Source organism: Actinomadura sp. 3N407 (assembly GCF_052245875.1).
Classification (GTDB): Bacteria; Actinomycetota; Actinomycetes; order Streptosporangiales; family Streptosporangiaceae; genus Spirillospora.
In genome coordinates this window covers 1-454,736 of record NZ_JBQQBP010000005.1, presented here as the reverse complement: position 1 = coordinate 454,736, position 454,736 = coordinate 1, and the positions used below count along the sequence as shown (strand labels likewise).

At 70.2% G+C, this 454,736-nt stretch carries 431 protein-coding genes, 6 tRNA genes, 4 pseudogenes and 1 riboswitch (1 of these 442 running past the window's edge); of the genes and pseudogenes, 137 read left to right on the top strand and 304 right to left on the bottom strand.

Going from position 1 to position 454,736, the window contains the following annotated elements; translation table 11 throughout:
* Together ACTWPP_RS15715 and ACTWPP_RS15710 are read left to right on the top strand one after the other, a co-directional pair.
* Nucleotides 1-917, top strand: the 3' portion of a protein-coding gene (locus tag ACTWPP_RS15715) for a hypothetical protein (RefSeq protein WP_443104964.1). Its footprint begins 544 nt before the window's first position; 917 of the gene's 1,461 nt are visible here — the last part of the coding sequence; the start codon falls outside the window, past its left edge; its stop codon occupies nt 915-917.
* Nucleotides 918-953: 36 nt separating this feature from the next.
* Nucleotides 954-1,298 carry a hypothetical protein gene (locus ACTWPP_RS15710; protein ID WP_443104963.1) on the top strand — a complete coding sequence of 115 codons (345 nt, stop codon included), beginning with the start codon at nt 954-956 and terminating at the stop codon, nt 1,296-1,298.
* A 101-nt stretch (nt 1,299-1,399) separates the two neighbouring features.
* Here the strand turns inward: ACTWPP_RS15710 and dhaM are convergent, their stop codons facing one another.
* Genes dhaM through dhaK form a run of 3 tightly spaced genes read right to left on the bottom strand, consistent with a single transcriptional unit; the run spans nt 1,400 to nt 3,530 of the window.
* Nucleotides 1,400-1,786: a dihydroxyacetone kinase phosphoryl donor subunit DhaM gene (dhaM, locus tag ACTWPP_RS15705; RefSeq protein WP_443104962.1), complete on the bottom strand. Its 387-nt coding sequence runs from the start codon at nt 1,784-1,786 to the stop codon at nt 1,400-1,402.
* Nucleotides 1,787-1,791: 5 nt separating this feature from the next.
* The gene (gene dhaL / locus ACTWPP_RS15700; protein ID WP_443104961.1) at nt 1,792-2,538 is read right to left on the bottom strand and encodes a dihydroxyacetone kinase subunit DhaL; all 747 of its coding nucleotides are present in this window, start codon (nt 2,536-2,538) and stop codon (nt 1,792-1,794) included.
* Nucleotides 2,535-3,530: a dihydroxyacetone kinase subunit DhaK gene (gene dhaK / locus ACTWPP_RS15695; protein WP_443104960.1), complete on the bottom strand. Its 996-nt coding sequence runs from the start codon at nt 3,528-3,530 to the stop codon at nt 2,535-2,537. Before dhaK ends, dhaL begins: the two co-directional genes overlap by 4 nt.
* Nucleotides 3,531-3,687: 157 nt before the next feature.
* On the opposite strand from dhaK, the gene ACTWPP_RS15690 reads away from it, so the two are divergent.
* The 3 genes from ACTWPP_RS15690 to ACTWPP_RS15680 all read left to right on the top strand — a co-directional run bounded on the left by ACTWPP_RS15690 (nt 3,688) and on the right by ACTWPP_RS15680 (nt 6,153).
* On the top strand, nt 3,688-4,689 hold the full coding sequence (locus ACTWPP_RS15690) for a nucleoside hydrolase (RefSeq protein ID WP_443104959.1): 1,002 nt from the start codon (nt 3,688-3,690) through the stop codon (nt 4,687-4,689).
* A 193-nt stretch (nt 4,690-4,882) separates the two neighbouring features.
* The gene (locus ACTWPP_RS15685) at nt 4,883-5,566 is read left to right on the top strand and encodes a PIG-L deacetylase family protein (protein ID WP_443105119.1); all 684 of its coding nucleotides are present in this window, start codon (nt 4,883-4,885) and stop codon (nt 5,564-5,566) included.
* Nucleotides 5,567-5,724: 158 nt separating this feature from the next.
* Nucleotides 5,725-6,153: an SRPBCC family protein gene (locus tag ACTWPP_RS15680; RefSeq protein WP_443104958.1), complete on the top strand. Its 429-nt coding sequence runs from the start codon at nt 5,725-5,727 to the stop codon at nt 6,151-6,153.
* On the opposite strand, the gene ACTWPP_RS15675 is transcribed toward ACTWPP_RS15680, so the two are convergent.
* From ACTWPP_RS15675 to ACTWPP_RS15665, 3 genes are all read right to left on the bottom strand, one after another.
* A complete protein-coding gene (locus ACTWPP_RS15675) occupies nt 6,051-6,779 on the bottom strand; it encodes a DUF4190 domain-containing protein (RefSeq protein ID WP_443104957.1) in 729 nt (242 codons plus the stop codon). The two genes, ACTWPP_RS15680 and ACTWPP_RS15675, sit on opposite strands and share 103 nt — an antisense overlap.
* A gap of 285 nt (nt 6,780-7,064) precedes the next feature.
* Entirely contained in the window at nt 7,065-7,706 is a 642-nt protein-coding gene (locus tag ACTWPP_RS15670) for a LuxR C-terminal-related transcriptional regulator (protein ID WP_443104956.1), read from the bottom strand.
* A 164-nt stretch (nt 7,707-7,870) separates the two neighbouring features.
* Complete coding sequence (locus tag ACTWPP_RS15665) at nt 7,871-9,010, bottom strand: ATP-binding protein (RefSeq protein WP_443105118.1); 1,140 nt, start codon at nt 9,008-9,010, stop codon at nt 7,871-7,873.
* Nucleotides 9,011-9,273: 263 nt separating this feature from the next.
* Between ACTWPP_RS15665 and ACTWPP_RS15660 the strand changes: the two genes are divergently transcribed.
* From ACTWPP_RS15660 to ACTWPP_RS15650, 3 genes are all read left to right on the top strand, one after another.
* A complete protein-coding gene (locus ACTWPP_RS15660; RefSeq protein ID WP_443104955.1) occupies nt 9,274-10,662 on the top strand; it encodes a PspC domain-containing protein in 1,389 nt (462 codons plus the stop codon).
* On the top strand, nt 10,655-10,912 hold the full coding sequence (locus ACTWPP_RS15655) for a hypothetical protein (protein ID WP_443104954.1): 258 nt from the start codon (nt 10,655-10,657) through the stop codon (nt 10,910-10,912). Before ACTWPP_RS15660 ends, ACTWPP_RS15655 begins: the two co-directional genes overlap by 8 nt.
* Nucleotides 10,913-10,982: 70 nt before the next feature.
* Entirely contained in the window at nt 10,983-11,681 is a 699-nt protein-coding gene (locus ACTWPP_RS15650) for a TetR/AcrR family transcriptional regulator (protein WP_443104953.1), read from the top strand.
* Nucleotides 11,682-11,739: 58 nt separating this feature from the next.
* Here the strand turns inward: ACTWPP_RS15650 and ACTWPP_RS15645 are convergent, their stop codons facing one another.
* Nucleotides 11,740-12,180 (bottom strand): cysteine dioxygenase, encoded by a 441-nt coding sequence (locus ACTWPP_RS15645; protein ID WP_443104952.1) that lies wholly within the window; start codon nt 12,178-12,180, stop codon nt 11,740-11,742.
* Nucleotides 12,181-12,427: 247 nt separating this feature from the next.
* Here ACTWPP_RS15645 and ACTWPP_RS15640 point away from each other — a divergent pair, with 247 nt between their 5' ends.
* The 7 genes from ACTWPP_RS15640 (at nt 12,428) to ACTWPP_RS15610 (ending at nt 20,473) form a co-directional block, all read left to right on the top strand.
* Nucleotides 12,428-14,002: an alkaline phosphatase D family protein gene (locus tag ACTWPP_RS15640; protein WP_443104951.1), complete on the top strand. Its 1,575-nt coding sequence runs from the start codon at nt 12,428-12,430 to the stop codon at nt 14,000-14,002.
* Nucleotides 14,003-14,040: 38 nt separating this feature from the next.
* Entirely contained in the window at nt 14,041-14,385 is a 345-nt protein-coding gene (locus tag ACTWPP_RS15635; protein ID WP_443104950.1) for a hypothetical protein, read from the top strand.
* A 412-nt stretch (nt 14,386-14,797) separates the two neighbouring features.
* A complete protein-coding gene (locus ACTWPP_RS15630) occupies nt 14,798-15,340 on the top strand; it encodes a (2Fe-2S)-binding protein (protein ID WP_443104949.1) in 543 nt (180 codons plus the stop codon).
* Entirely contained in the window at nt 15,337-17,760 is a 2,424-nt protein-coding gene (locus ACTWPP_RS15625) for a xanthine dehydrogenase family protein molybdopterin-binding subunit (RefSeq protein ID WP_443104948.1), read from the top strand. Before ACTWPP_RS15630 ends, ACTWPP_RS15625 begins: the two co-directional genes overlap by 4 nt.
* The gene (locus tag ACTWPP_RS15620) at nt 17,757-18,614 is read left to right on the top strand and encodes an FAD binding domain-containing protein (protein WP_443104947.1); all 858 of its coding nucleotides are present in this window, start codon (nt 17,757-17,759) and stop codon (nt 18,612-18,614) included. Before ACTWPP_RS15625 ends, ACTWPP_RS15620 begins: the two co-directional genes overlap by 4 nt.
* Nucleotides 18,615-18,851: 237 nt before the next feature.
* On the top strand, nt 18,852-19,679 hold the full coding sequence (locus ACTWPP_RS15615) for an SRPBCC domain-containing protein (RefSeq protein WP_443104946.1): 828 nt from the start codon (nt 18,852-18,854) through the stop codon (nt 19,677-19,679).
* A 92-nt stretch (nt 19,680-19,771) separates the two neighbouring features.
* Nucleotides 19,772-20,473, top strand: coding sequence for a class I SAM-dependent methyltransferase (locus tag ACTWPP_RS15610; RefSeq protein WP_443104945.1), 702 nt, complete (start codon nt 19,772-19,774; stop codon nt 20,471-20,473).
* Between the two features lie 26 nt (nt 20,474-20,499).
* Here the strand turns inward: ACTWPP_RS15610 and ACTWPP_RS15605 are convergent, their stop codons facing one another.
* From ACTWPP_RS15605 to guaA, 7 genes are all read right to left on the bottom strand, one after another.
* Entirely contained in the window at nt 20,500-24,048 is a 3,549-nt protein-coding gene (locus ACTWPP_RS15605) for a bifunctional glycosyltransferase/CDP-glycerol:glycerophosphate glycerophosphotransferase (RefSeq protein ID WP_443104944.1), read from the bottom strand.
* Nucleotides 24,049-24,070: 22 nt separating this feature from the next.
* Entirely contained in the window at nt 24,071-27,514 is a 3,444-nt protein-coding gene (locus ACTWPP_RS15600) for a bifunctional glycosyltransferase/CDP-glycerol:glycerophosphate glycerophosphotransferase (RefSeq protein WP_443104943.1), read from the bottom strand.
* Between the two features lie 324 nt (nt 27,515-27,838).
* Complete coding sequence (locus tag ACTWPP_RS15595; protein WP_443104942.1) at nt 27,839-29,122, bottom strand: outer membrane protein assembly factor BamB family protein; 1,284 nt, start codon at nt 29,120-29,122, stop codon at nt 27,839-27,841.
* Nucleotides 29,115-30,392, bottom strand: coding sequence for an outer membrane protein assembly factor BamB family protein (locus ACTWPP_RS15590; protein ID WP_443104941.1), 1,278 nt, complete (start codon nt 30,390-30,392; stop codon nt 29,115-29,117). Before ACTWPP_RS15590 ends, ACTWPP_RS15595 begins: the two co-directional genes overlap by 8 nt.
* On the bottom strand, nt 30,377-32,188 hold the full coding sequence (locus tag ACTWPP_RS15585; protein WP_443104940.1) for a DUF6745 domain-containing protein: 1,812 nt from the start codon (nt 32,186-32,188) through the stop codon (nt 30,377-30,379). The genes ACTWPP_RS15590 and ACTWPP_RS15585 overlap by 16 nt, the downstream gene beginning before the upstream one ends.
* A gap of 270 nt (nt 32,189-32,458) precedes the next feature.
* Nucleotides 32,459-32,947 (bottom strand): hypothetical protein, encoded by a 489-nt coding sequence (locus tag ACTWPP_RS15580; protein WP_443104939.1) that lies wholly within the window; start codon nt 32,945-32,947, stop codon nt 32,459-32,461.
* Nucleotides 32,948-33,215: 268 nt separating this feature from the next.
* The gene (guaA, locus tag ACTWPP_RS15575; protein ID WP_443105117.1) at nt 33,216-34,826 is read right to left on the bottom strand and encodes a glutamine-hydrolyzing GMP synthase; all 1,611 of its coding nucleotides are present in this window, start codon (nt 34,824-34,826) and stop codon (nt 33,216-33,218) included.
* 221 nt (nt 34,827-35,047) lie between these two features.
* Between guaA and ACTWPP_RS15570 the strand changes: the two genes are divergently transcribed.
* The gene (locus tag ACTWPP_RS15570; RefSeq protein ID WP_443104938.1) at nt 35,048-36,040 is read left to right on the top strand and encodes a zinc metalloprotease; all 993 of its coding nucleotides are present in this window, start codon (nt 35,048-35,050) and stop codon (nt 36,038-36,040) included.
* Here ACTWPP_RS15570 and ACTWPP_RS15565 read toward each other — a convergent pair.
* A complete protein-coding gene (locus tag ACTWPP_RS15565; protein ID WP_443104936.1) occupies nt 36,028-36,759 on the bottom strand; it encodes a DNA alkylation repair protein in 732 nt (243 codons plus the stop codon). The two genes, ACTWPP_RS15570 and ACTWPP_RS15565, sit on opposite strands and share 13 nt — an antisense overlap.
* Nucleotides 36,760-36,849: 90 nt before the next feature.
* Here ACTWPP_RS15565 and ACTWPP_RS15560 point away from each other — a divergent pair, with 90 nt between their 5' ends.
* Entirely contained in the window at nt 36,850-37,380 is a 531-nt protein-coding gene (locus tag ACTWPP_RS15560) for a hypothetical protein (protein WP_443104935.1), read from the top strand.
* 72 nt (nt 37,381-37,452) lie between these two features.
* On the opposite strand, the gene ACTWPP_RS15555 is transcribed toward ACTWPP_RS15560, so the two are convergent.
* Together ACTWPP_RS15555 and ACTWPP_RS15550 are read right to left on the bottom strand one after the other, a co-directional pair.
* Complete coding sequence (locus ACTWPP_RS15555; protein WP_443104934.1) at nt 37,453-39,204, bottom strand: FAD-dependent oxidoreductase; 1,752 nt, start codon at nt 39,202-39,204, stop codon at nt 37,453-37,455.
* Nucleotides 39,205-39,213: 9 nt separating this feature from the next.
* Nucleotides 39,214-40,794, bottom strand: coding sequence for a succinic semialdehyde dehydrogenase (locus ACTWPP_RS15550; protein ID WP_443104933.1), 1,581 nt, complete (start codon nt 40,792-40,794; stop codon nt 39,214-39,216).
* Between the two features lie 285 nt (nt 40,795-41,079).
* Here ACTWPP_RS15550 and ACTWPP_RS15545 point away from each other — a divergent pair, with 285 nt between their 5' ends.
* The gene (locus ACTWPP_RS15545) at nt 41,080-41,733 is read left to right on the top strand and encodes a TetR/AcrR family transcriptional regulator (RefSeq protein ID WP_443104932.1); all 654 of its coding nucleotides are present in this window, start codon (nt 41,080-41,082) and stop codon (nt 41,731-41,733) included.
* 246 nt (nt 41,734-41,979) lie between these two features.
* On the opposite strand, the gene ACTWPP_RS15540 is transcribed toward ACTWPP_RS15545, so the two are convergent.
* Complete coding sequence (locus tag ACTWPP_RS15540) at nt 41,980-42,273, bottom strand: DUF6191 domain-containing protein (RefSeq protein WP_443104931.1); 294 nt, start codon at nt 42,271-42,273, stop codon at nt 41,980-41,982.
* 233 nt (nt 42,274-42,506) lie between these two features.
* On the opposite strand from ACTWPP_RS15540, the gene ACTWPP_RS15535 reads away from it, so the two are divergent.
* A complete protein-coding gene (locus ACTWPP_RS15535) occupies nt 42,507-42,944 on the top strand; it encodes a hypothetical protein (RefSeq protein ID WP_443104930.1) in 438 nt (145 codons plus the stop codon).
* Nucleotides 42,945-43,156: 212 nt separating this feature from the next.
* On the opposite strand, the gene ACTWPP_RS15530 is transcribed toward ACTWPP_RS15535, so the two are convergent.
* The 3 genes from ACTWPP_RS15530 to guaB all read right to left on the bottom strand — a co-directional run bounded on the left by ACTWPP_RS15530 (nt 43,157) and on the right by guaB (nt 47,839).
* Complete coding sequence (locus tag ACTWPP_RS15530) at nt 43,157-44,890, bottom strand: glycerol-3-phosphate dehydrogenase/oxidase (protein ID WP_443104929.1); 1,734 nt, start codon at nt 44,888-44,890, stop codon at nt 43,157-43,159.
* Between the two features lie 97 nt (nt 44,891-44,987).
* Nucleotides 44,988-46,103, bottom strand: coding sequence for a GuaB3 family IMP dehydrogenase-related protein (locus tag ACTWPP_RS15525; RefSeq protein WP_443105116.1), 1,116 nt, complete (start codon nt 46,101-46,103; stop codon nt 44,988-44,990).
* Nucleotides 46,104-46,342: 239 nt separating this feature from the next.
* The gene (gene guaB, locus ACTWPP_RS15520; RefSeq protein ID WP_443104928.1) at nt 46,343-47,839 is read right to left on the bottom strand and encodes an IMP dehydrogenase; all 1,497 of its coding nucleotides are present in this window, start codon (nt 47,837-47,839) and stop codon (nt 46,343-46,345) included.
* A 231-nt stretch (nt 47,840-48,070) separates the two neighbouring features.
* Here guaB and ACTWPP_RS15515 point away from each other — a divergent pair, with 231 nt between their 5' ends.
* Entirely contained in the window at nt 48,071-48,460 is a 390-nt protein-coding gene (locus ACTWPP_RS15515; RefSeq protein ID WP_443104927.1) for a DUF5319 domain-containing protein, read from the top strand.
* A 39-nt stretch (nt 48,461-48,499) separates the two neighbouring features.
* Here the strand turns inward: ACTWPP_RS15515 and ACTWPP_RS15510 are convergent, their stop codons facing one another.
* The 4 genes from ACTWPP_RS15510 to groES all read right to left on the bottom strand — a co-directional run bounded on the left by ACTWPP_RS15510 (nt 48,500) and on the right by groES (nt 52,444).
* A complete protein-coding gene (locus ACTWPP_RS15510) occupies nt 48,500-49,435 on the bottom strand; it encodes a hypothetical protein (protein ID WP_443104926.1) in 936 nt (311 codons plus the stop codon).
* On the bottom strand, nt 49,432-50,019 hold the full coding sequence (locus ACTWPP_RS15505; protein WP_443105115.1) for a sigma-70 family RNA polymerase sigma factor: 588 nt from the start codon (nt 50,017-50,019) through the stop codon (nt 49,432-49,434). The genes ACTWPP_RS15510 and ACTWPP_RS15505 overlap by 4 nt, the downstream gene beginning before the upstream one ends.
* Nucleotides 50,020-50,424: 405 nt before the next feature.
* Nucleotides 50,425-52,050 (bottom strand): chaperonin GroEL, encoded by a 1,626-nt coding sequence (groL, locus tag ACTWPP_RS15500; RefSeq protein WP_443104925.1) that lies wholly within the window; start codon nt 52,048-52,050, stop codon nt 50,425-50,427.
* A gap of 85 nt (nt 52,051-52,135) precedes the next feature.
* A complete protein-coding gene (gene groES / locus ACTWPP_RS15495) occupies nt 52,136-52,444 on the bottom strand; it encodes a co-chaperone GroES (RefSeq protein WP_021594484.1) in 309 nt (102 codons plus the stop codon).
* A 246-nt stretch (nt 52,445-52,690) separates the two neighbouring features.
* Between groES and ACTWPP_RS15490 the strand changes: the two genes are divergently transcribed.
* The 3 genes from ACTWPP_RS15490 to ACTWPP_RS15480 all read left to right on the top strand — a co-directional run bounded on the left by ACTWPP_RS15490 (nt 52,691) and on the right by ACTWPP_RS15480 (nt 57,380).
* Entirely contained in the window at nt 52,691-53,911 is a 1,221-nt protein-coding gene (locus ACTWPP_RS15490; protein WP_443104924.1) for a class I SAM-dependent methyltransferase, read from the top strand.
* A 624-nt stretch (nt 53,912-54,535) separates the two neighbouring features.
* The gene (locus ACTWPP_RS15485; protein ID WP_443104923.1) at nt 54,536-56,185 is read left to right on the top strand and encodes an apolipoprotein A1/A4/E domain-containing protein; all 1,650 of its coding nucleotides are present in this window, start codon (nt 54,536-54,538) and stop codon (nt 56,183-56,185) included.
* Nucleotides 56,186-56,438: 253 nt separating this feature from the next.
* Entirely contained in the window at nt 56,439-57,380 is a 942-nt protein-coding gene (locus ACTWPP_RS15480; RefSeq protein ID WP_443104922.1) for a phosphotransferase family protein, read from the top strand.
* Between the two features lie 43 nt (nt 57,381-57,423).
* On the opposite strand, the gene tsaD is transcribed toward ACTWPP_RS15480, so the two are convergent.
* From tsaD to ACTWPP_RS15440, 8 genes are all read right to left on the bottom strand, one after another.
* Complete coding sequence (gene tsaD, locus ACTWPP_RS15475) at nt 57,424-58,455, bottom strand: tRNA (adenosine(37)-N6)-threonylcarbamoyltransferase complex transferase subunit TsaD (protein ID WP_443105114.1); 1,032 nt, start codon at nt 58,453-58,455, stop codon at nt 57,424-57,426.
* Nucleotides 58,455-58,925 carry a ribosomal protein S18-alanine N-acetyltransferase gene (gene rimI / locus ACTWPP_RS15470; RefSeq protein WP_443105113.1) on the bottom strand — a complete coding sequence of 157 codons (471 nt, stop codon included), beginning with the start codon at nt 58,923-58,925 and terminating at the stop codon, nt 58,455-58,457. The genes tsaD and rimI overlap by 1 nt, the downstream gene beginning before the upstream one ends.
* A 20-nt stretch (nt 58,926-58,945) precedes the next feature.
* On the bottom strand, nt 58,946-59,626 hold the full coding sequence (tsaB, locus tag ACTWPP_RS15465; protein WP_443104921.1) for a tRNA (adenosine(37)-N6)-threonylcarbamoyltransferase complex dimerization subunit type 1 TsaB: 681 nt from the start codon (nt 59,624-59,626) through the stop codon (nt 58,946-58,948).
* Between the two features lie 68 nt (nt 59,627-59,694).
* On the bottom strand, nt 59,695-60,897 hold the full coding sequence (locus ACTWPP_RS15460; RefSeq protein WP_443104920.1) for a hypothetical protein: 1,203 nt from the start codon (nt 60,895-60,897) through the stop codon (nt 59,695-59,697).
* A 130-nt stretch (nt 60,898-61,027) separates the two neighbouring features.
* Nucleotides 61,028-61,489 (bottom strand): tRNA (adenosine(37)-N6)-threonylcarbamoyltransferase complex ATPase subunit type 1 TsaE, encoded by a 462-nt coding sequence (gene tsaE, locus ACTWPP_RS15455; protein ID WP_443105112.1) that lies wholly within the window; start codon nt 61,487-61,489, stop codon nt 61,028-61,030.
* Nucleotides 61,490-61,494: 5 nt separating this feature from the next.
* Nucleotides 61,495-62,562, bottom strand: a complete 1,068-nt coding sequence (locus ACTWPP_RS15450; RefSeq protein WP_443104919.1) for an alpha/beta fold hydrolase — start codon at nt 62,560-62,562, stop codon at nt 61,495-61,497.
* A gap of 11 nt (nt 62,563-62,573) precedes the next feature.
* Entirely contained in the window at nt 62,574-63,698 is a 1,125-nt protein-coding gene (gene alr / locus ACTWPP_RS15445; RefSeq protein ID WP_443104918.1) for an alanine racemase, read from the bottom strand.
* A gap of 386 nt (nt 63,699-64,084) precedes the next feature.
* Nucleotides 64,085-65,566, bottom strand: coding sequence for an NAD(P)H-hydrate dehydratase (locus ACTWPP_RS15440; protein WP_443104917.1), 1,482 nt, complete (start codon nt 65,564-65,566; stop codon nt 64,085-64,087).
* 258 nt (nt 65,567-65,824) lie between these two features.
* On the opposite strand from ACTWPP_RS15440, the gene ACTWPP_RS15435 reads away from it, so the two are divergent.
* The 3 genes from ACTWPP_RS15435 to ACTWPP_RS15425 all read left to right on the top strand — a co-directional run bounded on the left by ACTWPP_RS15435 (nt 65,825) and on the right by ACTWPP_RS15425 (nt 67,399).
* On the top strand, nt 65,825-66,685 hold the full coding sequence (locus ACTWPP_RS15435) for a helix-turn-helix domain-containing protein (protein ID WP_443104916.1): 861 nt from the start codon (nt 65,825-65,827) through the stop codon (nt 66,683-66,685).
* Between the two features lie 39 nt (nt 66,686-66,724).
* Entirely contained in the window at nt 66,725-66,946 is a 222-nt protein-coding gene (locus ACTWPP_RS15430) for a DUF397 domain-containing protein (RefSeq protein WP_443104915.1), read from the top strand.
* Between the two features lie 246 nt (nt 66,947-67,192).
* Nucleotides 67,193-67,399 (top strand): DUF397 domain-containing protein, encoded by a 207-nt coding sequence (locus tag ACTWPP_RS15425; RefSeq protein WP_443104914.1) that lies wholly within the window; start codon nt 67,193-67,195, stop codon nt 67,397-67,399.
* 161 nt (nt 67,400-67,560) lie between these two features.
* Here ACTWPP_RS15425 and ACTWPP_RS15420 read toward each other — a convergent pair whose 3' ends face one another.
* The 3 genes from ACTWPP_RS15420 to glmS form a co-directional block, all read right to left on the bottom strand.
* Complete coding sequence (locus tag ACTWPP_RS15420; RefSeq protein ID WP_443104913.1) at nt 67,561-68,535, bottom strand: ABC transporter permease; 975 nt, start codon at nt 68,533-68,535, stop codon at nt 67,561-67,563.
* Nucleotides 68,536-68,541: 6 nt separating this feature from the next.
* The gene (locus ACTWPP_RS15415) at nt 68,542-69,489 is read right to left on the bottom strand and encodes an ABC transporter ATP-binding protein (protein WP_443104912.1); all 948 of its coding nucleotides are present in this window, start codon (nt 69,487-69,489) and stop codon (nt 68,542-68,544) included.
* A 101-nt stretch (nt 69,490-69,590) separates the two neighbouring features.
* A complete protein-coding gene (gene glmS, locus ACTWPP_RS15410; RefSeq protein WP_443104911.1) occupies nt 69,591-71,435 on the bottom strand; it encodes a glutamine--fructose-6-phosphate transaminase (isomerizing) in 1,845 nt (614 codons plus the stop codon).
* Between the two features lie 123 nt (nt 71,436-71,558).
* Between glmS and coaA the strand changes: the two genes are divergently transcribed.
* Nucleotides 71,559-72,500, top strand: coding sequence for a type I pantothenate kinase (gene coaA / locus ACTWPP_RS15405; RefSeq protein ID WP_443104910.1), 942 nt, complete (start codon nt 71,559-71,561; stop codon nt 72,498-72,500).
* A 30-nt stretch (nt 72,501-72,530) separates the two neighbouring features.
* On the opposite strand, the gene ACTWPP_RS15400 is transcribed toward coaA, so the two are convergent.
* The 6 genes from ACTWPP_RS15400 to ACTWPP_RS15375 all read right to left on the bottom strand — a co-directional run bounded on the left by ACTWPP_RS15400 (nt 72,531) and on the right by ACTWPP_RS15375 (nt 78,432).
* The gene (locus tag ACTWPP_RS15400) at nt 72,531-73,031 is read right to left on the bottom strand and encodes a pyridoxamine 5'-phosphate oxidase family protein (RefSeq protein ID WP_443104909.1); all 501 of its coding nucleotides are present in this window, start codon (nt 73,029-73,031) and stop codon (nt 72,531-72,533) included.
* A gap of 209 nt (nt 73,032-73,240) precedes the next feature.
* Entirely contained in the window at nt 73,241-74,611 is a 1,371-nt protein-coding gene (locus ACTWPP_RS15395) for an alkaline phosphatase PhoX (protein WP_443104908.1), read from the bottom strand.
* 327 nt (nt 74,612-74,938) lie between these two features.
* The gene (locus tag ACTWPP_RS15390; RefSeq protein WP_443104907.1) at nt 74,939-75,655 is read right to left on the bottom strand and encodes an ABC transporter permease; all 717 of its coding nucleotides are present in this window, start codon (nt 75,653-75,655) and stop codon (nt 74,939-74,941) included.
* Nucleotides 75,652-76,563, bottom strand: a complete 912-nt coding sequence (locus ACTWPP_RS15385) for an ABC transporter ATP-binding protein (protein ID WP_443104906.1) — start codon at nt 76,561-76,563, stop codon at nt 75,652-75,654. Before ACTWPP_RS15385 ends, ACTWPP_RS15390 begins: the two co-directional genes overlap by 4 nt.
* A gap of 49 nt (nt 76,564-76,612) precedes the next feature.
* Nucleotides 76,613-77,491: an ABC transporter permease gene (locus ACTWPP_RS15380; RefSeq protein ID WP_443104905.1), complete on the bottom strand. Its 879-nt coding sequence runs from the start codon at nt 77,489-77,491 to the stop codon at nt 76,613-76,615.
* Nucleotides 77,488-78,432, bottom strand: a complete 945-nt coding sequence (locus ACTWPP_RS15375) for an ABC transporter ATP-binding protein (protein ID WP_443104904.1) — start codon at nt 78,430-78,432, stop codon at nt 77,488-77,490. The genes ACTWPP_RS15380 and ACTWPP_RS15375 overlap by 4 nt, the downstream gene beginning before the upstream one ends.
* Before the next feature lie 314 nt (nt 78,433-78,746).
* Here ACTWPP_RS15375 and ACTWPP_RS15370 point away from each other — a divergent pair, with 314 nt between their 5' ends.
* Both ACTWPP_RS15370 and ACTWPP_RS15365 read left to right on the top strand, forming a co-directional pair.
* Nucleotides 78,747-79,439: an HNH endonuclease family protein gene (locus ACTWPP_RS15370; protein WP_443104903.1), complete on the top strand. Its 693-nt coding sequence runs from the start codon at nt 78,747-78,749 to the stop codon at nt 79,437-79,439.
* Nucleotides 79,440-79,479: 40 nt separating this feature from the next.
* Entirely contained in the window at nt 79,480-79,800 is a 321-nt protein-coding gene (locus ACTWPP_RS15365) for a hypothetical protein (RefSeq protein WP_443104902.1), read from the top strand.
* A gap of 9 nt (nt 79,801-79,809) precedes the next feature.
* Here ACTWPP_RS15365 and glmM read toward each other — a convergent pair whose 3' ends face one another.
* The 3 genes from glmM to rplM all read right to left on the bottom strand — a co-directional run bounded on the left by glmM (nt 79,810) and on the right by rplM (nt 82,489).
* Entirely contained in the window at nt 79,810-81,153 is a 1,344-nt protein-coding gene (gene glmM, locus ACTWPP_RS15360) for a phosphoglucosamine mutase (RefSeq protein WP_443104901.1), read from the bottom strand.
* A 276-nt stretch (nt 81,154-81,429) separates the two neighbouring features.
* Nucleotides 81,430-81,936, bottom strand: a complete 507-nt coding sequence (gene rpsI / locus ACTWPP_RS15355) for a 30S ribosomal protein S9 (protein WP_443104900.1) — start codon at nt 81,934-81,936, stop codon at nt 81,430-81,432.
* A 100-nt stretch (nt 81,937-82,036) separates the two neighbouring features.
* Entirely contained in the window at nt 82,037-82,489 is a 453-nt protein-coding gene (rplM, locus tag ACTWPP_RS15350; RefSeq protein WP_358448831.1) for a 50S ribosomal protein L13, read from the bottom strand.
* A gap of 766 nt (nt 82,490-83,255) precedes the next feature.
* Between rplM and ACTWPP_RS15345 the strand changes: the two genes are divergently transcribed.
* The 3 genes from ACTWPP_RS15345 (at nt 83,256) to ACTWPP_RS15335 (ending at nt 87,018) form a co-directional block, all read left to right on the top strand.
* Nucleotides 83,256-84,044 carry a CAP domain-containing protein gene (locus ACTWPP_RS15345; RefSeq protein ID WP_443104899.1) on the top strand — a complete coding sequence of 263 codons (789 nt, stop codon included), beginning with the start codon at nt 83,256-83,258 and terminating at the stop codon, nt 84,042-84,044.
* 241 nt (nt 84,045-84,285) lie between these two features.
* A complete protein-coding gene (locus ACTWPP_RS15340; RefSeq protein ID WP_443104898.1) occupies nt 84,286-85,320 on the top strand; it encodes a hypothetical protein in 1,035 nt (344 codons plus the stop codon).
* A 24-nt stretch (nt 85,321-85,344) separates the two neighbouring features.
* A complete protein-coding gene (locus tag ACTWPP_RS15335; protein WP_443104897.1) occupies nt 85,345-87,018 on the top strand; it encodes a hypothetical protein in 1,674 nt (557 codons plus the stop codon).
* A 118-nt stretch (nt 87,019-87,136) separates the two neighbouring features.
* On the opposite strand, the gene truA is transcribed toward ACTWPP_RS15335, so the two are convergent.
* The 8 genes from truA to infA all read right to left on the bottom strand — a co-directional run bounded on the left by truA (nt 87,137) and on the right by infA (nt 92,078).
* Nucleotides 87,137-88,000 (bottom strand): tRNA pseudouridine(38-40) synthase TruA, encoded by an 864-nt coding sequence (gene truA / locus ACTWPP_RS15330; RefSeq protein WP_443104896.1) that lies wholly within the window; start codon nt 87,998-88,000, stop codon nt 87,137-87,139.
* Between the two features lie 212 nt (nt 88,001-88,212).
* Nucleotides 88,213-88,764 (bottom strand): 50S ribosomal protein L17, encoded by a 552-nt coding sequence (gene rplQ, locus ACTWPP_RS15325; protein ID WP_443104895.1) that lies wholly within the window; start codon nt 88,762-88,764, stop codon nt 88,213-88,215.
* A 94-nt stretch (nt 88,765-88,858) separates the two neighbouring features.
* Nucleotides 88,859-89,872 (bottom strand): DNA-directed RNA polymerase subunit alpha, encoded by a 1,014-nt coding sequence (locus ACTWPP_RS15320; RefSeq protein ID WP_392905405.1) that lies wholly within the window; start codon nt 89,870-89,872, stop codon nt 88,859-88,861.
* 113 nt (nt 89,873-89,985) lie between these two features.
* On the bottom strand, nt 89,986-90,612 hold the full coding sequence (gene rpsD / locus ACTWPP_RS15315; protein ID WP_443104894.1) for a 30S ribosomal protein S4: 627 nt from the start codon (nt 90,610-90,612) through the stop codon (nt 89,986-89,988).
* Between the two features lie 20 nt (nt 90,613-90,632).
* Nucleotides 90,633-91,034, bottom strand: coding sequence for a 30S ribosomal protein S11 (rpsK, locus tag ACTWPP_RS15310; RefSeq protein ID WP_021596710.1), 402 nt, complete (start codon nt 91,032-91,034; stop codon nt 90,633-90,635).
* A 66-nt stretch (nt 91,035-91,100) separates the two neighbouring features.
* Nucleotides 91,101-91,481 carry a 30S ribosomal protein S13 gene (gene rpsM, locus ACTWPP_RS15305; RefSeq protein WP_443104893.1) on the bottom strand — a complete coding sequence of 127 codons (381 nt, stop codon included), beginning with the start codon at nt 91,479-91,481 and terminating at the stop codon, nt 91,101-91,103.
* A 187-nt stretch (nt 91,482-91,668) separates the two neighbouring features.
* Nucleotides 91,669-91,782: a 50S ribosomal protein L36 gene (gene rpmJ / locus ACTWPP_RS15300; RefSeq protein ID WP_021596712.1), complete on the bottom strand. Its 114-nt coding sequence runs from the start codon at nt 91,780-91,782 to the stop codon at nt 91,669-91,671.
* 74 nt (nt 91,783-91,856) lie between these two features.
* Nucleotides 91,857-92,078 (bottom strand): translation initiation factor IF-1, encoded by a 222-nt coding sequence (gene infA / locus ACTWPP_RS15295; RefSeq protein ID WP_018657567.1) that lies wholly within the window; start codon nt 92,076-92,078, stop codon nt 91,857-91,859.
* 264 nt (nt 92,079-92,342) lie between these two features.
* On the opposite strand from infA, the gene ACTWPP_RS15290 reads away from it, so the two are divergent.
* A complete protein-coding gene (locus ACTWPP_RS15290) occupies nt 92,343-92,900 on the top strand; it encodes a hypothetical protein (protein ID WP_443104892.1) in 558 nt (185 codons plus the stop codon).
* A gap of 329 nt (nt 92,901-93,229) precedes the next feature.
* Nucleotides 93,230-94,045, top strand: a complete 816-nt coding sequence (locus ACTWPP_RS15285) for a phosphodiesterase (protein ID WP_443104891.1) — start codon at nt 93,230-93,232, stop codon at nt 94,043-94,045.
* A 54-nt stretch (nt 94,046-94,099) separates the two neighbouring features.
* Here the strand turns inward: ACTWPP_RS15285 and ACTWPP_RS15280 are convergent, their stop codons facing one another.
* From ACTWPP_RS15280 to ACTWPP_RS15125, 32 genes are all read right to left on the bottom strand, one after another.
* Nucleotides 94,100-94,546 (bottom strand): DUF1707 SHOCT-like domain-containing protein, encoded by a 447-nt coding sequence (locus ACTWPP_RS15280; protein WP_443104890.1) that lies wholly within the window; start codon nt 94,544-94,546, stop codon nt 94,100-94,102.
* A gap of 74 nt (nt 94,547-94,620) precedes the next feature.
* The gene (gene map / locus ACTWPP_RS15275; protein WP_443104889.1) at nt 94,621-95,448 is read right to left on the bottom strand and encodes a type I methionyl aminopeptidase; all 828 of its coding nucleotides are present in this window, start codon (nt 95,446-95,448) and stop codon (nt 94,621-94,623) included.
* Between the two features lie 122 nt (nt 95,449-95,570).
* Nucleotides 95,571-96,221, bottom strand: coding sequence for an adenylate kinase (locus ACTWPP_RS15270; RefSeq protein ID WP_443104888.1), 651 nt, complete (start codon nt 96,219-96,221; stop codon nt 95,571-95,573).
* A complete protein-coding gene (gene secY / locus ACTWPP_RS15265) occupies nt 96,221-97,519 on the bottom strand; it encodes a preprotein translocase subunit SecY (protein ID WP_443104887.1) in 1,299 nt (432 codons plus the stop codon). Before secY ends, ACTWPP_RS15270 begins: the two co-directional genes overlap by 1 nt.
* 227 nt (nt 97,520-97,746) lie before the next feature.
* Nucleotides 97,747-98,226 (bottom strand): 50S ribosomal protein L15, encoded by a 480-nt coding sequence (rplO, locus tag ACTWPP_RS15260; protein ID WP_443104886.1) that lies wholly within the window; start codon nt 98,224-98,226, stop codon nt 97,747-97,749.
* A 1-nt stretch (nt 98,227) separates the two neighbouring features.
* Nucleotides 98,228-98,410 (bottom strand): 50S ribosomal protein L30, encoded by a 183-nt coding sequence (rpmD, locus tag ACTWPP_RS15255; RefSeq protein WP_358448862.1) that lies wholly within the window; start codon nt 98,408-98,410, stop codon nt 98,228-98,230.
* The gene (rpsE, locus tag ACTWPP_RS15250; RefSeq protein ID WP_443104885.1) at nt 98,407-99,027 is read right to left on the bottom strand and encodes a 30S ribosomal protein S5; all 621 of its coding nucleotides are present in this window, start codon (nt 99,025-99,027) and stop codon (nt 98,407-98,409) included. The genes rpmD and rpsE overlap by 4 nt, the downstream gene beginning before the upstream one ends.
* A 34-nt stretch (nt 99,028-99,061) precedes the next feature.
* Entirely contained in the window at nt 99,062-99,448 is a 387-nt protein-coding gene (gene rplR / locus ACTWPP_RS15245) for a 50S ribosomal protein L18 (protein ID WP_443104884.1), read from the bottom strand.
* 58 nt (nt 99,449-99,506) lie between these two features.
* Nucleotides 99,507-100,043, bottom strand: coding sequence for a 50S ribosomal protein L6 (rplF, locus tag ACTWPP_RS15240; RefSeq protein WP_443104883.1), 537 nt, complete (start codon nt 100,041-100,043; stop codon nt 99,507-99,509).
* Between the two features lie 16 nt (nt 100,044-100,059).
* Complete coding sequence (gene rpsH, locus ACTWPP_RS15235) at nt 100,060-100,458, bottom strand: 30S ribosomal protein S8 (protein WP_358448868.1); 399 nt, start codon at nt 100,456-100,458, stop codon at nt 100,060-100,062.
* Nucleotides 100,459-100,603: 145 nt separating this feature from the next.
* Nucleotides 100,604-100,789 carry a type Z 30S ribosomal protein S14 gene (locus ACTWPP_RS15230; RefSeq protein WP_018657585.1) on the bottom strand — a complete coding sequence of 62 codons (186 nt, stop codon included), beginning with the start codon at nt 100,787-100,789 and terminating at the stop codon, nt 100,604-100,606.
* A gap of 4 nt (nt 100,790-100,793) precedes the next feature.
* Nucleotides 100,794-101,384, bottom strand: coding sequence for a 50S ribosomal protein L5 (rplE, locus tag ACTWPP_RS15225; RefSeq protein WP_443104882.1), 591 nt, complete (start codon nt 101,382-101,384; stop codon nt 100,794-100,796).
* Nucleotides 101,385-101,389: 5 nt separating this feature from the next.
* Nucleotides 101,390-101,698: a 50S ribosomal protein L24 gene (gene rplX, locus ACTWPP_RS15220; protein ID WP_443104881.1), complete on the bottom strand. Its 309-nt coding sequence runs from the start codon at nt 101,696-101,698 to the stop codon at nt 101,390-101,392.
* Nucleotides 101,698-102,066, bottom strand: coding sequence for a 50S ribosomal protein L14 (gene rplN, locus ACTWPP_RS15215; RefSeq protein WP_358448874.1), 369 nt, complete (start codon nt 102,064-102,066; stop codon nt 101,698-101,700). Before rplN ends, rplX begins: the two co-directional genes overlap by 1 nt.
* A 77-nt stretch (nt 102,067-102,143) precedes the next feature.
* Complete coding sequence (gene rpsQ / locus ACTWPP_RS15210) at nt 102,144-102,416, bottom strand: 30S ribosomal protein S17 (protein ID WP_443104880.1); 273 nt, start codon at nt 102,414-102,416, stop codon at nt 102,144-102,146.
* A complete protein-coding gene (rpmC, locus tag ACTWPP_RS15205) occupies nt 102,413-102,652 on the bottom strand; it encodes a 50S ribosomal protein L29 (RefSeq protein ID WP_443104879.1) in 240 nt (79 codons plus the stop codon). The genes rpsQ and rpmC overlap by 4 nt, the downstream gene beginning before the upstream one ends.
* Entirely contained in the window at nt 102,652-103,071 is a 420-nt protein-coding gene (gene rplP / locus ACTWPP_RS15200; protein ID WP_443104878.1) for a 50S ribosomal protein L16, read from the bottom strand. Before rplP ends, rpmC begins: the two co-directional genes overlap by 1 nt.
* A gap of 7 nt (nt 103,072-103,078) precedes the next feature.
* The gene (rpsC, locus tag ACTWPP_RS15195; RefSeq protein WP_443104877.1) at nt 103,079-103,963 is read right to left on the bottom strand and encodes a 30S ribosomal protein S3; all 885 of its coding nucleotides are present in this window, start codon (nt 103,961-103,963) and stop codon (nt 103,079-103,081) included.
* The gene (gene rplV / locus ACTWPP_RS15190) at nt 103,963-104,349 is read right to left on the bottom strand and encodes a 50S ribosomal protein L22 (protein WP_132200472.1); all 387 of its coding nucleotides are present in this window, start codon (nt 104,347-104,349) and stop codon (nt 103,963-103,965) included. The genes rpsC and rplV overlap by 1 nt, the downstream gene beginning before the upstream one ends.
* Before the next feature lie 31 nt (nt 104,350-104,380).
* Nucleotides 104,381-104,662: a 30S ribosomal protein S19 gene (rpsS, locus tag ACTWPP_RS15185; protein ID WP_358448886.1), complete on the bottom strand. Its 282-nt coding sequence runs from the start codon at nt 104,660-104,662 to the stop codon at nt 104,381-104,383.
* Between the two features lie 12 nt (nt 104,663-104,674).
* A complete protein-coding gene (rplB, locus tag ACTWPP_RS15180) occupies nt 104,675-105,508 on the bottom strand; it encodes a 50S ribosomal protein L2 (protein ID WP_443104876.1) in 834 nt (277 codons plus the stop codon).
* A gap of 42 nt (nt 105,509-105,550) precedes the next feature.
* Nucleotides 105,551-105,850 carry a 50S ribosomal protein L23 gene (gene rplW / locus ACTWPP_RS15175; protein WP_358448890.1) on the bottom strand — a complete coding sequence of 100 codons (300 nt, stop codon included), beginning with the start codon at nt 105,848-105,850 and terminating at the stop codon, nt 105,551-105,553.
* 11 nt (nt 105,851-105,861) lie between these two features.
* The gene (rplD, locus tag ACTWPP_RS15170) at nt 105,862-106,464 is read right to left on the bottom strand and encodes a 50S ribosomal protein L4 (RefSeq protein ID WP_443104875.1); all 603 of its coding nucleotides are present in this window, start codon (nt 106,462-106,464) and stop codon (nt 105,862-105,864) included.
* Nucleotides 106,461-107,111, bottom strand: a complete 651-nt coding sequence (rplC, locus tag ACTWPP_RS15165) for a 50S ribosomal protein L3 (protein WP_443104874.1) — start codon at nt 107,109-107,111, stop codon at nt 106,461-106,463. The genes rplD and rplC overlap by 4 nt, the downstream gene beginning before the upstream one ends.
* Before the next feature lie 14 nt (nt 107,112-107,125).
* Nucleotides 107,126-107,434, bottom strand: coding sequence for a 30S ribosomal protein S10 (rpsJ, locus tag ACTWPP_RS15160; RefSeq protein ID WP_018657599.1), 309 nt, complete (start codon nt 107,432-107,434; stop codon nt 107,126-107,128).
* Between the two features lie 109 nt (nt 107,435-107,543).
* Complete coding sequence (gene tuf, locus ACTWPP_RS15155; protein WP_443104873.1) at nt 107,544-108,737, bottom strand: elongation factor Tu; 1,194 nt, start codon at nt 108,735-108,737, stop codon at nt 107,544-107,546.
* Nucleotides 108,738-108,819: 82 nt separating this feature from the next.
* Entirely contained in the window at nt 108,820-110,931 is a 2,112-nt protein-coding gene (gene fusA / locus ACTWPP_RS15150) for an elongation factor G (protein WP_443104872.1), read from the bottom strand.
* A 42-nt stretch (nt 110,932-110,973) separates the two neighbouring features.
* On the bottom strand, nt 110,974-111,444 hold the full coding sequence (rpsG, locus tag ACTWPP_RS15145; RefSeq protein ID WP_131963176.1) for a 30S ribosomal protein S7: 471 nt from the start codon (nt 111,442-111,444) through the stop codon (nt 110,974-110,976).
* Nucleotides 111,444-111,818 (bottom strand): 30S ribosomal protein S12, encoded by a 375-nt coding sequence (gene rpsL, locus ACTWPP_RS15140; protein ID WP_358448900.1) that lies wholly within the window; start codon nt 111,816-111,818, stop codon nt 111,444-111,446. Before rpsL ends, rpsG begins: the two co-directional genes overlap by 1 nt.
* Before the next feature lie 503 nt (nt 111,819-112,321).
* Complete coding sequence (locus ACTWPP_RS15135) at nt 112,322-113,998, bottom strand: hypothetical protein (protein ID WP_443104871.1); 1,677 nt, start codon at nt 113,996-113,998, stop codon at nt 112,322-112,324.
* Between the two features lie 241 nt (nt 113,999-114,239).
* Entirely contained in the window at nt 114,240-115,220 is a 981-nt protein-coding gene (locus ACTWPP_RS15130; protein WP_443104870.1) for an aldo/keto reductase, read from the bottom strand.
* 11 nt (nt 115,221-115,231) lie between these two features.
* Nucleotides 115,232-116,053 (bottom strand): EamA family transporter, encoded by an 822-nt coding sequence (locus tag ACTWPP_RS15125; RefSeq protein ID WP_443104869.1) that lies wholly within the window; start codon nt 116,051-116,053, stop codon nt 115,232-115,234.
* 34 nt (nt 116,054-116,087) lie between these two features.
* Between ACTWPP_RS15125 and ACTWPP_RS15120 the strand changes: the two genes are divergently transcribed.
* Entirely contained in the window at nt 116,088-116,570 is a 483-nt protein-coding gene (locus tag ACTWPP_RS15120) for an Lrp/AsnC family transcriptional regulator (protein ID WP_443104868.1), read from the top strand.
* On the opposite strand, the gene ACTWPP_RS15115 is transcribed toward ACTWPP_RS15120, so the two are convergent.
* From ACTWPP_RS15115 to ACTWPP_RS15100, 4 genes are all read right to left on the bottom strand, one after another.
* Entirely contained in the window at nt 116,532-117,068 is a 537-nt protein-coding gene (locus tag ACTWPP_RS15115; RefSeq protein ID WP_443104867.1) for a methyltransferase family protein, read from the bottom strand. The two genes, ACTWPP_RS15120 and ACTWPP_RS15115, sit on opposite strands and share 39 nt — an antisense overlap.
* A 15-nt stretch (nt 117,069-117,083) precedes the next feature.
* Nucleotides 117,084-117,686 carry a TetR family transcriptional regulator gene (locus ACTWPP_RS15110; RefSeq protein WP_443104866.1) on the bottom strand — a complete coding sequence of 201 codons (603 nt, stop codon included), beginning with the start codon at nt 117,684-117,686 and terminating at the stop codon, nt 117,084-117,086.
* A complete protein-coding gene (locus tag ACTWPP_RS15105) occupies nt 117,683-118,549 on the bottom strand; it encodes an alpha/beta fold hydrolase (protein ID WP_443104865.1) in 867 nt (288 codons plus the stop codon). Before ACTWPP_RS15105 ends, ACTWPP_RS15110 begins: the two co-directional genes overlap by 4 nt.
* 317 nt (nt 118,550-118,866) lie before the next feature.
* Nucleotides 118,867-119,319 carry a VOC family protein gene (locus tag ACTWPP_RS15100; RefSeq protein ID WP_443104864.1) on the bottom strand — a complete coding sequence of 151 codons (453 nt, stop codon included), beginning with the start codon at nt 119,317-119,319 and terminating at the stop codon, nt 118,867-118,869.
* Nucleotides 119,320-119,340: 21 nt separating this feature from the next.
* Between ACTWPP_RS15100 and ACTWPP_RS15095 the strand changes: the two genes are divergently transcribed.
* A complete protein-coding gene (locus ACTWPP_RS15095) occupies nt 119,341-119,943 on the top strand; it encodes a CGNR zinc finger domain-containing protein (protein WP_443104863.1) in 603 nt (200 codons plus the stop codon).
* Between the two features lie 44 nt (nt 119,944-119,987).
* On the opposite strand, the gene ACTWPP_RS15090 is transcribed toward ACTWPP_RS15095, so the two are convergent.
* A complete protein-coding gene (locus ACTWPP_RS15090; RefSeq protein WP_443104862.1) occupies nt 119,988-120,641 on the bottom strand; it encodes a hypothetical protein in 654 nt (217 codons plus the stop codon).
* 136 nt (nt 120,642-120,777) lie between these two features.
* Between ACTWPP_RS15090 and ACTWPP_RS15085 the strand changes: the two genes are divergently transcribed.
* Nucleotides 120,778-121,581: a HEAT repeat domain-containing protein gene (locus ACTWPP_RS15085; protein WP_443104861.1), complete on the top strand. Its 804-nt coding sequence runs from the start codon at nt 120,778-120,780 to the stop codon at nt 121,579-121,581.
* Nucleotides 121,582-121,685: 104 nt separating this feature from the next.
* On the opposite strand, the gene ACTWPP_RS15080 is transcribed toward ACTWPP_RS15085, so the two are convergent.
* From ACTWPP_RS15080 to ACTWPP_RS15065, 4 genes are all read right to left on the bottom strand, one after another.
* Nucleotides 121,686-122,360, bottom strand: coding sequence for a hypothetical protein (locus ACTWPP_RS15080; protein WP_443104860.1), 675 nt, complete (start codon nt 122,358-122,360; stop codon nt 121,686-121,688).
* Nucleotides 122,361-122,756: 396 nt separating this feature from the next.
* Entirely contained in the window at nt 122,757-122,939 is a 183-nt protein-coding gene (locus ACTWPP_RS15075; protein ID WP_443104859.1) for a DUF397 domain-containing protein, read from the bottom strand.
* Between the two features lie 38 nt (nt 122,940-122,977).
* On the bottom strand, nt 122,978-123,160 hold the full coding sequence (locus ACTWPP_RS15070) for a DUF397 domain-containing protein (protein ID WP_443104858.1): 183 nt from the start codon (nt 123,158-123,160) through the stop codon (nt 122,978-122,980).
* Complete coding sequence (locus tag ACTWPP_RS15065; protein WP_443104857.1) at nt 123,151-123,966, bottom strand: helix-turn-helix domain-containing protein; 816 nt, start codon at nt 123,964-123,966, stop codon at nt 123,151-123,153. Before ACTWPP_RS15065 ends, ACTWPP_RS15070 begins: the two co-directional genes overlap by 10 nt.
* A gap of 161 nt (nt 123,967-124,127) precedes the next feature.
* On the opposite strand from ACTWPP_RS15065, the gene ACTWPP_RS15060 reads away from it, so the two are divergent.
* The 5 genes from ACTWPP_RS15060 (at nt 124,128) to ACTWPP_RS15040 (ending at nt 126,146) form a co-directional block, all read left to right on the top strand.
* On the top strand, nt 124,128-124,517 hold the full coding sequence (locus ACTWPP_RS15060) for an ATP-binding protein (RefSeq protein WP_443104856.1): 390 nt from the start codon (nt 124,128-124,130) through the stop codon (nt 124,515-124,517).
* Nucleotides 124,518-124,628: 111 nt separating this feature from the next.
* The gene (locus ACTWPP_RS15055; RefSeq protein ID WP_443104855.1) at nt 124,629-124,859 is read left to right on the top strand and encodes a hypothetical protein; all 231 of its coding nucleotides are present in this window, start codon (nt 124,629-124,631) and stop codon (nt 124,857-124,859) included.
* A 122-nt stretch (nt 124,860-124,981) separates the two neighbouring features.
* On the top strand, nt 124,982-125,416 hold the full coding sequence (locus tag ACTWPP_RS15050) for an SRPBCC domain-containing protein (RefSeq protein WP_443104854.1): 435 nt from the start codon (nt 124,982-124,984) through the stop codon (nt 125,414-125,416).
* Nucleotides 125,403-125,756 carry an ArsR/SmtB family transcription factor gene (locus ACTWPP_RS15045; protein ID WP_443104853.1) on the top strand — a complete coding sequence of 118 codons (354 nt, stop codon included), beginning with the start codon at nt 125,403-125,405 and terminating at the stop codon, nt 125,754-125,756. The genes ACTWPP_RS15050 and ACTWPP_RS15045 overlap by 14 nt, the downstream gene beginning before the upstream one ends.
* Before the next feature lie 3 nt (nt 125,757-125,759).
* Nucleotides 125,760-126,146: a VOC family protein gene (locus ACTWPP_RS15040; RefSeq protein ID WP_443104852.1), complete on the top strand. Its 387-nt coding sequence runs from the start codon at nt 125,760-125,762 to the stop codon at nt 126,144-126,146.
* A 215-nt stretch (nt 126,147-126,361) separates the two neighbouring features.
* On the opposite strand, the gene ACTWPP_RS15035 is transcribed toward ACTWPP_RS15040, so the two are convergent.
* Nucleotides 126,362-126,589, bottom strand: a complete 228-nt coding sequence (locus tag ACTWPP_RS15035) for a hypothetical protein (protein ID WP_443104851.1) — start codon at nt 126,587-126,589, stop codon at nt 126,362-126,364.
* Nucleotides 126,590-126,928: 339 nt separating this feature from the next.
* Between ACTWPP_RS15035 and ACTWPP_RS15030 the strand changes: the two genes are divergently transcribed.
* Nucleotides 126,929-127,546, top strand: a complete 618-nt coding sequence (locus tag ACTWPP_RS15030; protein ID WP_443104850.1) for a hypothetical protein — start codon at nt 126,929-126,931, stop codon at nt 127,544-127,546.
* A gap of 351 nt (nt 127,547-127,897) precedes the next feature.
* Here the strand turns inward: ACTWPP_RS15030 and ACTWPP_RS15025 are convergent, their stop codons facing one another.
* Both ACTWPP_RS15025 and ACTWPP_RS15020 read right to left on the bottom strand, forming a co-directional pair.
* A complete protein-coding gene (locus ACTWPP_RS15025) occupies nt 127,898-128,695 on the bottom strand; it encodes an ABC transporter permease (protein ID WP_443104849.1) in 798 nt (265 codons plus the stop codon).
* Nucleotides 128,688-129,644, bottom strand: coding sequence for an ABC transporter ATP-binding protein (locus ACTWPP_RS15020; RefSeq protein WP_443104848.1), 957 nt, complete (start codon nt 129,642-129,644; stop codon nt 128,688-128,690). Before ACTWPP_RS15020 ends, ACTWPP_RS15025 begins: the two co-directional genes overlap by 8 nt.
* Nucleotides 129,645-129,743: 99 nt before the next feature.
* Here ACTWPP_RS15020 and ACTWPP_RS15015 point away from each other — a divergent pair, with 99 nt between their 5' ends.
* Nucleotides 129,744-130,451: a TetR/AcrR family transcriptional regulator gene (locus ACTWPP_RS15015; RefSeq protein ID WP_443104847.1), complete on the top strand. Its 708-nt coding sequence runs from the start codon at nt 129,744-129,746 to the stop codon at nt 130,449-130,451.
* A gap of 277 nt (nt 130,452-130,728) precedes the next feature.
* Here the strand turns inward: ACTWPP_RS15015 and ACTWPP_RS15010 are convergent, their stop codons facing one another.
* From ACTWPP_RS15010 to ACTWPP_RS14900, 23 genes are all read right to left on the bottom strand, one after another.
* Complete coding sequence (locus tag ACTWPP_RS15010) at nt 130,729-134,601, bottom strand: DNA-directed RNA polymerase subunit beta' (RefSeq protein WP_443104846.1); 3,873 nt, start codon at nt 134,599-134,601, stop codon at nt 130,729-130,731.
* A gap of 20 nt (nt 134,602-134,621) precedes the next feature.
* The gene (rpoB, locus tag ACTWPP_RS15005) at nt 134,622-138,089 is read right to left on the bottom strand and encodes a DNA-directed RNA polymerase subunit beta (protein ID WP_443104845.1); all 3,468 of its coding nucleotides are present in this window, start codon (nt 138,087-138,089) and stop codon (nt 134,622-134,624) included.
* Between the two features lie 394 nt (nt 138,090-138,483).
* Nucleotides 138,484-139,665, bottom strand: a complete 1,182-nt coding sequence (locus tag ACTWPP_RS15000; protein ID WP_443104844.1) for a hypothetical protein — start codon at nt 139,663-139,665, stop codon at nt 138,484-138,486.
* Entirely contained in the window at nt 139,662-140,129 is a 468-nt protein-coding gene (locus ACTWPP_RS14995) for a hypothetical protein (RefSeq protein WP_443104843.1), read from the bottom strand. The genes ACTWPP_RS15000 and ACTWPP_RS14995 overlap by 4 nt, the downstream gene beginning before the upstream one ends.
* Nucleotides 140,130-140,169: 40 nt before the next feature.
* The gene (locus ACTWPP_RS14990) at nt 140,170-141,684 is read right to left on the bottom strand and encodes an MCE family protein (protein WP_443104842.1); all 1,515 of its coding nucleotides are present in this window, start codon (nt 141,682-141,684) and stop codon (nt 140,170-140,172) included.
* A complete protein-coding gene (locus ACTWPP_RS14985; RefSeq protein ID WP_443104841.1) occupies nt 141,681-143,006 on the bottom strand; it encodes an MCE family protein in 1,326 nt (441 codons plus the stop codon). Before ACTWPP_RS14985 ends, ACTWPP_RS14990 begins: the two co-directional genes overlap by 4 nt.
* Nucleotides 143,003-144,274 carry an MCE family protein gene (locus tag ACTWPP_RS14980; protein ID WP_443104840.1) on the bottom strand — a complete coding sequence of 424 codons (1,272 nt, stop codon included), beginning with the start codon at nt 144,272-144,274 and terminating at the stop codon, nt 143,003-143,005. Before ACTWPP_RS14980 ends, ACTWPP_RS14985 begins: the two co-directional genes overlap by 4 nt.
* A 14-nt stretch (nt 144,275-144,288) precedes the next feature.
* Nucleotides 144,289-145,380 carry an MCE family protein gene (locus tag ACTWPP_RS14975; protein WP_443104839.1) on the bottom strand — a complete coding sequence of 364 codons (1,092 nt, stop codon included), beginning with the start codon at nt 145,378-145,380 and terminating at the stop codon, nt 144,289-144,291.
* The gene (locus tag ACTWPP_RS14970) at nt 145,381-146,412 is read right to left on the bottom strand and encodes an MCE family protein (RefSeq protein WP_443104838.1); all 1,032 of its coding nucleotides are present in this window, start codon (nt 146,410-146,412) and stop codon (nt 145,381-145,383) included.
* A complete protein-coding gene (locus ACTWPP_RS14965; protein WP_443104837.1) occupies nt 146,409-147,713 on the bottom strand; it encodes an MCE family protein in 1,305 nt (434 codons plus the stop codon). The genes ACTWPP_RS14970 and ACTWPP_RS14965 overlap by 4 nt, the downstream gene beginning before the upstream one ends.
* Nucleotides 147,714-147,720: 7 nt before the next feature.
* Complete coding sequence (locus ACTWPP_RS14960; RefSeq protein ID WP_443104836.1) at nt 147,721-148,569, bottom strand: MlaE family ABC transporter permease; 849 nt, start codon at nt 148,567-148,569, stop codon at nt 147,721-147,723.
* Nucleotides 148,569-149,420, bottom strand: a complete 852-nt coding sequence (locus ACTWPP_RS14955) for an MlaE family ABC transporter permease (RefSeq protein ID WP_443104835.1) — start codon at nt 149,418-149,420, stop codon at nt 148,569-148,571. Before ACTWPP_RS14955 ends, ACTWPP_RS14960 begins: the two co-directional genes overlap by 1 nt.
* The gene (locus ACTWPP_RS14950; RefSeq protein WP_443104834.1) at nt 149,420-150,535 is read right to left on the bottom strand and encodes an ABC transporter ATP-binding protein; all 1,116 of its coding nucleotides are present in this window, start codon (nt 150,533-150,535) and stop codon (nt 149,420-149,422) included. Before ACTWPP_RS14950 ends, ACTWPP_RS14955 begins: the two co-directional genes overlap by 1 nt.
* 615 nt (nt 150,536-151,150) lie before the next feature.
* Complete coding sequence (gene rplL / locus ACTWPP_RS14945; protein WP_443104833.1) at nt 151,151-151,540, bottom strand: 50S ribosomal protein L7/L12; 390 nt, start codon at nt 151,538-151,540, stop codon at nt 151,151-151,153.
* Nucleotides 151,541-151,592: 52 nt separating this feature from the next.
* The gene (rplJ, locus tag ACTWPP_RS14940) at nt 151,593-152,165 is read right to left on the bottom strand and encodes a 50S ribosomal protein L10 (protein ID WP_443104832.1); all 573 of its coding nucleotides are present in this window, start codon (nt 152,163-152,165) and stop codon (nt 151,593-151,595) included.
* A gap of 318 nt (nt 152,166-152,483) precedes the next feature.
* Nucleotides 152,484-153,347, bottom strand: a complete 864-nt coding sequence (locus tag ACTWPP_RS14935) for an LppX_LprAFG lipoprotein (RefSeq protein WP_443104831.1) — start codon at nt 153,345-153,347, stop codon at nt 152,484-152,486.
* A gap of 132 nt (nt 153,348-153,479) precedes the next feature.
* Nucleotides 153,480-154,334, bottom strand: coding sequence for a hypothetical protein (locus ACTWPP_RS14930; protein ID WP_443104830.1), 855 nt, complete (start codon nt 154,332-154,334; stop codon nt 153,480-153,482).
* 313 nt (nt 154,335-154,647) lie between these two features.
* Nucleotides 154,648-155,526: a hypothetical protein gene (locus ACTWPP_RS14925; protein ID WP_443104829.1), complete on the bottom strand. Its 879-nt coding sequence runs from the start codon at nt 155,524-155,526 to the stop codon at nt 154,648-154,650.
* Between the two features lie 175 nt (nt 155,527-155,701).
* Nucleotides 155,702-156,418: a 50S ribosomal protein L1 gene (rplA, locus tag ACTWPP_RS14920; RefSeq protein ID WP_443104828.1), complete on the bottom strand. Its 717-nt coding sequence runs from the start codon at nt 156,416-156,418 to the stop codon at nt 155,702-155,704.
* A 61-nt stretch (nt 156,419-156,479) separates the two neighbouring features.
* Entirely contained in the window at nt 156,480-156,911 is a 432-nt protein-coding gene (gene rplK / locus ACTWPP_RS14915) for a 50S ribosomal protein L11 (RefSeq protein ID WP_443104827.1), read from the bottom strand.
* Nucleotides 156,912-157,185: 274 nt separating this feature from the next.
* A complete protein-coding gene (gene nusG, locus ACTWPP_RS14910; protein WP_443104826.1) occupies nt 157,186-158,064 on the bottom strand; it encodes a transcription termination/antitermination protein NusG in 879 nt (292 codons plus the stop codon).
* Nucleotides 158,065-158,144: 80 nt separating this feature from the next.
* Entirely contained in the window at nt 158,145-158,405 is a 261-nt protein-coding gene (secE, locus tag ACTWPP_RS14905) for a preprotein translocase subunit SecE (RefSeq protein WP_443104825.1), read from the bottom strand.
* A gap of 122 nt (nt 158,406-158,527) precedes the next feature.
* Nucleotides 158,528-158,600 (bottom strand) — tRNA-Trp (locus ACTWPP_RS14900).
* 269 nt (nt 158,601-158,869) lie between these two features.
* On the opposite strand from ACTWPP_RS14900, the gene ACTWPP_RS14895 reads away from it, so the two are divergent.
* Complete coding sequence (locus ACTWPP_RS14895; protein WP_443104824.1) at nt 158,870-160,081, top strand: pyridoxal phosphate-dependent aminotransferase; 1,212 nt, start codon at nt 158,870-158,872, stop codon at nt 160,079-160,081.
* A gap of 201 nt (nt 160,082-160,282) precedes the next feature.
* On the opposite strand, the gene ACTWPP_RS14890 is transcribed toward ACTWPP_RS14895, so the two are convergent.
* From ACTWPP_RS14890 to ACTWPP_RS14880, 3 genes are all read right to left on the bottom strand, one after another.
* Nucleotides 160,283-161,038 carry a hypothetical protein gene (locus tag ACTWPP_RS14890; RefSeq protein WP_443104823.1) on the bottom strand — a complete coding sequence of 252 codons (756 nt, stop codon included), beginning with the start codon at nt 161,036-161,038 and terminating at the stop codon, nt 160,283-160,285.
* 3 nt (nt 161,039-161,041) lie between these two features.
* Entirely contained in the window at nt 161,042-161,551 is a 510-nt protein-coding gene (locus ACTWPP_RS14885; RefSeq protein ID WP_443104822.1) for a SigE family RNA polymerase sigma factor, read from the bottom strand.
* 112 nt (nt 161,552-161,663) lie between these two features.
* A complete protein-coding gene (locus tag ACTWPP_RS14880) occupies nt 161,664-162,569 on the bottom strand; it encodes a hypothetical protein (RefSeq protein WP_443104821.1) in 906 nt (301 codons plus the stop codon).
* A 268-nt stretch (nt 162,570-162,837) separates the two neighbouring features.
* On the opposite strand from ACTWPP_RS14880, the gene ACTWPP_RS14875 reads away from it, so the two are divergent.
* Nucleotides 162,838-163,893 (top strand): adenosine deaminase, encoded by a 1,056-nt coding sequence (locus ACTWPP_RS14875; protein WP_443104820.1) that lies wholly within the window; start codon nt 162,838-162,840, stop codon nt 163,891-163,893.
* 7 nt (nt 163,894-163,900) lie between these two features.
* Here the strand turns inward: ACTWPP_RS14875 and ACTWPP_RS14870 are convergent, their stop codons facing one another.
* The 10 genes from ACTWPP_RS14870 to ACTWPP_RS14825 all read right to left on the bottom strand — a co-directional run bounded on the left by ACTWPP_RS14870 (nt 163,901) and on the right by ACTWPP_RS14825 (nt 170,768).
* A complete protein-coding gene (locus tag ACTWPP_RS14870) occupies nt 163,901-164,593 on the bottom strand; it encodes a GntR family transcriptional regulator (protein WP_443104819.1) in 693 nt (230 codons plus the stop codon).
* Between the two features lie 157 nt (nt 164,594-164,750).
* Complete coding sequence (locus ACTWPP_RS14865; RefSeq protein ID WP_443104818.1) at nt 164,751-165,332, bottom strand: TMEM165/GDT1 family protein; 582 nt, start codon at nt 165,330-165,332, stop codon at nt 164,751-164,753.
* A 315-nt stretch (nt 165,333-165,647) separates the two neighbouring features.
* Nucleotides 165,648-166,715, bottom strand: a complete 1,068-nt coding sequence (locus ACTWPP_RS14860; protein WP_443104817.1) for a UDP-N-acetylmuramate dehydrogenase — start codon at nt 166,713-166,715, stop codon at nt 165,648-165,650.
* A 103-nt stretch (nt 166,716-166,818) separates the two neighbouring features.
* Nucleotides 166,819-167,244 carry a MaoC/PaaZ C-terminal domain-containing protein gene (locus ACTWPP_RS14855; RefSeq protein WP_443104816.1) on the bottom strand — a complete coding sequence of 142 codons (426 nt, stop codon included), beginning with the start codon at nt 167,242-167,244 and terminating at the stop codon, nt 166,819-166,821.
* Nucleotides 167,244-167,681 (bottom strand): MaoC family dehydratase N-terminal domain-containing protein, encoded by a 438-nt coding sequence (locus ACTWPP_RS14850; protein ID WP_443104815.1) that lies wholly within the window; start codon nt 167,679-167,681, stop codon nt 167,244-167,246. Before ACTWPP_RS14850 ends, ACTWPP_RS14855 begins: the two co-directional genes overlap by 1 nt.
* Nucleotides 167,682-167,962: 281 nt before the next feature.
* A complete protein-coding gene (gene rpmG, locus ACTWPP_RS14845) occupies nt 167,963-168,127 on the bottom strand; it encodes a 50S ribosomal protein L33 (protein WP_026404241.1) in 165 nt (54 codons plus the stop codon).
* A gap of 120 nt (nt 168,128-168,247) precedes the next feature.
* Nucleotides 168,248-168,321 (bottom strand) — tRNA-Met (locus tag ACTWPP_RS14840).
* Nucleotides 168,322-168,616: 295 nt separating this feature from the next.
* A tRNA-Thr gene (locus ACTWPP_RS14835) sits at nt 168,617-168,689 on the bottom strand.
* 135 nt (nt 168,690-168,824) lie between these two features.
* Nucleotides 168,825-169,952, bottom strand: a complete 1,128-nt coding sequence (locus ACTWPP_RS14830; RefSeq protein ID WP_443104814.1) for an acyl-CoA dehydrogenase family protein — start codon at nt 169,950-169,952, stop codon at nt 168,825-168,827.
* Nucleotides 169,953-170,045: 93 nt separating this feature from the next.
* The gene (locus ACTWPP_RS14825; RefSeq protein WP_443104813.1) at nt 170,046-170,768 is read right to left on the bottom strand and encodes a protein phosphatase 2C domain-containing protein; all 723 of its coding nucleotides are present in this window, start codon (nt 170,766-170,768) and stop codon (nt 170,046-170,048) included.
* A gap of 289 nt (nt 170,769-171,057) precedes the next feature.
* On the opposite strand from ACTWPP_RS14825, the gene ACTWPP_RS14820 reads away from it, so the two are divergent.
* From ACTWPP_RS14820 to ACTWPP_RS14785, 8 genes and pseudogenes are all read left to right on the top strand, one after another.
* The gene (locus ACTWPP_RS14820; RefSeq protein WP_443104812.1) at nt 171,058-171,915 is read left to right on the top strand and encodes an STAS domain-containing protein; all 858 of its coding nucleotides are present in this window, start codon (nt 171,058-171,060) and stop codon (nt 171,913-171,915) included.
* The gene (locus ACTWPP_RS14815) at nt 171,915-172,277 is read left to right on the top strand and encodes an STAS domain-containing protein (protein WP_443104811.1); all 363 of its coding nucleotides are present in this window, start codon (nt 171,915-171,917) and stop codon (nt 172,275-172,277) included. The genes ACTWPP_RS14820 and ACTWPP_RS14815 overlap by 1 nt, the downstream gene beginning before the upstream one ends.
* On the top strand, nt 172,274-172,684 hold the full coding sequence (locus ACTWPP_RS14810; protein WP_443104810.1) for an ATP-binding protein: 411 nt from the start codon (nt 172,274-172,276) through the stop codon (nt 172,682-172,684). Before ACTWPP_RS14815 ends, ACTWPP_RS14810 begins: the two co-directional genes overlap by 4 nt.
* Nucleotides 172,672-173,736, top strand: a complete 1,065-nt coding sequence (locus ACTWPP_RS14805; RefSeq protein WP_443104809.1) for a SpoIIE family protein phosphatase — start codon at nt 172,672-172,674, stop codon at nt 173,734-173,736. The genes ACTWPP_RS14810 and ACTWPP_RS14805 overlap by 13 nt, the downstream gene beginning before the upstream one ends.
* A gap of 4 nt (nt 173,737-173,740) precedes the next feature.
* Nucleotides 173,741-175,210: an ATP-binding protein gene (locus tag ACTWPP_RS14800; RefSeq protein WP_443104808.1), complete on the top strand. Its 1,470-nt coding sequence runs from the start codon at nt 173,741-173,743 to the stop codon at nt 175,208-175,210.
* Between the two features lie 23 nt (nt 175,211-175,233).
* The gene (locus ACTWPP_RS14795; RefSeq protein WP_443104807.1) at nt 175,234-176,811 is read left to right on the top strand and encodes a SpoIIE family protein phosphatase; all 1,578 of its coding nucleotides are present in this window, start codon (nt 175,234-175,236) and stop codon (nt 176,809-176,811) included.
* Nucleotides 176,812-177,075: 264 nt separating this feature from the next.
* Nucleotides 177,076-177,321, top strand: a pseudogene (locus tag ACTWPP_RS14790) (sortase domain-containing protein); the annotation flags it as partial.
* Between the two features lie 102 nt (nt 177,322-177,423).
* A pseudogene (locus ACTWPP_RS14785) lies at nt 177,424-177,936 on the top strand (glycosyltransferase); the annotation flags it as partial.
* A gap of 181 nt (nt 177,937-178,117) precedes the next feature.
* Here the strand turns inward: ACTWPP_RS14785 and ACTWPP_RS14780 are convergent.
* The 3 genes from ACTWPP_RS14780 to ACTWPP_RS14770 all read right to left on the bottom strand — a co-directional run bounded on the left by ACTWPP_RS14780 (nt 178,118) and on the right by ACTWPP_RS14770 (nt 180,121).
* Nucleotides 178,118-178,975 (bottom strand): hypothetical protein, encoded by an 858-nt coding sequence (locus ACTWPP_RS14780; protein ID WP_443104806.1) that lies wholly within the window; start codon nt 178,973-178,975, stop codon nt 178,118-178,120.
* Nucleotides 178,969-179,691 carry a MerR family transcriptional regulator gene (locus tag ACTWPP_RS14775; RefSeq protein WP_443104805.1) on the bottom strand — a complete coding sequence of 241 codons (723 nt, stop codon included), beginning with the start codon at nt 179,689-179,691 and terminating at the stop codon, nt 178,969-178,971. The genes ACTWPP_RS14780 and ACTWPP_RS14775 overlap by 7 nt, the downstream gene beginning before the upstream one ends.
* Before the next feature lie 106 nt (nt 179,692-179,797).
* Nucleotides 179,798-180,121, bottom strand: coding sequence for a hypothetical protein (locus tag ACTWPP_RS14770; RefSeq protein ID WP_443104804.1), 324 nt, complete (start codon nt 180,119-180,121; stop codon nt 179,798-179,800).
* Nucleotides 180,122-181,692: 1,571 nt separating this feature from the next.
* Here ACTWPP_RS14770 and ACTWPP_RS14765 point away from each other — a divergent pair.
* Nucleotides 181,693-182,328, top strand: coding sequence for a DUF6461 domain-containing protein (locus ACTWPP_RS14765; protein WP_443104803.1), 636 nt, complete (start codon nt 181,693-181,695; stop codon nt 182,326-182,328).
* A 305-nt stretch (nt 182,329-182,633) separates the two neighbouring features.
* Here the strand turns inward: ACTWPP_RS14765 and ACTWPP_RS14760 are convergent.
* Nucleotides 182,634-182,715, bottom strand: a tRNA-Tyr gene (locus tag ACTWPP_RS14760).
* Nucleotides 182,716-182,852: 137 nt separating this feature from the next.
* Between ACTWPP_RS14760 and ACTWPP_RS14755 the strand changes: the two genes are divergently transcribed.
* Nucleotides 182,853-183,341: a YajQ family cyclic di-GMP-binding protein gene (locus tag ACTWPP_RS14755; RefSeq protein ID WP_443104802.1), complete on the top strand. Its 489-nt coding sequence runs from the start codon at nt 182,853-182,855 to the stop codon at nt 183,339-183,341.
* A 273-nt stretch (nt 183,342-183,614) separates the two neighbouring features.
* Here the strand turns inward: ACTWPP_RS14755 and htpX are convergent, their stop codons facing one another.
* From htpX to ACTWPP_RS14720, 7 genes are all read right to left on the bottom strand, one after another.
* The gene (gene htpX / locus ACTWPP_RS14750) at nt 183,615-184,466 is read right to left on the bottom strand and encodes a zinc metalloprotease HtpX (RefSeq protein ID WP_443104801.1); all 852 of its coding nucleotides are present in this window, start codon (nt 184,464-184,466) and stop codon (nt 183,615-183,617) included.
* Between the two features lie 65 nt (nt 184,467-184,531).
* A complete protein-coding gene (locus ACTWPP_RS14745; protein WP_443104800.1) occupies nt 184,532-186,022 on the bottom strand; it encodes an NADH-quinone oxidoreductase subunit N in 1,491 nt (496 codons plus the stop codon).
* Nucleotides 186,022-187,530, bottom strand: a complete 1,509-nt coding sequence (locus ACTWPP_RS14740) for a complex I subunit 4 family protein (RefSeq protein WP_443104799.1) — start codon at nt 187,528-187,530, stop codon at nt 186,022-186,024. The genes ACTWPP_RS14745 and ACTWPP_RS14740 overlap by 1 nt, the downstream gene beginning before the upstream one ends.
* Entirely contained in the window at nt 187,527-189,392 is a 1,866-nt protein-coding gene (locus ACTWPP_RS14735; protein ID WP_443104798.1) for an NADH-quinone oxidoreductase subunit 5 family protein, read from the bottom strand. The genes ACTWPP_RS14740 and ACTWPP_RS14735 overlap by 4 nt, the downstream gene beginning before the upstream one ends.
* Nucleotides 189,389-189,781, bottom strand: coding sequence for an NADH-quinone oxidoreductase subunit NuoK (gene nuoK, locus ACTWPP_RS14730; protein ID WP_443104797.1), 393 nt, complete (start codon nt 189,779-189,781; stop codon nt 189,389-189,391). Before nuoK (ACTWPP_RS14730) ends, ACTWPP_RS14735 begins: the two co-directional genes overlap by 4 nt.
* Nucleotides 189,781-190,347, bottom strand: coding sequence for an NADH-quinone oxidoreductase subunit J family protein (locus tag ACTWPP_RS14725; RefSeq protein WP_443104796.1), 567 nt, complete (start codon nt 190,345-190,347; stop codon nt 189,781-189,783). The genes nuoK (ACTWPP_RS14730) and ACTWPP_RS14725 overlap by 1 nt, the downstream gene beginning before the upstream one ends.
* A gap of 46 nt (nt 190,348-190,393) precedes the next feature.
* Nucleotides 190,394-190,885, bottom strand: coding sequence for a NuoI/complex I 23 kDa subunit family protein (locus tag ACTWPP_RS14720; RefSeq protein WP_443104795.1), 492 nt, complete (start codon nt 190,883-190,885; stop codon nt 190,394-190,396).
* A gap of 168 nt (nt 190,886-191,053) precedes the next feature.
* Between ACTWPP_RS14720 and ACTWPP_RS14715 the strand changes: the two genes are divergently transcribed.
* Nucleotides 191,054-191,992: a helix-hairpin-helix domain-containing protein gene (locus ACTWPP_RS14715; RefSeq protein ID WP_443104794.1), complete on the top strand. Its 939-nt coding sequence runs from the start codon at nt 191,054-191,056 to the stop codon at nt 191,990-191,992.
* A gap of 18 nt (nt 191,993-192,010) precedes the next feature.
* On the opposite strand, the gene ACTWPP_RS14710 is transcribed toward ACTWPP_RS14715, so the two are convergent.
* The 4 genes from ACTWPP_RS14710 to ACTWPP_RS14695 all read right to left on the bottom strand — a co-directional run bounded on the left by ACTWPP_RS14710 (nt 192,011) and on the right by ACTWPP_RS14695 (nt 195,040).
* Nucleotides 192,011-192,964 carry a complex I subunit 1/NuoH family protein gene (locus ACTWPP_RS14710; protein WP_443104793.1) on the bottom strand — a complete coding sequence of 318 codons (954 nt, stop codon included), beginning with the start codon at nt 192,962-192,964 and terminating at the stop codon, nt 192,011-192,013.
* Nucleotides 192,957-193,526, bottom strand: coding sequence for an NADH-quinone oxidoreductase subunit C (locus ACTWPP_RS14705; RefSeq protein WP_443104792.1), 570 nt, complete (start codon nt 193,524-193,526; stop codon nt 192,957-192,959). Before ACTWPP_RS14705 ends, ACTWPP_RS14710 begins: the two co-directional genes overlap by 8 nt.
* Nucleotides 193,523-194,587, bottom strand: a complete 1,065-nt coding sequence (locus ACTWPP_RS14700) for an NADH-quinone oxidoreductase subunit B (protein WP_443104791.1) — start codon at nt 194,585-194,587, stop codon at nt 193,523-193,525. The genes ACTWPP_RS14705 and ACTWPP_RS14700 overlap by 4 nt, the downstream gene beginning before the upstream one ends.
* Before the next feature lie 81 nt (nt 194,588-194,668).
* Nucleotides 194,669-195,040, bottom strand: coding sequence for an NADH-quinone oxidoreductase subunit A (locus ACTWPP_RS14695; protein ID WP_443104790.1), 372 nt, complete (start codon nt 195,038-195,040; stop codon nt 194,669-194,671).
* A gap of 399 nt (nt 195,041-195,439) precedes the next feature.
* Between ACTWPP_RS14695 and ACTWPP_RS14690 the strand changes: the two genes are divergently transcribed.
* The 5 genes from ACTWPP_RS14690 (at nt 195,440) to ACTWPP_RS14670 (ending at nt 203,099) form a co-directional block, all read left to right on the top strand.
* The gene (locus tag ACTWPP_RS14690) at nt 195,440-196,504 is read left to right on the top strand and encodes a hypothetical protein (protein ID WP_443104789.1); all 1,065 of its coding nucleotides are present in this window, start codon (nt 195,440-195,442) and stop codon (nt 196,502-196,504) included.
* A gap of 718 nt (nt 196,505-197,222) precedes the next feature.
* A complete protein-coding gene (locus tag ACTWPP_RS14685) occupies nt 197,223-198,455 on the top strand; it encodes a hypothetical protein (RefSeq protein ID WP_443104788.1) in 1,233 nt (410 codons plus the stop codon).
* A 521-nt stretch (nt 198,456-198,976) separates the two neighbouring features.
* Nucleotides 198,977-200,818 (top strand): 2-oxoacid:acceptor oxidoreductase subunit alpha, encoded by a 1,842-nt coding sequence (locus ACTWPP_RS14680; protein WP_443104787.1) that lies wholly within the window; start codon nt 198,977-198,979, stop codon nt 200,816-200,818.
* A gap of 40 nt (nt 200,819-200,858) precedes the next feature.
* Nucleotides 200,859-201,926 (top strand): 2-oxoacid:ferredoxin oxidoreductase subunit beta, encoded by a 1,068-nt coding sequence (locus ACTWPP_RS14675; RefSeq protein ID WP_443105111.1) that lies wholly within the window; start codon nt 200,859-200,861, stop codon nt 201,924-201,926.
* A gap of 198 nt (nt 201,927-202,124) precedes the next feature.
* On the top strand, nt 202,125-203,099 hold the full coding sequence (locus tag ACTWPP_RS14670; RefSeq protein WP_443105110.1) for a SecDF P1 head subdomain-containing protein: 975 nt from the start codon (nt 202,125-202,127) through the stop codon (nt 203,097-203,099).
* Between the two features lie 4 nt (nt 203,100-203,103).
* On the opposite strand, the gene ACTWPP_RS14665 is transcribed toward ACTWPP_RS14670, so the two are convergent.
* Nucleotides 203,104-204,783, bottom strand: coding sequence for an MDR family MFS transporter (locus ACTWPP_RS14665; protein ID WP_443104786.1), 1,680 nt, complete (start codon nt 204,781-204,783; stop codon nt 203,104-203,106).
* Between the two features lie 141 nt (nt 204,784-204,924).
* Here ACTWPP_RS14665 and ACTWPP_RS14660 point away from each other — a divergent pair, with 141 nt between their 5' ends.
* Genes ACTWPP_RS14660 through ACTWPP_RS14650 form a run of 3 tightly spaced genes read left to right on the top strand, consistent with a single transcriptional unit; the run spans nt 204,925 to nt 208,935 of the window.
* The gene (locus ACTWPP_RS14660) at nt 204,925-205,581 is read left to right on the top strand and encodes a TetR/AcrR family transcriptional regulator (protein ID WP_443104785.1); all 657 of its coding nucleotides are present in this window, start codon (nt 204,925-204,927) and stop codon (nt 205,579-205,581) included.
* A gap of 55 nt (nt 205,582-205,636) precedes the next feature.
* Entirely contained in the window at nt 205,637-208,108 is a 2,472-nt protein-coding gene (locus ACTWPP_RS14655; RefSeq protein ID WP_443104784.1) for an alpha/beta fold hydrolase, read from the top strand.
* Nucleotides 208,105-208,935, top strand: coding sequence for an ABC transporter permease (locus ACTWPP_RS14650; protein WP_443104783.1), 831 nt, complete (start codon nt 208,105-208,107; stop codon nt 208,933-208,935). Before ACTWPP_RS14655 ends, ACTWPP_RS14650 begins: the two co-directional genes overlap by 4 nt.
* 347 nt (nt 208,936-209,282) lie before the next feature.
* On the opposite strand, the gene ACTWPP_RS14645 is transcribed toward ACTWPP_RS14650, so the two are convergent.
* Nucleotides 209,283-209,666 carry a thioesterase family protein gene (locus ACTWPP_RS14645; protein WP_443104782.1) on the bottom strand — a complete coding sequence of 128 codons (384 nt, stop codon included), beginning with the start codon at nt 209,664-209,666 and terminating at the stop codon, nt 209,283-209,285.
* Nucleotides 209,667-209,781: 115 nt separating this feature from the next.
* The gene (locus ACTWPP_RS14640) at nt 209,782-211,068 is read right to left on the bottom strand and encodes a tannase/feruloyl esterase family alpha/beta hydrolase (protein ID WP_443104781.1); all 1,287 of its coding nucleotides are present in this window, start codon (nt 211,066-211,068) and stop codon (nt 209,782-209,784) included.
* A gap of 163 nt (nt 211,069-211,231) precedes the next feature.
* Here ACTWPP_RS14640 and ACTWPP_RS14635 point away from each other — a divergent pair, with 163 nt between their 5' ends.
* Both ACTWPP_RS14635 and ACTWPP_RS14630 read left to right on the top strand, forming a co-directional pair.
* Entirely contained in the window at nt 211,232-212,317 is a 1,086-nt protein-coding gene (locus ACTWPP_RS14635) for a sensor histidine kinase (protein WP_443104780.1), read from the top strand.
* Nucleotides 212,314-212,925 carry a response regulator gene (locus ACTWPP_RS14630; protein ID WP_443104779.1) on the top strand — a complete coding sequence of 204 codons (612 nt, stop codon included), beginning with the start codon at nt 212,314-212,316 and terminating at the stop codon, nt 212,923-212,925. The genes ACTWPP_RS14635 and ACTWPP_RS14630 overlap by 4 nt, the downstream gene beginning before the upstream one ends.
* Before the next feature lie 34 nt (nt 212,926-212,959).
* Here ACTWPP_RS14630 and ACTWPP_RS14625 read toward each other — a convergent pair whose 3' ends face one another.
* Nucleotides 212,960-214,060: a helix-turn-helix transcriptional regulator gene (locus ACTWPP_RS14625; RefSeq protein ID WP_443104778.1), complete on the bottom strand. Its 1,101-nt coding sequence runs from the start codon at nt 214,058-214,060 to the stop codon at nt 212,960-212,962.
* A gap of 107 nt (nt 214,061-214,167) precedes the next feature.
* On the opposite strand from ACTWPP_RS14625, the gene ACTWPP_RS14620 reads away from it, so the two are divergent.
* From ACTWPP_RS14620 to ACTWPP_RS14610, 3 genes are read left to right on the top strand one after another with little or no spacing between them, the layout of a single operon-like run.
* Nucleotides 214,168-214,719, top strand: coding sequence for a YceI family protein (locus tag ACTWPP_RS14620; RefSeq protein ID WP_443104777.1), 552 nt, complete (start codon nt 214,168-214,170; stop codon nt 214,717-214,719).
* Complete coding sequence (locus ACTWPP_RS14615) at nt 214,716-215,312, top strand: dihydrofolate reductase family protein (protein WP_443104776.1); 597 nt, start codon at nt 214,716-214,718, stop codon at nt 215,310-215,312. The genes ACTWPP_RS14620 and ACTWPP_RS14615 overlap by 4 nt, the downstream gene beginning before the upstream one ends.
* Nucleotides 215,313-215,315: 3 nt before the next feature.
* A complete protein-coding gene (locus ACTWPP_RS14610; protein WP_443104775.1) occupies nt 215,316-215,912 on the top strand; it encodes a dihydrofolate reductase family protein in 597 nt (198 codons plus the stop codon).
* A 107-nt stretch (nt 215,913-216,019) separates the two neighbouring features.
* Here the strand turns inward: ACTWPP_RS14610 and ACTWPP_RS14605 are convergent, their stop codons facing one another.
* Nucleotides 216,020-216,256, bottom strand: coding sequence for a hypothetical protein (locus ACTWPP_RS14605; protein ID WP_443104774.1), 237 nt, complete (start codon nt 216,254-216,256; stop codon nt 216,020-216,022).
* Nucleotides 216,257-216,462: 206 nt separating this feature from the next.
* Between ACTWPP_RS14605 and ACTWPP_RS14600 the strand changes: the two genes are divergently transcribed.
* Nucleotides 216,463-216,789, top strand: a complete 327-nt coding sequence (locus ACTWPP_RS14600) for a hypothetical protein (RefSeq protein ID WP_443104773.1) — start codon at nt 216,463-216,465, stop codon at nt 216,787-216,789.
* Nucleotides 216,774-217,220: a hypothetical protein gene (locus ACTWPP_RS14595; RefSeq protein ID WP_443104772.1), complete on the top strand. Its 447-nt coding sequence runs from the start codon at nt 216,774-216,776 to the stop codon at nt 217,218-217,220. The genes ACTWPP_RS14600 and ACTWPP_RS14595 overlap by 16 nt, the downstream gene beginning before the upstream one ends.
* A gap of 12 nt (nt 217,221-217,232) precedes the next feature.
* On the opposite strand, the pseudogene ACTWPP_RS14590 reads toward ACTWPP_RS14595, so the two are convergent.
* From ACTWPP_RS14590 to ACTWPP_RS14580, 3 genes and pseudogenes are all read right to left on the bottom strand, one after another.
* Nucleotides 217,233-217,351 (bottom strand): annotated as a pseudogene (locus ACTWPP_RS14590) (peptide-methionine (S)-S-oxide reductase MsrA); the annotation flags it as partial.
* Nucleotides 217,352-217,907: 556 nt separating this feature from the next.
* Nucleotides 217,908-218,270, bottom strand: coding sequence for a hypothetical protein (locus ACTWPP_RS14585; RefSeq protein ID WP_443104771.1), 363 nt, complete (start codon nt 218,268-218,270; stop codon nt 217,908-217,910).
* 240 nt (nt 218,271-218,510) lie between these two features.
* Entirely contained in the window at nt 218,511-218,804 is a 294-nt protein-coding gene (locus ACTWPP_RS14580) for a hypothetical protein (RefSeq protein ID WP_443104770.1), read from the bottom strand.
* 182 nt (nt 218,805-218,986) lie between these two features.
* Here ACTWPP_RS14580 and ACTWPP_RS14575 point away from each other — a divergent pair, with 182 nt between their 5' ends.
* Nucleotides 218,987-220,225, top strand: coding sequence for a helix-turn-helix domain-containing protein (locus ACTWPP_RS14575; protein WP_443104769.1), 1,239 nt, complete (start codon nt 218,987-218,989; stop codon nt 220,223-220,225).
* 23 nt (nt 220,226-220,248) lie between these two features.
* Here ACTWPP_RS14575 and msrA read toward each other — a convergent pair whose 3' ends face one another.
* Nucleotides 220,249-220,905, bottom strand: a complete 657-nt coding sequence (gene msrA / locus ACTWPP_RS14570; RefSeq protein ID WP_443104768.1) for a peptide-methionine (S)-S-oxide reductase MsrA — start codon at nt 220,903-220,905, stop codon at nt 220,249-220,251.
* 94 nt (nt 220,906-220,999) lie between these two features.
* Between msrA and ACTWPP_RS14565 the strand changes: the two genes are divergently transcribed.
* The 8 genes from ACTWPP_RS14565 (at nt 221,000) to ACTWPP_RS14530 (ending at nt 229,865) form a co-directional block, all read left to right on the top strand.
* Nucleotides 221,000-221,347, top strand: a complete 348-nt coding sequence (locus tag ACTWPP_RS14565; protein ID WP_443104767.1) for a hypothetical protein — start codon at nt 221,000-221,002, stop codon at nt 221,345-221,347.
* A gap of 300 nt (nt 221,348-221,647) precedes the next feature.
* Entirely contained in the window at nt 221,648-223,006 is a 1,359-nt protein-coding gene (locus tag ACTWPP_RS14560) for a cytochrome P450 (protein WP_443104766.1), read from the top strand.
* Nucleotides 223,007-223,067: 61 nt separating this feature from the next.
* Nucleotides 223,068-223,958: a terpene synthase family protein gene (locus ACTWPP_RS14555; protein WP_443104765.1), complete on the top strand. Its 891-nt coding sequence runs from the start codon at nt 223,068-223,070 to the stop codon at nt 223,956-223,958.
* 281 nt (nt 223,959-224,239) lie between these two features.
* Nucleotides 224,240-225,661, top strand: coding sequence for a prenyltransferase/squalene oxidase repeat-containing protein (locus ACTWPP_RS14550; protein WP_443105109.1), 1,422 nt, complete (start codon nt 224,240-224,242; stop codon nt 225,659-225,661).
* 224 nt (nt 225,662-225,885) lie between these two features.
* Nucleotides 225,886-228,408: a nitrate- and nitrite sensing domain-containing protein gene (locus tag ACTWPP_RS14545; protein WP_443104764.1), complete on the top strand. Its 2,523-nt coding sequence runs from the start codon at nt 225,886-225,888 to the stop codon at nt 228,406-228,408.
* Nucleotides 228,405-228,830: a roadblock/LC7 domain-containing protein gene (locus ACTWPP_RS14540; protein ID WP_443104763.1), complete on the top strand. Its 426-nt coding sequence runs from the start codon at nt 228,405-228,407 to the stop codon at nt 228,828-228,830. The genes ACTWPP_RS14545 and ACTWPP_RS14540 overlap by 4 nt, the downstream gene beginning before the upstream one ends.
* The gene (locus tag ACTWPP_RS14535; RefSeq protein WP_443104762.1) at nt 228,827-229,252 is read left to right on the top strand and encodes a DUF742 domain-containing protein; all 426 of its coding nucleotides are present in this window, start codon (nt 228,827-228,829) and stop codon (nt 229,250-229,252) included. Before ACTWPP_RS14540 ends, ACTWPP_RS14535 begins: the two co-directional genes overlap by 4 nt.
* A complete protein-coding gene (locus tag ACTWPP_RS14530; RefSeq protein WP_443104761.1) occupies nt 229,233-229,865 on the top strand; it encodes a GTP-binding protein in 633 nt (210 codons plus the stop codon). Before ACTWPP_RS14535 ends, ACTWPP_RS14530 begins: the two co-directional genes overlap by 20 nt.
* 252 nt (nt 229,866-230,117) lie before the next feature.
* On the opposite strand, the gene ACTWPP_RS14525 is transcribed toward ACTWPP_RS14530, so the two are convergent.
* The 19 genes and pseudogenes from ACTWPP_RS14525 to ACTWPP_RS14435 form a co-directional block, all read right to left on the bottom strand.
* Nucleotides 230,118-231,158: a polyprenyl synthetase family protein gene (locus ACTWPP_RS14525; RefSeq protein WP_443104760.1), complete on the bottom strand. Its 1,041-nt coding sequence runs from the start codon at nt 231,156-231,158 to the stop codon at nt 230,118-230,120.
* 10 nt (nt 231,159-231,168) lie between these two features.
* Nucleotides 231,169-232,764 carry an NADH-quinone oxidoreductase subunit NuoN gene (gene nuoN / locus ACTWPP_RS14520; protein ID WP_443104759.1) on the bottom strand — a complete coding sequence of 532 codons (1,596 nt, stop codon included), beginning with the start codon at nt 232,762-232,764 and terminating at the stop codon, nt 231,169-231,171.
* Entirely contained in the window at nt 232,761-234,341 is a 1,581-nt protein-coding gene (locus ACTWPP_RS14515) for an NADH-quinone oxidoreductase subunit M (protein ID WP_443104758.1), read from the bottom strand. The genes nuoN and ACTWPP_RS14515 overlap by 4 nt, the downstream gene beginning before the upstream one ends.
* A 70-nt stretch (nt 234,342-234,411) precedes the next feature.
* A complete protein-coding gene (gene nuoL, locus ACTWPP_RS14510) occupies nt 234,412-236,328 on the bottom strand; it encodes an NADH-quinone oxidoreductase subunit L (RefSeq protein WP_443104757.1) in 1,917 nt (638 codons plus the stop codon).
* Between the two features lie 9 nt (nt 236,329-236,337).
* A complete protein-coding gene (gene nuoK / locus ACTWPP_RS14505; RefSeq protein WP_117401203.1) occupies nt 236,338-236,637 on the bottom strand; it encodes an NADH-quinone oxidoreductase subunit NuoK in 300 nt (99 codons plus the stop codon).
* A complete protein-coding gene (locus ACTWPP_RS14500) occupies nt 236,634-237,596 on the bottom strand; it encodes an NADH-quinone oxidoreductase subunit J (RefSeq protein WP_443104756.1) in 963 nt (320 codons plus the stop codon). Before ACTWPP_RS14500 ends, nuoK (ACTWPP_RS14505) begins: the two co-directional genes overlap by 4 nt.
* A gap of 191 nt (nt 237,597-237,787) precedes the next feature.
* A pseudogene (gene nuoI / locus ACTWPP_RS14495) lies at nt 237,788-238,252 on the bottom strand (NADH-quinone oxidoreductase subunit NuoI); the annotation flags it as partial.
* A gap of 49 nt (nt 238,253-238,301) precedes the next feature.
* Nucleotides 238,302-239,633, bottom strand: a complete 1,332-nt coding sequence (gene nuoH, locus ACTWPP_RS14490; protein ID WP_443104755.1) for an NADH-quinone oxidoreductase subunit NuoH — start codon at nt 239,631-239,633, stop codon at nt 238,302-238,304.
* Nucleotides 239,630-242,110 (bottom strand): NADH-quinone oxidoreductase subunit G, encoded by a 2,481-nt coding sequence (locus tag ACTWPP_RS14485; RefSeq protein WP_443104754.1) that lies wholly within the window; start codon nt 242,108-242,110, stop codon nt 239,630-239,632. Before ACTWPP_RS14485 ends, nuoH begins: the two co-directional genes overlap by 4 nt.
* Nucleotides 242,107-243,405, bottom strand: coding sequence for an NADH-quinone oxidoreductase subunit NuoF (gene nuoF, locus ACTWPP_RS14480; protein ID WP_443104753.1), 1,299 nt, complete (start codon nt 243,403-243,405; stop codon nt 242,107-242,109). The genes ACTWPP_RS14485 and nuoF overlap by 4 nt, the downstream gene beginning before the upstream one ends.
* Nucleotides 243,402-244,181 (bottom strand): NADH-quinone oxidoreductase subunit NuoE, encoded by a 780-nt coding sequence (gene nuoE, locus ACTWPP_RS14475; RefSeq protein WP_443104752.1) that lies wholly within the window; start codon nt 244,179-244,181, stop codon nt 243,402-243,404. Before nuoE ends, nuoF begins: the two co-directional genes overlap by 4 nt.
* Nucleotides 244,182-244,272: 91 nt before the next feature.
* Nucleotides 244,273-245,619 (bottom strand): NADH-quinone oxidoreductase subunit D, encoded by a 1,347-nt coding sequence (locus ACTWPP_RS14470; RefSeq protein WP_443104751.1) that lies wholly within the window; start codon nt 245,617-245,619, stop codon nt 244,273-244,275.
* Complete coding sequence (locus ACTWPP_RS14465; RefSeq protein ID WP_443104750.1) at nt 245,616-246,395, bottom strand: NADH-quinone oxidoreductase subunit C; 780 nt, start codon at nt 246,393-246,395, stop codon at nt 245,616-245,618. The genes ACTWPP_RS14470 and ACTWPP_RS14465 overlap by 4 nt, the downstream gene beginning before the upstream one ends.
* Entirely contained in the window at nt 246,395-246,940 is a 546-nt protein-coding gene (locus tag ACTWPP_RS14460) for a NuoB/complex I 20 kDa subunit family protein (RefSeq protein WP_443104749.1), read from the bottom strand. Before ACTWPP_RS14460 ends, ACTWPP_RS14465 begins: the two co-directional genes overlap by 1 nt.
* A 114-nt stretch (nt 246,941-247,054) precedes the next feature.
* Nucleotides 247,055-247,414, bottom strand: a complete 360-nt coding sequence (locus tag ACTWPP_RS14455) for an NADH-quinone oxidoreductase subunit A (RefSeq protein WP_443104748.1) — start codon at nt 247,412-247,414, stop codon at nt 247,055-247,057.
* Between the two features lie 169 nt (nt 247,415-247,583).
* Nucleotides 247,584-248,840, bottom strand: a complete 1,257-nt coding sequence (locus ACTWPP_RS14450) for a geranylgeranyl reductase family protein (RefSeq protein WP_443104747.1) — start codon at nt 248,838-248,840, stop codon at nt 247,584-247,586.
* Nucleotides 248,841-248,977: 137 nt separating this feature from the next.
* Nucleotides 248,978-249,679, bottom strand: a complete 702-nt coding sequence (locus ACTWPP_RS14445; RefSeq protein WP_443104746.1) for a demethylmenaquinone methyltransferase — start codon at nt 249,677-249,679, stop codon at nt 248,978-248,980.
* Nucleotides 249,680-249,734: 55 nt separating this feature from the next.
* Nucleotides 249,735-249,974: a DUF4229 domain-containing protein gene (locus ACTWPP_RS14440; RefSeq protein WP_443104745.1), complete on the bottom strand. Its 240-nt coding sequence runs from the start codon at nt 249,972-249,974 to the stop codon at nt 249,735-249,737.
* A 44-nt stretch (nt 249,975-250,018) separates the two neighbouring features.
* Nucleotides 250,019-250,999, bottom strand: a complete 981-nt coding sequence (locus tag ACTWPP_RS14435; RefSeq protein WP_443104744.1) for a threonine ammonia-lyase — start codon at nt 250,997-250,999, stop codon at nt 250,019-250,021.
* 247 nt (nt 251,000-251,246) lie between these two features.
* Between ACTWPP_RS14435 and ACTWPP_RS14430 the strand changes: the two genes are divergently transcribed.
* Nucleotides 251,247-251,450 (top strand): BldC family transcriptional regulator, encoded by a 204-nt coding sequence (locus tag ACTWPP_RS14430; protein ID WP_021593176.1) that lies wholly within the window; start codon nt 251,247-251,249, stop codon nt 251,448-251,450.
* A 124-nt stretch (nt 251,451-251,574) separates the two neighbouring features.
* Here the strand turns inward: ACTWPP_RS14430 and ACTWPP_RS14425 are convergent, their stop codons facing one another.
* Nucleotides 251,575-251,850: a hypothetical protein gene (locus ACTWPP_RS14425; RefSeq protein ID WP_443104743.1), complete on the bottom strand. Its 276-nt coding sequence runs from the start codon at nt 251,848-251,850 to the stop codon at nt 251,575-251,577.
* Nucleotides 251,851-251,930: 80 nt separating this feature from the next.
* Entirely contained in the window at nt 251,931-252,926 is a 996-nt protein-coding gene (locus tag ACTWPP_RS14420; protein ID WP_443104742.1) for a hypothetical protein, read from the bottom strand.
* A 139-nt stretch (nt 252,927-253,065) separates the two neighbouring features.
* Between ACTWPP_RS14420 and ACTWPP_RS14415 the strand changes: the two genes are divergently transcribed.
* Nucleotides 253,066-253,356 (top strand): PLDc N-terminal domain-containing protein, encoded by a 291-nt coding sequence (locus ACTWPP_RS14415; RefSeq protein ID WP_443104741.1) that lies wholly within the window; start codon nt 253,066-253,068, stop codon nt 253,354-253,356.
* A gap of 46 nt (nt 253,357-253,402) precedes the next feature.
* Here ACTWPP_RS14415 and ccsB read toward each other — a convergent pair whose 3' ends face one another.
* The 7 genes from ccsB to ACTWPP_RS14380 form a co-directional block, all read right to left on the bottom strand.
* Complete coding sequence (ccsB, locus tag ACTWPP_RS14410; protein WP_443104740.1) at nt 253,403-254,380, bottom strand: c-type cytochrome biogenesis protein CcsB; 978 nt, start codon at nt 254,378-254,380, stop codon at nt 253,403-253,405.
* A gap of 4 nt (nt 254,381-254,384) precedes the next feature.
* On the bottom strand, nt 254,385-256,070 hold the full coding sequence (resB, locus tag ACTWPP_RS14405; RefSeq protein ID WP_443104739.1) for a cytochrome c biogenesis protein ResB: 1,686 nt from the start codon (nt 256,068-256,070) through the stop codon (nt 254,385-254,387).
* Nucleotide 256,071: 1 nt separating this feature from the next.
* Nucleotides 256,072-256,815 carry a cytochrome c biogenesis CcdA family protein gene (locus ACTWPP_RS14400; RefSeq protein WP_443104738.1) on the bottom strand — a complete coding sequence of 248 codons (744 nt, stop codon included), beginning with the start codon at nt 256,813-256,815 and terminating at the stop codon, nt 256,072-256,074.
* Between the two features lie 10 nt (nt 256,816-256,825).
* Nucleotides 256,826-257,416 (bottom strand): TlpA family protein disulfide reductase, encoded by a 591-nt coding sequence (locus ACTWPP_RS14395; RefSeq protein ID WP_443104737.1) that lies wholly within the window; start codon nt 257,414-257,416, stop codon nt 256,826-256,828.
* 45 nt (nt 257,417-257,461) lie between these two features.
* Nucleotides 257,462-258,100, bottom strand: a complete 639-nt coding sequence (locus tag ACTWPP_RS14390) for a histidine phosphatase family protein (protein ID WP_443104736.1) — start codon at nt 258,098-258,100, stop codon at nt 257,462-257,464.
* Between the two features lie 63 nt (nt 258,101-258,163).
* Nucleotides 258,164-260,002 (bottom strand): serine/threonine-protein kinase, encoded by a 1,839-nt coding sequence (locus tag ACTWPP_RS14385; RefSeq protein WP_443104735.1) that lies wholly within the window; start codon nt 260,000-260,002, stop codon nt 258,164-258,166.
* 91 nt (nt 260,003-260,093) lie between these two features.
* The gene (locus ACTWPP_RS14380; protein ID WP_443104734.1) at nt 260,094-261,014 is read right to left on the bottom strand and encodes a LysR substrate-binding domain-containing protein; all 921 of its coding nucleotides are present in this window, start codon (nt 261,012-261,014) and stop codon (nt 260,094-260,096) included.
* 72 nt (nt 261,015-261,086) lie between these two features.
* Between ACTWPP_RS14380 and ACTWPP_RS14375 the strand changes: the two genes are divergently transcribed.
* Both ACTWPP_RS14375 and ACTWPP_RS14370 read left to right on the top strand, forming a co-directional pair.
* Nucleotides 261,087-262,019: an EamA family transporter gene (locus ACTWPP_RS14375; RefSeq protein WP_443104733.1), complete on the top strand. Its 933-nt coding sequence runs from the start codon at nt 261,087-261,089 to the stop codon at nt 262,017-262,019.
* A gap of 5 nt (nt 262,020-262,024) precedes the next feature.
* The gene (locus ACTWPP_RS14370) at nt 262,025-262,912 is read left to right on the top strand and encodes a dihydrodipicolinate synthase family protein (RefSeq protein WP_443104732.1); all 888 of its coding nucleotides are present in this window, start codon (nt 262,025-262,027) and stop codon (nt 262,910-262,912) included.
* Between the two features lie 32 nt (nt 262,913-262,944).
* Here ACTWPP_RS14370 and hemL read toward each other — a convergent pair whose 3' ends face one another.
* Nucleotides 262,945-264,234 carry a glutamate-1-semialdehyde 2,1-aminomutase gene (hemL, locus tag ACTWPP_RS14365; RefSeq protein ID WP_443104731.1) on the bottom strand — a complete coding sequence of 430 codons (1,290 nt, stop codon included), beginning with the start codon at nt 264,232-264,234 and terminating at the stop codon, nt 262,945-262,947.
* A gap of 184 nt (nt 264,235-264,418) precedes the next feature.
* On the opposite strand from hemL, the gene ACTWPP_RS14360 reads away from it, so the two are divergent.
* Nucleotides 264,419-266,134 carry a serine/threonine-protein kinase gene (locus ACTWPP_RS14360; RefSeq protein WP_443104730.1) on the top strand — a complete coding sequence of 572 codons (1,716 nt, stop codon included), beginning with the start codon at nt 264,419-264,421 and terminating at the stop codon, nt 266,132-266,134.
* Here ACTWPP_RS14360 and ACTWPP_RS14355 read toward each other — a convergent pair whose 3' ends face one another.
* The 8 genes from ACTWPP_RS14355 to ACTWPP_RS14320 form a co-directional block, all read right to left on the bottom strand.
* Entirely contained in the window at nt 266,135-266,779 is a 645-nt protein-coding gene (locus tag ACTWPP_RS14355) for a bifunctional DNA primase/polymerase (RefSeq protein WP_443104729.1), read from the bottom strand. It lies immediately after the preceding gene.
* Between the two features lie 116 nt (nt 266,780-266,895).
* The gene (gene hemB / locus ACTWPP_RS14350) at nt 266,896-267,906 is read right to left on the bottom strand and encodes a porphobilinogen synthase (RefSeq protein WP_443104728.1); all 1,011 of its coding nucleotides are present in this window, start codon (nt 267,904-267,906) and stop codon (nt 266,896-266,898) included.
* A gap of 67 nt (nt 267,907-267,973) precedes the next feature.
* A complete protein-coding gene (locus ACTWPP_RS14345) occupies nt 267,974-269,539 on the bottom strand; it encodes a uroporphyrinogen-III synthase (RefSeq protein WP_443105108.1) in 1,566 nt (521 codons plus the stop codon).
* Between the two features lie 92 nt (nt 269,540-269,631).
* Entirely contained in the window at nt 269,632-270,501 is an 870-nt protein-coding gene (hemC, locus tag ACTWPP_RS14340; protein ID WP_443105107.1) for a hydroxymethylbilane synthase, read from the bottom strand.
* A gap of 112 nt (nt 270,502-270,613) precedes the next feature.
* Complete coding sequence (locus ACTWPP_RS14335) at nt 270,614-272,125, bottom strand: glutamyl-tRNA reductase (protein WP_443104727.1); 1,512 nt, start codon at nt 272,123-272,125, stop codon at nt 270,614-270,616.
* 69 nt (nt 272,126-272,194) lie between these two features.
* Entirely contained in the window at nt 272,195-272,935 is a 741-nt protein-coding gene (locus ACTWPP_RS14330; protein WP_443104726.1) for a redox-sensing transcriptional repressor Rex, read from the bottom strand.
* Nucleotides 272,936-273,225: 290 nt separating this feature from the next.
* Entirely contained in the window at nt 273,226-273,486 is a 261-nt protein-coding gene (locus tag ACTWPP_RS14325; protein ID WP_443104725.1) for a glutaredoxin family protein, read from the bottom strand.
* Between the two features lies 1 nt (nt 273,487).
* A complete protein-coding gene (locus tag ACTWPP_RS14320; protein ID WP_443104724.1) occupies nt 273,488-274,831 on the bottom strand; it encodes a putative quinol monooxygenase in 1,344 nt (447 codons plus the stop codon).
* 144 nt (nt 274,832-274,975) lie between these two features.
* On the opposite strand from ACTWPP_RS14320, the gene ACTWPP_RS14315 reads away from it, so the two are divergent.
* The 4 genes from ACTWPP_RS14315 to ACTWPP_RS14300 all read left to right on the top strand — a co-directional run bounded on the left by ACTWPP_RS14315 (nt 274,976) and on the right by ACTWPP_RS14300 (nt 277,454).
* Complete coding sequence (locus tag ACTWPP_RS14315) at nt 274,976-275,629, top strand: sigma-70 family RNA polymerase sigma factor (protein ID WP_443104723.1); 654 nt, start codon at nt 274,976-274,978, stop codon at nt 275,627-275,629.
* 140 nt (nt 275,630-275,769) lie between these two features.
* Nucleotides 275,770-275,958, top strand: a complete 189-nt coding sequence (locus tag ACTWPP_RS14310; RefSeq protein ID WP_443104722.1) for a hypothetical protein — start codon at nt 275,770-275,772, stop codon at nt 275,956-275,958.
* 10 nt (nt 275,959-275,968) lie between these two features.
* Nucleotides 275,969-276,841 (top strand): HAD family hydrolase, encoded by an 873-nt coding sequence (locus ACTWPP_RS14305; RefSeq protein WP_443104721.1) that lies wholly within the window; start codon nt 275,969-275,971, stop codon nt 276,839-276,841.
* A gap of 133 nt (nt 276,842-276,974) precedes the next feature.
* Entirely contained in the window at nt 276,975-277,454 is a 480-nt protein-coding gene (locus ACTWPP_RS14300; protein WP_443104720.1) for a hypothetical protein, read from the top strand.
* A gap of 99 nt (nt 277,455-277,553) precedes the next feature.
* Here ACTWPP_RS14300 and ACTWPP_RS14295 read toward each other — a convergent pair whose 3' ends face one another.
* Nucleotides 277,554-277,955 carry a nitroreductase family deazaflavin-dependent oxidoreductase gene (locus ACTWPP_RS14295; protein WP_443105106.1) on the bottom strand — a complete coding sequence of 134 codons (402 nt, stop codon included), beginning with the start codon at nt 277,953-277,955 and terminating at the stop codon, nt 277,554-277,556.
* 473 nt (nt 277,956-278,428) lie between these two features.
* Here ACTWPP_RS14295 and rox point away from each other — a divergent pair, with 473 nt between their 5' ends.
* Nucleotides 278,429-279,856: a rifampin monooxygenase gene (rox, locus tag ACTWPP_RS14290; RefSeq protein ID WP_443104719.1), complete on the top strand. Its 1,428-nt coding sequence runs from the start codon at nt 278,429-278,431 to the stop codon at nt 279,854-279,856.
* A gap of 168 nt (nt 279,857-280,024) precedes the next feature.
* Here the strand turns inward: rox and ACTWPP_RS14285 are convergent, their stop codons facing one another.
* Nucleotides 280,025-280,636, bottom strand: coding sequence for a glyoxalase (locus ACTWPP_RS14285; protein ID WP_443104718.1), 612 nt, complete (start codon nt 280,634-280,636; stop codon nt 280,025-280,027).
* Nucleotides 280,637-280,946: 310 nt separating this feature from the next.
* Here ACTWPP_RS14285 and ACTWPP_RS14280 point away from each other — a divergent pair, with 310 nt between their 5' ends.
* Nucleotides 280,947-281,729, top strand: coding sequence for a phytanoyl-CoA dioxygenase (locus ACTWPP_RS14280; RefSeq protein ID WP_443104717.1), 783 nt, complete (start codon nt 280,947-280,949; stop codon nt 281,727-281,729).
* A gap of 24 nt (nt 281,730-281,753) precedes the next feature.
* Here ACTWPP_RS14280 and ACTWPP_RS14275 read toward each other — a convergent pair whose 3' ends face one another.
* Both ACTWPP_RS14275 and ACTWPP_RS14270 read right to left on the bottom strand, forming a co-directional pair.
* Nucleotides 281,754-281,939 carry a DUF397 domain-containing protein gene (locus ACTWPP_RS14275; protein ID WP_443105105.1) on the bottom strand — a complete coding sequence of 62 codons (186 nt, stop codon included), beginning with the start codon at nt 281,937-281,939 and terminating at the stop codon, nt 281,754-281,756.
* Nucleotides 281,939-282,754 carry a helix-turn-helix domain-containing protein gene (locus tag ACTWPP_RS14270; RefSeq protein ID WP_443104716.1) on the bottom strand — a complete coding sequence of 272 codons (816 nt, stop codon included), beginning with the start codon at nt 282,752-282,754 and terminating at the stop codon, nt 281,939-281,941. The genes ACTWPP_RS14275 and ACTWPP_RS14270 overlap by 1 nt, the downstream gene beginning before the upstream one ends.
* Before the next feature lie 253 nt (nt 282,755-283,007).
* Between ACTWPP_RS14270 and ACTWPP_RS14265 the strand changes: the two genes are divergently transcribed.
* Nucleotides 283,008-283,421 carry an ATP-binding protein gene (locus ACTWPP_RS14265; protein ID WP_443104715.1) on the top strand — a complete coding sequence of 138 codons (414 nt, stop codon included), beginning with the start codon at nt 283,008-283,010 and terminating at the stop codon, nt 283,419-283,421.
* Nucleotides 283,400-283,774 (top strand): hypothetical protein, encoded by a 375-nt coding sequence (locus ACTWPP_RS14260; RefSeq protein ID WP_443104714.1) that lies wholly within the window; start codon nt 283,400-283,402, stop codon nt 283,772-283,774. The genes ACTWPP_RS14265 and ACTWPP_RS14260 overlap by 22 nt, the downstream gene beginning before the upstream one ends.
* A 91-nt stretch (nt 283,775-283,865) precedes the next feature.
* Here the strand turns inward: ACTWPP_RS14260 and ACTWPP_RS14255 are convergent, their stop codons facing one another.
* The 6 genes from ACTWPP_RS14255 to ACTWPP_RS14230 form a co-directional block, all read right to left on the bottom strand.
* A complete protein-coding gene (locus ACTWPP_RS14255) occupies nt 283,866-284,801 on the bottom strand; it encodes a lysophospholipid acyltransferase family protein (RefSeq protein ID WP_443104713.1) in 936 nt (311 codons plus the stop codon).
* Between the two features lie 13 nt (nt 284,802-284,814).
* On the bottom strand, nt 284,815-285,822 hold the full coding sequence (locus tag ACTWPP_RS14250; RefSeq protein WP_443104712.1) for an NAD-dependent epimerase/dehydratase family protein: 1,008 nt from the start codon (nt 285,820-285,822) through the stop codon (nt 284,815-284,817).
* Between the two features lie 50 nt (nt 285,823-285,872).
* Nucleotides 285,873-285,971 carry a 30S ribosomal protein bS22 gene (locus tag ACTWPP_RS14245; protein ID WP_018654693.1) on the bottom strand — a complete coding sequence of 33 codons (99 nt, stop codon included), beginning with the start codon at nt 285,969-285,971 and terminating at the stop codon, nt 285,873-285,875.
* 501 nt (nt 285,972-286,472) lie between these two features.
* The gene (locus tag ACTWPP_RS14240) at nt 286,473-286,676 is read right to left on the bottom strand and encodes a helix-turn-helix domain-containing protein (RefSeq protein WP_131877351.1); all 204 of its coding nucleotides are present in this window, start codon (nt 286,674-286,676) and stop codon (nt 286,473-286,475) included.
* Nucleotides 286,677-287,059: 383 nt separating this feature from the next.
* Complete coding sequence (locus tag ACTWPP_RS14235; protein ID WP_443104711.1) at nt 287,060-287,938, bottom strand: phosphatase; 879 nt, start codon at nt 287,936-287,938, stop codon at nt 287,060-287,062.
* Nucleotides 287,935-289,146: an acetoin utilization protein AcuC gene (locus tag ACTWPP_RS14230; protein WP_443104710.1), complete on the bottom strand. Its 1,212-nt coding sequence runs from the start codon at nt 289,144-289,146 to the stop codon at nt 287,935-287,937. Before ACTWPP_RS14230 ends, ACTWPP_RS14235 begins: the two co-directional genes overlap by 4 nt.
* Before the next feature lie 143 nt (nt 289,147-289,289).
* Between ACTWPP_RS14230 and ACTWPP_RS14225 the strand changes: the two genes are divergently transcribed.
* Nucleotides 289,290-290,279, top strand: a complete 990-nt coding sequence (locus ACTWPP_RS14225; RefSeq protein ID WP_443104709.1) for an alpha/beta hydrolase — start codon at nt 289,290-289,292, stop codon at nt 290,277-290,279.
* Between the two features lie 294 nt (nt 290,280-290,573).
* Here ACTWPP_RS14225 and ACTWPP_RS14220 read toward each other — a convergent pair whose 3' ends face one another.
* The 11 genes from ACTWPP_RS14220 to ACTWPP_RS14170 form a co-directional block, all read right to left on the bottom strand.
* Nucleotides 290,574-291,761 (bottom strand): ABC transporter permease, encoded by a 1,188-nt coding sequence (locus ACTWPP_RS14220; protein ID WP_443104708.1) that lies wholly within the window; start codon nt 291,759-291,761, stop codon nt 290,574-290,576.
* Entirely contained in the window at nt 291,758-292,492 is a 735-nt protein-coding gene (locus tag ACTWPP_RS14215) for an ABC transporter ATP-binding protein (RefSeq protein WP_443104707.1), read from the bottom strand. Before ACTWPP_RS14215 ends, ACTWPP_RS14220 begins: the two co-directional genes overlap by 4 nt.
* Before the next feature lie 13 nt (nt 292,493-292,505).
* Entirely contained in the window at nt 292,506-293,885 is a 1,380-nt protein-coding gene (locus ACTWPP_RS14210) for an efflux RND transporter periplasmic adaptor subunit (RefSeq protein ID WP_443104706.1), read from the bottom strand.
* An 82-nt stretch (nt 293,886-293,967) separates the two neighbouring features.
* Nucleotides 293,968-294,402, bottom strand: coding sequence for a hypothetical protein (locus tag ACTWPP_RS14205; RefSeq protein ID WP_443104705.1), 435 nt, complete (start codon nt 294,400-294,402; stop codon nt 293,968-293,970).
* A gap of 62 nt (nt 294,403-294,464) precedes the next feature.
* Nucleotides 294,465-295,259: a pyrroline-5-carboxylate reductase gene (gene proC, locus ACTWPP_RS14200; RefSeq protein WP_443104704.1), complete on the bottom strand. Its 795-nt coding sequence runs from the start codon at nt 295,257-295,259 to the stop codon at nt 294,465-294,467.
* Between the two features lie 57 nt (nt 295,260-295,316).
* A complete protein-coding gene (locus ACTWPP_RS14195) occupies nt 295,317-296,237 on the bottom strand; it encodes a proline dehydrogenase family protein (RefSeq protein WP_443104703.1) in 921 nt (306 codons plus the stop codon).
* A 62-nt stretch (nt 296,238-296,299) separates the two neighbouring features.
* Entirely contained in the window at nt 296,300-297,487 is a 1,188-nt protein-coding gene (locus ACTWPP_RS14190) for an LCP family glycopolymer transferase (RefSeq protein ID WP_443104702.1), read from the bottom strand.
* Between the two features lie 112 nt (nt 297,488-297,599).
* Complete coding sequence (locus tag ACTWPP_RS14185) at nt 297,600-298,334, bottom strand: ABC transporter permease (protein ID WP_443104701.1); 735 nt, start codon at nt 298,332-298,334, stop codon at nt 297,600-297,602.
* Nucleotides 298,331-299,041, bottom strand: a complete 711-nt coding sequence (locus ACTWPP_RS14180; protein ID WP_443104700.1) for an ABC transporter ATP-binding protein — start codon at nt 299,039-299,041, stop codon at nt 298,331-298,333. Before ACTWPP_RS14180 ends, ACTWPP_RS14185 begins: the two co-directional genes overlap by 4 nt.
* Nucleotides 299,042-299,146: 105 nt before the next feature.
* The gene (locus ACTWPP_RS14175) at nt 299,147-299,722 is read right to left on the bottom strand and encodes a TetR/AcrR family transcriptional regulator (RefSeq protein ID WP_443104699.1); all 576 of its coding nucleotides are present in this window, start codon (nt 299,720-299,722) and stop codon (nt 299,147-299,149) included.
* Between the two features lie 11 nt (nt 299,723-299,733).
* Nucleotides 299,734-300,618, bottom strand: a complete 885-nt coding sequence (locus tag ACTWPP_RS14170) for a sugar phosphate isomerase/epimerase family protein (protein ID WP_443104698.1) — start codon at nt 300,616-300,618, stop codon at nt 299,734-299,736.
* A 178-nt stretch (nt 300,619-300,796) separates the two neighbouring features.
* On the opposite strand from ACTWPP_RS14170, the gene ACTWPP_RS14165 reads away from it, so the two are divergent.
* The 4 genes from ACTWPP_RS14165 to disA all read left to right on the top strand — a co-directional run bounded on the left by ACTWPP_RS14165 (nt 300,797) and on the right by disA (nt 305,559).
* Entirely contained in the window at nt 300,797-301,507 is a 711-nt protein-coding gene (locus ACTWPP_RS14165) for a class I SAM-dependent methyltransferase (RefSeq protein WP_443104697.1), read from the top strand.
* A gap of 43 nt (nt 301,508-301,550) precedes the next feature.
* A complete protein-coding gene (locus ACTWPP_RS14160; protein ID WP_443104696.1) occupies nt 301,551-302,690 on the top strand; it encodes an alpha/beta fold hydrolase in 1,140 nt (379 codons plus the stop codon).
* 197 nt (nt 302,691-302,887) lie between these two features.
* Complete coding sequence (locus ACTWPP_RS14155; RefSeq protein WP_443104695.1) at nt 302,888-304,363, top strand: DNA repair protein RadA; 1,476 nt, start codon at nt 302,888-302,890, stop codon at nt 304,361-304,363.
* A 113-nt stretch (nt 304,364-304,476) separates the two neighbouring features.
* The gene (gene disA / locus ACTWPP_RS14150; protein WP_443104694.1) at nt 304,477-305,559 is read left to right on the top strand and encodes a DNA integrity scanning diadenylate cyclase DisA; all 1,083 of its coding nucleotides are present in this window, start codon (nt 304,477-304,479) and stop codon (nt 305,557-305,559) included.
* Nucleotides 305,560-305,609: 50 nt separating this feature from the next.
* On the opposite strand, the gene ACTWPP_RS14145 is transcribed toward disA, so the two are convergent.
* Nucleotides 305,610-306,221 carry a hypothetical protein gene (locus ACTWPP_RS14145; RefSeq protein WP_443104693.1) on the bottom strand — a complete coding sequence of 204 codons (612 nt, stop codon included), beginning with the start codon at nt 306,219-306,221 and terminating at the stop codon, nt 305,610-305,612.
* Nucleotides 306,222-306,347: 126 nt separating this feature from the next.
* Here ACTWPP_RS14145 and ACTWPP_RS14140 point away from each other — a divergent pair, with 126 nt between their 5' ends.
* Nucleotides 306,348-307,223: an A/G-specific adenine glycosylase gene (locus tag ACTWPP_RS14140; protein ID WP_443105104.1), complete on the top strand. Its 876-nt coding sequence runs from the start codon at nt 306,348-306,350 to the stop codon at nt 307,221-307,223.
* 136 nt (nt 307,224-307,359) lie between these two features.
* Here the strand turns inward: ACTWPP_RS14140 and ACTWPP_RS14135 are convergent, their stop codons facing one another.
* Nucleotides 307,360-308,481 carry an NADAR family protein gene (locus ACTWPP_RS14135; protein ID WP_443104692.1) on the bottom strand — a complete coding sequence of 374 codons (1,122 nt, stop codon included), beginning with the start codon at nt 308,479-308,481 and terminating at the stop codon, nt 307,360-307,362.
* A 190-nt stretch (nt 308,482-308,671) separates the two neighbouring features.
* Here ACTWPP_RS14135 and add point away from each other — a divergent pair, with 190 nt between their 5' ends.
* On the top strand, nt 308,672-309,649 hold the full coding sequence (gene add, locus ACTWPP_RS14130; RefSeq protein WP_443104691.1) for an adenosine deaminase: 978 nt from the start codon (nt 308,672-308,674) through the stop codon (nt 309,647-309,649).
* A 121-nt stretch (nt 309,650-309,770) separates the two neighbouring features.
* Here add and ACTWPP_RS14125 read toward each other — a convergent pair whose 3' ends face one another.
* The 6 genes from ACTWPP_RS14125 to ACTWPP_RS14100 all read right to left on the bottom strand — a co-directional run bounded on the left by ACTWPP_RS14125 (nt 309,771) and on the right by ACTWPP_RS14100 (nt 316,831).
* Nucleotides 309,771-310,439, bottom strand: coding sequence for a hypothetical protein (locus tag ACTWPP_RS14125; RefSeq protein ID WP_443104690.1), 669 nt, complete (start codon nt 310,437-310,439; stop codon nt 309,771-309,773).
* A 134-nt stretch (nt 310,440-310,573) separates the two neighbouring features.
* On the bottom strand, nt 310,574-313,111 hold the full coding sequence (locus tag ACTWPP_RS14120) for an ATP-dependent Clp protease ATP-binding subunit (protein ID WP_443104689.1): 2,538 nt from the start codon (nt 313,109-313,111) through the stop codon (nt 310,574-310,576).
* Nucleotides 313,112-313,599: 488 nt separating this feature from the next.
* Complete coding sequence (locus ACTWPP_RS14115; RefSeq protein WP_358449288.1) at nt 313,600-313,923, bottom strand: histone-like nucleoid-structuring protein Lsr2; 324 nt, start codon at nt 313,921-313,923, stop codon at nt 313,600-313,602.
* 1,080 nt (nt 313,924-315,003) lie between these two features.
* Entirely contained in the window at nt 315,004-315,480 is a 477-nt protein-coding gene (locus ACTWPP_RS14110; protein WP_443104688.1) for an RDD family protein, read from the bottom strand.
* A gap of 6 nt (nt 315,481-315,486) precedes the next feature.
* Nucleotides 315,487-316,305, bottom strand: coding sequence for an RDD family protein (locus ACTWPP_RS14105; RefSeq protein WP_443104687.1), 819 nt, complete (start codon nt 316,303-316,305; stop codon nt 315,487-315,489).
* Nucleotides 316,306-316,309: 4 nt separating this feature from the next.
* Nucleotides 316,310-316,831 (bottom strand): amino-acid N-acetyltransferase, encoded by a 522-nt coding sequence (locus tag ACTWPP_RS14100; protein WP_443104686.1) that lies wholly within the window; start codon nt 316,829-316,831, stop codon nt 316,310-316,312.
* A gap of 261 nt (nt 316,832-317,092) precedes the next feature.
* Nucleotides 317,093-317,298: riboswitch (cyclic di-AMP (ydaO/yuaA leader) on the top strand.
* A gap of 3 nt (nt 317,299-317,301) precedes the next feature.
* Between ACTWPP_RS14100 and ACTWPP_RS14095 the strand changes: the two genes are divergently transcribed.
* Nucleotides 317,302-318,348 carry an NlpC/P60 family protein gene (locus ACTWPP_RS14095; RefSeq protein WP_443104685.1) on the top strand — a complete coding sequence of 349 codons (1,047 nt, stop codon included), beginning with the start codon at nt 317,302-317,304 and terminating at the stop codon, nt 318,346-318,348.
* Between the two features lie 426 nt (nt 318,349-318,774).
* Here ACTWPP_RS14095 and ACTWPP_RS14090 read toward each other — a convergent pair whose 3' ends face one another.
* Nucleotides 318,775-319,005, bottom strand: coding sequence for a LuxR family transcriptional regulator (locus ACTWPP_RS14090; protein WP_443104684.1), 231 nt, complete (start codon nt 319,003-319,005; stop codon nt 318,775-318,777).
* Nucleotides 319,006-319,386: 381 nt separating this feature from the next.
* Between ACTWPP_RS14090 and ACTWPP_RS14085 the strand changes: the two genes are divergently transcribed.
* A complete protein-coding gene (locus tag ACTWPP_RS14085) occupies nt 319,387-320,517 on the top strand; it encodes a LacI family DNA-binding transcriptional regulator (protein WP_443104683.1) in 1,131 nt (376 codons plus the stop codon).
* Nucleotides 320,518-320,556: 39 nt separating this feature from the next.
* Here the strand turns inward: ACTWPP_RS14085 and lysX are convergent, their stop codons facing one another.
* The 12 genes from lysX to ACTWPP_RS14025 form a co-directional block, all read right to left on the bottom strand.
* Nucleotides 320,557-322,050 (bottom strand): bifunctional lysylphosphatidylglycerol synthetase/lysine--tRNA ligase LysX, encoded by a 1,494-nt coding sequence (gene lysX / locus ACTWPP_RS14080; protein ID WP_443104682.1) that lies wholly within the window; start codon nt 322,048-322,050, stop codon nt 320,557-320,559.
* Nucleotides 322,051-322,261: 211 nt separating this feature from the next.
* Nucleotides 322,262-323,044, bottom strand: coding sequence for a type III pantothenate kinase (locus tag ACTWPP_RS14075; protein ID WP_443104681.1), 783 nt, complete (start codon nt 323,042-323,044; stop codon nt 322,262-322,264).
* A 14-nt stretch (nt 323,045-323,058) separates the two neighbouring features.
* Entirely contained in the window at nt 323,059-323,862 is an 804-nt protein-coding gene (nadC, locus tag ACTWPP_RS14070; protein ID WP_443104680.1) for a carboxylating nicotinate-nucleotide diphosphorylase, read from the bottom strand.
* Nucleotides 323,863-323,912: 50 nt separating this feature from the next.
* Nucleotides 323,913-325,763, bottom strand: a complete 1,851-nt coding sequence (locus tag ACTWPP_RS14065) for an L-aspartate oxidase (RefSeq protein WP_443104679.1) — start codon at nt 325,761-325,763, stop codon at nt 323,913-323,915.
* Nucleotides 325,764-326,075: 312 nt separating this feature from the next.
* Nucleotides 326,076-326,492 carry an aspartate 1-decarboxylase gene (gene panD, locus ACTWPP_RS14060; RefSeq protein WP_443104678.1) on the bottom strand — a complete coding sequence of 139 codons (417 nt, stop codon included), beginning with the start codon at nt 326,490-326,492 and terminating at the stop codon, nt 326,076-326,078.
* Complete coding sequence (panC, locus tag ACTWPP_RS14055; RefSeq protein WP_443104677.1) at nt 326,492-327,352, bottom strand: pantoate--beta-alanine ligase; 861 nt, start codon at nt 327,350-327,352, stop codon at nt 326,492-326,494. The genes panD and panC overlap by 1 nt, the downstream gene beginning before the upstream one ends.
* 169 nt (nt 327,353-327,521) lie before the next feature.
* Complete coding sequence (locus tag ACTWPP_RS14050) at nt 327,522-328,499, bottom strand: Rossmann-like and DUF2520 domain-containing protein (protein ID WP_443104676.1); 978 nt, start codon at nt 328,497-328,499, stop codon at nt 327,522-327,524.
* A gap of 101 nt (nt 328,500-328,600) precedes the next feature.
* Nucleotides 328,601-331,096 (bottom strand): ABC transporter permease, encoded by a 2,496-nt coding sequence (locus tag ACTWPP_RS14045; protein WP_443104675.1) that lies wholly within the window; start codon nt 331,094-331,096, stop codon nt 328,601-328,603.
* Nucleotides 331,096-331,869 (bottom strand): ABC transporter ATP-binding protein, encoded by a 774-nt coding sequence (locus ACTWPP_RS14040; RefSeq protein ID WP_443104674.1) that lies wholly within the window; start codon nt 331,867-331,869, stop codon nt 331,096-331,098. The genes ACTWPP_RS14045 and ACTWPP_RS14040 overlap by 1 nt, the downstream gene beginning before the upstream one ends.
* Before the next feature lie 322 nt (nt 331,870-332,191).
* Nucleotides 332,192-332,500 carry a chaplin family protein gene (locus tag ACTWPP_RS14035; RefSeq protein WP_443104673.1) on the bottom strand — a complete coding sequence of 103 codons (309 nt, stop codon included), beginning with the start codon at nt 332,498-332,500 and terminating at the stop codon, nt 332,192-332,194.
* A 160-nt stretch (nt 332,501-332,660) separates the two neighbouring features.
* Nucleotides 332,661-333,359: a response regulator gene (locus ACTWPP_RS14030; RefSeq protein ID WP_443104672.1), complete on the bottom strand. Its 699-nt coding sequence runs from the start codon at nt 333,357-333,359 to the stop codon at nt 332,661-332,663.
* 51 nt (nt 333,360-333,410) lie between these two features.
* Nucleotides 333,411-334,583 carry a sensor histidine kinase gene (locus ACTWPP_RS14025; RefSeq protein ID WP_443104671.1) on the bottom strand — a complete coding sequence of 391 codons (1,173 nt, stop codon included), beginning with the start codon at nt 334,581-334,583 and terminating at the stop codon, nt 333,411-333,413.
* Between the two features lie 200 nt (nt 334,584-334,783).
* Between ACTWPP_RS14025 and ACTWPP_RS14020 the strand changes: the two genes are divergently transcribed.
* Entirely contained in the window at nt 334,784-335,797 is a 1,014-nt protein-coding gene (locus ACTWPP_RS14020) for an SAM-dependent methyltransferase (protein WP_443104670.1), read from the top strand.
* 95 nt (nt 335,798-335,892) lie between these two features.
* On the opposite strand, the gene ACTWPP_RS14015 is transcribed toward ACTWPP_RS14020, so the two are convergent.
* Together ACTWPP_RS14015 and ACTWPP_RS14010 are read right to left on the bottom strand one after the other, a co-directional pair.
* Nucleotides 335,893-337,101, bottom strand: a complete 1,209-nt coding sequence (locus tag ACTWPP_RS14015) for a cytochrome P450 (protein ID WP_443104669.1) — start codon at nt 337,099-337,101, stop codon at nt 335,893-335,895.
* Between the two features lie 360 nt (nt 337,102-337,461).
* Entirely contained in the window at nt 337,462-338,802 is a 1,341-nt protein-coding gene (locus ACTWPP_RS14010; protein ID WP_443104668.1) for an SGNH/GDSL hydrolase family protein, read from the bottom strand.
* A gap of 460 nt (nt 338,803-339,262) precedes the next feature.
* Between ACTWPP_RS14010 and ACTWPP_RS14005 the strand changes: the two genes are divergently transcribed.
* The gene (locus ACTWPP_RS14005) at nt 339,263-339,826 is read left to right on the top strand and encodes a polysaccharide deacetylase family protein (protein WP_443104667.1); all 564 of its coding nucleotides are present in this window, start codon (nt 339,263-339,265) and stop codon (nt 339,824-339,826) included.
* Nucleotides 339,827-339,830: 4 nt separating this feature from the next.
* Here ACTWPP_RS14005 and ACTWPP_RS14000 read toward each other — a convergent pair whose 3' ends face one another.
* Together ACTWPP_RS14000 and ACTWPP_RS13995 are read right to left on the bottom strand one after the other, a co-directional pair.
* Complete coding sequence (locus tag ACTWPP_RS14000) at nt 339,831-341,105, bottom strand: PH domain-containing protein (protein ID WP_443104666.1); 1,275 nt, start codon at nt 341,103-341,105, stop codon at nt 339,831-339,833.
* 236 nt (nt 341,106-341,341) lie between these two features.
* Nucleotides 341,342-341,722: a PH domain-containing protein gene (locus tag ACTWPP_RS13995; protein WP_443104665.1), complete on the bottom strand. Its 381-nt coding sequence runs from the start codon at nt 341,720-341,722 to the stop codon at nt 341,342-341,344.
* 376 nt (nt 341,723-342,098) lie between these two features.
* Here ACTWPP_RS13995 and ACTWPP_RS13990 point away from each other — a divergent pair, with 376 nt between their 5' ends.
* The 3 genes from ACTWPP_RS13990 (at nt 342,099) to ACTWPP_RS13980 (ending at nt 344,724) form a co-directional block, all read left to right on the top strand.
* On the top strand, nt 342,099-343,247 hold the full coding sequence (locus ACTWPP_RS13990) for an NADH-quinone oxidoreductase subunit D (protein WP_443104664.1): 1,149 nt from the start codon (nt 342,099-342,101) through the stop codon (nt 343,245-343,247).
* Nucleotides 343,248-343,351: 104 nt separating this feature from the next.
* Nucleotides 343,352-343,627 carry a hypothetical protein gene (locus tag ACTWPP_RS13985; RefSeq protein WP_443104663.1) on the top strand — a complete coding sequence of 92 codons (276 nt, stop codon included), beginning with the start codon at nt 343,352-343,354 and terminating at the stop codon, nt 343,625-343,627.
* 8 nt (nt 343,628-343,635) lie between these two features.
* A complete protein-coding gene (locus ACTWPP_RS13980) occupies nt 343,636-344,724 on the top strand; it encodes a hypothetical protein (protein ID WP_443104662.1) in 1,089 nt (362 codons plus the stop codon).
* On the opposite strand, the gene ACTWPP_RS13975 is transcribed toward ACTWPP_RS13980, so the two are convergent.
* From ACTWPP_RS13975 to dacB, 11 genes are all read right to left on the bottom strand, one after another.
* Nucleotides 344,721-345,230: a DUF3180 domain-containing protein gene (locus tag ACTWPP_RS13975; RefSeq protein WP_443104661.1), complete on the bottom strand. Its 510-nt coding sequence runs from the start codon at nt 345,228-345,230 to the stop codon at nt 344,721-344,723. The two genes, ACTWPP_RS13980 and ACTWPP_RS13975, sit on opposite strands and share 4 nt — an antisense overlap.
* On the bottom strand, nt 345,227-345,814 hold the full coding sequence (folK, locus tag ACTWPP_RS13970; RefSeq protein ID WP_443104660.1) for a 2-amino-4-hydroxy-6-hydroxymethyldihydropteridine diphosphokinase: 588 nt from the start codon (nt 345,812-345,814) through the stop codon (nt 345,227-345,229). The genes ACTWPP_RS13975 and folK overlap by 4 nt, the downstream gene beginning before the upstream one ends.
* Nucleotides 345,811-346,176 (bottom strand): dihydroneopterin aldolase, encoded by a 366-nt coding sequence (gene folB / locus ACTWPP_RS13965; RefSeq protein WP_443104659.1) that lies wholly within the window; start codon nt 346,174-346,176, stop codon nt 345,811-345,813. Before folB ends, folK begins: the two co-directional genes overlap by 4 nt.
* Nucleotides 346,173-346,610 carry a nuclear transport factor 2 family protein gene (locus ACTWPP_RS13960; protein WP_131986004.1) on the bottom strand — a complete coding sequence of 146 codons (438 nt, stop codon included), beginning with the start codon at nt 346,608-346,610 and terminating at the stop codon, nt 346,173-346,175. The genes folB and ACTWPP_RS13960 overlap by 4 nt, the downstream gene beginning before the upstream one ends.
* Nucleotides 346,607-347,530, bottom strand: a complete 924-nt coding sequence (folP, locus tag ACTWPP_RS13955; protein ID WP_443104658.1) for a dihydropteroate synthase — start codon at nt 347,528-347,530, stop codon at nt 346,607-346,609. Before folP ends, ACTWPP_RS13960 begins: the two co-directional genes overlap by 4 nt.
* A gap of 216 nt (nt 347,531-347,746) precedes the next feature.
* A complete protein-coding gene (gene folE, locus ACTWPP_RS13950) occupies nt 347,747-348,331 on the bottom strand; it encodes a GTP cyclohydrolase I FolE (RefSeq protein ID WP_443105103.1) in 585 nt (194 codons plus the stop codon).
* Between the two features lie 155 nt (nt 348,332-348,486).
* Nucleotides 348,487-350,490 (bottom strand): ATP-dependent zinc metalloprotease FtsH, encoded by a 2,004-nt coding sequence (ftsH, locus tag ACTWPP_RS13945; RefSeq protein ID WP_443104657.1) that lies wholly within the window; start codon nt 350,488-350,490, stop codon nt 348,487-348,489.
* A 411-nt stretch (nt 350,491-350,901) separates the two neighbouring features.
* On the bottom strand, nt 350,902-351,465 hold the full coding sequence (gene hpt, locus ACTWPP_RS13940) for a hypoxanthine phosphoribosyltransferase (protein WP_443104656.1): 564 nt from the start codon (nt 351,463-351,465) through the stop codon (nt 350,902-350,904).
* A 125-nt stretch (nt 351,466-351,590) separates the two neighbouring features.
* Nucleotides 351,591-352,589, bottom strand: a complete 999-nt coding sequence (gene tilS, locus ACTWPP_RS13935) for a tRNA lysidine(34) synthetase TilS (RefSeq protein ID WP_443104655.1) — start codon at nt 352,587-352,589, stop codon at nt 351,591-351,593.
* Between the two features lie 65 nt (nt 352,590-352,654).
* Entirely contained in the window at nt 352,655-353,764 is a 1,110-nt protein-coding gene (locus ACTWPP_RS13930) for a zinc-dependent metalloprotease (RefSeq protein ID WP_443105102.1), read from the bottom strand.
* Between the two features lie 116 nt (nt 353,765-353,880).
* Nucleotides 353,881-355,299 carry a D-alanyl-D-alanine carboxypeptidase/D-alanyl-D-alanine endopeptidase gene (gene dacB, locus ACTWPP_RS13925; protein WP_443104654.1) on the bottom strand — a complete coding sequence of 473 codons (1,419 nt, stop codon included), beginning with the start codon at nt 355,297-355,299 and terminating at the stop codon, nt 353,881-353,883.
* A 134-nt stretch (nt 355,300-355,433) separates the two neighbouring features.
* Between dacB and ACTWPP_RS13920 the strand changes: the two genes are divergently transcribed.
* Complete coding sequence (locus ACTWPP_RS13920) at nt 355,434-355,925, top strand: inorganic diphosphatase (RefSeq protein WP_131943154.1); 492 nt, start codon at nt 355,434-355,436, stop codon at nt 355,923-355,925.
* A gap of 279 nt (nt 355,926-356,204) precedes the next feature.
* Here ACTWPP_RS13920 and ACTWPP_RS13915 read toward each other — a convergent pair whose 3' ends face one another.
* The 3 genes from ACTWPP_RS13915 to ACTWPP_RS13905 all read right to left on the bottom strand — a co-directional run bounded on the left by ACTWPP_RS13915 (nt 356,205) and on the right by ACTWPP_RS13905 (nt 360,321).
* Nucleotides 356,205-357,479: an NlpC/P60 family protein gene (locus tag ACTWPP_RS13915; RefSeq protein ID WP_443104653.1), complete on the bottom strand. Its 1,275-nt coding sequence runs from the start codon at nt 357,477-357,479 to the stop codon at nt 356,205-356,207.
* A gap of 96 nt (nt 357,480-357,575) precedes the next feature.
* Complete coding sequence (locus ACTWPP_RS13910; RefSeq protein WP_443104652.1) at nt 357,576-359,198, bottom strand: RNA polymerase sigma factor; 1,623 nt, start codon at nt 359,196-359,198, stop codon at nt 357,576-357,578.
* Nucleotides 359,199-359,565: 367 nt separating this feature from the next.
* The gene (locus ACTWPP_RS13905) at nt 359,566-360,321 is read right to left on the bottom strand and encodes a nuclease-related domain-containing protein (protein ID WP_443104651.1); all 756 of its coding nucleotides are present in this window, start codon (nt 360,319-360,321) and stop codon (nt 359,566-359,568) included.
* 143 nt (nt 360,322-360,464) lie between these two features.
* Here ACTWPP_RS13905 and ACTWPP_RS13900 point away from each other — a divergent pair, with 143 nt between their 5' ends.
* Together ACTWPP_RS13900 and ACTWPP_RS13895 are read left to right on the top strand one after the other, a co-directional pair.
* Nucleotides 360,465-361,364: a MerR family transcriptional regulator gene (locus ACTWPP_RS13900; protein WP_443104650.1), complete on the top strand. Its 900-nt coding sequence runs from the start codon at nt 360,465-360,467 to the stop codon at nt 361,362-361,364.
* Nucleotides 361,361-363,763, top strand: coding sequence for a VIT domain-containing protein (locus ACTWPP_RS13895; protein ID WP_443104649.1), 2,403 nt, complete (start codon nt 361,361-361,363; stop codon nt 363,761-363,763). The genes ACTWPP_RS13900 and ACTWPP_RS13895 overlap by 4 nt, the downstream gene beginning before the upstream one ends.
* A 56-nt stretch (nt 363,764-363,819) precedes the next feature.
* Here ACTWPP_RS13895 and ACTWPP_RS13890 read toward each other — a convergent pair whose 3' ends face one another.
* On the bottom strand, nt 363,820-365,301 hold the full coding sequence (locus ACTWPP_RS13890) for an MFS transporter (protein WP_443104648.1): 1,482 nt from the start codon (nt 365,299-365,301) through the stop codon (nt 363,820-363,822).
* 75 nt (nt 365,302-365,376) lie between these two features.
* On the opposite strand from ACTWPP_RS13890, the gene ACTWPP_RS13885 reads away from it, so the two are divergent.
* Complete coding sequence (locus ACTWPP_RS13885) at nt 365,377-365,757, top strand: MarR family winged helix-turn-helix transcriptional regulator (RefSeq protein WP_443104647.1); 381 nt, start codon at nt 365,377-365,379, stop codon at nt 365,755-365,757.
* A gap of 181 nt (nt 365,758-365,938) precedes the next feature.
* Nucleotides 365,939-366,472, top strand: coding sequence for a GNAT family N-acetyltransferase (locus tag ACTWPP_RS13880; protein WP_443105101.1), 534 nt, complete (start codon nt 365,939-365,941; stop codon nt 366,470-366,472).
* 497 nt (nt 366,473-366,969) lie between these two features.
* Here ACTWPP_RS13880 and ACTWPP_RS13875 read toward each other — a convergent pair.
* The 3 genes from ACTWPP_RS13875 to ACTWPP_RS13865 all read right to left on the bottom strand — a co-directional run bounded on the left by ACTWPP_RS13875 (nt 366,970) and on the right by ACTWPP_RS13865 (nt 368,818).
* A tRNA-Thr gene (locus ACTWPP_RS13875) sits at nt 366,970-367,042 on the bottom strand.
* A 64-nt stretch (nt 367,043-367,106) separates the two neighbouring features.
* The gene (locus ACTWPP_RS13870) at nt 367,107-368,588 is read right to left on the bottom strand and encodes an alpha/beta hydrolase (protein WP_443104646.1); all 1,482 of its coding nucleotides are present in this window, start codon (nt 368,586-368,588) and stop codon (nt 367,107-367,109) included.
* Nucleotides 368,589-368,680: 92 nt separating this feature from the next.
* Nucleotides 368,681-368,818, bottom strand: coding sequence for a hypothetical protein (locus tag ACTWPP_RS13865; protein WP_443104645.1), 138 nt, complete (start codon nt 368,816-368,818; stop codon nt 368,681-368,683).
* A gap of 82 nt (nt 368,819-368,900) precedes the next feature.
* Between ACTWPP_RS13865 and ACTWPP_RS13860 the strand changes: the two genes are divergently transcribed.
* The 3 genes from ACTWPP_RS13860 (at nt 368,901) to ACTWPP_RS13850 (ending at nt 372,227) form a co-directional block, all read left to right on the top strand.
* On the top strand, nt 368,901-369,650 hold the full coding sequence (locus ACTWPP_RS13860; RefSeq protein WP_443104644.1) for a DUF427 domain-containing protein: 750 nt from the start codon (nt 368,901-368,903) through the stop codon (nt 369,648-369,650).
* Between the two features lie 206 nt (nt 369,651-369,856).
* Nucleotides 369,857-371,131, top strand: a complete 1,275-nt coding sequence (locus ACTWPP_RS13855; RefSeq protein WP_443104643.1) for a ferredoxin reductase — start codon at nt 369,857-369,859, stop codon at nt 371,129-371,131.
* 13 nt (nt 371,132-371,144) lie between these two features.
* Nucleotides 371,145-372,227, top strand: a complete 1,083-nt coding sequence (locus tag ACTWPP_RS13850) for a fatty acid desaturase family protein (RefSeq protein WP_443104642.1) — start codon at nt 371,145-371,147, stop codon at nt 372,225-372,227.
* Nucleotides 372,228-372,280: 53 nt separating this feature from the next.
* Here ACTWPP_RS13850 and ACTWPP_RS13845 read toward each other — a convergent pair whose 3' ends face one another.
* The 11 genes from ACTWPP_RS13845 to ACTWPP_RS13795 all read right to left on the bottom strand — a co-directional run bounded on the left by ACTWPP_RS13845 (nt 372,281) and on the right by ACTWPP_RS13795 (nt 384,181).
* Nucleotides 372,281-373,102 (bottom strand): GNAT family N-acetyltransferase, encoded by an 822-nt coding sequence (locus ACTWPP_RS13845; protein ID WP_443104641.1) that lies wholly within the window; start codon nt 373,100-373,102, stop codon nt 372,281-372,283.
* 108 nt (nt 373,103-373,210) lie between these two features.
* On the bottom strand, nt 373,211-374,218 hold the full coding sequence (locus ACTWPP_RS13840) for a 3-oxoacyl-ACP synthase (RefSeq protein ID WP_443104640.1): 1,008 nt from the start codon (nt 374,216-374,218) through the stop codon (nt 373,211-373,213).
* Nucleotides 374,215-375,279, bottom strand: a complete 1,065-nt coding sequence (locus ACTWPP_RS13835; protein WP_443104639.1) for a branched-chain amino acid ABC transporter permease — start codon at nt 375,277-375,279, stop codon at nt 374,215-374,217. Before ACTWPP_RS13835 ends, ACTWPP_RS13840 begins: the two co-directional genes overlap by 4 nt.
* Nucleotides 375,276-376,142 carry a branched-chain amino acid ABC transporter permease gene (locus ACTWPP_RS13830; protein ID WP_443104638.1) on the bottom strand — a complete coding sequence of 289 codons (867 nt, stop codon included), beginning with the start codon at nt 376,140-376,142 and terminating at the stop codon, nt 375,276-375,278. The genes ACTWPP_RS13835 and ACTWPP_RS13830 overlap by 4 nt, the downstream gene beginning before the upstream one ends.
* On the bottom strand, nt 376,142-376,837 hold the full coding sequence (locus ACTWPP_RS13825; protein WP_443104637.1) for an ABC transporter ATP-binding protein: 696 nt from the start codon (nt 376,835-376,837) through the stop codon (nt 376,142-376,144). The genes ACTWPP_RS13830 and ACTWPP_RS13825 overlap by 1 nt, the downstream gene beginning before the upstream one ends.
* Complete coding sequence (locus tag ACTWPP_RS13820) at nt 376,837-377,586, bottom strand: ABC transporter ATP-binding protein (protein ID WP_443104636.1); 750 nt, start codon at nt 377,584-377,586, stop codon at nt 376,837-376,839. The genes ACTWPP_RS13825 and ACTWPP_RS13820 overlap by 1 nt, the downstream gene beginning before the upstream one ends.
* On the bottom strand, nt 377,583-378,746 hold the full coding sequence (locus ACTWPP_RS13815; RefSeq protein ID WP_443104635.1) for a substrate-binding domain-containing protein: 1,164 nt from the start codon (nt 378,744-378,746) through the stop codon (nt 377,583-377,585). Before ACTWPP_RS13815 ends, ACTWPP_RS13820 begins: the two co-directional genes overlap by 4 nt.
* 23 nt (nt 378,747-378,769) lie before the next feature.
* Nucleotides 378,770-379,147 (bottom strand): hypothetical protein, encoded by a 378-nt coding sequence (locus ACTWPP_RS13810; RefSeq protein ID WP_443104634.1) that lies wholly within the window; start codon nt 379,145-379,147, stop codon nt 378,770-378,772.
* Entirely contained in the window at nt 379,144-380,955 is a 1,812-nt protein-coding gene (locus ACTWPP_RS13805; protein ID WP_443104633.1) for an AMP-binding protein, read from the bottom strand. The genes ACTWPP_RS13810 and ACTWPP_RS13805 overlap by 4 nt, the downstream gene beginning before the upstream one ends.
* A gap of 17 nt (nt 380,956-380,972) precedes the next feature.
* A complete protein-coding gene (locus ACTWPP_RS13800) occupies nt 380,973-383,321 on the bottom strand; it encodes an NHL repeat-containing protein (RefSeq protein ID WP_443104632.1) in 2,349 nt (782 codons plus the stop codon).
* Nucleotides 383,318-384,181 (bottom strand): enoyl-CoA hydratase/isomerase family protein, encoded by an 864-nt coding sequence (locus tag ACTWPP_RS13795; RefSeq protein ID WP_443104631.1) that lies wholly within the window; start codon nt 384,179-384,181, stop codon nt 383,318-383,320. The genes ACTWPP_RS13800 and ACTWPP_RS13795 overlap by 4 nt, the downstream gene beginning before the upstream one ends.
* 112 nt (nt 384,182-384,293) lie before the next feature.
* On the opposite strand from ACTWPP_RS13795, the gene ACTWPP_RS13790 reads away from it, so the two are divergent.
* Entirely contained in the window at nt 384,294-384,917 is a 624-nt protein-coding gene (locus tag ACTWPP_RS13790; RefSeq protein ID WP_443104630.1) for a TetR/AcrR family transcriptional regulator, read from the top strand.
* Nucleotides 384,918-384,943: 26 nt separating this feature from the next.
* Here the strand turns inward: ACTWPP_RS13790 and ACTWPP_RS13785 are convergent, their stop codons facing one another.
* From ACTWPP_RS13785 to topA, 8 genes are all read right to left on the bottom strand, one after another.
* Entirely contained in the window at nt 384,944-385,783 is an 840-nt protein-coding gene (locus ACTWPP_RS13785) for a PSP1 domain-containing protein (RefSeq protein ID WP_443105100.1), read from the bottom strand.
* Between the two features lie 66 nt (nt 385,784-385,849).
* Nucleotides 385,850-386,854, bottom strand: a complete 1,005-nt coding sequence (locus ACTWPP_RS13780) for a hypothetical protein (protein WP_443104629.1) — start codon at nt 386,852-386,854, stop codon at nt 385,850-385,852.
* Between the two features lie 139 nt (nt 386,855-386,993).
* Nucleotides 386,994-387,869 (bottom strand): fructosamine kinase family protein, encoded by an 876-nt coding sequence (locus tag ACTWPP_RS13775; RefSeq protein WP_443104628.1) that lies wholly within the window; start codon nt 387,867-387,869, stop codon nt 386,994-386,996.
* A gap of 2 nt (nt 387,870-387,871) precedes the next feature.
* Complete coding sequence (locus tag ACTWPP_RS13770; RefSeq protein ID WP_443104627.1) at nt 387,872-388,351, bottom strand: low molecular weight protein-tyrosine-phosphatase; 480 nt, start codon at nt 388,349-388,351, stop codon at nt 387,872-387,874.
* Nucleotides 388,352-388,488: 137 nt separating this feature from the next.
* On the bottom strand, nt 388,489-390,036 hold the full coding sequence (locus ACTWPP_RS13765) for a S8 family peptidase (RefSeq protein ID WP_443104626.1): 1,548 nt from the start codon (nt 390,034-390,036) through the stop codon (nt 388,489-388,491).
* 292 nt (nt 390,037-390,328) lie between these two features.
* Nucleotides 390,329-391,471 carry a DNA polymerase III subunit delta' gene (locus ACTWPP_RS13760; protein WP_443104625.1) on the bottom strand — a complete coding sequence of 381 codons (1,143 nt, stop codon included), beginning with the start codon at nt 391,469-391,471 and terminating at the stop codon, nt 390,329-390,331.
* 19 nt (nt 391,472-391,490) lie between these two features.
* Entirely contained in the window at nt 391,491-393,563 is a 2,073-nt protein-coding gene (gene tmk, locus ACTWPP_RS13755; protein WP_443104624.1) for a dTMP kinase, read from the bottom strand.
* A gap of 28 nt (nt 393,564-393,591) precedes the next feature.
* Nucleotides 393,592-396,300 carry a type I DNA topoisomerase gene (topA, locus tag ACTWPP_RS13750; RefSeq protein ID WP_443104623.1) on the bottom strand — a complete coding sequence of 903 codons (2,709 nt, stop codon included), beginning with the start codon at nt 396,298-396,300 and terminating at the stop codon, nt 393,592-393,594.
* A 255-nt stretch (nt 396,301-396,555) separates the two neighbouring features.
* Between topA and ACTWPP_RS13745 the strand changes: the two genes are divergently transcribed.
* Nucleotides 396,556-396,741, top strand: a complete 186-nt coding sequence (locus tag ACTWPP_RS13745) for a DUF5703 family protein (RefSeq protein WP_443104622.1) — start codon at nt 396,556-396,558, stop codon at nt 396,739-396,741.
* 177 nt (nt 396,742-396,918) lie between these two features.
* Here the strand turns inward: ACTWPP_RS13745 and ACTWPP_RS13740 are convergent, their stop codons facing one another.
* From ACTWPP_RS13740 to ACTWPP_RS13730, 3 genes are all read right to left on the bottom strand, one after another.
* The gene (locus ACTWPP_RS13740; RefSeq protein ID WP_443104621.1) at nt 396,919-398,445 is read right to left on the bottom strand and encodes a chaplin family protein; all 1,527 of its coding nucleotides are present in this window, start codon (nt 398,443-398,445) and stop codon (nt 396,919-396,921) included.
* A 137-nt stretch (nt 398,446-398,582) separates the two neighbouring features.
* Nucleotides 398,583-399,248, bottom strand: coding sequence for a hypothetical protein (locus ACTWPP_RS13735; protein ID WP_443104620.1), 666 nt, complete (start codon nt 399,246-399,248; stop codon nt 398,583-398,585).
* 79 nt (nt 399,249-399,327) lie between these two features.
* Complete coding sequence (locus ACTWPP_RS13730) at nt 399,328-400,638, bottom strand: M20/M25/M40 family metallo-hydrolase (RefSeq protein WP_443104619.1); 1,311 nt, start codon at nt 400,636-400,638, stop codon at nt 399,328-399,330.
* A gap of 125 nt (nt 400,639-400,763) precedes the next feature.
* Between ACTWPP_RS13730 and ACTWPP_RS13725 the strand changes: the two genes are divergently transcribed.
* Nucleotides 400,764-400,852: transfer RNA gene (locus ACTWPP_RS13725), tRNA-Leu, on the top strand.
* 107 nt (nt 400,853-400,959) lie between these two features.
* Here the strand turns inward: ACTWPP_RS13725 and ACTWPP_RS13720 are convergent.
* Together ACTWPP_RS13720 and ACTWPP_RS13715 are read right to left on the bottom strand one after the other, a co-directional pair.
* A complete protein-coding gene (locus ACTWPP_RS13720; protein WP_443104618.1) occupies nt 400,960-402,222 on the bottom strand; it encodes a tyrosine-type recombinase/integrase in 1,263 nt (420 codons plus the stop codon).
* On the bottom strand, nt 402,219-402,779 hold the full coding sequence (locus ACTWPP_RS13715) for a hypothetical protein (protein WP_443104617.1): 561 nt from the start codon (nt 402,777-402,779) through the stop codon (nt 402,219-402,221). Before ACTWPP_RS13715 ends, ACTWPP_RS13720 begins: the two co-directional genes overlap by 4 nt.
* A gap of 184 nt (nt 402,780-402,963) precedes the next feature.
* On the opposite strand from ACTWPP_RS13715, the gene ACTWPP_RS13710 reads away from it, so the two are divergent.
* The 9 genes from ACTWPP_RS13710 to ACTWPP_RS13670 all read left to right on the top strand — a co-directional run bounded on the left by ACTWPP_RS13710 (nt 402,964) and on the right by ACTWPP_RS13670 (nt 407,046).
* Nucleotides 402,964-403,194 carry a helix-turn-helix transcriptional regulator gene (locus ACTWPP_RS13710; RefSeq protein ID WP_443104616.1) on the top strand — a complete coding sequence of 77 codons (231 nt, stop codon included), beginning with the start codon at nt 402,964-402,966 and terminating at the stop codon, nt 403,192-403,194.
* Nucleotides 403,194-403,616 (top strand): helix-turn-helix domain-containing protein, encoded by a 423-nt coding sequence (locus tag ACTWPP_RS13705; RefSeq protein ID WP_443104615.1) that lies wholly within the window; start codon nt 403,194-403,196, stop codon nt 403,614-403,616. The genes ACTWPP_RS13710 and ACTWPP_RS13705 overlap by 1 nt, the downstream gene beginning before the upstream one ends.
* A gap of 182 nt (nt 403,617-403,798) precedes the next feature.
* Nucleotides 403,799-404,119, top strand: coding sequence for a hypothetical protein (locus tag ACTWPP_RS13700; RefSeq protein ID WP_443104614.1), 321 nt, complete (start codon nt 403,799-403,801; stop codon nt 404,117-404,119).
* A 226-nt stretch (nt 404,120-404,345) separates the two neighbouring features.
* Nucleotides 404,346-404,894, top strand: a complete 549-nt coding sequence (locus tag ACTWPP_RS13695) for an NUMOD4 domain-containing protein (RefSeq protein WP_443104613.1) — start codon at nt 404,346-404,348, stop codon at nt 404,892-404,894.
* A 46-nt stretch (nt 404,895-404,940) separates the two neighbouring features.
* Nucleotides 404,941-405,582, top strand: coding sequence for a hypothetical protein (locus ACTWPP_RS13690; RefSeq protein WP_443104612.1), 642 nt, complete (start codon nt 404,941-404,943; stop codon nt 405,580-405,582).
* Between the two features lie 75 nt (nt 405,583-405,657).
* On the top strand, nt 405,658-406,074 hold the full coding sequence (locus tag ACTWPP_RS13685; RefSeq protein WP_443104611.1) for a hypothetical protein: 417 nt from the start codon (nt 405,658-405,660) through the stop codon (nt 406,072-406,074).
* A complete protein-coding gene (locus ACTWPP_RS13680) occupies nt 406,043-406,324 on the top strand; it encodes a hypothetical protein (protein ID WP_443104610.1) in 282 nt (93 codons plus the stop codon). The genes ACTWPP_RS13685 and ACTWPP_RS13680 overlap by 32 nt, the downstream gene beginning before the upstream one ends.
* Nucleotides 406,321-406,830, top strand: a complete 510-nt coding sequence (locus tag ACTWPP_RS13675; protein ID WP_443104609.1) for a hypothetical protein — start codon at nt 406,321-406,323, stop codon at nt 406,828-406,830. The genes ACTWPP_RS13680 and ACTWPP_RS13675 overlap by 4 nt, the downstream gene beginning before the upstream one ends.
* A gap of 3 nt (nt 406,831-406,833) precedes the next feature.
* Nucleotides 406,834-407,046: a hypothetical protein gene (locus ACTWPP_RS13670; protein WP_443104608.1), complete on the top strand. Its 213-nt coding sequence runs from the start codon at nt 406,834-406,836 to the stop codon at nt 407,044-407,046.
* Nucleotides 407,047-407,324: 278 nt separating this feature from the next.
* Here ACTWPP_RS13670 and ACTWPP_RS13665 read toward each other — a convergent pair whose 3' ends face one another.
* The 6 genes from ACTWPP_RS13665 to ACTWPP_RS13640 all read right to left on the bottom strand — a co-directional run bounded on the left by ACTWPP_RS13665 (nt 407,325) and on the right by ACTWPP_RS13640 (nt 412,627).
* Nucleotides 407,325-407,531, bottom strand: coding sequence for a hypothetical protein (locus ACTWPP_RS13665; protein WP_443104607.1), 207 nt, complete (start codon nt 407,529-407,531; stop codon nt 407,325-407,327).
* A complete protein-coding gene (locus ACTWPP_RS13660) occupies nt 407,524-407,733 on the bottom strand; it encodes a hypothetical protein (RefSeq protein ID WP_443104606.1) in 210 nt (69 codons plus the stop codon). The genes ACTWPP_RS13665 and ACTWPP_RS13660 overlap by 8 nt, the downstream gene beginning before the upstream one ends.
* 536 nt (nt 407,734-408,269) lie before the next feature.
* On the bottom strand, nt 408,270-409,463 hold the full coding sequence (locus ACTWPP_RS13655; protein WP_443104605.1) for a helix-turn-helix domain-containing protein: 1,194 nt from the start codon (nt 409,461-409,463) through the stop codon (nt 408,270-408,272).
* A gap of 141 nt (nt 409,464-409,604) precedes the next feature.
* The gene (locus tag ACTWPP_RS13650) at nt 409,605-410,336 is read right to left on the bottom strand and encodes a DUF2637 domain-containing protein (RefSeq protein WP_443104604.1); all 732 of its coding nucleotides are present in this window, start codon (nt 410,334-410,336) and stop codon (nt 409,605-409,607) included.
* Entirely contained in the window at nt 410,333-410,602 is a 270-nt protein-coding gene (locus ACTWPP_RS13645) for a hypothetical protein (protein WP_443104603.1), read from the bottom strand. Before ACTWPP_RS13645 ends, ACTWPP_RS13650 begins: the two co-directional genes overlap by 4 nt.
* 18 nt (nt 410,603-410,620) lie before the next feature.
* Nucleotides 410,621-412,627, bottom strand: a complete 2,007-nt coding sequence (locus tag ACTWPP_RS13640; RefSeq protein WP_443104602.1) for a recombinase family protein — start codon at nt 412,625-412,627, stop codon at nt 410,621-410,623.
* Nucleotides 412,628-413,563: 936 nt separating this feature from the next.
* Here ACTWPP_RS13640 and ACTWPP_RS13635 point away from each other — a divergent pair.
* From ACTWPP_RS13635 to ACTWPP_RS13625, 3 genes are all read left to right on the top strand, one after another.
* On the top strand, nt 413,564-414,019 hold the full coding sequence (locus ACTWPP_RS13635; protein WP_443104601.1) for a hypothetical protein: 456 nt from the start codon (nt 413,564-413,566) through the stop codon (nt 414,017-414,019).
* A 159-nt stretch (nt 414,020-414,178) separates the two neighbouring features.
* Nucleotides 414,179-416,170, top strand: coding sequence for a type IV secretory system conjugative DNA transfer family protein (locus ACTWPP_RS13630; RefSeq protein WP_443104600.1), 1,992 nt, complete (start codon nt 414,179-414,181; stop codon nt 416,168-416,170).
* Nucleotides 416,167-417,072 (top strand): replication-relaxation family protein, encoded by a 906-nt coding sequence (locus tag ACTWPP_RS13625; protein WP_443104599.1) that lies wholly within the window; start codon nt 416,167-416,169, stop codon nt 417,070-417,072. Before ACTWPP_RS13630 ends, ACTWPP_RS13625 begins: the two co-directional genes overlap by 4 nt.
* Nucleotides 417,073-417,386: 314 nt before the next feature.
* Here the strand turns inward: ACTWPP_RS13625 and ACTWPP_RS13620 are convergent, their stop codons facing one another.
* Both ACTWPP_RS13620 and ACTWPP_RS13615 read right to left on the bottom strand, forming a co-directional pair.
* Nucleotides 417,387-418,343: a hypothetical protein gene (locus ACTWPP_RS13620; protein ID WP_443104598.1), complete on the bottom strand. Its 957-nt coding sequence runs from the start codon at nt 418,341-418,343 to the stop codon at nt 417,387-417,389.
* 774 nt (nt 418,344-419,117) lie between these two features.
* Nucleotides 419,118-419,612, bottom strand: coding sequence for an ATP-binding protein (locus tag ACTWPP_RS13615; protein ID WP_443104597.1), 495 nt, complete (start codon nt 419,610-419,612; stop codon nt 419,118-419,120).
* A gap of 244 nt (nt 419,613-419,856) precedes the next feature.
* On the opposite strand from ACTWPP_RS13615, the gene ACTWPP_RS13610 reads away from it, so the two are divergent.
* The gene (locus tag ACTWPP_RS13610; RefSeq protein ID WP_443104596.1) at nt 419,857-420,408 is read left to right on the top strand and encodes a class IV adenylate cyclase; all 552 of its coding nucleotides are present in this window, start codon (nt 419,857-419,859) and stop codon (nt 420,406-420,408) included.
* 5 nt (nt 420,409-420,413) lie between these two features.
* Here the strand turns inward: ACTWPP_RS13610 and ACTWPP_RS13605 are convergent, their stop codons facing one another.
* From ACTWPP_RS13605 to ACTWPP_RS13590, 4 genes are all read right to left on the bottom strand, one after another.
* Nucleotides 420,414-421,208, bottom strand: coding sequence for an endonuclease/exonuclease/phosphatase family protein (locus ACTWPP_RS13605; protein ID WP_443104595.1), 795 nt, complete (start codon nt 421,206-421,208; stop codon nt 420,414-420,416).
* On the bottom strand, nt 421,193-421,825 hold the full coding sequence (gene tmk, locus ACTWPP_RS13600) for a dTMP kinase (RefSeq protein ID WP_443104594.1): 633 nt from the start codon (nt 421,823-421,825) through the stop codon (nt 421,193-421,195). The genes ACTWPP_RS13605 and tmk (ACTWPP_RS13600) overlap by 16 nt, the downstream gene beginning before the upstream one ends.
* On the bottom strand, nt 421,822-422,913 hold the full coding sequence (locus tag ACTWPP_RS13595) for a radical SAM/SPASM domain-containing protein (protein WP_443104593.1): 1,092 nt from the start codon (nt 422,911-422,913) through the stop codon (nt 421,822-421,824). Before ACTWPP_RS13595 ends, tmk (ACTWPP_RS13600) begins: the two co-directional genes overlap by 4 nt.
* A 97-nt stretch (nt 422,914-423,010) precedes the next feature.
* The gene (locus tag ACTWPP_RS13590; RefSeq protein WP_443104592.1) at nt 423,011-423,262 is read right to left on the bottom strand and encodes a hypothetical protein; all 252 of its coding nucleotides are present in this window, start codon (nt 423,260-423,262) and stop codon (nt 423,011-423,013) included.
* A 463-nt stretch (nt 423,263-423,725) separates the two neighbouring features.
* Here ACTWPP_RS13590 and ACTWPP_RS13585 point away from each other — a divergent pair, with 463 nt between their 5' ends.
* Both ACTWPP_RS13585 and ACTWPP_RS13580 read left to right on the top strand, forming a co-directional pair.
* Nucleotides 423,726-424,961 carry a helix-turn-helix domain-containing protein gene (locus ACTWPP_RS13585; protein ID WP_443104591.1) on the top strand — a complete coding sequence of 412 codons (1,236 nt, stop codon included), beginning with the start codon at nt 423,726-423,728 and terminating at the stop codon, nt 424,959-424,961.
* A 9-nt stretch (nt 424,962-424,970) separates the two neighbouring features.
* Nucleotides 424,971-425,444 carry a hypothetical protein gene (locus ACTWPP_RS13580; protein ID WP_443104590.1) on the top strand — a complete coding sequence of 158 codons (474 nt, stop codon included), beginning with the start codon at nt 424,971-424,973 and terminating at the stop codon, nt 425,442-425,444.
* 63 nt (nt 425,445-425,507) lie between these two features.
* Here the strand turns inward: ACTWPP_RS13580 and ACTWPP_RS13575 are convergent, their stop codons facing one another.
* Both ACTWPP_RS13575 and ACTWPP_RS13570 read right to left on the bottom strand, forming a co-directional pair.
* Nucleotides 425,508-426,611 carry a BsuBI/PstI family type II restriction endonuclease gene (locus tag ACTWPP_RS13575; RefSeq protein ID WP_443104589.1) on the bottom strand — a complete coding sequence of 368 codons (1,104 nt, stop codon included), beginning with the start codon at nt 426,609-426,611 and terminating at the stop codon, nt 425,508-425,510.
* The gene (locus tag ACTWPP_RS13570) at nt 426,608-428,356 is read right to left on the bottom strand and encodes a hypothetical protein (protein ID WP_443104588.1); all 1,749 of its coding nucleotides are present in this window, start codon (nt 428,354-428,356) and stop codon (nt 426,608-426,610) included. The genes ACTWPP_RS13575 and ACTWPP_RS13570 overlap by 4 nt, the downstream gene beginning before the upstream one ends.
* A gap of 433 nt (nt 428,357-428,789) precedes the next feature.
* Here ACTWPP_RS13570 and ACTWPP_RS13565 point away from each other — a divergent pair, with 433 nt between their 5' ends.
* A complete protein-coding gene (locus ACTWPP_RS13565) occupies nt 428,790-429,083 on the top strand; it encodes a hypothetical protein (RefSeq protein WP_443104587.1) in 294 nt (97 codons plus the stop codon).
* Nucleotides 429,084-429,378: 295 nt separating this feature from the next.
* Nucleotides 429,379-429,648 (top strand): hypothetical protein, encoded by a 270-nt coding sequence (locus tag ACTWPP_RS13560; RefSeq protein ID WP_443104586.1) that lies wholly within the window; start codon nt 429,379-429,381, stop codon nt 429,646-429,648.
* Nucleotides 429,649-429,664: 16 nt separating this feature from the next.
* Here ACTWPP_RS13560 and ACTWPP_RS13555 read toward each other — a convergent pair whose 3' ends face one another.
* The 6 genes from ACTWPP_RS13555 to ACTWPP_RS13530 are packed head-to-tail and all read right to left on the bottom strand — an operon-like array spanning nt 429,665 to nt 452,394.
* Nucleotides 429,665-431,833 carry a hypothetical protein gene (locus ACTWPP_RS13555; protein ID WP_443104585.1) on the bottom strand — a complete coding sequence of 723 codons (2,169 nt, stop codon included), beginning with the start codon at nt 431,831-431,833 and terminating at the stop codon, nt 429,665-429,667.
* A gap of 44 nt (nt 431,834-431,877) precedes the next feature.
* Entirely contained in the window at nt 431,878-434,055 is a 2,178-nt protein-coding gene (locus ACTWPP_RS13550) for a hypothetical protein (protein ID WP_443104584.1), read from the bottom strand.
* The gene (locus ACTWPP_RS13545) at nt 434,055-435,167 is read right to left on the bottom strand and encodes a hypothetical protein (protein ID WP_443104583.1); all 1,113 of its coding nucleotides are present in this window, start codon (nt 435,165-435,167) and stop codon (nt 434,055-434,057) included. Before ACTWPP_RS13545 ends, ACTWPP_RS13550 begins: the two co-directional genes overlap by 1 nt.
* 50 nt (nt 435,168-435,217) lie before the next feature.
* On the bottom strand, nt 435,218-438,436 hold the full coding sequence (locus tag ACTWPP_RS13540; RefSeq protein ID WP_443104582.1) for a hypothetical protein: 3,219 nt from the start codon (nt 438,434-438,436) through the stop codon (nt 435,218-435,220).
* Complete coding sequence (locus tag ACTWPP_RS13535; protein ID WP_443104581.1) at nt 438,429-444,941, bottom strand: neuraminidase-like domain-containing protein; 6,513 nt, start codon at nt 444,939-444,941, stop codon at nt 438,429-438,431. The genes ACTWPP_RS13540 and ACTWPP_RS13535 overlap by 8 nt, the downstream gene beginning before the upstream one ends.
* A 52-nt stretch (nt 444,942-444,993) precedes the next feature.
* A complete protein-coding gene (locus ACTWPP_RS13530; protein WP_443104580.1) occupies nt 444,994-452,394 on the bottom strand; it encodes a SpvB/TcaC N-terminal domain-containing protein in 7,401 nt (2,466 codons plus the stop codon).
* A 717-nt stretch (nt 452,395-453,111) separates the two neighbouring features.
* Between ACTWPP_RS13530 and ACTWPP_RS13525 the strand changes: the two genes are divergently transcribed.
* Entirely contained in the window at nt 453,112-453,597 is a 486-nt protein-coding gene (locus tag ACTWPP_RS13525) for a hypothetical protein (RefSeq protein WP_443104579.1), read from the top strand.
* Here ACTWPP_RS13525 and ACTWPP_RS13520 read toward each other — a convergent pair.
* Together ACTWPP_RS13520 and ACTWPP_RS13515 are read right to left on the bottom strand one after the other, a co-directional pair.
* A complete protein-coding gene (locus ACTWPP_RS13520) occupies nt 453,569-453,982 on the bottom strand; it encodes a nuclear transport factor 2 family protein (RefSeq protein WP_443104578.1) in 414 nt (137 codons plus the stop codon). The genes ACTWPP_RS13525 and ACTWPP_RS13520 overlap by 29 nt on opposite strands.
* 643 nt (nt 453,983-454,625) lie before the next feature.
* Nucleotides 454,626-454,736: TerD family protein (locus tag ACTWPP_RS13515; protein ID WP_443105099.1), on the bottom strand; the 111-nt coding region annotated here is incomplete at its 5' end.

The window sequence follows — 454,736 nt, the reverse complement described above, 5'->3', positions numbered from 1 at the left end:
CGCCGGAGGGGCAGCCGCCGTCCACGGTCGTCCACACGTGCCGGTCGCTCGACATCGTCGCGCACGAGACGGGTCACGCGCTGCTGGACGGGTTGAAGCCGGGCTGGCTGTCGGCGGGCAACCCGCCGCAGACGGGCGGCCTGCACGAGTCGTTCGGCGACCTGACGGCGATCTTCCTGGCACTGGCCCAGCCGGACCAGGCGGACGCGCTGGTGGCGCTCACCAAGGCGAACCTGCACGACAAGTCGTTCCTCGCGGACCTCGCCGAGGAATTCGGCCAGGCGCTCGGCATGCCGTCCGGGCTCCGCAACGCCGACAACGACCTGAAGCTGAGCCAGGTCGGCAACGAGGTCCACGCGATCTCGCAGGTGTTCACCGGCGCGATCTACGACGTGCTCGCCGACGTGTACGCGTTCGAGATGAGCAGGCAGCGGCGGACGAAGGACCCGGCGCTCGTGCTCATCGAGGTCGCCTCGGGGCTGTGCGCGCTGGTGTTCGACGCGATCGTCGCGTCCCCGGCGACGGGCGCGCGGTACGCGGACGTGGCGAACAAGATGCTGCAGATCTCGGCGACGCGGGGCGACCCGGCGATCTACCGGACGTTCATCCGCAACCGGTTCGCGGTCCGCGAGGTGACGACGGCGGCGACGCCGCTGACCGACCTGATGAGCGGGCAGATGAGGATGACGGACGCCGCCTACACCGGGGACGGGCAGGACGTCACCGACGTCGAGCCGTACGACGAGCAGTCGGCGAGCCTGCGGGCCGAGCAGGACAGGTCGCGGTGCTGCGGGACGCTGCAGATGCCCGAGTACGAGACCGTCGCGCCGGAGAAACTGGCCATGGGGGGCTCCCTGGAGGACGATGACATCCTCCGGGACGATCTCGACGAACTGCGCCGCGCCTTCGGCAACTGACCCGGGGGCGGGCGTCGGCGGGGAGGTGCGGACGCCATGCGGGTGAAGATCGAGAGTACCGGCGGGTTCACCGGCCGGCAGGCCGTCGTCGCGCTCTATGACACCGCCGCGCTCCCCGCCGGGTCGGCCGTGCGGATCCGGGAGGCGGTGAACGCCCTCGCCGCCGCGCAGGCACGCGGCGACGAGGGCGAGGTCGGCGCCGACCTCCCGGCGTACCGGATCACCGTCTACGAGGGTGCCGGCGGCTCGGCGGGTGGCGGCGACCCGGCGGATGCCGGCGGGGCCGGCGAGGAGACCCGCGTGTACGAGGTGCGCGGCGACCCGACGACGGGGGTGAAGTCCGTCCTCGGCACGCTCCTCGCGGGCCCGGACGCGACCTGAGCCGCGGGTCGCCGCCCGATGCCCGCCATGACGGCGAGCGGCGGCGACCCGGCGGCGACCGACTGCGGGTCGGGTTCGGATCAGCGACGGGTAGCGGCGGGTCAGCGGGTTTTGCGGTGGTCGTAGGCGGATTCGGCGGCGGCGTGGACGGCGGCGAGGTCGGCGCCCGTCGCAGCCATGGAGGCTGCGGCGACCGCGCCCTCGACCAGCGGAGCGTCCGCGAGCAGCACGTCGTCGCCGTCGGTGTCCTCGATGAGCATCCTGGCGGTGAGGACGGAACTGCCCAGGTCGGCGAGCAGCAGGACGCCGTCGCCGCCGTCCGCCGCGGCGACGGCGCCTTCCACGAGGTCGACGCTCGTGCCGAGCCCTCCTTCGGAGTCGCCTCCCGCGGGCTCCACGACGGCCTTGCCGACGCCCATGGCCCGCGCCACTTCGACGACGCCCTCCGCGAGCGTCCGGCTGTGGGAGATCACGACGATCCCGACCATCCGACTCACCCCTCCCCTGCCGCGACGTCGGCCGCGGCGACGTCGGCCAGAGCGCGCAGGATGAGGGCTGTGGAAGACGCACCGGGGTCCATGTGCCCGGTACTGCGAGGCCCCAGGTAGCTGGCCCGGCCCTTGCGCGCCTGCATCGGGACGGTCGCGTCCGCGCCCTCGGCCGCGGCTCCGGCGGCGGCGCGCACGCAGCCGGGGAGGTCGGCGCCGTCCGCCAGCGCCGCCTCGTAGGCCGTGACGGCGGGCGCCAGCGCGTCGATCATCGTCTTGTCGCCCTCGGCGGCCTTCCCGAGGTCCTGGACGCCTTCCAGCGCGGCGCGGAGCGCGGCCCCGAGCCCGGCGGCGTCCACGTCGGCGGTGTCGCCGAGCGCCTTGCCCGCGCGGCGCAGCGCCGTCCCATAGAGGGGACCGGACGCGCCGCCGGTCTTGGACACGATGGCCCGCCCGGCGGTGATGAGCACCTTCCCGGGCGGGACGTTGTCCGGCAAGGCCCCCTCGGACGTGGCGGACGTGGCGGACGTGTCTGACGTGCCTGACAGGGCTGACAGGGCGTCGGTGGCGGCGCGGAAGCCGCGGTCCATGTTGTGGCCGTGGTCGCCGTCGCCGATGGCGGCGTCAAGCCGGGTGAGCCGGTCGGCGTCGGCGGAGACCAGTTCGGCGGCGTGCCGGATCCAGGAAACGAAATCCCCCGCATTGATCGAGCCCGTGTTCGTCGAGCCTTCTTCCAGCGAGCCTTCGTTCATCGGCCCCACCGGAGCCCGGGGGTCTCGACGGGCGCGTCCCAGAGCCGGGTCAGCTCCGGCGTCAGCCGACACACGCTGATCATGCAGCCGGCCATCTCCAGGCTCGTGACGTACGGCCCGACCAGGGGACGGACGGCGGTCGCGCCGTGCCCGCCCAGCCACTCCGCCGCCGCCGCGTACGCGACGTACTGTTCGATCAGCGGGGTGCCGCCCATCCCGTTCACCAGCACGAGCACCTCGGACCCGGACAGCGGCATGTCGGCGTCGATCGCGCTGAGCGAGGCGTCCACGATCTCCGCCGCGGTGCCGATCTTGACGCGTTCGCGGCCGGGCTCGCCGTGGATCCCGATGCCGAGCTCCATCTCGTCCTCGCCCAGCTCGAACGTCGGCGTCCCGGCGGCCGGAACCGTGCACGACGACAGCGCGACACCGAACGACCGGCTGCGCTCGTTCACCTCGCGCGCCACGGCCGCGACGGCGTCCAGCGGCGCTCCTTCTTCGGCGAGCGCACCGGCGATCTTCTCCGCGAACAGCGTGGCGCCGGTGCCGCGGCGTCCCGCCGTGAAGGTGCTGTCCTCGACGGCGACGTCGTCGTCGAGGATGACGGATGTGACCTCGATGTCCTCGTCCTCGGCGAGCTCGGCGGCCATCTGGAAGTTCATGACGTCGCCGGTGTAGTTCTTGACCAGATGGACGACGCCGGCGCCGCCGTTCACCGCCATGGTCGCGGCGATGATCTGGTCGGGCACCGGGGACGTGAAGACCTCGCCGCAGCAGGCCGCGTCGAGCATCCCGTGGCCGACGAAACCGGCGTGCAGCGGCTCGTGGCCGGATCCGCCGCCCGAAACCAGGGCGACTTTTCCGGCGCGCGGTGCGTCCGCCCGCACGACCGTCCCGTTCCCCGGGTCGACCCGAAGCGAGGGATGCGCGGCGGCCAGGCCGCGCAGCGCGTCGGAGACCACGTCCGCCGGGGCGTTGATGAGTTTGCGCATGTCTCAGCTCTACCCCGGCACGGGCCCGCGTCCCAGACCCAATCGCCGATCATCATCAACGATCACCGCCGACCACCGCCGGCGGCCCCGATGCCGATCGTCCCGCCGGCCCGATATCGGGGTGCCCCGGCGCGTCGCGCGGCATTAGGTTGCACCCGTGACGAGAGCGCGAACGATCTTGTACGACTGCGATACCGGCATCGACGACGCGATAACGCTGCTGTATCTGGCTTCGCTCGTCCGGGTGGGCGAGCTGGAACTGGCCGGAGTCGGCACGGTGCACGGCAACATCGACCCGCTGACCGGCGCGCTGAACACGCTGCGCGTGCTGGAACTGGCGGGGATCAAGACGGGCCGACAAGGCGAACTGGCCGAACAAGGCGAACGAGACGGGCAGGGCGTGCCGGTCGCGGTCGGCGCCGCCCGGCCGATGGCGCAGGACGTCCACTACGCGCTGGACTGGCACGGGAGGGACGGGCTTGGCGACACGCATCTGCCCGAACCGGCGGGACGTCCCGTCGCCGAGCCGGCCGCCGCGCAGATCGTCCGGCTGGCGCGCGCCAGGCCGGGTGAGCTGACGCTGCTCGCGACGGGCCCGCTGAGCAACCTCGGGTTGGCGCTGCTCCTCGACCCTGAGCTGCCCTCACTCGTCCGCGAGGTCGTCGTCATGGGCGGCGCGTTCGACCACCCCGGAAACATCACGACGCACGCCGAGGCGAACATCTGGCACGATCCCGAGGCCGCCGACCTGGTGTTCGCGGCGGACTGGCCGGTCGTGCTGGTGCCGCTGGACGCCACGCACCCGGCCGCGGTCCACGACGACTGGCTCGACCGGCTGGCGGCGCACGACGCGGCGGCCGCCCGTTTCGCCGCCCGCATCCTTGAGTTCTACGTCGACGCCTACACGCCCACGCTGCGCCGCCGGGGCGCGGTCATCCACGACGCGCTCGCCGCGATGCTCGCGGTGGACCCGGACCTCGGCGAGTACACGCAACGCGCCGTCCGGGTGGAGCTGCGGGGCGAGCTGACGCGCGGCACGACGGTGTGGGACGCCCGGTCGCTGCCCGCCGAGGACACCCGCCGCCCCGTCCGCGTGGCCGTCGGCAGCGACGTCCCGGCGTTCCGTGAACGGCTGCTCGCCGCCGTCCTGTCCCTGTGACCGGCCGGATCGGCCGGACCGGCCCGCCCGTTCGCGGAAACCGGATCTCCGGGAGTGCCGGTGACCGTTCGCAGACCTTATTGTTGAAACTGTGATCAATGTTCTCGATGACGGTGAGCCGAGCGGAGCTCGTCCGTTGAATGGCGGCGGGCGGGGGCTGGAGGACGGTGAGGTGCGGCGGGTCCTCGCCGTGATGGCGCATCCCGACGACGTCGACTTCGGCGTGGCGGGGACGGTGGCGGGCTGGACCGACCGCGGCATCGAGGTCGTCTACGTCATGGTCACCGACGGCGACGCGGGCGGCTTCGACGATGCCGTCACGCGCAAGGAGATGGCCGTCCTGCGGCGCGAGGAGCAGCGCGCGGCGGCCAAATGCGTCGGCGTGAGCGACGTCCGGTGGCTCGGCTACTCCGACGGCCAGGTCGAGGCGACGCTGGGCCTGCGCCGCGACATCACGCGCGTGATCAGGCAGGTGCGGCCGGACCGGGTGGTGATGCCGAGCCCCGAGCGCAACTACGAGCGGATCTACCCGAGCCACCCCGACCACCGGGCGGTCGGCTCCGCCGCGCTCGACGCCGTCTACCCGGACGCCCGCAACCCGTACGCCTTCCCGGAGCTGCTCGCCGACGAGGGGCTGGACGCCTGGACGGCGCGGGAGGTGTGGCTCAGCGGCGGCCCCGTCGCGAACCATTACGTCGACATCACCGACCGGTTCGACCGGAAGCTGAACGCGCTGCGCGCCCACGTCAGCCAGACCGGGCACATGGGGGACGGGCTGGCAGAGATGCTGCGCGGCTGGCTGTCGGCCAACGCCGCGGAGGCGGGCCTCCCCGAGGGCCGTCTCGCCGAGTCGTTCCAGGTCATCGACACAGCCTGAGCAGGCACCCGGGCGATCACGCCTGAGCGAGCACAGCTCCACCACCGCGGTTCAAGCGGCGGAGACCCCTGTTGTCACGTTCCAAAATCAATCGCCCACAAGCCGTAGTCGACCTCGGATCGGGCATGTACCGCATGTGACGGAACTCGGGGGATGTCATGCCGCATGAGATCGAGGCCACCGCCACCTCCTGCGCCGCGCCGGAAGTGATCTTCAAGCATCTGTGCGTGGCGGAGGCGTGGCGCGAATGGGGCGGATTCTGGGTCCGCGGGAGGCGGGAGTCCGCGGGCGAGGATCATCCGAACGGGATCGGCGCCGTCCGGTGCGTCCCGCCCTGGCGGGAAGAGGTCGTCGCCTGGGACCCGCCGCGTCATTACGGCTACATCGCTCTGGCGGGGGCGCGGCGTGCGGAGCGCGGGGCAAGGGCTGAGGGGGTGCGGGTCCGGGACCGGGCGGCGGGCCGACCGCCCGTCGGGCCGGACCGTCAGGGGCGGAGCCGTCGTGTGAGCTTCGTGCCCTGGTTGGCGGCCACGGCGACGCAGGTGACGTCGCGGTCGCCCTGCCGCCACGAGTCGCTCGTGGGGTAGTAGTAGGACGTCGCGAGCGAGCGGGCCGCCGGGTCGCGGCTGAGCTTGGTCCGCATGCGCGTCTTGCATCCGGACGAGGCCAGCGCGCTCATCCGCTGGTCGGTCGGGACGATGCCGCTCGACAGCTGGAAGATCGCGACCACCTCACCGTCGTGCGGCCCGTCGCACGAGACGATCTTGACGCTCTCGACCTCGACCGGCTCCCCGTTTGTGGGGCTGTTGGTGGCGCCCTGATCGTCGTTGATGCAGTCGCCGACCTTCATCTTCTTGGCGTCCACCTCCTCCGGCTTGGTCTGGGACGTGCCGGGCAGGCCACCGGCGTCGTCCGAGGACGAGCCGGACACGACGCCGCGCAGCGCGACGCCGGCGATGCCGGCGACCAGCCACAGGCACGACAGGACGATGCCGGCGACCGCGAGGCCGCGGCCCCTGGCGCCGCTGCGCCCGATCTCCCGGAGGGCGATGGTCCCGAGGATGAGCCCGAGAACGCCGAGGCAGCCGAGGAGGCCGGTCACGAAGGCGGCGACGGCGAGGCCGCTCGTCTTGTCGTTCCGGGGGCCGTAGGGAGGCCCGTAGCCGGGTCCGCCGGGCATGGGCGGCGAGCCGTAGCCCGGACCGGCCGACATGGGCGGAGGGCCGTAGCCGGGGCCTGCGGACATGGGCGGCGGCGAAGGCGGGGCCTGGGGCGGGGGCGAAGGCGGGGCCTGGGGTGGAGGCGGGGCCTGGGGCGCCGGGGAGCCGGGGCCCGGCGGTCCAGGCCAGGGGGGAGGGTAGGTCATGGGGAGCGACTGTCCCATACCCGGCAGTGAGGACGATCACCATGTACGGAAATCGATCATGACGATTCGCTCACACTTATCGGGAGAACGTTTACATGCCGCCCACGCCAGGGCATACAAATCGGCTGCCCATCAGACCAGCCGGCGGGCGGCGGCCCAGCGCGACAGCTCGTGCCGGTTGGACAGCTGAAGCTTCCGCAGCACGCTGCTCACGTGCGTCTCGACCGTCTTGACCGAGATGAACAGCTCCTTGGCGATCTCCTTGTAGGCGTAGCCGCGTGCGATCAACCGCAGCACGTCCCGTTCCCGCTGGGTGATCTGGTCCAGCTCGGGGTCGACGGCGGGCGCGTCCGTCGCGGCGAACGCGTCCAGCACGAACCCGGCGAGGCGCGGCGAGAACACGGCGTCGCCCTCGGCGACCCGGCCGATCGCGTCGGTCAGTTCCGGCCCCGAGATGGTCTTGGTGACGTAGCCGCGCGCCCCGCCCCGGACGACGCCGATCACGTCCTCCGCCGCGTCCGAAACCGACAGCGCGAGGAACTTGGACGGGACGGCGCCGTGCAGCCGCCGCAGCACCTCGATGCCTCCGCCGCCGGGCAGATGCACGTCCAGCAGCACCACGTCCGGCCGTGTGGCGCGGATCACCGAGACGGCCTCGTCGACGTCGCCCGCCTCCCCGACGATCTCGACGCCGCCGCCGAGTTCGGCCTTGACGCCGGTACGGAACATCTGGTGGTCGTCGACCAGCACGACCTTCTTCAACGGCTCGCTCACGTCCTGCTCCCTCGATGGGGGACGACCGCCCGCGCCCCCCGCTTCGCTCCACTCACGCCCTGCTCCTCCGACGGGACGATCCCCACGCCCGGGGTTCGCTCCACCTCACGCTCTGTTCCTCGATCGCGGGGGCGACCGTCCCCGCACCCCCGGGTCCGTTGCACTCACGACTTCTTGATCTCCAAGCGCACTTCGGTGCCCTCGCCCGGCTCGGTGCGGACGGTGGCCTTGCCGCCGTTGCGCTCCATACGTCCGATGATGGACTCCCGGACGCCCATCCTGTCCTCCGGGATCTGGTCGAGGTCGAATCCCTTGCCGCGGTCGCGGACGAAGATGGCGACCTCGTCGCCCTCCACCTCGGCGTACACGGATACCGACGGCGCCTCGGCGTACTTGGCGGCGTTCACCATCGCCTCACGGGCGGCCTGCAGCGCGGCGCCGAGCGGTTCGTCCAGCGCGGTGTCGCCCACGCAGACGATCTCGATCGGCACGCCGTGGTCGTCCTCGACCTCTCCCGCCGCCTCCCTGATCGCGGCGGCGAACGTCTGGTCGGGGTCGGCGCGCGGCTGGTACAGCCATGTCCGCAGCGTCCGCTCCTGGGACCGGGCGAGGCGCTGCACCTCGCGGGTGTCGTGCGCGTTCCGCTGGATGAGGGTCAGCGTGTGCAGCACCGAGTCGTGAATGTGCGCGGCCAGCTCGGCGCGCTCCTGGGACCGGATCCGCTCGTGCCGCTCGGTGTCCAGGTCCTGCCAGAGCCGCACCACCCACGGCGTCACGATCACCGCGACCCCGCTGAGGATGATCAGCATGGCGATGACGACCGACCGCGCCTGGGCGGCCTCCACGTTCTGCACCACGACGCCGCCGATGCCGCCGACGACCAGCAGCAGGCCGAGCAGGCTGCGCAGCCACCGCTCCCGGAGCGGGAGCGTCCACCGCTGCCGCTGGTCGCGGTCGGCCTGCTGCCACAGGATCGCCGCGCCGACACCGCCGATGACGAACGGCCACAGCGCCCACTGGACGACCCCGGCCGCGCCCCACGGCAGCGCCGCCAGGCCCAGCGTGACCGCCGCGTAGACCAGCAGCTGGCCCCAGTCGCGGCCACGACGGCGACCGGTCGCCCGCTCGGGCTTCTCGGGGGCGGGCACCAGGATCCAGAACGCGGCGTAGGCGGCGACGCCGAGCCCGCTCGCCATCGTCAGCAGCACGAACGCCGCGCGGACGATCACGACGTCCACGCCGAGGTGCCCGGCCAGGCCGCGGCACACACCGGCGACGAGCTTGCCGTCCGCGGCGCGCTCCAGCCGCGGCGCCGCCGCCGGCGTCGCGCCCGCCTGCCCGCCCGCCTGCCCGCCCGCCTGTGCGGGCGGCACCCCCGGCCGCGCGGTACCGGGCTGCCCGGCCGTCTGCTCGCTCACCGCCGTCCTTCCCATGGTTCTGCCACGTCATCGATCGTCACACGCGCGGCCGTGATCCGCATCAGGGCCTCACCCCAGGCTTACCTCAGGGTCGGATCAGGGACGTCCCGGATACCGTGTGCGGGACGCGGCGCGTCACGATGGTGAGCATGAGCGAGGAGCATGACGTCGGGAACGGCGTCAGGAACGACGCCGGGAACGACACGGGGCACGCTGGGCACACGGAACACAAAGGCGGCGCCGGCGGCTACGAGCGGCTTGCGCGCGACACCGAACGCCGCGTCCTGGCCGGCGTGTGCACCGGGCTCGGACGCTACACCGGCATCGATCCCGTCGTCTTCCGTGTGGGGTTCGGGCTTCTGGTCCTCGCGCACGGCCAGGGCATCTTCCTCTACATCGCGGCTGTGCTGCTGATGCCAGGAAGCCCTGGCGAGTCGTCGCTCGCGGAGCAGTTCTTCAAGCGGTGGTTCGACGGCGCGGCCGTGCTGACGATCCTCGGCGCGCTGCTGTGCGCGGGCGTCGTGTTCAGCCTTTTCGGCGGCGTCCCCACCGACGCGATCGCGGCTCTGGTGGTGTTCGGGCTGGTGCTGCTCGTCGCGCACTCGCGTGGCGTGAACCTGGTGGCCGCCGCGCGGTCCGTCCCGGAGCGGCTGTCCGGGCATCCGCCGGAGCCTTCCGCGGAGTGGACGCGTTCCGCGAACGCCACCGTCGGCAGCGTCTCCCTGTACAAGGACACGCACACCGATGCCCCGCCTCGAACGCGCGGCGGCGGCCTGCCCGAGGGCATGGTCGACCTCGCCGCCTACAGCGCCGCGCACTCGGCCGCGCAGGCCGACGCGCTCTTGGACGACGCGCGCCTGGACGACGACACCGCGCCACCCGCGGCGGCACCGGCGAAGCGGCACGGCTGCGGGCGCTCCCCCGCCGGGCGCTCGCCCGCGGCGACGATCACGCTGCTGGCCGCCATGGCCGCGGGCGCGGCGATGATCCCGGTCGCGCAGCCGTATCCCGCCCCGGACTCCTGGCTGATCGTCATGGCCCCCGCGCTCGCGGTCATCGGGTTCGGCCTCGTCCTCGGCGGCTGGTTCCGGACGCGGGGCCTCGCGACCGCCGGCACCGTCCTGACGCTCGCCATGCTGACCACGGCGGTCGCGGGCGAGATGCCGCGCAACGCCGAGTACGGGGAGGTCGAATGGCGTCCCATGGACGCCGCCCAGACCGGCCAGGAGTACAAGGTCGGCGTCGGGCAGGGGACGCTCGACCTCACCGCCCTCCCCGTCGCCGCCGGGCAGCGCGTCACGATCAACGCCCAGGTGACGCTCGGCGGGCTCGAGGTCAAGGTGCCGCCCGCCGCGCGCGTCATGGTGGACGCGAAGATCGCGCTGGGCGACCTGCGCGTCGGCAGCAAGACGACCAGCGGCCCGAACGTCAGGAGCACCCAGGTCATGGAGCCCGAGGGAAGACCCGGCGAGAACCCCCCGGTGATCGTCCTGCGGATACGCGGGAAGATCGGAGACGTGGACGTGCGCCGTGGCTGAGCGACGGGACCCTGAACGACAGGGCGTTGAGGGGCAGGGCGCCGGGCGGCGCGGGCGGCGCCGGTTCGATCCGGCCGGGCCCGTCACCGGGCTGTTCTTCCTCGTCCTCGCGGCCCTGTTCCTGGCGGACGGCCTGTCCGACGAGCGGGTCCTGGCGCCCGCGACGCTGGCCCCGGTTGTGCTGATCGGCCTCGGCCTGGTCGGGACCGTCCGGGTGCTGACCCGCTCACGCCGCCGCGAGCTGCGCTGACCCGGTCTCCCCGCGCGCAGCGGACGGGAAGTAATCTGACCTCGACGGCAGGTGATCAGAGCGAGGTCGGATGTCAGGTCAGCCCGGCACGCCGGAGGCGAGCGGCACGGACGTGCTGCCCGGTTCCCGTTCCGCGCTGGACCCGGACCGCGCGATCAAGCCGGGGCGGCACGGCCTGTCCCCCGAGACCGTCGCCGGCATCCAGCGTGAGCGGCTCATCGACGCGTTCGTCCAGGTCGTGTCGGAACGCGGCTTCGCCCACACCACGATCAGCCGGGTCACCGAGGGCGCGGGGGTCACGAAGAAGACCTTCTACGCCCACTTCACGGACCTGGACGAGTGTTTCCTCGCCGCCTACCAGCGCGGCATGGACATCCTGCTCGCCCGCATGACGGAGGTCTACGAGGCCGCGCCGACCTGGCCGGACGGGATCCACGCGGCGCTGCGCACCATGCTCGCCGCCCTGGCCCGCGAGCCGCGGTTCGCGCGGGCCTCACTGGTGGAGGTGAACGCGGCGGGGCCGCGGGTCCGGCAGGCGCGCATCGACAACCTCACCCGGTTCCGCGCCTTCTTCGCCGACCCGTCCCTGGCCTCCGTCCCGGTCGCCGTGGTGGACGCGATCGTCGGCGGCATCTACAGCGCGATCCACGTCCAGATGGAGACGGGCGAGGCGGAGGAACTGCCTTCGCTGCTGCCGTCCCTCACCTATTTCGTGCTGCTTCCCCTCATCGGCCGCGAGGCGGCGTCCCCGTACCTGTCCGAGACCTGACGCGCCACACGGGCCGGGAGCCGGGACGCCCGGGAGCGCGCCATCCGAGCGGCTGGCGTCAGAGGGGCTGGCGTCCGTTTGGGGGCGTGGCTTCCGAGGGAGCCGCCGCGCCTGCGTGCAGGCTGACGGCGAACGCCGGACCCGGGTTCGTCAGTGCGCGCCGTCCCCCGTGCACCCGCACCCGGTTGGCGCGCAGCGGACGTTCGGTGACGCCGTCCGGCGTGATCGTCACCTCCGCCAGCTCACCGGCGATCAGCGTGCTGACCTGCCCGTGAATCGTGCCGCCGTGGCCGGGCGGCCATGTGGTGAGCCACACCCGGTCGTCGAGCCGGACGTGCACCGGGCGTTCGGCGTCGAAGCCGACGAGCCACCACCACTCGCCGGGCCGGCCGGCGAGGTCGCGGACACGGCCGGCGAGCTGCCCCACCGTGGGAGGACGGGCGGTGACGGCGCGGCCGTGCGGATCGTCCTGGCCACGCATGGTGAGATCGGGAACCACGGAAAGGTCCTTCGTGTACGTGTGTCGGCTGGAAAGAGTCGGGAATCAGCGACAACACGAAGGACACAGCGCGCTGGCCACGCGGCCCAAGGCCACGGGGCTGTCGAGAAAGACTCGCGCTGACACGCATATAAGAAGACACTCGGTAACCAACGGTTGTCAAGTTGAACACCGGGATGCCACCCGGAGTCCGCCCGGCCCCGAGAGCATTCGGCACGGAAATGGATCAAGGGAACGGAGTTCCGCCATGGACCGTCGAAGCGTGCTGCGCGGTGGCCTCGCCACGACCGGCGGGGCGGCGCTCGCCCTGCTCACCGGGGGCGGGTCGGCGTCCGCCCGCGCTCCCGGGCCGGGGCCGGCGCTGCTCGGGCGGGGCCGCCCGCGCCTGACGCACGGCGTGCAGAGCGGTGATGTGACCGCCCGTGAGGCCGTGGTGTGGGCGCGTTCCGACCGTCCCGCCCGGATGCTGGTGGAGGTGAGCCGCCGCCCGGACTTCCGGCACGCCCACACGGTCCGCGGGCCCGTCCTCACCCCGGACACGGACCTGACCGGCAAGACGTTCCTGCGCGGCCTCCCGTCCGGTGAGGAGCTGCACTACCGCGTCCGGCTGGCGGGTCTCGACCGCCACTCGGACGTCTCGGAACCGGTCGCGGGCCGCATCCGGACCGCGCCGGGGCACCACGCAGGGCCCCGCCACGGTCGCGGCATCCGGTTCGTCTGGTCGGGCGACCTCGCGGGCCAGGGCTGGGGCATCAACCCGGAGCTCGGCGGCTACCGCATCTTCAAGGCGATGGGCGCGGTCGATCCCGACTTCTTCCTGTGCAGCGGCGACCTCGTCTACTCCGACGGTCCCCTCAGCGAGACGGTGCGGCTCCCGGACGGCCGCACGTGGCGCAACATCGTCACGCCCGAGAAGTCGGCCGTCGCGCAGACCGTCGCCGAATACCGGGGCCAGTTCCGCTACAACCTGGAGGACGCCAATCTGCGGGCGTTCAACGCCCACGTCCCGATGCTCTACCAGTGGGACGACCACGAAACCGTCAACAACTGGTATCCGGGCGAAATCCTCGACCTTCCCCAGTACACCGAGAAGCGTGTGGACGTTCTGGCCGCCCGCGCCCGCAGGGCGATGTTCGAGTACACCCCGGTCAGAACGGCGCGCCCCGGCCGCCTCTACCGGAAGATCTCGTATGGGCCGCTGCTGGACGTCTTCATGCTCGACATGCGGTCCTACAAGAACGCGAACGACGCCAACACCTCCCCGTCCCAGCGGGAGGGTCTCCTGGGCGCCGAACAGTCGGCGTGGCTCAAGCACGAGCTTCGCCGCTCGAACGCCACCTGGAAGGTCATCGCGGCCGATCTGCCCATCGGCCTGATCGTCCCCGACGGCACCGCCCAGGAAGGCGCCGCCCAGGGCGACGACGGCGTCCCGCTGGGCCGCGAACACGAGATCGCGGACCTGCTCTCCTACGCCAAGCGTCACCGTGTCCGGAACATGGTCTGGCTCACGGCCGACGTCCACTACACGGCCGCCCACTACTACGACCCCTCGAAGGCCGCCTTCTCCGACTTCGACCCCTTCTGGGAGTTCGTCTCGGGTCCCCTCAACGCGGGTGGCTTCGGGCCCGGCAAGCTCGACGGGACGTTCGGGGCCACGCCCAAGTTCGTCCAGGCGCCGCCGCACGCGAACACGTCCCCCGCCGAGGGCTTCCAGTTCTTCGGTGAGGTCGAGATCGACGCGGACACCGCGACCCTGACCGTCCGCCTCAGGGACCTGGACGGCAAGACCCTCCACACCCAGGCCCTCAACCCCCGCCGTTGACGGTCGCGCCGACGGCGGCGCATGGCACCATCGTCGGCGTGAAACGCGCATATGCCTTGCCGGGTCTCTGCCTGTCGCTGGTGCTCTGCCTCGTCCTGTCGGGCTGCTCGAACAGCGCCGAGGATCAGAAGGCCGACTGCGCGAGGATCGCGTCGGCCCTCTCGGAGACGGCGGACCCGAACGCGGAGCAGGTTCTCGCCGCACTGCGCAAGGTCCGCCCGACCCTGAAGGACGACGATCTCGCCGAACATGTCGACACGGTCATCGCGTCGGGCGGCAAGGACGTCGCCTCCGGTGGCGAGCACCCGATGTCGGACGAGGAGACCCTCCGTTTCGCGGAGGCCGCCGAGAAGATCCGCGACGCCTGCGACCTCAGCGGCTGAGGATCAGATACGCGATCCAGGTGAGGACGAGGGTCACGACCAGCGACCCCAGACATCCCAGGCGAGAAGAGAAAAAGAAGAACATACGCGCCCCCTACCCCGGAATCCCCGCTCATCGCCTGCCCGGTATCGACCCGTGGGGGCAGGCGGCACGGCGGTGGGACGGTGTCGCCGGCGACGGCATCGTCGGGCCCGAGACCAGGCGGGTTCTGCTTCGCGTGCCCTGGTGACCATCGTTCGCTCAGCCGTCGGTAAACAACCGACGTCGGGGGCTAGTACGGGATTCAACCGCGGCATAGGTTCGTATGGTCGCCTTCCACGGAGGGGGCCCCGATGACGTGGCCGGACCAGCGAGCCCCACCCGGGGAACGTCTTTCTCGAGTCCATCCCGAGACGTCCCTGGGAGAAACGCATGCCACGTATCCGAGTCGAAGTCGACGGCGCGACGTATGAAGACGACGTCGAACCGCGCCTGCTTCTGGTTCACTATCTGCGCGAACGGCTGGGGAAGGTCGGCACCCCCGTAGGGTGCGACACCAGCAACTGCGGAGCCTGCACCGTCCTGATGGACGGGATGAGCGTGAAGAGCTGCTCCGTGCTCGCCGTCCAGGCGGACGGCAGTGACGTGACGACCGTCGAGGGCCTGGGCATCGACGGCACCACCGTCCTCCAGCCCCCGCCCACCACCATTCAAACGACGAGCTCCGCTCGGGTGCATCCGATGCAGCGCGCCTTTCACGAGGAGCACGCGCTCCAGTGCGGTTACTGCACGCCCGGCATGATCATGGCGTCTCTCGATCTGCTGCGGGAGAACGCCGACCCGTCCGAGGAAGAGGTCCGGGACGGGCTGGAGGGGAACCTGTGCCGGTGCACGGGCTACCAGAACATCGTCAAGGCCGTCCGGCGTGCCGCGAGCGAGATGCGCGACCCCGCGGGGCAGGAGGTGACGCCGTGACCGTTCAGGAGGGCGACGCCGTGACCACGCGGGAGGTCGGCTCCCCGCGCAAGCGGTCCGAGGACGCCCGGCTCATCACCGGCCGGACGAAGTGGACCGACAACATGACGCCGGCGGGGACGCTGCACGTGGCGTATCTGCGCAGCCCGTACGCGCACGCGCGGATCTCCCGCGTCGACACGTCCCAGGCGAAGAACAGCCCCGGGGTGGTCGCCGTGTTCAGCGGCGAGGATCTGGCCGACGAGCAGGGGTCGCTGCCGTGCGCGTGGGTCGTCACGGACGACATGAAGCATCCGGACCATCCGCCGATGGCGGTGAACGAGGTCCGGTACGTCGGTGAGCCGGTGGCGTGCGTGGTGGCCCGCGACAAGTACGCGGCCGTCGACGCCCTGGAAGAGATCGACATCGACTACGAGCCGCTGCCCGCGGTCGTGAACATGGAGGCGGCCATAGCGGGAGGCGCCGACCTCGTCCACGAAGACCTGGGGACGAACAAGTCCTACACGTGGGTGTTCGAGAACGGGGATCTGGACGCCGCGATGCGGGACGCCCCGGTCGTCATCGAGCGCAAGTACGTCCAGCAGAGGCTCATCCCAACGGCGATGGAGCCGCGGTCGGTTCTGTGCGTCCCGGATGGGGACGACTTCACGTTGTACTCGGCCACCCAGATCCCGCACATCCTGCGGCTGATGCTGGCAACCGTCACCGGGATCCCCGAGCACCACATCCGGGTCGTCGCACCGGACGTCGGCGGCGGCTTCGGCTCGAAACTGCAGGTGTACGGGGAGGAGGTCATCGCGCTGCTGCTCGCCCGCAGGCTCGGCCGTCCCGTCAAGTGGACGGAGTCGCGCAGCGAAGGCAACATGACCGTCCACCACGGACGCGACCAGATACAGCGGCTCACGCTCGCCGCAGAACGGGACGGACGGATCCGCGGCCTGAAGGTGGATCTGCTGGCCGACATGGGCGCGTACCTCATGCTCGTCACTCCGGGCATCCCGCTGCTAGGCGCGTTCATGTTCAACGGCATCTACAAGATGGACGCCTTGTCGTTCACGTGCACGGGGGTCTTCACGACGAAGACGCCCACGGACGCCTACCGGGGCGCGGGCCGGCCGGAGGCCACGTTCGCGATCGAGCGGATGATGGACGAACTCGCCGCCGAACTGGACGTCGACCCCATTGAGGTGCGGCGCCGCAACTGGATCGCGCACGAGGAGTTCCCGTACGAGACGATCGCGGGCCTCACGTACGACTCGGGCAACTACGAGGCGGCGACGGACAAGGCGCTGGAGCTTTTCGAGTACGACAAGCTGCGCGCCGAGCAGGCAGACCGCCGTGATCGGCAGGATCCGGTGCAGCTGGGCATCGGGGTGTCCACGTTCACCGAGATGTGCGGTCTCGCGCCGTCCCGTGTTCTGGGCTCGCTGGCCTACGGCGCTGGCGGCTGGGAGTACGCGTCGGTGCGCATGTTGCCGTCCGGCAAGGTGGAAGTGGTCACCGGTTCGTCCCCGCATGGTCAGGGCCATGCGACGGCGTGGGCGCAGATCACCGCCGACCGGCTCGGTGTGCCGTTCGAGGACGTGAAGGTCCTGCACGGCGACACGGCCATCTCGCACAAGGGCATGGACACGTACGGTTCGCGTTCACTGGCCGTGGGCGGGGTCGCGCTCTATTCGGCATGCGAAAAGGTGGTCGACAAGGCCCGCAAGGTCGCGGCGCACCTGCTGGAGGCGTCCGAACAGGACCTCGACTTCAGCGGCGGACGGTTCAGCGTCCGCGGCGTCCAGGAGGAGGGCAAGACGCTTCAGGAGGTCGCGCTTGCCGCGTTCGCCGCGCACGACCTGCCCGACGGCATCGAGCCGTCGCTGGACTCCGACGCCACGTTCGACCCGGACAACTTCTCCTTCCCGCACGGCACGCACCTGTGCGCCGCAGAGGTCGACACCGAGACGGGGATGGTGAAGCTCCGCAAGTACGTGGCGGTGGACGACGTCGGGAACGTCGTGAACCCGCTCATCGTGGAGGGGCAGGTGCACGGCGGCATCGCGCAGGGCATCGCGCAGGCCCTCTACGAGGAGGCCGTGTACGACGCGGAAGGCAACCTGACCACGACCACGATGGCCGACTACCTGGTCCCGTCGGCCGCGGACCTTCCCACGTTCACGACCGACCGCACGGAGACGCCGGCGACGTCCAACCCGATGGGCGTGAAGGGCGTCGGCGAGGCGGGCACGATCGCCTCGACACCCGCGGTCGTCAACTCGATCGTGGACGCGCTGCGCCCGCACGGCGTGCAGGACGTGCCGATGCCGTGCACGCCCGAACGCGTCTGGCGCGCGCTGCGCGCGGAATCGAAACCGCGGGCCGCCGAACCCGGTGCGGGCGGCGGACTCGGCTCGGCCGGAGGTGCACAGTGATCCCCGCGACGTTCGACTACACGCGTCCCGCCTCGGTGGACGACGCCGTCCGGGCGCTGTCCGACGCGGGCGAGGACGCCAAGGTGCTCGCCGGCGGGCAGAGCCTGATGCCGCTGCTGCGGATGCGGCTCGCCTACCCGGACTCGCTGATCGACCTCGGCCGGGTCGACGCGCTCAGGGAGATCCGCGACGAGGGCGGCTCGCTGGTGATCGGCTCGATGGCGACGCACCACCAGGTGATCCGTGATCCGCTGGTCCGCGAGCACGTGCCGCTGATCGCGGTGGCGGCGGAGACGGTCGCCGACCCGGCCGTCCGGCATCGCGGCACGTTCGGCGGGTCGCTGGCGCACGCGGACCCGGCGGGCGACCTGCCGGCCGTCGCGCTGGCGCTGGACGCGGTGTTCCTCGTCCGGTCCGTGCGCGGCGAACGGGAGATCCCCGCGTCGGAGTTCTTCGTCGACTGGATGACGTCGGCGATGGAGCCGGACGAGCTGCTCGTGGGCATCCGCGTACCGAAGCTGGGGTCCGGCTGGGGGGTGCATTACGAGAAGTTCCACCGGACGGCCCAGGCGTGGGCGATCGTCGGGGTCGCGTGCGCCGTCCGCCGCAACGGTGACGGGATCGAGGAGGCGCGCATCGCGCTGACCAACATGGGTCCGGCCCCGGTGAGGGCCGACGCGGTGGAGATCGCGGTCAGGGGCCAGTCCGCGTCGGACGACTCGTTCAGGACCGCCGCGGCGCAGGCCGCAGCGGGCACCGAGCCGCCCACCGACCTGCACGGTACGTCCGAGTACCGGACCCATCTGGCGACGGTGCTGACCGCGCGGGCGCTGAAGGCCGCCGCCGGTGCCTGACCGGGCTGCGCGCTGACGGCCGTGCGGCCGGATCCCCGGGCTGCGGGGATCCGGCCGCATGGCCGACCCGTGGTGGGGTACCGGCCGGGTACCGGCGGGAACCGCCGGGGACACGGCCTGGCACCGGCCGGGGTACGATCCCCGGTTCCGGGCCGGGTGATCGGCCCCACTGGCGACGTGATGGGCGTCCGCCGTATGGTCGCGGACAAGGTCTCCGGACGATAAGGACATTTGATCATGGAACTCGACCACGATTTCACCGTCCCCGTACCGGTGGATCAGGCCTGGTCGGTGCTGCTCGATGTGGAGCGCGTCGCGACGTGCATGCCCGGCGCGACCCTGGACTCGGTCGAGGGCGAGGAGTTCAAGGGCCGGATGAAGGTGAAGGTCGGCGCGATGACCATCACCTACCGCGGCTCCGCGCGCATCGTGTCGGCCGACGAGTCGTCCCGCACCGTGACGATGGAGGCGTCCGCGAAGGAGGCCCGCGGCTCGGGGACGGCGTCGGCGACCGTCCAGGCGAAGCTGCACGAGGAGGGTGACACGACCCGTGTGACCGTGCACACCAAGCTGAACGTGACGGGGCGGCCCGCGCAGTTCGGGCGCAACATCCTGTCCGAGGTCGGCTCTAAGATCATTTCCCGGTTCGCCAAGTCGCTGGAGGAGGAGCTGGAGTCGTCCGGCACGAGCCCGTCGGCCGCGGCCGCCGGGAGCCCTGCCGAGGCGGCGAAGCCGGAGCCCGCCGACAAGCCCGGCCCGGCCACCGCGGAGGTCGCCGAACCCGCCTCGGCCACCGCGCCGGAGAGCCCCGTCGCGCCCGAGAGCACCGCCGCCCCTGACAGCACCGCCGCCCCGGAGAGCACCGCCCCCGAGCGCGCCGCCGCGCCGGCGGAGAAGCGGGAGCGGCCGCTGCGGGTCGCGCGGGAGGACGACGCGATCGACCTGCTGGAGGTCGCGGGCCCGTCGGTCGCCAAGCGGGCCGTCCCGGCCGCCGGCGGTCTTGTCGTGCTGCTGCTGGTGTTCCGCTTCCTCACCCGGCGCCGCCGCAAGAAGAAGAAGCGCTGACGTCCGGCCGGGGGTCAAACACCGGTCAACGATCCGTCGCCGGACGGCGACGTCGGTGGAACGGGCCGCCGCCCATGCCTTCGGCTTGTCCCGTGGACACCATCGAGCTCCAGCGGATCACGCGGATCGAGAACGACAACTGGTGGTACCGCGAGCGCCGCGAGATCCTGTCCGCGGAACTGCTGCGGTTCAGCGTGCCGGGGACGGCGGTCGACATCGGGGCCGCCGTCGGTACCGGTTCGCGGGTGCTGGCCGAGCACGGCTGGCAGGCCACCGCGATCGACCTGAGCCCGGACGCCGTGGCGCTGGCGCGCGCGCACGGCGTCGAGGCGTACGAAGGCGACGCGCGCTATCTGCCGCTTCCCCCGTGCCATTACGACCTCGCGCTGGCCCTGGACGTCCTGGAGCACATCGAGGACGACGCGCGGGCGGCGGCGGAGATCACGCGGGTGCTGAAGCCGGGCGGGACGGCGCTGGTGTCCGTCCCGTGCGACATGGCCCTGTGGTCGGCACATGACGTGGCGCTCGGGCGCGTCCGCCGCTACACGCGCCGCACGCTCGCCGAGCTCGTCGAGGGCGCCGGGCTGGTGCTGGAGCGGGTGTGGAGCAGGGGCGTCCTCCTCCGGCCGTTCCTGCGCCGCCTCAGGCACCGGACGGCGCGCCGTGAGGACCTGGCCCCGCTGCACCCCCTCACCAACGAGGCGCTGCGCCTGACCGCCGTGCTGGAGCGCCGCCTGCCGCTGTGCTCATGGCCCGGCGCCTGGCTGTTCGCGCGCGCCCGCCGCCCCGGCTGACCCGCGGTACGGGCGACCGGCGATCATCACTTCCCGAAGATGTGGTCGACGGCCCTGGCCGACGCCTGGCCGTCGTCGTGCGGGCAGTACTTCACGAAGAAGCCGTCGTAGTCGTCCGCGTAGCGGTCCTCGGTGTCGGGCGCCTGCCTGACCGCTTCGGCGACGTCCGCGGACGTCGTCACGACCGGCCCCGGCGCCTCGGCCTCCAGGTCGAAGTAGAAGCCGCGCACGTGGTCGCGGTAGCGCTCCAGGTCGTAGGTGAAGAGGACGATCGGCCTGCCCAGGATCGCGTAGTCGAACATGGCGGACGAGTAGTCGGTGACGAGTACGTCCGCCGCCATGTACAGCTCGGCGATGTCCGGATACCGGGACACGTCGATGACGAAGTCGCCCGTCATGGAGTCACTCGCCGAGGGACGGTCCCGGTCGGTGATGAGGGGATGCGGCCGCAGAAGCAGGACGTGGTCGTCGCCAAGGGCTCGGCGCAGGGTCTCCACGTCCAGCTCCAGGGAGAACCCGTGGCTGCCGGGTGCTTGGTGCCGGTCGTCCCGCCACGTGGGCGCGTAGAGGACCACCTTCTTGCCGTCGGGAATCCCCAGGCGCTTGCGGATGCGGGACCCGATGCTCTCCCACTCGGGTGTGCTGAGGATGTCGTTGCGCGGGTAGCCCGTCTCCAGGACCTCCCCCTCGTACCCGAAGGCTCGGCGCATGACTTGGGTGGCGAACGGGCTCGGGGACAGCAGCAGGTCCCACCGCGACACCTCCCGTTCCGTCCGGTCGAGTGATGTGCGCTGGTACGGCATGTCGCCGAGGTCGTGGGCGAGACGCTTCAGCGGTGTGCCGTGCCAGGTCTGGACGTACGTCTGGCCTTCGCGCTTGGCGTACCAGGACGGCAGCCCGACGTTGGTGACCACGTAGCGGGCGCGCGCGAGGACGCGGTAGTGCTCGCGGCTTCCCGCCAGGACGGTTCGGGCCTTCCCTTCGACCGCGAACTGTCCGTCCCGGGAGACCCACACGCATTCCAGGTTCGGCTTGCGCCGGGTCAGTTCCTCGTAGACGGCCCTCGGGTTGCAGCTGTACTGGGTCCCCTCGTGACTGTCGAACACGGCGACGTCCGCGAGGGGGCTCCGCAGGTAGACGGGGTAGTCGCGCTGTTGGAGGAGCAGTTGCGCGTGCCCGCCGCGCTCGTCGTCGCCGAGGGCGGTACGGCTGTGGAGCAGGAACGCGTCCGTCTGGTGTACGTCGACCTCGAATTCGTGCGTGCCCACGTGCCGCCGGCCGGTCAGGTCCGGGATCGCCTCACGTTCGACGACAACGGCCACCTCTTCGGAACGCGCGCGCGCCAGCAGCTCCCACGTTCCGCTGGGCAGCGGCAGGTCCGTCCCGAACACGGCCATCGTCGCGGGCGTGAACGAGGCGGTGAACCGGCACCCCTCCCACGTGACGGGGACGCGATGGTGGTCGCCCGACCGGAACCGCCGCAGGATGAAGTGGCCGGGGCGTTCCTCGGGGTCTGCGAAGTCACCGCTCAGGGTGAGGAGCCCGTTCTCGTCCCACTCGGCCGCCGTCACGACCGGCCGGAAGCTGCGCTCGACACCGCGCAGGTTGCCGAACGCCGTGCGGGTGAGGGCGAACTCCCGGCCGGCCCCTGTGCAAGCCGCCCCTGTGCACGTCGGCAGGGCGTACCGGACGGCGGGGACGTTGCTCGCGACGGTCAGCCTCAGCGGCCCGCCCTCGCCGGTCAGCCTGATGTCCCAGTCGATGGCGTCCAGCAGGTGCGCGCAAGAGGGGCGGCAGGACGAGGAGGAGCAGGCCACCCCGTCCCCCAAGGGCAGTCTCGCCTTGAAGTCGAACCCGGTGCCCTCCGCCATGCGGAGCACGGCCGACTGGCGTAGCGTCACCTCGCCGCGGACCTCCGCGCCCCCGTGCCGGCGTGCCGCGATCATGGCCGCCCCTACGCCCAGGGCCCGCCTCGTCCAGCCGGTCAGCTCCAGATGGTCGCCATCGAGCCGGATCCCGGTGACGATGGCCTTGGCCCGCTTGACGTGGACGACGAACACGTCGTCGTCGCCCGCCGCCGGTTGAACGGCCACGTGCTCGTCCACCTGCCGGGCCGCCGTCCACCGCACGGCCGGGGCCATCGCTATGAGCCGCTGGACGGCCTTGCGTCCCGCCGTCGACACTTCGGCGAACAGCTCGTAGGTGGCCGTCCGCCACTCGTCGCCGTCCAGCAGGTATTCGGGCTCCACGCGGACGGAGAACCCGGACCAGTCGTAGGAGACCAGCGACTGGTCGGACGCGGCCGTGGCGTCCGTGCAGCGGATCCGTTCCACCGGCAGCCTGATCTCCTTGCCGGTCCTGACGTCGCGCATCCAGACGCGAATGCGGGAATCCGTCACCGAGGACACGTCGAGCCGGTCGAAGTGTGCGTGGCCTTCGACGATGAGTGTGTCGACGTCCCATTCCACACGGTCGACGTCCGCCCACAGGAGCAGTTCGTCGGTGACGTCGTACAGGTCCTCGGGGATGGCGCGGTCCACATCGTCGAAGAAGGGGTAGCGGGCGTACCAGCGCTGGCGGAGGCGGCCCCGCTGCACGAGCGGGACGTCCTGCAGCCCCTCCTCCTCTTCGAAGCGGAGTACCTCCAGCAGTTCCGGAAGCATCCGCTCGCCGAGCAGGTACGTCTCCAGCCGCCTGATCGACACCAGCCGTTCGGCGGCGGAACGGTCCGCCGCGGCGACGACCTCGGCACCCAGCTCGACGAGGCGTTCCCGCTCCTGCCCGGTGGCTCCGGGCAGGGCGAGCATCAGCGCGCGGACGTCGAGGTCCAGTGCGTACATGTCGTGGACGGCCAGAAGCTCCGGTGCATGGTCTTCGATGAATTCCCGCACTGTCGCATGGGTCGCCATCCGTTCGGTGACGTCCGCGGCCTCGTGACGGATCCGTGTGGCCGTCCCCGGACGCTCGCGCCAGAAGTAGACGGTCGTGTTGAGCACGTCCATGGCGGAGGCCAGGATCTGTGTCTGCATGGCCGTGAGCAGGTCACGGGTCGTCGGGACCTTGAAGCGGTAGGTGTCCCAGAACGCGCGCCGGAACACCTTGTTGTACACCATCCTGTCTTGCAGGAGGGCAGGGTGACGGGTCACGTCCGTCGACTTCAGCGTCGTCGCGTAGGGGACGCTGTGCAGCGGGGACTGCCGTGCCTGTGTGCCGTCCAGGCACATGACGTTTCCGCCGACGAGGTCGGATCCGGTCGACTCCAGCGTGCCGACCATCAGTTCGTAGGCGTACGGAGGCAGGGCGTCCTTGCCATCGACGAAGGCGAGGTACCGGCCCTTCGCCTGCCCGACGCCGGTGTCCCCGGCCGACATGCCGCCGGACGGCCGGAGCAGCGTGAAACGGTCGTCTCGTTCGGCGAACTCCTCGGCGACGGCCGCGCCGCCGTCGCTCGACCCGTCGTCCACCATGAGCACCTCCAGGCCGCGCATGGTCTGCCCGGCGAGCGACTCCAGGCAGCCGGCGAGGTGGTCCTCGGCGTTGTGGAAGGGGACGACGATGCTTATCTGGGGTGACACGAGCGGCTCCGTGGTGGGGTTTTCAGATGGCGGGCTGGAGGACCCGGTCGAGCACACGGGAGGCGGCGTGGCCGTCGTCGTGCGGGCAGTACCGGGCGGCGAACGCTGCGCGGGCGTCCCGGAAACCGGCGTCGAGCCCGTTCGGCTCGCGCAGGGCGTCGACGACCTCCTGCGAGGTGCTCAGCAGCGGCCCCGGAGCCTCCGCGTCGAAGTCGAAGTAGAAACCGCGCACATGGTCGCGGTAACGCTCCAGGTCGTAGGTGAAGAACACCATCGGGCGGCCGGTGACGGCGAAGTCGAACATGGACGACGAGTAGTCCGTGACGAGCACGTCGCTGATGAGGAACAGTTCGGAGATGTCGGGGTAGACGGACACGTCCATCACGCAGTCGCCCGGCCGGAGCTTCGGGCGGTCGGTGACGAGATAGTGGGTGCGCAGGAGGAGGACGTGGTCGTCCCCCAGGGCCGCCCTGAACCGGTCGATGTCGAATTCGAGGCGGAACGCGCGCTTGCCGACCGCGTGGTGGAAGTCGTCCCGCCACGTCGGCGCGTACAGGACGACCCGCTTGCCTTCCGGGATGCCGAGCCGCCGCCGCACCACCGACGCGATCTCCCCCCGGTGCGGGCTGTTCAGGACGTCGTTGCGCGGATAGCCGCTTTCGAAAACGGGCCCGTCATAGCGGAACGCACGCCGGAACAGCGGCACGGAGAACGCGTTCTGGGCGAGAAGCAGATCCCAATGGGGGACGTCGTACTCCATCCAGTCGACGCCCTCGGTGCGCTTGTACGGCATCGTTTTGACGTCGTATCCGAGTTTCTTCAACGGCGTCCCATGCCAGCACTGCACGTACGTCTGGTCGTCCCGCTTGGCGAACCAGTCCTTCTGTGACCAGTTCCCGAAGACGTAGCGCGCGCGGGCCAGTGCCTCGTAGTGCTCCCGCGTACCGGCCAGGACGGTCCGGGCGCCCGTGGGCTTGCCGAACTGGCCGTTCTCGGTGACCCACACACATTCGATGTCGGTTCCGCGCCGCCGAAGCTCGTCGTAGATGCCGCGCGGGTTGCACGAGTACTGGCGGCCCCTGTAGGCGTCGAACACGGCGAGTTCCCGGACGGGCAGGTTCAGGTGGCGGCGGTAATGCCCGGACCGTATGCGGCTCTGCGCGTAGGCCCCGCGTTCGTCGTCGTCCAGTGCCGTCTCAATGCGCAACTGCAGCTGGTCGGTCTTGTGGGCGCGGACCGTGATCCTGTGCAGACCCGCTTCGAACGGTTCCGGCAACTCACGCAGGGTGTGCCGCCTGACGACGACCGGTTGTTCTTTCCCGCCGAGGGCGACAAGGACGTCCCACCGGCCGGCGACGAGCGGACGCGACAAACCGAGCACGGGCATGCGTGCCGGGGAGAACGACGCCGTGAACCGGTGACCTTCCCAGCGCAGGACGACCGTGTGCTCCTCGCACGACCGTCGCCGCCGGAGCACCAGCGTGTCGGGCCGTCCCGCCTGGCCCGTGTACGTCCCCGCCAGGTGAAGAGCACCGTCGGGTGACCACGACACCTGGTCCACGGCCAGGACCCGTCCGCGCACGACGATCCGCAGCGTGCTGCGCCGCGTCCTGGCGAGTTCCACCTCCCCGCCCGGAATCGGGAACGCGATGCCGGCCGGGCCCTCGTCCAGGTACGGCTTGACCCCGCCCGGCAGGGTGATCTCCCAGTCGCCTGGGCGCCCGGCCAGCCCGGCGACCGGGAGCCTGGCACGGAACGCGTCGTCCCCTACCGGTTCGACCGGCCCGGCCACCGTGGCCCGTCCCGCCTTCGGCACGGCGATGATGCGTGGCTCGTCCCCGAGGGGGGCGCGGCTCCAGCCGTCGAGCCACAGCTCGCCGCCCTCCAGGTGGCCTCCGACGACGGCCGCAGCCGTCCGCCGCACCTGCACCACGAACCGGTTCCTGGTCGCGACGCCCTGGACGAGCACTCCCGGCGCGCATTCCCGGTCGTCCGGCCATTGCCGCCCGGTGAGCCGCGGGTTCGCGAACGTGGCCCGCCGCCGCAGCCCCCGGTTGACGACCTCCGCGCACGGCACCCAGTCGACGTCCCGCCAGCGCCCGAACATCTTCAGCGACGACGGGTCGATGTCCGCGACGAACCCGGACCAGTCGTAGGAGACCGTCGACTGCCGCGACCGCGCGGTCACGTCCGGCCTCCGGACCCGGGTGACGGGCACCCGCACGAGCCCGCGCCGGTTCGACGCCACCAGCCACACCCGGATGCGGGAGCCGTCCTCGGTCGAGGAGTCCAGATGCCGGATGTAGGCGTGCCCCTCGATGCGGAGCCGCCCGTCCACCCAGTCGGCCCGGTCGATCGCCGCGACCGGCGTCAGCTCGTCGGTCACGTCGTACAGGTGCTGCGGGACGGCTCGCTCCTCGTCCTCGAAGAACGGATACTCCGCGTACCACCGGGGCCGCAGTCCCCGCCGCACCCGAGGCGCGTCCGCCGCCTTCCGGAGACGGACGAAGCGCAGCACCTCCAGCAACTCCGGCAGCATCCGCCGGCACAGCAGATACAGCTGAAGGCGCGTCATCGCGGGGAGCTTCTTCAGCAAGCGCGGGCTTATCCGCTGTGCCAGTTCCGCGCCGATCGCGGCGAGTTCCTCGCGACGCACGTCATGCGTCCTGGGCAGAGCCTCAAAGAGGGTGCGAAGCTCGATTCCGACCAGCGCGTGCTCGTCATACGCGTTCAGGAGCTGGGGCGCGTACTCGGCCATCCCGTCTCGCAGTACACGCGCGGACGCCAGACGCTGGGTGATGTTGTCCCAGTCGTAGCGGTCTTCAGTGATGGACCCCGGCCGCTTGCGCCAGAAGTAGACCGTCTCACTCAGCACGTCCACAGAACGGGCCAGCGCATGGGCGCGCACGGTCACAGGCGGGTCCTCGTAGAAACCTTTAGGGAACTCCAGGCCCTCCCGCTCCCAGAACTCACGCCGGTACACCTTGTTCCACGGCGTCCTGTCACGCATGAGCACCGGCTTGGACGACACATGCGTCTTGGAACAGGGCTCCGTGAACACGCCGTCGTGCAAGGGCGACTGCCATTTCCGGTCTTCGTCCATCCGCAGGACGTTCCCGGACGCGATGTCGGACCCCGTCCGCTCCAGCGACCCGACCAGCCGCGCGTAGGCCTCACGCTCCACCAGGTCGTCGGCGTCCGCGAACGCCAGGTACTCGCCGCGCGCCTGCCGCACCCCCGCGTTGCGGGCGGGTCCGGGCCCCTCGTTGTCCCGCGTCACCAGCCGGAACCGCGGGTCCCGGCCGCACATCTCCTTGGCGATCACGGCGCCGTTGTCGGTGGACCCGTCGTCCACCATGATCACCTCAAGGTCGCGCAGCGTCTGACCGGCCAGCGACTCCAGGCACTCCCGCAAGAACTCCTCGGTGTTGCAGAACGGCACGACGACGCTGAGCTTCGGGGACATGGGGCCTCCTCCTCGCCCCACCGAGCATGGTGACGTCACGCCACCACATGAACACGCATCGCGATTGCCAGTCCGTCCCCTGACGCAGACTTGACCCCGCCTGGCCCGGCATTTACCCGGTCTTGTCCTCGCGCACCGAGAGCTCCACCTCCGGAAACTCCGTGGCGAGCCATGGCAGCACAACGGGCGGCAAGTACGGCGCGACGGTGGGAATCACACCCACCCGCAGCCGCCCGACGAGCGGCCCCCGGACGGCCCTGACCTCATCGACGAGCCGGTCGGGTGGTGTTCACCACAGCGCATCGTCCGGCCTGCGGTCCGGTCTCACTCGGGGGGCTTCCCGAAAGCGCGGAACACGACGTCGTCCTCGTCCAGGTCCGTCACGGACGTCTCGTTCAGGAAGAGCCTGCCCTGTGCGAACTGCCGGTCGTATCTGGTGCGCAACCAGGAGCCGGCGTCGTTGGTGAGGCGCCACATGATCGAGGTCTTGCCGGTGGCGGCGTCGACCGACACGAGCCGGGGCGGTTTGCTCCTGTTGCCTCCCTTGCCGTTTCCGCCCGGCTTGCGGGGCTGGGCGGCGATGAGCCGGTCGCCGTCCATCGCGAGGGGGTACAGGTGGTTGCGATCCGGGTTCTCGGTGGCCCACCGGACACGGCCGGCGGCAAGGTCATAGGAGACGACCGGCACGGTGCGCCCATTCTCCTTCACCGGACGCTCACCCGATCTGACGTACAGGCTGTCGTCGGCGACAACGACGCCTTGGCAGCGGTTGAGGTCCTGGCGGCCCCCGTAGCAACGCACCTCTTCCTTGTCGGCGATGTCGAAGCCCGAGACCTGTGCGCCGGACATGTCGAGGACCACGAACCGCGACACACCGCGTCCGGTGGAGCGAAGTCCGAGGACGACGTGACGGGTCGCCACCATCGCTTGGACCCTGTAGGCCGGGGGCACGTCGTGGCTCCACACGTACCGGCCACTCCGCGGGTCGAGCCGGTGCACGCTGCGGACCTTGTTCTCGCAGGTCTGCCGGGCCAGCAGCACCGGACCGCCCGACAGCCCGTCGATCGCGCAGTCCGCACCCCGGCTGTCGATGGTCCACAGCGGCCGTCCGTCATCCAGCCGGAAGGCGGCGGTGCTGTACTGCCAGTCCGCCACCACGGTGCCCTCACCGATGGCGATCCCGCCCGACCAGTGCCGGTCGGTCGGGCTGATCGTCTGCTCCCAGACCTTCCTCCCGGTCCTCAGATCGATCACGGCGACCCGGTGACAGCCCAGTTCCCTCTCACCGAACCGAACGGCGACCCGGCCATCGGAGGGACGGGACGAGGCCGCGCACACCTTGTCGGGCAGCGGCACCGTCCAGCGCGGCTCACCGGTCGCGGCGTCGTACCCGGTCACGTCCCGGGCCCGGGTCATCGCCAGAGTCGGCCCCGTCGCCCAGACCGTCGGCGCCGCGGACTCGCCGTCGCTGATCGCCCGGCCGTCCAGGCTCCACAGCAGCGCCTCCTCACCGATCCCGCAGGCGCCGACGGGCAGCAGAAGGGCCAGCGCGACGAGAAGCGCCGTCCCTCGCCGGGGGCGCTGCGCCGGGTTCCCGGTCTCATTCATCGGGGTCCCCGTACGCGCGGAGTGCGACCTTCTCCTTGCCCGTCACGAGCTTCTTGGTCAGGAAGAACCGGCCCTGCGCGTACTGGCGGTCGGATCCGCTGCGCAGCCGGAAGTCCGCCTTCCTGGTGAGGCTCCACATGATCGACGTCTTGCCGGTGGCGGCGTCGACCGACACGAGCCGGGGCGCCTTGCCTCCTTCACCGGCCGTCGCGGGCTGGGCGGCGATGAGCCGGTCGCCGTCCATCGCGATCGGGAACAGGTGGTTGCCGTCCGGGTTCTCGGTGGCCCACCGGGCACGGCCGGTCGCCAGGTCATAGGAGACGATCGGCGCGAACGTCCGCTCCTCATCGTCCTTCCCCGGCCCGGTGCCCGACCTGATGTAGAGGCTGTCGCCGGTGACCACGATGTTGCCGCACCGGCTGTACGGCCGGGGGCTGGAGCAGTTCAAGGCGCTCTTGAAGGCGACGTCGATGCTCGTGACCTGCTCACCGGACGTGTTGAGGACCACGAACCGCGACATGCGCATACGCCGGTCGTCCCGGCGGAGCCCGAGGACGACGGGACGGGTCGACACCATCGCCTCGACCACGTGTCCCTGCGGCGCGTCGTAGCTCCACAGGGCCCGGCCGCTGTTCGGGTCGAGCCCTTCCACGCGGCGGACGTTGAGCTTGTCGGCGTCGCAGGACCGCCCGGCCACCAGTACCGGACCGCCCGCCAATCCCTGGAACGCGCAGTCCACGCGGTAGCTGTCGACCTTCCACAGCGGACGTCCGTCGTCCAGCCGGAAGGCGGCGGTGCCGTAGAGCCAGTCCACCACCACGGCACCGGCACTGATGACCGCCTGGCCTCGCCTGACCCGGTCGGCGGGGGTGATCGGCTGCTCCCAGACCTTCCTGCCGGTCTTCAGATCGATCAGCGCGACCCGGCCGCAGCCCGGCTCGCCCCGGCCGAACTGAACGGCGACCCGGCCGCCGGAGGGACGGGGCGAGGCCGCGCACACCGTGCCGGACAGCGGCACCGTCCAGCGCGGCTCACCGGTCGCGGCGTCGTACCCGGTCACGTCCCGGGCCCGGGTGATCGCCAGAGTCGGCCCGGTCGCCCAGACCGTCGGCCTCACCGACTCGCCGCCGCCGATCGCCCGGCCGTCCAGACTCCACAGCAGCGGGTCGTTCCAGAGGCCGCAGGCGCCGGCGGGCAGCAGGACGGCCGGGACGGCGAAAAGGGACGCCCACCGTCCGAAGCGGCGGCGCGGCCTCAGCACCGGAACCACGTGTCGGGTCGGTACTCGTACGCGTTGCCCTCCTCCGTCATCACCAGCGTGAGGGCGGTTGCCATCGCCTCGGCCTGCTTCCGCCGCGCCCGGTACTCCTCCGGCGGCAGCGGCCGCAGGCCCAGTTCCCGTGCGGCCTCGTCGTCCGCCTCCTCCGGGTCGCCGTCGGGGTCGGCGCTCACCATGAACTCGAGGGCCTCCGTGAGGTCGCGTCCCATCACCTGGTATCCGCCTTCGGAGTCGGCGTACAGCACCGGACGGCGTTGGCCGTCACCGCAGAGGAAGTAGGTGCCGCCGGTGCCGCTCCCTCCGATCGGCTCCAGGCGAGCGCCCCCGGCCAGATGGACTTCCTCGACGTGTTCGATGTGCGAGACGTGAGACATTTCGAGTTCGAGCCCGGCCAGCGTCCCCTGCAGCGACTCGCTCTGCCGGATGCGCGCCAGCAATTCCGGCTCGGGCGCCGGCTCACGCGCACCGTCCCCGAGCCATGACGCGGCGGCCACCGGATCGGTCGTGTCCGTCGGCACCGGCAGCGCCGTCCCGCTGCGGGCACCCCCGGCACGCAGGACCACCCGGGCCGGGCGCCCGAACACCACCGCGGGGACGTCGTAAAGCGCCAGCTCGCAGCCGGGATCGCCCGGGTCGGTCACCGCCTCCCCGACCCGCGCCAGCGGCGCCTCGGCGGCGAACCGGGCCCAGCCCAGCCGTTCCAGCGCGCATCGGCGCAGATCCGGGACGATGCGCGCGGCACGACGGGTGGCCGCGTACGAGGCGGAGCCCAGCTGCTCCGCCGCACGCCGCTGCAACTCCTCATCGGACGCATGGACGATGTCGGCGGCGCTCCACCCGGGGTCGATGAGGTCGGGCGGCACCAGCCGGCCCCGCCAGCAGTGCTGCGAGAAACCGTCCCGATAGCGCACGGCCGGGCCGTCGTCACTGTGCAAGCGGCCCGAGTCGTCGGTGTGGACCTCGGCGGGATGAGGGGTCAGCACCGCGACGTCGTTGAGCGCCCACCACCATCCGACCACCGACGCCATGCGCAGCCGCGCCTGGAGCGGCCCGGCACCACTTCGGCGCACCGCCTCCAGGATCAGGAGCGCATGGTTCTCCGGAGCGCGCACCACCGCCCATACCTGCCGCCACTGCTTCCAATGCTCAGGACGCGGCCCTTCAGCACAGGACCGCAGCGCGTCCCTCACCGCCTCCCACTGCCCAGCGGGAAACACCGGTTCCAGCCCCTCAAGCAGGCGCGCATGAGCATCGGCGCCGGCAGCGTCGAAACCCTCGGGGGCGGAGGGCGACAGCGCCTCCTCCTTGAAACGGCCCGAGACCCCGCTGTTGATCGCCCACGCGGGCTCGCCGACACGCGCCAGAACGGCTCGCAGGTCCGGTCCCTCCATGTCGTAGGAGACTTTGTAGGCCGAATGGACGTCCGGCAGCTGCCACCTCGGGGCGAAAGGCTCGCGCTCCTCGAAGGAGGAGGGCTCCTGACGGTCGAACGTCCCGAACGTCCCCTCCAGGCGCGGCGTGGTCGCGCTGACCCACCCCTTGTGCGCGTCCGGATGCCGGTCGCCGTCGAGATGCTTGTGCCCGTAGAGGAGGGTCCGCGCCGCGATGGCGCCCGCCAGCGGGGAGTCCAGCCAGATCACGGCCTTGGGCCGCGCCCACCCCCGCTGGTCGTACACCTCGGCGAGGGCCCGCTCGGCATCCCGCCGGTCCGGGTCGGCCACCCGCGCCTCCCACTCCCCGCACAACTCGTCAACAAGCCGCCGCTGCTCAGCGCTCAACCGGTCCATTGGCGTTCCCCAGGGTTTTCGACGGACGGGACACCACATATGAGACTCGCGCCATGCTTCCGGTTCCGCCCAACGAAGAACAAGATCACCGCCCTGCCCACGGCCGGCGCCACCGGCGTAGGCCGAAGTGCCTCTAAAGAACCGGGGCGATGTCGCTCCGCGGTGCCTCCCGTTCGCCCCAGGGACGGAAGATCCCCTCCCAGGGGGGCCGAACGAGCCGGCGGTCATGGCCAGGACGCGCTGGTCGATGCGGACATGTGCGGAAGGGCGTCAGCCGATCAGGAGGCCGAGCCCCAGCAGGAAGGCCACGCCGCCGATGATCCCCAGGAGGACCCAGCGGAACGACACGCCCTCCCGGCTCCGGTACCGCACCGCGATCCGGGCCAGCAGCACACCGGGGAAGCCCCAGATCAGCGCGGTCATCACCAGGTTGAACCAGGCCGTGGCGTCGGTGTGGGTCGCACCCAGACCGGTCTCCTCCACCAAGCCCACCACGACCGCCAGCTTGATCAGGAGTTCGGCGAGCGGGTAGAAGACCTGGAGGCCCGCCGCGCCCGCCAGACCACCGAGCAGCAGCCAGCCGGGCACCCGGCGCCCCCACGAGCGGATCGTCGCCTGCGCCATCGCGATGGTCAGGGCGCGCAGCCCGCAGGCGAGCACGATCACACCGTCGGTGCCACCGAAACTCTCACCGCGCAGCGGCTTGCTCGCGACCAGCACGGCAACGATGGCGATGAACGCTCCGACAGTCCAGGTCACTGCCGTAACAGGCCAGGTCTCAGTTCGAGCGGCGAGCCGGGGTGCACAGATCGTGGTCATGCCGACATCATCGCGACAACCGCGCCCTTGCAACCTCCCTCCAGGAGGTGAGCCCCCTCCCCCGTCGAGCCGAAACGCCCGGGGTCAACGCCACCGCCGCGAACCTGGAGGCAGAGGCCGCGCTGGCCCCCGCGACCGTCTGACGACGCGCGCACGAGGCCCGGGTGTGATCGCACCCGGGCCTCGTGTTCTCATCGCTCGGACGGGGTCACTCCCACTCGATGGTGCCGGGAGGCTTGGACGTGATGTCGACGGTGACCCGGTTGATCTCGCGGACCTCGTTGGTGATGCGGGTGGAGATCCGCTGCAGGAGGTCGTACGGGAGCCGCGCCCAGTCGGCCGTCATGGCGTCCTCACTCGTCACCGGGCGCAGGACGATGGGGTGGCCGTAGGTCCGGCTGTCACCCTGGACGCCCACGGACCGGACGTCCGCCAAAAGCACCACGGGGAACTGCCAGATGTCGCGGTCGAGACCGGCGTTGGTCAGCTCTTCGCGGGCGATGGCGTCGGCGTCGCGGAGGATGTCCAGGCGGTCGCGGGTGACGGCGCCGATGATGCGGATGCCGAGGCCGGGGCCGGGGAACGGCTGGCGCCAGACGATCTCGGACGGCAGGCCGAGCTGCTCGCCGAGCGCGCGGACCTCGTCCTTGAACAGGTTCCGCAGCGGCTCGATCAGCTTGAACTGCAGGTCTTCGGGGAGGCCGCCGACGTTGTGGTGCGACTTGATGTTGGCCGCGCCGGTGCCGCCACCCGATTCGACGACGTCCGGGTAGAGGGTCCCCTGGACGAGGAATTCGACGGGTTCCGCGGCGTCCTTAGCGCCCTTCTGGGGGGACGACCCCCCGGAACCGCCTTCGACGATCTCGCGGGCCGCCTCCTCGAAGACGCGGATGAACTCGCGGCCGATGATCTTGCGCTTCTCTTCGGGGTCGCTGACGCCGTCGAGGGCGGCGAGGAAGCGGTCCTGGGCCTCCACGACGTGCAGGTTCACGCCGGTGACGGCGACGAAGTCCTTCTCGACCTGCTCGGGCTCGCCCTTGCGCAGCAGGCCGTGGTCGACGAACACGCAGGTCAGCTGGTCGCCGATGGCCTGCTGGACGAGGGCGGCGGCGACGGCGGAGTCCACGCCGCCGGACAACGCGCAGATCGCCCGCTTGTTCCCGACCTGCTCCTGGACGGCGGCGATCGACTCGTCCGCGATGTTCACCATCGTCCAGTTCGGACGGCAGCCGGCGCCCTCGTAAAGGAAACGCCGCAGAAGCTCCATACCGTGCTCGGTGTGCAGGACCTCCGGGTGGAACTGGACGCCGAAGAGGCCGCGCTCAAGGTCCTCCATACCGGCGACCGGTGTCACGTCGGTGCTGGCCGTCACGGTGAAGCCGGACGGGGCACGGCTGACGAAGTCGCGGTGCGACATCCACACCGCCTGCTCGTGCGGCAGACCGGCGAACAGCATGCCGGGGGACGTGACAGAGACGGTCGCGCCTCCGTACTCGGCGACGTCGGAGTTCTCGACCGTCCCGCCCAGGGCCTGGGCCATCACCTGGTGGCCGTAGCAGATACCGAACATGGGGACGCCCAAGTCGAACAGGCCGTCCGGCGCGATCGGGGCGCCCTCCGCGTACACCGACGCAGGGCCGCCCGACAGGATGATGGCCTTCGGCCGCTTGGCCAGCATCTCCGCCGCCGGCATGGTGGACGGCACGATCTCGCTGAACACGTGACACTCGCGGACGCGACGCGCGATCAGCTGCGCGTACTGCGCGCCGAAGTCGACGACGAGAACGGTGTCAAAGGACTGGTCTGCGGCCACCAACAACGCCTTTCGCACGGCCGGAAGGATTTCCCCAGTCTACGGGGGCCGCTGCCTGCGCCGATGCCCGCACCCCCGAGCCGGATCGTCACATGGTGCGACTGACCGATAACGGTCGGCATCCATTTACCTTGATCACACTCGCGGCACGACCTCGCTCTGATACCTCTTGATGACGCCCTGTGCTCGCCTGGTTCCCGTCCGCAAGCGTCCTCCCTAGGAGTGCCGTGAAGTTCCTCGCCGCCGCCGCCGCTGTGATCGCCGCGTTCGTCCCCGCCATGCCGTCCGGGCCGCTCCCGCAGACCGGACACCCGCAGGCCGCACGCCCGGAGACCGCACGCCCGGAGACCGCACGCCTGGACGACTGCGCGCACCCCGAAGCACGGCTGCGGCCAGGGACGCACAACCACGAGCACGACCGGGAGCACAACGAACTGACCCCCGCACAGGCCGCCACCGTCGAGAAGCACCTCAACCAGATACTGGACGACCTGGGTCTGCGCCCGGCCGGTCGAACGGACGGCGAGTCCGCCGGCGCCGACCTCCGTGCCGCACCGCAGATCACCGTTCCGGTCTACTTCCATGTGCTGCACAACGGCGCGAGGGGCAACGTGTCCACCTCGACGATCAAGCGCCAGATCAGCACGTTGAACGCCTCCTACGGCGGACGGAACGGCGGCGCCGACACTCGCGTCTCGTTCGAACTCCGCGACGTGAGCCGTACGGACAACGCGGCCTGGTTCAACGACCCCGAACGGTACGAGAAGACGTACAAGCCGAGGCTGCGCGAAGGCGGCAAAGGCACCCTGAACCTCTACAGCGCCTACATAGGCGGAGACCTTCTCGGCTGGTCGACGTTCCCATGGAAGTACAAGTCCGAGCCCAAGATGGACGGCGTGACCATCCACTACGGCAGCATGCCCGGCGGCCACATCGAGAACTTCAACAAAGGGTTCAGCGCCACACACGAAGTCGGCCACTGGCTCGGGCTCTACCACACGTTCCAGGACGGCTGCGGCGGCGAAGGCGACCGGGTCGCGGACACCCCGGCCGAGCGCGACCCCACGAACGGCTGCCCGTCCGGCAAGGACACCTGCCCCTCACCTGGGGAGGACCCAGTGCACAACTACATGGACTACAGCTACGACACGTGCATGACGTCCTTCACCGCCGGCCAGGGCTCCCGCATGCACAAGGTGTGGCAGGCCTACCGCCGCTGAGCCGCGAGCAGCCGTTCGGCGTCTTCTCCGGGAAGGCGCCGGACGGCCTCCCGGAGCGTCACACCGGAGATGACCCCGACCCGGGCCTCGACCCACTCGGTCACCCAGCCCGGGTCTTTCTTGGACAACTCCCGCAGCACCCATCCGAGGGCCTTGCGGATGAAGAACTCGCGTTCACCGATCAGCGCGTCCCCGAAGCGGTCGAGCCTTTCCAGGTCAGGGTTTCCCGCCCGCACGCCCGCCAGCAAAGCCAGGACGGCCGTGCGCCGCATCCACATATAGGGGTCGTTGACCCACGCGTCCAATGCCGTCCCCAGGTCCGGGTACCGGACGACCAGCCTGCCGACGACCCTTTCCGCGATGTAGTCCACGTACACCCAACTCGCCGAGTCACGGACGAGCCGTTCGGCCAACCCAAGGTCGCCTGGCCCTAGCAACGCCGCCCGTTTGACGAGCACCTCTAGCGCCGCCATCCGGGCCTCATGCACAGGACGTCCCTCCTGGGTCACGCGCCAGAGAGCCTCGGCGAGAGCGACCACCTCGTCCCGTGTGGGCTCGGCCTTCACCGCCGACACGGCCACCTTGCGCAACGCGGGCACAGTCACACCGATGTGCACGAAGTCGCTTTTCAGGTAGCGCTTCTCACTCTCGGCCCGCACCGGATCGGCCTGCGCCCGCAATTCCGCCATGACCTGCGCCGCCTCGCCTCTCACATCCACGCAGGGACACGCTACGCCGCCTACCAGCACACCGTGCTCTTCACCTTCGCGGCACCGTCGAGAACGGTCCGCATCGCCTATAGTTGCCGCATGCCTGGCAGCAACGATTCGGGGCCGTCGCGGAGGCTGGCCGTCGTCACCGTGTCGGTGTGCGGGCCACTGGCGGCGCTCGCCCTCGGCAGTGCGGTCGTCCTCCTAGCCGTTCTGGTGAACGTCGGCGGATTTCTGGTCGGCGTCGGCGACGAGGTCGTGGTGCGTGTGGAGCGCGGTTACTCCCCGCCCAAGAATTCCCGGGGCGGAGAGACCATGGCGCGTGGCCACTACGCCGATGACGGCCGCCGTGTGCCGGTCACGCTTCGTTATGCGGAGCCGGGCGAGACCGTCGAGGGGCGGCTGGTGCTCATGCGATGGGCACCCGGGCCCGATGTCTATCAGACGGCGGGGAGCACCGTCCGCGACGTCGCGCTAGGGCTGGTCGGCACCCTGCTGATGGCGGCGTTCGGTGGCCTGCTGTGGCTGGTCACCCGGAACGCGGTCCGTCACCTGCGGGGTGCTCCACTGGCCGGAGCCCCGCCGAGTTCGCGATTCAAGCCGTCCGACGTCTTGGGCTCTGACGAATAGGTGGCACGGCTTCGCGAGCGTCCCCGGGATTCGGCGATCCGAAGAGCCGAATCCGAGGAGGTGGCGGTCGTGTCAGGTGATCTCGACGATCGGGAGGGTGAGGGCCGCGGGGGCGCCGGCCGGGACGACCGGGTTCTTCGGCGGTACAGGCGCGAGGCGGCGGTACGGGTCGCCCAGGGAAGGGCGAGGGTCGTCCTCGGACCGGTTCGGCCAGAACGACATCGCACGTTCAGCCTGGGCGGTGATGGTCAGGGAAGGGTTCACGCCCAGGTTCGCGGAGACCGCCGAACCGTCCACGATGTGCAGGCCGGGGTGTCCGTAGACGCGGTGGTAGGCGTCGATCACACCGGACTCGGCGGAGTCGCCGATCGCGCAGCCGCCGAGGAAATGCGCGGTCATCGGGACGTCGAACACGTCGCCCCAGGCGCCGCCGGGCATGCCGCCGATCTCCTCGGCGATCAGGCGCGTCGCCTCATGGCCCTCGGGGACCCACGTCGGGTTGGGCTCGCCGTGGCCGGCGGACGCGCGGACGTCCCAGCCGAACGGGCCCTTCTTCGGACGCAGGGTGATCGAGTTGTCGCGGGTCTGCATGACCAGCGCGATCACCGTCCGCTCGGACCAGTGCCGCACGTCGAACAGCTGCACCAGGTCACGGGGGCGGCGGACGACCTCGCGGGCGAACTTCAGGATGCGGGGGGTGTGCTTCTCCCCCGGACGGTCACCGTCCACGAGGAGGGTCTGCAGACTGGCGAGGAGGTTCGAGCCGCGCCCATAGCGGACCGGCTCGATGTGCGTGTCGGGAGTCGGATGGAACGACGACGTGATCGCGACGCCCTCGGAGAAGTCGGGGCCGGGCAGGCCGTTGCGGCGGCCGCCGCCGAGGATCGCCTCGGAATTGGTGCGGGTCAGCGCTCCGAGCCGGTCCGACACCCGCGGAAGGGCCCCGGTCGACCTGAGCTTGTGCAGCAGCTTCTGCGTGCCGTAGGTACCGGCGGCGAAGACGACCTGCTCGGTGGTGAACGTCTTGCGATTGCGGCCGAACGAGCCGGTCCGGACGATCTCGACCTCGTACCCCCCGCCGCGCAGGGGCCTGACCGACGTGACGCGGCTGAGCGGCATCACGCGCGCGCCCGCCTTCTCGGCCAGGTAAAGGTAGTTCTCCGTGAGCATGTTCTTCGCGCCGTGGCGGCAGCCCACCATGCACTCGCCGCACTCCAGGCAGCCGCGGCGGCGCGGGCCCGTCCCGCCGAAGTACGGGTCCGCGCTCTCGACGCCCGCGCCGCGGCCGAAGTAGACGCCGACGGGGGTCTTGACGAAGGTGTCGCCCTTGCCCATCCGGTCCGCGACCTTCTTCATGACCACGTCGGCAGCGGTCGTCGTCGTGTTCTGGACGACGCCGAGCATGCGTTTCGCCTGCTCGTAGTGGGGCGCCAGCTCGTCCTGCCAGTCGGTGATGTGCGCCCACTGCCGGTCCTTGAAGAACGGCTCGGGCGGGACGTACAGGGTGTTGGCGTAGTTCAGCGACCCGCCGCCGACGCCCGCACCCGCCAGAACCATCACCCGGCTGGACTTGGCGCCGCGGATGAGGTGCATCCGCTGGATGCCGGTGAGGCCGAGCGCCGGCGCCCACAGGTAGCGGGCGACGCGCCAGTTCGTCTTGGGCAGCTCCGGATACCGTGCCCCCGGTGCGCCGGACGGGTTGGTGTCGAAGCGGCGTCCGGCCTCGATCACACCGACCCGGTAGCCCTTCTCGGTCAGCCGCAGCGCCGACACGCTCCCGCCGAATCCGGACCCGACGACGAGCACGTCGAAGTCATGCTTCACAGGCGTCCCCTACTTGATCCGCAGCTTCTTCATCAGCTTGATGCCGGTCGCCATGAAGCCGGCGAACCTGTCGTAGCCGATGGAGCCCGGAGGTTCGAGGTCCATGAAGTGCTGGCTCGCGACGGTCTGCACCTCGGTGAACTTCAGCAGGCCCTCGGCGCCGTGGCGGCGTCCCATCCCGGACTGCTTCATCCCGCCCATCGGGGAGTCGTAGGACGCGTACGCCGCGCCGTACCCGTCGTTGATGTTGACGGTTCCCGCCTGGATGCGGGCCGCGAGGCGACGGCCCTTCGACGGGCTCTTCGTCCACACCGACGCGTTCAGCCCGTACGGGGTGTCGTTGGCGCGGGCGACGACGTCGTCCTCGTCCCGGTACTTGTAGATCGCGACGACCGGGCCGAACGTCTCGTTCGCGCACAGGTCCATGTCACCGCCGACGTCGGTGAGGATCGTCGGCTCGTAGAACAGCGGGCCGACGTCCGGACGGGCCTTGCCGCCCGCGAGGACGGTCGCGCCCTCCTTGACGGCCTGGTCGACATGCCGGGTCACCGCCTCCAGCTGCCGCTGGTAGGTCAGCGAGCCCATCTCGGTGTCGAAGTCGAGGCCGGTGCCGAGCTTCATGTCCTTGACGACCTCGACGAATCGGGGGACGAACCGGTCGTAGATGTCCTCGTGCACGTACATCCGCTCGATCGAGATGCACAGCTGCCCGGCATTGGTGAAGCACGCGCGGACGGCGCCCCGCGCGGTGCGCTCGACGTCGGCGTCCGGCATGACGATCATCGGGTTCTTGCCGCCGAGCTCCAGCGAGTACGCCACCAGCCGGGGCGCGACCCGCTCCGCGATGGCCTTGCCGCCGCGCGTCGACCCGGTGAAGGAGACATAGTCGGCGTTGTCCACCAGCGGGTCGCCGATCTCGGACGGGTCACCGACGACGATCTGCCACACATCACGCGGCAGTCCGAGCTCGATCAGCAGGTCCAGCACCCACAGGCTGGACAGGCACGTCTGGGTGTCCGGCTTGTGGATCACCGCGTTGCCCGCCATCAGCGCGGGCGCGATGTCGCTGGCACCGAGCGCGAACGGGTAGTTCCACGGCGCGATCAGGGCGACGACGCCCTTCGGGTGCCGCAGCTCGCGGACGCGGGTGACGCCCGGCATCATGCCCTGCCTGCGCCGCGGCTTCAGCAGCTTCGAGGCCCGCCGGGCGTAGTAGAGCGAGCACAGCGCCACGTCGAGGAACTCCTCCATCGCGTGGCGGCGGGCCTTGCCGGTCTCCAGCTGGATGACGTCGAGGATCTCCTCGCGCCGGTCGACCAGGGCGTCCGCGAGCCGCAGGAACGGCTTGACCCGCTCGCGCACCGGCCGCAGCGCCCACGCCCGCTGCGCCTCCCGCGCCCGCTCGTACGCCGCGAGGACGTCGTCGGCGCCGGAGATCGGAACGGTCGCGAGGGGCTCACCGGTGAACGGGCTGGGGATCGTCGTGGTGTCGGCGCCGCCCGAGGTGACGTGCGAGGCCAGCCGGTCGATCAGAGTTCGGGGGAGCTTGTGCTCTGCCGCGCCTTTGGCAGGGACCGTCGGGGATGCCATACAGGCAGCGTATGACCCCCTGGCCACTTTTGGCTACCCGCAAGTAACGCCGCCAATCTGGCGGTTTGCCGCGCTGATCCCGGTTTTTCGTTCCCCACTGATGATCCACTGCCCTACGGACCGTTCCAAGCCAGGCGGAGTTGCGCAACTGGGGGACTGACCATGTCCGACCGGTGTATTCCGAAGAGCAGGAGAGAGAATCTCGGCGCGCGACCCGCCGCCGGGCGTCCGCTGCCGCGCGCCCGGAACCGCGGGACGCGTCCGTACACGGAGGGGGAACACCATATGACGGACGCCCACGGCGATCATCGGCCCGAGGGTGACACGGCGGGGCCGATGCGCCCCCCGCGCCCGTCCGGCGGCAGCGTCCAGCCACGCCGGGACCGCCGCGAGCAGACCCGCACCGCCCTGCTCACCGCCGCCGAACGGCTCTGGGCCGAACGCGGCATCCACGGCGCCTCACTCGACGACATCGCGGCGGCCGCCGGTCTCACCAAGGGCGCCGTCTACTCCAACTTCGCGGGCAAGACCGACCTGCTGCTCGCCCTGATGGAGCGCTTCACCAACGACCGCAGCATCGACGTCTGCGACGAGCTCCGCGCCGCCGAGGAGGACGCCGACACCACCGCCCGCTCCTCGCCCCGCCAGGACACCGACGACCACGCCCGCCGCATCGCCCTGCTCCTGGTCGAGTTCTGGCTCTACGGCATGCGCGACTACGCCGCCGGCTGGCGCATCGCCGACTGGTACGCCGAACGCCGCGCCCAGATGGCCAGCCAGCTGGAGACCACCGACGGCATACCCCCCGACGAACGCGCCACCCTGGCCCTGGCCCTCGACGTCGGCCTCGCCTTCCAGCACCTCCTGGACCCGGCCCGAGTCCCCGCCGACCTCTACTCCACCGGCAAGAACCTCATGCTCGGCCGCGAACAATGCTGATCCGATGACGCACCCCCACACCAATCAACGGTCCTACGAACAACACCCCCCAGACGCGCCCTCCGGACAGACCACGTCAACACCACCCCAAGGACGCGGCCCCCGGGCAGAACAGGCCAACACCAGGTCGGCCACCAACAACAGCACCCAAAGACACGGCCCCCAACCCCACGGGACCACGACACGACCACCCCGATCATCACCCCCGAACACACCCCGCCGACACCAGAACGGCCACCGGCGCGTTCACCGACGCGGACGACGGACGACGGCGGTTCCACCGGCAAGGTCGACGCGCGTTCGCGGAGGCGCGGCATCGTTCTCCTCGTCCCGCAGCATCAGCGAGGAGTTGCGCTCGTCCTGCCGGTGGCGGTGCGTCCCATGAAAGAAGGCGTCCAGTTCGCCGACCGCGACCGCCGAGACGGGCCGGCCCACCTCGTCCCGCCGCCAGGGCAGGCGGAGGCTGCGATGCGCCCACAGGCCCGCGCGGTCGAAGACGGCGAAGGCGACGAGTCCGATCACAAGCCCAGGGATCGTCATGAAAGCGATGAACGCCATGCATCTCGAACGAACGACCCCTGTCAGCGGTTGCGGGTCGCGGCTACCGGGCCGGTGGTGACCTCCGACCCCCAAGACCGGGTTCGCCGTCCCGAAACTCACGCCGGATTCCCCTGCCACCCCCTTTCCTGCTGCCGCGAGGCGAGCCGGAGCGACGCCAACGACCGCACCCATGCGGTGTCCACATGCCTTCGCTGGCTCGTTAGTCTCACGGCATGGCCATGGAAGATCCGCTTGGCATCGTCGACGGTCTGCTCGTCCTTCCTTTTCCGGCTGAGGACACGCGGGAGGGGAACCGTTCTAGCGGACCCGGTTACCACCTGTGTGTCCTGCAGGCCAGTCGGGACTTTTGGGACGACCGCAGTGAGGAGATCGTCGAGGTGGCCGAAGAGGAGATCGATACCGCTCTCCAGGAACTGGTGGCCGCATTGACGGCACGCTGGGGCGGGCCCGATTCGATCGATCTGGAACCGTATCTGTGCGGTGAGAGCCCGGTTCCGGAGCCGGTTGATTGGCTGTGCCTGCTCAGCGGCGAGATGCTCGTCTGGCGCCGGCCGGATGCCGGCCGCTGGGTCGCGCTCGCTGTCGGACAAAACGACCGCGAGTTCCCCATCGAGTTGCTCGCGGCGGTCGGTGAGGCTCCGATCCCCTAGCGGGCGGGTGCGGTGGCCGTGCTCGTTCCCCTTCGATCATGGGGATTTGGTGTGGTCGGCCCCACCTGGCGTTCGCTGCGGATGCGGGCGCGTGCGCGGGGCGGCCGGTACTTCGGGATGGCGGGCGTTGGCGCTGCGCCAGCGCAGGCATTCTGCAACGCGGCCGTCAGCAGGCGTGTCGCCCGGTCCGGTGAACGTATGTGGCCAACGCGTTAGGCGGTGGGGACGATGTCGGGGGCGCCTCGGCGGTGGGCGTCGGCCTCCTGGTCGCCCTCCTGGGTTTGGGAGGCGCGTTCGGCTTCTACGCGCTTGCGGTAGTACTCGATCTCGCGGTCGCGTTGCTTCTTGGACCAGCCGAGGACGGGCGCGAGGAGGTCGGCGGCCTCCTGGACGACGCTGAGGCCGCGGTCCCAGGTTTCGATGGAGATGCGGGTGCGGCGGGCGAGGACGTCGTTGAGGTGGCGGGCGCCCTCGTGGGTGGCGGCGTAGACGACTTCGGCGCGGAGGTAGTCGTCGGCGCCGGTGAGGGGCTTGGCGAGGTCGGGTTTCTCGGAGATCAGTTCCAGCAGGTCGTCGACGAGGGTGCCGTGGCGGCGCAGGAGGTGCTCGATGCGGGCGACGTGGAGGCCGGAGCGGGACGCGAGGCGGTGGCGGGCGTTCCACATGGCCTGGAATCCGTCACCGCCGACGAGGGGGATGCGGTCGGTGCAGGATTCGGGGATCTTGCCGTCGAGGCCGTGGGCGACGGCGTCGATGGCGTCCTTGGCCATGACGCGGTAGGTGGTGTACTTGCCGCCGGCGACGAGGACGAGGCCCGGGACGGGGTGGGCGACGACGTGTTCGCGGGACAGTTTCGACGTCTCTTCGGTCTCGCCGGTGAGGAGGGGGCGGAGGCCCGCGTAGACGCCTTCGACGTCGTCGTGGGTGAGGGGGGTGTTGAGGACCCTGTTGACCTGGTCCAGGACATAGTCGATGTCGGCCTTGGACGCCGCGGGGTGGGCCTTGTCGAGGTCCCAGGCGGTGTCGGTGGTGCCGATGATCCAGTGGCGGCCCCACGGGATCACGAACAGCACGGACTTCTCGGTGCGCAGGAGGATCCCGGTCGCGGAGTGGATGCGGTCCTTGGGGACGACGAGGTGGATGCCCTTGGAGGACTTCACGTGGATCTGCCCGCGGCCGCCGACGAGTTCCTGGATGTCGTCCGTCCACACGCCGGTGGCGTTGACGACCTGCTTGGCGCGGACCTCGCTGGTCGTGTTGCCCTCGAGGTCGCGGATGCGCAGCCCGGTGACGCGTTCGCCTTCGCGCAGGAAGCCGAGGCACTGGGTGCGGGACGCGATCCGCGCGCCGTATTCGGCGGCCGTCCGCAGCGCCATCATCACGAAGCGGGCGTCGTCGACCTGCGCGTCCCACAGCTGGATCGCGCCGGTGAAGGAGGCCTTGCGCAGGGACGGCGCGAGCCGCAGCGCGCCGCGCCGGCTGAGGTGCCGGTGGTGGGGGACGCCGCGGGTGCTGCCCATCTGGAACGCGAGCGCGTCGTACAGCGCCACGCCGGCGCCGAGATACGCGCGCTCCCACACGCGGTGCGTGGTCGGCAGCAGGAACGGGACGGGTTTCACCAGGTGGGGGGCGATCTGCTGCAGCAGGAGGCCGCGTTCGGTCAGGGCCTCCCGGACGAGGTCGAAGTTGTACTGCTCCAGGTAGCGCAGCCCGCCGTGGATCAGCTTGGACGAGCGGGACGACGTCCCGGACGCGAAATCGCGGGCCTCGACCACCGCGACCGACAGGCCCCGGGTGGCGGCGTCGAGCGCGGCGCCCGCACCGACGATGCCGCCGCCGACCACGACGACGTCGAACTCCTCGCGGGCCATGTGGTCGAGCGCCGCGGCGCGTTCGGCGGGGCCGAGGCGGGAGCTGCCAAGGCCTGTCACAGGTGATCCCGTCATCGCGATTCCCCCCACAGCGGTTCTGTTTCCGAGCTTTCCTACCCAAGAGTAGGGACGGGTCCACTCCGGGAACGACCGATTCCGCGTTGGCTTGCTCTCAGTCGGTGGACCGGCGGGGAGCCACCACGACCTGTACCCGCTGGAACTCCTTCAACTCCGTGTAACCGGACGTGGCCATAGCGCGACGCAGGGCTCCGATCAGGTTCATCGACCCGTCCGCGACATGGGACGGACCGTGCAGGATCTGCTCCATCGTCCCGATCGTCCCGAGTTCGAGGCGGGTGCCGCGGGGGACGTCGCCGTGGTGGGCCTCGCTGCCCCAGTGGTAGCCGCGGCCCGGCGCCTCGGTGGAGCGCGCGAACGGCGAGCCGACCATGACGGCGTCGGAGCCGCAGGCGAACGCCTTGGCGATGTCGCCGCTGTTGACCATGCCGCCGTCGGCGATCACGTGGACGTAGCGTCCGCCGGACTCGTCCATGTAGTCGCGGCGGGCGGCGGCGACGTCCGCGACCGCGGTCGCCATCGGCACCGCGACGCCGAGGACGGTCCGGGTGGTGTGCCCGGAGCCTCCGCCGAACCCGACCAGCACGCCCGCCGCGCCGGTGCGCATCAGGTGCAGCGCGGCCGTGTAGGTGGAGCAGCCGCCGACGATGACGGGAACGTCGAGGTCGTAGATGAACTGCTTCAGGTTCAGCGGCTCGGCGCGTCCCGAGACGTGCTCGGCGGACACGGTGGTGCCGCGGATGACGAACAGGTCGACGCCCGCGTCGATGACGGCCTTGTGGAACTGGGCGGTGCGCTGCGGCGACAGCCGCGCCGCCACGGTGACGCCGGACTCGCGGATCTCCTGGATCCGGCGGCCGATCAGCTCCTCCTTGATCGGCTCGGTGTAGATCTCCTGGAGCCGCCGGGTGGCGCGCACGTCGTCCAGCGACGCGATCTCCGCGAGCAGCGACTCGGGGTTCTCGTAGCGGGTCCACAGCCCTTCGAGGTCGAGGACGGCGAGGCCGCCGAGCCGTCCGACCGCGATCGCGGTGGAGGGGCTGACGACGCTGTCCATCGGTGCGACGACGAGCGGCATCTCGAACCGGTAGGCGTCGATCTGCCAGGCGACGCTGACCTCCTCGGGATCGCGCGTCCGGCGGGACGGCACGATGCCGATGTCGTCGAAGGCGTACGCCCGGCGGCCGCTCTTGCCACGGCCGATCTCCACCTCAGCAGCCACTTGGCCCTTCCTCTTCCTTGCCCGGCCCCGGCTCGTCCCGAGCGGGTCACCATCGCCCGGCCCCGCTCGGTGTTCCCGCTGACCGCGGGAACAAGCCCCGAAGAGCTTACGTCAGCCCCCGCCACCCGCAGCACACACACCGCCCCAGCGGAGGCAGAACATCGCCCGGCCTCGCGTTCCGGCGTATGCGGCACGGCACTGCGGCCTCGCCGGTTGGGGTGGGCCGGTCAGCGGCCCTGGTAGTTAGGGGCCTCCACGGTCATCTGGATGTCGTGGGGGTGGCTTTCGCGGAGGCCGGCGGGGCTGATCCGCATGAGCTGGCCCTGTTCCTGGAGTTCGGGGATCGTGCGCGTCCCCGCGTACCACATGGACTGGTGCAGGCCGCCGATGAGCTGGTGGGCGACGTTGGCGAGCGGGCCGCGGTAGGGCACCTGGCCCTCGACGCCCTCGGGGATCAGCTTGTCCTCGCTGCTGACGTCGGCCTGCGCGTAGCGGTCCTTGGAGAAGGAGGCGCCGCGTTCCCGGTTGCGCATCGCGCCGAGGGAGCCCATTCCCCGGTACGACTTGTACTGCTTGCCGTGGACGAAGATCAGCTCGCCCGGGGACTCCTCGACGCCGGCGAGCAGGCTGCCGAGCATCACCGTGTCGGCGCCCGCGACGAGGGCCTTGGCGATGTCGCCGGAGTGCTGCAGGCCGCCGTCGCCGATCACCGGGACGCCGGCCTCCTTCGCCGCGCGGGCCGCCTCGAAGATCGCGGTGATCTGCGGGACGCCGACGCCGGCGACGATGCGGGTGGTGCAGATCGAGCCGGGCCCGACACCGACCTTGACGGCGTCGGCGCCCGCCTCCGCGAGGAGCTTGGCGCCCGCGTAGGTGGCGACGTTGCCGCCGACGACCTCGACGGGCGCACTGGCCTTGATCGCGGCGATCGTGTCGGCGACGCCCTTGGAGTGGCCGTGCGCGGTGTCCACGATGATCACGTCGGTGCCGGCCTCGATCAGCGCGCGGGCGCGGCGGATCGCGTCCTCGCCGACGCCGACGGCCGCCGCGACGAGCAGCCGGCCGTCCGCGTCCTTGGTGGAATCGGGGTACTGCTCGCTCTTGGAGAAGTCCTTGGTGGTGATGAGGCCCTTGAGCCGGCCGTCGGCGTCCACGAGCGGGAGCTTCTCCACCTTGTTGCCCCGCAGCAGCCGGAACGCCTCGTCGCGCGCCACGTCCACCGGCGCCGTGATCAGGGGCATCGCCGTCATGACCTCGCGGACCGGACGGGTCAGGTCCGATTCGAAGCGCATGTCCCGGTTCGTCACGATGCCGACCAGCACACCCCGGACGTCGGTGACCGGCACGCCCGAGATCCGGTAGCGGGCGCACAATGCCTCGACGTCGGCGAGGGTCGCGTCCGGCAGGCACGTCACCGGGTTGGTGATCATCCCGGCCTCGGAGCGCTTGACCCGGTCGGCCTGCTCGGCCTGCTCCTCGATCGACATGTTGCGGTGCAGGACGCCGATGCCGCCCTGCCGCGCCATCGCGACCGCCGTACGGGCCTCGGTCACCGTGTCCATCGCGGCCGAGGCGAGCGGGATGCGCAGCGAGATCCGGCGGGTCAGCCTGGTCGTGGTGTCGGCCTCGCCGGGCTGCAGGTCGGAGTACCCCGGCAGCAGGAGCACGTCGTCGAAGGTCAGGCCCTGCGGGAGGAACTTGTCGGGCTCGGCGGCGGGATACATGACTACCTTCCCGTAGTGGTGGAGGCATCGAGCCAGGTCACGGCGACCCTGTTTCCATGGTAGAGCGTGGGCCGCAGCCGGGACGGGGTGTTGGGCGCCGCGGGCGCGTGGTCTTGATGACATCTCGCAACAAGCGGGACGGCGCCCCGCATTCCCACGTTCCGTGATCGTTCGCGCACGGAGAAGACCGGGGGTGCACCTCCCGGGGCGTCAGGCAGTAGCGTGGGTGGTGTGCACGACGATGCTCCGCTCGACCCGTTCGCCGGAGATCCGGAGGACCCGGCGGCGTCGCTCGGCGACCCCGGCGAGGAGGCCGCTCCGCTCAGCGTGACGGAGCGCGAGGACGTGCTGGCCGACCTCGCCGACCTGGAGGTCTTCCGCGCCCTGCTGGAGCCGCTCGGGGTGCGCGGGCTCACCGTCGACTGCGGCGACTGCGGCAGGCTCCACTACATCGACTGGGACCTTCTGCACGGCAACCTGCGCCACCTGCTCGACGAGGGCCTCCCCCGCGTGCACGAGCCCGCCCTGGCCCCCGACCCCGTCGACTACGTCAGCTGGGAGTACGCCCGCGGCTACGTCGACGGCGTGATCGACAGTGAAGAGGGCCGCGACGAGAACTGACCGGCGCCTGGAAGGCCGTGGAAGCGCCGGCCGGACTTGTCAGTCGTCGCGGTCGTAGGGGTTTTGCCGCTGGTTCATGCGCTGCTGGGTGCGCCTGCGCAGGTCCTCGATCCGGCGGCGGGTGTCGCGGTCGTCGGTGGAGGCGCCGTCCGTCCCGCCGGCGGGGGCGGAGTGGACGGTCATGGCCGGGGTCTCCGGGCGGCGGGGGCGCGGCCCGAACGGGAACGGATACCTTGGCCGCGGCCTGGCGTCTCCCTGGTCGCCCGAGTCCCCGGACGGAGTCGGCGTCGGCCGTTCCGGTTTCGGCGCGGGGCGAACCGGGGGCCGCGGACGGTCGTGGGTTCCGGCGTCGGTGTCGGTGTGGAAGGTCTTCCCCGTGTCGTCGGCGGCGCCGGAGGTGGTGGTGCTCGGGGCGGCCGGGGCGGCGGACGAATGGTCGGTCGCCCCGCCGCCCGCCGCGGCGACGCCGGTGCTGGCGAGGACGGCCCCGGCCACGCCGAGGGCGACGATCGTGCGGGGGCCGCGGCGCCGGGGGCCGGTGCCGGGGCCGGACGGCGCGGGCGGGCGGGGCGGGCACGGCGGGGCCGGTTCGGAACCGGCTCCGCAATCGGGGCCCGGGTCGTCCACGTCGGTGATCAGGGCGCGCAGCAGCCGCACCGCCGGGTCGGGGTCGGGGTCGTCGGCCTGGCGGGGGCGTCCGGCCTCGGGGCGGTCAGCGGCCCCGGAGGCGGGGCCGGGGATGGAGCCTGGGATGGGCCCGGGGGCCGAACGCGTCGCGGAGCCGGCGGCGCGCCATGCCGCCAGCGACTCGATGACGGCGTCGGTACGGCGCACCGCCCCGAGGTCCGCGGGCAGCTCCGCGGGCGGGGCGGCGGTCTGCGGCCGGCTCGCGGGCGCGGCGGGATCGCGGGGGTTCGAAGGCTCGGCCGGATCCGGGGCGCCCCGCAGGCCAGTGAAGGGGCCGCGCTCCGTCAAGCGATCGACTCCTCTCTGGCCATCGCCCGGAGCCGGGCGAGCGCCCGGTGCTGCGCGACCCGTACCGCCCCGGCGGACATGCCCAGCACATTTCCGGTCTCCTCGGCCGACAGGCCCGCCACCACCCGCAGCAGCACCAGCTCGCGCTGGTGCTCGGGAAGGCGCGTCAGCAGGTCGCGGGCGCGCTGCGCCTCGATGTAGCGCACCACCGTCTCTTCCGGCCCGGGGCGGTCGTCGGGGCCGTCCGGCAGGTCCGCGGTGGGCACGGCCGCGCGGACGGCGCTGCGCAGCGCATCGGCGATCTTGTGGGCGGCGATGCCGAAGACGAAGGACGCGAAGGGCCGGCCCATGTCCCGGTAGCGGGGCAGGGCGGACAGGACGGCGATGCAGACTTCCTGGGCCACGTCGTCGGCGATGTGGTACTGGCCGGAGACCCGTCCGAGGCGGGCCCGGCAGTACCGGACGATCATGGGGCGCACCTCGCCGATGAGGACTTCGATGGCCCCGGGGTCGCCTTGGACGGCGAGGTTCGTCAGCTCCCTGAGGTCGCCGTCGCCCGCCTGCGCCGCGCGCAGCACCCGTATCCCGCGGCCGGTGTCGTGGGACGGTGGAGGGGCCGGCCCTCCCGAGGGGTCGATAGCGCGCGCGGCCATGGTCCCGGCGTAGCTTCCCTCGGTCACGTCAAGCATGATGCCCAGCACCCCCGGGCGTGTCTCCACCGTCCTCTACAACGGAATGGTCACAGTGCTGGAACATTCCTGGTGATACTACCCATCGCTGTCAGCCGACCGCGTTAAGTTCCTGGATTCGCCCCGACTTATCCACACAAAAGCGACAAACAGCACGAGACAGCTCATTGGGCCAGAAACAGCTCACGTACCGGTAAAAGACAAGACCCCCGCCCGAACGGACGGGGGTCTGTCAGCGTTCTCCGGACGGTACGGGACGGGATGAACCGCACGCCCGCCCGGCCGGGGCGGCCTCAGAACTCAGTGGCCGTGCCCGTGACCGTGCCCGTGGCCGCCGGCGGCCTCTTCCTGCTCCTCCGGCTTTTCGACCACGAGCGCCTCGGTGGTGAGCAGCATGCCCGCGATCGAGGCGGCGTTGGTGACGGCGCTGCGCGTCACCTTCACCGGGTCGATGATGCCCTGCGCGACCAGGTCGCCGTACTCGCCGGTGGCGGCGTTGTAGCCGTGGCCCGGCTCCAGCGCCCGCACCTTGGAGACGACGACGTACCCCTCCTGGCCGGCGTTCTCGGAGATCCAGCGCAGCGGCTCGTCCAGCGCGCGGCGGACGGCCTCCGCGCCGGTGGCCTCGTCGCCGGACAGGCCGAGGGTGTCGAAACCCTCCTTGGCGACGTGCACCAGAGCACTGCCGCCGCCGGCGACCATGCCCTCCTCGATCGCCGCGCGGGTCGCCGAGATGGCGTCCTCCAGGCGGTGCTTCTTCTCCTTCAGCTCCACCTCGGTGGCGGCGCCGACGCGCAGCACGCAGACGCCGCCGGCCAGCTTGGCCAGCCGCTCCTGCAGCTTCTCGCGGTCCCAGTCGGAGTCGGAGTTCTCGATCTCCACCTTGATCTGGTTGACCCGCGCGTTGATCTCGTCCGCGGAGCCCTCACCGTCGACGATGGTGGTGGCGTCCTTGGTGACGGTGATCCGGCGCGCGCGGCCGAGGTCCTCCAGCCCGATCGAGTCGAGCTTGAGGCCGATGGCCTCGCTGACGACCTGGCCGCCGGTCAGGGTGGCCATGTCGCCCAGCATCGCCTTGCGGCGGTCGCCGAAGCCCGGCGCCTTGACCGCGACGGACGTGAACGTGCCGCGGATCTTGTTGGCGACCAGCAGCGCCAGGGCCTCGCCCTCGACGTCCTCGGCCACCACGAGCAGCGGCTTCTTGGTCTGGGCGACCTTCTCCGCCAGCGGCAGGAACTCCTGCACGTTGGAGATCTTGCCGTCCACGATGAGCACGTAGGCGTCCTCCAGGACGGCCTCCATGCGCTCGGGGTCGGTCACCATGTGCGGCGACAGGTACCCCTTGTCGAACTGGAGGCCCTCGGTGAACTCCAGCTCCAGGCCCATCGTGTGGGCCTCCTCGACGGTGATGACACCGTCCTTGCCGACCTTCTCGAACGACTCCGCGATCAGCTCGCCGATCTGCGGGTCCTGCGCGGAAATGGTCGCCACGTGCGCGATCTCGCTCTTCTCCTCGACCTCGCGGGCCGTCTTGAGGAGCTGGTCGGACACGTACTGGGCGGCCGCGTCGATACCGCGCTTCAGGGCGAGCGGCGAGGCGCCGGCCGCCACGTTGCGGGTGCCCTCACGGACCATCGCCTGCGCGAGGACGGTCGCCGTGGTGGTGCCGTCGCCCGCGATGTCGTTGGTCTTGGTCGCCACTTCCTTGGCGAGCTGGGCCCCGAGGTTCTCGTAGGGGTCCTCCAGCTCCACCTCGCGGGCGATGGTGACGCCGTCGTTGGTGATCGTCGGCGCGCCGAACTTCTTGTCGATGACGACGTTGCGGCCTCGCGGGCCGATCGTCACCTTGACGGCGTCCGCGAGAGCGTTGACGCCGCGCTCAAGAGCCCGGCGAGCGTCCTCCTCGAACTCCAGGATCTTCGCCATGCGGATACTCCTCTTTCACGCGATCCGCCCCGGCAGCCCCGCCGAAGGCGGCGCCGACCGGGGCGGGTGCATCACGTCTCGGTGATTACTTCTCGATGACCGCGAGCACGTCGCGGGCCGAGAGGACGAGGTACTCCTCGTTGTTGTACTTGACTTCGGTGCCGCCGTACTTGCTGTAGAGCACGACCTCGCCGACCTTGACGTCGACGGGGACGCGCTCGCCCTTGTCGTCGACGCGACCCGGGCCAACGGCAAGGACGGTGCCCTCCTGGGGCTTCTCCTTGGCGGTGTCCGGAATCACCAGGCCCGACGCGGTGGTGGTCTCGGCCTCAAGCGGCTGGACGACGATACGGTCCTCAAGCGGCTTGAGAACAACCTTGGTGGCGGTCGTCACGATCTGACCTCCCCTTCGATTGGTCCTCGGCCGGCCACGATGGGCCGGCCAGCACATGTGACAGAAGAGGCGACCCTGGACCGGCCTGCCGTCGCGGGTGCCAGACCGACCTTGTCGCTGTGTTGGCACTCTCGCTCGGAGAGTGCCAACCTGGAGACTATTCCGTGCCCGGTACCCCGTCAACACGGACACGAACGCACACGGCACCTGCCGCCCCCCGTTCACCGGCGGCTAACTTTCCCCACCATGGACATCGCGTCGTTCCGAGCCCTCGGCTCACCCGCCGGCCAGGCGTTGCTCAGCGAGGCGTCCGGCCTGGACGTGAGCGAGGACGGGCTGCTCGCGACGGCGTCCCGGCTGCGCGAACGGCACGATCCCGGGCTCGTCTCGGCTGCGCTCACACAGGTGCGGCTGCGGGAGCGGGCCCGCACCAAATTCGGTGACGACGCCCGCCGTATGTACTTCACCCAGGCGGGCCTGGAACAGTCGACCCGGGCCCGCGTGGCCTCGCATCGTGCGCGACGGTTCGCGGATCGTCTTCCCGGCGCGCGTGTGCTGGAACTGGGGTGCGGGATAGGGGCCGACCTCATCGCACGTGCTCGGGCAGGTCTCGCCGGGGAAGGCGTGGAACTCGACCCGTTGACCGCTGAGGTGGCCAAGGCGAACATCACCGCACTGGGGCTGGACGGCCTCGCCTCCGTACGCGTGGGCGACGCGACCAAAGAGAATCCGGACGGTTTCGACGCGCTCTTCGCCGACCCCGGACGGCGTACTGCGCGAGGCCGGGTCTTCGACCCCCGTTCCTACGAGCCGCCGCTCGACGTCGTCCTGGACATGGCCCGCCGGGTACCCACCGCCTGCGTGAAGGTCGCGCCGGGCATACCGCACGGGGCCGTCCCGGACGGCGCCGAAGCGGAGTGGGTCTCTCTCGGCGGCGATGTCAAGGAAGCGGCCCTGTGGCTCGGCGCGCTCTCCGGAGACGTGGACCGGCGAGCCACCCTGCTCTCCTCCGACCTCGATCCACAGACGTGGACGCTCACTCCCCAAGGGCACGACGACCCGGACGTCCGCGCCTGGGGTCGCTACCTGTACGAGCCCGACGGTGCAGTGATCCGCGCCCATCTGGTCGGTGAGGTCGCAGACCTGGTGGGCGGCGGGCTCGCCGACCCGCGCATCGCGTACGTCACGTCCGACGAACTGCGTCCCACGCCGTTCGCGTCGGCGTACGAGGTCGAGGACGTCCTGCCGTTCTCGGTGAAGCGCCTGCGCGCGGAACTGCGCCGCCGCGGCATAGGCGTGCTCACCGTGAAGAAGCGCGGCTCGGCGATCGACGTCGACCGCCTGCGCCGTGACCTGGGCTTCGCCGGGCGCCGCGCGGCCCGCGGCGCCCCCGAACTGACGCTGGTGGTCACCCGTGTGGGACGCGACCCGGTCGCCCTCCTGACCCGCCCCGTCCCGCGGGGCTGACCCGCCCGGAGCGGGGGCCGGCGCGGATCGAGTCCAAAGATCTTCCCCGCGGCCGGGCAACGCCAAGCGGGGCCGGGCGACGCGCCATGGCCGTGCAAATCATCCGCGCTTTCCGGCATTGCGTTCACCATGGATTGCGGGCGCCCGGCAAGGCCGTAACGCGGCCCGCGAATCGTCCCGCCGGGAGCGGTGGCCGGGGAAACACCAAGGCAGGTTCAGCGATGGGGACTTCGGCACCCCGAATGCGTCATCGAAATGGCCCGATTCCGGCCGGGCGGCATCACACCCCGCGCACACGTGTCGGCCGCCGCGTATCCATCCGGGGGTTCGCGAACTGCGGATGTTGGACGAGATGTACGGACAGAACACCGGGCGGACACCGTCCCGCCCGCCCCCGGCCGCCTAACGCATCCCCACGATCTCCACAATTGCCGCGAAGCGGGAAATCCCCTTGCGCGCGGCGATCACTCACTATCCGCACCAGCCGGATAACAGGCGCATTCCACAGAACTCACTACGTTCCCTGCTACCCGTTATAGGCACCGTCCACACGCACTACAGTGGCGTCTCCAGAGATTCATTGCCGTGCGTCATTTCTCGCGCCGGCACACGAAGGAGCATCGGGTGGAAACGAATCACAACTTCCTGCAGACGGGGGGTCAACCGGTCTCGGATCGGATGCGGGAGTTGCTCGCCCGTGCGGCGCAGGACCACGTCTATGAACAGCGCTCACAGGGTCAGGTCCTCGACGAGATTCGCCAGCGGCTGGAAGGAATGGAGTGGCTGCTCCGCGAGGTCCGCGAGCGGGAGCTCAGCGGGCTGACCGGGCAGCTCGACACCGTCCGCGGGCAGGTCGACGAGCTGGCCGGCAAACCTCCGGAATGGGCCGAGGGGCTGGCCGAGCACATCGAGGCGTTCGGCGACCGGGTCAAGCCCGTCGCCGAGCTGCCCGCGCTGTGGGCCGACGTCGGCGTCGTCGCCGAGAACGTCGACGAGGGCCTGACCCGCATCCAGGCCGTCCTCGACTCCGCGCAGCACATCACCGACGCCACGCAGCAGGCGTCGCAGCGCATGGACGAGATGACGAAGCGGCTGGACAAGCTCCAGGGCAGCATGGAGGCCGCGTCCGTCCGCTTCAACCGGCTCGACAAGTCGCTGGCGGAACTCGGCCACCGGTCCGAGCGGCTCGAACATTCGATCAACGGCGTCACGGCGCGGGTCGACCAGGCGCTCAGCGAGATGGCCGAGCGGATGGAGCAGGGGCTTGAGGCGGTCGGCGGCCGGGTCGAGGGCGTCGGCGGGCGGCTCGACGGGCTGGACGGGCGGCTCGACGGCGTCGACGGCCGGCTCGAAGGGCTGTCCGGCAAGATGGACGGCCTCGACGGCCGGTTCGAGGGCATCGACGGCCGCATCGACGGGGTCGGCGAGCGGATCAGCCGGCTGCCCGCCACGCTTGAGATCGCCGAGCTGCACCGGCTGCTGAACGAGATCGCGCAGCGTCCGGCGGCCGAGTACGGCGACCGGTTCGACGCGCTGGAGAAGCACCTCGCCGACGCGGTCGACCCGCTGATCGAGGAGCTGCGCGCCCGGCCGGACCGCGACGAGGTCAAGGCGACCATGTCGCAGATCGCCGAGACGGCCTACAGCGATGTCGCCAAGCGCATGGACGAGTTCTCCCAGCGGTTCGAGGACGTGCACGACGACGTCCGCAAACGCATCGAGGGCATCCACGAGGAGGTCGCCAAGCGGGTCGACGGCGCGCTGGAGGAGTTCACCACGCAGGTCGACATCGTCTCCCGCCGCATCGAGTCGGTGCACACCGACGTCACCAAGCAGGTCGAGTCCGTCCACCACGACGTGTCACGGCAGGTCAGCGGCGTCCACGACGACTTCGGCAAGCGGATCGGCGACATCCACACCGACGTCACGCGGCAGGTCGGCAGCATCCACGAGGACGTCGCCAAGCAGGTCGGCAACATGCAGGAGGACGTCGCGAGGCAGGTGGGCGGCGTCCACGACGAGTTCGCGCGGCGCGTGGAGGGCATGCAGGACGAGGCGGGACGGCGCGCCGAGGCCGCGGCGGCCGAGTTCGCCAAGCGTTTCTCCCACGTCGAGGACGAGGTCGGCCGCAAGGTCGACGGCGTCCACGACGATGTCTCCAAGCAGGTCAACGCGGTGCACGAGGACGTGCTGAAGCGGCTGTCCACGCTTGAGGAGACGATGCTCGCCCTCGCCGAGGCGCTGCTGCGCCCCCGCCGCGAGAGCAAGGACTGACCGGCGGCCGCCGGGCGGGGCCACCGGGTGGGGCCGCCGCCCGGCGGGCCCCACCCGGGCCCCACGCGGGCCCCACCCGGTTCCCACCCGGTTCCCATCCGGCGGCATCTTGATACCCAACGGAATCCGCGAGGTTTGTCCGGCAAACTACCGTGACGACCGAAGGTGCTCCATCAATACACCCCGATGACGTGCTTCTTGTTACGTTGCGTCTTCACAAAATCACTCCCCATACCCTTCGGAATCCGTTTTCATGGATCAGGTGACCCACACACCGGCTCCCTGCCTCACGACCGGCGCCCCACCCGGCGACGCCACCCTGCGCTGGGTCGAAGAGTGCCTCGGCAAGGGCGCCGAAGTCCGCATGGTGCGGCCGCTCCCCGGCGGCGGCGCCCACGCCAACCACGCCCTGCTCGTCGAAAGCCGCTCCGGCAGCCCCCACCGCCTCGTCCTGCGCCGCTGGACGCCCCGCGGCCCGGCCCGCGCACGCCGCCGCTACAGCGCCACCGAGTTCTCCCCCGAACGTGAGATCGCCGCGCTCGCCCTCCTCGCCGGCTGCGAGATCCCCACTCCGGCCCTCGTCGCCGCCGACCCCGCCGGCGCCTACTGCGACGTCCCGGCCCTGCTCATCACCCGGCTCACCGGCCACCCGCCGCGCCCCTCCCCCGACGACCTGCCCGAATACCTCATCCAGCTGGCCGCCGCGCTGCTGCCCGTGCACGCCCTGAACGGCGCGTCCACCATGCCCCCGTACGTTCCCCACAACCGGCTCGACGTCCGGCTCACGCCCAAGCACGCCCTGCGCCCCGACCTGTGGGAACGCGCCCACGACGTCGCCGCGCGCCCCGCCCCCGAGGCGCCCGTCCGCTTCATCCACCGCGACTACCACGCCGACAACACGCTCTGGTCCTACGGCAAGCTCACCGGCGTCGTCGACTGGTCCGAAACCTCGTCCGGCCCCGTCGCCGTCGATATCGCCCGCATGCGCCGCGGCCTGGCCCTCCGCTACGGCCCCCCGGTCGCCGATCGCTTCCTGTCCACCTTCGACCAGGTCTGCGGCGGCTACCCACACGACCCCTACTGGGACGTCCGCGCCCTCCTGGACCTCCTCCCCGAAGACGACGGCCGCGTCCTGGACGAAGCCGAAGTCCCCCTCTACGAGGACTACCTCGCCCAACTCCTCGCCCAGTGCTAGAGAGCGCGGGGCCAGAGGGTTGCCGGTTCAAAGGGGTGCGGGGTCAGAGGGTTATCGACTCTATGGGGAGGCTGGAGTCGGCGGGGAGCTGCAGGTCGGACGGGGCGGCGCCGGAGGTGACCAGTTCCGAGCCCAGGGCGGCGACCATCGCGCCGTTGTCGGTGCAGAGCTTCGGGCGCGGGACGCGCAGGCGGACGCCGGCGGCCTCGCAGCGCTCCGCCGCGAGGGCCCGCAGCCGCGAGTTGGCGGCGACGCCGCCGCCGATCAGGAGGTCGTGGACGCCGTTGTCCTTGCAGACCTTCAGCGCCTTCTGCGTCAGGACGTCCACGACGGCCTCCTGGAACGACGCCGCCACGTCCGAGACCGGCACCGGCTCCCCGGCGCGCTCCTTGGCCTCCACCCAGCGCGCCACGGCCGTCTTCAGGCCGGAGAACGAGAAGTCGTAGGTGCCGTCGTTGTACTTCCCGCGCGGGAACGCGATCGCGGCCGGGTCGCCGTCGCGGGCCATCCGGTCGATGATCGGGCCGCCGGGGAAGCCGAGGTCGAGGACGCGCGCGACCTTGTCGAACGCCTCGCCCGCCGCGTCGTCCACCGTGCTGCCGAGCGACCGGACGTCGCCCGCCACGTCCGGCACCAGCAGCAGCGACGAATGGCCGCCGGACACCAGCAGCGCCACGCACGGCTTCGGCAGCGGGCCGTGTTCGAGCTGGTCGACGCACACGTGCGCGGCCAGATGGTTGACGCCGTACAGCGGCTTGCCGAGCGACAGCGCGTACGCCTTGGCGGCGGCGACGCCGACCATCAGCGCGCCCGGCAGGCCCGGGCCCGCCGTCACCGCGAACGCGTCCACATCGGTGAACGCGACCCCGGCGTCCGCGAGCGCCCGCTCCACGGTCGGCGTCATCGCCTCCAGGTGCGCGCGCGACGCGACCTCCGGCACGACGCCGCCGAACCGGGCGTGCTGGTCGACGCTGGAGGCGATGGCGTCCGCCAGCAGCGTGTGGCCCCGCACGATTCCCACGCCGGTCTCGTCGCACGACGTCTCGATGCCGAGGACCAGCGGCTCATCCCGAATCACTTGCTCTCCCTGTTGAAGCCCACGGCCGGACGGGTGCGGAGCTTGCGGCACATGACGATCGCGTCCACATCCGAGGGCTGGTAGTAGCGCTTGCGGACACCGACCTTGTCGAAGCCGAACCGCTCGTAGAGACGGCGGGCCCCTTCGTTGTCGGCCCGGACCTCCAGGAACACCGACTCGCTGTTGCGGCGGACGGCCTCGTCCAGCAGCTCGGTGAGCAGCGCGGCCCCGATGCCGCTCCTGCGCCGGTCGGCGCGGACCCCGATGGTCTGCACGTCGGCCTGCCCACCTGCCGCGGCCAGGCCCGCGTAGCCGACGATGTCGCCGCCGGACGCCTCCGCGACGACGTAGTGCCGCGTCCGGGGCTGGTCGGCGAGCTCGGCGTTGAGCATCTCCTCGCTCCACGCGTCCTCGGGGAACAGCGACTTCTCCAGCAGGTGGACGGCCGGCAGATCCGCGCCGGTCATCGCCCGCAGGAAGACCCCGCTCACGCCCGCGTCACCCTCTTGCGGGGCCCCGGCGCCTTGGCGTCCGGCCTGCGCAGGTAGAGGGGCTCGGGCGGCAGGAGCTCCGGTCCCTTCATCCCCGCCAGGCGCGCGACGGCGAGGTCCGCGAGAGCACCGGCGGTGGGCAGCAGCGGCTCATGCGGTGAATCGCCGAAGACGTCCGGGTAAAGGGCCGCGCCCTCACCGACGACGGGCAGCGCAGGGGACGCCGCGTCCAGCACGTCGGACGGCGGTCCCACGGCAGGCCCGGTGGCGCGCGCGCTGCACGAGTCGTACCGCGCCCAGTAGACCTCGTTGCGGCGGGCGTCCGTGGCCACGGCGAACGGCTCGACCCGCCCGGTGGCCCACGCGATGATGTCCAGCGTGCAGAAGCCGTGCACCGGGATGCTGAGCGCCTCCCCCATGGAGCGGGCGGTGACAAGCCCGACCCGCAGCCCCGTGTAAGGGCCCGGCCCGACGCCGACGGCGATCGCGCTCAGGTCGCCCGCCGCCGCCCCGGCATCCGCCATCACCCCGGCGATGGACGGGGTGAGCAGCTCGGTGTGTCTGCGCCGGTCGACCGCTTCGGCCACGCCGCGGGGGACGGCGCCCTCACCCGGCATCCACTCGTACAGCGCCACGGTGATCGCGGCGGTCGCGGTATCGAAAGCCAAGACCAGCACGGGTTGTAAGCCTACAGGTCAGAGCTCGCCAGGGAACCGCCCCCGGCCGGAGGGTCGCCTCCGACGGATCAAGACTGGTTGAGGGCCTGGATCACGGCCCTGGCCACCTCGGTGGCACCGTTGGTGGCGTCGTCCGAGGAGAGCGGGTCGCCGTCGTTGGAGCCGGAGTAGTGGATGGTGATGAGGACGTTGCCCAGGCGGACGTTGCCGATCGCCTCGCCGGACCCCTGCCCGTCGTCGACGCTGTAAACGACGTAGCCGTCGTCGCCGACGTCGTCGAGGCGGATCTTCTCGGTGAGTTCCTGGCCGGGCAGGAGTGCCTTGCCGGACTCGTCTGCGGCGCGTTCGGAGCTGAACGTGGCGCCGGCGGTGTCGGTGGCCGTCTGGCCGCCCTCGGCGGCGATCGCGCGGAGTTCGACGGTGAGCTGGCGCTTTTCGTCGCCCGCGTAGGCACCCCAGACGCACTGGTTCTGCCGGTCGCTGCTCTGGTAGTTGTCGGCCTCGTTGCGCTCGGAGTTGGGCGCCAGCCTGTCGATGAGGGCCTGGCCGACGATCGTGCAGGAGTCGGGGACGGCGGAGCGCTCGCCCTTGGACATCGGCGAGCTCTCGGTGGCGCCGCTTCCGACGACCTGGCCGCCGTCGTCCTCGCCGCTCGCGCCGACGCCGCTCAGGACGACGAACGCGGCGAGGACGCAGACGGCGATGGCGGCACCGACGCCGCCGAAGACGACCGCCCAGCGCCTGCCGGTGCGGCGTTCGCGCACGACGCGGTGGCTGCCGGTCCGGTATCCGCCGCTGGCGGACCGGTAGGAGCCGCTGCCCATCCGGTATCCGCCCGTGTCGCTGCGGAATCCACCGGTGTCGCTGCGGTATCCGCCGGTGTCACGGCCGTACTGGCCGCTCCCGGTCTGGTACGGGCCGGTCTCCCTCTGGTAGAGGCCGCTACCCGATTGTCCGGAGCCATAGCCGCCGCCGGACTCGTATCCGCCGGACTCGTAGCCGCCCGACTGATACGGACCGGACTGGTACGCGCCGGACTGATACCCGCCCGACTGGTACCCGCCGGACTCGTATCCGCCGGACTCGTATCCGCCGGACTCGTATCCGCCGGTTCCCGAGGTACGGCGGGACTCCTGGCCCGGGTACGGCGCGTACTCGTCGCCGCCGCCCGCGCCGTATACACCGCCGTCCTGCCGGTAACCGTCGCCCTGGCCACCGTCCGAACCGCGGTAGCTGTCGCGGTGACTACCGCTGCGATGGCTACCACTCACCGGATCCCACTCCTGCTTGCGGAAATCGATATGTCGTGAAGGTGAGGCTCGTTCCGGCAAAGAGTACGACATGCAGCCGTAAAGTGGACCATCCCAACTTGCAAAAAGCGAAGAAGTTGTCCGGACCCTGTCATCTGGCGCCGAGTTCCAGGTCGGACCAGCGATGACCGACCCCGACGATCCTTACTTCGCGCTCCTCGCCGAGCCCGTCCCCACGCGAAATGATCACTTCCAGCCGGTCCTCGGCGAGCCCCTCCGCGAGCCCTTCTCCCCATTCCACGATCGTCACCGATTCGTCAAGGGACGCATCGAGATCGAGGTCGTCCAGCTCGGCGAAACCGCCCAGCCGGTAGGCGTCCACGTGCACCAGCGGCGGCCCGCCGGCCAGCGAGGGATGCACCCGCGCGATCACGAACGTGGGCGAGGTGACCGGCCCCCGCACCTTCAGGCCCTCGCCGACGCCCTGCGTCAGCGTCGTCTTGCCCGCGCCCAGGTGGCCCGTCATCACGAGCAGGTCACCGGGACCGAGCACGCCGGCCAGGCGTACGCCCAGCTCACGCATGTCCTCGGCCGTGGGAACAGTGAGCGAGATCACATTCACGCGGTGCGCTCCTTCTCATACCTCGGCCGGACCCGCTCGATCAGCCGGCGCAGGCCGCCGGTGACCACCCCGGGGTACTCCAGCGGCAGCACATGCCCGGCCTCCTCCACCTCCACCAGCTCCGCGTCCGGCAGCGCGTCGGCGATGCGGCGGGCGTGCTCGGCGGGGGTCAGCCTGTCCGCCCCGCCGGACAGCACCAGCGTCGGGACGTTGCCGAGGACCCCGAGGCAGGCGACCTTGTCGTGCGCCATCAGCTCCGGGTAGAACTCGGCGATCACATCGATCGGCGTCGCCCTGATCATCTGTTCCAGGAAGTCGACCACGGTCGGGCTCACGTGCTTGTCCGCGAACGCCATCTTCCGCGTGACGACGAACGCCAGGTCGGCGCCCAGCCCGCGGGCCCGCTCCACCAGCTCGGCGCGGCGGCCGAGGCCGCGCAGCGTCCGGGGTGCCAGCGGCCGGACGACCTTGGCCAGCACCAGCGGCAGCCCCAGCGTCATCTCCGCAAGGTCACCGCAGGACGTGTTGATCAGCGCGACCCCGACGACCTGCCGGTCGAACAGCTCGGGATGCCGGTCCGCCAACGCCATGATCGACATTCCGCCCATGGAGTGCCCGACGAGGACGACGGGCCGGTCCGGGCGGACCGTGGCCTTCAGCACGTCGTACAGGTCGTCGCCGGTCTGCTCGATCGTCGCGTGCGTGGGGTCACTGCGTCCCGAACGGCCGTGGCTGCGCTGGTCCCAGAACACCATCCGCAGAGATCCCTGCAGGTCACGACGCTGGTAGTGCCAGGAATCCTGGTTGAGGGTGTATCCGTGGCAGAACACGACGGTGAGGTCGGCGTCGTCCGGGCCGTCCACCTCGACGTGCAGCGGGAGGCCGTCGCGGGCCTGGACGGTCAGCTCCCGGCCGCGCAGCTCGCCGAACGGCTCGTCGGCGTCCGGGTCGGGCCGCAGCCGTACCCGGCCGACGACGACGTGCCGCACGCCGACGGCCGCGCCGACCCCGGCGCCCGCGACGGCACCGGCGACGCCGAGCCTCCGCCTGTTCCTGCTGTCCATACACGCGCCCCCTACAGCGCCCCTCCCGGGTACGCCCTCGGTACCCGGGACCCGATGCGGGTGACGATCTCATAGGAGATCGTTCCCAGTGCGTCCGCCCACTCCTGCGCGGTCGGCTCACCACGGTCGCCCGGCCCGAACAGGACGATCTCGTCGCCCGCCGACAGCGGGTCGTCCCCGACGTCGATGACGAACTGGTCCATGCAGACCCGCCCGGCGATCGTCCGGCGGCGGCCGCCCGCGAGCACCTGCAGCAGGTTGGACCCGTGCCTGGGGATCCCGTCCCCGTACCCGGCGGGCACCACGGCCAGGGTCGTGTCCCGTCCGGTGTGGTACGTGTGACCGTATGACACTCCGCTGCCTGCCGGAACCCGCTTGACCAGCGCCGCGTCCGCCACGAGCGTCATCGCGGGACGCAGCCCGAACGTGCCGATCGACGGCACCGGCGTCAGCCCGTAGGTGGCGATGCCCGGCCGGACGAGGTCGAACCGCGCCTCGGGCGACGTCAGCGTGGCCGCCGAGTTCGACAGATGCCGCACCTCGAACCGCGCCCCCGCCTTCTCCGCGTACTCGACCATGTCGGTGAACGCGCCGATCTGCGCCGCCACCGACGGGTGGCCCGGTTCGTCCGCGCAGGCGAAGTGCGACATGACGCCGGCCACCCGCACCCGCCCCGCCGCCTCGGCCTTCAGCGCCGCGTCGACCAGCGCCTCCCAGTCCCCGCCCCGCGCCCCGCCGCGGGACATGCCCGTGTCGGCCTTGAGGTGGATCCGCGCCGGACGGTCCGCCCGCTCCGCGGCCAGGACGACCTCGTCCAGCAGCCACACCGCGCCCACGGTGAGGTCGACGTCCCTTGCGACGGCGTCCTCGTACGGCTCGCCGGGGACCCCGAGGCAGGTCAGCGTCCGGACGGTGATGCCCGCGTCCCGCAGCCGCAGCGCCTCGGCCAGCTTCGCGACACCCAGCCAGGAGGCACCGCCGGCGAGCGCCGCGCGGGCGGCCTCGACGAGCCCGTGCCCGTACGCCTCGGCCTTCACCATGGCCATGACCTCGGCGCCCCCCGCACGCTCGCGCAGCAGCCCGATGTTGTCGCCGATCGCGCCGAGATCGACGCGCGCCTCCGCCGGAACCCTCATAACCACAGTCTGCCGCCCCAACGGCCATGCCCGGAGCCTCATAGCCCAGCTCACGGCCATTCCGTCCCGACATTGAACGCTCCCCCGGCGCTCCCCTGTCCAATAGGACGCAAATGCCCGACCTGGGGTTCAAGCCCCGCCCCACAAGGCGCTCAAGCGCCCTCGCCGCCGGCAACCGTCAAGCGCACCAACATCAACCACTGCATCAGCCGTCAACGACCTCAATCGTCGCGATCGCGTCCGACGGCAGGTTTCAAGCGGAGCGAGAAACCTGATCGCGCAGCGAGCCGCCAAGGCGGGCCGCAGCGATGCAGCGATCGCACACAGAGCCCGCCGAAGGAGGGCCCCCAGGCCGGGGGCCGACTACACGACCGCCAAGGGAACTGTCAATGAACACCCGCGCTGCGGCGGAATGCCTCGGGGAGGGCGTTGATCACGTCGTGGGCGCTGATGGGGGATTCGGGGCCGGCGGTGGGGGCGGCGGCGAGGCGGGCGGCGAGGCCGTGCAGGTAGGCGCCGGCGGCGGCCGCGTCGATGGCGGGCATTCCGCCGGCGAGGAGGGCGCCGATCAGGCCGGACAGGACGTCGCCCGTTCCTGCGGTGGCCAGGCACGGGGTGCCGGTCGGGTTGACGCGGACGGGACGGTCCTGCTCGGCGACCAGGGTCGTGGAGCCCTTGAGCAGGACGGTGGCGGAGAGTTCGGCGGCGGCGCGGCGGACGTGTTCGAGGCGCCGGGCCTCGATGTCCTCGCGGTCGGCGGAGATGAGGCGGGACAGCTCACCGGCGTGGGGGGTGAGGACGGTCGGCGCGGCGCGGCGCAGCAGGTCGCGGCGGCGGGACAGGACGGTGAGGCCGTCGGCGTCCACGAGGGCGGGCAGCTCGGTGGTGAGGACGGCCTCCAGGAGCGACTCGCCGGCGTCTCCGGTGCCGAGGCCCGGGCCGACGACCCACGCCTGGACGCGGCCGACGCGTTCGAGGGTCGCGGGGCCCTGGGGGCCCGGCTCGATGACCGTGGTGACGGCCTCGGGCCAGCGGTGCCGGACGAGTTCGACGGGGTGGGAGACGGAGGCGAAGCGCACCATGCCGGCGCCGCCGCGGACGGCGCCGCCCGTGGTGAGAACGGCGGCGCCGGTGAACGCGTCGCCGCCGGCGAGGACGCCGACGACGCCGCGGCGGTACTTGTCGGACTCGGAGCCGGGCTCGGGCGGCTGGACGTCCTCCGGTCGGGCGGCGACGGCGTCCGGGTCGGGCAGGTCGGGGCCGAGTCCGATGTCGACCAGTTCGACCACACCGCAGTGGGACGCGCCCGGGTCGATCAGGAGGCCCGGCTTGTGCGTCCCGAACGTGACGGTGACGTCGGCGTGGACGGCGGTGCCGTCGACGCGGCCGGTGCTCGCGTCCACGCCGCTCGGGACGTCGCAGGCGACGACGAGGCCGGTGGACGCGGAGGCCAGCGCGGCGTACCGGGCGTGGGGTTCGCGGAGGCCGCCCGTCCCGCCGATGCCGGTCAGGCCGTCGATGATCAGGTCGGCGTCGTCGATGGCGGCGGCCTCGCCGCCCGGCAGTACGCGGCCGCCGGCGGCGCGCAGGGCCGCCAGGCCGCCAGGGTGGATCTTGGAGCCTGCCTGGACGACCAGGACGCGGGCGCCGCGCCGGGCGAGTCGGGCGCCGGCGTAGAGGGCGTCGCCGCCGTTGTCGCCGCCGCCGACGAGGAGGACGACGCGTGACCCGTACACGGCGGGCAGGAGCCGGGTGCAGACGGACGCGAGGCCGGCGGCGGCGCGCTGCATCAGGGCGCCGTCGGGGAGCCGGGCCATCAGGGCCTGCTCGGCCGCTCGCACCTTGGCGACCTCGTGCGCGTACCTCATCCGCGGCTCCCCAAGTCGATCACACACTTAGCGTGCCACGCTGAGGCTCTCCGCAATCACGCTTCCCTGCTTCCGCACTGGGGACACGTCCCCACGAGGGGCACTTTGTACCTTGCAGTGCAAGTTTCGGTGTCATGTGCGGGAAAGAATCATCGGCCGTAGAATCTTCCTCATCCGGTCCGATGTATTCGCACTGCGGCACTCCGGTGCGGCAGAATGCGCCCAGATCAGTCCGCCGGGACTGGAGAGGCCCGATCAATGAGCACTTCCCGAGGTCCCTCCGTCCGGCAACGGCGGCTGGCGGCCGAACTTCGGAGACTGCGCGAGCGGAAGGGGCTCACGGGAGACGAGGTCGCCGATCGGCTGACCTGGTCGACCGCCAAGGTCAGTCGGATCGAGAACGCGCGGACCGGCGCGAAGATCAGCGACGTGCGACGTCTCCTCGACCTGTACGAGATCGACGATGCCCGCCGCGAGGACCTCATCTCCCTGGCGCACGACGCCGCCCAACGGGGATGGTGGGAGGAATACCGCGACCTGCCGAGCGAACTCGCCGACTTCATCGCGCTGGAGTCCGAGGCCACGGCCGTCAGGGAATGGGGCAGCACCGTCTTCCCGGGGCTGCTGCAGACCGAGAGTTACGCGCGGCATGTGATCGGCGGCTGGAGCGACCTCGCCACCCTGCCGCCACAGGAACTGGAACGCCGGCTGGACGTGCGAATGCGACGGCGGGAGCTGTTGCAGCGGGCCCATCCGCTGGAACTGTCGGTGGTTCTCGACGAGGCGGTTCTCAAGCGCCGGATCGGGGACCAGAAGGTCATGCGCGAGCAGCTTGAACATCTGTGCCGGATGACCGAGCTTCCGCACGTGACGGTGCAGATCCTGCCTTTGGGCGTCGCACACTCGGTGTTGGCTGAGTCGTTTATCCTTCTGGAATTCTCACCGGTGCATGACATCGTTTTCCCTGATATCGTGCACACCGAATCCCTGACAATCAGCCACTTCGCGGATGAGACTGTTACGTATATGTACAGGCTCGCCTATACAAGCCTGGCCGCCCAGGCCTTGGACGCCACCGAATCACGGCGGCGCATCACCGAGGCCAGAGACGCCTGGTGAAGGCCCGCAAAGGGGCTCAATCCTTGTGAAAGGCACCGAGTGTCCCCTTTCGCCACTCCTGCTCCGCAATGGAGGAGAAGCGCCCACTGCGGGGCGAGTAACACGTGCGTCGAAGTCGCCACACTGGACGGTTCGTCCGATTCCATTGGGGCGCGCGACGCCAAGCACGGTACGCAGAGCCCGGTTCTGTCATTCTCCCAGGGAGAGTGGCGGGAGTTCGTCGGACGAGCCAAGAAGGGCGAATTCGATTTGCGCCGATGAGACGCGGCCGGAGCCCGGCCGCCGCCCCGTGAGGGCACGGTAGGGCGCCGCGGTGGACGAGCCGGGTCCACGCCGGACTCGGCTCGTTGCCCCCCCAGCCGAAACTCTGCCTCTACCTCGTCACTCCTGTCACCCGCGCACCGTCCTGACCGCAGGTGATCAGGAGTTTTTTGCGATCTTGTTACCTTGTGTCTGGCACCGGCAGCGCCGCCGCGGGGCAATGCAACTTTCAAGGCAGGAGCCGGCATGAGTTTGTTCCATGGGACACCGCCCGCCCGATGGAGAAGGAGCTCCCGATGCGCCAGCAACGGATGCGTCGAGGTCGCACGAGTGGACGACGAGGCGATATCCGTGCGGGACACCGAGGACATCGCGACACGCCTCGCGTTCCGCCTCGATGAATGGCGCAGGTTCACCGAGCACATCAGGGCGGGCCGTTTCGACCGCCCCTGAAAGAGTCCGTGCAAGTTTCACTCCGACTGAGAATCTCATTCAGTCGGAGAATCGCGTTCAGTGCCGATAATGCGTTCCACCTCGGCTCACGCTGAACGTTTTCACGCCCGGACGTGGTGGTGCCGGACGAATTATCCCCCGTGATCACACCGGCTCGCTTTTCAGGCCACGCGGACGCCCTTCGGTATCCGGTGAAGGGGCGTCCGCAACCGGGCGGAGGTGACCCAGACCGCACCCACCGCGAGAGCCAGATCAAAGGCCAGCCCATACGGCCAAACGGCGCTCGCCCGGTCCTCGTCGGACCGTTCGTAGCCGTCCCCCACACGGACCTTGCGCACCTCGCGGCTGATCCCACCGAGCGGGTCGGACGACGGAGACCGCGTGTACACCACGTCCCCGACGATGTACCTGCGCTCGGGCAGCCTCGGCGCGGCGTCCGCGAGCACGACGACCGGGTTCGGGGCCAGCAGCCACCAGAACTCGTCGGTGTGGGTGGTCGTCTCCCCGGGGCCGACGTACACGTCGGTTTCCTGGGTGGTGAGCGCATCCGCGATGACGAACAGCAGCGGCGGGCCCACGAGCAGCCCGAACAGCGTCAGGTACGACATGAGCACCGAGGTGATGCTGCGCGCCAGCACCGCGGACCACGCCTGCGACACCGCGCAGATCACCCCGATGAGCAGGGCGATGACCGCGAGGACGACCAGGGCCCGTCCCGGGGCGACCGCGCCCTCGGCCACCGGCCACAGCACGCACGGAAGCGTCAGCAGCAGCGTGACCACGCCCGTCCCCCAGGCCGCGGCCAGCTTGCCGAGCGCGATCTCGGCCGGTGTGAGCCGGGTGACCTGCAGCGCGGCGAGCGTCCCGCGCTCCCGGTCACCGTTGATCGACTGGCCGCTGAGCGCAGGGGTGACCAGCAGCGTCAGCACCAGCACCCCGAGCAGGACACCGCCGAACATCGGGACGCCGGGCCCGCCGAACCCCGCGGAGGCGTCCGCCTCGATGGCCAGCCGCAGCAGCACCCCGAGCCCGTTGACGATCACGAACCAGACGGCGAGCAGCGTCTTCCAGCGGCCCGTCCGCAGCCGGGTCCTGATCTCCTGCCGTGCCACCAGGCCGATTCCGCGCGCGGTCATGGCGGTTCACCTCCGGTCGCCGGTCATCGCCAGGTAGGCCGATTCGAGTGCGCTGCCCGCGGGGGCGAGGCCGGTGACGGGCACGTCCGCGGCGACCAGCTCGGCCAGCAGCCCGGCGGCCTCGGTCTCGGTGAGCGGGCCGACCTCGGCGCCGCCCGGAAGGTCGGTGACGGGTTCGAGGCCCGTCCGCCCATCGAGCGCCCGGGTCAGAGCCTCGGCGAGCAGGGCCGGGGCCGGCGAGCGGATCCGCCAGCGGACCTGCGTCGCCGTGGCCGCGAGATCCGCCATCGCATGGTCCCCGGCCGTCTGCCCGTGGTCGACGAGGACGACCCGGTCGGCGATCTCCTCCAGCTCGCTGAGGATGTGACTCGACACCAGCACCGCGACCCCGTCCGCCGCCAGCGACCGCAGCAGATCGCGCAACTCGATGCGCGAGCGCGGGTCGAGGCCGGACGCGGGCTCGTCCAGCAGCAGGACACGGGGACGGTGCACGAGGGCGCGCGCCAGCCCGAGCCGCTGCTTCTGCCCGCGGGACAGGGCGTGGACGGGCTGCCCGAGGCGATCGTCCAGGTGGACGAGGCTGAGCAGCGCCCTGAGCCGCCGGGGACGCTCCGCCTTCGGCAGCCCGTAGGCGTCGGCGAAGAACGCCAGATACTCGTCCACGGTGAGCTGGTCGTACACGCCGAACGTGTCCGGCATCCAGCCGAGCGCGTCCCGGGCCTTGCCCGGCTCGGTCAGCGCGTCACGCCCCGCGATCCGCACCATGCCCGAGTCGGGCGCCAGCAGCGTCGCGAGAATGAGCAGAAGCGTCGTCTTGCCCGCGCCGTTCGGCCCGACCAGCGCCGTGACCCGCCCGTACGGGACGGTGATGTCGAGGCCGCGCAGAGCCTGCACGGACCCGAAGCTCCGCGCCACCCCGCGCGCCTCGATCCCGAGGTCGCCGTGTCCTGACACCCGTCACCTCCCGGACGCGGGCCGGTCCCGATTTCCCTGGGACGCGACCCACCACCGAAGGGTTCCGGACCAATCCGGACAACACAGGCGAAGCCGGGGGGTTACTCGACCGTTACGGACTTGGCGAGGTTGCGGGGCTGGTCGACGTCGTGGCCCTTCGCGGTGGCCAGTTCGCACGCGAACACCTGCAGCGGGACGGTCGTGACCAGCGGCTGGAGCAGCGTCGGGACGGCGGGGACGCCGATCAGCGTGTCGGCGTACGGTATGACCGACTCGTCCCCCTCCTCCGCGATCACGATGGTGCGGGCGCCCCGGGCCCGGATCTCCTGGATGTTCGACACGATCTTGTCGTGCAGGACCTCCCGTGCCCGCGGCGGCACGACGACCACGACCGGCAGGCCCTCCTCGATGAGCGCGATCGGGCCGTGCTTCAGTTCCCCGGCGGCGAAGCCCTCGGCGTGCATGTACGCGAGTTCCTTGAGTTTGAGCGCGCCTTCGAGGGCGACCGGGAAGCCCACGTGCCGGCCGAGGAACAGCACGCAGTGCTCCTCCGACAGCGACCGGGCCAGCTCGCGGACCGGCCCCATCGTCTCCAGGACCTTCTCCACCTTCTCCGGCATCCGCTCAAGGAGCTGCACCATGGCGAACACCTCGTCCCCCCACTTGGTGCCGCGCACCTGCGCGATGTAGAGCGCGATGAGGTAGACGGCGACGAGCTGGGTGAGGAACGCCTTCGTGGACGCGACCGCGATCTCCGGCCCGGCGTGCGTGTACAGGACGCCGTCGCATTCGCGCGGCAGCGTCGAGCCGTTGACGTTGCAGATGCCGAGGAGCTTGGCCTTCTGCTCCCGGGCGTGCCTGACCGCCATCAGCGCGTCCATCGTCTCCCCCGACTGGGAGATCGCGATGACCAGCGTCGTCGGGGACAGGATCGGGTCGCGGTAGCGGAACTCGCTGGCGAGCTCCACCTCGCAGGGCAGCCCCGCCCAGTGCTCGATCGCGTACTTGGCGATCAGCCCGGCATGGTAGGACGTCCCGCATGCCACAATGATGATCTTGTCGACCTCGCGCAGCTCCCGGTCGGGGATGCGCATCTCGTCCAGGTGGAGCCGGCCGTCGGTGCCGATCCGGCCGAGCAGCGTGTCCGCGACGGCCCGCGGCTGCTCGGCGATCTCCTTGAGCATGAAGTAGTCGTAGCCGCCCTTTTCCGCGGCCGACACGTCCCAGTCGACGTGGTACTCCTTCACCTCGGCGGGACGCCCGTCGAAGTCGGTGACGGTGACCCCGCCGGCGCGCAGCTCGACGATCTGGTCCTGGCCCAGCTCGATCGCGTCCCGGGTGTGCGCGATGAACGCGGCGACGTCGCTGGCGAGGAAGTTCTCGCCGTCGCCGACCCCGACGACCAGCGGCGAGTTCCGGCGCGCGCCCACCACGAGGTCGGGGTCGCCGGTGTGCACCGCGACGAGCGTGAACGCGCCGTCCAGCCGGCGGCAGACGCGGCGCATCGCCTCCGTGAGGTCGCCGCCCGCCTTCAGCTCGTCCTCCAGCAGGTGCGCGACGGCCTCGGTGTCGGTGTCGGAGACGAGCCCGTGCCCGCTCTCCTGCAGCTCCGCCCGCAGCTCGGCGAAGTTCTCGATGATCCCGTTGTGGATCACCGCGACGGAGCCGGTGCAGTCGACGTGCGGGTGCGCGTTCCGGTCGTTCGGCGCGCCATGCGTCGCCCACCGCGTGTGCCCCATGCCGAGCGTCCCGGCGGGCGGCGGCTCCTCCTCCAGGGCGCCCCGGAGGTTCACCAGCTTGCCCGCGCGTTTGGCCGTCGCCAGTTTCCCGTCGGCCAGCACGGCCACCCCGGCCGAGTCGTAGCCGCGGTACTCGAGCCGCGCCAGCCCCTCCACGACCACGTCGAGCGCCGGCCGGTCGCCTACGTACCCCACGATTCCGCACATGGCGGCAACTCTATTCGGTGTCCTCGCCAGGACCTACCTGGAAGGGACGCGGAGCGGTGGCGTTAGCGTGGGCGATCAGTGAAAACCCGGTGACCGGAGAAGTGCCCGGTTACTGTTTCAGCCATGACGAGCGGATGGGACACCGTGCCGAGCCCCTACGTGGAACTCTCCCGTGACGCCTGGCGCGGCCTGCGCGAGAACACTCCGCTGCCGCTCACACCCGGTGAGCTGGAGGCGCTGCGCGGGCTCAAGGACCCGATCGACATCACCGAGGTCGAGGAGGTCTACCTGCCGCTGTCCCGGCTGCTCAACCTGTTCTTCCTGTCGGACGGGCGCCTGCGCGACACCGTCAGCGGCTTCCTCGGCGGCGAGGTGCAGCCCACGCCTTTCATCATCGGGGTCGCGGGCAGCGTCGCGGTCGGCAAGTCCACCACGTCCCGGCTGCTGCGCACGCTCCTCGCCCGCTGGCCCGAGCATCCGACGGTGGAGCTGGTCACCACCGACAGCTTCCTGTACCCGAACGCGATCCTCTCCGAGCGGGGGATCATGGACCGCAAGGGCTTCCCCGAGTCCTACGACCGCCGCTCCCTCGTCCGGTTCGTCTCCGCCATCAAGTCGGGCGCGGACGAGCACGCGATCCCGGTGTACTCGCATCTGGAGTACGACATCGTCCCGGGCGCGTCGCAGACCGTCCGGCGCCCCGACATCCTGATCGTCGAGGGGCTGAACGTCCTCCAGGCACCACCCGTCGGCACCCTGGGCGTGTCGGACTTCTTCGACTTCTCCATCTATGTCGATGCCCGCGTCGAGGACATCCGGCAGTGGTACATCGACCGGCTGTTCGCCCTGCGCCGCACCGCGTTCACCGACCCGCGCTCGTACTTCCACAAGTACGCGCACGAACTCGACGAGGACGAGACCGCCGCGTTCGCCCAGCGCGTCTGGCGGGACGTCAACGAGATCAACCTCGTCTCCAACATCCTGCCGACCCGCGCCCGCGCCACCCTCGTCCTGCACAAGGACAAGGACCACTCCGTCCAGCGCGTCCGCCTGCGCCGGATCTAGCGGCCCACCGGCCCAGTACCGCGGCGGCGGCTACCGGGCGTGCTTCCACGGGAGGACGGGCGTTCGGTGGTCGGCGTTGATCGAGTGCAGCGGGCACGGCTGCCGGGGTTCTCGCGGGCAGAGGACGAACGCCTCGGTGACGGTGGCGCGATATAGGCGATAGGGCGAGGGCGCGGTGACATCGACCGGCGCCACCCTGGTCGCCCCGCGTGTCACCGGACCGGGGTAGATCCCGATACCACGGTCGAGGTCGCGACCGGCGAGTTCTGCGGCCGTCGCCGAAAGGTAGACCGCACGGCCGTGGTAGGTCGGCACCTGCGAGTCGAAGATGACCATGCTCACCTGGGGACGCTGCGCGATGTTACGCGAGTGGGCGGCGTCGTGGGCGGACACCCAGTAGAACTCGGCGTAGTCGGCCGTCGCGAAGTACACGGGCGAGACCCACGGCCGGCCTTCGGCGTCGGCGGTGCCGAGCGTCAGGTACAGGTTGGCCTCGATGAGTGCGCGGGCATGCGCGTCAAGGTCGTCCACTGCGATCACGCGTCCTCGACGATGCCGGCGGCGCGGGTGCACGGCCGGGGGACTGGATGCTCATCGGGGTGCCTCCGGTGATCGATTGTGCGGCCGGCATCCACCCGGGCGGCGCATCGCGGCATCGCGGGGCAGCCATCGATCCACTACGGAGAGAGCACCGGCATGGGCCTTCCCGCTGTCGGCAGGGCAGCCGGTTCGAGGCATCCCTAGCGGCGGCGCCAGGGGCCGGTGATCGCGAACGTCGTGCCCGGGTCGTAGACGTTCAGGTACATCGTCCGGCCGCCGCGGCAGAACGCGGCGCCCGCGAACTCGCCCCACTCGGGCTCGTCCTCCGTTCCGATGTTCTGCCGGTTCCGGGCCAGGGCGTACACCTCCCGGCGCCGGGTCACCCCGTACACGTACTGCGCGCCGCCGCCGTCCTCGCACACCATCAGCCCGCCGTGCGGCGCCAGGCAGATGTTGTCGGGCGACTCGCCCGGCATCTGCACGTCGGTGTCCGGGCCGAACACGATCACGAGGGTCAGGCGCCGGCCGCTCGGCTCGTACGACCACACCTGCCCGAAGTGATCGGCGCCCGACCCCTCCTCCTTACGCGCGTAGCTCGTCACGAAATAGACGCGGTCGCCGCCCCAGTAGCAGCCCTCCAGCTTCTGCGCGTGCGTGACGCCGCCGCGCCCGAAGTCCTGCAACCGGATCGGGGTCTCCTTCGCGAGCGGATCGGGGACCCGCTCCCACCCGACGTTGTGGAGCACGGTGCCGGGCTCCTGCACCACCGACAGGTCAGGGACGCCGGGGACGCGCATCGCCTCAAGCCGCCCACCGGCCCGAAGGCTCCCGAACCCGCCGCGCGGCCTCCTCGGCCGGAACCGGTAGAACAGCCCGAACGGCCTGTCGAACGCGTCCTCGGTCTCGTAGACGGTCCCGTCGCGGGGGTCGACGGCGATCGCCTCGTGCTGGAACCGTCCCATCGCGGTCAGCGGCTCGGGGACGGTGCGTCCCTGCCGGTACGGGTCGACCTCGAAGATGAACCCGTGGTCCTTGGCGTAGTCCCCGGTGCCCGCCTTGTCCTCGTTCTCCTCGCAGGTCAGCCAGGTGCGCCACGGGGTGGGGCCGCCCGCGCAGTTCACCGCCGTCCCCGCGATCGCGACCCGTTCGGTGTGCACCCGGCCGCCGTGGCCGACCTCCAGCGCGGTGCAGCCGCCGAAGGCCCCCGGGTCGTAGGTGACGTCCTTGACCGGCGGGACCCGGTGCTCGGCGTCCGGACGGTTCTCATGGTTCCGGACGAGCCATGTGCGTCCCCTCCCGGGGAACGCGGCCATGCCGTCGAAGTTGCTCGGCACCGCCCCCTCGCCCGAGGGCATCGGCTCCCCCTCGCGGGACAGGACGGTGTACCGGAACCCGCGCGGCAGGTCCAGCACACCGTCCGGGTCGGGCACCAGCGGCCCGTACCCCTCACGACCTCCGATCGGCGCGGCGGCCGCATCACCGGCGAACAGCTCCTCGACGGCACCGGTGAAGGCGATCCCCGCCCCCACCGCGCCCGACCCGGCCAGGACCTGGCGGCGCGAGACTGACATGAGCACACTCCCTGGTGGATGATCAGAGACCTTCCACGGCCGTTGTAACACGGGCCGCGGCACCGGGGGTATGGCAGACACTCACAGTCCATCCGTTCGCACCTCGGCCCCCCGCGCACGCGAAACGGGCCACGACACGTGCTCGGCGGCTCACACCGCCGCGTCACGGGCGGATTCAAGGCGTACTGAGCCTCCGGAAAGGAGGCCCCCACAACGGTCACACGCCGGCTGCCGGCGCCTCCCGCAGCCGGATCGCCTGCGCCTTCCAGAAGCGCGTGATCTGTCAGACCCGGGTGGGGCGTGACCTTCGCCTACCGCGCCCCGCCGTCAGTCGGCGCTGGCTACGGGGAGGGACCGGAGCCGGAAGGTGGCGAGGAGCGTCGCGGCGACGGCGACCAGGGCCAGCAGCGTGAGCGCCAGGGGAACCCCGACCGTCGACGTGACCGGCGACGCGTCGGTGAGCGCGTCGGTGAGCGACAGGGACCACTGCTGGATCGACGCCGACTTGGCGCCCGGCGCGAAGCTGCCGAGGAGCGTCTCCCAGACCAGCGCGTACAGCAGGCCGATCGTGACGGCGTTGCGGCTCATGACGCCGAGGGCGACGAACACCGCGCTGTAGGTGACACCGCCGGCCAGGACGCCGATCGTGAACGCGGGCGTGATCTGCGCGGTCGTGCCGATCAGGACGAGACCCGCCAGCAGCGTCGGGACGACCGCGAAGAGCGTCACCAACACGATCGCGACGACGAGCTTGGTCAGCACGATCACCTCGCGCGGGATCGGCTTCGTCAGCACGTACATGATCTGGCCGTCGTCGATCTCCGGCCCGATCACGCCCGTCCCGGCGATCAGGGCGAGCAGGGGCAGCAGGGTCGCGAGCCCGAAGTTCTGCAGGACGTTCGCCGCGAGGTCCAGGTCGTTGTTGCCGGTCGCGCGCAGGATGACCGACAGGACCAGCAGTAGCAGCGGCAGCGCCAGCAGGAGCAGCGCCCGCTTGCGGCCGAGCATCGCCCGGAACGTGATCATCGCGATGGTCGGGTTCATCGGGCCACCAGGTAGGAGAAGACGCTTTCGAGGGACTCGTCCGACGGTGAGACCTCCCAGAGGCGCACGTCGGCGTCGCGGGAGACCTGCGGGAGCAGCCAGGTGAAGCGCTGGAAGTCGACGGCCTCGATCTGCAGGCCCTTGTCGGTGAGCTGCACGCTGCGGGCCGAGCCGTCCGCGATGATGGCGGCGGCCAGCCGGCGGTCGTCGGACGAGCGGACGAGGAAGATGTGCGGCCGGTCGGTCATCAGCCGGCGGATCCTGCGGAAGTCGCCGGACGCGGCGTGCCGGCCGGCGACGATCACTTCGATGTGGCTGGCGAGCCGCTCCACCTCCTCCAGGATGTGGGAGGAGAACAGGATGGTGCGGCCCTCGTCGGCCATCCGGCGGATGAGGTCCATGAGCTGGAGCCGCTGCCGCGGGTCCATGCCGTTGAACGGCTCGTCCAGGAGGAGGACGGGCGGGTCGTGCACGAGGGCGGACGCCATCTTGATGCGCTGCTTCATGCCCTTGGAGTAGTTGCCGATCTGGCGTCCGGCGGCGTAGTCCATCTCCACGAGGCCGATGGCGCGGCGTGCGGCGGCGGACGAGTCGGGCAGCTTGTGCAGCTTGGCCATCGCGAGGATGAACTGCTCGCCGGTGAGGAAGTCGTAGGCGGACTCGCGTTCGGGGACGAGGCCCAGGCTGCGGTAGACGCCCGGGTTCTGCCAGATCGGCGTCCCGTCCAGTGTGACGGTGCCGGACGACGCCGCGAGGAACCCGCCCATCATGTGGATGAGCGTCGACTTGCCGGCGCCGTTCGGGCCGAGGAGCCCGGTGACGCCCGGTCCGACCTTCATCGAGACGCCGTTGACGGCGACGACGTTGCCGTACCAGCGGGACACGTTCTCCAGTATCAGTTCGCTCATGCCTGCTCCTCGTGGAGGGCGACCCCCCACACCCCCGGGTTCGCTCCGGTCATGAGAGGCCTGCCTTCCGGAAACGGCGGTACAGGACCGCGATCGAGCCGAGGACGATGACGGTGCACAGCGCCAGCGCGACCACGCCGCCGGTGAGGCCGGGCGCGATGCCGGGCGAGGACGACTCGGCGCCGAGCAGCCTGACCTGGACGATGTCCACCAGGTTGAACGGGGCCGCCAGCCCGATCCAGCCCTGGAGGGTGAAGTTGGTCTGCGCCTCGGCGATCCCCTGGATGATGCCGACGAACGCGGTGCTGAGCATGTAGACGGCGATGACCGCGGCGACGCCGAAGCCGCGCCGCGGGGTGAACGCCGCGACCACCATCCCGATCGCCGACAGGACGAACGCGAACAGCACGCAGCCGACCAGGGCGCCGAGGTACTCCAGGAGCTGCTGCCCCGAGTCGGGCGCCTTGGCGACGAGGCCGCCGACGTACAGGAGGGTGACGGGCACCGCCATGAGCGCGAACAGCGCGGTCACCAGCGCGGCGCCCTTCGCCAGGACGAAGTCGAGGTGGCCGACGGGCCGCGAGAAGTACAGCGGGATGACGTGGAAGCGCACCTCCCGCGAGGCCAGCACCGGCGCCTGCGTGGCCAGGAAGATCGCCACGATGACCTGCATGATGTTGGCGTACGCGGCGTAGGGGATCAGCGCGTCCTCCTGCTTGGTGACCGCGAACACCGCGACCGACCCGGCGGCGGGCAGCAGCATGATGGCCGCCAGCAGAAACGGCATGATCTTGGCGCGTGCGGGGCGGCCGAGGCCGAAGGCGGCGCGCAGGTTGTGGACGTACAGGGACCGCAGCACGTAGGCGCGGCCGTTGCGGCGCCCCTCGTAGTGGCGGTAGCCGATGTCGTGGATCGTGCTCGTGCTCATCGGGACGCCTCCTGCGGGACGGTTCCGGCCGCCTGCGCTCCCGGAGGCTCCGCCTGGAAGACCTCTTCGATGTGGTGGCGGCGCTGCTCCATCCGGATCAGCCGCAGCCCCAGCTCGGCGACGCCGTCGCGGATCAGGTCGTAGGTCGTCTCCCCGGCGATGTCGACGACGAGGAACCGGCCCTCCGGATGGACGGAGGCGCCCTGGTCGTGAAGGTGCCGCCCGAGCGTGTCGCGTCCCTCGTCCACCTCGACGGTGAGGACGCCGCTGGCGGCCGTGTACGCCTCGACGGCCTGGGAGCGCAGCAGCTTCCCGCCGTCGATGATGACGACGTGGTCGCAGACCCGTTCCAGCTCGCCCAGCAGGTGGGACGTGACGAGGACGCTGATCCCGAACTCGGCGCCGATGCGGCGGATCAGTTCGAGCATCTCGTCGCGTCCGGCGGGGTCGAGTCCGTTGGTGGGCTCGTCCAGGAACACGAGTTTCGGGTCGTGGACGAGGGCCTGCGCGAGCTTCACCCGCTGGCGCATCCCGGTGGAGTACCCGCCGATGGGACGGTAGCGCTCCTCGTACAGGCCGACGTGCCGGAGCGTGTCGGCGGCGCGTTCGCGGGCCGCGGTCGGGGGCAGCCCGCACATCCGGGCCATGTGCACGACGAACTCGGTCGCGGACACGTCCGGCGGCAGGCATTCGTACTCGGGCATGAACCCGACGCTCTCCCGGATCCGCAGGCCCTCGCGCGCGATGTCGAGGCCCAGCACGGTCGCGGTGCCGGAGGTCGGCGGCAGCAGCCCGAGCAGGATCTTGATGAGCGTGGACTTGCCGGCGCCGTTGGCGCCGACCAGCCCGACGACTCCCGGCTCGACGGCCACGGAGAGGTCGTCCAGGGCGGTCACCCGGGGGTACCTCATCGTCAGGCCCTGGGTGGCGATGATCGGCATGGTTACGAACCTAGCGTCTGGGGGGACGCGCCACGTCAACCTAAAGGGCGATACGCGGCAGCCTTTGGTCCGCCGCCGGATCGACCTAAGTTGGCCCTCTGGTCCTACGCGACGGACTCTGGTCCTACGCGCGGCCGGCGGTCCCGGCCGACCACCGGGACCGGCCTTCGTGGCGCGGGACGACACCCACGGCGATCGCTGGACGAGCAGGGGACATCGTGCCGTGAACGGCAGGGGTCCGTGGCCACAACATTGAGCCATACGGTTTGATCGGTTATCTGTGTAGATATCGATAAATACCGGGTGGTGAGGGCATGGCGCGGACGGCCCTTCGGACGGCTGTGGCGGGCCTCGCGCTCGCCGTCCCGCTGGCAGCGGGCTGCGACGCCGACGTGGGCCTGTCGGAGAGCGGTTCCCCGCCCCCGGCCGGTGCCGGATCGCCGGGCGGCGCCGGGCCCGGGCCCGGCGACGAGGCCCGCGCCCGCGCCGACCTCTCCGGGCTGCGGATCGCGTCCGAGGGCGACGGCGACGGCTACGAGCGCGACAAGTTCGGGACGCGCTGGAAGGACATCGACCGCAACGGCTGCGACCAGCGCAACGACGTCCTCGCCCGCGACCTGGCGGACGTCGGCAAGAGGGGCGGCTGCGTCGTCATGACCGGCAGTCTCCGCGACCCCTACACCGGCAAGGAGATCACCTTCGCCAAGAAGGACGCCGCCGAGGTGCAGATCGACCACCTCTACCCGCTCGCGCTCGCCTGGCGGATGGGCGCCTCACGGTGGAGCGAGGATCGGCGGGAGGAGTTCGCCAACGACCACGGCAACCTTCTCGCCGTGTGGGGCGTGCCCAACCGGCAGAAGAGCGACTCCGGGCCCGGCGAATGGAAGCCGCAGAAGAGCTTCCAGTGCGCCTACGCGATCAAGTACATCGCCGTCGCCGGGAAGTACTCACTGCCCGTCACCCGCGCCGACCACGACGCCCTCCAGGACTTCCTCGGACGCTGCTGACCGGGCGGGACCGGGCGGACCGGGACCATATGCTCGTCCCATGAGCAGCGAATCGAACGGCCAGGACCCGGAGACCACGAACGACACCGACGAGCGGCCCCGAGTCCGGACGGAACGCGGCGTGGGCGCCCGCGCCACCGGAGCCGAGGTCACCGGCGCGTCCGCCACCGGCCTCACCCTGCGCGCCGGCAACGCGTTCGGCTCGCTCGCGCTGGGATCGATGGCTCTCGGCGCCCTCGCCGTCGGCGCCGTCGCCATCGGCAAGCTCGTCGTCAAACGCGCCGTCATCACCCACCTGGAAGCGGGCACGGTCGAGATCAAGCACCTCAAGGTGGGGCGCCTGGAGATCGACGAACGCTAGGCGCTTCCGCTAGCCCAGGGCGGTCCGGACGACGCCGGCGAGGTGTTCGGCGACCGACTGCGCCTGATCCTCCGACGCCGCCTCCACCATCACGCGGACCATCGGCTCGGTGCCGCTGGGCCTGATCAGCACCCGTCCGGTGTCGCCAAGGTCCGACTCCGCGGCGGCGACGGCCGCGGCCAGCTCCGGCGACGTCTTGGCGCCGGACTTGTCGACGTCCCTGACGTTGACGAGCACCTGCGGCAGCCGCGTCATCACCTTCGTCAACTCGTCCAGCGGGCGGCCCCGGCGGACCATCGCGGCGAGCAGGTGCAGGCCGGTCAGGACGCCGTCGCCGGTCGTGGCGTGATCCAGCATGATCACGTGGCCGGACTGCTCGCCGCCGAAACCGAACCCGCCCTCCTTCATCGCCTCCAGCACGTACCGGTCGCCGACCGCGGTCTCCACCACGGTGATCCCCGCCTCGCGCATCGCGAGCTTGAACCCGAGGTTCGACATCACGGTCGCGACCACGGTGTCGGCGGCCAGCGCCCCCGCCTCCCGCAGGTCCAGCGCCAGGATCGCCATGATCTGGTCGCCGTCCACGACCTCGCCGGACGCGGTCACGGCCAGGCACCGGTCGGCGTCGCCGTCGTTCGCGATGCCCGCGTCGGCACCGTGTTCCTTGACCGCCGTGCGCAGCGCCTCCAGGTTCGTGGAGCCGCAGCCGGAGTTGATGTTGAGGCCGTCCGGCGCCGTCCCGATCGTGAACACCTCGGCGCCCGCACGGCGCAGCGCCTCCGGCGCCACATCGCAGGACGCGCCGTTCGCGCAGTCGACCACGACGCGCAGGCCGTCCAGCGACACCGGGACCGTCGACAGCAGATGCGCCACATACTGCTCGACCGCGCCGTGCGCGTCGCGGACCCGGCCGACCCCGGCGCCCGTCGGCGGGTCCCACACCTCGCCGAGCCGCGCCTCGATGCGGTCCTCCAGCTCGTCCGCCAGCTTGTGGCCGCTGCGGTCGAAGAACTTGATGCCGTTGTCGGGGGCCGGGTTGTGCGACGCCGACAGCATCGCGCCGAGGTCGGCGTCCAGCGCGTGCGTCAGGTGCGCGACCGCGGGCGTCGGCAGCACGCCGAGGCGCAGCACGTCCACCCCGGAACTCGCCAGGCCCGCCACCACGGCCGCCTCGAGGAACTCACCGGAGGCCCGCGGGTCGCGCCCGACCACCGCGAGCGGCCGGTGGCCTTTGAAGGCGCCCTGCTCGCCCAGCACCCGCGCCGCCGCGACGGACAGGTCCATGACGAGGGGGGCGGTCAGATCGCGGTTGGCGAGCCCTCGCACGCCATCGGTCCCGAACAGACGAGCCACAGTTCAACTCCCGATAGGACGAAAACCGCGCGGACGCGAACCGGGGTCACACCCCGCCGCGCCGCGCGGTGAGATCTGGTGGGCACCGAGTCTGCCATCCGTCCGCGGCGGACGCGGCCGCGATGACCAGGCCGGACCCGGACGGAAGCCCCGAAAAGCTCCGGACGGGCATGGAAGCCCCGACGGAAACCCCGGAACAGGGACGAGCCGCCGCACCCGGCGCGCCGGCCGTGGGGCCGGCGATGAGACCACGGGTGCGACGGCTCGTACCGTCGATCAACGCTTGCTGTACTGCGGCGCCTTACGGGCCTTCTTGAGCCCGGCCTTCTTGCGCTCCGGCACCCGCGCGTCACGGGTGAGGAAGCCGGCCTTCTTCAGCGCCGGGCGGTGCTCGATGTTCGCGAACTGCAGCGCGCGGGAGATGCCGAGGCGCAGCGCACCGGCCTGGCCGGTGGTGCCGCCGCCGTTCACGCGCGCGAGCACGTCGAACTGGCCCTCCAGGCTGAGCAGCACGAACGGCTCGTTCACGATCTGCTGGTGGACCTTGTTCGGGAAGTACTGGTCCAGGGTGCGGCCGTTGATCTTCCACTGGCCGGTGCCGGGGACGATGCGGACCCGCGCGATGGCCTGCTTGCGGCGGCCGGTGCCGGCGGCCGGGCCGGTCGCGACGGGCTGGCCGAGGAAGCTCTCCCCGGCGGTCTCGGGCGTCTCGGTGCTGTACTCGGACGGTGCGTCCTCGTACGAGTCGAGCTGTTCGGTGCCCGGCTCGGTGGTCTCGTCCACGGTTCTCCTCGGGTGTTCTGGCCAGGGCGGCGGGCCCGTCCTGCGGGTGCCCCGGCGGCCTCGTGTTCCAGGGTGCGCACGATCGGATCGTGCGCGGACGTCACTTGCTGATCTGGCTGATCTGGGTGATCTCGAACGGGACCGGCTTCTGCGCCTGGTGCGGGTGGTCCGGCCCGGCGTAGACCTTCACCTTGCCGAACATCTTCCGGCCGAGGGAGTTCTTGGGCAGCATGCCCTTGATCGCCTTCTCGACGGCGCGCTCGGGGTTCTTGGCCAGCAGCTCGGTGTAGGACACCGAACGCAGGCCGCCCGGGTATCCGGAATGCCGGTAGGCCCGCTTGCGCTCGGCCTTGTTACCGGACAGCGACACCTTGTCGGCGTTCACGATGACGACGAAGTCACCGGTGTCGAGATGCGGAGCGTAGATCGGCTTGTGCTTACCCCGAAGCAGCTGCGCGACCTGACTGGCGAGACGGCCCAGCACGACATCGGTCGCGTCGATGACGTACCACTGACGCTGGACGTCAGCGGGCTTAGGGGTGTACGTGCGCACGGTCGTAGGCCTTCGTTTCTCGTCGACTTCTCAGCGGTTTCGGTCCTCGCCCGCCCTCGCGGGCGGGTGGTACTTCGTGAGCGGAATCCTGCTCGCGCCGATCAGAAACCTCGTCCGACCTGGCGCTCCGGGAGGCCGGGGCCCGTAGCCGGTCGCCCACGCCGACAGCGCGAGCACTCCGGGGCACACCGACACGTCGTCGCGTCGCCTGGACACCCGCACCGCGCAGGCGTCGACGCACACAACAAGCACGCAGAATACCTGGCCGCGCAGAGAAGAGCAAAGCAGCGGCGCGGCCGCCGTTGCGGGGCCGCACACACCGGCGTCAACGCGGTGACGTCACGTCCGCGGCGGTGCCCGGCCCTCCGGGGGGACGGTCGGCACCCTGTTGATCACCGTATGTAGTGTTTTTGATCTTTTCGGGCGATCTCCGTTACCGGATGTACATAAGAGGATATTGTGCCCGGCGACCGGTCCACGCCGGCTACTGCCGGCCCGCACACGGGAGCCCCCGCTGTCTACTCCCCGCAGACCAGGTGAACCCGCCGGACGCCGCCGCCCCCAACACACCGGGCGGGACGGCGCCGCACCCCGTGACGCCGCCGCGCGCGGCGCCTCCCCATCTCGCGACGAGCTCGTCGCCGGTGGTCCACGCCGCGCCTCGTCCCACCCGGGACCGCCGCCCGGCGGCCGCCGGTCCCACGGCGGCAGGCCCCCCGGCGGCCGCCCGCCGGGCAAGGGACGCAAGCGTTCCCGGGCGAAGGGGATGACCGGCATCGTGGTGGCCGTCACCGCGTCCGGTCTCGCCATCAGCACCGGCGTGGCGATCGACCGTTTCCTGCTGCCCGAACTCCGGTCGGAGCGGACGTCCGCGTCCGGGCCCGACACGCGGCCGTCCACCGTGATCCCGCCCGGGCCGCAGAGCGACCCCTCGGCCGCTCCCGAACCGGGCGGCGCGGACGGCGCGGGCGGTGCGGGCGGTGCGCCGCCGTCCAGCGGCACCCCCACGCCCACCGCGGGCGAGCAGACGCCGCCGCTGAAGGCGATGCGCGACCCGAGCCGCACGGCCGGCAAGCCGTCCAAGCCCGGTGAGCCGCCGGCGTCGAGCAGGGAACCGTCCGGCGGCGGCACCTCCTCCGGCGGTTCGGGCGGTTCCGGAGGCTCGTCATCGGGCTCGTCCGGTCCCGAGGCGGCCGTGGTGTCGCTCACCAACAAAGAGCGCGCCAAGGCCGGCTGCAAGCCGCTGCGCATCGACCAGCGGCTCGTCACCTCGGCCCGCAAGCACTCCGCCGACATGGCGGCCAACGGCTACTTCTCGCACACGTCCCAGAACGGCGACAGCCCGTGGAAGCGGATGGAGGAAGCCGGATACCCGAGCCCCGGCGCGGAGAACATCGCCAAGGGTTACCCCACCCCGGCGGGCGTGATGAAGGGCTGGATGAACAGCCCGGGGCACCGCGCCAACATCCTGAACTGCGACCTGCGCGCCATCGGCGTGGGCAAGGCATCCGGCTCCGGCGGGCCGCTGTGGACGCAGAACTTCGGCTGGAAGTGACCCGCCCCCGCTCCGGCAGGTGACCTTCGGCAAATCACCGGCGTCCGGTTCGCCCCCATGTAATGGTGGGTGTTCCGAAGGTCCAGAGCCCTGAACGAGGAACGGTAAGGTCCAAGCCATGGGTTATCCGGGCGATCAAGGCAAGCCCGGCGGCCGGCCCCTTCGGCAGCCGCCGCACACGCCGTACGGACCCGGAGACGAAGCGCCGCCGTACGGCCATGCCGGAAATGAAGCCCCCTTCGTGCCACGCGACGCGGGGCCCGGCGCGATGCCGCCCGGCGGTGAGCCGCCGGGCGGGCCGTTCGGCGGCGAGCCGTTCGCCGGGCCGGCGGATCAGACCGCCGCCTGGGGCGACGAGCCCGTCGCGGGCGACCCGCACGGCTCGTTTCCACCAGGCCAGTTCGAGGCAGGCCAGTTCGAGGCAGGCCAGTTCGAGGCAGGCCAGTTCGGCGGCGACCGGTTCGAGGACCCCTACGGGCCCGGTCCCGGTCCCGGGCCTGGCGACGGCATGCCGCCCGGGCCGTCCGGTGGGCCGCCCCCGCCCGAGCGACGCCGCAACCTGCCACTGATCATCGGTGGTGCGGCCGCCGCGGGGCTCCTGCTCATCGCCGGCGGCATCGGGCTGTCGTCGGTGCTGGAGGGCGACTCCGAGCCGAAGGGCGCGAAGACGTCCCAAGCCGCGAAGCCGACGCCGACGCCGAGCCCCACGAAACCCGTCCTGGCGCCGGTGAAGCTCAAGAGCCGCACCACCGACCCCAAGCCGCTGACGCTCAAGGAGGTCTTCGGCAACGGGAAGTTCGAGGCGCGCGGCTTCAAGTACGTGCGGACGGCCGCGAACTCCAAGAAGAGCTGCACCGCCGTCGTCGGCGGCACGGCTCTGGAGAAGACCCTCAAGCAGGGCGACTGCACGCAGGCGCTCCGGGCGACCTACGCGCTGACCAAGGGCCAGCTCATCGGCACCGTCGGCGTGTTCAACCTCGAATCCGAGGCCGCCGCCGAGAAGGCCGTGAAGGCCGCCGCCGACAAGGACGCCTTCCTGCAGGCACTGCCGGGCAAGGGCATCACCAAGACCAACGGCAAGGGCGAGGCGCTCGGCACCTCCCAGGCGCGCGGCCACTACCTGCTCATGACGTGGGTGCAGCGGCCGGACGGCAAGAAGATCGCCAAGAAGTACCACAACGCCGTCCGCACCTTCGGTGCGGAGATGGTGAAGGGCAGCAACCTCGCGCTGGCCCTGCACTACAGGGAAACCGAAGGCAAGCCCCTCCAAAGGTGACCGGTTTGAATACCCTCTCTGCCTATGTCTGGACCTAGAGACACCCGGGACTCCGCCGAGCAGCCGGGGGCGTCCGCCGTCCCCGCCGACTCGGTGCCGCCCAGCTTCGGCGGCGCGGTCCCCCCGGCCGACCCGCCTCCGGCGGACGCGGCGCCCTCCGCCGAAGAGGCGGAGCCTGCGGCGTCCGCCTCCATCCGGCTGCCCGCGTTCGGCCTGCAGGCTCCCTGGTGGGCCGCCGAGTCCTCGGAAACGGCCCCGCCCGCCGAAGAGACGTCCGCCGAGGCACCGGACGACGCCCCGGACGACGAGGTCGTCTTCGGCGCCGAACCCGCCGTGGACGATCCGGCCGACCCCGAGGCCACCGGCGTCCCGCCCGGGACGCTCGTCGCCGGCGTCGGCGTCCCCAACGTCGACTCCCGCCGGGCCGTCCCCGCCGAACCGATCGTCAAGCTTCCCTTCGCCTCAGGCGACACCGACCCCGACGGTTTCCCCGCCGTCCCGCCGGAGCACGACGCACCCGCGGACGCCGACGCTGAGTCCGAGGACTCACCGGAATCCCCGGCCTCTTCGGACTCCCCGGAACACGAAACGACAGAGGACACAGCCGCCGTGGACGACACCGTCGTGAAGAACGCGGCAGAAGACCGCCCCTCCGAACCGGCCCCGGCAGCGCCGGAGGAGACCGCTGCGCCGCCGGAGGAGGCGGTGACGCCCTCGGCCTTCGAGAAGGCCAAGGAGGCGGAGAACGCGTCCACCGCCTCGCTCGGGGCGGTTCTCGAGCCGGACGCGATCCTGCCGGTCGGCGTCGCGCCGCCCACCGGCAGCGGGCCGTTCACGCACTCCGAGCCGTCCGAGGACGCCGCGGTGACGGCCGAGCAGGCCGCCGTGATCGCGCCGGTCTACCACGCGGAGGGCGGCATCCCGCTCGACACGCCTCCACCGCCCGGCCGGCCTCCCCAGGGCACCCCCAAGAGCGGCGGCGGCAACAAACGCCGGCCGCTGCTCATCGGCGGCGGCGCGGCGGTCATCCTGGCGGCGGCCGTCGCCCTGTTCACCGTCGGCGGGACGGGATCGAGCGGCGACCAGAGCACGAACGTGAAGGCCACCGAGTCACCGGCCGCGGCGAAACCCACACCGGCGGACACGCAGTCCCCCGCCCCGCCCATCCCGACCACGGGGGTGGACATCACCAACGAGCGGACCGACCCCGAGCAGCTCGCGTTCAAGGACGTGTTCCCCACCGGGGTGGTCAAGCTCGGCGGACGGACCTTCACCCTCGACCGCTGGTCGCTCAACCGCGACGTGTCGTACGCGGCCAGGGGCTCCATGCTCCAGGTGCTCCAGCAGGAGAAATGCCGCAAGATCATCCGGGCGACCTTCATCGACCGGTCCCGGTCGCTGGCCGTCACGTCCGGGATCGCGGTGATGCCGACGAAGGAGTCCGCGCTCAGGGTCAGCCAGGCCGGGGACCCCGCCAAATACGAGTGGTTCCGCGGCATGGGCGGCAAGCACACCCCCGACCTCGACCGGGCGGGCGGGTACGCCGCCGCGACGATCCGCGGACGGTACGTCGCCTACGCCTACGTCCAGTGGGCGAACGGAAAAAACGCCCAGCCCGGCGATCCGGTGATCAAGCAGGCGGCCCAGCAGTTCCTGGACTACGACCTCCGCCCGATCATGGCCCGCGCCCGAGGCTGACAGGCTGACCCGGCGCCTCGCGCCGACTTGCGGCGTGTCGTCCTTCCAGGCGCCTTCTAGAGGCGACACGCCGCGGGTCGGCGAAGCACGTCAGGGATGGCCGTGCTGTCGGGACGGATCACGTCGGTTCCTGCTGGGGCGTGGCCGCGGCGGCCGCGTTGAGCGTCCGGACGCGGCGCGTCTCCTGCGCGCGCTTGGCCAGGCTGTCGTCGTCCGGATAGCGGATCTCCTCCAGCGACAGCCCATGCGCAGATGCCACGGTCACCGCCGAGTCGCGGACACGGGCGGCCAGTACTTCGGCGGGCCACTGCACCTCGCGGCGTCCGTCCCCGACCATCAGCAGCGCGCCGACGAGCGCGCGGACCATCGAATGACAGAAAGCGTCCGCCTCCACGGTCGCGAGAGCGAGATGCGGGTCGCGGTCGTCGCGGGCCCACTCGTAGCGCAGCAGTTCACGGATGGTCGTCGCACCCTCCCGCCTGCGGCAGTACGCGGCGAAGTCGTTCTCGCCCACCAGCAGCCGCGCCGCCTCGTTCATCCGCCCCAGGTTCAGCGGACGCGGATGCCACAGCACGTCGTGGCGGCGCAGCGGCTCCACGCCGAACGGGTTGTCGCACACCTGGTACACATAGCGGCGCGACAGTGCCGAGAACCGCGCGTCGAACCCCTCCGGCGCGATCGACACGCGCCATACCCGCACATCGGGCGGCAGCAGCCCCGCGAGCCGGCGCGGCATCGTCCCGTTGATCGCCGAGTACGCCGCGACCGGCACCACCAGATGAGCGACCTGTCCCCGGGCGTGGACGCCGGCGTCCGTACGGCCGGCGACGGTGAGCATGGGCGGCGGGTCCAGGCGCAGCATGCGCGCCAGCGCGTCCTCGATGACGCCCTGGACGGTCCGCTGGTTCGGCTGTCTCGCCCAGCCCGCGAAGTCCGACCCGTCGTAACCGATGTCGAGCCGGAGTCGTACAAGTGCGGTCATGTCAGCCGGATTGTCCCTTTGCGCCACTGCCCGTCCATTCCTCCCGATGAGCCGTTTTCATCGGGCACTCCCCTGACACGCTCCCCGGCAATCGTCGCCCCCCTGACATGACCATGAGATCAAGTCTGGCAAAGATCAGGCCCGCCGTCCCGTTTGGGAACGGCGGGCCCTCACGAATATCGAGCAAACGCTCGGCCAGGTCACGCGGCGAATTACTTCTTGTCGCCCTCGGACTCGGCGTCCTCGGCCTTGGCAGCGTCCTCGGCCTTGGCAGCGTCCTCGGCCTTCGCGGTGTCCTCGGCGGCGTCCCCGGTCTCCGGCTCGGCCTTGCTGAGCGTCACGTCGCCCTCGGCGGGGAGCTCCTCGTCGCTGACCTTGGGTGCCGGGGCCGCCTTGTCGGCCGGCATCTGCTCCTGCACCAGCTCGATCACGGCCATCGGGGCGTTGTCGCCCTTGCGCGGCCCGATCTTGGTGATGCGGGTGTAGCCGCCGGGACGGTTCGCGAAACGCGGCGCGATCTCGGTGAAGAGCTCGTGCACGACGCCCTTGTCCCGGATGACCCGCGCCACCTGGCGGCGGTTGTGCAGGTCGCCCTTCCGGGCCTTGGTGATCAGCTTCTCCGCCAGCGGACGCACCCGCCGGGCCTTGGCCTCGGTGGTGGTGATCCGGCCGTGCTCGAACAGCGCCGTCGCCAGGTTGGCCAGGATCAGCCGCTGGTGCGCGGCGCTGCCGCCGAGGCGGGTGCCCTTGGTGGGCTTGGGCATGGTGCTTCCTTCCTGCGCCGGCCGTACCAGGTACCGGCGTCAGCTGGTTCCGGACGGCCGGGGGACGGGCCCCCGGCCACCGGAATCGGATATGTCAGTACTGCTCGGTCTCGGCGTAGCTCTGGTCGTCGTCGCCGTAGTTGTCCGCCGCCGCGCTCGGGTCGAACCCGGGCGGGGAGTCCTTCAGCGACAGGCCCATGTCGTTGAGCTTCTGCTTGACCTCTTCGATCGACTTGGCGCCGAAGTTGCGGATGTCGAGCAGGTCCTGCTCACTGCGGGCGACGAGCTCGCCCACCGAGTGGATCCCCTCGCGCTTGAGGCAGTTGTAGGAGCGGACGGTGAGGTTCAGCTCCTCGATCGGCAGGGCCAGGTCCGCGGCGAGGGCGGCGTCCGTCGGGGACGGGCCCATGTCGATGCCCTCGGCCTCGACGTTGAGCTCCCGGGCGAGGCCGAACAGCTCGACGAGGGTCTTGCCGGCGGAGGCCACCGCGTCGCGCGGCAGCATCGACTGCTTGGTCTCCACGTCCAGGATGAGGCGGTCGAAGTCGGTGCGCTGCTCGACCCGGGTCGCCTCGACCTTGTAGGTGACCTTCAGCACGGGCGAGTAGATGGAGTCGATCGGGATCCGGCCGATCTCCTGGCCCGGCTGCTTGTTCTGCGCGGCCGAGACGTAGCCGCGGCCGCGCTCGACCGTCAGCTCCATCTCCAGCTTGGCCTTGTTGTTCAGCGTGGCGATGTGCAGGTCCGGGTTGTGGACCTCGACGCCCGCCGGCGGCGCGATGTCGGCCGCGGTCACCTCGCCGGGGCCCTGCTTGCGCAGGTACATGACGACGGGCTCGTCGTGCTCGGACGAGACGACGAGCTCCTTGAGGTTCAGGATGATGTCGGTGACGTCCTCCTTGACCCCGGGCACGGTGGAGAACTCGTGCAGGACGCCCTCGATCCGGATGCTGGTGACCGCCGCACCGGGAATCGAGGAGAGCAGGGTACGACGCAGCGAGTTGCCGATCGTGTAGCCGAAGCCCGGCTCCAGCGGCTCGATGGTGAACCGCGACCGGTACTCGTCGACCTGCTCTTCGGTGAGAGTGGGACGCTGAGCGATGAGCATGGTGGTGCCTTCTTTCCGCGGTGCCCGCTATTTGACGACCGCGTTCTTGAGTGTTCCCCGAACCGCCGGGATCCCACGGAACGAGCCGCGAAATCCCGGCGGACGCAGAGCCCTTACTTGGAGTAGAGCTCGACGATCAGCTGCTCCTGGACGGGAGCGTCGATCTGCTGCCGGACCGGCAGTGAGTGCACGAGGATCCGCATCTTCTCGCCGTCGATCCCGAGCCAGGCCGGGACGGGACGGTCGCCGACCTCGGCCTTGGCGACCTGGAACGGCGTCATCTCCAGCGACTTGGGCTTGACGTCGACGATGTCGGCCTCGCCCACCAGGGCCGACGGGATGTCGACCTTCTTGCCGTTGACCCGGATGTGGCCGTGGCGGATGAGCTGACGGGCCATGTCGCGGGACTTGGCGAAGCCCGCGCGGTAGACCACGTTGTCGAGGCGGCGCTCCAGGAGGGTGAGCAGGTTGTCACCCGTCTTGCCCTGCTGGCGGTTGGCCTCGACGTAGTAGTTGCTGAACTGCCGCTCCAGCACGCCGTAGATGCGCTTGGCCTTCTGCTTCTCACGGAGCTGCAGCAGGTACTCGGTCTCCTTCGGCCGACCGCGGCCGTGCTCACCCGGAGGGTAAGGACGGATCTCGATCGGGCACTTGGGGCCCTCGCACTTGCTGCCCTTGAGGAACAGCTTCATCTTCTCGCGGCGGCAGAGTTTGCAGTCCGCACCGGTGTAACGTGCCATTGTTCTAGATCTCCCCTGCCTCAGACCCGCCGGCGCTTGGGCGGACGGCAGCCGTTGTGCGGAACGGGCGTGACGTCCTGGATCGAGCCCACCTCCAGGCCGGTCGCCTGCAGCGACCGGATGGCGGTCTCGCGGCCCGAGCCCGGGCCCTTCACGAAGACGTCGACCTTGCGCATGCCGTGCTCCATCGCGCGCCGGGCGGCGGCCTCGGCGGCCTGCTGCGCGGCGAACGGGGTGGACTTGCGCGAGCCCTTGAAGCCGACATGGCCCGAGGAGGCCCAGGAGATCACGTTGCCGTTGGGGTCGGTGATCGAAACGATCGTGTTGTTGAACGTGCTCTTGATGTGGGCGTGCCCGTGAGCGACGTTCTTCTTTTCCTTGCGGCGCACCTTCTTGGCGCCGACACGGCTCTTAGGAGGCATCTATACTGCTCTCTCTACTCTTGAGGTCATCGATCCGGTGACGGCCCCGGTCAGGGACCGTGCGGACTACTTCTTGCCGACCTTCTTCTTGCCGGCCACGGTCTTCTTCTTGCCCTTGCGGGTACGCGCGTTGGTCTGCGTGCGCTGACCGTGCACGGGAAGCCCGCGGCGGTGCCGGATGCCCTGGTAGCACCCGATCTCGATCTTGCGGCGAATGTCCGCCTGGACCTCGCGGCGAAGATCACCTTCGATCTTGTAGTTCGTCTCGATCCAGTCGCGCAGCTTGATGATCTCTTCGTCGCCCATCTGGTGGACGCGGAGGTCGCCGCTGATGCCGGTGCCCTCAAGGGTCTCCAGCGCCCGCGTCCGGCCGATGCCGAAGATGTAGGTGAGAGCGACCTCCAGGCGCTTTTCGCGCGGGAGGTCGACGCCGAGGAGGCGTGCCATCGTGGGCAGTTCCCTTCATTTCGCGGAGGTATGGACGCATCGCGTCCGCACACACCCTGCCCGGGTGGCGGCCCCGGCCTCCGGCGGTCCGAGGGTGCTCCTCCACACGACGGTGCCGCACGTCCCGACTGGGGGACGTACGGCCACGTGCGAAGGCTGCGATGCGCTTGCTGTTGTGGGCTGTGCGTCAGCCCTGGCGCTGCTTGTGGCGCGGGTCGGAGCAGATCACCATGACCCGGCCGTGCCGGCGGATGACGCGGCACTTGTTGCAGATCTTCTTCACGCTCGGCTTGACCTTCACTGGGTCTCCTAGGGATCAGGGTCACCCCCGCGCCGCCACGCACGGGGAAGGCAACCCCAGTGGGATTGATGGATTTACTTGTAGCGGTAGACGATCCGACCGCGCGTGAGGTCGTAGGGGCTCAACTCCACAACGACGCGGTCGTCCGGCAGGATCCGGATGTAGTGCATCCGCATCTTGCCGCTGATGTGGGCGAGCACCTTGTGCCCGTTGTCGAGCTCCACCCGGAACATGGCGTTCGGGAGGGACTCGATGACGGTGCCCTCGATCTCGATGGCCCCTTCTTTCTTGGGCATGTCCTCCGCGCTTCACTGGTCGGCTCATTGGACTTCGGCCCGGGCTCTCCGAGGAGAATCGGCCACAACCCACCGCCACGACGCTTGAAGCGTCCGGAACAGGGAATCAGGCGGCCGACGACGGACCGACAAAGGAGTCTACGTCAACCGGTCGCCTTATGCGAAATCAACGCATGATACGGGTCGGGAGACCGCTCCCGAGCCAAGCATACATCGCCTGCGCGTTGTACCTTTCGAGGAGAGATACGTCCGAGGAGGGTCAGCATGCCGAGCTATGACTTCGCGCTGATCCTCAGCCGTCCGCTCTACGAGGACGAGCTGGACCCCCTGTTCGACCGCACGCACGGCGCGGTCACGGTATCGATCATCAGTGAGCCCCAGCACGCCGAACGTCCCGGCAACGCGTCCTGCTCCTGGCCGGGCCGCACCCTCGCCGTGGCGATCATGGAGGTGGTGGAGCACGTCGAGACCAGCGCGCCCGGCGTGCACGTCCTGCAGGTCGAGGCCGACCCGCTGCTGACGATCCGCGACATCAGCGAGCGGGTCGGGCGGTCCCTCGACTCGGTCCGGCACGCGATCACCGGTTCCCGCGGCGTCACCGGCTTCCCCTCGTCGGAGATGTCGACCGCCGGGCACCGGCTGTGGCGCTGGTCCAAGGTGGCCGCCTGGTACGAGGTGGACGACCCGCAGCTCGTCGAGGCCAAGCCGACCGTCCAGGCGATCAACGGCTGGCTCGCCCTCCGCGACGTGGTTCCCGACGTGGCCCCCGCGCCCGAGGAGATCACCTCGGCGCTGTCCCTGGTCATCCCGCACGTCGCCTGAGCGGCGGCCGGGGCGCTCACCGGGCGGGAGGGCACCGCTCGGGGTCCGGTGCGGTGTCGGAGTACCGGCCGGCCGGTACGACCCGGCCGTCCGGGAGCGGATGCGTCGCCGGACCGGCGGGCATGCGCATCCCCATGACCCCGGACCGGCGGGACGCAGGGTGGCGATACGTCCACGGCCCGGGAACCCGGTGGGTCCAGGCGTTCCGGCGGGGCCCGGGTCGACAGTGGGGCCGCGGGGCGCGAAGATCGTCCCGGCGCCCCGGGGGTGGTTCGGGGGGTGCCTCGGCCACGCGTCCGTGATGTGCTTGGGCAAGGGGGAGAGGATCGATGGCGATCATCGCGCAGTTGAGCGATATCCACCTGGCGGCCGGTCGCGACGGGCAGGTCGACGACGGCTCCGGGCCGGTACGCGCGCTGCGGGCCGCCGTGTCGAGCCTGCTCTCGCTGCCCGCCCGCCCCGACGCCGTCGTGCTCACCGGCGACCTCGCCGACGGCGGCCGGCCCGCCGAGTACGCCCGCCTTCACGCGCTGCTGTCCCCGCTGCCGATGGCCGTCTACCCGATGCCCGGCAACCACGACGACCGCGACGAGATGCGCAAGGTGTTCAACGACCATCCGGCGGTCTCGGAGACGGGGATCGTTCCACAGGCCCCCGTCCAGTACGCCGTCGACGTGGCGGGCGTGCGGCTCGTCTGCTGCGACACCACCGTGGACGGCCACCCGCACGGGCACATGAGCGAGGACCGGCTCGCCTGGCTCGACACGACGCTCGGAGCCGCCCCCCGCACCCCGACGGTCGTCGCCACCCACCATCCCCCGTTCCCGATCGGGATCCGGTTCATCGACGACATGCGGTTCGTCGACCCCGCCGGCTTCGCGTCCGTGATCTCCAGGCACCGGCAGGTGGTGCGCCTGATCTCCGGGCACGTCCACCGCGGCTCGGTCGGCTCGCTGGCGGGGACCGTCAGCACCACGTGCCCCAGCACCTACCGGCAGCTGTTCCTCGACCTGACCCAGCCGGGCCGCGCCGCGGTCACCGGGGAACCCGCGGGGTTCGCCATCCACCTCGTCGGCGAGGACGGCACGGCCACCACCCATTTCGTCCCGACGGGGAACTACCGCCCCCTGATGGACGTCGAGTGAGCACGGCGAAGCGGCCCTGCGCGCGGGGCCCCCGTCCGGTCGGCGGCCGTCCGGTCAGCAGCCGTCCGACCGGTTGCCGAAGAGCGTCCGGACGAGCAGGATCGCGCCCCACGGACCCACCACCCACACCCACCACGGGTACAGCCAGCCGGTCGAAAGGGCGATGATCAGCCAGATCGTGAAGTTGATCCCGCCGACCGTCGCCCACGCCGCCCACATCGCCCGGTTGCCGGTGATGTCCAGCTCCCGCGACGGGACCCTGGCCGGCGACGCGGTGCTCTTCGGCTGCGACGCCGGGACGGGAAGCTGGTAGAGGTCCTCCTCCGGCAGATCCGCGGTGACCTCCTGGAGCTCCCCGACGGTCTTCGCCCCGTACACCGCCTCCAGCCGCTCCTGCAGCTCGTCCACGGTGATGCGGCCCTCGCCGCAGTGGTCCCGCAGGCTCGCCGCCACCCGGTCGCGGTCGGCGTCCGAGGCCCGGATGTCTGGGTTCGGCGCCATCGTTCCTCCGCTCAGCAAAGAAGCATCAATTCCCATTATGAAGGGACGAACGCGCTGAGCCTCCGGCAACGGCGTCAGTCCTTGGCGTAAGCCTCGGCACCGAGCTTCGCGAACCGCTCCCGGCCCTCGTCCAGGGCCGTCAGCACGCGCGGCCCGTCGGGCGTGACCGCGAACGTGTGCTCGAAGTGCGCCGAGGAACGCCCGTCGAGGGTGACGACGGTCCAGCCGTCGTCCAGCTCCACGGTCTCCTTCGTGCCGAGGTTCACCATCGGCTCCACCGCGAAGCACATCCCCGGCTCCAGGACGGGCCCGTGCCCCGCCGCGCCGTGGTTCGGGATGAGCGGGTCCATGTGCATCTCGGTGCCGATGCCGTGCCCGCCGTAGCCCTCAACGATGCCGTAGGCGCCCTGAGAGCGAATGTGAGCCTCGATCGCGTGCGACATGTCCGTGAGCCTGGCCCCGGCCCTCCCGGCCGCGAGACCGTGCCACAGGGACGCCTCGGTCACCTCCAGGAGCCGCCGCAGCTCCGCGGAGATCTCCCCCACCGGAACGGTGATCGCCGCGTCGCCGTGCCAGCCCTCGACGATCGCGCCGCAGTCGATGGAGATGACGTCGCCGTCCGCCAGCACCTTCCCGGCGTCCGGGATGCCGTGCACGATCTCCTCGTTGATCGACGCGCAGATCGTCCCGGTGAAGCCGTGGTAGCCCTTGAAGGACGGGACGCCGCCGTTGTCGCGGATGTGCCGCTCGGCCAGCCGGTCCAGGTCCAGGGTCGTGATCCCGGGCTTGACGGCCTCCCGCAGAAGCTCCAGCGTCCGGCCGACCAGCAGCCCCGCCGCGCGCATCAGCTCGATCTGCTCCGCGGTCTTCATCTGGATCTCGGGCCTACGTCGTCTGAACATCTCTCCCCCTGAACAGGGCCGCCCGAACCATCGTCAGCACCTCCGCCCACGCACGACCCGCCCATACCACCGGGCGCGGCGGAGCGGTGGGGACGCGGAGCCGGGGCCCCGCGTCCCCACCGTCACTTCTCCAGCGGGCGGAGCGCGGTCAACGCGCGCTTGGTGACCTCTTCGACCGGGCCGGTCGCGTCGATGCCGACGAGGATGTGCTCGTCGGCGTAGAACTGCACCAGCGGGGCCGTGTCCTGCTTGTAGACCTCCAGCCGATGCATGACGACCTCTTCCTTGTCGTCGTCGCGCTGGAACAGGCGCCCGCCGCAGTCGTCGCAGATGTCGTCCTGTTTGTCGTCGAAGTCGACGTGCCAGATCCGCCCGCACTTGTCGCAGGTGCGCCGGCCCGACAGCCGCCGGACGACCTCGTCCTCGTCGACCACCAGCTCCAGGACGATGTCGAGCCGGGTCTCCCACTCGGCGAGGATCTTCTTCAGCGTCTCCGCCTGCGGGACGTTGCGCGGGAACCCGTCCAGCAGGAACCCGTCGCGGGCATCGTCCTCGCCGAGCCGGTCGCGCACCATCGCGATCGTTACCTCGTCGGGCACCAGGTCGCCGCGGTCCATGTACTGCTTGGCCTGCCGGCCGAGCTCGGTGCCGCCGCTCACGTTGGCGCGGAAGATGTCACCTGTCGATATCTTCGGGATGGACAGATGAGATGCGATGAACTGGGCCTGCGTCCCCTTGCCCGCTCCAGGGGGGCCCACCAGGACGATACGCACTACCGCAGGAAACCCTCGTAGTTGCGCTGCTGCAGCTGACTCTCGATCTGCTTCACGGTATCCAGTCCGACGCCGACGATGATGAGGATGCTCGCGCCGCCGAAGGGGAACTCCTGGGTCGCGTTCAGGAGTGCGAACGCCACCATCGGAATCAGGGACACGAGCCCCAGGTACAGGGCACCGGGTGTGGTGATCCTGGTCAGCACGAAGTCGAGGTATTCGGCGGTCGGCCGTCCAGGGCGGATACCTGGGATGAACCCACCATACTTCTTCATGTTGTCGGCTACTTCAGTGGGGTTGAACGTGATCGCCACGTAGAAGTAGGTGAAGAAGATGATGAAGCCGAAGTAGACCGCCATGTGCCAGGGGTTGTCCTGCTGCAGGTACGGCTGGGCCTTCTGCAGCCACTTGGTGTCGGGCCACAGCTGGGTCGCCAGAACCGGCAGGTAGAGCAGCGACGACGCGAAGATGATCGGGATGATGCCGGCCTGGTTCACCTTCAGCGGGATGTAGGTCGAGGTCCCGCCGTACATGCGGCGGCCGACCATGCGCTTGGCGTACTGGACGGGGATGCGCCGCTGAGCCTGCTCGACGAACACGACACCGGCCATGATCGCCATGCCGACGATCAGCACCACCGCGAAGACGAAGCCGCCCTTGGCCTTGTAGATGCTCCAGAACTGGGCGGGGAAGATGGCCACCACCTGCGTGAAGATCAGCAGCGACATGCCGTTGCCGACACCCCGGTCGGTGATCAGCTCACCCAGCCACATGATGACCGTGGTGCCCGCCACCATGCAGATGACCATCGTGACGATCGGGAAGATGCTCGTCTCGTACAGGATGTCCCCGGCGCCGGACACGCCCTGGAACAGCTGCCCGGTGCTCGCCATCGCCACGATGCCGGTGGCCTGCAGAATCGCCAGCCCGACCGTCAGATAGCGGGTGTATTGGGTGATCTTCGTCTGTCCTGCCTGGCCCTCCTTCTTCAGGGCCTCCAGACGCGGGATCACCACCACGAGGAGCTGAAGGATGATGCTCGCCGTGATGTAGGGCATGATGCCCAGCGCGAAGATCGACAGTTTCAGCAGCGCACCGCCGCTGAACAGGTCGACCAGACCATAGAGCTGATTGCTCTCTTTGGCCGCGTCGGCGGTCTCCTTGAGCACACTCACGTTCACGTTCGGCGTCGGGACGATCGACCCGAGCCGGAACACCAAGATGATGAACAACGTGAACAACAGTTTTTTACGCAGGTCAGGCGTACGGAAAGCCCGAGCGAACGCGGTCAGCACCATTCCTCCTGCGTGACTGGCGAGTTCATGGCCGCCGAGGGGCCGGTTACAGGTCCATGATTTCGGGCGGAGGATACCCGCTGAGATACCGGAGTGCGGAATCTCACCCGGATCGCCTTCGCCCGTGTGACTCTAACAGCAGATGGCACCGGGGCCGTCCCGCCCGCCGCACGGACCTCACGGCCCCCGGCGCAAGGCGAACACGGCCCCGGCATCTGAGGTGTCTCTTCCTACAGCTCGTCGGCGGTACCACCGGCGGCGGCGATCTTCTCCTTGGCGGCACCGGAGAAGGCGTGCACCTTCACCTGAACCGCTACGGAGATGTCGCCGGCGCCGAGGACCTTGACGGGACGGCCGCGGCGGACGGCGCCCTTGGCCGCCAGATCCTCCGCGGTGACCTCGCCGCCCTCCGGGTAGAGCGCGGCGAGCCTGTCGAGATTCACCACCTGGAACTCGACCCGGTTCGGGTTCTTGAAGCCCTTCAGCTTCGGCACCCGGCGGATCAGCGGCATCTGGCCGCCTTCGAAACCGACGGGGACGGTGCTGCGGGCCTTGGTGCCCTTGGTGCCGCGGCCCGCGGTCTTGCCCTTGGACGCCTCGCCGCGGCCCTTGCGGACCTTGGCCTTCTTGGCGCCGGGGGCCGGACGCAGGTCGTGCACCTTGAGCGGGGTGCCCTCGGGGACGTCCTTCTTACCGAGATCAGCCGCCATGTCAGTCGACCTCCTCGACGGTGACCAGGTGGGACACCGTCCGGATCATGCCGAGCACCTCGGGGCGGTCCTCCCGGACCACGCTCTGCCCGATCTTCTTCAGGCCGAGGGTGCGCAGCGTGTCACGCTGGTTCTGCTTCTCGCTGATCACCGACTTGATCTGCGTGATCTTGAGGTTGCTCATGAACCGGCCACCTCCGGCCTCGGTTCACTGCCCGCGGCACGGGCCCGCAGCATCGCCGCCGGAGCGACGTCCTCGATCGGCAGGCCGCGCTTGGCCGCGATCTCCTCGGGACGCTTCAGCGCCTTCAGACCCGCGATCGTCGCGTGGACGATGTTGATCGCGTTGTCGCTGCCCAGCGACTTGCTCAGCACGTCCTGGATGCCGGCGGCCTCCAGAACCGCGCGCACCGGGCCGCCCGCGATCACACCGGTACCGGGGCTCGCCGGACGCAGCAGGACCTCGCCCGCCGCGTCCCGCGCCTGCACCAGGTGCGGGATGGTGCCCTGGATCCGCGGCACCTTGAAGAAGTGCTTCTTGGCCTCCTCGACGCCCTTGGCGATCGCCGCGGGCACCTCCTTGGCCTTGCCGTAGCCGACGCCGACGGTGCCGTTGCCGTCACCGACGATCACCAGGGCGGTGAAGCTGAAGCGACGACCGCCCTTGACGACCTTGGCGACACGGTTGATCGCCACGACCTTCTCGATGTACGACTGGCCCTTGTCGGCGCCACCGCGGCGGTCGTCGCGGCGATCGCGACGGTCGCCACCCTGACCGCCACCACGCCTCTGCGCTGCCATCAGTGGTTCCTCTCGTTTGCCTTGTCGAGGGCCATCAGACCTCCAGGCCCCCCTCGCGCGCACCGTCCGCGACGGCGGCGATGCGGCCGTGGTACTTGTTGCCGCCGCGGTCGAACACCACAGCGGAGACTCCGGCCTCCCGGGCACGCCTGGCGATGAGTTCGCCGACCTTGCGGGACTTGGCCGTCTTGTCGCCGGAGTCGGCGCGCAGGTCCGCCTCCATCGTCGACGCGCTGGCCAGCGTGTGGCCCTTGTCGTCGTCGATGACCTGGACGAACACGTGCCGGCTGGAACGGGTCACGACCAGGCGAGGCCGCACGGCGCTGCCGAGGACCTTCTTGCGGACCCGCAGGTGCCGGCGCTTGCGAGAAAGCACGCGACCGCTCGTGGCCTTGCCGGCCAGGGTCTTGGTGCCTGCCATGACTACTTACCAGCCTTTCCGACATCTGGGAAACGCGCGGCGGATGTGCTCATCCTCATCACTTGCCGGCCTTTCCGACCTTGCGGCGGATGTGCTCACCCTCGTACCGCACGCCCTTGCCCTTGTACGGGTCGGGCTTGCGCAGCTTGCGGATGTTGGCGGCGACCTCGCCGACCTTCTGCTTGTCGATGCCCTCGACGATCAGCTGGGTCGGGCGCTCCACCGTGAAGTTGATGCCCTCGGGGGGCTCGACGGTGATCGGGTGGCTGTATCCGAGCGAGAACTCCAGGTTCTTGCCCTTGGCCACCACACGGTACCCGACGCCCTGGATGACCAGGGTCTTCTTGTAGCCGTCGGTCACACCGACGACCATGTTGTTGATCAGCGTCCGGGTGAGCCCGTGCAGACCGCGCACCTTGTTGATGTCGTTCGGCCGGGTCACGGTCAGCGTGCTGCCGTCCAGCTGAACCTCGATGGGTTCGACGACGGTGTGCGACAGCGTGCCCTTCGGCCCCTTGACGGTGACCTCGCGGCCGTCGACGGTGACCTCGACGCCGCTGGGCACGGTGATGGGGTGACGTCCGATTCGAGACATTGCTAGAACCCTCCCCTCACCAGACGTAGGCGAGGACTTCGCCGCCCACGCCGCGCTTGCCCGCCTGCCGGTCGGTCATCAGGCCGGAGGACGTCGAGATGATCGCGACGCCCAGCCCGCCGAGGACCCGGGGCAGGTTGTCCTTCTTCGCGTACACGCGCAGACCCGGCTTCGAGACGCGCTTGATCCCGGCGATCGAACGCTCCCGGGTCGGGCCGAACTTGAGCTCGATCAGGAGCTTCTTGCCGACCTCGGCGTCCTCCACGGTCCAGCCCGAGATGTAGCCCTCCTGCTGGAGGATCTCGGCGATGTGCGCCTTGATCTTCGAATACGGCATGGCCACGCTGTCGTGGTACGCCGAATTCGCGTTCCGCAGACGCGTCAGCATGTCTGCGATCGGGTCGGTCATCGTCATGGCCTGCTGGCCCTCCTCGCCGCGGTTTCCTCGGGTCGATGTGGCCCGTGGACCTTCGGCGCGGTCATGGGCACCCTCGCGGGTGCCCGGTCGGTCATTACTGGCCGGCGTCCGCCCCCGAGGATCGTCGCCCCGGGGATCGCGGTCACCAGCTGGACTTCGTGATGCCAGGCAGCTCGCCGCGGTGGGCCATCTCCCGGAAGCACACGCGGCACAGGCCGAACTTCCGGTAGACGGAGCGCGGACGCCCGCAGCGCGAGCACCGAGTGTAGGCGCGCACGCCGAACTTCGGCTTCCTCGCCGCCTTGGCGATCAGCGACTTCTTCGCCATGTGCTCAGCTCTCCTTGAAGGGGAAGCCCAGGAGCTTGAGCAGCGCCCGGCCCTCGTCGTCGTTCTTCGCGGTCGTCACGACCGTGATGTCCATGCCCCGCTGCCGGTCGACCTTGTCCGGGTCGACCTCGTGGAACATGACCTGCTCGGTCAGCCCGAAGGTGTAGTTGCCGTTGCCGTCGAACTGCCTCGGCGACAGGCCGCGGAAGTCACGGATGCGGGGCAGCGCCGTGGCGAGCAGCCGGTCCAGGAACTCCCACATCCGGTCGCCGCGCAGCGTGGCGTGCGCGCCGATCGGCATGCCCTCGCGCAGCTTGAACTGCGCGATGGACTTCTTGGCCCGGTTCACGGCCGGCTTCTGGCCGGTGATCAGCGACAGGTCGCGGATCGCGCCCTCGATCAGCTTGGCGTCCTTGGCCGCGTCGCCGACGCCCATGTTGACCACGATCTTGGTCAGCGTGGGGATCTGCATGACGTTGGCGTAGCCGAACTGCTCGCGCATCTGTCCCGCGATCTCCTCGCGGTAGCGGAGCTTCAGCCTCGGCTTGGGGACGGGGCGGGCGTCGGTCTGCGTCTCGGTGACGGTGTCGGTCATCGGTCTCAGATCTCCTTACCGCTACGGCGCGAGATCCGAACCTTCGTGCCGTCCTCGTTGATGCGGTAACCGACCCTGACCGGCTTGCCGTCCTCGACGATGGCGACGTTGCTGACGTGCAGCGGCGCCTCCATCGTGACGCGGCCGCTCTCCCTGCCGGCACGCTGCTGGTCGGCCTTGATGTTCTTGGTCATGAGGTTGACGCCCTCGACGACGACGCGCTCGGCGCGCGGGTCGACGCGCAGGACCTTGCCCGTCGCACCCTTGTCCTTGCCGGCGAGGACGACGACCTCGTCGCCCTTACGAATCTTCATCAGAGCACCTCCGGCGCGAGCGAGATGATGCGCATGAACTTCTTCTCGCGCAGTTCGCGGCCCACCGGGCCGAAGATACGGGTGCCGCGGGGGTCGCCGCCGTCCTTGATCAGAACGGCGGCGTTCTCGTCGAAGCGGATGTAGGAGCCGTCCGGGCGCCGGCGCTCCTTGCGGGTGCGCACGACGACGGCCTTGACGACGTCACCCTTCTTCACGCCCGCGGCGGGAAGGGCGTCCTTCACCGTCGCGACGATGACATCGCCGACTCCCGCGTAGCGCCGACCCGAGCCACCGAGAACCCGGATGCAGAGGATCTCCTTCGCACCCGTGTTGTCGGCGACTTTGAGTCGCGACTCCTGCTGGATCACGTCAACTCCTGTTCGTCACACCGGTTCTGATCGCCGCGCCCGGCGGGCGCCGGCGATCAGCCTGGTGGAACCAGTAATTACTTGGCCTTCTCGAGGACCTCGACCACACGCCACCGCTTGGTGGCCGACAGCGGGCGGGTCTCCATGAGACGGACGCGGTCGCCGACACCACACTCGTTGGCCTCGTCGTGCGCCTTGTAGTTCTTCGTGCGGCGGATCACCTTGTGGTACCTGCGGTGGGTCACGCGGTCCTCGACGGACACGACCACGGTCTTGTCCATCTTGTCGCTGACCACGAGCCCTTCGAGGACCTTGCGGGTGGCCCGCTTCTCGGTCTGCTGGTCGGTCATTCTTCTTCCTCCACGGCGTCCTCGACCGTGACGATGCCGAGCTCGCGCTCCCGCATCACGGTGTAGATGCGGGCGATCTCGCGCTTCACGGTGCGCAGCCGCCCGTGGCTCTCAAGCTGGCCGGTGGCGGCCTGGAAGCGGAGGTTGAACAGCTCCTCCTTGGCCTCCTTGAGCTTGGTGACCAGGACGTCCTCGGGCTCGGTCCGCAGGTCGTCGGCGGTAACTCCCTTGGCCATCAGCCCTCACCCACTTCCCGCTTGACGATCTTGCACTTCATCGGAAGCTTGTGGATCGCGCGTGTGAGGGCCGCCCGGGCGATCTCCTCGTTCGGGTAGGAGAGCTCGAACAGCACCCGGCCCGGCTTGACGTTGGCGACCCACCACTCGACCGAGCCCTTGCCGGAACCCATGCGGGTCTCGGCGGGCTTCTTCGTCAGCGGCCGGTCCGGGAAGATGTTGATCCAGACCTTGCCGCCGCGCTTGATGTGCCGCGTCATCGCGATACGCGCGGCCTCGATCTGCCGGTTGGTCACGTACGCGCTCTCGACGGCCTGGATGCCGTACTCGCCGAACGTCACCCTGGTCCCGCCCTTGGCCATGCCCCTGCGCTTCGGGTGGTGCTGCTTGCGGTGCTTGACCTTGCGAGGGATCAGCATGGGTTACTCAGCTCCCCTCACCCTGCGGAGCAGCTTCGGCCGTCTGCGCCGGCTGCTCGGAACTCTGCTGCTGCTTCGGCGCGCCGCCGCGCTCGCCGCCACCGCGCTCGCCGCCACCGCGCTCGCCGCCGGCGCCACCGGCGCCGCCACGGCCACCACGGCCACCGCGGCCGCCGCCACGGCGGTCACCGCGACGCTCACGGCCACCGCCGCCGGGGCCACCGGCCGCACGCTGCTGCGCGGCCTGCTGCTCGCGCTCGGCGCGCGTCGACGCGGCCTCGCCCTTGTAGATCCACACCTTGACGCCGATGCGGCCGAACGTCGTCCGGGCCTCGTAGAAGCCGTAGTCGATGTCGGCGCGCAGCGTGTGCAGCGGGACCTGGCCCTCGCGGTAGAACTCCGACCGCGACATCTCGGCACCGCCGAGACGGCCGCCGCACTGCACCTTGATGCCCTTGGCGCCCGACTTCATCGCCGACTGGATCGCCTTGCGCATGGCGCGGCGGAACGCGACCCGGCTGGACAGCTGCTCGGCCACGCCCTGCGCGACGAGCTGCGCGTCGATCTCGGGGTTCTTCACCTCAAGGATGTTCAGCCGGACCTGCTTGCCGGTCAGCTTCTCCAGGTCGCCGCGGAGACGCTCGGCCTCCGCGCCGCGGCGGCCGATGACGATGCCCGGCCGGGCGGTGTGAATGTTGACCTCTACACGGTCACGGGTCCGCTCGATCTCCACCTTGGAGATGCCCGCCCGGTCCATGCCCTTCTGTAGCATGCGCCGGATCTGGACGTCTTCCTTGACGTAGTCCTTGTAGAGCTTGTCGGCGAACCACACGGACTTGTGGTCGGTGGTGATGCCGAGCCGGAACCCGTGCGGGTTGATCTTCTGACCCACTACCGGGCCCTCCTCGTCTTCTTACCGCCGCCGGACGCCCCGCTGGAGGCCTCTTCGCGCGACTCCACGACCACCGTGATGTGGCTCGTGCGCTTGTTGATGCGGTAAGCCCGGCCCTGGGCGCGGGGACGGAAACGCTTGAGCGTCGGCCCCTCGTCCACCCACGCACGGCTCACGACCAGCGTGTCCGAGTCGAGCTTGAAGTTGTGCTCGGCGTTGGCGATGGCACTCGCCAGCACCTTGCCCACAGGCTCACTCGCAGCCTGGGGGGCGAACCGCAGCACCGCCTGAGCCTCCGCGGCAGGCAGGCCGCGGATGAGGTCCACCACGCGGCGGGCCTTCCTGGGCGTGACGCGGATGAACCGCGCCTGGGCCCTGGCTTCCATCGCTGTTCCTCTCCGTACGATTACTGCCTGCTCAGCCTCGGCGGCTGCGGCGGTCTTCCTTGACATGGCTGCGGAACGTCCGCGTCGGCGCGAATTCGCCGAGCTTGTGCCCCACCATGGCGTCGGTGATGAACACCGGGACGTGCTTGCGGCCGTCGTGCACGGCGATCGTGTGACCGATCATGTCCGGCACGATCATGGAGCGCCGCGACCACGTCTTGATGACGTTCTTGGTGCCCTTTTCGTTCTGCGTGTCCACCTTCTTCATAAGGTGGTCGTCCACGAACGGGCCCTTCTTAAGGCTACGTGGCATGACGAGCGACTCCTACCGCTTCTTCTTGCTGCGACGACGGACGATCAGCCGGTCGCTCGACTTGTTCGCCTGGCGAGTGCGGCCTTCCTTCTTGCCGGCCGGGTTCACCGGGTGCCGGCCACCGGAGGTCTTGCCCTCACCACCACCGTGCGGGTGGTCGATCGGGTTCATGGCCACACCGCGGACGGTGGGGCGCTTGCCCTTCCAGCGCATGCGGCCGGCCTTGCCCCAGCTGATGTTCGACTGCTCGGCGTTGCCGACCTCGCCGACCGTCGCGCGGCACCGCACGTCCACCATCCGCATCTCACCGGACGGCATGCGCAGCGTGGCGTACTTGCCCTCCTTGGCCAGCAGCTGGACGCCGGCGCCCGCACTGCGGGCGATCTTGGCGCCGCCGCCGGGCCGCAGCTCGATGGCGTGGATGACGGTACCCGTCGGGATGTTGCGCAACGGCAGGCAGTTGCCCGGCTTGATGTCGGCGCCCGGCCCGTTCTCGACACGGGCGCCCTGCTTCAGGCCGCGCGGGGCGAGGATGTAGCGCTTCTCGCCGTCCACGTAGTGCAGCAGCGCGATCCGCGCGGTCCGGTTCGGGTCGTACTCGATGTGCGCGACCTTCGCCGGGACGCCGTCCTTGTCGTGCCGGCGGAAGTCGATCACGCGGTAGGCGCGCTTGTGCCCGCCGCCCTGGTGCCGGGTCGTGATGCGGCCATGGTTGTTGCGGCCGCCCTTCTTGGGGAGCGGACGCAGCAGCGACTTCTCCGGCTCACTGCGTGTGACCTCGACGAAGTCGGCCACGCTGGAGCCGCGACGACCCGGAGTCGTCGGCTTGTAGTTACGGATGCCCATCTTATTCGTTCATCCCTTGTCTGCCCCGGGGCTCCCGGCCGGCTAGGCCGGGCCTCCGAAGATGTCGATCCGCTCGCCCTCGGCGAGGCTGACGATGGCGCGCTTGGTGTCCTTGCGCTTGCCGTAGCCGAACCGGGTGCGCTTGCGCTTGCCCTGCCGGTTGAGCGTGTTCACGTTCGTGACCTTGACCCCGAACACCGACTCGACGGCCTGCTTGATCTGCGTCTTGTTGGCGTCCGGGCGGACGACGAAGGTGTACTTGTTCTCGTCCAGCAGCCCGTAGCTCTTCTCCGAGACGACCGGCGCGATGATGATGTCGCGGGGGTCGGCGATCTTGTTCATGGCGACCCTCCTTACTTCTTCGCCGCGCGCGAGACGAACGCGTCGTAGGCCGTCTTCGTGAAGACCACGTCGTCGTTCACCAGCACGTCGTAGGTGTTGAGCTGGTCGGAGACGAGTACGTGCACGCTCGGCTCGTTGCGCAGGCTCTTCCAGGTCACCTCGTCCTCGCGGTCCAGGACCAGGAGGACGCGCTTGGCCTGGGTGACCTCGCGCAGAGCCTTCAGCGCCGTCTTCGTCTTCGGGGTGTCGCCCTCGATGAGGCCGTCGACCACGTGCACCCGGCCGAACCGCGCGCGGTCCGACAGGGCGCCGCGCAGCGCGGCCGCCTTCATCTTCTTGGGCGTCTTCTGCGTGTAGTCCCGCGGCTGCGGGCCGTGCACGACGCCGCCGCCGGCGAACTGGGGTGCGCGGATCGAGCCCTGCCGGGCCCGGCCGGTGCCCTTCTGCCGGTACGGCTTCTTGCCGCCGCCGCGAACCTCGCCGCGGGTCTTGGTCGAGTGCGTGCCCTGCCGCGCCGCGGCCAGCTGCGCCACCACGACCTGGTGGATCAGCGGCACGCTGGTCTTCGCGTCGAAGACCTCCGCGGGCAGGTCGATGTCGAGCTTCGAAGTCACTTGCCCGTCCCCTTCACTGCGTCGCGGACCAGCACCACGGCGCCGTTGGGACCGGGAACCGCGCCCTTGATGAGCAGCAGGTTCTTCTCCGCGTCGACGGCGTGGAGGGTCAGGTTCTGCACGGTGGTACGGGCGTTGCCGTGCCGTCCCGCCATGCGGAGGCCCTTGAAGACGCGACCGGGGGTCGCGCAGCCGCCGATCGAACCCGGCGAGCGGTGCTTGCGCTGGGTGCCGTGCGAGGCGCCGAGGCCCTTGAAGCCGTGGCGCTTCATGACACCGGCGGTGCCCTTGCCCTTGCTCGTACCGGTGACGTCGATCTTCTGGCCGGCCTCGAAGACGCTGGCGGTGATCTCCTGGCCGAGTTCGTACTCGGTGGTGTCGTCGGCCCGCAGTTCGACGAGATAGCGGCGCGGCGTGACGCCGGCCTTCTCGAAGTGACCCGTGCGCGGCTTGTTCACCTTGCGCGGGTCGATCTGCCCGAAGCCGAGCTGGACGGCGGTGTAGCCGTCCTTCTCCTGGCTGCGGAGCTGGGTGACGACACACGGCCCGGCCTGGACGACGGTCACCGGAACGATCCGGCCCTCATCGTCGAAGACCTGGGTCATGCCGAGCTTCTCGCCCAGGACGCCCTTCCTCTGCTCACTCATTCTCGGTGCGTCCCTTAGAGCTTGATCTCGATGTCAACGCCGGCCGGAAGGTCGAGCCGCATCAGCGAGTCGACCGTCTTGGGCGTCGGGTCGATGATGTCGATCAACCGCTTGTGCGTGCGCATCTCGAAGTGCTCGCGGCTGTCCTTGTACTTGTGCGGCGAGCGGATGACGCAGTACACGTTCTTCTCGGTCGGCAGCGGCACCGGGCCCGCGACCTTGGCGCCCGTCCGCGTCACCGTCTCAACGATCTTCTTCGCGGAGGTGTCGATGACCTCGTGGTCGTAGGCCTTGAGCCGGATGCGGATCTTCTGTCCCGCCATGGTGGCCTCGGTGTCCTTTGCTGTAGTGCCGCTGGTTACGTCGGGTGGTCGTGACGCGGCGGCCCGGCGAGGGTTCCCCAGCGGCCGGGCCGCCGCGTTCACGAGCGTGCTACTTGATGACCTTGGTGACGCGACCCGAGCCGACCGTCCGGCCACCCTCGCGGATGGCGAACTTCAGGCCCTCCTCCATGGCGACGGGCTGGATCAGCTCGACGCGCATCTCGGTGTTGTCGCTCGGCATGACCATCTCGGTGCCCTCGGGGAGGTTCACCACGCCGGTCACGTCCGTGGTCCGGAAGTAGAACTGCGGGCGGTAGTTGTTGAAGAACGGCGTGTGGCGGCCGCCCTCGTCCTTGGACAGGATGTAGACCTGCGCCTCGAACTCGGTGTGCGGGGTCGTCGTGCCCGGCTTGATGACGCACTGGCCGCGCTCGACGTCCTCGCGCTTGATGCCGCGCAGGAGCAGACCGACGTTGTCGCCGGCCTGGCCCTGGTCGAGCAGCTTGCGGAACATCTCGACGCCGGTGACCGTGGTGGTCGTCGACTTGTCCTTGATGCCGATGATGTCGACGGTCTCGTTGACGTTGATGACACCGCGCTCGACGCGGCCGGTGACGACCGTGCCGCGGCCGGTGATCGAGAAGACGTCCTCGATCGGCATCAGGAACGGCTTGTCGATGTCACGGACCGGCTCCGGCACGTTCTCGTCGACGGCGTCCATGAGCTCGACGATCTTCTCGGCCCACGCCTCGTCGCCCTGCAGGGCCTGGAAGGCGGACACGCGGACGACCGGCAGGTCGTCGCCCGGGAACTCGTACTCGGTGAGCAGCTCACGGACCTCGAGCTCGACGAGCTCGAGGATCTCCTCGTCGTCGACCATGTCGCACTTGTTCAGGGCGACGACGATGTAGGGCACGCCGACCTGGCGGGCCAGGAGCACGTGCTCCTTGGTCTGCGGCATCGGGCCGTCGGTCGCGGCGACCACCAGGATGGCGCCGTCCATCTGCGCCGCACCGGTGATCATGTTCTTGATGTAGTCCGCGTGACCGGGGCAGTCCACGTGCGCGTAGTGCCGGGCCTCGGTCTGGTACTCGACGTGCGCGATCGAGATGGTGATGCCGCGCTCGCGCTCCTCCGGCGCCTTGTCGATGTCCTCGAACGGCGTGAAGGGGTTGAGGTCCGGGTACTTGTCGTGGAGCACCTTGGTGATCGCCGCGGTAAGCGTGGTCTTACCGTGGTCGATGTGTCCAATGGTGCCGATGTTCACGTGCGGCTTCGTCCGCTCGAACTTGGCCTTCGCCACTGGTTGCTCCTTGTTGCGATCCTCGGCCGTTTAGACGACCGCTTCGATGTACGTCCTGGTGATCCGTGGGCAGGCCCGGCGGCTATTCGCCCCGCGCCTTGGCGATGATCTCCTGCGCGACGTTCGAAGGAACCTCGGCGTAGGAGTCGAACTGCATGACGAAAACAGCCCGGCCCTGGGTCTTGCTTCGCAGATCACCCACGTAGCCGAACATCTCGGACAGAGGCACAAGCGCCTTGATGACGCGCATGCCGTGCCGCTCGTCCATGGACTGGACCTGACCGCGGCGGCTGTTGAGGTCGCCGATCACGTCGCCCATGTTGTCCTCGGGCGTGGTGACCTCGACCGCCATCATCGGCTCCAGCAGCGTGGGGGACGCCTTGCGGGCGGCCTCCTTGAACGCCATGGAACCGGCGACCTTGAACGCCATTTCCGAGGAGTCGACCTCGTGGTAGGCGCCGTCCCGCAAGGTGACCTTGACGCCGACCATCGGGTAGCTGGCGAGGACACCGAACTCCGCGGCCTCCTGGCAGCCCGCATCGACCGACGGGATGTACTCCCGCGGGATGCGGCCACCGGTGACCTTGTTCACGAACTCGTAACCGTCGGACCCGCCGCCCAGCGGCTCCAGGTCGATGATCACGCGGCCGAACTGGCCCGAGCCGCCCGTCTGCTTCTTGTGGGTGTACTCGATCTTCTCGACCGGCTTGGTGATCGTCTCGCGGTACGCGACCTGCGGCTTGCCGATGTTGGCGTCGACCTTGAACTCGCGCTTCATCCGGTCGACGAGGATCTCCAGGTGGAGCTCGCCCATGCCGGAGATGACGGTCTGGCCGGTGTCCTCCTCGGTGCGGACCGTGAAGGACGGGTCCTCCTCGGCGAGCCGCTGGATCGCGGTGCCCAGCTTCTGCTGGTCCGCCTTCGTCTTCGGCTCGATCGCGACGTGGATGACCGGCGCCGGGAAGTTCATCGACTCCAGCACGATCGGGTTCTTGTCGTCGCACAGCGTCTCACCGGTGGTGGTCTGCTTGAGCCCCATCACCGCGACGATGTCACCGGCGCCGGCGCGCTCGATCTCGGTGCGCTTGTTGGCGTGCATCCGGTAGATCTTGCCGATGCGCTCCTTGCGCTCCTTGACGGAGTTCATCACGTTCGCCCCGGCCTCCATGACGCCCGAGTAGACGCGCACGAAGGTGAGCTTGCCCAGGTGCGGGTCGCTCATGATCTTGAACGCCAGCGCGGCGAACGGCTCCTCCTCGCTCGGCCGCCGGGTGAGCGCCTTCTCCTCGTCGCGGACGGCGTGGCCCTCGATGGCCTCGACGTCCATCGGGGAGGGCAGGTACCGGACGATCGCGTCCAGCAGCGGCTGCACGCCCTTGTTCTTGAAGGCCGTGCCGCACAGCACCGGGGTGAGCTTCGCGGCGATCGTCGCGCGGCGGATGCCGGCGTAGAGCTGCTCGACCGTGGGCTCCTCGCCCTCCAGGTACAGCTCCATGATGTCGTCGTCGTTCTCGGCGAGGGTCTCGACCAGCTTGTCGTGCCACTCGCGCGCCGTCTCGACGTGCGTCTCGGGGATGTCGACGATGTCGTACATCTCGCCGAGCTTGGCCTCTTCGTTCCAGACCAGCGCCTTCATCTTCACGAGGTCGACGACGCCCTTGAAGTCCGACTCGGCGCCGATCGGCAGCTGCAGCGGGAGCGGCGTCGCGTTCAGGCGGTTCTCGATCATGTCGACGCAGCGGTGGAACTCCGCGCCGACCCGGTCGAGCTTGTTGACGAAGCACATGCGGGGCACGCCGTACCGGTCGGCCTGACGCCACACCGTCTCGGACTGGGGCTCCACGCCGGCGACTCCGTCGAACACCGCGACCGCGCCATCGAGCACCCGCAGGTTGCGCTCCACCTCAACGGTGAAGTCGACGTGCCCAGGGGTGTCGATGATGTTGATCGTGTGATCGTCGTCGTCCACGGGCCAGTGGCAGGTGGTGGCGGCGGAGGTGATGGTGATCCCCCGCTCCTGTTCCTGCTCCATCCAGTCCATGGTGGCCGCGCCGTCGTGGACCTCGCCGATCTTGTAGCTGATGCCCGTGTAGTACAGGATCCGCTCGGTCGTCGTGGTCTTGCCCGCATCGATATGGGCCATGATCCCGATGTTGCGGACCTTGGCCAGGTCTACACCGGTTTTGGTAGCCACTGTCGTCCTCGCGTCGTCTCGTCGTTGCGATTCCCGCCGGGGTTACCAGCGGTAGTGGGCGAAGGCCTTGTTGGACTCCGCCATCTTGTGCGTGTCCTCGCGCTTCTTGACAGACGCGCCGAGGCCGTTGCTCGCGTCGAGCAGCTCGTTCATCAGCCGCTCGGTCATGGTCTTCTCGCGGCGCTGCCGGGCGTACACCACGAGCCACCGCAGGGCGAGGGTGGTGCTGCGGGCCGGCCGCACCTCGACCGGGACCTGGTAGGTCGCGCCACCCACGCGGCGGCTGCGGACCTCCAGGGTCGGCTTGACGTTGTCGAGCGCGCGCTTCAGCGTGACGACCGGGTCGTTGCCGGTCTTCTCGCGGGCGCCCTCCAGGGCGTCGTACACGATGTTCTGCGCGATCGAACGCTTGCCGTCCAGGAGAATCTTGTTGATGAGCGCGGTGACCAGCGGCGAGTTGTACACCGGGTCAGCGATCAGCTGGCGCTTGCCAGCGGGGCCCTTGCGCGGCATCAGCTCTTCTCCTTCTTCGCGCCGTACTTGCTGCGCGCCTGCTTACGGTTGCGGACGCCCTGCGTGTCGAGCGAACCGCGGATGATCTTGTATCGAACACCCGGGAGGTCCTTCACACGACCGCCGCGCACGAGCACGATCGAGTGCTCCTGCAGGTTGTGCCCGACACCGGGGATGTAGGCCGTGACCTCGATCCCACTGGTCAGCCGGACACGGGCGACCTTCCGAAGCGCGGAGTTCGGCTTCTTGGGCGTCGTCGTGTAGACGCGCGTGCAGACGCCCCGCCGCTGGGGGCTGTCCTTCAGCGCGGGCGTCTTGTTCTTGGTCACCTTGTCCGTCCGGCCCTTTCGGACCAGCTGCTGGATCGTGGGCACCGCGTCTCCGTCTTCCTCGTACCGAGCCGGTAAGTCTTAATGCTGCAATCCCAACCTCAGGCGAGGCTGTGACCTGCCGGTTTCCCGACCTCTCCGACCCACGCGGTCGGGCGTGTCGCCACCACACGGAAATACAGCCGCGCGAAACCGACACAGACCGCCCGGCCCATAACAGGGCCGAATCAAGCCGGGGAGTAGATGCGGCGCTGGGGCTGGCCTCCTGGACCACACCGACGCACACGCATAGCGACCCGCGCACAGCGGGCACAAGTGAAGAGGCTACCGACCGCCGCGCCAAAGTGCAAAGTGAACAGAGCACTACCGTGTGCCCGCCCTCCAGCGCAAGCCCGCAGAGCCTGGAAGTCCTCTCCTCCGCGACGTTGAACGACAGAATGCCGACGGTTGTTCCCACTCCGATGGAGGGGTGGACCCGTCGGCATTCTGTCCCACATCCCCGCAGTTGGGGAAGACGTGGACCAGCTTTTACGCCGCCCCAGGCCGTCCTACAGGACGAAAGCGACGACCAGGACCACGATGATGACCACCACGACGACGGCGCCGACGATGAGCAGGAGCATGTTCTTGTTGCCCTTGCCCTCTTCGGCCCCGTAACCGGGCTGCTGACCGTACTGCCCCGGCTGACCGTACTGCCCGGCCTGGCCCGGTTGTCCGGGCTGGCCCGGCTGCCCCGGTTGTCCCGGCTGGCCGTAGGGCTGCTGCTGGCCGAACTGCTGCCCCTGCCCCGGAGCCTGACCGGGGGCCTGGGGCTGCTGCTCGCCCGGCTGACCGTACTGCTGGCCGTAACCCTGCTGAGCCTGCTGCCCGTAGTCCTGCTGCTGACCCTGCTGGCCGTAGTCCTGCTGCTGCCCATAGGGCTGCTGGCCGTACTGCTGCTGCTCGGCGGGCTGGCCACCGAACTGCTCGGCCTGCCCGTACCCCTGCTGCTGCCCGTACTGCTGGCCGCCCTGCTGCTGGGCCTGCTGGCCCCACTGCTGCTGGCCGATGTCCATCCGGGTGTGCTCGGCCATGCCCTGCGGCTCGACGCGGCCCTGCAGGTCGGCGCGGCCCTGGGACGGGTCGAACGCCTCGGTCGGACGCGCGTCCTCCACGCCGCTCTCACCGGGCGGACGGTACAGGTCCTCCACCGGATTGCCGGTCGGCTGCGAGCCGGCGCCGTACCCGGACTCGGGCGGCGGCACCATCATCGTCCGCTCACTGTCGACCTGGCCGTGCTGGCCCGGCTGCGCGGGCTGCGCCGGCTGGACGCCGCCCGGCTGGGACGACTCCGGCGACCACGGCTCGGGCGTGGACGGCGGCGTCGGGGCCTGCCAGGGCTCCGACGGGGGCTCCTGCTTGCGCTCGGGTCCGGTCGCGACCGGGATGTCGGTACCCGGCGACCAGTGCAGCGTCGCCTGGTCGTCCACCACCGGCCGCTGCGGCTCGCCCTCCGGCGCGGCGGGCGGACCGGGGACGATCAGCGTGCGGTCCTCCTGCAGCTGCTCCGGCTGCGGCGGCGCCTGCTCGCCGGGCGCACCGGCCTCGGGCGCCGGGAAGGCTCCGCCCTGGCCTCCGAACGGGGACTGCCCGTACTGCGGCTGCTGCTCCTGGGGCGCACCGTGCGTCGGCTGCTGCGGGTACCCGGGCTGCTGGGGCGGCTGCCCGTACTGCGGGGCCTCGGGGGGCTGCCCGTACGGCGGCGGCTCAGGCGCCTGGCCGTACGGCGGCTGCTCGGGCGGCTGACCATAGCCGGGCTGGGGCTGACCGTACGGCTGCTGCTCCCCCGGCGGGGCGTACTGCTCCTGCGGCGGCGGGAACCCGCCCGGACCGGGAGGCGGCCCGTACGCCCCGGCGGGCGGCTGCCCGTACGGCGACTGCTGTTCCTGGGGACCGCCGAACGGCTGCTGCGGCGGCGCCGGTGGGTGCTCGCCGTACTGCTGAATCGGCTGCTCGACCATCGTGGGGGGCGGCGGAGGCGGGGCCTGCCGTTCCTCCTCGCGGGGCTCCTGCGGAGGCTCCGGCGGCGGCGCGGCGGTGTTGCCGCCCAGCTGCGGAGCTCCGAACACCACGGTGCGGTCTCCCAGCGGCCGGGCGGGCGGCTCCTGACCCTCGGACGGCCTCGGCTGGCCCTCGTCCTCCGGCAACGGCCGATGCGGTCCCTGCGTGCCGTCATTCTCGGTCATCGTCGGGCTCCTTCAGCGCCGTCGTCCCAGGGCTCCTCAGCTCCCGGAAGTTCAGAAGCGCGCGGCGCATAACGCGGCCTCCGAACCTTGTCACCCATGTCCCCACGTAGCCGTCTCGCCATGCGTGGGCGTTCTCGTCCCCAGCCTGCCCCGATCGCCGGTGGTATCGCAAATCATCACTCTTCATAGACGCCGGGCTCCCCCGGAACGTTCAGCTCCGGGGGTGCCGGCTTCTGTTCCGTCAGGAATGCCCGCGGACCGGGTGCGGGTGATACGGCGCCTCCAGCCGCACGACCTCCTTCTCGTCAAGCTTCAGGGTCTCCGCTGCGACCGCGTCCTCGATGTGGGTGAGTTTCGTCGCGCCCACGATCGGCGCCGTCACCGCGGGCCGGTCCAGCAGCCACGCGAGCGCCACCTGCGCCGGCGGGACACCCCGCTCCTTGGCGACCCCGCGCACGGCGTCGACGACGTCGAAGTCGGCTTCGGTGTACAGGTTGTCGCCGAAGGCGTCGTTCCGGGACCGGACGGTCTTACGTTCGCCGCCCCTCTCCCGGTTCCCCGCCAGCAGCCCACGGGCCAGGGGACTCCACGGCAGCAAACCCACACCCTGGTCGGCGCACAACGGGTTCATCTCCCGCTCCTCCTCGCGGTAGACGAGGTTGTAGTGGTTCTGCATGGAGACGAACTTCGTCCAGCCCCGCATCTCCGCGACATGTTGCGCCTTGGCGAACTGCCACGCGTACATGCTGGACGCTCCGATGTACCGGGCCTTACCCGACTTCACCACATCGTGCAGGGCCTCCATGGTCTCCTCGATGGGCGTCTCGTAGTCCCACCGGTGAATCTGGTAGAGGTCCACATAGTCGGTGCCGAGCCGCCGTAGTGATGCGTCGATGCTTGCCATCACGTGCTTGCGCGACAGGCCCCGGTCGTTGGGTCCCGGGCCCATGGGCATCCACACCTTGGTGGCCAGGACGTAGTCGTCCCGCTCGGCGAAGAGCTTCGGGAGGAGTCGTCCGGTGATCTCCTCACTCACTCCGTTCGAGTAACCGTTGGCGGTGTCGAAGAACGTCACCCCCGACTCCACGGCCCGCCGGACGATCGGCTCCGCCGCGTCCTCCTCCAGCGCCCACGCCCGCACGGCCGGGTCGCCGTAGCTCATCATCCCCAGGCAGATCCGCGAGACCTTCATCCCCGACGTGCCGAGACGTACCTGTTCCATGCCGGCTCCTTTCAACGTTCTCCACGGTGCACCGCCACAGCGGCGACCACCAGCCCCACCCCGGCGAGTTCCGCTCCCGTCGGGACCTGCCGCAGCACGACGAACCCGATCACAGTGGCGGTCGCCGGCAACAGCGCGACCATCAACGCGTAGGTGGCGCGGCTGAGCCGTGCCATCGCCAACTGGTCGCACACGTAGGGAATGACCGACGACGAGATGCCCACCCCGATGCCTGCGGCGAGCGCCACCGGATCCGTCAACACGGTCGCGGCCTGTACGCCGCCCAGAGGCAGGACGAACACCGTCGCGACGACCATCGCCATGGCCAGGCCGTCGATGCCCCCCGCGTCCGACCGTGCCGCCCTATGCGCGACCACCACGTACAGGGCGAACAGTCCCGCATTGGCGAACGCGAAGACGAATCCCAGTGGCTCGCCCTCAAGGCGCACGTCCGTCAGCACGTACACGCCGCCCACGGCTGCCGCAAGGGCGACGAAGTTGCGGGCCGTCCGGACCCCCAGCGCCGCGAGCACGATGACGGGCAGGAACTCGATCGCCGCCACCGTCGCCAGCGGCAGCCGCGCGATGGCCATGTAGAAGGACGAGTTCATGACCGCGAGGACGGCGCCCCAGACGACGATCGTCCGCCACCCGTCCCGGCTGAACCTCCGCCAGGGGCGGCGCCACAGCACGAACACGAGAACGGCGCTCCAGATGCGCAGCCCGGCCACGCCCAGCGGCCCCACGCGGGAGAACAACAGCACGGCGAACGAGGGGCCCAGATAGTGGAAGACCGCGCTCCCGACGAAGTACGACCAGGGCGGAAACGACATGGCCGTATCGTCGGTCTGTCCGTAAGTTGGAGGAATGGCGAACCGAAGGGGCCGTCCAGGCCGCGCCTACGAACCCAAGCCGCTCGACACGATCGACCTAAGGATCCTCACGGAGCTGCAGCGGGACGGCCGCGCGACCCTCGCCGAACTGGGCCGCCGCGTCGCGCTGTCCGCCCCGGCCGTCGCCGAACGCGTCCAGCGCCTTGAGGACACAGGCATCATCACCGGCTACCACGCCACCGTCGATCCGGTCGCCCTGGGCTTCCCCATTGCCGTTCTCGTCCGGGTGAGCCCGAGCCCCCGCGAGCTGAGCCGCATCCCCAAAATCGCCGACGAGATCCCGCAGATCGTCGAATGCCACCGCATCACCGGTGACGACTGCTTCTACTTCATCGCCCACCTGCGTGCGGTCGAGGAACTCGAACCGATCCTCGACCACTTCACGCCCTACGCCCGCACGACGACCTCGATCCTTCAGTCATCGCCCGTCCCCCGGCGCCCTCTCCCCCTCGACTGACGGCGTCCACGGGCGAAGACGGGGCAGCCACGCCGGCACGCCCGTCCTATAGGCGTCGTACTCCGCACCGAAGCGGCGGCTCAGGGCGGGCTCCTCGTACCAGCGGACGAAGGCGGCGTTGACCATCCACGCGGACAGCCCGTACACCAGCAGCACGGGCCGGTTGAGCAGCAACGCCTGACCCGCGATGACCGCGGTCACCGCCAGATACATCGGGTTTCGGACGTAGCGGTACAACCCGCCGACCACAAGATGGTCGGTCGGCCCCATCGGCGCGGGAGTGCCCGCCCCTTCGACCACGAACCGGACGATCGCATGCAGCAAGACGGCCGAGCCGGCCGTGATGAGGATGAGCGCCGCGATCCACCATGCCGGTTCGAACGCGAGACGAGGCCCGGCGTCCCAGCCGGTGATCCACCACGGGACCGCCCCCGCCACGACTCCGGGCGCCAGCACAACGAACACCGAGGTACCGGCCACGGCCCTGGACCTGCGCATACGTCCTCCTCCGGATCACCGGTGCTCCCCGGCGCGGAGACCGGCCAGCAGGGCGACAAGGGTTCGTTCCGCCTCGGCACGGGCGGTGCCGCGGTCGGACGCGTGCGCGATGAGCAGGGCGGCCTCGATGACGGCGCTCAGGATGAGGTGGGCGAGGACGTCCAGTGGCTGCCGCGTGAGGACCCGCTCGTCGATGGCCATCTGAAGTCCCGCCTTGATGAGGCCCATCCCGTGGGCGGCCTCGATCTCGCGCCAGGCCGCCCAGCCGAGCACCGCGGGCGCGTCCCGCAGCGCGATCTGGATCACCTCGGGTTCCTCGCAGATGTCCAGGAACGCGGCCAGTCCCCCGGTCGTGGCGTCCCACGAATCGGCGGCCCCGCCGATCGCCTCGCCGACGCGGCCGACGATCTCGCCCTCCACCTGTTCCAGCACCGCCCGGAACAGCTCCTTCTTGTCACCGAAATGGTGATGCAGCGCCCCCCGGGTCAGACCCGCCGCAGCGACGATCTCCTCGGCGGGCACGGCGGCGTAGCCGCGCTCGGCGAACAGCCGCCGCGCGGAGGCGATCAGCACCTCCCGCGTCCGCAGCGACCGTTCCTGCGTGCGACGCGGGCTCATCGGCGCGACACCGGCGCGAACTCGTTGATCAGTCCGGCCAGCACCGCGGGCTGGTCCTCCGGGACGAACGTGGCGGAGTCGGCCACCGGCACGAGCCGGGCATCGGGAAACAGGTCCGCCAGGCGCCGGGCCAGCGACATCGGGAAGAGCCGGTCGTTCTCCGCCCACGCCAGCAGCACCGGCCGGTCGAAGGACCCGAACTCCTCGGCGGCGGCCAGCGTGTACCGCCGGTGCACGCCGACCAGGAAGCGCCGCAGATCACGCCGCACGCCACCGTCGTCGCGGGCCGGCCGCAGATACGAGTCCATCACCTCGTCGGGCACGGGCCGCCGCGACAGCCACCCGAAGGTGACCGGCAGCCTGCGGAACAGGCGGGGACGCAGCGCCTGGGCCAGCACCCAGCCCGAGCCCGGCAGCCGAGCCCCCGGCGGCAGGAACCTGAACACCGGCGGGAAGAACCGCTCCAGGGCGTCACAGGTGGCGAACGCCACCCGCCCGATCCGCTCCGGTCGCCGCACCATCAGCACCTGTACCAGCGCGCCACCGGTGTCGTTGGCCACCAGGGTGACGTCCGTCAGGTCGAGCGCCGCCAGGAAATCACCGATGAGGTCGGCCACTCCGACCGGGCTGAGGTCGGCGTCCGCCCGCATCGGGATCTCGTGGGATCCCAGCGGCAGGTCGGGGCTGAGGCACCGATGCCCGCCACGGGCCACCGCGGGCACCACGTTCCGCCAGAGGTCGGCGTTGACGAGCAGGCCGTGCACGAACACCACCGGCGGCCCCTCACCGACCTCCCGGTAGGCGACGACCCCCTGCGGCAACTCGACCTTCTTCGCCTCCCCGAGCATCCCGCTGCGCGCCATACCGACCTCCCATCCCGTCCTCCCACAAAAACATACATACAGAATGTATGTCCATACGCGATCGGGAGACGCGCGTCACTTCGGCCGACGTCACATTCGGCCGCGCCGCGAGGTCTGGGAGGACGCCGCCAAGCACTACGACGAAGACCGGCTCGCCGCCCTGGTGTTCGTCATCGCCCTCATCAACGCCTACAACCGCATCAACGTCATCACCCGGCTCCCGGCCGGTGACTACGAGCCCGGCCAGTGGGACCGACCACAGATCCACGGCAGGCCGGGTGGGACGACCCCGAGGTCCAGCCCCCACCCGGCCTGGCCTACGCGGCGCAGAACTCGTTGCCTTCGGGATCCTGCATGACCCACCAGTGTCCGGCAGGCCCCTGGTCGACCTCGCGGACGCGGGTCGCTCCCAGCCCTTCCAGCCGGGCCACCAGCTTGTCGAGGTCCCCGGGCTCGCTGTGGACGTCGATGTGCAGACGGTTCTTGCCGGACTTGCCCTCGGGCACGTCCTGGAAGAGCAGCCGCCGGCCACGGCCGACGCCACTGACCTCGTCGAACGGGTCCTCGGGGTGGCGGATCGCGGCATATCCGCGGAAGGTCTTACGACCGCGATGCTCGACGACCGCCTCCTCACCGATGCGGCCGGCGGCCAGCAGCCGTTCGATCAGCGCGCTGGGATCCTCCACCTCGTACCCCAGGGCCTCGGCCCAGAAATCAGCGATCGCGTCCGCGTCCGCGCTGTCGATGACCAGCTTCCATCCCAATGCCATGTAACCAGTTATAGTAGTTACATGGTTCCCTCCGCAAGCATAGGGTTGACGCTGCACTCCCGTACCGGCGTCGCCTACCGGTTCGACCCCGGCGCACTGTGCCTGGAACTGCTGGTCACCGGCGGCCCCGGCCCCTACCGCCGGTACGAGGTCCTGCACGGGCCCGACGACCTGTCCGACTGGGCCGACCGGTCACGCCTGACCCCGACACCGGCACTGCAGATCTCAAAAACCGAAGTGACCAACGCGCGAAACCTGCGCGACGCACTGTTCCGGGTGGTCCTCGCCCACCTGCACAGCGACCCGTACCCGCCCGGCGACCTGAAGACCCTCAACAAGGCCGCCGCCCGCCCGGCCCTAGCACCCGCCATCACCCCGACCGGGGAGCGGCAGTGGGCCGGGACCCCCACCGGCACGCACCTGCTGGCCACCGTCGCCCAGGACGCCATCGAACTGCTGACCGGCCCCTCCGCTCACCGCATCCGCACCTGCGCCGGCGAGAACTGCCAACTGGTCTACGTCGACACCTCACGCCCCGGCCGCCGCCGCTGGTGCTCCATGGAGCACTGCGGCAACCTCCACAAGGTAAGAGCCCTACGCTCCCGCCACGCCGACCAAGAATGACGAGAAGTCACCAAGATCTGTGGATGAGTCCTTGGCGTGACGTGTCAGTACCACCTGGTGAATGCGGCGGCGCCGTAGCCCGTCGCCGCAGCGTGACGCAGCACTCGCAGTGGGCCGTCGAGAAGCTTTTCTGCATCGAAGTTGGGCTCGTCACCCATCTCCTTCATCCAGGTGCCGATTCGCTGGAGCGTCTGTGCGCGCCGGGCCCCAGCAGGCTGGAGGGCTCGCTCCGCGCGAGGAAGACCGGCCAGGACCTCGGCGTGCGAGAGCAGGAAGTTCCCGAACCGGCCTGGGAGCATCGACATGCTTTCCGCTCCGAGCGCGTAGCACAAAGCCGCGACCGGAGACGCCTTGCGAGCCGCCACTCCCAGCAGAGCGTCTTCGCCCTCGTCGCCCATCAGGTCCATGCACGCGTCCCATGCCGCTTCGCTCAGCTCCGTTTCGGGATTGGCGCCGTCGACAAGCGAGGCGAGCCGATATGCAGCGTCGGTCGCGCGCTCCCAGTCCTTGCCGGGGACTCTCTCGAAGAAGCCTTCCTGCTCTCCGGCAGTGGTCCACCACTCCAGAGCCTCGGCGAAAGCCCGGGGCTGCATCGGGCCCGGTCCGCTCAAAGCGTCGGAGAAGCGGGCCAGCAACTCGTTCGCTTCGCGGTCGGGAATGGCCCCGACAAGCCACGTGCCCGTCACGCTCAATCGCATACCCCCATCAGCATGTCCAGGTCGCGTCGCTCAGGCGCGGGGCGACACCCACCGCCGGACGCAACGGAGAGCCATATCCGGCCCTCTCCTCATACCGTGAGGATCCCACGGGATCAGCCATCTAACATGCCAGTTCATGGCGATGTTCGTGCACCTGACGTCGACGGCGAACGCGCCGCGCATCCGACGTTCCGGGATCCGGGCGGCCGGCCAGGGACAAGGCGGTGTGCGCGGGGTGTACTGCTTCCCGGTACTGCCGTCGTACACCCTCACCCACCAATGGCTGCGCGAACTGGCCCGTTTCGGCAGCCAGGGCCGGCTTGTGGCCGTGCACGTGCGGCTGGACGACGACCAGACCGTGCTGGTCGGGCGCTATGCGGACCGGACGCGGAACGCCCAGTCCACCGTTCCCGCGGCCGAGGCGGTCCGGAGGATCGCCGCACTGGACGACCCGCGCGGTTGGGAGGTCTTCGTACCCCGGGCGATCCGGCCGCGTGAAGTGCACCGAATCCGCACCGCGCCACAGGTCGTGGGCTGGCGGTACCAGCCGGACGCGCATGGCGTCCGTCCCTGCACGTGCTTCGGATGCCGGGTACGCGGAGAGTACGGGGCGCGGCGCCTGCGAGAGCGGTCGCCTCATCCGCTGGACGGTCCGCCACCACCCGCCAGAGTGCTGCTCGCCCGGGTGGCGGCAGCCGGCGACCCCGGAGACCCGGCCGTCCTGCGGGAGGCACTGCACTGGTTCGGCATGCGTCGGCGGGGCCCGCTCGCCGAACTGACCCGCCTCGCCGTCCACCCCGACCCCGGCGTGCGGGAGGAGCTGGTGTGGGCGGTCGCCCGCTGGACCACCCCTGGGGTCGCCGATCTGCTGGACAGTCTCGCCGATGACCCGCACCCGGACGTCCGGGAGGCGGTGGAGGCGGTCCATGCGTCACCGTGATCACTGACCCTTGGAAGCGATCCAGAGCACAGGTGGGGCGCAATCGCAGGTCGGGTTGGGGCCACCACAGGGCGCCCTCAGGCCTGGACCGGCGCGGCGCGCCTTCAGGTGCCCATGAGCCAGTCACCCGGGAGTTCTCGCCGGACCTCCGCCAAGGCATCGGGGGTCCGGGCCCGCACCCACAGCCAGACGCGATGGTCGTCCCGCATGATCAGGTCCGGCGCAGTGAACCAGAGGGTCGACGGCGTCCCGTACTCCGGGAGAGGAAGGCGAGCGTAACGCCGGGACAGAACGCCGGACTCGTCGTCTTCCAAGGGCCGGTTGTCACTCAGTTCTTCCGAGGAGAACAGAGACCCTGAGAGGACGATCTCCACGCACGCGAGTGAGAACCGCTCCAGCCAAGGCTCCCACCGCCCAGTGTCGTTGCCCATGTACGAGCGGACGACGACTGGCGGATCGGGCTCGTCCAGCGCCGCGACGGAGATGCCCCAATGCCAGACGGCCTGGTTCTCAACCCGGAACACCAGGACTCCGTCGTCCACGTACAGGCGGGGCGGATCCAGCAACTCGTCCTGGATGCTGGTCAGGTCCTTGCGGCGGCCGAACAGCCCGTACGCCTCGCGCATCGCGAGTGGGAGGCCCAGGTCCAGTCGGTCTTCGGCTTCGGCGAGCGTTGCCTCAGGCCAGCCGTCGTCCGGGGCCAGCGGCACGCGCCAGGACGCGACGAAGTCACGGATGAAGCCCCAGGCGGACGAGGCGTCACCGATATCCCGCATCATGCGCGGAACGCTATCGCGCCTGGTACTGGGAAGTGGTCGGACGGGCGGACGGGGCGTCCACGGACACGACCCGGCCGAGCCTCCGTTACGGTGCGGCGTGTGAAGCCGAGGACCTGGGTGACCCTCGCCGCCGTCGCGGCGCTCGCTGTCGCGTCACGGCCTGGCGGCAGTCGTGGCGGGTGTGGCCGCCCGCGCCGCACGTCGACCGGCACCTCACCGGCGACGTCCTGCCAGTGATCGACCGGTACCTGGAGAGCGGCCGCGCGGTGGTGTGGCCGAGCTCCCCGCCCGCCCGGCTGAGCCCGCGCTGGTTTTGCGCGGAGAACCCGATCGAGACCGAGCCCCCACCACGGTTAGTCAGTCCCGCCGTCCAGGCTTGGTGCGCAGGGACGCGTGCTACCGCTTGATCTGGGACAGCAACGCCGCGAATGCACGCCGACTCACCAGCAGCTTCGGACCGCCAGGGTCCTTGCTGTCACGTACGGCGACGGTGCCGGGAACCGAGGCCAACTCCACACACTCACCGCCGTTGGCAGTGGTGTAGCTGGACTTACGCCATGCGGCCTTAGTCAGGTCCATCTTCTTCCACCGTCCGGGGTCGGTGTTAGGGGACGGGGCTATCGCTTCAGATCGGACAGCAGCGCCGCGAAGACCTGCCGCCTCACGAGCAATTTTGGACCGTCCGGATCCTTGCTGTCACGCACGGCCACCGTGCCGGGGACCGACGTCAGCTCCACGCAGTCACCCCCGTTGGGGCCTGTGTAACTCGACTTGCGCCATACGGCCCTGGTCAGGTCCATTTTTCGTCTACCACCTTACGAATTACGTTGAGTGAATGCTCCACGGGCAGAGCGTGCGAGCGAGCCGAGAGAAGTGCTCTGCTGACGCCTGCAATGTCGTCAGGGTCGGTGAGAGTCAGCCCACGCACCGTCATGTCTACGTAGGCGATTTCACTCCTGTCGGGCATCGTAGCGAGGTTGAACGCACCGAGGTTACCGAGATGCTCGCCCCTGCTCGGTACCACTTGGAGAGTGACGATGCCCTCCTCTGCGAGGTGAATTACCTGCTCCAGCTGCTCTTTCATGATTTCGGGACTGCCGGTGAGTCGGTGCAGGGATACCTCGTCCTGGAGGACGGAGAATTCCGGCGGGGCCGGACTCTCCCTGGTCAGGACACTCTGACGGTTCATTCGCGCATCGACCGCCTCCTTGTCGCCCTTGAGGAGCGCGGAGGCGTACGCAGGGGTCTGGAGCAGACCATGAATGAGGAGCGGCTGGTACGACTGGAGCATGTCGGCCTCGGGTTCGATGGTGTGCCAGTCGAACCAGGTGGGGAACGTGGCGTCCTTGACCAGGTCGTCGTAGAGGTAGAGCAGTTCGCCGTTCGCGTCGAGCGCGTGGTCCATCGTTTCCGCGAACTCGCGCGTGCAGCGGGTGCGGCCGTTCTCGACGGCCCCGATGTACTGCGGCTTTACCCCCATGCCGCCGTTCGCGCGCCGGGCGACGGCTTCCTGCGTCCAGCCCTTGGCCTCCCGGAGCCGCCGGAACCGGCGTCCGAAGGCGAGCAGCGTCGGCGAGACCGTCCCACGCTTCCGCTGTGGAGCCATGTCCTCATCCTCCCTCGTAAAGGGCGCCCAACCAACACCCAAGTGGAGTGGGCGCACGGAGCCTGACTTGCCACAAAGGGCCTGCGCTTTGTAACGCAGAGTACTTCTATTGTGGCTGGCTGTGGCTGGAAGTTCACGACTCAGCCAAAAGGTGGTGCCCGATGCCTCCGACAGCCGTCGCGCCTGAGGCGCCGACGCTCGTCCTCGAACCGTCCGACAGGGCGCCGGCGTTGGCGCGGAGGTTCGTCGCCGAACGGTTCCGGGAGTGGGGGATCGCGGACGACTCGGATGCGCGGGTCGTCGTCTCCGAACTCGTCACGAACTCGCTGGTCCACGGGGACGGGCCGATCGTCGTCCGGGTGCTGCGGGACGAGCGCGACGGGCGTCCCGTGATCGAGGCGTGGGACGGCGGGGAGGGGCGGCCGGCGGTTCAGCCGGAGGATCACGCGGCCACGTGCGGGCGCGGGCTGTTCATGGTGTCGCGGCTGGCCGTGGAGTGGGGAACTCGGCCGCTGCTGGAAGGAGGGAAGGTCACGTGGGCGAAGTGCTGAGCGCACGGATGGAGCGCGGCGTGCTGCACTGTCGGACGCGCATGGGGCGGAGGACCGCCGTCCGGTATCTGGACACGCTCGCGGTGGCGCTGCGGCCGCAGGGGGTGGCGATTGATCAAGCTCTACCGGCCCGTGCCGGTTCCGCTCCTGCGGGTCTACGCCAACGGCGCCGAGGACATCGGGATCGTGGTGAGCGTCCTGGCCACCCCGGGCGGCACCTGGGGCTACCACGAGGCTCCGTGTGGGCGGCGCGGGTTCCTCTTTCCGTGTGGTGACGCGAAGTCGGCGGCCGAGGTGGTCGGCGATCTCCTCAAGCACCGGATGTACCCGTCCACGTGGTGAGTTGAGCCGAGATCACGCCCCCGATGACCCCTAGCGCCGTCGGCGGGCCGAGCCCGAAGTTGCGCAACTGAGTGGTTGCGATATATGTTGCAACCAATTGGTTGCGTTAAATGGAGGTCATGGTGCCCGTACCGGATCGCATCGAGCGCGTGCTCGAACTTCACCACCCTCCCGAGAAGGTGTGGGCGGCTCTGACCACGCCCGAAGGTCTGGGTGGCTGGTTCGGGTCCAGTGCCGAGATCGACGACCTGCGCCCCGGCGGCCAGGCCCGTGTGCGGTGGGGGCCCGACGAGGAGAACACCCTGTACATCCAGGTCGTCGAGCCGCCCCGCCTGTTCGCCTACACATGGGCGATCGAGGGGTTGCCGCCGAGCGATCCGCGCCGTACCTACGTGGAGTTCACCCTGGAGCCGACGCCCACCGGTACCCGGCTCACGGTCGTGGAGACCGGCTTCGCCCAGCTGCCCGACGAACTCGCCGCCGCCTATGAGGGCAACGTCACGGGATGGCGGAAGGAGCTGGCCGAACTGGCCGAGTACCTCGATGCCACGGCCTGACCACCCCGATGCCGAGCCGATCGCCCAAGCGGTGTTCACCGCGCTCGCGGACCCGACCCGGCGCGGCATCCTCGCCGAGCTCGCCGCGCGCGGACCCGCGACGGCGACCGATCTGGCCGACCGGCTGCCCATCTCGCGACAGGCCATCGCCAAACACCTCCGGCTGCTGACCGACGCCGGGCTGGTCCGGGCCGAGGCCGGGGAGCGGCGTCGGATTCGCTACCGCCTGCAGACGGGGCCGGTCGCAGTGGCCCAGTCGTTCCTGGCCGCGCTCGCGCGTGACTGGGACGGCCACCTGGACGGCCTGCGTGACCATCTCGACCAGACCCAGGAGGAATGAACCATGAACCCGACGTTCCGAGGCGGTCACAACATCGCCATGAAGCTTCCCAAGGCTCAGTTCGACCGCACCGTCGCCTTCTACCGTGACGTACTCGGCATGGAGGTGACCGACCATGGCGGCGAAACCATCGCCGGCGGCGTGGCGCAGAGCGCCTCTGTGCAGTTCGGACCGGTGACCCTGTGGTTCGACCGGGTCGACAACTACGCGCACCCCGACCTTTGGCTGGAGCTGTTCACCGACGACGTCGACCGCGCCACCGCACACCTGGCCGCGCATGGCATCGGCGTCCAGGACGAGCTGGAGCCGCTCCCCTCCGGGATGGACGCTCACTGGATCAGCAACCCTGTCGGCGTCCCGCACATCGTCCGCAACCCCGACGACGCCTGAAGCGCCAGGCACCGTCCTGCGGTGGGGCGTCAAGCGGCGGGCGGGACGAGGGTCGCGTCCAAAGCGTGCGCCAACCGGGCCGAGAACCCGGATGGCGGGCCCGCGCCGCCGCGGTGCTCTACGCCCTGCGGCACGGCCTGCACGACGAGGCCGGCGCGTGAACCGACGGCGAAGGGCCCGTCCGGGTGGGACGGGCCCTTCGGGTGCGCGGCGGGTCAGGCGAAGGCGCGGCACTCCACCTTGGCGCGGCGTTCGGTCATGCCCTGCCGGGTCGCCGTGGTCACGCACGCCTTCTGCTTCTCGGTGAGCTGGGACTGGCCGCACTCGGTGACGCTGGAGTAGGTGCGGCAGTCCTGGCGTGCGGGCGCGTTGGACGCCTCGGCGGCGATGGCGCCGCCCGTACCGGTGATCCCGACGACCGCGGCGATCAAGGCGCCGGTCATGACCCTCTTCATATGCTTTCTCCCCCGTCGTGCGCATCAGCCAACGGCTGTCATCGTCCCCGGGACATCCAGCAACAAAACACCCCAAAGAGTCAAGAAGGCGACCAAACGCCCAGGTCAACGCCGGTGGGCCCGGTACCGGGCCGGGCGTGCGGCACTTGCAGCTTCCTTCACGACCGGTACGCCGTGTCAGAGCGCCAGGGGGGTCTCACCCTTCCGACCATGTCACTAAATGCGGTCAAGTGAATACTCTCTGTATCGGCTCGCGTATCCGTGGTCGCTGTGGGTCCACGGAACGGCTGTTGCCATCCCGATCGTCATCGCAGAACGGAGTGCCCCGTGAACACCATCCCCCGCCGCCGTCCGATCCGAGCAGCCCTCGCCATCTCTGCGCTCACCACGACCGCGCTCACGGGGGCGTCCGCCGCCGCCGCCTCCGTCACCGGCTCCGCGCCCGCAGAGCCCGCCCGTCAGGCGGCGGCCGCCCCGGCGGCGCCCCCGCTCAACCAGCCGGTCTACATCGATCACGTCCAGACAGGACTGCAGTTGGTCCCCGACGTGTGGAACACCACCGGTGACGACGAGGTCGACGGGTACTTCCTGGTCAACGACGCGACCCACGAACGGACCTACCGATGGCGGATCGCCACCCGGGGCGACGGCTACGTCATCCGCAACATCGCCAGCCGCCGCTGCATGACGGCCGACAAGACCGACCGGCTCACCCTGGTCTACCTGCGGCCATGCGACGAAGACGACGGGAGCCAGCGCTGGGGATTCAACACCACGAACGTGCCCAACGGCAGCCACACCATCTATCCGCTTGCAAACCGCACGGTGGCCCTGGCCCCCAACAGCGATCCCTGGAACTGGCCCGGTGCGGACTGGCACACCCGCCTGGACAACTTCGGCCCGTTCCACAACCAGTACTGGCGCGTTCGTTCGGCGCCCAACTGACACTCCCCCAGCGCTGATCGAACCGCCGGTCCCCGCAACCTCGACCGGCCCCAGACCGCCCGGCTCGTCCGAGGCCGCGGCCGCTCGGGGCCGGCCGACCGGGCTCCGGGGCTTGTCGGAGCCGGCAGGCAGCCGTTGGCGCTGAGAAGGACGATGCATGGCGCGGGCGCTCGCGGCTGCAAGCCTCGACGTTGCAAGCACTCGACATACTTTCTTTCTGAACCCGATCGGCATCCGAGTCGTGCGGCCGCCGCCGGACCCGCACTCTGACATGCGTTCTTTCGCAGAGCGGCCACGATGGCGCCGCGGGGACGGCCACGGCTCCCCCGCACGAACGGAGCCTCAGCGGCTTCAGTCGCGGCGGACCAGTGCGCGGACGCTGATCACGAGCCCTAGCGCGCACCAGGCCAGCAGGACGGCGAAGTCCCGCCAGCTCGCGCCGTAGTTCTGCGACACCAGCCCCGCGCGGAGCAGGTCGGCGGAGGGACGGAACGGGAGCACGTCGTGGACCGTCTGGAACCACCCGGGCAGCTGCGTCGCAGGGAAGGTGATCGGCGAGAACAGCATCACGAAGAACACCAGCACCTGGGTGACGAGCTGGGCCAGCAACGGGGGCAGGAGCACGGCGATCGCGTAACCGACCGCGGCGGCCATCACCGCGATCAGGACGGACGCGGCCACCAGTAGGGGCCAGTCGAAGCTGTAGGCGAAGTCGTATCGCAGCCACGCCACGACCACCGCGACGAGGATGCTCGGCAGGGCGACGAGCATCCACACCGTCAACTCGGACAGCAGCAGCAGCGGGCGCGGCACCGGCAGCGTACGCAGATAGGTGAACGTGCCGTTCGTGCGTGATTGCGCCACGCCCTGCGGGACCATGACGAGGCCGATGACCATCAGCAGCACGGTGGGTGCGCCCGTGGAGAGGAACCGCGCCGCGGCGGTGTCGATGTCGGGGATGAGGAACCCGAAACCGATGATGACTCCGGCGGCCAGCAGCGCCTGGACGACGATGATCAGCGGCAGCACGGCGCCGATCTGGGCCAGGGTCCAGCGCAACAGCGTCCCGTAGGTCGTCCAGAGGCCGGTGCGGGGCGGGACGCCGGCGGGCACTCGCGACGGCGTCGCGACGGCCGTCGACTCAGACATCGCCGACCGGCTCCTTGGTGGTGGCGAGGTAGACGTCTTCGAGGGTGGTGGGGGCCAGCGCGTAACCCTCGATGCGCTCGTCCGAGCGCAGAGTCGTGGCCCAGGCGACGGCGGCCTCGGCGTCGGCCGCGCCGAGGGTCAGCAGCACCCGCCGGCGGGCGCGCACCCTGCGGGCGATCGGGATCGGCACGTCCGTAAGGGGCTCGGACGGGTCCTCGCCGTCCGGATGCAGCGAGAGCTCGAGCCGCAGGTCGTGGTCGCCCGTCCCCCTGAGTGCGCTCGGCGACCCGGCGGCGACGACCTCACCCCGGTCGAGCACCACCAGTTCGTCCACCACGCGCTCGGCCTCCACGACGTTGTGGGTGACGAGCAGGACCCCCGCACCATCGTCGCCGAGCCGGCGGACGGTCTCCCACAGGCGCCGGCGCCGGGCCGCGTCGACATCGTTGGTCGGTTCGTCGAGGATGACCAGCGGCACCGGCGCGACCGCCGCCATGGCGAACGCGGTCAGGCGGCGCACGCCACCGGACAGCCCGCCGCCGTTCGGCGTGGCCCGGCGGCCGAACCACTCGCCGATGTCCAGTTCGTCGGCCAGGGTGCGCGCGGCGGCCCTCGCGTCCGCCCGGGTCATGCCGCGCAGCCGCCCGGCGATCTCGATGGCCGCCCTGGGGGTCAGGCCGTCGATCGGCGCCTGGTCCTGGGCTTGCAGCGCCACGCAGCGGCGCGCCGTCGCCGGGTCCGCGACCGCGTCCACACCCGCCACCCGGATCGATCCGCCGTCCGGCTTGAGCAGCCCCACGACCTGTGAGACCAGGGTGGTCTTGCCGGCGCCGTTGTGCCCCAGCAGCCCGACGACCTCTCCGGCCCGGACCCGCAGGCCGACCCGCTCGTTCGCGACGACCGGGCCGAACCGTCTCGTGAGGTCCTCGACCTCCAGCACCGCACCCATGGCACCTCCCACAATGAGATACTAGCGGTATTAAAATACTACAGGTATTTAGATACCATCGGTATCGTGATACCCAAGGTACGTCAATTAGGATGAATCATGGATCAACGGCACTCGACGTCCACCGCCCGTGTGCGGCGAAGCCGGGCCGAGCGCAAGCGCGAGACCCGTAACGCGCTCACCATGGCGGCGCTGGTGGCGTTCGCCCGCGACGGTTACCACGGCGCGAGCCTGGAGGGCATCGCGGGCGAGGCCGGGTTCTCCAAGGGTGCGGTCTACTCGAACTTCGGCGGCAAGGCGGAGCTGTTCCTGGCCGTGATGGACTACAACCTGGAGACCCTGCGCGGCGACGCTTGGGACCCTTTCGCGACGGCGGCGAGCAAGGACTGCGCGCCGGAGCAGGACGAGACCGGCGCGGCGGAGATGGTGCGCGGCGTCGGCCTCGCGACGCTGGAGTTCATCACGACCGCGGCCCGCGACGACAGGCTTCGCGGCTCGCTCCGCGCACGGGTTCAGGCGATGATCGACGCCTACGGACGCGTCGCGTCCGCAAGCCGGCCACCCGGCGAGGACCTCCCGGCCGACGACGTCGCGCGGCTCATGGCCGCGCTCGACCAGGGCATCTCGCTCCTCGCGCTCAGCGGCGCCGACTCCGTCGACGGCGCGCTGCTGCGCACCGGCCTGCACCGGCTCATGGACCCGGCGAACGCCGCGAACGAGCCGTCCCCGCCACGAGACGACGCCACCTCGCAGCTACCGGACGTCGACCGCGTCCAACGCCTGGTCCGCGAAACATCCGATCCCTGACCCCGGCGCGCCCGTCACTCCGGGCGCCACGCAGAGCTACGACGAGGCTTCACACGGGGCGGCGTCGAGGGCGACATCAAGGGATGGCGGTCGGAGCCGGACGAGTACCTCGGTGCCGCCGCCGGACCGGCCCGACGCCGAGTCGATCGCCCAGGCGGTTTTCACCGCGCTCGCCGACGCGAGGGCCCCGGCTTCCTCGGCACCCCGTTCTCCCCGGACATGCGGAAGGCCGCCGCCCAGGTGGTGCGGGCGGCGGCCTTTGCGCGTGGTGCGGGTGTTACCGGTTGTACTGGCCGAAGTCGTACTCCTCCAGCGGGACGGCCTCGCCGGAGCCCTGGCCGAAGGCGTACTCGGCGCCGTCGTCGTAGGAGCCGACGGAGTACACCGCCGCCTTGGCCTCCTCGGTGGGCTCGACCCGGACGTTGCGGTACTGCGGCATGCCGGTACCGGCCGGGATGAGCTTGCCGATGATGACGTTCTCCTTGAGGCCCAGCAGCGGGTCGCTCTTGGCGTGCATCGCCGCCTCGGTGAGCACCCGGGTCGTCTCCTGGAAGGACGCCGCCGACAGCCACGACTCGGTCGCGAGCGAGGCCTTGGTGATGCCCATCAGGACGGGACGGCCGGCGGCGGGGACCCCGCCCTCGGCCACGACGTTCCGGTTGCGCCCCTCGAAGATCGGCCGCTCGATCAGGTCACCGGGCAGCAGGTCGGTGTCGCCCGACTCGAGGATGTTCACCCGCTTCAGCATCTGGCGGACGATGATCTCGATGTGCTTGTCGTGGATCGACACGCCCTGCGACCGGTAGACCTCCTGGACCTCCTGGACCAGGTGGAGCTGCACGGCGCGGGGACCGAGGATGCGCAGCACCTCGTGCGGGTTGATGGCGCCCGCGATGAGCTGCTGGCCGACGCCGACGGCCTCGCCCTCCTTGACCAGGAGGCGGGACCGCATCGGCACCGGGTAGGCGATCTCGTCGGAGCCGTCGTCCGGGACGACGACGACCTTGCGGGCCTTCTCCGTCTCGTCGATCTTGACGCGGCCGGCGACCTCGCTGATCGGGGCCACACCCTTGGGGATGCGGGCCTCGAACAGCTCCTGGACACGCGGCAGACCGTGCGTGATGTCGCCGCCCGCCACACCACCGGTGTGGAAGGTCCGCATGGTGAGCTGCGTGCCGGGCTCGCCGATGGACTGCGCGGCGATGATGCCGACGGCCTCACCGACGTCGACCCGCTTGCCGGTGGCCAGCGAACGGCCGTAGCAGGCGGCGCAGACACCGATCTTGGCCTCGCAGACCAGGGCGCTGCGGGTGCGGACCTTGTCCACGCCCGCCTCGACCAGGCGCGACACGACCGCGTCGGACAGGTCGGTGTCGGCCGGGAAGATGACCGTCCCGTCGACGACGACGTCCTCGGCGATGGTGCGGCCGACCAGGCTCGTCTCCGAGGTGGCCAGCTTGACCAGGGTGCCGTCGGACAGCTTGTCGGCGACCTCGAAGGGGATCGTGCGGTCGGTGCCGCAGTCCTCCTCGCGGACGATGACGTCCTGCGCGACGTCCACCAGGCGGCGGGTCAGGTAACCCGAGTCGGCGGTGCGCAGCGCGGTGTCGGCCAGGCCCTTGCGGGCGCCGTGCGTCGAGATGAAGTACTCGACGACCGACAGGCCCTCGCGGAACGACGACTTGATCGGACGCGGGATGGTCTCGCCCTTGGGGTTGGAGACCAGGCCGCGCATGCCGGCGATCTGGCGGAGCTGCAGCGGGTTGCCGCGGGCACCCGACTGGATCATCATCCAGATCGGGTTGTCCTTCGGGAAGGACGCCTCCATGTCCACCGCGACGTCCGCGGTGGCCTTGTTCCAGATCTCGATGAGCTCCTGCTTGCGCTCATCGTCGGTGATCAGGCCGCGGTTGAACTCCCGCTGCACCTTCTCGGCGCGCTGCTCGTAGCCGCCCAGGATCTCCTGCTTGTTCGGCGGCGCGAGAACGTCGTCGATCGCGATCGTGACACCGGACCTGGTCGCCCAGTGGAACCCGGCGCTCTTCAGCGCGTCGAGGGCGTTGGCGACGGCGACCTTCGGGTACGTCTCCGCCAGCTCGTTCACGATCGCCGACAGCTGCTTCTTGCTGATCTCGTCGTCGACGAACGGGAAGTCGTCCGGCAGCGTCTCGTTGAACATCGCGCGGCCGAGCGTGGTCTCCAGCCGGTACGGCTGGCCCGGCTCGTAACCCTCGGGCGCGATCCAGTCGCGCGGCGGCGGTGCGTCCTTCAGCCGCAGGTGGATCTTCGCCTGAAGGTCCAGCTCGGCCCGGTCGTAGGCCATGATCGCCTCGGCGACCGACCCGAACGCGCGGCCCTCGCCGACGGCCCCGTCCTTCTGCGTCGTCAGCCAGTACAGGCCGATGACCATGTCCTGGGTGGGCATGGTGACGGGCTTGCCGTCCGACGGCTTCAGGATGTTGTTGGTCGACAGCATCAGGATGCGCGCCTCGGCCTGCGCCTCGGCCGACAGCGGCAGGTGCACGGCCATCTGGTCGCCGTCGAAGTCCGCGTTGAACGCGGTGCAGACGAGCGGGTGGATCTGGATGGCCTTGCCCTCGACCAGCTGCGGCTCGAACGCCTGGATGCCGAGACGGTGCAGGGTCGGCGCCCGGTTCAGCAGAACCGGGTGCTCGGTGATGACCTCTTCCAGCACGTCCCACACGACCGGGCGGGCCCGCTCGACCATCCGCTTGGCGGACTTGATGTTCTGTGCGTGGTTGAGGTCGACGAGCCGCTTCATGACGAACGGCTTGAACAGCTCCAGCGCCATCTGCTTGGGCAGGCCGCACTGGTGCAGCTTCAGCTGCGGGCCGACGACGATGACCGAACGGCCGGAGTAGTCGACCCGCTTGCCCAGCAGGTTCTGCCGGAACCGGCCCTGCTTGCCCTTGAGCATGTCCGACAGCGACTTCAGCGGACGGTTGCCGGGCCCGGTGACCGGGCGGCCGCGGCGGCCGTTGTCGAACAGCGCGTCGACGGCCTCCTGCAGCATCCGCTTCTCGTTGTTGACGATGATCTCGGGCGCGCCCAGGTCGAGCAGGCGCTTGAGCCGGTTGTTCCGGTTTATGACACGGCGGTACAGGTCGTTCAGGTCGGACGTCGCGAAACGGCCGCCGTCCAGCTGCACCATCGGACGCAGGTCCGGCGGGATCACCGGGATGCAGTCCAGCACCATGCCGAGCGGGCTGTTGCGGGTGTTGAGGAACGCGGAGACGACCTTCAGCCGCTTGAGGGCGCGGGCCTTCTTCTGGCCCTTGCCGGTGCGGATGATGTCGCGCAGCTTCTCGGCCTCGGCGTCGAGGTCGAAGTTCTGCAGCCGGGCCTGGATGGCCGCGGCTCCCATGCCGCCGTCGAAGTACTTGCCGAACCGGTCGCGCATCTCGCGGTAGAGCAGCTCGTCGCCCTCCAGGTCCTGGACCTTGAGGTTCTTGAAGCGGCTCCAGACCTCGTCGAGACGGTCGATCTCGCGCTGCGCGCGGTCGCGCAGCTGCTTCATCTCCCGCTCGGCGCCGTCGCGCACCTTGCGCTTCTGGTCGGCCTTCGCGCCGGCCTCCTCCAGCTCCGCCAGGTCGCCCTCCAGCTTCTGCTGGCGGGCCTCGACCTGCGCGTCGCGGGCCTGCTCGATCTGCTGGCGCTCCACGGAGATGTGGGCCTCCAGCGTGGGCAGGTCGCGGTCGCGCCGCTCGGTGTCCACGCTGGTGATCATGTAGGCCGCGAAGTAGATGATCTTTTCGAGATCCTTCGGGGCCAGATCCAGCAGGTAGCCGAGGCGGGACGGGACGCCCTTGAAGTACCAGATGTGCGTGACCGGCGCGGCCAGCTCGATGTGGCCCATCCGCTCACGGCGCACCTTGGCACGGGTCACCTCGACGCCGCAGCGCTCACAGATGATGCCCTTGAACCGGACGCGCTTGTACTTACCGCAGTAGCACTCCCAGTCCCGGGTCGGACCGAAGATCTTCTCGCAGAAGAGCCCGTCCTTCTCCGGCTTGAGGGTCCGGTAGTTGATCGTCTCCGGCTTCTTCACCTCGCCGTGCGACCACTGGCGGATGTCGTCAGCGGTCGCCAGGCCGATGCGTAGCTCGTCGAAGAAGTTGACGTCAAGCAACAGATTTCCCCTTGAGTTGATCAGACCTCTTCGACACTGCTCGGCTCACGCCGGGACAGGTCGATGCCGAGCTCCTCCGCCGCACGGAAGACGTCCTCGTCGGTGTCGCGCATCTCGATGGACATGCCGTCGCTGGAGAGCACCTCGACGTTGAGGCACAGCGACTGCATCTCCTTGATGAGCACCTTGAAGGACTCGGGAATGCCGGGCTCGGGGATGTTCTCGCCCTTGACGATGGCCTCGTACACCTTCACGCGGCCGAGGACGTCGTCGGACTTGATGGTCAGCAGCTCCTGGAGCGCATAGGCGGCGCCGTACGCCTCCAGTGCCCACACCTCCATCTCACCGAAGCGCTGGCCGCCGAACTGGGCCTTACCGCCGAGCGGCTGCTGGGTGATCATGGAGTACGGGCCGGTCGACCGCGCGTGGATCTTGTCGTCGACCAGGTGGAGCAGCTTGAGGATGTAGATGTAGCCGACCGAGATCGGGTCCTTGTAGGGCTCGCCGGTGCGGCCGTCGAACAGGCGGGCCTTGCCGCCCGGCGCGACCATGCGGTCACCGTCGCGGTTGGGCAGCGTGCTCGCGATCAGGCCGGTGACGTCGTCCTCACGGGCACCGTCGAACACCGGCGTGGCGGTCTTCGTCCACGGCTCGGCCTCGTCGGCGCCGATCGCCTTGAGGGCCTTCTGCCAGTCCTCGGCGTCGCCCTCGACCTTCCAGCCGCGGGATGCGACCCAGCCGAGGTGGGTCTCCAGGACCTGGCCCACGTTCATGCGCCCGGGGACGCCGAGCGGGTTCAGGACGATGTCGACCGGGGTGCCGTCCTCCATGAACGGCATGTCCTCGACCGGGAGAACCTTGGAGATGACGCCCTTGTTGCCGTGCCGGCCGGCCAGCTTGTCGCCGTCGGTGATCTTGCGCTTCTGCGCGACGTACACCCGGACCAGCTCGTTCACGCCGGGCGGGAGCTCGTCGCCCTCGTCGCGGGAGAACACCCGGACGCCGATGACCTTGCCCTGCTCACCGTGCGGCACCTTCAGCGAGGTGTCGCGGACCTCACGGGCCTTCTCACCGAAGATCGCCCGCAGCAGCCGCTCCTCCGGGGTCAGCTCGGTCTCGCCCTTGGGCGTGACCTTGCCGACCAGGATGTCGCCGGGGACGACGTCGGCGCCGATGCGGATGATGCCGCGCTCGTCGAGGTCGGCCAGGACCTCCTCGGAGACGTTCGGGATGTCCCGGGTGATCTCCTCGGGGCCCAGCTTGGTGTCGCGGGCGTCGACCTCGTGCTCCTCGATGTGGATCGAGGAGAGGACGTCGTCCTGCACCAGGCGCTGGCTGAGGATGATGGCGTCCTCGTAGTTGTGGCCCTCCCACGGCATGAACGCCACGAGGAGGTTCTTGCCGAGCGCCATCTCGCCGTCGTCGGTGCACGGACCGTCGGCGACGACCTGGCCGAGTTCGACCCGCTGGCCCTCCTCGACGATCGGCTTCTGGTTGAAGCAGGTGCCCTGGTTCGACCGCTTGAACTTGGCGACGCGGTAGGTCGTCCTCGTGCCGTCGTCGTTCATGACGGTCACGTAGTCGGCGGAGACCTCCTCGACGACGCCGGCCTTCTCGGCCGTGATGACGTCGCCGGCGTCGGTCGCGGCGCGGTACTCCATGCCGGTGCCGACCAGCGGCGCCTCGCTGCGCAGCAGCGGGACGGACTGGCGCTGCATGTTGGAGCCCATCAGCGCGCGGTTGGCGTCGTCGTGCTCTAGGAACGGGATCATCGCGGTGGCGACCGAGGTCATCTGCCGCGCCGAGACGTCCATGTACTGGACCTCGCGGGCGGGGACGAGTTCGACCTCGGCGCCCTTGAGCCGGACCAGGACGCGGTCGTCGACGAAGGTGCCGTCGTCGTTGATCAGCGAGTTGGCCTGCGCGACGACGAAGCGGTCCTCCTCGTCGGCGGTCAGGTAGTCGATCTCGTCGGTGACGATGCCGTCGGTGACCCGGCGGTAGGGCGTCTCGACGAACCCGAACGGGTTGACCCGGCCGAACGCGGCGAGCGAGCCGATCAGCCCGATGTTCGGGCCTTCCGGCGTCTCGATCGGGCACATGCGGCCGTAGTGGGACGGGTGGACGTCGCGGACCTCCATGCCCGCCCGCTCACGCGACAGACCACCGGGACCCAGCGCGGACAGCCGCCGCTTGTGCGTCAGCCCGGCCAGCGGATTGGTCTGGTCCATGAACTGCGACAGCTGGCTGGTACCGAAGAACTCCTTGATGGAGGCGACGACCGGCCGGATGTTGATCAGGGTCTGCGGCGTGATCGCCTCGACGTCCTGGGTGGTCATCCGCTCGCGGACGACGCGCTCCATCCGGGCCAGCCCCAGGCGGACCTGGTTCTGGATCAGCTCGCCCACGGTGCGCAGGCGCCGGTTGCCGAAGTGGTCGATGTCATCGACCTCGATCGGCACCGCGACCGCGCTGAGGGTGGCCTCCTCCTCGCCGGCGTGCAGCCGGACGAGGTACTCGATCGTGGAGACGATGTCGTCCTCGGTGAGCGTGCCCTGGTTCATGTCCAGGTCGAGGCCGAGCTTCTTGTTGATCTTGTAGCGCCCGACCTTGGCGACGTCGTAGCGCTTCGGGTTGAAGTACAGGTTCTCCAGCAGCGTCTGCGCGGACTCGCGCGTCGGCGGCTCACCCGGGCGGAGCTTGCGGTAGATGTCCAGGAGGGCATCGTCCTGGCCGGAGGTGTGGTCCTTCTCCAGGGTGACGTTGATCGACTCGTAGGAGCCGAAACGCTCACGGATGCGCGCCTCGTCCCAGCCGAGCGCCTTCAGCAGCACGGTGACGGGCTGCTTGCGCTTGCGGTCGATGCGGACGCCGACGTTGTCGCGCTTGTCGATCTCGAACTCGAGCCAGGCGCCCCGGCTCGGGATGACCCGGCAGCCGTAGATGTCCTTGTCGGACGCCTTGTCGAGGGCCCGGTCGAAGTACACGCCGGGCGAGCGGACCAGCTGGGAGACGACGACCCGCTCTGTGCCATTGATGATGAAGGTGCCCTTGGGGGTCATGAGCGGGAAATCGCCCATGAACACCGTCTGGCTCTTGATCTCACCGGTGGTGTTGTTGATGAACTCCGCCGTGACGAACATGGGGGCGGAGTAGGTCATGTCCTTGTCCTTGCACTCCTCGACGGAGTACTTGGGCGGCTCGAACCGGTGGTCGCGGAACGACAGGGACATGGTTCCGGAGAAGTCTTCGATCGGACTGATCTCTTCGAAGATCTCCTCCAGCCCCGACTGGGTCGGGACGCTCTTACTTCCGGCCTTCTGGGCCGCCTCGACCCGGGCCTTCCACCTCTCGTTGCCCAGCAGCCAGTCAAAGGAGTTGGTCTGCAGAGCAAGGAGGTCCGGGACTTCGAGCGGCTCCTTGATGCGCGCGAAGGAGACGCGGTTCGGACCGGTTGCGGTATTCGAGGCGTTGCGCGAGGCTGCCAAGAGTGGTCCTTCCGAGGGCTCGCGGCGTAACTGACGACACGCACGCCAGACGATCCACGTCCGAGACCTGCACAAAGGGGTCCAAAAGGGACCACGGCAGGGGTGCTCTCACACGCGGATAGTCAGAGGGCAGCGCAAAGGGGCAGTGTAGCCGACTGGTACACCGCTCGCAACTCTAGCGCCGCAGTATGCATCACGTTGCCATGGAGCATCGCCCCTCAGCGCCTCTCAGTCAAGAGCGGACTTGGACTTTTCGGGCCCTGACCTGCAGTGAGGAAGGCCATAGTTTAAGCCTTCGCCCGCCGGGGCCGGCAGGGCCGTGTAACGCCGTCGAGCGGCCACCTCCAGGTGGGGTGGCCGCTCGATCGTTTCGGTGTCGCGGATGGTCCGCGCGTCAGGAGATCACGGTGAGTTCGGACGCGAGCCATTTGCCGTCGTCCTCGACCATCGTCATCTTGATGCGCAGCGGTTCGGGGAGCCGCTGCTCCTTGTCGTCCTTGGTGACCGACGAACGGTTGGCGTAGACGAGCGTCACGACCTTGTCGGGCGTCGCGCTCACCACGCCGACCTTCATCACCGTCGTGGTGGAGACGGCCTGCTGCTGCATGGCGACGGTCTTGAGCTGCTGGGCGAGCTTCTCGTACTGGGTGTGCAGCTTGCCCGTCGTCGTGGCGGACGCGGCCTTCAGGTCGGAGTCGAGCGTCTGGTAGTCGTACGACGACAGCTTCTGGGCCGCGCGGGACGAGGCCATCGAAGCCTCCTTGGCCGCCGCCTCGGTCGCCCTCTGCTCACCGACCTTCATGGCGAGCATCGTCGTGCCGGCGGCGAGCGCGATCGTCAGGACGGCCAGGACGGCGATGACCGTCGAAAGCCCGCCCGCACGGAACCGGCGGCGGGGCTCGCCGTCGTCCCCGTCCGCCTTCGCGCGCCCGGCGGTCTTCTTGAGGTTCGGGCCCTTGGACTTCGCGGGCTCGTCGTCCTCGTCGGCAGCGTCGTCTTCGTCGCCTTCGTCCTCGTCGCCTTCGTCCTCGGCTTCGGCCTTCGCGGCCTCGTCGGCGCCGTCCGCCTCGTCCGACTCGTCGGCGCCGTCCGCGTCGTCGGACTCGTCGGCATCGTCGGACTCGTCGGCGTCGTCGGACTCGTCGGTGTCCTCGGTGGCCTCCACGTCGGCGGAGGTCGCCTCATGAGCGCCTGAGTCGCCCTCTGCCGCGTCATCACCCTCGGACGCACCTTCGGAGGCCTTCCGGCCTCCCCGGGGCTTCTCCAGTGACTTGACGTCTTCCTCGGGGTCCTCTTCGGTCTGTTCGTCCTCGACGGCGGCCTCGTCCGCCGCGATCTGCGCGAGCCGCGCGGCCTCCTTGGCCTTGGCGGCGGCCTCCTCCGCCAGCCGGGCGGCCTCGGCGGCCTCCTCGGCCTTCGCGGCCCGCTCCTCGGCCCTGGCCGCGCGCTCGGCCGCCTCGGCGGCCTGCTCGGCGGCCTCGTCCGCCTTCGTCGCCGGCTTCTTCTTGCCCTTCGCCGGCTTCTTGTCGGCGTCCTTGTCCTTCGGGGAGCGCTTGCCCCGGCCGAGCATCGTCACGGGACAACCTCCAGTCCGGACACGAGCCAGCGGTCGTCGACCCGCGTGAGGTCCATCTGGTAGCGGTACGCCTGCGGCGTGCCGTTCTTCACCTTCTCGTTGGTGACGGTCCCGTTCAGGGAGACCATCACCTCGGCGGAGTCGTCGTCGATGGACACCAGCGCGGCCTCGACGTCACTGACCGTCGACTTCGCCTTCGCCTTGGTGACCTGGTCCATGAAGACCTTCGACTGGGACGCCAGCTTGTTCTTCAGCTCACCGGTGGTGCCGGCCACGATGCGGTCCAGGTCGCGCTGGGCGGTCTCGGCGTTCAGCGACATCAGGTTGACGCCCATCTGCCGCGCCGACTGGATCGCCTTCGCCTTCTGGTCGGCCTCACCCTTGTTCTGGAGGCTGATCACGCCGAGCCAGCCGGCCGCGACGGCGAGGCCGGCCACGACGACGCCCAGCACGATCACGCTCATCAGAGGCAGCCGGCGCCGCATCAGATCCGCCCTCCCGAAATCACTGGCTCAGCGGTCCCAGCAGGAGCCACTTCCACGAGTTCTCCTCCCCCAACTCACGGGAACCGGCGCTGCGCGGCATGACGTAGCGCTTGCCGTCGGGTCCGTAGACCGCACCGGTCGTTGGATCGTATCCAGCGAAATCGACTGAATTGGCCGGATACGACAGGTACAGCCGGTCGTTCGTCAGCTGCGCGGTGGGGGCGGGTGCGGCCTGCGTCTTGCCCGAGGTCTTGCCGTCGCTCTTGGCCTCCGGCTTGCCCCCATCACCGTCGTCGCCGTCGCCGTCGCCGTCGTCGCCGTCGCCGTCGTCGCCGTCGCCGTCGTTCGCGTACGCGCCGCCCTCCGGGAACCCGGCGCCCGCGGTCGCGCCCGGCGGGACCTGCGGGTACGGCGCGATGCCGTCGCTCGGGAAGTTGCGCGGGCCGCGGACGGCGGTGGGCGCGTCCTTCGGCGCCTTGCAGCCGGCGTCCAGGCGCGGCTTCTTCTTGGACGTGTCCTGCGGCCAGCGGCGCTCCACCTTCTCGTAGCCCTCGGTGCACGGGGGCGGCGCGTCGATGTTGAACGCGAGACCCAGGTGCTGGGTTCCGTCGCCGGGCGTCACGGTGAACGCGCCCGCGACCGTCACCGGGTAAAGGATGAACAGCGAACGCAGGCCCGCCTTACGCGACGAGATGATCTGGCCGGTGGTGGTGAGGTTCGCCAGGAAGACGGGCAGCGTCGGCGCGAGCTGGTTGATGGCCTTGTGCGTCTCGTCCACCGCGCCTGGCACGCTGTCGATGGTGCGGCGCAGCGCCGGGTCGTCGTTGCGGAGCGAGGTGCTCAGCTCGTTCAGGTTCCGTGCGAAGCCCCGGATGTTGGCGCCCTGCCCGCGCTGGGTGTCCAGGACGGTCACGCTGTTGTCCAGCAGCCGCTTGGTGTCGGGGTAGGCCTGCTCGGCCGTCTTCAGCAGCCGGTCGGTGTCGTCCAGGATCGACTGCAGGTCCTCGGCGGAGCCGGAGAACGCCTTGTTCAGCTCGTCCACGATGACACCGAGGTCCTTGGTGTTCACCGATCCGACGAGCGAGTCGACGTTGCGCAACAGCTCGGCGGTGGAGACCGGCAGCTTGGTGCGCGACCGCGGAATCGTGTACGGCTCGTCCTCGTCCAGGTACGGCCCGCCCTTTCGGTGGGGCACCAGGTCGATGTACTGCTCGCCGACCGCCGACCGGTTCGCCACGATGGCTTCCGTGCCCTCGCGGGGGATCCGCTCGCCGCGTTCGAGTTCCAGCTTGACGCGGATGCCGTCCTTGGTCAGCTCGATGGGCCCGACGCGTCCGACCGGGACGCCCCGGTAGGTGACCTCGGCGTTGGTGAAAACGCCCCCGGAGTCGGTGAGGTCGACATAGGCGACGTACTCCTGGCCGAGCAGGTCGCGGCCGATCCCGATGTAGTTGACCGACACGATCGTCACGCCGACGACGGTGATCACCGCGAACGCCAGCAGCTGGAAGATGATGCCGCGCTTGAGGATCACGAGAGGCCCCCCGTCATCAGGGTCCGCAGACCGCCGTCACCGGACTGCGGGCCGAGCGCGCCCGGACGTCCCTGCTGGTTTCCCTGCTGGTTCGTCCCGGGCCCGCCGGAACCGCCGGGCAGCCCTGGCAGCCCACCGGAGCCGTTGCCGCCCGGTGCCTGCGGCAGCACGCCCAGCGGGGTGTCGGGCAGCGTCACGTTCGGCACCTGGAGCATGCCGCGCATCTCCTTGCCGCTGCCGAGCAGCCCCTCAAGGTCGGTGCCGCCGAGCAGGTTGTGCGCGATGGACTCGAAGTCCAGGTCGAGGGTCAGGTGGACGTTGCCGTAGTCGCCCTCGATGACGTTCTGGAACGTGGCGGGGAACGGGAACGTGATCAGCGTTTCCAGCGACTTCGGCAGGTCGGATCCGGCCTTGTTGAGGTTCCGCAGGATCTTGTCGAGATCCTGCAGGTTGGCGAGCAGGTCCGCCTTCGACTGGTCGATCACGTAGGTGGTGGTGCGGCTGAGCTTGTTCAGCGCGACCAGCATCTTGGTGAGGTCGGCGCGGTTGCGTTCGAGAACGGCGATCGCCGGGCCGGTCTCGTCGATGGTGTCCCTGATCGTCTTGCGCTCGTCCGCGAGCTTGCCGCTGAGGCGGTCGATGCTGTCCAGCGCCCGGGTGATCGCGGCGCGGTTGCGGTCCAGCGTCCCGGCGAAGGTGTCGACCCGGTGCAGCACCGACTTGATCGTGGACTCGCGGCCGCCCATCGTGGCCTGCAGCTCGTGGCTGATCGTGGAGATCTGCTCCAGCCCGCCGCCGTTCAGCAGCAGCGACATCGCCGACAGCACCTCTTCGATCTCGGTGCCGTGGGTCGTGCGGTTCAGCGGGATCAGGTCGCCCTCGCCGAGCTCCCCGGACGGGGGCTCGTTCTTCGGCGGGTCGATCTGGACGAACTTCTCGCCGAGGAGGCTGGTCTGGCCGATCGTGGCGACGGAGTTGTCGGGGAGCTCGACGTCGCCGCGCACCTTGACGGTGACGACGGCATGCCAGCCGCGCTGCCCGCCCGGCCCGCCGGCCAGCTCGATCTCCTCGACCCGGCCGACCGAGACGTCGTTGACCTTGACCGTCGACTGCGGGACGAGGTCCAGCACGTTCGAGAACTCGATCTTCACGGTCTTCGGGTTCGAGCCGAGGTCCGGGCCGCCGGGCAGCGGCAGCGACGCGACGCCGTTGAAGGAGCATCCCGACAGTGCCGTCACGCCCGCGACCGCGGTGACGGCGAACAGCCGTGCGCGGCGGCCGGCGAGACGTCCCGCCCGGCGCACACGCCGTGTCTTGCTCATCGGCCACCTCCAGGCAGCAGCGCGGTGACGTCCCTCGGCTCGCTCTGCGGCGCAGCGGCGTTGCTCCGGTTGCCCTTGTCGGACTTCGCCGACTTGGGCGGGCCCTGCGGACCGTAGGCGTCCGGCGGGATCGGCTCCGGGTCGTAGTGCGTGGTCAGCGCTGTGATCCAGGACAGGTCCAGGTGCAGGCCCGTCAGCGCCTTGCCGATGCCGTTGTACGGCGTGACGAAGTCGAGGCATTCCTTGGCGGGCGTCCCGACCGAGTAGGCCAGCGAGCAGACCCAGTCGGCCAGGTCGTGGAACTGGCGGAAGTTGTTGCGGGTGTGGATGGTGCCGCTGATCGGGTCGTACGCGCGGGCCAGGTTGTTGATGGCCAGCGGGCCGGCCGTGAGGATCTCGGCCAGCGCGTCCTTCTCCTTCACCAGCACGCCGGTGATCTGCGCGAGCTGCCGGACGTTCGCGGCGAGCTCGCTGCGGTTGTCCTTGACGAACCGCTGCACGTTCCGCAGCGTCGGGGCGAGGGTGTTGAGGGCCGCGCTCAGCTCCTCCTTCTCCCCCGCGAGCTGCGCCGACACCTGGTTGAGGTGCCCGTTGAACGACTTGATCTGCTGGTCGTTCGCCTTCATCGCGTCGGTGATGATCCGCAGGTTCTTGATCGTCTCGGCGACGTCACCGCGGTCGGTGCTGAGGGTGCTGAGCGCCTTGGACGTGTCCTCGATCGTCGCCCGGATGTCGTCGCCCTGTCCCTCCAGGTTCGCGGCGCCGACGTTCAGCAGCCGCGACAGCGACCCGGTGCCGTCCTCGCCCGGCGCGTTGGCGCCCTCCGGGCCGAGGGCCTTGCTGAGGTCGTTCAGGCTGCCGCCGATCTGGTCGACCTCGACGGGCACCGCGGTGCGGCTCGTGGTCAGCGTCGCGCCGTCGGCCAGGACCGCGCCGCCCTTGTAGACGGGGGTGAGCTGGATGTAGCGGTCGGCGACGAGCGTCTGGTTGATGATGACCGCCTGCGCGTTGGCGGGCACCTTGTACTTGGCGTCGTACTTCAGCTCGACCTTCACCGAGTCGCCCACCGGGTCGACCTTCGTGACCCGGCCGACCGGGATGCCGAGGATGCGGACGTCGGCGCCCTCGTACAGGCCGACGGTCTTGGTGAAGTACGCCGTCATGTGGCGCTGCTTCGGCTCCTGGAGGATCAGCAGGAGCGCGGCAGCCAGCACCGCGACGGCGAGGATCACGCCGCCGAGGCGAAGGATGGATGCGGAATTGCGCACTGGAACCTGCCTGCTCACGGGAGGAACGGCAACGGGTTGTCGCCTGTGACACCGGTCTGGCCGCCGCCGGACGACCCGTCACCGGTGCCGTTGCCGGACTGGCCGCCCTGCTTCTTGGTCGTGTTCCCGCCGGCGGTCGGGGCCTCCTCGATCGAGGCGGGGATCGGGATGAGGTTCTGGATCCAGGAGTCGAACCAGCGTCCGGTGCCGGTGACGTCGGCGAACTGCCGGGCGAACGGCGCGAACAGCTCGAGGATCCGGTCCAGGTTCTGCTGGTTCTTCAGCAGGACCTTGTTGACCTTCGCCAGGTTGTCCAGCATCGGCTGGAGCTGCTTCTCGTTCTCCTTGATCAGTGCGTTCACCTGCTGGGACAGGGTCACGGTCCGGATCAGCAGCTGGTGGATGACCTGGCGCCGCGCCTGCACGGCCTGCAGCACCCGGTCGCCGTCCTGGACGAGCTTGGCGAAGTCCTGGTTGCGGTCCGCGAGCAGCTCCGACACGTCCTTGGCCTTGCCCGCCAGCTCGTGGAGCTCCTCGTCACGGGACGCGATGGTGTCCGACAGCCGCCGCAGGCCCTGCAGCGACGCGCGGATCTCCTCGGGGGAGTTCTCGAACGTGTCCGACAGCACGTCGAACGACTTGGCCAGTTGCTTGACGTCGATCGCGCCGACCCGCCGGCTCAGCTCACTGATCGCCGGGACGACCTCGAACGGGACGTGGGTCCGCTCGACCGGGATGGTGCGGCCGAGCTTGCCCTTCCCGCGGGGGATGAGCTCCAGGTAGTGCGCGCCCAGCACCGTTTTGATCTTGATGCTGGCCTCGGTGCGGTCGCCGAGCTCCACCCCGTCGTCCACCCGGAACGTGACCTTGACGTGGTCGCCGTCCAGCTCCAGGTCGGTGACCTTGCCGACCTTGACGCCCGCGATGCGGACCTCCTCGTCGGCCTTCAGCCCCGCCGCCTCCTTGAACGAGGCGGTGCGGGTGGTGCCGCCGGAGACGAGCGGGATGCGCTCCAGGTTCATCGCCAGCACCACCAGCACGATGATGATCGCGAAGCCGGCGAGGCCGATGGGGACCGGGTTGCGCTCCCGGAACGAGACCCTCATCTACTTGCACCTCGCGTTCTCGTTCACGATCGCCGGTGTCTGGTAGACCGGTCCGCCCGGCAGTCGCACCCGCGCGTCGAAGCCGCAGATGTACATGTTGAACCAGGACCCGTAGGAGGAGATGTTCACGAGCCCCTCCAGCCGCTTCGGCGACCGCTGCAGGCCCTTGTCGAGGGCGCCCTTGTTCGCGTCGAGCGTCCCGGTGAGCTTGCGCAGCCCGGCGATGTCGTTCTTGAGGCCGGGGCGGGCGTCGGCGAGCAGGTCCTGCGTGGTGCCGGTCAGGTCGTTGATCGCCGCGACCGAGTCGAAGATCGCCTTGCGGTCGGCGGCCACCCCGCTGACGAACCCGCGCAGGTCCAGGATGAGCCGGTTGACCTCGTCGTGCCGCTCGTCGACGGTGCCGAGGACGAGGTTCAGGTTCTCGATCACCCGGCCGATGACCTTGTCCCGGTCGGCGAGCGTGTTGGTCAGCGACGCGACGTGCGCGAGCAGGCTGTTGATCGTCCCGCCCTCGCCCTGCAGCACCTTGATGATCTGCATCGAGAGCGTCTTGACGTCCTTGGGCTCCAATGCCCGGAACAGCGGCCGGAAGCCGTTGAACAGCGTCGTCAGGTCGAGCGCGGGCTTGGTCTGCGCGATCGGGATGGTGTCGCCGGGGTCGAGGTAGCCGTTGACCTGGCCGGCGCCGTCGGTGAGCGCGAGGTACCGCTGGCCCATCAGGTTGCGGTACCGGATGTGCGCCTGTGTGGACGACGGCAGCCCCGCCTTGAAGGCGCCGCCCTCCTCGACGCTGAACGTCACCTCGGCCTGGTGCCCCTTGTACAGCTTGATGTCCTCGATCTGGCCGACGCGGACGCCGGCGACGCGGACGTCGTCGTTCTCCAGCAGCCCGGTCACGTCCGAGAAGATCGCCTTGTAGCTGTCGGTGGGCCGGAAGCGCACGTTCGCGATCGTCATCGCCAGCACACCGGTGGCCACCGAGGTGATGACCACGAAGGTCAGCAGCTTGATCGCCGCACTCGTCGTCTTCACTTGATCGTCACCACCGATCCGTCGCCCAGCAGCGGGCCGAACATCAGCGCCGACACGTCGGAGACCTGGTCGGCGGGGGTCCGCGTCATCGGCCCGACGACATTCTTGATCTTGTCCTTCTCGCTCATCGAGCCCGTGTCGACGAAGACGTTCGACATCGCCCGGCCGCGGCTGCCGCCGGCGTTGGCGGGATCGGGGTCCTTCCACCACAGGTCGTCCTGCGTGCCGTCGAGCGCCAGGTAGTCCGGGAACGGGATCTTCGGGTTCGGCAGGTTGTAGCAGCGCGGGTTGCGCTGGTCCTTCACTTCCGGCAGGTCCAGCGGATTCTTGTAGCCCGGCCGCGGCTTGACGATCTCGACCGTCAGGTTGAAGGTCTTGGACCCGTTCCCGCCGGCCACCCGCTCGGCCTCCGGCGCGATCTTCATCAGGCCGGCGAGGACACAGGGGATCGACGGCGAGTACCGGGCGACCACGCTCAGCACGTCGCGGTTCGCGATGTTGAAGCCGATGATCTTCGGCCCGTTGTGCCGCATGAACACGTCGCCGTCCTGCGCCAGCGCGGTCGTCGCCGGGATCAGCCGCTCGATCGTCGCCGTCTTGTCGCTGATCGTCCGGCTCGTCACGTTGAGGTTCCGCAGCGTCTGCAGCAGGTCCGGGGCCGCGGCGTTGTAGATGTCGGACACGTCGGCGAGGCCGTGCAGGTCGTGCACCAGCGTGCCGAGCTGCGGGTTGATCTTCCGCAGCAGCTCGTCCGCCTGCTCGAAGTTCCGCCCGATCTGGTCGCCGCGGCCCTGCAGCGCCGTGGCGAGGGCGTTCAGCGTAGCGTTCAGCTCCGCCGGCTTCACCGCCTGCAGCAGCGGCAGCAGGTCGTTCAGCACCTTGTTGATCTCGACGGCGGCGCGCGAGCGGTCCTGCTGGATCACGGCCCCCTCGGCGAGCCCCACCGGGGCGCCCGGCGCCGGGATGTGCAGCTCCACGTACTTCTCGCCGAACAGCGTCTTCGGCAGCAGCCGCGCCTGCACGTTCCGCGGGATCAGCTTCGCCTTGTCCGGGTCGAGCGCCAGGTGCAGCGTCGCGCCCTGCGCCGTGGCGTCGGTGCCGCGCACCTCCCCGACGATCAGTCCGCGCACCTTCACGTCCGAGTGCGACAGCAGTTGCAGCCCGGCGCGCTCGGTCTTCACCGTCACCTCGATCACCGGGGTGAACGCCTTGTTGAAGAACGCCACGGTGAGAGCCAGCAGGAGGGCGATCACCAGGAGCATCGCCACCCCGAGCAACCGGAACCGAATACGCTCTGTCATGGCGCCCTCACCCCGCGATCCGCACGGTCGTGTCCGTGCCCCAGATCGCCATGCCGAGCATCAGGTCCGCCACGTTGATCACGACGATGCTGGTGCGCACGGCGCGGCCCACCGCGATGCCGACACCCGCCGGGCCGCCGCTCGCGTGGTAGCCGTAGTAGCAGTGGATCAGCATCACCAGCACCGAGAATATGATCACTTTGCCGAACGACCACAAGATGTCGTTCGGTGGTAGGAACAGATGGAAATAGTGGTCGTAGGTGCCGGTCGACTGCCCGTAGAGCACGGTCACGATCACCCGCGTCGCGCCGTAGGAGGCGAGCAGGCCCACGATGTACAGCGGGACGACCGCGATCATCCCGGCCAGCATCCGGGTCGTGACCAGGAAAGGCATCGACGGGACGGCCATGACCTCCAGCGCGTCGATCTCGTCGGAGATCCGCATCGCGCCGAGCTGGGCGGTGAATCCGCAGCCGACCGTCGCCGACAGCGCCAGCGCCGACACCAGCGGCGCGATCTCACGGGTGTTGAAGTAGGACGCGATGAACCCGGTGAACGCGGCCGTGCCGATCTGGTTCAGCGACTCGTAGCCCTGCAGCCCGACCTGGCTGCCGGTGAAGAACGTCATGAAGCCGACGATCACCACCGAGCCGCCGATCACGGCGAGGCCGCCGGTGCCGAGGCTCACCTCGGCCAGCAGCCGCAGCACCTCCGTGCGGTACCGGCGCAGCACCCGGAACGTCCACGCGAACGCGCGGGCGTAGAACGACATCTGGTGCCCGAAGTCGTCCAGCCGCTGCAGGGGGGCGTTCACCGCCCGCGTGACGGCCTTTCCCGTCTTTCCCGGGGCCGCCATCACATCCCCTTCGACGGGACGAACTGGAAGTACAGCGCGGAGATCAGGAAGTTCTCCAGGAAGAGCAGCATGAAGGTGATGACGACGGTCTGGTTGACCGCGTCACCGACGCCCTTCGGGCCGCCCTTGGCGTTCAGGCCCTTGTAGGCGGCGACCAGGCCGGCGGTGATGCCGAACACGAACGCCTTGAACTCGGCCTGCAGCAGGTCGGGCAGCTGCGCGATCGCGTTGAAGGACGCCAGGTAGGCGCCGGGGGTGCCGTCCTGCAGCATGACGTTGAAGAAGTAGCCGCCCATCAGGCCGACCACCGAGACCAGCCCGTTCAGGAACAGCGCGACGAAGGCGCAGGCGAGCATCCGCGGCACGACGAGGCGGTGCAGCGGGTTGATGCCCAGCACCTCCATGGCGTCGATCTCCTCGCGGATCTTGCGGGAGCCGATGTCGGCGCACATCGCCGAGCCGGCGGCGCCCGCCACGAGCAGCGAGGTGACCAGCGGGCTGGCCTCCCGGACGATCGCGGCGACCGCGGTCGCACCGGTGAAGGACTGCGCGCCGAACTGCCGGATGAGCCCGCCGACCTGCAGCGACAGGATGCCGCCGAACGGGATGGCGACCAGCATGGTGGGGACGACGGTGACGCTGACGATGAACCAGGCCTGCTGGATGAACTCGCGCCACTGGAACGGCCACTTGAACATCGCGCGGAACGTGTCCAGGCACAGGGCGAAGAACCGGCCGGGTTCCCGGATCGCGACGTTCGCGGCGCCGTCCCCGATCTTCCGGAGCGTCGCGGAAGAGCCGCCGCCCTTCCCCTTCCCTCCCTGGTCCGCGCCGATACCAGGAGTGGACATCAGTACCCTGCACCCGCCCCTTGCTGTCCAGGCGGCGGGTTACCCGGGAAGTGACCGCCGGGGCCGCCGGGCGGCATCCCGCCGGGGGGCATGCCACCGGGCGGGCCGGGCGGGGGGCCGCCGGCGGGCGCCATCGACGCCACGTACCGCGGCCACTCCTCGACCCAGTTGCGGCCCAGGTCGTCGATGAACGAGCCGGGCGGCGGGGTGACGCCGTGCGCGGCGCACCAGGCGCCGGGGGCGTGCTGCCCGGGGCGGATCCTGCCGTCGCTGGTCATCAGCTGCGGCGGGATCGGCGGCAGATGGCCGGGGTCGTGGCCCTGCTTGGCCTCGGCCTCCAGCTCGGAGACGTCCTTCTCCTCCGACATGCCGATGGGGCCGATCTTGCGCGCGTTGAGGAACTGCCGGACGACCGGCTCCTCGCTGGACAGCAGCATCTCGCGCGGGCCGAACATCACCAGCTCGCGGCGGAACAGCAGGCCGATGTTGTCCGGAACGGTCCGGGCGGTGTTGATGTCGTGGGTGACGATCAGGAACGTCGCGCCGATCTCGGCGTTCAGGTCGACGATCGTCTGGTTCAGGTAGGACGTGCGGACCGGGTCCAGGCCGGAGTCCGGCTCGTCGACGAGGAGGATCTCGGGGTTGAGGACGAGTGCGCGGGCCAGACCGGCGCGCTTCTTCATCCCGCCGGAGATCTCCCCGGGCAGCTTCTTCTCGGCGCCGAGCAGCCCGACCAGGTCGAGCTTCTCCATCACGATCCGCTTGACCTCGGACTCGGACTTCTTGGTGTGCTCGCGCAGCGGGAAGGCGACGTTGTCGTAGACGTTCATCGACCCGAAGAGGGCGCCGTCCTGGAACAGGACGCCGAACAGCTTGCGGGTGTCGTAGAGCTGCGACTCCGGAAGGTAGGGCAGGTCACGGTCGCCGACCCAGATGTGGCCGCGGTCCGGCTTGAGCAGGCCGACCAGCGATTTCAGGAAGACCGACTTGCCGGTGCCGGAGGGGCCCAGGAGAACGGAGATCTCTCCCGCGGGCAGTGTCAGCGATACGTCCTGCCAGATGGTCTGACGGCCGAAGGACTTGGTCAGGCCCTCGACTCTGATCTCGACGCCCACTCGTCACCTTTCGTCCAGGCCGGGGGAATCCCGAACCAATGAGCGAGTAGCACTCAGGCTCTTTCTCTCGTCACACCGCGTGTCCGCCCTCTTACTACCGTCCGGTAGCCGTGACGGGTGCCACTACCGTAGCGGCCTCCCGTCCAAATGGAAGGGGTTCCGCCCCAGATCAGCGGCTAAATGCGACGTCGTAAGGCAATCGTTACTTACGGCGCCTATGAGACTAGTGGTCCAAGAACCAGAGCCTCAAACGGGGCATGCTGTTCGCCGGTGACCGGACGGCTCCGTCGCGACCACCGGGACAAGGCGGCCTCGTGTGGCCACAGCGTCAGGACGGGACGCTACGCCGGGCTCCGAGAACCGCACAACCCGCACGGGCACACGCTTTTCCACAGGCGTTTATCACTCCTGCACAGGAAACCGGCGGCGGGCGACCCGCCCATTCGCCTCCCGCGACAGCGCCCTGTCGGACGGCCCGCGACCACGGTCGATGAGCCCGGGAACGATCCGCCGCGAACCCCGGGAACGCGAAGAGGCGGCCGCCCCACCGAACGGTGGGACGACCGCCTCCCGAGAAGCGGTGGAGCCGCGCGGGCTCCCCGGCTCCGAAGCGACCTACTTGACGGTGACCGTCGCGCCGGCCTTCTCCAGGGCCTCCTTGGCCTTGTCCGCCGCCTCCTTGTTGACCTTCTCCAGCAGCGGCTTCGGCGCGCCGTCGACCAGGTCCTTGGCCTCCTTGAGGCCGAGGCTCGTCAGGGCGCGAACCTCCTTGATGACCTGGATCTTCTTGTCGCCGGCGCCCTCCAGGACGACGTCGAACTCGTCCTGGGCCGGGGCCTCCTCGGCGGCCGGGGCGCCCGCGGCGCCCGGCGCGGCCACGGCCGCGACCGGCGCGGCGGCCTTGACGTCGAAGACGTCCTCGAACTGCTTCACGAAGTCGGACAGCTCAAGAAGGGTCATCTCCTTGAACGCGTCGAGCAGCTCGTCGGTGCTGAGCTTCGCCATGATCTTTCCTCCGCTATGGCTTGAAAACTGGGGATTACGGAACCGCGGGTGCCTACTCGGCGGACGCCTCGGCGGTCTCGGCGGCCGGCGCCTCGGCGCTCTCGCCATCGGCCTCGCGCTTGGCGCGCAGCGCCTCGGCGAGCTGAGCGGCCTGCGTCGGCAGGGCGTTGAAGAGCGCGGCCGCGTTGGACAGCGAGCCCTTCATCGCACCGGCGAGCTTCGCGAGGAGCACATCGCGCGACTCGAGGTCGGCGAGCCTGGTGACCTCCGCCGCGCTCATCGCCCGGCCGTCGATGAACCCGCCCTTGATCACCAGAGGCGGGTTGTTCTTGGCGAAGTCACGCAGGCCCTTGGCGGCCTCGACCACGTCGCCCCGGACGAACGCGATGGCCGACGGACCTTCGAGCAGATCACGGAACTGCTCGTCGACACCGGCCTCGTTCGCGGCGCGCTTGGTCAGCGTGTTCTTCACAACGCGAAACCGTGCGGTTTCGCCGAGGTTGCCGCGCAGTTCCCTGACCTGCGCGACGGTCAGCCCGCGGTACTCGGTCAGCACGGCGCCGTTGGAGCTCTGGAACTCGTCCTTGAGCTCGGCGATCGCCGCGTCCTTATCGGCCCTGGCCATCCGGCCTCCTTCCGATCACCTGGGTGAATACGACCCTCGCCCGTCCCTGGACGGGTCCCGATCGACCAAAAAACGCCCCGGCGCAGGCGCACGGGGCGTCCAGGCAAGGCACGGAGGCCATGCGGAAGCTCTCGTCTCACCTGCGCAGGCCGCCCGAGTGAATCGGGTCCTTCGGTCACCTCGACGTGAGGTGACGACCGGCGGTCTTCGGCAGAGAACAGAGTACGTGCATGCCGCTCGACTTAACAAATCGGCGGGAACGCGCGAGGGGACCGCGCCGCCTTTGGCGGCACGGTCCCCTCGTCGGGTCCGAACCCGTCAGCTCCCGCCGCCGAGCGCGTTCAGCATCTCGCTGAAGTCGGTGACCTGGCTCTCCGGCGGCGCCGTGATCTGCACCGGCTTACCGAAGTCGCGATACTTGATGGTCATGTTCATGGCCCCGTCGGCCGTCTGCTGCGACTTCATCGCCATCTTGCGGGGCAGCTGCCGATCGTCCACCCACAGGTCGAAGTGCATGTTCCCCATGCCCGACAGAGCCGCGCCCTTGCGGTACATCTCCTGCGACTCCGGCGGCAGCTTCGCGACCGCGTCCTCCACCCGGTACGTACCGGTGTAGTGCGTCGTCTCCACCCCGTCCACGTTCTCCTTGCCGACCTCGCGCACGTCCTTGGACGCCGTCAGCAGCTTGGTGTTCTGGACGGGATCCATCTGCTGCGACTGCTGGAGCAGCTTGTCGAAGCTGATGCCGGTCTTCTTGCCGATCTCGTCGACCGACATCTTGATCCAGGGCTTCCCCGACGTTCCACCGCCCGCGACCGACGGAAGCTTGATGTAGATGTGGCCGCCGAGCAGGATCTGTTCCCCGCCGCCCATCTCGCGGCCGGCGACCGACATCTGTCCGAAGTGCATCCTGTAGGCGAGATCCGGCTTCATCCGGTACTGCATCTCGCCGTCCATCGTGACGTCGCCGTCCTTCGACCCCGTCATCCGCATCGAGAGATCGGCCTTGAACGAGTCGATCTGGCCGGTGTTCTCCGCGGTCTTGCCCAGCACCTGCGCCGCCGACAGCTTCAGGTTCTTGCCGGCCTCGTCCACCTTGTCGCCGGCCTCCCCGAGGCAGCCGGTCAACGAGAGGGCGAGGCCGGTGGCCAACGCGACGCCCGTGGCGAAACGACGGATCATCGTGGCGGGTCTCCTTGCTCTGCTTGCCCCGGCCCACTTCGGATGCGTCCGGGCATTTTGGGCGAATGCTAGTCAGACGCCCAGGAGACCATCGAGGTTCGCGGTTGCCCTCTTGCGGCTGATGTGCCGGGCTCAGTTCCCGCCGAGGAACGAACCGAGCGACAGCTTCCCGACCTGATCGGACGGCGGCGGGTTCACGGTGAACGACTCGCCGTAGTCGCTGTAGAGGACCGTCACCGAGCCGGCCTCACCCTGCGAACCGGTCGCCTTCGACACGAGCTTGCGCGGCAGGTTCTCCCCGTCCGTCCACAGATCGAAGTTGATCTTTCCGTTGCCCTGGTCCTTCGGCAGCCACTTGCTCACCTTCTCGCGGGCCTGCGCGTCGAGGCGGTTCAGCGCGTCCTGGACGGTCACCGTCCCGGTGTAGTGCGTCGTCTTCACACCGTCGATCGTCTCGGTGCCGACCCGGCGGGCGTCCTTGGAACCGGTGAACATCTTCGTCTGCTCGGCCGGAGCGACCTTCTGTACCTGGTCGACCAGGCTCTTGACGTCGAGCCCGGTGCGCTGCGACGCCTCGTTCACATCGATCTTCACCCACGGCTTGCCGCCGCTGACGAACTGCGCGAGCTGCGGGACCTTCGCATACAGCACGTTGTCGGTGAACACCGCCTGGCCCTTGATGCCCGGGACACTCTGCCCGCCCCGGCTGACCTCGTCCAGCTTCGCGCTGAACTTCAGCGTCGGGCGCACCTGGAACTGCCCGTCGGCGTGGATCTTGCCGCTGCCGGCCTCGTCGGTGCCCGTCACCGTCAGGTCGGCCTTGAACGTGTCGGCCTGACCGGTCTTCTGAGATGTCTTCAGCAGCGCCTGAGCGGCGCTCAGCTGCATGTTCTCCGTGCTTTCCGTGCCGCTTCCGCCACATCCGGACAGAAGGAGCGCGGTGCTCACGGCGGTGCCGCCGGCCGCCACCACGAGTCGTCGGTTCATGAGGGTTGAGCCTCCCTAATCGCCCTGCTGGTGCTTCCCAGTGTCTCGGGACGCTAACGGCGCTACATCCCCCGGTGGTACGAACAGCCCCCCAGACGGTACGACCATCGGCGTAGCCGGGAACCACCTACATCAGCCATCGCCGCAACCACGCAACGACCAAAACCGTCGCGATCGCGTCCAAAGGCAGGTTTCGAGCCTGCGAGAAACCTGATCGCGCAGCGAGCCGCAAGGCGAGTTCGAAGCGATGCAGCGATCGCACCGCAGTTCCCGTCGAAGGAGGGCCCCCAGGGCCCGACGCCAAGGGAACTGCTCAACGATAGGAGGTGAAGGCCATTGTGCCGCTTAGGGTGGCGCCCGAAGTCTGCGCGTTCAAGCCGATCGACGTCGGGCGGGCCTTGCTGTCCGCCCACAGGTCGAGACCGCAGCCGGTGCCGTCCGGTACCCACTTGCGGATCACGGCGGCGGCGTCCTGCGGCAGCAGCGACAACACGCTGCCCATCAGTGCCTGCGCGGCGAAATGCGTCCTGCCGTTCTCGTCCGGCTCACTCGCGGTCGTGCCGGGCAGCGTCCCGATCATGAAGGTGAACTGCCGGGGGTCGGACTGGGACTGCAGCGCGTCCAGCTGCGCCGAGGTGAGCGTGGACCGGGTCCACTTCTCACCGTCGAAGCCCTTGAGCGTCCGGCCGCTCACGATCACCTTCTGCGTGACCTTGGTGACCTCGCCGCCCTGCACGGTCTGCGTGACGCCGGTCGCGTTCATCGCGAACTTCGGCCATAGCGTGAACGACGCGGTCTCGGTGGCGTGCTGATAGTCACCGTTCGACCCGACCGACACCTTCATGTTCGTCTTGCGGGTGAAGGCGTGCAGGCTGGGACCGGGCTGGGGCGGCGCCGTGGGGAGACCGCTCACGCCGCCTCTCGCGGGCGAGCCCGGGGCGCCCGAGCCGCTGCCCGCCCCCGCGCCGGAACCCGCACCCGGCGCCGCGGTGGTGCCCGGGGACACGAGGCCGGTCGCCGTGCCGTTCGGGTTGGCCGGATCCTGCTGAGCCATCGCAGCGGACGCCGGTACCGAGCCGCCGTCCTCGGCGGACCCGCCGCCGACCTTGACCACCATCATGATCGCCGTGGGCACGACGGCGACGGCGGTGACTACGGAGATGGCGATGGCCCGGTCGGTTCGACGCTTCACGGGACGATTCAACACCAGATTTCCCACCGGTAACAAACAATTCGATCACCGATTTGTCCGGTTGCGGACGGCGATCTATGTATCCATCGCGTTCGGTGCTATGGGCCGCGGAAACGGCGGCAGGGCGCCCCCGGTTCAGCGGGGACGCCCTGCTCGGTGACGGTCTGGCGCTCGATCAGGCCTCTTCGAGCTCCGCGGTCAGGTTGCGGACCGCGTTCGGGTCCACCGGAATGCTCGGGCCCATCGACGTCGTCAGCGACGCCTTCTTGACGTACCGGCCCTTCGCGGCGGACGGCTTCAGCCGCTGGATCTCCTCGACGGCCGCGGCGTAGTTCTCCACCAGCATGCGCGGGTCGAAGGACGCCTTGCCGATGATGAAGTGCAGGTTCGCGTGCCGGTCGACACGGAACTCGATCTTGCCGCCCTTGATGTCGGTCACGGCCTTGGCCACGTCCATCGTGACGGTGCCGGTCTTCGGGTTCGGCATCAGGCCGCGCGGGCCGAGCACCCGGCCCAGCCGCCCGACCTTGCCCATCTGGTCCGGCGTCGCCACGACCGCGTCGAAGTCCAGGAAACCGCCCTGGATCCGCTCGATCATGTCGTCGGAGCCGACCAGGTCGGCGCCCGCCGCCTCGGCCTCCTGCGCCTTGGCGCCGACGGCGAAGACCAGCACGCGGGCGGTCTTGCCCGTGCCGTGCGGCAGGTTGACGGTGCCGCGCACCATCTGGTCGGCCTTGCGGGGGTCGACGCCCAGCCGCAGGGCGACCTCCACGGTCGGGTCGAACTTGACGACCGTGGTCTCCTTGACGAGCTGCACGGCCTCGACCGGGCTGTACAGCCGCTCCCGGTCGATCTTCTCCGCCGCGGAGCGATAGCTCTTGCTGCGCTTCATTCTCGTTCCTCCAATGGAACTCGTGGTACGGGCCAGCGCCGGCCCTTCCACCGGGTGGGACTTACTTGACCTCGATGCCCATCGACCGTGCGGTGCCGGCGACGATCTTCGCGGCGGCCTCCGCGTCCTTGGCGTTGAGGTCGGGCATCTTGGTCGTGGCGATCTCGCGGACCTGCTCGGCGGTGATCGAGCCGACCTTGGTCTTGTGCGGCTCGCCGCTGCCCTTCTCGACACCCGCGGCCTTCAGGATGAGCTGCGCGGCCGGCGGCGTCTTGGTGATGAAGCTGAACGACCGGTCCTCGTAGATGGTGATCTCTACGGGGATGACGTTGCCGCGCTGGGACTCCGTGGCGGCGTTGTACTGCTTGCAGAAGTCCATGATGTTGACGCCGTGCGGACCGAGCGCGGTACCGACGGGCGGCGCGGGCGTCGCGGCCCCGGCCTGGAGCTGGACCTTCACCAAGGCCGCGACCTTCTTCTTCTTGGGAGGCATGCCTCTCCCTCGTTGTTCCGTTTCACCGTGGTCCCGACTCCCGCTGCGCGGGCAACACGGCGAGCGGAACATAACCGCCGTGTTGGGACCTTGACTTACCCGCCGCTCCCCGCGAACGCGGGAAGCGACGAGGCCACTCCTCGACGAACGGGATGATCTGTACCCGTGCTGGGAGCGATGCCGGAATTGCGGCTCCGGCCTGGAGTTGCACCGGGCCATCCCCGCCTGCGCGGGAACGGCCCGTCCAGAATACGGCCTGACCGAGGTGGGTCGGTCAGATCTTGGAGACCTGGTTGAACGACAACTCCACCGGCGTCTCCCTGCCGAAGATCGAGACCAGGACCTTGAGCTTCTGCTGCTCGGCGTTGATCTCGTTGACGGTGGCGGGGAGGGTGGCGAACGGGCCGTCCATGACGGTGACCGACTCGCCGACCTCGTAGTCGACGGTCGCGGGCGCCTTGGCCTGCTCCTTGGCCTTGACCGCGCCCTCTTCGGGCTCGGGGGCCAGCAGGTTGGCGACCTCGTCCAGGCTCAGCGGGGACGGCTTGTTCAGCAGGCCGACGAACCCGGTCACGCCCGGCGTGTTGCGGACCGCGGCCCACGACTCGTCGGTCAGTTCCATCCGGACAAGGATGTAGCCCGGCAGGACCTTCTCGTTGACCTTCTGCCGCTTGCCTTGCTTGATCTCGGTCACCTCGTGCTGCGGGACCTCGATCTGGAAGATGTAGTCCTCCATGTTGAGGGTCTGGGTCCGGGTCTCGATGTTGGTCTTGACCCGGTTCTCGTACCCCGCGTAGGAGTGCACGACGTACCAGTCGCCCGGCTGGAGCCGGAGCTGCATCTTGAACTCGGCGTACGGGTCGACCGGCGGCTCGGCGGGGGCCTCTTCGGCCTCCTCGTCCTCCTCGGCCGCCTCGACGACTTCTTCGACCTGCTCCCCGGCGACGGCTTCGGCGAGATCGCCGGCGTCCGCGGCGGCGTCCGGCTCGGGGCCCTCGCCCTCGAGCTTGGTGTCCGCAGGCTCGCCTTCACCGGCGGCGACGGCCGCCTCGGCCGTCTCGTCGGCGGGCTCGGCCGCCTGGTCTGCCGCAGCAGCCGCAGCGGACTGGGCCTCTTCAACGGCCTCGTCGTAGGGCTGTGAGGGCTCGGACACGGTGACTCTTTCTGTCGGTCTGCGGTGATGGACTTGCGATGGTGCGACGGTGGCCCGTCCGGGCGCCGGGATACGCGGTCTCAGCCGAAGACGGCGTAGACGCCCTGCTGCAGCCCGTAGTCGACGCCCGACACGATGCCGACCATGATCAGCACAAAGATCAGGGCGGCGATCGTGTAGGTGATGAGCTCCCGCCGCGTGGGCCAGATGACCTTGCGGAGCTCGGCGATGATCTGGCGCACGAACAGCGCCGGAGACGTCCGCCTCGGGGACTTCTCCTTCTTGCGCTTGCCTTCGCCCTTGGCCTCTGGCTCGTCGCGCTCGTCGGTCTCAGTCGCCATTTGCCGCCGTTCACCTCATAGGTCGTGATCCAACCACCATGTGGTTGCCGCACGGTCCCGTGCCGCAGAGTGCCACAGCACCGCCGTGACGCGGCCGGCACGGGTGCGCGCACCGCACCTCGCAGGGCAGGAGGGACTCGAACCCCCAACCGCCGGTTTTGGAGACCGGTGCTCTACCAATTGAGCCACTGCCCTTCATTCCCCAAGTTGCGGAGAACACCCGGCCGCAGGACCAGGATGGCGCCGTGTCTCAGCTTACGGCCTCTTGACGCCGTCCGCGTGCGGACAGGCTCGTAATACCGGCGACACGCCACTAGGACGGTGAGTCTACGTGGCCGAGGCCCCCGCGTCGAACCGGATGACCGGAGATCCGCGCGCGGCGCCGCGCCATCCGGTCGGCGAGCTGCGCTCGGTGCCCGGATATATGGCCCGGGTCATGGCGCGGGGTCTGTAACGATAGGGACATGAGCAACGACCGTCCTCGCATCTCCAAGCGCATCGCCGCGATTTCCGAATCCGCCACGCTGGCCGTCGACGCCAAGGCCAAGGCGCTGAAGGCGGCGGGCCGCCCGGTCATCGGGTTCGGCGCGGGCGAGCCCGACTTCCCCACCCCCGGCTACATCGTCGAGGCCGCGGTGACCGCATGCAGGGTCCCGCGATTCCACAAGTACACGCCCGCGGGCGGGCTGCCCGAGCTGCGCGCCGCCATCGCCGAGAAGACCGAGCGCGACTCCGGGTACCGGGTCGAGGCGTCCCAGGTCCTCGTCACCAACGGCGGCAAGCAGGCGGTGTACGAGGCGTTCGCCGCGCTGCTCGACCCGGGCGACGAGGTGATCGTGCCGACGCCGTACTGGACCACCTACCCCGAGTCGATCAAGCTGGCGGGCGGGGTGCCGGTGGACGTGGTCGCCGACGAGACCACCGGCTACAAGGTGAGCGTCGAGCGGCTGGAGGCGGCGCGCACCGCCCGGACGAAGGTGCTGCTGTTCGTGTCGCCGTCCAACCCGACCGGCGCCGTGTACTCCCGGAGCGAGATCGAGGCGATCGGCCGCTGGGCGGACGAGCACGGCCTGTGGGTCGTCACGGACGAGATCTACGAGCACCTCGTGTACGGGGACGCCGAGTTCCACTCGATGCCGGTGGTGGTGCCGGAACTGGCCGACCGGACGCTCGTACTGAACGGCGTCGCGAAGACGTACGCGATGACGGGCTGGCGGGTGGGCTGGATGGTCGGCCCGGCGGACGTGGTGAAGGCCGCCGCCAACCTGCAGTCGCACGCGACGTCCAACGTGGCGAACGTGTCGCAGGCGGCGGCGCTCGCCGCCGTGACGGGTGACCTGTCGGCGGTCGCGGAGATGCGCAAGTCGTTCGACCGGCGCCGCAAGACGATCGTGAGGATGCTGAACGAGATCCCGGGTGTGGTGTGCCCCGAGCCGGAGGGCGCGTTCTACGCCTACCCGTCGGTGAAGGCGCTGCTGGGCAAGGAGATCCGCGGGAAGCGTCCGGAGACGTCGGTGGAGCTGGCGTCGCTGATCCTGGAGGAGGCGGAGGTCGCGCTGGTGCCGGGTGAGGCGTTCGGCACCCCCGGCTACTTCCGTCTCTCGTACGCGCTGGGTGACGACGACCTCGTCGAGGGCGTCTCGCGTGTCGCGAAGCTGCTCTCCGAGGCGGGCTGATCCGCCCGCTGTCACAGAGCCGGCCCCGGGCGCGTGGTGCGTGCCGGGGCCGGCTCTGTGGGGAACGGGCTGCCGCCTCCGCTGTCCCGTTCCTCCGGGGTTCCGGCCGGGGTGTCCCGCCGCGGCCCCTCTCCGCCGCGGGACGTCCTGCCGGAACGGAGTCGATGCCTCCGGGAGTGCGGCGCCCTCCCGGAGGGCGTTTCACGGGCGCACGCCCTCGGCGATGCGCATGAGCTGCTTCTCGACCGATCCGCCGCCCGACACGGTCACCCCGACGCCGGGCCTGGCCAGCCACGAGATCTGCCGTCCGGAGCCGGGACGGTCGCCGGTGAGCGCGGGAAGCCCGCGCACGGTCGTGCGGCCGGGAATGCCGGGGGTCTTCATCAGATCCCGCGGGTCGGCGAGCCCGCTCGCCTTCACCACGGCGATCTCCAGCCAGCCGGCGCTCCCGCGCCACTCGCACGTCGTCGTCTCGCGCTTGGGGCCGTCCGACACGGCGCACGGACCGGTGGCCGTGAGGCCGCCCGGGACGTAGGCGATCCAGCGCGGCAGGTCGTCCACGGCCCCGCCTATGCCCGGCTTCTCCGGGTTCACCGGCGACCCGCCCGCCGACGGGTGGGCCTCCGGTGCCCGCGAGGTTCCCGCCCCGGGCTTCTCCTTGGCAGACGGGGACTCGGAGAGGCCCGGGGCAGGAGGTCGTTCCGGCTGCCGGTGCTCCGAGACGCCGCCGGTGGGGCGGCTGGTCTCGGAGTTGCCGGCCGGTGTGGCCCGGAACGACTGATAGGTGGGCACCAGGGCGAGCGCGGCGACCGAGGCCGCCGCGACTCCGGCGGCCGCGTGCATCCGGGCCTTCCTGCGCCGGTGGCGGCGTTTGACGTCCACGACGAGCGACGGCGACGCGGTAGCCTCGGCCACCTGCTCGGCCATGGCCCTCCGCAGTTCACTCTCCAGATCCATCGCTCATCTCCCCAGTGGCGCCAGGTTCTTGTCGAGGCGCTCCCGGAGCCTGGCGAGCCCCCGGGATGCCTGGCTCTTGACCGTTCCGACCGAACAGCCGAGCGCCTGAGCCGTCTCCGCCTCCGACAGGTCCTCCCAGAAGCGCAGGACCAGTACCGCCCGCTGCCGCGGGCCGAGCTTGCGCAGCTCTTCCATGAGCGTCCCCCTCAGCTCGACGGCGTGGTTCGGCGAGGCGGCCGGTGTCTCCGGGAGCCGCGCCATATGGATCTCCCGCAGCACCTTCCACCGCCGGGACCGGCTGATCACGAGATTGACCAGGATGCGGCGGACGTAAGGCTCGGGATCGCTGTCGGTCTCAAGTCGTCCCCAGTGCCGGTAGGCCTTCTCCAGCGCGGTCTGCAGGATGTCCTCGGCGTCCTGCCGGGCCCCGCACATCAGTGCCGCGGTGCGCAGCAGGGCATCGCCGCGTGCCGCCACGAACTCCACGAACGACTCGTCGTCTCGACGCCCCACTGTGCTCCATCCCGGGCTAGAGCAAATCCGGCTCGTCTTCTCTTGGGGTGGGCGGCTCCGCGCCGAGCCGCCCACCCGTGTTTCTTTGTCGGGACCGCTTACCGAGCCGGGCCTATTGGGCCTGGCGCAGCGCCGCGGTCACGTCCTTCAGGCCGCCCGACAGGACCGGGCTGCCGTTGACGAACAGCGAGTAGCCGTTCGGGTCGAACACCATCACCCCGTTGCCGCCGGGGCCCATCCAGCCGGCCGCGCCGTACACGTTGATCGGTGTGCCGCCCTTGGGCAGGTTCAGCGCCTGCCGGAGCTGATTCTGGGTCATGCCGGCGGGCGTCTTCAGGGTTTCGACGGTGATCCACTGGCCGGCCTTGCCGGTCCACTTCTGCGTGACGGCGCAGATGTTCTCGTCGCGCAGGTCACCGGAGCTGGGGACCGTCGAGACGTGGCGCAGGCCCTTCGTCAGCATGACGGCCTTCTCGACCGGCCCGCCGACCTTCACCGCGGGCGCCAGCTTGCTGCAGTCGAGCCTGGGGACGGCGGGCAGACCGGGCTTGCCGGGCACGCGCGCGGACGGCTTGGTCGCCGGGGCGTCCTTCGGCAGGTCCTCGGTGGACGGCGCGCAGGTGGGCAGGTCCGCCGGGAGCTTCGTCTTGGCGTCCGGGAGCTTGGCGTCCGGAACCTTGACGCCGGGGACCTCGGTGTTGGGCAGGTCGGTCTTCGGGACGTCCACCTTCGGCACGTCCTTGGTGACGGGGTTCTGCTCCAGCTGCTTCTCGACCTGCTTCTTCGCGCCGGTCTCCGGGACCCCGGCCTTCGGCACGCCGGGCTTGGCCGGCAGGCAGGTCGGGGCGGTGCTGGGCACGGCGTCCTGGATCTTGCGCTCCACCGCGGGTGCCTTGGCGCCGTTGGACTGGAGGCCCGCCTCCTGGTGAGAGCCGGTCATAGCCCACGTCGCGCCGCCGCCCACGGCGACGGTGCCGATCGTGGACGCCGCGATCAAGGCGGCCTTCAGCGTGATCATTGTGAATCCCTTCTGCCCGTCATCTCTCTTGCGGGGGGTGTCTGGTTTCTCTCTGGCGCCCCTCGTATACGCACGGTGCCGGGATGGGGTTGCACGCGATTCCAAAGTTTTTTCGGATGCCCATGGGCGGGGATGGCCGCGGCGAGTCATGGGAGGTAGTCCGGTGTGGTGATCCTGGCCCGCCGGGGGTTCGGCGACGACGATGATCCGGCAACATTGGCGTATGGAGGCCCGTACCGTGTCAGCTCGTCCGGCCCAGGACCGTTCCATGCCGGACCATCGGGAGCACGCGGGCGTCGCCCGCGGCTCCGCCCGTCCGGACGTGGCCCTGCTCCCCAAGGCCCATCTGCATCTGCACTTCACCGGGTCGATGCGGCATTCGACGCTCGTCGAGCTCGCCGGCCGGCACGGCGTGCATCTGCCGGACGCCCTCGTCGAGGACTGGCCGCCCCGGCTGCAGGCGACCGACGAACGGGGATGGTTCCGGTTCCAGCGGCTCTACGACATCGCCCGTTCGGTGCTGCAGACACCGGACGACCTGCGCCGCCTGCTGCGGGAGACCGCCGAGGACGAGGCGGCCGAGGGGTCGGGGTGGCTGGAGATCCAGGTCGATCCGAGCGGGTACGCGTCGAGGTTCGGCGGCCTGACCCCGACGGTCGAGCTGATCCTGGACGCGGCGCGCGAGGCGGCGCGGGCCACCGGCGTCGGCGTCGGCCTGGTGATCGCGGCGAACCGGACGCGGCACCCGCTGGACGCCAAGACCCTCGCGCGGCTCGCCGTCCGGTACGCGGGCAAGGGCGTCGTCGGGTTCGGGCTGTCCAACGACGAGCGGCGGGGCCGCGCCTACGACTTCGAGGGCGCGTTCCGGATCGCCGACCGAGGCGGGCTGCTGTCGACCCCGCACGGCGGTGAGCTGCTCGGCCCGGCGAGCGTCCGGGAGTGCCTGGACACGCTGAACGCCGACCGGATCGGGCACGGGGTGCGCGCCGTGGAGGACCCGCGGCTTCTGTCGCAGATCATCGACCGGGGCGTGACGCTGGAGGTCTGCCCGGCGTCGAACGTGGGCCTCGGGGTGGCGGCGACGGCGTCGGACGTCCCGGTGCGGCGGCTGTTCGAGGCGGGCGCGTCCATCGCACTGGGCGCGGACGACCCACTGCTGTTCGGTTCGCGGCTGGCCGTCCAGTACGACCTCGTCCGGGACGACCACGGTTTCTCCGACGCGGAGCTGGCGGAGCTGGCGCGGCAGTCGATCCGGGCTTCGGCGGCACCGGACGATGTGCGGGGCAGGCTCCTGGCGGGCGTCGACGCCTGGTTGTCGGGCTGAGTCCGCGTCACCGGCCGTGGCCAGCCGGGCCGTCGAGGCCGCCGGGGCCGGGGGGCCGCCACATTCCGCGGCGTTCCAGGTGGGCCACCAGGAGTTCACCGGCCCGCACGATGTGGTCGCGCATCTCCGCGCCCGCCGTCCGCGCGTCGCCGTCGCGCAGCGCGGCCAGGATGCGTTCGTGGTCCCGGACCGCGAGGCGAGGCCAGTCGGCGAGCCTCCCGTACAGCCCGCGCGGGACGTACCGCGCGGCCGTCCCGAGCGACCAGGCCAGCTTCGCCGAGTCGGCGGCCAGGTTGATCTCCCGGTGGAAGTGGTGGTTGTGCTCCTCCATCAGGTCGGGCCTCCGGGCCGCGTCGGCACGTTCCAGAGCGTGCTGGAGCCCGTCCAGTTCACGGAGGATGTCGGGGCCGATCCGCGGGGTGGCCCGGGCGGCCAGCTCGGCGGCGATGCCCGCCTGCACCCAGAACAGGTCCTGGACGTCGCGTTTCGACAGCGGCGCGACGACGAAGCCGCGCCTGGGTTCCAGGACGACGAACCCCTCGCTGCGCAGCGACTTCAGCGCCTCCCGGACGGGGGTGACGCTGATGCCGAAGTCCATGGCCAGCCGTTCGAGCCGCAGATAGTCGCCGGGACGGACCCGGCCGTCCATGATCAGCTCGCGGATGCGGGCGGCGGCCTCGTCGCTCAACTGGAGGCGCATGCCGAGCCCGTGCCGGGGAGCGGGTGGGGGTGGAGGTGGGGGCGCTGGTGCGGGTAGGGCCACGGTCGTACTCCCGTCCGGGCCCTTCCGCGGCCGAGCCCCGCGGTCGTCAAGGGCCTTAACCTCATGGTTCCCGCCCGGCGGCCGTTTCAGCCGTTCAAGCGGTGATGCCCTCCGCGAGCAGCAGGACGCCGAAGACCGCGAATCCGGCGGCGGCGCCGTACTTGATGACCCGCTCGGGGAGCTTCCTCCCGAGGATCTGGCCGACCACGATGGCGAGCGCGTCGGCGGCGACCATGCCGACCGTCGAACCGGCCCACACCCCCGTCAGCGCCGGCAGGCCGCCCTGATCGGCGGCGAGGGTGACGGTGGCGAGCATCGTCTTGTCGCCCAGTTCGGCCAGGAAGAACGCCCCGCCGACGGCGAGGATCGCCGAGCCCGTGGCGCGCCGCGCCCGGTCGCGTTCGTCGTCGTCGAGTTCGTCGCCGCGCAGCGTCCACAGCGCGAAACCGAGGAACGCCACGCCTGCGAGGATCGAGATCGGTCCGGTCGGGAGCGCCGCGCCGAGCGCCGCGCCGAGGGCGACGCTGGCCAGGTGGACGATCGCGGTCGCGGCGGTGATGCCGATCAGCACGTGCAGCGCCCGGAATCGGGTGGCGAAGGTCATGGCCATGAGCTGGCTCTTATCGCCCAGTTCGGCGACGAAGATCACGACAAGGCTGATGAGGAAGGCGGACACCGGTTCCCTCTCGCTCGGATGCCGGGCGAAGGGCGGGGGCTCTGTGGCGCGCGACCTCGGCCCGGCATGATGACTGTTTTTCATCCGGCCGGTCGCCGCCGCCTTCTCGGGCGCGGAAACCGAGGATGAAAAATGGTCAGTAGCCGGGCCGAAGGTCTCGTCCGCCTCATCGGGTGAGGCCCGCGTGACCGGGCACCGTCGGCGGTGCCAGCATGTCGATCACGCGATTGGGACTACTCCCCCTCGACGCCATCGACACTATCAAGCCCGCCGAAGGGGACATGTTCACCGGGGGCCGGGTTCAGAGGGGCGGGTTCAGAGGGTCACTCCGACGAGGACCGGCTCGTTGACCAGCTCGACGCCGAACGCGTCGCGGACGCCGCCGCGGACCTCACGGGCCAGCGCCAGCAGGTCGGCGGTGCGGGCACCGCCCGGGTTCGTGAGCGCCAGGGTGTGCTTGGTGGAGATCCGCGCGGGCCCGACGGCGTGGCCCTTGGTGAAGCCGGCACGGTCGATCAGCCAGGCGGCGGACGTCTTGACCCGGTCGCCGATCTCCGGGTAGCGCGGGAACGTCGCGTCCGGGCCGAGCCGGTCGGCGACGCGGTTCTCCAGCTCGGTGAGCTGCCCGGGCTCAAGGATCGGGTTGGTGAAGAACGACCCGGCGCTGCGGGTGTCGGGGTCGGCGGCGTCCAGGACCATGCCCTTGCCGCGCCGCAGTTCGAGGACGGCGTCGCGCGCCTCTTTCAGCGTCACCCGGTCCCCCGGCTGGACGCCGAGCTTCTTCGCCAGCTCCGCGTAGGCGACCGGCTGCGACTCCTCGGCCTCGTGCAGCGCGTACGTCACGTCCAGGACGACGTACCGGTCATTGCCTTTGAACGCGCTGTGCCGGTAGGTGAACCGGCAGGCGTCGCGGTCGAGCGCGACGACGGCGCGGGCCTCCCGGTCGTAGGCGCGGACCTCGACGATCGTCTCGCTGACGTCCTGGCCGTAGGCGCCGACGTTCTGGATCGGGGTCGCGCCGACGCGCCCTGGAATGCCGGACAGGCACTCCACCCCGGCGAGGCCGTCGGCGACGCAGCGGGCGACGAACGGATCCCAGTCCTCACCGGCCTGGACCCGGACGAGGACCTTGTCGCCCTCGACGGCGGTGCGTTCGGTGCCGCGTGTGCCGACGTGCACGACGGTGCCGGGGAACCCGTCGTCGGAGACCACCAGGTTGCTGCCGCCGCCGAGCACGAGAACGGGTTCGCCCTCGTCGTCGGCCCTGCGGATCGCGGTGACCAGTTCCGCCTCCGTCGTCGCCTCGACGAAGCGCCGGGCGGGGCCGCCCAGCCGCAGCGTGGTGTATCCCGCAAGGTTCACCTCTTCAGCGAACACCGCCACGTCGTGTTCCCCTCCCGTACGTGCCCGGCCACTGGTCGCGCGGTGTCCGGCGTCCGTCCGCACCGGCCGGGGCGTCCCGGCCGGTGCGTCGCCTCGGCGCGGTTCAGGCGAGCTTGACGACCGCCTTGGCGCGCGTGAGGACCTTCTGGTCGTTGGACTTGGCGGTGAGCGCCACGACGACCTTGTCGTCGTCGAGCTTCTCCTCCACCTTGCCGCTGATCTCCAGGGTCGCGCCGCCCTCGTCGGGGACGACGACCGGTGAGGAGAACCGTACCCCGTAGTCCACGACGGCACCCGGGTCGCCGGCCCAGTCGGTGACGAACCGGCCGCCCTGCGCCATCGTGTACATGCCGTGCGCGATGACGTCCGGCAGGCCGACGGCCTTCGCGGTGGACTCGCGCCAGTGGATGGGGTTGAAGTCGCCGGACGCGCCCGCGTACATGACGAGGTTCGCGCGGTCGATCGTGTACGTCTGGGCGGGGATCTCGGTGCCGACCTCGACGTCGGCGTAGTTCACCTTCGCGGTCATCAGGCCCCCCGCTCCACGATCGTGTTGTAGGTCTTGCAGATCAGTTCGCCCTCGACGGTCTTGACGTCGGTCTCGATGACCATCTTCTCGTTGTTGCCGATCGACTTTATCTCGGTGACGGTCGAGGTGCAGGTCACGACGTCGCCGGCGCGGATCGGGCGGGTGTACTCGAACCGCTGCTCGCCGTGCACGACCATCGCGTAGTTCAGCCCGAGGTCGGGGTCGGCGAGTGCGGGGTTGCCGAGGGAGACGACGATCGGGAAGGTGGGCGGCGCGATGACGTCGGGGTGCCCGGCCGCTTTCGCCGCCTCCTGGTCGCGGTACAGGGGGTTGCGGTCGCCGATCGCGTCCGCGAACTCGCGGATCTTCACCCGGCTGACCTCGTACGGCTCGGTGGGCGGGAAGCTCCGCCCGATGAAATCACGGTTGAGTGCCATGCAATCCCGTCCCTCCAGGTCGAACAGGGCTTCGGTGCCGGGGTGCCCGCCCGAGCACCCGCTGGTTCCGTCTCGGACGGACGGTAACAGAATGACGTTCAGCCCGCCCTCGCGGGTCTCACTGGCGAGGACGGGCTGATCACGTTGGGGCAAGCGTGCGAAGAAGCAGCCGTTTCACGGGCCTCGGCGGCGCGCTCAACTGCGGGTTTCCCGGTGCGGACGGTGGGTCCTGGCCCCGTGCGAGAGCGCAGCGGGCAGTACTTCTCCGTCCGGGGCTGTGCTTAGCGGGTTTCCCGGTGCGGACGGTGGGTCCGGCAGTTGGGGCAGTACTTCTTGATCTCCAGGCGGTCCGGGTCGTTGCGCCGGTTCTTCCGCGTGATGTAGTTGCGGTGCTTGCACTCCTGGCAGGCCAGCGTGATCTTCGGCCGGACGTCGGTGGCAGCCACGATGGAGTGCCTTTCTGAGCTGGGGACATGGGACTTCGGACCTCGGCCGCCCGGGGAGGGGCGGCCGGCGATTCGACCCAGCCTGCCCACCTCCGGGACGGAGGTGAGAGACATGGGTAGTAGCGAGGGCCGGACTTGAACCGGCGACACAGCGATTATGAGCCGCTTGCTCTGCCTGACTGAGCTACCCCGCCGCGATGGTCGGTGTGGACCGGAATGCAAGGATACCGGATGCTCACCGAGCCCTGGAAACACGAAAACCCGGATCATGATCGGGGAATCGGTTTCGAGGGTTCCGCCGGACCGCCTCCCAGGCTAACGGGTGCGCCGATGACCTGCGAAACGTCCTACTGGAACCGGTGGGACGCTACCACAGCGCCCTGTATGGAGCGAATCAGATGTCCGCCGCCGGACCGCGACCGCGGTGGGCGGCCCCGGAAACGACGAAGGCCGCCCCGATGATCTGCCGGGACGGCCTCTGAGCTGCGGAGCCCCTTTACGGAATCGAACCGTAGACCTTCTCCTTACCATGGAGACGCTCTGCCGACTGAGCTAAAGGGGCCTGCGTCGTTCGCGCAGTGAAACCATACACGGAGTCGGGAGCACTTGCGAACTGGTTAAGACGCCCCGCCGGGGACTCGGCGCGCGTCCGCCCGGTGTGGCGTGACCCACGCCGGGCGGACGTTGTCTTCGCTGGTCAGCGCAGTAGGTTGCGGGCGATGACGAGCTGCTGGATCTGGCTCGTCCCCTCGTAGATGCGGAACAGCCTGACGTCGCGGTAGAAGCGCTCGACGGCGACACCGCGCATGTAGCCCATGCCGCCGAAGACCTGCACTGCGCGGTCGGCGACGCGTCCGACCATTTCGGAGCAGAAGTACTTGGCGCAGGACGGTCCGAGCTTGGTGTCCTCGCCTTCGTCGTAAGCGCGGGCCGCTTCCAGGACCATCGAGCGTCCCGCGTACAGCTCGGCTTGCGAGTCGGCGATGAGCCCTTGGACGAGCTGGTATTCGCCGATGGTGCTGCCTCCCTGGCTGCGCTCCTTCGCGTACGCGACGGTCTCGTCCAGGATTCTCTGCGCGAGGCCCACGCAGACGGCGGCGATGCTGAGCCGGCCGTGGGCGAGGGACGCCATGGCGGTGCGGAAGCCGGTTCCCTCCGTCCCGACCATGTTGGCGGCGGGGACGCGCACGTCGTCGAAGAAGACCTCGGCCGTGTGGGCGCCGCGCTGGCCCATCTTCTGGTCGGACGGGCCGATCTTCAGGCCGCCGGCGCCCTTCTCGACGAGGAACGTGGAGATTCCGCGGGAGCCGGCCCCGCCCGTTCTGGCGAAGACCATGAAGACGTCGGCTTCGGGGGCGTTGGTGATGAACCGCTTCGCGCCGTTGACGACGTAGTCGTCGCCGTCGCGGGCCGCGGTCGTGGTGAGGGTGCTGGGGTCGGAGCCGGCCTCGGCCTCGGTGAGCGCGAAGGCGCCGATGACCTCGCCGGACGCGAGTTTCGGCAGCCACGCGTCCTTCTGCGCGGTGGTCCCGGCGTTGACGAGGACCTGCCCGGCGATGCCGTTGCTGGTGCCGAACATGGAGCGGAACGCGGGGCTGGCGTAGCCGATCTCGAAGACCAGCCGCACCTCCTCGCTCAGCGAGAGCCCGAGGCCGCCGTACTGCTCGGGCAGCGCGTATCCGAACAGGCCCATGTCCCGGGACGTGCGCCGCAGCGCCTCCGGGATCTCGTCGGTCTCCTCGATCTCCTCCTCGCGGGGGATCACCTGGTCGCGGACGAAGCTGCGGACGGCCTTGAGCACGTCGGCGAAATCCTGGGACTCCATGCACCCATTCTAGAATCAGATTCCAGGATGGCGCCGCATCGGGCGATACGGCACCGCCGCGCCAAGGCGCCGGGGCGGCACGGCACCGGCGCGTCAGAAGTGAACCAGTACCGCGGTGGCGTCGTCGTGGCGCTTGCCGCGCGCCCCGACCGTCGACGCCTCCGCCTCTCTGGTCCTTCTGACCAGTTCCCGCGGGCCCTCCTCGTCCAGGAGCCGGAGGAGGTCGTCCCACCCCATCCGCCCGAACCGCTCGACGAGCCTGGACGCGCCGTCGCTCAGCACCGCCGCCCGCCTGAGTCCCTCGACGGGCACCTCGCCGGTCAAGCCCTCGTAGGCGGCCTCCGGTTTCGTGCTCGCCACCCAGAACCCGCCCGGGCTGTTGCGCGATCTCCGGACGCCCTCCAGCGTGTAGCTGGGCAGGTGATCGACCCGGTCGTCCCGGAAGACCCGCACCTCGCCCACGTCCATCACGATCGGCGAATCGGCCAGGACGAACCACTCCACCGCCGCGCCGCGGCGCCGCAGGAGCGACACCGTCGCGGACGGGCTGTCGGGGTTCTCCAGATCGCACGTCCCCGTGTGCGTCTCCCCCGTCACCTTGATCGCCTCCGCCACCAGGTCGGGCAGCGGTCTGCCGTCCTCCGGCGCCAGCAGCGCCGCGATCCGCCCGCCGAGCCTGCGCACCAGCCACGCCGGGTCGTGCCGGCACCCGCTGTCCACCCCCGCCGGCGCCGTCGCCCCGTCCAGCAGCACGACCCATCCGGGTCCCGCCGCCACGAAGTCCTCGTTCTCCCGCCCCGGAGTCGCCTCACTCACATAACTCACCTGCACAGATGCAGGTCTACCCCCTGAACCGCCCCGCCGGTGACCGGTAGACCAAAACTCACCCTCCGGTCCACATCGGAGCGGGCGGACCGGGGAAGGAACAGGACAGGCCACCGGCGAGGAGCCGCGGCGCCGGCCGACATGATCGAGTCGGGTGCGGGGATACGAAGTCACGGACGAGATCGCCGGTTAACGTTGCATCACGGCAAATTCTCGGCTTCACGGAAAACACATCCGTACGACGACCTTCCCGGCGAACACGGCAAAGATGGGAGCTCTGATGACGAGCGGCGAGACGGGCGGGACCAGCGAGACTGGCGAGGAACGGATCCCGGGCCTGCTGCGCTCGCGGCGCGACGCCGTGCTCGACCGCTGGGTGGAGCTGGTCACCGAAGGGACACGCGGCCGCGTCACCGAACGCGAGGTGCGAACGGATCTGACCGAGCTGTACGGCCTGGTCGAGCAGACCCTCGGCGAGCGCGACGGCACCGCCGGCGGCGAACTGCGAGCGGCCCTCGGGGAGATGTCCCGCGGCCGGGCCCGCCGGGGCTTCAGCCCCACAGAGACCGCGATCAGCGTGTTCTCGCTCAAGCGGGCCGTCCGAGAGCAGCTCGAAGCGTCCGGCGAGGACGGGGCCTATGCCGAGTTCAGCGAGTTCTCCGCCTACGTCGACGACCTCGGGCTGGCGACCTTCGAGGGGTACGCGGCCGCACGCGAGCAGGTCATCGCCGACCAGGCCGAGCAGTTGCTGGAGCTGTCCACGCCGGTGGTGAAGCTGTGGGACGGCATCCTCGGGGTGCCGCTGGTCGGCACCCTGGACTCGGCCCGCACCCAGGTCGTGATGGAGACGATGCTGCAGATGCTCGCCGACACGAGCTCGCAGTTCGCCGTGATCGACATCACCGGGGTGGCGGCGGTCGACACCGAGGTCGCCCAGCATCTGCTGAAAACGGTGATGGCGGCGCGGCTGATGGGCGCCGAGTGCGTCATCTCGGGCATCCGGCCACAGATCGCGCACACGATCGCGGCGCTCGGCATCGAGTTCGGCGACATCGTCACCAAGGCGACCCTGGCCGACGCGCTGGCGTACGCGCTGCAGGGTTGCGGCCTGCGGGTGCTCCGCCGGACGGACGCGTGATGGAACGGGTGCCGATCCTCACGCTCGGCCGGTTCCTGCTGGTGTCGATCCAGATCGACCTGGAGGATCAGACAGTCCTCAGGCTTCAGGAGGAACTGGCCGAGGAGATCATCCGGACCGGGGCCCGCGGCGTGATCATCGATATCTCCGCGGTCGACATCGTCGACTCGTTCATCGGCCGGACGTTCTCCACCATCGCCTCGATGTCGCAACTGATGGACGCCGCGACCGTCGTGGTCGGGATACGTCCCGCCGTCGCGATCACACTGGTGGAGCTGGGGCTGTCCATGGACGGCGTCCGCACCGCACTGGACCTGGACCAGGGGATGCGGATGCTCGAGGCGTTGCTGGACGGCCGGTGACCACCCCGCCCGCCGGCGAGATCCCCATCGCCTCCAGCGACGACGTGGTCCGCGTCCGCCGGCTGGTGCGGACGGCGGCCTCCGCCGCCGGGCTGTCCCTCGTCGACCAGACCAAGATCGTGACCGCGGCGAGTGAACTGGCCCGCAACACGCTGGTGCACGGCGGGGGCGGCTCGGCGCGCATCGAGGACGCCACCGGCGCCCAGGGCCAGGCCGGCCTCCGCATCGTCTTCACCGACGATGGGCAGGGCATCCCCGACACGGAACAGGCCATGACGGACGGCTGGAGCACCGGGGAGGGCCTGGGGCTCGGCCTGTCGGGGGCCCGCCGGCTCGCGGACGAGTTCGAGCTGGACTCCCGGCCCGGGGAGGGCACCACGGTGGTGCTGGTCAAATGGATCCGCTGACCGCCGCCGGCTGGACGACCAGCCCGTCCGCCGACGATTCGCGGTGGTTCCGGGCCGAGGAGGACAGCGCCGCCGCCGGCGCGCGGCGCGAGATCACCGTGCTCGCCGAGCGGCTCGGATTCGCCGGGGAGCGACTCGGCCAGGTCCAGCTCGTGGCCACGGAGGCCGCCACCAACCTCGCCAAGCACGCCGAGCGGGGCGAGATGCTGGTGCGGATCGTCCGGAACGGGACGTCCGCCGCCCTGGAGATCGTCTGCATCGACCACGGTCCCGGCATCGCCGACGTGCCCCGCTCCCGCCTCGGCGGGTACTCGACCAGCGGCACGCTGGGCCTCGGGCTCGGTTCGATCGAGCGGCTCGCCGATCGCAGCGGCCTGTACTCACTGCCCCGCGTCGGGACCGTGCTCTTCGCCCGGTTCCGGCAGCCGGACGCCGGACGCGGGGCGGCCGCGGCGTCCGGGCCCGACCCGTCGTTCGCCGGGCTGACCCGTCCGATGGACGGCGAGCGCGAGTGCGGCGACGCCTACGCGGCGATCGCCGCGGGCGGCACCGTTTACGCGATGCTCTGCGACGGCCTCGGGCACGGCCCGCTGGCGGCACGCGCGGCGCAGGAGGCCGTCCGCACGTTGCGCGACACCGCGCTGCCGGCGCGTCCCGCCGAGATCCTCGGGCACATCCACCACCGGCTGCGCCCGACCCGGGGCGCCGCCGTCGCCGTCGCGACGATCGAACCGGACGCCGGCCGCATCCGTTTCGCCGGGCTCGGCAACATCGCCGCCTGGATCGTCCACCCGGACCGCCGAACCGGGATGATCTCGGTCCCCGGCATCGCCGGCATCCATGCGCGTTTCCGGGAACAGCTCTACGACCTGCCGCCGGGGGCGGCCGTGGTGCTGCACTCCGACGGCCTGACCGGCCGGTGGGGCGTCGCCGGCCGGCCCGGGCTGCCGGACCGCGACCCGACGCTGATCGCGGCGACCGTGCTGCGCGACGCCGGGGTGCGCCACGACGACCGCTGCGTGCTCGCGGTGACCACGTCCGAGGCGGGGTGACCGTATGCGCGACGCCCTCATGCAGATCGAGATCGCCGACCTGGCGGGCGTCTTCGCCGTCCGGCAGACCGGCCGCCAGGTCGCCGCGGCGCTGCACCTCGCCCCCCACGACCAGGTCAGGGTCGCCATCGCGCTCAGCGAGCTCGGCCGGGAGCTGTTCTCCCGCTTCGGCAAGGTCTCGGCCGCCTTCCTGCTGGACCGGGACGGGGACCCCGGGCTTGTGATCGAGTTCGGCTTCGAGCCGCGTCCCGGCGCGGACATCGCCGGGGAGGGCTTCTCGGCCGCGGCCCGGCTCATGGACCTGGTCGAGGAGGACGGCGGGGGAGACCTCTTCCTCGTCCGGGCCCGCAAGAAGCTGCCCGCGGGCGTCGCCGGGATCACCGGCGCCGAACTGGAGGAGCTGCGGACCCGGCTCTGGCGGCTGCAGCCCGTTCCGGCGCTGGAGGAGCTGCGCACGCAGAACGCCGAGCTGATCGATGCGCTTGAGGAGGCCCGGCGGCAGCGCGAGGAGCTCCGGAACCTCAACGCCGAACTGGAGCAGACGAACCGGGGCGTGATGGCGCTCTACACGGAGCTTTCCGAGGAGCTGGACAAGACCAACCGCGGAGTCGTGGCGCTGTACGCCGACCTGGACGAGAAGACCGACCAGCTCCGCAAGGTCGGCGAGGCCAAGAACCGCTTCTGGGCCTCGATCAGCCACGAGCTGCGCACCCCCGTCAACTCGATCATCGGCCTGGCCCGGCTGCTGCTCGATCCGGCCGCGGACCCTCTCACCGAGGAGCAACGACACGAGATCTCACTGATCGATCACACCGGCAGGACCCTGCTCGGACTGGTGAACGAGCTGCTGGACATGGCCAAGGCCGAACGGGGCCACCTGGAGCCGCAGCCGTCCGCGGTGGACACCCACGCGCTGGTGGACCAGCTGTCCGCGCTCATGGCGCCGATGGCGGAACGGACCGGCCCGACGCTCACCGTGGACACCGCCGACGCCCCGCCCGTCCTGGTCACCGACGAGGTGATGCTGACACGGCTGCTGCGCAACCTGCTGGGGAACGGGCTGAAGTTCACCGACGAGGGCGAGGTGCGGCTGACCGTCCGGTCCGTCCCGCATCACGTGGAGTTCGTCGTGACCGACACGGGCAGAGGCATCCCGTCCGACGAACTCGAACGGGTCTTCGAGGAGTTCTACCAGGTGCCCGGATACAGGACGGAGGGGACGGGGCTCGGTCTTCCCTACTCCCGGCGCCTCGCGCTGCTGCTCGGCGGTGAACTCACCCTGGACAGCACCGTCGGCGAGGGCACGACGGCCACGCTGCGGCTGCCGGAGCGGCCACCCCCGGCGGAAACCCGCCACGACGGCGAAGCCGATCGCGGCGATGTCCCGCCACCGGCGGCCGGACCGGGCGGGCATGGCACTGAGCAGGAATCGTCTCGATCCGGTAGTTCTGAAGGGGACGCCGCAGCAGGTTAGTAACCGCGGGCACGGGAGGACCGATGGCGGACGTGGAGCAATGCACCACTCTGGTCGTCGACGACAACGACACCAAGCGGTACATCATCGCCAGCTGGCTGCAGCGCGCCGGTTACACCGTCGTGAACGCCGCCACCGCCGCCGAGGCCCGGCAGCGGCTCGCCGAACACGACGTGAACCTGATCGTCCTGGACGTCAAGCTGCCGGACGCGAGCGGCATCGAGATGAGCGCGCAGCTCAAGGCGGACCCGGAGACCGCGTCCGTGCCCGTCATCCAGATCTCGGCCTGGGCCGTGGAGTCCACCGACCGCACGCGCGGGCTGCGGCAGGGCGCCGACGCCTACCTGACCGACCCGATCGACCCGGAGGAGTTCCTCGCGACGGTCGAGTCGGTCCTGCGCTACTCCCGGGCGCGGATCCGGGCCGAGCGGATGGCCGAGCGGATGACCGCGTTCACCCGCACGTCCCTCGCCATCAACGCGGCCGAGACCTTCGAGGAGCTGACGATGGTCGCGGCGCGCGGCGCCTTCGAGATCTTCGGGGAGCCCGCGTCCGTGCTCGTGCTGCCCCCGGACGGCCGTCCCCGGCGCGCGGTCAACCTGGACGGCCGCACCGAGCAGCGCGCGACCCCGGCCGGGGTGTTCGACCGGCTGCCCGACCTGGTGGAACTCGGTGACGACGCCGGGACCGACGTCGCCCTCCTGGAGGCGGGGCGGTGGAAGTCCGTGCTGCCCGACGCGGTCGCCCATGGTGACGTCGCCGTCGTGATGTCGCGTACCAAACGCGCCGGCCCGCCGGTCTGCATCGGCATCGAGGCCCGCCGCGAGCCGGACGAGGTGGACCTCAACATCCTGCGCCAGCTCGGGCAGGCGCTCGCCCTGGCGATGGGTGCGCTGCGGTCCTTCACCGAGCAGCGCCTGATCTCGCTGACCCTGCAGCGCAGCCTGCTCCCGTCCGTGCACCCGTCCATCCCCGGCTGGGCGTTCTCGGTCCGCTACGAGCCCGCCAGCGAGCAGGCCGAGGTGGGCGGCGACTTCTACGAGGTCCTCGACCGCGGCGACCACGTACTGGTCGCCATCGGCGACGTGCAGGGACACTCGCTGCACGCCGCCACGGTGATGGCGGAGATCCGGCACGCGCTGCGCGCCTTCGCCGGCGAGGGCCACGACGCCGTCACGATCCTCCGGCTCCTGAACGGCGTCATGCTGCGCTACCACGACGACCAGACCGCCACGATGTGCCTGATGACGTTGGATCCCCACACCGGGGCCGTGCAGGTCGCCAACGCCGGGCACCTCGCGCCGCTGTACATCAACGCCGGCCGGGCCCGCTACGGCGAGGGCGGCGGGGTGCTGCTCGGCTTCCCCGCGGACCGGGTGGGGATCGAGGAGACCGAGGTCCCGCCGGGCGGCACGGTGGTGCTGATCACCGACGGGCTGATCGAGGACCGCGGTATCCCGCTGTCCGACAATCTGGAACGGCTGCGCACCATCGCCGTTCCCGTCGACGACGACCTGGAGACGTTCAGCGACCGCCTCATCTCCGAGTTCGGCCACCGCGAGGACGACGTCGCCCTCATCGCCCTCCGCCGCTCCCCCTGAGGATCTCGGCGCCGGCCCTCCCTTCTACGACGGACACGCCCCGCCCTCGGCGTCTCGGTGGGTGCGCATGGCGTCCGACAGGACGAGTTTCGGACAGGCAGGGGCGGGTCGCCTGGAGGTCCGCCCTCAATGTGCGTGTGCGGCCCTCGTCCGTAGGTGCGCTGCTCACGGGGGATGCCGGTCGGACGGTGCGGGGCCGTCACCGATCATTTTCGGCTCGACTAAGTCGAGACGCCGCCGCCGAGCCGCGCCCAGGAAGCCGAGTGGTACCGGCTCGGCCCCTCGCCCGGCAGCCGGGGCGCGTCGGTGATCATCGGGCATGTCGACACCGCCCGCGGACCGGCGGTCTTCTCCCGGCTGGGCGAACTGCGTCCCGGCGACCTCGCCGGCGTCCTCCGCGCCGACGGCCGTACCGCCGTCTTCCGGATCGACTCGGTCGAGCGCTTCGACAAGGACCGGTTCCCCACCCGGCGCGTCTACACCGACCCGGCTACCCCGCGATCCGCCTGATCACCTGCGGGGGACGCTTCGACCGCGGCAGCGGCCACTACACCGACAACGTCATCGCGTTCGGTCACCTGGTGCGGTCCGACCGCGGGGGAACCCGCTGACATGCACCCGCACCACGACCCGTTCGCGGGTGAAGTGACCCGCCCGGCCGTCCCCGCCGGACGCGCTCGCCCAGGACGTCACCGGCTCACCCGGCACGCCGGACCCGCCGGCGGCCCGTCCCATGTCGCGCGGCCGTTCACCGAACCCCCGTCCGGGCATCTGGCGTCCCCGGCGGCATGGGGCTCCCACACCGCGGCCGCCCCGGCGCCGACGGCGACCATCCCCGACCGCATCGCGCCCCCGATCGCACCTCCGCCGCCGCGGCGCCGTCCGGTCTCACCGCCCCGGCGCGAACCGCCCCGTCCGGCACCCGCACCGGTACCCGCCGGCAAGGGCCGGGACGGCAAGCGCGACCTGCCGGCGATCAGCGCCGCCGCGATGCGGGTGACGGTCCTGATCCCGGCGCACAACGAGGCCAAGCAGATCACCGAGACGATCGCCTCGCTGCGCAGGCAGGAGCGTCCCCCGGACAACATCGTGGTGATCGCCGACAACTGCACCGACGCGACCGCCGCGTTCGCGCAGCTGTGCGGGGTCGAGATCGTCGGTGCCGCCGCGGCCTCGCCGTGGCTCGGCCTGCAGGCCCTCTGGATCGGCCTGGCCCTGTTCACCCTGGTCTCCGCCGGCCTGGCGATGAAGCGCATCCTCCCCGCCCGCAAGGGCCGACGCCCTCACCGGACGGCCCCTGACAGCATCAAAGCCGCTCAGGGGCCGTCCCATATGCCGCCGCGAAGCCGCCGGAACCAGTGTCCACGACCATTTTCGGGTCGTCGGCGAAGAAACGGATCGTCCGCACCCTGGCGCGTCCGCCCAAGGGCCGCACAACGGTGATCGGCTCGATCAACTCGACGACCACATTCGTCTGGGACGACACCGCCACCGCCAAACGCTCGTCCTCGACCCGGACCATCCCGCTCTCGTTGAAGTTGCGAGCGAGCCGCACCGACGCGATCTTCCCGCGCGGGACACGCAGGTCGAAGAACGCCCCGTACCGAATCCGCAGCTCATCCTCCGACAGAACATGCGGCCGGGTGATGCACGCCGCGATGACCGCCAGCACGATCAGGATCGAATACAGGTCGACGATCAGAATCACCGCGTGCAACCCCGAAGGCGCATCGATGCTCCGCAACAACAACTCGGCACCGGCGGCCTCAAGCACCATCGCGAAAAGAAACGCCAGCTGCATGGCCAGCTGCCCACCCGCGTAAGACAGAGGGACCGCACCCGGCGGCACCCCATGCCGGCGACGCACCACGAACAACGCCAGGCTGACCATTCCCTGCAGGTCGAACCCCATGATCCTGCGCACCGGCTCAGGCACCAGCGCTCCGGCCCCTCGAAAGGCGGCCCGCCACCCGGCACCGTCCCGCCGTTTCTCCCACACCAACCGGCACGCCACGACGACCTCCAGCAACAGCACCGCCGCGACCAAGACCTCCCCGACCGCCACCACCGGACGAGGCAACGAAACACCCGACACGAGCAACACCACGAGAACGAACTCGGCGGGCACCATCCCGAACAGCGCGGCCCGCGCGACCCTCAACACGCCCGGTCCCTCAACATCCTCACAAGGACCCGGAAGACCTCCCTCTGCGCGGCGGACATCTCGTCCAGCCACCCGCCCTCCGAACCGTGCGCGACCATGAGTTCCGCCAGCTCCTCCGGCAGCTGCCCGGCAAGATCCGCGGCGAGCCCGGCCACCCGCGGATCGTCCGGCGGCGCCCCCGCAAGCTCATCGAGCCGCACATAGATCCCGCTGTCCCGCGCCGCTTCCATGAGCGGACGCAGCATCGCGACGAACCCGTCCCGCTCATCAGGCCCCGCCGCCATGTCGACCAGCGCCAGCATCTCCCGGTCGAGCTCGGCGAAACGCGACCCCACCGGCAGCCCCCGCAGAACCTCCGCCATCTCCGGCGAAACCGCCGAATCGGGCCGCAGCTCCGCCTCCTCCAGCAACGCCGCCAGCCGCGCCCTCCGCGCCCCGATCGCCTCCTGCTGCCTGGCGAGATCGGCGTCCAGCTCGACCAGCACGTCCCGCAGCTCCCGCCCCCGCTCGTCCGCGAGGACGTCCCGGACCTCGTCCAGCGAGAGCCCCAACTCCACGAGCCTCCGCACCCGCGCCAGCACCACGGCGTCCTTCAGCCGGTACTCCCGGTATCCGTTCGACAGCCGCTCCGGTTCAGGCAGCAACCCCAGGTGGTGGTAATGCCGCACGGTCCGGGTCGACACCCCGACCAGCGCGGCAAGCTCGCCGATTCGCATACCCCCATTACAAACCTTGACGCCACGTCAACCTCAACCCCAGGCTCCGCCCGTTCAGCCCGATGGCTCCCGCCCGCATCCGGACACGGGTTCGGGCAGGGGACGGTCAATCCCGCTTGCTGTTGACAGGGAAGAAACGCTCCGTGCCCGCCATCCACGCGGCGAGGGCGAGCGCACCTGTTTCGAACGCGACGAGATCGGCGTTCCATCGGGGGTCCGCGGGCGCGTCCCCGGCCTGCCGCGCCCGGCGCAGCAGCGCCACGCCCGCCACGAGGTTCAGCCCCGCCCATACGGCGTTGGCGGCCGGCCCGGAGTCCCGCCCCGCCAGCGGCGTCAGATGCCGCCGGCCGGTGACCGCCGTGGCCAAATGCGGGGCAACATTGGCGACCAAGACTCCGGCGATGAACGACTGGACTCGCGATGACCTCATGCCGGAAGGCTAACGTCGCCCGCAACCCGAACCTTCGCCGCGCCGCACACAACTCGACCGCGCGACCCGACCCACCCCGCTGCGTGCCGCGTCCACCCGACCATCCCATCTGTGCGTCATGGCCGGAGAACGCCACTTGGACAAGCACCGGACGGGCTGTCAGGGCCCACCGTCGCCCAAATGAGCGGCGCCCTTTCGACCAGTCAACCCTTGGCACTCGTGGGGTGACTCCGCCCTCCACGGCCACCCGGCAAGCATGGCTCCCACTCTCGGAGACCCCGATGGACCCACGGAATCCTGCAGTCGCACCCGGGCCGTCCCGCCTCCGCCGACAACGGCTGACACGACCGTGCGGAGCACGCACCGAGCTTCTTGGTACGGGCAATGGCCTGTTACCGTGCCCTCCGGCCGACGAGCCCCCGCATCCGAGCGCACGGCAGCGGACCGGCGATCACCGGTCGAGTGGGGCCGAGAGAGGACGGACGAGTGAAGGCACTGGGCCGTCTCTTCCGGCGGCGAGCGGACGAGCTGACAGCGATCCACGCAGAGATCACCGACTTCGGTGAGACCCTCGCGCATCATTCGTTCGTCCCGCAGGAACACGGCGCCGACACTGCGGCGCTGACGGATTACAAGCAGGCCCTCGACGCCTACGAGCAAGCCAAGCGGGAAATCATGGGCGCCCGCGACCACTCGGACGCGGCGGCTGTGCTGTGGTCGCTGGACGCGGGCCGCCACGCGCTGGCCCGCGTCGACGCCCGGCTGGCGGGGGTCGCCGCCTCCGCCGCGTCGGCCGCCGTGCTTCTTCGACGTCCGGCACGGCCCGTGTCTCCTGGGCGCCTCCGCAGGGCACTCCGAGGACAATCGACGTGTGCGCCGCGGACGCCGTCAGGCTCACCGAAGGCATGGCCCCGATCGTCACGGGCCGTCGCTCCACCGGGGCGCCCGCAGAACGGCGGCCGGCGCCGCCCAGTAACCCGGGTCCTAACTCCAATGGCACCAACAAGCGGACCAGTTCGGTACATGGCCGCCGGGTCTGGACGAGGCGCAGCGCGCCACAGGGCTGGGTGATGCCCTCGTCAGATTGCGCAGGCCCGATCCGGACGGCCCGGCCGTCCTCGTGGTCCGCGTCCGTGGCCGTGCGTACAAACGCGTCGACCTGGTACACCCCGAGATGCAACTTCTGGGCAACCACGGGTCGGCTCGTGCCGTGGCCCCCCTGCCGGCGGACGGCGCGCGGCCAACTGAACGGCCCGGCGCTCCTCCACGTCCAGGCGCAAGGCCAATGGACAATCACCTTCGCCCAGCCGTAACCCGGGCAGGCTGAGCCGACGAATTACAGCCCGCCATGCATCTCGGAGCTGGTTCCACGCTGACCTGAACAAGCTCTCGGTCGACGTCCTCAACGTCGCCCGAAGACTCCGCATATATTCCGGATCTTGGTACGTGGCATCGCCCAGCAACCTTGACCTCTCGACCCGCATCTTCGTCAGTTCGTTCCGGCGCAAGGTCATCTCAGCTTGTCGGCGGTCTGGCCCGCCTCTGAGGGCTGATCATGGCATCGTGGTCCGATGGCGACCACCGCGACCGAGTATCAGTGGATCAACGACTACTCCGACCTGGCCGAGGCGTACTGCGCGGTTCTCGTCCGAGGGGTGACCGTGCAGGAGTTCCTACGGGGGATGCGGGCCGAGCCTCAGGGGGACCTCTCCGGGTACACCGAGCTGGAGCGGCGAACCAAGGATGTCTGGGATCAACACTCCGACAACGAGTACCTGATCGGCGCCACCAGGGTCCCTGGCGATCAGGGCGAGTGGGTGCTCGGCCTGGAAGTCAACGGCTACCTGGGCACCCTGCCTCATCTGGTGGCGCCGCTGTCGAGCGGTACCCGCCTGGTCGCCCACTTCCGCAACGTCAACGCACATGACCAGTTTGTTTGGTACGAGGACGGGACACTCCGGACGTACTTCGAGCCGCTCTTTCCGACCGACAGAGACGGTTCCGCCCCTGACGAGCTCGTGGAAGTGATGGCGGAGGTGGGCTTCGATCTACAAGGGGACGAGGAAGAATTCGACGACTCCTTGACGACCGAGGCCGCATTCGCCCTGGCCGCGCGGCTGACGGGAGCCCACCTCACGCCGGAACTTCTCGACAAGGCGATCTTCGCCGCCGGGCTCGTGCCCTGGAGCGCGACCAAGGATTCTTGAGCTCCCCGTCCGCCGTCGTTCGGCGCTCCGCATCGGCGTGGGCCCCAGCTTCCCCTTCGCTCCGAGAGCGTCGGGGCCTGCCGATGGCCGTGGGGGCGACCGCAGGGAATCAGCCTGCGCCGTGTCGGCAATTCCGTCTCAAGCGTCGTCCTACAGGGAAGGGCGGTCCTGTCCCGTGTCGCCGAATCTCGGCACGCATTCGGCACAGCCACCCGTAGGGCGCCGTAAACGATCAGAGGCAGCCGGACACGACGAGAACGGCCCCTGACCGGGTAACGCCTGGTCAGGGGCCGTTCTTGGTGGTGTGGCGGGTCCAGGGTTCGAACCTGGGTAGGCTAAGCCGACGGATTTACAGTCCGCTCCCATTGGCCACTCGGGCAACCCGCCGTGGCGTCGCTTGCGCGACGGCACTGGAAAGAATAGCGGACCGTGGGAGTGGGTGTGACATCGAGGTGGACGGTCGTGATCGGGGGAGTCGCTACGCTCTCTGATCAAGAAGGTGCTGCTGAGGGGATGTGTGTGGCATGGCTGATTCCTCGTTCGACATCGTCAGCAAGCTCGACCGGCAGGAGGTCGACAACGCGCTGAACCAGGCCGCCAAGGAGGTGGCCAACCGGTTCGACTTCCGGAACGTGGACGCGGGGATCAAGTGGTCGGGTGAGTCGATCGAGATCCAGGCGAACACGGAGGAGCGGGCGAACGCGGTGCTCGATGTGCTGAAGGACAAGCTCGTGAAGCGGGGGATCTCGCTGAAGGCGATCGACGCGGGCGAGCCGAAGCTGTCGGGGAAGGTGCACAAGCTGAGCGTGGGCCTGAAGGAGGGCATCGCGCAGGACGACGCGAAGAAGATCGGGAAGATCATCCGGGATGAGGGGCCGAAGGGTGTCAAGGCCCAGATCCAGGGTGACGAGCTGCGGGTCAGCTCGAAGAAGAAGGACGACCTGCAGGACGTGATCACGCTGCTCAAGGGCAAGGACCTTGATGTGGCGCTGCAGTTCGTCAACTACCGCTAGTCGCGTTGGGAGCGCGCCGGCCCCATCCCCCGCAGAAGGGGCCGGCGCGTTCTGTCTTATGACGCGGCGGCGCCCGGAATGGTTCGGTCGAATTCGTCCAAGCTGCGGGCGAGGGTGGACAGGTCGAGGTCCAGGGACGCGGGACGGTGACGGCGCCCGTTTGATCTTGCGGTGTCGAGGGAGATCCCGGGGGCCTTGCCTCGGTCGCGCTGCTCGCCGGAGCGGGGGTACGGACCACTCGATCGCGATCATCGGGGACGTCCTGACGGCGGTCTAGCGGCGGCCCGCCATGCGTTCCAGGCGGGCGATCCGGTCGGCCATCGGGGGGTGGGTGGAGAACAGTTTGCCGATCCCGGCGCCGGAGAACGGGTTGGCGATCATCAGGGAGCTGGTGGTGGCGAGTTCGGGGTCCTGGGGCAGCGGCATCGCCCGGGTGCCGGCGTCGATCTTGCGGAGGGCGGACGCGAGGGAGAGCGGGTCGCCGGTGAGGAGGGCGCCGGCGGCGTCGGCGGAGTATTCGCGGGTGCGGCTGATCGCCATCTGCACGACGGCGGCGGCGACGGGTCCGAGGACGAGCAGCATGAGGGCGCCGAGGAGGCCGGGGCCGTCGTCGTCCTCGGAGCGGCCCGGAATGAAGATCGCCAGGTAGGACAGGTAGGTGATGACGGTGGCGATGGCGGCGGCGACGGACGAGATGAGGATGTCGCGGTTGTAGACGTGGGACAGTTCGTGGCCGAGGACGGCGCGCAGTTCCCGTTCGTCCAGCATCTGGAGGATGCCGCGGGTACAGCAGACCGCGGCGTTGCGGGGGTTGCGTCCGGTGGCGAACGCGTTGGGCTGGCGCGTTTCGGAGACGTACAGGCGCGGCATGGGCTGGTGCGCCGAGGTCGCCAGTTCGCGGACGATCCGGTACATCCTCGGCGCCTCGACTTCGCTGACCGGGTGGGCGCGCATGGAGCGCAGCGCGATCCGGTCGCTGAACACGTAGGCGACCCCGTTGGTGCCGAGCGCGATGATCAGTGCGACCGTCAGCCCGGCGCCGCCGCCGATCACGTGGCCGGCGGCGAGCATCAATGCCGACAGCGTCGCGATCAGCGCTGCGGTCTTGACGCCGTTGAACTGCACTTCCGTTGCCTCCCCGTCGACTCCGGCATGAACATCAACGGTTTGACCTGGGTGAACGTTCCCGCCTAGGTGGCCTGGGTAACCGTCTGCAGGACGATCTGCGGCGCGGCCGACAGGACGAGCGCGCCGGCGGCGGTGGCGGTGATGGCGGCGCGCACCGGCAGGCCGGGCGCGGCGTCGTAGGACGGTCCGGGTGCGGGCGTGAACAGCCGGGCGGCCCACACGAGGTAGTAGTACAGGCCGATCACCGTGTTGATCGCCATCACGACGGCGAGCCAGGTGACGCCGCCGGCGACGGTCGCGCGGAACACGACGACCTTGGCGAACAGGCCCATGACGCCCGGGGGCAGGCCGGCGAGGCAGATGAGGAAGAAGGCGAGGGCGGTGGCGACGGCGGGGCTGCGGCGGGCGAGGCCGCGGTAGTCGTCGAGGGTGTCCCAGGACGGGCTGAGCCGCCCGGGGGCGCGGCGGCGGAAGCCGATCACGACGGCGAACGCGCCGAGGTTCATGACGGCGTAGAGGGCGACGTAGGCGGTGGTGGCGGCGACGGCTTCGGGGAGCCGGTTCGCGCCGACCGCGAGGGGCGCGAGCATGTACCCGGACTGGGCGACCGACGACCAGGCCAGCAGCCGGATCGCGGTCCGCTGCCGCAGGGCGACGAGGTTGCCGAGCGTCATCGTGACCGCGGCGAGGACGGCGACGACGGGTCCCCACACGTGCCCGTACGCGGGCAGCCCGACGGCGAGGACGATCACGAGGCCGGCGAACCCGGCGGCCTTGGAGACGACGGACAGGAACGCGGCGACGGGCAGCGGGGAGCCCTGGTAGACGTCCGGTGCCCAGAAGTGGAACGGGACGGCGGCGACCTTGAACGCGAACCCGGCGAGGACGAGGACGGACCCGGCGACGGCGACGGGGTCGAGTTCGGCGGGCAGGTTCTCCAGGGCGGGGGCGATGCGGTCGAGGTGCATGGCGCCGGTCGCGCCGTACACAAGGCTGACGCCGAACAGCATGAGCGCGGTGGAGACGACGGAGACGAGGAACAGTTTCAGCGCGGCCTCGGACGCCGTCCCGTCGTAGCGGCGCAGGGCGGTGAGCGCGAACACCGGCAGGGAGAGGGTCTCCAGCGCGACGACGAGGAGGACGAGGTCGCGGGCGGCGACGAGGGTCAGCGCGCCGATGACGGCGGCGAGGAGCAGGAAGTGGTACTCGCCGACCGGCATCTTGGAGTCGGTGATCTCCTGGAGGGAGAGCAGCACGACGACCAGCGCCGCGCCGAGGACGATCCCCTGGAACAGGAGCGTGAAGTCGTCGGCGACGTAGGAGCAGGAGGCGGGGCCGTCCCCGCGCAGCCCGTCCGGGAGGCAGAAGGTGGCGCGGCGGTCGCCGGCGGCGAGCGCGATGACGGCGATGAGCGCGGCGGCGAGGGAGCCGCCGCTGAGCAGGCCGAGGAGGCGGCGCGGCGCGTCGAAGGCGTCGGCGAGCAGCAGCCCGATCGCGGCGATGGCGAGGATCAGCGGCGGCGCGATCGCCGCGTAGTCGATGCTCTGGATCATCAGCCGCCTCCGAACAGGGCGCGGACGGGGCCGGTGGTCACGTCCAGCAGGGTCTTCGGCCACAGGCCGACCAGCAGCGTGAGCGCGATCAGCGGCGACCAGGCGGCGTACTCCTGGAGGGAGACCGCCGCCGCGGGGCGGCGCGCCACGGCGACGCCGTCGGCCGGCCCGTGGGTGATCTTGGAGAGCATGCGCAGGAAGTAGGCGGCGGTGAGCGCCGCGCCGAGCGCCGCGACGGCCATGAAGGTGACGAACGTCTCGCGCGGCAGGCCGGCGTGCGGGCGGTACGCGCCGAGCAGCGCGAGCATCTCGCCCCAGAACCCGGCGAGGCCGGGGAGCCCGAGCGAGGCGACGGACGCGAACGTCAGGACCGACGCGAGGCGGGGGGACGTGCCGAGCATCCCGCCGCCGAGGTCGTTCATGTCGGTGGTGCCCCAGCGTTCCTTGACCGCTCCGGCGAGGAAGAACAGCAGGCTGGTGATCAGGCCGTGCGCGATGTTGCCGAACAGCGCGGCGTTGACGCCGACGGGGGTGAGGGTCGCGATGCCGAGCAGCACGAACCCCATGTGCCCGACGGACGAGAACGCGATCATCCGTTTGAGGTCGCGCTGGGCGAGGCAGGCGAGCGCCCCGTAGATGATCCCGATCACGGCGAGGAGGCCGAGCCACGGCGCCCAGAACTCCGCGCCGTCCGGCGCGAGCGGCAGCGCCACGCGGATGAGGCCGTAGGTGCCCATCTTCAGCAGCACCCCGGCGAGCAGGACGGACCCGACGGTCGGGGCCTCGGTGTGCGCGTCGGGCAGCCAGGTGTGCAGCGGCCACATCGGCGCCTTCACCGCGAAACCGATGCCCATCAGGGCGAACGCGGTGATCTGGATGCCGCGCGTCAGGCCGGACCCGTGCCGGGCGGCCAGCTCGGTCATGTCGAGGGTGCCCGCGGTGGCGCCGACGAGCAGCATCCCGGCGAGGAGGAGCCCGGAGCCGAGCAGGGTGTAGAGGATGAACTTGTAGGCGGCGGCGCGGCGTCCCGACCCGCCCCACAGCATGATCACCACGTACATGGGGATCAGGACGGTCTCGAAGAACACGAAGAACAGCACGAGGTCGAGCGCGGTGAACGTGCCGAGCATCCCGATCTCAAGGACGAGCAGGAGCGCGGTGAGCAGCCGGATCCGGCCGCCCTCCGGCGGGTGCCGCAGCGTGTAGAGGAAGCACAGGAACGTCAGCAGCGCGGTCAGGACGACCAGCGGCAGCGAGATCCCGTCGACGCCGAGGTGGAACCGCAGCCCGATCGCGGAGGCCCATTCCCGGTCGACTTCGAGCTGCATGCGGGACGTGGCGCCGAAGTCGAACGCCGTCATCGCGGAGATCGCGACGAGCAGCGTCGCGCCGGACACGGAGGTCCCGAAGGCGCGGACGGAGAAGTCGGTGCGCAGGAACCGGTTCGCCGGGACGAGCATCGCCAGCGCCCCGACCAGCGGGATCGCCATCATCAACACGAAGATCACAGGAAGATCACCACCCCGGCCACGATGACGACGACGCCGGCGAGCAGGCCGGTGAGGTAGGACTGCGCGTTGCCGTTCTGCGGGACGCGGAGCCGTTCGCCCAGGCGGACCGCGCCGCGTCCGGCCCCGGTGACGGCTGCGTCCACACGGCCCCGGTCGACGGTCACGACGTGACGCGCCGCCGCCCGGATGGGCCGGACGACCGTCAGCGCGTACAACTCGTCCACGAAGAATGCCCGCGCGAAGACCGGACGGACCCGCCCAAGCGCGCGCGCAGGATCCAGTGCGGGGTCACGGTTCCACAGGAGGAACGCGCCACCCGCACCGACCGCGAGCAGCAACAAGCTGAGCAGTGCCGCGCCCACATGCGGCCGTAGTTCCTCCGCGCCGAGCCCGAAGAAACCGAGGACCGCGGCCGGCACGGCCAGGGCCGCGACCGTCCACGACATGAATCTGGACGGTTCACGGATCTCGTACGAACCGCGCGGCTCCCCGAAGAACGTCATCAGCCATGCCCGCATCGCATACGCCGCCGTCAACGCGACCGTCAGCAGCAATCCCAGGTAGACGAGCCACGCCACGCCGGCCGCGAGCTCACCGCCGTGCAGGGCGGAGTGCTGGGCGGCCTCGATGACGGAGTCCTTGCTGAACCATCCGCTGAACGGCGGGACGCCCGCGAGCGCGGCCAGACCGACCGTCATCGACCAGAACGTGATGGGCATGCCGCGCCGGAGCCCGCCGTAGTGGGCCAGCATGTTCGATCCGGCGGTCACGATCACGCATCCGGCGGCGAGGAACAGCAGCGCCTTGAACGCCCCGTGCGTCAGCAGATGGAAGATCGCGGCGGTGTCGGCGCCGGCCGCGAGCCCGGCGGCCATCACCGCGAGCTGGCTGATCGTCGAGTACGCCAGGACGCGTTTCAGATCGTCCTGGGCGAGGGCCGCGCACGCCGAGCCGACCATGGAGATCACCGCGGCGACGCCGAGGACGGCCAGCGCGGAAGGGGCCGCCAGGAACACCGGGAACAGCCGCGCGACGACGTAGACGCCGGCCGCGACCATCGTCGCCGCGTGGATGAGGGCGCTGATCGGCGTCGGGCCCGCCATCGCGTCCGGAAGCCAGGTGTGCAGCGGGAACTGGGCGCTCTTGCCCGCGACCCCGGCGAGCAGCAGCAGCGCGGCCGCCGTCACCGTCGTGCCCGGAAGGTCGCCGGCGGTCCGCACGATCTCGCGGATCTCGAACGTGCCCGCGCCGACGCCGAGGACCAGGACGCCGATCAGGAAACCGACGTCGCCGAGCCGCGTCACCAGGAACGCCTTGACCGCCGCCCGCGAGTTCGCCCGCTCCTCCCAGTGGTGGCCGATCAGGAAGTACGAGCAGATGCCCATGACCTCCCAGCCCGCGTACAGGACGAGAAGGTCGCCGGCGTAGACGACCAGCAGCATCGCGGCCGTGAAGAGCGAGATGAACGCGGCGTAGGAGGAGTACCGGCGATCCCCGTCCATGTAGGCGACCGAGTACACCTGGACGGCGAACGCCACGCAGCAGACCATGAGCGCGACGACGGCGGACAGCCCGTCCACCTGCAGCCCGACCCGGATCGGCACCGAACCGGTGTCGATCAGCGTGAGCATGCCCGTCCGCTCGCCGGGGTCGCGCCACACGGCGAACGCGACGATCGCCGAGAGGACGAGCGACACCGCGATCGGCGCGCACGCGATGAGCGCGGGCCCGTTGCGGACCGGCGCCGCCCGGGAGCCGGGTCGGCCGCCGAGAAGGCGCGTCAGGGACGGGCCGAACAGCATCCCGGCGAACGCGGCGAGGAGCGGCAGCAGTGCCACCAGCGAGGCGAGCCAGATCACGGGGCGGCCTCCTCGACCGCCTCGGCCCGTTCGGCCTGCTCGGCCTTTGCGGGCTGGGCATCGGGTTCGGCCGGGCTCGTCTCGCGCTCCGACAGGGCGCGGAGCCGGTCGACGTCGACGTTCTGCCGGTTCCTGAACACCAGCAGGACGATCGCCAGGCCCAGCCCGATCTCCGCCGCCGCGATCACGATGATGAACAGCGTGAGGACCTGCCCGCCGTGCAGGCGGTCCTGATACCAGACGTCGAACGTGACGAGGTTGAGGTTCACCGCGTTCAGCATCAGCTCGACCGACATCAGGACGAGGATCGCGTTGCGGCGCGCCAGCACCCCGTACACGCCGACGGAGAACAGCAGCGCGGCGACGATCGTCGGGTAGGCGAGATGCATCAGGCCCCGTCCTCCTTCGCGTCCGCCTGGTTCTTCTCCTCCGGGCGCGCCCCGGGCTCCGGACGTGCGCGGATGTCCGAACGCGACAGGACGATGGCGCCGACCAGGGACGCCAGCAGCAGCACCGACAGGATCTCGAACGGCAGCACCCACGTCCGGAAAACGCTGGCGCCGAGCGCCTCCGCCGATCCGCCGCCCTCGCGCAGCGGCATGCGCTCGTCCCGGAACCCCATGACCATCACCGTCACGAGGACGGCCGCGGTGGCGACGGCGACGGCCGCCGCGGCCCACCGGTTGCCGGAGTCCAGGTCGGCGGACTCCCCGATCGGCGCCCGGGTCAGCATGATCCCGAACAGCAGCAGCACGATGACCGCGCCGACGTAGATCAGCACCTGGACCCAGGCGACGAACTCCGCGGTGAGGACCAGGTAGCCGCCGGCGAGCGCGCCGAACGACACCACCAGCCACAGCGCCGCGTGGACGAGCCGCCGCGTCGTCACCACAAGGACCGCGGAGCCGACGGCGACGACGCCGAGCAGCGTGAACACGATCTCCTGGCCGCTCATGCGCGCTCCCTGCGGGCGGCCCCCCACGGCCCCCGGTTCGCTCCGCTCATTTTTCGGCCCCCGGCGGTGTACGCGGGGTGCGCGCGGCCCGCTCCGCCGCCTTCTCCGCCGCGCCCACTTCCTTCGGCGGCTCCGCGGACGGGTCGTGGGCCTGCGGCGGCGGGACGGTCCACATCCACTCCCGCAGCCGCTCCTTCTCGTGCGTCAGCTCCGCGATGTCGTACTCGGCGTACTCGAACTCCGGCGTCCAGAACAGCGCGTCGAACGGGCACACCTCGATGCAGATGCCGCAGTACATGCACAGCGCGAAGTCGATGGCGAACCGGTCGAGGACGTTGCGGGTCCGGGCCCGGCCGCCGCCCTCGGCCGGGAGGGTCTCCTTGTGCGAGTCGATGTAGATGCACCAGTCGGGGCATTCACGGGCGCACAGCATGCAGACGGTGCAGTTCTCCTCGAACAGCGCGATGACTCCCCGGCTGCGCGGGGGCAGGTCGGGTTGCACTTCGGGGTATTGACGCGTTATGGAACGCCGCGTCATCGTTCGCAACGTGACTGCCAGCCCCTTGGCCAGCCCGCCTCCTGGTAGCCGTCCCACGCGCCCCATGATTGCGCACGATCGCCGCCGGGGGAACGCAGCGGGCCCCGCATCCGTCCTACAGGGTGTGGACCGCAAGGTCGACGGCAGGTTCGCGGGCAGGGAGGGCAAGTGAATCATCACGCCGATCGCCCTTACGGTCCCGAGCCCGGCCGCCGTCCCCATGTTCCGCCGGGCCGCCGTCACCGCCCGCCGACCAGTCATCCGGCGGGCGGCACCACGTCCAGCGGGAACGCGCCCGGCGAGCGGGCGTCCGGCGGCGACACGTCCAGCGGGAACGGGCCCGGTGCCTACCCGCCGGGTGTTCACGCGCCCGGCCCCCATCCGCCCTCATCGCGGACGTACGGGCCGCCCGGCTGGCGCCCCCCGTACCCCGGTCCACCGGTTCCCCCGGCCCCGCCGCCCGTCCCGGTGCCGTCCCAGGAGACCGCACGCGGCGTCCTGTGGGCGTTCGTGCCGTTCGTCACCCTCGGCTACGGGACGCCGTTCTCGTTCTTCTACGCGGCCGTCCGGCGCGGATCGTGGAGCCTCGGCGCCACCGCCGCCGGGTACGGCTTCGGGACGGCCGCCGTCATCACCATGCTTCAGGTCGGCAACCCGTTCTTCGCCGTCCTCGGCACGTTCATGGCGATCCTGCTGTGGATCGCGGGGACCGGGCACGCGTTCGCCGTCCGGTCGTCCGTCTTCCCCCGCGAGGTTCCGCGCAACCGCCGCAACCAGTACGCCATCGAGGTCGCCAAGTACCGGCGGACGCTGCGCGAGGAGGCCCGCGCGCTCGCCGCCGAGGACCCGTCGCTGGCCCGCGAACTGCGGATCGGCCGTCCCGACGTGCCCCGCACCTACGACGACGGCGGTCTCGTGGACGTCAACCACGCGCCGCCGGAGATCATCGCCGCGCTGCCCGGCATGACGCCGGAGATGGTGGAGCGCGTCGTCCGCCGCCGCGATGAGCAGGGCGGCTTCATGTCCGCGGAGGAGATGGCGGTGGACGCCGACATCCCGCCCGACGCCCTCCCCCAGATGGCCGACTACACGATCTTCCTGACGTGACGCCGCACGGACGAGGTCTCAGAGCGCGACGCTGAGGACGCCCGTCAGCGCGAGCTGCGCCAGCGACAGCGGAACCAGCCAGACCCAGGCGAGCTTCTGCAACTGGTCTTCGCGCATGCGCGGGTAGCTGACCCGCAGCCAGATGACGCAGAACGCCAGCGCGCCCGCCTTGAGCAGCGTCCAGAGCCAGCCCAGCTCCGTGTCGAGGAACGGGCCCTTCCAGCCGCCGAGGAACAGCACGGTCGTCAGCGCGCACAGCACCACGATCCCGGCGTACTCAGCCAGGAGGAACAGCGCGAACCGCAGCCCGCCGTACTCGGTGTACGGGCCGAAGATGATCTCGGAGTCGGCGACCGGCATGTCGAACGGCGGCCGGCGCAGCTCGGCGAGGCCCGCGACGAAGAACACCACGCCGCCGACCGCCTGCCACGGCAGCCACCACCAGCGCCACTCCTCCACGATGCCCGTCAGCGACAGCGTTCCCGCCGCCATCGCCACCGACGACGCCGCGAACACCATCGGCAGCTCGTACGACATCAGCTGCGCGGCGACCCGCATCCCGCCGAGCAGCGAGTACTTGTTCGCGCTCGCCCAGCCCGCCATGATCGCGCCGATCACGCCGACGCCCATCACCGCGAGCGCGAAGAAGATCCCGGGCCCGAGGTCGAGCGCGACCTGCCCGTCCGGCCCGACCGGGATGACGAGCAAAACCAGCAGGTACGGGACGAGCGCCACACCGGGGGCGAGCTTGAACACCAGCCGGTCGGCGTCGCGCGGGACGACGTCCTCCTTCTGCGCGAACTTCACCCCGTCGGCGACGAGCTGCGCCCAGCCGTGGAAGGCGCCCGCGTACATGGGTCCGAGGCGGCCCTGCATGTGCGCCATCACCTTGTGCTCGGCCTGGCCCACCAGCAGCGGGAGCAGCGCGAACGCGGCGGCGACCAGCGCCAGCTTGACGACGATCTCAAGCATTGGGCCCCCAGTCGTCCGGCACCCCGGGTGGACGGACGCGGCGGCGGCTCGGCGCGCCGTGGCCCGACTCGCCCGGTTCCTTGGCGCCCGGCCAGGGCTTGGCGACGCGGGCGGCGAGCACGAAGTCCTTGCGGAGCGGATGCCCCTCGAACCCGTCCGGCAGCAGCAGCGGCACCAGGTTCGGGTGGCCCTCGAAGAGGACGCCGAACATCTCCGACGTCTCCCGCTCGTGCCACTCGGCCCCCCGGTACACGCCCGTGGCCGTCGCCAGGACGGGCGCCCGCTTCGGGACGCGGGTGCGGATCAGCAGATGGTGGCGGCGTTCCAGGGAGTACACGTGGACGACGACGGCGAAGCCCTCGTCCAGCTCGTCCACGCCGGTCAGCCAGTCGAAGTACCCGCAGGACAGGTCGTCGCGCGCGAACGTCAGCGCGTCCACCCAGTATTCGGGCGGCACCCCGACGGCGAGGCCGCCGAACGTCTCCTCGGTGCTGATCTCGTCGCCGTAACGGGCCGTCCAGGCGTCCGTCAGCTCCTTGGCGCCGGCCGGTTCGGCGCTCACCGGTCGCGTCCGATCTCGTCGTCGTTCCCGTCGTCGGTCAGGCCGGGGATGATCGACGGGTCGTGCGGGCCCCGCGGGCGTCCGCGGGGCCGCCCGGATTCCTCGGGAGCGGGCTCGTCCTCGACCGCGGGGACGGGGCGCGTGGCGTCCTCGTCCGCGACGGCGGGCACAGGGCGCGTGGCGTCCTCATCCGCGACGGCGGGCACGGGAAGTGTCACGTCGTCGGCCGGATGAACGGCGGGCGGCTCCCCGACCACCGGGACGGGACGCGTCTCGTCCTCCTCCGGCCGGAACACGGGCTCGGGCTCGGCGGGCGGCGCGGCCGCGGTCTCCGGCATTTCCCCGAGGTGCTGGACGGGCATGGTCTCGTCCTCCGGCCCCGCTCCGTGAACCGTCTCGGCCGCCGCGTCCTTCTCGGCCCGGCCGTCCGCATCCGGCGGGTCGGCCCAGCCCTCAAGGATCTCGTCCTCGTCCAGAGGGGGCGGCGGCTGGAGGGGGCGGCGCAGTACCGTCGCCGCCAGCGGGCGCGGCGGGGGCGGCGGCGTCAGCGGCTCCGCGCCGCTGTAGCGGTCGCCGAGCGACTCGGCGGCGATCTTCTCCTGCAGGTGGACGATGCCGTGCAGCAGCGCCTCGGGACGGGGCGGGCAGCCGGGGACGTAGACGTCCACCGGGATGATCTGGTCGACGCCCTTGGTCACGCAGTAGGAGTCCCAGTACGGCCCGCCGCAGTTGGAGCAGGCACCGAACGAGATGACGTACTTCGGCTCCGGCATCTGCTCGTACAGACGGCGCACCGCGGGCGCCATCTTGTCGCTGACCGTGCCGGAGACGACCATGAGGTCGGCCTGCCGGGGACCGGGCGCGAACGGGATGACGCCGAGCCGCATGAAGTCGTGCCGGCCCATCGACGTCGCGATGAACTCGATGGCGCAGCACGCCAGGCCGAAGTTGAAGACCCACAGCGAGTAGCGGCGGCCCCAGTTGAGCACGAACTTGATCGGCTTGGGAGCCAGCCGCGACAGCGGCCCGATGCTCGGCGGCGGTAGATCGATAGTGCCCACGGGAGCATTGTTACAGCCCCGCGGGATCTGGCCAGGGGTCCGGACGCACGATCGGCCCGCTCACCCTCGGACTCAGGAGGGTCAAACCCAGGACAGGACGCCCTTCTTGCCCGCGTACGCGAGCCCGGTCGCGAGGAACCCGAGGAAGACGAACATCTCGCCGAGCGTCGTCGCCCCGTAACCGGGATCAGAGAAGATCGTTGCCCAGGGGAACAGGAATACCGCGTCCACGGCGAACACGACGTACAGGTAGGCGAAGACGTAGTAGCGCACGTGCGAGTGCGCCCAGCCCTCCCCGACGGGGTCGACGCCGCACTCGTAGGTGGTCAGCTTCTCCGCGGTGGGGCGGCTCGGACGAAGCATCCGGTTCGCGGCGAGCCCACCGCCGACGATCCCGGCGCCCACGAGGAGCAGTACGACCACGACGACATATGTGTCGAAATAGTTATGCACCAGATCCTCCTCGCGTGCGTCTCATCAAGTATCCCCCGCACAGGGTCAGGGGGAACTGTGACCTTGTACCTCCACACCGGAGGCTCACAATGTCATGGTTTTACTGCACACTAGGCTTGGCATTGAGGTCAATTTGACCTGGAAGGACGTGACCAGATGAGCAACCCCCCGCCTCCTCCGGGCTGGGAGTCCCCGGGCGGCGCATCCTGGCCGCCTCCGCCGCCGCCCGCCGGTCCGGGCGGGCCGGGGATCGGTGGGCCCGGATCGCCTGGCGGCCCCGGCGGACCCGGCCCGGGCATGCCGTCCCCCCCCGGACCGCCCCCACCCGGCGGTTTCGGCGGACCCGGAACGCCTCCCCCCTTCTTCCCGCCGCCTCCCGGCAGCCCGATGGGGCCCGGCATGCCCCCGCCGAGGCGCGGTGGCGGCGGCGCGGTGATCGCGGCGATCCTCGGCGGCGGCCTCGTCGTGCTGTTGATCATCGGTGTCGTGGTCTACGCGGTGACCGCCGGTGGCGGCAAGTCGCCCGACGAGAAGCTGACGGCCGCGGCCGCCAACCTGACTTCGGCCGGCGCGGTCGAACTGGACGGCACCTTCGGCGGCGCCGGGTCCCTGCAAGGTGAGCTGAACATCACCAAGGGCGGCCGCGCGGCCGGGCCCGTCACCTGGAACGGCTCCAAGGTCACGCTGCTCTCGGCCGACGGCAAGCTGTTCGTGAAAGCCGACAAGACCTACTGGGAGCGGGAGATCTCGGGCGACGACCCGTTCTTCCTCCAGAGCGGCGAGCAGTGGGGCCGGATGGACCACGACGAGCTCAACATCGACTTCAAGCGGTACCTGACCCCGGCGGCGCTGGCGAGCAAGTTGCGCTCGGCGCGCAACTCGAGCGTCAAGCCGATCGAGACCACGCGGCAGGGCAAGAAGGCACTGAAGTTCAGCACCTTCTCCTCCACCATCTACATCTCCGATGACGACGACGCGGAGCTGCTGCGCTACGAGTCGACCACCCCGCGCGTCCGCGTGGACGTCACGCCGAAGAGCTCCAGCGACGCCTCGTCCATCATCTCGGACATGCGCACGAGCATGGGCGAGCTGAAGGACTCCTTCAACGCCTCGGCCCAGCCGCGGGTCAGCGAGTGGAAGAAGGGCGGCTGCAACAGCGACTCCGGCTGCACGGTCGAGGCCAAGATCCGCCCGCCGTACGACGTGGAGAAGCCCGTCACGATCGACGTGCGGTTCCGGCTCACCGCCGGCTCGCTGAGCGGCAAGGACCTCGGCAACTGCACGGCCACCATCACGATCACCGGCACGACCCCGCAGTGGGCGAGCTGCCGGGTCACCAGCAGCGCGTGGACGCGCTGGGCCGACGACACCGGCGGCACGTTCTACAAGCACGCCGACTACAAGGTGATCGGCGCCACGGAAGAAGAGGTCCAGGCGCTGCAGAACGGGCTCGAAAGCGAATGAGGCCGCAGGTGAGGCGCACCGCGCGCTGATCCGGCCGCCGCCGGGCGCCTTTATGCTCTGTGGGGACGCCCCTCAGGGGCCCGGCGGCCTCCCCCCATTCGGCCCGCAGCCCCGTCGGCATCCCTGGAGGACATCACAGATCCCTTGCTTTGTCCCTGACGGTCGGGCCGAACCCGGCCCCCGAAGTGAGCAGAGTGAGTCCCGAGTGAGCGCTGAGCAGGACGGGCCGTCACCGACGGCCTCCTCCCAACCCCCGCCCCCGGAAGATCCCGCGGCGGGTCCCGTCCCGAACGCCCCACCCCCACCGGCCGCTCCTCCAGCCGCAGCCCCCACCCCCGCCAGGCCGGTCCGCCCGGACGTCCGGGTCGCTGGCGGGACCGTTCCACCACCCCCCTCTCCCGCGGGGCCCGTCCCCCCGAACCGCCCCGTACACCCAGGCGCCCCCATGCCACCAGGCGCCCCCGAACATCCGGGCGGCCCCCCGGCACCGGTCAGCCCCGCGGCTCCGGGCGGCGCCGGGCATCCGGGCGGCCCCGTGCCCCCAGGTGGGCCTACGGCTCAGGGCGCTCCCGCAACTCCGGGCGTTCCCGCAACTCCAGGGGGTCCCGCGGCTGGGGGTGGCTCCGTGCCTCCGGGCGGGTCGGTTCCGCAAGGTGGTTCTGGGGCTCCGGGTGGGTTCGTGCCTGGCGGTGGTCGTGTGGGTCATCCGGGGGGTGCCGTGCTGCCGGGGAGGGGTGGGCGGCAGGGGACGGGCAAGTGGCGGCTGGTGCTGGTCGCGGGCGGGGCCGCGGCGGTCGTGGTGGCCGTGGGCACCGTGGCGGCCTTGGCCTTCACGGGTGACGCCGAGGCGCCCGAGAAGCGGCCGAAGCCGACCGTGGCCGACGCGCCGCCGGCGTGGACGATCGAGGCGGGACGGCAGCTCACGTCCGGGACGGGGCTGCGGTTCGACGGGACGCTGACGGTCGGCGGCATGCCCGTCCAGGCGCATCTCCGGGTCACCCCGTCGGGTCTGGCGACCGGCACGCTGACGGCGGGCGTGTCGAAGGCGGAAGTCATCGCGGTCGGCGGTGACACCTACATCAAGGCCGGGCCGGCGTTCTGGCGCGACTACGCCGGGGAGGTCACGCACCCGGAGTACTACGCGGGCCGCTGGTCGAAGGCGCCCGTGTCCATGCCCGGCTTCGACGTGCCGGACGTGCTCGGTCCCGAGTCCATCGCCCGGATGCTCGCCAAGGCCCCGGCGAAACCGCCCACGGAGAAGGTGAACGGCGTCCCCGCGTACAAGGTCGCGACGCCGGAGGCGGAGTATCTGATGGCCGCGGCGGCACCGCACCGGCTGCTGTCGGTGCGCGCCGCCGGGCAGAACGCGCCGCGGTTCGCCGTCGCGCCCGTGGCGGCGCCGGTGGCGCTGTTCAAGGAGCTGCGTCCCCGGGTCGCCAAGCTCGGCGGCGCCACCGACCCGGGGCTGCGTTTCCGGCCCGGGACGCTGACGTTCAGCAACTGCGACAAGAACACCAGCGGCTGCACCGTGAGCGTGCCCGCGACGCTGACCTCCCCGGCGGACGGGGTGCCGGACGGTGCGCGGGCGGCGCTGCGGGCCTCGATCACGTCCAGGGGCGAGGCGCTCGGCTCGTGCGGGGTGTCGGAGGCGGTGCCGGCCGACCGCGCGCTGGTGCTGCGCTGCACCGTCACGAGCAGGCGGTGGCGCACCTGGATGCGCGACGCCCTCGACAACCCCGGCTCCTACCCGTACGAGGCGACGGCGCACGTGGTCGGGGAGGCGGTGGACGCCGGCGACGTCGGCAAGCTGCTCGCCCGGGTCGACCGGGAGCGTGCGGCGGTGGTGAAGGCGATGCCGTCCCCGCCGGGGCCGCCCGAGTCGGGAGAGCCGTCGGTGCACCGGTCGGAGCCGCCGGAGGTCGCCGAATCGCAGTCGCCGGAGCGGCCCTGACACGCACGACCAGGGGCGGTGACCTCGAACGGAATTCGGGAAGTCTACACTTCGGGCTGTGAACTCCACGCCCGTGGGGAGCCGCGGCTCCTCGACGTATCCGGCGCGGCTGGTCAGGCGGCTGCACGTCGACCTGTGCCGCCAGCGCAGCAGCCTGTGTTCGGGATGAACTCGGGGGCCCGTCCAGGTCGTACCCCCGGATAGGACCTGCCCGAATTCGGGAGAGCCGCGTGAACTCCGCACCGAGGTGATACGTCTTGTGTTACGGGGTTAGCGACCTCCCTGGAAGCGGGACGTCACATGACGGGCGGAGAGGCGGCCGCGGTCCATGCCTCCCATGACCTGCGGCCACCGAAGACCGGACGACGCCGGGTGATCCCTGCCCTCGTCCCGGTCCGCCTCGACCAATCCCCGAGAACACCATCCCACCCCGGACATACCATGAAGGTAAGCCTAAGTAGCATCACGATTCTGGGCGCCTCCCCCAGGACGTGTGCTGCGCGTCGAGGAGGTCTTCCTCTGTGACCAAACAGGTCCAGCAGCTCGACCGCGTCATCATCCGTTTCGCCGGGGACTCCGGCGACGGCATGCAGCTGACCGGCGACCGCTTCACCCAGGAGACGGCGGCGTTCGGCAACGACTTGTCGACGTTGCCGAACTTCCCGGCCGAAATCCGCGCCCCCGCCGGGACCCTCCCCGGCGTGTCCAGTTTCCAGTTGCACTTCGCCGACCACGACATCCTCACCCCGGGCGACGCGCCCAACGTCCTGGTCGCGATGAATCCCGCCGCCCTCAAGGCCAACCTCGGGGATCTCCCCCGCGGGGCGGACCTCATCGTCAACACCGACGAGTTCACCAAGCGCAACCTCGCCAAGGTCGGCTACGAGACGAGTCCCGTCGAGGACGACTCACTCGCCGAGTACCGGGTGCACGCGCTGCAGCTCACCTCGATGACGGTGACGGCGCTCGCCGACTTCGACATCTCCAAGAAGGACGCCGAACGCGCGAAGAACATGTTCGCGCTGGGGCTTCTGTCCTGGCTGTACCACCGTCCCACCGAGGGGACGGTCGGCTTCCTGGAACGCAAGTTCGCCTCCAAGCCCGAGATCATGAAGGCGAACATCGCGGCTTTCCAGGCGGGCTGGAGCTATGGCGAGACGACCGAGGCCTTCACGACGCAGTACGAGATCAAGCCGGCCGAGCACGAACCCGGCCTCTACCGCAATATCACCGGGAACATGGCGCTGGCCTACGGGCTCGTCGCCGCGGGCGTGCAGAGCGGGCTGCCGATCTTCCTCGGCTCGTACCCGATCACCCCGGCGTCGGACATCCTGCACGAGCTGTCCAAGCACAAGAAGTTCGGCGTCCGCACGTTCCAGGCCGAGGACGAGATCGCCGCGGTCGGCGCGGCGCTCGGCGCCTCGTTCGGCGGGTCCCTCGGGGTCACCACGACGTCCGGTCCGGGCATCGCGCTGAAGAGCGAGACGATCGGCCTCGGCGTCGCGACCGAGCTTCCGCTGCTGGTCATCGGTGTGCAGCGGGCCGGTCCGTCCACCGGCATGCCGACCAAGACCGAGCAGGCCGACCTGCTGCAGGCCATGTACGGCCGCAACGGCGAGGCGCCCGTCCCGGTCATCGCGCCGCAGTCCCCCTCGGACTGCTTCGACGCGGCGATCGAGGCGGCCCGGATCGCGGTGAAGTACCGCACGCCGGTGATCCTGCTGTCGGACGGCTACCTCGCCAACGGCTCCGAGCCGTGGCGGCTGCCGGACGTGTCGGCGCTGCCGGCGATCGAGCCGAACTTCGCGGCCCCGTCGCAGGACGGCTTCCAGCCGTTCGAACGTGACCCGGGCACCCTCGCGCGCCCGTGGGCGATCCCGGGCACGGCGGGTCTGGAGCACCGGATCGGCGGCCTGGAGAAGGCCGACGGCTCCGGCAACATCTCCTACGACCCGGCCAACCACGACCGCATGACCCGGCTCCGGCAGGCCAAGGTCGACGGGATCGCGAACGACATCGAGCCGCTGGCCGTGGACGACCCGTCCGGCAATGCCCGCGTGCTCGTGATGGGCTGGGGCGGCACCTACGGCGCGATCTCCGCCGCCGTCCGCCGCGTCCGCGCCGAGGGGCAGCATGTCGCGCAGGCGCACCTGCGGCACCTCAACCCGTTCCCGGCGAACCTGCCGGAGGTCCTGCGCTCCTACGAGAAGGTCATCGTCCCGGAGATCAACCTCGGCCAGCTCGCGCTGCTGCTGCGCGGCCGGCTGCTCATCGACGTGATCGGCTACAACCAGGTCCGCGGCCTGCCCTTCAAGGCCGCGGAACTCCAGGGCGTCATCCAGGATGTGATCGACAGTGAGTGACAACGGAGCCGACGGAAACGGCGCCAACGGCAACGGCGCCGTGAACGGCGGCGGTTCCAACGGGAACGGCCGGTCGCTGCTCTCCCTCGTCCCGAAGTCGGACGAGAAGCAGACGATGAAGGACTTCAAGACCGACCAGGAGGTGCGCTGGTGCCCCGGGTGCGGTGACTACGCGGTGCTCGCGGCCGTCCAGTCCTTCCTGCCGGAGCTCGGGCTGCGCCGGGAGAACATCACGTTCGTCTCCGGCATCGGCTGCTCGTCGCGGTTCCCGTACTACATGAACACCTACGGGTTCCACTCGATCCACGGTCGCGCGCCCGCGATCGCGACGGGCCTCGCGACGTCCCGCCCGGACCTGTCGGTCTGGGTGGTGACCGGGGACGGCGACGCGCTGTCCATCGGCGGCAACCACCTGATCCACGCGCTGCGCCGCAACGTCAACCTGAAGATCCTTCTGTTCAATAACCGGATCTACGGGCTGACCAAGGGCCAGTACTCGCCGACGTCCGAACTCGGCAAGATCACCAAGTCGACGCCGATGGGGTCGCTGGACGCGCCGTTCAACCCGCTGTCGCTGGCGATCGGCGCGGAGGGGACGTTCGTCGCCCGGACGATCGACTCCGACCGCAAGCACCTGCAGTCGGTGCTGCGGGCGGCGGCGCAGCACCGCGGCACCGCGCTCGTGGAGATCTACCAGAACTGCAACATCTTCAACGACAACGCGTTCGAGCCGCTGAAGGACGCGTCGGTCCGCGACGACGTCACCGTCCGGCTGGAGCACGGGGAGCCGATCGTGTTCGGCGCGGACCGCTCCAAGGCGCTGCGCCGCTCCGCGACCGGCTCGTTCGAGGTCGTGAACGTCGCCGACGTCGACGCCTCGGAGATCGCCGTCCACGACGCCCGCAACCCGGACCCGTCGCAGGCGTTCGCGCTGTCGCGGCTGGACCAGCCGGCGTTCGAGCACACCCCGATCGGCATCTTCCGCGATGTCGACCGCCCGTCCTACGACGAGCTGATGCGGGCCCAGCTCGACGAGGCCGTCGAATCCCAGGGCGAGGGGGATCTGGCGGCGCTGCTCGGCAGCGGCGACACGTGGCGCATCGACTGACGCGCGTCCCCGCAGGCCCGGTCCCGGTTCGTCCGGGGCCGGGCCTTTTCGCGCATTGAAACCCGGCGAACGGGGCACGGTTCATCACATGGTGAGCAACCGGGGAGATCCCTTGGCCGAATTCGGCCGGGACACGGTGCGGGACCGCGTCTCATGCTGAAAGACTGCTGAACAGATCATGGAGCCCGGGAGGTGACGATGCGGGTCGTTCCGCGCCGCAGCAAGGGTCGTCGGCAGGACGATGGCCCCGCGCGCACCGCCTCGCCCCGGGACCCGTCCGGCGCCTCCGAGACCCCGGAGCCCCAGGAGAGCCCGGCGTCCCCGGAGGCCCCGTCCGCCCCGGATTCCGGGCTGGAACGGCCCCCGGCGCCCACCCTCGAACCGCCCTCCTCCGAGCCGCCGCCTCCCGCCGCCGGGGAGTGGGAGCGGGACGCCGATCCGGCGGCGACGCTCGGCCAGAAGAGCCTCCGGAACGGGACGTCGCGCGGGCCGGAGGCGACCACGGCGGTGCTGCCGGCGGTCGAGGACCCGGAGACCGCGCGGCGCCGGCGTGCGCGGGCGGCCGAGCGGCAGCGCATGGCGGCGGAGGTGAAGCGGAGCCGGGCCGCGGTGCGGCAGGGCCTGCCTTACCGGGAGCCGAACCCCGCGGGCAGGGCCGCCGACCAGCACCGTTCGGCGCTGCTGGTCATGGTCCTCACGCTGGGGCTGCTGATCGCCGCGGTGGCGGTGACCGGCGCGATGATCGCGTCGTCCATGCGGACGCAGCCGGTGACGCTGGCGTCGCCGCTGCACATCTATCCCGTCACGCAGACGACGCCGGGGCAGTGCCCGACGGGGACGCAGGGGATCACGGGACAGTCCGGGTCGGGCCCGACCTGCTACCGGCTGGCCCAGGGGATCGCGATCCACAAGGTCGCCGACCTGCGCGTCCAGGAGTCGCGGGTGAAGCCCGGCGGCTATGACGTGGCGGTCACGCTGCGGCCGTCCGACCGGGAAGCGTTCGCGGACCTGACGCGGGCGACGGTCGGCCGGGACCTGGCCTTCGTCGTGAAGAACCGCCTGGTGACGCTTCCCCGCGTCGACATGGCCATCATGGACGGGAAGGTCGTCGTGACCGGCCCGCCCGACCGTGCCTCGGCGAACCGGCTCGTCCGGGAACTGAAGGGCCGCTGACCGCTCACAGCGGCCCGACGGCGACGTCCCTCACCGGGGTGTCTCCGGGCCCGTCAGTGCCGCCGGAGCCGCCGGAGCCGCCGGAGCCGCCGGGGTCTTCGGAACCACCGGTGTCGGCGCGGGCCGCCTTGCCGCGCTTCGCCGACCCGCGCAGCGGCGGTTCCTTCAGCGCGAGCACCGCGACGAAGCCGACCAGCGCCACCGGGATGCCGACCAGGAAGACGGTCTCGAGCGCGTTGGAGAACGCGTCCTGCACGATCCCCTTGACCGGCTGGGCCAGCCGCTGGATCTCGTCCGGCGACCCGAGTTCACCGCCGCCGGGGGCCCCGCGGACGCCGGCCGCGCGAAGTCCGGAGGTGATCTCGCTCGCCACCCGGTTGGTGAGGATCGCGCCGAACGCGGCCACGCCCATCGCGCCGCCGAGGTTGCGGAAGAACGAGACACCGGACGTCGTGGAGGCCAGGTCGGCGGGCGCGGCGGCGTTCTGCGCGGCCAGGATCAGGATCTGCAGCGTCAGGCCCATCCCGATGCCGAGGACGGCGAGGTCCACGCCGATGAGCACGGACGAGGAGCCGGTGTGCAGCCGCGACAGCAGGAACAGCCCGGCGGCGACGCAGGCCAGCCCGACCACCGGAAAGATCTTGTAGCGGCCCGTCCGGGTGACGACCTGCCCGGAGCCGGTGGAGGTGACGAGCATGCCGAGGACCAGCGGCAGCGTCATCAGGCCGGACGCCGTGGGGCTCATCCCCTTGACGATCTGCAGATACTGCGGCATGTAGATCATCACGCCGAACATCGCCATGCCGATGCAGACGGAGACGAACGAGGTGAGAACGAACATGCGGTTGCGGAACAGCCGGGGCGGCAGGATCGGGTCGCGGGCGCGGCGTTCGGCGACGATCGCCAGCGCGACCAGGACGACGGTGGTCCCGGCCAGGATGTAGGTCCACGCGGAGTTCCACGCGAACTCCGTCCCGCCCAGGGACAGCAGCAGCATCAGCGTGGCGGCGCTGCCGGTGATGGTGAACGCGCCGAACACGTCGACGCGGGTGTCGCGGCGCACCTTGGGCAGTTTCAGCACCCGCTGGATGACCAGGAAGGCGACCACCGCGAGCGGGACGCACACGTAGAAGCACCAGCGCCAGCCGAGGGCGTCGGCGTCCACGATGAACCCGCCGAGCAGCGGCCCGGCGACGGTGGAGACGCCGAAGACGGCGCCCATGAAGCCGGCGTAGCGTCCGCGCTGCCGCGGCTCGACGACGTCCCCGAGGATGACCTGGGCCAGCGAGGACAGTCCGCCCACGCCGAGCCCCTGGGCGGCGCGGGCGGCGATGAGCTGGCCGATGTTCTGCGACAGGCCGGCGCACACCGAGGCGATGACGAAGAGCAGCAGGGCGGTCTGGAACATCAGCTTGCGCCCGGCGATGTCCGACAGCTTGCCCCACAGGGGGGTCGAGGCCGTCATGGTCAGCAGCGCGGCGCCGGCCACCCAGGAGAGCTTGTTCTGGCCGCCGAGGTCGCCGACGATCGTCGGCAGCGCCGTGGCGATGACCGAGGTGGAGATCATCGAGGTCAGCATCGCCATCATCAGACCGGAGAGGATCTTCAGGATCTGACGGTGCGTGTAGTGCGGTCTCGCCGGCTCGGCCGCCGCGCCGTGCGACGCCACGCTCGCTTGAGCCACCGTGCCCCCATGCCGGTCCGACGGACCACCGAGTTGATTACCTGTGCTGTGCATGTATGTTATGTAGACGCTTGTTTACTTGCAACTCGGTAGATTCTGTCACTGACGGCGACCGATGAGCCAAGGGGGGAGGGAGTGGTGATGCGGGTCGAGGAGGAGGCCGGACGGACCGCGCCGTCCACCGGGGCCGGCGGGGGCGCCGGGAGCGGCGAGGGCGGCGAGAGCGCGGCGCGGCGGCCGAAACGCGACCGGGAGGCGACCCGGCGCCGCATCCTGAACGCCGCCCGCGACCTGTTCGGCGAGCACGGCTACGACGGCGTCACCGTCCGCATGATCGCCGCACGGGCCGAGGCGAACACGGCCCTGGTCAACCGGTACTTCGGCTCCAAGGCGGCGCTGTTCGGGGAGGTCCTCGCCGGCGAGTCGGTGATCCGCGGGGTCATCGCGGGCGACCCCGGCGGCCTGCCCCGCCGCCTCGCCGAGCACTTCGTCCGACAGCTCGGCCTGGGCTCGGTCACCGCGATGTCGCGGATGCTGGACCGCTCGGCCGGCCAGCCCGAGGTCAAGGAGATCCTCCTCCACTACCTGGAGGACGTGATAGTCGAGCCGATCGTCGCCCAGCTCGACGGCCCCGACGCCCGCGCCCGCGCCCTGCTCGCGTCCACGATCATCATGGGCGGCGGGCCCGTCCGGCGCCTGCTCGGCCTCAACGACCTGCGCGCCGCCGACCCGGCCGAACTCACCGACCGGCTGACGGCCATGTTCACCGCCGCCCTCGCCCCGCTCCCCGCCCCCTGACCCGCCGGGCCGCACGTCCGGCCGGGCGGGGCGCGGCGCACATAGGGTGCAGAACATGAGGCTGGGGGGCGCGCTCCGGGCGCGGTGGGGCAGAACGGGGCGGGCCACGCGCTGGACCGCGGCGGTTGCGGCGATCATGCTCGCGGGCGGGGGCGCGGCCTGGGGCGTCGCGGCGGAGGGCGAGGCCCGCGTCCAGACCCTCGACCAGCGCGTCACCGTGGTCGACGGCCCCGGCGACGACCAGCGCGTCACCCTCGACACCACGTTCTACAAGCCGGTCGGCCGCGCCCAGGCCCCGGCGGTCATGCTGGGGCACGGCTTCGGCGGCAGCAAGGGGGACGTCGCGGACGAGGCCCGCGAACTCGCCCGCGCCGGTTACGCGGTGCTGGCGTGGTCGGCGCGCGGATTCGGCCGCTCCACCGGGGAGATCGCGCTCAACTCCCCCGACTACGAGGTCAAGGACACCCGGCAGCTCATCGACTGGCTGGCACGGCGCCCCGAGGTCCGGCTCGACGGGCCCGGCGACCCGCGCGTCGGCATGGCGGGCCAGTCGTACGGCGGCGCGATCGCGCTGCTGACCGCCGCGTACGACGGGCGGGTCGACGCCATCGCACCGATGATCACCTGGCACAGCCTCCCGGACGCGCTGTTCCCGAACGCGACCGGCGCCGGGCCCTCGGACGGCGTCTTCAAGAAGCTGTGGGCCGGCCTGTTCTTCACCGGCAACGCGGGCAGCACGGCGTGCGGGCGTTTCCTGCCGTCCCTGTGCGAGATGTACCAGGAGGTCGCGGAGAAGGGCCGCCCCACCGGCTCGGCGATCGAGACGCTGCGGCGGTCGAGCCCGGCCTCGGTCGCCGACCGGATCAAGGTGCCGACGCTGCTCGTCCAGGGACAGGCCGACTCGCTGTTCCCGCTCGGCCACGCCGACGCCAACGCCCGCGCCATCGCCGCGAACGGCGCGCCGGTGTCGGTGGTCTGGTTCCAGGGCGGCCACGACGGCGGCGACGCCGAGACCGAGCGGATCGAGGGACTGGTCCTCGACTTCTTCGACGCGCGGCTCAAGCGCTCCGCCGCGCCGTCGCCGGACGGTTTCACGGTGACGCGGGCGGGCGGGATCGACTCGTCCACCCAGGAGGTCGTCGTCGAGGAGGCGACGACCCGTATGTATCCGGGTCTATCCGGCAGTCCCGTGGACCTCCCGCTGGGCGGGGACGAGCAGACGATCTACCACCCGGCCGGCGGGGCCCCCGCGTCGATCTCCGCGGTACCCGGGCTCGGCGGGCTGGGTTCGCTGGGGTCCCTCGGCTCCCTGGGCGGCGGGCTGCCGGCCGAGATGCCCGGTCAGTCCGCGACGTTCGACACCCGTCCGCTGGACCGTCCCGTCCAGCTGACGGGCGCCGCCACCGTCCGGCTCAAGGTGGACGGGGACGGGCCGCTGTTCGCGAAGCTCTACGACGTCGTGCCCGGCGGGACGGCGACGCTCGCGCGGCGGCTGGCCGCGCCGTTCCGGGTGTCCGGCGACGGCGAGGTCACCGTCGCGCTCCCCGCGATGGACCACCGCTTCGACCGCGGCCACCGGATCCGCCTCGTCATCGCGACCACCGACATGGGCTTCGCCACCCCTGCGGCGCCGGCGTCGTACAAGGTGCGGGCGGTGTCGCCGCTGACCGTTCCGTCCGTCCCCTCGCTGACGACCGCTTCGACGCCCGTACCGGCGTGGGTCTGGGGCCTGCCGGCGGCCGGCCTCGCTCTCGCTCTGCTCATCGTCGTCCCTGGACGCAGGCGCCACGGTCCCGAGAAGGACAGCGACGTCCCGCTGGAGATAACGGGCCTGACGAAGGCGTACAAGAACGGCCACCTCGCCGTCGCCGACCTGTCGTTCCGGGTGGAGAAGGGGCAGGTGCTGGGGCTGCTCGGGCCGAACGGCGCCGGGAAGACAACGACGCTGCGCATGCTCATGGGCCTGATCCATCCCGATGCGGGCGAGATCCGCATCTTCGGTCATCACGTCCATCCCGGTGCGGCCGTCCTAGCCCGGCTCGGCTCCTTCGTTGAAGGGCCTGGGTTCCTGCCCCACCTCTCCGGCCGCGACAACCTCGACCTCTACTGGCGCGTCACAGGCCGTCCCCTGGACGAAGCCCACCTGGACGAGGCGCTGCAGATAGCCGACCTTGGGTCCGCCCTCGACCGGGCCGTCCGCACGTACTCGCAGGGGATGCGGCAGCGCCTCGCGATCGCCCAGGCCATGCTCGGACTCCCCGACCTCCTCGTCCTCGACGAACCGACCAACGGCCTCGACCCGCCGCAGATCCGCGAAATGCGGGAGGTGCTCGTCCGGTACGCCGCCGCCGGGCGGACGGTCATCGTCTCCAGCCACCTGCTCGCCGAGGTCGAGCAGACCTGCACGCACGCGGTCGTCATGGCCGGCGGGCGCCGCGTCGCCGCCGGCCCCGTCGCCGACATCGTCGGGTCCTCCGGCCGCCGCCTGGAGGACGCCTTCCTGGAGATCATCGGGGAGCGTTCATGACCGCCTACAACGTCCGGCGGACGCTTCCGCTGCGGGTGGAGGCCGTCCGCCAGTTCCGGCGGCGCCGCACCCTCGTCGCGTTCGGGATCCTGCTCGTGCTCCCGTGGGTGCTGGTCGCCGCGTTCAAGCTCGGCGGCGACCCCGGCCCGGACGGCGCTCCCAATCTGGTCGACGTCGCCACGTCCAGCGCCCTCAACTTCGCCCTCTTCGCCCTGTTCGTCTCGACGGGTTTCCTGCTGGTCGTCGCCGTGGCGCTGTTCTGCGGCGACACCGTCGCGAGCGAGGCGGGCTGGTCGTCGCTGCGGTACCTGCTGGCCGCGCCGGTGCCGCGCGCCCGCCTCCTGCGGCAGAAACTCATCGTCGCGCTCTCCTACGCGGTCCTCGCCGTCGTCAGCCTTCCGCTGATGTCACTGATCGCGGGCACGGCCGGGTTCGGCTGGGGCGACGTCGAACTCCCGACCGGCGGAACCGTCCCGGTGAGCACCGCGCTCGGCCGGATGGCGATCATCGTCGGGTACGCCCTCGTCTCCCAGCTCGTCGTCGCGGCCCTGGCCTTCCTGCTGTCCGTCACCACCGACTCGCCGCTCGGCGCGGTCGGCGGCGCCGTCGGCCTCGTCATCGTGAGCAACATCCTGGACGCCGTCACCGCGCTCGGCACATGGCGCGAGTTCCTCCCGACGCACTGGATGTACTCCTGGATGGACGCCCTCCAGCCCGACATCCAGTGGACGGGGATGGCCAAGGGCGCGGCCATCTCCATCGCCTACGCCGCCGTGCTGTTCGCCGTCGCGTTCCGCCGCTTCCGCACCCGCGACATCGTCTCGTAGGCCCCTCGATCCCTTCGGCTCGTAATTTCGACCACATTCGGATGCTGCGGAAAGTGTCCATTCGGACACATATCGCGACAGCCGCTTTCTTTAAATCGGTCGAAACGGCAGTGTTCGTCGCATAAGCTCATCGAACCTCGCACGCTGCGGATGCGACGTAGGAGGCACAGCGCGACATCGGCTCGATCGACGGGTTAAGCCCCGCCCGATGGGGGGAGATGATCACCATGGCACGGCAGCAGCTCATCAAGCGTCCCAAACCCCCGCGTCAACCGAGCCCGCTCGACCTGCGGACCCCGTCCGGCCGCCTCCTTCCGTACTGACGGCCCTGCCGTACTGACGGCGCCTCATCGACCCAGCCGCGCGAGAAACCTCTCCCGGTCCACGACGACCCGCTCGACGCGGCCGTCACCCACCACCGCGCCCCGCTCGTCGGTGGCACGGAACGCGAACACGAGCCGCGCGCCGTCGACCTCCGTGAGCTCGGCCTCGACCGTCACGCGCACGCCGACGGGACTGGCCGCCCGATGCTCCAGCTCGACCCGCGTCCCGACCGACGTCTTCGCCCCGTCCAGATACGGCCCGATCGCCCTGACGGTCGCGGACTCCGCCAGCGCCAGCAGCCGTGGCGTCCCCAAGACCGGAACGTCACCGCTCCCGAGCCGGACGGCCGTGTCCTCGTCCCCGACGACGACGGACGCCTCCGCCCGCAGCCCTTCCCTCAGCTCCATGCGTCCATCCTCCTTCAAGAGACGAGGCCAGGGGACGAGGCCGGTCTCCGGACGGCCGGGGCGACCGGCGGGCCTCCGCCCGCCACGGCGGAGGCCCGGCGTCATTCCAGGACGATCACTCCGGCCGGACGCCGCGCTGCGTCCAGTCCTCCAGCCGGTCGAACGCGGTCAGGAAGTCGGACCGCATCGGCCGCACGAGCGCGGGAAACGCGGCGCTCAGCCCATCGGTGTGGGTGCCGCCGGGCACGCGGTGATAGCTGTGGAGCCTTTCCCGTCCGGCCTTGCGGACCATCTCGGCGTACACGTCGCCGTTCTCGCTGATCGGCGTCAGCACGTCCATCGTGCCGTGAATGCTGATGAGCGGACGGTGAATGCGCCCCGTCAGCGACACTCGCCGCACGGCCGCGTGCACCTTGCGCGGACGGGAACCGTAGTCGTAATCGGTGTCGCAACCCGCGCCCGTGCCCTCCGCGCAGAACGGCGTCCCCGCCTCTCGCGCGCCGTCATACGACGGATCGAGTTCCTCACGCAGGATGCGCTGGAGAAAGTCCCACAGATTCTTGTGGTGATAGCCCCACAGCGGCTCCGAACCCGCCGGATATCCGGCGGCGAGCATCTCCTCATGCGCTCCGGGCTTGCCCGCCGCATACCGCGGATAGGCGCGCAGCGCCGGCGGCAGCGTCGTCAGCAGGCTCGGACCCTTGGACGTGAAGAGCACCGCGTTCCAGTCGACGCCGCCCGTGTAGAGCCAGGGGAATCGTTCGAGCTGGCCCCGGACGAGATAGCCCCCGACCGACAGGCCCGCGACGTACGTGTGGCGGGGCGCACGGCCGTACCTCTGCGCCGCGACGCGCTTGGCCGCCCACGTCATCTGGGCCATCCGCAGATGCCACTCCTGGATGCCGTCACCCGGCCGGCGCCCGTCCTCGTAGATGGTGGGTCCGGTGTTGCCCTTGTCGGTCGCCGCGAACGCGTACCCCTTGGCCAGAACATGGTCGCCGATGATGCGGTCGTTCGCGTACTGCTCCCGGACGCCGGGCGGCCCGCTGACGACGAGCCCGCCGTTCCAGCGGCGGGGCAGCCGGATGACGAACTGCGAATCGTGGTTCCACCCGTGCGTCGAGTTGGTCTTGGACGAGTCCGGGAAATAGCCGTCGATCTGGATGCCCGGGACGCCCGAGGGGTTGACCGTACCGGGGCCCTCCAGGCCCTCCCAGTCGGCCGGATCGGTGTGCCCGCCCGGGGCCGTCCCCGCCGTCGTGAGGTCGGGCAGGCAGACCGCCGTGGAACGCGCGGCGCCCGGAACCCGGAGGCCCTTTTCACCGCATCCCGAATCCGCCGCGGCGGCCGGCACCGCCAGGGCGGTCAGCAGCACCGGGACGAGCATCGTGGCACGCAACATGTCGAACACCTTCCGTGAGAGACATCACGCACCGTAATGAGCGCCGCCATTCGCGGATAAGTGCGAAACGGCCGGACCTGCGTCGGCCGAAAGGCACATGACCTCCGGCCAGAATCCTTCCGGCGTGTGGCCCGGCCGGCCTCACCCCGCGTAATCTCCACCCATGCCCTCCACGCGCCCGGTGCCCTGGGTGTCGCCCCTCCTCTGCCTCGCGGTCCTCGCCGGAGGCGCCTACTACGCACTGGTGGACGCGGGCCCCTCCTTCCGCCTGGCGGGCTTCTCAGCGCTGCTGCTCCTCCTGATCGGACTCGACGTCCTGGACCGGCACATCCCGGCGGCCGTCCTCCTCGTCACCCGGACGGCCCTCTACATCGCGGTCAACGCACTCGACGACTCCGGCATCTCGCGGGTCCTGTTCGTGCTCATCCCGTTCGGCGCGTACTTCACGTTCGGACGCCGTCCCGCGATCATCCTCGGCGCGTCCTGCGTCGCGGCCCTGCCGGCGGTGCTCACCCTCCGCGTCCCCGGCTGGCAGACCCGCGCGGAGTACGTCTCCGACCTCGTGATGTTCACGCTCGGCGTCGTCCTCGCGATCACGATGGCCGCCGTCGCCGTCCGCGAACGGCAGGCCCGCGTACGGCTCGAACAGATCATGCACGAGGTCGAGGCCCTGTCCGCCGCCCAGGAACGCAACCGGCTCGCCCGCGAGATCCACGACAGCCTCGGCCACCACCTCACCGCGATCGCCGTCCAGCTGGAGAAGGCCACCGCGTTCGCCGACCTCGACCCGTCCGGCGCCCGGGAGGCCGTCGCCAACGCCCGCTGGTCCGCCGACCGGGCACTCACCGAGGTCCGTCACTCGGTGCGCACGCTGGGTCGGCGCCCGTTCCACCTCACCGACGCCCTCACCGAACTGATCGATCACCTCAACGACGCCCGCCTCACCATCACCCTCGACGTGACCGGCACAGAGGAAGGCCCGCTGACGTCCCAGATGGCGCTCTACCGCGCAGCCCAAGAAGCTTTGACCAACGCCTGCCGCCACTCCGGAGCCGCCAACGTCCGCCTGTCCCTCGCCTACGAGGACGCCGGGGCCAACCTCACCGTCGCGGACGACGGCCACGGCTTCGACTTGCGCGAAGGATTCGGCCTGCGCGGCATGCGCGAACGCATCGAACAGCTCGACGGCCGCCTCGACCTGGCGAGCACCCCCGCCGGCACCACGATCTCGGCCAGGGTGCCCTGGTGAACCCGGTGCGCGTCCTCGTCGTCGACGACCAGGAACTGGTCCGCGAGGGCATCGCCTCGCTCCTCGGCATCCAGCCCGGCATCGAGGTCATCGGCACCGCGGCCGACGGCACCGCCGCCATCGAGGCGTCCGCGTCCGCCGACGTCGTCCTGATGGACGTCCGGATGCCCGGCATGGACGGCGTCACCGCCACCGCCGAAGTCCTCGCCCGCAACCCGTCCTGCAAAGTCGTCATGCTGACGACGTTCGACGACGACGAGTACATCGTCCAGGCCATGCGTGCGGGGGCGGCCGGCTACCTCCTCAAGAACCTCCCGGCCGCCGAACTCGCCGCCGCCGTCCAGCTCACCCGCTCCGGCGTCGCCCAGTTCGACGCCGCCATCACCCGCCGCCTCGCCGCCGCCCTCCCCGACCCGGGCCTGCTCACCCCCCGCGAGACCGAGGTGCTGCGCCTCGTCGCCGCCGGCGCCACCAACAAGGAGATCGCCGCGCGCCTCTACCTGAGCGAAGGCACGGTCAAGAACCACATCTCCCGCATCCTGCAACGCCTGGGCCTCCGCGACCGCACCCAGGCCGCCCTCTACGCCCGCGACCAGAACCTCCTCTGACCGCTACGGCAAATTCGCGCTCCACAGCGCGCCATCACGAGGACGCCGTCAACGAGTCGGCGTAATGATCGAAGAACAGCCGGGCGACCAGGTCGCCGCGCGAACCGGTGCCCGACTTCGCGAAGATCGACTTCAGGTGGTCCTGCACGGTGTACGGCGACACGTGCAGCCGGGCGGCGATCTGCCTGGTGGACAGGCCCTGCGCCACCAGCTCGGTCACCCGCCGCTCGCCGTCGGTGAAGCCGTAGGCGTCGACCATCAGGGGCGCCATCTCGGCCGGCCGGGCCGCTTCGAGCATCACCGCGACCGGCGACTCCGGCCCGTCCCCCAGCATCGACCCCCGCACGATCAGCCATTGACCGGACCGGGTGCGCACTCTGGCCCTGGCCGGACGGACATCGGCCGGCGCGGGTGCCGCCGCCGCGCCGCAGAGGGCACGGGCTTGGCGGGCGACGGCGGGAACGACCAGCGGCAGCCGGGCGCCGGCCCTGTCGCCTGTGCCCAGCTCGTCCAGCCAGCAGTCCGCGGCCTGGTTGGACATGCTCACGCCGTCATCGGCGTCGAGGACCAGCAGACCGACGTCGGCGTCACCGGCCCGTGCGCCGTCGAGCAGGAGACCTCGCCGTACCCCGTCGGCGATCAATCCGGCCAGCGACGAAACGAACCCCACGTCGGCCGGTGAAAAGTACGGGCGCTTCACCTCCCGGAACACGGTCAGCACACCCCAGGTCGCCCTGCCCGCCGCGAGCACCACCCGCAGCTCGTCGGAGAAGCCCCCGGGGCGGCGGATCTCCCGCTGGCGCAGGCTGCGGTCGAGGTCACCCGCGGTGACGTCGCTCAGGCTCGCCGCCGGGCGGTCCGCCCGGGCGAGCTGGACCCACTTGTTGAAGTCCGGCTCACGCGCCTCGATCTCGACGAGCCGGAGCAGCCCGGCCGCGGGCAGGCCGTTCTCGACGAACTCCGCGGTCGGGAGCATGGTCGCCGGGTCCACCGTCATCAGGCAGGTCCCCTCGGCGGGCACCGCCCGTCCCAACGCGTCGCCGACGGCCCGCGAGAACTGCGGAAGCGGCAGGCCCCGGTGCACCAGCCGGACGACCTCGTCGCGGACACGTGCGCGCGCCGCCATGTTGACCATGCCCCGAAAGTACCTCGCTCCCCCGACGCCATCCCACGAATCTGGGATTCAGTCCCACCCCCGGATCTCGCATGCTGGCCGAACCGATACGTCCCGAAAGGAACTCCATGAGCACCGCCACCTCCCTCGCCGCCGGAACCTGGGTCGGCGATCCCGTCCATACCGACATCTCGTTCAAGGTCCGCCACATGGGCGTCGGCAAGGTCAGAGGGACCTTCGCCCTCACCTCCGCCGTCCTGACCACCGGTGACGGCGGCTCGGTGACGGCCACCATCGACGCCGCCTCGGTGCACACCGGGAACGAGCAGCGCGACCGGCACGTCCGGTCCGCCGACTTCCTGGACGTGGACAGATACCCGACGATCGAGTTCGCCTCGACCGAGGTCCGCGACTTCGACGGCGAGAACTTCACCCTGGTCGGCGAGCTGACCCTCCACGGCGTCACCAGGACCGTCAGGCTGGAGGCCGGGTTCCACGGCGCCGTCGCCGACCCGTCCGGCGGGGAGCGCACGGGATTCTCGGCGACCACCACCCTCAGCCGGGCCGCGTTCGGCGTCGACATCGAACTCGGGTTCGGCGCCGGCGGCGTCGCCGTCGCCGACACCATCGAGATCGCCATCGAGATCGAGTTCACCACCGGCGGATCGGAGCAACGATGAGCAAGGTCGTGCTGTGCATGTCGATGTCGGTGGACGGGTTCATCACCGGCCCCGACGACGGAATGGACCACGGCCTCGGCGTAGGCGGAGAACGGCTGCACGCCTGGCTGCGCCCCGGCGGCGTGGACCCGCGCTCGCACCGTCCCGCCGACGGCCCCGGCACGACCGTGTTCGACGAGCTGATGGCCACCGGAGCGGTGATCACCGGCCGGCGCACCTTCGACCACGCAGGCGGCTGGGCCGGCGACCACCACGACGGCGTCCCGATCTTCGTCCTGACCCATGCCGCCCCCAGCGAACCGGCGCCGGGACACGCGCGCTACGTCACCGGCGGCATCGAATCCTGCGTCGCACAGGCCAAAGAGGCGGCCGGAGACCGCGACATCCTCCTGCACGGCGCCGCGACCGCACAGCAGTGCCTCCGCGCCGGCCTCCTGGACGAAATGGAGCTGCAGCTGATGCCCGTCCTGCTCGGGCAGGGCCGTCGCCTGTTCGACAACATGCCGCCCGACCACATCGAACTGGAACTCCTCCGTGCCCTGGACGCTCCAGGTGTGCAGCACCTCCGCTACCGCGTGCGATCGGCGGGCTGACCGATGGCACTGATCCGCCTGTACATGACCATGTCCCTGGACGGCTTCGTCACCGGACCCCACGACAATGCGGACGCGCCTCTGGGCATCAACGGGTTCCGCCTCTTCAACTGGCTCGACCGGCGCAACGACCCGGGACCGAGCGGCCAGGTGTACGGCGAGGCGCTCGCCACCCGCGCCGTCATCTCCGGCCGCCGCACCTACGAACTGGCCGACCGCTGGCAAGGCGACCACCACGACGGCGTCCCCATCTTCGTCCTGACCCACGACGTACCGGACGACCCGCCGCCGGGCAGCGTCCACTACGTCACCGATGTACGCGCGTGCGCCGCCCAGGCCCGCACAGCGGTCGGCGACGGCGACGTCATGGTGCACGGAGCCGGAGCAGCGCAAGCACTACTACGCGCCGGAGAACTCGACGAACTGGAACTGCACGTCGTCCCCGTCCTCCTAGGGCAGGGACGACGGCTCTTCGACAACCTCCCCGCGAAGCACATCGACCTAGACCTGATCCGCCGACTGACAACACCGGACACCGAGGAGCCCACAAAACAAGTCACCCACCTGCGCTACCGCGTCCACACACCCACAACCACCTGATGCGTGTCCATGGCCACCGAGGTGGCCACACAGCCCGACACCCCACCGCCGCGGCTCCACCAAGCTCATCCAGCAGCCGAGCCAGCAGGTCCGATGCTCGGCAACCGTCACTCACCGAAGCGGCCGACCAGCCGCCGCTCCAGAGCGATGCGCGCACGTCGTGCGGCGGCCACGGCGTCTCCACGTTGCTCACGAAAGCGGACTGACACGCCAGCGTGTCCTTGAGCGGCGGCGCTGCGGCAATCGGCGCCGAAGCCCATGAGTTCACACAGGCCCACGGCGAATGAGTCAGCGAAGCCCGCCGCCCACTTGTTGATCGTGTTGAACGTCGCCGGAGCGACCACCGCGCGAGGTCACTCGTCGGCGGGAGCTACGCCGATTGGGCAGGAGAGGCCGGCGCCGCCTATGCCGCAGTAGCCTCCCGGGTTTTTGTGGAGGTACTGCTGGCGGTAGCGCTTCGTCCGAAGCCATAGCTTCGCCGTGCGGTCAGGCGTCACAGAGTGCATTCAGCCACTTCCAACTATCCTACTCCTGGTAGTACAATTAGATCATGGCCGAGACTCGTGACATCGCGAAGCCGCGCAAGCGAAGGCGTCGTCCGCCTGCTTCAGGGACGGAGCAGCGGGTGTTGGAAGCGGACGCAAGCGAAAGCCATGGCAAGACCGTGAAGAAGTCGGTCACGCTGCGCGAGTCCGTAGTAGAAGAGATCGAGGCCCGCACAGGAGTACGCGGCTTCTCTGAGTTCTTGAACGCCGCGGCCGAGCGCCACTTGGCCCTCCTCCAGGCTCAGGAGATCGTGGACGATCACGTCACCCGCCACGGAGAGTTCACACAGGAGGAACTGGCAGAGGCAGAGGCCGCATGGCGCGGCGAGTGACCAGGCCGGCTCCCCTGATCGGTCCGGCATTCGTGTTGGACGCGCAGGGCCTGTCGCTCCTGGTCGACGATGACCGCCGCACGACAGCGCGCTTGGAGCTGGCGGTGCGGGAGGAATTCGTGCCCGTTATCAGTGCTGTCACCATCGTCGAGCAGCGTCGCGACGGACAGGCGGGCAGGCGGCTCGCATGGTTGCGCTCCAGGCTCACCATCATTCCTGTCACCGCGGAACTCGCGGACGCGGCTGCCGCCCTGCTGAACTCCACGGGCCTCTCCGGCCACGACTGTGTCGTGGACGCCCTAGTGGTGGCCACTGCTGCCAGCGCCACCGGTCCTGCGAAGGTCGTTTCCAGCGACGGCTCCCACATTCCCGCACTCTGCAAGGATGCCAGCGCCAACCGCCCCTCACCAGTGGACTGGCTCCGAGTCTGACCACTGCTTGATCTACTCGGTCGTGGCCACGCCTACGGGGCAGGAGAGGCCGGTGCCGCCGATGCCGCAGTAGCCTCCCGGGATTTGTGGAGGTACTGCTGGTGGTGACTTCGTTCTAGGCCATAGAACGGAGCTTCCGGTGAGCGTTACCGAGCGTGACATGATCCCCGTCGTCTCCTACGCGCGTATCTCTGCCGACCAGGAACGAGACGAACACGGGATCCAGCATCAGCACAAGTTCAAGGGCGCCGCTTCGCGTCGCCGCCCTGGCGCGGTGTCCGAGGCTGTCACTACTGTGCGGTGCATTGAAGTCGGTCTGAGTACCCTTCGCGGGTCCGCGGCTTAAGGGGGGTGGGTGAAAGTAGGCTCCCGGACTTGTCTCGGAGTCCGAAAGAAACCCAGTGACCCCACCCCCCTCCTTCTTACGCGTGTCTAGTGCCGCAGGCCGGTTCCGTACTTGCGCGGGGACCCCTCGCGGGGCCTCGCGACGGGCCATTGCGGGCAGGCAGGTGCCGCCCGTCCGCCGGTCAAGGCCACGAGGCCCCGCCTGTCTGCTTCGGGGGGAAGGAGACAGGCGGGGCCGGAGGGCGACGAGCAGCGGCCGAACTCCCCAGCAGGGCCACGCGCGTCACCATCAGGACGAGGAGCAACCCCAGAGCCCTCCCACGGGGCCATCCCTCATGTGGGCTACCAGGGTGCCGGGGAACATGCGGTGCTTGAGAAGGGCGTCAACCTGATCGGCCGCCGCGATGGCATCGCCGCAGGGAGCCAGATAGCCCCGCCGTCCGCGTTCAGCAGCGTGGTAGCCCCACGCGCCGCCGGGACGGCCAGGGCGACGACACCGAGGCCGACGTGATCGTCGGGGCCGCTGGCGTAGACCCACAGCACCGGCAACGGGAAGCCCTGCGAGCGGTACAGTCGCACCAGGCGCCAACCACGCGGCTCCAGAGCCACGGCCAGCAGGTTCAGGTACTTCTCGGCTGTGGCGCCGCCCCGAAGTGTCCGCCAGCGCAGCACGTGGCGCTCTACCTGGACGCTTATCGGGCGCACTTGGCACACGTCGTTTCTGCCTTTCATGATCGGCCGCGTGCCCCGGACACCTGCGAAGGGGAGGCAGCGGGGACGAACTTGGATTGAGGCCACGGCCAGGCCGCCGGGTTCTCGATCGCTGCCCGAAGCTCACGAGGGTTGGCCGCTTCCACCAGCCGCGCCCCATTCGATGACGGCACCATGGCCCACCACGCGCCCGTGGCCTGCCCATACCAGGTCACCACTCCGGACGAGGAGCGCCTACCCACCGGCTTGCGCGGCGAGCCTGCCCTTCACCGCCACGACCACATCGGGGATGTGCGCGTCATCGGCCGCGGCGATCGCACCGCCACCGGCAAACGCGAACCACAACTCACCGCCGCAGACCGCCCGCTGATCACACCGCACCACCACCGGCGACCCGGACGCGGCCGGAACCGACAGCACCGGGTCCGACTCGGCCACCTCCACCGCGTACCCATGCGACTTGAGAGCCCGTGCCAACGCCCAGACGCGCAGTCGTCGAGCCTCCGTAACCTCGGTTGTCTCGGCCATGGACTGTCCTTTCAACAAGCGCCGGGATGGACTGGAGTAGCCGCAGCGGTTGCCGATCAAGGTTGACCCGCGACGCATGCCGTGCTTTCCATGGCTCTGAGCCTGTCTTTCTCGCCGGATCTCTCAGAGGCACCAGCCAGGGGGCCAGGGAGGGGCCAGACTTGAGGGAGGAGGGGGCCAACGTGGGCGATGCGAAGCGCAAGCGGTTCGGGGCGTACCTTGCACGGTCGCGCCGAGACACAGGCAAGAGCCAGCGACAGTTAGCGGAGATGCTCTGCCGTATCTCTGGGACCGCCTCTGTGACGCGTCATGAGGTCAGCCGATGGGAACGCGGCGAGCGTGTTCCTGATGTCTGGCTCCCCGCTCTTGCGACCGCACTGCGCGTGCCGCTTGACAACCTCCAAAGGGCGGCAGCCCATGCGCGAGGCGAGGATATTGGCACCGAGTTGCGCAGTCCGGCCGAGGCACTCGCCTACTTCCTGCCCGATCACGCCGTCGAGCTTGGCCCCCTGGCGAGCAACACCGGGCGCCGAGTCGGAGCCTCTACGGCGGCCGCCCTTGCAGACCGGGCCCATGGCCTACGACTCGCAGACGACGTCATAGCCGGTGGCGATCTACTCGCCCCCGCGCTCAGAGAGCTGGACGGAGCCGTCCGGCTCTACCGAGAGACGACGCATTCGGAAGAGACCGGCCGCTCCCTTCTCAGCAGCATCGGCGAGATAGCCCAGATCGCGGGATGGATCGCCAGCGACGCAGGCGAGCACGACCAGGCGGCACGCGCCTACCGGCTCGGAGTCTCGGCCGCCCGCGAAGCCGGAGACCTCGCCCTGGTCGGCAACCTCGCTGGAAGCCTCGCCTACCAACTCTCCAACACCGGACACGAAGACGACGGCCTGAGCCTCGCCCACGCCGCCCTAGAAGAGGCAGGCCCGGACGCACCGGCTAAGGCCCGTGCGCTCTACCTTGACCGAGTCGCATGGGCGCACACCAAAGCGGGCGACGCCCAACCCGCGATGCGCGCTCTCGCCGAGGCCCACGAAGCCATGACCACTGAGGACTCGCAGCAGTCCCCCGACTGGGCTTACTGGGTCTCCCTCGAGGAACTCGACGTGATGGACGCCCGCGTCTACACAGAACTCCGGAAGCCGTTGCGCGCCGTCCCGCTCCTGCAAGAGGTGCTCAGCCGGTACGACTCGACGCACACTCGCGAGCTGGCGCTCTACCTCTCGTGGCTAGCCGTCGCCCTGGCGGACGCGAATGAGCCGGAGGAGGCTGCAAAGACCGCGCGGCGGATGCTCGACCTCTCGGCGGACTCCGCCAGCGACCGGACGGCCCAGCGAGGCCGCATCGTCCTCACGAAGCTGGAGCCGTACCGAGACATCCCCGAGGTACGCGAGGCACTCGACACGCACGCGGCCTAAAGGTCGTTCCAGCAGGTCAGCACTTACTCGGCAGGCGCGACGCCCACGGGACAGCTCAAGCCGGTTCCGCCGATGCCGCAGTATCCTCCGGGGTTTTTATTGTCCGAGAGGTACTGCTGGTGGTAGTCCTCGGCGTAGTAGAAGTCGGTGGCCTTTGTTATCTCGGTGGTTATGGGGCCGTGGCCGGCTTTGGTGAGGACTTGCTGGTAGGTGTCGCGGGAGGCTTCGGCGGCCTTCTGCTGGAGGTCGGTCCTGTGGAAGATGGCTGAGCGGTACTGGGTGCCGATGTCGTTGCCCTGGCGCATGCCCTGGGTGGGGTCGTGGGACTCCCAGAAGACGCGGAGTAGGTCTTCGTAGGAGACCTTGGTGGGGTCGTAGACGACTCGGACGGTTTCGGTGTGGCCGGTTTGGCCGCTGCAGACTTCTTCGTAGGTGGGGTTCGGGGTGTAGCCGCCCTCGTAGCCGGAGGCGGTGGAGATGACGCCGGGGGTCTGCCAGAACTTGCGTTCGGCGCCCCAGAAGCAGCCGAGGGCGAACTCGGCGATCTCGGCGCCGTCCGGGTAGGGCGGGGCCAAGGGCGCGTCGAGGACCTCGTGGCGTGGTGGCACCGGGATGGGCTCGTCCCTACCGGGGAGTGCCTTCTCCGGAGAGACCATCTGGGTCTTCGCAAAGCCGAACATGTCTTCAGGTTAGCTCGCGGCCGGAAGCGGTGTCTGAGCGCGGGTTGAGCGGTTAAAGTGCCGGACGTCGTTGCCCGGGTTCGGAGGAGTCACATTGCGTCTGGTCAGCCTCGCCGTGTTGGGATCCGCACTTGTCGTGGCAGGGGTGCTGGCCCCGGGGTCGGATGAGGCGACCGGGCAGGACGGCGTCGTGGTGGAGCCGGACGTGGTGCGGCCAGGGCAACGGGTGGAGATCTCGGTTCCCGGTTGTGTGAGCGGGGGGCGCGGGGTGACGTCCGAGGCGTTCGCGCGGCGGGCCAAGGACGGCGCTGCCACGGTCAAGCGCGAGGTAGAGCCTGGCGCGTACACGGTTGTCGCGTGGTGCGGGGGGCAGCAGGTGACCGGTCAACTCGAGGTCGCCGGACGACTCTCCTGGCCCGCCCTTCTGCCGGCGGACAGGTAGGAAGCGCTGAATGGGCAGTGGTTCCTTGCCGAACTAATGATCGATTCTTTCGGAGTCGAATTTAGGTCGAAGAGTCGCGCTTCATCTTCTGACGCTTTGCTTGTGAGTGATGCAAGTCACGCACAAATTGTCATATTTCCTACCAAAAGGATGCTTGTTTTCGTTAAATGATCATGTGATACTCCACTCGAACCCGGCAACTAACCCCATCTCACTACAAATCACCTAGGTCGCCTGATCGATGCTCTCGGGTCTCCCGCCACCCGGACTGCCCGCGTCACCACGTCAAAGGGGTCGAAGATGGCCGTCGATGTCGGCACCCGGTTCGCTCGCAAGGCTCGCACGTTGCCACTCCGCCACCTGCCGAGGCTGGTGCGGGATCCGCTGCCGACGTTCGAGCAGATGGGACGTGAGGCGAACGGCGAGATCGTCCGGGTGAACATGGGCCCGTTCCGCCCGTACCTGATCACCCACCCCGAGCACCTGCAGTACGTCCTGCGCGACAACGTCGACAACTTCCGGCGCGAGGGCATGATGTGGAAGCCCCTCGGCCGGCTGGTCGGTGACACCTCTGACCTGGGTGCGTCCTGGAACGTCCGGCGCAGGGTCTACCAGAACCTGCTCTCGGGGCCGAGCACCGCGCTGATCGCCGAGGATATGGCCGCCACCATCGCCGAGGCCGTGAACGAGTTGGGCGAACGTGCCGCGGGGGGACGGCGCGTCGACGCCTACGGTGAGATGACCCGGATCGTCTACCGCACGATCATCCGTGTCCTCATCGGCGACCGGATCCAGGTGTCCCGGATCGACGAACTCGGCGAAGCGATGGTGACCGCGACGACCTCGTCGTTCCGTGCGCGGATGCTCATGCCGTTCGTTCCCTTCTCAGTGCCGCTCCCGGGAGACCGGACCTTCAACCGCGCCGTCAAGGCCGTGGACGACCTCATCTTCCCCATCGTCCACGAGGCGCGTGCCCGCGAGGACGACGGCAGCCAGGACGTCGTATCGAGGCTCATCCACGCACGTGACGAGAACGGCGGGGCGCTCGATGACCAGGCGGTCCGCGATGGCGTCGCCGGGTTGTTCGTGGCGGCGACGGATACGACGGTGTCGATCCTGACGTTCCTCTGGGCGGCGCTGGACGCTTATCCGGACGTCCGCACCAAGCTCTACGACGAGATCGACAGGGTGGTGGGGGCGGGCCCGGCCTCGTTCGACCACGTTGCAAAGCTGAGCTATACCAAGATGGTGCTGCACGAGGCACTTCGCCTGTACTCCGTCGCCTGGATCACCCCACGGGTCGTGCGCGAAGACGACGTCATCGACGGAGTCCGGCTCAAGGGCGGCTCGACCATCGCCATCAGTCCATTCCTCACGCACCGGCTGCCGGACGTCTGGCCCCAACCGCACGTCTTCGACCCGTCACGGTTCGAGTCCGACCGCTCAAGGCACCGGTTCGCCTTCATGGCCTTCGGCGGAGGACCCCACCAGTGCGCGGGGCGCGTCTTCTTCTTCATTGAGGCGCCACTGATCCTGGCCACGCTGCTCAGCAAGTTCCGCCCGGTGCTGGAGACCCCGCACCCGATCGAGCCTCGTGTGGACATCACGCTGAAACCGCGTGAGCGTGTCAAGATCACACTTCAGCCTGTACGGCACTGAGCCGACACGCCACTCCGCCGGGTGGCATCTGGAACGAACTAATTCTGGGATGGTCTCCACGATGGAAAATACCGATTTCATCGGCCTGCCAGCCGCCACCCCGAGCGGCGCGATATGTGCGGTGGCGGGTCAGGCGGCACGGGAAACGCAGCAGTGGGCGGAGCAATATGGCCGCCTGTTCTCGGCCAAGCCCTTCGACCCCACGCTCTATAACACGGTCTGCCTCTGCACAGCGTTCAGTGCGCCGTGGGCGAAGAGCGCCGACCTGCGGATGACCAACCGCACCGCGATCTGGGGCTTCGGCGTGGACTGGCTCATCGACTACGTGGCGACCTCACGGGCCGAGGTGGAGGACATAGTCACCGGGTGCCTGGCCGTCGCGGACGGTGAGCCCCCGGCCGATGACGACCTCATGCTCTCGCTCGCCGACATTCGTGACGGGCTCTCGTCGTCCCCCGCGTTTCCGATGCTGCTGCCCGTCTGGAGAGACCAGCTAGCGCGTTTCCTGCACGCCATGGCACGCGAATGGGACTGGCGCGCCGACGGCGATGGAAAGGATAACCGCCCCACGCTGGCCGACTATCTCGATAATTCAGATAATTTCGGCTTTTCTTTTGCGTTCATATCGCATTGGATCTTCACCAGTCCACCACCGTCGGACGCCGACATCGCGGCGATCCAGACGGCGAGCTGGGCCGCCCAGCGAGCGGGACGGCTGATCAACGATCTCGGCTCCTATGAGCGTGACGTCGAATGGGGCGACCTCAACGCCCTCATGCTCGACGTCGGGCCGGAGGAGATCGACCGGCAGGTCACCGAACTCACCCGGCGGTTCCGGGAGATCGCCGTGCCGCTGCGCACCTACCATCCGCGGCTGTCCCACTACCTCGAACGGCAGATCGACTTCTGTGTCGGCTTCTACGGAGGAACCGACTACTGGGGGGCGTTGTGAGCATCGGTCCGTGCGCCCAGGCGGCGAAGACCGCTACGGAGTCCACGGGCGACGCCTCCACGGTCACGGCGGGCCAGGAGCTGCTGGCAGAGCTGGTCGCCCGCCCTTGGGGGCAGGTGTCACCGTCGGTCTACGAGACCGGCAGGCTGGTCTCCCTCGCCCCCTGGCTGGCCGGGCACAGCCGGCGCGTGCGGCACCTCCTGGAAGCCCAGCGCCCCGACGGCCTCTGGGGGGCGCCTGCCGGCTACATGGTCGTCCCGACCCTTAGCGCCGTGGAGGCGATGCTCGCCGTCCTGCGGAGCCATGCCAACGGCTACCCGGATGGCATCACCGGCTCGGACGCCGAGGTGAAGGCGGCGGAACTGGCCGGCAGGCTTAACCGGGTACTGCCCATGCTGGCTCGCCGGCTGGCGGACATGCCCGCTGCGGCCCTGCCGGACATGCCCGCCAACGACCTCATCACCAGCTCCCTGATCGAATCGATCAACGATCACCTCGATTCCCTCCGGCCGCTGCCGGCGTCCGGCCTCGACCCGGCGGTCCATGACAGGCACCTGGGCCGCCCGAGGGGGCTGGACGGGACGAGACTGGCCAAGGTCCGGGCCGCTCTCAGCGCCGGAGTGAGCGTCCCGGAAAAGGTGCTGCACGCCTTGGAGGTCGCGAGCGAGCTCGCGAGAGGGGCGCGCACGATCCGTCCGGGCTCCATCGGCGCGATCGGCGCATCACCCGCCGCCACCGCGGCATGGCTCGACGGACGCGCAGCGCGTGATGCCAGTCACCCGGCGCGGATCTTCCTGGAGGCCGTCGTGGACGAGCACGCCGGTCTGGCTCCGTGCGGCATTCCCATCACCGTCTTCGAGCGCGCCTGGGTGCTCGGCACGCTGGCGCGGGCCGGGGTCGAGGTGCACGTGCCGGCCTCGCTCGTGAAGGAGCTCGGTGCCGCGCTCGGACCGGGCGGGACTCCGGCGGCGGAAGGACTCCCGGCGGACGCCGACACCACGTCGGCGACCCTGTACGCCCTCGGCCTTCTCGGCGCCCCGCGGCCGCCGGACGTGCTGTGGCCGTACGAAACGGAGACGCATTTCTGCACCTGGCCGGGCGAAGAGGGCTTCTCGGTGACCGTCAACGCCCATGTCCTGGAGGCTTTCGGCCAGTATCTCCATGCCGTCGGCCAGGGTGAGTCGCCGCAGACCGCGGCCACCGAAAGGTACGTGGCGACGGTCGACAAACTTGTGGCCCTGCTGAGCGACCAGCAGGAGGCGGACGGGACCTGGACGGACCGGTGGCATGCGTCCCCCTACTACGCCACCATGTGCTGCGTTGTCGCCCTCGACCGCTTCGGCGGCGAGAAGGCCGCGCCGGTGATCCGCCGGGCACGCGAATGGACGCTGGCGACTCAGCGGCCCGACGGGTCGTGGGGACGCTGGGAAGGGACGGCCGAAGAGACCGCGTACGCATTGCAGATCCTGCTGTCAGATGAGCACGTTGGCGGCATGTGGGATACGACCGGAAGGTATAAGAAATCTGTAACCCTGGGCTGTAAATTTCTCCCCGCCCCGGACCGGCCGGATCCCGGCACCTTCGAGGGGCCGGCGCTATGGCACGACAAGGACCTCTACCTGCCAGCCGCGATTGTCCGGGCGTCGCTCCTGGCAGCACAGCACCTTGCGAACAAACGCGGCCTTAGACCCGATTCGCACTAAACGCAACGTTGCACTGTGTTTCCTATCTCACATTGCAAGATGGCAATGGCGTAAATTTCTGCTGATGGGAACAAAGTACATCATCTGAGCCCGCAACGTTGCTAAGGTACTCCGCGTGCGCTCGCGACGCCCCCCTGTCGCGCTGCGCGCCTGGACACCAGCGGCCCGGCATCCGTCACTTCGATGGTCCGCCGGGCGCTCGGGAACTCGTTGAGGACAGGTTGATGCGCTTCCGCAACTCACGTCTGCGGACGAAAATTGCCGCCCTGCTCGTGTCGCTCGCCGCGCTCTGGGTCTTCGCCGCGTGGGTGACCATGCGCGAGGGGCTGAATCTGCTCACTGTCAGCACACTCGACCAGAATGTCACCCGGCCCGCCGTGACACTGGTGACGGAGTTGCAGCAGGAACGCAGGCTCACGATGATCTATCTGGGCAGCCCGAGCGGCCAGCAGCGCGCAGCGCTGGACGCGCAGCGGCAACGTGTGGACGCCGCTGCGGCCACATACCGTGAGGGAGTCGCCAGCGGCTCCGTGGCATGGATGGCCAGTGGCAACACCGAGAAGAGCATCAAGGAGTCACTCAGCCGCCTGAACGCGCTCACCGCCGGCCGAAGCGCCATCGACGCGCGCTCGCTGGACCGGAGCCGGGCGGCCAAGCCCTTCGACGACTTCATCGACGTCGCCTTCCGCCTTTACAGTTCGGCCGGAAGCGTGGACGACGAGGCCATCGCCAAGGACAGCCGCACACTCAACGCCCTGACCCGCGCCAAGGAGATCCTCTCCCGTGAGGACGCGCTCCTCGCGGGCGTGCTGGCGGCGGGGCGCTTCACGCCGGCCGAACACGCCCAGTTCACCCAGCTGGTGGGAACGCAGCGGTTCCTCCACCAGGAGGCGGCGGCCCAGCTTCCCCAGGCGGACCGCGCCCAGTACGGACAGGTGCTCAAGAGCGGCGAGTACGTGCGGCTGCGCACCTACGAGGACCGCGTGATCCAGAGCAGGACGGCGGGGGGAGCCCACCTCAGCCCCGAGGAGTGGCAGTCCTCGATGCTGACGGTCCAGAAACAGCTGGAGCAGGTGGTTCTGGACGGGGGCGACAGGCTCCTCGAACGCGCCAAGCCGATGGGCTATGGGATCGTCATCCGGCTGATGCTGGCCGGTGGACTCGGGCTCATCGCGGTCATCGCGTCCATCATCGTCTCCATCACCACCGCTCGGGCGCTGGTCCGGCAGCTGGAACGACTGCGCGGCGCCGCCTGGGAGCTGGCCGAGCAGCGGCTGCCCGGCGTCGTCGAACGGCTCGGCCACGGCGAGAAGGTGGACGTCGCGGCCGAAGCGCCGCCGCTGCAGTTCGGTGCCGACGAGATCGGGCAGGTGGGACGCGCGTTCAACGCCGTCCAGGAGACCGCGATCCGCACCGCCGTCGAGCAGGCCGAGCTGCGCCGCGGCATCCGGGACGTCCTGCTCAGCCTGGCCCGCCGTACCCAGACCCTGGTGCACCGGCAGCTCACCATGCTGGACACCATGGAGCGCCGCCGCGACATCGACGTCAAGGAGCTGGAGGAGCTGTTCCGGCTCGACCACCTCGCGACCCGGATGCGGCGCAACGCCGAGAACCTCATCGTGCTGTCCGGCGCGCTGCCCGCCCGCGGCTGGCGCAACTCCGTTCCGATGGTCGACGTCGTCCGCGCCGCGGTCGGTGAGGTCGAGGACTACACCCGCGTCACCGTCCTGCCGTTCGCCCCGGTCGAACTGGCCGGGCGCGCGGTCGGCGACCTCACCCACCTGCTCGCCGAGCTGATCGAGAACGCCGTGTCGTTCTCCCCGCCCGACACCGTCGTGCAGGTCGGCGGGCACCTCGTCGCCAGCGGCTTCGCCATCGACATCGAGGACCGCGGGCTCGGCATGGCCGACGAGAAGCTCAACGAGATCAACGCGCGGATCGCCGACCCGCCCGACTTCAACCTGCAGAGCTCCGTCCAGCTCGGACTGTTCGTGGTCAGCAAGCTCGCCGAGCGCTACAACGTGCAGGTCTCGCTGAAGCGTTCCGCCTACGGCGGCACCACCGCCGTCATCGTCATCCCCCGAGACCTGATCGTCGAACAGGGCCCGGCGCCCTCCGCGGTCGGCGCCACCACCCAGAACGGCCTGGAGGTACGCCAACCCGCCACGGTCGGCGCCGCCGCGGGCGGACGCTCCGCGTCGTCCGGTTCCACGGCGACGTCCTCCCCGTCGTCCACGGGCCCGCAGCCCTCCGGGCCCGCGTTGGTGGCGGTACCCCCGCCCGCGTCCGAGCCCTCCGCGCAGCCGCCGTTCCCCCCCGACGAGAACGGCGCCGCGGCACAGGACCCCTCCGCGGAGCAGGACGCTCCCGGTGGAACCAAGGCAGACCCGCCCGCGAGGCATGGCGTCGTCCCCGCGGACGGTACCCGCTCCAGAGAGGAGCCCGCCCCCGGAGACGGCGGGCATCCCGAAACCTCACAGCCGGAGGACCAGCCACCCGTGCCCGATATCTCCACCACACCGTCCGGCCTCCCCGTCCGGGTGCCGCAGGCGAACCTGGTCGAGCCTCTGCGTACCGAGGAGCGGACCGTCGCCGTGGACCAGGAGGAGGAGCAGGACGACCCCGGCCGCTCTCCTGAGGAGATCCAGCGGATCATGGGCTCCTATCAGCGCGGCTCCAAGCGGGGCCGCCTGGAAGCGGCGGACTCCCTCAACAAGCAAGCGTTGGAAGGCGAGGAAGGTCAGTGACACAGAAGACCGGTTCTTCATCCGATCTGGGCTGGTTGCTGGATGACCTGATCCACCGACTGCCGCACACCCGATCCGCGGTCGTACTGTCGGCGGACGGCCTGCTGATGGCGTCCGCCGAGGGCATCAGCCAGGACGACGGGGAGCATCTCGCCGCCGTCGCCGCGGGGATCCAGAGCCTCGCCAAGGGCGCCGGCGTCCGTTTCGGCGGCGGACCCGTCCGGCAGACGATCGTCGAGATGCAGTCGGCGTTCATGCTGGTGACGGTGGCGGGCAAGGGCGCCTGCCTCGCCGTCCTCGCGGAGGAGGACGCCGACGTCGGCCTCATCGCCTACGAGATGGCGATGCTCGTCACGGCCATGGGCCACCACCTCACCTCCCCGTCACGGTCGGAGTCCCCCGCGGAGGGAGACTCGCAATGATGCCCCCCGAGGACCCCCAGGAACACTGGCCGGACGATCCGACGACGCGCCCGCCCACCCACGACCGGCTACTCGACGAGAACGCCGGCCCGATGGTGCGGCCGTACGTGATGACGAGCGGCCGCATGGAGCCGACCCGCGGGAAATTCGACCTCATCACCCTGGTGGTGGCGGTGGGCCCCGAACCGGAGGGCGCGATCGGCCTCGGTCCCGAGCACCTTTCCATCATCCAGCTGTGCCAGTCGGTGATGTCGGTGGCCGAGATCACCGGCCACCTCGACCTTCCCGTGGCGACCGTGCGGGTGATGCTCGGCGACCTGCTCGACAAGGGTTTCGTCTCGATGCAGGAACCGGAACCGGAAGCGGACATGCACGACATCAGGCTCTACAAGGCGGTGATCGATGGTCTCCGGGCCCTCTAACGCCGGGGGCGGACGGCACGACGTGCGCGCCCGCAGGAGGCTCCCCACGGCGGTCAAGATCGTGATCGCCGGCGGTTTCGGCGTCGGCAAGACCACGATGGTCGGCACGGTCTCCGAGACCCAGCCGCTGCGCACAGAGGAGATCCTCACCGACAACAGCGTCGGCGTCGACGACGTCTCCGGCGTGGAACGCAAGGACACCACCACCGTCGCGATGGACTTCGGCCGCATCACGATGCAGGAGGAGTACGTCCTGTACCTCTTCGGCACCCCGGGCCAGAAGCGTTTCTGGTTCATGTGGGACGAGGTCTCCCTCGGCGCCCTCGGCGCCGTCGTCCTCGCCGACACCCGCCGGCTGTCGGACTGCTTCCCGTCGGTCGACTACTTCGAACGCCGCAACACCCCGTTCGTCGTCGCCGTCAACTGCTTCGAGGGTGCCCAGCGCTACGACCTGGCGGAGATCCAGATGGCCCTCAACCTGGGCCCCAAGGTTCCCGTCATGCTCTGCGACGCCCGCAGCCTCGATTCGTGCAAGCAGGTCCTCATCGACCTAGTCCTGCACGCCATGAAGTCGCGCGGCCTCACCGAGGGAGCCGAACCCCAGAACGCGTAAGCGCGGGGCCGTTGCGGTGTCGACCGCCGCAACGGCCCTTCCAACATCATGCGCAAACGGGCGGGGGTGCCTACGCCAGCCGTCGCACCGGCCACGCGACAACCCAGGTATCGCGATCGCGTCCGAAGGCAGTTTCTCGCTCCGCTCGAAACCGATCGCGCAGCGAGCCGGAGCGATGCAGCGATCGCACCGCAGTTCCCGCCGAAGGAGGGCCCCAGGCCGGGGGCCGACTACACGACGCCAAGGGAACTGCTATCCGGTACGAGAGACCACGTAGTCGCAGAGGCCGGTGAAGGCGTCGCGGGCGGGGATGGCGGGGAGGGTGAGGAGTTCGGTGCGGGCGTCCTCGGCCCAGCGGCGCAGGTCGGCGCGGGCGCGGTCCATGGCGGGGTGGGCGCGCAAGAGGGTGAGGGCCTCGCCGTGGAGGGCGTCGTCGGAGAGGTCCTGGACGAGGAGTTCGCGGAGGCGGGCGTCGTCCGGGCCGGAGCCGATACCGGCGAGGACGTGGTGCATCGGGAGGGTGCGGATGCCTTCGCGGAGGTCGGTGCCGGGGGTCTTGCCGGATTCCTCGGTCTCGGAGGCGATGTCGAGGATGTCGTCGGACAGCTGGAACGCGACGCCGATCTTCTCGCAGGCCGAGGTGACGGTGTGGACGACCTGGGAGGGCGCGCCGGACAGCAGGGCGCCGAATTGGCCGGAGACGGCGATGAGGGACGCGGTCTTGTCGGCGACGACCCGGAGGTAGTGATCGAGCGGGTCGGTGTCGGGGCCGGGGCCGACGGTCTCCTGGATCTGGCCGCGGACGAGCCGGGCGAACGCGCGGGCCTGGACGCGGACGGACTCGGGTCCGAGGTCGGCGAGCAGGTCGGACGCGCGGGCGAACAGGTAGTCGCCGGTGAGGATCGCGACGGTGTTCGTCCAGCGGGAGTTGGCGGACTCCTGGCCGCGGCGCACGGTGGCCTCGTCCATGACGTCGTCGTGGTAGAGGGTGCCGAGGTGGGTGAGTTCGACGACGACGGCGGCGGGGACGACGCCGGACGCGGCGGGGTCGCCGAAGTGGGAGGCGAGCAGCACCAGCATCGGCCGGAACCGCTTGCCGCCCGCTTCGACGAGGTGCTGTGAAGCCTCGGTGAGCAGCGCGTCCTCGCCGCGGACGCAGTCCATGAGCATCTCCTCGACGGTGGCCAGGCGGCGCCTGGCGTCGGCCGCGAGGGCGGCGTCGACGGGAAGCCCGAACGGGCCGGTCTCCACTACGGCCGGCCCGCGGGACTTCTCAGCGAATGGGTGGCTCACCCAGGACTCCCTACCGGACGAACATGTCGGTCGTGGCTTGTCCCGCAAGGTCCAGAATGGGTTGTGGGAGCACGCCGAGTACCACAGTAGCCGTCACGCCGACCGCGACCGCGACCGCGGTCGCCGGCCCGGCCACCACGACGGGCCCGTCGGGGTCGGGTTCGCTGAAGAACATGACGACGATCACGCGGACGTAGAAGAACGCGGCGACGGCGGAGGCGATGACGGCGACGACGACGAGCGGTGTCGCGCCCTCCTCGACGGCCGCCTTGAACACCGCGAACTTCCCGGTGAATCCGCTGGTGAGGGGGATGCCGGCGAACGCCAGCAGGAAGAAGGCGAACACGCCGGCGACGACCGGGGAGCGTTTGCCGAGCCCGGCCCAGCGCGACAGGTGGCCCGCTTCGCCGCCCGCGTCCCGCACCATCGTGACGACGGCGAACGCGCCGACGGAGGCGAAGCCATAGGCCAGCAGGTAGAACAGGGTGCTCGACAGGCCGTTCGGGGACGCGGCGATCACGCCGAGGAGCAGGAAGCCCGCGTGCGCGATGGAGGAGTAGGCCAGCATCCGCTTGATGTCGGTCTGGGTGATCGCGATGATCGACCCGACGACCATTGTGAGAATGGCCACACCCCACATGAAGGGCTGCCAGTCCCATTCGAGGGTCTCGAACGCGACGTAGTAGACGCGTACGATCGCGCCGAACGCGGCGACGACGGTGCAGGACGCCATCAGCGCCGTGATGGGGGTGGGGGCGCCCTGGTACACGTCCGGCTTCCACATGTGGAACGGGACGCCGCCGAGCTTGAACAGCAGCCCGACCGACAGCAGCGCGACGCCCGCGAGGAGCAGGGTCTCGTTGCCGGCGTCCTTGGCGATCTGTGCGGAGATGTCCGACAGCCGCACCGATCCGGCGTACCCGTACAGCAGCGCGACCCCGTACAGGAAGAACGCCGAGGAGAACGCGCCGAGCAGGAAGTACTTGACGGCGGCCTCCTGGGACAGGAGGCGCCGCCGGCGGGCCAGCCCGCACAGCAGGTACAGCGGCAGCGACAGCACTTCCAGCGCCACGAACATCGTGAGCAGGTCGTTCGCCGCCGGGAACATGATCATGCCGCCGACGGCGAACATCATCAGCGGGAACACCTCGGTCTGGGTGACTCCCGCCTCGGTGGTGCGCTGCTCTGCCTCGCTGCCCGGCAGCGCGGACGCCTGCGCGGCGAAGTGCCCCTCGACGGCGCCGGCCCGGCCGTTGCCGCGCTCGGCGATCAGCAGGAGGCTGACCAGCGCCAGCACCAGGATGGTGCCCTGCAGGAACAGGGTGGGGCCGTCCACGCCGATCGCGCCTTCGGCGGCGACATGGTGCGGGTTCTCCCGCCATCCCAGCACGATCGTCCAGGCGAAGGCGGCGGCGAGGCCGAGGAACGCGATCGGAACCTGCGTGGCCCAGCGCCTGCGCCGGCCGACGAACGCCTCGACGAGCACGCCGAGGATGGCGGCGCCGAAGACCAGCAGCATCGGGGCGATCTGCCCGTATTCGATGTGCGGCGCGGGGATGTCACCCCCCTGCGCGAGGACCGCGCTCACCTGACTGCTGGTGCTCATGGACGGGCTCCGTTCTCGGCGACGTTACCGGTGATGTCCGGCGCCGGGTCCTGTCGGTCGACCCGGGCCTGCGTCTCCTTCACCGACGGGTTGATCACGTGCAGCACCGGCTGCGGGAAGAAGCCCATGACCACGATGATCGCGATGATGGGGGCGACGGCCCACTTCTCCCGGGCGTTCAGGTCCTTCATGCCCTCGACGGCGGGCACCTTCGGGCCGCCCATGGTCCGCTGGTACATCCACAGGACGTAGATGGCGGCGAGGACGACGCCGGTGACGGAGAGCGCGCCGGCCCACTCGTAGCGGCTGAACGTCCCGACGATGACGAGGAACTCCGACACGAACGTGGACAGGCCCGGCAGTGACAGCGCGGACAGGCCGGCGATGAGGAACATTCCGGCGAGGACGGGCGTGACCTTCTGCATGCCGCCGTAGTCGGAGATCCGCGCCGACCGCCGCCGCACGATCATGAAGCCGACGATGAGGAACAGGGCACCGGTGGAGAAGCCGTGGTTGACCATGTACAGCGCCGCACCGGACTGTCCCTGCGACGTCATCGCGAAGATGCCGAGGACGATGAACCCGAAGTGGGAGATCGACGTGTAGGCGATGAGGCGCTTCATGTCGACCTGACCGATGGCGAGGATCGCGCCGTAGATGATGCTGAACACCGCGAACGCCAGCACGGCCGGGGTCGCCCACTTGGACGCGCCCGGGAACAGCTCCAGGCAGAACCGGAGCATCCCGTACGTGCCGACCTTGTCCAGGACGCCGACGATCAGCACCAGCGCGCCGGGCGGGGACTGCTGCGCCGCGTCCGGCAGCCACGTGTGCAGCGGCGCCATCGGCGCCTTGATCGCGAACGCGATGAAGAAGCCGAGGAACAGCCACTTGGCGGTGGCCGGGTCGATGTTCATCCGCGACAGCTCGTCGAACATGAACGTGCCGCGGCCGAGCCCGCCCTCGTCGACCGACCTGGCCGACAGCGGGTACAGCCAGATGACCGCGACGAGCATCAGCAGCCCGCCGAACAGCGAGTACAGCAGGAACTTCACCGCGGCGTAGGAGCGCTGCGCGCCGCCGTAGTACCCGATGATGAAGTACACCGGGATGAGCATCGCCTCGAAGAAGACGTAGAACAGGAACACGTCGGTCGCGGCGAACACGCCGATCATCGCCGCTTCGAGCGACAGCAGCAGCGCGAAGTACGTCTTCACCGACCGTTTCGCCGGGACGTCCACGCCGCCGGACCGGTCCGCCTCGCTCCACGACGCCAGCATCACCAGCGGGACGAGGACCACCGACAGAAGGATCAGCACCAGCGCGACGCCATCGACGCCGACCGCCCAGTGGACCCCGAACTCCTTGATCCACCAGTACTTCTCGGTGAACTGGAAGCGCGGCCCGCCCGCGTCGAAGCCCGCCGTCATGACGCCGGCGAGCACGGCGACCACGATGGAGACGCCGAGCGCGAACTGCTTGACCAGCGTCTCCCGCTCGCGCGGGATGACGATGAGCAGCAGCGCGCCCACCAGTGGCAGCGCGATGAGGACGCTCAGCCAGGGAAAGTCGCTCATGAAACGTTCACCACCAGGAGCGCGGCCACTACTAGCGCAGCTCCGGTCGGACACGGTATCGAGAGTGCGTTCACGAAACGTTCACCACCAGCAGAGCGGCCACTACTAGCGCAGCGCCGAAGGTCATCGAGAGTGCGTAGGAACGGGCGAAGCCGGTCTGGACGCGGCGGAGCCGGCCCGAGGTGCCGCCGATGCCGGCGGCCGTGCCGTTCACGGCGCCGTCGACGCCGCGTCCGTCGAACCAGACCGCGAGCCGGGTCAGCCACTGGCCGGGACGCATCAGCAGCGACTCGTTGAGCGCGTCGCCGTAGAGGTCCTTGCGGGCGGCGACGGTGGCGAACGAGCCCTTGGGCGCCTCGCGCGGCACCTTCCGGCTGCCGTACTGCCGCCAGGCGATGGCCGCCCCGATGATCATCAGCACGACGGTCGCGATGCCGGGTGCGGTGATCCAGGCGAACTCGTGCTCGTGCTCGGGCGCCCCGACGACCGGCTCCAGGAAGTGGCCGAACCCGCCGAGGATGAGGAACCCGCCGGCGGCGACCGAGCCGACCGCCAGCAGGAGCAGCGGCACCGTCATGACCTTGGGCGACTCGTGCGGGTGGACGTCGTCCGCCCAGCGCTTCTCACCGAAGAACGTCATGAACATCACGCGCGACATGTAGTACGCGGTGATGCCGGCGCCGAGCAGCGCGCACGCGCCGAGGATCGTCCCGTGCGTGCCGCCCTCGTTGAACGCCGCCTCGATGATGCCGTCCTTGGTGAACCAGCCGGACAGCCCGGGGAACCCGATGATCGCGAGGTAGCCGAGACCGAACGTGGCGTAGGTGATGACCATCATCGAGCGGAGCGCGCCGTAGTGGCGCATGTTCACGTCGTCCTTCATGCCGTGCATGACGGAGCCGGCGCCGAGGAACAGCCCGGCCTTGAAGAAGCCGTGCGCGATGAGGTGCGCGATGGCGAAGACGTAGCCGGCCTTGCCGAGCCCGGCGGCCAGCGTCATGTAGCCGATCTGCGACATCGTCGAACCGGCGAGCGCCTTCTTGATGTCGTCCTTGGCGCACCCGATGATCGCACCGAAGAGCAGCGTGGCCGCGCCGACGATCGTCACCACCAGCTGCGCGGTGTCGGACATCTCGAAGATCGGCCCGGCCCGGACGATCAGGTACACGCCGGCGGTCACCATCGTCGCCGCGTGGATGAGGGCCGACACGGGGGTCGGGCCCTCCATCGCGTCCAGCAACCAGGACTGCAGCGGCAGCTGCGCCGACTTGCCGCACGCGCCCAGCAGGAGCAGCAGCCCGATCGCGGTGGCGGTGCCGGTGCCCAGCTGGGACGCCATGCCGACATGCTCGGCGCCGGTGCCGAGGACCGGCTCGTAGTCGATGGTGCCGAACGTGGCGAAGATCAGCGCGATCGCGATGATCAGCCCCATGTCGCCGACGCGGTTGACGACGAACGCCTTCTTCGCCGCGGTCGCGGCGGTCGGCTTGTGCTGCCAGAACCCGATCAGCAGGTAGGAGGCGAGGCCCACGCCCTCCCAGCCGAGGAACATGATCAGGAAGTTGTCACCGAGCACCAGCAGCAGCATCGCCGCGACGAACAGGTTCAGGTAGGCGAAGAACTTGCGCCGCTCGGGGTCGTCGGCCATGTAGCCGACGGAGTAGATGTGGATGAGCGAGCCCACCCCGGTGATCAGCAGCACGAAGCTGATGGACAAGGGGTCCACCAGCAGGTCCATGCCGACCTTGAACGTGCCGACGTCGATGAAGTCCCACAGATGCAGGCTGCGGCGCCGCTCCTCGGCGCCGTATCCGAGCATCTGGACGAACATGGCCGCGCCGAGCGCGAACGACGCGACCGGCATGGTGACGCCGAGCAGATGCCCCCACCGGTCGGTGCGCTTCCCCCCGATCAGGAGGATCGCGGCGCCCGCGAGCGGGAGCGCGACGAGGAGCCAGGACGCGGCCTGGATGCCTTCCGCTTTCATCCCAGCCTCTCAGTACTTCAGCAGGTTCACGTCGTCCACCGACGAGGACCTGCGGGTCCGGAAGACGGTCATGATGATCGCCAGGCCCACCACGACCTCCGCGGCGGCCACCACCATCACGAAGAAGGCGATGATCTGACCGTCCAGGTTGCCGTGCATGCGGGAGAACGAGACGAACGCCAGGTTCGTCGCGTTCAGCATCAGTTCGACGCACATGAACACCACGATCGCGTTGCGGCGCACCAGCACGCCGAGAGCCCCGATGGTGAACAGGATCGCCGAGAGCGCCAGGTAGTGCCCCGGACTCATTGACCAGCCTCGCCTTCACGTTCGTTGCCGCCCGCCCGGCCGCCGGTACCGCCACCGGCATCGCCGGCGCCGCCGGTGACCTGCGTCCCGGACTTGACGACGCGCGACTCGGCGTCCGCGTCCTCGGCTTCGTCGGTGACGGCCTTGACGTCCCGGACGTTCCGCTCGATCGCCTCTTCCGGGGTCGCGCCGTGCAGGTCGACGTGCCGCTCCGACGTGTCGACGCGGGCGGCGATGATCGGGTTGACCGACAGCTCCGACGGCGTCCCGTCGGGCAGCAGCGCCGGCATGTCGACGGCGTTGTGCCGGGCGTAGGTGCCGGGGCCCGGCAGCGGGCCGGGGTGGTCGCCGGACAGGAACCGTCCCTTGGACAGGTCCTTCTGCGTCGGCTTCGGCTCGGTGCGTTCCCGGTGCGCCAGCACCATCGCGCCCAGCGCCGCGGTGATCAGCAGGGCGCTGGTCGCCTCGAACGCGAACACGTACTTGGAGAACAGCAGCCGGGCCAGGCCGATGACGTTGCCTTCGGCGTTGGCCTGGTTCAGGCCCGCCGAGCCGCCGAGCGCCGCGTTCGCGAGACCGGCGCTCAGCAGGGCGATGAACCCGATCGTGGCGATCAGCGCCCAGAAGCGCTGGCCCCGGATCGTCTCGACGAGCGAGTCGGTGGAGCTCACCCCGACCAGCATCATCACGAACAGGAACAGCATCAGCACCGCGCCGGTGTAGACGATCACCTGGACGAACGCCAGGAACGGGGCGTTCTGGATCGCGTACAGCGCGGCGAGGGAGAGCATCACGGTCGCCAGCAGCAGCGCCGAGTGCACCGCCTTCCGCATGAAGATCATGCCGACGGCGGCGCCGACCGACACGACGGCCAGCAGCCAGAAGAAGAACGGCTCACCGGACTGCTTGTCGGCGACCTCGGCGGCGAGGACGTGCGCACCCGAGATGGACGCGTTCACTTGCCCTCACCCCGCTTACGGGACTTCTCGCGCTTGCCCGCCTTCTCGCCCTTGGCGGCCTTCTCGTCCTTGGCGGCCCTTTCCTTCGCGACGGCCTGGTCGAGGCTCGCCCGCCCGCCGTCCTCGGAGGGAATGGTCGGAGCCGAAGGCGATCCGGGGGGCGCCGGGGCCCGTCCGCCCTCGGACGGGGCGGCCGGTGCCGCCTCCTCGGGCTGGAGGCCGAGGCGGTAGTAGTCCTCCTCGGTGTCGCCCAGCCGCATCTCGTGCGGCGGCGTCTCCATGCCCTCGCGCAGCGGCGCCAGCAGCATCTCCTTGGTGTAGATCAGGCTCTCGCGGCTGTCGTCGGCGAGCTCGTACTCGTTGGTCATCGTGAGCGCCCGCGTCGGGCACGCCTCGATGCACAGCCCGCACAGGATGCAGCGCAGATAGTTGATCTGGTAGATGCGGCCGTACCGCTCGCCGGGCGAATAGCGCTCGTCGGCGGTGTTGTCGGCTCCCTCGACGAAGATCGCGTCGGCGGGACACGCCCAGGCGCACAGCTCGCAGCCGATGCACTTCTCCAGACCGTCCGGCCACCGGTTGAGCTGGTGCCGCCCGTGGAAGCGCGGGGCGGTCGGCTTCTTCACCTCGGGGTACTGAACGGTCTCGCTCTTCATGAAAATCTGGTGGAACGAGACCCCGAACCCCTTCACCGGGTTCAGGAAATCAGTGAGTCCCACTGGTGACCTCCTCAGGAGGGGTTTTCAACGTGGAAGCCCCGGCCGGGCCGCCGCGGTAGTGGGGCGCGTCCATCGGCGGCACCGGGAACCCGCCGGCGGCCGGGTCGGGCCTTTCGTCCGCGCCCGCAACCGGCACGATCTCCTTCTCGTCCTCGCCGCCCCGGACCATCTCCCAGAGCACCGTGGCCACCAGCACCACCGCGGCGGCGACCGCGGCGACGATCACGATCTGCCGCATGTCGTAGCCGTCGTTGCGCAGCGCGCGGATGGTGCCGACCAGGATGATCCAGCCGAGCGAGAAGGGCATCAGCACCTTCCAGCCGAGCTTCATCAGCTGGTCGTAGCGGACACGCGGCAGCGTGCCGCGCAGCCAGACGAAGAAGAAGATGAACATGAGCACCTTGGCCATGAACCACAGCACCGGCCACCAGCCGGAGTTGGCGCCCGCCCACACCGTGGAGATCGGCGCGGGAGCGCGCCAGCCGCCGAGGAACAGCGTGGTGGCGAGCGCCGACAGCGTCGCGAGGTTGATGTACTCCGCGAGGAAGAACATCGCGAACTTCAGCGACGAGTACTCGGTGTGGAAGCCGCCGACCAGCTCGCCCTCGCCCTCGGGCAGGTCGAACGGGATGCGGTTCGACTCCCCCATCATCGTGATCACGTACACGATGAAGGAGGGCGCCAGCAGGATCACGAACCACGTGTCCTGCTGCGCGGCGACGATCTCCGAGGTGGACATCGAGCCGGCGAACATGAACACCGCGACGAACGACAGCGCCATCGCGATCTCGTAGGAGATCACCTGCGCGGACGAGCGGAGCCCGCCGAGCAGCGAGTACGGCGACATCGACGACCAGCCGGCCAGCACGATCCCGTACACGCCCATCGACGCCATCGCCAGCACCAGCAGCACCGCGACCGGCAGGTCGGTGCCCTGCAGCGGCGTCTCATGCCCGAAGATCGACACCGTCGGCCCGAACGGGATGATGGCGAACGAGATGAACGCCGGCACCGCCGCCATGATCGGCGCAAGGACGAACACGACCTTGTCGACCTGGCGGGGGACGATGTCCTCCTTCAGCGCGAGCTTGACGCCGTCGGCGAGGCCCTGCAGCAGGCCGAACGGGCCCGCGCGGTTCGGGCCGACGCGCAGCTGCATCCGGCCGATGACGCGCCGCTCCATCCACATCGTCATCAGCACGGTCACGACGAGGAACACGAAGATGGCGACGACCTTGCCGCCGATCAGCCACCACGGGTCCGAGCCGAAGTCCTGCAGCGTCGGATCCGCGGCCTGCGCCGCCGAGAGCGGGCTCATTCGGTGCCTCCAGCGTTCTCGTCAGAAGGCGGCGGGGTCGTCGCGGCCGCGAGCACCCCGCTCGCGATCTTGACGACGCCGCCCGCGGCCGCGCCCAGGTCCCGGTACAGCGCGCAACCGGCCGAGTTGGTCGGCAGCCACACCACCCGGTCGGGCAGGTCGGCGGTCACCTCCAGCGGGAGCGTGACCTCGCCGCGCGCCGCCGACACCGTCACCGCGCCGGTCGCGCCGATCTCCGCGGCCGTCGCGGGCGACAGCCGGGCGACCGCGGGCTTGGCGGTGCCCGCGAGGAACGGCTCGCCGTCCTGCAGGCGGCCGCGGTCCAGCAGCAGCCGCCACGTCGCCAGCAGCGCCTCACCCTGCCCCGGGTGCGGCGGCAGCTCCTGCGCCACGTCCGGCGCGTCCGGGCGCTCACCGCGGTAGGCGCCGAGTTCGGTCAGCTCGCGGCGCGCCGCCTCCGGGCCGGGCAGCCCGAGGTGGACGTCCATCTCGTCGGCGAGGGCGTCCAGCGCCCGCAGGTCGGACATCCGCCCGGACGACCTGAGCACGACGTCGAACGGGCGGCCGCGGCCCTCCCAGTCGACGAACGTGCCGGACTTCTCCGCGACGGCCGCGACGGGCAGGACGATGTCGGCGCGGTCGGTGACGGCGCTCGGCCGCTGCTCCAGGCTCACCACGAACGGGGTGGCGTCCAGCGCCCGCAGCATCGCGTCCGGGTCGGGCAGGTCGTAGGGGTCGACGCCGCCGACGAGCAGCGCCCCGCGCCGCCCCTCGGCCGCCGCCGCGATGATCCCGGCCGTGTCCTCGCCCGGGCCGGCCGGCAGTTCGGCGACGCCCCAGACGCGGGCGACCTCGGCCCGCGCCGCCGGGTCCGTCACCGGGCGGCCGATCGGCAGCAGCCCGGGCAGCGCCCCGGCCTCGATCGCGCCGCGCTCCCCGGCCCGGCGCGGCACCCACGCCAGCCGGGCTCCGGTCACCTGCGCCAGCCGGACCGCCGCCGTCAGCGCGCCGGGGCTGCCGGCGAGCCGCTCGCCCACCAGGATCACCGCGCCGGGCGTCTCCAGCACCGTCCGGATGTCGGAGCGGTCGTCGTCGCCGATCAGCGACCCGAGCGTCTCGGCCTCCGCGCCGGGCGGCGTCGGCAGCAGCGTGCCGCCGACCTTCTCCAGCCCGCGGGTCCCGAACGGCGCGACGGCGTACACCTTCAGCGTGTTCTTGAGGAACGCCTTGCGGAGCCGCAGGAACACGATCGGGGACTCCTCCTCCGGCTCGAAACCGGCGAGGACGACCGCGGGCGCCTTCTCCAGATCGGCGTAGGACACCTCGATCGAGCGTCCCGCGACCGACGAGGCGAGGAACCGCGTCTCCTCGTCCGACAGCGGCCGGGCCCGGAAGTCGACGTCGTTGGTGCCGAGCGCGATCCGGGCGAACTTGGCGTAGGCGTAGGCGTCCTCAAGGGTGACGCGCCCGCCGGTCAGCACGCCGGCGGAACCGCGCGCGGCCGCGAGGCCCTCCGCCGCGAGGGTGAGCGCCTCCGGCCACGACGCCGGCTCCAGCTCGCCGTCGTCGTTACGGACGAGCGGGTGCGTGAGCCGCTCCGGCTGCGTCCCGTAGGTGAACGCCCAGCGGCCCTTGTCGCAGTTCCACTCCTCGTTGACCTGCGGGTCGTCCCCGGCCAGCCGCCGCGTCACCTTGCCGCGCCGGTGGTCGGTCCGGATCGAGCAGCCGGACGCGCAGTGCTCGCAGACGCTCGGCGACGACACCAGGTCGAACGGGCGGGAGCGGAACCGGTACGCGGTGCCGGTGAGCGCTCCCACCGGGCAGATCTGCACGGTGTTGCCGGAGAAGTAGGACTGGAACGGCCGGTCCTCGGCGATCCCGACCTCTTCCTTCGCGCCGCGCTCGAACAGGTCGATGAACGCGTCGCCGGCGATCTGCTCGGAGAACCGGGTGCAGCGGGTGCACTGGATGCAGCGTTCCCGGTCCAGCAGCACCTGGCTGGACAGCGGGATCGGCTTCGGCCACGTCCGCTTGGTCTCCACGAACCGCGTCTCGCCGCGCCCGTGGGACATCGCCTGGTTCTGCAGGGGGCACTCGCCGCCCTTGTCGCAGACGGGGCAGTCCAGCGGGTGGTTGATGAGCAGGAACTCCATGATGCCGTGCTGGGCCTTGTCGGCCACCGGCGAGGTGAGCTGGGTCTTGACGACCATGCCCGGCATCACGGGGGTGGTGCAGGACGCCTGCGGCTTCGGCATCCCGCGGCCGTTGCCGGCGTCGGGGATCTCCACCAGGCACTGCCGGCACGCCCCGACCGGTTCGAGCAGCGGATGCTCGCAGAACCGCGGGATCTGGATGCCGAGCAGCTCGGCGGCCCGGATGATCAGCGTGCCCTTCGGCACCTCGATCTCGAAGCCGTCGATGGTGCAGGACACCATCTCCACCTTCTCCACCGCCGACTTGTCGTCGGTGACGGTCACTTGGCACCTCCCCAGAGGGTGGACTTGGCCGGGTCGAACGGGCAGCCGCCCTGCTCGAAGTGCTGGAGGTACTCGTCCCGGAACAGCTTGATGGACGACACCACCGGGCTGGTGGCGCCGTCGCCGAGGGCGCAGAACGCGCGGCCGAGGATGTTGTCGGAGATGTCCAGCAAGGTCTCCAGGTCCTCCTCGGTGCCCTGCCCGGCCTCCAGCCGCTTGATCATCAGCTTGTACCAGTAGGTGCCCTCACGGCACGGCGTGCACTTGCCGCACGACTCGTGCGCGTAGAACTCCGACCAGCGCAGCACCGCCCGGACGACGCAGGTCGTCTCGTCGAAGATCTGCAGCGCGCGGGTGCCGAGCATCGACCCGGCGGCGCCGACGGACTCGAAGTCCAGCGGCACGTCCAGATGCTCGTCGGTGAAGATCGGCGTGGACGACCCGCCGGGCGTCCAGAACTTCAGCCGGTGCCCCTCGCGGACACCGCCCGCCATGTCGAGCAGTTCCCGCAGCGTGATCCCGAGCGGCGCCTCGTACTGCCCGGGCCTCGTGACGTGCCCGGACAGCGAGAAGATCCCGAAACCCTGGGACTTCTCGGTGCCCATCGCGGCGAACCAGTCCGGTCCGTTACCGATGATCGAGGGAACCGACGCGATCGACTCGACGTTGTTGATGACGGTGGGCCCGCCGTACAGGCCCGCGACGGCCGGGAAGGGGGGCTTCAGCCTGGGCTGGCCGCGGAACCCCTCCAGGGAGTCCAGCAGCGCCGTCTCCTCGCCGCAGATGTAGGCCCCGGCGCCGCTGTGGACGACGACGTCCAGGTCGTGACCGGACCCGAGGATGTCCTTGCCGAGGTAGCCGGCCTCGTACGCCTCCGCCACCGCCTGGTGCAGCCGGCGGATCACGTGCAGCACCTCGCCGCGCACGTAGATGAACGCGAGGTTCGACTTGATCGCGAACGAGCTGATGATGACGCCCTCGACCAGCACGTGCGGGTTGGCCATCATCAGCGGGATGTCCTTGCACGTGCCCGGCTCGGACTCGTCGGCGTTGACCACCAGGTAGCGCGGGTTCGGGCTGCTCGGCGGCAGGAACCCCCACTTCATGCCGGTGGGGAAGCCCGCGCCTCCGCGGCCGCGGAGACCGGAGTCCTTGACCGCCTGGACGATGTCGTCCGGCTCCATGCCGAACGCCTTGCGCAGCGCCTTGTAGCCGCCCTCGCGCTCGTAGCCCTCGCGGGTGAACGAATCGGCCTGGTCCCAGTTCCCGGTGAGGATCGGGGTCAGCGTGGTCACTTGTTCCGTCCCTCCTGGCTGCCGGGCTTCGCCTCGCCCGGGACCGGCTTGCCCGGCTCGTGCGGCGGTTCGGCGATCTGTTCCGGCTTCACCGGCTCGTCCGGCCGCTCCCGGTCGGCGTCCGCCCGGGGCGCCGCCCAGCCGCGCTCCTGCGCGAGCTTGAGGCCGCGCAGCGACTCCGGCCCCGCCTGGACGCCCTCACCGGCGCGCCCGTCGGGGAACCCCGCGAGGACCCGGGACGCCTCCTTCCACGTGGCCAGGTGCTCCGCGCCGCGCGAGGGCAGGACCCGCTCGCCCGACCGCAGGTCGTCGACGAGCTTCTTGGCCTTCTCGGGAGTCATGTTGTCGAAGAACTCCCAGTTGACCATCATCACCGGCGCGAAGTCGCAGGCCGCGTTGCACTCGATCCGCTCAAGGCTGACCCTGCCGTCCGGGGTGGCCTCGTCGTGGCCGACCCCGGCGTGCTCGCTCAGCTCGTCCCAGATCTGGTCGCCGCCCATGATCGCGCACAGCGTGTTGATGCACACGCCGACGTGGTACTCCCCGACCGGCTCCTGCTTGTACTGCGTGTAGAACGTCACGACGCCCGTCACCTGCGCCGGCGTGATCCCGAGCTGCTCCGCGCAGAACTCGATGCCGTCCTGCGTGACGTGCCCCTCCACCGACTGCACCAGGTGCAGCATCGGCAGCAGCGCCGACCGCGGCCGCGGATAACGCCCGATGATCTGCTTGGCGTCGCGTTCCAGCCGTTCACGAACCTCCGGCTCGTACGTCATCGGTCCACACCTCCCATGACCGGGTCGAGGCCGGCCACCGCGGCAATGTGGGCAGGTGCGATCATGCCGCCTGCCGGACCATGCGCAATGCTCATCGGTCCACACCTCCCATGACCGGGTCGAGGCTGGCCACCGCCGCGATGATGTCGGCGATCATGCCGCCCTCCGACATCGCCGGCACGGCCTGCAGGTTGACGAAGGACGGGTCGCGGAAGTGGGCGCGGAACGGGCGGGTGCCGCCGTCGCTGACCACGTGCGCGGCCAGTTCGCCGCGCGGCGACTCGATCGGCACGTACGCCTGCCCGGCCGGTACCCGGAAGCCCTCGGTCACCAGCTTGAAATGGTGGATGAGCGCCTCCATCGAGGTGCCCATGATGTGTGCGATGTGCCGGGGCGAGTTGCCCAGGCCGTCGGCGCCCATCGCCAGCTGCGCCGGCCAGCCGATCTTCTTGTCCTCGATCATCACGGGGCCCTTGGCGGTCTGCAGCCTCTCCAGGCACTGCTCGACGATCTTCAGCGACTGCTCCATCTCGTCCATCCGGACGAGGTAGCGCCCGTACACGTCGGAGGTATCCTGCGTCGCGACCTCGAAATCGTAGTTCTCGTAGCCGCAGTACGGCTGCGACTTGCGCAGGTCCCACGGCAGCCCGGTCGCGCGCAGCACCGGGCCGGTGATGCCCAGCGCCATGCAGCCGGTCAGGTCCAGGTACGCGACGTCCTTCGTCCGCGCCAGGAAGACCGGGTTCGCGTCCAGGAGCTTGCGCAGCGCCTGGATCCGCTTCGGCATCCGGCCGAGATAGTCGCGGATCTTGCTGGTCGCGCCGCTCGGCAGGTCCTGCGCCACTCCGCCGGGGCGGATGTAGGCGTGGTTCATGCGCAGCCCGGTGATCTCCTCGAACAGGTCGAGGGTGTACTCGCGCTCGATGAACCCGTTGAGCATCACGGTGGTCGCGCCGAGTTCGAGGCCGAACGTCGCGATCGCCACCAGATGCGAGGAGATCCGGTTCAGCTCCATCATCATCACGCGGATGATCTGCGCCCGCTCCGGCACCTGGTCGGTGATGCCGAGCAGCCTCTCCACGCTCAGGCAGTACGCCGCCTCGTTGAAGAGCGGCGCCAGGTAGTCCATCCGGGTGCAGAACGTGGTGCCCTGCGTCCAGGTGCGGAACTCCATGTTCTTCTCGATGCCGGTGTGCAGGTACCCGATGTTCACCCGGGCCTCGGTCACCGTCTCACCGTCGAGCGTGAGGATCAGCCGGAGCACGCCGTGCGTGGACGGGTGCTGCGGGCCCATGTTGATGACGAGCCGCTCGTCGCCGGCGTCCTCGGCGCCCGCGACGACCTGGTCCCAGTCCTGCCCGCCGACGTCGAAGACCTTGCCTTCGGCCGCTTCCTCCGCGGCGTAGGCGTCGTACTCGGTGTACTTCGTGGAACTCATACGTAAGACCTCCGCTCGTCGGGCGGCGGGATCTCCGCTCCGCGGTACTCGACGGGGATGCCGCCGAGAGGGTAGTCCTTGCGCTGCGGATGGCCGACCCAGTCGTCGGGCATCTCGATGCGCGTGAGCGCGGGGTGGCCGTCGTAGACGATTCCGAAGAAGTCGTAGGTCTCGCGCTCGTGCCAGTCGCTCGTCGGGTAGACCGGCACCAGCGACGGGACGTGCGGGTCGGCGTCCGGGCAGGTCGCCTCCAGCCGGACGCGCCGGTTGTGCGTGATCGACAGCAGGTGCGCGACGGAGTGCAGCTCCGCGCCCTCGTCCTTCGGGTAGTGGACGCCCGACACGCCCGAGCACAGCTCGAAGCGCAGGGCCGGGTCGTCCCGCATGGTCCGCGCGACCTCGCGCAGGTGCTCGCGCTTGACGAAGAACGTCAGCTCGCCGCGGTCGACGACGATCCGCTCGATCGCGTCGCCGAAGTCCGGCCCCGCCTTCTCCGGGGACGATCCCGGGCCCCGGAGGGCTCTTTCCAGCTCGTCGGCGATCGCGTCGAACTCGCCGGGCTCGGCGGCGCCGCCGGGCCCGCCGTACGGGCGCGTCGCCGACACCTTCGGGCTCTGCCGGACGACCAGCCCGCCGTAGCCGGAGGTGTCGCCGGTCGTCTTGGCGCCGAACATGCCCTTGCGGACGACCGGCTGCTCCCGGCGCTCCTCCTCGGTGTGCGCGGGCAGCTGGTCGGCGCTCTGCTCGGCCTTCTGCTCGGGGTGTTCGGAACTCATCAGGCCCCCTGTCCGAGCAGCGGCAGCCGGCGGCGCTTGGCCTCTTCCAGCTCGGCGATCTGCTTCTGGCGCTGCGGCCCGAGCTTGGTGTTCTGGATCTGGTCGTGCAGCTTGACGATCGAGTCCAGCAGCATCTCCGGACGTGGCGGGCAGCCGGGCAGGTAGACGTCCACCGGGACGATGTGGTCGACGCCCTGCACGATCGCGTAGTTGTTGAACATGCCGCCGGACGAGGCGCACACGCCCATCGCGATGACCCACTTCGGCTCGGTCATCTGGTCGTAGATCTGCCGCAGCACCGGGGCCATCTTCTGGCTCACCCGGCCCGCGACGATCATCAGGTCGGCCTGCCGCGGCGTCGCGGAGGCGCGTTCCATGCCCCACCGGGAAAAGTCGTGCCGCGGGTCGCCGGTCGCCATCATCTCGATCGCGCAGCAGGCCAGGCCGAACGTCGCCGGCCACACCGAGCTCTTGCGCGCCCACCCGGCGACCTGCTCGACCGTGGTCAGCAGGAAGCCGCTGGGAAGTTTCTCCTCAAGACCCATGGCTCTGCCCCCGCTTCGCTCCGGCGCGCCTCACGGTGCGCGCCTCCCTCGTCGCAAGCTCTTCGGTCCGGGGCGCACCGCGCGTTCCCGCGCCCCGCGCCATCACGTCGCTCATTAATCCCACTCCAGACCGCCGCGCCGCCAGACGTAGGCGTACGCCACGAGAACGGCGGCGATGAAGAGAACCATCTCGACAAGCGCGAACAGCCCCATCCGGTCGAACGCGACCGCCCACGGGAAAAGGAAGATGATCTCAATGTCGAACACGATGAACAGCATCGCCGTCAGGTAGTACTTGATCGGAAAACGCCCGCCGCCCACCGGCTGCGGGGTCGGCTCGATGCCGCACTCGTAGGCGTCGAGCCGCGCGCGGTTCCACCGCTTCGGCCCCGTGAGCGAGGCCATCACCACGGAGAAGGCGGCGAAGCCGAAGGCGAGCACCCCCAGCACGATGAGCGGAATATAGAGATCCATGCCTCTACGGCCTCTCCTCGGAACGTACGACGTTGTACGGGACGGGCCCGCCGCGGGCCGCCACCCTAGCCAAGGTGATCAATAGCGCTCCCCTCAGGGGGTCGGGTCATGCACTTTAGTCCGCTCACCTGCGGAAGCTTGAATTCCACGCGCTCGCTCACACCACCGCTCATGCCGCCGGCGCCACCTTCTGCATCGCGTTGATGACGCGGTCCATCGCGTCCCCGCCCTTGGGGTCGGTCAGGTTCGCGAGGAGCTTGAGCGTGAACCGCATCAGCGTGGGGTGGGGCAGCCCGTGCGCGGTGAGGAACTTCATGATGCGCGGATCGCCGATGGCCTGGACGAACAGCCGGGCCAGGGTGAAGTAGCCGCCGTGGTCGTCCTTCAGGATGCGCGGGTACTCGTACAGCGTCCGCTCCCGCTGCGCGGGGGTGCGGCGGGCGAGCGCCTGCACCATGATGTCGGCGGCCAGCCGGCCGGACTCCAGCGCGTAGTCGATGCCCTCGCCGTTGAACGGGTTGATCATGCCGCCGGCGTCGCCGACCAGCAGCATCCCGCGGGTGTAGTGCGGCTGCCGGTTGAAGCCCATCGGCAGGGCCGCGCCGCGGATCTTCGAGGTCGCGTGGTCCTCGTCGAACTGCCAGTCCTCCGGCATCTGCGCGGTCCAGCGCTTCAGCATGCCGCGGTAGTCGACGCTCTGGAACGCCTTGCTGGTGTTGAGGAGGCCGAGCCCGACGTTGGACGTGCCGTCCCCGACGCCGAAGACCCAGCCGTAGCCGGGCAGGAGACGCTCGCCGTCCCACAGTTCCAGCCACGCCTCCATGTACTCGTCGTCGTGGCGCGGGGTCTGGTAGTAGCGGCGGACCGCGACGCCCATCGGGCGGTCCTCGCGCCGCCGCAGGCCCATGGCGAGCGACAGCCGGGTCGAGTTGCCGTCGGCCGCGACGACCAGCGGCGCGTGGAACTCGACCTCCTCCCCGTCGTGGTCGGCGGTGACGCCGGTGATGCGGTCGGTGCGCTCGTCCAGGATCGGGCCGGTCACCGTGCAGCCCTGCAGCAGCCGGGCGCCGGCCTTCGCGGCGTGCTCGGCGAGGAGCTGGTCGAAGTCGGTGCGCTTGCGGACGAGCCCGAAGTCGGGGAAGCTCGCGAGCTCCGGCCACGGCAGCTCCACCTTGACCCCGCCGCCGTAGATGCGCAGCCCCTTGTTGCGTCCCCAGCCCGGGTCGTTGACGTCGACGCCCATCCCGATGAGGGCGCGGACGGCGCGCGGAGTGAGGCCGTCGCCGCAGATCTTGTCGCGCGGGAAAGTGGTCTTCTCCAGCAGGAACACCTCAAGGCCGGCCTGCGCCAGCCAGTAGGCGGTCGACGATCCGGCGGGGCCTGCCCCGACGACGATGACATCTGCGTGTCGGGCGGAGTCGGTCACGGCGTTCCTCTTCAGCTCGTTCGCTTGTGAAGTACTTCACAAGGATCCGATGGGGAGTCTATTCCTTTATCACGACTGGTGCGTACTTCTGGGCCGGTCCGGGTTTGGATCGGTCCCGTCCACCAGCCGCCCGCGGGTCATCCCGGGTTGACGGCGTGGTGCAGCGCGGCCACCCCGAACGTGAGGTCGCGCCAGCGCACACCGTCCCAGCCCGCGTCCTGGAGCAGCCGCGCCAGCGCCGCCTGATCCGGCCAGGCGAGCGTCGACTCGGCGAGGTAACGGTAGGAGTCGGGGTTGGAGCTGACCCGCGCCAGCAGCGGCAGCCCGTACCGCAGGTGCGCCTTGTGCCCGAACGCCAGCAGCCCGTTCGTGGGGTGGCTCACCTCGCAGACCAGCAGCCGCCCGCCGGGCCTGGCGACCCGCCGCAGCTCGCGCAGCGCCAGCCCCGTGTCGGCGACGTTGCGGAGCCCGAACGAGATCGTGACGGCGTCGAACGACCCGTCCGCGAACGGCAGCCGCAGCGCGTCCCCCGCGACGAAGCTCAGCCGCCGCACATTCGCTTGCCGCCGCACCCCGACCCGCAGCATGCCGAGCGAGAAGTCGCACGCCACGGTCTCGGCGCCCGCCTCGGCGAACGGCACCGAGGACGTCCCCGTCCCGGCCGCGAGGTCGAGGACCCGCTCACCCGGCCTCGCCGCCACCGCCCGCACGACCTCCCGGCGCCACCGCCGGTCCTGCCCGCCGGTCATCAGCGTGTTGAGCAGGTCGTACCGCTCGGCGGTGCCGTCGAACATCGCCGCGACGTCGGCGGGCTTCTTGTCAAGGGAGGCGCGGCTCATGCCCCCACCCTAGAAGGAGCGCACGCCGCACGCGCATCGCGGGTCGGCCGCCCCGCTAGGCGTCTTCCTTGGTGACCGACTTCTGGAATCTCTCCCGCTGGGCGCGGGCACCGGAGACGACCGTGGCGGACATCCGGTCACGCTGACCGGACAGCAGCACGTAGCTGACGACGCCGCTGATCAGCAGCGCCAGCAGCAGGAGCAGGGCCCCGCGGGCCCCGAACAACGCCAGCACACCCGCGGTCGCCAGAAAGATCACGACCCGCGCGGCGGTGTAGAAGATGACGGAACGCATGACCCTTCGAGGCTACCTCCACCCCGGATGATCTCTGCGCCGGGTCACTTCAGCACGTCCAGGAGGAGGGCCGGGTCGACGTTGCCGCCGGAGAGGATCGAGACGTGGGTGCGTCCGGCGGGGAGTTCGGCGCGGCGGTAGAGGTAGGCGGCGGTGGCGACGGCGCCGGCGGGTTCGGCGATGAGGCGGGCCTCGCGGGCGAGGCGGCGCATGGACGCCCTGATCTCGTCCTCGGTGACGGTGACCATGCCGTCCACGTGGGCGCGGATGTGCGCGAAGGGCAGGTCGCCGACCTGCTGTACGCGCAGCGCGTCGGCGATGGTGCGGCCGGTCTCCTCCGCCTCCCAGGCGACGGGACGTCCCGCGGCCATCGAGTCGCGGGCGTCGGCGGCGAGTTCCGGTTCGACGCCGATGACCACGGCCTCGGGCCGCAGCGCCTTGACGGCGGCGGAGACGCCGGAGATCAGGCCGCCGCCGCCGACGGGGACGAGCACGACGTCCACGTCGGGGCCGTCCTGGACGATCTCCATCCCGACGGTGCCCTGGCCGGCGATGATCCGGGCGTCGTCGTAGGGCGGGATCATCGCGAAGCCGTGCGCGTCGGCGAGCTTGCCGGCGGTCTCGGCGCGGGCCTGCGACGTGGGCTCGACGTAGACGATCTCCGCGCCGAGCGCGATGCACGCGTCGACCTTGACCACCGGGGCGGTGTGCGGCATGACAAGGACCGCCTTGACGCCGAAGGCGCGTGCCGCGTAGGCGACGGCCTGCGCGTGGTTGCCGCTGGAGTGCGTCACCACACCGCGCCGGCGTTCGCCGGGGGTCAGGGACGAGATGGCGGCGTACGCGCCGCGCACCTTGAACGCTCCGATCGGCTGCAGCGACTCGGCCTTCACCAGCAGCGACGACTCCCCTGCGGCGGCGGGCGCGGGGTCGCGGGGAAACCGGACGAGCGGTGTCCGGAGGGCGACGCCCGCGATGCGTTCCGCGGCGGCCTCGATCTCCGGCAGCGATACAAGGTCGGACATGTTCTGGGAGACTACTTCGCGCGGCGGACAGGGGCTGCCCGCGGCCCGTTTCGGGCGTGACATGGCAGGTCAAACGGGGTCAATGTGATCTGCGTCACCTATGGGTCGGGCACCGACGGTGATCGCTCCTGTTCGGTGCACTACGGACCGTGATCTTTTCCGAAAACAAGGGAGAAATCGGTCTTGACCCGCCACACTGTTAAACAGTCCACCCGCGCCGAGAGCGGGACAAAGGGGGAGAGAAAACGTGGAGAGCACGAGCGAGCGCCTGCTGACCCCAGGGGAGGTCGCCGCCCTCTTCCGGGTCGACCCGAAGACGGTCACCCGGTGGGCCGCCGCGGGCCGGATCAGCAGCATCCGCACTCCCGGAGGCCATCGCCGCTTCCGCGAGTCCGAGGTGCACGCGCTGCTGCGCGGCGAGGAGCCCGTCGCCGAGCATTCGGCCCGCTGACCTGGCCTCAGCCGCCCGGACCGCCGCGCCGTGGTAGTCCCTCGGGGGAATCCCTCGCCCGGGCGGCCGGGGCCGTCTCACTCCCCGCCACCGCGTCTCCACGCCGGGACTCCCGGTTCCTCTCCTACGCCTGGTCTCCCGGGCCGCCGGCCTTCCACTCCTCGAACCGGCGGAGCAGGTCCGCGTCCTCGTCCCGCCAGCGGCGCCGCCTCTCCTCCAGTTCCTCCTCCGTGAGCGACTCGCGGAGAAGCCGGTCGTAGTCGGGGTCGTCCGGGCCGATCTCGACGTAGGCGTCGGCGATGATCCGTCCCTCGCCCGCTCCGGACCCGGCCTCGCCGGGTTCGGCGAGGACGCTGTGCGGGACCCGGAGCGTGCCATCGGGGAGCCGGATCACGTACATCCTCGATCACCCTCGCCGTCTACCTGCGCGCGGTCTGTACTCACGCGGTCTGCACTCACGCGGCCTGCCATCACGGTGTCCTAGATCCCGTATCTACGGTTGAAGAAGAGCATGACCTCCAGGGCCGTCCGGATGTTGCCGGCGAGCATATCCACGAGGGCCGGACGCTGCCGGGAGGAGATCGCGGCGAACGCGTCCGCGAAGAACTCGCGGCGGCCGAGCGCGTCGGGCTGGCGGTGGAAGTCGCTCGCGAGATGCGGCCTGCACTCCTCGTACAGCCTGCGGAAGGCGGGACTGTCGGACGTCCACTCGCCGTCGTCGCCGTCGATGTCGTCCAGCGCGTGCCCGACCTCGTGCAGCATCACGTCCGGCGTCGGGGACGGCCGGTCGCCCACGACGATCTTGCGGTCGCCGTACGCTCCGGCGCAGATGTCCCAGGTGGCGCGGCCCGACGGCAGCGGCCGGTCGCGCAGATGCCCCATGTCGTCGAGCTGCGGGACGCCGCCGGGGCCCACGTAGATGCCGTCGAGCCCGCCCGCGAGCTTCTCCTTCAGCGGCTCGGGCAGCGACGCCAGGCTGTCCACGGCGCCGATCACCTCGGGTGTCGGCGGCCCCTCCCGTACGTCCCACTGCCGGTAGAGGATGCCCTCCAGGGCACCGCAGTTGCGGCGGCCGTCGGCGGCGTGCGGCATGCCCGGCGGGTACGGCTCCACGCGCGGCCGGTCGTCCTCCAGCTCGAAGTCGCTCCACGAGTAGTCGCCGTGACGGGGCCGCCTGCGCCGCCCGAGCCCCCGCCGCTCCGGCCGGCCGGTCAGCTCGGCCACCGCGTCCCCGCCGTCCACGCCGCCGTTCGCGCCCGGACGGTCCGCGCCCGGCCCGAGCGCGTAGTCGTCGTCGCGGCCGGCCTTGCGGAACCGCCCGAACCTGTCGCGCGGCTGGTTGCTGCGCGGCCGCAGCTGCCCCGAGTCGGGCGGCGACGGGGAGTACGCGGCATCGTTCCTGCGGCTCTGCCCGCCACGGAGCGACTCCCGGTTCCACAGTTCCCGGGGCTTGCGATGGACGCCTTTGAAGCGCATCAGGCTCCTCTGTCGACGGGGCCCATGGGGGGTTCACAAGCAACGCTCAACGAGTCCGGTGACGGACAGGGCCCCGCAGGAAGGGTAAGCCGGAACCCGACTTGGCGTCATCCCCACGAGTCACGGATACTCTTTGGCCGTGACAAACGTGCTGGTTACGCTGTTTTTGCTCGGGATCTGGATCTACTGCCTCCTGGACGTGCTCCGGACCGACGCGACCGAGCTGCGTCACCTGTCCAAGCGGGGCTGGTTCGCGATCGCCTTCTTCGGCTTCCTCATCGGCTCGGTGCTGTGGCTGCTGGACGGGCGTCCCCGCCGCGGCGCGGCGGTCTTCGGCTCGCGGATGGCCGCCGACGGGCCGATCGGCCCGGACGACGACCCGGCGTTCCTTCGCGACTTGGAACGCCGCCTCCGCGACGACGACGCCTGACGAGCGCCCGCGCGTGCGTCCTACGTGTTTGTCCTGGGCGTGCGTCCTACGCGTAGGAGTGCAGGCCGGAGAACATGTAGTTCACGCCGAAGAAGTTGAACAGCAGCGCGGCGAGCGCGAGCAGCGCGAGGATCGCGGCCTTGCGGCCCTTCCAGCCGGCCGTCGCGCGGGCGTGCAGGTAGGCGGCGTAGATGATCCACGTGACGAAGGACCAGATCTCCTTCGGGTCCCAGCCCCAGTAGCGGCCCCACGCCTGGTCGGCCCAGATGGCGCCCATGATGATCGCGGCCGTCCAGATCGGGAACGCGAACATCGTGACCCGCATCGCGAGGCGGTCCAGGCTCTCGGCCGACGGCATGCGGGACAGGACGCCGCCGTCCGCGACCTCGCCGCGCGACTCCGCGCGGGCCTTCACCAGGTACAGGATGGTGGCGGCGCCCGCGACGGTGAACGCGCCCGTCGCGATGATCGCTGCGGACACGTGGATGGCGATCCAGTACGAGTTCAGCGCCGGGGTGACCGGGCCCACCGAGTCGTACAGCCAGATGTTCGCCACGCCCAGGGCGACGACGGCGGCGGCCATGACGAAAGCGCCGAGGAAACGCGCCTTGTAGCGGAACATCACGACCATGAACGCGGTCACGGCGGCGAACGCGATGGCGGTGAGGAACTCGTACATGTTCCCCCACGGCCACCGGCTCGCGGCCACACCGCGGGTCACCATGACGCCGAGGTGCGCGCCCCAGCCCAGCACGTTCAGCAGGACCGCGAGGCGGACCCAGTCGAGCTGGGGACGCTCGCCCGCGTCCCCGGCGGGCTCGTCCCCGGCGGGGCCGGCGTCCTCGGCGCGGGCGCCGGCGGCGCCGACCAGGACCTTCGCGTCCGCCTCCTCCGCCACCGTCTCCGGCGCCGCGCGGCGGCCGAAGCCGAGGTCGATGGCGTAGGCGGCCAGCGCGATGACGTACATCACCACGGTGGTCAGCATGAGCTTGTCGCTCAGGTTCGCGAGGTCGGCGTTGCTCACCGCGTCACTCCTTCGATTCGGTCGCCGGCCCGGATTCCGGGTCGGCGGCGGGCTCGCTTCCGGGCCCCCTGCCTTCGGGCCCCTCGCCATCGGGCCCGTCCTCGGGACCGCGCAGCGCGGTCACGATCTCGTCGAACTCCGCGGCCGGGCTCCCGAGCGTGAGACCGCCGACCTCGACCACCGTACGCCCGCCCTCTCCGGCGCTCGCACGGACCCACACCCTGCGCCGCCTGACCATGAACGACGTCGCCACGCCCAGCACCGCGAGGATGGCGGCGATCAGGGCGGGAACCCGTCCCGGGTCGTGGTTGACCGACAGGGTCACGTACTCCTCGATGCCGTCGAACGTGACCGACCCGGCGCCGCCGGGCAGTTCGAACGTCTCCCCCGGCTCCAGCAGCTTCTGGCCGTCCTTGATGGGGTGGAGCGTCTTGCCGATGCCTTCCAGCTTGTAGACCGACTGGGGCGTCCCGGAGTCGAGGCCGACGTCGCCCTTGAACGAGTTGATCGTGACGACCGGCCGGAGCGGCGCCGGGAACCCCGAGACGATCTGCTTGCCGTCCTCGCTCGCCATCGCCGTCGGCCACAGGATCGCGTAGAAGGCGAGCTGGTCGGGCTGGGCGTCGGGGACCTTGATGACGCCCTCGGACGTCAGGTTCCGCGGCTCCATCTCCAGGAACGGCACCGAGTCCTTGAACGCGACGTCGCCCTTGGCGTCCCGGACGGTGAAGACCGGCGCGTAGCCGTGGCCGAGCAGGTACACCTTCGCTCCGCCGACGCTCAGCGGATGGTTCATCCTCAGGTCGTACGGCTTCTCGGCCGCGTCGGGGGCGGGCCGGTAGCGGACGTCGGCGTTGAAGTCGATGGCCTGGCCGCGTTTGTCGCCCTCGGCCTGGTACTCGGCTTTGAAGTCGTCCAGGGTGACGGTGAACGGTGCGAGATCTTCGTCGCCGAACACCCGTCCCGGGTTGAACCGGTCGTACCGGCTCAGCGAGTTGGCGAACGTGTTGCCCTCGGTCAGCAGCACGTTCCCCTGGTAGCCGAACAGGTTCCCGAGGCCGAGCGCGAACAGCAGTGCCAGCAGCGCCAGGTGAAAGAGCAGGTTGCCGGTCTCGCCCAGGTAGCCCTTCTCGGCGGACGCGGCGCCGCCGGAGACGTCCACGCGGAACCGCCGCCGGCGCAGCACCTTGCGCGCCTCGGCGAGGACGTCCTCCGGGGACGTGTCCGTCTCGTACTTCGCGGACTGCGGCAGCCGCTCCAGGTTCCGGGGCGCCGCCGGCGGCCGGGCCCGCATCGACCGGTAGTGCTTGACCGCGCGGGGGACGACGCAGCCGGCGAGCGAGACGAACAGCAGGATGTAGATCGCCGCGAACCAGGGCGCGGCGAACACGTCGAACATCGACGCCTTGTCCAGCCACGGCCCGAGCGTCTCGTGCTCATCGAGGTAGGCCGCGACCTTCTCCGGCGCCTGGCCCCGCTGCGGCAGGATCGACCCGGGCACCGCGCCGAGCGCCACCAGGAACAGCAGGATCAGCGCGGTCCGCATCGTGGTGAGCTGGCGCCATCCCCACCGCAGCCAGCCGATCGGGCCGAGGCCGGCCGGGCGCGGCACCTCCCCGGGCGCCTGCCGCGCGGCGGGCGCCCGGATGCCCGACTCCCCGTCCTTCACGTCGTCCTGGATGTCAGTCATCTCAAATCACCGGTTGGAAGCCGCTGATCCACGACTTGAGCTGGATGTTCAGGTCACCCCACAGGCCGCTGACCAGCAGCACCCCGATGAGGACGAGCATCCCCCCGCCGATCCGCATGACCAGGGGGTAGTGGCGCTTCACGGCGCTGAACGCGCCGAGCGCGCGGCGGTAGCCGACCGCGGCGGCGACGAACGGCAGGCCGAGGCCCAGGCAGTACGCCAGCGACAGCAGTGCGCCGCGCCCGGCGCTCGCCTCCGTGACGGCGAGGCTCTGCACCGCCCCGAGCGTCGGCCCGATGCACGGCGTCCAGCCGAGCCCGAACAGGACGCCGAGGAGCGGCGCGCCCGCGAGACCGGCCGCCGGCAGCCGCCCCGACTTCATCGTCCGCTGCAGGCCCGGGACGAACCCCATGAACGCGAGGCCGAACAGGATCGTGATGACGCCGAGGACGCGGGTGATCGGCTCCTGGTACTCCAGCAGCCACCGGCCCAGCCCCCCGAAGATCACGCCGTAGCTGACGAACACGACGCTGAAGCCCGCGATGAACAGCAGGGCGCCGGCGAGCAGCCGTCCCCGCCGCTCTTCGGCCAGGTCCGCGCCGGACATCCCCGTCACGTACGACAGGTAGCCGGGTACGAGCGGCAGGACGCAGGGCGAGGCGAACGAGACGAGCCCGGCGAGCGCCGCCAGCGGCGCCGCCACCACCAGCGACCCGCTGACGACCGTCTCGTTGAGTGAGCTCACTTTCCGGTGCTCATTTTTCCGCGGCGACCTTGGCGACGAGCGGGTTGAGCTTGGAGTACGTCGTCGCGCCGATGATGCGGGCGGCGACGCGGCCCTGCCGGTCGAGGACGAGCGTGCTCGGGATCGCGCTGGGCGGCACTTCGCGGAAGGCCAGCGTGACCTGGCCGTCGGCGTCGAACAGGCTCGGATACGTGATCTTGAACTTGCGCTCGAACGCCTCGGCGTTCGCCTTGGAGTCCTTGAAGTTGACGCCGAGGAACTCGACGCCCTTGTCCTTGTTCTCGGTGTAGACGTGCTGCAGCGACGGTGCCTCGCCGCGGCAGGGCGCACACCAGGACGCCCAGAAGTTGACGACCACGACCTTGCCCTTGAGGTCGGCGAGCTTGAACGGCTTGCCGTCCAGGAGTTCGCCGGTGACGCCCTGGACGCCGGTGCGGCCGGCGGGCTTGTACTCGGTGACGTTGCCGTCGCCCGAGATGAAACGGTTGGCGTCGCCGCCCTGCCCGTTCTCCGAGGCGCTGGTGCCGGCGCAGCCGGCCAGCAGCCCGCAGAGCGCGACGGCAGCGGCGGTGGCGCGCAGAGGGGAGATTCGGGGGCTCAACGGACCCTCCTACTACAGGACGTAGTACACAACGTACCGGTGCGGTCAGGCACCCGCGACACTGGGGCCCTTCGCGATCCCCGCGGCGGGCTCGCGGTAGGCGACCTCCACGAGCCGGCTGCCCTCGAACGTCAGGCTGGTGACGCTGGCCAGCGAGCACTCCCGCTGGTGCGGCAGGTGCCAGAGGCGGCGCCGCTCGGCGTGCAGCCGCAGGATCCAGACGGGAAGCTGGTGGCTGACGCACACGGCCTCGTGTCCCCGCGCCACCTCCCGCGCCCTGATGACGGCGGCGCGCATCCGCGCGGCGAGCGCCCGGTACGGCTCCCCCCAGGACGGCCGGAACGGGTTGCGCAGGTGGTACCAGTGCTCCGGACGGCGCAGCGAACCTGCCCCGGCCCCGAACGTCAGCCCCTCGAAGTGGTTGTCGGCCTCGATCAGACGATCGTCCACCGTCACGGGCAGGTCGAACGCGTCGGCGAGCGGTGCGGCCGTCTCCAGGGCCCGCTGCATCGGCGAGGAGAACAGCGCGGTGACGTCCCGCTCGGCGAACCATTTGGCGGCGGCCTTCGCCATGAGAACACCGTCCTCGCTGAGGCGGTACCCGGGCAGCCGCCCGTACAGGATGCCCTCGGGATTGTGCACCTCACCGTGCCGCAGCAGGTGAACGATCGTCTTTTCAGTCATGGCGAGGTCAGGTTACCTTCGCCGCTCCACGCCCCGGCCCCCCGGTCACCCCTGGAGCGCGGCTCAGCGGCGGGTGGTGGGGACGAAGCCGGCGATGCGCTCGGCGGCGCGGTCGAGATCGGCCTTGGCGACCTCGGCGTCCTCCAGGGACTGGAGGTACCAGTACGTCAGCGCGGCGGTGCAGATGCCGGCGTTGGCCGCCGGCGCGGTGCAGCCGATCGGCGAGGCGACCCCCCGGGCGCCGAGGGTGGCGAGCCGCACCGTCACGTAGGGCGACGGGGGCGGCTGCCGCCCCTCCTGCGGGTCGGACGAGAGCATCGCCTGAACGCCGGGCGCCCCCGTGGGGAGGTCCTCGCGCGTGGACAGGGTCGAGCCGCAGTCGCCGCTCTGCGCTCTTTCCCGCTGTGCCTGCGGGGAGTCCGGGAAGTACTGGCAGAGCTGGGTCCTGATCCCGCCGACCGACCCCTGCCATCCCTGGACGACCAGGGCCGTCTGGACGTTCCCCGCCGTGTTGACGCCCGAGTTCGCGCCGATCGACCCTTCGCAGGATGCCTCGGACGGGCCGATCAGCAGGCCCTGGCCGGTGCGGTACACGGTCGCGTTCTCCGGCAGTTCGACCTGGGCGGGCAGCGTCACCCGGGCGGGCCCGGCCGACGGCGTCACCGGCTGGCCTCCCGGCCCCAGGGTGACGCACTGCCGCACGTCGGCCACGGTGGCGGCGACCCTCGTCGTCGGCGCCGCAGTGGGTCCCGGCTCCGGGCCGTTCTTGGTGACCTGCTGGATTCCGATGGCGCCGGCGCCCACGACCACGACCGTGCCGACCGCGGCGGCCGTCAGCCCGGCGCCGCTGCCGAAGAACGCCTTCACGGCAGATGTCCCCGCGACTTTGCCCGTCGCGGCGGCGTGCCCTGCGGCCTGACCCGCGGCCTGCCCTGCCGCCTGACCCGCGGCCTGGCCCGCCGCCTGACCTGCGGCCTGGCCCGCCGCCATCCCGGACGCCGCGCCGGGCATCATCCACGCGGCGAGCGGGAAGAGCGCGGCGAGGGCGACGGCCGCGCCGGACAGGGCGCGGACGCCCCGCGCCTCCCAGTCCCGGCCGTAGGTGTCCCGGGCGGCGCGTTCGAGGTCGTCCACGAACGCGGAGGCGCCCGCCGGACGGTCCTCCGGCGCCTTGGCCATGCCCCGGGTCACCAGCGTCCGCAGCGGCTCGGGCACCGCCTCGACGGGGACGGGGCCGGTCAGGTGGGCCCGCATCAGCTCGGCGCGGCCGCCCGAGTAGGGCCGCCGTCCGCTGACGCATTCCACGAACACGCAGGTGGCCGCGTACACGTCGGACGCGGGGGTGGCGACGTGCCGGTTCCACTGCTCCGGCGCCATGTAGTACGGGGTGCCCGCGCCGCCCGCCTCCCGCCCGGCCGGGGTCGCGATGCCGAAGTCGACGAGCCGGCTCCGCCCGTCCGCCGGGACGACGACGTTGGCGGGCTTGTAGTCGCGGTGGACGACGCCGACCGCGTGCGCGGCGGCCAGGCCCTGCAGCGAGCCCTTGAGGACGGCCAGGGCCGCCTCCGGGGCGAGCGGACCGTGACGTTCCAGCAGTTCCTTGAGCGAGACGCCGTCGACGGCCTCCATGACGATGGCGGCGGTCCCCGGCCCCTCGATGAGCTGGAAGAGGCGGGCGACGTGGGGGCTGCCGGCCTGGCCGAGCATCACGGCCTCGTGCCGCAGCCGTTCCCGGTCCGCCTCGTCCGCCGCGGTGGCCAGATACTTGATCGCGACCGGCGTCCCGGACCGCTCGTGCCGGGCGAGCACCACCCGTCCCTGGGCGCCCGCGCCGAGCGGCCGCACCTCCGCGAACCCGTCGACCCGCCACTCCGCCGTGTCCTCGGGCGTGTCCTCCGCCAATGCGTCCTCCGCCCCGCTCGTGATCGCGAAGAACCTACCGAATGACGTTCACCTGCGGCGAACCGGTATGGAACCTTCCAAGGGGCGGGGCTCAGGCGGGGGTGAGCTCGGGGACGCCGGCGGGGACGGCGGCGCGCAGCGCGGTGACGGCGGCGCGGATCGCGGGACGGCGGGCCGCCTCCTCGCGCCAGGCGGCGTAGACCCGGCGCGACAGCGGGGCGGCCAGCGGGACGATCGCCACGCCGGGCGGCACGTCGCAGCGGCCGAGGCGCGGCAGGATCGCGTTGCCGAGCCCGGCGGCGACGAGCGAGAGCTGCGAGGCGAACTCGTAGGCCGTGTGGTCGATGTGGGGTTCGCTGTCGACGGCGCGGAGCGTGCGCAGCAGCCAGTCGCAGCAGATGCTGTCCGGCGAGGAGCTGATCCACGGGTCGCCCGCCAGCTCCTTGAGGTCGATCGTGTCGCGGCCGGCGAGGGCGTGGCTCTCCGGCAGCGCCACGTCGGCGACGTCGTCGCAGATGACGCCCTTGTGCAGGCCCTCGGGCAGCGGGAGCGGCTCGTTGTTCCAGTCCTGGACGACGGCCATGTCGAGGTCGCCGCGCAGCACGCGCGGCATGCTGCGCATCGGGTCCTCTTCACTGAGCTGGACGCGCAGGTCGGGGTGGTCGGCGCGGAGCGAGCGCAGCGCGGCCGGCATGAGCCCGCGGATCGCGGTGGGGAACGCGGCGACGGTGAGCTGCCCGACGACGGAGCCGCGGTGCGCCTCCAGGTCGGCCTGCGCCTGCTCGACGAGGGACAGGATCCGCTCGGCGTGGGCGACGAGGAGCTCGGCGGCGTCGGTGAGCCGGACGCCGCGGCCGTTGCGTTCGAGGAGCTTCTGTCCGGTCTCCCGTTCCAGCTTGGCGAGCTGCTGGGAGACGGCCGAGGTCGTCACGTGCAGGACGTCCGCGGCGGCGCTGACCGAGCCGTAGGTCGCGACCGAGTGCAGCGCGCGGAGCCGTTCGAGATCAAGCATGAAGCAATACTAAAACGAAGTTTCAAGAAGTTCTCGCTTGTCCTAAATCAAGCGTGTGGCGACGATCGGGGGATGAGATCACGCCACGTCGCGCTGGCCACTTTGATCGCCGCGCTGTGGGGGTTCAACTTCGTCCCCATAAAGGGGGCGCTGGACGACTTCCCGCCGCTGCTGATGGCGGCGCTGCGGTTCGCGGCCGCGGCGGTCCCTGCCGTGTTCCTCGTCCGCCGGCCGCCGGTGCCGGCGCGCTGGCTCGTGGCGGTCGGCCTCCCGCTCGGCGTGGGGCAGTTCGGCCTGCTGTTCCTCGGCATGCACATGGGGATGCCCGCCGGCCTGGCGTCGGTCGTCCTGCAGGTTCAGGCGATCTTCACGGCGCTGTTCGCGGGCCTGCTGCTGCGCGAGCGCCTGAACGGCCGGCAGATCACGGGCATGATCGTCGCCTTCGGCGGTGTCACGCTCATCGCCGTGGCCCGGGCCGAGGGCGGGAGCCCGGTGGGTGCGTTCCTGGTCTGCCTGCTCGCCGCGGCGAGTTGGGGGCTGGCGAACGTCGCGATGCGGCGGATGAACCAGGCCGCCCGCGGCCCGGTCGACGCGTTCGGGTTCATGGTGTGGGTGTCGCTGGTGCCGCCGGTCCCGCTGCTCGCCCTCTCGCTGATCTTCGAGGGGCCGGGGGCCGTCCCGGACGCGGCGCGCGACCTGACGTTCGCCGGGGTCGCGTCGATGGCGTTCATCGCCTACGTCTCGACCCTCTGCTGCTTCGGCGCGTGGGGATGGCTGATGCGCCGGTACGAGGCCAGCACGGTCGCCATGTACTCGCTGCTCGTCCCGCCGTTCGGGCTCGTCTCGGCGGTCGTCCTGCTGGGCGAGCGCGTGGACGCGACGCGCCTCACCGGCGCCGCGCTGGTCATCGCGGGCGTCGCCGCCGGCAGCGTCCGCCTGCGGTCGCGCATCGACCTCGCCCCGCCCGCCCGTCCCACCGAAATCCGACCTGCGGAAACCAGGTGAAACCCATGCACGGAATCCATGCTTCTCTCGTGACGCCGTTCACCCACTCCGGGGACGTGGACGCCAAGTCGCTCGAACGGCTCGCCGTCCACTGCCTGGACAACGGCGCCGCCGGGCTGGTCGCGCTGGGCACGACCGGCGAGGCCGCCATGCTGACCCCGGACGAGCAGCGGACGGTGCTGGAGGTGTGCCGCGCCGTCTCCGACGAGCACCGGACACCGCTGACCGTCGGCGCCGGGACGATGGGCACCGCGGACTCCATCCGCCAGGCCCGCGAACGCGCCCCGCTCGCCGACGCGCTGCTCGTCGTCGTCCCGTACTACCTGCGCCCGTCGGACGAGGCCGTCATCGACCACTTCGCGGCGATCGGCGCCGCCGTGGACGTCCCGCTCCTGCCGTACAACATCCCGTACCGGACGGGGAAGCACCTGTCCGGGGACACCCTCGTCCGGCTGCTCTCCCTCGACTGCGTCGCGGGCATGAAGCACTGCGCCGGCGCCATCGACCACGACACCCTCGGGATGCTGGCCGCGGGCACCGGAAAGGCGGGCACTGAAAAAGCGATCCTGTCCGGGGACGACGCGTACATCTACCCGATGCTCCAGCTCGGCGCGTCCGGCGGGATCGCCGCGTGCGCCTGCCTCGCGCCCGCCGCCTACGCCGCGATGGCGGGCGCGGCGCGCGACGGAGACGCGGCACGCGGGCTGAAGCTCCACAACGCGCTGTTCCCGATGACGGAGGCGCTTTTCAGCGAACCGGCACCCGCCGTCCTCAAGGCGTGCCTCGCAGAGCAAGGGCTGATCGACGGGCCCGCGGTGCGCGCTCCGCTGCACGCACCGCGTCCCGAATCGGTCGCCGCGGCCCTCGCCGCCTATCTTGCTCTGCCCGTCTAAGCCCGTAGAACGACGCTAGAGCGCTTCTGGGGCTATGCCCGGGCTGCGGCTCGGGCCGCGTGCGGAAGGGCGTCCAGAACGCGCCCTAGAGCCTCCTCGTCATGCGCGGACGACAGGAACCACACCTCGTACGCCGACGGCGGCAGGTACACGCCCCGTTCCAGGGCGGCGTGGAAGAACGCCGCGTACGCCTTGGTGTCCTGGCGCTGCGCGGCGGCGAAGTCGCCCACCTGCCCGTCGCTGAAGAAGACCGAGAAGAGGTTGCCGGCGTTCTGCACCGAGTGGGGGACGCCCTCCCGCGCCAGCGCCTCGGACGCGGCCCTCGACACGATCTCCGCCGAACGGTCGATCGCCGCGTACACCTCGGCGGTGGCGTTCCGCAGCGTGGCGAGCCCGGCGGCGGTGGCGAGCGGGTTCCCCGACAGCGTGCCCGCCTGGTAGACGGGACCGGACGGGGCGAGATGGTCCATGACGTCGGCGCGTCCGCCGAACGCCGCGGCGGGCAGCCCCCCGCCCATCACCTTGCCGAACGTCATCAGGTCGCCCGCCACGCCCTCGATCCCGAACCAGCCCGACGCGGACGCGCGGAACCCGGTGAGGACCTCGTCGATGACCAGCAGCGCGCCGTACCGCTCGCACAGCCGCTTCAGCAGCGCGTTGAAGGCGGGCAGCGGCGGCACCACGCCCATGTTGCACGGCACCGCCTCGGTGATGACGCACGCGATGTCGGTGCCGTGCTCGTCGAACGCCGTCTCCACCGCCGTGACGTCGTTGTACGGCAGGATCAGCGTGTCGGCGGTGGCCGCGCCCGTCACGCCCGGGGTGTCGGGCAGGCCGAACGTGGCGACGCCCGACCCCGCCGCGGCGAGCAGCGAGTCGACGTGCCCGTGGTAGCAGCCCGCGAACTTCACGATCTTGGGACGTCCGGTGAAGCCGCGCGCCAGCCGGATCGCCGACATCGTCGCCTCGGTCCCCGAGTTGACCAGCCGGACCTTCTCGGCCGGCGTCCGGGACACGATCTCCTCGGCGAGTTCCACCTCGCCCGGGGTCGGCGCCCCGTAGGACGTGCCTCGGCCCGCCGCGTCCCGCACCGCCTCGACGACGGCCGGATGCGCGTGCCCGAGGATCAACGGCCCCCACGAGCACACCAGGTCGACGTACTCGCCGCCGTCGGCGTCCGTCAGGTACGGCCCGCGCGCCGACACCATGAACCGGGGCGTCCCGCCCACGGCCCCGAACGCCCGGACCGGCGAGTTCACGCCCCCGGGGACGATCGCGGCGGCACGGTCGAACAACTGCTGGGAGTGATCGATACCAGTCACGGAAGCAGTCTCTCAGTTGCAGTTCGGCGACTTGCCTTGACCTCGCACGGTACGGGCCGATATTCCACCAAGTACGACATCGGCGCCCTGTCACTCACAGGTCTCGCACGTGGTCTCACGGCGCCTCCCCTAACTCACCGGCTGTACTCACCGGCCGAACTCATTGACAGGCCGTATCGGAGGGATGGCTTTCAACGTGGTTGACGGCTGGACGGTCCCGGGCTTCACCCATGACCGGGAACTGGGCGGCGGCGCATCAGGCCGGGTGATGCTGGCGACCGACGACCTGACCAGCACCCAGGTCGCTATCAAGTACCTCGGCGGCGGCCTCGGTGCCGACGAGGCCTTCCTGGCGCGGTTCCGCGCGTCCGCGCGGCGCCTCTCGCAGCTCGAAGATCCCAACGTGGTCGACCTGTACGACTTCGTGGAGACGCCGGACGGCGCCGCGATCGTCATGCAGTACGCCGAGGGCGTCAGCATGCGGCGTGTGCTGGCCGCGCAGGGCCCCACCGGCCCGCTGGCGGCCCTGTCGATGCTCGGCGGGACGCTCCTCGGGCTCGCGGCGGCGCACGAGCACAACATCGTCCACGGCGCGATGCGCCCGGCGAACATCCTGGTGGACGGGGACGGCAACGCGCGGCTCACCGACTTCGCGACGTCCCCGTCGGGGACCGAGGCGCAGTCCGGCCCGCCGTACGCGGCGCCCGAACTGTGGGACGGCGTGCCCGCCACCGTCGGCACCGACCTGTACGCCGCCACCGCGATCTTCTACGAGTGCCTCACCGGGCGGCCCCCGTACGCGGGACGGAACATGGCGCGGCTGCACCGCGAGGCGCCGATCCCCGCCGACGAGGTGCCCGGGCCGCTGCGCAACCTGATCCACCAGGGCCTCGCGAAGGACCCGGCCCAGCGGCCGCGGTCGGTCGCCGACTACCTCGCCGCCCTGGAGGACGCGGCCGTCTCCGCGTACGGCCCGTCCTGGGAGGCGCAGGGCCGCGGGCGGCTCACCGAACTGGCCGCGCAGGCCGCCCTGCACCCGGAGCCGCCGAAGGCGAAGCCGTCCCGCAGCAGCGGCCGCAACCCGATCGTCACCGGCAAGCAGGCCGGGGGCGGCGGGTCACGGACCCGCTGGGTCCTCGCGGCCGTCGCCGTCCTCGTGATCGCCGGCGCCGGCGCGAGCGCCATGACGCTGCTGAGGGGTGAGGAGAATCCGCCGCCCGACCCGGCGCCGGCGCAGAGCAGCACGCCGCAGCCCACGCTGCCCGCCGGCGGGGTGGATCCGAGGCCGCTCGTCGCGCAGATCGACCAGGCGGTCGCCCAGGCCCCGGGCGCCGTGTTCAATTACCGGCAGTCGGGCTGCTGCGGCTTCCCCGCAAGCGCCAAGGGGACGTTCGGCCTGGTGGAGGGCGGGCAGCCGTCCTACTCGCTGACGCTGGCGGGGACGGGCTCGGCCCGTAAGCCGGTCCGCGCCGTCATCGTCCAGGACCAGCTCTACATGCGCGTCGGCAAGCAGTGGAGGTCGGCGGCCCTCGGGGGAAGCGGCTACCCGGCGACGGCCGACCAGGTGCGCCAGGGCAGCTCCGTCATCAACCTGACGTCGCTGCTGCGGTCGGCGACGAAGCTGACCAAGTCGCCGCCGACCGAGTCGGGAACGGTCTACGAGGGTGAGGCCCCGGCCACGAAGCTGGCGCAGATTCCCGGCATCGGCCCCATGTACGCCCAGATGTCCCAGGCGACCGGAGCTCAGCAGATCGCCTTCGCCATCAAACTCGACACCGGTCACCGGCCCACGAAGTTCTGGGTCCGCGCCGGCCCGGAGGACGGCCGCAAGCAGATGATCAACGGTTCGTACTCCAAGTGGGGCCGCAAGCCCCTCATCCAGGCACCGCGCGCGGCGTGACTACGCTTCCTCGCAGCTGTCGGAGAGGACTTCCAGGAGGTGCAGCGGGTCGGGCAGGGGGCCGCTGGACGGCGGCCTCAGCCAGGTGACCTCGCCGCCGTGCGGGAGGACGGACGGCGGCGCGACGACGTAGCTGTCGCGGCAGTGCCACCGCATGCCGGGCGTCTCGGTGACGTCCTCCGGCAGCGTGTCGAGGTGGCAGGACCACCATTCGTCCTCGTCCACGGGCGCGCCGCGGGTCGCGACGAAGAACAGGTGCCGGTCGCCGCCGACCGACGCGACCGGCCCGACGGGCAGGTCGCCGGAGGCGATCCGGTCGAGCGCGATGGTGCCCGCGGCGGCCGGGACGTCGAACACGTCGAAGACACGGCCGGTCGGCAGGATGATGTTGGCCCGGGGACGTTCGGACCACCAGCGTTCGATGGCGCCGGCGTCCACGCTGGCCTGGTGCGCCCAGGTCGCCGACACCGGATGCGCGCCCGGGTCGGGGCACCCGATCCGGTCGCACGAGCACGCCCGGTCACCGCCGCCGGGGGGATGCGCGCCGGGAAAACACGGCCAGCCCAGGCCGGCGTACCGCCGCGCCGCCGAGGCCATCCTGTCGCGTGCCGCCTTCTGCCGCCTGCTCCCCGACACCACCAGCATGCTGCGCCCCCAATACCCAAGGTCGAACGTGGGTTCCTGACTAACGATGATGCCCGGCATGCAAATGCCCGGACACGGCAACCCCCGGAAACGACCCCAAGTGACTAGGGAGTGTCCTAGGACAGGCGGCGGGCGGCCTCGGTGGCCCAGTAGGTGAGGGCGATGTCGGCGCCGGCGCGGCGGATCGACAGCAGCGACTCCATGATCGTCCGCTCGCGGTCGATCCAGCCCTTCTCCGCGGCGGCCTCGATCATCGCGTACTCGCCGCTCACCTGGTAGGCGGCGACGGGGACGTCCACGGCGTCGCGGACGCGGCGGACGATGTCGAGGTAGGCGCCGGCGGGCTTCACCATGACCATGTCTGCGCCCTCGTCGAGGTCGAGGAACACCTCGCGCAGCGACTCGTCGGCGTTGGCCGGGTCCTGCTGGTGCGTGGAGCGGTCGCCGAACTGCGGGGCGCACTCGGCGGCCTCGCGGAACGGGCCGTAGTACGCCGAGGCGTACTTCGCCGAGTACGCCATGATCGCGATGTCCGGGTGGCCGGCGCCGTCGAGCGCGGCGCGGATCGCGGCGACCTGGCCGTCCATCATGCCGCTCGGGCCGACGACGGCCGAGCCCGCTTCGGCCTGCGCGACCGCGATCGAGGCGTACCGCTCCAGCGTCGCGTCGTTGTCGATCTCTCCGCCGACCTCCTCTCCGCCGGCCCCGCCGGAGCCGGTGAGGACGCCGCAGTGCCCGTGGTCGGTGTACTCGTCCAGGCACAGATCCGTCATGATCACGGTCGAGTCGCCCAGGTCGGCGTTCAGGTCGCGCAGCGCGAGCTGGACGATGCCGTCCGGGTCGTCGGCACCGGAGCCGGTGGCGTCCTTCACCGCCGGGATGCCGAACAGCATGATCCCGCCGACGCCGGCCTCGACCGCCTCGTGCGCGGTCTTGCGCAGGCTGTCGCGGGTGTGCTGGAACACGCCCGGCATGGACGAGACGGGCTGCGGCTCGGCGATGCCCTCCTTCACGAACATCGGCAGGACCAGTTCGGCCGGGCTGAGCCGCGTCTCGGCCACCATCCGGCGCATCGCGGGAGTGCGGCGCAGCCGCCGCGGCCGGGCGACGGGGAACTGAGCTGACATGATCCTTCTTTCCGGGTCGGATGCGCTGCGCGAACACGGCCCCCGGTGAGCGGTGTCGTCAACGGCGTCACTTGCGTCGCCGGGCCCCCCGGCGCATCTGGCTGGGCTTGCGGAGCGGGTCCCCGGCCTCGATCTGGGCGGCCCTCCGTTTGGCACCGTACTCCGCGAGGGCCTCCGCGAGGGCCGATACCGAGGGCTTGTCGGCCATAACGTCGACGCGCAGCCCGTATTCCTGCGCCGTCTTCGCCGTCTGCGGGCCGATCACGGCGATCACCGTCACGTTGTGCGGCTTGCCGGCGATCCCGATCAGGTTCTTCACCGTGGACGACGAGGTGAACAGCACCGCGTCGAACCCGCCGCCCTTGATCGCCTCACGGATCGGCGCGGGCGGCGGCGCGGCCCGGACCGTCCGGTAGGCGGTGACGTCCTCGCATTCCCAGCCCAGCTCGGTCAGCCGGGCGATGAGCACGTCGGTGGCGATGTCGGCGCGCGGCAGCAGCACCCGGTTGATCGGGTCGAGGTCCTCGTCGTAGGGCGGCCACTCCCGCGCCAGCCCCTCGCCGGACTGCTCGCCGGACGGGGTCAGGTCGGGCTGGATGCCGAACTCGACCAGCGCGGCGGCGGTCTGCTCGCCGACGGCGGCGACCTTCAGCCCGGCGAACGCGCGGGCGTCGAGGCCGTAGTCGACGAACTTCTCCCGGACGGCCTTGACGGCGTTGGTGGAGGTGAACACCACCCACTCGTACCGTCCGGTGACGAGGCCCTTGACGGCACGGTCCATCTGCTGCGGGGTCCGGGGCGGCTCCACGGAGATCGTCGGGACCTCGTCCGGGACGGCGCCGTACCCGCGCAGCTGGTCCGACAGCGACGCGGCCTGCTCCTTGGTGCGCGGCACCAGGACCCGCCAGCCGAACAGCGCCTTCGTCTCGTACCAGGACAGCCGGTCGCGCCATCCGACCACGTCCCCGACGATGATCAGGGCGGGCGCCTCCATGCCCTTGGCGGCGGACGCCAGCTTCTGCAGCGTCGAGACGACGGTCTCCTGCTCGGTGGTCGTGCCGAGGCTCGTCATCGCGGCGGGGGTGGAGTCGGGACGGCCCGCGGCGACCAGGCCCTTGCAGACCTCCGCCACCGCGCCCTCCGCGCCGATGACCACCAGGGTGGCGTCCGGGGCGGCGAACCGCTCCCAGTCGACGCCGCCCTCGGAGGCGTCCACGATCCGGACCTCGCGGTGCTCGGCGTCGGTCAGCGGGATGCCCGCGTACCCGGGCACGCCCGTCACCGCGGACACGCCCGGCACGACCTCGAACGGGACACCGGCCTTGGCCAGCGCGCCGCCCTCGGCGGCCAGCCCGCACGACACGCCGGGGTCGCCGCTCAGCAGCCGGACGACGCGCCGCCCCGCCTTCGCGGCGCGGGTGGCGAGCCGGACGGGGTCACCCTCCGCCGAGTCGATGATCTCCACGTCGGGACGGCAGTGGGCCAGGATTCCGGCCGGGCAGTGCGCCCGGCTCACGATGACCGTGTCGGCGCGTTCCAGCTCGGCGGCGGCGCGGAGGGTCAGCAGACCCGGGTCGCCCGGGCCCATCCCGATGATCGAGACGGTGCCGGGCCCGGCCGTCCCGCCGGGCACCGCCCGTTCGGCGGCTCCCGGGGCCGTGTTCCCGGCCGTGTTCCCGGCCGTGCTCTTCGTGCTCTCGGCGGCGCTGCTCTTCGCGGCGGGGCTCAATCGCGCTCCCCCATCAACTGGTCGGCCCCCTGCGCGAGCAGCCGGGCCGCGAGGTCGCGTCCGATCTGCTCGGCGGCATCCGGGTGGCCGCTTGCGGACAGCCTGATCTGACGGCTCCCGTCGAACGCCGCGACGGTCGCCGTCAGATGCAGCTTTTCATCTACTTCGGCAGCGTATGTTCCCACGGGTGCGGAGCAACCCGCCTCCAGGACGGCCAGCACGGTCCGCTCGGCGGTGACGGCCCGCCTGGTCGCGGCGTCATCGACCGTTCCAAGAAGTTCGCGGAGGTCGGCCCGGTCGGCGTGGCATTCGAGCGCGAGCGCGCCCTGCCCGGGGGCCGGCAGCATCTGGTCGGGGTCGAAGACCTCGCCGACCGACTCCAGCCGGCCGATCCGCTTCAGGCCCGCGTGCGCGAGGACCACGGCGTCCAGCTCACCGTCGGTGACCTTGCGGAGCCGGGTGTCGGCGTTGCCGCGGATCGGGACGATCTCAAGGTCGGGACGCAGCGCGCGGAGCTGCGCGACCCGGCGCGGCGAACCGGTGCCGACGCGCGCCCCGCGCGGAAGGTCGGCGAGCTTGGCCGGGGCGCACAAGGCGTCGCGGGGGTCGTCGCGCAGGGGGGTCGCGGCGAGGGCGATCCCGGGCGTCTCGGACGTCGGCAGGTCCTTCAGCGAGTGCACGGCGAAGTCCACCTCGCCGGACAGGACCTTGTCGCGGAGCGCGTTGACGAAGACCCCCGTCCCGCCGATCTGGGCGAGCAGGGCCTTGGAGACATCACCCTGCGTGGTTACCCCGACCAGCTCGACCGCATGCCCCGTGAGCCGCGTCAACGCGTCCGCGACCCGCTGCGACTGGGTCGTCGCCATCAGGCTCTTGCGGGTACCGAGCCGCAGCGGCCCCCCGCCTGGAGTGCTCAATCCCTGGCTCAATGCCTCGCTCCGCTCGGCTTCCGGCGGACGGCCTCCGGGCCGCCCGCGCTCACGTCACGTCTCCTTCGCGCCCCGCCGCGGCGTCCCGGGCGCTGACCGCCCGGACGTTCGCGGCCTGCGCGTTCACCGTCTCCGCGGGCACGCCCCGCACGTCGGTGCTCTGCGTCTCGTACGCGCTGACGTCCCGCACGCTGACGTCCTGCACCGCGGAGGCGGAACCGCTCCACGCGGCCGAGGCGCTCGCGGGGTCCTCCTCGCGCATGTCGGCGCGGGCCACCGCCTCGGGGGCCTTCGGGTCCAGGTCGAACAGCTCGCGCAGCGCGTCGGCGTAGGAGTCGCCGCCCGGCGCCGCCGCCAGCTCCTTCACCCGGACGGTCGGCGCGTGGAGCAGCTTGTCGACCACGCGCCGGACGGTCTGGTCGATCTCCTTGCGGGCCCGGTCGTCCATCTCGGGCAGCCGCCCGGCCAGCCGGTTCAGCTCCGCCGCAACGACCTCCGCGGCCTTGCTGCGCAGCGCGACGACCGTCGGGGCGACGGCGGCGGCGCGGGCGGCGCTGAGGAACGCCTCGACCTCCTCGCACACGATCCGCCGGACGGCCTCGACGGCCTCCGGTCCGATCGCCTTCGCCGCCTCCTGCGCGGTCCGCAGATCGTCCAGCCCGGCCAGCTCGACGCCCGGCAGGTCGCCGGCGGCCCGCTCGATGTCGTGCGGCAGCGCCAGGTCGAGGAAGAACCGCCGGCGTCCGTCGGAGCCGACGCCCCGCGCGGTGAGCCGCTCCACCGTCATGACGAGCCCGGTCGCGCCGGTGCACGACACCACCAGGTCGGCGCCGGCGATCGCGTCGTCCAGCGTCGCCAGCTCGATCGCCCGGGACGGCACCTCCAGCGACTCCGCCAGCCGCACCGCCCGCTCGTGGGTGCGGTTCGCGATCACGACCTCGCGGGCCCCGGACCGGCTCAGCGTCGCCGCCGCCAGCGAGCTCATGGAGCCGGCGCCGACGACCAGCGCGCGGACCCCGTCCAGCGGCCCGAGATGCCGGGTGGCGACGTCCAGGCCCACGCTGACCAGCGACGCGCCCGCCTTGTCGATGCCGGTCTCGTGGTGGGCGCGCTTGCCCACCCGCAGCGACTGCTGCAGGGCGTCGTGCAGGTCGCGGCCGAGCGTGGCCTCCTCCTGGGCGAGGCGGAACGCCTGCCGGATCTGCCCGAGGATCTGGCCTTCGCCGACGACCATCGACTCCAGGCCGCACGCCACCGCGAACACGTGCTGGACGGCCCGCTCCTCGTAGTGGACGTACAGGTGCCGCGACAGGTCGTCCAGCGGGATGCCGGAGTGCAGGGCCAGCAGTTCGGAGATCGCCGAGACGCCGCCGTGGAACTTGTCGACCACCGCGTAGATCTCGACGCGGTTGCACGTCGAGACGATGGCGGCCTCGGCGACGTTCGCGGAGTCGTGCACCGCGTGCAGCAGCTTGACCAGGTCGTCCCCGGCGACCGCCGCCCGCTCCAGCACCGCCACGGGCGCGCTCCGGTGACTGAGCCCCACGACCAGAATGCTCATATGGCCTCTCCCGCGTCTCCCTGGTTTCCCGCGTCTCCCGGTCGGACTGCCCCGATCATGCTGTCCCGATCACGCCTCTACAGTCTCTACGTACTGTGTCGTGCCGGGAGGCGCGTCACCCGCGGCCAAGGGGGCGAGACCGTCCGGTCCCCCGGCCTTGCGCTGCTCGTGGAACGCGAGGATCTGCAGCTCGATCGACAGGTCGACCTTGCGCACGTCGACACCGTCGGGCACCGAGAGCACCACCGGCGCGAAGTTCAGGACGCTCGTCACACCCGCGGCCACCACGCGATCGCACACTCCCTGGGCCGCGCCCGCGGGCGTCGCGATCACGGCGATGGACACGCCGTGGCCCGCGATGATGTCCTCCAGCAGGTCGATGTTCCGCACCGTCATCCCGGAGATCTCCTGGCCGACGATGGACTCGTCCGCGTCGAGCAGGCCCGCCACGCGGAAACCGCGGGACGCGAAACCGCCGTAACCGGCCAACGCACGGCCCAGGTTACCGACCCCGATGATGGCGACCACCCAGTCCTGGGTGAGCCCGAGTTCGCGGGAGATCTGGTAGACGAGGTACTCGACCTCGTACCCGACGCCGCGCGTCCCATACGAGCCCAGATGGGACAGGTCCTTGCGGAGCTTGGCCGAGTTGACGCCGGCGGCCGCGGCCAGTTCCTCCGAGGACACTGTCGAGACGCCGCGCTCCTGCAGTGCGGTCAGCGCCCGCAGGTACACCGGAAGCCGCGCCACGGTGGCTTCCGGGATGCCGCGCCCTGCACGGTCGCGTTGTCGATTCTGTCGAGGTGTCACGGCCTGCTCTTCGGGCTCGACGCTGGGTACGGGGTCACGCCGACCCCTGACTCCGGTTTCGCGCGGCCGGGAAGCGGCCTCGCGGCCGCGACCTGACCGTTCCAGGGTTGTCCACCAGGTTAAGCCTTTGTGAACACGCGCACAAAGTCACCCCCTGTTAAGCGGGCACCGGACGGCTCGCGGATGACCGCGAAAGCGCCGTCCACCACGGACTTCCCAACGTACGCGGCGTCCGAGCGGCCACTGCCGGATGTGACCGACCCGACATATCCGTCGGTACGGCCCGGAGGTCAGGCCGGTTCGCGCAGCTTCGCGATGGCGGCGCGCAGCCGGTCCTCGTCGACGCGCCAGAAGTCGTGCTGGACGCCGTTGATGAGCGTGACGGGGATCTGCTCCCAGTACTCCTCGGTGAGCTGCTCGGACCGGGTGATGTCGCGCTCTTCCCACGGGACGTCCAGGTCGCGGGCGACCCGCTCGATCACCGCGCGGGCGTCGTCGCACAGATGGCAGCCGGGCTTGCCGAGCAGCGTGATCGTGATTCCCGCCGTCATGTCACCTCCCGGGGAACTCCGGTGCGGGGAGCGGCACCTTGGCGGCGCCGAGACGCAGCTCGATCACGTTGGTGGCCAGCACGTGCGTGCGGGACTCCGCCAGGAACCGCTGCAGATGCGGCTGCTGCCGGTGCGCGGCGAACGCCGCCTCGTCCCGGAAGAGCTGGTAGAAGATCCGCTGCGTGGGGCCGCCCACCACCTCGTGGCAGGCGAAGATCATCGTGTCGGGCTCGACGGCGAGGGCCGCCTTCACGAGGTCGGTGGCGAGCCGGTCGAAGGCGTCCTCACGTCCGTCCAGCAGCGTGTAGACGGTGATCTGGCCGCACGCCCCGGCCAGCTCGCCGCCGAACGCGCTTCTGGGCGGCCCGGCGGGGCGGTTCTGCTCGGGGATGCCGGCGCCCCCCAGCCCGGCGCCCCCCATACCGGCGGCACCGGCACGGCCGCCGACACCGTCCACGGCGGTGGGGCCGGCGGGATTGTCCGGGGGGAAGCGCAGCGGTTCGGCCGGGGCCGGCTCGGGGAAGCGCAGCTCCCCGCGCCTCGGGTCGGGCGGCGGGGTCGGCGCGGGGACGGGATCGGGCCGGACGGACTCGGGCCGCGAGCGCGGATACCCCTGCTCTTCGTAGCCGGTCATGGGCTCATTCCCGTAATCGTCCCCGTAGTCGTCATAGCCCTCTTCGTCGTCGTACACCGGGATCGTGCGCATCGCCCCGTACCAGACGAGACCCGCGGCGCCGCCGAGCGCGATCACCGCGAGCGGCGCGGGCAGGAACCCGCGGGTGCCGCTCACCACCAGGACGCCCGCCAGGGCGACCAGCGCGATCGGGATCAGCAGCTCGGCCGCCTCCTGGTCCTGCTTGCTCGCCAGCCAGGCGGTGACCCCGGTGCACGCCGCCAGCGCGAGCACGGCCACGACGTGCGCGCCGTCGATCAGCAGCAGCGGCAGGGCGTCGTAGGTGGAGCCGGGCTTGGGCAGGTCCTTGGACAGCGAGCCCTTGAGGGGGTCCAGGAGCAGGATGACGATCGCGACGACCGTGTAGGAGATCGCGAACAGCCAGGCGGCGAACCGGACCTGCACGTACCGGGCGATCAGCTCGATCATGCCGAGCGCGAGCCAGACCGGCCCGATCAGGGCGGCGCCGAGCTCCATGACGCGGAAGAGCACGCCGTTGAATCCGGCCAGGAACCCGACGCCCATCGACAGCAGCGCGAGCGAAAGCCCCACCTGCGTGAAGGACCAGGCGATGAGGTAGAGCAGCCGGTCTTTGTAGGCGCGCTGAACCAGCAACCCGGTGACCAGTAAGGCACCAAGGGTCGCCACGAGCGCGATCAGAGCGGAGACCATCGAGCCCCATGTTGCCCGATGCCGGGGGCCGAGGGGTAACCGCTCCGGGGAACGCACCCCTTCGCGCACCATTGCCTGGCGTACCTATCGGTATCTAGAGTGGCAAATCACGCCGGAGGTCGCGTACGCCCCGAGGAGAACTGCATGAGCAGCTTGACCCTCGATGCCGGGGTCCTCCCGCTTCCCCGGCCGGTCCGAGGCGGCGCCGACCGCGCCGCGGGCCGCGCGGCAGACCAGGCGACCGACCGGGCCGAGGTCCTCAAGGCCCTGGTCCTGCGGGCGCGGGACGGTGACGCCGACGCGTTCGGCTCCCTCTACGACCACTACGTCGAACTGGTCTACCGCTACGTCTACTACCGGGTCGGGACGCACTCGCTCACCGAGGACCTCACCAGTGAGACGTTCCTCCGCGCGCTCCGCCGGATGTGCGACTTCCACTGGCAGGGCAAGGACTTCGGGGCGTGGCTGGTGACGATCGCCCGGAACCTGGTCGCCGACCACTTCAAGTCCGGCCGCTACCGGCTGGAGGTCTGCACCGCCGAACTCGTCGAGCCGGACCGGCCGCAGGAGGGACCCGAGCGGGCCGTCCTGGACTCGATGACGAACCGGACCCTGCTGAAGGCCGTCCGCCGGCTGGGGTCCGAGCAGCAGGAATGCGTCGTCCTGCGGTTCCTGCACGGGCTGTCGGTCGCCGAGACCGCGCTGATCATGGACAAGAAGCCGGGCGCGATCAAGGCGCTGCAGTACCGCGCCGTCCGGTCGCTGGCCCGCATGCTCCCGCCCGACCTGTGCCACTAGAAGTACCACTGGCGGTGTCTCGCGGCCCGACGTTATTGGATAGTTTATCAATTAACTGTCGGGCCGTAACCCGCCGCGCCGCCCGATCGTTTTGCGGGCAGGAGCGCGTTCGCGCCTGGATTCCGCAAAGGAGCGGCCAGTTGAGCACCGGGCGAGGAAAGATCGCCGAACATGGGAACGCGCTGGCCCGGCTGCGGGCGAGCGACGCGGGGCCCGACCCGCGTTTCCGCGCCGCGCTGCGCGAGCGGCTCGTCGCGGCCGCGAGCGACCGGAGTGACGACCGTCGCAATCACGGGCGGGCGGACGGCCCGGGCGAGGGGGTTGACTAGGCTCACCCCCATGCGGCGATTCTGGCAGCGCGGCAAGGATGAAGACCACAAGAGCGCCGGGGAGGTGGCGGCCGCGGCCGCGGCCGAACCCGAGCCGCTTCCCGAGCCCGATCCCGCCGCGGCGGCGTTCTTCGACGTCGACAACACGATGATGCGCGGCGCGTCCATCTACTACTTCGCGCGCGGCCTCGCCGCCCGCAAGCTGTTCACGATGCGCGACCTCGCCCTGTTCGCCTGGGGGCAGGCCGCGTTCCGGCTGCGCGGCACCGAGAACTCCGAGCACATCGGCAGCGCCAAGGAGGCCGCGCTCTCGTTCGTCGCCGGGCAGAAGGTCGCCGGGATCGTCAAGCTCAGCGAGGAGATCTACGACGAGGTGATGGCCGACCGGATCTGGAGCGGCACCCGCACCCTCGCCCTGCAGCACCTCGACGCCGGCCAGCAGGTCTGGCTCGTCACCGCCACGCCCGTCGAGGTCGCCCGGACGATCGCGCACCGCCTCGGCCTCACCGGCGCGCTCGGCACCGTCGCCGAGACGCGCGACGGCGTCTACACCGGGCGGCTCGTCGGGAACCTGCTGCACGGCCCCGCGAAGGCCGAGGCGGTCCGCGCCCTCGCGCAGCGCGAGGGCCTGGACCTGGCGCGCTGCGCCGCCTACAGCGACTCGATCAACGACCTGCCGATGCTGACCGCCGTCGGTCACCCGCACGCCGTGAACCCCGACGCCGAGCTGCGCGAGCACGCCAGGGACCACGGCTGGCCCATCCACGACTTCCGCACCGGCCGCAAGGTCACGATGATCGCGCTGCCCGCCGCGGCGGGCGCGGGCGCCATCGCCGGCGGCGTCGCGGCCGGCGTCGCGCTCCGCCGCCATTACCGCGGCTGATCCTGCCGCCCGGGCTTAGCCTTTCGCGTGAGCGTCGAACTGGCGTGCTCTCGCGGGTCGCCTTCAGCCCGTTTTCACTCCGGTTTCAGGCGGTATCGGGACCCCTCCCGAAAGGGTTCGCTACTCTCCGTCCATGATCGCTCCCCGTACGTTGACACCCTTGCTGGCCGCAACGCTGATCACCGCGGGGTGTTCGGGCTCGGACACCACCTCGTCCGCGTCGCAGGCGTCCCCCACACCGTCCAAGGCATCCGCCACTCCGTCGGCGTCGGCGACGTCCTCCGCCTTCTGCCTCGACCTGTCCACCTTCCAGGTCGGCGTCCTCGCCTACCGCGCCGGCGCGGGCAAGGCCATCAACGGAGAACCGCTGGACTTCAAGGAGCTGCGGAGAAAGGCCACCCTGGTTCTGCGGATGGCCGAACAGATGAAGTCGAGCGCTCCACCCGACATCGCGGAACACTTCCGTACGGTGCTCAAAGCGATCAAGGCATCGTCGAGCAACCTGAAGGACGGCTCGACCGTCCGCGATGTCGTGGACCCGCTGTACGGCAAGAAGAACGAACCCGCCTTCGAGGCCGTGACCGCCTACGAATGCAAGTCCGCGGGCCAGTAGGCTCCCCGGTGATCGACTTTGGGACTGTGACGCGGCGGATCGGATGACGGTTTCGCGCCACGGGCATCCCGACGAACTCGCGGAGGCGTTCGGCCGCGGTCACCGCGGGGTGAGCCGGACCACCGGGTATTCCCGGTCGGACTTGCTCTGGTACTTCGCGATGCGGGGCTGGGCTTCGGCGATGCGCCGCCATGCCTGCTCCCGGTCGGCGCCGTCGAGCCGCTGCGGCGTCACCGGCACGGCGTCGCGGCCGGCCAGTTCCACGGACGCCCGGTCGGGGTGCGCCATCAGATTGGCGAACCAGTCGGGGTTCTGGCTCCCACCGCCCGATGCGACGATCAGCCGGGCGTCCTCACCGTCGTCGAACCACGCCACAGGCGTCTCCCGCCGCTCCCCGCTCTGGCGGCCCACCGTGTTCAGGATCAGTACGTCCATGCCCATGAACGTGCCGCGCCCACGCCGGATCTTGCGGTTCAGACGAGCGTTCGCCCGATGCTGCATCCACCGCGAGAACGCCCCTGGCCCGCCGGACTTCCGCCTGCTTTGCTCCTGGTCCCTTGCCATCGCCATCTCCATCCAGTCGACTCGATGTCCTTGGCAATGACGCTAGGCGGGGCTCGGTCATGAGCGCTTCTCGATTCCTGACCGGTCTGAGAATGGCCGCGCTCTCAAGGACGTTCGAACCGGCATCGCCGTAGGCGGCGCGTCACCGCTTCGGAGGAGCTTGCCCGTCCACAACGGACGACAAAAAGGAAAAGGCAAGGAGGTTTTGCCACTCCTTGCCACTCTCAATGTATAGCGCACCTGGGGCCTTGCGGCAAGACCCGGGTCGTGTCGCACAATCGTGGGCCGAAGCCAGAACCTGCGGAAACGCGGGATACGGGACGCGTGTGCGGTTGCGGAGGCAAGGTGTGCGCGCCGCCGGACTCCGCGGAGCGGCTGGCCGAGATTCAGTCTCGTTGAATGGGGAGTTCATGATCGACGTGATCGTTGCCGGCGGCGGACCGACCGGCATGATGCTGGCCTGCGAGCTGCGGCTGCACGGCGTGCACGTCCTCGTGGTGGAAAAGGAGGCGGAGCCGACCAGGTATGTCCGGTCGCTCGGCCTGCATGTGCGCAGCATCGAGGTGATGGACCAGCGCGGTCTGCTGGAGCGGTTCCTCGCGCTCGGCGAGCAGTACCCGGTCGGCGGTTTCTTCGCCGCCATCACCGCGCCCGCGCCCGACCGGCTGGACACCGCGCACTCCTACGTCCTCGGCATCCCGCAGACCACCACCGATCGCCTGCTGGCCGAGCGCGCCACCGAGCTCGGCGCCGAGATACGGCGCGGCTGCGAACTGGTCGGGCTGAGCCAGGACGACGACGGGGTGACCGTCGAGCTGGCCGACGGCACGCGGCTGCGCTCGCGCTACCTCGTCGGCTGCGACGGCGGCCGCAGCACGGTGCGCAAGCTGCTCGGCGTCGGCTTCCCCGGCGAGCCCTCCAGGGTCGAGACGCTGCTGGGCGAGATGGAGGTGCCCGAGGACACGGCGACCGTCGCCGCGGTCGTCGCGGAGGTTCGCAAGACCCAGCTGCGGTTCGGCGTCGGGCCTTTCCAGGACGGCGTGTACCGCGTCGTCGTGCCCGCCGAGGGGGTGGCCGAGGACCGCTCCGTCCCGCCGACCATGGAGGAGTTCAAGCAGCAGCTGCGGCGGTTCGCCGGCACCGACTTCGGCGTGCACTCACCCCGCTGGCTGTCCCGGTTCGGCGACGCCACCCGGCTGGCCGAACGCTACCGGGACGGCCGGGTGCTGCTGGCGGGCGACGCGGCGCACATCCACCCGCCGACCGGCGGGCAGGGCCTCAACCTCGGTATCCAGGACGCGTTCAACCTCGGCTGGAAACTGGCCGCCGAGGTCGGCGGCTGGGCACCGGAGGGGCTGCTGGACAGCTACCACACCGAACGGCGCCCGGTGGCCGCCGACGTGCTGGACAACACCCGCGCGCAGATGCAGCTGATGACGCCCGAGCCGGGCCCCCGGGCGGTGCGCCGGCTGGTGTCGGAACTCATGGACTTCGAGGAGGTGAACCGGTACCTGATCGAGAAGATCACTGCGATCGCGGTCCGCTACGACTTCGGCGAGGGCCACGAACTGCTCGGCCGGCGGATGCGGGACGTGGGGCTGAAGCGAAGTCGCCTCTACGAGCTGATGCATGGCGGCCGGGGACTGCTCCTCGATCAGACCGGCAGGCTCTCGGTGGCGGGCTGGGCCGACCGAGTCGACCACGCCGCCGACGTCAGCGAGGAACTGGACGTGCCGGCGGCGCTGCTGCGGCCGGACGGCCACGTGGCGTGGGTCGGCGAAGACCAGCAGGATCTGCTCGACCACCTCCCCAGGTGGTTCGGCGCCGCCGCCGGCTGAGCGCGCGGTACCACCGCGGTCACGACGTCCGCCCGAGTCCGTGAGGTTCCGGTCGGTGCCTGGATCACGAAGGCATGGCGATCCGGGACCGGCCGCAGGCCGGGCGCCACCGCCCGTCGGGAGGCCGGATCGGCCCCAGGCCAGGTGACTGACCTTGGCCTCTCGTCGTTACGTGCAAGCCGCCCAGACGAAGCCGTCCGGGTCGGTGAACGGCCCGGCATCGCTGCCGATCACGAGCCGGTGCGACCCGGTGCCTCCGGGAGCGACGCCGGCGACCTTGGCAAGGGCGCCGCGCTTGTAGAGCGACAGCTTGATGGGACTCGACGGAGTGGCGAACTCGACGTACTTGCGGCCGTAGCTCTTCGTCACGGCGAGGCCGCGGTCGACGTAGAACCGCTTGCTCTCGGCCACGTCCGCGACTCCCAACTGGAGCACGATGTCGTCGATCTCCCGGGTGGCCGGGTCGGTGTCCTTCTTCTTCGAGGACGCGACCGTCCAGATGGTCCCGTCCGGGGCTTGGACCACGCCGCCGTAGCCCCAAAGCGACTTCTTGGCGGGCTTCAGGGTCGTGGCGCCGGCGTCGAGGGCGGCGTCGATGAGGGCGTTGGCGTTGGCCGGCTGGGACGCGATGAGCGACATCGTGAACCCGCGGAAACCGGTCGTCGGCGCCTCCGAGGCGCGCAGGCGCAGCTGAGCGCCCAAATCGAAGGCGGTGGCGTAGAAGCGCTCGGCGGCCATGTGATCGGCCACCTCGAGAGTGACGAATTCGATGGAAGCCATGGCGGTCACGTTAGGTCGGCTCGGTGACCCGCGCTTCTCGATTCCTGATCGGGTCTGGTAAAGGGACGGCATGCCGGCCCGGCGGCCGTCCGCACGGCTCGGCGACAGGCATCGCCGAGATGATCGTTATCCTGGGCGTCGGTGGTCAGATGGCACACCAGATCCCGCACGAGCCGGCCGGCACGGCCGGACGGCCGTCGCCAATCCCGGCCGGACGGTTCGTCGATCACCGCCCGCAACGCTGTCCAACGCGTGAGTGCCGCCTGATAACGGGTGGCGGTGACGACGCTCCCGCGAGCATTGTGTGATCATGCTTGACGACGCACAGGTGGATGCTTTCGTCGAAAACGGTTTCGTCTGGATCGAGGGCGCGTTCCCCAGGGAGATCGCGGACGAGTGCCGGGAGATCATCTGGCGGGACCTGGACGCCGACCCCGGTGAACCGGCCACGTGGCCCCGGCCGGTGGCGGCGCGTCCGGACTACGCCCAGGCGCCGTTCGTGGCTGCGGCCAACACGCCGCGCCTGCACGCCGCGTTCGACATCCTGGTGGGAAAGGGCCACTGGAGACCTCGCACCAGCCTGGGCGGGTTCGTCATCCGCTTCCCGGGTGATGAACCGGCCGTCGTCGACGGCTGGCACGTCGATGTGAGCTTTCCCGGCTCCGCTTCCGACCCGGGCGACTACATGACCTGGCGCGCGAATGTCGAGTCCAGGGAGCGCGCGCTGCTGATGTTCTTCCTGCTCTCGGACGTCGGGCAGAACGACGCGCCCACCCGGTTGCGCATCGGTTCCCACCGGGACGTGGCACGGGTCCTCGAACCCGAAGGGGAACACGGACTGGACGCAAGAGAATTGGCCCGGCGGGCAGATGCCGCCACCGGACACCGTCCGACGGCCCACGCCACAGGCAGCGCAGGGGATGTCTACCTGTGCCACCCGTTCCTGGTCCACGCCGGCCAGCCCCACGCCGGAAAGAATCCGCGCTTTCTGGGCCAGCCGAAGCTCAGCCCGGCGAAGCCGTTCCGGCTCAACCTTGCGGGGGGACGCCTCTCACCGGTCGAAACGGCGATCAGGCGAGGCCTCGGACGGTGACCCGTATCCAGCCGTACGACTCGGCTAACGCCTTGGTTCGTCCGCAGCCCGGATCGCATTCCGCAGGGCCGCACGAGAGACAACGAGAATCGGGCCGTGGGGGTCCTTCGAATCACGAACAGCCACCGTGTTGTTCATGCTGGCCAACTCGACACACGCGTCACCGTCGCTGCTGCTGTAACTCGACTTGCGCCAGGGAAGTTCTCGCATCATGTCTTCCACCTCTCGTCGATCGTGCGGTTAATCAGATCGATGCTCAGGTTGACGGGGAGTGCTTGTGTCCAGATCGCGTCGAACTTGTCCTTGAGCCTGGAGATGTCCTCGCGCGCGTCCATCATAATGCCACGCGCAGCAGTCGGGACGTAAGCGATCTCCTCTCCTCCTGGAAGAGTGGCGAAATTGAATGCCCCCTGATTCGCAGGGTGGACGGCACCGTTGGGGACGACCTGGACACTCAGACGAGGGCCGACAGCCTCCACCAGACGCTTGAGTTGAGCGCGCATCACCTCTCGCCCGCCCACGTCGTTCCAGAGAACAGTCTCGGGGAGAAGGTAGATGAGACGCGGCGGCATGGGGTTGGTCCGGGTGAGGATGGCCTGCCGCGCCAATCGCGCGTCGATTGCTTCGCGGTCGCCGAACAGGAGGATGCTTGCGTAGTCCTCGGTCTGGAGCAGTCCATAGATGACTATGGGCTCGTAGACCTTGAGGGTTCCGGCGTCCTCTTCGACTCCGGGCCACTTGCGGAACCATTCGGGGAAGCCGTCCTTCTTGTCGCCGAACAGGCCGTCGTGGAGGTGGGCCAGGGCTTCTTTGGTGTCCAGGGCGGCGTCGCAGTGTTCGGCGAAGTTCCGTTCGCAGTGGGATTCCGCCCGTTCTACCGCGCCGATGAATGAGGGGCTGTAGGGGATCTTGTCGGCGAGCTGCTTGATGCTGTGATTCGCGAGGACGCGGTACCTGCGGACTTCTGAGCCGAACAGGTCGAGAGCGCTGTTCGAGGGCGTGAGGCGCTTGGGGGGCTGTGGCATTTCGTGTCTCCCGATGACCAGTCATGACCCATGACCACCAGTGAATGTCGGGTCATGCTCCGAGGTTGCCTTGTGACGTCGCGTACGCATTCATCAGCATGACACTTTGCGCGATGCTCGGCCATGGGTCGAAAGAAATGGAGGTCGGGATGTTCGAAGCGATCGTTTTGACAGTTCCCCCCGAATCGGTCAAAGCGGTATACGGTTTCGCCACCTATCGCGCAAATCGGACTGAGGTCGTTGGCGGGCGGCGATGAACCTGTTCACAAAGGAAGTCGCCGGGATGCGCGGCGAATGCGATTCGACGGTCGTGCTCGAACCCACTGAGGGGGCACCGGCGAAGGCGCGGCGGTTTGTCGCCGGGCGGCTCGCCGAGTGGGGCATCGGCGATGACCACGATGGGCGGCTCATCGTCTCCGAGCTGGTCACGAACGCGCTGGTGCACGGGGACGGGCCGATCGTGGTCCGGGTGTTCCAGGACGAGCGCGACGGGCTGCCGGTGATCGAGGTCTGGGACGGCGGCGAAGGTCGGCCGGTGATGCGGGCGGAGAACTACGCGGCGACCGATGGGCGGGGGCTGCTGATGGTGGCCATGCTCGCGCACGACTGGGGGACCCGGCCCCTGGTGGAAGGAGGGAAGATCGCGTGGGCGAAATGCGGGCTCTAGCCGTCCGGGTCGAGCGTCACCTGCTGCGGTGGCGGACCCGGCGGGGCCATGAGACGGCGGTGCGGTACCTGGACGAGCTGGCCACGGCGCTCGCCCCTCAAGGGTGGCGCTTCAAGAAGTTCTACCGGCGTGAGGAGTTCGCCGTCCCCATTCCGCTGCTGTGGGTCCACGCGCGGGCGACCAAGGACGTCGGCATCGTGGTCGGTGTCCTCGCTACGTCCGGCGGCACATGGGCCTACCACGAGGCCCGGTGGGGGCGGCGCGGCTACTTGTGCCTCTGCGGGGACGCCGAGGCGGCGGCGGTTCAGGTCGACCGTCTTCTCAAGCACCGGCTCTTCCCGTCCACCTGGTGAACGTCGCGGCGAGGAGCAGGGCGAGGACGGCCGCGAGGGCGAGGAAGCCCGCCATCTGCACGAACGTCATGACCCGGTAGCCGGGCGCCGGTCAGAGGAAGGCGGGGCCGCGGCGCAGGAGGGTGTCGTAGAGCATCTGCTGGACGTTCTCCCGCACATGGTCGGTGATGTTGAAGACCGTCATGGGGTCGTCGGCGGCGTCGGCGTCGTAGTCGTCCAGGGTCATGGGCTCACCGAACCGGATCACCCATTTGGACGGGAGCGGGACGAGCCCGGCGGGGCCGAGGAACGGGAACGTCGGGGTGACCGGGAAGTACGGGAGGCCGAGGAGGCGGGCCAGCGGGCGCAGGTCGGCGATCTTGGGGTAGATCTCCTCGGCGCCGACGATGGCGCACGGGACGATGGGGACGCCGGAGCGCAGGGCGGTGCCGACGAAGCCGCCGCGGCCGAAACGCTGGAGCTTGTAGCGGTCGGCGAAGGGCTTGCCGACGCCCTTGAAGCCCTCGGGGAAGACGCCGACGAGTTCGCCCTTTCCGAGCAGGCGGGCGGCGTCGGACTGGCAGGCGAGGGTGTGCCCGGCCTTGCGGGACAGGTGGCCGAGGATCGGGATCTGGTACACGAGGTCGGCGCCGAGCAGGCGGACGTGCCGGTCGGCGTGGTCGTGCAGGGCGACCGACAGCATGAGCGCGTCGAGGGGGATGGTGCCGGAGTGGTTGGCGACGAGGAGGGCGCCGCCGTCCGGGATGTTGTCCACACCGGAGAGTTCGACGCGGAACCAGTGCTCGTAGAGGGCGCGGGCCATGGGCAGCAGGACGGTGGAGTTGAACTCGGGGTCGAACCCGAACTCGTCGACCTCGTAGTCGCCGGACAGGCGGCGACGCAGGAACGCCAGGCCGGACGCGATGCCGCGCTCGATCGGGCCGCGTTCGGCGTGGCCGGACGCGTCGTCGTCGCGGCGGGCCGAGGCCAGGCGGATGACCTGTGCGCCCTCGTCGTCGCCTTCGTCCCTGCGGTGGGCGTTCATCATCCCGGCCTCCCCTTCATGGACGTCCGAGCAGCGACATCAGCCGGCTCTTGCCGAAGCCCTGGGCGCCGGCGAAGTCGGCGAAGGCGGCCTCGGAGCTGTACTTGGGACGCCACGAAAGTTCGTTCTCCAGGGCGGTGGTGTCGATGACGCGGCCGTACGTCAGCCAGCGCAGGAGTTCCGGCGAGAACCCGGACAGGCCGGCGAAGCGCCTCCCCACGTCGCCGAGCACCGAGATGGACGGCGACGGGACGGGCAGGTAGGGGCGTCCGGCGCGGCGGAGCGCCTGGGACAGCAGCAGGACGCCGTCGCCGGCGACGTTGAAGCAGCCGGGGTGGTCCTCGACGGTCATGCGGCGCAGCACCTCGACGCCGTCGTCCTCGTGGACGAACTGCAGCCGCGGGTCGAAGCCCAGCACCGTCGGGACGACCGGCACGTGCAGGTACCGGGTGAGCGGGGAGTCCACACCGGGGCCGAGGAAGTTCGCGAACCGCAGCACCGACACCGTGAGGTCGGACCGGCGCCGCATCAGGCCCCGGACGTAGCCCTCGACCTCGACCGCGTCCTTGGCGTACCCGGACGTGGGCGCCTCGACGGGCTCGTCCTGCTCGGTGAACACGGCGGGGTCCATCGGCGACGAGCCGTACACGGCGGCCGAGGACCGCACGACGAGCTTGCGCATGTCGGGCGAGCGCTGGCAGGCCGCGAGCAGCTGCATCGTGCCGATGACGTTGAGCTCTTTCACCTTCGCCCGCGGGACGGACGAGGAGGTCACCAGGTTGAGGTGGACCACCGTGTCGACCGCGGCGGACGCGATGATGTTCGCGATGCTCGGCGTGCGGATGTCGACGCGGACGAACTCGGTGCGGCCGAGCGACATGCCGGGCGCCGGCTCGGGCGGCACCGTGTCCACGCCGATGACCCGCTCGATGCCCGGGTCGGCTTGCAGGGTGTTCGCGACCCGCGCCCCCAGGAAACGGGACACGCCCGTGACGAGGACGACACGGGCCGCGGCGGCGGGCATCGAGGACACTGTGCGCCCCACCCCTTACGGCTAACTGGCCGGCGTGACGACTACTTCTTGTTGCGACGCTGGATGCGCGTCTTCTTCAGCAGCTTGCGGTGCTTCTTCTTGGCCATTCGCTTGCGTCGCTTTTTGATGACAGAGCCCACGAGACCTCGCTCGGCGTATCGGGTGTACTGCAGGAGACGGGCGTGCCGCAGGCGAGCATCACTCGAGACGCGCGCACGGTCCGCGGCCCAAGACTACCGCTGAACAGGGGGCGATCAGGCCGTGGCCCGGGCCGCGGCGCCGCCCGCGTCGTCATGTGCCGCATCGGGTGCGACGCGAGGTGCCGTATCGGACGCGGCATGGCGTCCCACATCGGGTGCGGCGCGGTTCGCCGCGTCGGGTGCGGCCGCCCGCATGAGCGGGCGCACGGAGTCCGGCACCGCGCGTCGCGCGGCGCCGGGCACCGTTCCGCGCGGGCGGGCATGCCGGGCGGCCACCGGGTGGTGGCCACCGCCCGTCCCGTTCGGTGTCCGGACCGTTCTGCCGGTCCTCGTCCTGCTTCCCCAGCTTCGGGACGTTCCCTGGGGTCCGTCCCGACGCCCCCTGCACGGCCGGGTGTGGAGTATTCGGCGGGGTCGTGGCTCATGCCCCGCCCTTACCCGTTATCCGGCTTCGATGTACGCGTCGCGCAGGTAGTCGTGAACGGCCTGCTCGGGAACCCGGAATGAACGGCCCACGCGGATCGCGGGCAGCTCGCCGGAGTGGACTAGGCGGTAGACGGTCATCTTGGACACCCGCATCACCGAGGCCACTTCGGCCACGGTCAGGAACCTGACCTCGCTCAGAGGTCGCTCGCCTGAGGTCATCGGACGCCCTCTTCCACACGTGCCGCGCACCGGCCCTTTGGGTGACTTTGATCACGCACGTGTACTTCCTCCAGCGTAAATCGCGTATCGGGAGTCGCAAGAGGGGAGTTCCGCACATTTCCGTATCCCGACCTGACCGGAGGGACACAGTGCTGATTCCGTACGGAGCGTGGACGTGACGGTACAGGGAGTGGCACGACGAACGGTTGTCAACCAAAACTGCGTGTTGACCTGCGGTTCCGCCGTCCCCGATGGCGTCGCACAAGCCCATCCGTCCCGTTACGGCCGTCCTGTCACACGCAGTGACCTCCAGGGCGGAATCCGGGCGGCATGGCGCCGGTGCGGGTGGCGGGACGGGCGGGGGCGGTCGGGGTAGGGCGGTGTCAGCGGGGCGGGTGCAGACCCGCGTGATCAAGGATGTACGCGGTCAGAGGCGCGTAGTGGTGCGGAGATACGCCGTCGTCGAGCGGGACGGCGACGTCGATCTTGCCTTCGGCGGCGCCGGCGAACAGCGCCGGATCGTTACAGTCCGCGAATCCGACGGTGTCGATGCCCGCCTGCCCGGCGGCACCCGCCCAGCCGTGATCGGCGATGGCCAGATCCGGCCAAATATCAGGTTTAGCCTTCGCGGCGTCCTCAGAAGCGCTATTGGCCAGCTCGCGGAGCATGGCCTCCATCGGGTGCGGGTCGTGCGTGTGGTGCGTCCGCCGGTCGTCGCCCTCCAGCATCGCCACCCCGGGCTCGGCGTAGACGATGCGGCGCACATCGAGGCCGCCGTAGCCGACCTCGATCTCGTACGTCCAGCCCGCCGCGGGCGTCAGCACCCGGCAGCCCGCGTCCGCCAGCGCCCGCGCGACCGCCTCGTACAGCGGCGTCAGCGTCGCCGGATGCCCCGTCGCGATCACCACGTTCTCCCGGCGGCGGGCCGCGAGGCCGATGCGCTCGCCCATCGCCTCGAGCGTGTCGAGCGTGATGTCGGGGTCGATGGTGTCGTCCCCGTAGATGTGCCGGGGGTCGGGGTCGACGCCGCAGCGTTCGACCATCATCTCCAGCACGGTCTGCTCCGTCCACGACGGCTTGAGCTCCAGGCCGAACTGGTAGTACGGGTGACCGGCCGCCATCCGCCGGTAGTGCAGCAGGTTGTTCTGCCGCGGCGTCGCCACATCACCGGCGATCATCGTCCGGACGAGGTGGGCGCGCAGCTCGTCCCTGCCCGGCGCCGGCTTCGGCTCGGGTGCGTGCGATGTCCCGGCGGCGGTCATTCGTCCGTCATCGGGTCGAGGCCGTGCTCGGGGAACACCGCCCGCCGCGTCGCCAGCACCGCCTGGTCGACGGGATTCGCCGGGTCGTAGCCGTTCCCCCACCTGCTGACCTCCACAACGTCCGTCCCGTCCGTCATCCGGCGGGGGGCGATCTCCTCGGTCCGGTGCCGGGCGAACGCGCGCCAGTCCTCCGGCGTCGGCGTGTCCGGCGGGATCGGCCCGCCCGCCGCCTCGGCCAGCAGATGCGTCCACGCCCTCGGCACGACCTGCACCAGTTCGTAGCCGCCGCCCCCGGTGGCGACCCAGCGGCCGCCCGCGGTCTCGTGCGCGAGCCCGTGCAGGAGGCTGTAGGCCGTGCGCTGCCCGTCCACGCTGAGGGTGAGGTGCGCGAGCGGGTCGAGCGCGTGGCCGTCGGCGCCGTGCTGGGTGACGAGGATTTCCGGGCGGAACCGGCGCAGCAGCGGCGGGACGATCGCGTCGAACGCGCGCAGCCACGGCCGGTCGCCCGTGCCGGGCGGCAGCGAGATGTTGACCGACGTGCCCCCGGCGCCCGTCTCGTTCGGGAAGCCGGTGCCGGGGAACAGCGTCCGCGGCGTCTCGTGCAGGCTGATCGTCAGGACGCGCGGGTCGTCGTAGAAGGCCGCCTGGACGCCGTCGCCGTGGTGGACGTCGATGTCGACGTAGGCGACGCGCTCGGCGCCGTTCTCCAGCAGCCACGCGATCGCGATGGCCGGGTCGTTGTAGACGCAGAACCCGCTGGCGGCGCCGCTCAGCGCGTGGTGCAGGCCGCCGGAGATGTTGACGGCGTGCTCGGCCCGTCCCGTCCACACCGCCTCGGCCGCGGCGACGGAGGCGCCGGCGACGAGGGCGGACGCGTCGTGCATGCCGAGGAACACCGGATTGTCGGGGGTGCCGAGGCCGTGCCGGACCTCCGGGAGCCCGGTGGCGCCGGCGTGCTTGACCGCCGCGATGTAGGACTCCTCGTGGACGAGCCGGAGCAGCTTGTCGCTCGCCGTCTCGAACTCCGACACCCGCACGTTGGGACGGCCCAGGACGCCGAGCTCCCGGGCCAGCGCCATCGTCAGCTCGACGCGCACGGGGTTCAGGGGATGCCCGGGACCGAAGTCGTAGGAGATGAGCCGCTCGTCCCAGAAAATCTCGAGCCCGCAGTTCTCGGGGGTGGGGGGCGACGGCACGGGACTGCTCATGGCCTCACGGTATCGCCTTCGTCACGTGACCTGGTCCACAAGGATCCGTGGGGAGCGGCGTCCCGCGACGAACCTGTGACGTGAATTACACATCGAACATGGGCATACACATGACACGGCATTTACCTACAGATGGGACGTAGATGGAGCCGAGCGTTCGCAGCCGCGCGATCAGCAGCGCGCTCCGTCTGGGCGTCCGCCCGATCCTGCACCGCGTCCCCGGCCACGCCGGCGGCATCCGCACCGCCCGCTCGACGGTCGACACCGCGGCGCTGCTGATGCGGCCGAGCTCCCGCGTCCGCGTCCTGCCGCTGAAGGACCCGCAGCTCGAAACCGGCCGGGGCGAGCGACCCATCACCGGCGAGTGCGTCGTCTCCCGTGAGGCCGAGGGTGCCGCCGAAGGCGCCGTCCTCTACCTGCACGGCGGGGGCTACGTGGTGTGCTCGCCGCGCACGCACCGTCCGATCACGTCGCGGCTCGCCCTCGACACGGGCCTGCCCGTCCTGGTCCCCCGGTACCGCCTCGCGCCCGAGCACCCGTTCCCCGCGCCGCTGGAGGACGCCGTCGCCGCCTACCGGTGGCTCCTCGCACGCGGCGTCCCCGCGTCCGGCATCGTCCTCGCGGGCGACTCGGCCGGCGGGCACCTCGCCGCGGCACTGGCGGGCGAGATCTGCCGCCTCGGGCTGCCGGGCCCCGCCGGGCTCCTCCTGTTCTCCCCCTGGGTCGACCTGACCTGCGAACTCTCCCTCCGCGCGCAGCAGCGCGCCCGCGACCCGTACATCAGCGCCGTCTCGGCGCGCCGGGTCGCCCGCCTCGTAGTGGGGCCGGCCGGATTCGACGACCCGCGGCTGGCCCTGCTCACCTGCACGTGGACGGACACGCCGCCCGTTCTCATCCAGGTCGGCGGCGACGAGGTCCTGCGCCCCGAAGCCGAGGCCCTCGCGGACGCCCTGACGAGCGCCGGGGCGGACTGCGAGCTTCAGGTCTGGGAGGGCCAGATGCACGTCTTCCAGATCCTGAACCGCGTCCTGCCGGAGGCCGCGGCCGCGATGCGGGAGGCCGCCCGCTTCATCCGGGCGGTCACGGCCGCCGCCGTCCCGGAGCGGCCGCACCGGGAAGGGCGGGCCGCCTGAGCGCTACCGATCCGGTGGCTCGTTCTTCCCGCGCCGGCGGCCGGGAAGGAGAGCGGCGAGGAGAGCGGCGGAATGGTCGGCCATGAAGCGCGGGACACCGATCTTGAGCAGCGCCCGGTGCAGGGCGGACGCGGCCGGCGGCCCATCGCCTGGACGATCGTGCCGGTCTCGCATCCCTGATCCCCGATCCCCGTTTTCAAGATCAAAGTGGATGGTAGTCGCGGTGGCGGCACATTCGCCGCCGTATGATCATTCTCCGCTCGCTGCGGTGAGCCGCTTACTTTGGATCGTCCGTCACTCGGCGCGCATGGCAACGACGGGATCGAGGCGCCCGGCGCGGCGGGCGGGAAACAAGCCGAAGAAGACGCCGACGGCGGCGGAGACGGCGAACGCGACCGCCGGGGACCACCAGGTGATCACCGCCGGGACGGGCGACAGCGCGGAGATCGTCAGGGCCGCGCCCACACCGAGCGCGATGCCGGTGACGCCGCCGAAGGTCGTGAGCAGCACGGCCTCCACCAGGAACTGGGCGAGGATGTCGCGCTGCCGCGCGCCGAGGGCCTTGCGGAGGCCGATCTCCTTCGTCCGTTCGCGGACGCCGACGAGCATGATGTTGGAGACGCCGACGCCGCCGACGAGTAGTGAGATCGCGGCGATGGCCGCCAGCACGCCGGTCAGGGCGCCGAGGACCGTGCCGATCGTGCCGAGCAGCTGCGTCTGGGTGATCGCGGAGAACCGCTCGCCCCGGTACTTGCTCTCCAGCGCGTCCACGATTTCGTGCTGCAGGCGCGGGACGTCGTCCTTCGACGGGGCGCGGACGGCGATGAAGTCGACCCGGTACACGCCGAACATGCGCTGCGCGGTGGTGATCGGTACGTGCACCTCCGAGTCGCGGGTCTGACCGAACGTCGATCCGACCTCCTCCAGGACGCCGACGACGCGGAACCGGGTGCCGCCGGCGACGGAGACCTGCCGCCCGATCGGGTCGACGTCCCCGAACAGGCGGTCGGCGATGCCGGAGCCGAGCACGACGACGCGGCGGCGGGTGTCCACGTCGGTGCCGCTGAGGTACCGGCCGCGGCGCAGCGGGCGGTCGAAGACGTTGCGGTAATGGTCGTTCGCGCCGACGATGTTCGCGAACGCCTCCTCGTGCCCGGCCCGAACCGTCTCGCCGGAGTTGAGGGCGACCGCGATGTCGCTCTCGTCGCCGGTGACGCGTCCCAGGTAACCGACGTCCTCCAGCTGCATGCGGCTGATCGTGGGGGCCGAGCCGAACGCCAGCTCACCGGGCGCGACGAAGATGATGTTGGAGCCGAGGCCCTCGATCTCGCTGCGCACCAGGTCGCGGGCGCCGCTGCCGATCGCGACCAGCACGACGACCGCGGCGACGCCGATGACCACGCCGAACATGGTCAGGACGCTGCGGAGCCGGTTGACGCGCAGCGCGTCGAACGCGACCCGGAACGACTCGGCGAGCTTCACCGCCCGTCCCGCCCGTCCCGCCCGTTCGGCTCGTCCCGCCCGTTCGGGCCGTCGTCGTGTTCTATGCGGCCGTCGCGGATGTGGACCCGGCGGCGGGCGCGCTGCGCGACGTCCGGCTCGTGGGTGACCAGGACGACGGCGACGCCGCGTTCGGTGTTGAGGCGTTCGAGGAGGTCCATCACGTCATGGCCGGTGCGGGTGTCGAGGTTGCCCGTCGGTTCGTCGGCGAGAACGACTCCGGGGTCGCCGACGAGCGCGCGGGCGATCGCGACGCGCTGCTGCTCACCGCCGGACAGCTGCCCCGGACGGTGCCCGAGGCGATGTTCGAGCCCGACGGTGGCGAGGGCCTCGGTGGCGCGGCGCCGCCGCTCACTACGGGGCACGCCACGGTAGACGAGCGGAAGGGCCACGTTGTCGCGCGCGCTGGTGCGGGCCAGAAGGTGGAACGACTGGAAGATGAAGCCCACCTGCGTGTTGCGCAGTTCGGCGAGTTCTCCGTCGGAGAGCTTCGAGACGTCCTTCCCGGAGATGCGCAGCGTCCCGGTCGTCGGACGGTCCAGGCAGCCGAGCAGGTGCATCAGCGTCGACTTGCCCGATCCGGACGGTCCGAGGATGGCGACGAACTCGCCTTCGCCTATGCGCAGGCTGACTCCGTGCAGGGCGGTGACGTCCACGCCTTCCATGCGGTAGGTGCGGGTGACGTCCACCGCCTCCAGCGCCGCCTCCCTCACCGCGCGTCCGGGGTCACGGGCTCAGCTCCTGCCCCTGCTCGACGGAGTCGGCACCGCGGACGACGATCCGGTCCCCTTCCTGCAGGCCACGCGTGACCTGGACGGTCGTGTCCCCCTGTGCGCCCAGGCCGACCACGCGACGTTCGGCGCGTCCCCCGGACACCACCCAGACGACCGATTCGCGTCCGCTGCTGACGATGGCGGAGGACGGCACCGACAACACGTTCCGCACATCACGGACCCGCAACCTGACCACCGCGCTCATGCCCGGCTTCGGTCGCGGAGCCGTCGCGCCGCCCGAGAGGGTTCCGTGTCCGAGCGAGAGGGTGACCTTGTAGGTGACGCCGCCGCCATTGGACTCCTTGGGCGTGACGCCGATCCCGGTCACCTCAGCCTTGTACGAGCCTCCCTGGACGGCGTCGAACTCGACATCGGCCTGGACGCCCTTCTCGACCTGGAGAACGTCCGTCTCGTCCACGTCGGCGCTGAGGGAGAGCTTCGAGACGTCCGTGACCGTGATGACCGCGTCGCCGCCGGCGATCGGGGCGCCCGTGGCGATGGCCGAGGCGTCCTTGGCCCCGCCGCCGCCGAGACTCCCCAGGCCCGCCAGGCCGCCACCGCCCTGGGACCGGAGCTCCTGCGGGAGCCGATCGACGACGTCGCCGAGGCCCGGTGTGCCGCCGGCGGGCCCGCCGAGCCCGACGACGCCGTCGAACGGCGCCCTGATCGTCAGCGCTTCCACCGTGCGTTCGGCGGCCCGGACCGCCGCCCGCGTCTGCACGCGCTGCGCGGCGGTGATCGACGAGATCGTCGCGCCGACGCTGCCGAGCCCCGCGTTCAGCCTGGCCACCGCGCTGCGCGCCGTCGCGGACGCCGTCCGGTACTGCGCCTGCGCGCGGGTGATCCCGGCGAGAACGAGGGCGCGCTGCTTCGGATCCGCGATCTTGAGCGCGATCTTGCGGGCGGCGGCGAACCCGTCACGGGCGTCCCGGTCCGTCCTGCGCTGGAACTCGGAGATGTCGAGGCCGGCGGGCACGCTCGCACGCCCGGCGGACACGGACCGGTCGGCCTCGCGGGCCTGCGCGAGCTGCTCGCGTGCCGCGGGCGACGCGATCCTCGCCAGGACGTCGCCCTCGCGCACCCGGTCGCCGTCCGCCACGCGCAGGCGCTTGATCGTCCCCTCTGCGGGTGAGCGGAGCACCGCGGTGGCGCGGGCGGACACGGTGGCGGGCGCCTCCACGACCTCGGACACGTCGGCCCGCTCGACGCCGCCGAGCCGGACCGTCCCGTCCTCGCCGCCTCCGGTGCACGCGCTGAGACCGCCCGCGAACAGGGCACCGGCCACCAGCACGGGGACGTGATGTCCGCCGCGTGGGCGGAGCCGGGAGGCCACGCAGGCATCGTAGGCGCGGCACCGGCCGAACCGGGGGGATTTGCCCGGCAAACGGCCCAATGAGGCCAATCTTGCCGTTGGGTCAGATGTGACCCGCGGGTTCGCGTTCCAGGGCCTCGGCGTCCTCGCGTCTTCCGCGACCCGCGACGAAGAACCCGGCAAGGGCGGCGAGCGCCGCGATGCCCTCACCGACCACGCTGATCGTCTTCTCGGCGTACCAGACCGGCTCGTACATGTCGGGCAGCGGGCCGAGCGCGCCCACGTCGACGTAGTAGTAGAGCACGATCGCGCCGACCGCGCTGGCCGCGACGAGGAACGCCAGCGCGTACGCCCAGCGGGACGCGTAGGTGAGGACCACGACGGCGACGACCCCGGCGACCGCGGCTTGGATGCGGAAGAGCAGATCGCCGCCGATGGCGCCGCCCTCCACGAAGGCCATGTCGGGCGCGAACACCCAGTGCACGTAGGCGTCGGCCGCCAGTCCGGCGGCGACGAGCAGGCGGAGTATGAGTCCCATACTTCCTAACACGGGGGAAACCCCCTGATCGGCTCAATGTTCAAAGATGAACTTCCGGAGGTTCAGCCGCTCGCCAGCTCACGGCCGCGGTTGCGGGCGGCCTCGATGGCCTCCAGCACCGCCGCGCGGACGCCGTGCCGCTCCAGCTCGCGGATCGCCGAGATCGTCGTCCCGCCGGGGGACGTGACGGCCTCGCGCAGCAGCACCGGATGCTCACCGGAGTCGCGGAGCATCACCGCGGCGCCCACGGCCGACTGGATGACCATCTCCAGCGCGGCGGCACGGGGCATGCCGAGCAGGATGCCCGCGTCCACCATCGCCTCGACGAGGTAGTAGAAGTAGGCGGGGCCGCTGCCGGACAGTGCCGTCGCGCCGTCCTGGAGCGACTCGGGGATGCGCAGCACCTTCCCGACCGGCGTCAGCAGTTCCTCGGCCAGCTTGAGGTGCTCCTCACCGGCGTGCGACCCGGGCGAGATCACGCTCATCGCCTCGTCCACATGGACGGGCGTGTTCGACATGACGCGGACCACGGGGACGCCGTCCGGCAGCCGCTCCTGGACGAATCCCGTCGTGATGCCCGCCGCCATCGAGATCACCAGCCGGCCGGACGGGACGTGCGGCCCGACCTCGTCCAGCAGGACGCCCATGTCCTGCGGCTTGACCGCGAGGATCAGCGTCCCGGCCTTCGCGGCGGCCTCCGCGTTCGACACGATCTCGATGCCGTACCGCTCCCGCAGCAGCGCCCCGCGCTCCTCACGGCGCACGGTGGCCATCAGCTCGGACGGACGGCGGCCGGCCCGGAGAACCCCGGACAGCAGCGCCTCGCCCATCTTCCCGGCACCCAGAATCGCGATCATCGGCATACCTTGACGTGGGGTTTCAACGACCGGTCCAGCCTATAGCCGCGCCCCGGGTCAGGATCGCCCGGCCAAGGAGCGCATGAAGAGGCGCAGGTTGGCGGGCCTCTCCGCCAGGCGGCGCATGAAGTACGGAAACCACTCCCGGCCGTAGGCGACGTACACGCGGACCTGCGCGCCATGCGCCGCGAGCCGCCGCTGCTCCTGCGGACGGACCCCGTAAAGCATCTGGTACTCGAACGACCCGGCGTCCCGCTCGTGCAGCACCGCCAGCGCGCCCGCGATCTCGATGAGCCGCGGGTCGTGCGTGGCCAGCATCGGGTAGCCCCCACCGGCCATCAGCACCTTCATGCACCGCACGTAGGACCTGTCGATCTCTTCCTTGTCGGTGAAGGCCACCGCCGCGGGGGCGGCGTAGGCGCCCTTGCACAGCCTGACTCGCGAGCCCTCGTAGGCGAGTTCCGCGCAATGCTCCTCTGCCCGGCGCAGATACGACTGGATGACGGCCCCGACATCGGGGAAGTCGCGCCGCAGTTCGTGCACGATCCCCAGGGTCGAGTCGACGGTCGTGTGCTCCTCCATGTCGAGAGTGACCGTCGTACCGGCGGAACGGGCGGCCGTGCAGATCCGGCGCGCGTTGCTCAGCGCGAGGTCCTCGTCGAAGGTCTGCCCGATGGCGGAGAGCTTCAAGGACACTTCCGCCCGTGCACCGAGACCGGCGACGCCGAGCCGCTGCAGAAGCTCGATGTAATGCTGGACGTTCGCCTCGGCCTGCTCCTTGTCGTCGGTGTCCTCACCCAGGACGTCCAAGGTGACGAGCAACCCCTCACCGGTCAGCTCACCGGTGACGCGCGCCGCGTCCTCGATCGTCTCACCCGCGATGAACCGGCGGACGACATCACCGCTGAACGGCGCGGTCTCCACGAACCAGCGCGCGCCGCCACTGCGCGACGCGACGAGCAACGCCTGACGAAGCACTGTGCGAACCCCTTGTCGACCCCGACATCTCCGACCAGGTTATGCCCGGTCGAGACTCACGATCACGAGACGGTGCCGAGGCTGTCGCCGCCGCCGTGCCGCTTGGCGTACTCGGCCATCCTGGCGGTCTTGACCGCTTCGAACAGCGCCTTCGCCTTCGCCGCGTCCAGGAACACGACGCTCTGCTTGCCGCGCCTGCCGGTCCCCTTGTGCGGCGTCGTCATGAACATCACATCCGACGCCCGGACGTCCCGCATGCTCAGCGCGAGCGAGCGCAGGTCACCCGCCGACACCCCCGCGTCGACGCTGATCGCCTTGGTGAGCGCCGACAGGAACCGGTCGAGCTTCAGCGGGTTGGTGAGCGTCCCGCGGTCCGCGGCCTGCTTGGCGAGGGCGCCGAGGAACGCCTGCTGCCGCTTGATCCGGTCGAAGTCGCCGTTCGGCAGGTTGTAGCGCTGCCGGACGAACAGCAGCGCCTCCTCGCCGTTCAGCTTCTGGCTCCCCGCCGTCCACTGCTTCTTGCGGGCCGGGTCGTACACGCTCTGCTTGATGTTGACGGTGACGCCGCCGAGCGCGTCCGTCATCGTCTTGAACCCCTCGAAGTCGATCGCGCCGTAGTGGTCGACCCGGATGCCGGTGAGGTTCTCGACGGTCGCGATCAGCAGCTTCGGCCCGCCGTACGAGAACGCCGCGTTGATCTTCTGGTTGCCGTAGCCGGGGACCTCGACCCACGCGTCGCGCGGGAACGAGACGATGTAGGCCTTCTTCCGGTCCGCCGGCAGATGCAGCAGCATGATCGTGTCGGTGCGCTGCCGGCCGGGCTTCCAGACGTCGTTGCCCTCCCCGGTCGTGGCGCTCCCCGCCCGGGAGTCCGACCCGACGAGCAGCCAGTTCTCGGTCCCCTCCACGTTCGGGCCCGGCCTGCTCGACCCGTCGTCCGGCATGACGCCTTCGATCCGGTCGATGTTGCCGTTGTAGGACGACTGCCGCTGCCACACCAGCCCGCCGAGCCCCGCCACGACCAGGGCCATGAACACCCCGACCGCGATCAGGACCCTCGGCCACCGGCGCTTGCGCGGACCGGCACCGGCCCCGTCCCCCCAGAACGCCGCGTCCTCCGACGGCCCGCCGGCGTCGCCGGGGCCCTGCGGGGCATGCGCGGGCTCGGGACCGTCGGGGCCCGCGGCCGGCCGCGGAACCTCACCGGGCTGCTCCGGCGCGGACGGGCCGGGAAGATCTCGGGCGGTCATGGCGCCGAAGCTACCAGCCGGCCCGGAGCGGGACGGCCCGCTTCACCCCAGGTGTCCGGTTCAGGCGAGCCCCACGCGGCCGGTAAACCCCAACCCGCCCCCAGGGTCCTGGTCACGGAGTTCGGCGGCGGAGGGTCACGGCGCCCAGGAGGAGGGAGACCACGGTGAAGGCGGCGATGACGGTGACGTCCAGCGTGAGGGTGGTGGTGAACTCGGCGCTGAGGCTGATCTCCCGCATGCCTTCGACCGCGTAGGAGAGCGGCAGGACGTCGGAGATCGCCTGCAGCCACGACGCCATGCCCTCGCGGGGGATGATCAGCCCGCACAGCAGCAGCTGCGGCAGGACGAACGCGGGCATGAACTGGACGGCCTGGAACTCCGTCCTGGCGAACGCGCTGGCGAACAGGCCGAGCGACATGCCGAGGAGCGCGTCCAGCAGGGAGACCAGGACCAGCGAGCCGAGCGAGCCGTTCAGGTCGAGGCCGAGCCACGTCAGCGAGATCACCAGCACGACGCCGACCTGCACCAGTGCGATCAGGCCGAACGCGAGGGCGTAACCGAGCAGCAGGTCGAGTTTGCCGAGCGGCATCGTCATCAGCCGTTCCAGGGTGCCGCTCGTCCGCTCGCGGAGCGTGGCGACGCTGGTCACGACGAACATGACGATGAACGGGAACAGGCCGAGCAGCATGGGCCCGATCTCGTCGAAGCGCCGCGGGTCGTCGAACACGTACCGCAGCAGGATCATCAGCAGGGCCGGCACGCCGATCAGCAGGCCGAGGGTGCGGTGGTCGTGTTTGAGCTGCGCCAGGATGCGCCGCATCGTGGCGAACGTGATCGCGAGACTCATGTGGGGGTCCCCGCCTTCTCGGCGATGAGGTGGAGGAACGCTTCTTCGAGGTCGGACCTGCCGGTGCGGGAGCGCAGGCCGTCCGGTGTGCCGTCGGCGAGGATGCGGCCCTCGCGCATGAGGAGGAGCCGGTCGGTGCGGCCGGCCTCGTCCATGACGTGGCTGGACACGACGAGCGTCGCGCCTTCGTCGGCCAGTTCGCGGAACAGTTCCCACAGCTCCTGGCGCAGTACCGGGTCGAGGCCCACGGTCGGCTCGTCCAGGACGAGGATTTCGGGGGCGCCGAGCAGCGCGACGGCGAGGTTGGTGCGGCTGAGCTGCCCGCCGGACAGCGTCGCGGCCGTCTGGTCGCGGCTCGACCCGAGCCCGACCTCGTCGATGACGCGGCCCACGTCGGTGCGCGGCGCGCCCAGGACGGACGCGAAGTAGCGCAGGTTCTCGGTGACGGTCAGGTCGGCGTACACGGCCGGCGTCTGCGTCGAGTAGCCGATGCGCCGCCGCAGGCCGGCCGATCCCGCGTCGTCGCCCAGGACGGTCACCGTGCCGCTTTCGACGATCTGGACGCCGACCAGCGCCCTCATCAGGGTGGTCTTCCCGCAGCCGCTCGGGCCGAGCAGTCCCACGATCGAGCCGCGCGGCACGTCGAAGGTGAGCCCGTGCAGCACCTCTCGGCGGCCGCGTACGACCCGCAGGTCCCGCACGCTCACCGCCGGACTAGAACTCATCATGTGTTGAATTTAAGCGGACACGGGTGTCCGGTCAAGGGGGCAGCGGGGTCTTTCCGGTCGGGAAGCGCGGGAGGTTCAGGAAGCTCAGGAGGTGAGGTAGCGCTGAAGGGTCGGGGCGACCAGCTCGATCAGTTCCTCTTCGGAGGCGGAGGCCATCGGCTCGATGCGCAGCACATAGCGCAGGATCATCAGGCCGATCATCTGCCCGGCCGCCGCCTGGATGGCCAGCGACGGGGCCTCCGTGGCCTGCTTGGCCCGTCCGAACACGGCGGACGCGATGAACTCGCGCATCAGCGTCGCCGCCCGCTCGTTCGTCATCGCCGAACGGAGCATGCCGAGCAACGGCGCGCGGCGCTCTTCGTCCCGCCACACGTCGAGGAACGTGCGGACCATCAGCTCGCCGAGCCGCTCCCTGGGGAAGGACATGATGCGCGGCAGCAGGACGGACGGGTCCAGCGGAAAGCGCATCGCCTCGATGAACACGCCCTCCTTGTTGCCGAAGAAGTGGTGGACGAGCGCGGGGTCGACCCCGGCGGCGCGGGCGATGGCGCGCAGCGAAGCGCCGTCGTAGCCCTTCTCGGCGAACAGGTCGCGCGCCTCGGCGAGGATCTTCTCGCGCGTCTCCGTCGGGCCGGGACGCCGCCCCGGGCCCCGCGACACGCCCGGTCCGGTCACCTCACGCCCCGGCGGGTGACCTCTCCGGCCGAGGTGACCTCCCAGGTGTGGGGCGCGGCGGCGAGGTGCAGGCGGGCGAACGCCAGCGCCTCGGCGAGATCCTCCATCCGCTCGACCCGGGTGGACGCGCGGCGCGTATTGATCTCCAGGACGATGTGCCCGCGGAAGCCGTCCTCGGCGAGGTTCTCCAGCAGCGTCCCGCACGGCTGGTTCCCCCGGCCGGGCACGAGATGCTCGTCCTTGTTGGTGATGCCTATGCCGTCGGCGAGGTGGATGTGCCGCAGGCGATCCCCCAGGCTTCCCGCCATTTCGAGGGCGTCGGATCCGGAGACGGCGGTGTGCGACAGGTCGATCGTCACATACGGGAAATCCTGGTCGACGGGATTCCAGTCGGGCAGGTACATGCCCGCTTCGGCGCCGCGCGCCTTGAGCGGGAACATGTTCTCGACCGCGAACAGCACGTCCGTCTCTTCCTGCATGCGGGCGAGGCCTTCGACGAACTCCTTGGCGTAGTCGCGCTGCCACCGGAACGGCGGATGGACGACGATGACCTCCGCGCCCAGTTCCTCCGCGACCTCCTTGGAGCGCACCAGCTTTCCCCAGGGCTCACGTCCCCAGACCCGCTGGGTGAGCAGCAGGCAGGGCGCATGGATCGACTTGATGGGGACCTGGTGGTAGTCCGACAGCCGGCGCAGGACGTTCAGGTCCTGGGACGAGGCGTCCATGGAGACCATGACCTCGATGCCGTCGTAACCCAGCAGGGCGGCGATCTCGAACGCGCTCGGTACCTTCTCCGGGTACACCGACGCGGTGGAGAGTGTGATCGGCGCGTCCGGTACGCGGAGGGCCGGTGATGAGACGCCGTTGTGCTGCGGAGTCAAGGCTTCCTCGCCAGGAATGGTCGCTCGGTGATGTTCATAGGGGCGATGTACGCAAGGGAAAGCCTATGCGGCCCCGCCGGTGATGAAACCCTCGCCCCACGTGATCCTGCTTGCTCTGCGCGCCCCTGACCGCTCCGCCGGGGCCCGTGGTGACGGCTAGTGGCTACCCTATGTTCCCGTGGCCGAGATCGCCCGGGGCGCCGTGCCGAGCCCCAACATCTGGAACTCGCCCCAGATCTACGAGCTGGAGAACCGTGCCGTCGACCCCGATGGCGTCCTCGCGGAGGCGATGCGCGCCATCCGCCCGTGGAAAGGGGCCGACGTCCTGGACCTCGGCTGCGGCACCGGCTTCCACCTGCCGTTCTTCGCCGAGGACGCGAACCGGGTGATCGGCGTGGAGCCGCACGCGGGCCTGGCCTCGGCGGCCGCGCGCCGGACGCGGGACCTGCCCGGCGTCACCGTTCGTGTGGGCACCGCCCAGGCGTTGCCGCTCCCGGACGCCTCGGTCGACGTCGTCCACGTCCGCTGGGCGTACTTCTTCGGCCCGGGATGCGAACCGGGCCTCGCCGAACTCGACCGGGTCGTCCGGCGCGGCGGCGCGATCTTCATCATCGACAACGACGCCACGCGATCCACGTTCGGCCGCTGGTTCAGGCGGAGCCTGCCGAAGTACGACCCCGACGCCGTGGAGCGGTTCTGGACGCGGCGCGGCTTCGCCCGCGAACCCCTGATGATCCGGTGGTCGTTCCAGAGCCGGGACGACCTCGCGGCCGTCCTGCGGATCGAGTTCCCACCCGACGTCGCCGACGCCTGCCTGCGCGAGCAGGACGCAAGGGAGGCGCCTCTTGAGGTGGACTATGCCGTTAATTTGTGGTGGCGTTGCCCCTGAAGTTACTGACTGGTCGGTCATTGCCGGAACGGAGGAGCGGACCATGGGCCGTGCCACCAGGACGAGCCGCGTCGCTCTCGAAGGAACGGCCTCCCGGGGCCGGGGCGCCACCCGGGGCGGCCTGCGCGGCGTCCTGGCCGCCACGGCGCTCGGCGCGGCCGGCGCCGGAGCCGGGCTCGCCGTCCAGCGCCGCGCCATGCGGCGCCTGCAACTGCGCCCCGACCCCTACGCCGGTGAGCCGTTCGGGTCCCTGCGCGGCCGCCCCGTCCCCGTCCGCGCCGACGACGGCACCCGCCTGTACGCCGAGATCGACGGCGACGACCGCACCGACCTCGCCGTCGTGTTCTGCCACGGCTGGACGCTCACCCAGGACTCCTGGCACTTCCAGCGCAAGGCCCTGCGCGGCCTCGGACGCCTCGTGTTCTGGGACCACCGCGGCCACGGCCGCTCCGACGGCGGCGCCCGCGACGGCTACGCGATCCCCCGCCTCGCCGCCGACCTCGCCGCCGTCATCGACGCGACCGTCCCCGCGGACACGCCCGTCGTCCTCGTCGGCCACTCCATGGGCGGCATGACGATCATGCGCTATGCCGACGAGCACCCCGATCTGGCCGGCCGCAAGATCGTCGCCACCGCGCTGCTCTGCACCTCGTCCGGAGGCTTCGGCGAGGTCACCCTCGGCATGCCCGCCCTCCTCGCGCGCACCGGCCACCGCGTCCTCCCCCGCGCCCTCGGCGCCCTGGGCGCGGGCTCCGGCGCCATCGAGAAGGTCCGCCACCTCGGCCGCGACTCCGCCACCCTCATCGAGGACCTGGTCGCCTTCGGCCCCGACGCCAGCCCGGCGGCCGTCGCGTTCGCCGAGCAGATGATGACCGAGACCCGGATGGACGCCTTCGTCGACTACCTCCGCTCCATGATCACCACTGACCTGATCAGCGACTGCGCGTCCCTCACCGGGGCCGAGAACCTGGTCATCGGCGCGGAGAACGACATGCTCACCCCCGTCGAGCACAGCCTCAAGATCGCCGGCTGCGTCCCCGGCGCCCGGCTGGAGGTCGTCCCGTCCGCCGGCCACATGGCCATGATGGAACGCCCCGGCACCGTCTCCGACCACCTCGGCGACCTCGTCGAACGCGCGCGGGCCAACGGCAGTGTCTTCGGCGCCAGGTCCCGGGGGGCCTGACGCCGAAGCCACTGCGTGCGATCGCTGCATCGCTCCGGCTCGCCCAGAGGCTCGCTGCGCGATCGGTTTCGCTCCGCTCGAAACCGCCTTCGGACGCGATCGCGACGGCCCATGTCGTCGCGTGGCCGAGGCCATGGCTGATGTAGGTGCCGTCGTTTGACCGACGCTGTCGGACCTGGGCTCTACGCTTTCGGCGCATGGCGAAGGCTAAGACTGCGAAGGCGACCTACCGGTGCTCCGAGTGCGGCTGGCAGACGTCCAAATGGGTGGGGCGCTGCGGCGAGTGCCAGACGTGGGGGACGGTCACCGAGGCGGCGTCCGCGACCCCGGCGCGGGTCGTGTCGGCCGGGCCGGTCAGCGCGCCGGCGCGGCCGATCGGGCAGGTGGACGTGCGGTCCGCGCAGACGAGGCCCACCGGCCTGGACGAGTTGGACCGGGTCCTCGGCGGCGGCATCGTGCCCGGTGCCGTGCTGCTGCTGGCGGGCGAGCCGGGCATCGGCAAGTCGACGCTCCTGCTGGAGGTCGCCGCGCTGGCATCGACGCAGTCGGACGTTCCCGCGCCCCGCGAGGCGGACGACCCGGATAAGCCAGGCAAGTCAGACAAGCCGGACAACGGGCATGTCCTGTACGTGACGGGCGAGGAGTCGGCGGAGCAGGTGCGGCTGCGCGCCGACCGCGTCGGGGCGATCACCGACAAGCTCTACCTCGCGGCGGAGTCGGAACTGTCCGCCATCCTCGGGCATATCGAAACCGTGCGGCCGGGGCTGCTCGTGGTCGACTCCATCCAGACGATCGGCACGTCCGAGGCGGACGGCGCCCCGGGCGGCGTCACCCAGATCCGGGAGGTCGCCGCCAACCTCATCCGCGTGGCCAAGGAACGCGGCATCACCGTCGTGCTCGTCGGCCACGTCACCAAGGAAGGCGCGATCGCGGGGCCCCGGCTCCTGGAACACCTCGTCGACGTCGTCCTGTACTTCGAAGGCGACCGGCACTCGCGGCTCCGCATGATCCGCGCCGTGAAGAACCGGTACGGGCCGACCGACGAACTGGGCTGCTTCGACCTGTCCGAGGTCGGCATCGTCGGCCTGCCCGACCCGAGCGGGCTGTTCCTCACCCGGCGGGACGAGGCCGTCCCCGGCACCTGCGTGACCGTCACCCTGGAGGGCCGCCGCCCCCTCGTCGCCGAAGTGCAGTCGCTCGTCGCGAAATCGCACCTGCCGGCGCCGCGGCGCGCCACGTCGGGGCTGGACACCTCCCGCGTCGCGATGGTCCTCGCCGTCCTCGCCCAGCGCTGCAAGATCTCCATGCACGAGCAGGACGTGTACGTCTCCACGGTCGGCGGCGTGCGGCTCACCGAGACGTCCGTCGACCTGGCCCTCGCGCTGGCCGTCGCGGGCGCCTCCGTCGAGCAGGCGCTGTCCACCAGCCTGATCGCGCTCGGCGAGGTCGGCCTCGCGGGCGAGGTCCGCGTCGTGCCCGGCGTGCAGCGGCGGCTCGCCGAGGCCGCCCGGCTCGGGTTCAAGCACGCCGTCGTCCCCCGCGGCTCCCTCGAACTCGCCGACGGATCCCCGCTGAAACGCGCCGATCCGCAGCTCACCAGCTACGAGGGCATGAAGGTCATGGAGGTCGACAGCCTGAAACAGGCCCTGCAGGTCTCCTTTACGGCGCCGTAACGCGAGTCACGCCAGAGTATTACTTCATGGGACCCACGCTTGCGACCAGGGGAGGAACCAGCGCGCGGCCCTCCTCGGTAAACTGACGCCGTCCAGCGACCTCCGGGGGTCAGGTGCCATCACACGACAAGGGTCATGACGAACGACGCCGCGCCACGTTGGCCGCGGTGGCTCCGGGCACCCAGATCCGCGACGGACTCGAGCGGATCCTGCGGGGCCACACCGGCGGCCTGATCGTGCTCGGCTACGACAAGACCGTCGAGGAACTGTGCTCGGGCGGCTTCGAACTCGACGTCGAGTTCTCCGCCACCCGGCTGCGCGAGCTCGCCAAGATGGACGGCGCGATCGTCCTCGACGGCAGCCACAGCCGGATCGTCCGCGCCGCGGTCCACCTCGTACCGGACTCGACCATCCCCACCGAGGAGTCGGGCACCCGCCACCGCACCGCGGAGCGCGTCGCCCGCCAGACCGTCTACCCGGTCATCTCGGTCAGCCAGTCGATGCACATCATCGCGCTGTACCTCGACGGCATCCGCTACGTCCTCGAAGACTCCGCGGCCATCCTCTCCAAGGCCAACCAGGCCCTCGCCACCCTCGAGCGCTACAAGCTGCGGCTGGACGAGGTGTCCGGCACGCTGTCCGCGCTCGAGATCGAGGACCTCGTCACCGTCCGGGACGTCAGCGCCGTCGTCCAGCGGCTGGAGATGGTGCGCCGCATCGCCGACGAGATCGAGGGCTACGTCGTCGAACTCGGGACGGACGGCCGGCTGCTGTCCCTCCAGCTCGACGAGCTCGTCTCCGGCGTCGACGTCGACCGGGAGCTGATCGTCCGCGACTACCCGTCCGACGACACCCGCGCCCGCGGCGTCGCCGCCATCCTGTCGGCCCTGGACACGCTGTCGGCCAACGAGCTGCTCGACCTGTCCACCGTCGCCGAGGTCATGGGCTTCGCCGGACCGGACGCCCTCGACCTGCCCGTCAGCCCCAAGGGGTTCCGGCTCCTCGCCAAGGTGCCCCGGCTGCCGAGCATGGTCATCGAACGCCTCGTCGAGCACTTCGGCGGCCTGCAGAAGCTCCTGGCCGCCAGCATCGACGACCTTCAGGCCGTCGGCGGCGTCGGCGAATCCCGGGCCCGCAGCGTACGCGAGGGCCTCTCCCGCCTCGCCGAATCCTCGATCCTGGAGCGGTATGTCTAGTGAGCGGCGAATCCGCCCCTGAGCGCTTCCAGGGGCCGTCGACGCGGCGGTCAACGCAGGCGGAAGATCTGCTTTTTGACCTTCTTGCCCTTTAGGTCGGCTACGTAGGTACCGGGACGGGCCGGGGCCTCGCCGTCGCAGCCGCGCCTGCGGTCCCAGGTGACGGTGTCGGCGTACGGGACGCCCCGCTTGAGGTCCTCCTTGGGCGAGTCGCCGTGACGGCATTCGGCGGACGACCAGAGGTGATCCGAGCCCGACGTGATGCGGACGTCCAGCGAACCCGTGTCGAACCTGCAGGAACCCCTCCCCGTGTTCACGACCGTGATCCGGAACTCGGGCCGGTCGGAGCCCGCGAAGGCGCTCCCGGCGGCCGACATGGTGAAGACGAGGTCCTTGTCGTCGCATGGGCCGCCGTCGGCCACCGGTCCCGGCTCCGGCGTGGTCGTCATGGTGACGGTGACAGTCGGCATCACGGTCGGCGGCGGCGCGGGGCTCGTGCTCTCGCCCGCGTCCGCGTTCCGGACCGGCTCGTCCGCGTCACCGGTGCACGCCCAGGCCAGCAGGCCGACCGCGCCGAGCACACCGGCCAGGGCGACGGCACGGCGCCGCCAGTATCGATCGAGTCCAGAACCGTCCGGGTCACGTTCAGTGCTCGCCCCCATACGTTAAGTATGCATTCAGTGATCCGGAAAGAGGGGACGACCCGCCGCGTGCCACAATGGCGGCGCGCCATGAACCCCGTCCTCCAGCCCCCGCCCACCACCGATCAATCGACGACCTCCGCTCGGATGCCGAACTCCGCCTACACCGCCCCGATCCTTGACTGGTACGAGCTGAACGCCCGGGACCTGCCGTGGCGTGCGCCGGACGCGACCCCGTGGGGCGTCCTGGTCAGCGAGATCATGCTCCAGCAGACCCCCGTCTCCCGCGTCCTGCCCGTCTGGGACGCCTGGATGGCCCGCTGGCCCACACCGGCCGCGCTGGCCGGCGAACCGTCCGGCGAGGCCGTCCGGGCCTGGGGGCGGCTCGGCTACCCGCGCCGCGCGCTGCGCCTGCACGAGAGCGCCCGCGCGATCACCGAGCGGCACGGCGGCGAGGTCCCGTCCTCGCATGAGGACCTCCTGGCGCTCCCCGGCATCGGCGCCTACACCGCCGCGGCCGTCGCCAGCTTCGCGTTCGAGCAGCGCCACGCCGTCCTCGACACCAACGTGAGGCGCGTCCTGGCCCGCCTCCTGTCCGGCGACGAGTACCCGCCGAGGTCGCAGACGAAGGCGGAGGTGAAGCTCGCGGAGGGCCTCCTCCCCCTCGATCCCCCGACCGCCGCCCGCTGGGCCGTCGCCGTCATGGAACTGGGCGCGCTGATCTGCACCGCCCGCGCTCCCCGCTGCGCCGACTGCCCGGTGTCCGGCGAATGCGCGTGGCAGCTGGCCGGACGTCCCGCCTACGACGGGCCGCCGCGCCGGGGGCAGACGTACACGGGCACCGACCGCCAGTGCCGGGGACGCATCCTCGCCGTCCTCCGGGACGCCGAAGGCCCGGTCGCGAAACCGGCCCTCGACGTCGTCTGGTCGGACGCCCCCCAACGCGAACGCGCCCTGGACGCCCTCATCGCGGACGGCCTTATCGACCCCCTCGACGACGGCCGCTACGCCCTCCCCACCTGAACCGGGCGCGAACGGCGACGACAGCCCACGGAATCGGCTTCCCGCCGTCCCGATGGACATCGTCCCCCTCTTCACCAAGGCTCGCCTGGGCGGGACGCGGCCTTGTCTGAGGCGCCGTGGTGCGGGCGCCCTTGCGTCAGGGCAGGGCGATACCGGCCCTGTGCGCCTGCAGTTCGGAGCGGACGAGTTCGAGGAGCCGGCCGACCCAGTTACGGCCCTGCTCGCCGTACGTCCTCCAATGGTTGGAGCCGAGACCGGTATAGCCGATCGGGGCATCACCCGTCCCGATGAGAATGTCGGCCAACTCCGGATGCTGGGCGTACTTGGCCCGCAGGAGGCCCGCCATCACCGCCGTCCGAACCTGTGGCCAGTTCTCGACGCGGGACGCGCCCTCCGCGATCTCCTGGGCGCCGTAGGGAGTCTCCGCCGTGCGAATCCGCTCACGGACGTCAGGGTCAGCGGTGGACATCGCCCAATAGGCGTGCTTCACCGACGGGTAGACAACAGACCCGATCTCGATGGGGGACGGATATTCGTTCTGAAGGGTGTACAAGCCGACGTCCTCGGGCGGGCCCTGGGGGAACACCCTTCCGCCGATATGGATCGCGCCCGCAAGTTGCTCCGGATCGTCCGCCGGGCGTTTGGCCTGATGCTCGGCGCGGGCACGGTCGCGGTCGGCGAAGTACTCCAGCGCCCACTCACGCATCGCTTCCGTGACGGTGTCGTCGTCCTGGAACCATCCCCCGATGGGCGGGTCACCGATGTCGGTGCACAGATAGATCAGCGGACGGTCCTTGTTGTCCATGTCGCCGAGCGAATAGTGGCGTTTGTGCTCGGGAATCGCCAGATACGCCTCCCGCAGCGCCAGCCGGTCCGCCTCGTCCCGCGACTCCAGAAAGCGGTCGAGCGCGGCCAGGCACCGGTCCGTGGAATCGGGACGGCCGTCCAGCTTCTCGATGTCGTCGGCCACCTCACCCAGCAGCATTTCCGCCGTGAGCCCGAACATCGGCTCGGCGACCTTCCAGCGGCCCAGCTCGAACGCGCTGACCTCACCGCCCTCCGGCACCTCCGTCACGACCCAGCCGCTGTCCAACTTTCCGCGGAGGCCGTCCAGGTCGACCCATTCCCAGCAATGGATCGCTCCGTCCGCGAACACGAGCAGGTTCGTGAGGTGGTACGACATGTTGTGGATGAAGATCGGGCGCGCGACTCCTTCGATTCGCCGGCCGTCCTCAACGCGGTGGATTCGGTTCAGCATGATGGTCACGGACTCCTAGGGGGCTGCCAGCCGTCCAAGTACGCGGATCTCACTGTCAGTTCGTCGTCGGGCAGTTCGACACGGCACCCGGGGCAGGCGCTCACCGGCCGAATCATGGCCGGGCCGTACCGCACGGGTCAACGCGAATAAGGGTTGGAGGGGCGATGCGACAAGCCCGTACTGTACGGCCGTGCGCGATTTGCTGAGCCTGCCCAAGACCCATCTGCACGTCCACCTGGAGAGCACTGTCCGGTGGGCCACGCTTCAGGAGATCGGCGCCGCCAACGGCGTGGAAGTGCCCCACGACGACGTCCCCTTCGGGAACTTCGCCGCTTTCTTCGCGCAGAACGACCTCGTCCGCGCCTGCCTGCGCCATCCCGGCGACTTCCGGAGGGTCGCCTACGAGTTCTGCGAGGACGAGGCCGCGCAGGGCACCCGCTACGCCGAGGTGTCGTTCACGGCCGCCGGCCACGGCGAGCGCCTGGGCGACCTCGACATGCCGCTGGCGGCCGTCCTGGAGGGCTTGGAGGCCGGACAGGAGGCGTTCGGGATCGAATGCCGCCTCCTCCTCGACCACTCCCGCCGCCGCTCCGTCGAACGCGCCTGGCGGACGCTCGACCTCGCGCGCCGCCATGACGGCGTCGTCGCGATCGGCCTCGCGGGCGACGAGGCCCGCCCCGGCGACCCGTTCAACGACGTGTTCGCCGCCGCCGAGGACGCGGGCCTGCACATCGTCCACCACGCGGGCGAGGGCGCGGGCCCGGCCAGCATCCGGCACGCGATCGGCCCCGGCCGCACCGAGCGTCTCGGCCACGGAATCCGCGTCCTGGACGACCCCGACCTCGTGGCCGAGATCCGGGAACGCGGAATCCCCCTCGAAGTGTGCCCGTCGTCCAACGTCGCCCTGGGTTTCGCCGCCTCCCTCGACGACCACCCCCTTCCCCGCCTCCGTGACGCGGGCCTGATCGTGACCCTCAACACCGACATCCCCGCCCTGATCGGCACCCCCCTCGCCACCGAGTACGCCCGCGTCCGCGACGCCTTCGGCTACGACGACACCGCCCTCGCCGACCTCGCCCACGCCGGCGTCGACGCCTCCTTCGCCCCCGCCGAAACCAAGACCCGCCTCCACCAGGACATCAAAGCCTGGCTAGCCCGACACCCCTGATACCTCCCGCAACCAGAGCGGCAGCGCAGCCTTCGCGGAGGAAGAAGTCGGTGGCGGCCCGCCACCGCGCCCGCGTGCAGACGAACGCCGCCCAGCGACCAACGGCCGCGGAGCACGAGGCTCAAAGCCTGGCCAGAGGGCCCGCGCGGATCTCGCGGAGGAAAGGGTCGGTGTCGTCCTGCCATTGGGCCGGTGTGCGGACGACCGGGTGGACGGGGAGGCCCAGGCGGGCGGCCGACTCCTGGGCTGCGTCGTGGGCGGCGGCGCGGTCGATTTCGCCGATGACGAGGATTTCCACGTCGGTGGGCTGGTCGCCCGGGACGCCGTCGTAGCGCGCCGCCCAGGCGCCGAAGAGGTACACGTCCTGGACGGTCCGCAGGTGCCCGAATTCTTCCGCCGCCACCGCCGCGGGGCCGAACGTCAGCATCAGCAGGCGGGTGAGCGGCTCGTACAGGGGGCTCTCGGTGTTGCGGGTCACCAGGCGGCCGGCCAGGGTGCGGCGCAGGGTGAGGAGGTCGGCCCGCGCCAGCCGCTCCACCTCGCGCATCACGGACGCGAGGTCGACGCGGAGCATCACGGCGAGGTCGAGCATCGACGCCTCGCGCTCCGGGCCGAGCAGCAGACGCGCGAGCAGTTCGCCCTGCAGGTGCGACCGGAAGATCGGGAGGCGGGCGGGCGCCCGGGCCCGCACGTCCCGCAGAAACGCCCGTGTGACGTGCTCGTCCCCCGCCGGGGCGCGTCTCGCGCGCCACCCGGGCTCCGCCGCCGAACCGACTGCATTCGATCGCATGTTCGAATATTAAGGGGCGGGTACGACGGAACTCCGGTCTGATCGCGTCCTGCGGATAACCCCGGGCGGGCGAGCCCAAGCATGCGGAAGGGCCCGCACCGGACGAATCCGTTGCGGGCCCTTCCGAAGGAACGTCAGTCCTTGTTGAAGTTGACCGCGCCCTCGATGGGCGGCGGGCTGTCGGGGACCGTGTCCGGCTTCGGGACGCCCTTGAAGGTGAACTTGGCGGTCTCCGCCGTGCCCTCCTTGTTCTCAAGGTCGAAGCCCTCGGTGCCCACGATCACGATCTGGCCGGGCTTGAGCTCGCTGAACAGGATCTTCTCGGACAGGCTGTCCTCGATCTCCCGCTGGATCGTGCGGCGCAGCGGCCGGGCGCCGAGGACGGGGTCGTACCCCTTCAGCGCCAGCAGGTCCTTGGCCTCCTGCCGCAGCTCGATGCCCATGTCGCGGTCCTTCAGCCGCTCGTCCACCTTGGCGATCATCAGGTCGACGATCTGGATGATCTCCGCCGGGGTGAGCTGGTGGAAGACCACCGTGTCGTCGACGCGGTTGAGGAACTCGGGACGGAAGTGCTGCTTGAGCTCCTCCGACACCTTCGCCTTCATCCGCTCGTACGAGCCCTGAGCGTCGTTCTGCCGGGCGAAGCCCATCGAGACGCCCTTGGAGATGTCCTTGGACCCGAGGTTCGTCGTCATGATGATGACGGTGTTCTTGAAGTCCACGACACGGCCCTGCGCGTCGGTGAGGCGGCCGTCCTCCAGGATCTGCAGCAGCGAGTTGAAGATGTCCTGGTGGGCCTTCTCGATCTCGTCGAACAGGACGACCGAGAACGGCTTGCGGCGGACCTTCTCCGTGAGCTGGCCGCCCTCCTCGTACCCGACGTAGCCGGGCGGGGAGCCGAACAGCCGCGACACGGTGTGCTTCTCCATGAACTCGGACATGTCGAGCTGGATCAGCGCGTCCTCGTCGCCGAACAGGAACTCCGCGAGCGTCTTGGACAGCTCGGTCTTACCGACGCCGGACGGGCCGGCGAAGATGAACGAGCCGCCGGGACGCTTGGGGTCCTTCAGGCCGGCGCGGGTGCGCCGGATCGACTGGGAGAGCGCCTTGATGGCGTCCTCCTGGCCGATGACCCGCTTGTGGAGCTCGTCCTCCATGTTGAGGAGGCGGGTGCTCTCCTCCTCGGTCAGCTTGAAGACCGGGATGCCGGTGGCGGTGGCGAGGACCTCGGCGATGAGCTCGTCGGTGACCTCGGCGACGACGTCCATGTCGCCGGCCTTCCACTCCTTCTCCCGCTGCGCCTTCTGGCCCAGGAGCTGCTTCTCGGAGTCGCGCAGCGCGGCGGCCTTCTCGAAGTCCTGCGCGTCGATCGCGGACTCCTTGTCGCGCCGCACGTCGGCGATCTTCTCGTCGTACTCGCGCAGGTCCGGCGGGGCGGTCATGCGGCGGATCCGCATCCGCGAGCCGGCCTCGTCGATCAGGTCGATCGCCTTGTCGGGCAGGAACCGGTCGCTGATGTAGCGGTCGGCGAGCTGCGCCGCGGCGACCAGCGCGCTGTCGGTGATCGACACGCGGTGGTGCGCCTCGTAGCGGTCCCGCAGGCCCTTGAGGATCTCGATCGTGTGCGACAGCGACGGCTCGGCGACCTGGATCGGCTGGAAGCGGCGCTCGAGCGCGGCGTCCTTCTCCAGGTGCTTGCGGTACTCGTCCAGCGTCGTGGCGCCGATGGTCTGCAGTTCGCCGCGGGCCAGCATCGGCTTGAGGATGCTGGCGGCGTCGATCGCGCCCTCGGCGGCGCCCGCGCCGACGAGCGTGTGCAGCTCGTCGATGAACAGGATGATGTCGCCGCGGGTGCGGATCTCCTTCAGCACCTTCTTCAGGCGCTCTTCGAAGTCACCGCGGTACCGGGAGCCGGCGACCAGCGCGCCCAGGTCGAGGGTGTAGAGCTGCTTGTCCTTCAGCGTCTCGGGCACCTCGCCCTTGACGATCTTCTGCGCGAGGCCCTCGACGACGGCGGTCTTGCCGACCCCGGGCTCGCCCACCAGGACGGGGTTGTTCTTGGTACGGCGGGACAGCACCTGCATGACCCGCTCGATCTCCTTGTCCCGGCCGATGACCGGGTCGAGCTTGCCCTCACGCGCGGCCTGCGTCAGGTTGCGGCCGAACTGGTCGAGCACAAGGGAGGTGGACGGAGCCGACTCCGAGGGACCGCCGGAGGCGGCCGGCTCCTTGCCCTGGTAACCGTGCAGCAACTGGATGACCTGCTGGCGCACACGGTTCAGGTCGGCGCCGAGCTTCACAAGGACCTGGGCCGCGACGCCCTCGCCCTCACGGATCAACCCCAGCAGGATGTGCTCGGTGCCGATGTAGTTGTGGCCGAGCTGCAGCGCCTCGCGCAGTGACAGCTCAAGGACCTTCTTGGCGCGCGGAGTGAACGGGATGTGGCCCGACGGCGCCTGCTGGCCCTGGCCGATGATCTCTTCGACCTGCTGGCGCACCGCTTCAAGGCTGATCCCCAGGCTCTCCAGAGCCTTGGCAGCGACACCCTCACCCTCGTGGATCAGACCCAGGAGGATGTGCTCGGTGCCGATGTAGTTGTGGTTGAGCATCCTGGCTTCTTCTTGTGCCAGGACGACAACGCGCCGCGCGCGGTCGGTGAACCTCTCGAACATCTCGTCGCTCCTCACAGAGCGGTTGGGCAGAGTCCGGAACGTCCGGAACTGTCCTTCCGCATGCTAGCCCGCCCCGAGGAGGCCACCCGGTGCACTCCCACCAGGAGACGTTCCCCAGCTATGCGCTGTTCAGTCTCATCCAACTACCGCATCGGTGCGTCATGTTCCCGCTACGCCCCAAGCGAACGGGGGGCTTTTCGCAGGTCGGTGAAGGCGCGGGCCGAGAGTGGCGAATGGGGATGAAGTTCCAGCCGCGCGGCCTGTGTACCTCCCGGCGACGACCGCGAACCCTGCGACCGCTACGCCGAAAGCGAACGGCCCGGCGGAACCGGACCGGGGCTAGCGGACCGGGACATGCGGACCGGCGGGAAGCGAACGGCGGAAGCGAACCGCGGGAGCGGGTCGGCACAGGCGACCGGGAGAAGCGGGCCGGCAGAAGCGAACGGCCCGTCTCGCGAACGAAGACGGGCCGCCGACGGGTGAACCGGTCAGTTGGCCGCTTCGTACTGTTCGATCACATGGGCCGGGATCCGGCCGCGCTCATTGACCTTGATGCCATTGTTCTTGGCCCAGGCGCGGATCTCAGCACTGCGCTCGCGGCTGGACGCGCCTCGCTGCCGGCGTCGGCGCGTGGAAGTTCCCGCCTTGCGTGACTTCTCCACGAACGGCTGAAGAGAATCCCGCAGCTTCGCTGCGTTGGCGCCACTCAGGTCGATCTCGTAGGAGGCGCCGTCGATCGAGAACGCTACGGTCTCGTCCGCCTCGCCACCGTCGAGGTCGTCGACGAGAAGCACCTGAACCTTCTGTGCCATGGGGACAGACCCTTTCGGCTTGAGCAAACTGCATTCGGTCGACAAAGATATACCGAGAAGTCCGCCGATGACAATTCCGACGCGGCCCATGAACCGGCACTGGCGGCGAAGTCACGTTCCCGCCGTGACCGGGCGTAATCGGCAGCGCCTGTTTCCGGCACGTCGCGGCGGCGCGGCGGGGTACGGCGACCGCGGCGTGTGATTTTTTTCGCCCGCCGGCGGCCACCGTCCGGTTTTCGGTGTGACCGGTGTCGCGGTTGACCGCGCTGACCTGGGCGAGCGCTCCCGTATTGGACCGGGTTTGCGGGCGTCCGGCTTTCCGGCGGACGAGCCGTCCGGGAGTGCGCCAGGGAGTAAAAGAGTCTGCGGCCGACCTTAACAGGCCGGGCACAGCGACACCGCGGCCAACGATTAACCCTGACGTAACGGCACTAACCGCACCCGCCGCCGGGGAATGCGCCGGAGCCCGCGACCCCCGCACGGCAGGTGATCACCGGCCTCACCGGCCGATGTGGATGGATAACGGCCGGTGGGCCGCCAGCGAAATCTGTTGACGCCGTCCCGTCCCGGGAAGTCGCCAACCGCGATCCGCCGGGGCCGGGGGCGGCCGGTAGTCGTCCATCCCAAAATCGGGAGATTGCGGCACAATCCCGCCGTCGGCCCACTTCTTCCAGCCCGCGTCCGCGGTCGGCGGAGGGCCATGCACGCCGCCCATGGCCCGAGCGGCATGGGGAGCTAAAGGTCCGTTCCCGGTGAGGCCGCAACCGATCCGGAGTAAGTCCACTGCCCTAAGTGGCCGGCGCCTCGGGCGGAAGGGCAACGGCACGGGGAGCACATCTCAAAGCGGAGGAGGCGTCCGGGACGAGACACATCCCGCGCCGATTCAGGGCCGTAACCGGAACGAGCTGGCATTCGCCGTCCGAACGCGGGCCGTCCGAAACAGAGCGGGGATCTCCGCGAAAGCCGCCCCGGACGGGCGAACGCTCTCGGCCCGCCGGACCGCGGACCGAGAGCGTCGGGGATCAGCCGCCGCCCGAGTACCGCTGGGGGCGCCTGAGAGGGCCTCAGAAGGCCGATGAATCAGGAAGCGGACGAATTTACTACCAGCGTCCCTGCGAGCCTGTCATGGAGGGCTTGTCGCTGCGTGCCCTCGTACAGCAGGCCCGCGTTCGCCACCCAGAAGATGCCCGCCAGAAGCCCGAGAACGGGAATCGGGCGTGCCGCGATCGGCAGCGAATAGACCGCGGCACGCAGAACGGCGCGCGGAAACCCCAAACGAGCACTCTCCCCACCCTCACCGCCGGGGTGTTGTTCGCCGGGGGCGGCCAAGACCACCTCTATGCCGGCCAGGCGCTTGCCGAGCGTCCGTCCCCACAGGGCGAGCTGGATCGACTCGTACAGCAGCATGCATCCGGCCACGGCGGGAGGAGCGACGACGTCCACCGTGTGGCCGGACACCAGCGCACGGACGACGACGATGACGGGCAGGCCGACGATGAGCGTGTCGACGATGCGCGCCCTGAGGCGCAGCCCCGGCTCGGCGAGCGGTGCCGCCATCGCGGCCTACTCCGCGTACTCGTCGTACTCGTGGTACTCGTCGTATCCGACCCGCTCATCGATGACGAGCGTGCCGGCGAAGCGGTCATGCAGTGCCTGATGCAGCGGCTGGTCCCAGATCGCCCAGAGGTAGGCCATCAGCGCACCCGCCCAGACCAGAACCATCCCGTACGCGGCGTAGTCCCACACCATCACCGCCAGGACGAGGAAGAAGAAAACGCCGATCTGGTAGGCCACGTGAGTGATCCCAGAGCGCCATATGGCCTGCGTCATGGTCAGCGGCTGACCCGCAGGACGCGCCTGGACGATGCCAAGGCCCATGACGCGCTTGCCGAGCGTCCGTCCCGACATCGCCAGCTGGACGGCCTCGTAGAGGAACGGCAGCACCGACAGGACGCAGAAGAGGGTGAAGATGATGGGCCAGTTCCACACACCACCCTCGTCCTCCGTGTCGCTGCCAGGCCTGCCCAGGCCGAACGCACCGATGGTCACCGGGAGGACGAGGGCGAAGCCGAAGACCGCGACGAGCGCGTTGTCGATGAGCCGGGCGCCCGCCCGCCTGATGATGGGCGCCAGGGCGATTTCGCCGCCCTGGGCCCCGCCGTACTGGTCATAGGACGCTTCGTACGTCTCGTTGTACGCCGGCTCCTGCGCCCACTGCTGCCGGGGCTGCTGGGGTTGTTGCCACGGCTCCTGCGACGGCTGCGGTTGCTGCGCTTGTTGCGGTTGCTGCGATTGGGGACCTTGGTACGGGGGCGGCGGGCCGTAGGAACCCTGCCCCTGCGGCGGCTGGTAGCGCCGCCCGCGGTTGGGGGAATCGCTCATTGGGTCAGTCCTCCAGGCGAAGCAACATCCGGGTGTTGCCCAACGTATTGGGCTTGACCCGATCGAGGTTCAAGAACTCTGCCACGCCTTCGTCGTAGGAGCGGAGAAGCTCCTCGTACACCTCTGGCGCCACCGGAGTCCCAAGGATCTGCTGGAAGCCGTGGCGGGCGAAGAACTCCACTTCGAAGGTAAGACAGAACACCCTCCGCACGCCGAGTTCCCGTGCGGTCTCCAGAAGGCGGGCGACGATGCGGTGCCCGATTCCGCGTCCGCCGTACCCCTTGTCCACGGCGACCGAGCGGACCTCCGCCAGGTCCTCCCACATCACGTGCAGGGCGCCGCAGCCGATGACAGGGCCCGGTGTGCCGTGCTGGACGTCTTCGGCGACCCAGAACTCCTGGACGTCCTCGTACAGCTTCACCGTGTTCTTCTTCAGCAGGCGTCGCCCAGACCCGGCGTACAGGTCGACCAGCCCGCTGATCTCCTGAACGTCGGCGGTACGGGCACGCCGGATCACGACCTCCACAAACAGGCGAGATTATCGAACGCGATCCCTTCACTACGTGGCGGCGTCCCCCTTACGAGCGCGCACGGCGCACAAGTGACTAGGTAAAAGCGACTAGCCTGCACCCGGGCTCCGCGAAAAGTGAGCCATAGCACAGCGGCGGCCGGGACGGAACCGGTACTCCGTCGCGAGGGCCTGTCACGACCTGCGATTTCGCTTGTTCTGGTTGGCATCCAATGCGGGTTCCGTTAGTGTCCTGCGCTGTCGGCCATCCGTAGGACTGAGGCCGAACCGCCGAGTCCCCGGGCCGCAACCAGTGCCCCGAGGAGCCGGGGACCCACTTTCGGAGCATCCGGGGGATCACCCCCGTCCCGCACCGTGAGGGGTGAATCCGCTGCCCGCACGGAGTCGATCCGCGCGCACCGGCGGACGGGCTGCTCCTGCCCCAACCCGTCAGCTAACTCGGTAGGCGGACGAGGAGAGGAGAATTCGTGGAGCCATTGCGCCCCGCTCCCTTTTCACCATCGGCGCGTTCACGCTCCCCACACCCGGCCCCAGGCCGGACGGCCCGATTCCGCTTCAAGGGCCGCCTCCGCGCCAGAGCGCTGACCGTCGCCGGCGCGCTCGTCGCCGTTTCGATCGCGCCGCACACCGTCCCCGTGGCCCACGCCGATCCCGAGCCGTCCACGAAGGAACTGCGGTCCAAGGCCCTCAAGCTCGCCGACGAGCTGGAGAAGCTCACCGAGCAGTACAACGGCCTGAAGGTCAAGCTCGCGCAGTCCAAACGCGCCGCCAAGGTCGCCGCCGACAACGCCGAGCGGCAGCAGAAGTCGCTGCAGAGCGTCCGGGAGAAGGTCAGCACGCTGGCCGCCACCAGCTACATGCAGGGCGGCACCGACCCCACGGTCACGTTCCTGGCCTCCCAGGACCCGCAGGCCGTCCTCGACCAGGCCGCGACCCTCCACTACTTCGCCAAGCAGGACAGCACCAGGGTCCTCGGGCTCATGCAGGCCATGCAGGCCGCCCAGCGCGCCCGCAAGTCCGCCGACTCCCGTGCCAAGGAGGTCACGCAGCTGCGGGGGCAGCTGGAGTCGCAGCGCAAGAAGGTCACCGAGACCTACGAGAAGGTCCGCGGCAAGCTCGTCAAAAAGGACCCCACGCAGCTCGCCAAGCTCCCCGTCGTCGGCACCGGCAAGGGCGCGCAGGCGCTGCGGCACGCGATGAGCAAAATCGGCCGTCCGTACGTGTGGGGCGCCGCCGGCCCGAGCAGCTTCGACTGCTCCGGGCTGACGATGTGGGCCTACAAACAGGTCGGCATCAACCTGCCCCACTACACGGGCAGCCAGTGGAACGCGGGCACCCACGTGTCGCGGAGCCAGCTCCAGCCGGGCGACCTCGTGTTCTTCTACTCCGACCTCCACCACATGGGGATGTACGTCGGCGGCGACAAGATGCTGCACGCACCCCGCACCGGTGACGTCGTGAAGATCGCCCCAATGGCCGGACGCCCCTACGCCGGCGCCGTCCGAGTCGCCTGACCCTCCGCCCAGACGCCCCCCGCACGTCCCTAGGACGCCCTACGACGCGTCCAGCACTCCCCAACACCCACGCGGTACGCGGTCGCCTAGGGGCTCCCGCAGCGCCCGCGAACCCCACGAGACGCCCAGAACCGGCAGAGTCCCGCGCCGACAAGACGCACGGCCCGGCGGGCCCGGGGCCGGACACCCAGGGCGGGCGGGGCCCGCAGCGGATGCCGGGGGGCGCGTTGAAGAGGCTTGCGGGCGCTTAGAGGAATCCACGGGCGGGCTCCCTGAACACCGTCCGCGGCGACGCCCCCTGCCAGGGACCTACCTGTCAGGACGCCGGCGCCGCCGCTGCGGGGTCGGACGGGGTTCGGATGAGTTCGCCACCTGGATTCCTGGTGACGCTCGCCGTCCCCAGGCGAGCGTCAGGGGGTGATACAGCTAGATGAGCTGCCTTCGGGCCGCCCACACCACGGCCTCTATAGGGGTGTTGACCTCCAGCCGGTCGCAGATCGTCCGCAACCGGCGCCGCAAGGTCCGTGCGCTCAGCTCCAGCTTGCGTGCCGCCACATCGGCGGTGACACCACTGGCGATCTGGGCGAGCAGCCGGATCTCCTCCTCGCTCAGCCCGAAATCGTCGGTGCCACGACGTGCGAGTGTGGCTGTGTCCACTCCGTCCTCCCTCGTCCGTGGTGATGACCGCGGGGATGCAGCCGTCCGCTGCACAGGCACGGGTTGGGCCTCGATCTGTACGCGCGTTGGGTTGCCGGGTCCGGAGCCTTCCGGACTTAGATCATCGGGTTCCTTTTCTGTCTCACGAGCTTGGCCGGAGGTGGCCGCCTGGCCGATTGCGGGGTCGTTCGGGGGAACTCCGGGTGACGATTCACTCGTTGGCCAGCCGAGGGGGACGGGGTGAGATCGCCAGCCATCCGCACCCGCCCCTTCTCGTTGGACTCGCCAGATCCCGCCGCGGACAAGATCGTGAATCGTTTCAAGCTACGCTTCGGCTCGGAACGCTAGGCGGCCGGATCCGGCCCGTCAAGCGCCGGTTCAGTGCAATGCGTGCCCGGATGGTCGCAATGCGTGACAGATCATTTGTCGGTGCGCAGTGATAAACGCCACTACCTGGGGAAACGCCCCCGGAGCGGGACGAGGAGCGAGTTGCCACAGACCAGTATTCGTGAGGTCGCGAGGCGTGCTGGAGTCTCAGTTGGGACCGTTTCGAATGTCCTAAACCGGCCAGACCTCGTGGCCGAAGCCACCCGTAACCGTGTCCGCGCCGCGATCGAGGAGCTCGGATTCGTCCGCAACGAGTCCGCGCGGCGGCTCCGCCGGGGCCCCGACCGCACCGCGGGCGAGTTCGGCGACGAGCCTCGCCGCGCGTTCGGAGTCGTCGTCGAGGACCTCACCAACCCGTACGCGACCGACGTCGCCCGGGGAGCCGAGGCCGCCCTCAACGCGGCCGGCCACGACGCCCTCTGGCTGTCCAGTGACTACTCCGCCGCCAAGGAACGGCGCTCGCTGGAACTCCTTGAGGATCAGCGCGCCGCCGGCGTCCTGATCATCCCCGTCGCGCTCGGCGCCCGCGACACCTCCCGGCTCCGCGCCGCGGGGATGAGCGTCGTGCTGATCGACCGCCACGCGTCCGAGGTCTGCTCCGCCCAGGTCGACCATGTCGCCGGCGGGGAGATCGCCGCCGCGCACCTGCTCGGCATCGGCCGCGAGCGGATCGCCTTCGTCACCGGCGTCCGCGAGCCGCAGCCCTGCGTCGAACGCCGCGACGGCGCCGCCCGCACGATCGTGGAGGCGGGGTTCGCGAAGCCCGCGACCCTGATCCAGGACGCGCTGAGCCCCACCGAGGGCCAGGCCGCGGCGCACCAGATCATGGCGATGTCGCCGCGCCCCGACGGCGTCTTCTGCGCCAACGACCTGCTGGCCATCGGGCTGATCAACGAGTTCGGCCGGCTCGGCGTCCGCGTCCCGGAGGACATCACGGTGATCGGCTACGACGACATCGAGCTCGCCGCGAGCGCCGCCGTCCCGCTGACCACCATCCGGCAGCCCCGCCGCGAACTCGGCTGGGAGGCCGCCGAGCTCGCACTCGCCGAAATACGCGAGGGCCACTCGCACCAGCACCGCCAGGTGGTGCTCCGGCCCGACCTGGTCATCCGAGAAAGCGCTTAGCGGCCCGCGTCCCCCGGCGCGGGCCGCCTGGCCTCCCGATCACTGTTCGGGCTTGACCAGCGGGAACAGGATCGTCTCGCGGATTCCCTTGCCGGTGAACGCCATGATCATGCGGTCGATGCCGGCGCCCATCCCGCCCGTGGGCGGCATCGCGTACTCCAGGGCGCGCAGGAAGTCCTCGTCCAGTTGCATGGCCTCGAGGTCGCCGCCGGCGGCGAGCAGCGACTGCTCGGTGAGGCGGCGGCGCTGCTCGATCGGGTCGACCAGCTCGGAGTAGGCGGTGCCCAGCTCCGTCCCGAACCCGATGAGGTCCCACTTCTCGGTGAGGAGGGGCTCCTCGCGGTGCCGGCGGGTCAGCGGGGACGTCTCGACCGGGAAGTCCATGACGAACGTGGGCTGGACGAGGGTGTGCTCGATCAACTCCTCGAACAACTCCTGGACGAGCTTGCCCTGCCCCCACTTGGGGTCCCACGAGACGCCCCGGGCGTCCGCGAGCTTACGGACGTCCTCGATGGGCGTGTGCGGGGTGATCTCCTCACCGAGCGCCTCCGACACCGACCCGTACAGCGTGATCCGCGGCCACTCCGCCAAGCCGAGGTCGACCTCGACGCCGTCATGGACGACCACGGTGGTGCCGAGAGCGGCGACGACCGCCTTCTGGTACATCCGCTGGGTGAGGTCGGCCATGTCGTTGTAGTCGAGGTACGTCCCGTAGGCCTCGACCATCGTGAACTCCGGGTTGTGCGTGGAGTCCGCGCCCTCGTTCCGGAAGTTCCGGTTGACCTCGAAGACCTTGTCGATGCCGCCGACGACGAGCCGCTTCAGGTACAGCTCGATCGCGATGCGCAGGTAGAGGTCCATGTCGTAGGCGTTGATGTGCGTCTTGAACGGACGCGCCGCCGCGCCGCCGTGAATCGGCTGCAGCATCGGCGTCTCGACCTCGAGGTAGCCCTCGTCGTGCCAGAAGTCCCGCACCGCGCGGACGGTGGCGCTGCGCAGCCGTGCCATCTTCCGGGCCTCGTCGTTGACGATGAGGTCGACGTACCGCTGCCGGACCCGCGCCTCCGGGTCGGTCAGCCCGGCGTGCTTCTCCGGCAGCGGACGCAGGCACTTGGACGTGATCGCGAACCGGTCCGCCATGATCGACAGCTCGCCGCGGCGGGACGTGATGACCTCGCCCTCGACGCCGACGTGGTCGCCGAGGTCGACCTCCCGCTTCCAGAAGTCGAGCTGCTCCTGCCCGACCTTGGCCAGGGACAGCATGACCTGGATGTCGCCGGAGCCGTCCCGGATGGTGGCGAAGCACAGCTTCCCGGTGTTGCGGCCCAGCATGACGCGTCCGGTGGCGCCGACCTTCTCGCCCGTCTCGGTGCCCGGCTCAAGGTCCGGGTGTTTCTCGCGGATCTCGGCGATCGTCGCCGTCCGCGGGAAGGTCACCGGATAGGGGTCGATTCCGCTCTCGCGGAGCCGATCGAGCTTCTCCCGGCGCACGCGCATCTGCTCCGGGAGCTCGTCGAAGGTCTCGTCAGTCACCTGCCCAGCCTATTGCGTCGCCCTTGGCGTCGGGCGCTGGAGCGCCCTCCTTCGGCGGGCAACGCGGCGATCGCTGCATCGCTCCGACTCGCCCGAAGGCTCGCTGCGCGATCGGTTTCTCGCAGGCTCGAAACCGGCTTCGCACGCGATCGCGACGCTTGAGGTCGCCATGTGGCCGAGGCACCGGCTGATGTGGTCGCACATCCCCGAGCTACGGCGTGTTGCGCTCGTAGATGAGGCGGAGGCCGATGAGGGTGAGCCACGGTTCGAACACGTCTATGCTGCGGGACTCTTCCAGGACGAGGGGCGCGAGGCCGCCGGTGGCGATGATCGTGACCTGCTCGGAGTCCTCGGCGAGTTCTTCGGACATGCGCTCGACGATGCCGTCCACCTGCCCGGCGAAGCCGAAGATGATGCCGGACTGCAGCGCCTCGACGGTGTTCTTGGCGATCACGTTGCGCGGCCTGACCAGCTCGATCTTGTGCAGCTGGGCGCCGCGCGACGACAGTGCGTCTATTGAGATCTCTATGCCGGGGGCGATGGCGCCGCCCACGTACTCGCCCTTCGCGGAGACGGCGTCGAACGTGGTGGCGGTACCGAAGTCGACGACGATCGCGGGGCCGCCGTGGGTGTGCACGGCGGCGAGCGCGTTCACGATGCGGTCGGCGCCGACCTCTTTCGGGTTGTCCATCCGGACGGGGACGCCGGTCTTGACGCCCGGCTCCACGATCACCGCGGACACGTCGCCGTAGTAGCGGCGGCACATCTCCCGCATCTCATGCAGGACGGACGGGACCGTGGAGCACAGCGCGATGCCGCTGATGTCGGTCTCGGCCAGCAGCGGGCTCTGCTGGACGAGGCCCTGCAGGACAACCGCGATCTCGTCGGCCGTACGCCGTGGATCGGTGTTGATCCTCCAATGCTCGATCACCTCGTCGCCCTCGAAGAGGCCGAGGACGGTCTGGGTGTTACCGACGTCGATGGTGAGCAGCATCAGGTCCCCGCTGGTCAGGTGAAGTCAAGGCCGATGTCGAAGACGCGGGCCGAGTGCGTCAGCGCGCCGACGGCAAGGTAGTCCACCCCGGTCACGGCGACGTCTCGAGCCCGCTCCAGGGTAAGGCCACCGCTCGCCTCAAGCTCCGCCCGCCCCGCGACGAGCCGCACCGCCTCGGCCAATTCGGCGTCGGTCATGTTGTCGAGCAGGATGCTCGTGGCGCCCACCGCGAGGGCTTCCTCGACCTGCGCGAGGGTGTCGCACTCCACCTGGACGTGCAGGGACGGGTACACGGCCCGGATGGCCTCGTACGCCTCGGTGACGCTTCCGGCCGCCGCGACGTGGTTGTCCTTGATGAGTGCGGCGTCGTACAGGCCCATCCGGTGGTTGACGCCGCCGCCGCAGTGCACGGCGTACTTCTGCAGGGCGCGGAGGCCGGGCAGGGTCTTGCGGGTGTCGCGCACCTTGGCCTTGGTGCCGGCCATCGCGTCCGTCCACCTCCGCGTCGCCGTCGCGATTCCGGACAGGTGGGTGAGCAGATTCAGGGCCGTCCGTTCTGCGCGCAGCACGGCCCTGGTCTGCCCGCTGACCGCGATGAGGACCTGCCCGGGGACGACGTGGTCCCCGTCCTCCGCCTTCGCCTCGTACTCCACGTCCAAGACCTCGAAGACGACGCAGGCCACCGGGACACCTGCGACGACGCCGTCCTCCCGCGCGGTGAGGTTCCCGGCCGCGGTGTCGTCCGGCGCGAAGATCGGCATGCTGGTGACGTCGACCTCGCCGTCCTCCGCCAGCGCCGTCCGGACGAGGTTTTCCACAGCCTGTGGATCGAGCCCCGCGCCACTCAGCCTCTGCGACAGTTCCGGTGTCATGAGCGCTTTCCTTCCAGAGGTTCGTAGGTGGTCGTCAGGACGTTCCCCGCCAGCCGCGTCACAAGATGACCGCGCCACGCGCCGTCCGCGCGCTCGGGGAAGTCCTCACGCCAGTGACTCCCGCGCGTCTCCTCCCGCCGCCGCGCCGCCGCCACGATCGCGGACGCGACGGTGTGCAGGTTGGTGACCTCCCACGCCTCCACCCCGGGCTCCGCACCCGCCCGGGGCAACCCGGCCAACTCGCGGGCGGCGATCTCCAGCCCCTCCGCCCCGCGCAGCACACCCGCGCAGGACGTCATGATCCGCTGAATCTCCCCACGCGCCCCTGCCCCCAGCAGCCCGCCACCGGAGCCACCCGACATGCCCGCACCCTGCGCCCCGACCTTGGCCACCGCACGCGCGCCTCCCGAAGGCGCCCGATCCAAGCCAACACCGTCCACGCGCACCACACCCCCAGCGACAACACCCGCAGACACGCCACCCGCAAGCACACCGTCCGCAGAAGCACCGCCCCCAGAGTCACCGTCCGCAGGCGCATCACCCGCAGGTGCGCCGGCCGGGAGGGGGTGGTGGTTCGCGGTGGTCGAAGGGTGGGGGGCGGTTGCCGAGGCGGCTTGGAGGGCGGTGGCTATGCGGTCGGCGAAGACCAGGCCCTCAAGGAGGGAGTTGGACGCCAGGCGGTTCGCGCCGTGGACGCCGGTGCAGGCGACCTCGCCGCAGGCGTAGAGGCCAGGGACGGACGTACGGCCGTGCAGGTCTGTGCGGATGCCTCCACTCGCGTAGTGCGCGGCGGGGACGACGGGGATCGGTTCCGTCACCGGGTCGATGCCGTGGTGCCTGCAGGCGGCCAGGATGGTCGGGAAGCGGTTCTCCCACATCGCCGCGCCGAGATGCCGGCCGTCCAGCAGCATGTGGGACGCGCCGGTCTCGCGCATCCGGTTCATGATTCCTTTGGCGACGACGTCGCGCGGGGCGAGTTCGGCGAGTTCGTGGCGTCCGGTCATGAAGCGCTCGCCGGCGTGGTCGACGAGGTGGGCGCCCTCCCCGCGGACGGCCTCGGAGATCAGCGGCTGCTGGCCTCGCGCGCCCTCGCCGAGCCACAGCACGGTCGGATGGAACTGGACGAACTCCAGGTCGGTGACCTCGGCACCGGCGCGCAGCGCGAGCGCGACGCCGTCGCCGGTCGAGACCTCGGGGTTCGTCGTGGCGGAGAACACCTGACCGAGCCCGCCGGTCGCGAGCACGGCGGCGTGGGCGCGGACGGCGCCGACGCCGCCGGGCTGGCCCTCGCCCATGACGTGGAGGGTGATCCCGGCCGCGCGTCCGGCGGCGTCCTTCAGCAGGTCGAGGACCAGCGCATGCTCGATGACCTCGACGCCGGAGTCCTTGAGCGCGGCGAGGAGGGCGCGGCTGATCTCGGCGCCGGTGGCGTCCCCGCCCGCGTGGGCGATGCGGCGCCGGTGGTGGCCGCCCTCGCGGGTCAGCGCGATGGCGCCGCCGCTGGAACGGTCGAACGCGGTGCCGAGGTCGATGAGGCCGCGGACGGCGTCCGGCCCTTCGGTGACGAGCGCCCGGACGGCGTCCTCGTCGCACAGCCCGACGCCGGCGGTGAGGGTGTCGGCGAGGTGCTCTGCGGGGGTGTCGTCGGGGGCGAGCGCGGCGGCGATCCCGCCCTGCGCCCAGCGCGTCGAGCCCGCGTCCAGGAGCGCTTTCGTGACGAGAAGCACCCGCCCGTGGGGACGGCAGCGGAGCGCGGTGACCAGGCCGGCGATGCCGGAGCCGATGACGACGACGTCGGTCTCGGTGGTCCAGCCGGGGGCGGGGGCGTACAGAACGGAAGGGATCACGGACCCTCCTCGGGATCGGTTCTCGTCATTATGACTCTAATCTCGGCCCGCTCAGCGGCCCGCCCCCGCACAGTGGCCGTTATCACCCCGCCCGAACCGCCCGCCCGGACACACCGTTCACCGGCGCACGGTCCGACGGCGGCCATGACGACGCCGCGACCTCCGCAGAATCGGCGCGGCCGGCAGCGCCCGCCCAGAGGCCGGCAGGACCGGCGACACCCGGCCGCAGGCTCGACATGGCCGGCAATGTCCGGCCGGAGGTCGGCGCGGCCGGTGAGGGCCGGGTGAGGGCGTGAAAGGTGGAGCGGCCTGTCAGGGGTGGACGAGGTCGCCGCGCGCCGTTCCGGTGCCGGGAACGGGTTCGGCGGGGTCGGAGCCCAAGGAGATGATCTTGTTGGAGCGGTCGACGTGCACGACGCGGGGGACGAACTCGCGGGCCTCGGCGTCGCTGAGCTGGGCATAGCTGATGATGATCACGAGGTCGCCGGGGGCCACGAGACGGGCGGCGGCGCCGTTGATGCCGATGACGCCGGAGCCGCGCTCGCCCGCGATCAGGTAGGTCTCCAGGCGGGCGCCGTTGTCGATGTCGACGACGGAGACCTGCTCGCCGGGCAGGAGGTCGGCGGCGTCCATCAGGTCCTGGTCGATGGTCAGCGATCCGACGTAGTGCAGGTCCGCCTGCGTCACGGTGGCGCGGTGGATCTTTGACTTGAACATCGTCCGGAACATCAGTGCTCCTTGCCGAGCTGGAGGGAAACGTTGTCGATCAGGTGGGTGGTGCCGACGCGGCCCGCGACGGCGAGGACGGCGGGGCCGGTGCGGGGGCCGGCGATCGTGGTGAAGGTCGTGGGGTCGACCAGGACGAGGTAGTCGAGGACGAGGGGCGGGTCGGCGGTCGTGGCCTTGTCGAGGACGGCGTTCGCCGCGGCGATCACGGCTTCGGGGCCGTCGGCGGCGACGTCCGCCCCGGCGTGGAGTGCCAGTGAGAGGGCCACCGCGGTCTGACGCTCGGACGCGGACAGGTAGCGGTTGCGGCTGGACAGGGCCAGGCCGTCGGGTTCCCGGACGGTCGGGCCGCCCGCGACCCGGACGGGGACGTTCAGGTCGGCGACCATGCGGCGGATCATCGCGAGCTGCTGCGCGTCCTTCTCCCCGAAGATCGCCACATCGGGCCGGACGAGGTTGAGCAGCTTCAGCACGACGGTGAGCATCCCGTCGAAGTGGCCGGGACGCGCGGCGCCCTCCACGATCTCGCCCATCGGCCCCGACTTGATCGTGACCTGCGGTTCGCTCGGGTACATGACGTCGCGGGTGGGAGCGAACACGAGGTCCACGCCTTCGGCGGCACATGCCTCGACGTCGGTGTCGAACGTCCGGGGGTAGCGCTCGAAGTCCTCGCCGGGCGCGAACTGGAGCGGGTTGACGAAGATGCTGACCGCCACGGCGTCCGCGCTGCGGCGGGCCTGCCGGATCAGGGAGAGATGGCCTTCGTGCAGGGCCCCCATGGTCGGGACGAGCGCCATCGTCCCTTCGATCCGGAAGCGGGCCTCGGCCAGTTCTTCTCGCGTCCGCGCGATGACCGGGGTCACGACACGCCTTTCCCTTCGCTCGCCCCGGACCGGCCGCCCGGGCCGGACCCGGCCATCGGGTGGTGAAGCCGCACCCCGGACGGGCGGTGGAGGGGCGTCTCGGATGGGTGGGGGGACGTGGGGTGGCGGGTGAGCGCCGGATCAGCAGGCCGCACTGTGTTCTCCCTGGTCAATCGGCCAGTGCTTCGAGGAGGCGTTCGGCGTCCTCGGGCTTGAGCATTCCGGCGGCGAGCGCCCGGTCGGCGGTGAGGCGGGCCAGCGCCACGTAGGCGCGGCGGCTCTCCGGTGACACCTTCGCCAGTTCGTCGATGTGGCCGGACACGGTTCCGGCGTCGCCGCGGGCGACCGGGCCGGTGAGGCCGTCGATGCCGAGGCGCAGCCCGTTGTCGAGGGCGGCGCCGAGCAGCGGGCCGAGCATCCGGCCGGGTTCGGCGACGCCGGCGGCGTGGAGCAGGTCCATCGCCTCGACGACCAGTGTGACCAGGTGGTTGGCGCCGCCGGCGAGCGCCGCGTGGTACAGCGGGCGGCGTTCCTCGGTGATCCAGACGGGTTCGCCGCCCATCTCCAGGACGAGCGCCTCGGCGACCGGGCGCAGCGGCTCGGGTGAGGTCACGCCGAACGAGATGCCGGTGAGGCGGTTCACGTCGTCGGGTCGTCCGGTGAACGTCATGACCGGGTGCAGGGCGAGCGGGAGGGCGCCGGCGCGGGTGAGGGGGTCGAGGACCGCGGTTCCGTACCGTCCGCTGGTGTGCATGATCAGTTTGCCGGTGACGGTGACGCCCGCGGAGACCAGGCCGGTCGCCAGTTCCGGCAGTTCGTCGTCGGGGACGGTCAGCAGCACCAGGTCGGCGGCGGCCACGACGTCCGGCGGGGGCGCGACGTCCGCGCCGGGGAGGCGTTCCTCGACGCGCGACCGCGACCGCTCGGACACGGCGGTCGCGGCGATCACGCGGTGGCCCGCGCGGGACAGCGCGGCGCCGAGCGCTGTGCCGACGCGGCCGGCGCCGACGACGCCGACCGAGAGCCGCGCGGGCCTGTCCTCCGGGGTCTCCTGCCCGTCCTTCCGGGGGGTGTGGGGGGTCGTCCCCCCACCGGGGAAGGGACCGTTTCCGGGCGCGGCGGAGGCAGGCGTGTCGTGAGGGTCCATCGGTTCGTTCCAGTCCTCAGAGGTACCGGACGCGAGACAGGGTACCCGCGGGTCCCCGTCACGCGCTCCGGTGGGTGACGATCGCCACCCCGTGCCCCCATTCAGTCATGGGCGAGGGACTCGACGATGGACGTCCGGGCGGCGCGGCGCGCGGGCATCACGGCGGCGACGGTCCCGGCGGCGCCCGCGAGGAGGACGAAGCCGGTCACCTGCAGGTACGGCAGTGCGAACAGCGAGTCGTCGGCCATCGCGTTCGTCGCGGCCCAGCCGAACGCGATCCCCAGCACGACGCCCGTGAGCGCGCCGATCACGGCCATGACCAGGGCCTCGACGGACAGCATGCGGCGGAGCTGGCGTTTGGTGAGGCCGAGGGCGCGCAGCAGCGCCGACTCCCGTGTCCGTTCCACGACCGAGAGGGTGAGGGTGTTCGCGATGCCGAACAGCGCGATGACGATCGCGAGGCCGAGGAGCCCGGCGAAGACCATGAGGATCATGTCGATCGCCTCGGTCATCGTCTCCTTGAACTCCGCGGCGGACGTCACCTTGGCGGCCGAGTACGGCTGCGCCGCGTCCTCGACGGCCGTGCGGGCCGCGGAGGCGGGGACGTCGTCATGGGTCTTGATGTAGAGGGCCGCGGGTTCCACGGTGCCGAAGTACCGGGTGAAGTCGGCTTCCGGGACGATGATCCCCGCGAGCTGCACGCCCGCGCCGTACACGGCGGTGATCTTCACGGGGACGGTGCCGCGCGGGGTGTCGACCTGGATGGTCTTCCCGATGCCGTGGCCCTGCTGCTCGGCGGTGGTCTCGTCCACCATCGCGGTTCCCGGCTGGAGGGCCGCGGCGAGCGTGCCCTCCTCCATCTCGGGTTTCACGATCGTGCCGAGCGCCGACGGGGTGACCGTGGCGATCCGCTCCTCCTCGCCGCCGACCCCGGTCTTCTGCCGCCGCATCTCGACGACGGTGGCGATCTCGGGACGGTCGCGGAGCGCCTCCGCGAGCGCCTGTGGGACGCGTCCGTCCAGGTTCTGCGTCTGGACCTGGAACTCGGCGGGGAACTCCTCCTCCAGCTTGTGCTCCGCGGTCGCCTTGCCGCTCGCCGCGATCACCGCGAACAGGCTCATCAGCCCGACGCCGACGGTCAGCGCGATCGTCGTGGTCGCGGTGCGGCGCGGGGTGCGCTGCGCGTTCGCGACCGCGAGCCGGCCCGGGACGCCGCCGAGCCGCGCCGGGGCCGCGCCCGCGAGCCGTCCGAGCGGCCGGACGAGCGCCGGCATCGCCGCGATCACCGCGAGGAAGAACACGCCGCCGGCGAGCGCGACGACGTACATCGCGGCCTCGCCCTTGTCCAGGACGAGCGAGCCCAGCCCGCCGATGGCCAGGCCCGCGGCGCCGAGCAGGACGGCGATCGCCGTGCGCGGCCGGCCGAGGCGGAACCGTCCGGCGCCCGGCTCCAGGTCCGTGCGCAGGGCGGCGACGGGCGCGACGCGGGTGGCGGCGCGGGCCGGCAGCAGCGCGGACAGGACGGTCACGACGATGCCGACCGCGAGGCCGACCACGATCGTCCGGACCGTGAGGGACGGCGCGGCGACGCCCACGCCGACGTCCAGCCTGCTGATCGCGACGAGCGCGCCCGCGCCGAGGCCGACGCCGGCGGCGAGGCCGAGCAGCGAGCCGACGAGGCCGACCACCGCGGACTCGGCGACCACGCCGCCGAACACCTGCCGGCGGGTCGCGCCGACGCAGCGCAGCAGCGCCATCTCCCGCATCCGCTGCGCGATGAGTATCGAGAACGTGTTGTAGATGACCAGGGCGGACACCAGCATCGCCACCAGCCCGAAGATCAGCAGCCCGGTGCGGATGACCTCGGTGTCGGCGCCCGCCGCCTTCGCCAGCCGCACGCCGAGTTCCGCGCCGGTGTAGACCGCGTTGGACGGCCCGGCGGCCGCCTCGATCGCCGCCCGGTCGCCGCCCGCGATGTCGATCTCGCGGTAGGTCCTCTCACCGGTCATCATGATCGTGGTCGGGGTGTCGAAGCCCACCGCGCCCAGGAAGGCGGCATCCTGGTCGAGGCCGAAGTCGACCACCCCGACGACGCGGAACCGGTGCGGCCGGTTGTTCTCGTCCAGGATCGTCACCGTGTCACCCACGGTGAAGCCCTCCCGCTTGGCCACCTCACTGTCGAGGACGGTCTCGTCTCCGCCGGACGGGGTTCGTCCCTTGTCGAGGTCGTAGCGCAGCAGGGGCCCGGACGGCACCGACATCGCGACCGTGGCGAAGTCGCCGACCGCCTTACCGTCCTTGCCGACCAGGGCGGCTTCGCCCTTCACCATGCCGTGCACGTCGGTCACGCCGGGCAGCGCGCGAATCTTCCGGAACGTTTCGGCGGAGATGCCCTTCTCCGGGTCGTCGCTCTTCGGCAGCACCGCGAAGTCCACCTTGTCGGCGGACTTCGCGAACGTCTTGGCGACGCCCTTGTCGATGGTGTCCGTCAGCACGAACGTGCCGGAGATGAACCCCACGCCGAGGGTGATGGCCACCGCCGTCAGCAGCAGACGCAGCTTGTGGGCGCGCAGGCCCGCCAGGGTGGTCCTCAGCATCACGCCTCCAGGCTCTTGAGCCGGTCGAGGACGGCGGCGGGCGTCGGCCGGACGATCTCGGACACGATCTCGCCGTCCCGCAGGAACACCACCCGGTCGGCGTACGAGGCGGCCACCGGGTCGTGGGTGACCATCACGACCGTCTGGCCCATCTCCCGGACCGACGAACGCAGGAACCCGAGGACCTCGGCGCCCGCCCGGGAGTCGAGGTTGCCGGTCGGCTCGTCCGCGAAGATCACCTCGGGGCGGGCGGCGATCGCGCGGGCGCACGCCACCCGCTGCTGCTGGCCGCCCGACAGCTCGTTCGGACGGTGCCGCAGGCGGTCGCGCAGCCCCAGGACGTCCACGACCCGGTCGAACCACGCACGGTCCGGTTTGCGGCCCGCCAGCTCCATCGGGAGCAGGATGTTCTGCTCGGCGGTGAGCGTCGGCAGCAGGTTGAACGCCTGGAACACGAACCCGACACGGTCGCGGCGCAGCAGCGTCAGCTGCCGGTCGCCCATCCCGGTGATGTCCGCGTCGCCGAGGACGATCCGTCCGCCGGTGACGGTGTCGAGCCCGGCGAGGCAGTGCATCAGCGTGGACTTCCCGGACCCGGACGGCCCCATGATCGCGGTGAAGGCGCCCCTGGCGAAGCGGGCGCTGACCCCGCGCAACGCGTGCACGGCCGCGTCACCGGACCCGTACACCTTCGACACGCCTTCGGCCGTCACGGCCGGCGGTGCTGCGGCGGCCGGGGCTCCCCCGGGCGGATCGGCGAACGTGCTGGTCACGATGACTCCTTCATGGTCCGGGCTGATCGGGAACCACGCTAGGAATCCGCGCCGCGCCTGCCATCGGCCCGGCGGCCACGCTCACGTCAGTCTCACGGCTATCCGGCGCCGTCCCGTACGACCTGAGTCGTACGAACCCGTCCCTCCACGCGCCGACCGCCCTGCGGGCGAACCGCCCTGGACCTGCCGGCCGGCGCCAAGCCCGCCCCGGGCCGCCATGAGCCTGCGGGAAACACTCGAACGCGACGGGCATCGCGAAAGCGCCGGAGACCCTCCCGGGTTTCCGGCGCTTAGGCGATGGACGGATGCCCGTCCGTGTCTGTCAGTCCCCGTATTTGACGGACGCGCCGCCCTTGCACTGCGCGCTCGCACTGGCCGCAATGGCGGCGACGGCGTTGCCGCAGACGTTCACCGGGATCGAGATGGGCACGAAGATCTGGTTCCCGCCCAGGATCGAGTGGTCACCGCTGGTCTTGTTGTCCGAGAACCAGCCGTTGTCGCCTCCGTGGCCTCCGTGGCCGCCGTGGCCGCCGTGGCCTCCGTAGGTGGCGGCGTGAGCGGGGGCGGCAACCAGGGCCGAGGCGGCGACGGCGAAGCCGAGAACGCCGGTCGCGGCAAGCTTCTTGATCACGAGAGTCCTCCCGTACATGGGCTTAGCAGGCCCGATCTGACAATTGCCGACGTCGCCCACTAAGACGGCGTCGCGTACGGTAGTTACCCAGCTACTCTCAGGTAGATCAACAGCGCACCCCATGGTGACGGCAAGAAGTCACCATAGAGTAATCAAGTCGTTACGGTGAGTCGCCCCTTTGGCCGCTTTTAACCAGACCTGTCTCATAGGCGAACACGACGGCCTGGACCCGATCCCGAAGACCCAGCTTCATCAGAATCCGCCCCATGTGCGTCTTAACGGTCGCTTCCGAGACATACAACCGCCCTGCGATCTCCGCGTTCGACAATCCCCGCGCGACGAGCCGCAGCACCTCGCCCTCCCGCTCGGTCAGGCTCTCCAGCGCCCCGCCCGCCCGCTGCTCCGCGTCCGGCAGATGCACCGCGAACCGGTCCAGCAGCCGTTTCGTCGTGCTCGGCGCCACCACCGCGTCCCCCGAATGCACCGCCTTGATCGCCTCGATCAGCTGCGCCGGACCCGCGTCCTTCAACAGGAACCCGCCCGCCCCCGCCTTGATCGCCGCGAACGCGTACTCGTCCAGGTCGAACGTGGTCAGGATGACCACCTTCGGCCCCGCCCCCGCCACCACCCGGCGGGTCGCCTCGATCCCGTCCATCCGCGGCATCCGCACATCCATGAGGACGACGTCCGCCCGCGTGCTCCGCAGCAGTTCGAGGGCCTGCGCGCCGTCCCCCGCCTCACCGACGACCTCGATGTCGGGCTGCGCGTCCAGCACCATCGTGAACCCCGCCCGCACCAGCTCCTGATCGTCGACCAGCACCACCCGGATCGGCGCCGCCTCCTCCTCAGCCTCCGTCACGCGCACTCCCAACGCGGGACGCACCGGCGTTCACGCCCCCGCTCCGCTCCGTCATGACGCACCCACTTCCTCACGCACGGGGATCCGCGCGACCACCTCGAACCCGCCGCCGGGACGCGGCGCCGCGCACAAGTCGCCCCCGTACACGGCGACCCGCTCCCGCATTCCGGCGAGGCCGTGGCCCCGCCCGTCGTCGGGGGCGGCCGCGCCTCGGCCGTCGTCGTCCACCCGGATCTCCAGGGCGTCCTCCGCGTACCGCAGCCGGACCGCCACCGCCACGCGCGGCCCTCCGTGCTTGAGCGTATTGGTCAGCGCCTCCTGCACGATCCGGTAGATCGTGAGCTGGCGCCCCTCCGACATGGCCGGCGGCGTCCCGTCCATCTCGAACGTCACCGCCAGCCCGGACGCGCGGACCTGCTCGATCAGATCGTCCAGCTCCGCCACCCCCGGCTGCGGCGCGAACGCCCCCGCGTCGTCGTGCTCCCGCAGGACGCCGAGCAGCCGCCGCATCTCCGCCAGCGCCAGCCGTCCCGTCGAGGAGATCGTGTCGAGCGCCTGCCTGGCCCGCCCCACATCGGTGTCGATCGCGTAGGACGCGCCGTCCGCCTGCACCACGATGACGCTGACGTTGTGGGCCACGACATCATGCAGCTCGCGGGCGATACGCGCGCGTTCGGCAGCCATGGCCACCTTGACCTCGTTGTCGCGTTCGCGCTCCAGCCGTTCGGCGCGTTCCTCCACCGAACGCAGGTAGGCGCGGCGCGTCCGCATGTGCAGGCCGAGAAGCCACACGCCCGCCACCACCACCGTCAGCATGGCGAACGTGTTCTTCATGTCGTCGGCGCCGGACGGGTAGCGGAACGTCGCCATGACCGCGCCGACCTCGGTGACCAGCATCGCCGCCAGCCCCCAGCGCAACGAGTAACCCGCCGTGACCGTGTAGAGCCCCATCAGGACGGCGGAGTTCGCCTGCACGGGGACCACGCCCAGCACGCACTGGACACCCGAGACCAGCGCGACCGTTGCGAACACCGCACGCGGGAACGTCCGGCGCAGGACGAGAGGGCCGACCAGCCCGGCCGTCAGGAGTACGTACCACCCCTTGTCGATCCCGTAGGAGCTTCCCAGCAGCGAAGGCAGGGAGAAGACCAGGATCGGCAGCACGAAGAACGCGTCGACCAGCGGCTTCTTACACCGCAGCCAATCCCATGCGCTCGCCACCATGCCGCCAGGGTACGGACATGCAGGTCAGAACGGGATCAGCCGCAGGTCGGACCCGCGTCCGCCGCAAGGATGGCCCGGCGGGCCCCGCGAGAACCCCCGGCCACCCGCACGGACGGCTCCGGGCATACCACAAGGGCACTCCAACGGATACCGCAAAGATGCGGGCGGCGGAGGCCTCCGCTCACGGTAACGTCACAGTCGTGGCGGCGTTGGTTTCCGAATGGCTGACATGGCGCACCGCGATGGACCGGGCGCTGTACGGGGATGACGGCTTCTACCGGCGCGGCGAACGTCCCGCCGAGCACTTCCGCACCTCGGTGCACGCCTCACCGCGCTTCGCCGCCGCCATCACCCGCCTGCTCGTCGAGGTCGACGCCCTCCTCGGCCGCCCCGAGCGGCTGGACGTCGTCGACATCGGCGCCGGGTCCGGGCACCTTGTGAGCAACATTTTGGCCTGCGCGCCGCCCGACCTGGCGCCCCGGCTCGTCCCGACGGCCGTGGAGATCGCACCCCGCCCCGCCGAGACGCCGTCCCGCATCATCTGGCGTCCGGACCTGCCCAGCCGCATCACCGGCCTCGCCGTGGCGAACGAATGGCTCGACAACGTGCCCTTGGACGTCGTCGAACGCACCCCGGACGGTGTCCGGACCGTCCTCGTCGACCCGTCCACCGGAACCGAACGTCCCGGCCCCTCCCCGTCCGACGAGGACCGCGACTGGCTGGAGCGCTGGTGGCCGCTCCACGAACCCGGCGACCGCGCCGAGATCGGCCACCCCCGCTGCGCCGCCTGGGCCTCGGTGGTCGCACGGCTCTCCCGGGGCCTCGCGCTCGCCGTCGACTACTCGCACTCCCGCGAGTCCCGCCCCGTGTACGGAACACTGACCGGCTACCGCGACGGCTCCACCGTCCCCGCCGTCCCGGACGGATCCTGCGACGTCACCGCCCACGTCGCGCTCGACGCGTGCACCACCGCCGGTGAACGCGCCGGCGCCACGTCCAGCCTCCTGACCACCCAGCGCGACGCCCTGCGCGGCCTCGGGCTCTCCGGAACCCGCCCGCCACTGGACCTGGCCCACCGCGACCCCCGCGCCTACGTCGCCGCCCTCTGCCACGCCGGCGAGGACGCCGAACTCACCGACCCGTCCGGCCTGGGCGGTTTCGGCTGGCTCGCCCAAACTGTCGGCATCCCAATGCCCACCCCCCTCACCACCTGACCCCACCGGGTCCCCCGCACCCACCCCTCCAGCGCGGGCGGCGCTCCAGCGCACACTTCGCGACCGCACCTCACGCCGCCTCGCGTCCGGCGGGTTCAGCGTTCTACGGGAAGGGACTGCAAGCCGCGCAGGACGTAGCCGGGCTTCCACTTCGGCTCGGCGGACAGCCGGAGATCGGGGGCCAGCCGGAGGAGCGCGCCGAAGGACTCGGCGAGCTCGATACGGGCGAGCGGGGCGCCCAGGCAGTAGTGGATGCCGAGGCCGAACGTGATGTGCGGGTTCGGGTCGCGGGACAGGTCGAGCCGGCCGGGGTCGGCGAACACCTCCGGGTCACGGTTGGCGGACGCGAACTGCAGCGCCACCTCGGCGCCACGGGGAATGTCGACACCGGCGACCGTGATGTCCTGCAGGACCCAGCGCTCGAACATGGGTGCCGGAGTGTCGTAGCGCAGCAGTTCCTCGACGGCCGTGGGGACGAGCGACGGGTCGGCGCGGAGGCGTTCCAGCTCGCCCGGGTTGCGGAACAGCGACCACCAGCCGTTGCCGGTCGCGTTGACCGTGGCCTCGTGGCCGGCGTTGAGCAGCAGGACGCAGGTGCCGATCAGCTCGTCCTCGGTGAGCCGGTCGCCCTCGTCCACGACCTGCGCGAGCGCGGTGATGAGGTCGTCGCGCGGCTCGTCCCGCCGGGCACGCGCCAGGTCGCGCAGGTAGTCGGAGAACTCCACGGCGGCGCGGACGGCCGTGCGCTGCGCCTCCTCCGGCGGGTTCAGCTCGTACATCCCGCAGATGTCGGCCGACCACGGGCGCAGGAGATGCCGGTCCTGGACGGGGATGCCGAGCATCTCGGCGATGACGTTCACCGGCAGCGGCTCGGCGACCTCGGCGAGCAGGTCGCCGCCGCCCGTGTCCGCCAGGGCCGCGGCCAGCTCACCGGCGAGCCGCCTGATCGTCGGGCGCAGGCCCTCCACCATCCGTGCGGTGAACGCCTTGGACACCAGGCGCCGCAGCCGCGTGTGCGTGGGCGGCTCCACGTCCAGCATCCCGGCGCGGATGAGGTCCCAGAACGGCTTCAGGAAGTCGGCCTCCGGCCGCTGCCCGAACTCCTCGTGGCCCGCGATGTGGAGATACGACCGTCCGAGCCGCCGGTCCCGCAGCAGTGCGTCGACGTCCTCGTACCGGCTGATCACCCACTGGCCGGTGGCCTCGTGGAAGAACACCGGACTCTCGGCGCGGAGCCGCTCGAACACGGGGTACGGGTCCGCGACGAACTCGGGGGTCCAGGGGTCATACGCCAAATCGCTCATGTTCCGACGATATTCGCATCCCGGACTTATCCGGAGCGCCAACGACCCGCGACACGCCCCCACCGAGGCGGCGGACACCACGAACCTGGAGCCGGTCGCGGACACGTCGCCAACGGGTCCCGTTCCCACAAGGTAAGGGATGTTCATCGGGCGCGGGTCGCGTAGAGCGTGCATCGCGTCCGGCTTGCGCTGGATCGGGGAGCGGATGGTGGTCGGGCGCCGGCCGCCGACACTCACGGCTCGATTTGCTCCCACAACTCGGCCGACCCGATCCACGGCGGCCGGCGCCCTTGCTCATATCGCGATCACCGGTCCGTGACCTGCCGCGTCACGTCCGCCGATCGTTTCACCCGGAGAGCCTCACTCGAAGCCGAAGGTCGGCGGCAGCGGCCTGTGCCGGAAGAGGCGGGCCGGGACGGCGTCGGCGAGGGCCTTGTAGCCGGCGGGGTTCAGATGCAGGTGATCGCCGTCATCGAACGCCGGGCGCAGACGGCGCGGATCGGCCGGATCACGTGCCGCCCGATCGAAGTCGATGACCGCGTCGAAGCGGCGGCTCGTGCGGATCCACCTGTTGACAGTCTGGCGGGCCTCCTCGCGGTAGCCGTTCTCGTCGTCGTACATGGTGTTGCCGCCGAACGGGGTGAGCGTCGCGCCGTACACGCGGATGCCCTGCGCATGGGCGCGGACGATGATCTGTTCGTAGGCCGCGATCAGTCTGTCGGCGACCTGCTTCTGAGCCCCCGGGGCGGCTTCGGCGGTGCCGATGTCGTTGACGCCCTCGAAGACGACCAGCCATTGGACGCCGCTCTGGGCCAGCACATCGCGATCCAGCCGCGCGAGCACGTTGGGGCCCAGCCCGTCATGGAGGACCCGGTTGCCGCCGGCCGCCTGGTTCGCGACGGCGATGTCGGACGTGCCCGGATGGGACTGCAGCCGGTCCAGCAACTGATCCGGCCAGCGGTCGTTCTTGTTGGTCGTCGAGCCCCGCCCGTCCGTGAGCGAGTCGCCCAGCATGACGGCCGCCGCCGTCGACGGCCCGGCCCACATCTCGACACCGCTGAGGAAGTACCAGTGGTCGGTGCCGGTCGCCCCGGGCAGATCGGTATCCCCGACGTGGTCACCCGCCACCAGGTAAGAGGTGGTTCTGGACCCCGGATGGGAGGTGATGTCGGTGGAGGCCTGGCCGTCCGCCAGGTAGAGCGTCACGGTCAGGATGGACCGGGGCGCCACCGGGAACCTCAGCGGGTCGGAGACCATCTGCGCACCGACGGGGATGACCACCGACGGCTTCCCGTTGAAGGTCACCGGACGGGACGTGCCCGGCTGGATCGAGCCGACGCCCGCCTGCCCGCCGTCCGGCAGCGCCACCGAGACCTTGGTGATGGGCAATTCCGCGCCGCCGAACGCGTTGGAGAACCGCAGCCGCATGTTGCGTCCGCCGACGGAGACGCGGATGGTCTGACGCAACGTGGCGTCGTCGAGGACCACGTCGTCCTGCGTGAACGGCGGCGGCGGCATGTTGTGGGGCTCGGTCAGCTGCGGCATTGACACCCAGCTGTCGACCCAGTGGCCATGAATCTTCGGCGCGGCCCGGCCGTCGGCCGCGCGGGGCGCGCCCTCCGCGCCCCTCACAGTGATCGGGAACGATGCCGCGACGAGGGCCAGCGCGAGCATCACAACGGCGGCCACCCTGCCGCGCATCGGCATCTCGCAACCCCGTAGGACGGACGCACCGGCTTTCAGCGTCCGTCGCCTGGCCTGGATGTGCGGCGGTACCGGCAATGATCTGAGAAGGAGGCGTCTCACCACAGGTCTCCGATCGACTCTGCGAACGAGGGCGGGGGCTTCGAAATCTTTCGAAGATTTTCGAATTCCCGAAGAACGTACGTCGCCGTGATCAGTCCGTCAAGAACCGATTCTCGGACACGCACCGAAACAACGAGATCACAGCCGGATGCGCCAAGTCCCAGACTTGCATGGAACTCGGAACCATTGACCACACGTCCCGGGCCGCGTACGTTACGGGCCAGAATCCGATACTCTTTCGAAATATTTCGCTCGATCCTGACCGCCCGTATCGAGCGAGTTCTTTTGTTCGCCGCGCGGGAGTTGTGATGGACGCGAAGTCTGAGGAGTACGGCCTGTTCTGGTCCGAGAACACTTGCCGAACGGGTACGTTGCGCTCACTTTCGATGATGGACCGACGCCCGCGACGCTGCCGGCTCTACTGGACAGGCTGCGGGCCGCCGGCGCCAGGGCCACCTTCTTCAACCAGGGAAAGCATTCCGAAGCCAACCCCGGACTCGTCCGTGCGCAGCAGCGAGCCGGGATGTGGATCGGCAACCACACCGACACTCATCCTCACCTCCCCGAGATCGGCGACGCCGCGTTCCAGGAGATCCTCGGCACCCAGCAGACCTTGCACCGGATCACCGGGGAGCGGCCTTCACTGTTCCGGCCGCCCTACGGGGAGACCAGTGACCAGGTCAGGGCCGACGAAGCGCGCCTGGACCTGCTTGAAGTGCTGTGGACGGTCGACTCCCGGGACTGGGCTGGAGCGACCACCGACGACATCGTGGCCGCCGCGCGCACGCTCCAGCCGGGGATGGGGAGCCAGGTCACCCCGGTAGGTCGTGGTGCCGACCCACCCCCTGAGCTGGCCGGCCGGGTTCCATGTTCGGGGGTTCCGGGTGGACGGAGAAGTGGAACGCGATCCTGTGGATAAGTCGTCAGCGGGCCCAGCGGGTGGGGTCGCCGCCGTCGGCACGCCGGGCGGCCAAGGCCCGGCGGGCGGTCGATTCGACGATCGCTCGGGCCTCGCCCAGTTCGCGGTCGGCGGCGGAGACCTGGACGGGCCCCGGGGGCGCGTCGACGTGCACGGTGGCCAGGCCGAGGACGCGCTGGAACGGGTTCACGGTGAGTCGGACCGATTGCGCGCGGGCGTGGGCGATGACGTCGGTGCGGCGGCACGGCCAGCCGTGCCGGGTCACGAAGACGACGTCGTCGGTGCCGGCGCCGTCCGCATGGTCGATCGCCACGGCCTTGGAGGACGCGGGCAGGAGCGAGACGGCGTCGACGTGCGTGCCGGGGAACACCTGTGAGACGAGATGCATGGCGACGTGCCGGGGCGCGACGGGCAGCAGCGTCGAGGACAGGGCCTGCCGCTCGCCCGCGTAACCGGCGACGGTGACCTCGACGCGGGCCCAGCCGAGGCTGCGCCAGATCGCCGGTTCGACGATGCTGATGGCCTGGACGCGGCCGGGAGGGAGCGTCTGCATCCTGGTTTCCAGGAGGCCGTAGCGGAGGCGGATACCGTCCGGTGACATCGCGATTGTGAAGTTGGCGTACATCACCAGCGGCGCGATCACCGCCCGGATGAGCCCGAGCAGGACGGGGAGCGTGACGGCCAGGATGCCGCCCTCCGCGTACATCACGAGGAACATCAGCGACGCGAGGAAGAGCAGGACCGTGCCGAGGACGGGCAGCCGGAGAAGCAGGGACGCCAGCAGGACGCCGAACGGGACCCGCCACAGGTGCCTTTCCGGTGCCTCGGGCGTGTGCCCGGGCAGCCCGGCGGCGCGGGCGAGGAGTTCCGCGCGCAACTGCTGGGCGGAGTGCCGTCCCAGGTAGCGGAGGGCGATCTCGCTGTGCTCACCGCCGGCCAGTTCGACCCGCACTTCGGCAAGGGCGAACACCCGCGTCACCAGGGGACGGACAAGGTCGATGGCCTGGATGCGCGAAAGCGGGATCCGGCGCTTGTTCTTGCGGAGCAGACCGGTCTCAACGACGAGGTCGTCGCCGTCGACACGGAAGCGCAATGCCAGCCACGTCCAGACACCGGTCCCCACAGCGATCAGCCCCATGGGGACGGTCACGATAAAGAATCTTGCGAGGACCTCTGGGGTGAGCGCCAGGATGATGCCGTCGTCCGTCTGCGTCAGCAGAAGAGGGAAGCCGAGCAGGACGAAGTAGATGATGAGGAAGATGAACGCGCGTAGGGGCACCGTCGCCCAGTGAAGCCTGTGCGTGCCCTCGGAGAACCGGATGGGCGGGCGGTGGCCCGGCTGGGGGCCGTAGCCGTACGGCGGACGAGGCGGGCCGTAGGGCGGGCCAGGAGGCGGTCCGGGCGGTGGGCCGTAGGGAGGGCGCGGCCCATAAGGCGGTCCCGGACGGCCCTGGGGGCCATGCGGCCCGTACGGACCCTGCGGTCCAGGAGGTCCGTATGGGCCGTAAGGGCCGCTCATAGTCCCATGCTCCGTTCCTCGCCCTTCTGGGCGAGGCGGTCGCGCAGCAGGGCGGCCTCAGAGGTCGGCAGGCCCGGGATGGTCGCGTCCGTTGCCGCTGCGGCGGTGTGCATCCGGACGGTGGCGATACCCATCCACCGCTCCAGAAGCCCCGCTGTGACGTCCACGAACTGCATCCGCCCGTATGGGACGACGATGAGACGCTTGACGAACACTCCGTGGGTGACGATGAGGTCGTCCGCACGCTCGACGTAGCCGTATGCCCGGCGGTCGAGTTCGGCCACCAGCCACGTGAGCACGGCCCCCAGCAGAACGGCGGCGATCCACATGACGGCGGGTATCAGGCCGCCGTTCCCCCACACGATGAACGCGCCCACGCCTCCGACTGGAATGGCCCACAGGACGGCGGTGAGAAGCCGGTGCAAGGCATGGCGTTTGGATATGGGCGACCAGTGCAGGCCGCCGCCGGGCGCGAACGCCTGGTCGGCCTGGTAGGTGGGTGGTCCGGACGGCTGCTGGTGCGGCGGGTAGTGTTCCGGTACCTGTCCTTGACCAGGCTGGCCTGGCGGTTGACCGCCATGACCCGGGCCCGGCGGCGCGGGCGGGTGCGCCGCTCCCTGCTGTCCAGGGTTCGCGGCGGGCTCGTAAGGCGGTTCGCCGTGGCTCGCGTTCATTGCCCCCTAGTCAACCGGATAACGAGTACCGCTCGCCATGGGACCATGAAGCGGTGATCGGAGCGGCGGAGGCGCGACCATGACCACCGAACGGATTGTCGGGATCGGTGCGGGCGCCAAGGAGCTCGCCACCGAGGACATGACTCTGAACATCGGCCCTCAGCACCCGTCCACGCACGGTGTGCTCAGGCTGAAGCTGACCTTGGACGGCGAGCGGATATCGGCGGCCGAACCCATCGTCGGCTACATGCACCGGGGGGCGGAGAAGCTCTTCGAGGTCCGCGACTTCCGGCAGATCATCGTCCTGGCGAACCGGCATGACTGGCTGTCGGCGTTCTCCAGTGAGCTCGGCGTCGTCCTCGCCGTCGAGCGGATGCTCGGCATGGAGGTCCCGGTCCGCGCCGTATGGACGAGGACGCTGCTGGCCGAGCTCAACCGGATCCTCAACCATTTGATGTTCCTCGGCTCGTATCCACTCGAAATGGGTGCCATCACGCCGGTCTTCTACGCGTTCCGTGAGCGTGAGGCGTTGCAGCGGGTGATGGAGGAGGTCTCCGGCGGACGAATGCATTACATGTTCAACCGGGTCGGCGGGCTCAAGGAGGAGCTTCCCGCCGGTTGGGCGGCGCGCGCGCGGACGGCGGTGTCCGAGGTCCGTTCCCGCATGGGCGACATCGACGACATCATCATGGGCAACGAGATCTTCCGTGCCCGGACGAGGGGCGTCGGCGTGCTCACGCAGGAGCAGATCTTGCAGTACGGGGTGTCGGGGCCCATCGCGCGTGCGTCCGGCCTCGATTTCGACCTGCGCCGGGACGAGCCGTACCTCGCCTACGGCGACCTCGACGTCCGTGTGGTCACCCGGTCGGAGGGCGACTGCCTCGCCCGGTTCGAGTGCCTGCTCGATCAGGCGCACGCGTCCCTCGACCTCGCGGACGCCTGCCTCGACCGCCTGGCCGAACTCCCGCCCGGCCCCATCAACCAGCGGCTCCCGAAGGTGCTGAAGGTCCCGGAGGGCCACACCTATGCCTGGACGGAGAACCCGCTGGGCATCAACGGCTACTACCTGGTGTCGCGCGGCGAGAAGACCCCGTGGCGGATGAAACTGCGGTCCGCGTCGTTCAACAACATCCAGGTCCTGACGGAACTGCTGCCCGGCAACCTGGTCGCCGACATGATCGCGATCCTGGGCTCGATGTTCTTCGTCGTCGGCGACATCGACAAGTGACCGGCAGGCGACAGGCGCGGTGAGCCTGTGCGGCGTCGGCGAACGATCCCTCCGAACCGGCCGCTGTCCGTTCGCGTCAGAGCAAACGACGTGAGGAGTCGCCGATGACGCAGTTGACCGAGGGCCCGCCGCCCACCGCGCACACCGTCTCGCCAGAACAGCAGTGGTCGCCGCCAGACCAGCAGCGGGTCTCGTCAGAGCAGGAGTGGACCGACTGGGGTCAGACCCGGGCGTCCTGGGGAGAGCCCAAGGCACGCCGGGGATTGTGGCCGGCCGTGGTCGTTCCGCTAGGCGTGCTCGCCGGGCTCATCGTCATCGGCGGCCTGTTCCTGGCTCTCGCGAACCCGGCCGGAGCCGCCGGCCTCTGCGGCGGCGGATAGCCGGCACCGTGACCCAGCCAAGCGAGGGGCTGAACGCGGCACTCACCGTGGAGCCCGCCGCGTCGTCCTCCTACGGGCTGCAGGCCGTCGTCCAGGGGCCCGGTCCCGCACCCGTCCGGACCTTCCGGACGTTGCGCCGTACCTGGCTGCTGGGCACGGCCCTGCTGTCGGCGGGCGCGTTCGCAGGGGCGATCGTGCTCGCACCTGACGGCTCGGACCCGCCGGGCCGCGCGCTCGGCACGCTGCTGTTCCTCGGCTCTTCCGTGCATGTGGCCGCGACCGGCTGGTTCTTCACGCTCCCGGAGATCCGCGCGCACGCCGCCGCGCACCGCGGCCGTTATGTGGTCGCTCCGGCCGCGCTGGTCCTCGGGACCGCGCTCGCCGCGACGATCGTCCCGTACGAGCAGGTGCAGTGGGCGCTACTGGCCTACCTGGCCTGGCAGTTCTTCCATTTCCAGAAGCAGAACCTCGGGATGGCGGCGCTGGCCGGGGTCGCGCAGCGGACCGGTTCGGTCCACCCGCTCGAACGGCGGGCGATCATGCTGGCCGGGGCGGGCGGGATCGCGGCGCTCCTCGTCCACCCGGAACTTCTCCAGCTCGGCATAGACCCACCGCTCAGATTCATGTTCCCGGTGGCTTTCGTCGTGTTCGCCGTAGGCGTCGCCATAGGGCTCTACGCGCTGGCAAGGCGAGACGGGCGTCCGGCCGCATTCACGGCCATTTACTTGATCTCGCTGCTGTTCTTCGCCCCGGTCTTCATCTTCGACTCCCCGTACGCGGCGGTCGCGGGGCTCACGATCGCGCACGGCTACCAATACCTGCTCATCGTCGGCCTGGTGTCAGGTGCGCCTAGGCGGGGCCGTTCGGGAATGACCGGACTCTGCATCATGGCCGCCATCGCTCTGCTCGGCGGCATCGCGCTCGACCAGGCATCCCACATGCATGGTTCGCCGCTTCTGTGGGAGCGGGCGCTCTACGGCGCCTACCTCGGCGCTGTGATGGCCCACTTCGTCATCGACGCCGGCCTGTGGCGCCTCCGGGACGAGTTCCCGCGCCGCTTCCTCACCGCCAGCGTCCCCTATCTGCTCAAGCCCTAGGCACGGGACGCACCCCGGTCGCGTTCCTCCTCGCCCGGGTCCTTGGGGACGCGGCACGCGTACTCCAGGAAGAACGCGGCACCCACCAGGACGACCGCGGCGAGGAACGTGCCGCCGCTGACGAAGAAGTCCTGGCGGGGGGTCGCCTTGTCGAGCGACGAGGCGAGGCTGGCGGCGAACCCGGCGAAGACACCCGCGATGACCGCGGCGGAGTGCGCGCTGGCCTTGGCCAGGGCGGCCAGCCGCGCCACCGCCATGGGCTCCAGCGGCTTGGGCGCCGGTCTCCGGTTCGGGTCGGACCGGCGCCCCTCCATGGGCTTGCGGCGGAGGCGGCGCAGCACGTTCAGGCCCGTGAACCCCTCCCCGAGGGCGAGCAGCAGCAGCGTCGGCACCGCGGTCCACGGCAGCGGTGGCAGCGACATGTAGGCCGAACGCAGCACCGCCCAGGTGATCACCGCGACGACGGCCACGAGCGCGATGAGGAACAGCGGCCGGGACGGTTTCATGCAGGCTGCTGGAGAGCCAGGTCCTCCCGGCGGCGAACGGCCGACGGACCACCCTCCGACTGTTTGGCCTGGGCGAGGTCACCGACGCGGCCGTGCCCGGGCAGCAGCACGTCCGGCTCGATGTCGGCCCAGGGGACGAGAACGAACGCGCGCTCGTGCGCGCGGGGGTGCGGGAGCGTCAGATCGGGGTCGTCGGACGTGACGTCCCCGAACACGACGATGTCGATGTCGAGCGTGCGGGGCCCCCAGCGGACCACGCGTTCCCGGCGCATCGACGTCTCGATGTTCAGGACCCGTTCCAGCAGGTTCTCCGGTGGCAGCCTCGTATCGGCCACGACCACGACGTTGAGGAAGTCCCCCTGGTCGGGGATGGTCTCACCGGGCGGCGCGTACGGCGGCGTCTCGTAGACCGGGGAGAACGCCACGAAGTTCAGGCCTGGCGCGTCGAACAGCGCGTCCACCGCCTCCTGGATGTTGTCCAGTCGGTCTCCGAGATTGCTGCCGACCGAGAAAACGACACGGTGCTGGACCAGCATGTGGCCGCCGGTGGCGGTGCGGTCGGGCATGCGGTCGGACGCTGTCATTGGCGACTCCTCCTGATCTTCACGGCAACGTCCGTGAAGGGGTGCGGCACCGGGGCGCTCGGCTTGTGGACGGTGATCTCGACCTCACACACCGTCGCATCTTCCAGACATATTGTCGCCAGCCGGTCGGCCAGCGTTTCAAGGAGGTTGACGGGCTCCCCCTCGACGACGGCGACCAGGCGGCCGGCGAGCGTTCCGTAGTCGACGGTACGCGAGAGGTCGTCCCCCGCCGCGGCCGGGCGGGTGTCAAGGCCGAGGACGGCGTCCACCACGAACTCCTGCCCCAGCTCACGCTCCGCGGGCAGGCATCCGTGCCGGCCCCGCGCCCGCAGGCCGCGCAGTTCGATGCGGTCGAGACTCATTCTTCCTCTGCATCAACGACGTTGAGGACGGGCGAACCATGGTGCAGCAGAAGCCGCCACTCGCCTTCCGACCGGACGAACACGTTCGTGGCCACGATGCTTCCTCCTGCGAGGAAACCCGCCTCGGTGTCCTCGTCGGCGGTGAGAACGTTCTCCTTACACGTCACCACGGCATGATCGCCGTACACGTCGGTTTCGACATCGGTCAGCACGAACTGGATGTAGGTCGTGTTGGCCATGATGAGCGCCCAGGAACGGAGCACTTCCTCACGTCCGCGCAACATCGTCCAGCCGGGATGGACGCAGGAGACGCCGTCCGCGTACGGGCCGTCCGCCCATACGTCCGACATGCGGTCAAAGTCACCGGCCTCGAACGCCGCGTAGAACTCGGCGTGGACCTCATCCACGTCGGCGCGGTTCACGGCACGGCTCATAGGCGGGAACTCCCGTGGTCGGCGCGACCGTCTGCCGCGGCTTGTGCAGGACTCTCTTCACTCGCGGGACGTGCCGCGCGCATGGCGGCCGCCACCCGCACGGCGTCCGCGTTCGGACGTACTCGGTGGACGCGCACACACCACGCACCGGCGGCCGCGACCAGCGATGTGACCGCCACGGTGGCGTCGTCGCATTCGCCGAACGGCCGGGGCGCCCCGTCGGGGTCGGCGAGGAGCCTGGTCAGGAAGCCCTTGCGGGACGCGCCGACCAGCACGGGGTACCCGGTGCCGGTGAGCGCGTCCAGATGGGCGAGCAGCGACCAGTTGTGCCCCACCTCGGGGTTCTTCGCGAACCCCAGCCCGGGGTCGAGCACGATCATGGACGGGTCGACACCTTCGCCCAGTACCGCGTCGACCCTGTGCAGCAACTCATCGCGCACCTCACGGACCACGTCCTTGTAGATGGCGCGCGTTTGCATGTCGTGGCTGTGGCCCCGCCAGTGCATCACCACGTACGGGACGCCCGCAGCGGCGACCACACGCGGCATGTCCGGGTCGGCCAGGCCACCACTGACGTCGTTCACCAACAGGGCGCCCACATCGAGCGCGGCCTCGGCGACCTCAGCGCGCATGGTGTCGATGCTGACCGGCACGTTCTCCGCGATGAGGGCCTCTATGACGGGCACGACGCGACGCAGTTCCTCGTCCTCGGAAACACGCTGCGCACCGGGGCGCGTCGACTCGCCGCCAACGTCCACGATGTCGGCGCCCTCCGCGACGAGGTCGAGCCCGTGCCGGATGGCCTTCTCCGGGTCGAACCAGGCCCCGCCATCAGAGAACGAATCGGGGGTGACGTTGACCACGCCCATGACGAGGCAACGCCCTGGCGCGGGCAGCCCCGGAACGACGGCACTGGTCATGGCACCCAACCCTATGCCTTGATCTCAACCCCCCGGAGCGACGCCTCCGCCGCCCATTTCACGCCGGCACACCGGGCCCGGCTCGACGTCACGTCCCGCCCGGCACACCGGCCTCACCAAGCCCGGCATACCCCGTCCGGCAGCAGCAGAACGGGCCTCAGCGCAACGCTGAGGCCCGTTCAGGCGTTCGATGCCCCCGAAGCGGGCGGACGGTCGTCAGCGGCCGAGAATCAAGCTCATCGCCTCGGACCGCGTCTCCGGATGATCACGGAAGTCGCCGCGCACCGCCGAGGTCACCGTCTTGGCGCCCGGCTTGCGCACACCGCGCATGGTCATGCACAGATGCTCGGCCTCGATCACCACGATCGCGCCCCGCGGCTCCAGCACGCGCATCAGCGCATCGGCGACCTGACTTGTCAGCCGCTCCTGAACCTGCGGTCGGCGCGCGTACACGTCCACCAGCCGCGCCAGCTTGGACAGACCGGTGATCTGGCCCTTCATGTTGGGCGTGTACCCCACATGGGCCACCCCGTGGAAGGGCACCAGGTGATGCTCGCAGACCGAGTACACCTCGATGTCCTTCACCAAGACCATCTCTTCATGGTCGGCGTCGAACACCGTGGTCAGCGCGTCCTCCGGCGTCTGCCGCAGGCCGGCGAACTGCTCGGCGTACGCGCGCGCCACCCTGGCCGGCGTCTCGCGGAGCCCGTCGCGGTCGGGGTCCTCCCCGATCCCGATCAGGATCTCGCGCACCGCCTTCTCGATCCGCGCATGGTCGAACCCGGGCGGCTCGTCCAGGATCTGCGCCTCGCCCTCGACGAACGCTCGCCCCGCGTCCCGCGCGGCCTCGTCCACCGTCCACCGACCCCTTGCGGCGGACGACGAGCCTGGGGACGGTGTCCCATCCCCGGGCTCGCCATGCGCCGACGTTGTGTCTTGCGGATCAGCCAATGCGGTCAGCTCTCGCCCTGGGCCGGGTCGGCGGCCTCCGAAGGGACGCCGCTCTGCCCGTTGCCCTTGGTCAGGTCGGTGACGTCCTGCGGGCCGAGAAGGGCCAGCTCCTTACGCGTGAGGATGGGCGGACGGTCGGACGGGAGACGCTTGCCGTAGCCGGTGTAGGAGTTCTGGTGCGGCCGCTTCTCGATCGGCGCGAAGATCTCCAGCACCTGGTCCTTCGACAGGGTCTCCTTCTCCATCAGATTGACGACCAGCTCGTCCAGGACGTCCCGGTACTCCACGAGGATCTCCCACGCGGTGTCGTGGGCGGCCTCGATGTAGCGGCGGACCTCGTCGTCGATCGCGGACGCTATGTCCTCGGAGTAGTCACGCTCGTGCCCCATGTCGCGGCCGAGGAAGACCTCGCCCTGCCCAGAGCCGAACTTGCGCGCTCCAAGACGCTCGCTCATGCCGTACTCGGTCACCATGTTGCGGGCGATCCCGCTGGCCTTCTCGATGTCGTTGGCCGCACCGGTCGTCGGCTCGTGGAAGACGAGTTCCTCCGCGGTGCGCCCACCGAGCAGCATGGCGAGCTGGTCGTTCATCTCCGAACGCGTGGTGAGGAACTTGTCCTCCATCGGCAGGGTCATGGTGTAGCCCAGGGCCCGTCCGCGCGGCAGGATCGTCACCTTGTGCACGGGGTCGGAGTTCGGCAGCGCGTGCGCCACCAGAGCGTGCCCGCCCTCGTGATAGGCGATGATCTTCTTTTCCTTCTCCGACATCACGCGGGTCTTGCGTTCGGGCCCGGCCATGACGCGGTCGATGGACTCCTCAAGGGTTTCCATGTCGATCAGCTTGCGGTCGAAGCGCGCGGTGAGCAGCGCCGCCTCGTTGATCACGTTGGCCAGGTCGGCGCCCGTGAAGCCCGGGGTGCGGCGCGCGATGATGTCCAACTCGACGTCCGGGCCGAACGGCTTGCCGCGCCCGTGCACCTTCAGGATGCCCTTGCGGCCCTCCAGGTCCGGGCGGTCCACGGTGACCTGGCGGTCGAACCGGCCGGGGCGCAGCAGCGCCGGGTCGAGGATGTCGGGACGGTTCGTCGCCGCGATCAGGATCACGCCGCCCTTGACGTCGAAGCCGTCCATCTCGACCAGCAGCTGGTTGAGGGTCTGCTCCCGCTCGTCGTGGCCGCCGCCGAGGCCCGCGCCGCGGTGCCGGCCGACGGCGTCGATCTCGTCGATGAAGATGATCGAGGGGGCGTTCGTCTTGGCCTGCTCGAACAGGTCGCGGACGCGGGACGCGCCGACACCGACGAACATCTCGACGAAGTCCGAGCCGGAGATCGAGTAGAACGGCACCCCCGCCTCGCCGGCCACCGCGCGGGCCAGCAGCGTCTTGCCTGTCCCGGGCGGGCCGTACAGCAGCACACCCTTGGGGATCTTGGCGCCGATGGATTGGAACTTCGCCGGGTTCTGCAGGAAGTCCTTGATCTCTTCCAGCTCTTCCAGGGCCTCGTCGGCCCCGGCCACGTCCGCGAAGGTCGTCTTCGGGGTGTCCTTGGTGATGAGTTTGGCCTTGGACTTGCCGAAGTTCATCACCCGAGAGCCGCCGCCCTGCATCTGGTTCATGATGAACAGGAAGATCAACACGATGATGACGATGGGCAGCAGGCTGAACAGCAGGTTCAGGAAGAAGCTCTGCTTGGGGACCTCCACGTCGTAGCCACCGGTCAGCTTGCCCGCGTCGGCCTGCTTCTGCAATGCCTGCTGGAGCTGGTGGCCCTGGCCGTCGACCCACGATGTCTGCTGATGGTCACCGTTGGTGAGCGTCAGCTCGATCCGCTGGTCCTTGTCAATGATCTTGGCGGACTTCACCTGTCCCGCGTTGATCTCCTGGACGACCTTGGAGGTGTCGACCTTCTCGTATGAGGGGCCAGGGTTGATGCCCCACATCACAAGGGCGACCAAGAGGCCGAACAGCAGGATCCACAGCAGCGGCCCGCGAAAATAGCGCTTCACGTCCATTTATTCGGTTACCCCTCCGGGGCCCGTCCCTCCTGACCAACGTCTGTGTGCGATCCTCGCCCGTCCCGGGGGACGGACGCCGGGGCGACCAACAATCCGACTTGCGAAGGTCCGTCGCCCTGGGCTCCGGACCCACCGCAGCGGCTTCCCTCCTGATGGCTCCCCAACCCGAGGGTCCGGGACACCGACGGTACACCGCAGGATGCAGAAGACGCAGCCGACGCTGTTCTCCTGGCATCCTTTCCATATACCCGTCAACGACCTTTGCAACGATTCGTCACGGTCCCTTGTTCCCTGGGGGCCGCCCGTAAGCCCCTCGGCGCCCCTCAGCGGGGCCCGATCGGGCGAGGATGCCCGCCGATCGAGCGACGCGACGCACCGATCCGCAAGGCTACGCACCGATCCGCAAGGCTATGCGCCGTCTCCACCGTAGACGTGGGGGGCGAGCGTACCGACGAACGGCAGGTTCCGGTACTTCTCCGCGTAGTCGAGCCCGTAGCCGATGACGAACTCGTTGGGGATGTCGAACCCGATGTACCTCACGTCGAGGTCGGTCTTGACCGCCTCTGGCTTGCGCAGCAGCGCGCAGATCTCCAGGGACGCGGGCCCACGTGACCGCAGGTTGCTGACCAGCCACGACAGGGTCAGACCCGAGTCGACGATGTCCTCCACGATCAGGACGTGCCGGTCCAGGATGTCAGTGTCGAGGTCCTTGAGGATGCGCACGACCCCCGACGACTTCGTCCCCGAGCCGTACGACGACACGGCCATCCAGTCCATCGAGGCGGGCGTGTGCAGCGCCCGCGCCAGGTCCGCCATGATCATGACGGCGCCCTTCAGGACCCCGACGAGCAGCAGATCCTTGCCCGTGTAGTCGGCGTCGATCTGCCCGGCGAGCTCCCGCACCTTGTCCTGAAGGTCCGCCTCGGGGATCAGCACCTTCGCCAGGTCCATGCCCAGGTCTTTCTCGTCCACAACCCCACCCTCATCGCTCAGACCTCGCCCGTCCGGTGGGACGGACACAACCGCGCGACGTTCGCCGTTCACGCGGCGGACACGTCATGTGCCGGCTCGTGTGGCGAGCCGCTCACAGCGCGATGTCAAACCGGGCCGAACAGCAGCTTCCCATACCGCCGGACGGCTCTCAGCCCCCCGGGCAGATCTACGTGCCGCTGGCCATGCCAGGCCGTGACCAGCCGATCGACCGCATCGACATGGACGGCCGCGAGCGTACCCGGTGGGCTGCCGGCCTTTACGGCGGCCATCCGCAGAACCCGGGTGCGGACGGCTCTGGACAGATCCCCGAGCCCTTCCAGGGTGAGGGCCACGCCGTACCCGTCTTCGGAGGTCTCCAGATCCGTGAGAGCCTGTGCGGCGACCTCGTCCAGGTAGTCCGCGTCATCGCGCAGCATCCTCGCCGTCCGCGCCAGAGCCTCGGCCACACCGGGACCGAGAGCCTTCTCCAGGACCGGCAGCGCCTCATGCCGTACACGCACGCGTGCGTAGGCGGGATCAACGTTGTGGGGGTCGTCCCAGGCGTCCAGGCCCATCGCCCTGCAAGCCCTGCGGGTGGTCGCTCGGTCGAGCTCCAGCAGAGGCCTTACGTAGCGGACACCGGACTCGCGGCGGAATCCGGTCGGCATGCCAGACAGCGATCGAGCTCCGGAACCGCGCGCCAAACCCAGCAGGACGGTTTCGGCCTGGTCGTCCTGGGTGTGACCCAAGAGGACGGCTGCGGCCCCGAGCCGGTCGGCCGCACCGTCAAGAGCTGTATAGCGGGCGTCGCGGGCGGCGTTCTCCAGCCCGCCCGTCCCGTTCACCGTGACCGCGATCGATCCGGATGGGTCCAGGCCAAGGCCCGCCATGACCTGGACCACGGCGTCGGCGCGCTCGTCTGACCCGTCCTGCAGGCCGTGGTCGATCGTCACCCCACCTGCCGGACGTCCCGATCTGGGCGCCTCGAACGCGAGAGCACCCGCGAGCGCCAAGGAATCGGCGCCGCCACTGCATGCGGCGAGGACCATCGCCCCCGGCGGGAGGTCCGCCAGGACCCGCCGTACCGCAAGACGTACCGCCGCCACTGCCGGATCAGGCCCCATGCAGAATCTTTACCACTACGCGGCGTCCCCCACGCGCGATGGGTACCGGTGCCCTGCGGCTGGGGTCAGGCTTCGTTGGCCTCGGGCGGCGCGTCGATGGCGCGGGGACCGACGACCCTGTCCATCCACAGGGCCGGCTCCTTGATCTCGTTGTGCGTGGGCAGCGTCTCCGGGGACTGCCACACTTGGTTGAACCCGCTCATGCCCACCTCGGTGACGACCCGCCGGACGAACCGCGAACCCTCCGCGTACTGCTTCATCTTCAGGTCGATGCCGAGCAGGCGCCGGATCGTCTTGTCGAGCTTGGAGCCGCCGTCCCGCCGACCCTGGAAGCGTGAACGGATCTGCTGTACCGACGGCACCACTTCGGGGCCGACCGCGTCCATCACGTAGTCGCCGTGACCCTCGACCAGCGTCATCACCGCGGTGAGGCGGTCGAGGATCGCGCGCTGCTCCGGAGTCTGGATCGCGTCGATGAGGTTGGCGTCGCCGCCGCGCACGGCGTCCGCGACGGCCTCCGCCGCGTCCCGGATACGGTCCAGCATCACGCCGGGGTCGAGGTCGGACGCGAGCAGGAACTTGGTCATCTGCTCCTGCACGTACTCGCGCAGCCACGGGACACCGGTGAACTGAGCCCGATGCGTCTCCTCGTGGAGACAGACCCAGAGGCGGAAGTCGCGCGCCTCCACACCGAGCTCCTGCTCGACGTGCACGATGTTGGGGGCGACCAGAGTCAGCCGCCCTGTCGGCGCCTGGCCGGACGGGTCTGGCGGCAGGAACAGCTCGTACTGCCCCAGGACACGGCTGGCCATGTACGCGAGGATCGCGCCGACCTGCATTCCGGTGACGCGGGAACCGACGGCCTGGACGACCACGTTGCCCGCACCGCCGAGAGGCCCGGGACCGCGCCGCTCGGTCATCTGCTCCATGAGCGGTTCCAGCACCACTCGGAATCCGTCGACGTTCGCCCGGATCCAGCCGGGCCTGTCCACGATCGTCGCCGGATCCGGATCGATCTCGGAGGCCATGCCGGTGAACTCCCGAACATGCCCGTGGGCGATCTTCGACAGGTCGCGCAGCTCCACCACGACCTCACGGGCCTCGGCATGGCTGACCTGCGGTCCCGGCCTGACAAGCCGGGTTCCGGCCTGCACGGCCACGTTCCAGTCGATCATTGAGGCGCTCATGTACTCCACCGTACGTTTCGGACGCGGCGCCGAGGCGCCTCTGCACAGTCGTTCAACGAACAACCGTCCTGGTTATCTCCCGTATGACCCCGCCCACACTCGGTTCAGCCCCCGGCTGACGGCGCGCCACCGCATCCGCAGGCGGCGACGGCGGCCGCCAGCTGGTCGAGCTTCCCGGGATCGACCGGCCCCTTGCCGTCCCCCGCCATGAAGGCGAACGCGAGCAACCGGCCATCGGCGTCATAGGCGAGCCCCGCCAGCGTGCTGACGCCCGCCAGCGTGCCGGTCTTGGCGCGGACAGTCCCCGCCCCCGCCCGGCTGGTGGCGGCGGTGAAGCGCGGCGGGCTCAGCGTCCCGGAGAACCCGGCGATCGGCAGGCCGGTGATGGCCGGGCGGAGCTCCGGGTGGTCGTCGCCCGCGGCGAGCGAGACGATGCGGGCGAGCGCCATCGGCGTGATGCGGTTCCGCGTGGACAGGCCGCTGCCGTCGTTCACCGAAACCCCTTCCGCCACGCCGAGCCTGGCGATGACCTGCTGCACGGCCTGCGCGGCGTCCGCGAACGTCGCCGGACGGCCCAGCTTTATGGCGACCTGCCGCGAGACCGCTTCGGCCACGTCGTTGTCGCTCTCGGTCATCAGGTGCTCCACCAGAGCGGACACCGGCGGTGACTGGACGGCGCCGAGCCGCACCGCCCCCTTCTGCGCGACCGTCATGCGACCGGGCCTCGCGCTCACCCCGTTCTTGGAGAGCAACCGTGCGAACTGCTTCGCGGCAGCGGCAGGTGGATCGGAGACCCGTGTCCTCTTGGACGAGTCCCCCGGAGACAGGCGACCTTCGTCGACCGTCAAGGCGGTGACCGGAGCGACCTCACCGTCGGGCAGATAATTGGGTTTCCACCCGGCGGCCGTACGGGGACCCTGGTAGGCGGACACGTCATAGTCCACGCGCACCTGCTGCACGCCGGACGCCTTCAATGCCGTGGCCGTCTGCCGAGCCAGGTCCACCAGCGACGCAAAGGGCGGGTGGCCGGCCTCCGGGCGCGCGGGAAGGGCCGTCAAGGTAGGATCCCCGCCTCCGACCAGTACGATTCCGCCGCCGGCGCCTCGCACGACCTGTGTGGTGATCCGATGCGCGGGACCGACCGAGGCCAGCGCCGCCACAGACGTCACCAGCTTCGTCGTCGACGCCGGGGTCGCGGGCCGGTGGGACTGCCGCTCGAACAGGGGACGGCGGGTCGCCGCATCGATCACCACCGCGCTGATCTTCGCGCGGGGGCCGCCGATCAGCCCCGAGAGCCGCCCGGCCAGAGTGGACGCGTTCGGCAACGGGCCCGACGCGGGATCGGCCTCGGGGATCGCCACCGAGGCCGGGACCCGGACCAGGTCACGCGCCGCCACGCTGGGCGGCTGCGGGGACAGGTGACGGTCGGGTGTGAGTTTGGCCACTGCCAGCCCGGCGGTGACGATGAAAACGTTAAGGAGGGACAGCGACAGGACCACGAGGGCACGGCCCCGTCCAGGCACGTGACCGCCCCTCTCCCACTCAGCACTCACCAACGTGCGACATCCTTATACAAGGGAACACCCTGTGGGGTCGGCCTCGCCCACGGGTTCCCGAAAGACTATTCACTGCGAGCGTGCAGGGAGCGGAGGACATCTTGGATTTCGACGTCACCATTGAGATCCCGAAGGGCCAGCGGAACAAGTACGAGGTGGACCACGAGACCGGACGCATCCGGCTCGACCGCATGCTGTTCACCTCGACGCAGTACCCGGCCGACTACGGGTTCATCGAAGACACCCTAGGTGAGGACGGCGACCCGCTCGACGCGCTCGTCCTGCTGCAGGAGCCCACGTTCCCCGGCTGCCTGATCCGCTGCCGCGCGGTGGGCATGTTCCGGATGACCGACGAGGCCGGTGGTGACGACAAGGTCCTGTGCGTCCCCGCGACTGACCCGCGCATGGAGCACCTGCGCGATATCCACCACGTCGCGGAGTTCGACCGGCTGGAGATACAGCACTTCTTCGAGGTCTACAAGGACCTGGAGCCCGGCAAGTCCGTCGAGGGCGCCAGCTGGGTGGGACGCGTCGAGGCGGAGCTGGAGATCGAGCGGTCCCGCAAGCGCGCGGCGGACCAGGGCGGCCACTGAGCGTCGCCCACCCGGCCGACCGGACGCCGCGCCTCACCCGACCGGCTGTGCCGACCGGTGGGGCCGCGCCCAAGGCCGGGAGTCGCGGACGGCGCCGATCCGCTCCCGCGCCCACGCGACACGACTCGCGAAGAACCCTTCCGCACGGGAGACCACGCGGAAGGGTTCTCGCCTTCCACGGCACTGCCTCCACGCCACTGCTGGTACCGCTCGTACCGCTCGTACCGCTCGTGCCGCTTTTCCGCCCGCACGACTGCGGCTCCGCGTCCTCGCATGGCGTTAGCCGGCGGGACGGGTTGCGCCGATCAGGTCACTCCGGTGGATGCTGGAGATGCGGACCCGCGCACCGGTGTACGGCGCCTCTACCATCTGGCCATTGCCGATGTAGATGCCCACATGGTGGATGGTGCCGGGGTCGGACGTGTCGTTCGCGAAGAAGACGAGGTCACCCGGACGGAGCGCGTTGATGGGGATGTGCGGTCCCGACGTCCACTGCGTGCCCGTCCAGTGGTCGAGTCGTACACCGGCCTTGTCCCACGCGTACATCGCCAGGCCCGAGCAGTCGAAGCCTCGGATTCCCGCGCCCTGTGCCACGCCGTAGCTTGGACCGGCCGTGGTGCCTCCACCCCACGAGTACGGGGTTCCCAGCCATTTGAGGGCCGCACGCACCGCGATCGCACCACGCGCGGCCGACGTGGTCTGTCCCTCGACAGGGCGTCCTGGATCTGTGAAGGCAGCGCGGACTTTCCGTGCCTCCGCCTTCTCCAATGCCCGTTCCCGCGCGCGCTTGAGCCGGGCGGCTCGGGCCTGGGCGCTTCCAAGCCGCCGCTCCAGGCGCCGCTTTTCCGCCTTGATGCGTTGCACGGATCCCTGTTGCCTGGCCACCGCCTCCCGCGCGAGGCGTCTGGCCTCCTCGGCACGTTTCGTCGCCGCCCCCTGCTCGTCGAGCGCTTTCTGCGCCTGGCGACGGAACACGTCCGCGACGGTCTTGGACGCCTCCACCTGGCGGACCATCGCGGTCCGCCGCTTGACGAGCATCTCGACCATCGCGGCACGGTCCATGAAGCCCTGCGGGCCACCGTCGCCGACGAGCGCCGACGAGATCTGGTCGTAGCCGGTGTTGTTCCGGTAGAGCTGCGCGGCGAACGACGCCAGTCCGGCTCGTGTCTCCTCCAGCCTCCGGTTCGCCTCGGCCAGTCGCGCTTGGGCGTCCCTGTAGGCCTGCTGAGAACGTTGCAGTTTTAGCCGTTCGCCGTTGTAGCGCTCCACGGCGGCCGCAGCGGCCACGGCCAGCCGGTCGAGCTCGCCGTCCGCCTGCGCGAGCTTCGCCTTCGTCCGGCCGACTTCGGCGGCCCGTTCCCTGACCTGCCGTTCGCTGTGCTCAACGTCCCCCGCGCCGGGGGTGGGATCGGCCGCCGCCGGACGGGCGGACACCGCCGGAGCCGGCAGGCTCACGCAGATCGCCACGCTGGAGGACAAGGCGGCCAGCCGCAGTGCCACGCTGCGGGAGTGGGACGAGGTCGCGCGACGAGTCGGTGCTGCGCCAAGTGCCATGAGCACGTCCTCCCCCCGGCATGTACTGCTTAGCGCAAACGATCACCTACGAAGAGTAGTTGACTCAGGCAATGGCGAGTACGTCCGCCACTCCCGTCAGGGACTGGACATCGGGCCTGTACTGGGAGAGACGGTGGTGACCCCTGATGGCGGCTCAGTGGACGGCGACGGATCCGGGCCGTCACTGGAGGGCGGCGGCTCGGAGGGCGACGGATCGGGGGACGACGGCGTCTCGCTCTGTGGGGGCGACGGGCGGCCCGAACGGTGAGTGTCGGGCGGTGGTGCGGACGGGCCTCCTGGTCCGGGCACTGTCGGCGTCGGGGAAGGCGTCGGGTCTGTGCCTGGAGCATCGGGGCGCCAGGTGACGTGCACCTGGCTCCCGCCAGGCTGGAACGTGATGGTGCCTTCCCCACGGGAATTCGATCGTCGTGCGATGTGGACGCGCACGGTCACGCTTTGGCCGGGTGCAAGACGTCCGGACGATGGGTGAACTTCCATGACTCCCTGGCTCTCAGCCCGCCAGGTCACCGGTCCGCCTTCTGCCTGTAGGTCTATGGAGCCGTCCGAGCCTCCTGCCAGGTCCAGAAAGAGCGGGGAGACCAGCAGCGTGCTCTTGGCCGCAGAGCTCGAAGGCTCATTCGCGGGCACCGGCACTGGAGACGGCGTCCGGAGAGCGGCCGGCGGCGCGGACGATGACCTAGAACCGAGCGGGAATGTGGCCGACACAGGAGCGGCGTCGAAGTAGCCCGTACCTTCCGGGTGGTCTGCGGAAGGCCGTCCGGGGACGGGGTGCCGCGAAAGGCCGGGGACGGCGGTCGGGCGTGGGCCGGCGACAGTGTCAGCGTCCCGTCCGGTGTCGAAGAGCCCGTACATGGAGGCGACCCCACCACCGGACAGAAGGGCCACCACTGCGAGCACCACGGTCACCCGGACGCCTTGGCCCCCGAGCCGCGGCTCCTTCGACGGGGAACGTGTCCTGCGGAGGCGGCGTAGCCACGAATGGCCTCCCGGACTCGATGCCCAAGGCGGCCGTGCATGCGGCATGTCCTGTACGGGGAACCCGTCAGGCGTGAACTCGGTGATCCGGGTGGTGACGAAGAGCCGGTAGCCGACCAGTTCCGGATCGAGGAAACAGCTCATCACCCGGAGCCGAAGTTCCGCTGCCAGACCGGGTTCCGGTAGCAGTCCGTACACCTTGGCGGCCGACACGGTACGAGGACGGAACGCACCGCAGACGGAGCAATTCTCCGCGTGCCCCATCAGCCGACCGTTCACTTCGTGAGTGTGTACGCCGTGCCGTTCCCGCAGCAGCGCGGCACGTTCTGCGCAACCGTACGGGCCCTGATGCGCGAGCATTTCGGCCGTCAGCGCCTCTTCAAGCTCGCCGTGCGCACGGTCGAGCGATGACTGCGTGTCTTTCAGCGGCACGTCGAACACCGCGGCCAAGTCAGGAACAGACAGTTGGTGCCTGACCCGTAGTTCCAGGATCTCCCGGGAGAGCGGCCGCAACCCCAGGACCGCCTGCCACGCCATGATGCGCTGGTCGACGTCCTCCTGATCGTGGCTGGCGACCGGCACGTCCGGCGGATGGTCCCTGGGGGGCAGCCGGCGCGCACATTCCAGCCGGGCGATGGCGTAGAGCCACGGCGCGAACCGGTCCGGGTCGCGCAGCTTGCCGATGTGCGCCTCCGCCACGATGAGCGTGTCGCGCAGCGCCACCTGGGCGGCGTCCCGGCTCCGCAACTGGAACCAGCAGTACGCGTAGAGCCGGTCGGCATGGGCGTCGTACAGGGCGGCCGGGGCGGCCGGATCACGCTCGCGCAGCGCCTCGACCAGGAGATGGTCGTTCATGCCACAAAAGGTAAAGGCTCCGGGCGCTCTTTACCGGCCATTTCAAGAGATCGAACTCAGATACCGAACACCATTCTTACTCTTCCGTGACACTTTTGGAGAGTGTCGCGGATGAGAGCCTTAGGGTGATACGACCGGAGTCCCTCGACAGAGGATCGAGCACCTGGCAACCAGGGCGTTGCCTCGATGAGCGACCACGCAGCCACACCACGTGAAGAGCGCTTATGGTTCGCGTTCACTCAGGGAGGAGCATTTCCATCATCGGCGGCAGCAGCCCTTCAGCGGCCGCCGCGATGGTCGCGACCTGTGCGCTGGTATAGATGACCGGCTCTCTCGCAATGGCACGTGGGATCGTCCTGGCCGCATAGAACAGCACACCTTCGTGCTCTACGCCGTCCCGCGCGACACGGGCGCCATGCACAACGACCATGGGCGTGACATGCACGTCCCGGCCCAACTCCCCGGAGAGCAGTTCCGCCACCGTGTCGGCCGCGCGCGCGGCCACACCGGTCACATCGACAACGGGTCTGCGCCCCACCCACAGACGGCTCTGCTCGGTGCGCAACTGAACACCCCACCGAAGCCGCCGGCTGACGATCGCATAGATGCCGGACAGGCCGACCACCAGGTGATCGAGGTTCGTCGTCGGTATGGAAACGTCCGGCAAGGCCCGGTCGTGCAGAACATGAAAGCCCGCCGGGTCCAGGCGGGCCAGCCTCCGGCCCGTACGCCGCTCAGCCAGGGCACCCCGGCGCCAACTGGTCACGGGCCCCGGCCTGAATCTCACATACGCCGCGTGCCCGACGAAGACGAGGACGGCGACCAGAGGCCCCGCCCACCAGACGCTCACGCCGGCCGCGACGACTCCCGAGCCACCTGCCACCACGGCCCGCACCGTCCGCCGTTCCCAGCGATGCTCCGCGGCCAGCGCACGGTGGCGATAGAGGGCCGAGGCCCCGGCGCTGGAGACGCCGCCACCGCTGCTGCGCACCTCAAGGCCCCTTTCCCTCGGCCCCCGAGCCGCACCTGGCGGCACAAGCGTGCGGCAGCCCGGCGGTTCCAGCAAGGATTTTCGAGGACTAGATCTTCGGTCGGAGTTGACACTGTCATCGTGACAGTGTCATTATCCAAGGCATGGACGGTACGTGGACGATCAGCGAGCTGGCGGAACGCGCCGCCGCGGCCCTTGCCGCGGACGGATCCGCGCAGGTCAGCGGCCGGGTGCGTGACCTGCCCAACGAACGGCTGATCCGCTGGTACACCACGATCGGCCTGGTCGACCCGCCCCTCGGCCGGCGCGGCCGCACCGCCCTGTACGGGCCGCGTCATCTCCTGCAGCTCGTCGCGGTGAAACGCCGCCAGGCCGCCGGCCGCTCGATCGCCGAGATCCAGCTCGAACTCGCCGCCGCCACCGACGCGACCCTTGAACGGATCGCCGCCCTCCCGTTCCCCGCCACGGCCCCGCCGCACCCCACCGCCACACCCACCGGCCGTACGCCCGCCCGCCACCGCGTCGCCGGGCCCGCCCGCGAAACCTTCCGGCGGCCCGGCCAAGGAGAAGAGAAAGGCCCGGCCGACCAAGCAGGGCTAGTCGAACGAGCAGGGCCAGTCGAACGAGCAGGCCCAGTCGAACGGACGGGGCCAGTCGAACGGACAGCTTCAGCGGAGGCGGCAAGCCCGCCCGACGCGGGAAGCGAATCCGCCCGCGCCACCTTCTGGAACGCGCGCCCGGACGTGTCCTACAGCGCGGCCACCATCACCGACGACTACGGCAGGCCAGACGACCACGACAGGGCCGACGACTACGCATGGGCGGACGACGACACCGAGCCTCGTCCCTCCGTCGTCCAAGGTGTCCGGCTCACGCCCGGCCTCACCCTCCTGCTGGACGTCCCAGCCCTGAGCGGTGACGACCTCACCGCCATCGAGACCGCCGCAGGACCGCTGCTCGACGAGCTACGCCGGCGCGGTCTTCTCGCCCCCGCAGCAAGCCCCGCGTTCCAGCCCGCCGATCCATCCCGGAGGTCCCAGTGACCGTGCGCATACTGCCGCTACCCGACATCGAGCCCCCGGCGACCGACCACGGAATCGGCGCGCTCACGACCGACAGGGGCAATCTGCCGCTCGACTCCGTCGACGTGCACGCCTCGATCACCGGGCTGGCCGCCGGCATCGAGGTCGTCCAAGGCTTCCGCAACCCGTTCGACATACCGCTGGAGGCCACCTACATCTTCCCGCTGCCCGACCGCGCGGCCGTCACCGCGCTGCGCATGGAGGCCGCCGACCGGGTCATCGAGGGAACGCTGAAAGAGCGCGGCCAGGCCCGGCAGGACTACGACACCGCCATCGCCGCCGGGCAACGCGCCGCGATCGCCGACGAAGACCGCCCGGACGTGTTCAGCATGCGGGTGGGCAACATCCTTCCGGGTGAACACGTAACGATCAGGCTGACGCTCAACCAGCCCCTGCCGCACGAGTCGTCCTCCAGCGCGACGTTCCGCTTCCCGCTCGTCGTCGCACCCCGCTACATCCCGGGCGCGCCCATCGACGGCGAGCGCGCCGGGCCCGGAGTCGCCGACGACACCGACGCCGTGCCGGACGCGTCCCGGATCAGCCCGCCCGTCCTGCTGCCGGGCTTCCCCAACCCGGTACGGCTGGCCATCACCGTCGACGTCGACCCGGCCGGGCTGCCGCTGACCCAGATCCGCTCGGCACTGCACGTGGTGGCCGACGAGGGCGGCGGCGAACGCACCACCGTCCGGCTGCGGCCCGGTGAACGCCTCGACCGCGACTTCATCCTGCGTCTCGACTACGCCCCGCACGAAAGCGCGGCCCTCTCCCTCGTCCCGGACGAGTCCGGCGAGGAGGGAACGTTCAGCCTGACCGTGCTGCCCTCCGGAGAGGCCCGGCCGAGCCCACGCGACGTGGTGCTCGTCCTCGACCGTTCCGGCAGCATGCAGGGCTGGAAGATGGTCGCCGCCCGCCGCGCCGCCGCCCGCATCGTCGACACGCTCCGCGCCGAGGACAGGTTCGCCGTCCTGTCCTTCGACAGTGTCATCGAACGTCCCCGCGACCTCGGCGCCGGCCTGGTCGACGGCACCGACCGGAACCGGTTCCGCGCGGTGGAGCATCTGGCGGCGCTGAACGCGCGTGGCGGCACCGAGATGCTCGCCCCCCTCGACGAGGGCTGCCGCCTGCTCGCCGACTCGGCGCGCGACCGGGTGCTGGTCCTCATCACCGACGGCCAGGTCGGCAACGAAGACCAGATCCTCGCCCGCCTCGAACCCCGCCTGCACGGTGTCCGCGTCCACACGGTCGGCATCGACCAGGCCGTCAACGCGGGGTTCCTGAACCGTCTCGCCGCCATCGGCCGGGGCCGCTGCGAACTGGTCGAATCCGAAGACCGCCTCGACGGGGCGATGGAGCACATCCACCACCGGATCGCCGCGCCGATCGCGACCGGGCTCAGCCTCCACTCCGACGGCCTGGAGATCGTTCCCGACTCCGTGGCGCCCGCCAAGCTCGGCGCGCTGTTCCCCGGCGTTCCGCTGGTGATCGCGGGCCGTTTCCGCGGCGCCCCGTCCGGCTCGCTGTCCGTCCGCGGCACCGCGTCCAGCGGGACGGCGTGGGAGCAGCACGCCACCGGCGCCATCACCAAAGACCCGGCCACCACGTCCATCTGGGCCCGCGCACACCTGCGCGACCTGGAGGACCGCTACACGGTCGGAGGCCCGGACGACCTGGAACAACGCATCGTCAGCACGTCGCTCCGCTTCGGCGTCCTGTGCCGCTTCACAGCGTTCGTGGCCGTGGACAGCAGAGTGGTCACCGACGGCGAAGCCCCGCACCAGGCCGTCCAGCCGGTGGAGATGCCGAGCGGCTGGGAGCAGCCCACCGCCGCCCCGAGGATGACGCACGCCGCCTTCTCCGCCACCACGGACGCCATCATGATGCCGGAAGCCCTCATGGCACCGGGCAGCCCACCGCCGCCGGCCCCCTCGGGCCCACCGCCGCCCGCATACGGCACCGCCCGCGGCGCACCTCCGCGTGGCACGGGCCGTACCCCCAGCGCACCGGCCGCCCGACCGCGCTCGGCGGCGCCACGACGCGCCCGCCGCAGCCCCGCCCTCACCGGGTTCCAGCAGGAGCTGGCCAACGTGCTCGACCGCCTCCGCCAGGCCCCCGACACACACGACCAGCGCGTCCACCACCTGCTGAGCGATCTCCTCCCCATCCTCGAGTCGATCGTGCAGCGGATGGAGGCGCAGTCCCTGGACGCCACGCCCCTGTCCACCCTCCGCGACGACCTACGCCGCCTGAGTCCCACACCGGACGAGGCGACCATCAACAACCATTGGAGCCGCGCACTTCAAGTCCTCAGCGACTTCACCGGGGCCCCCGCGCCCCGCCGCCCCTTCTGGAAACGCCAGTAACGACCCGTGCCGGCGAGGGCGCTCCTGGTTGGGGCGCCCCCGCCGGGTGGTTTTCGTCAGGCGTGCTTGGGGTTGTGGTGGCGGCGCAGGAGGGGGATCAGGTTCAGCGCCAGGCCGATCAGGGCGACGGCGCCGACCAGGTTGACGCCCGGGGTGAACTCGGCGAAACCCTCGCCGCCGGAGGCCGTCCCCGATGCGACCAGGGCGGTGACCACGGCCAGGACGAGAGCGGCACCGACCTGGCCCGACGTCTGGACGAGACCGGAGGCCAGTCCCTGCTCGGAGTCGTCGATGCCGTCAGTGGCCTGACCCATGATCGAACTGAATCCGAACGCGAAGCCGCCGCCCAGCAGCACCATCGTGGGCAGGATCGTGAACGCGTAGTGCGGGGCGTTCCCGGCCGTGGCCAGGAACCATGCGTAGCCGAGGGTCAGGGACGTCATGGAACTGATGATCAGACGGGGCGTCCCGTACCGGTCGATCAGCCGGCCCACGAACGGTGAGCCGAAGGCCACGATGAGTCCGGCCGGCAGCAGCGCCATGGCCATCTTCAGCGGCGACCAGTGCAGCACGTCCTGCAGGTAGAGCGTCATCATGAACTGGAAGCTCAGGTACGACCCGAACAACGCGACGATGCTGAGGTTCGCCCGGATGATCGTCCCGATCCGCAGGATGCCCAACCGGATCAGCGGGTGCCGCACCCTGTTCTCGGTGACGAAGAAACCCGTGAGCAGCAGCGCCGCCAGCGCGACGGACCCCAGTGTGACGGGGTCGAGCCAGCCCCGGTCGGGTGCGGACACGACGGTGTAGACGGCGAGCAGCATGCCCCCGGTGAGGGTGACGGCGCCGACGAGGTCGTGGCCGCCGGTGGCGGCCGGCTTGTCCCGCGGGATCAAGGCGGCTCCCGCGACCAGGGCGATGAGGGCAAGGGGCACGGGCGTCAGGAACGTCCAGCGCCACCCGAAGCTGGTCAGCAGCCCGCCGAGGATCAGCCCGGACGAGTAGCCGCTGGCGCCGAAGACCGAGAAGACCGACAAGGCCCGGTTGCGCGAGGGCCCCTCCTGGAACGTGGTGGTCAAAATGGACAAGGCGGTCGGTGCGGTGAACGCGGCGGCCAGGCCCTTGACGAAACGGGTGGCGATCAGCAGCGTGCCGTCGTTCACCAGGGCGCCCACCAGGGACGCCAGGGCGAACACGGCCAATGCGACGAGGAAGACCCGCCTGCGGCCGAGCAGGTCGGCGGTACGTCCCCCGAGCAGCAGCAGACCGCCGTAGCCAAGGACGTAGCCGTTCACGATCCACTGCAGCGACGTGGTCGAAAGACCCAGTTCGGCGCCGATCGACGGCAACGCGACGCCCACCATCGAGACGTCGAGGGCGTCGAGGAACAACACGGCGCACAAGACCGCTAGTACTCCCCACAGCCGGGGGGTCCAGGCCTGTTCGGTCGGCGCGCTCGCGGCGGCCGGCGGACGGACGGGTGGGGCAGATGAGGTGTCGGTGATAGCCACGTCGAAGTACAGTACATGCGCATGCATCAAATGTCCACGCACTAAATTCCCCGGAATTTAATGCCGATGCATCTGATGCGTCCGCATGGTAAGGTTCGCGGCATGAAGGCGGAGTCGGCTCTCGTCGTTCGCTGGCGCAAGCTCGCGACCTGCTACAACACGGTCGCCTGCGCCCTCGAACGTGCCCTGCAGGACGCCCACGGCCTCAGCATGAGCGAGTACGAGACCCTCGACCGCCTCGTCGGACTCGACCGTGAGAAGCGCCGCATTCAGGAGATCGCCGCGGCCATGTATCTCAGCCAGAGCGCCCTGTCCCGCACGGTCGCCCGCCTCGAGAAGCACGGCTACGTCCGGCGCGGCCTCTGTGAGGACGACCGCCGCGGCGTCTTCGTCGAACTCACCGACGCCGGCCACCGGTGCCACTCCGAAGCACGCGAGACCCACCTGAAGGTCCTCACGGAACACCTCGGCCCCACTCCCTGACCGTGCGACCGCAGCGCTTTCCGTCCCGGCTCCGCTCCCCAGACGTGACTGTGCGGCGAGTGCGTTCTACGGGGACGTGGTGCAACCTGGCCCGTAGGCGGCCGGTCGTCCACCGGCCGGCCCCCGAGTAGAGCGGTCCATTGGCACGGGCCAGGGCGGAGGTGTTGTGGGCTGTCGCGTGATGCTGCGCCGGTTGCGGGCGGCAGACGAGGAGGAATTCGTCCGGCTAGCCGAACAGAGCTCCGAACTCCACAAAGACTGGGTCAGGACACCGGCCGACCCGGAGGCGTTCCGCGAATACCTGGGCCGATTCGCGGACCCGGCGGCCGGTGAGGCACTGCTGATCAAACGGGCGGACACTGGCGCCATCGCAGGTCATGCCACGCTCACCGGCATCGTCCGCAGGCCGTACGACCGCGCGGTCCTCGGTTTCGCCGCCTTCACGCCGAACGCGGGCCGGGGCTTCATGACAGAAGGCGTCGGCCTGACCGTCCTCTACGCGTTCGGCCCGCTGGGCCTTCACCGGGTCGAGGCCGACGTCCAGCCAGACAACGAACCCTCTCGCCGCCTGGTCCACCGCCTCGGCTTCAGGCGCGAAGGATTCTCTCCCGAGTTCATCAACATCGGCGGCGTCTGGCGCGACCACGAACGCTGGGCCATCACCGCCGACATGACCACCAGACTCCCCCCATGCAACAAAACCTTGTTGCCCTAGCCCATCAGGACGGATATCCCGCCCACACAACATCACCTGGACGTCCCAGAAGCCGCCGACGCCCACCCAAGAACTCCTCGCAAGTGCAAGGGACACCTGACGTGGGTGCCGCCGTCCTGGCAGCCGCGACGGGCACAACGATGTACGCCTACATGTCCTGTCTCTGCTGATCGGTGCTCGCACGAAAGAACTACGCGCGCTCACGTGGGCGCGTAGGCCGCCGCACAGGTCAACGTGCGCCCACATTGGCGCTCTAAGCTGCGGCACAGCTTCGTGTCGGTGCTGTCCGACGCCGGCGTCCCCATCGAGGACATCGCGGCTGGCCGGGCACAAGAGCACGGAGGTCACCGAGACGGTCTACTGGCACCAGATCCGCCTGCCCTGCCGGCCGGTGCGGAGGCCATGGACGACGTGTTCCCGTCGCTGCCGAGGAACCCTAGTCAGGCGGTCATGCAGAAGGCCCATCGCGAGTGATCGTGATGGGCCTGTGAGCTGGGAGCCGCCTATCGGAATCGAACCGATGACCTATTCATTACGAGTGAATCGCTCTGCCGACTGAGCTAAGGCGGCGTGCCGTGCGGAGCACGGCGGGAAGAAGTCTACCGGGTCCGCGGGGTGGGTGCGCACTGGTTATTCAGGGGCAGGTGGTTCCGTCCTTGGGCGGGTCGGTGGTGATCAGGTAGTCGTCGGTGGCCTTGGTGATGCAGGGGTTGCCTTGCAGGTAGGCGGTGTGGCCGTCGCCGTCGTAGGTGAGCAGGACGCCGCTGGAGAGCTGGTCTGCGAGGCTTTCCGCCCACTTGTAGGGGGTGGCCGGGTCGCGGGTGGTTCCGATGACGACGATGGGGTCGGCGCCCTTGGCGGCGATGGGTTTCGGCTTCTCCTCGGTCTGGACGGGCCAGTAGACGCACGGGAGGCCGCCCCAGACGACGAAGGGGCCGAAGAGGGGGGCGACCTTCTTGGCTTCGGCGGCGGACTCGCCGTAGGTGGCGAGGTCCGGGGGGTTGGGTTTGTCGACGCAGTTGATGGCCATGTTGGCGTCGGTCTGGTTGCTGTAGGAGCCGTTGGATTCGCGTTCGACCATCTCGTCCGCGAGGGCGAGGAGGGTCGTGCCGTCGGAGTTCTGGATGGCCTGGGTAAGGGCTTGGCGGAGGACGGGCCAGTACTCCTTGACGTAGAGGGACCTGGCTATGCCCATCACGGCCAGGGACTCGGTGACCTTGCGGGAGTCTCGGGTGTTCGTGAGCGGCTTCTTGTCCGTCTCGGCCAGGAACGACGAGATGCCGGCGATGACCGCGTCGGCGGAATCGCCGAAGGGACAGCCGCCTGTCTTGACGCAGTCGTCGGCGAACGCGCGCAGGGCCGTCTCGAAGCCCTTGGCCTGTTCGATCAGCAGTTCCGTAGAGGACAGCTTGGGGTCGACGGCGCCGTCCAGGGCGAGGGCTCGGACGTTCTTGGGGAACTGTTCGGCGTAGAAGGCGCCCAGGTAGGTGCCGTAGGAAGCGCCGTAGTAGGTGAGTTTCCGGTCGCCCAGGGCAGCACGGAGGACGTCCATGTCGCGGGCGGCGTTGACGGTGCCCACGTGGGGGAGCTCGGCCGCGGCTTTGGCCTCGCAGTTCTGGGCGAACTCCTTGCCTTCGGCGCCTAGGGCGCCGATCTCCTTCTCGCTGTCCGGGGAGGCGTCGGTGGCGAAGAAGTCGTCGAGCTGGGGGCCGGTGTTGCAGCGGACCGGGGCGCTGTCGGCGACGCCGCGGGGGTCGAAGCCGATGATGTCGAAGCGGCGGCGCAGGTCGTCACCGAAGGCGCGGGCCGCTTGGCGGACGAAGTCGACACCGGAACCGCCGGGGCCGCCCGGATTGGTGAACAGTGAGCCGATCCGGTTTGAGCCGTCCTCGGCCGGGAGCCTGATGACGGAGATGCCGACCTTCTCACCGGACGGCTTGGCGTAGTCCAGAGGTACCTGGACGGTCGTGCACTCGAAACCGTCCTCGCAGTCCTTCCAGGACGGTTTCTGGCTGTAGAACGATTCGAGCCCTGCGGGGATGGCGGGCGGGGCCGCCTCCTTCTCGGGGCTGTCGCTGCATCCGGTGGCCGTCGCGAAAGCCAGCACGGTGGCCACACTGATGAACTTCGCTGCCCGCACCTGGACCCCGTCTCGTCGTAGCGGCACGTACGCCGCCGCCTACGCTACGTCGGCCCGGTGGCCGGGGGCTACTTCCCTCCGTATTCGTGTTCGATGCCGTCGAGTAGCCGGTCGAGACCTTGCCCGAAGTGCTCGCGGCCGTAGGCGTTCGCCTCGATGAGGGGTTTGAGGCGGGTGAACTCGCCGGTTTCCGCGGGAGGGGCCACGGATCAAGCCGTGCGGTCGGTGATGGCCGGATCTGGGCAGGTGTACCCGAAATAGGGGTGCGTGCGGGGCGGTTGCCCAGGCATGAGCACACCGCGGAAGACCAGCGTCAGGATCGAGGAGAGCGGCAAGCGCGTCAGGGCCTACCTCGGCGGTCACCTGGTGGCCGACACCACGGGGGCGTCCCTCGTCTGGGAGATCCCCTACTACCCGACCTACTACTTCCCCGTGGCGGACGTGCGGGCCGAACTCGTCGAGGACGGGCCGGGCAAGCGTTCACCGAGCCGGGGGGACGCGACCGCGTACACGGTGAAGGTGGACGGCGCACAGGCCGCGGGCGCCGCACTCCGGTACGTCGAGTCGCCCATCGAGGAGCTGCGCGGCCTGGTGCGTCTGGAGTGGGACGCGATGGACGGCTGGTTCGAGGAGGACGAGGAGGTCTTCGTCCATCCGCGTAGCCCGTACACGCGCGTCGACGTCCTGGCGTCGTCGCGGAATGTCCGGGTCGAGGTGGACGGGGTGACGGTCGCGGAGTCGTCCAGCCCGCGGCTGCTGTTCGAGACGGGCCTGCCGGTGCGGTACTACCTGCCGAAGACGCATGTCCGGATGGATCTGCTCGAACACACCGACACGGTGACGCACTGCCCGTACAAGGGCACCGCGGAGTACTGGTCGGTACATGCGGGTGGCGACGTCCACAAGGATCTCGCCTGGTCGTACCCGGTCCCGCTGGACGAGAGCCGCAAGGTCACGGGTCTGGTCTGCTTCTACAGCGAGAAAGTCGACATCTACGTCGACGGCGTCTTGCAGGAGCGGCCGAAGACCCACTTCTGAGGACGCCGGAGGTCATCGCCTGAGTGTGAAGACCTAGCCGTATCCGACAAGATTCGCCCGGTCTTTATCAGCCAGGCATCACATCATCGAATGGAACATCGTGCGATGGTGTGATGCCTGTCGCTTTGCCACCCGAAGTCTTGAACGTCTCCCTACTGCTCCGTAGCTTACGGAACCGTAAGTTAGCGCGTCATCGGGGAGGCACCTTGACCACCGCACCACGCGCCGGGGGAACAACGCGGACCGCCGCGCAGCGCAGCGCAGAGCCGCAGACCGACGCCGCACTGCACAGCACAGATCCGCAGGCCACCGCTCTGCGCGGCGGCGAACAGAGCACCGCGTCGCGTGCTGGCGGAGTGCTGGCTGCTGCGGTCCGCGGCGTTGGGGCGCGGGGGGTCGCTTTTCGCGCCGGGGGTCGGCGGTCCGTCGGCGCATCGCCGGCGCGGGGTGTGGGGCGGGGAATCGCGGGGGCCGGGCGGTACCTCGCTACGCCGCTGCTGCCGGAGGACTATCTCGGGCTGCTGAACCCGCTGTGGTCGGCGGATGAACTCCGGGGCCGGGTCGACGCCGTCCGGCATGAGGCTCCGGCCGCGGCGACCCTGGTGATCAAGCCGGGGCGGGCTTGGCGGGGGCATCGGCCGGGCCAGTGGGTCAGGGTCGGCGTGGACATCGGCGGTGTCCGGCACTGGCGGACGTTCTCGCTGTCGTCCCCGCCGCGACCGGACGGGCGCATCACCGTGACGGTCAAGGCCGCGCCGGACGGGTTCGTGTCCGCGCATCTCGTCAACGCGATCCGGCCGGGCGCGATCGTGCGGCTCGCGCCGGCGGAGGGCGACTTCGTGTTGCCGTCGCCCGTTCCCGGCAAGCTGCTGTTCGTTACGGCGGGAAGCGGGATCACGCCGGTCATGGCCATATTGCGGCGCCTGCGCGGCATGTCCGACGTCGTGCTCGTCCATTCGGACCGGACGGCGGGGGACGTCATCTTCGGCGCCGAGCTCCGCTCGATGGCGGGGGTGCGCCTGCATGAACGGCACACCGTGCCGGACGGCCGGCTCAGGCCGTCCGACCTGCCGGGGGTCTGTCCCGACTGGGCGGAACGCGAGGCGTGGGCCTGTGGTCCCGGGGACATGCTGGACGATCTCGCCGCGCACTGGCGCGCCGCCGGGGCCGGGGAGCGGCTGCGCGTTGAGCGTTTCCGGACGGTGCTGCGGGGCCCGACGGGCGAAGGCGGGCACGTCACGTTCACCAGGAGCGGCGTCGAGGTCGACGCGGACGGCGGCACCCCGCTTCTGGTGGCCGGGGAGGACGCGGGGGCGCTGCTGCCGAGCGGCTGCCGGATGGGCATCTGCCACAGCTGCGTCGGCCGCCTGTGCTCCGGCCAGGTGCGTGACCTGCGCACCGGCGAGGTGCACGGCGAGGAGGGCGAGATCGTCCAGACGTGCGTCTCGGCCGCCGCCGGGCCCGTGGAAATCGAACTCTGAGGGGAGCACGACGATGACGATCACGACCGCCCATCTGACGGCCGGCGACTACGAGGCCATCGCGCGCGAACTGGACGCGCTCCGCGAAGAGATCACCGCCGACCTCGGTGAACGGGACGCGTCCTACATCCACCGGGTGATCCGCTGGCAGCGCGGCCTGGAGATCGGTGGCCGGGCGATGCTGATGGCGTCGTCGTTGCCGCCCGCCTGGGTCGCCGGAACCGCGACGCTCGCCGTCGCGAAGATCCTGGAGAACATGGAGATCGGGCACAACGTCATGCACGGCCAGTGGGACTGGATGCGCGACCCGAAGATCCACTCGACGACGTGGGAGTGGGACAACGTCTCCCCCGCCGACCAGTGGAAACACTCCCACAACTTCATCCACCACACGTTCACCAACGTCATCGGCAAGGACAACGACGTCGGTTACGGCATCCTGCGCGTCGCGCCGGAGCAGCCCTGGAGTCCCGCCCACATCGGGCAGCCGCTCTACAACCTGCTGCTCGCGATGTTCTTCGAGTACGGCGTCGCGGTGCACGACCTGGAGGTCGACAGGATCCGGGCGGGTGAGCACGACGAGGACGTGACCAAGGAGAAGCTGCGCGCGATCGGGCGCAAGGTCCGCCGCCAGTGGGGCAAGGACTATCTGGCGTTCCCGCTGCTCACCGGCCCGCAGTTCGTCTCCACGCTGGCCGCGAACTTCACCGCGAACGTCGTCCGCAACGTCTGGGCTCACATGATCATCTTCTGTGGGCATTTCCCCGGGGACGTCGAGGTGTTCGAGGAGGAGCTGCTGGACGGTGAGACGAAGGGCGAGTGGTACGTCCGGCAGCTCCGCGGTTCGGCCGATATCTCGGGCGGGAGCCTGTTCCACCTGATGACCGGCAACCTCAGCCACCAGATCGAGCACCATCTGTTCCCCGACCTGCCGAGCAACCGCTATGCCGAGATCGCCCCGCGCATCCGGGCGCTGTGCGAGAAGTACGACCTGCCGTACCACACGGGTTCGCTGTCCAAGCAGGTCACCGGCACCTGGAAGAAGATCTTCCGGTACGCGCTGCCCGGCGGGAAGCCGGGCCCGAAGACCACCTGAGCGGGGTGGGCGCCGGTTCGGGCGTCCGCGCCGCGCGGCCCTGGCGGGGGTGGTCAGCCGAGGGCCTGCGCCACGGGAAGGAAGAGGCGCGACGGGTCGTTCGCGATGGGGTCGCCGTACTCCATGACCGTCGTGGTGAACGCGGGTCGGAGGCCGTGCTCCCCGGCCCAGGCGGTCAGCTCGGGATGCCGGTGGTCGACGTCGACCCGTATCGGCCCTTCGGGGACGACCTCGTCCACCAGCGTGAGCGCGGTTTCGGCGTCCTGCGCGATGACGGGTCCGACGACGGCCTCGGCGTCGTTCCTCCACGCACCGCCGTAGCCCACGATGCCGGTCTCGTCCCGGACGACCCGTAGCGTCTCGCAGAACGAAGGCAGGCCGTCGACCAAACGCGAGCGGTCGGCGCCGAACACTTCGGTATCGAGCGCGTGGACGGCGGCCATGTCAGTTGCCTCTACCAGCACGGACACGCCGCGCCCGGACGGCCCAGCCGATACGCCCTTATACGTCGTGCACAGCCCCACGGAACGGAAACCCAGGCGCTCGTACAGGGGACGCCCGTACTCCGTGGCGGTCAGGCAGATGCTCGCCGTCCCCGCGTTGTCCATCGCATGCCGCATCAGCCGTCCGCCCAGGCCACGCCGTTCGAAACGCTTGGCGACCAGCACCATGCTGATGGCCGCGACGTCCTCTCCGTACGGGGTGCACACGGCCGCCGCCGCGAGTTCGCCGTTGCCGTCCTCAACGCCGTAGACGTCGCCGACCGCGAACAGGAAACGCCACTTGTGGTCCTCCCGGCCCCACTCGCGATCCTCGGCGAGCCGCTGGCAGGCGCCAAGGTCGTCGATTCCGAGCAGCCGCACGTCCCCGTCCATGAGACGCGACGCTAGGCCGCCCCCCGCCGCACCCACAACGTGTTTATGAGCGGGCCACCGCAGCACTGGCCCGGGGTTCCCCGGTCAATGGGACCGCCGGAAAGAGGTTCAGCCCGTCCAGCGGACGGTGGTGGCGGCCCAGGTGTAGCCGGTTCCGGCGGCCAGGAGGAGGGCGATGTCGCCGGGCTTGAGGCGCCCCGCGCGGGACGCCCGGTCGAGGGACAGGAGGGAGTCGACGCCGCTCATATGGCCGGTGTCGTCCAGGTAGGGGGCGTGGTCCAGCGGGACCCCAAGGACCGAGAGCAGACCCTCGTGCATCGAGCGTTTCATGTGCAGGACGCAGAGTTGGGCGATGTCGTGGAGCGCGTAGCCGGAGCGTTTGAGGGCGCCTTCGGCGACCTGGAGGAAGTTGGGGAGGGAGACCTTGTCCAGACCTTCCTTCATGGCAGACGGATCGGCGACGTCGAGCATGTGGCGGCCGGCGCGGATCGTCGCGTGGCCGGTCGGTTCGGCGCTGCCGCCGGCGGGGACGCGGACCTGGTCGGCGAACGAGCCGTCGGTGATCATCTCGGTCTCCAGGATGTCGGCGACGCCGCCTTCCCGAGTGAGCAGCACGGCGGCGGCGCCGTCGCCGAAGCCGAAGGCGAAGCGGGAGCGCTTGTTGGCGTAGTCGAGGAGCGACGACTCGCGGGACGCGGCCACGGCCAGCACCTTGGTGAGGCGCGGTTCGGCGAGCATGAGCGCTCGGCAGACGCGGAGAGCGACGGGGGTACCGCAGGAGACATAGTCCAGCTCCAGGGCGAACGCGCGGTTCGTCCCGAGGAGTTGGGCGATGCGGGGTGCGGCGTGCCAGACCGGATGGTCCTTCCAGGTGGACCCGAAGTAGACGACCGCGTCGACGTCGGCGGGGTCCGTGCCCGTTTCCTCCAGGACGCGGGCGCCCACCGTGGCGGACATGTCGCTGACGTGTTCGTCCGGCGCCGCGATGTGCTTGCCGCGCAGCCCGAACCGTTCGGTGATCACCTCTTCCGGGATGGCGCTCGCGGCGGCGATCTCGGCCGCGGTCATCCAGCGTTCGGGCAGGTAGCTCGCGGTGCCCGCGATGCTGATCGTCACGCTGCGCCCTTCTTACGGGTCAGGCGGGCCGGGACGGTGAGGGACGCCAGTCCGCCGGGGAGGAACAGGACCAGCACCACGAAGATGGTGCCGAGGACGAACATCGGTTCGCTCAGCGGCCCGCCGAGGCCCGTGGACAGCTCGCCGAGCCGGTGGTCGAGGTAGGTGTAGACGAGACCGCCGATGAGCGCGCCGTACGGCCGTCCGGAGCCGCCCAGCACCACCATCACCAGGAGGCCGAGGGTGAAGGTGGCGTCGGTGACCTCGGCGTGCGCGCCGCCGGAGATGAGCGCGTAGGCCATCCCGGCGAGGGTGGCGAAGAACGAGGCCAGGACGCAGGCCATCAGCTTGTAGGTGTAGGGGCGCAGGCCCAGCACCGCCACCCGGTTCTCGTTGTCGCGGATCGCCTGCCAGACCTTGCCGGGACGGGACGCGAGCGCCCAGCGGAGGGCGGCGGCGGTCACGACGAGCAGGCCGAGGGCCATCCAGTAGCGGTTGGGGGCGTTGACGACGCCGACGAGCGATGCGGGGAGGTGGTCGTAGGTGAGGGCGAGACCCAGTTCGCCGCCGGAGAAGTCCATCGGGTCGCGCACCACGAAGATGGCGCCGGCCTGCGCGAACGCGAGTGTGGCCATCGCGAACGCGATCCCGCCGACGCGCAGGCAGATCGCCGACAGGACGAGTGGCAGGACCAGGCCCGCGACGACCGTCCAGGCGAGGACGCCGGCGAGGCCCAGTTCGGTTTCGGCCAGCACGATGGCGGTGGTGTACATGCCGAGCGCGACGTACAGGCCGTGGCCGAAGGACAGCAGTCCGGTGTAGCCGAACAGCAGGTCGTAGGTGATCGCGACGGTGGCCATCACGAACATCAGCGAGAGCAGGTGCAGCACGCCGGGCGAGTTGAAGCCGCCGTCGAACAGGAGCGGGATCTGGATCCTGAGCCGCGGCAGGGAGACCGCCAGTACGAGCACCGCGATGATGACCAGGGGACGCGTGGTGCGGGCGGGTACGGTTCGCGGGCGGACCTTGGTCATGAGTCCGTCGAGGTTCGTGCCTGTCATGCGGTGGCCCTCCCTAGCAGGCCCTGCGGGCGGATGAGGAGCACACCGGCCAGCAGCAGCACGACGATCAGGTCGCCGGCGCCGACGAGTCCGTAGAAGTTGGCGTACTGCTGGAGCAGCCCGACGAGCACGGCGGCCAGCGCGCAGCCGCGGAACGAGCCGAGCCCGCCGATGATCACGACGATGAACGCGAAGATCAGCAGGCTGGTGCCCTGGCCGGGCGAGACCACGTTGTTGATCGCGCCGGTGAACGCGCCCGCGAGCGCGGCGAGGGCCCCGCCGAAGGCGAACACGAGGGTGAACGAGCGGCGGACGTCGATGCCGAGCGCGGTCACCATCGCGCGGTTCTCGACCCCGGCCCGGATGACCAGGCCGTAGCGGGTGCGGGCGAGGAACGCCGACATGCCGGCGTAGACGCCGATCGCGACGGCGATGATGAGGAACCGGTTGTTGGGGACGGGTGCGCCGAGCACCTCGGTGACCTGGTTCATCCAGTGCGGTGTGGTCAGCGTGCGAGCGTCGGAGCCGAAGGCGGAGCGGACGAGGGCGGTGACGGCCAGCAGGATGCCGACGGTGAGCAGGACCTGCGGGACGTGCGAGCCGTACAGCCGGCGCAGGAGGGTGATCTCCATGATGGCGGCGAGCAGCGCGCAGAACGCCATCGACACCAGGACCCCGAGGGTGAAGCTTCCGGTGGCGTCCACGACGACCCAGGCGGCGTAGCCGCCGAGGGTGAGGAACGCGCCGTGCGCGAAGTTCAGCACGTCCATCAGGCCGAAGATCAGCGACAGCCCGGAGGCGACCAGGAAGTACAGCGCGGCCAGGCCGAGTCCGGTGATGGTGAGCAGCACGAACGTGGACATCAGCGGGCCACCCCCACACCGAGGTAGGCGCGGGTGCGGTCGGGGTCGCCCAGCAGTTCGGCCGCCTCGCCGGACCACACGACCCGGCCCTGGTCGAGGACCACGGCGTCGCGGGCGAGCCGCCGCACCAGCGTGAGGTTCTGCTCGACGAGCAGGATCGTGACCAGCTCGGCGGCCTTGGTGAGGGCCTCGGCCAGCTCGGTGACCAGGTGCGGGGCGAGCCCCTGGCTGGGCTCGTCGATCAGCAGGAGCCGGTTGTCGTTGAGCAGCGCGCGGGCCAGCGCGAGCATCTGCTGCTCGCCGCCCGACATCGTCCCGGCGCGCTGGGTGAGGCGTTCGCGCAGTCTCGGGAAGAGCTCGTACACCAGGTCGTAGTGGTGCGGGGTGCCGGGCCGTTCGGCCAGGCGGAGGTTCTCGGCGACGGTGAGGCCGGCGAACACCTCGCGGTCCTCGGGGACGTAGCCGACGCCGCGCTGGACGACCTCGTGGGTCGGCAGCGCGACCGTCTCCTCGCCTTCCAGCGAGACCGAGCCCCGGCGCGGGACGAGGCCGAGCAGGCCCCGCATCGTGGTGGTCTTGCCGACGCCGTTGCGGCCGAGCAGCGCGGTGACACCGCCCTCGCGCACCCCGAACGAGACGCCCTGCAGCACGTGCGACTCGCCCAGGTGCACGTCGAGGTCCTTCACCTGGAGCATCACAGTTCCTCCCCCAGGTAGGCGGACTGGACGACGGGGTCGGCCATCACGGCGCCGGGCTCGTCGCAGGCCAGCAGGGTGCCGTGGTGCATGACGGCCATCCGGTCGGCGAGCCCGACGACGACGTCCATCCGGTGCTCGACCAGCACGATCGTGGTGCCGAGGGTGTCGCGGACCGACCCGATGACGGCGGTCAGCTCGGGGACGTCCTCGGCGCTCATCCCGGCGGTCGGCTCGTCCAGCAGCAGCACCAGCGGCTTGCCGACGATGGCCAGCGCGACCTCCAGCTTGCGTTTGCCGCCGTGGGACAGGGACGCGGCGAGGTCACCGGCACGGTCGGCGATGCCGACGAGTTCCAGTGCCTCGCGCGCCTCGTCCACCGCGGCGTCGGCGCCGGTGACGCGGCGCCACAGGGCGAGGCTGCCGCCGCGGTGCGCCTGGGCCGCGAGCCGCACGTTCTCCAGCACGGTCAGGCTGGGGAACAGGCTGGTGATCTGGAAGCTGCGGGCCAGGCCGAGCCGGGCCCGCCGGAAGACCGGGACGCGGGTGACGTCCCGGCCGTCCAGCTCGACCCGTCCCTCGGTGGGTTTGCGCAGGCCCGTGAGCAGGTTGAACAGGGTCGTCTTGCCGGCGCCGTTGGGCCCCAGGACGGCCATGATCTCCTTGGGCCTGACCTCCAGCGAGACGTCCCGCAGGATCTGGACGCCGCCGATCGAGACGCCCAGCCCGTGGGTGCGCAGGACGCTCACTTGGCCCCCGAGACGGGCGGGGCCACCTTCTCCGGCGACAGGGTGCCGACCAGCTCGGGCGTCGTTCCCGACAGCCCGGCCTGGAACATCGGCTGGAGCAGCGCGTGGTCCTGCGGGCGGACGGTGACCTCGCCCTTGGGGTTGGTGAACGACCAGCCCTCCAGCCCCTTGATCATCTTGGGGACGTCGGCGCCCTGCTCGACCGCGCGGACGACCATCTGCGCGGCGGTGAAGCCGTCGTTGTGGAAGATGTCGGGGGTGGCGCCGAGCTCCTTGGCCATCGCCTTGGCGGGCGCGTTGTCGGTGGCCTCGGCGAAGTAGTGCGCCAGGAAGTTGATCTTGTCGGCGGCCGGGCCGAAGGTGTCGAACGTGGCGCGGTCGGCCAGCCCGGTGACGACCTTGGTGGAGTCGAAGACCTTCTGCTGCGCGAGGGTCCGCCACATGTTGGCGGCGGTGTCACCGGCCCACGCGACGAACAGCAGGTCCGGCTCGGCGTCGATGACCTGCCGGGCGAACGGGGTGAAGTCGGTGGTCTTCAGCGGCACCAGAACCGGCTTGACGGTCGCGCCGCCCGCCTTGCCGAGGACGGCCTCGACGGCGGCGACGTTGGCCTTGCCGAACGCGTAGTCCTGGGCGAAGACCATGACCGTCTTGCCCTTGACGGTGCCGAGGAAGGACTCGGCGGTCTTCACGTCCTGCCAGGTCTGCCGGCCGGACCGGAACGTGTGGTCGTTGACGCCGGTGATGGTGTCGGCGGCGGCGGCGCCGCTGATGAACAGGATCTTGTTCTGGTCGGCGAGCGGGGCGAGCTGGGTCGCGACACCGGACGACACCGACCCGGTAATGATCTTGTATCCCTTGCCGATGAGGTCGGTGGCGGTGGCGGTCGCCTTCGCCGGGTCGCTCGCGTCGTCGTGGTAGGTGACCTCGATCTTGGTGCCGCCGGCCTCGCCGGTGCCGTCGGTCGCGTGGTTCAGCCCGGCCTTGAAGCCCTCGGTGAACTGCTTGCCGTACGCGGCGACCAGCCCGCTGGTGGAGGTCACCAGCCCGACCTTGACCGCGCCGTCGGACTCGGCGGACGTGCCGCTCGCGCAGCCGCTCAGGGTTCCGGTCACTGTCATCGCCAGCGCGGCGGCCAGCGCGAATCCACGCCTTCTCATGGGGGCTCCTTTTTGGCTGAAACTCACTCGGTGGGGAATTGGCGGGCCATCACGAGCGCCTCGCCCTCGCACAGGACACGGCCGCCGGCGGTGGCGACGGCGTGCAGGTTGACCAGCGCCTTCTCGGGGCGGACTGCGCTGATCGTCACGGCGGCGTGGATCTGCTCGCCGGGCCTCGCCCGGGATGCGAAACGCAGATCCTGCTTGAGGTACATGGTTCCGTTGCCCGGCAGGTCGGTGCCGAGCAGCGTGGAGAACAGGCCCGCGATCAGCGGTTCGGGGACGGTGCCGGTCTCGGGTGCGCCGCCGGTCAGTTCGGTGTATCCGGCGAGGTCGGCGGCGGTGAACACGCGGCTGATCTCGGCCCGGCGGCCGGTGGCGGTGTCCCACCAGGTCGTCACGTCAGCTCTCCTTGGAACTCGCAGACGGTGGTGCCGTCGGTCCGGGTCACGGTGATGGTGACGGCCCGGTCCAGCGCGGCGGCGGCGATGGTGATCCGCTCGCCGGCCCGGGTGGGGGCGGGGAAGACGAGCGAGGTGGTGGCGAACGCGGCGTCCGGGTGGTGGCGCCGGATCGCGGTGCGGATCAGGGAGTACAGGTACATGCCGTGCGCGACGGTGCCGCCGAACGTGGTCGTCGCGGCGTAGACCGGGTCCACGTGGATCGGGTTGTCGTCGCCGCTCAGCTCGGCGAAGCGGGTGAAGTCGTCCTGGGTGACGGTGAACTCCTCGCGCCAGGTCACCGGGCGCAGGCGGCTCTTGACGATCTTCCCGGTGGCGTTGCGCGGGAGCTCGGGGACGAACTCCACGTGCTTGGGGACCTTGTATCCGGCCAGGTGCTCACGGCAGTACGCACGGATCTCGTCGGCGTCCGGGGCCGTGTCGCCTTCCGGGACGATGACGGCCTTGCCCACCTCGCCCCAGCGTTCGTCGGGGACGCCCACGACGGCGACCTCGGCGACGGCCGGGTGGCCGTACAGGACCGCCTCGACCTCCGCGGGGTAGACGTTCTCGCCGCCGGAGATGTACATGTCCTTCACCCGGTCGACGATCGTGAAGTCGCCGTCGGCGTCGCGGCGGGCGATGTCGCCCGACCGCAGCCAGCCGTCCTCGGTGAAGGACCGGCGGGTCAGCTCCGGCTGGTTCCAGTAGCCGGGGGTGACGCCGGGGCCGCGGATCAGCAGTTCGCCCTCGTCCGCGCCGCGCCCGCCGCCCGCGCCGGCTTCGGCTCCGCTGTCGAGGGTGACCTCGACGAACGGCTGCGGGCGGCCGACCGTCCCCGCCTTGCTGAGCGCGTTGCGCTCGTCGACCAGGAACACGGTCGGGCCGGTCTCGGTCATGCCCATGCCCTGCCGGACCGTGATGCCGCGTCCGGCGAGGGCGGTGAGCAGCGGCACCGGCATCGGCGCGCCGCCGCAGGCCCACGAGCGGACCCCGGACAGGTCGGTGCGTCCGAAGTCCTCGTGCTGGTGGAGGAGCTGGTACATGGTGGGGACGCCGAAGAACGCCGTCACCCGGGCGGAGAGCGCGTGCAACACCTGCGCGGGGTCGAACTCGTGCTGGATCATCGCGGTGCCGCCGGCCAGCAGGGTCGGCAGGGTGTAGAGGTTGATGCCGCCGGTGTGGAAGAACGGCAGCCCGTTGAGCGTGGTGTCGGTGCCCATGAGACCGATCGCGGTGCCGATGTTGAGGTGGTTGACGACGGCCATGCCGAAGGTCTGGATCACGCCCTTGGGACGTCCCGTGGTACCGGACGTGTAGAGCAGGTACCACGGGTCGCTCTCGTCGCGGAAGCCGTCAGGCCCGACCTCGCCGGACGCGGCGGCGAAGGTGTCGATCGCGACCGCCTTTGCGTCGAGCCCCCGCGCGGCGGCCGCGTGCACGTCATCGCCGACCAGCAGGGACGGCGAGCAGTCGGCGGTGATCTGGGCGAGCTCGGGAACCGGGAGCCGCCAGTTCAGCGGGACGAGCAGCGCGCCGATCCGGCCGCAGGCCAGCAGCAGCTCGATGATCTCGACCCGGTTGCCCGACAGCACCGCGACCCGGTCCCCGGCGCGCACACCGAGGTCGTCGCGCAGCCGCCAGGCCGTCCGGGACACCCGGCCGGCCGCCTCGCCGTAGGAGAACTCGCGGCCGCTCAACGTGTCGACCAGGGCGATCGCGTCCGGGTCGAGCCCGGCGCGGGCGGCTATCAGGTCAGGCACTCTCATGGTCGTTTTCCAGGTCCTCACTGGATTCGGGTGATCCGGTTGGAGATCAGCGAGTCGACGAAGACGGACGATCCGGACCTCACCACGTGCTGGGCGGCGAACAGGCCGCCGGGACGGGTGCCCAGATGCGGGTCCACCCAGTGGTCGAGGAACGCCGGTTTGATCTGCCCGTTCGCGTCGGGGTTCACGCCGGTGGGGTCGGCGTAGGAGCGGGCGACCATGTTGAAGCCGTCCCCGATCAGCAGCCCGCCGGCGTCCAGGCTGATGCCGACCGGGAGGAACAGCTCGCCGGCGGTGATGGCGTCGGGGTGGTCGTAGGTGCCGCCGCCCTGGCCGATCTTGCCGATGTAGGCGCCGGAGGAGGCGTTGAAGACCTGGACGCGCTGGTTGCGGCGGTCCACGGCGTAGACGCGGCCGCCGCCGGCGGTGACGTCCTGGATCTGGTCGAACGTGCCGTCGGCGCCCTCGCCGTAGAAGTTGGGCCCGGGGGCGTCGTCGGTGCCCTTGGCCGGGTCGGGGCCGCCCCTCACCCAGCCGAGGCTGAGGGACCCGCCGCTCAGATTGAAGCGGTACAGGTGGCCGCCGGTCGCGGTGATGTAGACGGCGGAGCCGTCGACGTCCACGGCCTGGGGATAGTTGCCGCCGGTGAAGCTGATGTCGGAGGCACCGGAGGTCCGGTAGGAGAGGTTGAAGACGTGCTGCTGGTTGCCCGCCGAGTCATAGATGCGCAGCGAGCTGTCACCGGTGTACGGCCACGGCAGGGCGGCGTCGCCGGCGACGAGGACGGCGACCTGGCCGCCGAAGACGCTGAGACCGGTGACACCGTACGAGACGTCCGCGAACTCTCCCCGGTAGGTGCCGTCCAGGCCGTACTTGTAGACGACGGTGTTGGGGGTGTCGCTGACCAGCAGCGTCTCCGGGCTGCCGGGCAGGACGTCGAGCGCGCCCGCGGCGTGCAGCTGGCCGGAGAGCGTCCGGGGATGGCCCCAGAACTCGTGGTCGGACTCGCCGCCCACACCGTCCGACACCGAGCAGCGCAGGATCTCCTGACGGGTGGGATGCTCCCAGCATTTCTTGATGCGGTGGTTGCCGGAGTCGCTGACGAGGAGGACGCGGGCGCCCGCGTAGAAGGTGCCCCAGGCCCAGATGTCCTCGGTGACGCGGGTGCCGTCGGGCTTCTCGACCGGGACGACGTCGTTGGGGAGCTGGAACGCCTCGTCCTCGGTCAGCTTGGTGGCGGGCAGCCGGATCTCGACCTGGTGGATGCCGAGCCTGCCGTAGGTCCAGGACGCCTCCGCGTCGCTGCTGAGGCTCGCGCGGTAGGAGGCGGTGCTGGTGCCCAGGTTGGGGAAGCGGACGATGCGTCCCGCGAAGGTGTCGGCGACGTAGAGGTTGCCGGCGCGGTCGGTGCGGACGCCCCGGGGCCGCTTGAGGTGCTCGGTCCCGCCGTCGTCGGTGAAACGGCCGAGGATGTCGACGAGGGTGAGGCCGCCGTCCGCGCCCACCTCGAAGACCTTGATGCGGTTGTTGCCCTGGTCGCAGACGTAGAGGTAGGTGCGCGAGCCGTCGGGTGAGCGCCAGTACGTCATGCCCTGCGGGATGCGGAAACCGTCGCGCTTGAGCGGCTGCCCGGCGTAGTCGTCGTAGTGGACGGAGTCGGTGCCGTAGTCCTTGTCCCGGCCGGGCAGGATCGGGCCGCCCTTGGAGCCGACGGTGGCGACCGGTGTCAGGTTCCACGTGGCCGGGTCGATCCGGAAGCCCTTCACGCGGTGGTTGAACTCGTCGGAGACGTAGAGGAGCCCGTCCGGCGTCACCGCCATGTTGCGGGGCAGCTTGAGGTCGTCGCCGCCGCCGGTGCCCTCCTGGCCGAAGGAGGTGACGTACCGGAACGCGCCGGGGTCGGCGGGGTCGGTGCGGAAGAAGTGGAGCCGGTGCACGCCCGCGTCGTTGACGTACAAGCCGGCCAGTCGGTCGTCGGCGGCCTCGCTCTTGGACAGGAAGTACAGGCCGATCGGCGCGGCGATCTCCGGGACGGAGGCGGCGGGGCTGTCGGGGGCCAGGGCGGTGTCACCGTCGTCGAGCGCGCCGATGGCGCGGCCGTCCATGTCGTGCACCCGGATGATGTGGTTGCCCATGTCCGCGACGTAGACGCGGGCGTCGGCCGGGTCGCCGGTGACGGAGTCGCGGTCGGTGGTGACGGTGGTCGGGGTGTTGAACTGGTACCGCTGGTGCGGAACCTGGCCGGTCAGCTCGGCGCCGCGGTCCTCGTCGGCGAAGGTGATCACGGTGTCCGCCTCCGCGGGGGCGGCCAGCAGGGTCGCGGTCAGAACCGGTGCCGCGAGGACCGCGGACCATCGTCGTTTCATGCCGGGCCTCCGTTGAGGAACGCGATCATGCCTTCGCGGGATTCGGGGGTGGTGACCTGGCGGACGAAGGCGCGGCGTTCGGTTTCCAGCCGGGCCGCGACGGCGTCCAGGTCGGGGGCGAGGAGGCGTTTGGCGACGGCGGCGGCGCGGCGGCCGGTGAGCTCGGCGGCCGTGTCGCGGGCCGCCCGGCGGACGTCGTCGTGGAGGCGGTGGGCCAGGCCCCAGTCGACGGCGGTGCGGGCGTCGATCGTCTCGTTGAGGAGCTGGACGGCGGCGGCGCGGGCGCGTCCGATGCGTTCGGGCAGCAGGGCGGTCCAGCCGCCGTCCGGGCCGAACCCGACCACGGTGTACCAGGGGGCGAAGGTGGCCTCGGGACCGACCAGCACGATGTCGGTGGCCAGGACCAGGCCGAGGGAACCGCCCGTCACGGGGCCGTGCACGGCCGCGACCGTGGGGATCTCCAGGCGCAGCAGGGCGAGGACGGCCCGGTTGAGCAGGCCGACGATCTCCTCTGCGTACTCCGCGAGCGCCTTGTCGCCCGCTTCTATGGCGCGGAGCGCTTCGGGGGGCGTGGGGGGTCGCCCCCCCACAGGCGACCCGGCGGAGCGGAGCGACCCGGGGGGTGCCGGGGGTCGTCCACCCAGGGGCAGCCCGGCGTGTTCGGCGAAGGCGCGGACGTCGCCGCCGGTGGAGAACGAGCGGCCCTCGGCCGCCAGCACCACCGCGCGCGTCTCGTCCGGGAGGCCCTCGATCACCGTGAGGAGATCGGTCAGCAGCTGCGGGACGAGGCTGTTGTGCCGCCGCGGGCGGTCCAGGGTGATGGTCGCCACCCCGGCGGCCAACTCCGTTCTGACCAGCATCGACCTGCCCTTCTGAGCCGAACATGAGACCTGAGTCACCTGGAAGGTACGCAGCCGCGGGTCAGCCCGTCAAGGGTGGAATGAGAGGTGATTCACCTGTTATCTTGAAGTCATGAGCGCCGTCGAGACACCCACCAGCGCCCGGGGCACGCCGCTGTCCAGCCGGGGCGAGCGCACCCGCCGCAAGCTGCTCGACGCCGCCGAGCGGGTCTTCGCCGAGCTGGGCTACTACGACGCCTCGATCGTCAAGCTCACCGAGGCCGCCCAGGTCTCACAGGGCACCTTCTACATCTACTTCGAGAGCAAACAGGAGATCTTCGACGAGCTCGTCGGCGATCTGAACCGCCGGGTCCGGCGCGCGATGCACGAGGCGTCCGCGCAGGGCACCACCCGGGCGGAGAGCGAGCGGCTCGGGTTCGCGGCGTTCTTCCGGTTCACCGCCGAACATCCGGCCCTGTACCGGATCATCCGGCAGGCCGAGTTCGTCTCCCCCGCCGCGCTCCACGAGCACTACGCCAAGATCGCCGAGGGCTACATCGCGGGGCTCCGCGAGGCCATGGCCGACGGCGACGTGGTCGAGGCCGATCCGGAGGTGCTCGCCTGGGCGCTGATGGGGGTCGGTGAGCTGATCGGGATGCGCTGGATCCTGTGGGACGGGCCGGAACCGCGCGAGGTCCCGCCCGAGGTGTTCGAGCAGATGTACGGGTTCATCACCCGGGGCCTTCTGCCTCGCTAGCTCCGCTCGCTCCCCGCGTGCGGCGGTCAGACCGCGTCGCCGTCGTCCTCGCCGTTGTTGTAGAGGGCGTCGTGCTGACGGCGGGGCGAGCAGACCGAGGCGGAGGGGCAGGAGCAGCGGCCGCCGCTGTTGAGGCGGACGGTGACCTTGTCCGAGGGGACGTTGCGTCCCACGACCTGGCCGGGGCCGTTCGGGGTGTCCACGCGGGAGCCCAGGGCCGGCATCCTCTCGTGCGCCTTCACGTAGAGCGGGTGCTCGTACTTGAGGCAGCACATCAGGCGGCCGCACGCACCGGCGATGCGGAGAGGGTTGACGGGGAGGTCCTGTTCCTTCGCCATGCGGACGGAGACGGGCTCGAAGTCCTTGAGGAACGTGGCGCAGCACAGGTCGCGGCCGCACGGGCCGATGCCGCCCTGGAGGCGCGCCTCGTCGCGGGGGCCGACCTGACGCAGCTCGACGCGGGCCTTGATGCCGCGGGCCAGGTCGCGGACGAGGGCACGGAAGTCGACCCGGTGCGGGGCCGTGAAGTAGATCTTGAAGACGTTGTCGGTGTCGAGGTAGTCGACGCCGATGACCTTCATCGGGAGTTCGTGTTTGCGGATGAGGCGCTTGGCGATCGCGCGGCCCTCGGCGCGGCGGCGGCGGTTGGCCTCGTCGCGGGCGAGGTGCTCGTCGGTGGCGGGGCCGGCGCATTCGGGGAGGCCGCCGATGTCGTCGGAGACCCACTGCGGCGCCCACACGCACTCGGCGACCTCGGGGCCGGAGTCGGTGGGGACGAGGACCTTGTCGCCGACCTGCGGGGTGTGCGGACCTGGATCGAGGTAGTAGAGGCGGCCGTACCGGGTGAAGCTGACTGCCATCACCATGCCCACGGTTTCGCTCCGTTCGCCCGGTTTCGTGCGACCCACTCTAGGCCGTCCGGGCAAGGTGGCTCACCAGGCGGCGTCGGCGAGGTCCTCCCCGGGGACGGCGGGAACGCCCTGCGTGTAGAGGTCACCGGCGGTCGCCAGGACCCGCTTGCCCGTGTGGGCGGTGTCGAGGCCGGTCAGTTCGCCCTTCACCTTCTGCCGCCACAGGACCTCGGCGGGCTCGCCCGCCAGGGTGTACGCCTGGAGGGACAGCTGGGAGTCCTTCACGACGCCGGCGACGATCCTCTTGCCGGACAGGATCGCGGTGGTGGTGCCCTTGGGGAGGTTCAGGACGGCCTTGCTCAGCTTCAGGTCGCCTGCGGCGCCGCCGGTGTCGAGCGTCCGGACCTGGTGGTCGGTCTCCTTGAGGTCGCCGCCCACCGACCGGACGGAGCTCCAGACGAACGAGAGCGTGGCGCCGGACCACGAGAGGCTGCCGACACGGCCGGACGCCTGCGTCGTCCACACCTTGTGGGTTCCGGTGGCCGCGGAGACGACGTCCACGCGGCTGCGGGCGCCCTTGTAGGTGACGTAGGCGATGGTGCCGCCGTCCGCGCTCGCGGCGAGTTCCGACCACTTGGTGGACACGCCCGGGACGGTGGCCTTCGGCAGGTCCTGAAGGTCCTTGGGGCGTCCGTCCTCGTCCAGGTGGAGGCGCTGGAACGTCACCTCGCGGTCGGCGTAGGACGCGACGATGTACGAGCCGTCCTTGACCGCCGCGACGCGGTGGAACCGGCGGCCCTGCGGCGCGGCGACGGGAAGGCCGACGTCGGCGCCGGTGTGGATGTCGCGGACGATGAGCGCGGTGCCGGACGCGGTGACGCCGACGACGAACCGGGGCTCGGTCCTCTTGGCCTCCGCGGCGGGCTGGGCCTCGTGCGGCTTCTCGTCGGCGCGCTGCTGGCGGTGCACGACGTCCACGCCTCCGCCGATGAACAGCGCGGCGGCGGCGGCGACGCCGATCGGGACGAGGCCCCTCCAAGAGCCGAGAATCGTCCCGCGGGGTGGGTCCTCGCGCCTGTCGTCCATGGGGTCGCCCTACACCTGCCCTTCCGTTGTCCGTGACCCGTGACCCGTCGTTTCTACCTCATCCACATCGCTCGAACATCCATGAATGCGGAGTTACCACATTGCGGCGGAGCCACAGGCCGCCAGCCGGGGGGCGGCGTCAGCCGAGCGCCGCCCGAGCGGCCTCCACCAGGGAAGCACGATACGACCCACCGAAGAGTGCCACATGCACAAGAAGGGGATGCAACTGGTGCAACGCGACCCGCGCACGCCACCCGGCGGCCAGCGGCGCGGCCTCGTCGTACGCGGCGAGGACCCGATCGAGGAGCGGCGTCCCGAACAGCGCCATCATCGCCAGGTCGGTCTCGCGGTGGCCGCCGTGCGCCGCCGGGTCGATGAGCATCGCCCGGTCGCCGGTCCACAGGACGTTGCCCGACCACAGGTCGCCGTGGATGCGGCTCGGCGGCTCCGGTGGACCGGCGAGCGCCTCGACGTCCGCCATCACCCGCTCGATGAGGCGGACGTCCCCGGGCGACAGGTGGCGGGCGCCGAGCCGCAGGAACGGTTCGAGGCGGCGCTCGGCGTACCAGCGGGGCCAGTCGCGGCCGTCCGGGGTGTTGTCGAGCGGGAGGTCGGCGATGAAACCGTCCCAGGACGCCCCGTAGGACGGCGGGCGGGCACCGGTGTGCAGGGCGGCCAGTTCGCTTCCGAGACGTTCGGCGGTGGATGGGGCGGGCGACGCGGACGGCAGCCACGGCAGGACGAGCATGTGGTCGTCGGCCGCGACGACGTCGGGGACGGGTGTTCCGGGGCCCGCCTCGCCCAGCCAGCGCAGCCCCGCCGCCTCCGCCGCGAACACGCCCGCCTCGGAGGCGGCCGCGCCGTCCCTCCGCGGCGACGCGGACGCCGCCTTCACGAACACCTCGCGGCCGTCGGCCAGCGACGCCCGGTGCAGCGTCCACGCATGGCTGGAGCCGAGGTCGCTCAGGCCGTCGACCCGCGTTCCGAGCAGCCGCTCAAGCCTGTCCCGCACCACGCTCAGCCGACCTTGAGCGCGGTGCGGATCTCCTCCACAAGGCGCGGCATGGCCGCCTCCACCTGCTCCAGGACGATGTCGAAACCGTCGAGGCCGCCGTAGTAGGGGTCGGGGACGTCCAGGTCGGGGCCCGCGTCCGGGTCGAACTCGCGCAGCAGCCTGATCTTGGCGCGGGCCTCCTCGTCCGGCGCCATCGACCGCAGCGCCCGCAGGTGCCCCTCGTCCAGCGCCAGGATCAGGTCGTAGCGGCCGAACCAGCCCTCCTCGAACTGCCGGGCGACGTGCGCGGACCGGTAGCCCGCCCGCCGCAGCGTCTCGACGGTCCGGGAGTCGGCGTCATCGCCCACATGCCAGTTTCCGGTGCCCGAACTGTCGACCTCGACGTCCAGGCCCTCCTCCTCGACGTGGTGGCGCAGGACCCATTCGGCCATCGGCGAGCGGCAGATGTTGCCGGTGCAGACGAACGTGACTCGGTACGACATGCCTCCATGATGGCCGACCCCACGACCTCGCGACCACGACCTCGCAACCCCGCGACCTCCCAACCCCTGCGACCTGACGACCCCACGGAAACGCGGCCCCCGACCGTCGCCGGTCGGGGGCCGCGCCCTGGGGTGGGTCAGCGCTGGACGGCGTTCAGCGCGTCCACGATGCCGTTGCCGAAGAACCCGTTCCGCTCCTTCGAGCCTTCACAGGTCTGCGTCGAGGTCTGCTTCACCCACTCGCCGTCCGTCTGGCGGTACCAGACGTACTCGACGGTCCGGGGGCTCGGGCATTCCTTGGCGGTGGCGGTGCCGCGCAGGACGTGCTCCACGTGGCGCGGGCTCATGGTGAGACCGCCGTTGCGCCGGTCCCTGTGCCCGTACTTGCTGACGATGAGCGCGGCGACGCCGACGGCGTGCGGTGACGCCATCGAGGTGCCCTGGATCGACTGGTAGTAGGCGCAGTCGTCGCCCTTGCAGCTGCGGATCAGGTACGGCACGTTCGGCGTCCCGTCGGCGTTCAGCTCACCGCGGTCCTTCGCGAGCCGCTCGGGGTAGGCGGCCCAGATGCCGGCGCGGTCGTCCGGACGCTGGTCGGGGGTGTCGACCTTGTCGCCGCCGGGCGCCGCCACCGCGACGTAGCCGTCGCCGAAGCTGCTGTAGTACGACTTGCGGCCGCTCGGGCCCGTCGACGACACCGGGATGACGTGGTCGCCCTCGGACGGCATCGACACGCAGCTCGCCGGGATCGTCCGCTCGTAGGGCTCCTCGCCCGGCACGGACGGGAAGTCGGGGCTGCCGGAGTCGGTGTTCGTCTTGGTGTAGTCGACGAAGTCGTTGCCGGCGGCGGCGATCAGCGTGACGCCCCGCTCGTGCGCGAAGTCCAGCGCGCGCTGCGTGGCCTTGATGATGGTGCGCTGCTCCAGCTGGTTCTCGGGGCTGTCGGCCGGGTTGTTGCCGCAGTTCCACAACCACGGGTCCACGTAGTAGCTCATGTTGACGACGTCGATGCCGCGCTTGGCCGCGTACGTGAGGCCGTCGACGGTCGGCTGCAGGAAGAAGTAGCCGGAGTCCTGCCCGACGCGCAGGTTGACGATCGACACGTTCGGGGCGACGCCCGCCATGCCGAGCCCGTTGCGGGGCGACGCGATCGTGGACGCGACGTGCGTGCCGTGGTCGTTGTCGTCCCAGTCGTTGGGGTCGACGCACGACTTGAACTCGCAGGGCCCGTCGACCTCGTTCCCGTTGGCGTCCGTCGGGATGTCGCGGGTGAAGTTGCGGCTGAGCCTGCGGTTGAAGTTCGCCTTGATGTCGGGGTGGTCGCCGTCCACGCCCGTGTCGAGGATTCCGACGAGCACCCGCTTGTCGCCGGGCTCCTTCTTGTACGAGCCGTCCGCCGTCGCGTGGATCTGCTTCATGTCCCACTGGAGGTCGGCGAGCGGCTCGGTGTCCTTGGACGGCTTACCGGTGAGGGACACCGTGGCCTTGGTGCCGACGGTCTCCTCGACCTTCGCGGCCTTCTTCTTCGGTTTCTTCGGCGCCTTGCCGATGACGCGGTTGTGCGCGGCGCCCTCCAGGGCCCTTTCGCGCATCACCGCGCGGACGAACTCCGGATTGTCCGAACGGACGGTCGCGACGCCCACGTCACGGTTCTCGTGGACGATCTTGCCTCCGGCCTCTCTCACCGCGTGGTGAGCTCTGCCTAGTGAGACGCCCTCCTTGTAAAGGACGACGTATTCCGACACCTCACCCTTCGCGGGCGCCGGATTCGGAGCCGCTGATGCTGGGAACGCGAGGGCCGTCACGGTGGTGACGGCGCACGCGGCGGAAATCAAGGCTCGCCGCAAAGCAGACCTCCTGGCCGTTGGGGGGATAGCCCGGTCGGTTGTTGATCAGCCAGGCGACGTTACTCGCGTTCACATTGAGAGTCGTGTACGGATTTGTAACGAATGGGGAGAGCTCTTGTAAGGCCGCTGATCACCCGGTGCGCAGGGCTAGGGTGAGCGCCTCCACGGCCAGCAGGGGGTTGACGTTCACGTCCAGCCGCTCCCGGCACGCCATGATCGCGTCCAGCCGCCTGAGCGTGTCCTCGGGACGTCCGCTCGCCGCCGCCGTCCGCAGCTCGGGACCCAGATCGGTGTTCACGAGGTCGCCGCCCGCCCCGAGCTGAAGCGTCAGCACGTCCCGGTAGTAGGACGCCAGGTCGAGCAGCGTCCGGTCCAGGGCATCGCGCTTGACCCGCGTCGCCCGCGACTTCTGCCGGTCCTCCAGGTCCTTGAGCGCCCCCGCCGTCCCCCGCGGCATCCGCCCCTTGGCGCTCTCACCGAGCGCCTGCCGCAGCGTGGACGTCTCCGTCTCGTTCAGCTCCTCCGCCTGCGTCTTCGCCTCCGCCTCGGCCGCCTTGACCAGCGCGTCCGCCGCCGTCACCGCTGGGCCCACCGACGTCAGCCGGCGCGGGACCGCCATCACCGCCTCCCGGCGCCGCCACGCCTCCGGGTCGGTCGCCAGCCGCCGCGCCCGGCTGATGTGCCCCTGCGCGGCCCGCGCCACCACCTCGGCAGTGTCCCGGTCCACGCCGTCCCGCAGGACGAGGACGTCCACGACCGCGTCGATCGGCGGGGTCCGCAGCGTCACCAGCCGGCACCGCGACCTGATCGTCACCAGCAGGTCGTCCGGCGACGGCGTGCACAGCAGCCACACCGTCCGCGCCGGGGGCTCCTCGATCGCCTTCAGCAGCGCGTTCGCCGCCGCCTCCGTCGCCCGGTCGGCGTCCTCGAACAGCACGACCTGCCAGCGGCCCATGCTCGGCGACGACGCCGCCCGCAGCACCAGCGCGCGGGTCTCCCTCACCCCGTACGACAGGCCCGCCGGGCGGACGACCTCCACGTCCGCGTGCGTGCCCCGGAGAACCTGGTGGCAGGACGCGCAGTGCCCGCAGCCGCGCGGCGTCTCCTCGCACTGCAGCGCCGCCGCGAACGCCCGCGCCGCGACGGACCGCCCCGCCCCCGGCGGCCCCGTGAACAGCCACGCGTGCGCCAGGCCGCCGCCCGTGCCCTCCGCGGCCGACGACAACTCGGCGACGACGGGTTCCTGCCCGACCAGGTCATCCCACACGCTCATGGCAAAGAGGCTAGCCGGGTCAGAAGTCCCTGATGGCCGGGAAGGTGCTCGTGGCGTCCTCGGTGCCGGCCGGGACGGGGTCGGGGAGGATCTCGCGGATGCGGTACTGGATCTCGCGGCTCAGCTCGCCCTGCGGGCGGCCCGCGTCCACGATCAGGTAGCGGTCCGGGTCGGCCTCGGCGAGGGCGCGGAAACCGGCGCGGACGCGCTCGTGGAAGTCCTGCGACTCCGACTCGATGCGGTCGGCGGGGGCCGACAGCCGGCGGAGGCCCGTCTGCGGCGGCACCTCCATCAGGACCGTCAGGTCGGGGACGAGGCCGCCGGTGGCCCACGCGTTCACGCGGGCGATGTCCTCCACCGCCTGCTGCCGCCCGAAGCCCTGGTAGGCGAGGGACGAGTCGACGTACCGGTCGCTGACCACGATCGCGCCGCGGTCCATCGCGGGCTTGATGACGTTGGCGACGTGGTCGGCGCGGTCGGCGGCGTACAGCAGGGTCTCGGCGCGGTCGGACAGGCCGGTGGTGTCGCGGTCCAGCAGCATCGCGCGCAGCCGCATTCCGATCTTGGTGGCGCCGGGCTCGTGCGTGGTGACGACGTCGTAGCCGTGGTCGCGGAGCCAGATCGCCGCCAGCCGCGCCTGGGTGGTCTTCCCGGCGCCCTCACCGCCCTCGAACGCGATGAACACGCCGCGTTCGCGGCGGGCGGGCCGCTGCGGCAGCGCGGCGGCCTGCTCCGGCGGCGTGTAGATCTCGCCGCGCAGCGCGGCGCGCAGGTCGGGGACGAGGGGGATGCCGCGCCGGTCGTCCAGCCTCCTGTACGCGACGAGGCTCGTCAGCAGGGCGAGGACGGCCGCGACGAGCAGCCCGATGCCCGAACCGTCGATGTCGTAGACGCCGCCGCCGAGTTCGAGGCGGTGCGAGCCGGCCGCACCGGCGATCAGCGGGACCGCGGCGAACACGACCACCGCGGTGACGAGGGCGACCGACCGCAGGTAGGCGGACGGGCGGGTGTCCTCCGGCGCGTCCGGGTCGGTGAGCGCGGCGATGCCGTTCGACCAGGCGGCCCCGGCGAACATCCCGAGGAACCCGGTCATGAACACGACGACGACGAGGTTCTGCACGAGGGCGATGACGATCAGCGCGAGCGCGGCGGCGACCACCGCGAGGCCGAGGAGCCTGCGGCGGCTGAACGGGACGAGGGCGCGCGGCCCGAGGAACGCCCCGAAGCCGAGCCCCACCGTGAGACCGGCGAGGACACTGCCGTAGCCGGCGTCCCCGCCGTCCAGCCCGCCGGTGTGCACCCGGGCGACGGCGACGACCGCGCCCGCCGTCAGGGACGCCGCGGCGACGGCGATGCCGATACCGCGCGCGGCGGCCGTCCCCGGCCCCTGGAAGATCGACTTCAGCGGTGCGGGGACGGGGGCCGACCAGGTCGCCGGGATCTCGCGGATCATCGCGACGGCGGCGGCCGAGGCGAGGAACGCGGCGGCGGTCACGTACAGGGCGAGGTCGGCGCGGGAATCGCGGCCGAGCGTCCCGCCCGCGATCAGGGCGAGGACGGCGAACAGCAGCGCCGCGACCGGCGCCGGGCCGAACAGGACGCGGGTCGCCGAGCGGCGGGCGGCGGCGCGCAGATCCTCGTCCGGCACCACCGCGGGCAGCGCGGCACGCGCCGCCGGCGTCCACACCAGGCTCAGGCAGGCGACGAGGAACGCGGCGGCGAACGTCCACGGCAGCGTGTTCACGAGCGGCACCGTCACGACGACCACCAGCCGCAGCACATCGGCGATGATCAGCATCAGCCGGCGGTCGGCGCGGGCGGCGAGCATGCCGCCGAGCGGTGCGAGCAGCACCGCCGGCAGCAGCATCGACGCGAGCACGCCGCCGACCGCCTGCGCACGCGTGGCCGCGTCGTCATCGCCGGTCAGCGTCATGGCCATCGCGGACAGCGCCGGGACGGCGAGCCACAGGCCGAGGCCGGACAGCGACAGTGCGAACCGCAGCCGCCGCAACGGCCCGATCGACGAATGCGACGTAACGCCCGGCGGCGGTGGAGCTGCGGGGTGCGGCCGGGGTGCGCCCGTTCTGGTCATGTCGGTCAGGGTATCGGCGTGGATGTCCCTAGGAGCCGGACTTTGCGGAGGTTCGGCGACGCGTTGTGGTCTTCTTCGCCGTCTTCTTCTTCCCACCACTCGCGGCCACCTTCTCACGCCGCTCCGCGAGCAGCTCCGCCGCACGCTGGATGGTGATCGACTCGACCTCGTCGCCCTTGCGCAGGCTCGCGTTCGTCTCACCGTCGGTGACGTACGGCCCGAACCGCCCCTCCTTCACCACGACCGGCTCCCCGCTCGACGGGTCCTTGCCCAGCTCCCGCAGCGGCGCGGCCGCCGCGGCACGGCGCCCCCGCTGCTTCGGCTGCGCGAACAGCTCCTTCGCCTGCTCCAGCGTGACGGTGAAGAGGTCCTCCTCCGAACCCAGCGAACGGCTGTCGGTGCCCCTCTTGATGTACGGGCCGAACCGCCCGTTCTGCGCGGTCACCGGCTCGCCGTCCAGCTCACCGAGCGTCCGCGGCAGCGACAGCAGCTTCAGCGCGTCGTCCAGCGTGATCGTGTCGAGCGACATCGACTTGAAGAGCGAACCGGTGCGCGGCTTGGCGGCGTCGGCCTTCTTCGTCCGCTTCTTCTTCTCCCCCTCGGCCGGCGGCGCGGCCTCGGGACGGATCTCGGTGACGTACGGGCCGAACCGCCCGGACTTCGCCACGATCGTGTTGCCGGTCTCCGGGTCGGTGCCGAGCTCCCGGTCACCGGACGGCTGCGCGAACAGCTCCTCGGCCTTCTCGGCGGTCAGCTCGTCCGGCGCGATGTCGTCGGGGATGTTGACCCGCTCGCCGTCCCGGTCGAGATACGGCCCGTACCGCCCGACGCGCACCATGATGTCGGTGCCCTTGATCGGGAAGGAGCTGACACCCTTGGCGTCGATGTCGCCGATGTCGCTGACCAGCTCCTTCAGGCCTTCCTCACCGTTGTCGCCGAAGTAGAAGCGCGTCAGCCAGCGGACACCCTCCGCCTCGCCGCGGGCGATCTCGTCGAGACCGTCCTCCATGTGGGCGGTGAAGTCGTAGTCGACCAGGTTGCCGAAGTGCAGCTCCAGCAGGTTGACCACGGCGAACGCCAGGAACGACGGGACCAGCGCCGTGCCCTTCTTGAACACGTACTCGCGGGCCAGGATCGTCCCGATGATCGAGGCATAGGTCGACGGGCGCCCGATCTCCCGCTCCTCCAGCTCCTTGACCAGGCTCGCCTCGGTGTAGCGGGCCGGCGGGCGGGTCGAGTGGCCCTCCGCGTCCACGCTGTTCGCGGTCAGCGGGTCGCCCTCCGCCAGGTTCGGCAGCCGCCGCTCCTGGTCGTCGCGGTCCGTGGACGGGTCGTCCGCGCTCTCCACGTACGCCTTCAGGAACCCGTGGAACGTGATCGTCTTACCGGTCGCGTTGAACTCGGCCCGCTCGTCGCGCGTCGACAGGCCCGTCACGCGGATCGACACCGACTGCCCGACAGCGTCCTTCATCTGCGACGCGATCGTCCGCTTCCAGATCAGCTCGTACAGGCGGAACTGGTCACCGGACAGGCCCGTCTCCGCCGGCGTGCGGAACGTCTCGCCCGCCGGGCGGATCGCCTCGTGCGCCTCCTGCGCGTTCTTCACCTTGGACGCGTAGACGCGCGGCTTGTCCGGGACGTACTCGCCGCCGAACAGCGCCGCCGCCTGCCGCCGCGCCGCCGTGATCGCCGTCTCCGACAGCGTGATCGAGTCGGTGCGCATGTAGGTGATGAAGCCGTTCTCGTACAGCTTCTGCGCCACCGACATCGTGTACTTCGCGGAGAAGCTCAGCTTGCGGCTCGCCTCCTGCTGGAGGGTCGTCGTCCGAAACGGGGGATACGGCTTGCGCGTATAGGGCTTGCGCTCGACGGACTTGACCTCGTACGGCCGTCCCCGCAGCCGCTCCGCCAGGCCCCGCGCCGCCTCCTCGTCCAGGTGCAGCACGTCCCTCGCCTTGAGGGTGCCGTCCGACGCGAAGTCACGGCCCTGCGCCACCCGCTTGCCGTCCACGGACAGCAGGCCGGCCTTGAACGCCTTCGGCTCCTCGTCCTTGCCCGTGTCGAACTGCGCGGCGATGTCCCAGTAGTGGGCCGGGACGAACGCGATCCGCTCCCGCTCCCGCTCCACGACCAGCCGCGTCGCCACCGACTGCACCCGGCCCGCCGACAGCTTCGGCATGACCTTCTTCCACAGGACGGGGCTGACCTCGTACCCGTAGAGGCGGTCCAGGATGCGGCGCGTCTCCTGCGCGTCCACCAGCCGCATGTTCAGCTCCCGCGGGTTCGCGGCGGCGCGCTGGATCGCGTCCTTGGTGATCTCGTTGAAGACCATCCGGTGCACGGGGACCTTCGGCTTCAGGACGTCCTGGAGATGCCAGGCGATCGCCTCGCCCTCCCGGTCCTCGTCCGTCGCGAGGTAGAGCTCGTCGGCCTCGGCGAGCAGCTTCTTGAGCTTCTGGACCTGCTGCCGCTTGTCGGCGTTGACCACGTAGAGCGGCTCGAACTCGTGCTCGACGTTCACGCCGAGCTTGGCCCACGACTCGCCCTTGTACTTGGCCGGCACCTCCGAGGCGCTGCCCGGGAGGTCCCGGATATGGCCGATACTGGACTCCACGATGTACCCACGACCCAGGTACCCCGCGATCGTCTTCGCCTTCGCGGGCGACTCGACGATCACCAGGCGGGTACCGGCGCCGTTGCCCCGGCCACTGTTCGCGGTGCCGTTCTTGGCTGGCACAGTCGCTCCAACCTCGCTGTCTTGGTCCTTTTGCCTTACACGGGCTCTTTACCTACCGGCTTGCTACAACGTCAGATGAGGGCGCGTTCATGCCCGCGGGTCACTTCCGCCGCCTCACCACCGTCGCTCCGCCCCGGGACGGGATTCTCACCGCCGCGCGCCTCAGACAGGATGACATGCCGCCGGACGCCGCGCGGACCGGGTCGCCACCGTAACGGTGCCGCGCCCCCGGTAGACCAAGTAATAATGGTCGCGATGGCGGAGTACACCTACCTCGTCCTGTCACTGCCCCGCGGCATCACCCGTGATACCGCCCGGCAGATCTTGACCGAGCACGCGGAGCGGGACGGCTGGGAGATCGATCGGTTGCGCCTCTACCCAGACGGCCGCCGCCGTATTCAGCTCCGCCGCAAGGTCATCCGCGCCGTCCGCACGTTCTGAGCCGACGCCGCCGCCCGGAGCGTAGCACTACGTACGTTCCAATTGACGCAACGTGAACGTATTGCCTGGTGACAAGGCTTCGCCCGTCCCGGGGACCGCGCCTTCCCGGGACGGGCGAAGCGTCTCGCTCACCGCCGCGCCGCAGCCGCACCACCACGCCGCGGCGGCCGCAGCTCCTCAGCGGCGTCCGAACCTGATCCCGCGGGTCAGCCCGAGCACCCCGGCGGCGAAGGCCAGCAGCGCGGCCGCGCCGACCGTCCACGTCGTCCCGGCCCTCGGCTTCGGGCCGGTCGTCTCCTCCGCCGCGACCGGCTGCACCGGCCCGATCACACCCGTCGCCGGCGTGGAGAGCGCCCCCGTCTCCGGGAGACCCGCCGCCGCGTTCTGCACGGACGGCACGACCGGCGAGGAGGGCAGCACCGTCCCGCCCGGCACACCGGGGATCGTCCGCTTCCCCGGCGTGCCGGCGGCGGACAGGTTCCGCGTGTCGAGCAGCGACACCGGCGCGGACGACAGACCCTCGACTCCCTGCGGCGGCGTCGCCGTCCCTGCTCCACGCAGAATCTCCGGATTCAGCACGGAGCCGAGCAGGCCATTGACCTTGGGCAGACGGCCCAGGTCGGAAAGGCCACCGGCCACGGGCAGACCGTCCACCCTCGACCGCGCGCCATGCGCCGGGGCGCCGCCCACCTCGGGCAGCTCCTTGGTCGAGGGCAGGCCCGTCACGGTGATAAGGCCGTCGGCCACGTTCAGGCCGCCGACTTCCGGAAGGCCGCCGGTGCCGGGCAGGGGCGTGCCGGTGCTCCGGTGGTAAGGGTGGTAGCCGCCGTGGCCCGGGTCGTCCTGGCACACGGCGGACGCCATGCCCACCACGGCGGCGGCGTTCCCGCACACGTCCGCGGGGGCCGTGACCGGCGCGTTCGCCTGGTTGCCGCTGCCGGCGCCGTCCTCGCCGGACGTCCGCGCACCGGACCCGTGCGAGCCCTTGACCAGCGTCTGCCCGTGGCAGCTCGCCGCCGCCGCGCCCACGATCGCCGCGGCGTTCCCGCAGATGTCGACGGGAACGGAGATCGGCAGGTTCGCCTGGTTGCCGCTGCCGACACCGAACACGCCGGACGTCTCCTGCCCGGACCCGGTGTGGCCGCCGTTCTTGACGCCGGCGCCGCCCTCGCAACCGGCCGCCGCGTCACCGGCGATCGCCACCGCGTTGCCGCACACGTTGACGGGAACGGAGATCGGCGCGTTCACCTGGTTGCCCGCGAGGACACCACCCGTCCCGTCGGTGACCTGGCCGTTCTTGCCGCCGCCCGTGACCTTGGCGCCGCCGCCGCAGCCCGCGTCCGCGTGCCCGAGCACGGCGGCGCCGTTGCCGCAGACGTTCACCGGCAGGGAGACGGGGGCGTTGACCTGGTTTCCGGAGGCGACCCCGTGCCCGCCGGACGTCTTCTGCCCGGCACCGCCGCGCTTACGGATCTTGGCGCCGCCGTCGGACGTGGCGTACGTGGTGCCGAGAAGCGAGGCGCCGTTGCCGCTCACGTCGGCCGGCGCGGAGATCGGCGCGTCGACCTGGTTGCCGCTGAGGATCCCGCCGTCGCCGTTCGTGACGTCGGCGAAGGCGCTGGACGGGAGGGCGGTGACACCGAGGGCGGCAAAACCCGCGGCGAACACCGCGGCACGGGATATGCCTTTTGCCCGCGTTCGCATGATGCTCCGTTCATTGAAAGGGGGAGACGCACGTTTCTCCTGTGCGTCGGGGGATGTGCCGTGCGAAGGGCACGGCGAGTGACCGGACCGGCGTGCCCGAGCCGCACGGGCACGCGTCCGGAGCCTGTGACCGGGTGTTAGTCGGGCGCGAAGGAAGGCTCGCCCGCGGCGGTGCGGACGGCCGGGGGAACCGCGCCGAAGGCGAGCGCATCCGACGCGCGTGGCGGGGCCGGAGCCCACGCGACGACGTTCGGGAAGCCCGCCGTCACACCGTGCATGGCGGAAGCGCCGGCCGCCGAATTACCGTCCGGCCGGTCGGGTGCCTGCAAAGGAACCGGATCGTCCTGAACGACCTGGCGCGATACATGGCCGCCGACGGCCGGAACCGCCTCGGCGGCCTCGGAAACCGCCCGCACACCCTGGTGCACCTCTGGCACCTCGGGCGCGGAAACAGCCGAAACACCGGCCTCGTGCACGACCTCTCGAACTTCCGGGACCTCCGGAAGGGGCGGCGCGTCCGGCGTCGCCTTCACTGCTTCCGGCGCCTTCTCCGCCACGGCCCGCACGATGCGGCGCACCGGTTCGCGCCTGTGGACGGTCTCGACCGCGTCCCCGAGCGGCGTCTGCGCGACGACCCGCGTGACGGGCGTCTCCTCGGCGTGCGCGGACTCCGCCGCGCACCCGAGGAGCCAGCCCGCGATCAGCAGCCCGCCGAGGACGAGCAGCCGCTGGAAGGTCCGCCCGGCGATGACGCGACGCGGCCGGGCGGAATCCGCCCCGAGCCGCGCCGCGTCACCCGCCACCGGACACCCTCCGTTGCCACCAGACCATCCTCAACGAACGGTGACGATAGCACCACGGAACGCATTGGCGATGGCAAATTCAGGAGCGATCGAGGAATTTGTCGAGGACCCTCACACCGAAGCGCAGGCCGTCCACGGGAACGCGCTCGTCGACCCCATGGAACATTCCGGAAAAGTCCAACTCTGGAGGCAATTTCAGCGGCGCGAAGCCGAAGCACCGCATGCCGAGCCGCGCGAACGACTTGGCGTCCGTCCCGCCGCTCAGGCAGTACGGAACCGGCAGGGCGCCCGCGTCCTCCGAGGTCAGCGCCGCCTCCATCGCCGCGACGAGCGCGCCCTCATAGTCCGTCTCGATCGCCTGGTCATGGTGAACGAAATCCCGCTGAACGTCCGGGCCGAGAAGTTCGTCCACTACCGCGAAGAACTCCTCCTCATATCCGGGCAAGAACCGTCCATCCACCTGTGCCGTGGCACTCTGCGGAATGACATTCGTCTTATAACCGGCATCCAGCCGCGTCGGATTGAGCGTGTTCTTGAGCGTCGCCCCGATCATCCGCGCCAGCGGCCCGATCTCCTCAAGGCACTTCTCCGGCCGCTCCGGATCGAACTCCACCCCGTACGCCATGCACGCCCGCTCCAGAAACGCCCGCACCGACTTCGTCAGCCGCACCGGGAACTCGTGCGACCCCAGCCTCGCGACCGCCGCCGCCACGGCCGTCACCGCGTTGTCCGGATGCACCATCGACCCGTGCCCCGCCGTCCCCACGGCGGTCAGGTTCATCCACGCGATGCCCTTCTCCGCCGTCTCGATGAGATACATCCGCCGGTCCCCCGGCACCGTCAGGCTGAACCCGCCGACCTCCCCCACGGCCTCGGTGCACCCCTCGAACAGCTCCGGATGCTCCCTCACCAGCCACTGCGCCCCCCACTTGCCCCCGGCCTCCTCATCGGCCAGGAAGGCCAGCACCACGTCCCGCGGCGGCCTGCGCCCCTCCCTGAGCCGCTGCCGCACCACGGCCAGGATCATCGCGTCCATGTCCTTCATGTCCACGGCCCCGCGACCCCAGACGCACCCGTCCACGATCTCTCCCCCGAACGGGTCGTGCGTCCAGTCCTCCGCCCGCGCCGGCACCACATCCAGATGCCCGTGCAGCAGCAACGCGTCCCGCCCCGGGTCCTCCCCCTCGATCCGCGCCACGAGACTGGCCCGCCCCGGATGCGACTCGAAGATCCGCGTCTCCAGCCCGACCTCCTCGAGCATGCCCGCGACATACTCCGCCGCCCCCCGCTCCCCCGGCCCCGAATGATCACCGGGGTTGCTCGTGTCGATCCGGATCAGCTCCTGGCAGAGCCGGACGACCTCGTCCTCAGCGGTCGGCTGCTGGGCCACAATGATCACCTTCGCGCCTCGCGTCCACACCTGTCGCCCCCATGGTGCCCCGTCGATCGACTTCGCCGCGACTCGTCTCCTTTGGTATGGTGAACCGGCCGCAGCCACGCTGCGGCCTGCAACCGGTCCGGGTGGCGGAATAGGCAGACGCGCTAGCTTGAGGTGCTAGTGCCCTTTACGGGGCATGGGGGTTCAAGTCCCCCCTCGGACACCAGAGACGATCCAAGTTCTTGCAGGTCACAGGCCCGGAACGCGATCATCGCAGGGCCCGAAACGGCCCGGTGATACCGCTCTGATACTTCCGGCCTGTGAGTCATGGTTCTACGCCTCCGCGACCAGGGCCGCGAACTTGTCCGCCGCTGCCCGCTGGTTCCCGGGCAGGACGTGAGCGTAGGTGTTCATCGTGATGACGGCGCTCGCGTGGCCGAGCCGCTCAGAGACCACCTTGACCGGCTCCCCGCCGATCAGCAGCAGCGTCGCGTGGGTGTGGCGGAGGTCGTGAAGACGGATCTCCGGCAGCGTCTCCCGCCCCTGCTTGGTGAGGTACCGCTCGCACCGCTTGAGCTGGTCCTTGAACGCGCGGGAGAACCGCTCCGGGTGCCGGTGCTTGCCCTCCGCGTCGCCGAACACCAGCGCGTCATCACGGGCGAGCTGGAGCGCCAGACTGCCGCGCTCCCGCTTGAGCGTGCGCAGCATCCCCATGGTGTGGTCGTCGCCGTCGACGGTACGGGGCTTGCTGGTCTTGGTGTCGCCCTCCTTGATCTCCGGCTTCTTGCCCTTGGTCCGGATCAGGCCGACCGACCGGCGGACCCGGATCGTTCCGGCGTCGAAGTCGATGTCGCGCCAGCGCAGCGCCAGCAGCTCGCCGCGGCGCATCCCGGTCATCGCCAGCACGTACCACGCGACGTGGTGAACGCTGTGCTCGGCCGACCAGTTGAGGAACGTACGAAGCTGGGCCGCCGCCCACGGGTGCATCTCCGGCGGCGCGGCTTGCTTCGCCGTGGGTGGCTTGGCCTTGTCCGCGGGGTTCTTGGCCAGTAGCGCGGGCTCGGCGTCTACCGCGGCCTGGAGCGCCGACCGCAGGATGGTGTGGATGTAGCGGACCGTCCGGGCGCTGAGGCCGGTGCCGGTCAGCTCGCCCTTGCCGTCGCGACGGCCGTTCTCCTCCAACGTCCGGTACAGGGCGTCGATCTTCGCCGTGGTCAGGGACGCCAGCGGGATCGCACCGAGGTAGGGCGTCATGTGGAGTCGGATGTTCTTCTTGTAGCTCGCGACCGTGGAGTCACCGAGCCGCAGGCCGGCCGCCCACGTGTCGAGATACTCGCCGAGCGGCTGCTTGGACGGGTCCACCCACGTGCCCGTGTCGACCTTCGTCATAGCGTCGCGCAGGGCCTTCGCCGCGTCGGTGCGCTTGGTCCAGGTTTCGCCGTTGGGGCCGCGTCGACGCAAGACCGACTTCTTAGAGCCGTCCTCCTGCGTGACCACGAACTTGATCCCGAAGCGGACCGCGCCCGCCTTCGTCTTGAACTCGAAGACGGAGCCCTCCCCGGGGCTGCGTCTCTTCGGCTTGCTCTTGCTGCTCACTCCCTGTCCTTTCGTCGTGGCCGTTCACCGGCCTTGCCGGGTTGTGACTCGCCCAAGAGGCCGGAGTCCCTCGCCCGTTGGACCCACCGCCGTGCGGTCGGCTCCGGGATCTCGCGCCCTCTCCACAGCCCGAGACGGCGCCGAAGCTCTTGCATCGGCGCGCGGGGGGTCTCCACCAGAGCGCGGCGATACTCCACCGCGACGTACTCCAGGTGCTCACGGGTCAGTGATCCGCGTACGCGGGGAGGAGGGGGCGGGAGTTCCTCGGCCAACCCCGGATCGAAGAACGGACTCGCGCCGTGGGGCCCCGAGTAGCCGACGAAATCCCGGAACTCCCGCTCACGCGCGGCGAGCTCTTGAAGCAGCGCCCCCACCGGGACATCACGCAGGGACGCCGAGGTGATCTCTACGGCCTCACCGTCCGGCGGTATGCCGAGGAACAGCCCGGTACAGCGGAGCCGCCGATCGTCCCCGATGCCGATGCTCATGGCCACCGGGTAGGGCAGATCGTCACTCTTGAAGACGATCCACCGGCGCTCCCGTACGAGATCAGCCATCTCGTCTTGGTCCTGATCGAGACCGATCCGGACCTCTGTGTTCCGTTGCCTCTTAGGTGCCACGCATGTAACCGTACGCGTGCCACTCACACATGCGCAACCCAATCAATGTGCCATGCATGATTGACGGCGGGTACCGGTGCCGCGCCACGCTCGTCACAGTCAATGACGGGGAGGTGCATCGATGACGGTGCCACTGGTCGATGAGCTACGCGCCCGCGTACCGCTGCCCACTCCCGCGGAGGCGCGGAGGATCCGGGAAGCCGCGGAGGTCACGCAGGAACGCATGGCCGAGGAACTCGGCGTACACCGGGTGACCGTCGCCCGGTGGGAGGACGGCACGCGGAGGCCGCGCGGTAAGACGCGCGACGCGTACGCCACCCTCTTGGCCGAACTGCGGAAGGTCATCGCGTAATGACCCCCGACGAACTACGCACCCAGCTTTTCGCCACGGTCTCCGAAGTCGCCGGCGTCTTCCGCGCTGACGACCGCACCGTCCGCCGAGCGATCGACGCCGGGACGATCCCGGCCGTCAAGGTCGGAACCAAGACCCTCATCCCGGTGCCCCGGCTCCTGGCGCTCATCGAGCCCCCGGAGTCGCCGGCGGAGACCGCCGCGCCGTCCGGCATCGACCCGGCAGCCGTGCGGGCGGCTACCGAGATGATCCGGGCCGGTCTCGGCGCGCTCGAAGCCCTGCTTGAGGCCCCTGGTATCGGTCGCGGTATCACCGGGTCGTCCGGCGCGCCGGTGGTCCCTATCCGCCCAGATCAGGCGGCCGGGGCCGCCGATGGGGCAGGGGACCGCACGTCCCCCACCGGGGGTGCCGATGCCTCATGACAAGGGCAGAGGCCGTCCCGGCGGGCCCACCGGGAACGGCCCCCAAACGAGCACACTCCATCCAGCCACCAGCGTAGCCCCGAACGTCCGGTCTGGATGGGACCGCTCCGGCGACGCGATGCCATCGCAAGGCCGCTTGGTCGAGCTTGTGACCGGTCCCGCGGCACCGAGGCGGTGAAAGCATGCGGATCGTCCGGGCGCCACGGCCATCGGGTTTCGTCAAGGTGCCCAACGACACCGCGCGCGACAAACGGCTCTCATTCAAGGCCAGGGGCCTCCTGACCACCCTTCTGAGCTATTCGGACGGATGGCTCACCGACGCCGACAAGCTTGCCGGTGAGAGCCCCAACGGGCGGACGGTGGTCCTCTCTGGCCTGCGGGAACTGGTCGAGTGCGGCTACGTCACGTATCGCAACCTGCGCGGTGAGGACGGCCGGTTCCGCAAAGAGATGTGGGTCTACGACGTGCCGCAACCGGTCGACGCGCCGCCCGGGTCCAGGTGAGCCGCCATGTGGACAAGTAGGCAAAACCGCAGGTCGCACCGACGTCAGGTTTCCCGATGTCGGGTGACCGAACGTCGGGTGACCGAACGTCGGAAAACCCGACCTGAACTACGTAGAAGACCAACAAGAAGACCAGGCAGAAGACCAAGAGACGAAAGAACAACCGGGGCTTGTGACGTCCACGGGGCTGAACTGGAATTAGGGAATCGGGCAAATCGGACAAGCTGTGGATAACTCAAGATCACACTCAGCCGCCGAGCAGTGGCGGCCCTGCCCCGGCTACGAGGGCGTGTACGAAGTCTCCGACGCCGGCCGCGTCCGCCGCGCCGCGCCCGGGCGCTGCACCTGGCCCGGCCGAATCCTGCGCCCCAGCATCGGAACGAGCGGCTACCCGAAAGTCGGCCTGTACGCCGCAGGAAAGGTCCGCTCCCACCACGTCCACCGTCTGGTCGCCGCGGCGTTCCTCTCGCCACCGCCCAGCCCGGAGCACGAGGTACACCACCGCAACGCCGACACGCGCGACGCGTCTCTCGCCAATCTGGTGTGGCTGACACGCCAGCAGAACGCCGCACTACGGCGGCCACGACTCCCCCGGCGCCCCCAGCCTCCGACCCGTGTCGGCCCCATCGCACTCACCCGCGACCAGGTCGCCGAGATCCGCGCGAGACACGCGGCCGGCGGGATCTCGTACCGGGCGCTCGCCCGCGAATACGGCGTCGCACACGGCACGATCCGGGCGGCCTGCCTGCGTACTGAGGGTGCCTGGGCAGCGTGAGGCGCACGCAACACATGGCGCCGCAACACGATGAGGAGGGACCCACATGGCACCGCTAGAACTCCCACCCCGAACCCGACAGATCGCCGAATGCATCGAACGCGACGCCACGTCCCGCCGACTCTTCCACCAAGGCCGACACACCCAAGCGCTAGAACGCCGCCGCGAACTCGCACACCGCTTCTACAAGATGTGGGAGAACGGCGAACTCCCCGACCCCCATTACGGCGGCGCACTGTCCCACTACGTGCCGCTTCTATGGGTCAACAGCCTGTGGCCCGGCGCCTGCCTGACCCAAGACGAATGGTCAGCCATGTTCGACGATGCCGGCTACTCCATCGACGGCGAACCCGCCGACCCTCCCGAGGACATCGGGGACGAAAGCTGGATCCTGTACCGCGGCACCGCCACCCGCAACGGCCGACCGACCTGGGGGTTCCCCGACCGGCGCGACATCGCCGCCGCTGAGTACGGATGGTGCTGGACCTCCTCTCTCAGCGGCGCCGTCACGTGGGCCAGAGAGCACGCCCGCTCGCAGGCAGGCGCCGCTGGCTGGGCGGTGTTCGAGGCCGCCATGCCTTGTGATGCGGTCCTGGCAACCCTCGAGGTCGACTGCACCACGTTGGACATCTGCGACACCCGCCGACTCTCCGCCCGGCCGCGGCTCGTCCTGAAGGGCCAGGCCTGACCGGATCAATGCCCTGCCGCGATCAACCACGTACGCTGTACAGAGTGGCGTATGTGGCGTGGGGAGGAGGGGCCCATGGCGAGTAAGCGGCGCGCGACCGCGGCCGAACGCGCCGATGAGGCGCTCCGCGCGCTCGAGCAGCGCCGCCGCGGCGTACCCGTCGCCGACATCGCCCGCGACATGGGCCTGCCCCTGCGGACCGTTCAGCGCCGCGTCGCGCTCGGCCTCGAGCTGCTCGGCGAAGGCCTCGATCCGGAGGAGTTGCGGCGGGCCGAGGAAGACCGCCTTGACGATCTCCTCCGCCGCGCGCACGGCCTGTTGGACCGTGAGGACCTGACGGTCACCGAGCAGGTGTCGATTCTGCGTCTCATTCGGGACATCGGGAAGGACCGCGTGCACCTGTTCGGGGTCGCCGTGCCGTCCAAGACGGTGATCGAGTGGGAAATGAGGGGAGCGGACGATGCCGGTCAGCAGACCGTGGGCGCCCCGTAAGCGGCGGCTGTGTGCTGTGCACGGTGACGCCTGCCCGGGCGCGCCGCATCACCAGCAGCTCGCCGCGCTGCAAGGCCTGGTCGCCGTCGCGCGGGGCCGGCACACCGACGAACGCGCCGCGGCCGCGGAGTGGTCGGCGCGGCCGTGCCGGGTCATGACGCCACGCCAAGACGCCGAGTTGCGGCGGCTACTGGACGAGACCCCGCGCCGAGTGGCGGCCGAGGAGAACACGATCAGGGAGGTTCGGTGAACGTCACCCAGCCCAGCACGGACCGCGGGGCGCAGGAGATCATGCGCCGACTGCGCGGAGACGGCGCCGGCGCGGCCGCGCGCCGGCGCAACGAGCAGGCCCGGCGCGACCATGAGCAGAGCATCCGGGAGCGGGCCCGCGTGATCTACGCCGAGCGGCTCACCGCCGCGGGCCCGGTCGACGGCCCGGAGCGGTCGCGGATCCTGGCGCAGGCGCAACAGCAGGCCCACCAGGAAGCGGAGCAGGAGATCCGCGCCCGCAACGAGCAGGCGGCCGGCGAGCAGATTCGGGAGCGCATGGAGGAGATCCAGCGCCGCGACTCGGCCCCGGCGCGGCACGCGCAGTGGAGCGAGCGAGCCGCGGCGCCCCTGCGCGACCTTCAGCGCGGCATGCCCTACCCGGAGGCCCAGTACCACCGGCACCGCGACCGCGGTGCCGAGCGGGCAATGGCGGGCTTCTACGGGCCCGTTCCGGGCGTCGACGGCCCGGACCAGGAGGAGGAGTAACCCATGGCTGCAATCCAGGTGGAGTCGACCGACCTCGAGCAGGTGCTAGGGCTGTGCCTGCGGCGCGACTCGCTCACGCTCGAACTGGTGAACGCGCTCCGGGAGCGGCACGGCAAGGCGGTCATCGGCTCGGTGACGGACGCTTCGCACGGTGGCGACGTCGGCGCGTACCGGACCACCATCGACAGCGTGATCGGCGAACTGTCCGGCGCATGATGGGGGACTGAGTGTCCCCCACAACAAGCCCCGTGACCTGCTGAAACGAGGTCACGGGGCTTGTCTTTGCGCGGATGCTGATACTTCCCCGGGTATCAGCGGAGGCCCGGCCCCCGCGGGGAAAGGGCCGGGCCTCCTGATCCCCCCCCGGATCCCCGGGAGGGCCGTGGCCCCGGCTGCCCATCACCCCGCCAAGGATGATCGCCGGGACCACGGCGTTGGAAGGGGCGACGCGGCCGGGACCGGGGGCTGTTATCCACCGGCGGCGCCGCCCCGGCCTATGGCTCCTCTGCCCGCCGCTCCCGCTCGCGGCGGCGCGCCGCGGCGCGCTCGATTATGTCGCCGTAGGCCGCGATCTTGTCTGCGTCCTCCACGCGTGTGCAGTGCTGCGACTCGGTGACGACCTCATCCATCAGCGCCATGTACGCGGCGAGCGCTTCGGGCAAGCCGGGCTCGTCCAGGTTCAGGGCACGGCGCTCAGCCATGGTTCACCGCCCGGAGCTTGCCGCGGAGCTGGTCAGCCGTATCGGCGTCGACGTCGCTGACCTCGTGCATGATCAGGCGCCCGCGCTCGTCCCGCTCGACGTCCCGCATCGCCCACCAGCGGCCCGCGCTGCTGTGAATGATCGACCAGCGCGGGAACTCCTCACGCAGGGCCGCCTTCGTCTCCTCCACCGTCGCCGTCATCGGCCGCCTCCGAGCGTCAGAGCGTCCACCATGCGCCGAAGCAGGCCGCGCCGCGGGGGCCGTGCGTGCCGGGTGCCGGGCGGACGGTGCGGCGGAGGAGACGGTGACCACATTCCCTCTGCCACGCGGGGCGCGTGCGGCATGTGCCGCGGCTGCGTCCGGCGGCGCGGCAGGACGGCGCTGAGGCGCCGCTCGAACTCGTCCAGGGTGGCGGCCTCCACCAAGTGGTCACGGCCCGCCCGGTCGGTCACTACGCCCCAGAGGCGCCCGGTCCATTCCCCATGCCAGAGCGGCACTCCCGGGAACCGGGCGCGTAGCTCGGCTAGTGCCTGATCGAGATCGACGTCTAGTCCGCCCCATGGGGGCGCTACCGTTTGCATCAGTCGGACCTCCAGTCGTCCGGCGAGGCCCCGGGATCACGGTGTTCGCGCACCGCCCGGGGTCGCTTTGTGTCGTCGGACACAGAGTTCCGTCACACGAAGGCCCCGATGTTCCAAGTTGGAACATCGGGGCCTTGTGCACCTCGGTTCGATCGGCTACGCGCTCATGCGGCTGTAGATGCGTCGCAGCGGTTCGGGCAGCGTCCGCCGGACGTCCACCAGATGAGTCACCACAGAACGCGCGGTCGGATGAAAGGTGACCATCTGCGGGGCGATGCGGTCGGCGCTCTCCAACCGGGATTCGGCCTTGCCGTAGGAGCCGGTCTCCACGTGCACGCGGGACATGTCGATCTCGTGGTGAGCGCGACGTTCCGGCGGGAGCATCGTCAACGTGCGGTCTTCGATGCCGTGGTCACGTCGCGCGGCCTCGTCCAAGTCGCCGAGCTCGACGGCGACGGCGGCCCCGTGGATCGCGACGTTCGCCGGCGTGAACTCCAGCCCATGAACCGGCTTCCCGCCGCGCCCCTGTCGGATCCGCTCGGACGCCTTCCCCCAGTACTCCCACGCCTGGTTGCTGTAGTGGTCGTGGTCCCGGGCGGTGCGTGCGGCGATGATGGCTGACCGTAGGTCGATCGCGCCGCCGACCTCGCCAGCGTCGGGCCGGTCGTCCTGGATGTTGGCCGCGGCCCGGTCCAGCAGCGTCAGCGCGGGCTTGGGCTCGTTCAGGCCCATCAGCAGCAGCGACCGCGCCAGCGTCACCAGCAGCGGCAGGTGTGGATCCTGGGAGCGGCGTGCGGCATCGGCCCCGCGCTCGAGCAGGGCCAGGGCGTCACCGCTGTAGCCGAGTCGCCGGGTGAGGCTGACCGCGGAGCCGAAGGCACGCGACAGCAGGTTCCAGGCCCTCGGGTCGTCGGTCTCGTACGCCCAGAACATGAGTTCTTCGATCACGGCGGGGAGCCGCTGCCCGATCTTGGTGAGCTGGGCCTTGTGCATCAGCCGCCGGGAGGTGGCGACCTCCGCGGCGAGGACATCCAGACTGCGGGGTGGCCCAGCCAGATCGGGGCCGACGTCGACGTAGGCGAGGACGCGACGCAATTCGGGAATGGCCGCGTGCACGTGGTCATCGTGGCCGTACGGCTGCCCGTAGAGGACGGCGGGATCTACTCCGAGCGCCGCGGCCGTCGCCGCGACGAACGCGGGAGTGGCGACCTTGTGGCCGGCCTCCACCTGCGCGAGATGGCCGCGGGAGTAGTTCGCGCGTTGTGCGAGACCGGCTTGTGTCAGGTCACGCTTCTTGCGCCAGCGCGCTATGCGCTTGCCAACGGTGTCGGGGGTACCATCGTCGGACATCGGCCCTGCACCTCCTGAGTGGTCGCACTCTCAGGCTACGGCGCAGGGCCGAATCACGTCAGGGCCCCGGCTCATCAGTACGAACGCACCGGCGCCCCGCCTCCCGGAGGTGACGGGGCGCCGGTGCGTGTGGGACGTGGTTCAGCCGTCCGGCGCGTGGCCGTTCAGCGCGGCCGGGCCGGTCGGAACCGGCTCGTCCAGCAGCTTGCGGACCTGGTGCCGGGAGATCTTGAACTCGTCCGAGATCCACCGTTGCGACCGGCCCGCCACCCTGGCTGACCGGACCGCCCCGGCAAGACCCTCAGACGGCGCGTGGCCTGCGTGGTCGTCCTCGGCCGGGGTGGTCGATTCCGCGTCGTCGGGTGGGTCGTCCTCGGCCGCCTGGTCGACGCCGGCGGGCGCGTCGACCACCGGGGCCGGAGTGGTCGGTCCATCCATGATCACGTCCCGGCTATCGGTTTTTATCGGTGGGTCAGCCGCCGCGCCGCCGCCGCGGCGGATCATGGTCATGAGCAGTTCGACCACGACCACCAGCGTGACCGCGGGCCATGCCGCGATGGTTGCGCCCACCGGCCCGTGCTCGACGCCGTGCAGGACGTTCACGGCCACCGTGGCGCCGATGCCCATGCCGAGCGCCCACCGTGCCAGCGGCGGCGCATCCTCGCGGCGGCGCGCCGAGTCGAGCAGCACCATGGACGCGACGACCACCAGGCCGTCAACGGTGAGCGGGACGAGCAGCGCCGTGAGGCCCGTCTCGCCGTGCGCGCGGACGACCTCGAGCGCGTGCCGGTAGGAGACGAGCCCGGCGATCGCGCCGACGCCGAGGACGCTCGCCGCGGTGGTGATCCGGATGACCCGGTCGCCGGCGTTCACCGGGCCGCTCCGGCACGTGCGATGAGGCCAGCGACCACGGCAACGGTCTCCGGTTCCCACTTGGCGAGCCACGCGAGGGTGCGCCGATCGTGCTCGCCGAGCTCGACGCCGGCGGCCGCGCATGCCGCGGCAAGGCGCTCCCGGTTGAACTGGGCCATGGTGCCGGGCGGGGCGCCGTTCAGCACGCCGTAGGCGCCGCGAGTCGTCTCGGCCGCCTGCTGCTCGGTCTCGTACGGGCCGAGGTCGGTGGGTAGCTTCTGGGGCATGTCCGGGTCTCCTCCGGATCAGCGGCCCCGGGTCGGGCGTGCGTGGCGCCGTACCCGGGGCCGTCTCATGGACGGGGTTCCCCGGACGCAGGGCGCGGCGGCCCGCGGGAGCACGGGCGACCAGCAGGGCCGCCCGTGATTCCCGTGGTGATACTTCGCGTGATACTGCCGCCGGTGTATCTGGATGTATCCAGGTGCGTCCGGGAGAGACCGCAGAGGCCGTATCGCCAGGTCAGCGCATACGTGAATGCCTCTGCGTGATCTCGGATGCCCCTGGTCCCGTGGGAGTTCAAGTCCCCCCTCGGACACGTACCGTTCCCTCAAATTCGGGGACGTGGATGTCACGATTCGATCCGGGTTGAGGTCAGCCTCGACCCGGATTTCTTGTTTGCCCGGGTCGTAGACGAGCCGAACACCGAGCGCCTGATAGACGCCCTGGCGAGCCTCTGGGCTCGCGTCCTGGAGGACGGAAACGAGATCACCCAGTGCGGTGACGAGCGCGTTGATCTCCCGGACCGTCAGGGTCTGCGGGCGCTGCCCTTCAGCCGCGTGGAGTTCGGCTCTGGCGGCGGTCAGCTGAGATTCGGTCTCCGTCATCCACTCGGTGATAGTCACCGGGTTGGCCCCTGCTTCGAGGGCGGCGCGGTGACGCGCGAGTTTGGTCTCGCAGTCGGCGATCTGGGCCTTGGCGCGTATCGCGGCGCTGTTCGTCGGAGGTTCCTGCGCGGCGTGGAGATCGGCGATCGTCTGCTTGATGCGATGGGGCGCCAGGACCTTGGCCAGCCACGGGTCCACGAGCGCGGTGACCTGGTGCTCCCGGACGAAGATGTTGCGCGGGTGCTCGACCTTGTTGGCCAGCGCGTACTCCTCCGGGTAGCGGCACCGGAAGTAGACGTAATCCTTGTATGTGTGTGCCTGCATCTTGCGATTGCAGAGCCCGCAGTAGATGACGCCGCGCAGCGAGTAGGCGTGTTTGCTGTGCGTTCGGGCCTTGGTGCCGCCGGTCTGGCAACGCCGAGCCGCGAGCTTGCCCTCGATGCGGTCGAAGACGTCCTTGTCGATGATGACGGGGTGGACGACCTTCTTGGAGAAGACCCACTGGTCGCGGTCGTTCCAGCGGAGCTTGGTGATGTGGCCGAGGGAGACGTCGTTGACGTCGATGAGGACCTCGTCCTTACGCTGCCGGTTCCAGACCTGGTGCCCGGTGTAGCGCGGGTTGGTCAAGATGGACTTCACCGCGCTCTTGGCCCAGGCCAGTCCCTCCCGGTGCCGGTTGCGTGCTCGGTCGTGGGCCGATGGGCAGGGGATGCCGTCTCGTGTCAGTCCCTCGGCGATGGCGAACAGTCCCTTCTCGGGTGAGCCGTCGAGGCCGAGGTACTCGCAGTAGATGCGCTGGACGACCGGTGCCGAGTCAGGGTCGATGTCCAGCTTGTACAGGCGCTTGCCGTCGGCCGCCTTCCCCGGGTGCGGGTGCAGCCCGCCGTCCACGAGTTTGTAGCCGTATGGAGGACGGCCGCCGAGGTAGCGGCCTTCGGTCGCGGCGATGGCGGCCATGCTGCTGCGGACTCGGGTCCGGACGCGGTTGCGCTCCCCTTTGGAGAGCCCACCGAACATCGACATGATCATGTCGTGGGCTTCGTTGACTGGGTCGATCGCCCCGCCGATCTCCGGAACCCACAGCGGCACGCCGTAGTGGTCGAACAGCGGGAACGTCAGACCGTACTGCCCTCCGTAAAAGGCTCGGTGCGGCTCTCCGATGACGACAGCGTCGAAGCCCCGGTTCGGGTTCTTCAGCGCTTCCAGTAGCCGACTGGCCTCCGGCCGCCGCACCCATGGGATCGAGCGGGAGCGGTCTACGTCGAAGTACTCGACGACGATGCAGCCACCGTTGCTCTCGATCAGCGTCTCCGCGCGCCGGAACTGCCATGCCTTCGACGCGATCGGGTCCTGCTTGTCTTCGGTGGACACCCGCCCGTAGAAGGCGAACCGCAGGGGCGTTGCTGCCCGGAATCGTTGCGGAATCATCGGCCGGTCTCCTCGTCGCTGTGATCGGCGGCGCGGCGAGCACGGACTTCGAGCATGAGGCTCAGAAGCGCGCGAGCCGCGTAGGGCGTGAGGCGTGGCGGCTCGGCCGGTGCGACCAGTCGCAGACGGCCAGGCTCAGCGCTTGCCGCTCCCCCGTTGTCCGGCCGGGTGCCGGATGACGGGCGGTCCGCCCCGGTGGCGGACCGGTGGTCATCACCGCTCGACTCGTCGACCGAGGTCAAGTCCTGGACCGGCGGACGATGGTGGACCGGCCGGGGCGAGTGGCGAGGCGATCTTCTGCGTGTGGCCGGCGGGCGGTCACCTGTACGTGGAGACGTGCGCGGGTGGCTGGTCGTGGAGTCTGGCTGGTTCGTGGTCATGCGCCGGGCCGCCTGGACCGGCAGGCGCCCGTTCCCCCTCTCATCTATAAAGCACCGCCGAGACACCTGTTTTTGGCCGTCCCGGCGCGTCAAGAATTAGCCAATATTCATGGCGACCTCCGGTGGGATCACTACAGATCTCCCGGTCTTCGACCGCAGCGGACAACGAGGCACAGAAGCTGATATGGAAGGCTCTTTTAAAAGTCGGTGTAAAGACTGACCGGCAGGTACTTCCCAGCGGCGCCCGAGCCGCCCTATTACTTAGCGACGGAACGTAGAGCGACAGCCGAAGGCCGGGCGTGCAGCCCGAAACGGAAGGTCGCAAACTAGCTCGTACATTAACCAGAGACAACAAAGCCACGCCTACATCAAGACAAAGGGACGCCAAAAGAAACTCGCGGTACGCACACCGGCGCCGATTTGAAGTTGGACAGTCAATCGGGCCAAGTCTCGGCAATTTCTGTCGGCCGCGAGGCCAATCTCGCGCTCTACGCGGTGCTTTAAGGGTGTGCGAATCCACGACCGCCTGACAGCACCGCCCACATCGTCCGCATTCTTGGAGGAGATCCATCTGAACGTGTCCGACGTGCCCGAATCGCACCAGCCCGCCGACTCGCCCGTCCAGTGGCTGGAAGACCACGCTCACCTGCTGCCGGAGCTGCCCACGCTGCTGCTCGGCCTGCTCGCCCGGCACGGACCGGAGATCATCGGCGTCGTCGTGGCCGTCTGCGTGACCGTCACCGGCGCCCGCGTGGCGGTCACCCGGTGGCGCAACCGGTATCACTCGCGCACGACACGTGTGGTCGAGATCGCGGTGCCTCCGAACGTGGAGGCCGACAGCGCCGCGGCGTGGTGGAAGCACCAGGTCGGGCAGCTCGGTCCCAAGTGGAAGCGCTGGGTCTTCGGGCAGCCGCATCTGGCGTTCGAGTACGTGGCCGACGAGAACGGCATCCGGTTCCAAGTGTGGGTACCGGGCACCATCGCGCCGGGCGTGATCGAGAAGTCCGTATAGGCGGCCTGGCCTGGCGCCACCATCACCACCCGCGCCGCCGCACCACCGATCCCCCTCGACGCCGAGGCTGCTGGAGGGCGGCTGACACTGGGCAACAACGAGGACCTGCCGCTCGCCACCGATCACAAGGCCGACCCGCTACGGCCGCTGCTCGGCGCAATGGCGGGACTGCGGAAGGCTGACTACGCGGCCGTGCAGATCCTGGCCCGCCCCTGCACTGGGCGCCGTGCCCGCCGCGCGATCCGCACCGCCTCCCGGCTGCGAGGCGGCCGTTCCAAGAGCGCGCAGGGCGCCTTCTTCGACCTCATCACCCCAGGCGCTGGCTTTGACCACGGCCGGCCTACCTCCAGCGAGATCGCTCAGCTGTATCCCGAGCGCGCACAGCAGGTGAAATCCATCCTGGCCAAAGCGAGCAAGCCGCGGTTCGAGGTCGAGATCAGGTACGCCCTGGGCACCACCCGTCACGGGGTCAGGCCCCAAACGGTCCGTACGAGTTCAGACCGCGTCGCCGTACTGAGCGCCCGGCGCAAGGTGCACAGCGGGCTCCGCGTAGGCGCACGCGCGATCTACGCGACCTTCTCTCTGTTCACCTCGGGGGACCAGCACCTACGCACCCGGCGCCTGCTCGCACCGGGCCGGCGGATGGCAGACCGCCATCTCGGACGGGGCTACCTGCTGAACGTGGATGAGCTGGCCGCGCTCGCTCATCTGCCCTACGACCTGGACGCGCCGGGGGTCATCCGCGCCGGAGCCCGCTCGTCGTTCCCCTCTCCGGCCGTGCCCTCTGCCCGCATGCCCGGCCAAGCGGTGCGGATCCTTGGGGACAGCGACGCCGGGACACCGCGCCCGGTGGCTGTCACCGTCGCCGACGCCCGCCAGCACATGCACGTTCTCGGCCAGACTGGCACCGGAAAGTCAACCTTCCTGGCCGGGCAGATCCTCGCCGACGCCCAAGCCGGGCGTGGCGCGCTGGTCATCGACCCCAAAGGCGACCTGATCACCGACGTGTTGGACCGGCTGCCCGAGCGAGCCGTCGGCAAGACGGTGGTGTTCGACCCCGCCCAGCCCGGGCGGCCTCCGTGCATCAACGTACTGACCGGGCCTGACCCGGTGTTCGCGGTCGAGGCGATCGTGACCACCTTCCGGCGCTGCTTCGCCGCCAACTGGGGTCCGCGCATGGACGACGCGCTCCGCTCGGCCTGCCTGACCCTGGCCAAGGTGTACGGGCCGCACGCCAGCCTGGCCGACGTCCCGACCCTGCTGACCGATGCCGCCTACCGGGCCCGCACCATCGCCCGACTCGGCAACGACGTCATGCTCCAAGGGTTCTGGAGCGACTACAACCAGCTGTCACCCGGCGGACGCACCGCCATGACCGGTCCGATCATGAACAAGCTGCGCGCCGTGCTCATGCGACCCTTCGTCCGCGACGCGCTGTCGGGTTCGGCCTCCACCGTCGACCTGGGCAAGATCCTCGACAGCGGCGGCCTCATCCTCGCCCGCGCCGGAAAGGGGATCCTCGGCGAGGACGCCGCGCGGCTGCTGGGATCGCTGCTGCTTGCCCACACCTGGCAGGCCATCACACCTCGCGCACATCGACCTCAGGACGCCCGCCGCGACGCCGTCGCCCACATCGACGAGGCGCACAACTTCCTCAACATTCCGGGCTCTGTCTCCGACATCCTCGCCGAGGCCCGTGCGTACCGGTTCTCGCTGATCATCGCGCACCAGCACCTGTCGCAGCTTCCCCGCGACCTGCGCGACGCCGTCTCCGCCGACGCACGAAACAAGATGTACTTCGCGATCTCGCCCGAGGACGCCCACGCGCTGACCGAACACACCGGCCGTTCGATCACCGAACACGACCTGTGCCACCTGGGCAGGTACCAGGCCGCCGCCCGCATCATTCACAACGACGCACCCATGCAGGCGTTCACACTGCGCACTCGCCCGCTGCCCGAGCCCATTCCGGGCCGCGCCGAGGCGATCAGGCAGGCCTCACGCGAGGCGTACACGCCCGCCGACCACGGCCCGACGCCCACAGCCCGACCGAGGGCACTCACCAACCCGTCCTCCGGCCCCTTCGGCGCTGCCGACTACGCGGACCTGGACGCGCCCGACACCGAAGGTGATGGGGAGGGCGAGGAGTGACCAAGCCGAGAAGGCCCGCCCAGCGGCTACGCGAGCGGGAAGCCCGGCCGCCTCGCGTGACCGCCGCACTGATCGCCGACCTGGCGCACCGCCTCACCGCGCGAGACCGCGCGCTGCTCACCCTGGTCTGGGAACATCGCGTCCTGACCAGCGACCAGATCACTGCCCTGTTCTTCCGCACGTCCGTACGCACCCACCAGCGCCTTCGCCAACTCCACGAGTTGCACGCGCTGTCGTCGTTCCGGCCGTGGACTCCGAACGGGACGGCCGCCAAACACTGGGTGCTCGGTCCCGCAGGCGCCCACGTCCTGGCCGTGGAACAGGGCGTCAGTCTCCGCGAACTGGGCTACCGGCACGAGACCGCCATGGGCATCGCGGTCTCACCACGACTCGGCCACCAAGTCGGCGTCAACGACTTCTTCGTCCACCTACGCGCCTACGCCCGCAACCGCGACGACGGCGCCCGCTTGGTCCAGTGGTGGCCGGAACGCCGGTGCGTCTCTAAATGGGGCGACCATGCCCGCCCCGACGCCTTCGGCCGATGGAGCGAGCCCCGAAACCAAATCCCGAGGCAGGGCCCGCCAGCCGAGGTCGCCTTCTTCCTCGAACACGACACCGGCACCGAACGCCTCGCCCGCGTCACCGCCAAACTTAACGGCTACACCGCACTCGCCCGCGAGACCGGATCAACCACACCCGTCCTGTTCTGGCTGCCCAGTGCCGCCCGCGAGGCGAACCTCCGCAAGCTCCTCGGCGTCCCCGGAGTCCCGGTCGCTACCGCCGTCCAAACACCCACCACCTCAGGCGAAGGCCCCGCTGGGGCCGTCTGGCTACCTGCCGGAATCAGGGGCCCCCGCCAACGGCTCACGGCCCTCGCCGACGCATGGGAATTCACCATGTAGCCGCCACCGCCCCGCCCGTAGGCGCCCCGACGTAGGCCCGCATGGGGCCCCGGCGTGGAGCCCGCACGGGGGGTGGCCACCGCCGCCCCACGGTCGCCCCTATGCGCCGGACCACGGCCGCCCGGCCCCGGGGGCCATCCCGCCACTGTCCGAACTGGCTACGGCCGCCACAGCGGCGCGCGCGCCGCTGTGGCTACGAGTGCGGCAAGGTCCGGGGCGCGCGTACGTACGAGAAGACGGTGGCGTTCGCCCGTGATCCGGGGGAACGCCACCGTCGCATACCCGCCGCCGGGCCCAACGGCCCGGCGGGCACGTCAGGCGGTCACGGCACGGGACGCGCCCCCGTCATCGGTCACCGGAGCGGCCGCCCGGTAGCGGACCGGCTTCTCCGACGTCATGACTGCCTCGCCCCTCTCGGCCATGGTGGCCAGGGCGTTGGCAACCGCACCGGACGACCGCTCCAGCACCCGCCCGATCTCACCGGGCGTGAAGTCGGTGTCCGGGTGGGCGGCCAGGTGGGCGATCACCTCGGGGCGCAGGGGGCGCGGGGCGGCCCGGTGCCCACCGTTCCGGTTGCCGTTGCCGCTACCGGCGGCCGTCCCCGTGTTGCGGACGGTGGCTTTGGTGGCGCGGCGGACCTCAGCAGTTGCCGCGTACACCCGCTCCAGTCCGGCGGTCATGGCGTCGTCGTCCTCAGCGGCCACCGCTGCGTAGGCGGTCGTGGCCGCCGCGATCAGGTCCGACAGCGCCCGCCGGGTCGCCTCGGCCGTCTGACGCCGCGCTAGTTCGGCGACCGCCTGCGCCCGCCGGGCCTCCTCGTCGGCGATCGCCTTCTGCAGGTCGGCCTCAGCGGCCGCCCGCCGGTCGGCCTCGTCCTGCATGATCTTCACCGCCGCCGCGATCGTGTCCGCCGACACACCCGCCGGGGCCTCACCGTCGGTGCCATCCGACGTGCCGTCGGACGGGACGGCGGGAACCGGCGTCCAGGTGTCGGTGTTGGTGCCCTTCGCGCCCGGGGGCCGCGTGATGTGTCCGGCCGCCACCAACTCGGTGAGGGCGTTCTTCACCACCGCCCGCGTGAGACCGGTCGCGGTGGCCAGGGCGGGGATGGTCGCATCGGGGGTTGCGGCCACCGCGCCGAACACGGCCGCACCGTCCCCGCTGACGCCCGCCGGGACGGCGGGGGTAGTCGGGGCGGCCGGGGCGGTAGCGGGGGCCGTGGCGGCAACCTGGGCGTCGGTCGCGGTCGCGGTGGTGGTGTTCGCTGCCATTTCATGACTCCTTTTCGATGACACCCGGGCGGCATTTTTGCGGCCGGGTTTCGGTGGCGTGTTTTCTGTTGCAACACCACCGTCACTCGATACGGCGCCATCCTCAAGCCGACGGGCCCATAAATTACGTCACCAAAACGGCTGGAGAGGCTTCCCTGACATCGCCAACCACCAAAACATTTACCGATCAGACACAACAAACAGCTTGACTCGCACCCATCAGCGGCGCCGTCCGGACACTCAAATATGAGTCGTCTTGGCGACACAGGAATCTCAACGGGCAGGCCCGGCCGAGTCCGTTCGGGCGGACTCGACCCGCGCTGCGTCAGTGGCGGCGGCCTCGCCGTGCATCCAAGCGCCGTCCCCCTCGCACGGCGCGGGGGCACCGCCTTCACCCGGCCGGCACATGGAGACTCTGGCATGCGAGGTAGATGGGCCTGGGTAGGTCTTGGACCACAGCCACCCACGACCACGCGCGCGCAACTACTACCGGTCGTCTGTAGGGACGAGTCGGGAGCACTACAGGCTGCACAGAAGCCTCACCTGCGACTATGCGCTAGCCCTGGGCTTCTCTTCATAACGTGAAGGTCCAGGGAAAGGGGCTGATGAAGGTCCAGGAGAAGGGCTGAGCAAGCCTCTTCCCTTGACGACTCACTACCCGTATAGGACAGCGGCTCCGTCTCCGCCCGATACCGAGCAAAGACGGAGCCGCCTCACGCGAGCTGGCTATCCTTGTCGCGAGGGTCCAGCCTGGTAGGCACAGGCTGGACCCTCCTATGACACCAGATGGACCGGTGCCTGCGCGTCGACCTCCAGCTTGCGGTTGAGGTCGAGGTCGACCCAGACCGTATGCCCGAGCGTGCTACTGCCGTGCATGCCGAACATGAGCGCCAGCTCGTACAGGATTCGTAGGCCCCGGCCGCCCTCGCTGTAGGAGCCGCCGTACCCCTCAGGCAGGACGGTCGGGATGCCGTGGCCTCCCATGTCGGTGACGGCGACGTAGACCGGGTTGTCGCAGACGACCTCGAGACCGAACCATCCGTCACCTCCCTCACCCGAGCGCGTGTGCCTGACCGCGTTTGCGGCGAGTTCGCCGACGGCCAGCGCGACGACGTCCACGCAGGGCATCCCCTCGAACAGGGTCTCAGCGAACGCGCGTGCAGCCCGCACCTGGTCGACACGGCCCGGGTACACCCGACGCCACTGCATCTTCTCCGTTGCCCACAGCCATTCGTTGGCCGTCACACCGACCAGTTTTGCATTTTCCATGTCGCTTGTTCCTCCTTTGTTCGCCGTCCGTCACCGATGACCGGCCTGCGTGCCACGGACGGCCGGATGACAATTGATGCTCAGCTCGGCAGGAAAGGTCAAGTTCCGATCCATCCTTCAAGAACTGCACCCACCCGGTGCCACAAATGCCCGACCTTCTCCGTCCGCCCGGCCAAAAAACACCTCGCGATGAGACCGGCACCATTAGGCTTCTTTGAACACACTCGTCACGGCCGGGGGGACCATGGAAGCTCAGGAGATCGAGGTCAAGTACCGCGTGATCGAGCAGGACGCGCTGCTACGCACCTTGGCTGATCACGGAGTCTCGTTGTCCGCGCCGGTCCTCCAGGAGGATCAGGCGTACGCCCCGGCGTGGTGGGGCTACGGCAAGCCCAAGACCGGTGTCCCGTTCGGCCGTCTGCGGACAGTGCAGGGCACGCACCTGTTCACCGTGAAGACCCCGCAGGACAACGAGATGGCCTGCCTGGAGGCCGAAACGGTCGTGGCCGACCCCGGGCAGATGCACGAGGCGTTGCTGCAGATGGGGTTCCGTCCGACGATTCGGATCGTCAAGCGGCGTCGGACCGGCCAGGCGGGGCGGTGGTCGTTGTGCCTGGACGAGGTCGAGGGCGTGGGACCGTTCCTGGAAATCGAGACGGTGACAGCCGCCGACGAGCCGGGCCTGGCCGTCCAGGCGCAACTGGATGCATGGGCGACCGGCCTGGGCGTCAAGCTGGAGCGAGTAACCGACACCTATGACTCGCTCGTCCGCCTCGCCCAGCAGCACAGCACCTGAATCGATCAGAACAGCGCGCCACTGGATGCCGGGTCGGTAGTGGGCAACAGGTTGGGGACGACGTCCAGGGTCACGGTGAGCGCCGCGTGGTCGGTGAGCTTGCTGTCGCGGGTCTCGTGGAGGTAGCGGCAGTCGGTAATCCGGTCGGCGAGTGCCGGCCCGGCGTGGAAGTAGTCATAGCGGTAGCCGTCGCCGGTGCGGCCGATCCAGGAGTGGGCCTGTTCGTCGGGGTGCAGGCTGGCGTAGGTGTCGACGTAGCCGGTCGCTTCCAGGGTCTCCAGTAGGCCGTACTCGAACGGCAGGAAGCCGCGGTGACGGGGCTCGTGGTCACGGCTGATGACGTTGTAGTCACCCCCGACGAGGGTGTTGCTCGCCAGTTCCTGCGGCAGGCAGGCCAGGGCCGTCTGGAAGGAGGTGATGAACTGCTGCTTGCGGGTGGTCTTGCTCTGACTGCGGTCGCGGCTGGGAACGTAGACGGCGACGGCGAAGACGCGCGGCTCGCAGTCCAAAAGGCAGGCGGCGACCCGTCCGGGCACCGTGACACCGCCGAGCTTCGCCGACGAGTCCTCGAGCACCTTGACGCTGCTGACGATGGCCGCGCCGCGCTCGTTCTCGTCTGGGGACTTGATGACGGTGTGCCCGGCCTCGCGGAAGCGTTCCAGCAGGTAGGCCGTGCCGGGTCCCGCGCTGGTCTCGGTGAGCAGCAGGACCTGTTCAGGGCGGGCGGACAGCCACTCCAGCATGGCTTCGGCACGCGGCCGGGCGGCCGCGCCGAGGTTGACGGTCAGGACCGAGAGCACGACAGGGGGTTCCTTTCCCAGAGGTTCAACAGTTCGATGCGGCCGAGCATGGCCTTGACGACGTCATCGGGTGCCAGGCCACGGCAGTCGATGCGCGCTTGCCGCCAGCGTCGCCGTCCCAGGAACGCGTACGCCTTGCGGTACAGCCCCAGCTCACGGCTCGGCGAGCCAGCCCGCTCAAGCCTGCTGAGAACCTGGCGCTCCTTCAAGCGGGTCGCGATGACCGCGGGGTCCTCTTCCAGGTAGAGGGTGAGGAAGGGGCGCGGCGCGAAGGCGTTGTAGCGCCAGATCTCTGCCAGAGGTAGACCGTCGAGCCGTTGCAGGACCAGTGAGGAGGGCAGGTAGCGGTCGCTGATGACGACCTTCCCGGCGGCCAGTGCGGGTTCGATCTCGCCGGCCACGTGGGCGGCCCGGTCGGCTGCGACAGCGAGCGCGAGTGCCCGGCCCGATAGTTCCGCCTCGGTCTGCCGGATCAGGGCTCCCAGGTGGGTACGGCTCGGCTCGGTGGTCAGGTGGACCGAGTGTCCGTGCACGGCGAGCCGGGTTGCCAGCAGGCGCGCGCTGGTCGACTTTCCGACCCCGTTGGGGCCCTCGATCGCCACGAAGATCCCGGTCACCTCGCACGCCGCCCGATCTGCAGCAGCGGCTTGCCGTCGATCTGCGGGCACTGCTCGACGTCCACCTCACCGATCCGCTCGCCCCGCGAGGCCACCGCAGCCGGACAGCCCTTCCCGCACGTGCCGTTCAACGAGCACGATCGGCAGGTGGAATTGCCGCCCATCGCGAGGCGCCCCGCCAGGTCATAGCCGTCCAGTGCCTCGGTGACGTCGCCCGCCAAGATGTTCCCGACGAGGAACTCGGTGTCGGCGTACTGGGACTGCGGAGTCCGGGCGGCGAACACCAGGTAGGGACACACCGCCGTGGCACCGTCGGCGAAGACGTAAATCAGCTTTCCGGCGTCGCAGCCCGCAAGGGGCTTGTCCTGGTTGGGGAAGCGGATGTGGACCAACTCCACACCCTGTCCGTCGAACCGCCTGGTCGCCGTCTCGATGGCGCGCATCGTCTCCTCGGGGGCGGCCATCCGCCCCTGCGACTTGACGCCGCGCCCGAACGACGACAGCGGGTTCATCAGGACGTACTCGGCGCCGATCTCCACCGCGAACGCGCACAGGTCCGCGAATTCTTCCGGGTCGGTCAGCACGTTCGGCGTCGACAGCAGCCCCTGCAGCAGGCCGGCGGCCGCAAGCCTCCGGGTGGTCTCCACCGTCACCTCGAACGAGGCGACGTTGCCGCGAAACTTGCCATGCGATGCGGGCCGAAAACCGTCAAGGCTGACGTTGACGTGCACATCGCTCAGCGCGGCGAGCTCGGCAATCTGCTCGTCGGTGACGCGGGTGGCGTTGGTGCACACGCCCGCCGGCAGGCCCGCCTCGATGACGGCGCGGCAGATCGGCAGCAGTTCGGGATGGACGAACGGCTCCCCACCGGTCAGCGTGATGCGCTCGACCCGCGCGGCCCGCAGCCGGGGCAGCACCTTGCCTGTGAAGTCGGCCAGCGAGATGTCGCCGCCCACGGCCGTCGAGGACACGAAGCAGTGCGCGCAATGCAGGTTGCACCGTTCGGTGATCTGCACCAGCGCCTTACGCTCTCCCTCCCCCACCGACGTCCGGAAGTAGCAGGAGCTGGCTTGGGTGTCGAGAATCAAGGACCGTCTCACTCTGGGCCTCCCGCCCGTCCGAGGTGTCGAACATCTCCGAGCCCGGCCCGTCTTCGATACGCCGCCGCGCCCGTCCAACCAGACCTCACCCGCCCTTCCTTCGGTCACCGCAAGGAGGGCGGTCGGTACGAGCACTCGGGCAGGTGTAAAGACTCCCTGCTCCGTCCTCCGCCTCGGCCAGGTCGGCGCGAAGCTGCTCGACCTTGCCGCGGGCCACCGCCAACGTCTCCTCGACCGTGCCCTTGAAGAACCGCCCCGTCAGCGCGTCACGGATCGCTTCCTCGACCAGCGCCCCGCAGACCTCGAACGGCACACACTCACCGGGCTTCACCGCCATGGCCGGCCCACCGCCCGCAGGATCTCCTCAGCCAGTTGATCCGGGCCGCCCGCCTCGACCAGCCTTCCGAGCCCGAGGCCCGGCACGTACGCCCACCAACGCCGCGTATACGGCCCCCACCAGCACTGCACCCAGGGGAATCGTTCGCGCAGCCCTTCGGCGGCACGCTGCATCGAAGCAGCCAACAGAACGGGTGGACCGCCGCCCTGAGCGGGTGTCGAGAGTCCGGAATGCACCCCTGGCACCCTTGCGCCCCGTTCTTCTTCTTTCATGGGGAACAGCTCCTCCGGGGTGGCGGTCAGTGAGTCGAGGCCGACAACGCAGCGCGTTCGGTCGGCTACCTGATCGTCATGTCCGGCTGACATTCGTGGAAGGCGCTACCACTCCCCCGACTAGAAACAAGGCGCGGGCCATTCCGAACAAGACTCTCCGCCGTTCAGAGGCCGTGCGTAGCCTAGATTTCATGGACGAGCCTCTGGGTTTCTGGTCGACTCCGGCCGTGAGTCAGGCCCTCGCCACCTGCGATGTGCCGGCCTTGATGGAGGAGATCCGAAAGGCCAGGGGCTGGAGCCAGACCGACCTCGGTGAGGCGGTCGGCTACACACAGAGCTGGGCATCGAAAGTGCTGCGCGGGGAGACCTCGCTCACGCTCGCACAGGTCCGCATCATCATCCGCCGACTCGGCATCCCCGCAGAACTACTCCGATTCGGCGATCACCAGACAGACGAGGAAGATCCCACGAATCGCAGGCAATTCGGCAAGCTCGCCACCCTGGCCCTCTTGCCCTCACCCCGTACCGCGCTCGCCACCGGCGAGAACACGGCCGCCGATCTGACGGCCATCACCGGCTCACAGCGGCGTCTTGACGCCTCGTTCTGTTCCCGCGACCTGATCGACGGCGTCCGCTCGCACCTGGAGCTGGCTGTCCGAGCACACCGCACCGCAGGACCGCACGCCGCCGCCGTCGCGGCCGCAGTCAGCGAAGCCGCCGGTTTCGCGGCGTGGCTGTCGATGGACATGCTCGACCTCGGCAGCGCCCGCACCTACTACCGCCAAGCGATCACCGCGGCCAAGCTCGCCAAGAACGACGTGCTCGCCGTCTACATGACCGGAAGCCTCGCCGCCTTCGAGATCGACGCCGCCGGCGACCCGCTACTCGGCCTCGCCATGATCGACAAAGCCCGCAAGACACTGCCGCCCGGAGCGGGAAGCACACCCACCGCCTGGCTCGCCTCCCTCGAAGCACTCGCGCACGCCTCCACCCCACACCCCGACGAGCACGCCGCCACCCAAGCGATCAGAACCGCGGAACACGCCATCGCCCGTACTGACGGCCCACCGCCCTGGCCCTGGGTCTACCCCTTCGACCTGACCAAGCTCGCCCGCATCCGCGCCTCCATCGCCGTCCGCCTCGGCCAACCCTCCGAAGCAGCCCGCGCGTTTGGCGAATCGCTCCCGACCGCCCAACCGGCACCCAAGCAAGCCGCACTGACCACCCTGGAAGTAGCGACCGCAGCCTGCCAACGCGGCCAAACCGACGAGGCGTTCACCCTGGCCCTCGACGCCCTCAACACCGGCATCACCTACGGCTCCGAACGCATCATCAGACAAGCCCGCCAGTTCCGCTACAGCAACGCCCCCACGACCACGCCCACCGTCGCCCGCTTCGACGATCGCCTCAGAACAACCCTGCTCTAGGAGAACCCGTTGCGCATCGCCATCTCCGGCCACCGCTCCCTACCACCCGCCACCGAAACCCTGGTCGCCGAAGCGCTCGACGAAGCCCTCTCCCCCATCACCGACGTCATCACCGGCCTGACCTGCCTCGCCGACGGCGCCGACACCCTGTTCGCCCGAGCCGTCCTCGCCCACGGCGGCCAGATCGAGGTCATCGTCCCCGCAGAGCACTACCTCGCCGGCCTACCCGGAGAGCACCACGCCGAGTACCGCAAGTTCATCGCCCAAGCCACGCAGGTGCACCGCATGCCCTATACCGAGTCCACCAGCGAAGCCCACATGGCCGCCAGCCAACACATGCTGACCCTCGCCGACGAACTCTGGGCCGTCTGGGACGGCCAACCCGCACGCGGCTACGGCGGCACTGCCGACGTAGTCCAAGCCGCTCACGACCTCAACAAACCCGTCCGCGTCATTTGGCCCACCGGGGCTAAACGAAACTGACCTTGACAGTTCAGGGCTCGTGATAACACGGTCGAGACGCGGACGACTTTCTCTGCAGTTGATCTACATCAGGTTTAGATCATCCCAGGCCAGGAGAGCATCTGGTTCATCAGAAAACCAAGCATAGGAACCTCGGGCAAGCTGCGGCAACGCCCTTTTGGCTTCAGAGGCAGTCCGAGAGCCAAATGCCGTCAAAAATCTACACCGATCCTCTTGAAGACCCTGCGATATCGCCCACTGAAGCAAGTCATGCTTACGCTCCTCAGTGATAGGTCCATCAGAAGCCACGACTTCAATAAACCAGAAGGTATCGCGGTCAGTGGCGAGGTCTGCGAGCAGACAGTCCGGAAGTAGACGTGTCTGGTCTACTTCCAACCCCATAGAGGCCAACCCCTGACCGTCCAACAGATTTATCTTCTCTCCAGGTTGGGACACAAAGAGGAGACTCGGCTGGTCAAGCTTGGTAGCAAAATGCTCAAGAAGAGCCTTCAAAATGACACTACTGGGACCGGCGTGCAATGTGCGGCTGCCGCCATCAGGGAGGTGCACAGTAACACTTCCAGCACTCCGTGATGGATCATTTTGGATTGCAGCTCGACGCCGACCGGTCGGCGTCAAATGCGTGCTCTGCCAAGCACGAATTTGCTCGTCAAGCTCTTCTTCGGACAAGCCTGGAAGCAATAGGCCGGCAAAGCCCGGCTCTAGCGTATAGCGAGGCTTTGAGGAATTAGTAGGAATCTCCGTCGCCGTCAGTACAGCACCGTTGTTTCGAAGCGCTTTCAGAGATTCATCGCGGACCGGCTCTCGGCTGTTGTCGGCGTACCAAAGCGCGCCTCGATCGACTCCCCAAATGTCGCACATTTGGCGAACAGCCTTCTCGCCGTCCTTGCTGACAGCCGCCTCATAGTAAGCGAAGCGAATGTGATCCTCACGGTGGGCGGCGATCGTGTCACTCATCCACGTCACCAGAGACGGACGGATCGGGTTTTCGTTTCCGATGGACCCGACATACATGGCAGCGAAGGCGATGGCCGCTGCTGCTGGGTTCGCAGTATAGGTCACTCCCGTGATTGATTTCGGGAGGATCTTATTCAAGCGCTCCTGGTACGCGTCTCGGGAATCAAGGAGCGCGGGAAGCTCCGGCCGCTCAGCGTTCGTCTCGGTCACAGAACCAGACCATATACGCAGGCGATCTCTTTTTGAAGTAGTTCGTCAGCGACTTCACCAAGGAGAGCGATCGTCTTGGGCGGAGGCAGCGGCAGGGCCGACAGCTCGTAGGCAGAGACTGCTACGGAGCCAGTCAGACACCGGTACAACCGGTCGGCTGCTTCCGAAGACAGCAGGGCAGTAAGAAGCCGGGGCGAGAGCTTCGCCGGAGCCAGCGCAAGCTGCGGATCTGCGGTGAGAACATTGACATGGTTCTCGACCGATACACGGCCGCCCCACGAAGCGAGGGACCGGCTATCCAAGGCAGTCGCCAGTAGCCGGCGAGGCTGCTCCGGAGCAGTTGTCCTCTGCACCAGTACTGCTGGCCGGTCAAGCACCAAGACGCGTTCGTCGCGCTCCCGCAAGGTCAGGTAGCGCAACTCGTCTCGTGAGGGGTCCTGGTGGAGTACTCCGCCATCCAGATCCGCGGCCCAAATGATCTTAACCGCGTTGCCCGCCGGGTGGTCTGACAGTTGGGACTTGTGCCGGTTCCATACAAGTGGCCCAGTCGATACCGACCAGCCGTAGTCAGCTAGGCGGTACTTCATGCCTTGTGCAGCACTGATGAGGCTGACATCTTCTTCAGTCCTGGGTAGAAGCCACGGCCCATCGACCGGACGACGAAGGTGTCCACGCCCGATCGCAGTGCTGACAGTTTTGCCGTTGAGTGTTACACGTCCACATACCACGGCACCATGCGAGGCACCTGATTTAAAGGTCGCCAGCACAGTCTCTTGCAGGACCCCGGTTGAAAAGACTCCCGACCGGCCGCCAACATAGGTGAGTCGCTTTAGCGGCGCAGAGGAAGCAAGGAAGCTACGGAGGCGCTGGAAGTAGGAGCCACCTAGCCAACCAGCGGGCACAAGCGCCGACATGGCCCCGTCGGGTGCTAGATACTCCGCCATCGCACCCATGAAAAGGCCGTACCGGTTGGCGTGGCCAAAAAGGACATGAGACCAACGCTCTCGATCGCGCTCGTCTAGCCGCACTCGCCCGTATGGTGGATTTAGTAGTGCAAGTTGCGGAGAGGTCGGCGGGGCTTGCAGACCATCACCGACGCTCAGCAGAGTCGGAAGTGCCGTCCTGGCGGTGGCGTCAATTTTCGCCCACATCGGCAGCAACTCAGCTGCCAGCAGTACATTTCCCAGCCACACTGCGGCCACGTCCAGGTCTCGGCCGCCGACAACTGTTCGGCTTTTCTCAATTACCTCACCCGGGCCGCAGTCGGTATGGCGCCTCAGCCAGTCACGCAGGGCAGGCAAGAGCAGCATCCCCGCCCCACAAGCAGGATCCCATACCAGACCCTCTGGTGGCCGCTTCAAAACGGCAACAGCCTGATCATAGAGCGCTTGCGCAAGGGGAGCCGGAGTGTAATGACGACCGTCTGAGGTGCGGACCTTGCCGTCCAGAGCAGTTACATACGCGTCTGCCAATTCTTCGGGAGAAACGTCATTGAGATCATCCCGAGTTCTGATCTGTTCATATGCTTCTGCTGGGAACGGAGCAGGGGCCGCCAAGGCTTCTTCCAGACTCCGTACCTCATCAAGGGGGATGCCTGCGTCGACACAGCGGTTCCGCCACCAACCCGGCACAGCTGCCAGTACGGCCAAGGCATCTTCCGACACCCCCTCGGCCGCTGTCGCCGACAGTACAGCGCGCTGCGAGCGATTCGGCCGGGCTTGCGGCACCGCCTCCACCACAGTCACTTTCCCCCCTTTTCCCACATCACGGCGGAACACCCCCCGAGCCGCCGTCGGTCCGCTGGTACGTCACCGGGCGCATCAATCGTATCGATGCGATCAAGCCCCTGCTTGCTCAACCGACCGCCTGTTTCAGCGAACAACCTGGCGTGTCAGACGTCTCAGACAGGCGATACTGCCCCGTCGCATGCTCTAGCGTTAGATCCGTCATGCCAGTGCAGCGTGCCTGCGCAGCGGCGTGCATCACGGTTGAAGGCCCCCAGGCCGACCTTCAGATCTGGGGGCCTTCATCACAGAGGCTCCCGGACGGCGCGAGGCCTTCCCCACCCGCCCAGCTCAGACAGGAGCAAGAGCCGGCCCCTGTCGATCCACGAAGACTGGCCAGACGTGCAGCACCTACGGCCGCGAAGACTGTCAGTGCCCGTGTCTAGGCTCGGCGGTGGCTCAGTCCACAGAGGTTGAGGGGGAGCAGATGGGAGCAAAGTTCGAGTTCGATGAACGAGCGTTGAACCGCCTGGTGGAGGGCAAGCTCAAGGAGATGTCCCGTGAGTTCGAGCGGCTCGTCGAGCGACTGACCCGGCAGCTGCGGGGTCGTCCGGTCAACGAGATCAAGCCCGTCCTGAAGCGCGAGTGGAAGCGGGTCGCTGACGGTGATCTGAAGGACCCACAGCTCACGACAATCGCAACGGCCATCTCCGAAGGGACCAAGGTGGACTTCAACGTGGAGATGTGACGTGCTACGTCCTGCCGCGTTACGGCACCGCCGGGAACGGCAGGGCGGCGCGTAGGGGGTAGGTGGGTTGGGAGAACTGGCTTGATCCGTCCTCGGACACACAGTTTGTACATGGCCGGGCAGTTCCGAGCATCCCGGAGCGCCTCTCGGAGCCTGGAATCCCCCGAGAGGGTAGATCTTTTCGCGGTTTGATCACCTCCTTCCGCCGTGATTGTGGACGCCGTCAGCAGACGGGCCGCAATTGGCGTGCCAGAACGGCGCGTGCAACGCCGCACCATGTGTGGTGGTGTCAGCCATGGTGAGCTCGGGAGCCGTCGCCAGCCGGCTGGCCGCCAAGGGGTACGTCACACGCGAGGTGGACCCGGACAACAGGCGCACCGTCGTCGACTCTTTCGACTGGCCGTCGACGTGCATGTGCTCGTACACCGAGCCGGTGGGAGCGCGCACGCTGGACGGCAACGGCATTTCGACCGTCACGATCTACGTCCGCGACAGGGCCCACAAGATCATCGGGTATGCCGAGTGCAACCGGACCGCCTCGTCGTGCATCACCGGCCAGACCTGATCATTCGCCCACCACTTCATGAGCCGCGTTCTGGTGTGACGAGGTGCAACCGGTGTTCGTCGTCCAAGGCCGCTGCGCACGGTAGGACGTCCAGGGGTAGTGCGGTCTTTCCGGCTGCGATTGTGGTCGTGGGCTGTCTTGGGTCCCAGCGGGTCCAGGCCCCGCCCGGTGGTGTGGAGGCGGTTACCCAGATCTGGCGGTCGTTTCCGATCACCGAGGCCAGGAAGCCTTGCGGATCGGCCGGGTTCGGCATCGTTCCTACGGCGGCGCGGATGCGGGCGTCGGACGGGCGGCCGTGCGCCGTCCAGCGTGTCGGTTCCCATCTCGTCCAGCGGCAGCTCCATACCTGGCCGCTCGGGGAACCGACGACCACGATGTCGAGCGCGAGCGCGTCGGGCGGGTCCCGCACGGGCTCGACGCCTATCGCGGCGACGATCTTCTCGGCCGGGTCCGGGACGCCCAGGTCGCTCCACTCGGACGCGTCGACGTCGGTCATGTGCACCCACAGGCGGCCGTCGTCGGTGATGACGGCGGCCACCGGCAGCCGGCCCTCCGCGTGCAGGGGCGTGCCCGCGCCCGCGAGCGCGAAGATCTGCCGGCCGGGCGGTGTGTCGAGATCCTTCCAGCGCCCGAATTCGGCGGAACCAGCGTGCAGCCAGAGGCGGCCGTCGTCGGCCAGGACGTACACCGTCGAACCGTGGTCCATGTCGGTGATGATCGGCGCCGTGGCCGCCTTGACCGTCCTGCCGGGAGGAGTGCCATGGTCCTTCCAGGTCCAGCCGGGATCACCCGCTGATCTCGCCCAGAGGTGGCCGTCGCTGCCCACCACGAACATGCGGTCCGGCTCTGGGTCGGTGCCGGTTGGTGGAACCACGCCGACCGGCGCTATGGCGGTGACGCCCGGCACAGGCGGACCGTGGTAGATCCAGGAACTTGAGGAGTCGATGAAGCCCTCGTCCAGGTTCGCCCATACGCGGCAGTCCCATACCTCGCCGTTCTCGTCGACGGCGAAGACCGTGACCGGACGGTCTGAGACGTCCGGATCGGGGACATCGGTGTAGGCACCGACGACCGCGACCAGTGCGCCTGGACGCCCGTGCTTCTCCCATCGGACGCCCGTCTCGTCGGACTCGAAGGACCAGAGGTCGGCGTCCCAGGACGCGCCCGCGGCCCACACGCGACGCCGGCCGGCGTCTGACGCTAGCTCGACGGCCGTGGACGGGCTGACGACCGCAACGTCGCCCGGAGTGGTTCCCAGGTCCGTCCAGTCGCCGGTCAGCGAGCGCATCCAGATGTTGTGGCCGACGCGGGCCAGGACGACGGGCTCGTCCCCGGGTCGCGGGTCCGGGCCCTTGTCCACGACCACGGCCGCGCCGATCTCGCGCGGGACGGGCGGCTGCCCGAGGTCGCCCCATCGCCAGTCCCGGCCCGAGCCGATGACCATGGGGAGGGTCGTGGCGGCCGTGCCCACGATCGCGCATGCCTGGAGACGGCCGTCGCCGGCGCGCAAGCTCGTCGCCGACAGCGCGATGCGGTCATGGCCGCCGGGTGCCGGCCCGCCCGGATCGATCCAGGTCCAGGCCGCATCTTCGAGCATGGCGATCTTGAGGGCGGGCGCGAACGTCTCCCGGTCGTTGACCACGGCGAAGACGTGCAGCTGCGGTTCCGTCGCGGGCGCGACGGACGCCAGGGCCGTGGCCAGTTGCACGGCGATCCAGTCCTGGTCCGACGCGAGCCGCCACCAGATGGCGTCGGGGTCGATGCCCTGGCGCATCCACGGCCGTCCGCCGGCGCTGCTGACCACGAGCGTGTGACGGAATTCCGCGTCATGGCTCGCGACGATGTCGCCGCAGGCCGCGAAGTTGTCCCCGGCGGCGTCCGGGCCGGGGCCGGCCAGGCCGGTCCACGGCGTCGGCGTCGCCTCGGGACGGTGCAGCCAGACCCGCAGGTCGTCGCCGACCACGGCCGGTGTGGTCGGGTCTGGTTCGAGGAGGGTGGCGTCCAGGACCTCGATGGCGCCGGGCGGGGTTCCGACGTGCTCCCACCGCCATCCAGAGCCGTCGCGTCTGCGCAGGTAGAGGTGGCCGCCGGCGGTGCCGGCGGCGATGGCCGCGGCGGTTCCGGCGGCCCGCACCCGGGTGATGTCGCCCGGGCCGCCGAGCCCGGTCCAGTCGGCGGCCGCCATCAGGGCGTCCGGCCGGGAGAGGTCTTCATCGGACGAACCTCCGATCAGTCCTGCATCGGTTTCGCGATGGTGAGGCGCCGTGCGTCGTCCAGGACCACCGCGCACGACATGTCCAGCAGGTCCATGCCTCTCCCGCCGGCGATGGTCGTGGTGGCGGACGCCGGGTCCCAGCGGGTCCAGCCTCCGGACACGGCCGAGGCGGCCACCCAGATCTGCTTGTCGTTGCCGATGACCGCGATGAGGCAGCCCGCCGCGTTCGCGGGATCGGGCATGGTCCCGATGGCGGCGCGGACGCGGGCGTCGGCCGGACGTCCGTGCGCCGTCCAGCGCGAGGGTCTCCCCCGGACCCATCGGTTGCTCCACACCTGGCCGCTCGGGGAGCCGGCGAGGACCGCGATGTCCAGCGCGGTCGAGTCGTGTTCCACGTCGGCCATGACCTCGACGCCGATCCCGGCGACGATCCTCTCGGCCGGGGTGGGCGTGCCGAGGTCGATCCAGGTGGACGTGCCGCCGTCCGAGTCGTTGATCCACAGGTGCCCGTCGCCGGTGACGACGACGACGGCGGGCAGCAGACCCGCCGGGCTCGGCGGGGAGGCCGCCCCGACCAGCGCGAAGATCAGCTGTCCCTGCGGCATGCCGAGGTCGGTCCAGGCCGGGGCGTCGCCGCCGGCGGAGCGCATCCAGAGCCGCCCGTCGTCGGCGAGGACGTACACCGTCGGCTGACCGCCGGGCAGCTCCGCCGAGATCGGCCCCACGCCCGCCTTGACCGATGTGTCGGGAGGAGTGCCGTGGTCGACCCAGGTCCAGCCGGTGCCGGCGGTCGTCCGCGCCCAGAGGTGCCCGTCGCTCCCGACCACGAACGACCACGCCGGCTGCGGGTCCATGCCGCCCAGGGTGAACGTCCCTATACCCGCGGCGGCGGTGACATCGGCGGCGGGCGTGCCGTGGGAGGTCCAGTTGCCGGACGAGAAGAGCGTGTCGGCCGGTTTCCCTCTCAGCTCGCAGCTCCACATCGCGCCGACCTCGTCGATGACCTGCACGATGGCCGTGCCGCTGAGGACGTCGCGGGAGATCGAGTACGCCCCGACGACCGAGTTCACCGAGCTTGGACGGCCGTGCCGCTCCCATCGAACGCCGGCGTCGTCGGACTCGAAGGTCCACAGCTCCGAGTCCAGGGAGACGCCGGTGGCCCACACGCGTCGCGCGGCGTCGTCCGCGGATACCTCGAAGGCCGAGGACGGGCTGACGAGCGCCGTGTCCTCCGGCGGGGGTCCGAGGTCCGTCCAGTCGCCGGTCAGCGTACGCGTCCAGATGTTGCGGTCGGCGCAGCCGATGATGACGGGCTCGTCCCCCGTCCGCGGGTCCGGGCCCTTGACCGCGACCACGGCCGTGCTGAGCGCCCCCTCGACGGGCGGCCGTCCGAGATCGGCCCACCGCCAGTCCCGGCCCGAGCCGATGAGCACCATCGCGTTGTCCGCGAAGGTGTCGGCGTTCGTCGCGATGACGGCGGCGCACGCCCGGAAGCGGCCGTCGCCATCGCGGAGGCCGGTCGCCGAGAGCGCGCGGAGTTGGTCGACGGACGGCGGGCCGTCCGGCTCGAACCAGTTCAAGCCCGAGCCCTCCCGCACGGCGACGCGCAGCACGGGCACGCTGAACAGCGCCCGGCTCGCCGTCAGGGAGAAGACGTGCTGCTGCGGTTCCGTCCCGTCCGCGACGGACGCGGGCGCCGTCGCGAACTCGACGGCGATCCAGTCGGCGTCCGTGGCGGTCGGGAGCCAGGCGGCGTCCGGGTCGATGCCGCGGCGTATCCAGGCTCGTCCGGTGGCGCTGCTGACCACGAGCGCGTGCCGGGATTCCGCGTCATGGGTCGCGACGATGTGGCCGCAGTCCGGGACGCGCGGACGGCCCTCGTCCGGGGAGGGGCCGGACAGGCCGGTCCAGGGGACGTCCGGGCGGTGCAGCCAGACCCGCAGGTCGTCGCCGACCACGGCCGGTGTGAGCGCGTCCGGCCCGCCGGAGGCGGCGAGCAGGGCGGCGTCGATCACCTTCGCGGCGCCGGGCGGTGCCCCGAGGCGCTCCCACTGCCATGAAGGCCCGCTGCGTCTGCACAGATGAAGGTGGCCGCCGGCGGTGCCGACGGCGATGAGCGCGGCGGCGCCGGTCGCCCGCGCCCAGGTGACCTCGGCCGGGCTTCCATATCTCGTCCAGTTGACGGCCGCCATCAGGACATCCCGTCGTCCGCCGGCCCCGTCGCCGGAGTGACGATGTGGACGCGCCCTTCGCCGTCCAGGACCACCGCGCACGGCCGGCCCAGCGGAACGGCCCTTCCGCTGACGATCGCGGTCGAGGCGGACGGAGGATCCCAGCGAGACCAGCGCGGCCCCTCCGACGAGGACACCCAGACCTGCTGATCGTGCCCGATGACCGCTACGAGGCAGCCCGCCTCGTTCGCTGGATCGGGCATGGTCCCGATGGCGGCGCGGATGCGCTTGTCCGCCGGCCGTCCGCACGGCGTCCAGACCGGTGGCATTCCCGGCTCCCAGCGATGGATCCACACCTGCCCGCTCGGCGCGCCGACGGCCGCGATGTGCAGCGCCGTGGCCTCCTCGGCCGGCCCCTCGGCCGCGACGCCGATCCCGGCGACGATCTTCTCCGCAGGGTCCGGCGTGCCCAGGTCGCTCCACTCGAACGAGCCGCCGTCCGGGACACTGATCCAGAGATGCCCGTCACCGGTGACGGCGACGGGGATCGGCAGCGGTCCCGCCTCGCCCGGGAGGGCGGCCGCACCCGCGAGCGCGAAGATCAGCCGGCCCGGCGGCACACCGCGATCGACCCAGCGCCCTTCGGACCCGGACACGGAACGCATCCAGAGGCGCCCGTCGTCGGCCAGCACGTGCACCGCGGGTGGCCCGCCGAAGACATTGACCGCGACAGGCGAGACGCCGGCCCTGATCGGCCTGCCGGTCGGGGCGCCGTGGTCGATCCAGGACCAGTTGGCCTGTCCGCCCTCGTCGTCGGCTGTCCTCGCCCACAGCCGGCCGTCGCTGCCGGCCATGAACACCCACGTCGGACGCGGCTCGCTGCTCTCCATGCTGAGCACTCCGACGCTCACCTCGGCCTTGACGCCCGCGGCGGGCGGGCCATGGGAGGTCCAGGAACCGGTGGGATTGAAGAAGCCGTCAGACGGGTTCCCCCACACCTCGCAGCCCCACACCGCGCCGTTCTCGTCCACGACATGCAACATGGCCGAGTACGGGCCGTCCGAGACTCCGGCGACCGAGCCGACGGTGACGTCACCGGGGCTTCCGAACGCGCTCCACGCGACGGGTGTCATGTGGGCGTCCCAAAAATCATCACGCGGCATCGGCCTCCCTTGGGCGCGGATCAGCGGATCGTGTAGCGGACGATGAGATAAGGGTCGGCGGCGCGGTCGCGGCGCACGACGGTGTCGTCCGCGGGAACGGACAGGGTGAACCGTCCCTCCGCGGCGAGTTCGGCGGCCAGCGCGGGCAGTGCGTCGGGCGCCACCGGCGACGGGCCGCGCACGAGTTCGTCGCCGGAGATCCCGTACAGCTCGACCGCCATCACCGTGAGCGTGGCGGAATGGGTGAAGTACGGGAACCAGCCCTTCTCGATGCGCAGCGACAGTCCGGGGCCACCGGCCAGGAATGCCGCCCATTCGGTCGGGAAGTCATGGCGCAGGCTGAACGACCGGGCGAGGGGCTGCGAGGACGCGGCCGCGAACCGTTCGCGCAGGTCGGCGACCACGGCGTCCGACCGCACCCCCGGACGGGCCGTATAACTAATGTGCAGAATGGCGTCGGAAATGGTCGTGTAGTCGAACGTCCGCAGGTCGGAGGGCAGGCTCAGCGCCCAGGTGCTGATCGCGCCCGCGCCCTCGAACGGCAGGTAGCGGTCGTCGCGCGTCCCCGCGTCGAACAGCCCGGCGTCGCGGTCGGCGGTGCTGGTCACCACCGATTCCAGGGCTCCCGGGTAGTCCAGGAATCGGGAGTCTTCGCCCTGCGCCCGCGTGTACCGGTTGTCGAGCAGTCCGGGATCCCGGCGGATCGAGCTGCGCTGCAGCGACAGGGTGGCCGCGACCGACGTGTACGGGCCGGTCACGGCGGGGAGGCTGAGCGCCACCGTGCGGATCCGGCGCATGTGGTGGCCGGGCGCCTCCAGGTCGAACAGCCATTCCGGGACGGTGAACCGGCACGTCCCGCGCGAGCGCAGTTCGAGCAGCGCCAGCGGGTCGAGCATGCGCAGCGACACATGGGTGGTCAGTTCGAACTCGCGCCGGTTGTGCTCCATGTAGGCGAGCTGCAGCCGGGTGAGGTCGTGGTGCAGGCGCTCCCCCGCCTGCAGTCCGCGGCGGCCGGTGTCCCAGTGCGAGAACCCGATGAACGTCGCGTCGTCGATCTCGGGACGCATCAGCTCCCGCTTGACGGCCTGCTCGGCGGCGCGGGCGACGTCGACCGCCGTCCGGTACCGCTCGGCGAAGCTGCGGGCGACCTCACCGCACAGCCACGTGTACAGCTCGGTGTTGGTGTCCTTCGACGCCAGGTACGCGTCCACCGCCTCGGCCCGGTCGATCTGGTCGCGGCTCGCGCCGTAGTCGCGCCGCGCGACCTGCTCGTGCAGGAGGGACGCGATGAGCTGGCGCCCGTTCTGCATCAACTCCAGCGCGGCTTGGTTGCTCTGCTGGACGAAGTCGAGGTCCCGCCGCTGGTATCCGGCGATCTTGGCGGCCCGGCTGCCGTCGTAGACGTCCTGGTCGGCGGCACCGCGAAGGGCGGAGGCGAGCGTACGGCCCACCGCGGACAGCAGCGGCCCACCGAACTCGACGTGCCCGCCGACGCCGAACGGCTCGATGTCGAGGCCCAGGTTCGGCAGCATGCCGAGCACCCCGTAGGTGATGTCGACGTTGGTGGCCTCCCGCTGCCTGTCCCGCGCCGCGGGCATGTGGATGTTCAGCTCGGCGTACTCGTTGGGGATCAGGTCCAGCGACCCCTGGCTCTGCGCGCCGGCCTGGACCTGCGGGTCGCCGTCGCGCGCGAGCCGCGGGGCAGGCCGGCTCTCCTGCGCGATCGCGACCGCGTACCGGCCGACGAGCTGCTGGAGCACCTCGGCGAAGTTCTCCTCGGTCACGGGCAGCCGGGTGAGGCCGACATCGCGCAGCCGGTCGACCTCGGATTCGGGACGGCCGAGCAGCAGCTGGAAGTGCCGATAGCGGGCGAACGTCGCGGCCCGGCCGCGCAGCAGCGCCTCGGTGTTCGCCTCGGCCTCCTTCCAGGCGAGGAACCGGACGTCGCGGTTGAGCCGGGCCATGCCGATCTCGTGCCCCTGCCGGAGCCGGGCCAGCTCCTCGCCGTCGCGCCGCTCCATCGCCGACAGCAGCGCCGCCCCGGCCGACTTGACCTCCGCCGTGATCTCCAGCGCCTTCTGGATCAGCAGCGCGGCCCGCACCGGCGACGCGGGCGCCCTGGTCCCGGCGACGGCACCGGCGACGTCGACACCCGCAGCGGTGGCGCGGGACAGCAGGCCCGGGTCGAGCGCGGGCGCGAACAGCGCGAGCCGGCGGGCCGTCCCGGTGATGTCCTGGCAGTTGCGGATCTTGAACAGCCGGTCGGCGACGGCGTCCCAGTAGCCGACGAGCTGGTCGTTGCGCGGCACGCAGAAGTAGAGGCTGCGCCCGATGCCGAGCAGCGCGGTACCGCCCGTCCCGGCCCCGTCGGCCCCGGGCGGCGGCGTCCGCGCGAACGGGAGCTGATTCTCCAGCTCGACCAGCGCGTTCCCGAACGCGCCGAGGCCGGCCTCCTTGAGCTGGCGGTAGCTCATCCGTGGTGCGGACCGGTGCCGGGGCACCTCCGCCGGGCGCGGCCCCAGGATGTTCCCGGCCAGCACGTACAGCTGGGTCGCCTCGTTGATCGACTCCGCGGTGTCGAGGCGGAAGAGGCTGTCGCCCCAGGCGATGAGGTTCTCCAGGTACTTCATCACCACGTAGTACTGGTAGGCCACGACCCGCGTCCGGGCGACCCGGTGCGGCTGGAAGGGCGCGCGGCGCAGCGCCTCGTAGCTGAGCGCGGCGGAGGCCAGCAGGATCCGCTCCTCGGGGCCCAGTTCGGACGGCGGGCGGCTCAGCACGGCCACGAGTTCGTCCACCCGCGGCATGTCTCCCGGCTGCGGATCGCGGAACCTGACGAACTTCCAGAACCGGTCGGGGACGGGCACGGAAGGATCGGTCTCCGTCGGGTCGAAGACGTGATGGAACCAGCGCTGCGCCTCGGCGAAGCGCTGGTTCTTGCTCAGGTGCACCGCGATGGTCACCGGGGCGTGGAAGAACAGCTCCCAGTTGTAGACCGAATACGGGCCGGCCTCCCCGACGTCGATGTTCTTCGGGAAATAGCTGACCGTGAAGCTGTCGTCCTCACCGGGCGCGGACGGATCGTTCGGGTCGTAGATCCGGTCGAAGAACGGCTCGGACACCTGCTGGACGGCCAGGTCGAGCAGGCCGTCCACCGACTGCTGGTTGAGGCGCTCCACCAGCATCCCCACATACGGGTGGAAGTGGTTCTGGAACACGAAGGACTTCGTCTCAGCCATGGCGGAGCCTCTCGCTCTCGAACGCGGTGACCGTGTCCAGGTCGGGGAAGACCGGCGGCGCCGCCACCGGCTCGGGGAAGATCCCGAACGTGTGGAGCGGCACCGGATCGGCCGGATCGGGATGGACGTAGAAGACGTGCCGGCTGTCCTGGAAGAAGAACGGCGCCCGGTGCGGATCTTTGAGCCGGTGCATCGGCCCGATGGCCCGGTACGGCGACTGGCTCTTGCGCAGCACCGTCAGATCGTGGAACGGATCGTCGCGGTAGCTGACGACGAGCGGGCCGGAGCTGGAGAACTGCCGGTCGGCGGGGAACCCGGGCGAGCCCGCGGTGTCGTCCTGTTTGCGGACGGGCAGGCTGTGCGTGGTGTAGAGGCGGAAGTGCGAGTTGCCGGTGCCGCCCGGGCTCGGGTTCAGCACGATGATGCCGAGGCTGTCGCGGACCCCGGCGGCGTCGCTCTCGATCTCCGAGGCCAGGCGGAGCGACAGCGGGTCGCCGATCACGCTGAACTCGGCGCCCAGGTCGATCGGCCGGTCGGGGTCGGACGTGCGCGGCGACTGCCACCGGCCGTTGTAGTACTCGCTCCAGAACAGGCTCACGGTCAGCGTCGCCGTCGCGCGCAGGCTCAGGTCGCCCAGCGACAGGTCGCCCAGCCGGGTCTCCTTCGGCGCGGACGACGCGAACGGGCCGGGCTGGCGGGCGTCGGGCTGCTTGGCGACCTTCAGCCAGAACAGCAGGAACCGGCCCTTCCAGATGACGGGGAGCACGGGGTCGTCGGTGACATCGACGTTGACCGGCTCCCAGGGGCGCCACGTCCCGTCCAAGGTGCGGTGGAAGTAGCCGCGTTTCGCCCCGGACGTGCGGCCGATGACGTGCACGATCGGGTCGGGGACGCCGGTGCCGGCCGCGACGCGCTCGTCCATGTGCATCCCGGCGATCTCCAGGGTGGCCACCTCGTCGAGCCGCTCCAGGTAGTGCCCGAGCGCGGTGGCCGCCGCCTGGTCGGTGATGTCGGACTGGAGCAGCTCCGACTCCACCTCGCGGAAGAACGGCGACTTGTCGTCGCGCAGCTCCGGGTCGAGCCAGTTCTCCGGGAACAGGAACACCCGGCGGTTGGCCTCCCAGATCCGGTAGCGCTTCATCGCCTCCCAGCGCTGCGGGTCGATCGACCGGGGCGAGACCTCGGGTTCGAGGTTGAGCAGGAGCCGCGCGACGAACAGCTGCACCGCCGAGATCGCCTGCGCTATGCGGGACGTCGTCATGCAGGGTTCCATCTGCACGTCGATGAGCAGCTTCTCGTAGAGCTGGTCGGGGCTGGTGAAACGACCGGCGATCTCGTCCACGGCCAGGTCCGGGTCAGGGTTCTCCTGATGCAGGACCCTCGCGACCAGGGCGTCGCGGGCTGCCCGGCGCAGCCCGTCGTGGATGGGGCGGACTACCTCCGTCCATGCCGCGTCGTCGTAGCGGGCGCGGATGCCGTCTCTTACATCGCGGACGTCCTGGGCCGACGGGGTGGTGCGGAGTGTTCTCGCGAGCGTGCTCACTGGCAATGCGACGGTGCGTGCCAGATCCAGCACGTCGGCCACTCGTTGCAGGCCTTTCAGGCTGTGGAGCGCGGCGGCGTCCACGCCTAGGTGGGTTGCGATTTCGTTCACGACGGGCGGGGTGACGCCATTCAGTGCGGCGATGCGCTCCTCGGGCGGGCCGGGGACGGAGTCGTCGAGCAGGTCAGCGAGCGCGGTGACCGTCCAGCGCTCACACAGCCGCCGGTAACCGGCGAGGTCGGCGACTGCCTGGACAAGCGTCAGCGAGGCGGCCGGGCTCGCGGGAGCGGGCACCGCGGAGAGCCAGCCGACGTCGTTGACGCGGTGTTCCGGTGCGCGGGCCAGCACGTGCAGCTCTCGGATTGAGAGCCCGAACGCCGTCGCCAGTTCCAGGCCCGTGAGGAGGCGACGGTAGCCGCTGGTGAACGCCTCGACGGCGTCCGCGGGGCAGCATGCGTCACCGGGAAGTACTACTTGGCCGACTCCATCGGCATGCCATCGCAGTCGCAGCGTTGCGGTCAGGCCGGTCACGGTCAGTTCGAGCCGTGCCGGGCGGCCAGTAATGAGATCGACCGGGGTTTGCGTCGTCCAGATGCCGTTCTCACGTCGGAGAGGGACGTCCCGGCCGTCGATCTGGAGCGTGACCGCGGAGCCGTCCGCCTCGATTGCCAGTGTGTAGGCGCCCGATATCGCCGGGTCGACGAACGCGGCCCAGATTCCGCTGAGTATTCCGCTCGAAACTCCGGCCGCCTGGCGGAGATCGGCCGCGCCCGGCCCGTAGTCGACCTCCGGGGCGATCGTCGTCCGTGTCGGAGCGCCCGCGGACGGCCCGGCCGCCGCGCCCGCCCAGAAGCGGACGTTCAGACCGGTGGCGGTCACGGCGGCGAGGTCGTCGCCCGCCGACCGCTGCGGCGCCGAGCCCGGCATGGCGACGGCGTCCCCGACGAAGGCGGCCAGGGCCTCGGGTTCCGTGCCGGTCGCGGCGCCGAACGCCTCGCCCAGCCTGCGGCGTCGCAGGCCGGGACGCAGTTCCTCCAGCAGCGCCGTGCCCAGCGCCGTCCGCCGGGCCTCGTCGCCCTGATCGGCGGGTGTGCTGGACCAGGCCCGCCAGCGCCGATCCAAGACCGGATGGGCGCGCAGCAGCGGCAGGTACTCGGCCTGCCCGGCGTTGACCAGCGTCGTGACGGCGCCGACCAGGCCCGCCGGAAGGCCGGGCAGGGCCGTCACCGCGGCGGCCGCCTCCGGGGTGAGGACGCCGCGATGGATCAGCAGCGAACGTGTCGCGTCGTACGCCAGGCCCGGTGCGGCCGTCCGCACCGGTTCGGGAAGTTCCGGCCGGTCCTGGTGGTAGGCGGTCGTGTAGGTCGAGGTCCCGGCGAGCAGGCCGAGGAACGCGTCGGTGACGTCCGGGTCGAACACCGATGTCAGGAGGGTCCGCAGGGCCGAGTCGCTCCACTGCCCGCCGGACGGTGCGCGGGGATCGGCGAGCGCGGTGCGCACCGAGCGGAGCACTGCCATGATCGCCGCGTCCGGGCCACCGTCTCGGGTGCCGCGTGCGAGCGCCACGAGGCGTCCGACGGGAAGGCCGGAGTCCCGGATCGACTGTGCGAGCCGCACGAGCTTCAGGAAGTCGGGGTCGGGCCCGTCGAGCGGGGCGAAGGGCTTCCAGCCGGTCGCCTCGATGAGGCCGACCAGCTCGGTGACGCCGATGTGCAGGACGCGGGCCAGGTATCCGTAACGGAACAGGAGGCTGACCGACGCGACCGACAACGGTGTCGCCTGGCCGACGCCCGCCGCTTGCACGACGACGGCGAACTCGTCGGCGGTCAGCTTCAGCGCCGCCTGCAACGCAGGGGCGTGTTCGAGGAGCTTGGCGTCCGGTCGTGCGGGTGGGCTGCCGTCCGGGCCGGGGCCGAAAACCGGGTCCGCACCGAGCAGCGTGGACGTGAGGAACAGCGCGCGATACGGGGCGTCCGGGCCACGCTCGCCCAGCGGCGCGAAACAGCCGAGCAGCCACGGCAGGTCGGCCTCCGTGTCGAGTCCGAGCCGGTCCACCGCGGTCAGCAGGTGCCCGAGCCTGACCAGGACGGTGTCGAAGCCGGTGTCGAGCGCGCGCCGGACCTCGTCGGCGGACGCCGTGGGCGCGATCGGGGCGGGCCAGAGCGCGGCGACCACCTCGTCGGTGCGCTCGATGCTCCAGCCGAGCCGCGCCCGCAGCCGGACGAACCGCGCGATCGCCAGCAGGTCGACGGCGCGGAGCCGGTTGCGCGCCGGGTCGGGCAGCGCCCGCCGCAGTTCCAGCGACGCGAACGCGCCCGTCGAGTCGCCGGCCGGGGGCTCCTTCCCGCTGGGATCTGTCAGGACGACGATGTTCATGATCTGGTCGTGATGGGCGGCGAGCCACGCGACGACGTCCCCGCCGAACGGCGCGGTGTCGAGGTTCGGCGGGAGCGACGCCCGGAACTGCGCCGGTGAGATCGTCCCGTCGTGCAGGCCCCCGATCGCGGGGAGCCCGACGCGGAGCGTGCCGAGCAGGACCAGGAGCCCGGCGTCGGGGTTGACGAACCGCGTCCGGAGCAGGGCCACGAGCTCGGTGGGTGTGAGGCCCAGGCGGCGGGCGAGCCGGGTCGCGTTGCCGACGCCGTTCACGAGCTGTGCCTCCGTCACCCGCGCCGGGTCGTCGCCGTAGAGGGCCTGTGCCGTCACCGCCGGTTTGCACAACAGGTCCCGTTCGGCCGGGCTGATTCCCGTCCGTTCACGGACGATGTCGCTCCACGACCGTCCGTTGGCGTCGTCGGCGGCCAGCATGGCCATCGCGTCCGCGAGGCTCACGTCCGCCTGGGCGAGGTAGGCGCGGAGGGCGGCCAGGCGCTGGTCCCACGGCAGCCGCAGCGGGTAGGAGGCGGTGCGCAGGACGGCGTAGGCGGCCTCGTCCACGAACTGCGGTGAGGCGAGCAGCTCGGCCGTGCCGGTGCCGGGCTCCACGTCGTGTCCTTCGTATCCGTCGATCGAGGCGTGGACGACGACGTGCTCCAGGATCTCGTTCACCAGGTCGACGTACGGCAGCTCGACCTCGGTGTTCTCGCAGCTCAGCGCGATGTGCTGCAGGTCGGGACGGCGCTCCAGCAGGACGTCCAGGGGCTTGCGCCCGGCCGGCGCCGGTTCGACGTCCAGGAATTCGAGCAGGTCGACCAGGTAGGCGGCCGGGCTCAGAACCGACTCGCAATGCTCGCAAGCGCCCGTGTCGCCCGGCCCGAACAGCGTCTCCAGGTTCGGCAGCCTGCGCACCTCCGCCAGGCCCGCGGTCTCCGCCACGGCGAGGGCCCGGGCGCCGGGGCCGGACGCGGCGGCCGGTCCGCCGCTCGGCACCGCGAACACCTCGGGCGCCGCCCTGCCCACCAGGAAGCTGGTGGCCGTCGCGAGGGTGGCGCTGTGGATCTGGTCGCTGCGACGGAACGTCTCGCGGGCGACGTCGGCGCCGCCCAGCGCGTCGCCGAACCGTTCGACGAACTCCGTCTCGCCGTGCGCGGCGACCGCCTGGGCGGAGTCGAAGCCGAGCGTGCGCAGCCCGCGCAGCGCGTCCGGGTTCGGCGCGACGGCGACGACCCGCTGCAGGGCGGCGACCTCGTCCCGGACGGGCGGCGCCAGCTCGATCGCCTGCTCGCCGAGGAAGTCGTCGACGGGATGCAGGGCCAGCTCGAACCGGTCGTCGTTGCCGGTGAGGAACTCCGCCACCGCGCGGCCGGTGCCCTCCGGGCCGCCGACCGGGACCGTCCCGTCGGCGACCTCGGCGGCCAGCACGGCGGTGGGACGGCGCAGCCGCAGCTCCTCGGCCAGTATCGCCGCGTAGGCGTCGCGCCTGGAGTCCTCGTCCTCGCCGGGGACGTCGTCGGGGACCGGCACGTCCGGGGTGAGGTCCCGCCGCCAGCGGTCCGCGCGGTGGTAGCCGGCGGCGGCGAGATCGCCGACCCGCGACGGGGCGGTCTCGTCGCGAAGCTTGGCGATCAGCGGGGCGTTGTTGCGGGTCAGGGCGGCCAGCTCGCCGTCGAGCCGCAGCCGGTCTGCGCCGTCCGGGAATTCTTCCCCGACCTGCGTCCACAGGGTCTCGGGCGCGTCGCGGTGCTCGCGGTAGATGTGGGCGAAGCGGCGCCGGTCGTCCTCGTCGGGCAGGGCGGAGCGCAGCAGGTCGTCGAGCCTCCCGTCGCCGACGCCTGTGGGCAGGTCGAGGACGGCGCTCCCGGCGAGGTCGCGGGCCGTGTCGAGGCTCGCGGGGACGTCCGCCATCAGGTCCGGCTCGATGATCCCCTGGTCGGCTGCGCGCGCCCAGACGGTCTCGATCACGCTGGACGGCGCGAGCGCCCACAGCCGCGGGCCCGCGGGCAGTCCGGCGCGGTAGAGCGCGTAGTGCAACGGCGCGGGGAGGCCGGTACTCGCGGCCTCCCGGTCGGCGAGCGACGCCATGGCGACGGCGCGGGCGTCCCATCCGCTCTTGGCGGCGGCGAACGTCACGTCCTGGCGCTCGGCGTCCTCCACGAAACCGGCCAGGCCGAGTTCTCGCGCGCCCGAATCGGCCAGGCCGCGGCCGATGTCGGTGACGAGGCGCGTGTACTCGCTGGCGGCGGGCAGCGCGCCGGGCGGGAGGACGACATCGAAGCGTTCGCGCGGGCCCGCGTCGAAGCGCGGCGCCGTCCTGGCGATCACCTCGGGTTCCGGCGCCGACGTCCGGGTGACCCCCACGACGAGGTCCAGGCTCGCGCCTGGCGCCGACCGGGCCTGCTCCGGGTCGAAGGCCAGCGCGAAGGCGCCGTCCGGCCCGACCTCTGCCGTGCCGACCGGGTGCTCGCCGCCGAGGCGCAGGTCGAACACCTGCACGGCGACGCCGGAGGTGACGGAAGTTCCCGTGTCGTCGTGCACCGTCCCGCAGACCTCGAACCTCTCGCCCGCCGCATCGGACGTCGTCATGAGACCCACCGCCTCCGCTCAGTTCCGGCCTCACCGGTATTTTTCCGCATGGCTAACGTGGCACCGACAATCGCTTGAGCACCTCGACCGATTCCTCCGCCAATTCCTCCACCACTTCGGTGGCGACTCGAATTCGCGTGGACTGGCCCACGCCCTCGGCTATCCGCACGCCGGTCGCGATGCGGATGCCGGTCGTTCCCGCGCCGGTCGCGGCCGTCTCCGCACCGGCGGCCGCGCCGCCCGTCCCGGCGGTTCCGGCGGTCCCCACGCCGCCCGCCCCGGTGACCTCGGCGGACCCGGCGGCGGCGCCGACGGCGACTGCGCCGCCCAGGATGAACAGTTGCGCTGCCGCGTTCGCCGTGTTGATGATCCCGCCGGCCATCACGCTGGCCCTGACCATCCCGTGCGCCTGCGCGTCGGCCGTCTGGTTGATGCTCGTCTTCAGCATCGCCTTGACGCCCGCGACGCTGTCGTCCTCGCCGGGACGCCTGCGGCGGACGCCGACGTCGTAGACGAGCAGCCCTTTGATCGGCTGGTTGTTGTTGTCGCGGGCCAGGTCGAAATGGATCGTGACTTCGAGGGACTTGTCGCGGATGACGATGGGTTCGAAGATGGCCGGGTCGACCTTCGAGGCGGCGGCCATGGCTATTCCGATCTCGGCGCGCGATATCAGCTTGCCATCCACTTCACGAGGAAAGTAGTCGGTATAGTGGTCGACTTCCGACACGTAGTCCTGATATTTATCGGGATTGCGCGGCTTCAGTTCGTAGAGGTGCGCGTCGTAGGCGCCCGGCGTCGCTTTGTCAGGCAGGAGCACCGCGAGGTCGACGGAACCCCTGTGGTCCGTCTTCATATTCTTGGACCCGCCGGGAAGGGTCTCCCTTTCCACCAGGCTGGACACGCCTCGCACGGCGAGTCGGAGCGCGATCGTGTTCAGCACGATCTTGTGTATGAGGGTGCCCATGTCCGCCCTGTTCGGCGGCATCGTGTACGCGCCCGTGGCCGCCGGCTTCTTCTCTTCGGCCCCGTTCGGATCGGTGGATTTGACCGGGTTGTTGGCCACGAAGGCATAAGGGTGCGCATATTCGCGGGCGAGGATCGGGTCGCAGCTCGCCCAGCGCGCCAGCCAAGGCGCGTAGTAGCGGGCTCCGTGGTAGTAGAGGCCGCTTTCCTCGTCTCGCTCCTTGCCCGTGAAGCGGTAGCGTTTCGGCACTTCGGTCTGCGCGCGGACCGCCTGGTAGGACGTACTTCCGTACGGTGTGAACTCCTCGTAGGAAATGATTTGGGCGGTGTCGTCCAGTTCCAGGACGGCGGAGCCCAGGTGGTTGCCGAACTGGTATCTGACGAGCTGCGGCGGGCCGTCGCCTTGTGTGCGCGTCTCGACGAGGGCGATGCGTTGCCCGTCACCTTGAATGTGCAGTGTTTCGTGGACCAGCGGGTTCGGTCCTTGCCGCCGGTGGATTTCGAAGCCGCCCAGGTAGATCCGCTCGTCCTTGACCGAACCGGTGGCCGATTCGGTGACCTTGCGGATTCGCTGCCCGTCGGCGTCGTAAACGTAGAAGGTGCGCTCGTTCTGGCGTGCGGTCATGCGCAACTGGTTCTTGAAGTCCCATTCCAGCTGTTGCAGTTGCGGCATTCGCAGCATATTGCCGTTGGCGTCGTAGCCCGTTCCGTCGACGCTGTAGGTCTCGGTCGTGGTCCCCACGGTTGTGCTGGTCAGGCGGTTGCTGGGCAGGGCCGGTCGCAGGAGGCCGGGCTCGTCATAGGCGTAGGTGCGGCGCCACCCGGGGTTTGCGGCGTCTCCCCCGTGATGGGAAAGCTCGACGATGTTGCCTGCCTCGTCGTAGACGTAGCGCTCCCTGTACGTGGCCATTGCCTGGCCGTCTCCCGGATGCGGGAGCGCCGTCCGCTGAGCGTCGTTATGGGAGTGCGGCATCGGTGCGCCGCCGACCTGTCCCACATGCTCGCGGCCCGTACTTTCGATCAGCCATGACAGGGCGTCGTAGGTGTATTCGGCGCTCGGCTCCACGCGACGGTTGCGGAAGAACAACGTCTGCTGCGCGTCGTCGCGAATGTGGACGATGTTCCCGGAGGCGTCGTAGGTGTAATGGAGGTTCTGTATCTGGCAGCCGGGTGAGCCTGCCGATGGTGGGCAGTCGTCGGAGAATGCGACTTCGTCGCGGCGGGTGAGCAGGTGCACCAGGCGGAAGGTGAGCGGGTCGTAGGTGTAGGTGGTCGTCGCTCCGTTGCCGAATTCGACCGCCGACCGTTGACCTTTTGCGTCGTAGTCGATATTGCGGACGAATGGCGTCCAGACGGGCTGACCGTCCTGCTGGGCGCCTTGGAGATTGGCGTACACCGCGTCGAGCAGGTTCGCCTCGTTGTACCGGAGGCGGACGACGCTGTTGTCGGGAGCGGTCAGCTCGGTTGTGCGGTTGAGGGCGTCTCGGCGGGTGGCCGTGGTGAAGACCGTCGTGTCCAGCGGAACGTCGCCGGACCAATCCAGGGCAGTCTTGAAGTTCGCCGCCAATTGGCGTCGACTGCGGAGCAGGTTTCCCTTGAAGTCGTACGGGCCGCTGGTGACGACGCCCGCCTGGTCGAATACCTGGACCACCTTTTCCCGCAGGTTGGCGGCCTCCGCGTCCGGGCTGTCCTCCCCGTAGACGGTGCGTCCCACCATCACTTCGGTGCCGTCGTCGGCACGCAACAGCGTGGCGGTCGGACGTCGCAGGGCGTCGTAGACGGTTCTGACGCGATGGCCGCGGCCGTCCCAGCTGTAGATCGGCTTTCCCGTGACGTCGTTCAGCGTCCAGCGTTCTCCTGCTTCCATGCTGACCTGGTGGACGCGGCCGCCGAGCAGGTCGTAGTCGTAACGCATGACGACGCGGTCCTTGGCGTCGATGAGCTCCCGCTGAAGGCCCTCGATGTCGAAGACGACCCGAGTGTGGTGGAACGCCTCTGCAGGCGCCGGCGTCCCGCTGTACTGGGACCGGTTCTGGGCGACCGTGAGGAAGGCGCGTCCGAGCGTGTCGGCATGGGCGACGGTCGGCGTCCCCGCGTGGACGGCCGACTTCCGGGCGGCGAGCTGCGCCGCCTCCCCGAGCCCGCCGCCTTCGCGCTGCCCGTGCCAGGTCGGCAGGTATTCGGTGGACGGCATCCGGCGGAAGTGGCCGCCCACATCGGGATCGGCCGCGGGATCGGCGATCAGGACGGTGTCGCCGACGTCCCAGGTCTCCTGCCGCCACGCGTCGAAGACGACCTTGTCCCAGGTGTGATCGGAATACAGGGTGGCGACGACGCGTTCGGCCGGGTCGTAGCAGAGCAGCGGGCCGACGCCGACGCGCACGTCTGGCTCGAAGCGGTGCGTGTCGGTGAAGAACGGCTCGTACTGGCGGACTGGCTTGCCCTTGTTGTTGAAGATCGTCCAGCCGGTTCCCGTCCAGCGCGGGCCGGTCCGCGGCCCCGGTTCGGCCCGTGTCTTCTTCTGGATCTCCCGGGCGAACCCGTCGGAGTAGGCGAACGACTGCTGGATCCTCAGCCCACCGTCCGGGACCGAATCGCTGTCGTGGGTCTCCCGGGCCAGCGTGACGGTCACGGCGGGCTGCGGGTGTGGCTGGTCCTTGGTGCGCTGGTAGCCGAACAGGTCGTGGACGAGCCGCGTGGTCGCGCGGCGTAGGAGCGAATGCGGCGCGGCCAGCGGATCGGTCAGGTGGCTCACGATGGCGTCCTCGGTCAGGTCGGCGTTGAAGCCGTCCAGGGAGTCGCCTTCCGGGGCGGCCGGGGCGGGCTTGCCCATCAGCGCCGTGCCCACGACCAGGCCGAGGGCGTCGAAGGCGACTTCGGTGTGGTTGCCGTTCGGGTCCGTCACCAGGCGAGGTTGGAGAACCCGGTAGTCGTTGGCTGCTGTGGTCCGGTTTCCGAGCGCGCCGCGTGTTTCCTGCGGCAGGAGGTCGTGGGTGTCGTAGGTCACCGAGGTGTCGGCGTGGAATGGATCCCGGAAACGGTGCGGGAGGAAGAAATGCCGCCGCGCGTGGTCGAGTTCTTGTGCGGCGGTGTCCGCGCCCGCCGGCGAGTAGAAGACCCGGCCTGAGGGGATCCACCAGTTGGCGTCGCCTCCGCTGTGGACGTAGCCGCCGTCCGTTTCGAGCATCGCGTCGCCGACTCGGTCGCCATAGACGGCGGTGACCAGTCCCGGGGTGAAGGCCAGTTGGTAATTCGCTGCGGGCAGGGCTCTTGGTTGCACCGTGCCCAGCGGCAAGTCGCCGGTGAGATCGTCGCGGCGATAGATGGTGCGTACCTGCTCGATAAGGCGCTCTTGCAGCGTGCCCGGGCTCGGTGACTCCTCGAATGCGATGGCGGTCGCAACCGCTCCCGCGTCCAGCATCTCGGTGGATGTGTAGCGTTCCCGATCGGCCGGTGGCTCGAAGCCGGTCAGCTCGTAGGTCCGCGCTTCGCATGGTGTTGGCGTGCGGTGATCGTCCGCGGTGTCGATGGCGTTCGTGACGCGGCTCTCAGTGTGGGTGATGAGAGTCCGGCTCTGCTTCTCCTGGTCCGCGGCGGGAAGACGCGCGTCCGGTTGCCGGCGCCCGTAGGCGACGGTCGCCGCTCGCAGGACGTTGCCGAAATCGTCCACTTCGAGGGTCAGCGTGTGGCCGGTCCGCGGGTCGGCCAGATTGCGCTCGTAATGGTGGTTGATGGTTTCGCGGGCGTGCGGGAAGAACACCGCGTGACGGTTCTCGCCCTTCCGCTGCATGGGCCGGACGGTGAAGTTCTGCTCGGTGACGGTGTAGGGGGCGTCCGCCCGATCCGAGCCGTCAAGCCCGTAGATCTCCTGGCGCAGCACCAAGCCTTTGAGCGCGCGGCGGGCTTCGCGTTCCTCGTCGACGCTCAGGCCGGGCGCCAGGACGGTGTCTTGACGTCCGCCGGTGTGGAACCAGGTCTTGGTGAGTATCGGCGGGACGGTGTTGCCGGTAAGCACGGTCAGCTCTTCCGTGTCCGTCTGCTCGACCATGCCAAAGCCGCGGAATTCGCGCTCATGCCCGTCGAAATAGCCGTCGTGGTAGGCGTAGCGGGTGGCGAAGCGGTTGCCGCTGATCGCATCGACGGTCTCGACCCGCTCGACCACGTGCACGGGAAACGGAAGCCTGGTGGTCCAAGGTTTGCCCGCGTATTCGTCCTGCAGCGAGAACTTGGTGGACGGGGCATAGCCGATCCGCGTTTCCGCGCCGAGGTTGTTGACCATCCTGACCAGCAGGTGCGGCTTCTGGTCGCCCATCAGATTCACGTAACGCACCCGTCGCCGCGCATCGCCCGGCAGGGGCGACGACCACACCAGGCAGACGGTGCCGTTACCGAGCAGATCGACGGGCCTCACCGAGGCGACGTCGTCCAACTGCGGGAAGCCGGGCAAAGGCTGCGGTGCACTCCAACTGTTTCCGCATTGGTTGAAGTAGAGGCGCACGCCGTCCCGGTGCAGGTAGATGATGTCGGTCGTGCCGCTGCCGTCGATGTCGGCGAGCCGGACGCGACGGTGGTCGAACTGGTCCGGTTGGTCGAAGTGGGGCGCGTCGTCCATGCTGACCTTGGCACCGAAGCGGCCGTAACCGAGGTTCGGCCAGTAGCAGACCTCGCCATCGCGGATCCGCACCAGATCGGTAAGGCCGTCGCCGGACATGTCGGCCAGATGAACGGACTGGGCGGCGTCAGCGAAAACCAGCCGCGGACCGGCATTCTCATCGAGCGCCTGACGGACTCGGCGGCCCGGTCCGAAGCCCTGCTCCCCCATGGAGCCGTGCCATACGAAAGCGTCGTCTTCGCTGATCAGCACATCCGCGAGGCCGTCGCCGGTCAGGTCGACGAATCTCACGCTCGGGTCGTCCGCGCCACGGTTGAGCCGTAGCTCGAAAGGACGGAAGGGCTCCCACCCTCGATCGCCGTCGTTCTCGTAAAGGCCCGGCACGGGTCCGTCCAACTTGACGACATCGGTCAACCCGTCTCCGGCCAAGTCCATGAACTGCGCATGTCCCTCGGCCAAGGTGACATTGGGTTTGCTGTCCGCGCGCTGCATCGGCGCGAGACCGACCTGCCGCGAGTCGATCGGGCTGAGGTTCCTCTTGTAGAACCAGGCGCCGCTCTGTTCGGTGAGAACGCCGGGGACGCCGTCGCCGTACAGGTCGATCCACTGGTAGGCGGAGCCGTCCAGCCCGATCGGCAGATTCTCCAGGTCAGAGGCGTCGACATCGTGCACCGTGCGCTGCACGACCGGCTGGGAGTAGTCGAACTCGACCGCGGGCATGCCGCGCCTGAGGTACCCGGCGCCTTGCCGCTTGTAGCCGTTCAGCGTCACCGCACGCAGAAACGTGTACACCAGCTCGTGGGAGAAGGTGAAGTCGGTGGAGTGCACGAGGCAGTCGGCGCCGATTCCGTCCTCGCGCTCGAAATGGTGGAACAACAGCACGCGGCGGCACAGCCGATTGATGCGCACCTCGAATCCGGCCCGGTAGGAGGAGAACGCGTCTTCGCGATGCGTCCAGGGGCCGCTATCGCCGGGTCTCGGGACGGCGGCGTCGTGCTCGCCGTAGTCGAAGACCACTTCGAACATCCACCCGGCGTTCTCGATCTTCTCGCCGATGAGCATCCTCGGCCGGCGGCCGTCGTCATCGAGCAGCGGCACCCGGTTCCCGTAACGAATGCGCTTGATATAGCGGTTGGTCATTCGCCGCGGATCATCGATTCCACCGCGATTGCTCTCGTGCCCTTGGCCGAGGACGACACCAGTCCCGTCGTCCGGTTTGTACTCGTAAACGACGCCATTGCCCTTGTCGTCGCGGGTCTCGCAGAGCAGCCAGGTGAAAACGCGCCGGGAGTCCGCAGGGTCGGCGATGCGGGATCGCATGTCCTTCCCGTAGACATTGAGCACGTTGTCCTTGGACAGCGTCCGCCAATGCACGTCGCCGTCGTCGTTCCGCGTCCAGCGCTCAATACGGACGAAATCCTTCTCGATGCGCGGCCGGTAGCGATGAATGGTATGGCCGGGAACGCTGGTCGCGTCCTCGAAGCGAGCACCATCGGAAGCGATAACCGGGACAAGATCGTCGGCTCCGGCGAGAACGAAGACATCGGACTCCGCCGCGTCGTCGTAGCGCGGCAGCCCCTTCTCCGTCCGGCGGCTGATCTGCGGAAGGCCGAGTGACCAGCCGAAACCGAACGGGCCGTTGCCGGTGCCCGAGTCATAGGAGAGGACGAGCTGCGGCCCGAACCCGGACCGGCCGGGGCTGGTGGCGATGGGGACGGTCAGCCGCCCCGTCCCGCTGACCGGATCCGCCGCGAATTTCTCGCCGATCCCCCGAATTGCGCCGCCGCCTTTGGGCAGCGAGACCGCCGGCGGCCGGATGATCGCGGGCTTCCCGCCCCGTTCTTCCCGTGGAGCGTCTTCGGCGTGCAGAGATTCCATCGTGACCCGAGGCGACCGGCCGATCGACGGCCCGGCTTCCCCGCTGCCCCCTTCCGAGGAATGGCAAAACGCCGTCACCCTATGGATCGCAGACTTCGTCCAGCCGTTGTTCGGGCCACGGCAGGAACGGCCCCTAATCCCCCCCGATCTCACCCCGTTCGCGTGGCATTCCTACGATGAGCGCCCAGTTACCCCGTGTAAAGCTGCAAATCAGATGTGACAGCATGTGGCCACCCGGTGCCAGATCGTCCCGCCGAGTAGGTGATCGCAGGCTGACTAGTGGCATGATCCGGACACCGCCCCACAATGCGGCGGCACCGGAATGTCGGCACCCTCGCCGTAAGATGCCCGACATGACCGGCGAGAGCGAGATTGGTCGACCGCCTCAGTGACGAGGCGGGCGGTTGCAGCTAGGAGCTCCTCCGGCATGAGCTTGTCTCCCATACCTACAACGCTAATTGAGGCAAGGTGCTGTGGTTGATGACGCGCCGCGTGTCCATGCCCAGGTCTCGGAACCAGGGCGCAAAACCTTGGTCAACCCTCCATGAGTCAACGGTGATCAGCCGAGAGAACTGGCCAGGCCATGAGGTCGCGATCTGCGCTGCGGATGAAGTCGTTCCTGATCACCCAACGCTGGCTACAACGGGCTCGGCCGCCTCAACGGCGACGAGACCGGCGGCCTCGGCAACCCCAACCACGACGCCGGATGGGGCCCGCATGTTCGGGACCGTCATCGGCGGCCAGATCTCCTGGCTGCTGCCCGCCGCGCTCGTCCTGCTCACCGCCGGTCTCGCCGCGGCGGCCGGCCTCGCCGCGGCCCGGGTGCTGCGCGGGCGCGCCCTCGGCGGGAACCGCGGCCCGGCCGCCGGCCCCCCACCCCAGAACTTCGGGCAGGGAAACGGCCCCGGCCGCACGGCCGACGGCCCCGGCGGCCCCCGGGGCGGGGCACCGGGCGGCGGCGGAGGACCGGGCGGGCTGCTGGACGCCACCGGTGATGACAGACCGTGCCACGACGAAGCTTCCGTTGCGACGTGGACCTTGGTAGGACCCGGTCGTAGTGGAGCTACGTTCCATATCAGGCGCGACACCGCATGTGATCAGACCGCGACACTTCGTGGCAGCATGCACGTCACCCGCACTCGCGATCTGGAAGCGGCCGCGCCTCCCGGAGAGATCAGTTCTCGCGTGTCCAGGCGGGCATGATCCGCACCTCGCGGAGTCGCCAGCCCGCCGGCGTCCGCACTGCGGTGCAGGCCTGTCGCAGGCCGCCTGTGAAGTGGGGTGCCTGGCCGTCGCGGTAGTAGTACACCAGCGAGTTCGCCGAGGCAGCCGCCTGGTCGCCGTCGACGTTCACCAGCAGGTCAGTGGTCGTGTGCTGGGTGTGCTGCCCCTCGACCTCACTCTGTCGCATAAAGTCGACGACCTTGTCGATGCCGCGGAGTTCGCCCCCGCGCGGCGAATGCACCGCCACATCTTCGGTGAAGACGGTGTCCACATCGTCCCACCGCCCCTCGTCGAGCAGACGCGCGAGGCGGGTGAACAGGTCGGCGATCTCGATACGGTCGGCGATCAGCGTTTCCGTGGACATGACGTCCCCTTTCGTTGGCGCCCCCAATATTGGTATTGCCAACTGTACACTCATTCGTTGGTCCTGCCAACGATGTATGGTGGCTGTCGTGGAAGAGACGCCCGCACGCCTGACCGCGAAGCCGAGTTGGCCGCTCACCCGGGTCGCAGTGCACGCCCACCGGTTGGCGTCCGAGGGCTTCGGCGAAGTGGGTGCGCGCGGGTACCACCACCTGGCCATCGGCGCCCTACGCCTGGCCGGACGCACTGACATCACCGAAGCAACCCGCTGGGCCGGCCCTTCACCATCCTCGGCCTCACATCATGATTGAAACGGCCGTGCCAGCCGCGCGGAGGGGTGCCGGCGAAACGACACTCACGGAGGCATAATCGAGTCGCCCTTGCAACGGGTGGCATTACACACCGAGCATGATCCGGACTGGTTCGCCGACCGGAATGCCGAATATATGCGCAAATGGTGGCACTTGCCCCTCGTCCACAAACCATTTGCACATGTGGGGTCCGGTTCTGGGGAAAGCAGGTCATCCCTACCCGCCGGACGGGCGGCCGAGGGCGGGTAGCGGACGCCGCGTCGTCCGCTACCCGCCCTCGCCATCCCCGCCTCAGCGATCGGGGGGTTCAGAATGCGGTCGAGCAGCCGGTGATCAGATGCTGACGCCGAAGTCGGAGGCGACACCGCCCAGCCCGGACGCGTAGCCCTGCCCGGTCGCCCGGAACTTCCACTCGGCGCCGTTGCGGTACAGCTCGCCGAAGAC

Excerpts from the sequence above, each read along its gene's own strand:
- ACTWPP_RS14275 (WP_443105105.1), bottom strand. The coding sequence starts at position 281,939 with ATGCGAGAACTTCCCTGGCGCAAGTCGAGTTACAGCAGCAGCGACGGT.
- ACTWPP_RS14280 (WP_443104717.1), top strand. The coding sequence starts at position 280,947 with ATGCTTGACGACGCACAGGTGGATGCTTTCGTCGAAAACGGTTTCGTC.
- ACTWPP_RS13850 (WP_443104642.1), top strand. The coding sequence starts at position 371,145 with ATGACGATCACGACCGCCCATCTGACGGCCGGCGACTACGAGGCCATC.
- ACTWPP_RS14205 (WP_443104705.1), bottom strand. The coding sequence starts at position 294,402 with ATGGGACTCATACTCCGCCTGCTCGTCGCCGCCGGACTGGCGGCCGAC.
- ACTWPP_RS13555 (WP_443104585.1), bottom strand. The coding sequence starts at position 431,833 with ATGGCGGCCGCCGACTGGACCGGGCTCGGCGGCCCGGGCGACATCACC.
- ACTWPP_RS15390 (WP_443104907.1), bottom strand. The coding sequence starts at position 75,655 with ATGAACCCGACCATCGCGATGATCACGTTCCGGGCGATGCTCGGCCGC.
- ACTWPP_RS15490 (WP_443104924.1), top strand. The coding sequence starts at position 52,691 with ATGGACATCGCGTCGTTCCGAGCCCTCGGCTCACCCGCCGGCCAGGCG.
- ACTWPP_RS13670 (WP_443104608.1), top strand. The coding sequence starts at position 406,834 with ATGGCTGCAATCCAGGTGGAGTCGACCGACCTCGAGCAGGTGCTAGGG.
- rpsK (WP_021596710.1), bottom strand. The coding sequence starts at position 91,034 with ATGCCTCCTAAGAGCCGTGTCGGCGCCAAGAAGGTGCGCCGCAAGGAA.
- ACTWPP_RS13885 (WP_443104647.1), top strand. The coding sequence starts at position 365,377 with ATGAAGGCGGAGTCGGCTCTCGTCGTTCGCTGGCGCAAGCTCGCGACC.
- ACTWPP_RS15395 (WP_443104908.1), bottom strand. The coding sequence starts at position 74,611 with ATGTCAGTCTCGCGCCGCCAGGTCCTGGCCGGGTCGGGCGCGGTGGGG.
- ACTWPP_RS14025 (WP_443104671.1), bottom strand. The coding sequence starts at position 334,583 with ATGGTGGCGAGCGCATGGGATTGGCTGCGGTGTAAGAAGCCGCTGGTC.
- ACTWPP_RS13900 (WP_443104650.1), top strand. The coding sequence starts at position 360,465 with ATGGACGGTACGTGGACGATCAGCGAGCTGGCGGAACGCGCCGCCGCG.
- rplF (WP_443104883.1), bottom strand. The coding sequence starts at position 100,043 with ATGTCTCGAATCGGACGTCACCCCATCACCGTGCCCAGCGGCGTCGAG.
- ACTWPP_RS15065 (WP_443104857.1), bottom strand. The coding sequence starts at position 123,966 with ATGGCTCCACAGCGGAAGCGTGGGACGGTCTCGCCGACGCTGCTCGCC.
- ACTWPP_RS14465 (WP_443104750.1), bottom strand. The coding sequence starts at position 246,395 with ATGAGTTCCGAACACCCCGAGCAGAAGGCCGAGCAGAGCGCCGACCAG.
- ACTWPP_RS14710 (WP_443104793.1), bottom strand. The coding sequence starts at position 192,964 with ATGCTTGAGATCGTCGTCAAGCTGGCGCTGGTCGCCGCCGCGTTCGCG.
- ACTWPP_RS15425 (WP_443104914.1), top strand. The coding sequence starts at position 67,193 with ATGAGTTTGTTCCATGGGACACCGCCCGCCCGATGGAGAAGGAGCTCC.
- ACTWPP_RS14390 (WP_443104736.1), bottom strand. The coding sequence starts at position 258,100 with ATGACTGAAAAGACGATCGTTCACCTGCTGCGGCACGGTGAGGTGCAC.
- ACTWPP_RS15650 (WP_443104953.1), top strand. The coding sequence starts at position 10,983 with ATGTCAGGTCAGCCCGGCACGCCGGAGGCGAGCGGCACGGACGTGCTG.
- ACTWPP_RS14445 (WP_443104746.1), bottom strand. The coding sequence starts at position 249,679 with ATGAGCCGCGCCTCCCTTGACAAGAAGCCCGCCGACGTCGCGGCGATG.
- ACTWPP_RS14800 (WP_443104808.1), top strand. The coding sequence starts at position 173,741 with ATGCGCGACGCCCTCATGCAGATCGAGATCGCCGACCTGGCGGGCGTC.
- ACTWPP_RS13660 (WP_443104606.1), bottom strand. The coding sequence starts at position 407,733 with ATGACGGCGACGGTGGAGGAGACGAAGGCGGCCCTGCGTGAGGAGTTC.
- ACTWPP_RS14935 (WP_443104831.1), bottom strand. The coding sequence starts at position 153,347 with ATGATCCGTCGTTTCGCCACGGGCGTCGCGTTGGCCACCGGCCTCGCC.
- ACTWPP_RS13915 (WP_443104653.1), bottom strand. The coding sequence starts at position 357,479 with ATGGCACTTGGCGCAGCACCGACTCGTCGCGCGACCTCGTCCCACTCC.
- rplE (WP_443104882.1), bottom strand. The coding sequence starts at position 101,384 with ATGACCGACACCGTCACCGAGACGCAGACCGACGCCCGCCCCGTCCCC.
- ACTWPP_RS13835 (WP_443104639.1), bottom strand. The coding sequence starts at position 375,279 with ATGACAGGCACGAACCTCGACGGACTCATGACCAAGGTCCGCCCGCGA.
- ACTWPP_RS13860 (WP_443104644.1), top strand. The coding sequence starts at position 368,901 with ATGAGCACACCGCGGAAGACCAGCGTCAGGATCGAGGAGAGCGGCAAG.
- ACTWPP_RS13630 (WP_443104600.1), top strand. The coding sequence starts at position 414,179 with ATGGCGGGACTGCGGAAGGCTGACTACGCGGCCGTGCAGATCCTGGCC.
- ACTWPP_RS14105 (WP_443104687.1), bottom strand. The coding sequence starts at position 316,305 with ATGAGCGATTCCCCCAACCGCGGGCGGCGCTACCAGCCGCCGCAGGGG.
- ACTWPP_RS14125 (WP_443104690.1), bottom strand. The coding sequence starts at position 310,439 with ATGCGATCGAATGCAGTCGGTTCGGCGGCGGAGCCCGGGTGGCGCGCG.
- ACTWPP_RS14755 (WP_443104802.1), top strand. The coding sequence starts at position 182,853 with ATGGCTGATTCCTCGTTCGACATCGTCAGCAAGCTCGACCGGCAGGAG.
- ACTWPP_RS14045 (WP_443104675.1), bottom strand. The coding sequence starts at position 331,096 with ATGCTGAGGACCACCCTGGCGGGCCTGCGCGCCCACAAGCTGCGTCTG.
- ACTWPP_RS14615 (WP_443104776.1), top strand. The coding sequence starts at position 214,716 with ATGAGCAAGGTCGTGCTGTGCATGTCGATGTCGGTGGACGGGTTCATC.
- ACTWPP_RS15435 (WP_443104916.1), top strand. The coding sequence starts at position 65,825 with ATGAGCACTTCCCGAGGTCCCTCCGTCCGGCAACGGCGGCTGGCGGCC.
- ACTWPP_RS14010 (WP_443104668.1), bottom strand. The coding sequence starts at position 338,802 with ATGCGCGGCAGGGTGGCCGCCGTTGTGATGCTCGCGCTGGCCCTCGTC.
- ACTWPP_RS14120 (WP_443104689.1), bottom strand. The coding sequence starts at position 313,111 with ATGTTCGAGAGGTTCACCGACCGCGCGCGGCGCGTTGTCGTCCTGGCA.
- ACTWPP_RS14530 (WP_443104761.1), top strand. The coding sequence starts at position 229,233 with ATGGTCTCCGGGCCCTCTAACGCCGGGGGCGGACGGCACGACGTGCGC.
- ACTWPP_RS13805 (WP_443104633.1), bottom strand. The coding sequence starts at position 380,955 with ATGAGAGTGCCTGACCTGATAGCCGCCCGCGCCGGGCTCGACCCGGAC.
- ACTWPP_RS15535 (WP_443104930.1), top strand. The coding sequence starts at position 42,507 with ATGGCCATGGAAGATCCGCTTGGCATCGTCGACGGTCTGCTCGTCCTT.
- folK (WP_443104660.1), bottom strand. The coding sequence starts at position 345,814 with ATGACAGCGTCCGACCGCATGCCCGACCGCACCGCCACCGGCGGCCAC.
- infA (WP_018657567.1), bottom strand. The coding sequence starts at position 92,078 with ATGCCCAAGAAAGAAGGGGCCATCGAGATCGAGGGCACCGTCATCGAG.
- ACTWPP_RS14805 (WP_443104809.1), top strand. The coding sequence starts at position 172,672 with ATGGATCCGCTGACCGCCGCCGGCTGGACGACCAGCCCGTCCGCCGAC.
- ACTWPP_RS13705 (WP_443104615.1), top strand. The coding sequence starts at position 403,194 with ATGACCCCCGACGAACTACGCACCCAGCTTTTCGCCACGGTCTCCGAA.
- ACTWPP_RS14955 (WP_443104835.1), bottom strand. The coding sequence starts at position 149,420 with ATGTCCACTCCTGGTATCGGCGCGGACCAGGGAGGGAAGGGGAAGGGC.
- ACTWPP_RS14875 (WP_443104820.1), top strand. The coding sequence starts at position 162,838 with ATGCCGGACCATCGGGAGCACGCGGGCGTCGCCCGCGGCTCCGCCCGT.
- ACTWPP_RS15320 (WP_392905405.1), bottom strand. The coding sequence starts at position 89,872 with ATGCTCATCGCTCAGCGTCCCACTCTCACCGAAGAGCAGGTCGACGAG.
- ACTWPP_RS14250 (WP_443104712.1), bottom strand. The coding sequence starts at position 285,822 with ATGCCCGCCGCCGCGGCCCGTGTCGTCCTCGTCACGGGCGTGTCCCGT.
- ACTWPP_RS15640 (WP_443104951.1), top strand. The coding sequence starts at position 12,428 with ATGGACCGTCGAAGCGTGCTGCGCGGTGGCCTCGCCACGACCGGCGGG.
- ACTWPP_RS15440 (WP_443104917.1), bottom strand. The coding sequence starts at position 65,566 with ATGAGGTACGCGCACGAGGTCGCCAAGGTGCGAGCGGCCGAGCAGGCC.
- ACTWPP_RS14640 (WP_443104781.1), bottom strand. The coding sequence starts at position 211,068 with ATGTTGCGTGCCACGATGCTCGTCCCGGTGCTGCTGACCGCCCTGGCG.
- ACTWPP_RS14600 (WP_443104773.1), top strand. The coding sequence starts at position 216,463 with ATGGCCGAGACTCGTGACATCGCGAAGCCGCGCAAGCGAAGGCGTCGT.
- ACTWPP_RS15550 (WP_443104933.1), bottom strand. The coding sequence starts at position 40,794 with ATGGCATCCCCGACGGTCCCTGCCAAAGGCGCGGCAGAGCACAAGCTC.
- nuoK (WP_117401203.1), bottom strand. The coding sequence starts at position 236,637 with ATGAGTCCGGGGCACTACCTGGCGCTCTCGGCGATCCTGTTCACCATC.
- ACTWPP_RS14960 (WP_443104836.1), bottom strand. The coding sequence starts at position 148,569 with ATGGCGGCCCCGGGAAAGACGGGAAAGGCCGTCACGCGGGCGGTGAAC.
- ACTWPP_RS14140 (WP_443105104.1), top strand. The coding sequence starts at position 306,348 with ATGCCGAACTCCGCCTACACCGCCCCGATCCTTGACTGGTACGAGCTG.
- ACTWPP_RS14610 (WP_443104775.1), top strand. The coding sequence starts at position 215,316 with ATGGCACTGATCCGCCTGTACATGACCATGTCCCTGGACGGCTTCGTC.
- ACTWPP_RS13520 (WP_443104578.1), bottom strand. The coding sequence starts at position 453,982 with ATGTCCACGGAAACGCTGATCGCCGACCGTATCGAGATCGCCGACCTG.
- ACTWPP_RS13845 (WP_443104641.1), bottom strand. The coding sequence starts at position 373,102 with ATGGACGGGGACGTGCGGCTGCTCGGAATCGACGACCTTGGCGCCTGC.
- ACTWPP_RS15545 (WP_443104932.1), top strand. The coding sequence starts at position 41,080 with ATGACGGACGCCCACGGCGATCATCGGCCCGAGGGTGACACGGCGGGG.
- ACTWPP_RS15595 (WP_443104942.1), bottom strand. The coding sequence starts at position 29,122 with ATGAATGAGACCGGGAACCCGGCGCAGCGCCCCCGGCGAGGGACGGCG.
- ACTWPP_RS14595 (WP_443104772.1), top strand. The coding sequence starts at position 216,774 with ATGGCGCGGCGAGTGACCAGGCCGGCTCCCCTGATCGGTCCGGCATTC.
- ACTWPP_RS14300 (WP_443104720.1), top strand. The coding sequence starts at position 276,975 with ATGATCGCTCCCCGTACGTTGACACCCTTGCTGGCCGCAACGCTGATC.
- ACTWPP_RS15710 (WP_443104963.1), top strand. The coding sequence starts at position 954 with ATGCGGGTGAAGATCGAGAGTACCGGCGGGTTCACCGGCCGGCAGGCC.
- ACTWPP_RS13590 (WP_443104592.1), bottom strand. The coding sequence starts at position 423,262 with ATGGCGGTGAAGCCCGGTGAGTGTGTGCCGTTCGAGGTCTGCGGGGCG.
- rpsE (WP_443104885.1), bottom strand. The coding sequence starts at position 99,027 with ATGGCAGCGCAGAGGCGTGGTGGCGGTCAGGGTGGCGACCGTCGCGAT.
- ACTWPP_RS13780 (WP_443104629.1), bottom strand. The coding sequence starts at position 386,854 with ATGGACGACAGGCGCGAGGACCCACCCCGCGGGACGATTCTCGGCTCT.
- ACTWPP_RS15095 (WP_443104863.1), top strand. The coding sequence starts at position 119,341 with ATGGTTCCCTCCGCAAGCATAGGGTTGACGCTGCACTCCCGTACCGGC.
- rplC (WP_443104874.1), bottom strand. The coding sequence starts at position 107,111 with ATGAGTGAGCAGAGGAAGGGCGTCCTGGGCGAGAAGCTCGGCATGACC.
- ACTWPP_RS14315 (WP_443104723.1), top strand. The coding sequence starts at position 274,976 with ATGAGCAGCTTGACCCTCGATGCCGGGGTCCTCCCGCTTCCCCGGCCG.
- nuoE (WP_443104752.1), bottom strand. The coding sequence starts at position 244,181 with ATGACGTACGAGCCGGAGGTTCGTGAACGGCTGGAACGCGACGCCAAG.
- ACTWPP_RS14670 (WP_443105110.1), top strand. The coding sequence starts at position 202,125 with ATGCGGGTCGTTCCGCGCCGCAGCAAGGGTCGTCGGCAGGACGATGGC.
- ACTWPP_RS15060 (WP_443104856.1), top strand. The coding sequence starts at position 124,128 with ATGCCTCCGACAGCCGTCGCGCCTGAGGCGCCGACGCTCGTCCTCGAA.
- ACTWPP_RS14815 (WP_443104811.1), top strand. The coding sequence starts at position 171,915 with ATGGAACGGGTGCCGATCCTCACGCTCGGCCGGTTCCTGCTGGTGTCG.
- msrA (WP_443104768.1), bottom strand. The coding sequence starts at position 220,905 with ATGTTCGGCTTTGCGAAGACCCAGATGGTCTCTCCGGAGAAGGCACTC.
- groL (WP_443104925.1), bottom strand. The coding sequence starts at position 52,050 with ATGGCGAAGATCCTGGAGTTCGAGGAGGACGCTCGCCGGGCTCTTGAG.
- ACTWPP_RS13550 (WP_443104584.1), bottom strand. The coding sequence starts at position 434,055 with ATGGCGGCCGTCAACTGGACGAGATATGGAAGCCCGGCCGAGGTCACC.
- ACTWPP_RS14725 (WP_443104796.1), bottom strand. The coding sequence starts at position 190,347 with ATGAGCGGCCAGGAGATCGTGTTCACGCTGCTCGGCGTCGTCGCCGTC.
- rpsG (WP_131963176.1), bottom strand. The coding sequence starts at position 111,444 with ATGCCGCGCAAGGGCCCCGCTGGCAAGCGCCAGCTGATCGCTGACCCG.
- ACTWPP_RS15345 (WP_443104899.1), top strand. The coding sequence starts at position 83,256 with ATGACCGGCATCGTGGTGGCCGTCACCGCGTCCGGTCTCGCCATCAGC.
- ACTWPP_RS13665 (WP_443104607.1), bottom strand. The coding sequence starts at position 407,531 with ATGGCTGAGCGCCGTGCCCTGAACCTGGACGAGCCCGGCTTGCCCGAA.
- ACTWPP_RS14770 (WP_443104804.1), bottom strand. The coding sequence starts at position 180,121 with ATGAGGTCATCGCGAGTCCAGTCGTTCATCGCCGGAGTCTTGGTCGCC.
- tilS (WP_443104655.1), bottom strand. The coding sequence starts at position 352,589 with ATGGGGCCTGATCCGGCAGTGGCGGCGGTACGTCTTGCGGTACGGCGG.
- ACTWPP_RS13985 (WP_443104663.1), top strand. The coding sequence starts at position 343,352 with ATGACGCAGTTGACCGAGGGCCCGCCGCCCACCGCGCACACCGTCTCG.
- ACTWPP_RS14110 (WP_443104688.1), bottom strand. The coding sequence starts at position 315,480 with ATGGCGGCACCGCTCGCCGAGCCGGGGCTGCGCCTCAGGGCGCGCATC.
- ACTWPP_RS15680 (WP_443104958.1), top strand. The coding sequence starts at position 5,725 with ATGCCGCATGAGATCGAGGCCACCGCCACCTCCTGCGCCGCGCCGGAA.
- ACTWPP_RS14545 (WP_443104764.1), top strand. The coding sequence starts at position 225,886 with ATGCGCTTCCGCAACTCACGTCTGCGGACGAAAATTGCCGCCCTGCTC.
- ACTWPP_RS13690 (WP_443104612.1), top strand. The coding sequence starts at position 404,941 with ATGGCACCGCTAGAACTCCCACCCCGAACCCGACAGATCGCCGAATGC.
- ACTWPP_RS14745 (WP_443104800.1), bottom strand. The coding sequence starts at position 186,022 with ATGATCCAGAGCATCGACTACGCGGCGATCGCGCCGCCGCTGATCCTC.
- truA (WP_443104896.1), bottom strand. The coding sequence starts at position 88,000 with ATGACCGCACTTGTACGACTCCGGCTCGACATCGGTTACGACGGGTCG.
- ACTWPP_RS15615 (WP_443104946.1), top strand. The coding sequence starts at position 18,852 with ATGGAACTCGACCACGATTTCACCGTCCCCGTACCGGTGGATCAGGCC.
- ACTWPP_RS14650 (WP_443104783.1), top strand. The coding sequence starts at position 208,105 with ATGACCGCCTACAACGTCCGGCGGACGCTTCCGCTGCGGGTGGAGGCC.
- ACTWPP_RS15135 (WP_443104871.1), bottom strand. The coding sequence starts at position 113,998 with ATGACCGAGAATGACGGCACGCAGGGACCGCATCGGCCGTTGCCGGAG.
- nuoK (WP_443104797.1), bottom strand. The coding sequence starts at position 189,781 with ATGCATCTCGCCTACCCGACGATCGTCGCCGCGCTGCTGTTCTCCGTC.
- rpsM (WP_443104893.1), bottom strand. The coding sequence starts at position 91,481 with ATGGCACGCCTCCTCGGCGTCGACCTCCCGCGCGAAAAGCGCCTGGAG.
- ACTWPP_RS14285 (WP_443104718.1), bottom strand. The coding sequence starts at position 280,636 with ATGGCTTCCATCGAATTCGTCACTCTCGAGGTGGCCGATCACATGGCC.
- ACTWPP_RS14690 (WP_443104789.1), top strand. The coding sequence starts at position 195,440 with ATGCCCCCGCCGAGGCGCGGTGGCGGCGGCGCGGTGATCGCGGCGATC.
- ACTWPP_RS14720 (WP_443104795.1), bottom strand. The coding sequence starts at position 190,885 with ATGACGCGGCGTTCCATAACGCGTCAATACCCCGAAGTGCAACCCGAC.
- ACTWPP_RS15075 (WP_443104859.1), bottom strand. The coding sequence starts at position 122,939 with ATGGACCTGACTAAGGCCGCATGGCGTAAGTCCAGCTACACCACTGCC.
- ACTWPP_RS15365 (WP_443104902.1), top strand. The coding sequence starts at position 79,480 with ATGAGCAGCGAATCGAACGGCCAGGACCCGGAGACCACGAACGACACC.
- rplB (WP_443104876.1), bottom strand. The coding sequence starts at position 105,508 with ATGGGCATCCGTAACTACAAGCCGACGACTCCGGGTCGTCGCGGCTCC.
- ACTWPP_RS14895 (WP_443104824.1), top strand. The coding sequence starts at position 158,870 with ATGAGCAACGACCGTCCTCGCATCTCCAAGCGCATCGCCGCGATTTCC.
- proC (WP_443104704.1), bottom strand. The coding sequence starts at position 295,259 with ATGATCGCGATTCTGGGTGCCGGGAAGATGGGCGAGGCGCTGCTGTCC.
- rplQ (WP_443104895.1), bottom strand. The coding sequence starts at position 88,764 with ATGCCCAAGCCCACCAAGGGCACCCGCCTCGGCGGCAGCGCCGCGCAC.
- rpmD (WP_358448862.1), bottom strand. The coding sequence starts at position 98,410 with ATGAGCAACCTCAAGATCACGCAGATCAAGTCGGTGATCAGCGAGAAG.
- ACTWPP_RS14155 (WP_443104695.1), top strand. The coding sequence starts at position 302,888 with ATGGCGAAGGCTAAGACTGCGAAGGCGACCTACCGGTGCTCCGAGTGC.
- ACTWPP_RS14855 (WP_443104816.1), bottom strand. The coding sequence starts at position 167,244 with ATGACCGCGAAGGTGAACTACGCCGACGTCGAGGTCGGCACCGAGATC.
- ACTWPP_RS14985 (WP_443104841.1), bottom strand. The coding sequence starts at position 143,006 with ATGAGCAAGACACGGCGTGTGCGCCGGGCGGGACGTCTCGCCGGCCGC.
- ACTWPP_RS14975 (WP_443104839.1), bottom strand. The coding sequence starts at position 145,380 with ATGAGGGTCTCGTTCCGGGAGCGCAACCCGGTCCCCATCGGCCTCGCC.
- ACTWPP_RS14255 (WP_443104713.1), bottom strand. The coding sequence starts at position 284,801 with ATGATGAACGCCCACCGCAGGGACGAAGGCGACGACGAGGGCGCACAG.
- rpsJ (WP_018657599.1), bottom strand. The coding sequence starts at position 107,434 with ATGGCGGGACAGAAGATCCGCATCCGGCTCAAGGCCTACGACCACGAG.
- ACTWPP_RS15100 (WP_443104864.1), bottom strand. The coding sequence starts at position 119,319 with ATGGCATTGGGATGGAAGCTGGTCATCGACAGCGCGGACGCGGACGCG.
- ACTWPP_RS14775 (WP_443104805.1), bottom strand. The coding sequence starts at position 179,691 with ATGCGAATCGGCGAGCTTGCCGCGCTGGTCGGGGTGTCGACCCGGACC.
- ACTWPP_RS15420 (WP_443104913.1), bottom strand. The coding sequence starts at position 68,535 with ATGACCGCGCGCGGAATCGGCCTGGTGGCACGGCAGGAGATCAGGACC.
- ACTWPP_RS13535 (WP_443104581.1), bottom strand. The coding sequence starts at position 444,941 with ATGACGACGTCCGATGCGGCGGGCGAGAGGTTCGAGGTCTGCGGGACG.
- ACTWPP_RS13715 (WP_443104617.1), bottom strand. The coding sequence starts at position 402,779 with ATGGCTGATCTCGTACGGGAGCGCCGGTGGATCGTCTTCAAGAGTGAC.
- ACTWPP_RS15085 (WP_443104861.1), top strand. The coding sequence starts at position 120,778 with ATGGCGATGTTCGTGCACCTGACGTCGACGGCGAACGCGCCGCGCATC.
- ACTWPP_RS15015 (WP_443104847.1), top strand. The coding sequence starts at position 129,744 with ATGGATCAACGGCACTCGACGTCCACCGCCCGTGTGCGGCGAAGCCGG.
- ACTWPP_RS14135 (WP_443104692.1), bottom strand. The coding sequence starts at position 308,481 with ATGCTGAACCGAATCCACCGCGTTGAGGACGGCCGGCGAATCGAAGGA.
- ACTWPP_RS15105 (WP_443104865.1), bottom strand. The coding sequence starts at position 118,549 with ATGGCGCGCAGCGGGATGCTCGGGGAGGCGAAGAAGGTCGAGTTGCCG.
- ACTWPP_RS14850 (WP_443104815.1), bottom strand. The coding sequence starts at position 167,681 with ATGGCACTCAACCGTGATTTCATCGGGCGGAGCTTCCCGCCCACCGAG.
- ACTWPP_RS14235 (WP_443104711.1), bottom strand. The coding sequence starts at position 287,938 with ATGACCGCCGCCGGGACATCGCACGCACCCGAGCCGAAGCCGGCGCCG.
- ACTWPP_RS15035 (WP_443104851.1), bottom strand. The coding sequence starts at position 126,589 with ATGACCGGCGCCTTGATCGCCGCGGTCGTCGGGATCACCGGTACGGGC.
- ACTWPP_RS14550 (WP_443105109.1), top strand. The coding sequence starts at position 224,240 with ATGCTCGCCGTCCTGCGGAGCCATGCCAACGGCTACCCGGATGGCATC.
- ACTWPP_RS14820 (WP_443104812.1), top strand. The coding sequence starts at position 171,058 with ATGACGAGCGGCGAGACGGGCGGGACCAGCGAGACTGGCGAGGAACGG.
- ACTWPP_RS14115 (WP_358449288.1), bottom strand. The coding sequence starts at position 313,923 with ATGGCACAGAAGGTTCAGGTGCTTCTCGTCGACGACCTCGACGGTGGC.
- ACTWPP_RS15080 (WP_443104860.1), bottom strand. The coding sequence starts at position 122,360 with ATGATGCGGGATATCGGTGACGCCTCGTCCGCCTGGGGCTTCATCCGT.
- ACTWPP_RS14050 (WP_443104676.1), bottom strand. The coding sequence starts at position 328,499 with ATGGACCCTCACGACACGCCTGCCTCCGCCGCGCCCGGAAACGGTCCC.
- ftsH (WP_443104657.1), bottom strand. The coding sequence starts at position 350,490 with ATGGACGTGAAGCGCTATTTTCGCGGGCCGCTGCTGTGGATCCTGCTG.
- ACTWPP_RS14370 (WP_443104732.1), top strand. The coding sequence starts at position 262,025 with ATGCACGGAATCCATGCTTCTCTCGTGACGCCGTTCACCCACTCCGGG.
- ACTWPP_RS14655 (WP_443104784.1), top strand. The coding sequence starts at position 205,637 with ATGAGGCTGGGGGGCGCGCTCCGGGCGCGGTGGGGCAGAACGGGGCGG.
- ACTWPP_RS15385 (WP_443104906.1), bottom strand. The coding sequence starts at position 76,563 with ATGAGCGAACTGATACTGGAGAACGTGTCCCGCTGGTACGGCAACGTC.
- rplW (WP_358448890.1), bottom strand. The coding sequence starts at position 105,850 with ATGAACAAGATCGCCGACCCCCGCGACATCATCATCGCGCCGGTCGTC.
- rplL (WP_443104833.1), bottom strand. The coding sequence starts at position 151,540 with ATGGCGAAGCTCAGCACCGACGAGCTGCTCGACGCGTTCAAGGAGATG.
- ACTWPP_RS15110 (WP_443104866.1), bottom strand. The coding sequence starts at position 117,686 with ATGAGCCCGCGTCGCACGCAGGAACGGTCGCTGCGGACGCGGGAGGTG.
- ACTWPP_RS14870 (WP_443104819.1), bottom strand. The coding sequence starts at position 164,593 with ATGCGCCTCCAGTTGAGCGACGAGGCCGCCGCCCGCATCCGCGAGCTG.
- ACTWPP_RS15370 (WP_443104903.1), top strand. The coding sequence starts at position 78,747 with ATGGCGCGGACGGCCCTTCGGACGGCTGTGGCGGGCCTCGCGCTCGCC.
- ACTWPP_RS14320 (WP_443104724.1), bottom strand. The coding sequence starts at position 274,831 with ATGGTCTCCGCTCTGATCGCGCTCGTGGCGACCCTTGGTGCCTTACTG.
- ACTWPP_RS15070 (WP_443104858.1), bottom strand. The coding sequence starts at position 123,160 with ATGGACCTGACCAGGGCCGTATGGCGCAAGTCGAGTTACACAGGCCCC.
- ACTWPP_RS15630 (WP_443104949.1), top strand. The coding sequence starts at position 14,798 with ATGCCACGTATCCGAGTCGAAGTCGACGGCGCGACGTATGAAGACGAC.
- ACTWPP_RS14265 (WP_443104715.1), top strand. The coding sequence starts at position 283,008 with ATGAACCTGTTCACAAAGGAAGTCGCCGGGATGCGCGGCGAATGCGAT.
- ACTWPP_RS15480 (WP_443104922.1), top strand. The coding sequence starts at position 56,439 with ATGGATCAGGTGACCCACACACCGGCTCCCTGCCTCACGACCGGCGCC.
- ACTWPP_RS13890 (WP_443104648.1), bottom strand. The coding sequence starts at position 365,301 with ATGCATGCGCATGTACTGTACTTCGACGTGGCTATCACCGACACCTCA.
- nuoN (WP_443104759.1), bottom strand. The coding sequence starts at position 232,764 with ATGAGCACCAGCAGTCAGGTGAGCGCGGTCCTCGCGCAGGGGGGTGAC.
- ACTWPP_RS14295 (WP_443105106.1), bottom strand. The coding sequence starts at position 277,955 with ATGCAGCATCGGGCGAACGCTCGTCTGAACCGCAAGATCCGGCGTGGG.
- alr (WP_443104918.1), bottom strand. The coding sequence starts at position 63,698 with ATGAGGGTTCCGGCGGAGGCGCGCGTCGATCTCGGCGCGATCGGCGAC.
- ACTWPP_RS14335 (WP_443104727.1), bottom strand. The coding sequence starts at position 272,125 with ATGAGCATTCTGGTCGTGGGGCTCAGTCACCGGAGCGCGCCCGTGGCG.
- ACTWPP_RS14625 (WP_443104778.1), bottom strand. The coding sequence starts at position 214,060 with ATGGTCAACATGGCGGCGCGCGCACGTGTCCGCGACGAGGTCGTCCGG.
- panD (WP_443104678.1), bottom strand. The coding sequence starts at position 326,492 with ATGTTCCGGACGATGTTCAAGTCAAAGATCCACCGCGCCACCGTGACG.
- ACTWPP_RS14460 (WP_443104749.1), bottom strand. The coding sequence starts at position 246,940 with ATGGGTCTTGAGGAGAAACTTCCCAGCGGCTTCCTGCTGACCACGGTC.
- ACTWPP_RS13825 (WP_443104637.1), bottom strand. The coding sequence starts at position 376,837 with ATGCTCCAGGTGAAGGACCTCGACGTGCACCTGGGCGAGTCGCACGTG.
- ACTWPP_RS15120 (WP_443104868.1), top strand. The coding sequence starts at position 116,088 with ATGGCGAACCGAAGGGGCCGTCCAGGCCGCGCCTACGAACCCAAGCCG.
- ACTWPP_RS15020 (WP_443104848.1), bottom strand. The coding sequence starts at position 129,644 with ATGGGTGCGGTGCTGGAGGTCGAGGACCTCACGAGACGGTTCGGCCCG.
- ACTWPP_RS13745 (WP_443104622.1), top strand. The coding sequence starts at position 396,556 with ATGGCGGAGTACACCTACCTCGTCCTGTCACTGCCCCGCGGCATCACC.
- ACTWPP_RS14645 (WP_443104782.1), bottom strand. The coding sequence starts at position 209,666 with ATGGAGCTGAGGGAAGGGCTGCGGGCGGAGGCGTCCGTCGTCGTCGGG.
- dhaM (WP_443104962.1), bottom strand. The coding sequence starts at position 1,786 with ATGGTCGGGATCGTCGTGATCTCCCACAGCCGGACGCTCGCGGAGGGC.
- ACTWPP_RS13685 (WP_443104611.1), top strand. The coding sequence starts at position 405,658 with ATGGCGAGTAAGCGGCGCGCGACCGCGGCCGAACGCGCCGATGAGGCG.
- ACTWPP_RS15375 (WP_443104904.1), bottom strand. The coding sequence starts at position 78,432 with ATGCCGATCATCGCCACCCAGGGCCTGACGATGAGGTACCCCCGGGTG.
- secE (WP_443104825.1), bottom strand. The coding sequence starts at position 158,405 with ATGGCGACTGAGACCGACGAGCGCGACGAGCCAGAGGCCAAGGGCGAA.
- rplR (WP_443104884.1), bottom strand. The coding sequence starts at position 99,448 with ATGGCAGGCACCAAGACCCTGGCCGGCAAGGCCACGAGCGGTCGCGTG.
- ACTWPP_RS15600 (WP_443104943.1), bottom strand. The coding sequence starts at position 27,514 with ATGTCCCCGAAGCTCAGCGTCGTCGTGCCGTTCTGCAACACCGAGGAG.
- ACTWPP_RS15675 (WP_443104957.1), bottom strand. The coding sequence starts at position 6,779 with ATGTCGGCCGGTCCGGGCTACGGCTCGCCGCCCATGCCCGGCGGACCC.
- ACTWPP_RS14435 (WP_443104744.1), bottom strand. The coding sequence starts at position 250,999 with ATGTCCGACCTTGTATCGCTGCCGGAGATCGAGGCCGCCGCGGAACGC.
- ACTWPP_RS14890 (WP_443104823.1), bottom strand. The coding sequence starts at position 161,038 with ATGGATCTGGAGAGTGAACTGCGGAGGGCCATGGCCGAGCAGGTGGCC.
- ACTWPP_RS15685 (WP_443105119.1), top strand. The coding sequence starts at position 4,883 with ATGGCGCATCCCGACGACGTCGACTTCGGCGTGGCGGGGACGGTGGCG.
- map (WP_443104889.1), bottom strand. The coding sequence starts at position 95,448 with ATGTTCAGACGACGTAGGCCCGAGATCCAGATGAAGACCGCGGAGCAG.
- ACTWPP_RS13990 (WP_443104664.1), top strand. The coding sequence starts at position 342,099 with ATGACCACCGAACGGATTGTCGGGATCGGTGCGGGCGCCAAGGAGCTC.
- dhaL (WP_443104961.1), bottom strand. The coding sequence starts at position 2,538 with ATGAACGAAGGCTCGCTGGAAGAAGGCTCGACGAACACGGGCTCGATC.
- rplO (WP_443104886.1), bottom strand. The coding sequence starts at position 98,226 with ATGGCGGCTGATCTCGGTAAGAAGGACGTCCCCGAGGGCACCCCGCTC.
- ACTWPP_RS15045 (WP_443104853.1), top strand. The coding sequence starts at position 125,403 with ATGCCACGGCCTGACCACCCCGATGCCGAGCCGATCGCCCAAGCGGTG.
- ACTWPP_RS13560 (WP_443104586.1), top strand. The coding sequence starts at position 429,379 with ATGGTGAGCTCGGGAGCCGTCGCCAGCCGGCTGGCCGCCAAGGGGTAC.
- ACTWPP_RS15660 (WP_443104955.1), top strand. The coding sequence starts at position 9,274 with ATGAGCGAGGAGCATGACGTCGGGAACGGCGTCAGGAACGACGCCGGG.
- ACTWPP_RS15090 (WP_443104862.1), bottom strand. The coding sequence starts at position 120,641 with ATGCGATTGAGCGTGACGGGCACGTGGCTTGTCGGGGCCATTCCCGAC.
- ACTWPP_RS13800 (WP_443104632.1), bottom strand. The coding sequence starts at position 383,321 with ATGAAACGACGATGGTCCGCGGTCCTCGCGGCACCGGTTCTGACCGCG.
- ACTWPP_RS14015 (WP_443104669.1), bottom strand. The coding sequence starts at position 337,101 with ATGAGCGATTTGGCGTATGACCCCTGGACCCCCGAGTTCGTCGCGGAC.
- ACTWPP_RS14515 (WP_443104758.1), bottom strand. The coding sequence starts at position 234,341 with ATGAGCGACTTTCCCTGGCTGAGCGTCCTCATCGCGCTGCCACTGGTG.
- hemB (WP_443104728.1), bottom strand. The coding sequence starts at position 267,906 with ATGTCAGCTCAGTTCCCCGTCGCCCGGCCGCGGCGGCTGCGCCGCACT.
- ACTWPP_RS13770 (WP_443104627.1), bottom strand. The coding sequence starts at position 388,351 with ATGTCGTACCGAGTCACGTTCGTCTGCACCGGCAACATCTGCCGCTCG.
- tmk (WP_443104624.1), bottom strand. The coding sequence starts at position 393,563 with ATGACCAGAACGGGCGCACCCCGGCCGCACCCCGCAGCTCCACCGCCG.
- rplA (WP_443104828.1), bottom strand. The coding sequence starts at position 156,418 with ATGAAGCGCAGCAAGAGCTATCGCTCCGCGGCGGAGAAGATCGACCGG.
- ACTWPP_RS13640 (WP_443104602.1), bottom strand. The coding sequence starts at position 412,627 with ATGATTCCGCAACGATTCCGGGCAGCAACGCCCCTGCGGTTCGCCTTC.
- ACTWPP_RS15115 (WP_443104867.1), bottom strand. The coding sequence starts at position 117,068 with ATGCGCAGGTCCAGGGCCGTGGCCGGTACCTCGGTGTTCGTTGTGCTG.
- ACTWPP_RS14830 (WP_443104814.1), bottom strand. The coding sequence starts at position 169,952 with ATGGAGTCCCAGGATTTCGCCGACGTGCTCAAGGCCGTCCGCAGCTTC.
- ACTWPP_RS13930 (WP_443105102.1), bottom strand. The coding sequence starts at position 353,764 with ATGATCGACTGGAACGTGGCCGTGCAGGCCGGAACCCGGCTTGTCAGG.
- ACTWPP_RS14470 (WP_443104751.1), bottom strand. The coding sequence starts at position 245,619 with ATGAGTTCCACGAAGTACACCGAGTACGACGCCTACGCCGCGGAGGAA.
- rpsD (WP_443104894.1), bottom strand. The coding sequence starts at position 90,612 with ATGGCACGTTACACCGGTGCGGACTGCAAACTCTGCCGCCGCGAGAAG.
- rplJ (WP_443104832.1), bottom strand. The coding sequence starts at position 152,165 with ATGGCCAGGGCCGATAAGGACGCGGCGATCGCCGAGCTCAAGGACGAG.
- ACTWPP_RS14440 (WP_443104745.1), bottom strand. The coding sequence starts at position 249,974 with ATGCGTTCCGTCATCTTCTACACCGCCGCGCGGGTCGTGATCTTTCTG.
- ACTWPP_RS14355 (WP_443104729.1), bottom strand. The coding sequence starts at position 266,779 with ATGCTGGTGGTGTCGGGGAGCAGGCGGCAGAAGGCGGCACGCGACAGG.
- ACTWPP_RS14325 (WP_443104725.1), bottom strand. The coding sequence starts at position 273,486 with ATGACGGCGGGAATCACGATCACGCTGCTCGGCAAGCCCGGCTGCCAT.
- ACTWPP_RS14360 (WP_443104730.1), top strand. The coding sequence starts at position 264,419 with ATGGCTTTCAACGTGGTTGACGGCTGGACGGTCCCGGGCTTCACCCAT.
- ACTWPP_RS13615 (WP_443104597.1), bottom strand. The coding sequence starts at position 419,612 with ATGGAAAATGCAAAACTGGTCGGTGTGACGGCCAACGAATGGCTGTGG.
- rpsS (WP_358448886.1), bottom strand. The coding sequence starts at position 104,662 with ATGCCACGTAGCCTTAAGAAGGGCCCGTTCGTGGACGACCACCTTATG.
- rpsQ (WP_443104880.1), bottom strand. The coding sequence starts at position 102,416 with ATGACCGACCAGCAGACCGAGAAGCGGGCCACCCGCAAGGTCCTCGAA.
- rplP (WP_443104878.1), bottom strand. The coding sequence starts at position 103,071 with ATGCTGATCCCTCGCAAGGTCAAGCACCGCAAGCAGCACCACCCGAAG.
- nuoH (WP_443104755.1), bottom strand. The coding sequence starts at position 239,633 with ATGAGCCCGCTCTCGGCGGCGCAGGCCGCGGATCCGACGCTGCAGGAC.
- ACTWPP_RS15540 (WP_443104931.1), bottom strand. The coding sequence starts at position 42,273 with ATGACGATCCCTGGGCTTGTGATCGGACTCGTCGCCTTCGCCGTCTTC.
- ACTWPP_RS13815 (WP_443104635.1), bottom strand. The coding sequence starts at position 378,746 with ATGAGAAGGCGTGGATTCGCGCTGGCCGCCGCGCTGGCGATGACAGTG.
- ACTWPP_RS15125 (WP_443104869.1), bottom strand. The coding sequence starts at position 116,053 with ATGTCGTTTCCGCCCTGGTCGTACTTCGTCGGGAGCGCGGTCTTCCAC.
- ACTWPP_RS13710 (WP_443104616.1), top strand. The coding sequence starts at position 402,964 with ATGACGGTGCCACTGGTCGATGAGCTACGCGCCCGCGTACCGCTGCCC.
- ACTWPP_RS14270 (WP_443104716.1), bottom strand. The coding sequence starts at position 282,754 with ATGCCACAGCCCCCCAAGCGCCTCACGCCCTCGAACAGCGCTCTCGAC.
- rox (WP_443104719.1), top strand. The coding sequence starts at position 278,429 with ATGATCGACGTGATCGTTGCCGGCGGCGGACCGACCGGCATGATGCTG.
- ACTWPP_RS14455 (WP_443104748.1), bottom strand. The coding sequence starts at position 247,414 with ATGGATCTCTATATTCCGCTCATCGTGCTGGGGGTGCTCGCCTTCGGC.
- ACTWPP_RS14765 (WP_443104803.1), top strand. The coding sequence starts at position 181,693 with ATGGCGACCACCGCGACCGAGTATCAGTGGATCAACGACTACTCCGAC.
- ACTWPP_RS14965 (WP_443104837.1), bottom strand. The coding sequence starts at position 147,713 with ATGACAGAGCGTATTCGGTTCCGGTTGCTCGGGGTGGCGATGCTCCTG.
- ACTWPP_RS13880 (WP_443105101.1), top strand. The coding sequence starts at position 365,939 with ATGCTGCGCCGGTTGCGGGCGGCAGACGAGGAGGAATTCGTCCGGCTA.
- ACTWPP_RS14240 (WP_131877351.1), bottom strand. The coding sequence starts at position 286,676 with ATGACCTCAGGCGAGCGACCTCTGAGCGAGGTCAGGTTCCTGACCGTG.
- ACTWPP_RS15380 (WP_443104905.1), bottom strand. The coding sequence starts at position 77,491 with ATGAGCACGAGCACGATCCACGACATCGGCTACCGCCACTACGAGGGG.
- folP (WP_443104658.1), bottom strand. The coding sequence starts at position 347,530 with ATGACCAGTGCCGTCGTTCCGGGGCTGCCCGCGCCAGGGCGTTGCCTC.
- ACTWPP_RS15025 (WP_443104849.1), bottom strand. The coding sequence starts at position 128,695 with ATGTCTGAGTCGACGGCCGTCGCGACGCCGTCGCGAGTGCCCGCCGGC.
- ACTWPP_RS15280 (WP_443104890.1), bottom strand. The coding sequence starts at position 94,546 with ATGGCGCCGAACCCAGACATCCGGGCCTCGGACGCCGACCGCGACCGG.
- ACTWPP_RS13795 (WP_443104631.1), bottom strand. The coding sequence starts at position 384,181 with ATGCTGGTCAGAACGGAGTTGGCCGCCGGGGTGGCGACCATCACCCTG.
- secY (WP_443104887.1), bottom strand. The coding sequence starts at position 97,519 with ATGGTGCTGACCGCGTTCGCTCGGGCTTTCCGTACGCCTGACCTGCGT.
- ACTWPP_RS13545 (WP_443104583.1), bottom strand. The coding sequence starts at position 435,167 with ATGACACCCGTCGCGTGGAGCGCGTTCGGAAGCCCCGGTGACGTCACC.
- ACTWPP_RS15530 (WP_443104929.1), bottom strand. The coding sequence starts at position 44,890 with ATGACGGGATCACCTGTGACAGGCCTTGGCAGCTCCCGCCTCGGCCCC.
- ACTWPP_RS15450 (WP_443104919.1), bottom strand. The coding sequence starts at position 62,562 with ATGGACAGCAGGAACAGGCGGAGGCTCGGCGTCGCCGGTGCCGTCGCG.
- ACTWPP_RS14535 (WP_443104762.1), top strand. The coding sequence starts at position 228,827 with ATGATGCCCCCCGAGGACCCCCAGGAACACTGGCCGGACGATCCGACG.
- ACTWPP_RS14635 (WP_443104780.1), top strand. The coding sequence starts at position 211,232 with ATGCCCTCCACGCGCCCGGTGCCCTGGGTGTCGCCCCTCCTCTGCCTC.
- ACTWPP_RS13525 (WP_443104579.1), top strand. The coding sequence starts at position 453,112 with ATGTTCGGGACCGTCATCGGCGGCCAGATCTCCTGGCTGCTGCCCGCC.
- ACTWPP_RS14560 (WP_443104766.1), top strand. The coding sequence starts at position 221,648 with ATGGCCGTCGATGTCGGCACCCGGTTCGCTCGCAAGGCTCGCACGTTG.
- ACTWPP_RS13790 (WP_443104630.1), top strand. The coding sequence starts at position 384,294 with ATGAGCGCCGTCGAGACACCCACCAGCGCCCGGGGCACGCCGCTGTCC.
- guaB (WP_443104928.1), bottom strand. The coding sequence starts at position 47,839 with ATGTATCCCGCCGCCGAGCCCGACAAGTTCCTCCCGCAGGGCCTGACC.
- ACTWPP_RS15040 (WP_443104852.1), top strand. The coding sequence starts at position 125,760 with ATGAACCCGACGTTCCGAGGCGGTCACAACATCGCCATGAAGCTTCCC.
- ACTWPP_RS14555 (WP_443104765.1), top strand. The coding sequence starts at position 223,068 with ATGGAAAATACCGATTTCATCGGCCTGCCAGCCGCCACCCCGAGCGGC.
- ACTWPP_RS14930 (WP_443104830.1), bottom strand. The coding sequence starts at position 154,334 with ATGAACCGACGACTCGTGGTGGCGGCCGGCGGCACCGCCGTGAGCACC.
- ACTWPP_RS15130 (WP_443104870.1), bottom strand. The coding sequence starts at position 115,220 with ATGGAACAGGTACGTCTCGGCACGTCGGGGATGAAGGTCTCGCGGATC.
- ACTWPP_RS13530 (WP_443104580.1), bottom strand. The coding sequence starts at position 452,394 with ATGGAATCTCTGCACGCCGAAGACGCTCCACGGGAAGAACGGGGCGGG.
- rimI (WP_443105113.1), bottom strand. The coding sequence starts at position 58,925 with ATGACCGGCGCGGATCTGCCGGCCGTCCACCTGCTGGAGAAGTCGCTG.
- ACTWPP_RS13610 (WP_443104596.1), top strand. The coding sequence starts at position 419,857 with ATGGAAGCTCAGGAGATCGAGGTCAAGTACCGCGTGATCGAGCAGGAC.
- rplX (WP_443104881.1), bottom strand. The coding sequence starts at position 101,698 with ATGAAGATTCGTAAGGGCGACGAGGTCGTCGTCCTCGCCGGCAAGGAC.
- resB (WP_443104739.1), bottom strand. The coding sequence starts at position 256,070 with ATGACTGACATCCAGGACGACGTGAAGGACGGGGAGTCGGGCATCCGG.
- ACTWPP_RS13620 (WP_443104598.1), bottom strand. The coding sequence starts at position 418,343 with ATGGCAGCGAACACCACCACCGCGACCGCGACCGACGCCCAGGTTGCC.
- ACTWPP_RS13655 (WP_443104605.1), bottom strand. The coding sequence starts at position 409,463 with ATGTCCGACGATGGTACCCCCGACACCGTTGGCAAGCGCATAGCGCGC.
- ACTWPP_RS14380 (WP_443104734.1), bottom strand. The coding sequence starts at position 261,014 with ATGCTTGATCTCGAACGGCTCCGCGCGCTGCACTCGGTCGCGACCTAC.
- ACTWPP_RS14190 (WP_443104702.1), bottom strand. The coding sequence starts at position 297,487 with ATGACCGCCCGAGATCTTCCCGGCCCGTCCGCGCCGGAGCAGCCCGGT.
- coaA (WP_443104910.1), top strand. The coding sequence starts at position 71,559 with ATGACGAGCGGATGGGACACCGTGCCGAGCCCCTACGTGGAACTCTCC.
- ACTWPP_RS13540 (WP_443104582.1), bottom strand. The coding sequence starts at position 438,436 with ATGGCTGAGACGAAGTCCTTCGTGTTCCAGAACCACTTCCACCCGTAT.
- ACTWPP_RS14160 (WP_443104696.1), top strand. The coding sequence starts at position 301,551 with ATGGGCCGTGCCACCAGGACGAGCCGCGTCGCTCTCGAAGGAACGGCC.
- ACTWPP_RS14230 (WP_443104710.1), bottom strand. The coding sequence starts at position 289,146 with ATGAGCAGTCCCGTGCCGTCGCCCCCCACCCCCGAGAACTGCGGGCTC.
- ACTWPP_RS14305 (WP_443104721.1), top strand. The coding sequence starts at position 275,969 with ATGCGGCGATTCTGGCAGCGCGGCAAGGATGAAGACCACAAGAGCGCC.
- ACTWPP_RS14880 (WP_443104821.1), bottom strand. The coding sequence starts at position 162,569 with ATGATCACGCTGAAGGCCGCCTTGATCGCGGCGTCCACGATCGGCACC.
- ACTWPP_RS13680 (WP_443104610.1), top strand. The coding sequence starts at position 406,043 with ATGCCGGTCAGCAGACCGTGGGCGCCCCGTAAGCGGCGGCTGTGTGCT.
- ACTWPP_RS15560 (WP_443104935.1), top strand. The coding sequence starts at position 36,850 with ATGCCTGGCAGCAACGATTCGGGGCCGTCGCGGAGGCTGGCCGTCGTC.
- ACTWPP_RS13975 (WP_443104661.1), bottom strand. The coding sequence starts at position 345,230 with ATGAAACCGTCCCGGCCGCTGTTCCTCATCGCGCTCGTGGCCGTCGTC.
- ACTWPP_RS13960 (WP_131986004.1), bottom strand. The coding sequence starts at position 346,610 with ATGAGCCGTGCCGTGAACCGCGCCGACGTGGATGAGGTCCACGCCGAG.
- ACTWPP_RS14620 (WP_443104777.1), top strand. The coding sequence starts at position 214,168 with ATGAGCACCGCCACCTCCCTCGCCGCCGGAACCTGGGTCGGCGATCCC.
- ACTWPP_RS13700 (WP_443104614.1), top strand. The coding sequence starts at position 403,799 with ATGCGGATCGTCCGGGCGCCACGGCCATCGGGTTTCGTCAAGGTGCCC.
- ACTWPP_RS14580 (WP_443104770.1), bottom strand. The coding sequence starts at position 218,804 with ATGGCCGAGACAACCGAGGTTACGGAGGCTCGACGACTGCGCGTCTGG.
- rpmC (WP_443104879.1), bottom strand. The coding sequence starts at position 102,652 with ATGGCCAAGGGAGTTACCGCCGACGACCTGCGGACCGAGCCCGAGGAC.
- ACTWPP_RS15290 (WP_443104892.1), top strand. The coding sequence starts at position 92,343 with ATGCCGAGCTATGACTTCGCGCTGATCCTCAGCCGTCCGCTCTACGAG.
- ACTWPP_RS14660 (WP_443104785.1), top strand. The coding sequence starts at position 204,925 with ATGCGGGTCGAGGAGGAGGCCGGACGGACCGCGCCGTCCACCGGGGCC.
- ACTWPP_RS13740 (WP_443104621.1), bottom strand. The coding sequence starts at position 398,445 with ATGCGAACGCGGGCAAAAGGCATATCCCGTGCCGCGGTGTTCGCCGCG.
- ACTWPP_RS14420 (WP_443104742.1), bottom strand. The coding sequence starts at position 252,926 with ATGCGCTTCAAAGGCGTCCATCGCAAGCCCCGGGAACTGTGGAACCGG.
- ACTWPP_RS14795 (WP_443104807.1), top strand. The coding sequence starts at position 175,234 with ATGGCGGACGTGGAGCAATGCACCACTCTGGTCGTCGACGACAACGAC.
- rplK (WP_443104827.1), bottom strand. The coding sequence starts at position 156,911 with ATGCCTCCCAAGAAGAAGAAGGTCGCGGCCTTGGTGAAGGTCCAGCTC.
- ACTWPP_RS15585 (WP_443104940.1), bottom strand. The coding sequence starts at position 32,188 with ATGGACCGGTTGAGCGCTGAGCAGCGGCGGCTTGTTGACGAGTTGTGC.
- nuoL (WP_443104757.1), bottom strand. The coding sequence starts at position 236,328 with ATGAAAGCGGAAGGCATCCAGGCCGCGTCCTGGCTCCTCGTCGCGCTC.
- ACTWPP_RS14075 (WP_443104681.1), bottom strand. The coding sequence starts at position 323,044 with ATGCTGCTCACCATCGACGTCGGTAACACCCAGACCGTCCTCGGCCTC.
- glmS (WP_443104911.1), bottom strand. The coding sequence starts at position 71,435 with ATGTGCGGAATCGTGGGGTACGTAGGCGACCGGCCGGCGCTCGACGTG.
- ACTWPP_RS14225 (WP_443104709.1), top strand. The coding sequence starts at position 289,290 with ATGGAGCCGAGCGTTCGCAGCCGCGCGATCAGCAGCGCGCTCCGTCTG.
- ACTWPP_RS15285 (WP_443104891.1), top strand. The coding sequence starts at position 93,230 with ATGGCGATCATCGCGCAGTTGAGCGATATCCACCTGGCGGCCGGTCGC.
- ACTWPP_RS13585 (WP_443104591.1), top strand. The coding sequence starts at position 423,726 with ATGGACGAGCCTCTGGGTTTCTGGTCGACTCCGGCCGTGAGTCAGGCC.
- hemC (WP_443105107.1), bottom strand. The coding sequence starts at position 270,501 with ATGGCGACGACCCAGTCGCAGCGGGTCGCGGACGCGTTGACGCGGCTC.
- rplV (WP_132200472.1), bottom strand. The coding sequence starts at position 104,349 with ATGGAAGCCAGGGCCCAGGCGCGGTTCATCCGCGTCACGCCCAGGAAG.
- ACTWPP_RS13785 (WP_443105100.1), bottom strand. The coding sequence starts at position 385,783 with ATGGTGATGGCAGTCAGCTTCACCCGGTACGGCCGCCTCTACTACCTC.
- ACTWPP_RS13830 (WP_443104638.1), bottom strand. The coding sequence starts at position 376,142 with ATGTCCACGTTCGTGCTGCTCACCATCACCGGACTCGGCCTGGCCGCG.
- folB (WP_443104659.1), bottom strand. The coding sequence starts at position 346,176 with ATGAGTCTCGACCGCATCGAACTGCGCGGCCTGCGGGCGCGGGGCCGG.
- dhaK (WP_443104960.1), bottom strand. The coding sequence starts at position 3,530 with ATGCGCAAACTCATCAACGCCCCGGCGGACGTGGTCTCCGACGCGCTG.
- ACTWPP_RS13645 (WP_443104603.1), bottom strand. The coding sequence starts at position 410,602 with ATGCCCCAGAAGCTACCCACCGACCTCGGCCCGTACGAGACCGAGCAG.
- ACTWPP_RS14375 (WP_443104733.1), top strand. The coding sequence starts at position 261,087 with ATGAGATCACGCCACGTCGCGCTGGCCACTTTGATCGCCGCGCTGTGG.
- ACTWPP_RS15230 (WP_018657585.1), bottom strand. The coding sequence starts at position 100,789 with ATGGCGAAGAAGTCGCTGATCGCCAAGGCGGCGAGGAAGCCGAAGTTC.
- rpsH (WP_358448868.1), bottom strand. The coding sequence starts at position 100,458 with ATGACGATGACCGACCCGATCGCAGACATGCTGACGCGTCTGCGGAAC.
- ACTWPP_RS15335 (WP_443104897.1), top strand. The coding sequence starts at position 85,345 with ATGTCTGGACCTAGAGACACCCGGGACTCCGCCGAGCAGCCGGGGGCG.
- ACTWPP_RS14185 (WP_443104701.1), bottom strand. The coding sequence starts at position 298,334 with ATGAGTCTCGCGATCACGTTCGCCACGATGCGGCGCATCCTGGCGCAG.
- ACTWPP_RS14145 (WP_443104693.1), bottom strand. The coding sequence starts at position 306,221 with ATGGGGGCGAGCACTGAACGTGACCCGGACGGTTCTGGACTCGATCGA.
- ACTWPP_RS14995 (WP_443104843.1), bottom strand. The coding sequence starts at position 140,129 with ATGAGCGTGATCGTGCTGGGCGTCGTCGTGGCCGGCCTCGCCGTCGCG.
- ACTWPP_RS14425 (WP_443104743.1), bottom strand. The coding sequence starts at position 251,850 with ATGTACGTGATCCGGCTCCCCGATGGCACGCTCCGGGTCCCGCACAGC.
- ACTWPP_RS13760 (WP_443104625.1), bottom strand. The coding sequence starts at position 391,471 with ATGAGCGTGTGGGATGACCTGGTCGGGCAGGAACCCGTCGTCGCCGAG.